Below are 461373 nucleotides of genomic sequence, written 5' to 3'. Positions count from 1 at the left end.
ATGGGCCTGGTTGATATTGGAAGCCCTATGCAAACGGATCATAAAACGAGTGGAAGTGCTCACTGTACAACTGACGGCTGCCTGATGGAACCTTCGGTCCGCACTACTGATTTCTTTTCAAACTTTAGCGGTAGTATTCCCCCTCTTGATGATTTATGTATCGACGACCTACAGGCCAATGGAGGAAAATAGATAGAGGAGTTTAATTCAGGAATTGGACTTGTATTCCCAGTTCCTGAATTTCTTTTCCATATCCATTTTTTCCTAGCTTTAACTATGTTATGAGAAGATAAAAATAACCGCCTCTTTGACAATCCTATGTCAAGCTATTAAAAGAATGTTATTTTTCCGTAACTTTGGTTTACGTATTTTGCTTGAACTTGAACAGGTTTTCAGGTCCTACCTTCTGCTCGGCCTGGGAAAGGGCATAGCCGCTGTCAAAAAGAACAATCGGATGGTTTTCCATATCCTTTGTAACATGGGTAGAATAGCTTCCCTCCAATGTATCTATCACTTCTGGATCGCCACTTAACCAACGCGCCGCATGATAGGACACCGCACTCATATGTAGCTCAGTATTATATTCGGTTTCCATTCGATGCTCAACTACCTCAAACTGCAAGGCCCCTACAGTTCCAAGCAACAATTCATTTCCAACACCATTGGGTACCTCAAATACGTGTACCACACCTTCTTCAGCCAATTGCTTAAGTCCTTCGCGTAACTGTTTACGCTTAAAGGGATCCTTGGTTGAAACCTTCATAAAGTGTTCAGGCGTAAAGAGAGGAATAACATCAAACTCTACTGGATCATCACTGTATATAGTCGTTCCGATACGAAATGAACCGGGATTAAACAACGACACGACATCTCCGGGATAGGCTTCTTCAAGAATATGTCGTTCGTCGCCCATCAGGGTGTGGGGTGTCGACATTTTTACGTTTTTCCCCGTGTTACTTTCTGTAACCTGGATGCCTCGCTCAAACTTCCCGGATGTAATACGAATAAAGGCCGCACAGTCGCGATGGTCGGGATTCATATTGGCCTGCATCTTAAATACGAAACCAGAAAACCCCCTCCCAAGATCACGGTCTTCATCATTTTTATCGTGGTATTTCTGCGGCGGGTTGGCAAGATCTGCGAAATAGTTAAGAAAAACATCCACCCCAAAGTTATTGAGAGCCGAACCAAAAAATACCGGGGTGGCTTTCCCGTTTAGGAATGCCTCATCATCCATCATTTCCATCATATCTTCTGTCAACATCACTTCTTCCCGGAACTTCTCCATGTCGTGATCAGAAAGACGTGCCTGCTCAAGGCCTTCTTCTAAATCATAGACCTCTGTTTCTGCCTTTTTAGCTCCGTGATCTTCTTTTTTCTGCAGATGAAGCTTTTTACCAATAAGATCATATATCCCTTGAAAATCTTTCCCATATCCCAGCGGCCAAGAAGCGGGTACTGGATCTATACCAAGCTGGTTTTCAATATTACTAATAACTTCCAATGGCTCTAAACCGGGTCGATCACACTTGTTCACAAAGGTAATAATGGGAATCTCCCGCATCTTACAAACTTCAAATAGTTTTTCAGTCTGTTCCTCAACCCCTTTGGCGACATCAATAACCATGAGTGCGGTATCTGCAGCTACCAGGGTGCGCAGGGTATCCTCGGAAAAATCTTTGTGGCCTGGGGTATCCAGCAGATTAAACTTGATATTATCTTTTTCAAAGCGCAGCACCGATGAGGTTACAGAGATACCACGCTCTTTCTCAATTGCCATCCAATCGGAGGCTGCATAACGGTTGGCCTTACGCTGACGAATAGACCCCGCCTCGTGAATGGCTCCTCCATAAAGAAGTAACTTTTCGGTAAGGGTTGTCTTACCGGCATCGGGGTGCGAGATAATCGCGAAGGTACGGCGACGCTTTGCCTCTTCTATAATTTCTTGCTGTTTTTCTGTTAGCGTATCGGACTCGGGCATTTGTTATCAATTTCTGGATTCTTAAAAGCCCGTAAATATACGAATAATTAGTGCCTTTATCACCTTCTCAATATTAGAAGAGAACATAACCTAAAACAGATCCAGCTGTTTATCTTGCCGATCTATCGGCCAGGCGGGCATCGGATCAATATCAATAAGGTCTGAAAGTAGCTGATGAAATAGCTTGGCGATAGATGGCTGACTTACTTTATCCGGAGAATGTGTAAACACATATGGATGTAATCCCTCTTTAATCCAGTCGGCCACCACAATTGCCCATTCTTTGAGATACGATTTATTGGCAATGGGGTCATTACTTCCCACAAAACGTACAACAGGCCGCGAGGCTGTATTAACAAACCGTACCGGCACCTCAGGCTTTTTCTTTTGGCATTCTAATATCGATGTCTCATTCGAATGCATTTCATGCAGTTTACGCGTATCAAAAATCACACGATCGATGCTGTAGGTTTTTAGCAATCGGTTAAGACGGTGTTCCTCACGCCCGTGGTCGAAAAATTCTGGGTGACGAACTTCAACTGCGTAGCTGTAGACACTGGGTAGTATTTTCAGCAACTGTTCGAGATGGGAAAATTGCTGCGGTGAAAACTGTGGAGGGAGCTGAATAAAAAAAGGCCCCAAGCGATCAGCAATAGGATCAAATGTTTCTAAAAAACGTTTAACATCCCCCTCTACATCTTGCAGCTGTTTGTTATGGGTAATAGAACGATGAAATTTAAAACAGAACTTAAAAGCATCCGGAGTTTCACGCTTCCATTTCTTAATCATTTCTTTCGATGGGATATTATAGAAACTGGTATTACCCTCAACAGCATTAAAGACGGAAGCATACTGTTTAAGATAATCTCCCTGCCGGGCATCATCGGTAAAGAAATTGCCCACCCAATCGCGCAGGCTCCAAACGGTACACCCGAGATGGTATTTCTTTATATTCATATCACCAATCGTTCATTGTGGACAGGTCTTGTCCACCTATTTTATGGATGTTTATTTGTTTCGAATTTAGTTTGCCGAAAACTAGGTTCCAAATAGATTTACAATTGTTCACCCTTAGGTAAAATCCCGCCTATTTTACTTTACTCCCCAGCCACGACTCACGAAACGCTTTCTGTTCGTTTGATAATTCTTTTCCTACCTGCTCATAGGGAAATAACTCCAACTCAGGGTTTTCGGCCAATACAATATCTGCATCATATTCCTGACCTACCGAACGATAAGCAATTGAGAGTTTTTCGCCAGGCTCATGGGATTGTAACATACGGTTCATATCCCTGGCATTCTTAATTTCGCTACCATTCACAGAAAGTATCTGATCGTTAACATCCAAACCCGCATTATACAGAGGACTACCAACACGAGTATTTCCGGAAATAGTAGCCACACCATCAGCGTAATCGATAGTTGCACCAAAGCTAATTGCCACCTCACCGGGATGCGCTTTTTGTAGTACAAAACCTGCCTTATCAAAAAGTGGAGCTAACGCTACTTGTCTTCCATCACGGATATGCTGACCAAAGAAATCCTTTGCAAATGCACTACTGTCGGTAACTTCAGCCAAGGTCTGTTGCAAATTATCAATGGTATATGGTTTTTCTGTTTTACCAAATCGTTTCCAAACTGCACGCATATAGTCATCCAGGTTAACATCTTCAAATTCCGAGCGCAGTGTTAAATCAAGCCCTAACCCAATAACAGCTCCCCAGGAGTAATACGAGATAAAGGTGTTAACTTTGTTCTGAGCATCTACAGATGTTGCGGCATCTACAAAGGGAGCCTGCATACTCATCTCAATAGGGTTATAATAGCTATTACCAGGCGAGTTAAGTACGTAATTCAGCGTACCGGCCCAATCGGAGGCGTATTTTTCATTTGAAATAAGCCCGGTCCTCCGGATAGTCAAATCGTCATAATAGCTCGTAAAACCTTCGGCAAACCAAAGAGCCCCCGACATATTAGCTTCCATAAAATTGAAGGGCTCCAGAGTATTTGGACGCAACCGTTCCACATTCCAGCTGTGAAAAAATTCATGCGACAGGGTATACAGGTTTCTCAATGCGTTGTCACCTTCCAAAGAACGCCGACTTGTTAATACGGTAGAATTACGGTGCTCCATTCCATCCCCAAATACATACGGCAAATAATCAGCTATAAAAGTGTAACGGTCATAATCAAAATCTGCGGGCTCCTCATATATGGCAACCTGTTCAGCTACAACCTTCTTAGCCATATCAGTATATCGATTAACTTGTTCCCTAGTACCATTGTGATGAATGGCCAGCTGTATCTTTTGACCGCTCGTGTCCTGTGGGGCCTCCCACTCCGTCATCATAAAGTTGCTGAGCTCTGTAGGGCTATCTAAAAAGTAGTCATAGTTTGGCGCAATAAACCTATACTCACCTTCAGCAGCCTTAAGTTGGGTCGCAACTTTCCACTCTGATTTTTGAGGTGGATGAAAATTGACCGTAATGGGAGCATTTGGCAATGATCGTACGAAGGCAAAGGTAGCGGGCATATTCAGATGAGCATGCTGTTCATTAATCCCGGTATATGTTCCATCTGCGTGGCGTCCATAAAGCGTATAGTTAAAAGTAAGGGTGCCATCATGGCCGCTTACTTTCCAGTTGTGTAAATCCGGACGAGATACCTCAAGAGTATCTCCCTGACCATCTACCGCTGTTACAGAATATACATTTTTAGCAAATTCGTGAAGAGCATATCTCCCCGGAGAAGTACGACTCATTGAAACTGTCACTGGCCCGGGCAACAAATTTTCCAACGTTAGTGATATCTTGGCCTCATGATGTTCAGCATTATCAAAATGCACATCATACGTTATATTAGGATTTTGTTCCTCCTTTGGTATACATCCAACTGATAACATCAGAGTACAAACAGCTACAATAGTTTTCTTCATGGAAATCTGGAATCTATCATTTTAATTGACTCTATGTCCCTAGATAAGACTTTTTAGAGTTTTTTCCACACAGATACCTACCAACACGTTTCTACTCTTGATAAATACTGTCTACGGGATTGATAAGAGCAGCCCGTATCGATTGGTAGCTTACTGTAAGTATACAGATAAGTAAACTGACAATACCCACCGCGAGAAAGACGGGAAGAATATCCCACCCCAAAGAGATATGAGAAGGAAAATTTTGTAGCCATTGGCTGGCAAAGTAATAGCTAACAGGCCAGGCTATAACATTCGATACAATAATAAGCTTCACATAGTCTTTAGTGAGAAGAGTCACAATATTAGGTACCGTCGCCCCCAGTGCTTTCCTGATGCCGATCTCCCTAGTTCGCAACGAGGTCGTAAATGAAGCCAATCCAAACAACCCCAAACAAGCTACAAAAATACAGAGTATAGAAAATATACCGGCCACCGTGCCCATTTTTTTCTCTGAGGAATAGACTTTCTCAAGTTCTTCATTATGGAACGTATAAGTAAAAGGGTCAATATGATTCACCTCTTTCCATACCTTTCGGATGTGCTCTAATCCCTCTTGCACCCTGTTAGCAGCCAAACGAACCGATGCAAACTCAATTCTCACAACGCGAGCTCTCTCCTTTTGTACAACATTTATAACAAGTGGAGAAATCTCCTTTTTAATAGAGGTATAATGAAAATCTTCTACCACGCCTATCACTTTATAAGATTCTCTTTTGTCCCCTGATTTTTTATAATAAAACATTTTACCAATAGCTTCCTCTGCGTTATCAACCTGCAACTGTTTTAGCATAGCCTCATTGATAATAATTGCCTGATCAGGATCGGTGGGATGATCCTTGGAAAAAGCCCGTCCTGCAACCACATCAATATCGTAAGAGTCAATAAAGTCATGGGTTACATGAAGTACCATATTAGTTGGAGGAGCGTCAGGTACATTAGCAGGGGTGAACTTTGTGAATGTTTGTCGGTCAGATCCCAGAACCTTGCTCATGCCTGTAACATTTTTTACTGCCGCACTTTTTAGTGCTTTCTCCTTAAATTCCGGAAATTCCCAGGCAATAAGAGTTTGTGTAATAGGCATTACCATTACCTGCTCTTCATCAAAACCCAACTTTTTATCCTGCATATGCTGGAGTTGTAGATAAACAATTGCCGTCCCAATAATCAGCATTACAGAAAGGGTAAACTGGAATACGACCAGCCCTTTTCGAAACAGTTTACCGCCCCCCTTCTTGCTATTTCCTCCTTTCAAGATAGCTGTAGGCGTAAACCCTGATAAGTAAAGCGCTGGATACATCCCAGAAAACAACATTACCAAAACGAACAGCCCTACTAATGACAAAACAAATGAACCGCCTCCCATTAAACCAACATTAAACTGTTTGCCCACAAAATCACTAAACCACGGTAGACTCCCATACGTTACCCCAATAGCTGCTAAGAAACCCAAGAATGTCATTATAGATGACTCTCCCATAAACTGATAGAATAATTGTCTCCTACTCGCCCCTAAAACTTTTCGCATCCCTACTTCACGGGCCCGCTCAGTAGAACGTGCAGTACTAAGGTTGGTAAAATTGATACATGCGATCAACAATATTAGCAATGCAACAGCCGAAAAAAGGTAGATATGAAATATAGACCCATTGGGTTCCATCTCCATATCAAGGTCAGAATACAAATGAATATCGGTTAATGATTGTAGATCCAGCGATATTTTCTCCCCCTCTTCACGATTGGCATAATTCTTTTCCACAAAGTCGGGAAATTGTTGCTTTAACGATTTTGCGGAAGCTCCTTCGTCCAATAATATATAGGTCCAACAGGGGTTCCAGTACCACCTTTTTGTAAACGAGTTTGTTCCGAATAGTTGTTTAAAGCTGTTAAATGAAAGCAGCATATCAACATTAAAATGGGAGTTTTCCGGCATGTTTTTAAGTACTCCCGTCACTGTAATAGTTTCGGACCCTTTAAAACTAAGCTGTTTACCGATAGGATTTGTATCTCCGAAAATCCGATTAGCTTGTTTCTCGGTAATAACGACCGACATCGGTTCGTCAAGAACTTCTTCGGGATCTCCAAGTGCTAACTCAGCAGTAAAAACATCAAAAAATGTGGAATCCACCACATAAAAATCATCTACCCTGAATGACTCCTTATTCTCTAAATTAATGATAGTACGCACCTCTTCCTGCATATCAAAGAAGCGCACTGTCTTTTCTATCTGTTCCGGATAATCATTTTTTAGAGTTGGTCCCACCGGAAAGGGAGTACTGGCCCCTACCTCTTCTTTAGATGAGGTTACTGTTTTTTGGGTAACTCGATATATACGATCAGCTTTTTCATGAAACTGATCATAACTAAGCTCGTTCAGCACAAAAGTGGCAATCAGCAAACAACAAGTAATGCCGATAGCCAAACCCAAAATATTTATAACAGCAAAACTAGATTTTTTTTTGAGGTTACGAAATGCAACCTTCAGATAATTCTTAATCATTATTTAATTATTAATAACCCTAAAAAGCTTGATGATTTATATATGATAAGAGTATCAAGGATGCCTAATGTTACAGCATTACCTAAATATTAATTTATTTTAATATTTAGGTAATTAAACCCCACCCGTTTCGCAAGTTATCACTGGATGAAACTACAATGACAATACTGGGCGAATCTAATGCTATTTAAATTAACGACATTTAAATAGGGTAAAACAGATCAGCTGACTGTTCTAATAAGAATATGAGTACCAACACTACAGCCGCCATGATAGTGTACTGGTATATGGTATAGGTAAAGAAATGTTATGGCCATTATTCAATTCCTGTTCAAAAAAACTTATACATGGAAGCTTTCTTGCATACCCTCGGTGACAATATGACCATCAAAAAGATTAATTACCCTTTCTGCATAATCGGCATCGTGCGGTGAGTGGGTCACCATCACGATAGTAGTACCCTGATCATGCAGCTCAGCCAATACTTTCATCACTTCATCTCCATGATCTGAATCCAGATTTCCAGTAGGCTCATCAGCTAATATGAGATCTGCATCAGCAACTACAGCTCGAGCAATGGCAACTCGCTGTTGCTGCCCGCCTGATAGTTGTTGAGGAAAATGATCTCGACGATGCATCATACTCATACGTTCTAACGCTTCCTCCGCCTTTTCTTTACGCTTATCACTTGAAACCCCTAAATACAACAGTGGGAGCTCTACATTTTCAAAAACACTAAGCTCATCAATGAGGTTAAAGCTCTGGAATACGAACCCGATATTGCCCTTTCGTAATCGAGCTCGTTCCCGCTCCGATTTACCTGCGACATTCTGTCCCATAAAATGGTACTCTCCTGAAGTAGGATTGTCGAGCAATCCAAGGATATTTAGCAATGTAGATTTTCCACATCCCGAAGGCCCCATAACTGCACAAAACTCTCCCTCATCTATTTCCAGAGTTACATTATTTAGTGCAGTCGTTTCTACCTTTTCGGTCGTATAAATCTTTTTAAGGTTTTTTGTCTTAATCATCTCAATGTGTTTTAGTATGATGAATTTTAAAAGTATATCAAGATATTTGAATTTCCTTGATACCCTGAAATATTCAGATATTCTCTTCTTTTGTAGAAGATTTAAATTAACAACTATATTCTATTTTAGTCTAAATGCAATACTTCATTATCACCGAAGGTACTGTAACCAGAAACTATTATCTGATCGCCTGGTTCTAATCCCGATAATATCTCAAAATACTTGGGGTTTTGTCGGCCTATCTGGATATCTTGCTTTTCGGCTCGTTCCCCCTTGTCTTTAATTCGATAAACCCAGTCTCCCCCTGTATGCTGATAAAACTCTCCTCGCTCTACCAACAGGGCCTTTGAAGGATCACTGATCTCTAATCGAATTCGCAATGTCTGTCCACGAGTCAACCCTTCCGGGGCCTCCCCAACAAATTCCATATCCACTTTAAACTGCCCGTTTTCCACAACAGGATAGACCTTTGTAATCTTCAGTTCATAAGTACCCCCACTAAAATCGAAGGTTCCCTGTAAACCTTTCGTAATACGCGATAAATAAAACTCATCAACATCCACGCGAACCTTGTAATTATCCAAAATATCAATCTGCCCAATACGCTCCCCAGTCGTTATCGATTGGCCGGGATTTAACTCTATAGTCGAAAGCTGACCTGATATAGGAGCTGTTACTATCAACCGATCCAAAATTTTTTGCACAGCTGTTAAACTGCGCCACATTCTATCCAACGATTGATCTATTTGTTGAAGCTGTTGAGTCGACTGCAAAGAATCTTGTCTGAATGATTCATAAATAAGTTTATACCGTTTTTTCTGATATTCGTAATTCTCCTTCGTTTCCAAAAAATCTTGTTCGGCCAATAATTCTTTAGCTATTAAACTCTTCTGACGTTCATACTTTGATTTTGCTATCTCCAGCCTGTTCTCTGCATTTGCCAATCGTTCTTTAAGACTCAGAGTATTCTGTTCAATATTAAGCCTTGAATTTCTAGTCTGATTAATTTGATCATAGATAGCTGAACTCTGTTGAAGTACGCGCAACCTAAGATCTGAGTTAGAAAGCGTAATAATAGTATCTCCCTTTTCCACCAATGCTCCTGACTCCTGATATATATTTTTTATTACTCCCCCTTCAATAGCATCCAGGTAAATAGTTTGTATCGGCTGTACGGTACCTGTCACACGAATAAAATCCTGAAATGAACCTTTATGTACCGAACGTACGGTTATTTTTTCTCGATCAACATTGAGTGTGGAACGGCTATCCATGAAAGCAAAACTATATACAAACAGTGCTAACATAGTTATACCACTCACAATGACAGCAATACGTTTAGGAGACCATTTTTTCTTTTCAATTTCTCTATCCATCCCCGAACTGGAAATGCGATCGGTTGACTCTTTAGACATTAATAGATACTCATTTTCGTTAAACTGATCGGTTCTTCTATTATTGTACAAATAGATTATTATGCCAATTTAAAAAAATATATATCACTACCAATCACGACTTCTACTTAATACTTAAAAATGTAGAGAACCCTGTAATACAGGTTTGTAATAGCAACTGCACTTCATCTATAATTTCTGTGACACTATTTATATTCATGAAAAAATACAGCCTGCCACTTCATTTCTATAAATAACTCACAAATTAGATTAGTATAACAAATTGGCCATTCAGCTCACTTACTACTTCATACATGAACACCAATTATAACCCTATAATTTTTCATTAACCATCAATAACAGGGTAAGGCTACATTCCTAAAATCGTATCAATTCTTTTTTTCAAAAGGCTTTTATAGTTTACTTTTTCGTGATTCGGAATAGTAAAGTGATAATCAGGATTATCTATTATTACCTTTGTCTTGTTCTCTTGCAGACTTTCTATAGTAACACTTGCTTTATCCTTTGGTACATTCCGATCTCTTAATGTTGCCGCTTTACTAAATACTATAATAACCTTTTTATCACTGACATTATTCACCGAATCAATACTTAAAGAATAACTCTTAATAGCTTGTTCAACAACATTGCCCATCTTGTTATAGCTTTTGTTATAAACAACTCCTGAACTTCCCAGGTTACCCATTGAACTACATGCGCTTAAAAAGATGATCGTCAGTACCGCCACCCAACCCAACTTGTTAATAGAACTCATAAATTTCTTTATTAGCTTATATTTTCGTTATCGCATTTATTGTTAGATCAGACATACTCATATAATATTCCATTAATACTACTTTCTTTTTTTGAGCAGAATGAATAAATGCATTTAAAAAAGAAAGTCAACAATTAAAAAACACAATGCAATATTGTTAATTGGATCTAATACTCATATAAATCTTCAATAACAATAGCTTACTTTGAAAATGTTGCTTACAAAGCAACTAGTAAATAAATAACTCTCTGCAAATTTGAAAATAGAACAATTCCAGTATGGATTTTATAAATTTAATATAAGCATATAAACGAATCTAATTATTTTCGCCTTTTAAACTACACCTCGTATATTTCGGTGAACTAATTAATTATTCGTGGACGTAAACCTATGCCTAACAAACCGCTTCTTTCGGTAGCTATTGTTGTTCATAACCAACGGGATGTTGTTGAAGCAACCCTAACATCGCTATATGAGCTCAATACGATCCCCTTTGAGCTTTTTTTGATTGATGATGGTTCTACTGATGGAAGTAAGAATGCAATTGAATCGTTGTTAGACTTTCATCAACATGAACAAACATTTTACTATCCTCACCCAAAACCGACAGGTCGCGGCAACTCATTAAACGAAGCGATATTACAATGTAATGCTCCGCTTTTCTGGGCGCCCGAAACTATTGATAGTATTGACGAGGAACAGCTTAACCAACGTCTACGTCAACTCCTTAACTCTGACAGTACTGCCCTTACCCAGGGTTATAATTTACCATCAACCCACCAGCAGTGGGCTAATCTTGTTCTGGAAAATAACTGGCCCCTTGATGGCGATTTTATCTGGAATCTGGCGTCAATCCCTCCGGCTAACCACTTTTTTAATCCCTACCTGCAGCATTACCACAGTTTAGAGCTAGCTGCCCGACTTGGGGATATTTCCACATTAACATCAGCCGTTGACTGGCATACACCCAGCAGTTTCATTGATCGGCCAAATAATGAAACATACAGCAAGCAGGAACTGCTGATAACAATAATGCGACAAGCCGATATTTCAGGTGAAGAGCGAAATAAGCTTTTGAATAAGCTAGGCACCCTGGGTGGCGACCCAGGCATGCCTCCTACCAAAAAATTTGATAATGAACTATTGGCTGAAGCGCTCCAAATGAAAAAGGATGGACGCTTTAATTCAGCCTTAGAACTCATTGAAAGGGTTCTTGAAAATGAACCCAGCAAGAAAGAAGCCCAACAGCTTAAAATCGAGATCCTCGAAAAAAAACGACGTTTTGTCGAAGCTTCTGAACTTAAACATGAAGTTAATAAATCTCATCAAGTTGAAGAACCACAACCTTCAGCCAAAGAGGGATCTACAAAAAAAGAAAATGTCGAAAAAGATAAAGATATTGAGCTAAGCTTAATAATCCCCACTACCACCCATGGCAAACCGGCCCTGGAACATTGCCTATTATCGGTCTCTGAACAGTGCAACACTTCAGGACTCGAACTTATAGTTGTTGATAATGCCAGCCTTGATGATACCCATGATTATCTTGATGAACTAAAGGAAAAAGAGTTTCTGAACTGTAAAGTTATCACCAATAATAAAAATGCAGGATTTGCCGCATCTGTAAATCAGGGCTTCGAAAAAGCAACTGGCAAATATGCCTGTATCATTCATAACGATGTTGAATTTACTAGTGATGCCCTTTCCCAGCTAAAAAAGCTTATGGATGCTCATCCTGAGTTTGCAATACTTGGTCCTAGCACTAACAAAACACTGAATCCCGACCAGGCTGAACGGAATGTTGAAGACTCAGACCCAAAGCTAATTCGCGCCGAATACCTCGATAGCTTCTGTATGATGGTCCGAATGGACGCAAAACTAGAAATGGATGAGCAGTTCCAACTGGCCTTTTTTGAAGACATCGACCTCTGCTTTCAAGCCCGCAAAAATGGAAACAAAATAGGCATTGCACCCCACGTTAATGTGCAACACCACTTTGGTACTACTACGTTTTCACTTGACTTAGACACCGAAAGCGAACAGTATTGGCGAAATGTCTCTTATTTTAATGAAAAATGGGACGTAGAAGTCTTTTCAAAAGAAGAATTGAAATCACTCAGTACTTTTGATCAGTTATTGGCACTCGACAATCTCGTCAACCCGCTTTTCCCTGAAAAAGAAATTAAAAAACAGTTCAAAGAACTTTTCACTGATGAATTGAAGACAGAGATCCTCAAAGCTAGCCACGACGCAGAAACGCTCTGCAAGCTAGTCCATCTTTTTATGGTAATGGATGAACGTGAAATTATGAGGCGACTAGAAGATCGGCTTGATGACATTGAATTACCGGCATCATTAATTTACCAGCTGGTCCGTTTTTATTACAACCGCAACATCTACTCTCGTTGCATGCACTATTTGGACCAACTAAAACCGCAAAATGAATCGTTACGAGCTGACCTTTACCGCCTGGCCATAAAAGTAGAAAATAAGGATCTCGATCAGGCCATCCCGCTCCTTAAAGAGCTTATGGAACATACGCCTGCTAATCCGATGCTTTATAAACTGGCTGGTGATATTCACAAGTTTAGCGGCAACAAAGATGAAGCCAACTCTTTTTATGACCTGGCCGAACAGATTAATCCCTTTGAGTATACGAATGAAGAAAAAGATGCCTTTGGGTTTACACTATAAACGTACCACCTTTTGCTATATATCTATCATCTCTTGTAAATATTGTCGCCCATACATATCCTCTTTAAAGGCATTACTATAAAAAAAGAAAGGCCCTGCCGATCAAAGCAGAGCCTCCTTATTCATCAAGAGAGACGTCATTTAAGACGCGCTATAAAATGGTTATAAAGTTCTTAACTTCAAAATATCTGAATATCAGTGCTATTGACGGACCAATGTTTCAACGGTATTAAGTAATTTTTTAAGGCTTTCAACTATATCCAACTTGTCCAGCTTTTCATAACTGTTTATTAAATTACGAATGCATCGAGCCAGAATTTCCGTTTCATCAGCGGTTTCAAAGTGTGTGCTTTGCGGCTCAACTCCATTCTGCTTCAAAAAGTAGTAGCATTGATTATAGTTCACCAACTTCCCATGATCAAAAGGATCGATCATGACCTCCTCAACCTCACCTTTATATTTCAGCATAAAATGGATAGGCATATTCACCCCATGAAACGGGAGGTTTAGACGTCGCCCCAAAAATAACACAATCAATGCCAGTGAGATAGGTAGCCCTTCGCGACGATCAATTACGCGATGAAGAAATGAGTTTTCCGGGTTATAATAATCAGTAGTACTCCCCGTAAATCCAAGATCAGTAAAAACAAAATCGAGTACGGCATGCATCTTTTGACTGTCATCAAGCGAGTACCGAACCTCATCACCGATCATCTGCGAAAAACGATCCAGCTTATGTTTATACTCACTCTCTCGCAATGTAGGATTTTCGAATCGGGATAAAATAAAAACCGCATCTTCAAGCTGTTTCAGATTATTAACACCCCCTTCTAATACATCTAAAAAGTCTTCTTCAACACTGCTATAGGTAATCCACTGAATAATTTCCCGTATAAGCTCACGATCTTCTTCATTTTCCACCTCACTTTTGTGTTGGTCTAAAAGCGGTACTGCTTGCTCACCGAGCTCATAAAGTCGATTTTTTACCTCTGTATGGATATAAGGATCCGGATCATCTAACAGATAAACCAGAGATTCTATTTCTGATTTTGAAGACATTTTAACACCAGTTCATAAAGTTCATCAGTTCTATGCTTGCACTTCTTAACAGCTTTGAAACAAAAAACGTGCGGAAAAAATATAGACAATTTTTTACAGATTATTCCACTAAATGAGGATTTAAAAATTGCTTATTCAAAGCGTATATTAGAGGACTGCATTCGCTGATATTTTATTCCAGCTAACACCCAATGCTGACCTCCATTATTATTGTTATCGGCTCATTTTAAAATCTATTAAGTTTTATGCCTCTTTCTATTACCTCCGAAACAAATCGGTTACAAAGTGTAGTTGTTCATACCCCGGGAACTGAAGTATCTCTGGTAAATCCCGAACTTAAAGACGAATTGCTGTTCGATGATATTATATTTGAAGAAGATGCCCGAAAAGAGCACCTCGATATGCTAAAAGTCTTTAAAGCAGCAATGCCAGATGATGGAAAAATTTATGAAATTACTGACCTTTTCCTGGAATGTTTCCAAAAAGAGAATGCCCGCCGCTTTTGCATTGAAAGCATGATTAAAGAATTAAAACAGGAAAATCTTCATACCATTGAAGAAGATCTGCTACAGCTTGACCCCGAAGAGCTGTTACAATTTTTTGTTGAGGGTACCACCTCATCAATTCCAGGATTTACAATGCATCCCACCCCAAATATGCTATTTACACGCGACCTTGCCGTAGTTGTTAATGACAGCATCCTTTTATCGCGGCCGGCAAAACAAGCACGCTTCAGAGAATCTATTCTGACCGAAACGATGGTGCGTTTTCACCCACTATTTGAGCAATTCCAAGACCAAATCATCAAAATTTCGGATCAAGAGTCTATTGAGGGCGGTGATGTACTGGTCGCATCTGATAAGGTTGTGCTTATCGGGATGAGTGAGCGTACTTCATTCAGTGGATTAATGACAGCAACAGAGCGACTTTTAAATCATGGGGTAGAACACGTGCTGGCTGTTGACATCCCCAAAAAACGCTCTTCGATGCATCTTGATACCATCTTTACATTTGCCAGTGAAAATGAATGTGTGGCTTTTCCCCCTGCGATTAATGAACGGAAGAACAACATTGTAGCGTTACACTCCCAAAATGGATCTGTTATCGCCCAATCAATGCCTTCATTAAAGATTGCATTAGAAGAACTTATAGGACATGACTTTACGTTTATAAAATGCGGAGGGGAACAAAGAACAAATCAGTTTCGTGAACAATGGACCGACGGCGCTAACGTTTTTGCACTAGCCCCGGGCACTATTGTAGGTTACGAACGAAACACCAATACATTTCGCGAGTTACAAAAGCACGGCTATGAACTAATGAATCAATATGAATTTATTGAAGAGTTTGAAAATACCTCATTCGATCCTTCAGAACATAAAATTGCAATCAGCTTTTTAGGTCATGAACTCTGCCGGGGACGCGGCGGTGCCCGGTGTATGACAATGCCTATTGCAAGAGCAACATAAATCATCTTTACCTTTGGACAACAAGACTACAAACGAGACACAAAACTTCACAATTGATCACCTTAACACTCAGCATTCCATCAGCAGGCAGGCCAAAAGGGATCTGGATCCTATAACAATTGCCAAACATCTGGGGCTCTTTCTGCTGACTGTTATTACTGTTTCTTTGGCTGGGGCAGGATTTGTGGGATTTGAACCGAGTCTTTTCCCCTTGGGGCTTCCCAATCTTTCTGATTTCTATCGAGGCGCCCTGTTTGCCGGACTTCTACTGGGTTTCTTGGGGGTCCATGAGTTTGGGCACTATTTTGCAGCTCTCTATCACAATATTAAAGTCACCCTACCTTATTTTATACCAATCCCCTTAGGTATTGGCACGGTAGGAGCAGTCATCCGTATTAAACAAAAGATTAATGATACCTATAAGATGTTTGACGTAGGAGCTGCAGGGCCGTTGGCCGGCTTTTTAGTGTCACTACTCATTTTGCTCTACGGCTTTTCTACACTGCCGGACGCCAGCTATATACAAAATTTTCAGGGCCACGAAGAAGTAAAACAATATGTAGCCCAACAAGGTGTATACCCCGAAAACCCACCGCAAGAAACAGATGGACAACTACTAATGGTAGGCAATACCCTGCTTTATGGATTTTTAGCCTCCTTCTTTGAAAATGTACCTCCCATGTGGGAAATGTACCACTATCCTTTTTTATTTGCTGGATGGCTGGGACTCTTTTTTACGGCTTTAAACCTTACCCCCATAGGGCAGCTCGACGGGGGGCATATTCTCTACTCCCTAATAGGGTATGAAAATCATAAAAAAGTAGCTCGTATCTTTTTCGGTATTCTTATCACCCTGGCCGGTGTTGAGGCTATCCCTTTCATTCATTTATCGCTGGCAGACTTCGATAACAGCTATGGTGTTTTAAGCTGGATTATTTGGGCCGGCATTCTTTATACCCTGTTACGAAAAGCTTTCCACAATGAGCTTGAATGGATTTTACCAGTATTAGGCAGCAGTATGGCCCTCTCAGCCGGTTACCTCTATCTTTATGTAGGTAATATCTCTACTTCAGGATCTTTAATTTGGGTAGTCTGGTCATTCTTTATTGCCTATCTAGTGGGCGTTGAACATCCTCCGGCCCTGCGTGAACGCGAACTCGATTCGACTCGAAAATTTCTGGGGTGGCTAAGTATGGCTATTTTCATTCTCTGCATAAGCCCCAATCCCCTGTATTTAATCTAGCAATCTTTTGTTTATCTTTAACTGACAGAATCTAACCAGCATAACTTTTAACCAGTACCACCACATGCGTTATTTTTCCCTACTATTATTATTAATCCTGTTTATTTCATGCTCTAGTGATTCCCCCGAAAACTTGAATGAACATATTGATCAACTTATTTCCGAAGATAATTATTCACAGGCAATACAAGTGCTCAATGATTCAGATCCAACCAAAACTGATAACCTGGATCGACTTAAAGAAAAAACGTACCTGAATTATGGTTTATATCTTGAGTACAGGGGGCCAAAGGATAGCTCAATGCGTGATCGCATGACGTCAGCACTGGAACAGTACATTAAAGTGCTTAACTTAAATCCTAAAAACCAAAAGGCCCGAAAAGAGATTAAACAAATTATGGGAATTTACAGCACTATGCCTGACAAATCCCCTGGCGAAGAGATCGTCAGTGATCTGCGTAAGCTGGGCTTTGATTACTGATGATAGCCTGACGTTAGATAAATATAACAGCACTGATATTTAAGGCTTCCGAACTACCAATACTTTTAACCGCTTCAACAAATGTCCAACTCACCACCAACAATCAAAAACAGGAAAGCACGTCACGAATTTCGTATTGAGGAGACCTACGAGGCGGGCATAGCGCTAAAGGGAACAGAAGTGAAATCTCTCCGGGAAGGAAACGCAAGCCTCAGCGAGGCTTTTGCTTACCTAAAAGATGGGGAAGTATGGCTACATGACATGTATATTAAACCATATAAACATGCTTCTTTTGAAAACCATGATGAGCGACGTGACCGTAAACTTTTGCTCCATAAACGAGAAATTCGGGATATGGATAAAGCGGTCTCTAAAAAAGGGTATACCTTGGTGCCCCTTAAGCTGTATTTTAAAAAGGGATACGCCAAACTGCTTATCGGTATTGGCAAGGGTAAAAAACAACATGACAAACGTGAAGATATTAAAGAACGTGACATGAAGCGTGAACTGGATCGTAAATACAAGGGCACGTACAAAGTAAATATGTAATACCTTTTTTCATGTTTAGCTTTAAGAAGTGGCAGCGAAAACGCTTGATGCAAAAAAACTTTCCTGAGCAATGGCGCCCTATTCTTCGCCAGCAAGTGCCTTATGTAAAACATCTTCCGCCAGAGCTTAAACAAAAGCTAAAGGGACTCATCAATATCTTCATCAAGGAAAAAAGCTTTGAGGGTTGTGCCGGCCTCAAAATTACAGATGAGATACGTATTACCGTAGCGGCCCAAGCTTGCATTCTCCTTTTAGGAATTGAAGACTTATCCTCTTTTTATGAAGGACTTAGATCCGTGCTTATCTACCCCGAAACCTATGTTGCAAGAGTCAAAAGCAATCGTAACAGCTTTTTTGTAGAAGAAGGATACCAACGACGGCACGGCGAGGCTTGGTCACGCGGTCATGTAGTACTGGCCTGGGATGAGGTCAAAAAAGGCGCCTCCGACATTAATGATGGCCAAAACCTGGTATTCCATGAATTTGCCCATCAACTTGATTACGACTATGGCGCAACGTCTGAGATAGAAGCCAACAGTAATGACTCTACCTTCTTGTCTTGGGGATGGGTTGTAGGAAAAGAGTACAATAAACTACTCAAAGCTATCAAAAAGAATCAACACACCCTGATTGATGAGTATGGAGCTACTAATCTGGCCGAATTTTTTGCTGTCGTTACTGAAAACTTCTTTGAACGTCCCCAAGCTTTACAACAAAAACACCCGGAACTGTACCAACAGCTTAAAAGATTCTATCAGCAAGATCCGGCAAAATACCTGGAATCATAAACGGCAATAAGCAGTTACTGGCCAAAATACAAAAGGCCACCCTGCTCGGGTAGCCTTCTGATATTAATGAAAGGATAGTCTGTAAGCCGAATTCTGTAACTGCCCGCAGGCAGATGGTAATCATTTATCTGGTCCCCGAATTGCTTCGGGGCTCAAGCACTCCACCCGACCGCATTGTGACGAGTTGCACAACGGTCTGCGTGAGCTTGCACCCTGTGAGGTTTACCAAGCCTCCGAATGTTACCACCGGAGCGGTGAGCCCTTACCTCACCTTTTCACCTTTTCCCAGCACAAGGCAGGGTAGTCTGTTTTCTGTGGCACTAGCTAACCGGTTAGCCGGATCTTCCCGTTAGGAAGCACAGTACTCGTTGGTGTTCGGACTTTCCTCTCACTTACGCCTAAAGTAAGGCGCAGATGAGCGATTACCCAACCATCCTACTTAAATATAACACTTTTATAAGTGGCAATATTATATCCTCAAAACAAAAAAGATGTACCACATCAATCTAGATGCGTACATCTTTTTAATAAAGCCTTATTTGGCTAGTTCTCTACAGCGACAGTTGCTCTTGAGCATTTTCAAAGAAAGAGGGATGAACTACAATACGGCCACTATTCTCGTCAATAATAATCTTATTCTTATGACGAACCTCCACCTGTGTTTGAGGCGGTAAAGCCATTCCCAGGGCAGCTCCTTTCTCCATTGGCACTACAGCTAAGCCATTGGACAAACCATCACGAAGTCGATTATAGCTTCTCAGATAGCGGTCGTCGATATTTTCTTCGACCTCTGCCCGCTTGTCTTCTAGCATATCCTCTTCTTTCTGGGTGTCCTTTTTCACCTCTTCAAGGTTAGCCTGCTTTTGTTCATACAGCTCCTTGGTTTGATCGAGCTGTTCCTGATATTTTTCAATTTCAGGTCCAATCTGCTCTAAACGCTGTTCGATCTCTTCCTTGCGAGAATTTGCATTCTCAATAACCTGCTTTTGAGACTCAATCTCTTTTGTCAGCGCATCGTATTCACGATTATTTCGCACCGACATTTGCTGCTCCTCATATTTGTCCATCTTATTCTGAGCGTCTTTAATTTCAAGCTCAAGGTTATCTTGCTCAACCTTTAGCTCCTTTTGTTCATTTTCAAGCCGCTCAATTTTGGCTTCGAATCGATTGATGTCTGTCTCAATATCAAGGATTTCTTCCGGCAGATCTCCTCGCAGCTGTTTTAGCTCGTCTATTCTGCTGTCGATATATTGAAGATTTGCTAATTGTTGAAGTACTTCTTCCATAAATTACAGTATCGTCGTTTATTCCTGCGGATTTTATTTATTACCAGGTATGAAAACCTGCATTGGGTTGGTAACTACTTCTGTTTCAAGAACGTCTAGCTGCTCAAATGCCTCAGACAGTTCTTGCTGAAGCGCCGCTACCATTGGCACTTCGCTTTCATAATGGCCTACATCGACCAATAAAAAATCATCGGTGTCGGTAAAATAATCGTGGTATTTAATATCTGCGGTAACAAATGCCTGTGCCCCTTGTGCTATTGCTTTTCGGACCAAAGAAACGCCGGCCCCTCCACATACAGCAACCTTCTTAATACGCTCAACAGATCCTGAAAAACGAATAGCATCTACATCTAAGGCCTCTGAAACGGTATCGAGGAACTGTTGTTGAGTTAAACCCTTTTCACGATAAAAGCCTACTACTCCCATTCCTACATTATTAGAGGCACTTGCCACATCCATTACCTGAAAACTACCAGTGTGTAACAGTCCATTTTTGTCGAGTTCTTTTTTGAGGTCCGAAACATTATGTTCATCCATAATAGCTTCGTATGTAAACTGGCCCTCCTTTTTTCCCTCTACCTTATGATAGTGTGCTTCTTCAGCCGAGTAATAATTCAACAACTTCAACACCGATTCACTATCGTTGTGGTTGGTAGTAAGCACAATTTTCCTGCTGATATTATAGCTGTTATCCAAAAACTTCATGTTCTCAAGCCCCAACTGCTTTCCTAATACAAAAGAAACACCATCAAGGGCAGCATCGAGATTAGTATGCGCTACAATAAGCGCTATATCATTTTTTATCAGCTTAAAAATGATCTTTCCCTGCTCATTCGTTGGATTTATGCGATCAATACTATTAAAAATAAGGGGATGGTGAGCAACGATGAGGTCACAGTTTTTTTGCATGGCCTCATCAACAATATCTAGCGTAACATCGAGGCAAGTAAGTGCTCGTGATATTTCTTGATTGGGATCTCCGACAAGTAACCCAACGTTATCATAATCGAGCTTGGTGCTGGGCGGAGCCCACTGGTGCAAAAAAGTGGATATATGCCGGACCTGAATATTCATTCTGGTTATCGCCCTCCGTGCTTTGGAGTTTCGGTTAAATCGCACCTTCGGCGATAAGCAATTATATCAGAGTCGAAATAAAAAATACTCAGTGTGAGAGTGATCAATGTATGTTCGAGTCTTTTGTTTCAGACTTACAAAATACCATTTTAATACCTTTCTTAAAAGCTTATTTTTAACAATATGCAAAGCACTTTTTTATCCAATAACCTTACATCCAAACCTCAAAATAGCGGATGTCGAATGACCCTTTTAAACCCAAAAGTATTATAACTGCATGTCCGAGAATATTTGCCAAAATTTATCTGATTTAAATGACCGTATTACCAAAGCCTGTAACCAAGCTGGGCGTTCTCCTGATGAAATCACCCTTGTTGCAGTCAGCAAAATGAAACCGCTGGAAAACATCAAAGAAGCATTTGGGTGTGGACAGATCCACTTTGGAGAAAACCGTGCGAAGGAACTTCAGGACAAAATGGAAGCCTACGAAGAAGACAAGATTCAATGGCATATGGTAGGTAACCTACAGACTAATAAAATAAAGTATATGGTTGAGCGGGTTAACTGGATCCATTCCATTGAAAAACCCAAGTATTTAAGGGAAATTGAGAAACGGGCTTCTCGCATTGACCGTACCATCAATACGCTAGTACAGATAAATATCAGCGGTGAAGATCAAAAAAGTGGATGCAAAGAAGAAGATCTGGAAGAGATACTTACATATGCCCGTGAATTGGATCATGTGCGGATTCGTGGACTAATGGGAATGGCTACTTTTGTAGATCCCGATGAAGTGGAAAAAGTTCGCCCCCAATTTAAAAAGCTGCGAACTATTAGAGATAATCACCGCAAGTTTGAAGCTGACAACGTACAGCTGGATGAATTGTCGATGGGCATGACCAACGATATGGAAATCGCTATTGAAGAAGGATCAACAATGGTGCGTGTAGGACGTGCTATTTTTGGAGAACGTAACTACTGAGCCAAATTATCGTTATAAGTACTTTCAATCTCTTTAAGATTTAGTACATTACATAAAGATAACTTAAAATCTGTTTATTATGGCAGCTTGGATCTGGGTTCTTATACCACTGGTAGCAATTATTGGCGGCTTTATTATTGAGTATCAAAAAAATAAAATATCGATGATGAATCGCAGTCGCCAAAATGAAGAGGAAGTTGAGGACCTGCGCAAGCTTGTCAACGCTCTCAAAGGGCGCATTGAAAACTTGGAAGCTATTGCTGCCGGCGAACCGGAAGAGTTTTCAACCGGATCAGGGCGTGGAATGGAAGAGATTGAAATTGAAGAGGAACCATCCATCAAAGAGCAGAACCAACAAGAAGTCTCAAATATGGCTGATAAACGGAGGACCAAATAATGGAAGGCGAAGTTTTTGTAATAATCCTTGTAGCAATAGGATGTACAACGGGCATTATTAAATCATGGCTAAATCGGGGAAACAATAATAATGAGAAGTTAGAGCATCAATTTGACCGACTGGCGAAAGCCTTTGTACAACACAAAAAAGATATGCAGGAACGAGTGCAAAACCTGGAAGCAATCATTGCTTATGAAGACAACAACGACAAGGAACATTACTCTCAAATAGAGGCTCCTGGCAAAGGGAACAGCACATTAACTAATGACTTACAGGAACGCAAAAAAACAAGGTCATAACTCTTTACTAACAACATCAGCCACAAAGAAAAAGGATATTAACTTCACTACAAGAATGGTATGGAAACCTTAATAGGACTCATTTTTATAGGATTTGGTACTTTCCTCGGTGGTCTGATTATGTGGAAGCTGTTTGACATGGTGCGATCATCCGTAAACAAAAATAAAAAGACGACCATTGACGTTGAAGATTTTGATAAACTTGCAAGAGCTTTTATTCAACATACAAAAGAGATGGAGCAACGTGTCCAAAATATTGAAGAAGCAATTGCTGGACAGCAAGATGACAACGAATCTTTTATAGAACTAGAAGCACCACAAGTTAAGGAAGAAGGATTAACTAACGATCTTAATACAAAAGACGGAGTCCAATTATGAGCTTTGAAGAAATGGTAGTTGCCTTGGTAGGTTCCCTGGGGGCCTTTGCCCTTGTTGGCTACCTGGCATCAAAAACATTTGGATTAATTAAAGCCTGGATTAACAGAAATAACAGTTCTATAGAAGAAGAACAGTTTAACAGGCTGGCGAAAGCATTCATGGAACACAAGAAAAAAACTGAAAACCGCTTGAAAAACTTAGAAACAATAGCAACTGATGAATCCTCAGAACAGTATTCATCTTCTGAGGGCAACAAACAGATCGAAGCTCCCAAAGAAAATATCGAAATCGAAGATCGAGAAATAACCAAGGAACAATCTGGGTCAAAGGACGATAACAACTTACAGAATATGCTGCGAGAGTAGTACATTAGATTACACAAATTTATCTGATTACTTAGGGCACAAGCTATGAAACTTACCGCACTTGAAATCAAACAGCAGGAGTTTGAAAAATCTTTACGAGGATATGACAAAGCCGAAGTTCAGGCTTTTTTAAACCTTATGTCCAACGAATGGGAACATATGGTTACCAAAAACCGAGAGTTGGAAAAACGCATTGATGAGCTTGAAGAAAAGCTCAAACACTATGAACGAGTGGAAGAAGCATTACACGAAACGCTGCAAACGGCCAAGGAGTCGGCCGAACAAAAACTAACCGGCGCCCGAAAAGATGCCCGCAACAAGATTGAAAAGGCAGAAATGGAAGCCGAATCCATTATACGAGAAGCAACACAGCAGCGCCAACAGGTTCGCCAAAGTATTATCCGATTACTTGACCGACGAAAAGAAATTATCGGAGGCATCCGCTCATACCTGGAAATGGCCCAAGAATCATTGGAACAGTTTTCAAAAGATGAAGCGGCCCTCTTTGATCTCCCTGCTGACGAAGATAAGTTTTCTGATAAACTGAACGAAAAAGCCGAACGCCGGACAAAGAGTATAGTCGAAGAAGACAACTCCGAATTTGAAGAAGAGGCTCACCCCCTACCCCCTGGTGCCGAAAATATGGATGACATTATTGATGAGCTGGATTAACGGAATCATTGCACTATTATATAGTTAAAAAAGGACAAGCACAGTGTGTCATCTATATTAACAACTAATTTTGATATTCTTTTCGCTACATCTTTTTTATATTTTTGAATCATTTTTATAGCCAACCTTAAATAAAAAGCACCATTCATGCACCTGGAATCTGTAGAAGAGTTTCGAAAAAAACGTGCTGAAGCAATAACATATCTTAAGCAAGAAACAGACGCGCAACCTGACTACTTAATAATTCTTGGAACAGGACTTGGCGACCTTGCAGATGAAATTGATATACGAGACAGCATCTCCTATTCCGACATTCCCCATTTCCCCGTCTCAACAGTTGAAAGTCATGCCGGGCGTCTGCTTTTTGGTACACTGAGCGGAAAAGATGTTGTTGCCATGCAGGGACGATTTCATTATTACGAAGGCTACTCTATGCAGGAAATTGCTTTCCCAATACGGGTGATAAAGGAACTCAGTGCTGATACACTCATAGTCAGTAATGCAAGCGGTGGCATGAATACGAACTTTCGCCGTGGTGAAATTATGCTGATAAATGATCATATCAATATGCTGGGCGATAATCCGCTTATTGGCCCCAATGACGAAGAGCTCGGTCCCCGTTTCCCGGATATGAGTGATCCATATACCGAACAACTTCGCGATGTCGCTGAACAAGTGGCATTAGATAAAGGTATAAAAATGCACGAAGGTGTTTACCTGGCCCTTAGTGGTCCTACATTAGAAACCAAAGCTGAATATCGCTTTTTACGAAATATTGGTGCTGATGTGGTAGGTATGAGCACCGTGCCTGAAGTTATTGCTGCTGTCCATATGAGTATGGATATACTCGGTATCTCAGTAATAACCGATGAATGCTTCCCTGATGCATTGGAACCAGTGAATATTGAAGAAGTGTTAGAAGCAGCAGGTATTGCAGAGCCCCAAATGACCCAAGTTATTACAGGCGTATTGGAACGGCTTTAAGAGATCAATATAAAACCAATCATTTTGATTAATATTCCTGGTTTCCAAAACCCTATGTAAAAGAAAAAGGACATAAATGCCATCGCATTATGCCCTCCTATTACAAAATTACCACTACTGTTATTTCCAGATAGCCACTTCTCTATTTCCTTCAGAATCAGAAGCACCACGGAACATTCCCTGCGTATTCATACCCATAAATATATTACCTTTTTTATCAACGCCAATCATTCCTGCATCTCCTTTATCCAACACATCTTCGAGCAAATAATTACCGGCCTCTTCAATTGAAGCAGGCTTATGCTTCATATAAGCACTCACCGTATGGCCTGAAACAGCCCGCATTATTTTCTCACCCCACCCTGTCATAGAAACTGCTACTACATCACTGGCATAGGTACCGCTTCCGATGATAGGGACATCACCAACACGGCCAAACTTTTTGTTTGTCATACCACCGGTTGAAGTACCGGCGACAATCTGTCCTTCTTTATCAACTGCCACCGCACCGACCGTCCCGTATTTCTGTTTAAGCTCCTCAGGGCTAAGATCTATTACGCTAGACTGTGCATCTTCCTGCTTTTCACGTTTCAAAGCCCGCTTCCATGCTTTATGGCGGTGTTCGGTGAAAAAGTAGTCTTGGTTAACACGCTCAAGCTCAAACTTATCAGCATACTTCTCAGCCCCATCTCCAGCAAACATAACATGCTTAGAATTTTCCATTACCAATCGTGCCAATGAAATAGGATTTTTTACTGTTTTAACCCCTGTAATAGTACCGGCTTCGCGCGTATTACCAACCATCATTGCAGCATCCAGCTCATGTCCCCCATCGTGGGTAAATACAGCCCCTTTCCCCGCATTAAACTTGGGGTTATTTTCCAGGTAGTTAATTACATTTTCAACAGCATCCAAAGCTGAACCACCATTCTTTAAAATCTCCTCTCCTACAGCAAGAGCTTCACTGAGATCATTTTTATAGGCTTTTACTACAGAATCAGGCTTATCCTTCGATATTGTACCAGCTCCTCCATGAATTACAAGTGCCCAATCTTTCTTTTTCGTCTCTGTTTTCTTTTCCTGTTCATTCCCAATATATAGAGCTCCTGTAATGATGGCCAAGACAAGAACAAATACTAGCGCTTTACCAAATTTCATATCCCTTATAGTTTATTTTCAATTATATGTTATGCTTACTAAACATTGTAGAAATACAACTCTTCTAACTATTAAAATTATAAGCACCGCCAATGCCATTTCAAAGCATAACTTCAATCCTGAAACATCATTTAGCAATTATTAAGTAAGGAACTTCCCTACAATTGGTCATACTTATGTGGATAGCCGACAAACATATCACTTCCCTTTTGCCTCATACCCGGCAATACGATTACTACTATTGCTGGCTTGCGGTATCATAATAGACTACCATACCCATCTCTCAACGCTCATTTGGGCTCTAGCTTTTGGGATAATAGCCACCATTTATATCGTAAGTGAGTGGCACCATCAATCCTCTTTGCGTACCTCTTCGTTCCGCATTGCCATCTGCTGTTATTTGGGATTGGTTGTGGCCTTTGGCGGCTTCTGGCACTCTCTTTTTGACTATAGGGACTCGCCCACCCATGCAAAAATCATAAATAGCTATACCTGGCAAGATTTAACATTTTATGGAACCATAGAGCAACTTAAACAAACAAGCACCGGTAAGTTCCAGATTGATGTAGAGATTGATACCACTTCCTTCCCCAATAACTTAGTATGGAATAAATCTTATAAACTCCGTGCAATACTCAATCCGGATGATCTTCCATTACCCGAGGATGTAAAGCTAGGCAACAACATTGCCTTCAATGCTACTATTTATCCTCTCGAAGCTCCCAGCAATCCCTCGCAATTTAATTACAAAGATTATTTAGCTTCGATAGGTATTTATTCACAGGCCGGAATTAACGAAATTGACCATATTGGCCCACAAACCGGCGTATTTCCTAGGTGGACCAATATACGACAACAGGCATTAGACGCAATAAATACCAACTTTAGCAACCAAACCACTTCGCTGGCAAAAGCACTGCTTATTGGATACAAAAATGAATTGCAACGCGAAAACAAAGTTGCTTTTTCACGTGCCGGACTCTCTCACATTATGGCAGTTTCGGGCTTACATGTTGGTTTTATCCTGGCACCGTTCTGGGTTATTATTCCTTTTTTCTGGACCTTTCGCTACGGCAAACAACTGGGACTGGTATTCTTAATCGGCTTCCTCTTTTTTTATGCCGGCCTGACCGGCTTCCCTGCCTCAGTTACAAGGGCTTCTTTGGTAGGAGGTTTTTTAGCTTATGGTAAGCTCTTTTACAAAGTTCGAAATTCTAAAAATCTAACTGCCGTTGCAGCACTTATTATCCTAATAATAAACCCGAGTGATCTATTCTCCATTGGATTTCAACTTTCTTTCAGTGCAGTGTATATCATACTTCTGCTCGCACCTGTATTCACAAAACCACTTCCCATTTGGATACAGTATCGGTGGTATGGGCAACCTCTGATGATTGTTATGATTTCATTTATTGTCCAGCTGGGTTTGTTTCCACTGCTTGCATATTACTTTGGCGAGTTTTCGATTGTTGGACCTTTCACAAATGCTCTTGTCATTCCTTTTTTAGGAATTGCTATACCTCTTGCCTTGCTAATACTACCCATTGGGATGGCATCTCCTGGTATTGCCAATTTTTTAAACTTCCCCATTGAATATTTTCTGCGAGCCTTGGAACAGTTTGTAACTATGGCAGCTCATTGGCCGGGAAGCTGGATACAAGTCCATATAGACAGCCTGCTGCTTTTTGGCATCTGGACGATTTCCATATTTTTTCTTGCTACGCTTACCATCCCAAAAATACGCTGGAAAATACTCATCTTGTTTCTACTATTACTCTGTATAGGCCAGGGTAAATCTGTTATTCAAAAACTGTCTCCAGAGGAATTACAAATAACCATATTTGATGTAGGCCAGGGGGATGCAACACTTGTAAGCACCCCTAACGACAAACACTTTCTTATAGATACAGGGCGCTGGCAACTTACATATAATAGTGCAAAATATATTCTACTGCCTCACCTTAAAGCAGAAAACATTACCAAACTCAATGGGGTTTTCCTTTCTCATCCTCACGCCGACCATATTGGAGGCATCCCTGAGCTGATCAACCAGATTCCTATAGACACCATCTATAATTCGGGCACGCCATATAACTCTGGGCTATACCAGAAGTATCATCAAAAAGCATCTGAACAGAATATACCCATAGTACCTCTTTCTGCCGGAGATATCGTAATGATAGATCCCTCAATGCGAATATTCATATATGGGCCCGATACGCAAACGGCTAACTCTAATGTCAATAACCGTTCATTGCTTATGGAACTAATCTATGGGAATACTGAATTCCTTTTTCTCGGAGATGCTGAACAAAAACAAGAGGCACAGCTTGTTAAAGACTATCCCATGCTAGCTGATACAGATGTTCTTAAAGTTGCCCATCACGGAAGCAAAACAAGTTCCACGCCTTTACTTTTACAGCATATTACGGCCCAAACCGGCGTGGTATCACTCGCCTTAAAAAATAGATTCAGACACCCACACAAAACAGTTATATCGCGATTACATAAGTATATAAACGACCTCCATTTTACCAGCCTTGACGGGGGTATTATATTTAGCTCTGACGGAAAAACGATAACTAAACGTACTCTTAAATAGCCATTACGAAGAGGTTGGACAATTACAATGCATCAATTAAATTGTCTTTCATTAAAGAACCGATATTTTTATGGCAAAACATCCTCATTCGTGGCTTAACGAACGTGGGCAGCTAATTTTATTAGGCGGTGGTGTAGCCGGCCTGCTCTTTTTAATGTACCTGCTTGAACACTTAATCAACCCATTGGGGTACGGACTGTTAATCGGTATTATTCTGTACCCCATTCGGAAGCAGCCGGTAGCACGTGCACTCTTATATGCCACCTTCTTTTCGGCAGGCCTCTGGCTTATTTATGACTCGGGGCACCTCCTTATTCCGTTTGTATTAGCCTATATTATTGCATTTATCATAAATCCACTTGTTGAGATGCTCGAACGTCGGCGCATTCCGCGGGGAGCTATCGCAGGTATCTTTACCGTAGCCAGTCTTGGCGTACTGGCTCTCATTCTCTTTTTAGCGATCCCCCCACTTATTGAACAGGTTTCAAAGCTTGGCTCATTCGTTTATGAAATTTCCAACAATACCGAAACTGTTGTTGAAGACTCAGGCATTTTAATCGTTTTTGAAAACCTTGGTTTTGATACCGCATCGATAAAAACCAAACTTGTTACACAACTTAATCTATTTACCCAAGAATTTTATGAGGGCCTTACTTCCCTTTCATCATCCTATGTTTCAGGACTCGGAAGTATTGTTACGGTAGCATTTCTTATCATACTTATGCCTTTTCTATGCTTTTTTATGATTCGGGATTATGAAAAAATCGGCGTATTTGTACGCTCCCTGATAACTCCCTCCAATGTTTCAACAGATTACACCACAGAAATTAGCCGTATTGTAGGATCATATCTGCGCGGGCAGTTTATAGTAGTACTGATTAGTGCGATAAATCTTAGTATCGGTTTTTACCTTGTAGGCATTCCATACGCCCTGGTGCTAGGAATTGTAGCCGGGCTTACAAATTTCATCCCGACATTTGGCCTATGGTTTAGCGTTACGTTATGTACACTGGTTGGTATTTCCACTGGGCAACCTTGGTACGAGTACCTGCCCGGCATATATATCGTTTTTGGCATCGAACAGATTTTAGAGTCCGGTTTTATTGTACCACGAGTAGTGGGACGGCATGTAGGCCTCCACCCCTTATTGGTAATGGTATCATTGCTATTATTCGGCTTTATGTTTGGACTCTTGGGATTACTTATTGCTGTTCCATCAGTTGCATTAATTTCTGTATTTTACCAGCAATATCGGAAAACACAGAAAATTTCTTTTTTGAGTGGCAGTGAACTGGACTCATTTATCCAACAATTTGACCGAGAAACACAAAAACAGAAAAAGAAAAAAGAACAGGAAATGGAAAAAGAATTGGATTCCGACGGTTAAACCTTTTTATTTTTATGGTTTTCTATATTGCGAACTACACGCCTAAAAATTCTTTTTATGAGTAAGAAGGAACGACCAAGCTTCGAAGAGGCTTTATCTAGACTGGAATCAGTGGTAAAAGAGCTTGAAAGTGAATCTATCTCACTGGAAAAATCTATCAAACTGTATGAAGAGGGTATTAAATTGTCTAACCTCTGTACAGAAACACTTGAAGAGGCAGAGTTGCGTATCAAAAATGTAGCTGAGCAACATGCCAATGATGATGATAATAATAATGAATAACAGAATATGGAATTTGAAGAAATAACGCCAGGACCGCTACTTGCCAATATTGACTCTCCAGAAGATCTTAAAAAACTAGACCCCAATCAGCTCGTTGAAGTTTGTGACGAACTTCGGGATTTCATCGTTGATATTGTATCTATCCATGGAGGGCATTTTGGTGCCAGTCTTGGCGTGGTTGAAATGACGGTAGCACTACATTATGTCTATGATACGCCCAAAGATCTTTTATTATGGGATGTTGGACACCAGGCTTATGGGCACAAAATTCTCACTGGTCGCCGCGACAACTTTCATACCAATAGAAAATATGGCGGCCTCTCAGGATTTCCCAAACGTAGCGAAAGCGAATATGATACCTTCGGAGTAGGGCACTCCAGCACCTCTATTTCAGCAGGTCTTGGTATGGCAGTAGCCAGAGACCTTGATGATAGCGACAAAAAAGTAGTTTCGGTTATCGGTGATGGAGCGATGACAGCGGGACTGGCATTTGAAGCAATGAATAACGCAGGGGTTATGAACTCTGACATCTTAGTTATCCTTAATGATAACTGTATGTCTATAGATCCCAATGTTGGAGCACTCAAAGAATATTTAACGGATATCACCACCAGTAAAACATTTAATAAACTGCGTGATGAAATCTATGACATGCTCGGACATTTTAAATCGGCCGGTGACAAGATGCGCAGAGTGGCATCAAAGCTTGAAAAAGCAGTAACGGCTGCCATAACACCGGGAGGGCTTTTCCAAGCCTTAGGCTTTAAATATTATGGACCTGTCGACGGACATAATGTAGATACCATGCGCCGCCACCTCGAAGACCTTAAAGATATACCCGGACCAAAGCTTTTACATGCGGTTACCGTAAAAGGCAAAGGGTTTGCTCCTGCCGAACGTGAACAAACGAAATGGCATGCACAGAGTAGCCCCTTTGACAAAATTACCGGCAAAACTCTGGATCCCGACACAGCCCCAAAACCCCCCAAATATCAGCACGTTTTTGGAGAAGCTGTAGTAGAACTAGCTGATAAAAACGAAGATATTGTCGGTATTACACCGGCTATGCCCAGTGGTTCCAGCTTGTGGCCCTTAATGGATAAATATCCTGACAGAGCATTTGATGTAGGAATTGCCGAACAACACTCTATCACCTTTGCTGCTGGTTTAGCTGCTGAAGGTAAAAAAGCCTTTGCTGCTATCTACTCTACCTTCCTGCAACGAGCTTATGATCAAGTAATACATGATGTGGCTATCCAAAAGTTGCCCGTTGTGTTCTGTATTGACCGTGCCGGCTTGGTTGGTGCCGACGGACCTACCCATCACGGAGCCTATGATATTTCATACCTCCGCGGAGTCCCGAACATGATCGTCTCCTCCCCAATGAATGAAGAAGAGTTACGAGATATGATGTATACCGCCTCAAAATATGATGAGGCCGCATGGGCTATACGTTATCCGAGGGGTAGAGCAACCGGCATGAAGATCCCTGAAGGTTTTAAAGCAATGGAAATTGGGAAAGGCGAAAAACTGCGTGACGGTGATGAGATCGCAATACTCAGCTTTGGTCCCTTTGGCAACTATGTAATGAAAGCAGCCAATGACTTAGCTAAAGAGGGCATCAGTGTGGGACATTTTAACATGCGATTTGCTAAACCTCTGGATACAGAGCTCATCAAAGAAGTCTGCCAAAGCTATGATCATATTATTACCATTGAAGATGGTACTAAGTTAGGCGGTTTTGGAAGTGCAGTCGTAGAATTTATGGCAGACAAACCATATCATACTCCGACTACCATTATGGGTATTCCTGACCGTATTGTAGAACACGGAACACAGGAAGAGCTTCACCACGAAGTGGGCCTTGATTCGGAAGGGATCAAGAAGAAAGTTCGAGAAGTGCATGAAGCTGCTTCTCTGAAAGCATAAATCTCACTTTTTTTAACTAGTTTCCAAGCCCTCAGGATATTCAAAATCCTGAGGGCTTTTTATTTCTATCATTTTAAAACTTTTTTGTTTGTCAGCTCGTCATAACATCACGAGAAAGTCCAAATTTTAGAATTTACATATCGTGAAACTATCACATCACTTGTTATTGGTTGTATTTATTATTCTTTGTATCGGCATAACGAATACTATTACCGCACAAGAGGGGCCGCCAGAGCATGTTCGGAAAGCCATTCAATCCGTCGAGCATATGCTAAAAAGTGAATCCGATTCAGCAATAGAGCAATTTATTGACGAATCAATGGTTCTGCCAGAAATGAACGATCGCTCTTCTGTTTTTGATCACTTGAAAAATATTCGTCAGCAAGTTCCCACACGATGGAACGACATCAACGTAACTCCTCAACCGGAAGGTATCCAGCTATCTATAGTAGGATATAATGACAGCATTTATATCGACATAGCACTTGAAGAAGATGGAATTCACGGTCTGAGACTTGCTGATCCCCCGGAGCCAATCACCTTAAGCCGAAACAACCTCGATGAAACATTTGCCAAGCTAGAATCCGAAGGAATGGCTGGCATAGCATACGTTCAACTAAATGGCAAAGTCTTTTTAAAGAAAGGATTTGGGATGGCCAATAAGCAACTTGAAATCCCCAACACAATATCAACAATTTTTGGTGTTGGCTCGCGGCCCATCGACTTTACCAAGGCTGCTATCTATTTGTTGGAACAACGAGGAAACCTTGACCAGGATAATACCATCGACCATTATCTCAATAATGTTCCTGCTGATAAAGCCTCAATGACCCTTCGACATTTGATGACGGGACAATCAGGGCTTCCTGACTTTTTCCATACTGCGGAAGATTGGGACCCCGACCTGCAATGGATTGACAGAGAAAAGGCTGTTAATCGACTCCTAAATCAACAACTACTGTTTGAACCGGGCAAAGATCGTCAACATTCTCACGGGGCTTTTGTACTGCTGGCGGCTCTTGTGGAAAAGATATCGGGACAATCCTATTTCGATTTTCTATATCAGAACTTTTTTGAGCCTGCGGAAATGAATCATACTAATGAATATGGCAAAATATCAGGGCATAAACTCACAGACTTTGCCGTAGGTGCAGGTCCCCAAAAAGTGGGAATACCAAACATTCCACCCAACTGGGGGCCAACATCCTGGCTCATAAAAGGGAGTGGCGGCATGTATTCTAACCTCGATAACCTGTTGAAGTTTTACGATTATGTTCGTTCTGATGCATTATTTGAAGCTAAATACCGCAAGCAATTTAAAAGCCCTACCGTAAATTTGGACGGCTCAGTTCGAGGCTTTGAACTCTTTAATATTTACCATCCCTCCGGGAATCAAGCATATATTTTTTTAAATGATCCCAATAATACCAACCAGGTGCGGGAATTATTTAAAGCAATGGAACGACTTATCTTGAAATCCGAAAAGTAAATATCTATTAATTTAAAACTTTTTCCCCTCCTGCATCGTCATTACAATGTACGATTCGTAACATGCTGCTGAAAGGCAGTGTTAAGTTGGTAACTCCCGGGAGTCTTTTTGATGACTGATGCACAACTGATACATAATTTTCGAAATGGAGATATCGAGGCCTTCAACACTCTCGTTAATCGATGGCAAAAGCGCATTCACCGTTTTGCATTTCGCTATTTTTCGAGTCACGATGAGGCCACTGAAATCACCCAGAAAACATTTATAAGAGCGTATAAAAAACTTAATACGCTTGACGATGCTGACAAATTTCCTCCGTGGATTTATCGCATTGCCAATAATCTCTGTCTCGATGAAGTTAAACGAGCCGGCAGAAGGCGATCAGCTCCGTTGGAGTCATTGCCCAATCATCTTACTGCAAAAGATTTTGCAGCTAACCCAGAACGGCAGGTTCAGAAAGAAGAACTTGAATCGATTTTACAATTGGCACTTGATCAACTGCCGCCCAAGCAACGCATCGTCGTGATCATGAAAGAATATGAGGGACTTAAATTTTGCGAAATTGCAGAAATCCTTGACGAACCGGAAAACACCGTTAAATCACGCATGTACTACAGATTGACCAAAATAAGAACACTTTTTGACCAATGGAATATTGAACTGGAGGCATTACGCTATGAATGATCAACTTGCCCGATCGCTCTTTATGGATTATCTCTATGATGAGATTTCTAAGAGCGATAAAACAAAACTGGAAACATATCTGGACAAAAATCCTGATATCCGCGAAGAACTGGAACAGCTGAAACAGACTCGTACCGTGCTACAGCAAATGCCGGAACCAGATCCCGCCCAACAACTACTGGTGATGGAACTAAACGAACGCCCGTTAAGCCATTGGTGGACACAAGCCAAAAATTTGTGGCCGCATTCCCTGCTCGGCAAAACGGTTTTTGCAGCCGCCGCAGGGCTCATTTTTTTCTTTTTCTTGGGATCTCTTGCCCAACTCCACATTGATACTTCCAACGACGGACTTGCTATTAGCCTGGGATATTCACCTACGGTTAATCAAGGATTATCACAGGAGGAAGCCAATGCTCTTATTGCTCAAATCAAAAAAGAAAATGCGACAATGTTGGCAGATTATGCCGATGCTATTGACCAGCAAAATGGAGAGCAGCTGCAGCAGGTAATCGCATACTTTGAAGAGCAGCGCATGCAGGATTTACAGCTGGTCAATAAAACGCTAAGCCAGCTTCAAGAAAATACCAACTACCGTATCAACCGTACCAACGAATACCTTGGGCAAGTATTACAAACCGTCAGTTATCAAAACGAAAATTAAATTGAGGATGAGTTATGAAATACGTTTTACAAATATTATCAACAGCGACGGTCATTGTGTTGATGAGTACCATTCAACAGGCTGCCGCACAATCTGATATTGACACTAACAGGATGAACCGTGATATCAACATCATGGAAAATGTGTTGGAAGAATTGTTCAAAACACAATTCGAAGGCAACGGAGATAATCTTAACATCCATGCTATCGGATCGAATAGATTCGGCCAACACAATATCAACGGTACTTATTTACCGAATTACGGCATTATTTTTAAGATTAATACCAGCCAGCGGCCATTCATCATTTTTCAAAGTGATGACAATCAATTCTCTTACCAATTCCAATATGGGGAAGGAGAAAATGGTAAGTCGGTGACCCAAGAATCAATAACTGATAGAATAGTAGAATTTCTCAGAGATTATGCCTCAACGATCGGACAACTCTCCGATGATCAAAAAGTGATGGTCATGTATGAAGCAAATCAAACCAATAGAGAAATCAGAGTTTTCCGTAGCGATGATTCTCAACAAAAAACCGAGCAACAATCTTTACCCACTATCTCGGTTGTCGCCAATGTAAGCGATCTTAAGGTCTATCGTTCTGGCGATATGAGTAACGATGACTTTCGAAATCGACTTGATAGCAATGTTGTTGAGGCATCCGCCCAACAGGAAAAAGATTTGCGCGTTATGGCCAATATATTTAAAACGGCCTTTGAAGATGCTGATGCTGAGGAATCAAGTTTCCAGATCAGGGGGACTGTAGATTACCTAAAACTGGATAATTTTGGCGCCCTATTCTCTTTTGATGTTCGATATGCGAATCATTCAGGATTTAAATTTGACCTATCAAACCTTCACAATTCCCTAAAAGTAGTCAGGGAGGACCTGGAAAGAGCTCGCGCCGAATTAGAAGAAAATATTGATATCGATATTGAGGTCAGAGATAGCGTTCGAGCACATAAACGGGAAGAAGTTGAAGCCAATCGCGCTGAAGAAAAAGAAAAGATCCAAAGAGCGTATGAGCAGTTTTTATCAAATCTTAAATCTACTATTGCTGATTACGGACGGACATTGCGTTCTGTTGAATCAAATCAACAAATTATGGTTTCTGTCAACTTGAACAGTCGTTACCAAGAAATCCCCGATCGCATTGATCTGCAAATCCGTAAATCAGTGCTGGAAAGCAGCTCCCGTGATGAAGCTATACGTCAAATTTCAGTCCGGGAATACTGATTCAGCTCAACAGTTATCAGTTGACAGAGAACGTGTTTTTTCTGTTAACTGTTTAACTGTTCACTGCACCTGCACTGCTTCAAATACTGCTTCTTTCTTAAGTGCCGAATCCAGTCGCTTTTCGTATTCATTAGCCGGTATCTCAACACAACCAAATTGTGAGAGATGCTCAGTCCAGAACTGGGTGTCCCATAATTCAAAACCTCCCTCTTTTAACGCTTTGTGTGTCCAGTAAAGAGCAACCTTAGACGCTTCTTTAGCCCACCCAAACACCGATTCACCAAAAAAGGCAGCCCCCAGTGACACTCCGTACTGCCCCCCTACAAGCTCCCATTTTTTATTATATACACTCACTGAATGGGCATATCCGAGGCGATGAAGCTGACAATAGGATTTAACGATATCGTGCGAAATCCATGTTGAATCTCGATCGGCACACCCCTCCATTACATCTCTAAAGGCATAATCAAACTTAACATGATAATGGTGGTTTCGAACTATTCGTTTAACATTCGAAGACACCCTAAACTGTTCCAGAGGAATTATTCCACGCCTACTCGATGTGTACCACTTGGCTTCGGAATCATCCCGGGAATCCGCCATAGGGAAAGCACCATTTGCGTACGCACTAAGAAGTTCTTGGGGGGAAATCATAATAAATTGATACTATAAATTACCAACAACCTATCTCCAATAGGTATGGCTTGCTCCACTCTACACAAGTGAAACAAGCCAAAATATACTAGTTAATACTACAACCTAAATTCGGTAATATACCATTTCCGATCGGCGATCCCGGTGGAGGTGATAACGGAGAAGTTGGAAAAAACGAGTCCCCCTTTTCCTTAAAGTTCTGCAATATTCGATATCCATACAACAAGGAAGCCTTGCGTTGAGCGTTGCCCTTGCCTTTCTCTGCCTTCACCTTCATCCACTCTCTCAGACCTTCTAGCTTAAGATTTGTAATAGCTTTAACCTGAGTAGGAGCATCTTCATTTGATGCCAATTTAATCATCTCATATAAAACAGCATGGTTGATTGTATTCTGGATCGCCCCCTTATACCCTTTTTGGACTTCTTGTTGCCACGTATACTTTATAATTTTATCCAGCATATCACCCAAGCCAAGATTATCTGTATTTCGAGCCTCAAAATCTACCAGGCGAGCGGCCCGATTCACATTTAGCAGTAGCTCGGCCGACATACTAGCAGCCGTTTCTGCTGCACCAATAGGATCGAATGCCGGATCAGTATAGCTATTAAAAAGCTCCCTGGAATCATAATGTCCGAGAGGTCGAGGTGGGATAAGCTCAATAATACGATCGGGCATATCCAGAGCATCCGGCGTCAATGTTTTCAGCATCGCGTCAAGTGCAGCACGCTGCGTTGAATCTGCTACGGGCGTCGGTCCTCTCTGATTATCACCTCGCAATTTATAACTGTAATCAAGCCCCCCCACAAGCTTTACCGTACCCTCAATCTGGAAACGATGAAACAGGTACATAGGCACCAATACATCTTCGAGCTCTGCCATTGGCGTGCTCGAAGGAATATTTGATTCTGAAAAATTCTGTAGTGCTATTTCTCTTACCTTCATAATATGATGCAGTTGCTCTACTGCATTCTTCCCATTATCCCAGAGATGAGCTTTAGGGTGTGCCCCGCCTGCCGGACGCGCATCCATATCTGAAATAAACAACAACCCATTATCAATAGCCTCCTCTATAACATTTTCTAGGGCTGCGTCTTCACTTGGCAATGCTCGCAGATCCTTATAGCCATAGGTAACAGAAACTTTGTCCCACTCTCCTATTCCTGTGTCATAGGCATTGGAAAGATCCAGCGTGCTATCTTTACTGATTTCAACTTTAGGTGCCGGATAATCCATCACCGAAGCACGATCATTTGTACTGGCCGCAAAGTTATGAGCCAACCCCAGTGTATGGCCTATCTCATGTGCCGAAAGTTGCCTGATTCGGGCCAAAGCCATCTCCAACATTGGATTATTATCATCAAACCTTGCCCCCTCTTTGTAAGGCGAAAGCAACCCTTCAGCCAGCAAATAATCTTGACGAACCCGAAGCGATCCCAACAATACATGTCCCTTTATAATCTCACCGGTTCTCGGATCTACTACCGAGCTACCGTAAGACCACCCCCGCGTTGAACGATGCACCCAGTTAATCATATTATACCTCACATCCATGGGATGAGCACTGTCAGGTAGCATCTTAACCTGGAAAGCATCCTTATAACCCGCGGCCTCAAAAGCCTGGTTCCACCAACGAGCCCCATCCAACAAAGCGCCCCGTACCGGTTCGGGCGTTCCCGGATCCAAATAATAGACAATAGGCTCTACCGGTTCACTCATTTCAGCTTCCGGATTTTTCTTCTTTAATCGATGCTTTGTAATAAACCGCTTATCAATAGATTCTGAAATTGGCGTACTATAATCCTGATAACTGATGCCAAAATACCCGGCTCGGGGATCAAACCGGCGCGGCTCAAAATTATCATCTGGTAACTTAACAAAAGAATGATGCTGGCGAACCGTAATGGCATCGGCTGTAGGTGTTACAGAACGTACCTGGCGTCCCGGCTTGTTTCCGGTAAAAGTCAATGTAGCTTCAAACTCTGTATTCTGCGGGAAGTTCATCGTCGCTTTCCGGTAAACAGCAGAACGACTCTCATCGACGCTGAAAGTACCCTCTTTGTTGCGTCGTAGCACCTTGCTCACACCATGGGCATCTCTCATCAAAAAGCTTGTCATATCGACCAATACCTTTCCATCCTGCTCAGCAGCTACCTCAAAGCCCCACAACACTGAATTAGCAAAAGCATCACGCACCGACTGCTTTTCTTTCCTATTATCTGTTATGGCGCGATATGAATAATTTGGTTGTACCATCAGCACCTTGGGTCCTCTACGCTCAAAATAAACAATTCGACTATCTCCAAGCTGGTTACGGTCCAAACCGATGTCATTAGATCCAACCCCCGCTGTTAACGAATTTACATATAAAAACTCCGTATCATATTTGTCGATCTCCAGCCAAAGCGTAGCCTTCGCTTTATCCCAGTAAAAAGTGAAGTAGCCCTGCTGTTTTTCAAGTCCTTCTGTTTTTTCACTTATCGTAGGTGTATCCTGGGCAATAGTAATCGTTACCGAGAATAGTAATAGATATAAAAAAGATGCCAGTCGTTTCATTATGATGGTATTTTTAATGGTAGTTGAATGCAGCTAGTAAGTAACTATTTTTAGCCAAAATTTTAAAATGGGAGGACATATTTTAACATCCGTTAATTAAAAAAGCCTGACCGGCTATTAACCAATCAGGCATATATCTTAATTATTTTAAAAGATTACTTTTATTCATCCTCATCGGCGTACATATCTGCTAAATCATTAATCATCTCTTCATCAATACCGGCCGTAACAAAGCCCCCATCATGATAGAGGTTCTGCATTGTGACTTTCCGTGTGAGGTCAGAGAATAAGGTCACACAATAATCGGCACATTCATCAGCAGATGGATTTCCTAATGGTGCAATCTTTTCGGCGAAGGTATACATACCATCAAAACCTTTAATTCCGCTACCGGCCGATGTTTTAGTAGGAGCCTGTGAGATAGTATTGACACGAATGCCCCGATCAGCTAATCGACTCCCATAATTACGGGCGATACTTTCAAGCAATGCCTTGGCATCATTCATATCACTATATTTTGAGAAAATACGCTGAGCCCCTATATAGGAAAGTGCTAGAATACTGGCGCCATCATTCAAGAGGTCAGTTTCATCAGCATAACGAATCACCTTATGGAGAGAAATAGCTGAAATATCGAGCGTTTTTTGCATCCACTGATAGTTCAACTCGTTATATCCCTTATTCTTTCGGACATTCGGAGACATACCAATTGCATGGAGCATAAAATCGATCTTCCCATGCTCACCCTTTACCTTCTCCATCAACTCCTTAACATCTTCCTCTTTTGATACATCACAAGGAAATACTTCTGCGCCCGTTTCTTCTGCCAGCTCATCTAATTCACCAAAGCGCAGTGCCACCGGGGCATTAGATAATGAAAATTCTGCACCCTCTCTTTGACATGCCAGTGCGATGCGCCATGCGATACTTCGATCATCCAACGCACCAAAAATCAATCCTTTCTTGCCTTTCAGCAACCCATATCCTTGTTGATTAGCCATAAAATATGTTTTTCAATTTCTTAAAATTCAATTTCTTCTGCCTGAAGATAATAAAACATAATAAAAAACTGTCATCCCAATGAGATTCTGCAAACTCACCGGAATGACAGTTGTAGAATAATTTTTTAAGAGGTAAAAATCAGTTTGCTAATGATCGCTCATCGATAGTACCGTTCTTATCAGAAATGATGACTTCAACCCGACGATTTTGCTGACGTCCTGCTTCTGTTTCATTCGATGCTACAGGATATTTTTCACCATATCCCCGTATTTGAATGCGTGTAGCACTAATACCCTGACCAATGAGCTCCCGTTTGACAGCATTAGCTCTTCTCCTTGATAATTTCTTATTATAATCTGCTGAACCAACGATATCGGTAAATCCCTCGATCATCACATTTCTTTCAGGATATTCTTTTAGAAACTGGGCAAGATTATTAGCAGCCCGTTCCCCACCAGGTTTCAATGTCGCTTTATCGAAATCAAAAAGGACATCTCCCAATGTTAATACCAAGCCACGTTCTGTACGCTGTGCCTCTAGCTCACTGACCCTGTTGGCAAGCTGTTCGGCCCGTTTCTGCGCCTTTTGTGCACGTGATAACGCTTCTTCTGCGCGATGCTCTGCTGCCCTGGCTTCAGCCTTACGTGCTTTGATCAATACTCGCTGCCGCTCAGCCTCGGCTCGCTTCACTTCATCCTGAGCAGCATTCAGTTCAGCAGTTTCTCGGGCTATAAATACTTTTTGTTTTGAAATATAGGCGTGATGTTCTATCAATTCTTTATCAGCGCCTTCTTTCCAAAACTCTCGACTCTGCTCTAAGGCCTCCTCGGCCTCTTTTAATGCTACCGGTGCCTTAGTTACAATAAGGGAGTCATTTTCAGCCTTTTGATACTCACTACTGGCCTCTTGCAGCAATGGATTTTTCTCCGGTGGGCCGCCACAACCTATTAATAAGAAAACAACCAGTATTTTATATAATGCCAGCCTTGTATAAGACATGATGCTATTGCTTTTTTTGATTTCTCTTAATCTCTTTTTCCAATAGCCTAATACTTTCCCTCAACTGCTCAACAGCATTTTGAGATTTCTCAGAAAGCGCTTTTGCTTCTGCCAACTCTGCATCGATTTCTGCACGCGAAGCAAGCCGTTTTGCTTTTTCATGCTCTTTTTTCTCAACCAGCTCTTTTGCTTTCTGAAGCTTCTTTCGAGCTTCCCGAATTTCGAGAGGTGCATACTCTTTTGCACCAACCTGATCTGCCTGATTGATCGCAGCTTCTGTTGTTGCCAACTCTTGGGTCGGGGGTTTACTGCTCGCACAAGCTGCCAGTATCAAGATAAAAGAACTAACCAAAAATCGAGCACATAACTCTTTAAAACTGCCTTTCATTATTTCCATATTATTATCTTCCCCTTTTTGATATAAAAGATACCAGTTATCAACATTCCTTATATGGTCTTTAAGCACTCTTGTTCCCATAGGTGTTGACATATCCAATACCCAAAATAAGCATCCCTCCTGTACCCTAAACCCCGATATATTTTGTTTCTCTTTTGAACCCGGGGCTTTATTCTATCATTGCAAATAAATGATCTCCCAAAACAGTATCGCTAAATGCATATATTGGCAATAATTATCCACATCATGGTTTGACCTTGTCAGGGTTTAGCATTCAATTCAATAATTCTGTTGATAACCCAATAAAATGTCCTTATTTTGCGAGACTTTGTTCCGGTACTGTACCGGCCATGCAATTATTAGCATTAACTCTATAGAATATACATTCACTCATGTTTCAGGATCTCTCATCAAAACTGGATGATGCCTTTCAGAAGCTGAAAGGGGAATCTAAGATTACCGACGTCAACATTGCGGAGACGGTGAGAGAAATACGTCGTGCCCTGCTTGATGCGGATGTTAACTACGAAGTTGCTAAGCAGTTCACGAACGATATTAAAGAACGAGCTATGGGCGAAGACGTGCTTTCAGCCGTCAACCCGGGTCAGCAGTTTACCAAAGTAGTACATGATGAGCTGACTCAAATTCTTGGACAGGAACGCGTAGATTTATCAGTTGCTCATACGCCTCCTACTGTTATTTTGATTGCCGGCCTACAAGGCTCTGGTAAAACAACCTTTAGTGCCAAACTTGCAAAGTACCTGAAAGAAGAAAATAACCGGAATCCTATTTTAGCAGCAGCTGACGTTTATCGTCCGGCTGCTATAGATCAGCTTAAAACGCTGGCCAACACTATAGATACCCCGGTATATTCTATCGACCAGAAAGATGCCGTACGTGTTGCAAAAGAAGCGGTATCGATGGCGAAGAGCCTAGCGCTCGATACTGTTATTATTGATACAGCAGGGCGTATGCATGTTGATGAAAAGATGATGAACGAAGTAGCTGAGATTAAAGAAGCTGTCCAGCCCGATGAAACATTGTTTATTGTTGATTCCATGACCGGACAGGATGCTGTTAACACAGCCAAAGAATTTAATGACACCATCAATTATGATGGTGTCGTTTTAACAAAGCTTGATGGTGATACCCGCGGCGGGGCGGCCCTTTCAATTAAGAATGTGGTCCAAAAACCGATCAAGTTTGTAAGTACCGGCGAAAAGCTTGATGCTCTTTCTCCATTTTACCCAGAACGGATGTCTCAACGAATCTTGGGGATGGGGGATGTGGTTTCTCTTGTTGAGAAAGCCCAGAAAGAGTTTGATGAAAAAGAAGCACAGAAGCTACAAAAGAAGATTAAGTCTGACAGTTTTGATCTGGATGACTTTTATCAACAGTTACAACAAGTAAAAGGCATGGGTAATATCTCAGACCTGGTTGGAATGATTCCGGGTGCCGGTAAAGCTTTACAAGATGCCGATGCTGAACTTGATGAAGACTCTTTTAAACCCATCGAGGCCATTATCTGCTCGATGACTCCGGAGGAGAAACACAATCCGGAAATTTTAAATGCTACCCGGAAACGGCGTATCGCCAAAGGTTCGGGAACACGCGTCTCAGATATTAATGATCTGCTAAAGCAGTTTCAGCAGATGAAGAAAATGATGAAGTCCTTCTCTGGCATGGGTAAAATCGGCCAGATGATGCAGGGCATGAAAGGAATGAAAGGAAATTTACCATTTGGATAACCAAGCTGATGTTGACCGCTGTTTAGCCCAGCCCAGCATCACTGATATATTGCGCAAGATTCCGACATTATCCTCTATAGAAAAATCAACGCAAATTAAAGTTAAATTAAGGAGATAATCCATTGTTAAGAATAAGATTACAACGTAGAGGTCGAAAAAAGCGACCTATCCATCACATTGTTGTTGCGGATAACCGTAAACCCAGAGATGGTCGAATTATTGAAGATTTAGGTCGCTTTGATAATGTAACACCCAAAAATCAGCTTACACTGAACAGAGAACGAGCAATCCACTGGCTAAAAAAGGGTGCTCAACCAAGTGATACCGTACGGTCCATTTTTAAGAACCAAGGGATTATGTACGAAATGCACTTACTCCGTTGGGGGAAGTCTGAAGAAGAGATTGAAGAAGCACTCACTGAATGGCGTGAAAAGCGTGAAGAAAAGGAAGAAGATGTTCCTACACGCAAAGAGCGCCAACAAGCACTGCTCGATGCCGAAGAAAAAGAATTCCAAAAGCAGCTTAAGAAGAAAGCTGAAGAAGCTGCCCGAGAGAAAGCAAAGCAAGAAGCTCTTGCTGCTGAAGAAGAGGAAGATGAGGCTGATGAGGAAGTTGAAGCAGAAGAAGATAAGGCTGAAGAAGCTGAAACAGAAGAAACTCAAGAAGCTGCTGAACAGGAAGAGTCTGAAGAGGTTGAAACTCAAGAAGATACAGCCGATGAAGACAAAGAAGATGATACTGAAGAAGCTGCTGCTGAAACTGAAGAGGAAGACAAAACTGATGATGACGCTGAGGAAGAAGTTGAGGCTTCTGATGATGAGGAAGAAGACGAGGACAATGATTCGGATGAAGATTCTGAAGCTAAAACCTCTAGCGATATGTTAGCTAAAGAAGCTATCGAACATATCGAAAACACTCCTCTTGATGAGCTCGAAGGCTTTGTTACCGACGATGAAGATCGCGTAACCGTTCAGCGTGCTTTAGATGATAAGAAAGAAAATAGTTAAAAAGCCATACCGGTGTTTAACAACTGGTAGCTTATGCTGGAACCAATAGAAAACCAGTACAAACAGATCGGGTATATTTCTCGATCTCATGGCGTAAAGGGCGATGTATTAATCATCCCTGACATGTACGCGCCAACCCTTTTTGATGCTCTTGACTTGGTACATATAGCAAATACCAAGGGGGCCTTGGTCCCTGCCCGAGTTGAGTCGGTACGGGTGCAAGAAAAAAATAACCGGCTTTCGTTCTTTGTTAAATTTGAACACGTAACTGATCGCACGCAGGCAGAACAACTGAAAAATTTCACGGTCTATGCAGACCGCGAAATCGTTGAAAGCCTGCTGGATTCGGATGATTTACCGTTAAGCCTCACATCTTTTGATATATTAGAAGATGGAGAAGTCATCGGTACCGTAAAAGCGTTGTTGGAAAACCCGGCACATCCGATTCTCGAAATAGAAACCGCAGAACAGGAACAACTGCTGGTCCCTTTTGTGGACGAATATGTTGTTGATATTGATGTGGAATCAGAGAACATCCAATGCAAAAATCTGGACCAACTGAGAGGTTTATAAATGATGCGCATTGATATAATATCAGCTGTACCACAGCTCCTGGAAAGTCCGCTACAACATAGTATTGTAGCTAATGCACAGGAAAATGATTTGGTTGAAATCCATACTCATGACTTGCGGGACTATTCCGAGGACAAACACAATAAGGTTGATGACTACCCCTATGGCGGAGGCGCAGGCATGGTGTTAACACCACAGCCGATATTCTCTTGTGTCAAGCATTTACAGAGCCAGCGGGAGTACGATGAAATCATCTTTACGGCTCCGAATGGGGATCCTTTTGTACAGGAAAGTGCAAATAAACTTTCCATATGCAAAAATCTAATGTTCTTGTGCGGCCATTATAAAGGTGTAGATCAGCGTGTTATTGACACACTAATCACCAAAACGTATACCATTGGCGATTTTGTACTTTCCGGCGGAGAACTGCCGGCTTTAGCAATGGTTGATGCCATCGTGCGGTTGTTACCCGGAGCATTGGGTGATTCCGAAAGTGCATTGACAGACTCTTTTCAAAATGATTTGCTGGAAGGGCCTGTTTATACTCGTCCCGCTGACTTTGAAGGGATGGAAGTGCCAAAAGTTTTGCGTTCTGGTGATCATCAAAAAGTGAAAGAATGGCGATTTGAACAGTCGCTTGAGCGTACAAAGAAAGTACGTCCTGATATTTACAAAAAATTTCGAAACGAACAGTAGTAAGGATTAATCATGGATAAGTTAAAACTAGCAGAACAGACACTAATTAAGGATGAGTATCCCGAGTTTAAAACCGGCGATACCGTGAATGTTCATTATAAAGTTCGCGAAGGCGATAAAGAACGAATCCAGAAGTTTGAAGGACTCGTTATCTCACGTCGCGGATCAGGTGCAAACCAGACATTTATGGTACGTAAGATCTCTGCCGGCAATATTGGTGTGGAACGTATTTTTCCACTGTACTCTCCTTTTGTATCAAAAATAGAACTTAAGAAACAGGGTGATATTAAGCGTTCTAAGCTTTATTACCTGCGTGACCGAAGAGGTAAGTCGGCTCGTATTAAAGAGAAAGATCAAAACCAGGAAACCGTTAGGAAACTCAACCGAGAAGCAGAGCAAAAAGCTGCTGAAAACAATGAAAACTCTTCAGAAGAAGAGTAATAATCCTGCGTTGATTTCTCTTTTTTGAATTATTCTACTTTATAGGGCCATTCTATCTGTATGGGTGGAATGGCTTTTTTATGTTTATCGGATATCTGGTAAACTTGAAACGAGCTGTACGCCTTACAATGCTCCGTACCGTAAGGAGTATAGCACAAACGTAACAGACAGAAATAACACAGAACGTTACGAACAGAAAATGCTACTTTTTTATCTCTTTTCTGCTCTATAGACCGTCATGGGCGGGATATTGCGCCACTCCCACCTGGTGGATACATTACCAAAGGTCTCTTCCAGGGGATCTTTAAGATGGCCTGATGTTTGGTAGGCCAAGAACTCTCCACCGACGCGCAACAACTGGTAACTCTGGTTCAGCACTGATGATTTCGTATCCGGATCCAAAAAAGAAAAGGGGATACCGGAAATAATAAAATCGACTGTCCCAACGATATCTTTGGGCAACAGTTGGTTTGCAAATTCTACGCTTTGGTCGTAACTGGTAACACGCGAATCGTTAATCTGCTGCAGTTTTTCGAACAGGATTTCATTGGTTTCAAAGAGGTAAAGATGGGAATCGTTTGTCATATGCTGCAGCAGGTAACGCGAAAACACCCCAGCGCCGGCACCGTATTCAACTATGGTAATGTCTTTAGAAAAATCGATGGGCCGACACACCTTTCGTACGCAAAATCGAGATGTAGGCGTTACCGAGGCTACATCTTTATCTTTAAAAAAGCTTTTTAGATACGCTAGTGTACTCATTTTTAGCTATTGGTTATTCGCTATTGGTTATTCGGATTCTTCCTATTAACCAATAATTGTTAACTATGTTACAGTTCCTCTTTTAGTTGTTCGATTTGATCCCGGATGCGCGCCGCTTCTTCGAACTCCATGTTCTGAGCTGCATTATACATGGTCTCTTGCAGATATTCCATGAACTCTTCTTTGTTATCGAACGTTACTTCTTTCATGGCTGGGTTGGCTTTGTATTTGATGCCCTCCTCGGCCACCTTTACCACCTCAAGAGCATCCTCGTCTTCTCCATCACCGGTATCTTTCAGGTCAAAACTCTTGTTGGAAATCAATGCCGGATCAACAAGTGGTTTAAGCTCTTTTTCGATGGTTTTTGGCGTGATACCGTGCTCTTCGTTGTATTCTTTCTGTATCTTACGACGCCGTTCGGTTTCGTCGATCACCGTTTGCATGCTGTCGGTAATTTTATCAGCATACATGATGGCTTTACCTTCGACGTTACGAGCTGCACGACCGATGATCTGGAATAGTGAGGTTTCGGAACGCAGAAAACCTTCCTTATCTGCATCGAGAATCGCCACTAAGCTGAGCTCCGGAATATCGATTCCCTCTCGTAGCAAATTAATACCTACAAGCACGTCAAAGTCGCCACGACGGAATTTGAAAAGTACTTCTACCCGCTCCATGGCATTGAGTTCGCTGTGCATATAGGCTGCGGAAATCCCTACACTTTTAAGATACTCACTGAGCTCTTCGCTCAGTCGTTTGGTAAGCGTAATACAGAGCACGCGGTCTCCATCGGCAATTCGCTTTTGAATCTCTTCCAGCAAATCATCGATCTGGTTATCTACCGGACGTACTTCAATTTCTGGTTCCATCAGGCCGGTTGGTCGTACAATCTGTTCTACAAAGACTCCCCCGCTTTTTTCCAATTCGTAATCGCTGGGGGTAGCACTTACAAATATCGCTTGGTTTATTACACTTTCCCATTCCTCAAAAGTAAGCGGCCGGTTGTCCATAGCTGAAGGCAAACGAAAACCATTTTCAACCAACTCTACTTTTCTTGAGCGGTCACCGCCATACATGGCAGATATTTGGGGCACGGTTTGGTGACTTTCGTCCACTACGAGCATAAAGTCATCAGGGAAGTAGTCGAACAGGCAGTAGGGGCGTTCGCCCGGCTTACGGTTACTGAGATAGCGTGAGTAGTTTTCAATACCGGAACAGTAGCCGATCTCTTGCATCATCTCAATATCAAAGAGGGTTCGCTGTTCAAGGCGCTTGGCTTCCAGGTACTTACCTTCATCATTAAGAGTCCCTATGCGCCAGTTTAACTCATCGCGAATCTGATCTATGGCTTCATTAAGCCGATCTTCGGTGGTTACGTAGTGGGAAGCAGGATAAATCTTGAACTCCTGCACCGTATCCAGAACATCCCCGCTTTCAGGATCTACAATCTCCATCTTTTCAATCTCATCGCCCCAAAATGAGATCCGCAAACCATCTTCTGCATAGGCCGGATAAAGATCTACGACATCTCCCCGCACCCTGAAGGTCCCTCGGCTAAACTCGCGATCGTTCCGCGTATAGTGCAGGTCTACAAGATCATAAAGCAGTTTGTTTCTGGGGATCTCTGTACCTGTCTCAAGGGTAATAATCAATTTCTGGTATTCTGATGGAGAACCAATTCCATAAATACAGCTTACTGAAGAAACGATAATAACATCTCTTCGTCCCGAGAGCAGTGAGCTGGTGGCACGCAGTCGTAGTCGCTGTATCTCATCATTAATGGACAGATCCTTTTCAATATATTTATCCTGCGAGGATAAATAAGCCTCAGGCTGATAGTAATCGTAGTAGGAAATAAAGAACTCTACCCTATTGTTGGGAAAAAAGTCACTTAGCTCACGATACAGCTGTGCTGCCAATGTTTTATTATGACTCATTACCAATGTCGGCCGCTCTACCTGATCGATCACATCGGCAACAGTACGTGTTTTACCGGATCCGGTAATTCCCAGTAGGGTTTGGTATTTATCACCGTCTTCTATGCCTTCTACCAGTTCTTCAATAGCTTGAGGCTGATCACCGGCCGGTGGCCAGGGTGATTGCAAATCGAAATTGGACATCTAAATAAGTATGGATTTTTAGCGTTCGTCGTTATGTTGGTAAATGAATAAAGGTAGAAAGGGGGAGATTGCACTACCCTCTCATAAATATACTTCTGAATTTTGCCTTCCTACATTTAGCCTGCCTTATGATAACGTATATTAGTATTAATCATTCACTAAAAATCCCATAATTTTAGGGGAATTGACAGTCCTGACTCAAATTAATTTTCCGAAAACTGCTATTCCTTTAAAATAAATGGAATTGAAATTCCTTTCGGGATAGAAACGACAAATTCATTATTTTTAGTAGCTTTTATGGCTGGAATAGCTTTAAGCGTATGATCTATGCCGAAATTATTGAATCCAATTTTATGATCACCGTAATTGTATGACCCCTAAAGAGAAGAAACTCAATCCACAGCGGAAACGTATTGACGAAATTGATTCCAAATTGCTGGAACTACTTTCTGAGCGACGTGAGATTGTGCACGAAGTGATTGACAAAAAAATCCAAAATCGCCTGCCTATTTTTGCTCCAAAGCGAGAAGATGAAAAGACAAAGAAGTTCCGCGAAATGGCTCGTAATCAGAATTTAGACCCTGACTGGGCAGAAGATTTTTTACGGATGATTATGGCTTCATCTCGTGCCAGCCAGTCCTCCAGTGAGTTCCCTCGTGCGACCGAAGAACCCAAGAATATTCTTATTGTTGGTGCCAAAGGAGGCATGGGTAGTCTGTATGGACGTATCATTAAACAAACGGGGCATAATCTCTATACCATTGATAAACACAACTGGCATGAGCTAGAAGAAGTTGCTCCCAAACTGGACCTTGCTATCGTGTCGGTGCCCATTAACACCACAGAAGACGTGATTGAACGACTAGCACCCAAGCTCTCTTCTGATACCATTCTGGCCGATTTCACTAGTAATAAAAGTGGACCTATTGAAACTATGAAACAATGCCATGATGGACCAGTGCTTGGGCTTCACCCAATGCATGGTCCTGGCGTAGACAACCTCTCTAAACAGCTAATGGTCGTTTGTCCGGTTGAAGATGCCAAGGCCTCTCAGTGGGTGGTGCAGCAGTCAAAGTTATGGGGTATGCGGGTTATCGAAGCGGATGCAGAAAAGCATGATCACGTAATGCATATGGTGCAAGGCCTGCGTCACTTCGTAGCACTGCTACACGGCTCTTTTATGAAGACCTACGATCTAAAGCCACAGGATATCCTCGACTACTCATCCCCCATCTACCGTGCTGAACTGATGATGACGGGGCGTATTTTTGCCCAAAGTGCTGAACTTTATGCCGATATTGTCTTTTCAAATGAGGAACGTCGTGAACTCTTACTCAAATTTATTGAGCATAATGATAAGCTTGCCCAAATGGTTAAGGATGATGACAAAGAGGGTTTTGTCAAAGAGTTTGAATCGGTAACCGATTTCTTTGGTAAGTTTGCCAGCCAGGCACTTCAAGAAAGTGAATATTTAATTAACCGACTGGCTGATCGTTTTGCTTAATCAGTGTTATAAACAGGTGAGTCAAACGGGATACTAAGCATAAAGGTGGTCCCCTCACCCAGCTGGCTTTCAAAATCAAGTATTCCGTCATGTGACTCAACCAGCTCCTTGCAGAGGCGGAGTCCTACACCGGTACCTTGTTCTCCGGCAGTTCCTGTTTTGCTTGAGTATTTTTCATCCCCAAATAACTGTGTCTGGACTTCCTTGGACATCCCCTCACCTTCATCCTTAACGTTTACCTGCCAGTATTCTTCTTCAGACTTAAGCATAATTATAACATTATCACCACGATGACTGAACTTTAGTGCATTACTAAGCAGGTTTCTAATCACCGTTGTAATAACCTGTCGATCCCCTAGCACTGTGATATCTTTATCTGCCTCGAAAGTAATAGTAACATCCTTGCGATTTGCAGAAACTCGCAGCAGGTTTATAACCTGATTTATGGCCGTTGCAATAGAAAACTCTTTAAGACTTAAACTCAAATCGCCCCCCTGGAAGCGAGCCCAGTCAAGAAGATCTTCCAACAAAGAAGCGGTATTTACCGAAGACTGATGAATAATCTCTAGGCTTTCTTTCAGCTCATCACTTTCGTCATATTTATCAGCATCACTAATAAGAAGATCAGCAAAACCTACTATCGATGAAAGGGGAGTTTTAAGATCATGGCCAATTACCGAATAAATTTTACTATTCGTTTCATGAAGTTCCTGTAGCTCTTGGTTACGTTCTCTAAGCTCATCCTCCATACGCTTACGGTTCGTTAAGTCCTGGAACACACCATATAACTGGTATACCTCACCTTTCTCATTGGTTTGGACTTTTCCAATAGCACGTACCCACCGCCTATTACCTTTAGCAGTAACAATAGGAAGCTCCACGTCATACTCTCTTCCCTTATCAATCGCTTCTCGGAGTCCCTGCCTAATTTTAGGTTGCGCAGAATCATGAAAGTAGCTTATTGCCTGATCAATGGTTATTTCTTCACCAATGGGAAGCTCATGAATCTGGTAGGTCTCTTCTGTCCAAAATAGTTTTTCCGTTTCTAGGTCATACTGCCACCCACCGGTCGAGGATAAATGCTGAGACTCTTTAAACAACAGTTCTAATTTCTTCCGTTTAGTAACTTCACGAGAACTAGTTTGTAGCTGAATAATCTTTCCCCGATCATCAGTAATAGGGTTCGTAGAAGTCTCAAACCAAATATAATCCCCATTTTTTTTACAAATACGATACTCAAAGTTCTTCACCTTTTTCCCTTGTTGGGAAGCTTGGTATGACTGTGTTCGAATATCTTGCAAATCATGCGGATGAAATAGTTCATACGCGTTTCTGCCAACAAGTTCAGATGGCTTATATCCTAATATTTTTTCTACTGAAGGAGATACAAAACGATAAGTGCCATCAGGATCATGTAAGCATACCATATCTGTTTCATTGACCGTTACCACTTCATAGAGTTCTTCCCTCTCTTTTAGCTTTTCTTGCATCTCTTTTTTTTCCAGGGTGTCAGAGATCCAATTTCCCAGCATTAACAGAAACCCTTTATCAAGTTCGGAAAAACTTTCACTTTGTGCTTCCGAACTTGAAAAATTAAGAGTCCCATAAAGCTGTTCATCTTTTGTGAGAGGAATGCCAATATAAGATTCCATACTAAAAACCTGGTGGCAAGGATGCCGCTTATGCAGAGAACGATTTATGTTATCTATAGCTACCACATCATTAATCGCCATTGTTATGCTGCAATATGTTTCTCCCAGCGGAAAAACTTGCCCTTCTTCTAACACATTTTCTTCTGACCAACTATAGTCTATGATGTATTGCTGATCTTCGATATGACTTATAATACCAATATCAAGATCTAAAATTTTACAGGTGAGCTTCAATGCCCTCTCAAACTGCTGAGAAGTGCTCATATTGGCCTGAGACGTAATATCATTCATCAGGCGAAACCTGTTTTCTTGTGATTTTTTATCCGAATTAGCCGAAACCGTTGTAAGCACTGATCTATTGTTTAAGATTCAGAAAAATATTTAGTCCTCCTGCTTTAATAGGTGCAAATATCAAGCCAACCTTTTCTTAAACTTTCTTATAACAATATTTAAGTGCGAAACTTCCGATTCTGAATGGGATAAATGAACTAAGATAAGCTCAGAACAGAAGTCGTATTGATTACACTTTAACCATTCATGGTATGTAATACTTACTTAATAAAATTTAATTCAACTGTTGTTCCTTGCCCATCATTTGAATCAAAGTTTATTTCACCATCCAGCTGTTGGGCCAAGGTTTGAACGAGAGTCATCCCGAGAGATTGTTGGTTTTCAAGAGCAAAATCTTCCGGCAGCCCTTCCCCATTATCCTTTATTTCTATCGACAACTCAGAACCTTTAACCTCTGAATTGACCAAAATTTTACCCTTCTCCCTACCGTCAAAAGCGTGTTTATAGCAATTCACAATCAACTCATTAACAATAAGTGAACAAGGAATGGCATTATCTAGATCTAAAGAAGTTGATTCTAAGTTATAACTTACATCAATATTCCTGTTCCCTGTATTGTAGGTTTTACTGATCGATTCTATTAGTTCTTTCAAATAGGTATCAAATCCAATATTCGTCAACGCTTCTGTCTGGTACAACTTTTCATGAATCATAGCCATTGATTGAATACGCTGCTGACTATCTCTTAATGTATTTAAAATGGATTCTTTTTCCGTATTCATAGACTGAAGCTCAAGAAGCCCGGAAACCACGGATAAATTATTTTTAACACGATGATGAATTTCTTTGAGTAAGGTTTCTTTCTCTTTTAATGAGCTTCGAATCTTTTGTTGTTCTCGTTCCCGCTCTGTAAGATCATAAAGAACAGTTTGTATTGCCGGCTCATCCTGGTAGATCGTTGATATAGAATGGACTAACACATGTTTTTCGTTTCCATTCAAATCAATGATTTTTTGTTCCTGTTCATGCTCTACCGGTAAATCTTCTTCTAATTTTCTCTTACGTTCTTTAAGAAGATCTATGTTATTGGGATGACTAAAGTCAAATATCGATCTTCCTATTAACTCCTCAGGAGAGTCGCCTCCAAAAAGCTTTGCTCCGGCCTCATTAATAAATACTAGTTCACCATCTTGAATAATTTGTACAGGCTGAGGGTTTTTTTCTACCAGCTGCCTCCATTTTCTCTCTCCCTGCCTTAACTCTTCCTGTTTCTTTTTAAGGTTTGTAATATCATTGAGAACCGCTAGTATTGCATCTTGCCCTTTATACGTGATTGTAACCGGATAGGCTCTAATAATTTTTTTACCCTTCCCCTCAACAGAAATCTCAAAGTCGGCCGGAGGAAGCTTTTCAACTTTTTTTAATTTCTTCTGCCGATTTTCGATTCTTTTTTTATATTTATCATCTGCAAAATTGATAATCTGCTCACCAAGCAACGTTTCACACTCTTCTACATTTACCAGACTCGAAGCCGCCTGATTTAAATACTGTAATTCCCCATCGACGCTTATAATAACTCCCTGTGGAATATTTTCGACTAATCGATGCCAGCGCTCTTCACTTTCTTTTAATTTCTGCTCTGTAACAATGCGATCTGTAATGTTAGTCAGAAAAGCCACTACAAAGGTGGTTTCCCACTTCCTTACAAACGCCAAACTCACCTCCAGATAGATAGTCTTTCCATTTTTATGTTCGTGGCGCGTTTTAAATCGGCCTCCCCCTTGCTCTATTATTTTTTTTGCTCTCTGCTTAAACTTCTTTTGATCAAAATCCAAATCAAGCTCACTAATACTTTTACCTAATAGCTCCTCTTCTTCATAACCGATCATTTCGCAATAGGCAGGATTTACATCCAGAATTGTATTATCCTTTCTCAACATTAATAGATAGCCATCTATCATTGAATCTGATAGTGACTTATTCAGTTTTACTTCTTCTACGGGGCTAACTAACTCATGCATTGTGCCTACCAAGCGTTTTTGCTGATCCTTCTCATCCTCAATCAGATCAGCTTGGAATTTTATATGGCGTAATGCAGAATCCTCCCCTCTGATACATATTTCTGTATCCAAAGCGCCTTTTCTTTCAGCTTTATCAAAAGCGGATATTATTTTCTCATGTTCTTCAGCAGGGATATACTCCAGCAGATCTTCCTTCTTTTCAATTCCATCAGAAGGTATACCTAAAACCTTATATCCTTTGGAAGAACACTGAAACTTACCCGTTGTAATATTGAGCTCCCAACTACCCCATGAAGTTTTACTCTCTAGCTCATTCATAATATGATATTAAATAACTTGTTTCACCTTGGCTTATTTTTATATGCTGCTAGTAAAACAAAACTCATTGAGTATCGCACCCAATACAAATTTCTACCAATTTGAATAGCAAACACAAAAGTTATCGTGTTTACTAATAAATAACAATGTTTACACTCTGAAAAATAAAGCTATTTAAAATTAGCTTTTTGACAAACTATAATAACACTAAATAAAACTGGCAATTTTATCTAAGGGCTTTTTGGTAATATCAGGTACCTTAACTTCGTCTTTGGGATAACCCACCACGAGTAAGAGAAATGGACGTTCATTTTCAGGACGACCTAAAATTTCATTCAGAAAGCCCATGGGACTTGGCGTATGGGTAAGAGAAGCTAATCCAGCATTATGAACTGCAGTAATTAACATCCCCGTTGCAATACCGACAGACTCTTTTACATAGTAATGTTTTTCTCTGTTCCCTTCCTCATCCACTCCATAACTTTGGGAAAATATTGCAATCAAATACGGTGCTTCTTCCAGGAATGGTTTATTAGCATCGGTACCAAGCGGTGCTAAAGCTTCCAACCATTCATCAGTAGCTCTATTTTCGTAAAACTCACGTTCCTCTTCTTCTGCAGCCTCTCTAATTTCTTTTTTTACCTCCGGATCCCTCACAACTGCAAAGTGCCACGGCTGCATGTTTGCTCCATTTGGAGCAGTACCAGCAGTTCTTAAACAATTTTCAATAACTTCTTGGGGCACCGATCGTTCTGAAAATTCCCGTACAGTTCGCCGTCGGCTCATATGTTCATAAAAAGAACGGGCCCTCTCACGCATCTCTTCTACAGGGTATTCTTCGTAATCCTCATGTACAACAAAGTTACTACTCTTCATAATTTCTCTTTCTGTTTTATTTTTCTTTTACACGTTTGATAAGCTAATTAGAGATGGGTAACTATTCCAGTGGTTAAGCGTTTATAATATTTACCGTTTAAATTTTTCTAATCAGATTCTATTATACGGCAACCAACAAGTTCAGGATGATCCTGTACTTTTTTACCTTTTTCAACCTTTCGCAATAACCATAAGATCAAAATATCTCCACCAGCGGCAAGGGTAAAAAAGAGGCTAAAACCTAATAGCCACTCATAATGAAATACAAGAGCACAAAGGTAGGGTACCACGCCCAGCACAATACCAGGTATCGCAACCCCCCAGCGGTAGTGGGTTACTTCTATCGGTTGCGAGCAATGTACATAGGGAGCCAAGGCATTCCAGTTAAATCCGAAATGTATATTTGACCACGAAATAGCATCTAACCAAACCCAACTTATCGCGTGAAGAAGTTCATGCGCGAAAGTACCGACTACTACTGCAAGGATGAAGAGTGGGAAATCTTTAATAAAAAGTACTAAATCTTTTCCAAGCGTTGACCAACTATACAAACTAGCATATGGTACTAATAATAACACACCAATAGGTATCAAGAGAATTAAGGCATACCAGTTAGCTTGGCCAAAAGATAAGGTATACTCTTTAGGCATCTTCGTCCGCCGATCTTCCTGCCAACTCTTGGTCTAACATATAGAGGCTTGCATTATCATCCCCCATTAATTTAAGACGTTCCAAAATGCGCTCGGCATTTTCTTCCTCTTCAACCTGTTCATCTATAAACCAATGCAACAGCGTTTGCAAAGGATAATCTCCTTCATCTTTAGCAAGATCATAAAGACTGTGAATTCGCTTAGTTATATAACGCTCGTGTTCAAGAACTTTTTCAAACACCTCTTCTGAATTTTCAGCATCTGCTATTGGCTTATCAAGCTCCTGCAGTTCAACCTTCCCTCCCCGACTTAACATATGGTTATAAAATTTCATCCCATGGGCTTGTTCTTCTTGCCACTGCAGCCGCATCCAATGAGCAAAACCTTCTAGGTTTTTATCTTCGAACCATGCTGCGTAGGCTAAGTATAACCATGCTGACTGGAACTCAGCTTGTATCTGATCGTTAATCTCGTCTTGCACCTTCTGCTTAATCATAGCTATATATACTTATACATTTAAATATTGACCCTTTTGGCAACTCTCCACGGACTAACTTTTACTAGTTAAACGATCGCTATTTCATTATAAATAACAATACACCGAATATCACCATCTCTGCCCATAAGGTCAGTAAAAAAATCACTTCATTTTGTTAATATAATTTAATGAAAATTATAAATCCCATATAAAGGGGTTTGTTAAAAGGATCTAACCGAGATAAACAAACACAAAATATATCTTATAAAAGCTAACGAATTGAAAGCAAATTTAGATATAGTAAATTTTATTTTCTATTTACTGTGATTTAGAAGTAAGTGTAATGATGTTTGAATATCTCATAATTTTATAAAGAATCTCAACGACATTATTCATGCAATTGAACATTTCTAAGGCCTATTAACACTTATTGATTTAACCAACTTTTTTAAGACTTGTAACCTACCAATACCCTCGTGAGGGAGAACTTGATCGTTCTCCCTCTCTTTTTTTAGGATGCTAAAATAGCTCTTAAAAAAATGCTTCCCACATACTTTAATCGTGAAATGCTTATATCTCCAGATACCAGATCTAGTATCCAAATAAGTGTACAGCTAGAAATCTGTCTCAAAAGTTAGGATGATTCTAAAAACGTTATCCAATTTTTTTCTGTAGATAGACGCTCTTTATATCGCTCCCGTAATTCCAATGCTTTGATTTTTTTTATCAGAGATTTAGCGAGCCTTCCTTCTCCTAAAAAAGCAAGCCGATGGATCAGTAATTGATAGGCATCAAAATATCGGCGTTGCACCGGGTGCCTCAGCAACTCATGTGCATAGACAATAAGTAGTGGCCAACGTTCATGTACTATTGCTTTTTGAAGACTCCGGATTTTACTGCGGTAGTACATTTGAGAGATAATTGCTGAATCAGGCAATTGGTTTTTATATCGCATCCGTCTGTATAATTCCCATTGCCGCTGGTCCATCCGGACTGCAAGTGCCGCCCCAAGTAGTGAGTCCGGTTCTTGCACGAATAACGCTTTTCCTTTTTTAAGATGTTTTCTGGCCCTTATGGTATCTCCTATTGCCATATTGGCATCAGCATACAATAATTGCAGCTCGACTGTTGTATCTTGTAATGAGGACACCTGCTGGACCAGCTTAAAATCTCCATTTTCGAGATGTCGAAAACTCCACTCCGTTTTTACGGGCGGTACACTATCACCCACCGCAACAGCTTCATCTATATACTTCAACGCTCTTGCGGTATCTTTTACTGCCAGAGCGTGACGGTACTGGTCCCAATCCTCCATAAAAGAAGACACCACATGCGGACATTTTTTTTCAAAAAGCGACGGATAACTAAAAATTCGAGCCGCTGCCTGCTCATCAAGTGAGTCAACCTGTACCGAATCTAGCTGATGGTGCCATTCTTGCGTAAGAGCCATCCAATCTTTCTTATATGCTTTTTCAACACTACCCGTACTGTATGCACGTTTTAGATTTTTTACCGGGTAGTTATCCATTAAGAATCTCACAAATGACCCACTAGTGATATAGTTCACTCCCGAACGACCGCTATAAAATCCTTCGAAAGAAAATGATTGTTCCAGCTGTTTGGCTGAGGGATATGGCTTTTCAGACACCACTATCTGGTCAATCGTTGAGGTAGATGATGATCCGCCATCAACAGCTACCGCAATACCTTCAATCAAACCAATACTCCAACTGCCATTGAATAAATCATTGCCAAACTGTTTTGCCAATACATGCACCAGTTCATGTTTTAGACTTGTTTCAAGCTGTTGTTTCGCGATATGCAGCTGATCTTGTTGCAACCAAATAGGTACATAGCTGGTAAACTTTGCTCCCACTAACTGCTTTTTTTGCCACGGGTGGCCATATAAATAGCTTTCAATTTTATGGCCATCGGGATACGATAGTTGAAGCTCATCCGTAATCTGACTAAAGTAAAACTCATGTTCTTTAGTTATACGGTTTATTTCATCGGTACTATAACGATTTTGATCATAATACAACTCAAAATGCTTTGTGGATTTATGCCCTCCCAGTTCAGCTTGAATATGGGCAGGGGGTGCAACAACTCCCATTTCTGGCATTTGGGGATAAAAAAGTGCCATGGAAAAACAAGATAATACCACAATCCATGCCGAATACTTGTCTTTACTCATGGTGGGCAAATGCCAAATAAATATGGCCCAAAGTACGGTAAGCATACGAAAAAAAACGGCTGCATCTGTTACAACTACAGCTTCATCATATATGGGGCCCGGCCATCCCCCCCAAACATGATTAAAGAAGTAAACCTGTGGATAGGTTAACAGTTCATATATAAAAAACCCAATGGCTATTATTGCCAAAACCATAACCGTTATGCTTCTGGCAAATGGAAGCTTCCACTCCCGAAATAACCGGCCTAGTGCAAATCCAAAGAAAACACTGGGTAAAGGGAAGATAAGCCAAAATCCCAGTCCATGAATACTAAAACAACCTGTAATCAGCGCCTTAATTAATAAGGGAGTTGCTGCTAGAAAAAGGTAGAATCCAATCCATAGAGCCTCGTAAAAATCAGATCTCAAATTTTCATTTTGAGCCCCTTTGTACCCAGCCCAAAAGCACCCTGACAAAGATGCCAATAATGCTGATTCAAAGTGAAAGTCCCCCACTAAGGGTATAAATAATAATGCAATACCAGCCAGGACAGGAATTAGTATTTTTGGCAATATGCTCTTATGGGAATCAAACATGGACGAAATGTAACGGAATAAATACTATGAAGCGAAAACAAGAAACTCTTAGCGCAAACAAGCCCAATAGACCCAATACATAAGCACGAATTGTAACGGCAGTCGAAGTATTGTAGCAACACTATACCATGATGTATAGCCCGACTCTTGTACCGACATTACTGTCATATTTATATTAGCAGGAAAAACGGCAACCAATAACAGTATCAAACCCCATGCCGCCCAGGTTCTAGTTTGGGTAACCAATATTCCTATTCCACCCAACACCTCTGCAGCCCCACTGATATAAACCATTGCCAAATGGTAAGGAATAAAATCAGGAACAATGCGTAAAAAAAATTGAGGCCTTACAAAATGCAAAATACCAATTGTAAAAAATGCTGCTGCTATTACATATCGATGGATTCCTGGTGAAATACCCATAATTTACTTCTTGAACATTGTTGAAAGAACAAACCAGATATTCTCTTTCCTTTCCATCAATCGTCGCTTAAAATAAGGGAACCACATGGTACCAAAGGGAACATAAATTCGGGCATTATAGCCGTCCTCTACAAATTCTTCCATGGTCTCTTGACGTAAGCCATAAAGCATCTGAAATTCAAAGCGATCTTTTCCAATGTCATGCTGTTTGGTATATCTCTTGACCCAGTTAATAATCTCATCATCATGGGTAGCAATTCTGGGGTAATCGGTTTTCTCGAGCAAAACCTTGGTATACTCTTTATAGGCTTCCCGAATTTTGTCCATATCCTGGATTGCCAGGTCTGCCGGCTCACTATATGCTCCTTTACAGATCCGAACATCAGCCCCCAATTCAGCCAGATCCTCAATATCCTCTTTTGTGCGATACAGATAAGCCTGAATTACAATTCCTACATGCTTTCCAAACTCTTCAAAAGCTTCTTTAAAAAGATCAATCGTCACCTGAGTATAATCAGTACCCTCCATATCAATACGGACAAACTGGTCGTTTTCTCGGGCTACTTCCAGTAACTGAAACAGGTTATCTTTACAATAGGCATAATCGATATCGAGCCCCATCATTGTAAGCTTAATAGAAATTGTACTATCCAGACCTGCTTCATTAATACTTTTGAGCAGATCAATATAACTTTCCACCGTTTCATCAGCGGTATCACGATCCTCTACATTTTCTCCGAGAAGATCGAGCGTAATTTTAATTTCCTTATTATTTAACTTTTCAACTTTCGGAGCGGCGTCTTCAAATGATTCGCCGGCTACAAATCGCTTTGCAAGAGCAAATGGTAACTTCATTGTGTGCTATCTATATATTAATCTGATTTTGGAGCTGTCAGAAAATAATGAATTGAAAGCATCTCTCCTACCCAAAACAAGCTTAAAAACAATTTTATGAAACACATTTGCAATTAAACCCGTAGTCTAGTGTTGAATACCAGATACCAATTTACACCAGGTGATATTATGACTAGTCGGAAAAATTATATTATAAAAGTCGCTCTTGCATTCTTTTTTGCCCTCATCCTGACCTTAACTCTGATGAGTGCCGCTTTTGCAACTCCTCTATCAATACAAACTCAAAATGAACCATACCGTGTTGATACCTTTAATGTGAGTACCCCCGGAGAGCTTAATGTTAAGACATCGGGGGGGCACATTACGGTAAAGGGTACTTCTACAACTAAAGCTCGCATAGAGATGTACGTGACAAAAAATGGAAATAACCTTTTACCAGAAGATATTGACCTTGAAAACTGGGATATTGACGTCTCCCAGTCTGGAAACTCTCTTCAAGCTATAGCCAAACGTAAAAGATCCTCCGGGTGGAAGCTATTTAGTAGTAACAACAACCCCTCAATTTCATTTGTTGTTTACAGCCCGCATGAAATGAGTACTGATCTTAAAACCAGTGGTGGACATATCAGTATTAGAGGTTTAAAAGGAGATCAACAAATATCAACCAGTGGCGGACATCTTGAACTGGCAGATCTGGATGGGAGTATAAATGCCAGAACCTCAGGAGGACATATAGAGATCTCCGATACAAAAGGAGGCCTCAAAGCGCGAACCAGTGGTGGACATATTGATGCAATTAACTCAATTGGTAAATTAAATGTCAAAACCAGTGGCGGACATATTAAACTTACCAATATTCAAGGGCCAGTTAAGGCAAGTACCAGTGGTGGAAGTATTACAGCAGACTTAGCTTCCATCGATCAACTTGTTGACCTTCATACCAGCGGTGGCAACATCGATCTATCCGTTCCAAATAATATTGGGTTAGATCTGGATCTTAGAGGTAGTTATGTACATACTGATCTTAATAACTTCTCCGGCGAAGTTGAAAGAGACGAAATCAAGGGTAAGCTTAACGGTGGTGGACCCAAAGTTTCTGCATACACTTCCGGAGGTACTGTTTCACTATACTTTAATTGATTTATTAATCTCATTTACTGCAAAGGGACCAGAGTTAAACTCTTGGTCTCTTTTTTCTTACTACCCTCAGACTCCCTTAAATTAACATAATTTTTAAGGGAACAATATTTCGTATCCTCATTACATATTGTGTAACTTGAATGCTTTGTAAAAATCAGTTGTTATAATTCTATAACATAATTTCAAATCAATCAACGCACACATATTATGAAGTTATTAAACACACTTTTAGCATTTACCCTTATACTCTTTATTGGATGCGGAGGAGAATCAAGTGATCAAAAGGAAACCAACACTTCTACTGAATCTGAAACAACCGAAATGGCGGCCGACGATGTCCGTACTATTGAAATTACTGGCATTGATCAGATGAAATTTGTAGTTGATGATAACCAAGAAGGAATTACGGTTGGTGATGCTGTTGGTGGTGATGGAATGTTACTACTTGAAAGCATCTCAGCTGAACCGGGTGAAGAAATTCGCATTCGACTGATTACTAAAAGTAGTTTGCCTGCTAACGCAATGGCCCACAACTGGATATTGCTTACAATGGGAGCTGATGGACAAGCATTTGCAACAGCAGCAGCACAAGCCAAAGACAATGATTACATCCCTGCTGATAAAGAAAATCAAATTATTGCTCAGACCGGACTTGCCGCAGGAGGTGAGACCGTAGAAGTTACTTTCACCGCACCTGAAGAGCCTGGCGACTATGAATATATCTGCTCTTTTGCGGGACACTATGCAGCAGGCATGAAAGGAATGCTAAATGTAGAAGGATCTGGAGCGTCTTCTGAAGAATCTACTAGTCAAGAAGGCTAAACACTTCTCTATTTAGTTCTCAAAAATAAAAAGCGACCGGGTTACCGGTCGCTTTTTTAATGATTATTGCTATAACCTTTCTGTATCAAACGGAAACTATCTATCTGGGAGAATACCAACTGTGATAGCAGAATTTAGGATGAGTATGAATTTACCATCTCTTATAAATCGCTTAATTCATTCAGTCCATATCATTACCAATCTTCCGTCCTGTAGTAACCATGATATGTGCCCACGGCGTGCCTGGTTCCATAAGCCAGGGAGCTCCCTTAATTGCAGGTTTTTGCGATAAACCCGTTGACTCTTCCGTAGCGTAGGGAACATATACTACATACAAAGGAGAAGCTTTTTTTAATGTCCCCGAATTATAATCAAAAGCATCTGCAGAACCAGATATTGAATACAATGCCATCGGCTTACGAGGCAAAGAAAGACTACCCTTATCAATTTCAACTTTACGAAGGCTATCTACTTTTTTCCGAGAATAACCTTTGGCGCGTAACTCGCGTCCCCGCTTCATAAATTGCTCAAGATCTTTATGGTAACATGCTACATGAAAGTTGGACTGCTTAGGATCGTCAGCTATACACACTAATGAGTTATCTCCTTCTCTAAGCTTGATGAGCTCACCAGCTTTATTATAACCGAAAATTGTTGCACTTCCCCTTTTAGCATCAGGAGCAACAATTGTAGCAGCATCAATCTGCTTTTCTTTCGAATATATTGTTGGTTGGGTATTTCCAATTTCAAAACCTGAAAAAAACAGTAATCCTATAATTAATACCCGCTTAAATTCCATCAGCATATCCTTTATTAATAAGAAGTAAATTAATTTGTCCTCGTTAAGAATAGAAAAGAGTCCTGTAATAATTATAGCTCTACCTCTTTTCAACAACGTTCATAATGAACTCAAAAATACAACCTTATTCAGGTAACTAAACAATATGCCAGAATATTGATAATATCAACTGTGGAATCATGTTTTCTTCTGCATAGCCCATACCATTTTACCTAAAATATTACTTTTATTTTCTCCAGCTTCTAAAATAACAGGATCGGCCTCTAATCTTGGGTTCTGTATGATATAATTATTCGATGAACTCTTTTGGACACGACCACATACCAACTTATTACTAATAGAAACTAGATAAATTCCTTCTTCAATTCTTCTGTCAGTCTTATTAAATATTGCAATATCATTTTTAGTAAGAATAGGAGGAATTGGATAATCTGAGATAACGTACCCTAATAGGCTTTCAGTAGAATTATCAATATTTAACTTTTCTAACAATTCCCCCCCTGCAGAAAGCCAACCAATTTTGTATTCATTTTTTAAAGAGCCATTCCCATCTAAAGGTAACATTGCTTCTGAGAATACGGGTATCTGTATGCTTCCCTTTCCATTTTCTGACAATCGCATAGGACCTTCACCATGAAGAAGCCAATTCAGATTAATATCCCGGCATTTATCGATGATTAGCCTCAAATTTACTCGCCCCCTGTTTTTCTGCATACTAAGGGTACTCGGATTCATTCCTAAAAAATCCGCTAAATCTGCATCTGTCTCCAAACGATAGACTTTCTTAATACGTTCTAATATAGTATTCACTTTCGTTTAATAATTGTATTATATATGTTCACAATGTGTGAACTGATGAATTTACATGTTAATTTATTAATAAACTTTGTTTAAATTTAAAGAAATGCAAAAAAGAAATAGAAATAAAGCCGAAAAAAAGGTATTGAAAATGATGATCGATGCGGATGTATCTCAAAAAATGATTGCGGAACATCTTGACATCACCCCTCAAGCAGTTAATAATCGTTTAAAAAGAGGAAGTGTAGAACCCTTGATTAAAGCTATTGAAGAATTAGAAGAACAAAACGCTTAATATACAAAGTCAACGGGGGCATTTATAATGGTCAACGCTCTAAAGTTATTACACTAGTTCTCAAAAATTACAATATAAAACAGTAAAAGTATATCTCGCTTTCTCAACTATCGAATTAAGAGAAAAAAAATCGCTAGTTGATAGCAAAAAATAAGGATTAGAGGTTGTTTAATAGGATAAGGTATAGGTAGGGTTTTTAAAAATTAGCTTTCAACCTTCTTACGATAAACTTTTGCATCATTGTCAAAAAAAGAAGCATTATACAGTGTATGGATTAGATACTCATTGTAATAGGTAGGTTATGTCAACACTTCAGTTTACTCAAGCTACAAGTGCGGCAGAATACAACTTTTATCTGCCTTAGGGTCCAAATTTCTTGTTGTTAGCAAAGGTGCATAACAACACCTTTTTCCTGCATCAACTATGCTATACGGAAAAAGCTATATCTAGTAACTACTATTTTTCAGCAGCAACATATTTTTATCACTTCAAATTAGAACAACAAATAATAAGATAAGCTGGAACTTATATTATTCTAAAACAAAGCGGAAAGTAATGGTTCCCCACTGAGATTGCTGCGGTACCCCGGATGGTAGTTTTGAAAAGCGCCAGCTACGCAAGGTTTTCATCACTTCACGTTCCAATTCCGGATTCATCTTCTTGAGTGGAATGATACGCCCAACAGTACCATCAGGCTTGACCTCAAACCGTATGGTTATGGTAGCCTCTGCATCCGTTGTATTAGTAGGGAGCGGCTGTACCATCGGGTTTCGTTCGATATCTCCCTCCCACTTCAATTCATAGGGAGCCGACTTCTCCTGTTCATTACCGGTCCCTTGGTCTGTGTTCCGTTCACCGGTATTCCCTTCTTTATCTCCGCTCCTCTTCACTCCTTCTTGTTGTACTTCATCTTTTTCAGTTTTAGGCGGAACGGTCACTTCTTCTTTTTCTTCTGTAGAAGTTTCTTTTTGTGGATCTACCTTATCCGTTTCCGGGGTTTTAACCTCTTCTTCTTGCACCTCCTCCTTTTGGTCAGGAACATCCACCGGTTTAGTTGTTTCTTCAGTAGTTGACTTTTGCTCTTCAACGGGATCGGGGGTTTCGGGCTCAGGTTCTTCAGGTTCTGTCTCTGAAGGATTAGGACGAGTCTCTACCTGTTCCGCTTTTTGTTCGGCGTTTTGGGTTGGCGTACCCGACTGGAACTCCCCAAATTCAACCTCAATGAAGGAAGGACGCACATTAGCTTCTATGGAAAAAGTATAAAAGAGAAAAAATAATACCAGAATAATATGCACCCCACCTGTTACAGTTAGGGCAAATTGATCTTCTTCTTTAAATTTTGGAAGCTTCATAGTCTAGCTCGTTCCTTTTTACCTCGAAGCCTGTTCGGTAGCCATCACAATTTTGAGCTCTAATGCTTTTGCTATATTCATTACCCGTACAGCATTATCGATTATTGCTTCTTTATCGGCTCGTAATACAAGGGTACTTTGTCCTTTATCTGACTTTTCTTTGCGCAAAGCCGAAGCAAGCATACCACTGCTTGTAAGTTCTCCATTAACAAAAAACTCACCTTCTTTTGTTACTGCCACCGTAATCATCTGAGATTCAGTTTGTGCTCCAGTTTCAGCTTTAGGAATATCAACTTTGATGCCAAAGTTGGTAACAAAGGAGGATGTCAATAGAAAGAAAATAAGTAGCAATAGTACAATATCCGTTAATGACGACTGTGAAAACAACGTCAACGGCTCCATGCGATCATTATCTTCTCTAAAATCCATTATCCTACCTTCTGTCGCTCTTTGTTATTTTCATTTTTTGAAGGGGCCTGCAGCATATCAATAAAATCGGCCGAAGCATTTTCTAACTCATGAACCGTCCTATTTATTTTACCGAGCAAGAAGTTATAAAATCCATATGCAATAATTCCAACAATTAACCCAGTTGCGGTAGTAATAAGTGCTTCCCAGATACCACCGGCCAACACGCTGGGATTTACGTTACCCTGTAGCGACTGGATATCCATAAAGGCCTCAATCATCCCTGTAACCGTTCCGGTAAAACCAATGAGAGGGGCAACACCGGCAATAGTAGCCAACCAGTTCATTCGTTTTTCTAAGTGATAGATCTCTTTTTTCCCGGCATTATGAATAGCATCTTCGATATCACGGATAGAACGACCCAACCTCCGGATACCGGCTTTCAGAATACGGGCCAAGGGTTTATCAATACCATCACAATAGGTAAGGGCACGCTGGCGATCGCCATCCTTAAGCATACTGCCAACCGTGCGTAAAAAACCATCCACTTCTATACGGGAATTATTCAGTGAACGCCAGCGCTCAGCAATTACAAAAATTGCTACCAATGATAAAATAAAAAGTGGTATCATCAGTACTCCACCTTCCGCGAGTAGCTCAAACATCGACATGCTTTCTTCTTGAGCAGCTAAACCTAAAGTGTCAGCAGCTGTTGTGGTGTCTGACTGAGATTGTATCAGAATAAAAAATAACGCTTGCATAATTTGTTGACTAGTTGCTGAAATTATTGAATTCGTTTGATAAAGTTATTGCTTCGATATGGCTCGGGAATTCTCTCAATTGCCTTCCGGGCATTTTCGATCGATTCAAACTGCCCTATGCCTACCCGATAATAGAGGGTTCCCTTAACATTTGCCTCATTAATGGATGTTCGATAGCCTTTCTCTACCAACTGTTGTTTGTTGGCCTCTGCTTGCTGCTTATTTTGTAGGGAGTGTACCACAATCATATATCCATTATCTACAGAGGGATTGAAGTTGCCTTTCAATCCATACCCTTGCTGAGTATCCTGTGGCGCTTCCCCAGCAGCCTCATCATTAGATACAAGATCTTTGTTCTCAGGTTCCGAACTAATCACAGGTTGTTCTACTTTTGTTTTTTCAGCAGGCAATGTATTGTCACTTATTTCAGAATGGGAACGGGTATTATTACGTCCCAACTCTTGGAATATTCCCATATCGTACATTAAAACGCTACCTATGCCCACTACGAGTATAACTACAGCAGCTACTAAGAGACGACCAATGGGGTCTTTTTCTTTCTTTTCTTCCACAATCTTCTCTTCCGTTTTTTTCTCCGAACCTTGAGAAGATTTTTGAGACTCTTTTTCCCCGGCATTAACCAACTCTTCAAACTCTTCCTGGGCTTCTTCCATTGCGGGTTTCTGCTCCGGGACCTCCTCAATCTCTGTTTCCTCCGGCTCGCGAACCGTTTCTTTCTGTTGTTTCTCTTCTTCTGCGTTGTCTTTGTCAAAAGACCACGCTTTCTCACTTTGTTCGGGAGCCATCTCGGAAATATCAGGTATCTCCCCCTCTTCCGGTTCTTTAAAAGCACCTATCAATTCTATAGGCTTCATACCGGCATACTTATTGTTGATCTCCGTTTCTAACCTATCGGCTGGCGTAAACTGTAGCACCCCATCCTCCATACCGAAAGTACCAAAATTTTCGATCTCAAAAGCCTTTCCTTCTTCGGCCGCTTCTTGGATACGCTCGATTAATTGTGAAAGCTGCCCTTCAACCTGATCTTGAGCAAGACCAGTTTTTTCAACGAGCAATTCTATCAATTGTGCTTTATCGATGATCATGTTTCCTAATTATTTTCCGGCTCAAAGTTGATGGTATCTTTGGGCGGCATCATTACTACTCTTCCGTTTTCGTGTTGTTTTTGAAATTGTTTTCTGTGCTCGAATTGGAAAGAACCGATACCGTCAACCTGTACCTCATTCTTGCGAATCACTTCTTCGCGTACTACTTCAGAAAATGCTTTTATAAATTCGTTATCCATCACCATTTATAGTTTTACTGTTATACCGCCATACGCCTGAAAAGCACGCTCGGCATACCCCTGCCAAACTTCATATTCTTGGTTAAGTAAATTTACTAATTTAACATAAGCACCAAAACGATCAGTAATCTGATAATCAACACGACTTCCCAGCATAAAGTAGCCACTTAATTTCTCATCCGTTTGGAATGTTTGCCGTGATCCTACATAATCGCCCCAAACTTCTATTGACAACTGGTCAACTGGACGAAAATGTATCCCTGATTTAAAACCTAGTTTCTCTTCATAAGGGATACGGTCTCCTCCCTCAAGTTGTGGAGACTGCATATAAAATCTTGCATCAACCCAGAGTTGTTCCGGCACAATTTGATGACTCGCCCCAATAAAGGCTCGAATTTTATACGCATCAAGATAGGTTATTCTATAAAAATCATATAACGATGTCCCCCCGGCTAACGTCCTTCCACCGTCTTGGCGTATAAAGATAGGGTGATCGCTCATATTCTTGTATTGGAAACCAAAGTTCACCGATCCTATTTCATTGTACTCGAATTCTGCCTCAAATGAACCATTTATTTCGTAGGAATGACGAAGGTTATTATTTACTGCTAAGAATCTATTGGCAGAATGTAATTCCTGTATGGTATTCAGATATGGTTCAGCTCCAGCCTTTATTGTTACCGTCAACATCTCCATAAATGGGTGCTTAATTGTCACTGAGGGACCGATATATATCCCATCGGTAAATCCATCCTGCACATAATATACACTGGCATCAGCATGGACCTTTGTACTGTAATTAAAGAGTCGATCATATACCACACCTGCCTGCGCTGTTACCCAATTTTGAGGGTTCGTAGAGTTATTATCATATTTCCCAGTCTTCGCATTAACTTTTACCGTAAAGGTTTCATTAACATGGGCTCCCGTCCAGCGCTTGGCAATTGTACCATTATAGACCTCCTCCTGGCTAGATCCTGAATATTGGCTTCCGGCATCGGTAAGCTCAATCTTATAATACTGCATATTGGCCTGCAACTGCCACCCTGCAATGGAGTTATTAAGGTGCTCAAAATCAGCATCCAGCTGAAAACCACCATATTTTTTTCGGCCATTATCTGCCCCTGCCAACCACTGCACATTAGGCATGTGGTTAAAACTATTTTCAACGCCAAGCTGTAATGCCAACCGATCTTTACTGCTAAATTTCGTAACATATTCCCCCGTGGCATTCATAAATCTGAAGCTACTTTCTTGAATATCGAGATGACCTGACGATGAACTATAGTCTAGATCACCACCGATATAACTTTTTGAGGTAAGCCTGCTGACCCCCCAAAAATCAACTTCGGGACTCATATAACTGCCAATCCCAGCCCTAGTAAATAAATTGATATCAGAAGAATAATGAAGGGGTACGTAGCCCGGAGCTTCTGGTCGCGAAAGACTGCTTACCGGCATATCTGCTACTACCTGCTCGGCTGACTCCATAAAAGGAGTACGGTTAGGATCTACCTGGTAAACCCGAGGAGTAGGATCAAAACCGAGAATTGGCTGCCGACGTAACCCCGGAAATCTTGCCTTAAACTGACTTCGTATTTCAATATCTTGCGGGTCAATTTCGGGTAGGAGCGATCCCTCTTCGGCTTGCTGATCTTGAGCTTCAACAGCTGTTGCAGCTATTAACGTAAGTAATAATACAAATACCGATACAAAAGAGCGTTTCATGAAATTTTGATGCATGATTTTATACAAAGAAAATCCGGTGTTAAGGTACAAATTTTTTGCAACGATTAATGCCTCAATTGTCTGTTTTATACCAAAGCCGCTGCTATCTGTTTCAATAAACGTAAAAAAGGATAGAACATTGTTAAAATACCGGTTCACCGGCTTTAGTCGACCGCCACTTGTCAATAAACAGGAAAATCGGAGTAATACTAGCCACAAAAATCACCATTCCTGCATGTGTTATAGTAGCATAAGCAACTCCTGTTACTGCGGGCACTGCAAAAAGTACCAATAACGATTGTTTCACAAAGTAATGGTACGTCCCAATACCTCCCGGTGAGGGTATGGCAATACCAATAGCAGAAATTACTGTTATTACCAGAGCGTCGATCATATCGAGATCATATATTTCCTGCATGTCAAACATCCAGAAAGGAATATAGGTCATTAAGGTATAACAAAACCAGATAAGAACTGTAAAAGTTATAAAAAGCCACCACCGTTGCACTTGCCGAGCCGACAACACCCCATCCTTAAACATAATAAGTACATTTTTAGCCCGGTCGATCCATTCCTGAAGAACTTCGAACTTTGTACCTAAATAGAGTATCAACTTTAGACCAATATAAGCAAGGCCAATCATGACCAACACAAAAAGAGCAACCCACCCATAAGTGATTAGGCTAGATTCATTGGTTAAAAAGTTGACCGTTTGGTCTCCAAAAATCTGCTTAAGCAGGTTTAGATCTGAAATCAAATAGACCGATACAACCACCATCAAAATGCCCATAACAACTACATCAATTATCCGCTCCAGCACAATAGTCCCCATCAGCTTCGAAGTACTCAGGCCTTCTTTCTTACCGACATAAACCGGTCGGGAAACCTCACCAAGGCGTGGTCCGACAATATTCATCAGATACCCCACCAACACCCCGGATATTAATGTAACCCGATCGAGTTCTTTTTTGTCGTGCTCAATAAGCAGGCGCCACCGCTCAGCTCTAAAGACATGACTGCATAATGCAGAAATACCGAAAGGGATAATCCATCCAAACTGGATATCTTTTGAATATTCCCAAACTTCCTGAAGTCGAACATTTCGAAATGCCAGCCACATGAATAGAGCTCCCAACATTAGTGCGAGCCCTATTTTTAGTAGTCGTTTATACATTATAATCGTTTTAGAACGCTAGTTACGCATATCAACAACTTCTGCTCCCTGGGGATAATCCAACACGAAAAGCCCCTCTTGAGCTTCAATAAATTTCCCATTTCGAAAACAAGTTGTAATAATATTATCAACAGGATCAACTGCACGAATCTTTTGAGGGACAAGTGCTAACGAAAGATAAATTTCTACTTTTTTGTATATCGCAAAAGGATCGTCGGAAGCCAAACGGATATATATCTGGTTGTCTTGTTTTTCTTGAGTTTTAATAGCAAAGGTAGAATCAATGCCGTTTAGTATACGAGAGGGAGCGAAATCGTCTTCTTTGGGTTCATATTTACTTATAATCACCCTGTTTCTCCTGTCATCATACACCATCGATACTTGACCGTCAACCACTACCAACTGGTTATTACCACTAATTTTATACCGTTGCTGACCAACCCATATTTTACCGCGACTTGATACCGTATCCTGCGTATATGAATCTATGGATTCGTGACTAAAAGCCGCTTTAAAAACATCACCTTGCTCAAATTTTTGTTTAAGCTTATCCAAATGAGTGGTTTGCGCTTTAAGTGTTAATGAACATCCTGTTAAAAAACATACTACAAATAAGAATCGAAATATATTACCGTTCAAATTCGTCCAGATCATCTAATAACTGTTCTAATTCTTCTTCATCTTCAACCAATACATCGCGCGCCGTACTCCCTTGGTAAGGACCTACCACACCTGCGTTGAATAACTGGTCCACAATACGCCCGGCCCGATTATATCCAATCTTAAGCTTACGCTGCAACAGAGATACGGACCCCTGTTGATGCAAAACAATAACTTTAGCTGCGGCCTCAAAAAGTTCATCGATATCTTCAAGCGGATCGGGAATATCGCCACTTGAAGAAGACTCGTCTTGTAAAACAGGCAATTCGTACTTTTTATTATATCCTTTTTGTTTTCCAATAAAGTCGGTAATCTCTTCGACCTCTTCCGTAGAAACAAAAGCATTTTGTATACGAGTCATACCGCCTCCATTGGTAAATAGCATATCCCCCCGTCCAATCAGCTGGTCGGCCCCTCCGGTATCCAGAATTGTTCTGGAGTCTACCTTAGAGGCTACTTGATAGGCAATACGTCCCGGGAAGTTCGCTTTTATAGTACCGGTAATGACATTTACCGACGGACGTTGCGTCGCCACTACCAAATGTATACCAACAGCCCGGGCCAGCTGTGCCAGACGAGCAATAGGTTCTTCAATCTGTTTCCCGGCCGTCATCATCAAATCAGCCAGCTCATCTATAAGTACTACGATATATGGTAAGTGCCGGTGCCCTTCCTCTTCATTAAGCTCTCCGTTATCAAACTTTTTATTATAAGCTCGTATATCACGAACCATCCCATCTTTAAGAAGATCATAGCGCTCATCCATCTCTTTAGTAAGGCTTTCAAGCGTTTCTTGGGCGGCAGAAGTTTCTGTAATAATAGGCTCTTCTGCCCCGGGAAGTGTGGCCAGAAAATGATCTTCTATCTTCTGGAATAGGGAAAGCTCAATTTTCTTAGGATCAATCATCACAAATTTCAGATCATCCGGATGACACTTGTAGAGCAAACAGGTAATGATTGTATTCATACCCACCGTTTTACCAGAGCCTGTAGCCCCTGCAATCAACAAGTGAGGCATCTTAGTAAGGTCTACCATGAATACTTCATTTTCAATGGTCTTACCAAAAGCCAGGGGCAGTTCATGATCGCTTTCAACAAATTTCTTTGTGTTGATAACAGACTTTATAAATACAGTCTCTCGGGCGCCATTCGGCACTTCAATACCGACCGCAGAACGTCCCGGTATGGGTGCCATAATGCGCAAACCTTTGGCCGCGGTCGCCATCTTAAGGTCATTGGCATAGCTTTCAATCTTACTAATCTTTACATCCGGAGCCGGGTCCAACTCATAAAGTGTAACCGTGGGGCCCACAATAGCATTAATACTTCGAATTTCAATATTGTGGCGTTTCAGCTTATCAAGAATAATACGCTTATTCTCTTTTATCTCCTCTAGGTCAACCTCGTTACCTTCATTGGGCGGAGAGTCAAGCAAGTCTATCGTTGGAAACTTATACTTGACACGAGGTACCTCCTTTGCTTTGTCCTTATTCTGTTTATCTAGTTCTTTCTCATCGGCCTGCTCGTCACCTTCTCCGACGTATACCGAAATATCTACATCATCCTCTTCGTCTTCTGCAATTTTCTTTTTCTCGATATCAGCCCGCGGACGTTGGTCAAGAGACTGAACCTCTTCCTCCTCACGCCGCATACGTTCAAGATCTTGTTGCTGCGACTGTTCTACAATTTCATCAATAGATTTAGGCTTAGACTCCTCCTCTTCTTGTTTAGCAGGAGTGGAATTAGTTTCTGACTTTGAAGAAGTGGAATTTGTTTTGCTCCTTTTTTCAGCTCTGCGTTGTCGCTTAATCTCTTTTTCTTTTGCTTTCTGCTTCTTCTTTTCCTGTTTAGCTTCTTTCTTGGCTTGTCTATGTTCCTTCCAGTCTGCAAAAGATTCTTTAATACCAGCAATCCATTCTTTGAATCGCTCAACAGTATGTTGCAGGTCACGATCCAACAGTGCCAATAGCGTAGTAAGCAACAATACGGAAAGGATAATAATGGAGCCAATACCGGTTATATTCTGAAGAATCCGCGATATAGCAATACCGGCAGAACCATTCCATACCGAAGAATACCAATCATATTCGATATTAAACCATCCGAGTATGCTTGATAGCAAAACCATACTCCATATGCCATATACGGTGGGCCACAGCATCTGGGTAATATCGCGATCACGAAAGATAAACCACCCATATCCCAAAATAATAAGGGGCACAATAATACTCATATATCCAAAAAGGAGATATACAAAAAAGTGGGCCAGATATGCGCCGATAACGCCTAACCAGTTTTGAATACGCAGGGCAGGTCCCTGATCAAGCATAAATAGGCTATCACTCGAAAGAGATTGTATAAGTGTGAAGTCTGCCGGATCATAACTAATGATACTAAGCCCTATCAGACCACCTACAGCCATGGTCAAAATCCCCAATATTTCCATCTTCCGGGATTCTGAAAGACCTCCCAAAAAATTTCCCGAACTATTTTTCTTTGTCATTGAAATCTGAAATAATTCCTTCGTTTAATATCGGAAGCACCTGCAGTTTACTACGTTGACAGCAATAAGAGATATCTTCTTCACTGACAACACCTTTCAACCGCACCGCGTAATTTGATGACTTAATACTTCCTTCTATATCATCAGCAAATTTTTCATAAAGACCAAAAGCCACTTTTACGGCATCGCGTGCATTAACAGGCAGCTTACCCGAACAAAGTTCGTAAATAATATTTCCAGCACAAAGTAAATCCTCAAAGGAGAGTCGACCACGCCAGCCTGCACAAACCAACACTACTTCTTCGTCGATCTGCTGCAGGTAATCAACAATTGTATTTAAATTCAGGAAGGCGCCTACTATAATTTGAGTAGCATGCCCCGAACGTCTTATTGCCTTTGTACCGTTAGTTGTATTTAATATTACAGTCTTATTAACGATTTCTTCACCCGTATGTTCCAGCGGGGAGTTGGTAAAATCGTACCCATCAATTTTTATCCCATTCTTTTCACCACTCATCAAAAAGCTCTCAGAGTCAAGGTTGTGCGATATTTTACTTGCATCACCCATATCACCAACCGGGATAACTCCTTTTGCACCGTGATGCAGTGCTGTAACCATCGTTGAGCTGGCTCGCAATACATCAATCATTACCACCGCTTTATCCCGAAGGTCTTCTTCCTGGAACGAATGGGCAGATGAAAAAACGTCAAGTGAATCAATCATAAATAGCTCGTACCAATTACCTTTTAAAAAAATTACAGGCCATAAGACCTATATGCCTTCTATTTAACAAACGGGGGTTTTACTACCGTTGCTTCGGCTTTTTTGTTTCTGATTTCAACAAAAACCGTATTCTCTTCCTCGGCGTGATCAATAGCCACATATCCCATACCAATATTTTTGCCAAGGGTAATAGATCGTGACCCACTTGTCACAAAACCAATTTCATTACCATCCCTATCTAAAATGGCATAGCCCTTACGTGGAATAGAACGCTTATCATCGATAACAATCCCTACCAGTTTACGTTCCAACCCATTCTCTTTTACCTTTTTCAATGCATCACGACCGATAAAGTCACCTTTATCTATCTTGGTTAACCATCCCATTCGTGCTTCCAGCGGATGAGTGTCTTTGGTGATATCATTACCATAAAGGGCATACCCTTTTTCCAGACGCAGGGTATCGCGCGCCCCGAGCCCGCAAGGTTCAATATCAAACTCCTGTCCTGACTCTAAAATAGCATTCCATATTTTAACAGGATCAACATCATTTCTATTAAAATACAGTTCGAATCCTTTTTCACCGGTATAGCCCGTTCCGGATAAGATCACATCATCATAGCCTGCAAGACTACCAATCTCAAAACGATAAAATCCAATTCCTTCCAGATCATTATCTGTGATTTTCTGTAATGTCTTCACTGAGTTGGGCCCTTGAACAGCTAGTAAACAATAGTCATCTGACTTATTTTCAAGCTCCGCATCAAATGTATTATGCTCTTTTATCCAGTTGAAATCTTTTTCAATATTAGATGCATTTACGACAAGCATATAATTGTTTTCTTCCAACATATATACAATTAGATCATCAACAATACCACCATCTTCGTAACACATAGCAGTATATTGCGCTTTGCCCGGCTCCAGTTTTGATACATCGTTTACAGTTACATATTGAATAAGTTGTTCTGCTTCTTCACCGGAAACAAAAAACTCTCCCATATGTGATACATCAAAGATCCCCACATGATCGCGTACCGCATTGTGTTCTTTGCGAATACTGTCATATTGTACGGGCATTTCAAATCCGCCAAAGTTAATAAGTTTTGCTCCGGCTTGTTCATGAAGATCGTAAAAAGGAGTTCGTGTTAACATCGCTTATCTTTGTTTTTCGTTTAATTTCTTTTACCAGCTGTATTTTATTACAGCACATTTGATAATATTCGAAAGACTGATTTCTACAAATCCTTTACTAGAAAAGAATGCTATGTCTTAGAAATAAGTGGGCCAAAATACAGATTAAACAATAGAATTGAGAATGTCTTTTCATTGTTGGCATTACTAATATCGAATAGAAATGACTTAGCTTCTCCTATGACAGCTGTTATTGCAAATATATCTTCAAAAAAAGTGCAATCAAAGCTTTACTCTAGCTTTTCTAGGCAAATTCTTTATCCCTAATCTACATTTAGCATCTGGTATTAAATCCTTATCTTTGAAGACTTCATTCAATAAAGCAACAACCAAGATTTTTAAGCTGATGGCAATTAATAAGCAACAAGTGCGTACAGCACTTACTCATGTGATGCACCCGCAGATGGATAAAGACCTCGTTTCTTTAGATATGATCGAGGATCTGATCGTCCAAGACACCTTTATCACATTTACTATTGACCTCCCCGAAAAAGACGCAAAATTGGAAGCTGACCTTAAAGAAAAGTGTAAGGAAGCTATCCATAAATTTGTTGATAAAGACGCAGTATTGGATATCAATACTGCTGTAAATATTTCTAAATTTCGAAATAACGAAGATAACGGTGAGTTTCCCGGACAAGGACATCGTCAAAAGAAGGAGGATGAAAGTGATGAGGCAGATGCTCTTTCAGGAGTCAAAAATGTTATCGCTGTTGCTTCCGGTAAAGGCGGGGTTGGGAAATCTACGGTTGCGGTAAACCTTGCTTGCGGTTTGGCGCGAACAGGAGCAAAAGTGGGGCTGCTGGATACCGATATTTACGGACCAAGTATCCCAACCATGATGGACACGCACGAGCGTCCCAATATTACAACGAGCAAGAAGCTTATCCCTATGGAAAAGTATGGAGTTCGTTTTCTTTCTATGGGACTTCTTGTTGATCCCGACCAGGCCATGATCTGGCGGGGCCCCATGGTGACCAGTGCTGTTAAACAGTTTATGAACGAGGTAGAATGGGGTGAACTTGACTACTTGGTTCTCGATCTACCTCCCGGCACCGGCGATATTCAGTTAACATTGGTACAAACGGTACCACTTACGGGATCAGTTATTGTTTCTACACCACAGGATGTAGCACTCGACGATGCACGAAAAGGAGTTGCGATGTTTAAAAAAGTGAATGTGCCGGTACTGGGCATCGTTGAAAACATGGCTTACTTTATACCCGAAGATATGCCTGAAAAGAAATACCATATCTTTGGTAAACACGGGGCTCGCAATCTAGCTGACCGTATTGGTACAAACTTCCTTGGAGAAATTCCATTAGAGCAAAAAGTACGTGAGAGTGGTGACGAAGGAAAGCCTATCGTTCTCGATGAAGAGCTGGATTCGGTCTCAGCCAAGAAATTTGTTGAGCTTTCAAACAATGTGATTCAGCAGTTGGCAATCCGTAACAAAGAGCAAGATCCTACGGAGAAGATCGACATTAAGATTAAACCCTAAGTATTAGGCTGCTGAACAGTTTACAGTGGACTTATTAACCCCTCCTCCTTCCGGGTCAGAGCACTGGAAGGAGCTTAAAAGTCATATATATCTACCCCTCTTAGCTATTAGAAGAGGGAGATCTTAGAGATACTGAGCTAAGATCAGCACACACTATACCCTATCGCTGGCTTAAACCCAACATAAAATGCCATACGGTAAGAGCTGCAAGCTTGGCTGTTTGCGCATCTCGATCAAAATTGGGGTTCAACTCTGATATATCAAAAGACGTAACCTTTTCATTTCGCCCTGCCAGGTATGCCGAGGTCAACCATAAATCAGCAGGCAATCCATTAGTACAGGGAGCACTAACACCCGGAGCCTGCGACTGGTCCACCGCATCCAAATCAAACGTAACCATTAACTGCTCACTTTCATGGCGATGAAATAACCCAGAGATAGCTGTGATATTGGTTTCATCACGAAATTTATAGTGCCCATCGTGATCATTGATAAAAGTTAAGTGCGACTGTGCAACTGAATGTGGCTGTAAGCCTGCAACCAGGTATGTTTCACCGCAATTACTCTCGTGCTCAAGGGCTTGTCTGAAAGGTGATCCGGAATGGGCTTTCCCCTCTTTTAATGGACGAACATCAGAATGCGCATCCAGGTTAAAAATTGAAGTTCGCTTTTCAGACTTTGCATATCCCAGAAAATGACCGAATGCTGTTTCATGTCCTCCTCCCAGGATGATTGGCAGTACCCCTTGCTCTAAAAAACCTGCAACCACATTACCTAATCGTTCGTGGTCCTTTTCCAGATCTCCGGTTACTTCCACATTTCCTACATCTTTACAGTTTTCCAAAAAACTCACAAATGTTTTATAGTACTCAGCACTGGGTGTCATTCGATATAACTGCTTTCGAATAGCATCAGGAGCTTCCGAAGCTCCCGGACGTCCTCCATTGCGACGAACACCTTTATCAGATGGAAATCCCACAATAACATATTCAGGATCATTATTTTGCTCACTCAACCAATGACCTATTCGGGGATCACCTTCTGCTGTTGTAGAAATAGAAATTCCTGAAGGATTAAGTTCAGACACAATTCTTTGCTTTAATTACAAATTATAAAATAGCCCTAAGCATAACATTATTCGGAAGGGTGAGCAAGTGGTAGAACCCCACCTTTTACATAAGCCTCAGCTACACATAAACGACCAATCTTATTTTAAAACTTTTAAAATAATTTGATCTTATTTATTTACTGGAGTGAAGAGCGATACGATTGCCTTCTGTATCTTGCAATATTGCCATAAAACCATATTCATCACTGATAGGCGTTTTCTCCTGCAATACCTTACCACCGAAATTTATAACTCTATCTAATACGCTCTGCAAATTCGGTTCTGCATTCAAATATACTAATGTCCCTTCTTTACTGGGTTTATAGTATTCTTTATGCTTACAGATAGCTCCACTTACTCCCCCCGGTACCACCGGAAACATGCTCATCTTAAATTCATCTCCGAGATCCATATCAATAAGCTCAATATCTAAAATCCCTTCATAAAACCTTTTTGCACGGTCTAAGTTATTAACTGGAATTTCAAACCAAGCTACCGCATTTTTCATCTTCTCCATCATTTTTGATTCCATAACTCCCCTTATTTATAGTTTAATCATATGAGCACCACAGATTCCTTTACTACTTATCACTAGCATAATATTAATCTATGAGAAAACAGACTTATTAACCATTAGAATACGACTGTCCTTTTTACCGTACATTGAGTATTGTATATTAATAGCAGTAGCCCAAACCAAAATCTCACCTTTACTTCTTATGCTAAACCTTAAAAGCTTCAAGCTCTCCTTGCTATTCTGCGTACTATTTATGTTGGGATCTATGACTGCTTTTGCCCAAAACAAATATAGTGGTACCAATCTCAAGTTAGGCTCTATTGATTTTCCCACTTCAGCCACTGGCAAAGCTCAAAAAGAGTTTTTAACAGGTGTGTTGGCACTCCACAGCTTTTGGTATCCAGAGGCAAGAGACCACTTCCAAAGAGCTCAAGATTTAGATCCCTCTTTCGCTATGGCCTACTGGGGAGAGCTAATGACTTATGATCATCCTATTTGGGAACAACATAATCAAACTGCCGGCTCAAAAGTATTAAAGCAGCTAAATGAGCAAATAAATAAAAATGAAGTTAGCTGGACAGAAAGAGAAAAAAGATATATTGAGGCTGTACGTATTCTTTATAATGATAACAAAGAGATGGAAAAACGCCGCACCCAATATGCCCAGGCCATGCAGCAACTGTATGAAAAATACCCCAGTGATGAGACCTTAGCTTTTTCTGCGCTGGCTTCAATGACAACACCTGACTATAGTTATAGCAATCCCAATCCTGACCAGCTTGTTCCTATTGCCGCCAAACTTGAACAGTTATACAAGCATAATCCTAAGCATCCCGGCGGCATGCACTACCTTATTCATATCTATGACAATAGCACATTTGCTAAAATGGGGATTCGACCTGCCAATGATTACTCAGAAGTAGCATACTCATCTTCGCATGCTATTCATATGCCTAGCCACATTTTTAAACAGCTGGAGATGTGGGATAAAGTGATACAGTCTAACATCAGGGCTTATAAAGCATCTGTAGATTGGCAAACAAGAACAAACCGACTCCTCAAAGAACGTGATTATCATTCGTACCGTTGGCTCTTTGAAGCCTATCTGACGGTTGAAAAGTTCGGAAAAGCCTGTGACATCATCAAAAACATGAAACAGGTAGAACAACAAGCTAAAGGAAACAACGAAGAATTAGGAAGAATCCCGAGTACACTAAAGAATTTCCAAAACCAATATAATGACAAGAAAAAAGCCCCTTCTTGTCCATCCAGTTAATAATTAAGAGCTGGGTCGTTCCACAATTTCATTATCCTCGTTAATAAAACCTTCGTAACGGGCCAACTGTATAAGCGTAGTAGAAATAAGCTGATCTAAATTCATAGAAGACGAACGCAACCATTTGTGCGTTGCTTTGTCTTCGGGGTATTTTTCGATGCATTGCTCAGAGTACTCAGTAAAGTTGCGAACCTTTTCCAGTATCTCCATGAGCCGTGCAGGACACTCACATTCTATCATATCAGTGTGCTTCTTCAATTCCTCTATGGCTTTCTCACTAATTTGACTGCCATCCTCTACGGTAATTTGCATAACAACTACTTGAGGTTAAAAAGTATAATTAGTCTTCTAAATCATTCATTGGAAGTAACCAATGCGTTTCAATTTCGTTTCTCTTTCCCTGAATTTGTTTTGGCGACATTTCTTTAAACTGAAACTCTTTTTCCACCCGTTTATAACTCTCATTGGAAAGCAAAATATCTACCGAAAAAAACTTAGTCAATTGCTCTATACGAGCAGTGGTATTAACAACATCTCCCAATACCGTAGTTTGTTTAATCTGTTTCGTCGATATTTCGCCAAGTGCAACGGTACCCGTATGTATTCCGATACCTGCCGATACAACACGTTTCACATCTAAGTAACGGGCAGTATTAATATTTTGTAACTTTCTACGCATTCGTAATGCAGCTTTACACGCATCTTTTACATGATTGGAAGTCCCATTTATAATGCCAAAATGTGCCATGAATCCATCGCCAGTAAACCGATCTACTTTTCCACCCTGCCTTTCTACCTCTTCCCCCAACTCAGTCAATACAGAATTAGCAAATTTTACCGCTTCCAAGGGATCTTCTTCATCAAACAGCTTAGTGAAGTTTCGTATGTCACAAAATAAGATAGTTGCTTCCCACTTTTCAGCCTGAAAATCGTTACTCATAGAATATAATTTTGAGAACTCCCATTTTTATCAAAAACAGATTTTATCTCTCTACCATTTTATAGAGATTTTCTTACGTAATTTTTTGTCCCCTTACATAAGATGCCACGCAATTTGCACCCCTATAATGATACATCCAGAAGTTAGGATCAGGCGCATCGATAATAGCAAAGTCAGCTGATTTTCCTTCTTCAATTGACCCTACCTTGTAATCTCGTTTAATTGCTTTAGCGGCATAAATAGTAGCTCCTTTCAGAACCTCGGCCGGGGTTAATCGGCCTTGATTGCAGCTCAACATCATTGCCAAAGGCAGATCGTAAGTCGGTGCCGACCCCGGATTAAAATCGGTAGCTACTGCAACTTCAACGCCTCCCTCAACCAATCTACGACAATTCAATGGCTCTTCTTGCGTATAAAGTGTTGCAAGCGGTAACGTTACTCCAACTACCCCAGATTTTGCCATAGCCGTGATACCCTGCTCCGAAATTTTCTCAAGATGGTCAGCACTGGCTGCTTCCACTTCGGCTGCCAATTCAGCCCCCCCACAAGAAGTAAGCTGATCAGCATGAAGCTTAGGAGTAAGGCCGGCCGCTTTTGCAGCTAAAAGTATTTTTCGGGATTCTTCTATATTAAATGCCGATTCTTCCGTAAAGACATCGCAGAAATCTGCCAATCTTTTTTCAGCGACAGCGGGAATCATCTCTTCAATAATCAGATCGATATAACTTTCCCTTTCTCCTTTGTATTCAGGCGGAATGGTGTGGGCGCCCAAGAAAGTCGAAATAATATGCAATGAACGCTCTTCATTCAAACGCTGATAAACCTGTAATATCTTCAGTTCATCTGATAGTGATAACCCATAACCGCTTTTACATTCAACGGTAGTCACTCCTTGTTTAACAATCTCTTCTAAAAAGCCAGATGCTTTATTATAAAGGTCCTCTTCTGTAGCCTCACGTGTAGCGTTTACTGTTGATAATATTCCGCCTCCGGCTTTCGCAATATCAAGATAGCTTTCGCCACGAACTCTCATCTCAAACTCATTCGGCCGCCAACCGCCAAAAGCTAAATGTGTGTGACAGTCCACCAATCCGGGAATAACCATACGGCCTTGGGCATCATGTACTTTCTCGCCACTATATTTGACCGGCAAAACAGACTGTTTACCGACCCACTTAATACTTTCTCCTTCCCAAATAATTGCAGCATCTTTGATGTAGTGGATATCTCCCTGCTCCCCTTCATCTTTACAAGTGGCAAGGTAACCTATGTTCTTCAATATTTGCATTGATGCAATATTTTAGTTCAATCAATTATAACCTGTGGAAATTAATATTAAATAATAAGCTTACAATAAAACTGAAAAATTAGAAGAATTAAATGTGACTTAATATTTGAATATTAGTAGATTATAATATAGTGCAAAAAAGAGAGAGCACTTTACATAGTTTATGTACATATAAAAAACGGGAGGGACTTAATTATGTTTATTCTATCTATAAGAAAGATTGTATCCATCGTATGCTTAACGCTGTTCACCTCATCAGTACTTTATTCACAAAGCTACGAATTTAATGATTATCGCAGGCTAAGTTTAACATTTAGCGGGGGAGCCAGTCTGGGGGACAGAAATAATAGCTCCACAATTTTATCAAGCAATTTTACTACCAACACGGATGTTACTCCTGCTTTTGATGCGGGAGTTCAATACGCCTTGACCCCAGCTTGGTCACTCGAACTTGGTTATCGACGTACTCAAATAGTGGGTTCGATAAAACAGTTTGAGACAAATATGAACATGGTCACGCTGAAAAACATTATCAACCTCAACCAGGTTTTATTGCTGAACAGAGCATCTACCCGCATTAACCCTTATTTAACAGCTGGTGTCGGTTATGATATGTTTAAATACAAAGGCCCTGATGGGCAGTTCTACGATCATGACACTAGTTATAATGCGGGATTCGGAATTGCTTATAAAGTGAATAATTTGATTGATGTGTTTACCCATTATGAGTATCGGCTTGGTGCCAATTCTATGGATAACGAAATGGAGGGATGGGGTTCTGATCTCTTAAATTCGCTGACTGGTGGAGTCCGGCTACATTTGGGTAAGAAAAAGTCAAGCCGGCACCTTTCCTGGCGCCCTTCACCAGTGGATTTGAGCCCTGCTGATTATAATCAATTTATAACTCAAAACAATCGAATTGAAAGTTTAAATCGACGCTTAACCCAAGCAGAAGATGCGAATAAAGAAACTGAACGGTATTATAAAAAACTTATCGAAAATAATACCGTTGAAATAGACTCTTTAAAAAGTCAAATCGCTCTTCTAAAAGATAGTATTGAAGAATTAAGAAAAGCCTTGGGAAGCATGCAGTCTGAAATCAGGAAAGTAGAGGTCAACCGGGAGACGGGAGTTGCATATGCCTTGCCTCAAGGACACTATACACAAATATTTGCAACATATTTTTTAGAAACAGCTCAAAAAGTTAGAAATAATGCCCTTAAAAAATTGGGAGAAGATACTCAGGCGGAAAAAAGCAAAATACTTATTATAAAAAGAAAACAATTTTACGAAGTACTAATTGGGGTATTCAATGATTATGAAAATTCTAAAAGGGTCCAAGAAATTATGAATAAAGTACATGATGATGCCTATGTCATATCATTTCCCCGACCGGTAAATTTAAAGCAAGACTTTGAGGGCTTACGTGTAGTAAACGAAAATTAGGCAGTTAAAATATATTTTGTCTAATGTAATTTAGTAGTTTTTTCTTCAACTTGATTGACCATGCTGGAACTCTGCAATAGCTCTACCGCTTTATTGATATCATCTTTAAAGTAATGGTCTTTTTGAGCATGAGGAATAGTATCACGAACATGGTCATGAGCAATTTCTACGCCTCGACCTGGGCGTAAGGGCTTGCGAAAGTCCAGTGCCTGCGCAGCAGTAAAGAGCTCTATGGCCAACACCTGTTCTACATTCTGGTAAACTTCTAATAACTTGAGCGCACTGATACTACCCATACTCACATGGTCTTCTTGGCCCAAACTTGTAGGGATAGAGTCTACTGAGGACGGATGACAAAGCACTTTGTTTTCAGATACCAATGAAGCAGAAGTATATTGCGGAATCATAAAACCAGAATTAATTCCTGTTTCTTCCATCAACAACTCAGGCAACCCATCATGTCCTTCCAACAACAAATAGGTGCGCCGCTCAGAGATACTGGCAAATTCAGCCAAAGCAACTTTGGCATGATCCAGTGCTAGTGCTAAGGGTTGTCCGTGAAAATTCCCTCCGCTAATAATATCCCCATTCTCAAACACCAGTGGATTATCTGTTACTGAGTTTAACTCCGTCTCAATTTGCTCTCGAGAATACCTTAACCCATCACGACTGGCGCCGTGTACCTGAGGTACACATCGCAGGCAATACGGGTCTTGCACCTTCCCACAATTTCGATGTGATTCTAAAATTTCACTTTCTCTCAACAGTTCCCGAACATTTTTAGCTACTTCTTGCTGTCCTTTATGGGATCTAATTTCATGGATACGCTTATCAAAAGGCTTAATACTCCCCTGTAATGCTTCCAGGCTCATAGCTGAAACCAGGTCAGCAGCTTTCATAAGGCTAAGCGATTTTTCAAGCACATATGCTCCATACCCACTCATAAGCTGAGTACCATTGATTAAGGACAGTCCGTCCTTTGCCTGTAAATCAATTGATTCCAAATTGTGATCATTTAACACTTTTTCGGCCGGTATGGTATCCGTTGCATCCGCATTCCAAAACATACCATAACCCAGTAGCGGTAGTGCCATATGGGCTAGGGGCGCCAAGTCACCAGAAGCGCCGACACTTCCTTTTTCGGGCATAGCAGGAATTAGATCATTTTCTATAAAGTAGATCAATCTTTGAAAAGTCTCTTCTGATATTCCGGAGTTGCCCAATCCCAGAGAATGAATCTTAATCTGCAACATCAGTTTTGAAATATCTTTGGGAATAAGATCTCCGACCCCTACCGAATGGGAAAGAATTAAATTACGCTGGAGCTGCTTTAGCTCCTTATCACCAACGCGTTTATTAGCCAGCGCTCCAAATCCCGTATTAATACCATACATAGGCTCATCCCGATCAAGGGCATCTTCTACAATATTCCGAGAGGCCTGTACCGCTTCGGGATTCTTCTTTAATCTTTCAATACTTTCTGATAGATCGGTATAAAGGTTTTGCAGTGTAATCATTTTATTATAGGCTTACTTTTATTTTACCGAAGATAGGATAATCAAAGGATTTGCCCAACCTGCACCTCTTCACAACTTTTTCATATAATAGGTTCTGAAATATATTTTTAAATAAAAAAGGGATTAATGACGGTTTTCATTAATCCCTTTCTACAACTATAATATCAACTACTTGATAAAATCAGTATGCCTTTTTCACAATTTCCTCAACTTTATCAGGATCTATATTTTCATGTTCTCCAAGTCCGAGCCATCCTCGCTCTTTGAAACGACTTGCTATAATTTCAGCGGTTTCTTCGTAGTTATCCGTATAGTCTGACAGTTTTGTATCAATATTGAGAGAGTGGAAAAAAGACTCGGTCTTTTGAATTGCTTTGGTAGCCTTTGAATCCATATCCCCTTCTGTAATATTCCACACTCGCTCCCCATATTGAGCTAGCTTCTCCTTCTTACTCCCGAAGTTTTCTTCGTAATGGCGGGGGGCTATTATCGCTAATGTCCGAGCGTGGTCTATTCCATACAACGCCGTGAGTTCATGCCCCATGGCATGTACAGCCCAATCCGTGGGCACTCCTTTTTGAATTAGACCATTCAGTGCCATTGTACAGCTCCACATAAAGTTTGAGGCGATCTCATAATCCGACTGATCTTCCATTACTTTAGGTGCCACTTCAATAAGAGTCTGCATAATACTCTCAGCAAAACGATCTTGCAGATGCCCACCTGCGGGATATGTCATATATTGCTCTAATACGTGGGTAAATGCATCTGTAATACCATTTGCCAGTTGGCGCTCCGGTACAGTTCTAATAACTGTAGGATCCAAAGCCGAAAACTTCGGGAAAAGTCCAGGCCCACCCATAGCTAATTTTTCCTTTGTCTCTTTGCGTGAGACTACCGCTCCGGAATTCATCTCCGAGCCGGTCGCGGGTAGCGTTAATACTGTCCCAAATGGCAATCCTTCTTCCACACGATTATGTTCTGTTAAGAGTTCCCAGGGATTATCCCCTTCATATAGGGCCGCAGCAGATAAAAACTTAGTTCCATCAATAACCGATCCTCCTCCAACGGCCAACATGAAATCAATATCTTCTTCCTTAATAACATCAAGTGCATCAAGAAGTACTTCATATTCGGGATTCGGGGGAATACCGCCAAATTCCACTACTTTAAAATCTTCCAGCGCATCCTTTACCTGTTCATAAATACCATTTTGTTTAATACTTCCACCGCCATAGGTCATTAGCACCTTGGCACCTTCCGGAATTTCATCTGTTATATTTTCTATTTTCCCCTTTCCAAAAAGGATTTTTGTTGGATTATAAAAATCGAAATTATTCATACTTATTTAGCTAATTTTAAATTTTCACTATCATTTTTCCTTTGTTATCTCCTTCGAAAAGACCTAAAAAAGCATTGGGGATGTTATCAAACCCCTCTACAATAGTTTCTGCATATTCCAGCTCCCCTTTTTTAAGCCATTTCGCCAACTGTTTCACTGCTTCGGGGAACTTTTCCTGGTAATCGCTTACAATAAATCCCTGCATCGAAAGTCGTTTTTGTACCATCATTGGCTCTAAGCGCGGTCCGGTCGGCACTGAAGTCGCATTATAAAGTGCGATAGCTCCACAGTTTATAATACGCCCAAAATTATTCATGTTTTGGTATACCCCATCCGATATATCGCCTGCTACATTATCAAAATAAACATCAACTCCGCTTTCTGCGGCCTGTGATATAGCATTACTCATATTTTCTGTAGTCTTATAATTAATAGCGGCATCAAATCCGAATTTTGACTTTAATAACTCTACTTTCTCATCTGATCCAGCAATACCAACTACGTGGCACCCTTTTATTTTTCCAATTTGACCGACAACACTCCCTACAGCTCCTGCGGCTCCAGAAACAACCAACGTCTCTTCCTCCTTGGGCACACCAATTTCTGTCAGACCAATAAAGGCTGCAATACCTGTCAGCCCCAAGACCCCAAGATGTGCAGAAAGGGGAGCTAAATCGGGATTTATCTTACGTAATCCATTACCATTTGAAAGCTGATATTTTTTCCATTCCAATTCAGCTGTTACATAATCTCCTTTTTCAAATGATGTATTTTCGCTGGATATAACTTCCGCTACTATTGGTGAACTAATCGCCTTATTCAGCTTAAACGGGTCAACATAAGATTCTACATCCCTCATTCTTCCCCGCAAATATGGATCTACAGAAACAAATTTGGGCTTTAAAAGCATTTCCCCATCAGATGGAGACGGTTTTTTGATTTCTTCAATTTTAAAATCTGAACTTACAGGCTTTCCCGTCGGTCTATTTGCTAGTTTTATTACTTTATTCATGTCAACACTTCTTAAATATATTATATATTACTTTAATGAGATTGCACTCCAAGCCATTTCAAATGACTGTTCACGCATCTCTTTTGTTAATTTAAATTCATTTCGTTCTTCTATAGCGACAAAAAATGACAACGGATAAACGGCATACGCATATAGCAAATAGGGGGAAACCATTCGAATAGTTCCCTCTTTTTGACCTCGTTCCCACAATTCTATCAGTGGTTGCAGATGTTGTAGAGCCCGTTTCCGTACAGCCTCCGATACAATTTGGGAATTTTCACACTGTGATAGAAAATTTGCCTGCTTTTGGTTAGACATTTTATATCCAATCATATTAAACCAAACGCATCTTACCCCCTCTTTCACTGGCATATCTTCATCATACTCCTGAAATGCAGCTGTAGTAAATGCATTTTTAATCTCAAGGTATAAGCTATCAACCAGATCCTGCTTATTACTAAAATAATTATATATAGTTCCGGCTGAGACATCGGCCAGCTCAGCAATCTTTGCCATGGGAGTGTTATGAAAACCGCGATTACTTACCAAGTTTAGGGTAGCTGATAATACAGCAGTACGTTTATCATTATTTTTACCTTCCATCATAATATTTTTCCCAGTCTGTTAAGAAGAACAGCAATGAATGAACGTTCATTCAATATATGGAAAATAAATCCCATTCTTAAATGTACCCAACCTATCCATCTATTTTTAAAACCGTGTATTAGAAGCGAACAGCAATTTGTATCTTACACAAAATTAATGGATATAAACCTATACACAATATGCCTGTATCAACGTGCATCTTATGCAACAGTGACGATGTGCAACTTTTTTATACTGACCAATCTGAGCATTATGCCAGTGACTACTATCAGTGCCAGAACTGTCAACTAATTTTTGCAGCGCCTAAAGATCGTCCCTCAACTGATGAAGAGCTTGCACGATATGAAACGCACGAAAATGATCCCAATGATAAGGGGTATCGCAACTTCTTGGGGCAACTTTTTAAACCACTCAATGACTTGCTGGAACCGAAAAGCAAGGGACTCGATTTTGGCTGCGGACCGGGACCAACACTCAATCTTATGTTTGAAGAACATGGACATGCGGTTAATATCTACGATCCCTTTTATGCAGATGATGAATCGGTGTTTAATAAAAGGTATGATTTTATAACTGCGACTGAAGTAGTTGAGCACCTTTTTTATCCGCGAAAAGAGTTCAAAAGACTTTGGGACTGCCTAAAACCCGGTGGCTATTTAGGAATCATGACAAAGCTTGCTGAAAATGATAAATCTTTCTTTGCAAATTGGCACTACCGGTTAGATGAAACCCATGTCACCTTTTATACCCAAAAAACATTCCAGTGGCTAGCTAATAACTGGGAAACTTCAGTAACATTTCCCGGTGATCGGGTGATCATTTTTCAAAAGCCGGAATAACTATTACTACCATGAGAAGCTCTTATAAATTCATAAAAAAGTAATATCCCATCATTCCACTGGCTATAAGCTTTAATACAGTACTTGCCATGAACCCCAAAAAAGAACCAGCAGCAGAACGTATAGCCTGATCTGAGGTTTTACCACCAACCAGCTCACCTATAAATGCACCCGCCAAGGGACCAACTATTAATCCTATAGGAGAAAAGAATATCCCGACTAGCATGCCCATAATACAGCCCCAAACACCATAGGCAGAACCGCCAAGCTTTTTTGTACCGTAGGCAGGAATCACATTATCTAGAACCATTAGCATAGCTATAATAAGGGCCCAAATAATGAAAAACTTCAAGCTAAAGGGATGAGCAGAAGTTAACTGAAGAACAACTAGCCCCAAATAACTAATGGGCGGACCGGGTACAACCGGTAATAAGGCTCCAATAAACCCTGCGACAATAAGAAGGCCTCCTAGAATGACAAGAATTGTTTCCATATGAATGTTAATTTTGGTTTATCCATTCATTACTGTACACGATTATTCCGAAACAGTAGTTTCATTATTCTTTGGATACAACTGATATTTCATAATAGCAATTGCTCCCACTAATGGTCCTGCTGCCATCACTAAAAACACAGCTGGACTCTGCCAGTGAGCCCACATCATATTCACCAACTGAATACTAAAAATAGTAATAGCAAAACCTACGCTATTTACTATTGTTAATCCCGTAGCTACATATTCACGATCGGCTGACTGCGCTACAAGGGTAGAAAACTGGGGCGAATCCGATACTACAAAAATGCCCCATATCAGCAGAAGACTTATGAATAGATAAAAAGAAATTCCGAAGGCGAAAGGAACAAGCAGACAACATATACCCGAACCCACCAATGAAACAAGAGCTACTTTCTTGCTGCTTGTTCTAAGGGCCCAGTATCCCCCAACCGCACAGCTTACTCCTCCTATGCCAATAATAGCGAACGACCATAGTGGAACCGCCCCATAAATTGCGCCATTGGTTTCGGCATAAAAGCCAATCATCAGTGGCACAAAAGCCCAAAAAGTGTAAAGCTCCCACATATGTCCGAAGTAACCAAAGGCTGCAGAACGGAAGTTATGATTCTTAAACAAACGAAACATTACTGAGGGCTCAAAGTCCCCTTTCTTACCTTGGTACGGACCATCGGGTACTGCCAAATAGAGCACCATTCCACCGAGAGCAGAGAATGCAGAGGTAGCAAACAGAATAGTTCGCCATGGGAGATCGGCCGCTAGGTACTTGATCAGGTGTGGAAATGCGGTACCTACCACAAGGGCACCTACCAAGTATCCAAGCGCTTTTCCCAATCCCTCTCTGTGCCAATCGGAGGCAATTTTCATACCCACCGGGTAGATTCCGGCCAAGAAAAAACCAGTGCAAAATCTACTGATCATTAACAATAGAAAAGTATCGGAATATACCGTCAACGTATTAAAGGCAGCTCCAAAAAGAGCGCATCCCACAAAAACCTTACTGGGAGAAATACGGTCTGCTACACTTAACAATGCAAACAATAGAGTACCACTGATAAACCCAAACTGTACAGCAGAGGTAATATATCCTACTGCCATCTCTGTGAGCTGCAGTTCTTGAACCAAATCAGGTATAACGGCATTACCTGCAAACCAAAGAGAAGTGCCTGCAAATTGGGCCACCACAATAACCGGAAGAATACGCTTGGGAATAGAATTGGACATAGATCACCGGAATTACTTTGTTTGCCTGATTAAAGTAATAAGTACGACCAATAACCCAAATAATTAGACGAGTTGCTAATGAGTCAGCTTTCTTTTGCAGTTACTCATCTCTCTTATTAAGGTAGACAGATTGTTAATCCGTCTTTTAATCTTTAAAAGATGGTAAAATATTTAATAAAACCCACCCATATGTTTAAGCTAATTAATGGACGGGTATGCACCCCATCCATCGTAAATTTTATTATCAAATAAAGGTGACATAATACCAGTCTGCAAAATCTAATCCACCATCGGCAGATCTAATCCGCGCTCTTTAGCTGTTTGCACTGCCTCATCGTATCCTGCATCAGCGTGACGCATTACCCCACTACCCGGGTCATTTGTTAACACCCGTTGCAATCGCTCATCGGCCATTTCAGTACCATCAGCCACACACACCATTCCGGCATGAATAGAATAGCCAATACCTACGCCACCACCGTGATGCAGTGATACCCAACTGGCACCGCTGGCTGTATTCAGCATCGCGTTCAACAAAGGCCAATCCGCAATCGCATCTGATCCGTCTTTCATTGATTCAGTTTCACGATTAGGTGAGGCCACAGAACCCGTATCCAGGTGATCACGACCAATAACCAATGGGGCATCAACCTTTCCTTTTTTGACCAACCAATTGAATTTAGCTCCCATTTCAGCACGCTCACCATACTCCAGCCAGCAAATTCGAGACGGCAGCCCTTGAAACTGCACTTGGTCTTGCGCCTTTTCAATCCAACGGGCAAGCGCTGCTTTTTCAGGAAAGGTCTCCAGCACCGCTTTATCCGTAGTATAAATATCATCAGGATTACCGGAAAGAGCAGCCCAACGGAACGGACCGGAACCACGGCAAAATAACGGACGAATAAAAGCAGGCACAAAACCCGGGAAGTTAAATGCCTCTTGCATCCCCCGATGGTCGGCCACCTGTCCCCGAAGATTATTGCCGTAATCAAACGTAATGGCCCCTTTTTTCTGCATTTTTAGCATAGTATCCACATGAGTAACCATAGAATCCAGCACTGCCTCTTGGTACATCTCAGGATTCAACTCTCGCTCTTCGGCCGCCTCCTCAAGTGACATACCGGCTGGAATATATCCTACATGCAAATCATGCGCAGAAGTCTGATCAGTAAGTACATCGGGAATAACTCCTTTTTCTAACATTGCAGGTAAAACTTCAGCAACATTACCCAATAGACCAATAGACAACGCTTCCCCTTTTTCTTTAGCATCCAGTGCTTTTTCAAGAGCTTCATCGAGGTTGGTACACTTGATATCACAATAGCCTGTTTCAACGCGCCGATCGATACGGTGCTCATCTACTTCAATTCCAATACAAGCCGCACCATTCATCGTTGCTGCCAGTGGCTGCGCTCCCCCCATGCCACCAAGACCAGCTGTTACCAGTAGTTGTCCCTGCAACGTACCGTCAAATTTCTGTCTCGCACATTCAGCAAAAGTCTCATACGTCCCCTGCAGAATGCCCTGTGTCCCAATATAGATCCAAGAGCCCGCCGTCATTTGGCCATACATGGTCAAGCCTTTCTTTTCAAGCTCCCGGAACTTATCCCAATTAGCCCAGTTTGGTACTAAATGAGAATTGGCAATAAGCACACGAGGAGCTTCTTCATGAGTGCGAAATACCCCAACCGGCTTACCACTTTGCACCAGCATCGTTTCATCATTTTCAAGACGTTTCAACGTTTCCAGAATTTTATGATAGCATTCCCAGTTACGGGCGGCTTTCCCGCTTCCTCCATACACAATAAGGTCATCGGGTTTCTCTGCCACATCAGGATCCAGATTATTCATCAACATCCGCATGGCCGCTTCCTGATGCCACCCCTTACATTCTATTTCGGTTCCTGTTGGTGCTTTTATGTTCTTAACTACTCCGGTATCAGTACTCATTGTATTCTCCTAGTTTATTTTTTTTCCAAAGGTAACAGAGCCGCTGTAATAAGTCTAATCCTTTTCCTTATAACATGAATTTGCGATAACATTCACACTAAAACTTTTATAAAGTAACTTCCTTATTGTATCATTTTTGAAGTTGCTTCACTAAAACGGTTTAATTATCATGCACGGCGTGGATATGAATTTTCAAATTGTATGTTGAACTAAAGCAAGGAATATCAATGGCAAATGGACAACAGGTAACAGATGGGGCAGCAGCCTCTCAGCACAGAGACTTCTTTGGACACCCCAGGGCGCTCTCTACTTTATTTTTTACCGAGCTATGGGAACGCTTCAGTTATTATGGAATGCGTGCCCTGCTTGTTCTTTTTATGACGGCAGAAGCAGTTGGGAGTAACCCTGGCTTAGGTTTTAGTGTTGGCAAAGCTACTGCCATTTATGGCCTTTATACCTTTTTTGTATATGTGCTTTCATTACCGGGAGGATGGGTCGCAGATAATATTTGGGGACAACGGAAAGCGGTATTTGTAGGTGGTTGTATAATTGCTGCCGGACATTTCAGCATGGCCATTCCCACTACTACATTCTTTTTCATTGGATTAGCACTAATTGTAATTGGCACAGGTCTACTTAAGCCCAATGTGAGCTCGATGGTCGGTGATATATACCCGGAAGGTGGCGCCACTCGTGATGCCGGATTTTCAATATTCTACATGGGAATCAACTTTGGTGCTATTTTAGGCCCCCTTCTTTGTGGAATGCTCGGTGAAGGGTATAACTGGCACTATGGGTTTTCATTAGCCGGATTTGGAATGCTTCTTGGATTGATCTCATATAAAATTGGAGATAAATTTCTTGGAGAAGCAGGAAAACTAAAAACCGGAGAACCGGAAGAAGTAATTAAAACACGCAGCCGGCGCTTTTACGGAATTGTCTCGTTCATTGCCGCAGCTCTTGTATTATTCGGATTTCTTATCACTTCAGGTGTAGTTAGTGTTACACTCGAAGAAATTGCTGGTTATTTGGGATATGGTGCTGTTGCAATTACCATACTGTTCTTTATCTATATCATCTTCTTTGGCGGACACAATAAAGAAGAACAAAAACGACTGGGCGTTATTTTCTGGCTCTTTATCTTAGCTGCTCTCTTCTGGAGCGGATTTGAACAGGCCGGATCTTCGCTTAACCTCTTTGCTAAAGATCTAACCGAGAGATCATTTGGACCAAGTTCCTTTTTATTTAACGGGGGCGCAGCAATCATTACGGCTATTTTAGCTATTCCTACCGCTTACCTTGTGTACCGTATCTTTAAAAGGAATGATCTCTGGAGTCTTGCCAAATGGGTTATTGCTGTTTCAGCTGTGGGTATTTTAGCCTTCTTATACTGGGTTTTCCAGCAAATTGGTATTGGATGGGAAACTCCTGCAAGTACTCTACAGCTAATTAACCCAACCTTTATTGTGATTTTTGCACCTATCTTTGGTTGGTTATGGACTTGGTTAGCCGCTCGAAACTCAAACCCCTCCATACCTGTTAAATTTGGGCTTGGACTTTTAGGACTTGCTGCCGGATTCTTTGTTCTCTCTTGGGGAGCTGCAAATGCCAGTCCTGATGCTCCGGTATCTGTATCCTGGCTTATTGTTACCTATTTCCTACACACAGCCGGTGAGCTCTGCTTATCACCTGTTGGCCTTTCATCGATGACAAAGCTGGCCCCTAAAAGCCGGGTAAGTCAGATGATGGGCGTATGGTTTGTAGCCGCAGCACTTGGGAACCTTTTCGCAGGATTAGTGGCTGGGCAACTTGAAACCTTGGCTCCTACCAACCTATTCTGGAGCGTAGCTATGATTGTTGGTGGTGGTGGAATTATTGCACTCCTTGCCAGTCCCGGCGTTAAAAAGTTAATGGGTGACGTGGAGTAACAGCTGTTAATAGTATGTATTCTAAACATTTAAGCCTGCCAGGCTGTAAACCCTGGCAGGTTTTTTTATTTCATTCGAGCTGTCAACTTTTCTGATATTAGTTGTAAACGCAATTAGTGTTCCTTAGTGATGTTAGAATAATCTGCACAACCCACTCACGACCATTTTCCAGCTTAATAGTCTGAAGCTGGGTACCTACTACTGTTGCAAGCTCATGACAATTAATAAATATTGCAACGACTATTAACAGCCCAATAAATCTTATTTGTATTAAGTAAGAGTCATTGATTACAAAGAATTATGCATTAAACGAATTATCACTTTGTTAGTAAAAACAAGATTTAGTTATTTAATAACTATTGACTCTCCCTGAATAAAGGCTGTATACTCATTATATTTGGAGCTATGAACAACAAAGAAACAGCTAGTGGCGAAGAGAAATCCCAAGAAATTAATGAACGCGAACCCATTGCTGCCATTGCTACACCTGTTGGCGAAGGGGGTATAGCTGTCATTCGTGTTTCCGGAGAAAATGCCGTTGCAATTGTTAATGACGCATTTACTGGCAAAGATCTTCGTCAACAAGAATCACACACTGTCCACTTTGGTAATATTGTTGACAAAGATGAAAAGATGGTTGATGAAGTGCTGGTTACGGTATTTCGCTCTCCAAGATCTTATACCGGAGAAGAAACCGTAGAGATTTCGTGCCACGGAGGAGTATTAGTCACACAAGCTGTATTAGAGACTATGCTCACCCTTGGCGTAAGATCTGCAGAGCCCGGAGAGTTTACCCAACGAGCCTTCTTAAACGGCAAACTGGAACTAAGCCAAGCTGAAGCGGTAGCCGACCTTATACATGCAAAAAGTAAGAAAGCCCTCGATGCCGCCCACCAACAACTCGAAGGGCGACTCGGTGAACATATTAAACAGTTTCGTCAGCAGATCATTGATGCTACTGCAATGGTTGAACTTGAGTTGGATTTTGTAGAAGAAGATGTAGAGTTCGCCGATAAAAAACAGCTACAAGAACTACTAGAAGAGTTAGATGAAGAAATCGATGAGCTTTTAGCCACCTACGAAACGGGACGCCTCGTCAAACATGGTGTTCGCACAGTTTTTATTGGACTGCCCAATGCCGGTAAGTCCACCCTGTTAAATACCTTGGTTGGCAAAGATCGTGCTATAGTTACTGAAATTGCCGGCACAACGCGTGATACCATCGATGTGGACTGGAGTTATGATGGCTTACGGTTTAAGCTTACTGATACCGCAGGATTGCGAGATACTACGGATGTAGTGGAAGCTGAAGGTGTAAAACGGTCGCAACAAGCTTTTGAGAAAGCAGATCTCGTTGTGTATTTAAAAGATCTTTCGAGCGAGATCACCATTGAAGAACGTGAGGAGATTGCCAAGCTTCAAAAAAATGCTGGTGAGACTCCTTTTATTCTAATCGGAACCAAAAAAGATATTGCACTGGATATTGATGATGAGCGCATCGATTATGATCTTAAAATTTCAGCTTTAGAGGGAGAAGCCATTGATAAGCTTAAAAAACTGATGAAACGCCGAGCCCTCGAGAATAAACATTATGATTCTTCCAGCTTATTAGTCACTTCAAGCCGACACCGCGATGCGTTGGAAAAGGCCCAGCAAGATGTACAAAGTGCTCTACAAGCTCTTGACCGAGGAATGACAGGTGACTTCCTTTCTATTGATTTACGTTCGGCCCTAAAACATCTTGGCACTATTACCGGTGAGATCACCACCGAAGATATTCTGGACAGTATCTTCTCACGCTTCTGTATCGGGAAGTAATTGCCCAGCCATATAGTGCTTTTCAGATTCATATAGAAAAAGCCCGACCCTAATAAGATCAGGCTTTTCAAAAAAATGCTATTCTAACTAACTTCCACCGTCAGAATCGCCATCGCTACCATTGCCACCACTGTTATTACCTTGATTCGCTGGTAGCTCTGGTATAGCGGAGGGGGTTTCAGATGGGTTGTTAATATTATTTTGTTGAGTAGACTGCTCTGTTCCACTTTGTTGAACAGCACTCTGAGTAGTACCGCCCCGCTCAATTGCGAAGTTTGCCAAGACGCAAAGAACCAAAAGGGCAGTCCCCAAAACGGTAGTAGATTTTGATAGTAAATCAGCTGTACGCCGGGCCCCCAAACCTTGTCCACCGGCATTACCGGCTGCCAATCCGCCGGAAATTCCTTGTCCCTGTCCCGGTTGCAACAAGATGACAATTGTTAACAAAATACAAATGATCGTAATTACAGATATTATAATATAATAAAGCATGGTAAGTTCTATGTAACTATGTTTTTCAGACCAGTAAAGTTATTCAAAATTCCTTTTCTTTACAATGATATAATCTTTGTTTAATTACAACCAGTTTGATAGCTATTTATTTCATAAAAGACACCAACTGTGCAAAATATTTCAAACCGTATCCAACAATTTATTGAAAACTCTCCCGGCTTCACATACCAGGTAATTTTATCGGTTGTTGTAGTAATAGCTATTTGGTTAATTCGCTTCATTGCTATCCGGGTGATCAACAAAAAATTACCGGAAACCAAGGTACAATATAAATGGCGTAAAAACCTCACCTATATTTCCGTATTCCTGGGATTACTAATTGTTGGGCGTATCTGGTTTGAGGGGTTACAATCCGTAGCCACCTTTTTGGGTCTGCTGTCTGCAGGTCTTGCCATTGCCTTGAAAGATCCTGTGAGTGACTTTGCGGCCTGGCTTTTTATTCTTTGGCGCAAACCTTTTGATGTAGGAGACCGCATTCAAATAGGGGATGTTAAAGGAGATGTCATAGACCAACGCCTTTTCAAGTTTACAGTACTCGAAATAGGAAATTGGGTTTATGCTGACCAGAGTACCGGTCGTGTTGTGCATGTACCCAATCATTATCTGTTTTCAAAATCATTGGCTAACTATACCAGTAACTTTGAGTTTCTTTGGAACGAAATAGAAGTTCTGGTCACCTTCGAGAGTAACTGGGAAAAGGCAAAAAAATTATTGCAGAATATATCTGACAAACATCTTGAAGATTCAGTTGAGCGTGCGGAAAGACAAGTCCAGAAAGCAAAAAAATCATATCTTATCCATTATCGTTACCTCACTCCCATTGTATATACGGACGTGCGCGATAGTGGCGTATGTTTAACCATTCGCCATCTCTCCGATCCGCGCCAGCGTCGTGGCCTTTCCCAAGCTATTTGGGAAGATATTCTCCGTACTTTAGACGAACATGATGATATTGAGTTGGCATATCCTACCATGCGAATTTATAAAGAGCCCGGAGATTAGGCTACCCTATTTAGGAATAGGCTGAATTAATTCCGGACTATTATTATCTGGATTATTAACCTCTTCAGAAACCCGATTAACCGCTAAATCAGTAATAGAATAACTTTTTCGGAATTGCTGTAGGTTACTGGGTACAATCTCATTATCAGCCAACCACTTTTCATGGTCATCCGGATGTAATAATATTGGCATCCGCTCATCTACCGGTTGTACCAGTGCATTGGCTATTGTTGTGAGCATCGCGCAAGAATAGACATCACGACCCGTAGAAGATTTCCATATCGAGTAAATACCAGCAATAGCTGTCAATTCATTTGAAAGCAACCGGATAAAAAACGGAGTACTCTTTTTTTTAGTGGTCTTCCATTTATAAAACCCTTTGGCCGGAATTAGGCATCGCCGTTGAGCCAAACATTCAGTTAAGTGTTCATTTTCTTTCAGGTTTTCAATAGCAACTTCAAAATTTTCTCGCCCCTCTTTCTCTTCTTCAGCACCTTTAGGTATCAATCCCCAAACAAATTGATGAATCTGTCGCTCCCCATTTTCTTGATAGATAGCAGGAATTAGCGTACCTGGGGTTATATTAAAATTCGAATCAAAAACATCATCGCGCGCTGATGTTACTTGGAATAAGTTTTTCACGTCTTCTTTTGAGGCCTGAAACACAAATCGATCACTCATACGAACCTGATTTATTTGGTCTTTTAATGTAGTTTATAACGTTTTTAAGAATACTCATACTGGATGAAAACTAAGAATGTTTCTTGACTTATGAATGTATTTACTAATAATAAAGAGCAACGATTGCGTGCAGGATGGCGCCTGCTACTTCAATTCTTTACGCTCATCGTTGTTGTTGCCCCACTTTACTTTCCATTTTTTCTTCTTTTACCGGAATCCTCACTACTCACAAGTATTGGTCCACAGTTTTTAGGTGTTATTGCAAGCATCTGGATTGCAGCCCAATATATTGATAATCGTAGCTTTACCGACTACGGCATCCATATTAATAAACAATGGATAAAAGAATTTATTGTTGGCACTATTCTGGCTTTTATAGCAATAGGTGCTATTTTTTCCCTGGAATGGCAATTAGGCTGGGTTACTGTCACCGATTTTGGTTGGAACCTTTCAACCGAACAACCATTTCTGCTAAAGCTAACAGTCTTCATGTTGGCTATGGCAATGGTAGGATTTTATGAGGAGCTGTTCTCCCGCGGATATCAAATACTTAATATTGTAGAAGGATTACGATACCCACAGATAAGCAAACGACTTGTAGTAGGTATTGCAATAGTTTTAACCTCTTCTGTATTTGGATTACTCCATTTTTACAACCCAAATGCATCTCTGCTTTCGACATTTAATATCATTGTCGCAGGCGCTGTATTGGCAATGCCCTACATTTTCACAGGACGCCTTTCTCTATCAGTTGGCCTACACTTTGGGTGGAATTTTTTCATGGCCGGGCTTTTTGGGTTCCCTGTTAGTGGAAAACAGTTTGAGGTAGGCATATTGCAAATTCAACAATCCGGCCCATACTTGTGGACTGGCGGTGAGTTTGGGCCTGAAGCCGGCTTAGTTGTTTTACTAGGAATGGCAATAATGTTAGGGGGAGTATGCGTTTATCTTAAGTCAAAGGGAAATGAACTAAAGATACATCGCTTGTTTACAACTGAATATAAGATGGTTGGGAAATCAGATGAGCAAGCGCTATAAGTTTTGTATATTCAAGTACCTGATGAGCATTGCTTGATTTTGAAGCAGTGCATGAAGAACAAACATTAACTAAATGAAAGGTTAGAACGTTGAAGTTTGAAGAAATAGACCTGAGCCCCGATATCATGAGCGGGCTCGCAGATGTAAACTACACTGAACTCACTGAACTCCAAGAAGAAGTCCTTCCTGCTATACTGGAAGGGAAAGATGCATTGATCAAAGCAGAACCTGGAAGTGATAAAATTGCTTCATTTGTTATCCCTGCATTGGAAATGATTGACGACAGGGAAGAACAAGAAGGTGCTTCTGTATTAGTATTGACTCCAAACCCAGATGAATCTCAGCAGATTGATGAGCTTGTTTGGGCCATGGGCTACCATGCACAGATCGAAAGCGCCTCTGTTGATATGGACTCCGATGCTGAAGAACAGGAAGAAGCACTTAAAAGTAATGTGCAAGTAATTTCAGGTAACCCTGGACCTCTTGCTGATATTACAAAAAAACTCAGATATGTTTTTCGTGATGTCAAACTGGTTGTAATTGATGCAGCAGATGAGATGGTAAAACTTGGCTTGCAGCCCAAATTAAAGGCTATACTGCGAAGAGTACTTAATGACCACCAAACGGTTATTTATACTGAAGAAATGAATGAGGAGGTCAAGGAGCTCACAAAGCTCTACTTTGAAGACGCCGAAATAATTGGCCTTGAAGATTCTTCGCATATGTTGACAGAACCACCTAAGGTCGACGGGATGCTCTCTCACGGTTACATCTATGTACCTAACCGGATGAAGATTACAACCCTTATGGCACATATCGAGGAAACACCTACTGATAACTGTGTTATCTTTACTGCTTCTAAACGAGGTACAGATCGTTTATATCGAACATTACGTAAACAAAACCTGAAGGCTACAAGCCTGCATGGAAAGCTTTCTGATGAGAAGCGGGCTCAACGATTTGCAAACTTTACCAATGGAGATGTACAATACCTGCTAGTAGCTGATATCCCTGCTGCTGAAATAGACCTGCAGCGTGTTACGCAGGTTATCAATTATGATGTCCCCAGTAATCCCGATGAATATCGTTATCGGGCTGATCTTGTTGGCTCAGGTAAAGCTTCACGGGTCGTTTCTTTAGTTTCAAAACAAGACCGAAGTGATATTAATGAGCTCGAAAGCTCATTAAAACAAGCGCCCAAGGAGCTTGAGTTACCTGAGAAGGTCAAACAGAAGCTTAAAGAACGTAAGAAGAAAAAGAAGAATAAAAAGAAATCTAAGAACAAAAAACGTCATAACAATGGACGTAATAAGCGTAAGAAGAAAAAGAAAAAAGATGAACTTGAACTTCCGCGTCCCAGCTTTGATAAACTGAGCGGAGGGCGAAAAGGTCAGGCAAAAAAAGATCAAAAGTCTGGTGTAATTGGACTCATAAAAGAACTTTTTTCTTAATAGAACGCAAATAACTTAAAAAAAGAAAAGGCCCCAATGATAAATTGGGGCCTTTTTCATTTAAATAATCAGAAGGTTTTTCAGGCTGATATTTTCTGTTGCTTTTTTGCTTCAGCAAAAACCACCTCTTTAATAGCCTCAAATCCATCTAGTGTTTTTTGAATCTGTTCTTTTGTATGTGCTGCTGTAGGAATTAATCTAATTAATACCGTTCCTTTTGGAACAACTGGATATGCTACACCACTTACAAACACACCATGTTCTTCGCGCAATTTACGCATGATAGTCTGGCAAAGATCGGTACTTCCCTTTGTGAGCACAGGGGTAACAGGGCATTCAGCCGGCAATACATTGTATCCCATATCGCGAAGACCGCCACGTAGCATATTCGTATTCTCCCAAAGCTTTTCGCGCCACTCAGGATTATCTTTGATCATCTGAAGTCGCTTGCGCGCCGATTTTACTATCGGCATAGGCACAGACTTTGCAAATACCTGGCTGCGTACATTAGCTTTTAGGAATTCAACCACTCGTTCATCGGTAGCAACAAAAGCACCAATAAGTGCAAACGCTTTTGCGAACGTTCCAAAATAAATATCGATCCCGTCTTGGCAACCCAGATGAGTACCGGTTCCGGAACCATCTTCACCCATTGTTCCAACGCCATGTGCATCGTCAACAAGTAAGCGGAACGGATACTTTTCTTTAAGGGCAATCATCTCATTGAGAATACCCAAGTCACCGGTCATTCCAAAAGCTCCTTCGGTAACTACCAGAACAGCGCCGTCATCTTTTTTCTTACGATGAGCCCGCTCTAACTGCTTTTCGAAACTTTCAATATCGTTATGTTTAAAAACATATTTTTCAGCCATTGCCAATTGCTTACCGTCTACAATGCAAGCATGGCTTAATTCGTCATATATTAATACATCTTTACGATCAACCAAGGCATGGATAACACTCATAATACCCTGATAGCCATAGTTCAGCAAAAATGCGTCATCCTTATGAACAAATTCTGCGAGCTCTTCCTCTAGTTTTTCATGCTCGGTAGAGTTACCGGTCATTAGCCGTGCACCCATGGGACTACTGAGGCTATAATCTTGTGCTATCTTAGCATCGTATTCTTTAACCTCTTCATTACTGCCAACCCCTAGATAGTCGTTAATACTCCAAACGATCATATCTTCGTCATTAAATTTCATGACGGGACCTAGCGGCCCTTCAAGTTTAGGGTAAGTGTAGTATCCATATCCTTCTGAAGTAAATTCACCCAATGGGCTCGGTCTGCCCTCAAGCTTATCAAATAAATCCATAAACTGCTGAACTGTATCTTTGGTTAAGAGTAGATTATTTTTGCCAACCTATTAATTAATATACGGGCTGTAAAAACATTTAAAAAAGGTAATGAAAAATACCTTATTCTCAAAAATGGAAAAAGCTTTAAAAAAGCTGTTAAATACCTATTTTTATTATAGATAAGCTAATTTAGCCTGTCATTCTATAATTTTTTGCTATCTTCATTAAGGTTCAAAATGTTTTAACCTAATAAAGAATAAAATGATAAAACAGGCAAACCTGCGGCCTATCGGTTCATTGCAGGATTTTATCAATAAAAATAACCGACCATCATCAACTATTATTGTTCCATTTTCAGGAACCCCATCTGCTAAAGATCTAGTAGAATCTCAAGGTATACCCCATACTGCTATATCCCACGTTAAAATAAATGGAATGGATAAGCCATTGACGTTTAACCTGTCAGATGGAGATAAGGTTACGGTTTACCCTTTTGAAGAAGTAGCAAATTCAAAGGTTCCAACAAAATTTAAATCTCCGGAAAGGTTCATCGCGGATATCCACTTGGGAAAACTAACTAAAACACTTCGCTTATTAGGATTTGATACTTGCCTAAATGCCAAATGGAAAGAACGGGATATTATTCGTATTTCCAATGAGGAAGAACGAATGATATTAACACGGGATATTGGCCTTCTACGCCATGGGGATACTGAAACAGGGTATTGGATTAGAAACACAGATCCCGACAAACAGATAAAAGAACTCTTTCAGAGATTTAAACTATCAGAACACATACTCCCTTTTAGTCGATGCATGGAATGCAATGGAAAATTGTCGGAAGTAGCTCTTTCCGATATACAAAATAGAGTTCCGCCAAAAGTACAAGAATGGCATTCTCTTTTCTACCAATGCCAAGGGTGCAAAAAAATTTACTGGAAAGGTTCACACTTCAAAGATCTGCATCTAAAAGTGGAGGATTTGAAATTATTGTAAGAACTATACTATTAAAACCAGATATCATTTTCATCTAATGAATATCTTATTAAAAGCAGACTCTAACTCATCTAAACAATTAAAAGATAAAACTATTAGTTGCACACATCAACTAATAGTTTTATCTTTAATATCCGAAATTCATAACAATAGCTTATGAAGTTAAAGCAAGAATTATGTTGCCGTACACTAGGCTGTAAAATGGGCTTTGCTGTAAAAGGCATTATTCGTTTGCTTAAAAAGCGTTTTGCAGAAGAAAATATTAAGCTAACAATTGACCAATACTTCACCCTCAATATCATAGAAAGCGATGAAGGTCTTATTCTAAAAGAGCTGGCTCAGATAGTTGACCGGGATAAATCAGCGGTGCTGCGACAGATTGATAAACTTGAAAGTAACCACTTTGTAGCCCGGGCAAAAGACCCTGATGATAAAAGAAGAAAAATACTATTGATGACCAGAAGGGGTGCAGAAATGTTGGAAAGAGCTCGAAAAATTGATAAAGAAGTAAACGAAGAATTACTAAACCATATTCCTAAAGAAGAAATGGAATATCTCGATCATTTCTTTTCTAAGTTATATGAAAATGCTCTATCCAAAGCTAGTTGTTGATACCAACAACTAATATACAATACTGATATGTTTTAGCCGTTTATTATTATTAAATAAAATATTCTCACATCTTTTATTTAATAATATTGCGCTTTTTACTATACCCACTGTAGTTACCCTACTACAGTTATACACCTACCCTAAGAGCTGTGCTGTGAAAGGCGCGGCTCTTATTTTTACTACACCTTTCAACCAATATTAAAAAACCTTTATCCAAATTCTTTAATAATTTTGTTTAATTATAAATATAAAATTTTATTGTCATTGTAGAAGGGGATTCCAATACAACTTAGTGAAACTGCCCTTTATTTTTCATAGAACGATTGTTTATGGCATGAAAAATATATTCCCTTCTAAAATTATGATACAGGACATAAGAAAAGCCGATGAGGTTGCCCCTTCAAACAAAAAATCCCTATTAAAATGCCTCATAAAAGTAATTACCCATTCCCAGCGTAAACAACAGGCCCCCATAGATAGCATGTTCAATAGTTACCCAGTACAATGATTTTGTTTTCTTATAGGTGAACCCAAATAGTAGTCCGCCAGCGAAACTAAGCCCTATGGCCCACCAGTTATCATAAATAATATGCAAAAAAGCGAATGCCAGGGCACTTAGTATAACCGTTGCATTTTTTAAAGGCAGATAATGTTCAAATCGATGAAAAAAGTAACTTCGGAAAATAATTTCCTGAGGCAGGACCGATAATAACGGATAAAGGACCATGATGACTACCCATAACAAAGGACATTCAATAGGAAAAGCAAAAAGTTGTTCGGGATGCATAATCCAAACCAACCCACCTAGCATAAAAGCAATTAATACTGTTCGTATCACTATATTTTTTGAAATAGCATATTCAACATCCCGGCTAAATAATCCTAACCGAAAGGACGGATCTCGCCACAACCGAAAACTGCAATATCCGGCAACCGCAATCAGCACAACTATTTTGGGCAGAGGAACCAACTCCCCAAAAAACAACAGAGGCAAAGCAATATATAGCAAAACGCCTTCGATTATAGCTTGCCATAAATCATCACTAGGAGTCTCCATAAATTAAATACCATCCTTATAAACTAATTGAACGCTTCAATTCACGGTACTGTTTGTATTCCCTCTTTATATCGGATTAAACCTCATTTTTTGTCATAAAATTCATACCTTTACCCGTTTATACAAACACAAAGATTTAGTGAATGTCTCAGACTGATACCTCCCCACAAAAAGAAGAAACGAAACCAACGCAAGATCGCCCTATTATTGTTAAGGGAGCACGTGTACACAACCTCAAAGATATTGATGTTGAAATACCGCGCAACCAGATGACAGTAATAACCGGAGTCTCTGGTTCTGGTAAATCAAGCCTGGCCTTTGATACTATTTATGCAGAGGGACAACGACGCTATGTTGAAAGCCTGTCCAGCTATGCCCGGCAGTTTCTGGAGCGTATGGACAAGCCGGATGTTGATTATATGCAAGGTATCTCTCCAGCCATGGCAATACAACAAAAGACAACCTCTTCTAACCCACGATCTACGGTTGGTACCACTACTGAGATCTATGACTATATGCGCCTGCTATTTGCACGTATTGGGCACACTATTTCTCCCAAGTCGGGGCGTAAAGTCAAAAAGGACAGTACTAAAACCGCCATTGAAGAACTACATCAACAGTTTGAAGATGGCACAAAATTTTATGTACTCTTCTCTATTCCCAAACACGAACAAAAAGGACTTGAGGATGAACTTCGGGTTTTAAAGGAAAAAGGCTATCCCCGGCTGTTACATATTGAAGATGAATCAATCCTGGACTTGACTGTGGATGAAGTTGATGCCAGTGATATTGACGCTGAAAACTATCGTGTTCTTGTTGACCGCCTGATTTTAAAGAGTGACGAAGATACTCGAAGCCGTATTGCCGGATCACTGGAAACCGCCTTTCATGAAGGCCGTGGACGATGCTCTATTAAAATTCGCGACGGCGAAGAGCTGAATTTTAGTGAACGTTTTGAAATGGACGGCATGGAATTCCAGGAGCCGACTCCTCAAATGTTCTCCTTTAATAATCCTTATGGAGCCTGTGATACCTGCGAGGGATTTGGAAAAGTCTCTGGTATTGATGAAGATCTTGTTATTCCAGACCCTACCAAAACAATTCGTGATGGAGCTATTGCACCTTTTAGTGGGGAAAAATTTAGCAGACATCTGCGTGATTTTATAAAAGTTGCTGCTCGAAACAGCCTTCCGATCGATACGCCATACCAAGATCTTACAGACGAGGTAAAAGAAATTCTGTGGGAAGGAAAAGGAGACTATATCGGTATTCGTCCATTTTTTGAGGATGTAAAAAGCCAGTCTTACAAAGTACATATGCGTGTATTCTATTCTCGCTATCGAGGGTACAGCCGTTGCCCTGACTGTAAGGGATATCGTGTGCGAAAGGACGGTCTTTATGTAAAAATTAACGATAAGCATATTGGCCAGGTTGCTGAGATGACCATTGGCCATGCACGCGAATTTTTTGAGGAGTTAGAACTTAGCGACTTTGAAAAAGAAGTTGCCGAACAGATCCTTTATGAAATCCGTAAACGTCTGAAATACCTCGACGAAGTGGGACTTGAATATCTCACCCTTAATCGAAAGGCCAAAACCCTGAGTGGTGGAGAATCACAACGTATTAGCCTCGCTAACTCATTAGGAAGTTCATTGATCGGAAGTCTCTATGTGCTTGATGAGCCTACCATTGGACTACATCCCAGAGATAATGATCGACTAATCAATATCTTGAAATCTCTTCGTGATATTGGTAATACAGTCTTAGTAGTGGAGCACGACCCCGAAATGATAAAAGCTGCAGATAATATCATTGACATTGGCCCCTTTGCTGGTGTCCACGGTGGAGAAGTAGTCTTCAGCGGTCCTTATGATAAGCTACTGGAATCAAAAACACTTACCGGTAAATACCTGAGTGGAGAGAAAAAAATCCCCGTACCTGAAAAACGGCGTGATGGCAGTGGTAAGTCTCTAGTTCTTAAGGGAGCGATGGAAAACAATCTCAAAGATCTTGAGGTAGAATTTCCCTTGGGTAAATTAATCTGTGTTACGGGGGTCAGTGGATCTGGAAAATCAACGATGGTCCATGACACCCTTTATGCAGCTGTTGAAAATGAGTTCGGCACTTATAATGATAATATCGGTAAGCACCGGAAAGTAGAAGGGTTACATAATATTGATTCTGTGGAGATGGTCGACCAGTCTCCTATTGGTCGTTCTTCACGTTCTAATCCTGCTACTTATACCAAAGCTTTTGATGGTATTCGGGACTTGTTTGCCAATACCCGCCAATCTAAAATTATGGGATATGAACCTGGCCACTTTTCTTTCAATGTGCCCGGTGGGCGTTGCGAAACTTGTCAGGGCGAAGGCATACAAAAGATTGAGATGCAATTTATGGCCGATATTGAACTCACTTGTGAAGAGTGTAGCGGAAAACGCTATCGAAAAGATGTGTTACAGGTTAAATACCGGGGCAAAAACATCCATGATGTGTTAGAAATGTCGGTCTCTGAGGCAATCGACTTTTTTGTAGATGAAGAGCGTATCACAAAAAAATTACAAACACTGGCTGATGTAGGTCTCGGCTACCTAAAGCTTGGTCAAAGCGCACCTACCCTATCGGGTGGTGAGGCACAACGCGTAAAACTGGCCAAGTTTTTAAGCAAATCTGTAGGCAACCATACCCTTTATTTCTTTGATGAGCCCACTACCGGCCTTCACTTTGAAGATATTGCGAAGCTGCTCGATTCCTTTACTGAACTTGTAGATAACGGACATACCGTTATCATTATCGAACATAATCTCGATGTCATAAAATGTGCAGACCATATTATTGACATTGGACCGGAAGGGGGCTTCGCAGGCGGGCAAATTGTAGCTACCGGTACTCCAGAAGAGATCACTGAGGTTGAGCAGAGCCATACCGGGCAATATCTCAAAGATGAGCTTTAAAAAGAAGGAACCAAGAGAGGACTTCAGGATAGCTGAAGTCCTCTTTTATCGTATCAGTTAATCAGCCTTTGCTATCCCAAAATAATCTACAATCGCTTCATAATCGGAATAATCCAATGGTGGTGTTCCATTTGACTCGTATGAAGTAGCTGGAATGACTATTGCCTTGAATTCCAAGCCCGGCAGGTATGTGTTAATCATATAACTGGTATCCCAAGTACCGCTTTGCAAACCAATATTTGGTACAATCCACATGGCATAGTTAGGGTCACCTCCGTGGGTAAACCGGAACTCGACACCACCGGATTCTCCGCCCCCGGAGACACTTGCGTGTGTTGGCAGCTGCATCACATCAGTATCGCGCCCGCCGGATTGGTCGCCAAGCCCCCTGACATATACAAACACTGCACCATTCAACTCATCCACAGAACTCAACCCGAACCAACCGCCACTGGCTGTTGAAATTGAAGATCCGGAAATATCTATAGGAGATTGATAACCTCCACTTTGCATCCAATCCCCTGCAAGAATTTGATTCCACCCGCTGGAAATTACATTTGCGTTACCATCTTCGCCTGCATCTCCTTTGGCCCCTTTTAGAAAGACAAATGAGCTCCAGCCACTTTCTGTCTTAGGTCCATATAGCGTTGCCGAACTGCGATCCAAGTAATAATCTCCAACCTTACCAAGCGTATCTGCCGGAGAGCCACTACCTGCATGTATTTCACTACCGTCTTTCCCATCTTCACCCCGCAGCATTAATGGTGTTTCCCACCCGATATCAGTTTTAGGACCGTATATTTCGCCCGTATTCTTATCCAAATAATAATCGCCATTACTTCCTAAATCTGATGCTGGCGCTCCCTGCCCGGCATACATTTCACTGCCATCCTCACCGGCAGGCCCTACCGGCCCTTGTTTTCCCTGAGGACCTTCTGTACCCACCGGACCTTCACATCCTGCCACAAAACTAAATCCTATTAATACACAGAAAAGCCCCATCAAAGCGATAGGAAATTTGCCCCCTTTTAACCGACTGCTTTTGAAGTAATTCATATTTCTTACAATTCCTCTTTAGTTAATATGAGCTCACAATATATCTTGTCTACACATATTAATACGTAAACCATTGTGCAATTAGCTCACATGTTATGTTTTAAAAAGCATCCTATTCCTAGAAAGGAACAATAGAACTCCATTCTTCATAAAAAGAGAACCAATAATCTTTTCTAAAAATGGAGAATAACCTTATGAAAAATGTATTATCACCACTTATACAATTCGCAACTATCATAACTTTTTCTTTCCAGAAAGCTAAAGTATATGCAGATGTCGGCGTTGGTGTCAATTACGGTACTATTAATGAACGGCCTAATAATTTGGATCCCAGTAACCGAACAGGATCAATGTTGGGCGAATATCTAAATGTAAAAGGCCCAATGATTCCTGTATCTATACAGCCAGAAGTTCTGTATAGCCAAATGGTATAGATAGCGCTGGGGGGGCATTTAAATACACATGTTAACAAAGTTCAGTTTTGCTCCAGCACCAGTTCAACCTCATCTCTATTTTGGTCCTTATGCCGGCTTTATATTAGATAGTGACGTTTCCGGTGGAGCCTAAGTATTAACGTAGACAACGCAAAAACTGACTTTGGAGGCGTTATAGGAGCAGGTACCGACCTAAATTATGGGGACTGCCAATTTTAATTTAGGAATGCGTTATAATTTTGGACTCACAACAAACCTTGTTATTAATCACTCCGGTAAAAAATTGTGTACTCTCTATCGTTGGAGAGATTAGCTTTAAAACCACAATACTACCCAATTACTCCTCTGCCGGGACTACCTGCCCAGTAGGGGTTATTTTTTCACCCGGTGCCGGTTCCTCTCTCGGAAACTTATTAATAGCCACATCGGGATTGCGATCGTGAGGCACATAGTGGGAATGGGACCCGTGTGAAACCTTAGTATATGACTTCTGATTAAAGTAGCCCAATGCATCGGCAAGTGCGAAACCCGCCAATACTATTACCGCAGCAATAAATATATACTTAAGTATGTTTTTCGAAGTCATCCGCTTTTTATTTCAGTTAAATAAAAACTCAATATAATCTGTGTATGCTCTTTACAGCCTTGTTAAAAGTACCCAGAAAATCTGAATAGATCATCCCTATCATCACTTTTTCTTTCACTCTTTGAACTCTTTTAAAAATCGGTTTGTTCCTCATACGTTAAATCCCTGCAGGATACAATCAAGCTAGAGACCTTTTTATGTTTCGAAAGCTCATATATCTCAATTGGTCGGCTTTCTTGGCACGACTCACTAACTTCCAAACCTTTTTGGTTATAGGATATATTATTTTCCTGCTAATACTGTTCTCTAACCTATTGGGGTCTGCATTAGTTATTATACTTTTTGACCAAAATCCCTTGGTATTAACCCAGCTACCTTGGCTTACTTCAGAAGTACATCAATTAATTACACTGATATTTGCTAATGTACTCTGGATACTTCACTTCTCTTTTACCAGTACCCGCCTGCTTAACATGCAAGAAAATCGAAAACTACTTGCCTTTGGATATCCGGTGAAAAAACTGAGCTGGCACCTCAACCTGATGGGGTTTCTTCATCCGTTGAATCTCATTTATAATTTCACTTGGCTTGCATTTCTGCTCATGCAGATTAAGCATCTTATGTACGTGCCCGTTGTTTTAGCAGTGGTACTCCTAAACTATGCTATCATTTACTCAATTAAACATCGTTTTCTCAAGGTTATTGAAAAGCGTTTTAAAATTATAGCTTTTAGCATCCTATTTATCATATTCGGATCTATTCAGGCTATTGCTATTATTTCACGTGAGTTTCAATACTTGGTCGCACATTATCTCCCAGGCATAGCAACCCTTAACAGCTACCTGTTTTACACTCCCGGCGGCTTGTTACAATATACAGCTACTGGCAGTTATAATATTGGCGTGGCATCTGCCATATATAGTTTCTCTGCCCTACTCATTTTCCTCATTTTTCGTGACCATTTTTTAAAAACACGTGAAGGATTATTACAACCTGTTATAGAGCGCAAAGTATATAAACGAAATCGGCTTTGGCACTTTCTAAAACGATGGCTAGGGTTACATGCCGGAAAGTTTTACTATTATATACTTTCCCATTCCTACAATCGGCTTCAACTATTAACCATTGCATTAATCCCAGCTGTCTATATTCCACTTTTGCTACAGCTTGGGGATAACTACTACAGCACTCTTCTCATCCCAACGATGTTGGCTGCGATTCCTGTTGCGCTACTGGCTATGGGAATGGCCAACATGTATGGCTATGAGAACAAAGAGTTCTTGCTCCATCGGCAACTACCTACCTCTTTTGAAATCCAGCTTAAAGAACGCTTTTTGGGGATTATCGTTGTTCCACTACTCATTTTTTACCTGATTACCACCGCTGAAATCTTATACCTGCCACAACTGGGATCAGTCGTTGGTATCTACATCTCAAATACCTTTTTCTTTGTCTGCTTCATGCTCGTATTTATCTGGTCCTCATTTTACTATTACCAAAAAGCAAACTATACCTCCTTTAGCTTTAAACATCCTATCATATCTCAAAAAGTCACATTTATGATGGTATTCTTAATATTCGGTTTAGGATATGCCGTTTTTGCACCTATCGGAGAACTTCAAATTTATCGCCTGTATGTTATGGGCGGACTTATTTTGGCCATAAGTGTCTACCTGTGGCGCAATATGAATGTACTAGTCAGAGCCTTCGACAAGCATATTTTACACCAAGTTTGGAGAAATGCCGAACAATAAAACTAAGAACATCTCAATTACTTTTAACACTATGTTGTACCCATCGAAATTAATTACTGATATTCTTGTTAAATATACTGGAAGAGCATCACAAAAATAACCAGACTCGTTATTCTATCTATGAATCAAGCCATTAAAATAAACGGGCTGAAAAAATCGTATGGAGATACCTATGTTCTCGAAGATTTTGAACTAAGCGTGCCGGCAGGTACAATCTTCGGTCTCATAGGTCCCAATGGGGCAGGTAAAAGCACCCTCATTGGAATATTAACAGGCTTGCTCGATTATGATGAAGGGGAAATTATTATCGATGGACTAACCTTAAATGAAAGTAATGAATTAAAAATCAAGCAGCGTGTAGCCTCAGTACTACAGCCCCCTCTTCTTTTTGAACACTTCACCAGTAACGATTTTCTGCACTACGTATGTGATATCTATGAAGTAGCCAGTGAAGGCCGTCAATCAAAAATTAACTCACTACTCTATTATTTGGGACTCAAAGAGTTTGAGCATGCAAAAATTGATAAACTTTCAGCTGGAAGTCGAAAAAAATTATCCTTTAGCGCCGCTATCCTTAGCCAGCCTGAAATTCTATTCCTCGATGAACCTTTTGAAAGCATTGATGTAATCTCTATCGGCCGGATGAAGACCATTCTCAATCAACTTAAAAAAAACGGGGTTACCATCATCATTACCAGCCATATTCTGGAAATAGTAGAAAACCTCTGCGATGATATTGCCATTTTGCATAACCATGAAATTATCGCCTATCTGGATTCCGAAAGCCGTAAGGAACTACAAAAAAACTCCAGTCTCAGCGAAATATTTGAGAGTTATATCGAAATTGAAAAACCCAAGGATGATGTATTGAACTGGTTGTAAGCTGCCTTAAAACCCGTTATCCATCTGTAACACAGCCCTCCGAAGCCGAAGAAACCAATTGCGCATATTTGTAAAGCGAACCCTTCAGTTCCAGAGATGGAGGCTCCCAGTTCTGTCGTCGCTCTTCCAGCTCTTCATCCGAAAGATCGACATCAATTTCCCGGTTATCGGCATCAATGGTAATGGTATCACCATCTTCGATAAGAGCAATAGTTCCCCCCACCTGGGCTTCCGGCGTAACATGCCCAATTACAAAACCATGGCTCCCCCCAGAAAAACGCCCGTCGGTAATGAGGGCTACTTCTTTGCCAAGACCGGCACCCATAATAGCCGCCGTTATGGAAAGCATCTCACGCATTCCGGGCCCTCCCTTGGGACCTTCATAGCGAATCACAACCACATCACCCGCTTTTACTTCTCCACTCTCAATACCTTCAAGACTTTCCTCCTCCGAATTATAGACGCGCGCCGTACCGGTAAAACGTGTGCCCTCCTTTCCGGTAATCTTGGCTACTGCCCCTTCCAAGGCCAGGTTCCCGTATAAAATCTGCAAGTGTCCTGTTTTTTTGATGGGATTATCGACGGGTGAGATAATCTTTTGCTCCTCAAACAGACCGGGGACGTCGGCCACATTCTCTTCGAGGCTTTTCCCCGTTACCGTAAGCGTATCACCATGTAATAACCCTTCTTTTAACAGCAATTTCTGCACGGCCGGCACCCCGCCCACATTGTAGAGATCTTCCATCACATACTGGCCGCTGGGCTTGAGATCTGCCAAATACGGAGTGCGCGTACTAATATCCTGGAAATCATCTATGGTAAAAGGCACTTCTGCAGAACGGGCTATGGCTAATAAGTGCATTACCGCGTTGGTAGATCCGCCAAGTGCAATCGTAATTGTGACTGCATTTTCAAGGGCTTTTCTTGAGATGATATCCCGAGGGGTTATATCCTGTTCCATCAGATTAAGAATGGCTTCGCCCGCCCGGTGGCACTCTTCCACTTTTTTCTTATGCGTCGCCGGTATAGACGAACTAAAGGGCAGGCTCATCCCCATCGTCTCAATAGCCGAAGCCATGGTATTGGCAGTATACATGCCTCCGCAGGCTCCTGCACCGGGACAAGCGTGGCGGAGCACCTCGTCCATCTCTTCTTTAGTAATTTCATCAGAAAGGTATTCTCCATACGATTCAAATGCTGAAACCACATCCAAATCCTCTCCCTGGTACTTCCCGGGGCGAATAGTCCCACCATATACCATAATAGAAGGACGATTAAATCGTGCCATTGCTATAATCGAACCCGGCATATTTTTATCACATCCTACAACCGAAATATTAGCATCGTACCACTGGGCACGCATCACCGTTTCAATAGAATCGGCAATAATCTCACGCGACTGCAGCGAATACTTCATCCCCTGCGTACCCATGGAAATCCCATCACTCACTCCAATGCTGTGAAACATGAATCCCACCATGCCGGAATCCCAAACGCTCTCACGAATATGCTTACCCAACCCATTCAAATGCATGTTGCACGGGTTACCATCCCAGCCGGTACTGGCAATACCAACCTGGGCTTTGTTCATATCTTCATCGGTTAGACCTGCGCCGTAGAGCATCGCACGCGATCCAACCTGAGATTCTTTTTGTGTTAGTTCTGAGCTGTATTTATTGAGTTTCTGAGCCATAAAGCACTATTCATTAATCATTAAAAAATAAGATATACAAAGAAAAACCACCCTTAAAGAAAGGTTTTAAAACCATTAACCATATCTTCAGGAAACTAATAAAAGAACGTAATAAAAAAACTTTCATCTTTTTACTTTTTTATTTGACATCGAAATCTCCATTATCTATTATGGAAATTCAAATTGAAAGAAATAGTTGCATTTGTACTCACAAGTAATAAATACCAACAAAGCTGACCGATTGCCGGATCTCCTTTCCGCGCTCTCCGATGCATTTGGTATGGCTATGTTATTTGTGGTATCTCTTTTCTCTCTTATAGTACCTGTATCTATTTCTATCTCTTCTGTGGTAGACGTAATTAGTGTACACACTATTCTAAGTGTGCTAAACCTACTAATTATTCTACCTATTCTAATTTCTGGCATTATTAACCTAATTCTAATTATTAGCTAACCATAACAGCCAGAGGTTAGAAACCAAGTTCCGAATCACATTCCAACTTTCTCTGACCTCTGGCGGGAAAACTATATCCGTTATACGTCATGGACAACGCAAAAGCCCACAAACTCAAAAAAAATAAAAAGAAAGAACCTCCAGAAGATTCCGGCCCCTCCGTACTGAACGGTGCAGGAATTCTTATTAACACACTACAGGATCTTGAAGTAGACACCATCTTTGGTTACCCGGGAGGGGCCGTACTCCCCCTTTACGACAAACTATTTGATAATCACGACATCAATCATGTGCTCGTACGACATGAACAAGCCGGCACCCATGCCGCTGATGGTTATGCGCGTGTAACCGGGAAACCGGGCGTTGTCCTTGCCACATCCGGGCCCGGCGGCACCAACACGGTTACCGGTATTGCCACGGCTGCCATGGATTCCATTCCTCTTGTCGTCTTTACGGGACAAGTTCCTACCGACCTCATTGGGAATGATGCTTTCCAGGAAGCGGATATCGTCGGCATCACCCGCCCGATCACTAAACACAATTACCTGGTGGATGATGTTAATGATCTGGAACAGGTGATTCGCAAAGCTTTCCATGTAGCTACCAGCGGACGACCCGGCCCGGTATTGGTCGATCTCCCAAAGGATATGCTGAAAACCGAAGGCCACTACAGCGGACTTCGCAAGGTATCCATACCCAGCTACAGTCCTACCGAAAAGGGACACTTTAGCCAGATTAAAAAAGCTGCGGAATTATTAAGTGATGCGGAAAAACCCTTGATCTATGCAGGAGGAGGCGTAGTGTTGGGTAAAGCTTGGAACGAACTTACCGCGATGGCCGAACGCCACAACATCCCGGTTACAACCACCCTGATGGGACTGGGCGGCTTTCCGGAAGGCAAACCACAAGCGCTAGGCATGCTAGGGATGCATGGCACCTATACCGCCAATATGGCGACTACCGAATGTGATGTACTTCTTGCAGTTGGAGCCCGCTTTGATGATCGGGTAACCGGAAACCTGGAGGGCTTTTCACCGCATTCGAAAAAGATTCATATCGATATCGACCCAACGAATATCGGCAAAAACGTTGCGGTAGAAGTTCCCATTGTCGGCGACGTGAAACAAGTGCTGCCCGAGATTGACGAAAAAATGGAAACACCAAATACCGATAAATGGTGGCAGGTACTTAACCAATGGCAAGAAGATCATCCCCTGAAAGTACCCGAGACCGAAGATACTATTAAGCCGCAACAGATGATTGAAGCTATTTCTGATGCCACCAACGGGGATGCGATTGTAGCTACTGATGTAGGGCAACATCAGATGTGGACTGCCCAGCACTACACTTTTAATCACCCACGCTCATTTCTCTCTTCCGGGGGGCTCGGCACCATGGGATATGGATTTCCGGCAGCCATGGGAGCAGCTTTTGCCCACCCGGACCGCACGGTAGTCTGTATTACCGGGGATGGTGGGTTCCAGATGACGCCCTATGAACTTTCTACTGCAGTTGAGCATGAAATCCCGCTTAAAATTGCCATCATGAATAACCAATGCCTTGGCATGGTACGGCAGTGGCAAGAGCTGTTTTATGATGAGCGTTACAGCCATTCCATCCTCAAGAAAGGAAATCCCGACTTCGTCAAGCTGGCGGAAAGTTATGGAGCTGTTGGGCTTCGGGCAACTACGCCTAAAGAGATGGATGACATTCTTCAACAAGCGATGGAAATCAATGACAAACCTGTAGTTATGGACTTCCACGTGGAAGAGCATGAAAACTGCTACCCGATGGTTCCTGCAGGAGCAGCGTTAAACGAAATGGTTTTGGAGGATAAGTAGATGAATACCACACAAAAACCAGTTCAAACGAAAGAACAAAAGCATACGCTCTCAGTAGTGGTAAGCTACAACCTGAATGCCCTTTCACGCATCATCGGCATTTTCAGCAGCAAGGGGTTTGAGATCGACAGTATCAGTTTTGGCTCGGGTAAAGAGTCGGGCCTCGCTCGCATTACGATCACCACGCATGGCGATGAACAGATTATCGAGCAGATCACCAAGCAGCTGCACAAAATTATTGATGTGGTAACGGTTGCCGATCTCACTTACGAGAGTTTTGTGGAGCGCGAACTGGCCCTGGTGAAGGTAAAAGCCAGCAATTCGGCACGATCAGAAATTATGCAGATCACACAAGTTTTCCGAGCCAAGGTTATCGATATCAGTCCCGGAAAGCTCTCTATCGAGATTACGGGGAACCGCGACAAAATCGATGCTTTTATCGGTATGGTTCGCCCCTTTGGCATTATCGAGCTTGCGCGAACCGGCAGCGTAGCACTTAAAAGAGAATTCAACGGATCAGTTTAAATCAAACAACGAACACTTACACCTATAATGAAAGCAAAAACTTATTATAACGACGACGCAAACCTGGATCACTTAAACGAAAAAACCGTAGCTATTCTTGGTTATGGCAGCCAAGGTCATGCCCACGCTCTCAACCTGAAAGACAGCGGTGTTGAGGTAGTCGTGGGGCTTCGGGAAGGAAGTTCATCCCGGGCCGAAGCTGAAAAAGAAGGCCTGGAAGTAGTAAAACCTGCCGAGGCCGCCAAGCGCGGGGATATTGTGATGGTACTTATTCCGGACCAATACCAGGGTGATGTTTATAAAAATGCTATTGAACCCAACCTGGAGGAGGGCAACGCCCTGGCTTTTGCCCACGGCTTTAACGTCCACTTTGGACAGATTGAACCCAAAGAAGAGGTCGATGTATTTATGATTGCGCCCAAAAGTCCGGGCCACCTGGTACGACGCGTTTACAAAAAGGGATCGGGTGTCCCCTGCTTGGTTGCCGTTGAACAAGATTATTCCGGTACGGCAAAAGACACGGCCTTGGCCTATGCCAAAGCGATTGGTGGCACCCGCGCCGGCGTCATTGAAACCACCTTCAAAGAGGAGACCGAAACGGACCTCTTCGGGGAACAGGCCATCCTTTGCGGAGGCGTATCGGAGATGGTAAAACAGGGTTTTGAAGTGCTGACCGAAGCTGGATATCAGCCCGAGATCGCCTACTTCGAATGCCTCCACGAGCTCAAGCTCATTGTGGATCTGATGTACGAAGGCGGCATTGAACGCATGTATTATTCGGTAAGCGATACGGCAGAATACGGCGGACTTACCCGCGGGGCTGATGTGGTTGATGAAGTCAACAAGGAACGTATGAAAGACGTACTTAAGCAAGTACAGGAAGGCACTTTCGCCGATGAATGGATGGAAGAAAATAAGGCCGGCATCCCCAAGCTAAAGCAGCTGCGGGCTAAGCTGGGCGACCACCAGATCGAGAAGGTAGGAAAGCAGCTGCGCTCTATGATGAACTGGATAGATGAAACGGAAGATGAAGTTGTAGAGGCTGCTGAATAATGGACCGGACGATCCACCTATTTGATACTACCCTGCGTGACGGCACGCAGGGCGAAAAAGTTGCTTTCTCGGCTAAGGACAAGCTGCGTATTGCACAACGGCTCGACGCCTTTGGTATTGATTATATCGAAGGCGGCTGGCCAGGGTCTAACCCTAAGGATATGCAGTTTTTTGAGCTGGCGCGTAACCACTCATTCAACCATGCCAAGATTGTGGCATTCGGGAGTACTTGTCGCGCTAATAACAGCCCGGAAGAAGATCACAATATCCAGATGCTCATTGATGCGGGCACGCCTGCTGTTTCTATTTTCGGAAAAAGCTGGCTGCTCCATGTTGAAGAGGCATTGAAGATTGATACCCTTGAAAACATCCGCATGATCCATGATTCGGTGCGATATCTCAAAGAGCATGGCAAAGAAGTAATCTATGATGCTGAACACTTTTTCGATGGATACAAAACAAACCCCGAATACGCATTATCCACCATTAAGTCTGCAGAGTCGGCCGGTGCTGATACGCTGGTGCTTTGCGATACCAACGGCGGCACGCTGCCCAACGAAGTCAGGAAGATTGTCGAAGAGGTAAAAGAACATGTGGATACCCCGCTCGGTATCCATGCCCATAACGATTGCGAGCTGGCAGTGGCCAATACACTTGCAGCAGTAAATTCGGGATGTGTGCACCTGCAGGGAACCGTCAACGGCTATGGGGAACGATGTGGAAATGCGAATCTCTGTTCAGTCATCCCCAACCTGCAACTCAAACAAGAGTACCGGTGCGTGCCAGAAGAAAAAATATCCGAACTTTCTTCGCTCTCCCGCTTTGTCAGTGAGGTAGCAAACCTCAATCCCAATCATCGTCAGCCGTATGTGGGACAAAGCGCCTTTGCCCATAAAGGCGGCATCCATGTTAGTGCGGTGATGAAAAATGCGGATACGTATGAGCATGTAGCTCCTGAAAGCGTGGGGAATCGCCGCCGTGTGCTGGTGTCCGACCTTTCAGGTAAAAGTAATATCCGCTACAAATCCGATCAGCTGGGCATCGACCTCGACAAAGAAAGTGAGGAAATTCCCGCTATCGTAGACAAACTTAAGCACTTGGAAAATGATGGGTACCAGTTTGAGGCGGCCGAAGCCTCCCTGGAACTGTTAGTGCAGAAAATGAAAAAACAGTGGGAAGATTACTTCACACTCGAAGGCTTCCGCATCATCGTAGAAAAGAATATTTCAGGTGATTCCAGAACCGAGGCGACAATCCGCCTTACTGTGAACGGGCAGATGGAACATTGTGCCGCCGAAGGAAGCGGACCTGTTCACGCCCTCGACAAAGCATTGCGAAAAGCAGTTCACCGGTTCTATCCCGGCATTGCTGATATGCACCTGCAGGATTACAAAGTGCGGGTGCTCGACCACAAAGACGGTACCGACGCCAAAGTGCGCGTACTCATCGACTCGGTAAAAAATGACAAATCATGGACTACCGTGGGCGTCTCTCGTAATATCATTGATGCCAGCTGGGAAGCCCTCTCAGACAGTTTTAACTACTATTTAGCGAATCAACACGAACAAACTCACAACAAAAAAGCCATATAACAATGACAAAAATACACCTACTACTATCCGGACTACTAGGCAGATTTCTGCCAATACTAAACCAATTATTACCCTTAAACCGACCATCCATCGTACAAACACCGACACCAAATTCACCAGGTAATTATTATGAACAACCACATTGAAATTTTTGACACTACGCTTCGTGACGGCGAACAATCTCCGGGGTTCAGCATGAACCAGGAAGAAAAGCTGCGCCTTGCTCATCAGCTTGAACGTATGCAGGTTGATGTCATTGAAGCCGGCTTTCCTATCGCTTCGGATGGAGATTATGAGACCGTTCGCGAAATTAGCAAGCATATCAACAAAAGCACTGTGGCGGCCTTGTGCCGTACCAGACATAAAGATATCGACCGAGCTGCAGCTGCCCTCGAACCGGCAGCGAAGCCACGCATCCACACTTTTATTGCTACTTCTGATATCCACATGAAGTATAAACTCAAGAAGGAGCGAGACGAAGTGTTGGAGTCGGCTGTTAGTGCTGTAGAACATGCCACCCAATATTGTGACGAGGTAGAATTTTCTGCCGAGGACGCCTCCCGAAGTGATACCGAGTTTCTATACCAAATTTTTGAAGAAGTTATTAACGCCGGGGCAACAGTAATTAACGTGCCCGATACCGTGGGATACGCTATGCCCTGGGAGTACGGAAATCTTATTAAAAGTATTAAAGAAAATGTCCCCAATATTGAACAGGCGACCCTTAGCGTGCACTGCCATAATGATTTGGGAGTAGCAGTTGCCAACTCACTGATGGCCATCCGAAATGGCGCAGACCAAGTTGAATGTACCATTAATGGTATTGGTGAACGTGCCGGCAATGCATCATTAGAAGAAATTGTGATGGCTATTGCCACGCGTGATGACGACCGACATACGGGGATTGTTAGCGAAGAACTGGTGCCATCCAGCAAACTATTATCTGGAATTACCGGGCATAACGTTCAGCCCAATAAAGCCATTGTGGGCGATAATGCTTTTGCACATGAGGCAGGCATTCACCAGCATGGAGTACTGAATAACCCTATGACGTACGAAATTATGACTCCAGAATCAGTGGGCCTTGAAAGCAATAAAATTGTGCTGGGCAAACATTCCGGTCGCTTTGCACTTAATAAAAAGCTTCAAAAAATGGGATATGAACTCGAAAAGGATGAGTTAAATCGGGTTTATTTCAAATTCACACAAGTGGCCGATGAGAAGAAAAAAGTTAAAGAAAGTGACATCCTTGACCTTATTGTAGATACGCTTTCTCAACAACCAATTGATGGCGACCCGAAAATGGCAAGATAATTGAACACAGCATTACTAGAAAATTACCAAACAACGAATTCAATAAACACTTAGAATTATGGGAATGACTCTTACAGAGAAAATCTTAGCAAAACACAGCGGCGCCTCATCCGTGGAACCAGGCGAAAGCGTCTGGGTAGATGTTGATGTGCTTATGACACATGACGTTTGCGGACCGCCCTCAATCTCCATTTTTAGGGATCAATTTGGGGAAGATGCCCGTGTATGGGACAAGGATAAGCTCGTTATTATACCCGATCACTATATCTTCACCAACGATAAATATGCCAATCGCAATGTGGATATTCTCCGTGCTTTTGCCGCCGACCAAGACCTGCCGCACTTTTATGATGTCGGATCGGAAAGCTATAAAGGCGTCTGCCATATCGCCCTGCCCGAGGAAGGATTTACACGACCGGGTGAAGTGCTCTTTGGCACAGATTCTCACACCTGCACAGCGGGAGCTTTTGGTCAGTTTGCCACCGGCATCGGCAATACGGATGCCGCTTTCATTATGGGAACCGGCCAACTTTGGGTAAAAGTGCCCGAAACTATGCGCTTCGAATTCAACGGCACCTCCATGCCGCCCTACCTGATGGCCAAAGATATCATCCTCAAAATTATTGGGGATATCGGTGTTGACGGTGCTACCTATCGTACAATGGAATTTGGCGGGCCGGGTATCAGCTGCATGAGCATGGAAGACCGGATGACGCTGACCAATATGGTTATTGAAGCCGGCGGAAAGAATGGCGTGGTAGAACCCGATACCAAGACAGAAGCCTATGTACGGGAACGCACCAATAAAGATTTTGAGGCGGTCTACAGTGACCCGGATGCCGAATACCACAGTACTTATCAATATAATCTCGAAGAGATGGTCCCGATGGTAGCTAAACCACACAGTCCCGACAATAAAGCAACGGCTATTGAGCTGGAAGGCACTAAACTGGACCGTGCCTATATCGGCTCGTGCACCGGCGGCAAGCTTTCTGATTTTAAAGCGGCCGCAGAAATCATTACGGGACACGATCTCAAGATCGATACCTATGTCGTTCCTGCTACTACCGAAATTGCCCGGGGTTTGAAAACAGAAACCCTCAATGGGCGTCCACTTATTGAAATATTTAAGGAAGCTGGCTGTAAAATCGGGAATGCATCCTGTGCGGCCTGTCTGGGCGGTCCTTCAGATACTTTTGGCCGCCTGAATAACCAAGAGGTCTGTATTTCTACGACCAACCGTAATTACCCGGGACGTATGGGTTCTAAAGATTCGGCCGTATACCTGGCTTCTCCCTATACCGTAGCTGCTTCGGCCGTCACGGGCAAAATCACAGACCCTCGCGTCTTCATCCAAGAAACAGTCATTTAGAATAATGCATATGACATTCACTTTTTGAGAAGAGAACTGATCATTAGACTTCGAAAATGAAATTTTGATCCAAAAAATAATCTCTAGTTAAACTATCATGAGTAAACAAAAAATTACAGGAAAAGCTTTTGTGCTCGGCAGAAATATTGATACCGACCAGATTATACCGGCTGAGCACCTTGTCTACAGTCTCGACGATCCCGAAGAACGAAAATTTTACGGTCGCTATGCCCTCTCGGGGGTGCCGGATGAGCAGTCCGGATTACCAAAAGGCAATATCCCACTTGTGGAAGAAGATGCCTTTGAAAGTGACTTCAATATTATTGTAGGCGGACCTAATTTCGGCTGCGGATCTTCACGAGAACACGCTCCGGCCTCACTCGATATTGCCGGTGTGGAAGCGATCATTGCCCCTACTTTTGCACGTATCTTTTATCGCAATTCGGTAGATGGCGGCTTTGTAATCCCCTACGAAAGCCTGGAAAACCTCAGCCAAGAGGTTGAAACCGGGGATAAGCTGGAGATCGATCCGGAGAGACAGACAGTAACAAATACTACACAAAATAAAAGCTATAACATACGTCCACTGGGCAGTGTCGCGGATATCGTAAACGCCGGTGGCATCTTTGAATTTGCACGTAAAGAGGGAATGATCGATGTCAAAAACTAAAGAAATTGTTGTTTTACCGGGCGATGGTATCGGACCGGAAGTCACAAAAGAAGCTGTTAATATCTTGCAAACCGTGTGCAAACGACACGGCTATAAACTGAAAACCCGAACGTTTCCAATCGGCGGTGCCAGTATAGACCGCTTTGGCCGGCCACTTACCGATGAAACGCTGGACGCTTGTAAGAACAGCCCGGCTATATTGCTGGGCGCTGTTGGGGGAGCTAAATGGAATGATCAGCCCAAGGATAAACGTCCCGAGGCTGCCCTCCTTGGACTGCGCAAAGAACTCGACCTGTTTGCAAACTTGCGCCCTATTCGCACATACGCTTCACTCCTGCATTCTTCCCCTTTAAAAAAGGAGATTATTCGCGATGTCGACATTATGATCGTACGCGAGCTAACAGGCGGCATCTATTTTGGGCGTCCCCGCTATATTGAACAAACCGAGTCGGACGAACGCGCCGTAGACACCAAGGTCTATACTACCGAAGAGATTAAGCGTATTGCTCATGTGGCCTTCGAAACGGCAACCATCCGTCACCGTAAGGTCACCTCAGTGGATAAGGCTAATGTATTGGATAGCTCACGACTGTGGCGACAAACCGTTATGGAATCGGCCAAGCAGTGGCCTGAAGTAGGGCTGGACCATATGCTGGTAGATAACGCGGCTATGCAATTGGTCCGCAACCCGGGGCAGTTTGACGTAATTGTAACAGGGAATATGTTTGGGGATATCCTGAGCGATGAAGCTTCTATGATTACGGGCTCTCTGGGAATGCTGCCCTCGGCCAGCCTGGGTGAGGAGTATGCGATGTATGAACCTATCCACGGGTCTGCCCCTGATATTGCCGGACGACATATCGCAAACCCGCTGGCCACGATCGCTTCTGTGGCGATGATGTGCCGCCACTCTTTGGATATGCCGGATGCAGCCCGTGAAATTGAACTAGCTATTGAAACGACTCTTGAAGATGGGTTCCGTACGGCGGATATCTATTCCGATCCGGCGAATGAGTATGAAGTGAGTACTTCAGAGATGGGCAGTGCCGTAGTAAAACATCTTAACCCTAACTTACAACCGGGTACGTTTTTGTAAGGTATTTTTATAACTAAAGTCAAAAACAGGTAGTTACACCTCAAACCTTAAGGTGTTAACTACCATTTACTCAGCCCCTTCCTTAGCCGGGAGGGGCTTTTTGTTTGATAGCATTTTAAAATCATCCACAATGGTAGGGACACAATGCATTGTGTCCCTACCATTATACTTATATTATTACGTAAAAACCCATACCTCTTGGCCTCCGTTACCTTTGTGAGTTCCATGTCATATATTTAAACTTAAGCTAAAAAGGGGTTGTACTCCCGTATCAGACGACTCCTCCCTACCTTAAATTAAAAAACATCCCTCCCGCTACGCGGTACTCCCCTCAAGGGGAGATAGTTCACTGCTCATCAGTCGCCCTATCAATTGATTATTAAAAATAAACAGCATCATTTTTGCAACCATCCCTTGCCCTTTAGATTCTATACAAACCTCAATGGGAGATCCTAAAACAAGTACTACGCCAGGGTAAAATCTGCCGAAGCACAGCCTACGTAAATTACAATCTGGTATTGATTTGATATTTGGAGATCTGGCCCTGCTGGGAACATGGCCGACATAGTATTGGCCCCAAAATAAGATTGACGCTAAAAATCCGTCGTCGGACAACGGTTGTCAGCTTTCAAATGACTTTAACCAGGCTGATAGTTATAATGTTATTATAATCATGAATAAGGGGTTGAGACTATGGAAACCATCCGCCAGCAAGAATCTACAAAAGAGAAGAAACACCAGGTAGGCTATTTTGAACGCCTTTCCACCCATGTCCAAGACTTGCGTGATACTCCTCCTGACCTCTTTGAAGATGTCAGTTATATCGACTGGAGCGCCCTTTCATGGGATCAGGTAAACCGCCCCTATAAAGTGGATAAATGGGCCGAGGGCAAAAAACTCTGGGAGCAAGAACATGGCGAACGGATGCCGGTCAAAAAAGGCTGGGCACACTTCAATCGCTCTTTCCACCAGCTATTTCAGAAAGATGTGCCCAAAGAAAAACAGGCAACCCGCTCTAAAATTTGGCAATCTCTCCTTTCTATGGATGTCCACGGTGCCGGCGAGGCCATTGAAGAGCTCGTTCAGCTGTTGGTTTGGAACAAGGTACACCGCGTAGAAGATGCCATCTGGGATCCCCGCGGAAAAAGAGCCCTCTTTGAGGATCTGGATGTAGAAAAGCCAGAGGTGCTGTTCCTCGGGGCTGCCGACGGCTACGAGGCCATGCAGCTACTGGCTCAGTATCCCGGCGGACATGCCGTACTTGTTGATTATGACGAATTCTGTAAAACCGATCGCTTCGGCAAATTTCCGGCCCGCTATCCTTTCCTGGGCAATAATCCCGCTACGGGAAATCATAAAGTCTATTACCGCGAGGATATGAATATCGATTTTGTGGTTGAAGATATTCGGAACCTTAAATACGGCAAAGAGTTCGACATCGTCGTCAGTATTGGGCTTATCGAACATTTCCCCGACGAGTATAAGCATGAGGCTTTTGAGATGCACCGCCGATTCCTGAAACCGGGAGGCTATGCCATCCTCACAACCCCGCGAAGCCAGCTGCGAAGTAAAGCTTTTTATACCGTAATGAGTGACTACATGAATTACGGCTACCGCGAGCTGATGGATATCCGTCAGATGGGACTATATGCCTGGGGAAACGGCTTCAACATTCTTCGCGCCGGTTATATCAAAGCCCATAACGGACTTATTTGTAAGGTGAGGTGAAGTTTACTTACTCCCATTATCCCAGTGCTGCAAGGCCCGGCCCGATTCTATAACATTTACCACTTTATTCCTGGCATCATCTAACGCAATGGGTTCAAATCCTGAAATCAATTGGCTAACCTGGTGAGTAAGAATCGCGCGCGCTGCATTATGCTCACCTTTTAAAGCAGCTGTTCCGGTTTCCAACACATATTCAGCCAGCGATGGCTGCTGATCCCACTCATCTTGCGAATACTCGATAGGAAATGCCCTCACTTCTTGATCCATGTGATTTCCCAGTTGTACTAACACCGGTTTCGAATCTTTTCGAAAATCAATCTGGGTAGATCCTTCCATCCCCTTCACTACAAGTACCTTATCCAACGATTTTTGAAGCTCTAATAAATTAGCCAATTCCTGCCGATAATGACTATGTACATATCCTGCTACCATATAGTTTGTCCCTTCAGAGGCACGCAGCGGATGCAACAGCTTTTCCAATGTAGCCAGAAACGTTCTTTTTATGATCTTATCTCGTAAACCCAATTGTTTGTGCATATTGGGAAAATAGACTGACTGATCTACATAGCCCCATCCTATCGACCTATTTTCAATGTCTTTTGCTACCGACGTACTGTCTTTATAGGGATCTTTCCCGGCTAATTTCAAAACTTTATGAATGGTATCTCCATACTTGGGAGCCACCTCTGAAAGACCGTGGCAATAGGTTGGAAAACCAATGGAAGCCAAGGTTGCTGCAATAAAAGGGGTATAGATAGGATATCGTCGGAATCCATCGTAGGGATCGGCCAAATCCACAAGCAAAGGTACGTCCACCTCTTGAATATCAATAGCCTTCCGGAATGACTGAAGAAAAGTTTTATTTTCCATAAATGTCTCACGCTTCAGTCGCTGTCCTATCAACAGCACCCCCTTTTGATAGTTAGGGATATCATCATCCAACAAATAGGAAATAGCTGATGATGCTTCTTTGACGCTAAGATCTTTGCGTTGCAACACCTTGTGTAAAATGGTCGAAAACCTGGTATCGGGATCAGTAAAAAAGAAGTTTGACAGGGTATCAGGCACGGTATATCTCCAATGACGCCATGCTTCTAGCAGATCCTTTTCCAACTGATTCTTTTGCTGAATAATAACCGACGCAATGAATACAGCCTTGGTAGTCATTGACACTTCATCTGATTGTAAAGCAGGGATAATGATATCCAGATCTTTCCTTTCAAGGTTTCGGCTCCCGTTTGGCCCTACAGCCTTTCTACGAATGATTTGGGAGAGTGCGTCGTGATAGTTTCCAATTGCTGTTTCCATATTTATGTTTTCTGCTGTTATTTTCATGAGACTTTAAATAACTCTTTCAATAATCATACTGATGGGGCGACTTCACAGCCGCCCACCAGTATGGAGGCTAAAGCCTGTAACGGCTATTAACCCCACTCCTCCTGCAAAAGCTCTTCTTTATCTTCTTTGTCTGCCCATTTATCCGCCTCGGCCATTGGTTCTGAGGTTTCAGTAATATGATGATCGATCCACTGTTCCGAGAGTTGGTCGTTAAGGTCGATATAATGCTCCCATTCCAGTGGCACTTCATCATCAGGATAGATCGCCTCTACCGGACATTCGGGTACACAGGCATCACAATCGATACATTCAAAAGGATCAATCACTAAAAAGTTAGGACCTTCACGAAATGCATCTACCGGACAAACCGAAGCGCAGTGCGTATATTTACAATTAATGCACGGTTCTGTTACTACATATGCCATTTCAAAAATGATTATTCAGATGTTATGATTATTACGTTCAATTAACGAGCGACCTTTTTGATGTTGAGAACTTCTTCTACAAGTTTTTCGCCAATAATTTCAGCAGTTCGATCATAAGCTTTTTCCAGTTTTCCATTCCGAAAATAGGTCAACACTTCAGAATCAATAAGCTCATACCATAGCCTTCGCCTAGTTTCGAAACTATCATGGTGACGTGCCATTGGTTTACGGAGCTTCTGCATAAACTCCAGAAATGCTCCATATTCCGGGCCGAATTCTTTTTCAAACCGCTGGCGAAGCCGCACCGACAAAGCCGGCGCCGCGCCGCTGGTTGAAATAGAAATTGTTAATGGCCCCTGCTTTACGATAGAACCAAAAGCAAAATTAGCGTGAGGAATATCATCCATAACGTTTACCAGTATATTACGTTCTCGCCCCTCTTGGTATACCTTTTTGTTCGTATCCCCCTCATAGTCAGCTACTATAGCCATAAAAGCGTCTTCCAGGTCGCCCTGCTCATACGTTCTGCGGATCCATTTAAATCGATTTTGTATGGCCCACCAAAGCATCTTCTTTGTTAAACGCGGACTAATCACCGTAAGTTTTGCATTACGATCCAGCAGTTGCTCGGCCTTATGTTCAGCCTCGTCATTACCTCCTATTAACACTGTTTTTCGTTCGTTTAAACGTCGCAAATAAATCGGAAACGTTTCCATTGTAATTTCTAACCTTCACTATATATTTCGTAATTCTATTATTTCTGTGTAGAAAGATGAATCCCACATTCAGTTTTTTCACTGCCATTCCAGCGACCGGCCCTTTCATCACTGGCCGTTTGTTCTACTGCCTCGGTACAAGGTATACAGCCTATACTGGGGTAGCCTTCATCATGCAGAGGGTTATAGGGCAATTTCTTACTACGGATATAGTTCCATACCTCTTCGGTAGTATAACTTGCTAGTGGATTTAATTTTACTACCTCATTATCGGGATCCCACTCTACGTACTGTGTATTTTTACGGGTTTCGGACTGACTGCGACGAACACCGGTAATCCACGCTTTTTTATCCGACAAGTAATTTTGCAGTGGCAACACTTTCCTGAGGTAACAACACTTATTGGGATCTTTATTCCAGAGTTTTTCGTCATACTCTTCTGCCTGCTCATCCAGCGATAACCGCGTTGACACCCTGGTTATCCGGATATCGAAACGCTCCTCCACCTTATCTTTTAGGCCATAAGTCTCATCAAAAAGAAGGTGGGTATCCAGAAAGAAAATGGGTATTTCAATACCGAGCTCCCAAAGTCGGTAAATGAGAAACATCCCGGAAGGCCCAAACCCCGTACCCAAAACCATATCCGTGCCAAATGTATCATATCCCCAAAGCAAAACATCATCGGGGCCCGCCAATCCAAACTGGGTATTAAGGCCACGAAGTAATTCATTTGATAACTCTTCATTGGAAGTGAGTTCGTTTTTTGAGAAATCCATTCTTTATCCCACTACTTGCGTCCTTCTATTAGTATTTGACACTGAAATACCAACTTTTTTTTCAGGGGTAAACCAGGCAAGCTGTTTACTTTTGGCCGCCAATTCCCCGATTACAATCGTACCGGGAGGGGATAACTTCTTCGCCTCTTCAGCAATATTACTGAGTGTTGCTGTTATTACCTTCTGTGACTGATAGGTAGCCTTTTCTATTACTGCAACCGGCGTATCAGCACTACGACCGTGCCCAATTAGCTGATTGGCTATTTGGGGCAAGCGTCCCATCCCCATAAGAATCACCAGCGTATCAGCATGCACGTAGTAATTCCATCCCGCAAATGTATCGGTATTGTGAATAGTATGGCCAGTTACCACCGTAAATGAACGTGCTATTTTACGTTGCGTTAATGGAATACCCGCAAAAGCAGGAGCTGCAAGAGCACTACTTATACCGGGTACTACTTCGAAAGAGATATGCTCTGCACGAAGCGCTTCACATTCTTCTCCTCCCCGGCCAAAAACGAACGAGTCTCCTCCTTTAAGCCGGGCAACAACTTTTCCTTCTTTGGCTTTTGTAACTATAATTTGATTTATCTGTTCTTGAGACACAGAGGGTTTCCCAGGACGTTTTCCCACATATATCTGTTCTGCCTTCTCCGATGTTTGGGATAGTAGCGCAGGATTTGCTAATCGATCATAGACAACAGCATCGGCCTTTTGTAACACCTCAGATCCTTTTACTGTTATTAAATCGGGATCACCCGGCCCCGCACCTACGAGATATACTTTCCCGTATAAGGTTAATGATTGAATACTCATAGTGTATTGTAATGAGAGTTAAACTGTAACTTGTTCAGCTTTGGATAAACCTACACGGTCCCAAAAGTCACTGAATGATTCATCCGTCGATCGATTTTCAGAATAGTACTCCAAAAGCGGACGTACTTCATCGACCAAGTCTTTACGCTCCACCAAGTCTTTATATTTTGTATTTAGCCTTGTTCCGGATGGATCTCCGCCTATAAAAATGGAATATTTATCCAGTGAACGACCTACGAACCCGATATCTGCTACATAGGGTCGAGAACAACCATTGGGGCAACCCGTCATACGAACGGAAAGCTTCTCATCTTCCAGCCCAAGATCATGCACAACCTTGTCCAGATCCCGAATCACATCAGGCAGTGCCCGTTCCGACTCTGTAATTGCCAACCCGCAGGTTGGAAGTGCCGGACAAGCCATTGAGTACTTAATGAGGTTTGAAATCTCATTATCCAGCAACACGCCATGATCATGAAGCAGATCGGTAATCGCCTCTTTCTCCTTTTCGGCAATATCCGTCAGCAGTACATTGTGATTGGGCGTCAAGCGTATCCCGACTTGGTATTCATCGGCAATCTTACGCAGAGCTGTTTTCAATTGTAACTCGCCCTCATCCTTGATGCGCCCGTTTTCTATAGACACACCTAAGAACCAATTACCATCCGATTGTTTGTTCCACCCCAAGTATAGATCTAAATCAAAGTCAGGCAACTCTCGGAAGGGTTCTAGCTCGAACCCAATTCGACTGATAAGTTCTTTTTCGAACTTTTCAAGCCCCCACTTATGGATCAGGTATTTCATGCGAGCCTGTTTCCGATTCTTCCGGTCCCCATGATCTCGCTGAATACTGATAATACCTTTTACGACCTCTATAATTTTATCTTTGGGAACGTACCCGAGGTCTTCACCTAATCGTGGGAAGGTATTTTCTTTACGGTGATTCATTCCCATACCGCCACCTACGATTATGTTAAACCCTTCGATCTCATTTTGTTCATCAAAGAGTGCTACCAATCCGATATCCTGGGTATGAGCATCGATGCTGTTATCTTTTGGCAGAGCAATACCAATTTTAAATTTTCGGGGCAGATAGCTGTGGCCATATAGTGGTTCACTGTCGATCACCTCTTCTTTGCCCGAATATACCTTATCCCCGTTGAGCCATACTTCGTGGTAGGCTTTTGTTGCTGGTAATAAGATATCCGAAAGGTCATCTGCAAATACTTGCACCTTAGCCTGCCGACCGTCTATATCGGGTGCCGGTGTTGCCATAACATTTCGCACGACATCACCACAGGCTCCAAGTGTAGTTATTAATGAGTCATTAATAGCCCGCAGCGTATCTTTAAGCTCTTTTTTAATAATTCCATGTAACTGAAAGGCCTGTCGTGTGGTAACACGCAGTGTTCCATCTGCATACTCATCTGCAATTTTATCAATTGACAAATACTGATCAGCTGTCATCTTTCCTGCCGGGATTCGCCCACGAATCATAAAGATGTAGTGTCTATCGCGCCCTTCTCTGAGATCACGATCATCTTGCTGGTAAGTGCCATGAAATTTAAGCACCTGTATAGCCTCCTTGCCGAAGTGGGAGGAGTCACTCCCCACTTCATCGGCAAGAGGCGCGCGCAAGTAATCGCTGCTCTCTTTTATGTTCTCTATTTTACTTTTTGTCCTTTTCTTTCTTTTTCTACCCATATCGAGTAAAACTAAATATTAAGTAATTACCGTTATCGCTCGATAGGAGCATTAATTAGGTTACCCCATTCAGTCCATGAACCATCGTAGTTCTTGACATTGGGATATTCCAGCAGCTCGTTCAATACAAACCAAGTGTGGGCAGAACGCTCCCCTATTCGGCAGTAAGCAACAATATTTTTGTCCGGCGTAATGCCTTCTTCTTCATAGATAGCCTTAAGCTCTTCTTCGGATTTAAACGTACCATCTTCATTTACAGCTGTTGACCAAGGAATATTAGAAGCTCCGGGAATATGGCCGGCACGTAGCGAAAGCTCCTTAACTCCTTTGGGAGCAACAATTTTGCCTTTAAACTCTTCGGGAGAACGCACATCAACCAAACCGAAATCATCAGCCTCTAGGTTTTCTTTAACATCATCGCGGAAAGCACGATACTCATTTTTTACTTCATTGATAGTGTAATCGGTCGTTTCATAATCCGGTGTATCGGTTGTGAGTTCACGATCTTCGGCAATCCACTTCTTACGACCACCATCGAGAACTTTTGCATTTTCGTGTCCATAATACTTTAACAGCCAATACGCCCAGGCAGCAAACCAGTTATTATTATCCCCATACACTACTACGGTGGTATCTTCATCAATACCGGATTCCTGTAGCAGCTTTTCAAAATCTTCCTTTGACGCAATAGTACGCCGTAACTGGTCTTGAAGCTGTGTTTTCCAATTCCATCCTATAGCTCCGGGAATGTGACCGGAATCATACGATTGGGTATCTACGTCTATTTCTACAAAACGGACATCCTTATCATTGAGATGTTCGGAGGCCCAGTCTAAAGTTACTAGTGTTTGTTCATTTGTTAGTACATCAGGCATAATTAGTGACCTATTTTTGTTTTCTGTTGGGTTTATGATTGAGTTTGTTTCACAAGCCCAGACCTGATGCAGGAGGAGAGGTGTTATTTTCTATATCAAAATAGAAAAGCCCACCACCTGCAGCAGGTAGTGGGCTTTTTTAAGTAATTTAATACAGAACTATGCAGGAAAATTACATCCACTACCTTTTGCGGTACACATACAACACATACACATAGGCATGTTCGCAAAAGGTTTATAGATGTAATTCAAAAATCTCATAATATTTCGAAAATGTTGCTCTTTCGTTTCAACGCGTTTAGGATAGCCACAGTTTTTATTTATGTCAAGAGTTATTTAAAAAAATTAATATTTGCCTGTTTCTAGCTCGGAATGATTATTTTTTAAAAGCGGTTATTGCAATAACAGAAAGATTTCGTAACTTTACGTAAGACAATTCATATTCAGAATATTTCTATTTTGAAAAACACGCAAAACATATTTCTCCTCTCTGCTAAGCACTATGGCTGTGCTATGTTTTGTTGTTGCTGTTGTTGTAGCTAATTACCGACCACGCTAAACGCCTTCTTTTCTTATCGGTAATCACCTCTAAACACCAAGGATAATCTTGGGTCTACAATTACTTCTTCCCCAATAAATTTAATATTACTGAAAATGAACTCCCTAGAAACTATTTCAGATTCGCTCTTACAAAATGCCATTCAATTACGGTCATTTATTGGCCATACGCCCTTATATCCAATAAACAACATAGGCAGCTACAATAACGTCAACATTTATGCCAAACTGGAATGGCAGCAGTTCGGAGGAAGTGTGAAAGCACGTGCGGCCTATCGTATTATCCGAGATGCTATTCAATCCGGTGAGCTCAACTCAGATGAATCATTGCTGGATGCCAGCAGTGGGAATACCGGTATCGCTTATGCCCACATTGGTGCTCGTCTGGGCATTCCCGTTACGCTGTGCCTACCTGAAAATGCTTCGGAAGAACGCAAGCAAATCCTAAAAGCTCTGGGAGTAAAGCTTCAGTTAACTCCTAGGGGAGGGGGTACGGATGAGGCTCAAAAGGTAGCCAAAAAAATGTATGAAAAATATCCCGATAAATATTTCTATGCCGACCAATATAGCAATCCCAATAATTGGAAAGCGCATTATGATACAACCGGAATTGAAATTCTTGAACAAACCGATTACGAAGTCACGCATTTTATAGCAGGTCTTGGTACCACCGGAACATTCACCGGTACCGGCAAACGCCTTAAAGAGTATAACGATGATATTTCACTTATTGCCCTACAACCCGATATAGCCATGCATGGACTCGAAGGCTGGAAGCATCTGCCCACGGCCAAAACACCCTCAATTTATAATGAAAATATACCGGAAAGCAGCTGGTCGGTGAGTACTGAAAAAGCCTATGCATTAATAAAAGAAACAGCCCGTAAAGAAGGGTTACTCATAAGTCCATCTTCCGCAGCTAATTTATTGGGAGCTTTAGAGTTAGCTGAACAAATACAAAAGGGAACTATTGTAACTGTTTTCCCTGACAACGGGGATAAATACGGAGAAGTTTTTAACCAATTATTCTAGCTTATAATTTATGAAATTGATACTCAATGAATCGTCACATAAGACGATGCGTAACCATGCCCAAGCCGACTATCCTAACGAATGTTGTGGTTTCTTTTATGGGGATGCCGGAGATCGGCGCATAGTACAGGAAGTTCAGCCTGTTCACAATGCTAAAGAAGGTGACCAGCGGCGACGCTTTCAAATTGATCCCAAAGACTATCAAAAGGCTGAAAAGTACGCCTTGGAGCATGGAATCGACTTGTTGGGAGTGTATCATTCACACCCCGACCACCCGGCTGAACCATCTGAGCATGACCGGAAAGTAGCGATGCCTTGGTTCTCCTATATCATCATTTCAGTTCAAGACGGTAAAGCCGAGGTAACACGATCCTGGCGACTTAATGAACAGCGCCAATTTGAAGAAGAATCTATCGAACAAACAGAAATACGCAGAACCTAAAATAACGACACATACTATGGCAAAAGTAATTATACCTACTCCTCTAAGAAAATATACAAACCAACATAGAACTTTTGATACACAGGCAGATAATCTTTCGGATGCACTCCAAGCTTTTGTGGATGAATACCCCGATGTAGAAGAGAACCTACTGGATGATAATGGAAATATTCGCTCCTACATTAAGTTATATATCGGAGATGAAAAGGTCTCCCCTAATGAAAACGGCACCATTGCTATTGACAACGATACAGAAGTGAGTATTGTGCCCGCCATTGCAGGAGGATAATAGAACACAACGTATTATTTAATATCATAAAGAACGATTGTTATGAATAACTGGGAAAACATAGAATTTTCGAGTAATGAGCTGGGCCACTATAGTCGACACTTGTCTATTCCCGAGTTTGGGATGGAGGGTCAAAAGAAACTTAAAGCTTCCAAAGTGTTAGCTGTAGGTACCGGTGGCCTTGGCGCCCCAATGTTGCAATACCTGGCAGCTGCAGGAGTAGGCACCATTGGTATCGTAGATTTCGATACGGTAGAGGCAAGTAATTTACATCGACAAGTACTGTTTGGGGCCTCTGATGTGGGACGCCCTAAAGTAGAAGTCGCCAAAGAACGACTACTGGCAAATAACCCTCACATTGACATACAGATCCATAATGTACGGCTAACCAGTGACAACGCTTTGGATATCATAAAAGGATATGACGTGGTAGCCGACGGCACCGACAACTTCCCCACACGCTATCTTATTAATGATGCTTGCGTAATGTTGGACAAGCCCAATGTTCATGGATCCATATTCCAATTTGAAGGACAGCTTTCTGTGTTTAATTATGAGGATGAGGAAGGCGTGCGCGGCCCGAATTATCGCGACCTGTTTCCCGAACCCCCACCGCCGGGAATGGTTCCCAGTTGTACAGAAGCGGGCGTATTAGGTGTACTTCCCGGCATTATTGGCAGTCTGCAAGCCAGTGAGATCATAAAGATCATTACCGGTATTGGCGACCCACTTTCGGGACAACTATTCCTTTTTGACGCCCAAGACTTCAGTACTAGAAAAGTAAATGTGACAAAAAATGAGGACAACCCATTACGGGGCGAAAATCCTGAGATCACTGAACTAATTGACTACCAGGCGTTCTGCGGAATTCCATCAGAAGATAAAGAAGAGGAAAGTGATGTTCCGGAAGTAAGCGTTCAAAAATACAAGTCTTGGCTCGATAATGATGAAGAGGTACAACTTGTTGACGTGCGTGAACCCCATGAGGTAGAAATTGCAGAAATTGGAGGTGACCTCATCCCACTGGATCAAATACTTGATCACGCCGATAAAATAAGTCGGGATAAGAAAGTGGTAGTACACTGCCGCAGTGGAAAACGCAGCTCTGATGCGATCAAAAAACTACAGGAAAAGTATGGTTTTGATAATTTATATAACCTAAAAGGAGGCATATTAGCGTGGTCAGAAGAAATTGATGCCAATATACCCCAATATTAATACTAAAATATTGCGGTAAAAAAAGCCCCGACAACAGACTTTTATCTGAAAATCGGGGCTTACATTTTGCTATCAAAAAACTACTTGTTATCAATAATTTTTACGGATGTAGCAATAACACTATACTCTTTTTGTGGCCCTTCAACTTCTTTGCTGTCAGAACCTGCATCTTTTGCATAGTGTTTAGCTTGTGCCTCGGATAGTTCCTTAACTTCAAATTTACCCACTAGCTTTGCTTTTTTTCCCATACTGTTTGTGGGAACAAAAAAGCTATAATCTTTAAATGTAATTCTGACATTACCATTTGGGGCTGCCAGCATAAAAAAGCACCCTTTCTTCTGGCATACCTGCTTTATTTTTCCACCAGTCATAATTTGCTTCCCCTTATATTCCGAGCTTTTTGCAATAAGCTGGTTCAGACTAGTAATATCCGTTTCCTGGGGAAATTCATTGCCAAAAACCTCATAACCATCCCCCTTTTCGACAGGAGCTGACAACCGGATAACCTTTTCTTGTGCCTGTGCTATGTTTACAACAAAAAAGAGCCCTAATACACCTAGAAATAGCTTCTTCATTACCTACCTATTTTATTAAAATAACGGAGAAATAATACTGCATACCTCTTCCAGCATTTTTCGATGCTCCTCAGTTAACGAATCTTTTGTGTGGGAATCAATATCTAATTCTGCTACAAACTCTCCATCTTTTTTGACCGGAACTACAATCTCAGCTTTTACCTCTAAACTGCAAGCTAAATAGTTGTCCTCCTTACTCACATCCTGTATTACAAAGGTCTCATTGGTCTCAGCTGCCTGTCCACAAATACCCTTTCCGAATGGTATACGAGTATGGTTGGTTTCTTCACCTACATAAGGCCCCAACACCAATTCCTCATCTGCCTCAGGGTCAACCAAATAAAAACCAACCCAGTCAAAAACTTCAATCTCGTTCGCCAGGTATTTACAAATGTCGCCTAACTTTTCATCAGGTGATTTGTTGGGGTTATCAACCGTTTTCTTTATCTGGCTTAACAAAACTCTGTACTCCTGAAATATCGAAGTGTCCATTCTTTCTTATCTATAATCAAGCTTTTTATTTGATCCCCAAAACTAAGGTTTAATTATCCCTAAAAAAAATCATAGTTAAATATTTAAAGCCGGTTACTTCTTCGAAAGCTCTTTCCTATATTTAGGGTCTATGTTTGAAGAATTATTAAACCAAAGCGATTTCTTTACCACTTACTTATCAGGAACTGTAACACTCTTTTTTGCAGCCTTTACTTCTATTATTTCTGTAGCTAACCCACTGGCAGCCATGCCCGTATTCCTGTCGCTCACAGAAGGGAATAAAGATACAGATCGGCTTTCCACAGCCAAAAAATCTTCCTTCTATATGTTCGCCATTCTTCTCATCTTTTTACTGGCAGGAACCTATATCATGAGTTTTTTCGGCATCAGCCTGCCGGGAATTCGAATAGCCGGCGGACTTATTATTCTGCGCGCCGCTTATGCCATGCTTAATCCAGATCATTCTGAGCGTAAAATTTCTGAAGAAGCCCAAGAAGCCGCCAAAGAGAAACAGGATATATCATTTAGTCCGATGGCTATGCCGATGCTATCTGGACCGGGAAGTATTGCTGTAGTTATCGGATTAGCTTCACAGGCAGAAGGGGTTATGGATCTGTTAATCATCAGTGTTGCTATATTATTGGTAGCACTTTTAGCTTATATCGTCTTGCGGTTGGCTCCGTTTTCTGCGCGGTATATTGGTCCCACCGGGATGAATGCAATTACCCGAATGATGGGGTTCATCGCTATGGCTATTGGTGTGCAATTTATACTAAATGGAATTTCAAAATTCTTTGGAGTGTAGGAGTTCATGGATTTCCATAGATAGACTACTGCCTATCCATAATTAATCGCAAACCGTCCAAGGTCAACATGGGATCAATAACATCAAAATAATCAGTATAGGGGCCAACCTTCTCTGATAGCCCTCCTGTTGCAACCACCTTGGGATTCTCCGATTCAAATTGCTGGTTCATGCGATCGATGAGTCCCTCAATCATACAGAGATGCCCCAATACCATTCCCGATTGCATCGCCTTTATAGTGTTATTCCCAATTACATTTTGCGGAGGTTCCAGTGGAATTTGAGATAACTGTGCAGCCTTACCGACCAAAGCATCAATTGTAACTTTTAATCCCGCACAAATAGAACCACCGATCAGTTCACCCGGATCTCGAACGGCCATCACCGTAGTAGCAGTCCCAAAGTCTACAACGATACAATCACCTTTAAAAAGCTCATAAGCTCCTACTGCATCAGCAAGCAAATCTGCCCCCACACTATGTGGGCTTTCCGTACTCACTGTAATTCCGGTATTCACATCATTAGCCAAAATTAGGGGATCAATATGCACACGTTTTTTAAATACTTCTTCTATGGTTTGAGTAAGCTGAGGCACCACGCTTGATATGATAATACGTTGTAATTGCTTATAGCCAATTCCCACCTCATTAAATAAACTGTGAAATAACACCCCATATTCATCAGCAGTTTTACTGTCATCGGTTTGAATACGCCATTGGTATTTCCATTCCCCATTTTCTGAGGCCCCAATTACAATGTTGCTGTTACCAATATCCAGAGCTAAAAGCATAACTTTATCTGCTATTTTATTATTAAGGACTAAAATAGCTTGCCTTTAGTCTACTTCAAAATTTGTATAATTCCATTAACTATGTATTATTTCAATGTTCATTTAATGACATAACTGTTTCGATATGAATTCAGGCGATCAATTATTCAGGTTATTCTCGTATGATATGTGGGCAAATGAGCAAGTTTTGTTCACTATTCAAGAAAATATTCCTTTTAAAGGCGATGAAAAGTGTATCCATTCATTTGCACATATTGTGGGAGCACAAGAGCTATGGTATGCGCGTATTACCGGCGCCTCTCAAAAAAATCTTGTGGTATGGCCCGATTATTCCTTGCCTGTAGCTCTTCAAAAATTAAAAACACTCTCTGCAAACTGGAACAAACTGATTGATTCTAATAAATCAGATATAGATCGGCCTATTTCCTATAAAAACTCCAGTGGCACATCTTATGAAACAATGCTTTCCGACATTTTGCATCATGTCATAATTCACGGCCAGCATCACCGAGCGCAGGTCGCAAAATTGTTACGAAATGCAAAAATTGACCCTCCGGCCACTGATTTCATCTTTTTTAGCCGCGTAAATTAATATATTCGCTTCATTATCATTCTAATAAAATATACATGAGGTCCTGTTCTGAAACTTCTTGAACAATTTCTTTCTGATTTCTCTAGCTTTATGTGGGGAATGCCGTTGGTATACCTACTGGTAGGTGGCGGGCTCTTTTTCCTACTCTATTCCCGCTTTGCCCCTTTCAAATATTTTAAACATGCCCTAAACATACTCCGTGGGAAATATGATAATCCGGAAGACCCTGGGGATATTTCCCACTTTGAAGCCCTGTCAAGTGCCCTTGCTGCTACCGTAGGAATGGGAAATATCAGTGGAGTTGCTGTTGCCATCTTTATGGGTGGTCCCGGCGCCCTTTTCTGGATGTGGGTTAGTGCCTTTGTTGGGATGGCCACTAAATTCTTTACCTGTACCCTTTCCATTATGTATCGTGGCGAAGATTCAGCCGGAAAAATTCAAGGTGGGCCAATGTACGTTATTCGGGAAGGCCTTACCAAAAAGTGGGGCGACGGATGGAAAGTATTATTTAAACCACTTGCGGGCTTATTTGCCATTGCAGGACTGTTTGGGCCTCTTCCCATTTTCCAGGCCAATCAGCTCACACAGATTTTACGTGACACTATATATATCCCCCAAGGATGGGTTACTGCTAACGCTCATATGGGAGGCGATTTAATTACGGGTTTAGTATTGGTAGTAATCGTTTCCATTGTCGTATTCGGCGGTATTACCCGAATTGGGAAAGTAACCTCACGCCTTGTCCCTGCAATGGTCGTTATCTACGTGGGATGTGTACTTACCATTCTTGCCATTCATATTGAAGAAATCCCTTACTATCTAAGCCTTATTGTTACCGATGCCTTTACCGGAAAATCTGTGATGGGCGGTGCCGTAGGTTCTCTTATTGTAATCGGAATTCAACGAGGAGTCTTTTCTAACGAAGCAGGTCTTGGTACCGAAGCACTGGCACACGGAGCCGCCAAAACAAAGGAGCCTGTCCGCGAAGGATTAGTAGCTATGCTGGGACCAGCTATCGATACTATCATCACTTGTACTATGACTGCACTGGCTATTTTAGTAACCGGAGTTTGGAAATCTACCGAAGCAAATGGTGTTACCCTAACCCTTAATGCCTTTAACGAAGCACTCCCTACCGTAGGCACATACCTGCTAGTTATATGTGTGGTATTCTTTGCCATAAGTTCAATGCTCACATATTCATATTACGGTACTAAATGTCTCGGGTATTTAGTCGGTGCCGAATACCAGCACCTGTACAACTATTTCTACGTAGGGTCAATCATCTTTGGAGCTATCGCCTCCATTGGGGCTGTTATTGATCTTATTGACGGAATGTTTGCTCTTATGGCCATCCCGACAATGGTTTCTGCTGTGTTGCTTGCGCCCAAAGTCAAAGAGGCGGCACAAAGTTACTTCTCTCGAATAGAGACTTTTAAAACATATGACTAACTGATTTATGTAGAAGCAATCGATTAGGCTCCGGGAATAATTTACCCGGAGTCATACCAATACCTTTGATGGGGTTCCGGTTATCGTTTTTTATATAATTTGATTGCACATTATATCTTCGCGCACAGTACAAGCCCTTCTTTACAATATCTTCATATTAAACATACAACCCCGTATTTACGCATTTCAAGACAGTTCTTATTCTTGAATTAAGAATTAACCCCGCCCCCTCCGCTGCCTTAATTAATTAGGAGTTACTGACTTTCCTGCTAAACCTTTCTATTTCTCATTTCAGCATCGAATATGCAAAACTTTTCTTCAGGACCTCCGTATTTTTAAGTGCATTGAAAAAGGAGAAAGCAACTCCGAATTAAAACTCAAAATTTTCAAAAAACTATGAAATCAATCAAAGGATTAATTCTGATTCTTATTATGTCTGCAATGGCATTTTCTAGTATCGAAGCTAATCCCACTCCAAAAGTAATCAAGGACAATATCTTTACTGCAATACGCAGTATTGATTATATAAGCATCAATGTACTGTTATCAGACGGTACGGATATCGATACAGTAGATAAACATGGGAATACCCCTTTAATGGTTGCAGCCCAAATAGGGAACCCCCGAATTTTAAATATTATTTTATCACACAATCCAGACGTAAATAAATATAATAAAGAGGGATTTACTGCGTTAATGGTAGCAAGTAAGTCAGGTCAGCTGCATGTAGTACAAAAACTTGTTGCCAGAGGTGCTGATACAACCCATAAAAGCAATGATGGTAATACAGCATTAACATTAGCTTCAAAGTTTGGTCATAACGAAATTGTAACTTATTTGAGCAAACAACGTACACTGAGACCTTTTACAAAGTAACTTTCTAAGCATAGGTAACCCTACCTATTAGTAACCCCAGCGATTGGTAACTCGCTGGGGTTTTTTATTTTGGGGATGTAATGATGGTATGAATGCGTTATATTAAAAAAAATTAGCATTCGACCTTTTTTTATGTCAGATCTCATCCTAGGTATAGACCCGGGCTCCAGAAATACCGGCTACGCTATCCTAACAGAACAAAATGGCAAACTACTTTCTCTACGCTGCGATGTGTTAAAAATGGCACATATGGATGACCATGCCGATCGTTTACAATTTATTTTTGAAGAAGTTTCAAAGATAATCTCCTCATTTGAACCAACTTCATGTGCTGTTGAAACTCCCATATATGGAGTAGATCCCCTGGCAATGCTTAAGTTGGGGCGGGCCCAGGCGGCAGCGATGCTGGCTATTACCAACAGTGACATCTCCGTAACAGAATATTATCCGAAACAAGTTAAAAAATCGATTACCGGCAATGGTAATGCCAGCAAGAAACAGGTCGCTTTTATGCTTCGCAAAATGGTTAGCCTGCCCGATGAAAAGCTTTCGAAAGATGCCACTGATGCCCTTGCCGTTGCCTGGTGTCATCTGATGAAACAAAATAGCATTCCGGGACAAACTCAAAATTCCGACAAAAAACGACATCAGAATAACAGTAAATCCAGCTGGGAAAGCTTTGTTGCTAATAATCCCGATCGAATAAGTTCTTAGAAGATACACTTTAACATTATTTATGATTGCATACCTCAAAGGTTCTATCCACGCTAAAGCAGAAGAACAATTAATCGTTGATGTCCGTGATGTAGGATATGCCCTCGAAATTTCATCTCAAACCTTGGAAAAACTACCCTCGGAAGGAGAAGAGGTCGAACTACTGGTCTATCATCATATTACCGATAATGATCAACGGCTTTTTGGATTTTTAGATCAGAATGAAAAAGATCTTTTTGAACTCTTAATTACGGTAAAAGGCGTGGGGCCCAAACTGGGGCTCACGATCCTTTCCGGTCTCCCGGCCCAAGAAATCACGGGGGCCATTGTCCAAAAAGACAAATCGGCGTTATCCAAAATTAAAGGAATCGGCAAAAAAACGGCCGAACGCATGATATTGGAACTCAAAGATAAAATGTCAGAAATGGTGGATGCCACCTATCAGCCAGGCAGCGGAACCAATATATCAGGAAACGTCAAAGAAGAAGCAATCTCGGCGCTTCAATCATTAGGGTTTAAAAAACGGGATGCCGAAGAGTCTATAGAACTGGCAGCAAAAGGCGAATCTATTGATGGAGACGTTCAGAAATTAGTCAAAAAAGCCCTCTCCCAACTGGATAGATAACAATTATTTAACAGGGTTGAGGTTTAATTTGAGGACGGGGCTTCGTACTATTAGGAATATATAAGTAACGTAATACTTGCGTTACTTCAACTAAATACTTTAATAAACTCTTTGCCCGTGCCTGACAAACAAACCATCCTTGTTGTTGACGATGAACAAGACCTGCTGGACCTAATAGAATATAATTTACAAAAAGAGGGCTTCAATGTACTAAAAGCAGAAAATGGGCTCGAAGGAATAGAAATGGCCCGGGAGCATAACCCCGACCTTATGCTACTCGATATCATGATGCCTAAAATGGATGGACTCGAAGTAGTAGAAAAAATTCGAGAAGATAAGGAAGTAAGCCATATCCCCATTATCTTTCTTACTGCTCGGGGCGACGAAAAAACCGAAGTTGAAGGCTTGGATAAAGGCGGGGATGACTATATTACCAAACCGATAAGCACAACAAAACTGATCTCTCGTATTAAGGCAGTATTACGGCGTTTCGAAAAAACCGAAACGATGACGGATAAAATTGAGGTCCATGATATTGTTATCGACAAAGACCGATATATTGTTAGCCAGGGAGATGACGAATACCAGCTCCCCCGTAAAGAGTTTGAATTGCTCTATTATCTGGCCAGTCGAAAAGGCAAAGTTATGGACCGGCAGACCTTGCTTAATCATGTTTGGGGTAACAATGTATATGTTGTGGATCGCACAGTAGATGTGCATATTCGTAAAATACGAGAGAAGATCGGCAAAAAATATATTGAAACCGTAAAAGGTGTAGGATATCGTTTTAAAGAATGAAAAGGAATCCATTTAAAAAATCCTCTCGCCTCGCCTTTCGGAGCGCACTATTTTCGGCTCTGATTCTGGGTACTCTCACTGCCATTGGATGCTTAACTTTTTTAAACCTTGATTGGAAAAACGCATTGGCTTCAGGCACTTTACTGGCTATCATAGCCTGTATCACCACTTATTTAATCATTTACAACCTTCAGTCTTCACGTTTAGAAACGCTAAACGAAATTAACAGAAATATCGCCCGCAAGCGGTTTCGGGATTATGAAGATCTCAGAACGGGCGGACACGATGAACTTGACTATCTTATAAAACAGTCCATTAGGGCTAGTAAAACAGTAGAACGTGAAATACAACGACTCAATAGAATAGAAAACTATCGGAAAGAATTTATTGGGGATATCTCACATGAATTAAAAACACCCATTTTTGCAATACAAGGCTTTATTGAAACACTGTTGAACGGGGCTATTGAAGATGACAACGTAAACAGAAAGTTTCTTAAAAAAGCCATGCGAAATGTGAATCGACTTACTTTTCTCACTAAAGATCTCATGGAAATATCAAAGTTAGAGACCGGAGAATTAAAGTCGGAGATTCAGGATATCTGCATTGGCGATGTTATTCGTGATGTTGTTGAAAGCTTACAATACAAAGCAGACAAGGAAGAAATCTCGCTTACCGCAGAAGATATTCCCCAAAACGTATTAGTTTCTGCCGATCATAATCAAATTAAGCAGGTACTGATAAACCTGGTGGAAAATGCTATTAAATATAATAAACCTAAGGGTAGTGTAACTGTTGGAGTTAAACCTTATTCACAAGACAACAGTCGTGTATTGATATATGTAGAAGACACGGGTATTGGTATAAATCAACAATATATTGACAGGGTCACCGAACGATTCTTTAGGGTTGACAAATCTCGCTCTCGTGAAAAAGGAGGAACCGGTTTGGGACTGGCTATTGTTAAACATATTATGGAGGCACATGGAGAAGAATTTTTCATCGAAAGCACGCCAAATGTAGGTTCTACTTTTAGTTTTACGCTCACAAAAGTAGATACGCCCCCTGCTGAAGCTACTCCCCCAGAATAGTATTATAATGAAAGATGTGAATAGTGAAACCATATTTTTAGTTACCGGTCTAGTTACTGCAGCTGCGGCAAACAGAGACGATGCCACCCTTAAGCTGGCACATTCTCTTGCCGAAGAAGAACAGTATATTGCGGCTATTTATATGGCAGAAAAGATTATAGAATACTATCCCAATACCAGCTATGCTAATTCTGCACAAAAACTTGTTGATGTAATCTGTCATGACTATCTCGATCGTACTTCGCCTATAACTTGAGGCTAATTATCGAGTGTTCGCTTTTCTTTCTTGTCCAAATTATCCCTACTTTTGGATGTCAAAAATCACTTTAAAAAATCGAAGAGACATGCTCCATGCTGTTGTAATGGCCGGAGGTTCCGGCACCCGCTTTTGGCCTCGAAGTACTGAAGACCATCCTAAACAGTTTTTAAATATTTTCGGCGACCGTACGATGTTGCAATCTACGGTAGATCGTATTGAATCATTGGTACCGGCAGAACGGGTCTGGATTATAACAAATGATAAGTATGTAGACCTGGTACAAGAGCAGTTACCCAACGTCCCCACCCAAAATATTGTGGGGGAACCAGTAGGCAGAAATACTGCTCCATGTGTTGCTGCAGCAGCAACTTTGATTCATGATCGTGACCCAGACGCTACAATGGTTGTACTGCCTGCCGATCACCTTATCAGTGATACTGAGACCTTTTTATCTATCCTGGAATCTGCCGAATCCAAAGCTTCCAGCGATAATTCATTAGTTACTATCGGTATTAAACCAGACAGACCTGAAACCGGTTATGGGTATATTGAGTTTGATGAGCAACACTCTGATACTTTCAAAAACCATAACGTAAAGCGGGTAAAGCAGTTTCGAGAGAAGCCAGACCGAGAAACTGCTGAAACGTTTATCAATGCAGGAAACTTCTTATGGAATAGCGGTATGTTTGTTTGGCAGGCTAATACTATTCTTAATGAATTTGCACAACACCTCCCTGATATCGCCGAAGAGATTAACAAGCTTCAATCTTCTTTAAATGAAAAAAAGCAAAAAGATTCCATTGATGCGTTTTACCACGCATGTCCCTCTATCTCTATTGATTACGGGATTATGGAACAATCTGATTCCGTATTTGTAGTACCCGGCTCATTTGGCTGGAATGATGTGGGAAGCTGGCGAGCGGTCTATGACCTTCGTCCTAAAGACAAAGACGGAAATGTTATCGAAAGTGAGCATGCGACATTAGCACACGCTAAAAACAATTTCATCCAAAGTTCCAGCGGCAAAATGATTGCCCTTATTGGAGTTGAGAATCTTGCGGTAGTAGAAACTGATACTGCAATTATGGTGTGCAATCTTGACGACTCCCAAGGAATTAAAGATGTTGTTAATTACATGCGTGAAAAGGACCATCTCAAGAAGTTTGTTTAACGGCAGAATATAGGATCCCAGCCATACAGAAGCAGTAGAAACGGTCTTACGGGGCTTTTCTATCTATCTGTAGCTTTATTAAATCCTATATCTCTATTGTGAGCTGATCATAGGCCAGCTTTACATGATCCGGCAATCGTTTATTTGTCTCCTGGTGATTCACATAAGAATTCATATGAATAAGATAGGTTTGTGGAATCTCCAGTTTATTTGCCATCGCCACCGCTTCGGGAATAGTCATATGGGTAGGGTGCTCTGGCTTCCAGCGTAATCCGCTAAGTACCATTACCTCTGAGCCCCGGACCAGGCTTTTCGTTTCTTCGGGAATCTCTTTCACATCGGTCAGGTAAGAAATATCATTAAGCCGGTAGCCCAGTACATTAACGTTTCCATGAATGGCCGGCAAGGGCGTAATATTGACGTCACGAAATGAAATGGGCGCTTTAATTTCCTTCAGTTCAATATCAGTTGCCCCCGGGTACCTGTCAGGACCAAACATATAGTCAAATCGGCTGCGAATAGCTTTTAAACAGGAAGCACTACTGTAAACCGGGATTTTTTGTTCTTGCTTATAGCAAAAGGGACGCAGGTCATCCAAACCGGCAATATGGTCCATATGCTCATGGGTGATCAGAACCAAATCTACTTGTGACAAACCCGACCTTATAGTTTGCAACCGAAACTCCGGACCGGTATCAATAACGATAGAGGCTTTGGGGGTTTCTACCCATGCCGAACAACGCCACCTTATATTTCGGGGATCCCCATCAAGCTGCTCCTTGCCAAATCCACCGGCAATAGGTACCCCCATTGATGTTCCCGTACCCAAAAAAGTAAATTCCATTATTACAGCTCGATATCCAGTTCCTCGATTTCACTGTCTTTAAACTCCTCAAACCGTTCCCACAGCTCTTCCAGTTGTTTACGCACTACTGGTTTGATATAAATGTCCTGCAGATTTTTATCTTTAAGAACACGTGCCAACAGACCTACCTGTTGCTGAGGAGGTTTCTTCTTATTTAATACCACTAACATCTCTCCTTCCATTACACAGGAGTCACCCCTAAAGGTACCTTTTTCTTTACGAATGGTATAGCCGGCCTGTTTTACCAGTTCTTCAAGTTCTAAAAGTAAATTTTCTGTTTTCATAAGACCTTTTCTAAAAAGTGATACCTAGCTCAAAAATATGACCTTTTATTTTATAATCATATACATCTTCATCAATATCATAGTTTCTCAAGTCATACTGATACCCCACACTCAAACCAACATCTCCAAACAAGCGATCAAAATAAAGGCGGCCTTGTAGATCAACAGATCCAAAAGAGCCCCCTTGCGACCCCCTTGAAGCAAAGGCGAAACCATAGGTTGGAATACCTCTCACATCAATACGGATCTTCTCTGCCGGGCGGATCAATACTTTAGGCCCCAGCCCCCCGGATAAATTCCCAAATCGGAAATTATTAAAGCGAGGATAAAAGTTCTTGCTGTTAGTCATATTTACCAAGCGTGATGAAATATGGATGGGTAAAAATAAAGAAATAGTTTCTGACTGATATAGATCTATGAGCACATTTAACGCCCCCCCTACCTCGAAATAACCGACATATTCAATTCCCGATACCGGGCCCCCCGTGCTCAAGTGTAGATTCACAAATTGATTTCTATACCCCACTTTAATAATCGGCCCTGCAAACTCAAACTGACCAGCACTATTATCAATAGAACGCAGCCCCTGATAACTCACATCCATTGCTTCTACCCCTAAAAAGAAATTTGTGTTGGGGGAATTGAATTGGGGCTCCTTTTCACCTACTGAAAACATTTGTCCCATACTTTCTGCGGGCACCATTACCGACAATAATATTACAGCAATAATTGTTGGTAAAAAGCGTAAAAATAACTTTAATTTACTGGAATGCTTAAGCGTATTATCACATTTCATATATGTAAACTTTTAAGACAGTTCTCTATAAATGAAAACATTCTTCTACTTATTAATAATTTCAGCGATGTCTTTAACAACACATGTTACAGTAGACAATATTTATGACTTCAAACCTACAAACATTAATGGAAAAGAAACATCTTTAAACGAATTTAAGGGAGAGGTTCTCCTTGTCGTTAATACCGCATCGGAATGTGGTTATACCCCTCAATATGAAGGGCTCCAAAAATTACATGAAAAATATAGTAAGAAAGGCTTTAATGTATTAGGATTTCCTGCAAATAATTTTGGCGGACAGGAACCCGGAACGGATAAGCAGATTAAAAAGTTTTGTAAGGTGAACTATGGGGTAAGTTTCCCGATGTTTTCTAAAGTATCGGTAAAAGGTAACGATCAGCACCCATTATTTGATCACCTAACCTCCGCAGAGAACCCAGACTTTACCGGTGAAATCAAATGGAACTTTGAAAAGTTTTTAATCAGTAAAGAAGGAACCTTATTACACCGATTCAGAAGCGATGTTGAACCTCAAAGCAAGAAACTTACAAATGCGATAGAAAAGGCTTTGAATCAATAATGTGATGTATCCCTAAATACATCCCATCACCATCCCGACAGAGGGCCGCAACTGATACTTGCGGCTCTCTTTTTTTTAGTTCAACAAATGAGAAACTAATAAAAACTTTGGAATACGCACTTCAATCGTTTCACCATCTTCTCGCTTCATGGTGTAATGTCCCTGCATACTTCCTTCAAAAGATTTTAGCACACAGAAACTATTATAACTGTGAGAATCATTAGGCTGAATGATCGGTTGTACCCCAATAACCCCGTCACCAGTAATCTCATGGTCTTTACCTTGTGAATCTTCAATTTCCCAGTATCTACTCACAAGCTGTACCGGTTCATCACCCATATTTTTTATCTTGATAAAGTACGCAAAGACGTGCTTATGCGCTATAGGATTAGATTCTTCTTCTAAATATACCGGTTTTACCTCAACACTTATATCATGGGAAACTTCTACAAATTTGGGCTGATACATAATACCATTTCTTTAAATTGAGCTTTCATTGTAACCATATTACTGTAGTCGACCAAAATTTCAAAAAAGGTCAAATATTACTTGACATATGGTGCTTAAGGTTCTTATATTTGGGCTCTCGTTTGGTCCGGTAGTTCAGCTGGTTAGAACGCCTGCCTGTCACGCAGGAGGTCGCGAGTTCGAATCTCGTCCGGATCGCTCTTTTAAAGCCTCTAGCTCTTTTGAGTTAGGGGCTTTTTCTTTTTCTACCGGCTAGTTAAGGAACCGCGTTCCCCGAAGCCGTTACTGCCGCTCACATGAACCTCCAATCTTTTTGTGAGCACAAGTATTTTACTTTAACTGCCTATACTTATTATCGACTCTGGTCAATGCCTTCTTAAATTAAATCTTAGATCACTAACCAGAGATATTATAGCATGAAATTATTGTGCCAACCTTCTTAAAGCATGCTTATAAAACGCATTCATTCTATTCTCAGCGGCTCTTAGCCCCTTTGCTGGAATTTTTTTCCATTCCTGTAAGAAAAATGCCTCCCCCGCCATTGAAATTAACGGAATAGAACTGTGGTGGGAGTAGAATATCTACTTAATCAAATAGCTAAATCTGTGGGGGTTCTATTTTATGCTGTTACAGCTACTAATTTCCGCTAATTCAACGATTTCCCATAATGGTAAATTTCACGACAAAAAACGTCCATTTTAAATAAGTTGCATCATGGTCAGGCCGTCATGTTATGTCAACATGTTATAGCACATAGCTGCACCATTACATTCCCCTATAATATTCGATTTTGCCCTTAGCAGCCTTTTATACAACTTACGATCGTTGAATAATAACATTATTATACAATCGCCTAGTTGCGATAATCATAGGTTATAGAGCTACCCATTTATTTGGGTAAAATAAACAGCAAAGAAATCATAAAATTTTAGCACAAGATTTAGTCAATTCATAAAATGGAAATAGCTACGAAATCAGTAATCACTTGTCCTGAGTGTGGACATCAAAAAGAAGAAGAAATGCCCACCGGAGCTTGCCAATACTTCTATGAATGTGAAAACTGTAATACCACTTTGAAACCGAAAGAAGATGATTGCTGTGTATTTTGTAGTTTTGGCTCAAAAGCTTGCCCACCTGTTCAACAAGATCAGAATTGCTGTTAACCAATTGTAGCCCTATAACCCCTTCAAAAAGGAAAATATCAAGTAGATAGTCCTCACCCAGCATGCTTTTATCGGATATTTCATAAATCCTAATTTTTCCAACCTGTAACTGGCAACCGGTTTCGGTGATCATGCTCGGATTACCTGCCGGCATCCAATACCAATTGCTCGTGCATTCGACAACGGCTTTCACAGGGCCCTCCATTGAACCAAAAAAATCCTCCAGTGATCGCCGAGACGTCGGCAGTTTGGCCTCTCGAATTACTTCGCCATTGCTGTAATTGCGACATTTACCATATTATTAGTATGTAAATCGATTCCTACGTGAATCATGGGGTCCTCCTTGGATTAGTTAGGGTTGAACATCTCTAATCTAAATGAGGACTTCCTTTTTGGAAAGATCCTGTGCATTAACTCGGACAGGCCTCGCCCTTCCTTGCCTCCCTTCGGTTTATTAGTTAATCTTTCGTTTTAAAACAACTTCACCACTCCGGCGCCTGCCGGTTATGCGCCATGTCGTTAGCCATAAAGTGAACATTAGGTTCTTGAAATATTACAAATGCTTCAATTGTCAAATCATTATAACTTTAAGAAATAATTAATGAGTTACGAGTTTACAAGATATCTTAAAGAAAGCGCGGGAATAACGGAAAAACAGTTGGAACAGCTTCAGCAAAGAATAAACACGAAATTTGTTGAAGAAAATGAAATACTGTTACAGAAAGGACAGGTATGTAAACAGTTCTTTTATGTAGAAAAAGGACTCTTGCGCTTTTACTCTGTCGATAGAAAGGGCAAAGAAAATATCCTGGAATTTGCCCCTGAAAAGTGGCTGGTTGTTGACAGGGCAAGTTTTTACTTTGATGAGCCTTCCGAATTTTATATTGATGCGATTGAGCCAACCAAGGTAGCTGTATTGGATGAAGAATTCATTAACATAGCTTCTGAGATAAGTCCTCAATTTAGAAAGCATAATGAACGGATTCTTCAAAATCATATACGCCACTTACAAAATAGGATAGACCGTTTAATTGGGAAAAACGCGAAGGATAGATATTTAAATTTTCTCAATAAATATTCGGATTTAACGCTCCGAGTTCCCCAATGGATGATCGCTTCTTTTTTAGGGATTACACCAGAGAGTTTAAGTAGGGTAAGAAAAGAACTATCAAATAAGTAACTGTCACAGGAGCAGACTAAAGTGCTTTTGTGATCACTGTAATTCTTACCATACATCAATGCAAGTCAGCTAATAAATTAATACCATTATTATAGTTGTCATCTGACTGAGATACAGCAAGATTAAAATTAAACAGTGAGGGTTGAGATTATGGAAATGGAACCTTTTCCGGCGTTACCGCTTGATGAATGGAAAGAGACCAAGCAAACGCTTCATCTTTATGTACAGATCGTGGGTAAAATCCGGATGGAACTCACACCACATCAAAACCACTGGTGGCATGTTCCCCTTTACGTAAATACACGAGGTCTGGGAACCAGTACCATACCTTATAAAGATCATCATTTTGAAATTAATTTTGACTTTATTGATCACCAGCTGACGGTTACGACAAGCCAAGGTGAGCAGGAACAGTTTGAACTTTACGATGGACTATCAGTTTCAGAATTTTATCAAAAGCTGTTTGGTATTTTCGACCAGTTAGATATTGATGTAGATATTCTTGCAAAACCTTATGATCAGCCTTTTGATACTCCTTTTCCAGAAGACAAGGAGCATAATCGATACGACAAAAAGTATGTGGAGCGGTACTGGAAAATCCTGTCGCATCTGGTTCGTCTTTTCCAGCTTTTTAACCGTGATTTTAAGGGCAAGGTTTGTCCAGTACAATTATACTGGCATAGCTTTGACTTGGCGGTAACCCGATTCTCTGGTGATGAGGCGCCGCCGATGCCAGAAGCTGGCCATGTGGACCAAGAGGCGTACAGTCATGAAGTAATAAGTTTTGGGTTCTGGGCCGGTGATGAAAATATTCCGAATGCCGCACTGTATTCCTACACCTTTCCGGCTCCCGAAGATCTCGACAGTGCACCACTAGAGCCTGACGAATCTTTCTGGACCGAACAACGTGGAAGCCCGATGGCATTATTGATGTACGAGGATGTCAGAAACGCTGATGACCCGGAGCAGGCTGTGTTGAACTTTCTGAGAAGTTCATGGGAAGCAGGTGTTGAAAAAGCAGGATGGGATACAAGCAATTTAATTAAATCAAAATAGATCAAACCAATGGAACAGCATCACAAAGGTATTCATCACATTACAGCCATGGCGGGCAATGCGCAACGGAATGTTTATTTCTACGTAAAATCGCTCGGCATGCGGATGGTAAAAAAGTCAGTAAATCAGGATGATCCGGGCACCTATCACCTTTTTTATGGAAATAAACAAGGTTCACCGGGATCCGGTCTCACCTTTTTCCCTTGGCCGATGGCACGACAGGGTAAACCGGGTTTGGGGGAGGCCGTAAAAGTCGCATTCGCTGTGCCTGGAGACTCGATACATTACTGGGCCGAACATTTTGGAGAGGAAGGCATTGACTTTGACGGCCCCTATGACCGGTTTGGACAACAAACAATTGGGTTCAAAGATCCGGATCGTCTGCAACTTGAGCTTGTCTTTGAGGAGCAGGCCAAAAAACTGCCCGGCTGGGATCAAAGTACTGTGCCCGCAAAATATGGTATCCGTGGTTTTAAGGGTACCACGCTACGCCTAAAACAGACCGAACCAACAGCAAATGTCTTGAAAAATATATTTGGTTTCGAGGAAACGGACAGGAGTGAGAACGCCCGTCTATACACAACTGATGCCCCTATCGGCGGTTCAGTTATCATTGAGGAGGGCGAAGATAAACCATCTGCAAATGGTCGGGGGATTATCCATCATGTTGCCTTCCGTGCTCAGGACAAGGATGAGCAAAAAAAGATGAGGAAAAAGGTCATCAACATGGGCTTACAACCTTCGGAGATTATCGACCGCCACTGGTTTCATTCGGTCTACTTTCGGTCTCCTGGCGGGGTATTATTCGAGATTGCAACAGACGGACCCGGCTATGCTGTGGATGAAGATGCCGACAAACTCGGCCAGAAACTCATTCTTCCGCCATGGCTGGAATCCCGACGCGAGATGATTGAAAAACGTCTGCCTGAGATTACGGTATAATCATAAATCGATACTCTTTCACAACAATGGCGTTATTCCGAGTTGATCCTGACAATCCGTTTAACGGTCCGCATCAAGAAGCTAATACCTTTGAACATGGGGCTTCATTATCACGAGCTGAAGCAGTTATGATTATGGTGCATGGCCGTGGTGCAACAGCTAAAAGTATGTTTCCGCTGGCCGATGAGTTCGCCCAGCCCGATTTTCATTATGTTGCCCCGCAGGCACAGCATCACAGGTGGTATCCGTATTCCTTCTTGAAACCCAGGGAAAAGAATCAGCCGGGCATATCGAGCGGGTTACAACTTTTGCATGACCTTTTGGAAGATGTTAATCAGGGAGGGATCTCCAAAGAGAAGATCATCTTGCTTGGTTTTTCGCAGGGTGCTTGTCTGGCAACTGAATTTACTGCTCGTCACCCACAAAAGCTGGGTGGCGTTGTTGCGTTAAGCGGCGGCCTGATTGGTCCAACGATTAACCAAGAACATTACTCAGGCTCATTGGATAAGACACCTGTTTTCATCGGTTGTAGTGATAATGATCCTCATGTACCCAACGAACGAATAGATGAAACCGAAGCGGTGTTTGAACAACTTAATGCTGATGTTAACAAACAAATTTATAAAGACATGGGACATACTATTAGCAAAGAAGAAATACAGGTAATTCGTGGCATGATGGCGAATATCCTCTATGATAAATGAGAGTATTTGACAGCAGCCTGAGCTTATTTTAGCATTAGAAAAAATAAATGTAATCTTCAAATATTGACAGATGGTAAATCCAGATATCAATAATGACGTAAAAATACTGGCGTTCGCAGGTAGTCTGCGCAAGGGATCTTTTAATAAAGCGGTTTTGAGAGCAGCTAAGGAGCTTGCTCCCGAATCGATGGATATTGAGATTTTTGATCTCCAGGGTATTCCACTTTACAATGCGGATGTGGAAGCCAAAGGCGATCCCAAACGTGTTGCAGCATTTAAAGAAGCTATTCGCCAGGCAGATGGTCTCCTAATTGCAACACCCGAATATAATCATGGCGTACCGGCGGTGACTAAAAATGCAGTCGACTGGGCTTCTCGAACTCCCAAAGATGCTCCGTTAAATAAAAAGCCTGTTGGGATTCTGGGTGCTTCACCAGGAATGACGGGCTCAGCACGCGGTCAGAGTCAACTACGACAAGCGCTTGAAGCTTCCAACTCTTATTGCATGCCAAAACCGGAAATTCTTGTTTTTCGCGCCCATGAAAAATTTGATGGCAACGGAAATCTGACGGACGAAGCCACACGCAAATATCTGGGCAAATACCTGGAGGCACTACATGATTGGGTCAATAAGTTTATCTGAAAATAGTCCTTCAAACTCTTGGCAGTAAACTATGACAATCCGACTCTTAAAAATTGAGGAGATTGCGAATCAACTTGATCTTGATGTTAATCAATTTAAGAGTGATTTGACGCAGCGTACGTTCCGTGATCTCGTTGCTACTCAACTCAAAGAAGGAATAACTCACGATGTTGAAGGGACCCCAACGTTTTTTATCAATGAAGAGATGTATTACAGAGAATTGAATTACAAAGAACTACAACAAGCAATTGACAATCTTTTATAAACAGTATAGTACCCCAAAATAAATCTGACAGCACTGCTTGGTTTCAATTAATGAAGCCAAGAGATCCTAATGAAGAACATCGACAAGCCTCATTTTTAGAGTTATTTTTTGATCTTTGTTTTGTCGTAGCCATAGCACAGGCTGCTGCTCAATTACATCATGCCATAGCGGAAGATCACGTTGTGTCCGGAATTATTAGTTTTTCGATGGTTTTCTTTGCTATCTGGTGGGCCTGGATGAACTTTACGTGGTTTGCTTCGGCTTACGACAATGATGATATCCCCTTTCGCATTGCTACATTCATACAAATTGCCGGTGCTTTAATTTTGGCCGCCGGTGTCCAACAGGGATTTGTCAATCAGAATTTCAACATCATCTTTATCGGTTATCTCGTAATGCGGGTTGCTTTAGCAAGCCTTTGGATCAGAGCCGCCTTCCATGATCCTTCGCTAAAGACAACAAATTTACGCTATGCCATTGGGATATGTGTAGCGATGATTGGTTGGGGCATTATGTTTGCAGTTAACTACTGGCCATTTGGGGGTTTTTTATTGATGGCAGTAGTTGAGCTGGCAGTACCAGCGTGGGCTGAATATTCCGATCCGACCCCCTGGCATCCTGAACATATTGCAGAGCGTTACGGTCTGTTAACCATCATTGTATTAGGTGAATCTGTACTCGCTGCTACTAACGCCGTACAAATTGCTCTTGGTGAACAAGGGGCAGAGTTTTATACCCTACTTGCCATAATTGCCGGCGGATTGTTAATACTGTTCTCATTCTGGTGGCTCTATTTCTCCAAATCAGCTCACCAATTCCTTACCTCAAGGAAGATAGCATTTCTATGGGGATATGGTCACTACTTTATTTTTGGATCCGTTGCGGCAGTTGGAGCAGGGATCGCTGTTAACATAGATCACACCACTGCCCACACCGCCATAAGCGATCCAATTGCTTCAGCAGCTATAACAGTACCGGTGGCTTTTTTCCTGGTCATGCTCTGGATATTTCACATTAAACCCCATAAAACAGGTTGGCGACATGCTATTCCTTTTCTGTTGGGTGCGGCAGCAGTTTTGGCCGTGAATTTTATATCCTCAACCATTCTGATAACGGGGTTAATTACAACGGGCGTGGTAATTTATAATGAGATCATTTTCCGTCGAAATCGGCAAACGGTTTAAATAATTATCCAATATCTAATCTAACATTACCGTACCAAAAATTAATTTACAGCTAACCCCTTTATTTCTATGTTAGAATCAAGTTATTCTAATATTTCACATAGGGCGTTCCTCGTTTTATGACCGCGTATATTCGGTGGATTAACTTATTATGTAGTTTCTTCTTTAACGCTTTATTCGCCCGATGGGATATTTTCCGTCGAGAAGATACCTGGCGCCCGGAACTGTATTCAAACGGAACTACTCCGGCATAACAAACTAGTTTTCGAGGATTTTTTAACCGAGTATCCCCCACGGTAACCACCATAAGCGTTAAGGCCAAGATCGGACCGATGCCTTCAATACTTTGTAGCAACTGGAACTGATCGTTTAGCTCCAGATTCTGGGCGACCAGATGATCAATATTCGCTTCAATATTCCTAATTTGCTACTCTATCTGAGTAATAATAAGGGAATGACTTTTTCGAAGCACAACAGCTACTTGCGGATCCCAGTTGAGCGAAAGCTCTCACAATCGTTGCCGGTATTTGCTACGATCATCTACAAGCAATTGGCGTAGTCCTAACAAGTGACGTAAGCTCTCGATATTGGTACTTTCGGAGACGACCAACCGCACTTAATCTCGGTAACGCAGCACATATACGGCAATTTGGCGGGCATCTTACGGATCAGACTTTCCTCGAATCAGTCCTTTACTCAAATGAATACTTAACGGAGAGGCCTCCCACAGGTGCGCTTCCCTTGACAACAATGTTTGTTTTATTTGATGGGAATAAGGCCCGGTCGGTTCCAGGCAAAACAAACAATGTGCAAGAGCTATCTTATGCACTCGAATCCACTCCCTGACAAGACTATGGCTTCAGAAGCCTCATTTGGGGGTTCTCGTTCGTCCATAACCTCGGCTTGTAGTCTTACCAGGTCCCATTGCAGGGAATCTTTACTTACATCGATACCAATAAAATACATGAAGTCCATATCTTCCTCGGTTATGCTTATGGGTTAAGCGTTGAGGTTCATTCGAACCGTATCTCATTAACTCTATTGGCCCCGGGGCTAAATTTCTATTTGAGTCTGGATTCAGAAAGGACGAAGCCACCAAATAAAGGGTTGAGCCTATCGCTCAAAAAAGGAATGGTTCTGACCTCGTCCCTGAACCGTCAATGCACTGGAAAGATACGCTTTTAACCATCAACTAATACATCGTTTATAAGCGACCTCTTTCAAAGAGAAACTAGAGTAAAAAGGAAAATGTTAAGCAGACAGTCCTCACCCAGGTTGTTTTATCACTTATCTTTTAAATTCTACAACCATAACCTGTAGCTGGCGACCGGGTTCGTTGATCACGCTCGGATTACCTGCCGGCATCCACATTCCGACGGCTGTCGGAACTTATCTTCCGCCAATGGGCAGAAGCTGCTCCCGACACTTATCGGGAACCATCCCAGATCTTTAACCGGCCAGCCAACCGATGTCCCAATCCGGCACCGAATAAACTGCAACTTCATTTATAACTCTTCGTAACAGCCACAGAACCATTACTAAATCCATACTATTTGTGCGATACCTTATCTTTGCGAAAGGCGAATCATATTCCGGGCCTTGCTGCTGCCGTGGTTAAAGATCAGGATATTGCATGGTCAACAGGCTTTGGCAGCTCTCATTTTGATACCGGTGATGGCGCAACATTTAAAGCTGTTACGGCTGACACTCCATTCTGGATTGCATCAGTCACGAAAACATTTCTGGGACTACTATTTCTTCAGCTTGAAGAAGAAAGCGTAATTAACCTACACAATAGGATTAACGATATGCCTGGCTGGGACAGTTTTTGCGGGCGGCTTTCAAATTCCAACATTATTTTTGGCGAGAATCTCCACTGTGATACGGCGATCACTATCTGGAACGTCCTCAACCACACCGTCAATGGAGAACCGGGAACCCAGTTTTTATACAATCCCATTATGTATTCCCGGCTTTCCCGCTACATTGAATATGTGTACGGAAATCCGATCGCAGCTGCTGAAGGGCGCCAAAACACCATGGCACGATTTATTCAGGAGAATATTCTGGGACCTGCAGACATGGATCGAACGATGTCCAGCATGTGGCAGCGCGAAAAGGCACTCGTATTTTTTGATATGGCACAAGGATTTGAATATAGCGATGGTGGATTCTCCAGGAAAAAGCACCTGGAACGCCATCTGGCCGGTGGAGCGGGTATCATCTCAACGGTCCATGATCTTGCCAAATATGATATTGCCCTCGACACCGGCACGCTTGGCTCTGATCAGCTAATGGAAAAACTCTTCACGCCCGCAGAGGCTCCCGATGGTACCAAGCTTCCCTATGCATTTGGCTGGTACGTGCAGGATTACAAGGGCGAGAAACTTATCTGGCATTACGGATGGGATGAAAAAGCCGGATTTTCCGCCCTCTATCTGAAAGTGCCTGAACGAAACCTAACCTTCATTTTACTGGCAAACAGCGAAGGATTATGGTGGGGCAATCCACTCGATGAAGCAAAAGTTGAAAAGTCACTTTTCGCACAGTTATTTTTGAGTCATTTTGTCTTCAGCACTAAATAAAGACCTCGATCCACATCCCCCCGCATTAAGTCAAACACAACTCATCGCGGGACTGCGTCCTTTGCTTTTGGGGGAGCAACATTCAAAATATGTATTTTATCAGGATCCTGTTACGCCTATTATGCGCCAATTCGTTAGCTATCCTCGAGTGGTTTAATGCACTTTTCTAAATTTTTTCTGGTTTGTTTAATCTCTTTTTGCGTTAAATGACTTGTCATTTCATCTTCGATATTTTGCACTATCGTGTATGCCTTTTTGAGTAACTTCTTTCCTTCTGAAGTTATAAGAGTATTGATTTTCCTTCCATGAGAAGGATCTGATTTTCTTTCAACCAATCCTTTTTGATTCCAGCCCAACTATAATTTTGTGCATCGTTTGGGGCGTTAAAAAACAGCGACGTGCTAATTCAGCATTTGACAGCCCTTGATCTTCTTCCAAAATACTTAATGCGGCATATTGAGGTGTTGTTACTCCAACAACATCCAATTTTTCATCCATCCGTGTGCGCAACAATTGTTGCACACGTTTAATCACATATCCTAACTGTTGATCAACCATAATTAATTATTGAAATATCAGCACACTGATACTATAATACCAGTGTGCTGATAACATAGCTTGAAATTTATTTAATATCTATGATCACCATTGATCAAAATGAAGATGTCTTCACCTTAATTAATGGTTTTTATGTCGATCCGGCCAACCAAAAAGAACTTGTTGATCTACTCATTGAAGCTACCGACGAGACCATGAGCAATCTGCCCGGTTTTATCTCAGCAAGCATTCATCAAAGTGGGGATGGGGAACGGGTAGTCAATTATGCCCAGTGAGAAAGCCAAGAGCATTTTGAAAAAATGTTGTACAATTCTGCTGCTATTTCTCATATGAAAGAAGCAGAAGAACTTGTGAAAAGCTTCGACCCGATTCAGACAAAAGTAGTTGATTCTATTTCAATTTAATTTTCCATCATGAAATATTGGATCATTGTCGCTTCTAAAGAGCATGTTCAAGCTGCAAAAGAAGGAGAGTTTTGTCAGGCTTGCCATGGTAAGAAATGGCCCTTAGCAAAAATGAATACTGGTGATGGAATTATCTTTTATTCTTCCAAACAGAAGCTTAGATCCAATATCTTTTATCAAAAGTTTACAGCAATTGGTTTCGTTAAATAGAGAGAAATATATCAAAAGCAGTTGCACACTAATTTTAAACCTTATCGAAGGGACGTAGATTTTTGGGATTGTGGGGAATTAAAAATACACCCCCTTCTTGAAAAATTACTCTTTGTGGATGACGTCAATAATTGGGGATATAAATTAATAAACGGATTTTTAGAAATAGCTAAGCATGATTTTGAACTCATAAAGAGTAAAATGCTAAATAATCATTAAGTCCGACAGCTAATCTCAGCATTAACGCGTCCGCCCATCGTTTGTGCTTGGCTTTAAAAATCAGTTTTAGATAATTGATAATTCAACATTTCTGCGCCTGCAGCTTATACGTGATGTTCCAAGCCCCCCCTAATTTGCTTTTCTGCCTCCCTTTAACAACATTTTATTAATTATATTTATTTGTAAAGACAGGAGTCATCAAGACAAGAGTAAATAGAGGGGTGATTATGGGTAATCAAACTTCCCAAAAAGTGGATAGTATTGTTGATAACGATTCAAAACCAATCATAGATAGTTATTTTTATATTGGGTTAGCCCTGTTTATGATTGTGATCGCGATTATTGGTTTTTGGAACAATTATTTTGGCCCTTTCTTTTTTGGTACACTGGATGCCCATTGGTTAATTCATGTTCATGTTGTTGTCTTTGGTGCATGGTTGGTACTTTTTCTTGGTCAATCGGTTCTAGCCTCCAAAGGTAACATCAATTTTCATCAACAAATCGGAAGCTATTTCGGAATTCCTTGGGGGATCCTTCTTCTGATTCTTGGGTTTATCGTAACCTTTGCTGTTATTGCTCCCGGTGTTGGAGAAGACCATCAGACCCAAAATTATGCTGTCCCACTAATAGCCTCCCTCGGCGATCTGTTGGCATTTGCTATTCTACTTGCTGCTGCAATTTTATATCGCAAAAATCCTGCAATACATAAACGCTTTATGGTATTGGCTACGGCATCACTTATGGAAGCTCCTGTTGCTCGAATTGCAAGAGAAATTGGGATGCCTGAAGGTTTCTTAGTTTTAGTTTTAATGAGTCTTTCACCCGTATTTATTGCTATGGGCTATGATCGGTGGAAACGAGGAAGCATCCATAAAGTCTATTGGATAGGACTCGGATTTTTACTTGTAAAACTTAGTCGGTTTATATGGGCTGCTGAATCAGACTGGTGGCTTACTTCATCAGATTGGTTGATTGATAATATTTACCCACTTATAAACTCACTAATTTAATATCATTATATAAAGTAAGGCACCCTGCCCCTAAATAGGAAAATATCAATCTGCCATCTGGCTGAATTCCCTCGCCAGTTCTTCTCCATTCTCTGGCTATTTAGCGCTCCGTTCATTATTTATTAACTCAACATTCATTCACGAGCTGCTTATATGCATTGGTAAAGCACTAAATTTATCTCACCATATAAAAACCAATTAATCACCTAGCCCCCTTTTAAAACATTTTCAGCATACAGATTTTTGGGAGCTAATCTTCCATCAGTGGCCAGGGGTTGTAGCTACAGAGAACTACTTTTTCACCCTTCCACAGAATTCGATGAGAGTTCGTCACTGACCCCTTCTTCCCCTTCGGTGTCTGAAAAATAACTAAAAATGCCTAGCGCTCCCCCAATAATCGCGACCACATAAAATATAAGTGCCAAAATCTGTTGCCACTGACCCAGTATCGACATATCAACATACAAGTCAATGGCTATAAGGCCTCCCACCATCACTACTAAAAAAGTAATTAGGAGGAACCAACCCAAACCCCCCATCCTGGCAAACTCTTTCAGGTGCTCTCCCTTATCTGCTTCCTTGATCACCCAATAATGTGTGCGCACTTCTTCCAGCAATAATAAGTATCCACCTATCAAAACTATAAAAACGCTCATATTAGTCCAGTCCCCAAAATCCCACCGGTCCATCCAAAAAATCCAGCCCAGAAAGACTCCGAAGACCACTATGGTGGACAGTATATAGCGCACCCAAAATCCCTCCTGGTATTTTGGAAGTGGCCCCTCTCCTTTTGGTTGTCTCAGAAGGGTATCACAGTGCCTACATCGAAAATAGCCAGCTGCTTTTTCTTTCAAATTAACACCATTAAATCGAAAAGAAGGAAGTACCCCTACCGGTCTCTTGTCACAATTTGGACAGTTCATAGCCTATTTTTTTATTTTTCTCTTGTTAAAAGATCAACCTATAAAAAATAAAGCATACTTAAAATTGCTCATTATAATTTCTGTGAGAATAAGTTTGAAAATGTAGAACCATGAAATACTTAAACAAGCAATTAATGGTGCTACAGAAATCAACAAAGTTAGTGCCCGTGCCTTACAAGCCTTAAAAGAACTAATCGATGAGTATTAAAATCGTGGTGATATCGTTTTCATATTTACAGTAGTTGAAGGTCTCGTTTGAGATATCTTTAAACAATCCGGACTTGATGATGTGCTAGAACCAAACAATTTTATCCAATATAAATCATACACTCTTAGCCTTGAATAAGAACAAGAAACGGAATCTTATTGGCATAGAGTTGTGAGAAAACAAATATCAGCAGCTTGCTAAACATTTAACAATAAAACCCTTATTTTAAGAGACTCCCTGCCAAAGGGTATCAAGGATTGAGGAGAATATAAAAATCCTATCTGAGTACAGAATACAACAGAATATTAATAACACTTAATAAGTGTAATAAAAACATACACTTACATAAAATGAATTCTTTATATCCTCATTACGATGTCATCGTTGTCGGTGCCGGTCACGCCGGAAGTGAAGCCGCCGGTGCAGCTGCAGAAATAGGCGCAAAAACACTTCTTATTACAATGAATCTTGATGCCATCGCAAAGATGTCTTGTAATCCTGCCATTGGTGGTGTTGCAAAAGGTCAGCTTGTAAAAGAGATTGATGCCCTTGGCGGACTGATGGGTAAGGTTGCTGATAGATCAGGCGTTCAGTTTCGGATTTTGAATACCAGTAAAGGACCCGCCATGTGGAGTCCCCGTTGCCAAAGTGACCGCGCTTTATATAGCAAGACCATGCGTGAGGAATTAGAAAAGAAAGAAAACCTTCATTTTCGCCAAGATAATGTTGTTGATGTACTGACCACCGATAACGGAAAAAAAGCTACCGGAGTACGCACTGCAACCGGGCAAACCTTTGAGGCCCAATCAGTTATACTCACCACCGGAACTTTTGGAAATGGCCTTATGCATATAGGTGATACCAACTTTGGTGGTGGACGTTCCGGTGAACGAGCCTCTATTGGAATATCTGCTGCTCTTGAAGATTTGGGCTTCGAGGTAGGACGTCTTAAAACAGGGACACCCCCGCGTATTGATGGGAGATCAATTGATTTGGACCAGCTGCAGATTCAGTATGGTGATGAAGAACCTACGGCTTTCTCCTTCATGACAGACTCCCTGCCGACACGGGAAGAACAACTCACCTGCTGGATTGGCGACACCAATGAAGAAGTCCATGATGTATTGCGATCCGGCTTTGATCGAAGCCCCATGTTTAATGGGACAATCGAATCTACGGGTCCGCGATATTGCCCAAGTATTGAAGACAAAATAAATCGTTTTTCTGATAAAGATAGCCATCAACTTTTCTTAGAACCGGAAGGATGGAATACCTATGAGATGTATCTCAATGGTTTCTCCACCTCTCTTCCAGAGGATGTTCAGTACAAAGCACTCCGTACTATTCCCGGGTTTGAAGATGCCGTAATGCTTAGACCCGGCTATGCTATTGAATATGATTATTTCCCGCCTTATCAAATCCGTAGAAGTATGGAGACGAAAATTACGGATGGCTTGTTTTTTGCGGGACAAATAAACGGTACTACCGGCTATGAAGAAGCCGCTTGCCAGGGATTAATGGCCGGTATCAATGCTGCTCGTAAAGTAGAGGGAAAAGATGAATTTATCCTAAAACGCTCCGAAGCATATATTGGAGTACTCATTGATGACCTTATTACAAAAGGTACTGAAGAACCGTATCGTATGTTTACCTCACGGGCAGAACATCGCATACTGCTTCGACAGGATAACGCTGACCTTCGTCTTACCGAACTTGGGCATAAAATCGGTCTTACTTCCGAAAAACGATTCGAACAGTACAAAGAGAAAAAAGAATCTATTGACAAGCTACATGATCTACTAGCTGACTATACGGTATATCCCGAGAAAATGGACCCAATGCTTGAAGTGAACGGGACCTCTACCCTTACCCAGCCTGTTAAAGCCAAAACCTTGATCCCCCGACCCGAACTTTCGATCCGTAATATCATGGAGGCGGACCCTGAACTTAAAGCGAAGGCCTTAGAAATCACAACCGATGAGCTTGTTTTTGAACAGGTAGAAATACAGATTAAGTACGCGGGATATATTGAAAAGGAATTTGAAATGGTAGAAGAGATGAAAAAACAGGAAGATACCCTTATTCCCGAATCTCTGGATTACGACAAAATTGAGAGTCTTTCTGCCGAAGGAAAACAAAAGATGGATCGTATCCGTCCAGAAACCCTGGGTCAGGCGAGCAGAATTAGCGGCGTAAGCCCCAGCGATGTCTCTGTCCTTATGGTATATCTCAAAAACTAACAATTAACGTCCCTCCTAACACTAAACGCCCCTGTTTCACGTGGAACATCACAATATTTCGACAAAACCCGTTTCACGTGAAACATTTGATCGTACTGATCAGATCATCAGTAAATATAATGAGCAGATTGAACTCTATCTTGAACGCCTACTTTGGTGGAACAAGCGCGTCAACCTCGTAAGCCGCAATGTTTCACGTGGAACAATATTAAACCATATACAGCATTCCCTGCTACTATCCCAACTTGATGTCTTTAAAGAAGCCAAGTTAATTGTTGATGCGGGAACCGGTGGCGGACTCCCGGGCATACCGCTTGCCATCACTCACTCCGATAAACACATGGTACTTAATGATTTAGTAACCAAGAAATGCATGGCCATGAAGCAGATGGCACAGAAAATATCCCTGACAAACATCGGAATTATTGATGGATCAATAGAAAACATTCAACAAGAGGAACCTTTTTTATTGATTTCAAAGCACGCCTTTAAGATCAATAATCTATTCCAGATGACGGCCCACCTGCCCTGGAGAAAAATGGTGCTATACAAAGGGACCTCGTTTGAGGAAGAACTTCAAGAAATATCCCCTTCCCTTGATATTCAATGCTATGACCTCTCAAGCTATTCCGAGTTTTATACGGGTAAAGCCCTGGTGGTAGTCAACCGGTAATATCACTTTTGCCTTGCAACTCATTCTACTGATAAAGTAATAAGTAAAAGTTATATTGGGCTTTCAATAAAAAAGCTAAAGCCTCAACCACCCTATCAATGAATAGCTCTGAACGACGGATGAAACTCATCCTTATGCTTCAACAATCCAACAGTCGAATAACAGTAGACACCATTGCAGAAAAGTTTGATATAAGCAGGCGGACGGTCTTTCGTGATTTCAATGCCCTCTCTGAGATGAACGTTCCCGTAACGCACGACAAATATAAAGGCTATGGGATTTTACCTAATTATAAAATCCCCCCTCTTATGTTTACCTCAAAAGAACTTGCTACCATTATGGTCGGGCTTAATTTTGTAAAATCCCAGGTGGACAAAAGGTTGATTGATGATGCAAAAGGAGTTGAATTAAAAATAAAAGAGGTCATTCCTGATGACCTTAGAGATTTTATGGAATCGATCGAAGAGCGTACGGTTGTTGATCCATACATGAATTTTGGGGCAGACAAAATGGAGGGCGGTGATTGGTATATTATCAGTAATGCAATTTCTCAAAATCAAGCAATTAAATTTAACTACCGGTCAAGATCCGGAGAAGAAACTACGAGTAGAAAAATTGATCCCTATCTTATTGTTTTCTATCGCGATCACTGGAATGTGATTGGCCACTCCCACAAAAGAGAAGCTGTTCGAAATTTCGTGCTGGATCGCATGTCTGATATCCAACTTTTAGACGAAGATTTTGTCCCATATGGCAAAATCGACGTAAAAGCCCTTATTTTTCGTTCTGACGGGAAATCCCACAAAATAGAGGTAAATGTACACAAGTCGATAGAAAAGCGCTTTAAAGCCAATTTGCCGGCTAATATTTTAAAGAAAAAAGAGATAAATCCTAATTTTATTCGGTGCGGGTTTACTTTCGACAATTTGGACTTCATCAATGAGTGGCTACTCCAATTTGCAAATGATATTAAAATAGTTAAGCCAGATCTTTTAATAGAAAAAAGAAATAGATTATTACAATCTATGATTGATAATTAAACACCCCTTAATGATGACCTTATGATTCAAAAACAATCAGTTGCTATAATAGGTACCGGAAATGTAGGAGTTGCCGCAGCATATGCCCTTTTCAATCAGCGCATTGTCAGCGAAATTATTTTAGTAGATCTGGATGATGAAAAAGCAGAAGGAGAAGCTATGGATCTTATGCATGGCCAGCTGTTGGTGGGAAATGTGAAGGTTCGCTCTGGAACTTATGAAGATCTTACCGATTCTCAAGTTATTGTAGTTACCGCAGGCGTGGGGCAAAACTCACCGGATGAATCTCGCCTCGAGCTATTAAACAGAAACGCCTCAGTTTTTAGAGATATCATTTCAAATCTTGATAAATATGCTCCTAATGCAATTCTTATTATCGCAACCAATCCTGTTGATATCTTAACATATGTCTCACAACAATTGAGCTCCCGAAATCCACATAAAATTCTGGGAACAGGCACCCTGTTGGATACGGCACGATTTCGTGCACTACTAGGTCAATACTATAATATCGATCCTAGATCAGTCCATGCTTATATTTTGGGTGAACATGGTGATTCAGAGGTTCCAATTTGGAGTCAGGCAAATATTGGAGGAAAACCCATAATAAACAATACCATCATGTCTAAATCGTATGACAAAGAAACGCTAGATCAATTGTTTATTAAAGCGAAGAATGCAGCTTACCAGATCATTGAAAAAAAAGGTTATACTAATTTGGCTATTGGCGTTGTAATTGCGCGAATTGTAGATGGGATATTGGCAAACGAAAAAAGTGTAATTCCAATTAGTGTCTCCTGGGATGGGGAATACGGGATTACAGATGTGTGCATGAGTATTCAGAGTGTTATTGGCGTTGATGGGGTTAAGGGAGTTGTAACACCAAAAATATCGGACCAAGAAATAGCCGGACTTAAAAAATCAGCAACCATCTTAAAAGAAAGCCTTTCAGCAATATCAATAAATTGAAGTTAAAACAGTTACATTAAAAAAGCCCTGCCGGGCAATGAAACCCAGCAGGGTAAACTGTAAAGTTTGAAGCAGTTTGTACTTTAAACTGTTTCGTCCTCCTCTTCATTAACGACGGGAGTGACGGCTGCAATCTTTCCATCTGAATCGAGGCGCATAATTCGAACTCCCTGGGTATTGCGTCCCATGGTACGAATACCACCACAATTCATTCTAATTACTTTTCCGCCTTCGGTTATCACCATCAGGTCATCTTTATCAGAAACCTGCTTAAGAGCAATCAGTTCACCGGTTTTCTGTGTAACCTTGAGCGTAATAACACCTTTTCCACCACGGCTCTGTTCTCTGTAATCTTCTACAAGAGAACGTTTCCCGTATCCATTTTCGGAAATAGCCAATACCGTTGCCTCATGAGTATTTCTGAGTACAACCATATCAACCAGCTCGTTATCATCACCAAGATCCATACCTTTCACTCCGGTAGTATTACGTCCCATATCTCGAACTTCATCTTCATGGAATCGGATAGCACGACCTTTGCGATTAGATAAGAGCACATTACTCTCACCGTCAGTTAATGAAGCCTCAAGTAAGGCATCACCTTCTCTAATGTTAATACCGATAATACCATCACTACGTGGACGACTATAAGCTTCAAGCGAAGTTTTCTTAACCTGCCCTTCTTTAGTGGCCATTATAATGTAGTGATTGTTGATATACTCCTCGTCATCAAGAGTCTTAACAGGAACAAAGGTTTTGATAGAATCATCCTTTTCAATATTGATCAGGTTGACAATTGCTCGTCCCCTTGCTGTTCGTGAGGCTTCCGGAATTTCATAAACTTTCAACCAGTAACATTGTCCCTTCTCAGTAAAGAATAGAATATAATTATGATTGGTAGCCACAAACAGATGCTCTACGTATTCGTCATCTTTTGTAGTAGTTCCTTTCATTCCTTTACCGCCACGTTTCTGTCGACGATACCCACTCACAGGCATTCGTTTAATGAAGCCCTTGTTTGAAATAGTCACAACTACATCTTCATCAGCGATCATATCTTCAACGCTGAAGTCTTCAGCAGAGTGTACAACCTGTGTACGACGAGCATCACCATAACGATCTTTAAGTTCAAGAAGCTCTTCTTTGATAATATCAGTCTGACGACTTCTATTCCAAAGAATTTCCCTAAAGTCAGCAATCTTATCAGCAATTTCCTTGTATTCAAGCTCAACCTTATCACGCTCAAGGCCAGTAAGCTTTTGCAGTCGCATATCCAGTATTGCCTTGGCTTGGATATCGGTAAGTGCAAACTGGCTACGAAGTGCTTCATTTGCCTCTTTAGGACTGTCTGAGGCACGAATTGTTTTAATTACTTCATCAAGATCATCAAGAGCAATCTTTAGACCTTCAAGAATATGAGCACGAGCTTCTGCCTGGTTCAAGTCATACAGCGTTCGCCTTATTACAATTTCAATACGATGCTCAACGTAGTGGTAGATAAGCTCTTTTAGAGGCATAACCTTGGGGCGCCCTTTGACAAGCGCCAAGCTAATAACTCCAAAGGTAGTCTGCATCTGGGTATATTTATACAGCTGATTTAAGACAATGCCAGTATTGGCATTTCTTTTAAGCACAACCACAATACGCATTCCATCTCTGTCAGATTCATCCCGAATCTCAGAGATCTCATCAATCTTATCGTTCTGTGTTAACTTGGCTATCTTCTTAACCAGAGTAGTTTTATTAACCTGGTATGGAATTTCAGTAATGACAATCTGCTCGCGTCCATGGCGTAACTCCTCGGTAGTACAGCGAGCACGAAGGGTAATCTTACCACGCCCGGTTTCATATGCCTCTTTAACACCACCGTATCCATAAATGATACCTCCAGTTGGGAAGTCGGGAGCCGTAATATGCTCCATCAACCCTTTGCAGTCGATATCCGGGTTATCAAGATAGGCGACAATTCCGTCAATGGTTTCTTCTATATTATGAGGTGCCATATTAGTGGCCATCCCCACAGCAATACCCGAGGCCCCGTTAAGCAACAGGTTGGGTAGCATGCTTGGCAGTACTGTCGGTTCTTGAAGAGTATCATCAAAGTTCGTTTGGTAGTCAACCGTATTCTTATTGATGTCGGTCAACATCTCTTCTGCAATACGCTGCATGCGAACCTCAGTATAACGCATAGCCGCTGCAGAGTCACCATCAATAGAACCAAAGTTCCCTTGTCCGTCAACTAACGGATACCGCAGAGAAAAGTCCTGCACCATTCGAACGATAGAGTCATATACTGCAGAGTCGCCGTGTGGGTGATACTTACCCAATACCTCTCCTACAATACGAGCACTCTTTTTATAATTTCTATTGTGAAGCATGCCCAGCTCGCTCATTCCGTACAAAATACGGCGGTGGACCGGCTTCAGCCCATCCCGAACATCAGGTAAGGCACGAGATACAATAACAGACATCGAGTAATCGATGTAAGCCGACTGCATCTCATCTTCTATCGCAATAGGTACAATTTTTTCTTTCGCCATAGATAAGTCTAATCTAAGTCAGTGGTTAATCTAAATTTAGTTGTCTTGTAAGGTTGCTGTTAAATATCCAGCGTAGCATACTTCGCATTTTGTTCAATAAACTCACGACGTGGTTTCACATCAGAGCCCATTAGACGAGAAAAGAGTTTATCAGCAGCTGCTGCATTTTCAACCGTTACTCGTTGAAGCGTTCGGGTTTCCGGATCCATCGTGGTTTCCCAAAGCTGTTCTGGGTTCATTTCACCAAGTCCCTTATACCGTGATACATCAAACTTTTTCCTGGAGCTTTTCAGATCCTTAATAATTTTATCACGGGTATCATCATCCCATGCATACTCAATATTATCTCTTGTATAAGAAATTCTATAGAGAGGAGGAGTCGCAATATAAACATGTCCGCCTTCTACCAGAGGTTTCATATATCGATAGAAGAAAGTGAGTAACAGTGTTCTAATGTGAGATCCATCAACATCGGCATCAGTCATAATAATAATCTTGTGATACCGCAGGTTGTCAAGATCAAAATCTTCTTCTGAGTGCCCTACTCCGGCACCAAGAGCTGTAATCATCGCCTGAATTTCATTGTTCTTCAGGATACGATTTATCTTAGCTTTCTCGGTATTTAATATCTTACCGCGGAGTGGAAGAATAGCTTGGAAGCTACGATTACGACCCATCTTAGCAGAACCGCCAGCAGAGTCACCCTCCACCAGGTAGATTTCACTGTGTTCAGGATCTTTAATAGAGCAATCTGCCAACTTACCGGGAAGACCGCCGCCACTCATTGCACTTTTTCGTTGTATAAGTTTCCGTGCTTTTTTAGCAGCCTGTCGAGCTTCAGCAGCAAGAATCACTTTTTCAAGAATAGTCTTGGCCGTCTTGGGATTACGCTCGAGGTACTCATTCATCTGTTCGTAAACGATAACTTCAACAGCACTTTGTACCTCAGAGTTACCAAGCTTAGTTTTTGTCTGGCCCTCAAACTGTGGTTCAGGAACTTTAACACTCAATACAGCAGTCATTCCCTCACGGAAATCACTTCCTGATACTTTAATATCACTTTTGATCAGGTTATTATCTTTTGCATACTTTTTAAGAGAACGCGTTAACGCACGCCTGAATCCAGATATATGAGTTCCACCCTCGCGCGTGTTAATATTATTAACGTATGAATGCACATTCTGGGAGTAGCTTCCATTATATTGTATGGCAAGCTCAACCGGTACCATATCAACCTCACCCTCAATAAGGATAGGCTCCTCCATCATTGGCTCACGGTCTTCATCAAGATATTGAACAAAGTCTTTAACTCCGCCATCATAATGAAACTCATCTTCCAATTCTCCATCATCATCGCGATCATCACGTAATAAAATGGTAATCTGCGGATTAAGGAATGCAAGCTCCCTCATCCGGGTGGCAATAATTTCGTATTTAAATTCTGTAGTCTGCTTAAATATCTCAGGGTCGGGAGTAAACGTAATGGTTGTACCCGTTTTATCCGTTTTACCCTTCACCTTAAGTGGCTGTACGGTTTTACCGTGCTCAAATTCCATTACATAAATTTCCCCATCGCGATGTACTTCAGCATAGAAATGAGAGGAAAGCCCATTCACACAACTTACACCTACACCGTGCAATCCACCCGATACCTTATAAGTATTGCTGTCAAACTTACCACCTGCATGGAGCTTAGTTAGCACTACTTCTACCGCCGGTAATTTTATTTTCGGATGTTCATCAACCGGAATTCCACGCCCATTATCTGTAATTGTAATGGAGCCGTCTTCATTAATTATAATCTCGATTAGATCACAGTGACCTTCCATTGCTTCATCAATGGAATTATCAATAACCTCATTGATCAAGTGGTGAAGCCCGCGCTGACCAGTGTCTCCGATATACATCGCCGGACGCTTACGAACAGCTTCGAGGCCTTCTAAAACCTGTATATTTTCCGCCTTATAATCTGATTTTTTTTCTTTCGCCATAAATAAAGGTGTGACTAGGGGTTAAAACAATGATGAAGACGCCTGAAAATAGCGCATAAATAGGCAAAATCAAAGAAAGCAATACCCCTCATCGCCAAAAGTTGAGATAAGCTTGTAAATGCTATTTAAAGAGTCTTTTAAATTGCCTGAATACAGCTAAAACCCAGCGTCTGAATCGGTCCAAATATGTAAAAAAAATCAGTGTAAAAGAAACATTGATCTTTTTTTGTAATAAGCCTATTTTTCCAGTCTATCTGAGAAACACAATTAATGAGTTTTTATTGACATGGCACGTAAAGATGATATAACAGGAAAAGGAGCGCAGAACGGCTATCGCTCTTCAAAGTCCAACAACAAGACGAAGCACAAGTTTCAGCAGAATCTGCAAAAGAAGAAGTTTTATGTACCCGAGGAAGACAAGTGGGTTACATTAAAAGTTTCTGCAAAGACGCTTCGCACAATTAACAAGAAAGGCATTCATGCCGTTTTGAAAGAAGCCCGTAAAAAAGGAACTATCATAAAAGACGTATAACTTAGTTATCGGTTCATTGTTATTTATTGTTTGGCGCAGAAGCACTACAAATAACAATAGCTAATAACCAGAAAGACACAAGATTATGGCAAAAGGAAATAGAATACAAGTAATTTTAGAGTGTACCGAAAAACCGGGCTCATCCAGATATGTTACGACTAAGAATCGTCGTAATTCACCTGACCGTCTTGAGCTCAAGAAGTATAATCCGGTTCTTCAAAAGCACACCGTTCACAAAGAAATTAAATAGTATAATAGAGTAGAGTTATGGCTAAGAAGAAAACATTTGGAACAGAAGGGGAAGGAAGCAGTTCCTCAGACCGACGCATGGCAAAGGTAATTGTTGCTACTAAAACCGACAACAACAAGTACGGTTATAAAGAAGCAATTATTGACCAAGACGATGTAAAAGACTTTATTAAGGAAAATAAAGAGAACTAAGACCTAGTCTTTACTTGCCAAAAAGGTTGCATTCGTTTTTACGAGTGGAGCCTTTTTTTATGAGATGGGTTCCCCCATTCACATTACCGTTAACTTTAAAATTACGGCATCATGGCTATAAAAGAACAGATCATGGCTGACCTCAAACAGGCCATGAAAAACAAAGACAAAAAACGTCTTCTCGTTCTTCGTTCACTAAAATCTAAGCTTTTAGAACGTGAGATAAGTGAACGAGAAGGTGGTGAAGGTTCTATTTCTGACGAGCAGGCTATTGAGGTATTAATGAAGGCGGCCAAGCAGCGTAAAGAATCTATCGATCAATTTGAGAAGGGAGATCGTGCTGACCTGGCTGAAAATGAAAAGGAAGAGCTCGAAATCATTGAATCGTATCTCCCAAAGATGCTTTCGGAAGAAGAAATTCGGGACGTGGCTCAAAATATAATTGATGAACTTGGTGCCAGTGATATGTCTGATATGGGGCAGGTTATGGGTGTTATGATGCAAGAACTTAAAGGCAAAGCAGAAGGCTCGCTTGTCAGCAAAGTGGTAAAAGAAGAACTCTCATAGTTTAACAAGTCATGAATCTGCTGGATATACTGATACTTCTGCCCATCGCATATTTTTGTTACCGCGGATTCATGAATGGAATCATCAAAGAAGTTCTAAGTATCGTTGGCATAATACTAGCCGTGTTCTTCACTTTTCAATATATGGAACCGGTTGGTCGTATTATTGAGCCGCTTTTCGAAGAAAAAGCTTCTTTTGTACCCTTTATTTCGGGCTTGGTAATTTTCATCGGTACCATTGCAGGGGTAAACCTGGTTGCTTACCTCAGTAAAAAGTTTTTAGAAACAATTAAACTTAATTTTATCAATAGAATTGCCGGAGCCCTTTTCAGTTCTTTAAAAAGTGGTATTGTTATTAGTGCCATTCTGCTTATCATGGCTGGTTTTAGTCTTCCTTCACAGCAATCCCGCGATGCTTCTGCAACCTATTCTTATGTTATTTATTTAGCCCCCTGGGCGTATGATATCGTTGCTACTGTCTATCCCGGTGCCGAAGACTTTAAAGCAACCATCGAAAAGACACTCGAGCAAAACAATCCTATTAATAATTTCCCAACCTTAGATAAGAACAGTAATCCCTAATTATACTATGGCCTTCTTACCTGTTGACGAACAACTTGAAGTAATTAAAAGAGGTACTGTTGAAATTGTACCTGAAGATGAGCTTGTTGAAAAGCTCAAAAGATCAAAGAAAGATGATAAACCTCTTAAAATTAAATTAGGTTGTGACCCCACGCGACCTGACCTGCATCTTGGTCACTCGGTAATTCTACGCAAATTGCGGCAGTTCCAAGACCTGGGCCACGAAGCAATCTTGATTATTGGAGATTTTACTGCCTTGATTGGTGACCCCACGGGCCAAAATAAAACACGGCCGGCGCTCAGCCCTGAAGAAATTAAAGAGAATGCCAAAACGTATCTTGACCAAGCCACAAAAATATTAGATGAATCTCAAACTACGATCGTTTACAACTCTGAATGGTTAGGAACTATGAACTTTCAAGATGTTATTAAACTGACATCTAAGCTTACGGTTGCTCGTATGATCGAACGCGACGACTTCTCTAAGCGATATAACAACAATGAACCTATATCACTTCATGAGTTCCTGTACCCGTTGGCACAAGGACAAGATTCTGTTCATCTACAATCAGATGTAGAGTTAGGCGGTACTGATCAAAAATTTAACCTGTTGGTAGGCCGAGAACTACAAAAAGATGATGGACAAGAGCCACAGATTGCACTCATGATGCCTCTGCTGGTTGGTACTGACGGATCCAAGAAAATGTCCAAATCTTACGACAATTACATTGGTATTACTGAAGATGCTAATGATATGTATGGAAAGGTTCTTTCTATCCCCGATGAGCTGATGTACTCTTGGTTTGAGCTGGTCTCCGATATTGATGTAGACGAGTTGTCTAAGTATAAAACGAAGATTGAAGAAGATCCTCGAAATACCAAACATGAACTTGCCCTCTCTGTTACTCGAATCTATCACGGAGAAGAAAAAGCGAAAGCTGCTCGCGAACACTTTGAAAAAACAGTGATCGGTAATGCAGTTCCCGATGATGCTCCTACCCTTGAGTATGAACAAGGAACCGAAGTCCGACTGCTGGATATTGTTTCTGACGCAGAGTTTACTTCAAGTAATGGCGAAACAAAGCGGTTAATCAAACAGGGCGGTATTTCTATTGATGATGAGAAAATATCTGACAAAGGCTACAGTATCACCTTTGAAGATGATACCGAATTTACTTTAAAAGTCGGTAAGCGTAAATATGCTATTGTAAAGACAAAATAACAGCTGATAGTTACTACGCGACCTGTAAGCACTTTACTCATTAAAACTCATCTAACTGATAGATCCAGAAGCTTTGCTAAAAATATCATCTTTAAACGTTAACGGTATCCGTGCAGCGCATCGACACGGCTTTACTGATTGGGTAAACCAAGAAGACCCTGATATCATATGCCTGCAGGAGCTTCGCGCACTTGAACATCAAGTACCCGGCCCAATAAAAAAGCTGGATTATCACGGACAGTATCATACGGCAGAAAAAAAGGGCTATTCGGGGGTTGGTATCTTATCAAAAGAAAAGCCTTTAGAGATTGAAAAAGGAATTGGGGTTGACTGGATTGACAGTGAAGGCAGAGTTATTAAAGCTGAATTTGAAGATCTTATTGTCTTTTCTATTTATGCTCCCAGTGGCACTACCGGTGACGAACGTCAGGATCTAAAAATGGATTTCTTAGATCATTTCCTGCCTTTTGCTCAAAAGTACCTTTCCGGAGATAAACCAGTTGTATTTTGTGGCGATTATAACATCTGCCATAAACCAATTGATATTCATAATCCGAAAAGAAATAAAAACACCTCCGGTTTTTTACCCGAAGAGCGAAAGTGGGTAACAAAATTATTAGAAATCGGATTTGAAGATGTATATCGACGTCTGCATGAGGGAGAACCCGACCTATATAGCTGGTGGAGCTATCGTGCCGCCTCAAAAGAACGCAATAAAGGCTGGCGTATTGACTATCATATGACTTGCCCAACAATGCTGGAATCAGCTGAAAAAGCTGTCATAGAGATGGATTGGGACCTTTCAGACCATGCCCCCGTTACAATCAGTTATTCCCTTTAATGGTATTGATGCTCTAAAATATTATATTATCACAGGCTAACTACTTAATACTCAACCATTTACCCTTACCTCAATGGGTACGCATTACAACGGTAGCGACAAAGAACAAAAAACACTTGATGCTTTTATTAAATTGATGCGCGCAACAGAATCGATTAATAATCGATTAAACCGCCATTTGACCGAAGCTGATTTAACAGTCAGCCAATTTGGGGTATTAGAAGCACTTCTTCACTTAGGCCCCCTAAACCAAAAAGCATTGGCCGAAAAACTGCTGAAAAGTGGTGGAAATATAACCATGGTAGTAGATAACCTAGAAAAGAATAACTGGGTTGAACGACAAAAGGATCCTGAAGATCGACGATCGGTGCTTGTTCATTTAACCACAGAAGGTGAAGAGTTTATTTCCTCCTACTTTCCAAAACACCTTGAATTAATTTTGGATGAGTTTGAAGTTCTATCTGATGAAGAGCTTGAAAGTATCAGTAAAATATGCAAAAAGCTGGGCCTTCAGGAAGAATAGCTTTCCTTTAATCGTAACGTATTGCTTCGGCAGGTTCTACAGTTGAAGCCCTTCTTGCAGGATACCAACTAGCCAATAAACAAAGCACTAAACTTCCCGCCAGTACTATAAATACATCAAAGAAGTTTATCGTTACCGGGTAGGCATCAATAATAAAGGCAGAAGAGAGTTTGATAAGTCCATACTCTTTCTGTAACCAACTCAAAAGTAATCCCAGGCCTCCTCCAATACCACATCCGATTAAGCCAATATACAAGCCCTGCCGCATAAAAATATTTTTAATATCATCCGGGGTAAATCCCATCGTTAGCAATACTCCTATATCCCTGTTTTTTTGGATCACAATCATAGTAAGTGAGCCAATAATATTTAAAACTGCGACAATGACAATAATCATCAGTATAAAATAGGAGCTCCATTTTTCAAGATACATCACATCATAAAGGGGACGCTGTAGGTCGTACCAGGTAGATATCTTGAAATCATCCCCTAACAATTGAGCAAATGAGGCCTTAAGCTCTTCGGCTTGCTCCGTCTGTTGCAGACGCACCTCAATGCCCGAGACCTTAGAACGAGTTTCAAAAAGACGTTGCGCCGCTTCTAAATCAACAAATAACCCCGGTCCATCTGTAATTCCCTGCCTGCTATATGTTCCTCTTATTTCAAACCGATATGTGCGAGGCATTGAAAATTGTGTTAAAGATTTCCGCATTCCATCTGCACTCAATAATACGACTTGGTCCCCTACCCCTAAACCGAGCTCAGCCATCAAGGCACTCGTCATAAGAATGCCCGGCTTTTTATTACGCACTTTTAGATCCGCTGATCCCTCAACTATACTTTCATCCAGTTTATTAATCTTAAAATAGTTTTCTGGATCGATCCCTCGCACATTTACTACCTTATCAGTATCTCTATTAAAAGCAAGTAATGCTTTGCCTTCAATAAATGGTGCAAGATCTCGAACCTCCTTAATACCGGATAGTTTTTTTTTCATATCTCCGGTATACAAAAAGGAATCAGAAGCTTTTGACTCTATCCGAATATCAGGATCATTTTGTAGCAGAAAACCCTTGATAACTTCAAAAAAACCACTAAACACAGACAACACCACAATTAGCAATGCCGTACCGATGGTAACCCCGGTTATACTGATTCCCGTAAGTGTAGAGATTAAAGAAATATGCTTTTTAGAAAAAAGGTAGCGCTTGGCTATAAAACCTGTGGTTTTCATGGGGTAGAAGATAGAAATTTATAACCGATTTCCATTAATAAAAAAGCTACCGCAATATGAGAAGTATAAAAAGTTATTATACTTCTCTAACTTAGCTTTTACTGCAGAAAAATTGTTATTGGTTAAGATATCAAAAATAATGCCTTCTTTTTTTAGTCACTTAATCTTTACTAGTATTGGGAATAACTTCTTGCTAACACTCTTCACATTTTTTTACCTAAAATGGTAAAACTATTTTTATACATTGCTATTTAATAGCGATGCTCAACTATAAATAAATTAGGGGCTATGTCTGTAACGTATATTTTATCGTTTATAAAACGTTTTATAACAGTAACCACAGTACTTTTATTAGGAATTTCTTTTTCATCCCATGCACAACGTTTTGGGGGAAATGAAACCGCTGAAGGTGTTGATGAGGTAACACATGATCAACAGCATCTGCAAGAATTAGAATACAGAAATATCGGCCCTTACCGCGGCGGGCGCTCTGTAGCAGTAAGTGGTCATCCTGATAAACCCAACACCTATTATGCAGGATTTACCGGTGGCGGTGTTTTTAAAACTACTGACGGTGGTCGCAACTGGGTTAATATTTCAGATGGAGATTTTAAAACCGGCTCTGTTGGTGCCATTACAGTAGCCCCTTCTGATGCAAATGTTATCTATGCAGGTATGGGAGAAACCTGCATTCGGGGTAATATGTCAGCCGGAGATGGAATCTATAAATCCGTTGACGGTGGTAAAAATTGGAGCCATATCGGGTTACCGGAATCTCATTTTATAGGTGAAATCGCAGTCCATCCCGATAATGCCGATATCGCATGGGTTGCAGTAATGGGCCATTCTTTTGGAACAACAGGAAATAAAGAACGTGGTGTGTACAAGACTACTGATGGTGGAAAAAGCTGGGAGAAAGTTCTTTTTCATAATAAACATACTGGTGCAGTTGATATTGAGGTAGATCCTACCAATCCTCGTATTCTCTATGCATCCTTATGGGAAGCATTTCGGAATCCCTGGAAGATGTCGAGCGGGGGTGAAGGGAGCGGATTATATAAAAGTACCGATGGCGGAGAAACATGGACCAATATTTCACAACGCCCAGGTATGCCCAAAGGATTAAAAGGCAAAATTGGTGTTGCTATATCTCCTGTCAACCCGGATCGTATTTGGACAATTATTGAAAGTGAGAACGGCGGGGTATTTCGATCTGATGATAGCGGAGAAACGTGGAGCCGCATTAATAGCGATCGAAGCCTGCGTCAACGGGCCTGGTACTATACACACATTGTGGCCGGCACAGAAAATGAGAACACCGTATATGTACTAAATGTAAGCTTCCATAAATCAACCGACGGAGGTAGTTCGTTTGAACGCATCGGCACGCCCCATGGCGACCATCACGACCTTTGGATCGATCCAAATGATAGCGAACGTATGGTAGTGGCCGATGATGGTGGAGGCCAAGTCACCTATAATGGTGGACGCAGTTGGTCATCATATCATAAATATGCTACAGCTCAATTTTACCAAGTAATCCTTGATAACCAGTTTCCCTATACGATCTATGGAGCTCAACAAGATAACAGTACTGTTGGTATAAAGAGCCGAACTTCAGGATATGGTATTAGTACCCGCGACTGGAATGCGGTAGCGGGCGGGGAAAGTGGATATATAGCTCCCGATCCCGAAAATCCCAATATAACCTATGGCGGCAGTTATGGCGGATACTTTAATAAATTTAACGAATATACCAACCAAAGTGATCGTATTGATGTATGGCCTGACAACCCAATGGGTGCCGGAGCCAAAGATTTAAAATATCGTTTCCAGTGGACTTTCCCGATCTATATTTCTCCACATAACCCTGATATGCTCTACACAACTTCTCAGTATGTGCACCGTTCTGATGATGAAGGTATGAGCTGGGAAACTATCAGTGGTGATCTCACCCGAAATGAAAAATCAAAGCAACAAGAATCGGGCGGACCTATTACAAAAGATGATACCAGCGTTGAATACTATAATACAATCTTTACTTTCGCAGAATCTCCTGTTGAGAAAGGCGTTTTATGGACCGGTGCCGATGATGGGCTCATTCATATAAGTCGCGATAACGGTGAAAGCTGGACTGACGTAACCCCTGACGGTATGCCAGAAGCTATGGCAAGTATTATTGATCCTTCGCCTCATGACCCTGGGACTGCTTATCTCGCTGCTACGCGGTATAAATTTGACGATTTTAGTCCCATGCTATACAAGACTAATGATTATGGTCAAAGCTGGACTAAAATTACAGATGGTATTCCATCTAAAGACTTTACCCGTGTCATTCGCGAAGACCCCAATAAAAAAGGTCTGCTATATGCAGGTACCGAAACCGGAGTCTACGTTTCGTTTAATGACGGTGATCTATGGCAACCATTACAACTTAATTTACCCGCTGTCCCTATTACCGATATGGCAGTGCATAAACGTGATAAAGATCTTGTAATCGCTACCCAGGGCAGATCTTTCTGGATTCTGGATAACCTGAATGTGCTACACCAACTAAATGATAAGGTTACAACATCAAACTATTATCTCTATAAGCCAGAAACCACCTACCTCTTTGGCAATCATACTGATATTGATCCCGGTCAAACATTGGGAGAAAACCCTGAAGATGGTGTAGTAGTTCATTATAACCTAAATAAAGATATAGGTGATAAAGAAGTTGAGCTGCAGTTTGCAGAGGCCGATGGAGATATTATACGCACATTTTCCAACAAAGAAGACCTTGACGGAAATGAGGTTAAAGAATCTGAGAAATTTCATGAGAAAGAGGAGGACGTTTCTTCGGATGTCCTCACTACTAAAAATGGTCTTAACTCTTTTGCCTGGAATATGCGTTATCCCGGGGCTGCCGATATCAATGGTCGTCAAATTCTATGGGCCGGTTCTACCCGCGGTCCCACAGCCGTACCCGGAATGTATAAAGTGCGACTGATTATTGATGGAGAACCTATTATGGCGAAAGAATTTGAGATCACTAAAGATCCACGTATTGAAACTACTCAGGATGATTTCGAAGCTCAGTTTGACCTACATCAAACAATCATTTCTAAGCTGGATACCACACACAAAGTGATTAACAGCATTCGTGAGATTCGCAGTGAATTAAATGAGATTAAAACTGATTACAAAAATAACGATAAGGTCCAAGAGCGAGTGGCCGACATAATGAGTACTCTTTCTGAAGTGGAAAGTAATCTCATGCAGACCAAAGCAGAATCTTATCAGGATGTATTAAACTATCCTATAAAGCTCAACAATAAGCTGGCATCGCTTGCCAGTACCGTTGCCACAGGTGATGGGCGGCCTACAGAACAACAGTATGCCGTTTATGAAGAACTGGCTTCTAAGGTCAATGCTGAGTTCAAAAAGGTTGAACCCATATTAGAAGGGGAAGTGTCTAGCCTTATTGAAGAAATCGAACAAGAAGCTATTCCAATCGAAAATTAAGCCATACATAGTCTTTCTTTTAAAAAGTAGCATCACGAATGCTCGTGGTGCTACTTTTTTCTCTACTACTGATCAGTTGGTAGTTTCACTGGGCTCTGCATATGTACATCCCGTTGAGGAAATGGAATAACAATATCATATTTATCAAAGGTTCGTACAATCGCTTGATTGAGCTCATTACGAATTTTAGGATAATCTTTCACATTCGGAATCCATAAACGTAACTGCATATTCCACGCCGAATCTCCAAACTCCATTAGGTATACTTCCGGTTCCGGTTTTTTCATGACACTACTATTCTTTTCAGCTACTTCGTTAAGTGCTTTTAAAACTGTATCCAAGTCTGAGTTATATGAAACCCCAACATTTACGTCCAGCCGATACGTTGGGTCACCGTGGGAATAGTTAATTACATTTTTGGAAACAAATTCAGAGTTTGGAACTACGATTGAAATGTTATTTACGGTCCGTACCATCGTAGAGCGTATATTAATTTCAATAATATCCCCCTCAATATCATTGACTACTACACGGTCCCCTACGCTAATGGGACGTTCAAATAGAATAATAAGTCCTGAAATAAAGTTTGATGTAACATTCTGTAGCCCAAAACCGATACCTACCGAAAGCAGACCAAATATTACCGTAAGGCTACTAAGGTTGATCCCAACAAAATTAAACGAGATCAACACCCCAATAGTAATTATAATGTATTGTGTTATTCGAGAAAGCGTGTAGCTGGTACCTTCATCAACATTAAATCGCTTAAATATTTTTCGATTTATCGTTCGGCGAGCAAAGATTCCTGCCACAATAAAAAAAGTAAGGAACAGAAAAAATGTTAGGATAGAAGCCGTTGTAACCGGGACATCACTAATTGTAAATAGCTGAAAGTTTAAAATATCCTGGATATATCTAAAAAAATCTTCCCAACTCATATCCCCAATAATTAATTACTAGATAACTAAATAAGAAAACAGTCCATAGTAAACTATCTCCTTCCTTATTCCAATATATAGCGAAAATGGATCAAAAGTTATTTATTCACCTATTATTTATTGGACAGGTCCTTTTCAGTAATGCTATACTCCCACCGTTTATCTCCATTTGACCCGTAGGTTTCAAACACTAAACGACGATTATCCTTCTTCCCTTCTACACGTATCATCCCAAAGTTCTGATCCTGATAAACCAGCGTACCGTCTACTCGCTGCGGATTTTCATATTCTTTAGACTCATCCAATGTACTATAAGCACCACTCGATAACGGTGATGAGGTAAACTCATAGACCGGGTAACTATTTTTACGTTCTGTTTTCAGTAGCTCGGTAAAATGTCGATCTCCTGTAATAAATAGTACCCCTTCTATATCATGCTCCTCTAAGAACCTCATAATTTCATCATATTCACTGCCATAAGCATACAGTGATTCATGATTATTCATCTTATTAGTAACCTGATTACCTACTACTATAATTTTGAAAGTTGCATTACTACCTACCAAGCTATCCTTTAACCACTGTAACTGGGCGTTGCCAAAGAAATCCTTGTTTTCACTTTCAATATTATTAGGTGCCCGATGGTAACGGTCATCCATAAAGAACAGTTCAACATCACTGTATTTATATTTGGTGAATACACCCTTTGCTTCGGACGTACCATAACTGGGATTGGCCCAATAACGTTTAAAGATTTCCAATGCTTCCTCACGCATACGATACGACCGATCAGAATTATTAGGCCCATAGTCGTGATCATCCCAAGTGGCCAGGTTAATAGCATTTGCTAACAGAGGTTGCATATCCGGGGTATTGCGGGCATCCTTATAACGATAGTCCATACGTGCTTGGGAATAAAAATCCGGTTCACGATAATAGACATTATCTCCCAACCAGAGCATAATATCCGGATCTTGTTTATTTATTTTATTAAGGATTTCAGTGCCTTTTCCATACGGTGTTCCGGGACGATCATATTTACCATCATTGATATAGAGACAAGATCCCATCGCTATAGTAAAGTCAGGAGCATCAGTTCGCCACTGCCACAACTGTTGGGTAGTAAACTCCGTTTCATATGGTAATGCAACCTTTTTTCCTTCTATATACAACTCATAAGTATAGGTAGTACCCATCTTAAGGTTAGTTAATTTGATATGGGCAGTATAGGATGACGATCCATTAGTAATACCCATGAAAGAATGAAATTCGTTATTCTTACTTCCTTCTTCCCGGTACTTTACTTTGAACTTTACTGATTTTTTAGTCTGCAACCATAGGTTAGCCTCCTGCATCTCTACATGCCCCAACATAGGACCCGCTTCCAATAGAGAGTGCTTTTGCTGTCCCTGTAGAGTAATCGTTAATACAAAAAGGAGTGTACTAAGTGATATTAGATACTTTCGCATAGTATTTATCTTATTATGTAATTTTAACCTAAAGTAGGGGTTGCAGAACACTTTTTCATTAAGAAGAAGTTAACTGCCTTTTAAAATTGAATATACCTGCCAATTGCCCTATTTTCAGCTTACTTTCAAAGTAACCAAAACTATCAGTTAACCCGATTTTATGCGCATCATCATCTTTGGACCTCCCGGCGCCGGCAAAGGAACCCAAGCGGAACTCATTAGTGAAGAATATGGGATTCCTCACCTTTCTACCGGAGAGATATTCCGTTCTGCTATTAAAAATGAAACCCCTCTGGGTAAAGAGGTTAAATCTATTCTTGATGCAGGCGATCTGGTCCCTGATGAAAAGGTTGTAGGCCTTGTTGAAGAAGAATTAAGAGATGAAAAATATGAGGACGGTTATGTTTTAGATGGTTTTCCACGTACAGTTCCGCAAGCCAAAGCTTTTGATGAAATCCTAGATAAAAAAGGGAAGAAGCTGGATGCCTTCTTACAACTGGAAGTTCCGGAAGAAGAACTTGTTGACCGTATTCTAAGTCGTGGAGAAGGTCGTTCTGATGACACCCCGGAAAAAGTTAGAAATCGTCTTGATGTATACCGTAATGAAACACAACCAGTATTGGATTACTACCAGGAACAGAGCGTAGTTATAGGAATTAATGGGGTGGGTTCCATTGAAGAGATTTCTAACAGAATTAAAGAGTCTCTGGAAAAATAACCTCCCTTCTACCCTTTTCTCCAATTAAAGATCCCTGTATTTTGCAGGGATCTTTTTTTATTTATCCTAAATTTATGGGAAATTCTTATACCATTAACTATATGGTTAGTTTATAAAATATTCCCCTCCAAAACTCTTTAGATCAATATTTCTACTATCCCCGGAGTCACATCCATAATACTCTTTGCTTCTTCAAAAGAATTAGCTCCCGGCCCGTATACAAAAAGGGGAACCTCATTTCGGGTATGTGTTTTAATAGAAAGGTCTTCTACATTTCCGTGATCGCTCGACAGAACAATCGTTAGCTCCCTCGGTTTATGATTAATTAGATGCCATAAAAAACGATCATAAACCGATAGAAATTTATGAGCTTTTTTCATCTCTTGACTGTGACCTGCTTTGTCTGTCAGATAGTATTCATGTAATAACAGATCATATTTTTTAGATTGTTCCAACAATCGATCTGCTGCAGATTCCGGAGAAACATGAGGCACATCTATTCCTAGTTTATCACGCCATGCTTGCTGTGTAATTTCAGCGGTTAATGCCTTCCCCTCTTTAACTTCTTCAACGCTATTTAACGCTAAATTAGCACTTTTTGTCATCAGGGTGGTACAGCTCCATCTATCTCTTTCTCGTGCTTTCTTAAAAAAAATATCCGGATAAGCATTCATAAACTGGCATTGTTTTCCCCTTTCCTGGGCCCTGTGAAAAATACTTTCTTCTTTTAAGAATGTCTTGATCCCTGAATGTGGAAAAGGCCCAAAATGTTTGCCTATTTTTTGAGATGCATTTTCCCCGGTAAACAGAGCCGTTTGTCCTGTTCCACTTTGCGGTAAACCTTCAACACCAAGATTTGCATCAATACCTTTAAAAAGATGATCATTAGTTTTAACCGGTGGAGAATCGATCGTAAAATTGTGACCACCCGCCATAGCCGTAAAACCTTTGTAATTTGCATCAACAAACGGATTAGATGAACCTTCAGGTCCCAGCCCAACGCCATCTATAAATAGAAAAAGTACAGCCATTAGAACAGATAATAGCAGTTAAAATATTCATTTAAAACCGTAAAACTCACCTGGTAGTTTGAGTTTTATCTTTTCATAACCAAAGTAACCGGACCATCGTTGTTAAGCTCAACATCCATATAAGCACCAAATTCACCTCTTTCTATATTAAGAGATGAGTTCTCCTTAAAATAGGTAAGTATTCCTTTATATAGCTGTTTAGCCTTTTTAGGACCAGCAGCCTCAAAGTAACTTGGTCTGTTTCCCTGTTTATAATCACCGTATAAAGTAAACTGTGGGACTACCAGAATCTCTCCATTAATATCTTGTACCGACAGATTCATTTTACCATCCTTGTCATCAAACACACGGAGTTTTAAAATCTTTTCTGCCAGCCACTCCATTTCTTCTTTAGTGTCATCTTCATGGACACCAACAAGCAGCATCAAACCATCTGAAATTGATCCGATTCGCACATCGTCGACTGTAACACTCGCTTTTGATACCCGCTGTAGAACAATTTTCATATTTAAGTCTGTTAATAACTATGTGGATAAGTATGTGTATAACTTCTTCTCAAAATAGAACATTCAAAACCAACAAAATTTCTCCACAGCTTTCAACAACTTAATTTTGTTTTCCACAGGTTATCCAATCAAATTTTTGTGTCGATAACATTTTTTTCTTGACACTCACTTTATTGTGGATTGTGGATAACCAAAAATAATTAACGCTAAAGTATTGTTTTTTATATGATAGTTATCCACAAAATAATCCACAAAACTGTTAACAATATTATATTACTGTGTATGGAAAAGTTTTCCACTTATCCACAGTAACTACTATGTACTACAAATATTATAATCTTATTGTATTTAGTGTTTTCCGGTGGATAATGTGGAGAAATAATTCTTAAAAACGAGAACCAAGTTGGCTATATTCATATCAGTTTAAAAAGCGAACCTCTGAAACGTTCAGAATAAATTATGCTAAATCTCAAATATCCGATTGGTCGGTACCAGATCCAAGATCCTGTCTCTCCCCGGGATATTGCCAGCTCGATTGACGAGATTGAGGCATTACCAATGCAATTACAAAAACAAGTTTCAAGGTTAACAAATGAGCAACTTAAGACACCTTATCGAGAAAATGGATGGACTTTGCGTCAGGTAATCCATCATCTTGCTGACAGTCACCTAAATGGATACTGCCGAGTTAAATTAACTCTTACTGAAGATTGTCCAACTGTAAAACCTTACGATCAGGATTTATGGGCTGATCTCGTTGATTCTTCTGCGTCTATTGAACCTTCACTGAAGGTGATTAGCGGTATACATCAGCGTTGGACTAATTTGCTTAAGTCACTGGATAAAAACCAGCTTAACCGAGAACTTGTTCATCCTGATCAAGGTATACTTGTATTGAAAAGTTTAATAGGCCTTTATGCTTGGCATGGGAAACATCACCTGGCACACATAACAACTTTGAAAAAGCGAAAAAACTGGAACTAATGAGTAAAAAAGAATTTACGTATAAAGATGCCGGTGTTGATATTGAAGCCGGTGAAGAAATGGTAGAATCAATTAAAGATGTAGTAAAAGAAACCCACAGTAATGCCGTACTAAGTAATATCGGTGGATTTGGGGGGTTCTTTCGTCCTGATTTAGGAAGCTATGATGATCCTGTTTTTGTTAGTAGCGTGGATGGTGTAGGTACTAAGCTAATTGTAGCTTTTAAAGCTCAAAAATATGATACTGTCGGCCAAGATTTGGTTAATCATTGCATAAACGATATTGCTGTTTGTGGTGCCGATCCTCTCTTTTTTCTGGATTATTTTTCTACCGGAAAACTGGAACAGGAAGTAGGTTACGAAGTAGTTAAAGGCTTTGCTAAAGCCTGTAAAGAAAATGGAGTAGCACTTATCGGTGGAGAAACTGCAGAGATGCCCGATATCTACAATGAGGGTGAGTTTGACTTGGCAGGGACCATTGTGGGTATGGTTGACCGTGAAAAAGTGATTAATGGTAAGGATATTGAGCAAGGAGATGTTCTTCTCGGCTTTCCCAGTACTGGTTTGCATACCAATGGTTATTCTCTGGCCCGTAAAGTATTGTTTTCGAAATATGAAGTAAGTGATAAAGTAGATGAACTTGACGGTACGGTTGGTGAAGCCTTGTTGGCCATACACAAATCGTATTTACCATTAATCAAAGAATTACGAGATATTAATGGTGTACACGGCTTTTCTCATGTAACCGGCGGTGGAATTATTGGTAACACAAAACGGGTAGTACCTGAGCAGCTGGGCATCAACATAGATTGGGATGCCTGGGATCGTCCAGCACTTTTTGAGTTGATTCAGGATATTGGAAATGTCCCTGAAGACGATATGCGCTCTACTTTTAACCTGGGAATTGGACTTATTGCTGTCGTAGATCCGGATACTGCAGAAGAGGTTCAGGAAATTGTTTCTGAAATGGATGAGACAGTTGTTGAAATGGGTATCATTGATTAGATATAACTATTACCTAAACTGTAGGTCTATAGCTGTCAAAAAAGGTCGTGGTAGTTGGATTCCTGTTACAATGGGTAAACAGTGATAGCAATACTATCTGGAGAGTGAGGCTTAAGGATTTAGAAAGAAATATGGTTAATTTCCTCTTTGTAAAGTGGAGACCATACATAAAAATGTATCTCCTCAAGAACTGGATATAATTTCTTTGAAGATACTATTAAAATTTATGTAAGAGGATTAATTTAATTAATCGTTTAGTTAATAATATATTATGTTACCTCTCATATTATTACATGGGGCTTTGGGTAGTAAAGAGCAATTTGATGGTATCAAATCAGCTCTTGCGAATAATTTTGAAATTCATCAGCTGGATTTTGAAGGACATGGTGAATCAGGAGCAACAGACAGTCCATTCCGAATCTCCTATTTTGCCGAAAATGTGTTGGGATACTTGGAAGAACACAATATTAATGAAGCAAACATTTTTGGATACAGCATGGGCGGTTATGTGGCTCTGTCTTTAGCACTTACCCATCCAGGGCGAATAAACAAAATTGCTACTCTTGGCACTGTGCTACAGTGGAATAAGGAAATTGTAAGGCGAGAATGTCGCTATCTATATCCGCAAAAGATAGAAGAAAAAGTTCCTCATTTTGCAGAGATTTTGAAGAAAAGGCATCCCGATGGTTGGCAGCGGGTAGTTCGGCAGACTAAACAGATGCTGGAGGGGTTAGGGAGTCAACCAACAATAAAGCCTGAAGATTGGAATAAGATTGAACACACAGTAAGGTTGCATGTGGGTGACAAGGACACTACAGCCGATATTGATAAAACTGTACAGGTCTATCAAGAGATGCCCAATGCTCAGCTAATGGTTTTGCCCAAAACCAAACACCCTTTCGATGCAGTTAATGAAAAAGTTTTAGTTAGTTCACTTGTCGATTTTTTTCATAAATAAAAAAAGCCCGGTCATAAAGACCGGACTTTCAAAAATCAGAAAAGCAAAAAAGTCAGACTTTTTTGAACACAACAATGCCATTGTGACCTCCAAAACCAAAGGTGTTACTCATAGCAACATTGACTTCTTTTTCCATTGCTTCATTAAGAACAATTTGAATTCCGTCTGGAATTTTGTCATCAACATTTTCCGTATTAATGGTAGGCGGAATAATACCTTCATTTATTGATTTAATACTCGCAATTGCTTCGATAGCTCCAGCTGCACCAAGCAGGTGTCCGGTCATCGATTTTGTAGCATTGATATGTAAGTTATCCAGGTTATTTTCAAAAACATTTGCAATAGCTTTGGTTTCACTGATATCACCAACCGGTGTTGATGTTGCATGGGTATTAAGGTAGTCAACATCTTCGGTATTTAGCTCACTGTCATCAAGGGCTCTTTTCATGGCCATTTTAGCGCCTCTACCCTCTGGATGTGTGGCAGTCATATGGTAAGCATCGGCGGTCATCGCTGCCCCGGTAACTTCTCCATAAATCTTCGCACCACGCGCTTTTGCATGCTCATATTCTTCAAGGATAAGCGTTGCTGCCCCTTCTCCCATCACAAAGCCGTCGCGGTCTTTATCAAAAGGCCGGGATGCATGCTTGGGATCATCATTACGTTGTGACATAGCACGCATAGCAGAGAATCCTCCAAAAGAAGATTCGGTAATACCAGCTTCAGATCCACCAGTAATCATAACCTTGGCTTTTCCCCACCGAATATAGTTAAGAGCATCCATTATTGCTGTATTAGAAGTAGCGCATGCCGATACGGTAGCATAATTAATGCCCATCAGCCCATACTTCATCGAAATCATGCCCGGAGCCATGTTGATGATAAGTTTTGGCACAAAAAATGGATTAAATCGAGGTGAATAATCGTTTTCAGCATAATTTTTAACTTCGTTTTCGAAGGTATGCATACCTCCCTGCCCACTACCCCAGATAACACCGGTATCAAAAGGGTCCATTTCATCAAAATCGAGCCCAGAATCTTCAACAGCCTGGTCAGTTGCTACTAAAGCATATTGGCTATAAGGATCGGAGCGTCGAATGGTATTATGCTCCAGATGTTCAGAAACATCAAAGTTGTTTAGTTCACATGCAAAATGGGTGCGAAATTCAGAGGGATCAAAATTGGTGATACGGTCGGCACCACTGACACCATTACAAAGGTTTTCCCAAAAATCTTCAACATTATTTCCAAGCGGTGATAAAGCTCCTAGTCCCGTAATGACGACTCGTTTCGGCTTACTCATTAGTAATATTTTTATAGATGTAACTTCAGTTTTAACGTTGGATAGCAGACGTTTTTAAACATCATTTTCTTACAATTATTATGCTTATGCCAACGGTAAACAATAAACCAAACCTAAGCGAGAAAAAGAAAGCCAATTGTTGCTCTCTCCCAATCATTTACCAACATTCTCTTATTCAGAGGTCCTCATTTTGTGCACGTTTTAAACTCAATCAATTTTGGAGATTTTATAAAAGACCAATTGAATTCATTAGGTTAGATCAAGAAGTATTCATTTTAAAAATATTTTTGTTTGCGGGGACTCTCACATCAATCTATCTTTTAGTACAATAGAAAAAAAATTAGACCAACAGTTATGGCCAAGGTAAAGCTCATTGATATTGCACATGGACGAAGCGGTGATAAAGGGGATGGAAGTAACGTGGGGATAATAGCACGTCATCCGGATCTCTATTCTTTTCTTAAAAGGGAGCTCACTGCTGATGTGGTGAAAGAACATATGAAGCATATATGTAAGGGGGAAGTAAAACGATATGAGCTTCCTAATATTGGTGCTCTTAACTTTGTACTGCACGAAAGTTTGGGCGGAGGGGGAACAGTCTCTCTAAAACTGGATGCCCAGGGCAAAACTCATGCTTCAATGTTACTACGAATGGATATTGATGTGCCCGATGAACTCTTACAAAAAGTAGCGTGATTTTTTGAAAAAATAGGTTTTCAAAATCCTAAATAATCATTCTGAAGAGGTAGGGTCAGAATTAATAAATGTAACTGGTATTTTTACAATAGTGTAATCCCATTCCATAACGATATTGGTAGAATCATTTTCAATGTCAGTAAATTGGAGTGTGAATATTTCTGTAGATTTATCTTTCGTTCGGGCTTTACCATCTACACGTAGTACATCATAGGTTTTATTGTAGTCAAATGCTCCCCATTGGCCCAGCTGGCTATTTATAACAATGGTCCACGGTTTATTTTTACGGGGAATACTAAAAAATGAATACGTACCCGCCCGTAATTTTTCTCCTCCAATTCTGATATCATTGGTGGTAGTGATTTCTGTAGCTTCATTAGCACCGCTACGCCAAACCTCGTTGTAGGGTACAATATCCCCAAAGATATTACGACCTCTTTTTGAAGGTTGGCCATATGTAATTTTGATATAAGTATTGGTTTCGGGATGAAAGGTTTTTGCAATAGCAATAGGGCTTTTTCTGCGTACTGGATCTGGTTCCTCGGGTTTTTCAGGTTGTTCTTGTTGACAGCCCAGGGTAATGAAAAGAGTTGCAAGAACCAGGAAATAAGTTGTTATATAATTATAGTAAGACATAAAAAAGGGTTACAAAATATAAGTATATGAACAGCTATAAAGATAGTAACACCTAGTATTTTTAAAAATCGCCAATAAAAAAGTGGGTACTATTTCTGCTAGCTTCATATCCAACTCCGACTCCCAGTTCAAAGGTCATATTAGATATTCTAAAACGTGTACGTAATCCTAAGCCAAAAACCGTACGCGTTTCTTGTTGCCAGTTATCTGCCAAAGGATCTACAATAGTATCAGTAAAACCAACTAAATAAATATTGTTAAGGTATAAGGGGAGTAAAAACCCACCATCATCGGCATTAAGAAGCGGAACGGTATACCGGCTGCTAAAACTGAGTAAATTATTACTCGTCGGAGACACCGGTTCCGAGAATGCATCAGAAACTATATCTTGGTTATTATAGATTAATCCTGATTGTGTAATTCCTTTAATTCCCAATCGTAGTGATTGATTCCACCTCTTTAGAGGTGAAAGATAGGTAAAAAGTCCACCCTGTAGTGCAGTAGGTTCCCTGGACGGTATACCAAATTTATCAATAGCCCCTGAATCAAAATAGTGTTCTATTTCAGCGTAAATAAGGGCACCGCTATTGGGCTGTACATCCCTGATGTTTTGCTGCAATCGGAAATTAAATTGGCCATATATATTTCCAATAGCTGTATTGCTAAAATTAGTTGTGAAACTATTAGTGGTAAGGTCAGTAAATTTTAATTGGGAATACCGGAATTCCGGTTCTATAAATAGACTGGTAAAAAAGGTATTTTGGGTTATAGTAACCGGTAAGGGTACGCTTATGGAGCCTCCACGTTCTTCCCGAAGCAGTGTTATGGATTGATTACTATTTTGAAGTTGGGCAAAGTTATAGCTTGGTTCTCTATAAATGCGAGTTCTAAAACCGGGATAAAAACCTTTGTTACGATAGCTTAAATCGTACCAGAACCGATTTTCTGAAAATGTTACTTCCGCAGAATATGATTGGTTAGATAAGGTATTGGTACTATGGAGGCTAAGTCCCCATTTGTAGACATCTTGATTCGAAACTTCTTCAAAAACCGGTAAAACAGTTCTGGGTTTTATCCAGTTTAGTCCCGATGAGTAGTTACCAGTTTCCCATTGTAGAGATGCAGTAATTATAGAATCTGATACTATTTCCTGAATTCTTCCGTCTTTATTTGAGTATGAAGGTTTTCGTTCTTGGATATCAACAGTTTTGTTTACAAAATCTGAACGATCTAATATAATAGGGAGCTGTTCATTTTTTATCTGTCTGATAAAAGCTATTCTATTGCCATTAGGGCTGTAGCTGCCTTCAAATGCATTGAATCCGTTTTTTGTTATCTGAACAACATTATTAGTACTTAAATCATATTCATAGAGTTGAAAGCTGCCGGAAGCATCACTGCTAAATAATATTTTTTTTCCTTCCGGATGCCACTGAGGGTCAAAAATAGCGCCTCCATATAATGCTATATCAGGTTTTTTGGCTAGCTGTTTTTGAAGGGAGTCTCGAGAAGAAATCCATAGTGCTTGCAAGCCATTTTTATTGGCAGTAACGGCTACAGAATTGGTTTGTGGATTTTTAGCAATTGCTTTGATCTGATAATTCTCTCCTGTTATAAGAACTTCAGGTTGAGAGTTCGTTTCTGGAGGTGGTTGAAGAGCAACTAAGCGAGAGGTAGCTGGTGCCGATTGTAAAGCTAATAGTTTATCCCCATCAAAAATAGGTGCATAATAACGACCTTTTTTGGTTAGCTGTTTCTTTTGATTACTTCCAAAATGGTATTGAACAAGCTCTGCTTTGTAGGTTCTGTCGTAGAGGGGATCGGCTTCAAAATAGCTGTAGATCATTTTTGAGCGGTCGGCTGATAATGTATAATGAAAATCACTTACGGTGTTGGTAGTAATAAACCGCTCTAATTCTTGGTTTTTCAGGTTATAAGAGTAAAAGCCGGGACGCTGGTTATAGAAAGAGCCATAAAAAATGAGTGTAGAATTTGATAACCATTTAGGCCGGCGTATTTTTCTGCCTTTAAATGGAATTTTAAGATATTGAAGTTGCTGATTGGAAGAATGGAAGTTTTTAAGTTCCCTTTCGTGATCATTTTTAAACTGATTATATAGTTGTCCGGGCCAATCTCCGGTTGCATGTCGAAGGGCTACTCCATAGCCCAAGAAGGGCCAATCCAGATAAAAATCAAGTGCTTCTTTGGTGGTTGTATCTCCATATTTGTTTTGCAACCAAGAGGTAAACTCATAGCCTCCAACGTAATGTCTGTCAAAAGGACGCGTGTTGCTTGAAAAGTGAACATGTTGCCCCATCGACCATCGCTGATCGCTTTTAAACATGGCATTAAAACGATTAGTGAAAAATGGATAATTACCTCGTCCCCCTTTTTCTATAATTCCTTCAGATTCGTGATGCACGGCAATGCCCTCCACTATACCTGATGGGATAGCTCCATGAAAAGAACGAGCCAGATCGGGTGAAAAAATATTTACAAATTGTGGAATATTGCAATCACCCAAGTTACTAAACTGCAGGGCATGTACAAGCTCGTGAGGAGCTACGTTTTGGAGCCAGCCCCCGGTACGGGGATTCATAGCTTTAGATTTAATAGGAGGAAGCTCAATTTCAGATCTAAAATTAAAAGGGGTAACAAAACCGTTAGATCGATCATTATAGTTGTTAAGAATAATGGGAAAATTGGTAAGCTTTCCTCCCACAAGTTCCTGCACAGAAGCATATTGATCTTCTAGGAGCTGAGCAGTTGCTAAAGCTGTAGAATCATTAGCTTGGTCATAGATGATATTGAAGTGTTCGGTATTGAGATATTGCCAGTTTTGTTGAGAAGGGCGGTACTGTGTAGGATAAAATTGGGCAATACAGTTTTGGTAGAAGGATCCAAGAAAGAGTAGAAAGAAGAAGATTATAATTCTTTTCATGGAATGAAGGATAAATTTCAAACTTTTATTCCATAGGTAACTAAAGTTTTGATAGTCTGCAATATTGTAACGACTAAAAACTCTTACTTAAAATACTTTTTAAGTAAGGTACCAGTAAATGGCCCAGAAATGTGAAAAAGTACCAAGCATTACAAAGAGGTGCCAAATTTCATGAAACCCAAAAATATTTGGGATAGGATCGGGTTTTTTAATTCCATAAATAACAGCACCCAAGGTATATGCAAGGCCACCAAGCCCAATCCAGATGAGAAATGCCAATGGCAGTTTATCGAGGAGAGTAGGAAAAATGATTACAGCTAACCATCCCATAGCCAAATAAAAAACAGTGGAAAGCCAGCGGGGAGCATTCATCCATAAGAACTTTTTTATTATACCAATAGCTGCCAAACACCAAATAGTGCTAAAGAGTCCCCACTTCCAACTGCCATCTAAAACGAGCAGGCAAATAGGAGTATAAGTGCCGGCAATGAGTACATAAATCATGCTGTGGTCAAGTTTTCGAAACAGTTCGAGGGTTTTTTCTTTTACCCGTAAGGCATGATACAACGAACTGGATGAATAGAGCAGAACCATACTCAATCCAAACATAGAAAAAGCAATAATATGGCTAACAGATCCCTTCTTGATAGCTTCATACAGTAAAAATGCAAGCCCCACTATAGCTAATATAGCACCGGCGCCATGGGTAATACTATTGACGGGCTCGCGTATGTATTTGGTAATCTTTTTCATAGAGAATAATTAAGCGTAAAATACAAAAAATGACAACGCGATGGAATCGGAAATAGTTTATATGTTCTACCAATTTACCGGAGATTTGGTAAAATACTTTAGATGATTTGTAGAGGATTAGGAATAATAAAAATTTCCATATTTGAGATAACTTTTTATTACTATTTACGTAGTAAACTATTTATGGAGAGTTCACTTTTTATTAACGATCCTTTTCTCCTATTAATCTAATTTCAATTAACTCTTTTAAAATGAAAAAATATAGCGCACTTCTGGTAGTCGGGTTGTTGCTGATACAAAGTATCGGTTTTGCCCAGACGAAACTTATCGAAAAGGTGGAACAGAAGGGAGATGAAATTGTCATTCCCTACGAGAAGTATGAATTGGATAATGGTCTTACTCTCATTATTCATGAAGACCACTCCGACCCTCTTGTTCATGTAGATGTAACCTATCATGTAGGATCTGCTCGAGAAGAACTGGGAAAGTCGGGCTTTGCTCACTTCTTTGAGCATATGATGTTCCAGGGTTCTGAAAACGTAGAAGACGAAGAACATTTTAAGATTATTACTGAAGCGGGTGGTACCCTTAATGGTACTACTAATCGTGACCGGACCAACTATTTTGAAACTGTACCCTCTAACCAGCTGGATGCAATGCTTTGGTTGGAATCTGACCGTATGGGTTTCTTTTTGAATGCAGTAACACAGAAAAAGTTCGAAGTGCAGCGGGCCACAGTTAAAAATGAGAAGCAGCAGAACTACGACAACCGCGCTTATGGACAATGGCGAGAAATCAATGCTGAATCTTTGTATCCATATGGGCACCCCTATTCTTGGTTAACCATCGGAAAGCTAAAAGATTTGGATCGGGTAGATGTAACAGACCTCAAGAAGTTTTTTCTGCGTTATTACGGACCTAACAATGCTACACTGACCATTGGTGGCGATGTTAATCCCGATGAGGTTGTTGAGAAAGTAGAGAAATACTTTGGTGTTATTCCGCGCGGACCGGAAGTTAAAGATATGAAGCTCGATCCGGTAAGTATTGAAAAAGATCGATATGTGTCATATGTGGATGATAATATTCGATTTCCGGCATTATTATACACCTTTCCTACAGTCCCCCGATATCACAAAGATGAGCCTGCGCTAGACTTTTTAGCTCAAATTCTGGGAACTGGGAAAAGCTCCTATTTTTATAAAAAGTTTGTGAAACCTCGAAAAGCGATACAGGCTTCAACGTTCAGTTCTATGAGTGAGCTGGCCGGCGAGTTTACGATGTTTGTTCTTCCGTTTCCCGGACAAACACTCTCCGATTTTGAATCAGAGATGCGCCAAATCCTCATAGACTTTGAAAAAGATGGTGTTTCTGATGAAGATTTACAGAAAATTAAGGCTTCATATGAGTCAGACTTCATTAATGGTTTAGCCAGTGTAAGTGGAAAAGTATCTCAATTAGCTAGTTATGAGACTTTTGCAGATAATCCGGATTATATCAAAAAAGATCTGGAACGCTATCGCTCGGTTACCAAAGCCGATATTATGCGCGTCTACAAAAAGTATATCAAAGGGAAACCTGCGGTAATTCAAAGCGTGTTACCTAATGAAAAAACCAAGCCGGCAAAGGCTGATAACTATACGCCAAAGAAAGAGGGCGAAAATCCCTATCCTACCACAGATTATTCCGGACTGGAATATTTACGACCTACAGGAGATAGTTTTGATCGTAGTAAAAAACCAAAGGCCGGTCCTGCCCCACTGGTAAGTGTACCCGACTTCTGGGAAAAAGAGATGGACAATGGAATTAAGGTTATCGGAACGTCATATAATGAAATTCCGGTGGTGAATCTCCAGCTCACTATCAACGGTGGACACCGGCTAGATATGAATCATTCTACCAAAGCAGGGTTGGCTTCGTTAACGGCCTCTATGCTGAATGAATCTACCGAGAATTATAGTGCAGAAGAGATACAGGAAGAGCTTCGCAAATTGGGAAGTTCGGTAAATGTATATGCTTCGAAGAGTAGTACCAACCTCAATGTACGTACATTGAAAAAGAACCTTAAGCCTACCTTGGAGTTGGTAGAAGAGATTCTTTATCGTCCGGCCTTTGACTCTACTGATTTCGCACGTGTAAAAAAACAACAGATTGAAAGTATTCAATCTTCATATAAAGATCCTGCTTCTATTGCCAGCCAGGTATATAGTCGCCTGCTATATGGTGATAAGCATATCTATTCGGTACCCTCTAGTGGTATTGAGGAAACAGTACAGCGCATTACCTTGGATGATGTAGAGTCGTTCTATCAGAAGTATTATGCGCCGGATCTCTCAGAGCTGGTTGTTGTTGGGGATGTTAAAAAGGGTGAAATATTGGCTGAGCTGGAGTTCTTGAAAAACTGGGAGAACAAAGGGGTTAAAATGCCTGAACTGCCGGAACCCAGTTCTGGTGAAAATACCAAGGTTTATCTTGTTGATAAAGCGAATGCCCCACAGTCGCAGATTCGTATCGGACATATGACAGATATGCCATACGATGCAACAGGTGAATACTTCAAATCAACGCTGATGAATTATAACCTGGGTGGTGCGTTTAACAGTCGAATAAATTTAAATCTGCGTGAAGATAAAGGCTGGACTTACGGTGCACGAACCGGATTCAGTTCTGGTGATATTCCCGGTCCTTTTACAGCCCAAGCCGGTGTTAAAGCTGCTGCGACTGATAGTGCAGTGCATGAGTTTATGAAGGAGATGGATGATTTCCGTGAGAACGGAATTACGGATGAAGAGCTTAACTTCATGCGTAACTCTATTGGTCAGCGCGATGCTCGCAGTTATGAAACTCCTTGGCAAAAGGCAGGATTTCTGCAGGAGATTGTCCACTATGACCTTGATAAATCATTTGTCGATAAACAGCGCGAAATTATAGATTCTATTACCAAAAAAGAGATCAATAAGCTGGCAAAAAAGCATATTGACACCGGCAAGATGTATATCTTGGTGGTTGGGGATGCAAAAACCCATCGCCCAAAGCTGAAGAAATTGGGCTATGATGTAGTAGATGTGTCTGTAAAAGGTGATATCCTAAAAAAGGTTAAGGAGAATACCTCCACAACTGGTAAAGAAAAGTAAATTTTCACATTTTCTGATTGCCAAGCCTCTTTCTGGAAACAGAAAGAGGCTTTTTAATTATTATTACGCCTGAGCAAACTACTGCGTATGAGATTCTGATCCGCCGGGCGGTGGACAGAATGACGAGATGGAGATAGTTTTACAAAAGGCTCCATATTTTCTTGGTAAAATGCCATTAACGACAATGATCAGTTTCGTTTTTCTAAGCTATCATTTGTAATGATCGTGTTTTTCTTTGAAATGCTTTTAAACACGCTTGTTCTTAAATTACTGTAAGATTTTGCCCAAAGTGGTTTTCTGCAAACTAACTATCAAAGAACGTAATTATAGATCATAAACTGGTCGGCAAAGCCAAGCTGTTCATATAGTCCTTTTCCCATGGTGGAGGCCTGCAGGGTCGCATAATCGGCTCCATCCTCGATAGCCCCGTTTAACACAATACGCACCAACTCATTGGAAAGACCTTGTCTGCGTACGTCCGGTATAATACCCACCCCGTGAATACCGGCCACTTTTCCTGTATGGTGTACCATAGCCATAGCGGTACCTATCGGTTTATCTTGATAGTAGGCCAAGTAGTAGTCAATATCATCTATAGTTTTTTCTAGTATTTCTTTGGAAATACGATAACCAAACGCCTTGGGATAAACCTTTGTCCACTGGTGGTTTTTTTTATTATCAAAAACACGAAAAACCTGAAGGCGGTTTTGGTGTCCCAAAGGCTAAATAGGTTTGTTTGGCCGTCCAGTGTTTAAGCTCCTGCTCTGATTTTTCATTAATTTTGGCTTCCATAAAGTCCCCATAACCTTCCAGTTCGGATAATGGAATATCTTGGGTATTTGATTTTAAAGTTAGAAAATCATCAATGTGCTTGCGATGTACGTCGGTATAGCTACAGAATACGATTATAAGAGAGGCATCTGTAATTTGTTGTGGACCCCAGGAAGCCGACTTTAGTTTTGCCCTGATATCGGGATTTGCAATAATAAAGGCCTTATAAAGTTGGAGACCATAGGATGAGGCTGAAAGCTGTATTGTTTCTTTTATTAGATTGAGATGAGTTTCAGAAACCTTTTTGTTGGGATAGAAAAGTTTTATAGCATAACGCCACTCCAGATTTTTAATAAAGTGCATAGGAAAAATATTTTACAACTGGTTATTTCAGTTTTTCCTAATGTATAGAAAGATTGATCTCGCTTCATTTACATATGTTGATAAGCAAAAAATTATATTTCCAGTTGTTGAAACAACTCAAAGCGAATGAGGCTCTAATCATAGTAGAAAAGTGAACTAGGATTGAAAATAGATAACTTTATGGTAAAAGTTAGTCAATATATAGTTGCTTTAACCTGCTTTTTAATGTTGTGTTCATGCAGTAGCTTAACAGAATCCGGAGATGGAGAACAGGTCTATTTTGAGTTCAAAACTACCGGTGATGAACATTTTTTTGCCAGGACCTCGGACCAAGAAGTAATAAAAAAAGCTCGTGAACAGCTGGCCCGCCCTAAAGAAGAACGTGGACTAATGATAAATGGTGAAATTGCACGTGGCACAGAGCAGAATAATGGATGGAGTTGGCATTTTGTTCCGGATAAATGGAATTTGGTAGAAGTTTCAATGGAGGTGTGCGATGGTAGGCCCAGTTATGTTGAAAAGGAAATTGACTATTGGGTTGATAACGTAGGACGGTTTTGCCCATGGAATTCCAAAGTTATTAAGGAAGTAGGAACTAAATAGCAGAAGAGCTTCTAAGATATCTTATAGATTGAAGCTACCTTACTGCTGCTACGAATATGTTACCATATCTTTATAAAATGTTAAGAAATAACAGCTAGGGGTTGCAGTTGGATCAGAAAACTGTATCTTCAGCTATTTAAACTGAATCTATATAATTAAAAGGGCGAAGGATAACATGAATAATGCGACTGATTATTTTAAAAGTGGGTTAATAGTATTGCTACTGGGAACTATTGTTGCATGTGGTGGAAATACAGAGAAGAAAAAGGAAAAAGAGAGTGAGGAAATTGCTAAGGAACAGGTTGCAGATACTACCTCTACTGAGGCAAAGTTGAATATCAATACTGCATCTGAAGAAGCATTTCGAAAAATTCCTGACGTGGGTGACAAAATGGTACACGAGTTTGAAGAATATCGCCCCTATGTAAGTATTCGTCAGTTCCGTAAAGAGATTGGAAAATATGTTGATGAAGAACAAGTGGCTGCTTATGAAGAATATATCTTTGTGCCTTATCATCGCAATGACAGCGATGCCGCAACATTGCAGCAGATTCCCGGCGTAGATGAAAAGGTAGCTAATGAGCTTATTGAAGGACGTTCGTTTGAAACAAATGAAGCATTTTTTGAGGCTCTCTCTTCACATCTCAATGAAGAGCAAATGAAGACAGCGAAAAAGTATGTAAAAGCTGAAGAATAGATGTCAGCAGAATATACATTACAGCGACTACGGCAGTTTTTACTGCTTATAGTCGCTGCTATTTTTATAGGGACAGCTTTTGAGCTTATCTTGCTTGGTCATACTGAAGAAAGCAAGCAATGGACTCCCTTTCTGGCATCTTTTGTTGGTTTAGTGATAGTCGGATGGGTATGGAAGAGTGCATCTGAAAATTCACTTAAGACCCTGCGATGGGTCATGGGAGGTATATGCCTGGTGTCTTTCTTGGGTATGTACTATCATTTTTCAGGAAACTTTATGTTTACCTTGGAAATTAATCCATCAATGACTTGGACGGAGGCTATCTGGCCGGCGATGACTGGATCTTATCCTTTTTTAGCACCGGGGATTCTGTTTATAGCAGGAATACTGGGCATTGCTGCTACCTACCAACATCCAAAATTAACCACTTAGACTTTTTGTCAAAAGTACTACAAATGGCTCAGAGTGGTTTTTTATCATAGGCTTGTTACATAAATAGGAATGGATAGTCAAGTGAGGCAAAACCATCAATGAGCAATGGTTATGGAAGCAGATAAGTCCAGTAATTTCCAGTGCTTTAATAAACGATCATCGAACCGGTTCTTACGAACTGCATTTACAGGAAATTGTGAAATTAAAAACATATTATCATGAAATTTGGTACCGTTGACGACCCGGGACAAATTGATTTTGCACTCCCAAAAGATCATCCTGAAACAAAGATCGTTCTCAATGAAAACGGCAATTCAGCAGATCCTGATATTTATGTGGGATGTGCCAAGTGGAATCGGAAAGATTTAAAGGGCTTTTATCCCAAAGGAACCAGTGATGAGCTGACCTATTACAGCAGGCAGTTTAATTGTGTAGAGCTTAACGCCACTTTTTATAACATCTTTGATGAAGATCAGGTTAAGAAATGGCATGACAGGGTACCGGGCAATTTCAAATTCTTTCCTAAGGTAAATCGTTATATCAGTCATCTTAAGTGGCTCAATGGCATTGAAAAGCGCACGGATGATTTTATTGATAGCATTGTGCATTTTAAGAAGAAGCTGGGAACTGTTTTCTTGCAGTTACGCGGTAATTTTAAGCCAAAATTCTTTGATCGCGTACAAAACTTTGTGGAGTACTGGCCGGAGGGAATACCGTTGGCCGTAGAGTTTCGGCACCCCGATTGGTTTGATGATAAAAGTATAGCTGATGAATTATATGCCCTTTTTGAGGAAAACAATGTAGCTAATGTAATCACCGATACCGCTGGGCGTCGCGACTTGCTGCACATGCGACTTACCAGTAACGAAGCTTTTATCCGGTATGTAGGTGCAAACCATCCTACCGATGTGCCTCGTTTGGATGAGTGGGTAGAGCGTCTCAAAATCTGGTATGAACAGGGTCTGGAAAATATTTACTTCTTTGTGCATCAGAATAAAGAGAAGAAATCGCCAGAGTTAGCAGCCCATTTTATTAATGAACTCAATAAGGAACTGAATACAGAGCTGGATCTGCCAGATGTTAATGGTAATGGAGATCAGGGCAAACTGTTTTGATGATTAGGTGATCACCGTGTACTAAGCAACTATTGAATTTTATTCATGTGGAATAGGTTATTTTTGATCTATTTTTCCCTTTTGATGCAGTTTTGAAGCTATTTTATCAGTTTTTCTATTGGTAATACGGGAACAAGTTTTTTTATTAAAATTAAAATGTAATAAAAAAGGATTTCCGTAAAGTAATTCAGCTTGGGAGTTTGCATCGCAGAGTATACTAACAATAGCATTGCAGAAGAATGAATATATGGTACTCTTGGGGTTGAGTGGCTGTTTCTGTTTGCTTAGTGCAAAAAGTGATTTTTTAACATTGTACATTCCATGCTGAAATATTTTGCGGCATATATGCAAAATATTGTATATAAGAAACCAAGAGAGAAATTTAATGTAATTCTAAGTAGTCTTTGCTTAGAATAATCCATATCTTTGCTCGCCTCTTATCCCACCTCTTTTTTAACCCCTTAGCGATAAAAAATTCGTTAAAACTAGTCCTTTCTATAAGAGCGGAGGATCTACATCAGAATAGGTAATTTTTAATTTTTATTTCTTTTAGTACAGCACATGGTATTTATTGATCAACTTAAAAACAAAGAGTTTAACCTTAAGAATGAAGTACTTTCAGGCTTAACTGTTTCTCTGGCGCTGGTACCCGAAGCAGTTGCGTTCTCATTGATGGCTGAAGTAAGTCCGCTTGTGGGGTTATACTCAGCATTTATAATTGGATTGATTACAGCTGTTTTAGGTGGACGGCCCGGTATGATATCAGGAGCTACCGGTGCTATTGCCGTAGTAGTGGTAAGTTTAGTAGCGCGTCATGGTATTGAGTACTTGTTTGCAGCAGTAGTACTCATGGGAGCTATTCAAATTTTAATTGGGGTATTACGACTGGGGAAATTTATTCGACTGGTACCGCATGCAGTAATGTATGGTTTTGTAAATGGATTGGCTGCCGTCATATTTATGGCGCAGTTTAAGCAGTTCCAGTATGAGGCTGCTGGTGGTGTGATGCATTGGATTACCGGTATGCCGTTGATAATCATGTTAGGATTTGTGTTACTGACAATGGCTATTATTCACTTTCTGCCCAAATTAACAAAGGCAGTACCGGCATCTTTAGCTGCAATCCTCGTTGTTTCCGGTATTATTATTTCATTAGATATACCTACTAAAACGGTAGGTGATATTGCTTCAATTTCAGGTGGTCTCCCTTCTTTCCATATCCCAGATATTCCCTTTAACCTGGAAACGTTGATGATCGTTTTTCCCTATTCGTTAATTATGGCACTGGTGGGACTTATTGAGAGTTTGTTAACCCTAGCTGTGGTTGATGAGATGACGGAAACCCGGGGACGTGGTAATAAAGAAAGTGTAGCTCAAGGCATTGCTAACACTGTTTGTGGCTTCTTTGGAGGTATGGGCGGTTGTGCAATGATTGGTCAGAGTATTATTAATGTGAGCTCCGGTGGGCGTAACCGTATTTCAGGTGTAGTAGCAGCAGTGGCATTATTATTATTTGTGTTAATGGGATCTTCTTTGATCGAGCAGGTACCCATGGCAGCGCTGGTAGGCCTTATGTTTATGGTAGCCATCGGAACATTTGAGTGGGCCAGCCTACGAATGTTTAAGAATGTGCCTCATACTGATTTTATAGTGATGATTACTGTGGCCCTGGTTACGATTTTCTTTCATAACCTAGCTGTTGCTGTATTAATTGGAGTCGTGATTTCGGCTCTTAAGTTTGCTTGGGAAAATGCTCTTCGTATTCGGGCACGTAAACGAATTGATGATGACGGGATAAAGCACTATGAAATTTACGGTCCATTATTTTTCGGATCGGTAGGACTCTTTCAGGAGAAGTTTAAAATTGAGGATGATCCCGATGAAGTGATTATCGATTTCGAAGAGTCTCGGGTTGTGGATCACTCAGCTATTGAAGCACTTAATAAAGTAACAGAACGCTATGCCAAGGTGGGTAAGAAAGTGCACTTAAAGCACCTTAGCTCAGACTGCCGAGACATGCTCGACAATGCTTCGGCCATTATTGATGTTAACTACTGGGAAGATCCTAAGTATAAGTTGGTTTCCGATGAGCTGGCATAATGTCTGGTTAGATATATATGTACGGTCTCCTGGCATAGGACTATGAGCGTTGGCTTGCTGCCAACTCCCAGCCGATAATGGCCTGCTTGCGGGTACTCCCCCATCGGTATTGCCCTATCTTGCCAACTTTGCGAATGACCCGGTGACAGGGTATTAGGTAGGCCACGGGGTTGTTAGCAAGGGCCGTACCAACGGCGCGTGAGGCTTTTGGTTTATTGATGGCACGGGCAACATCAGAGTAAGAGGCCAATTGTCCCACCGGGATTTTTAGGAGGGCCTCCCAGACCTTCAGTTGAAAATCAGTGCCCCGGATATGAGCTTTTACTTTGTTGAGGTTTCCTTGGTGACTCGTTAATCCGTGCTGCAAATTTTCAATGTGTTCATCCTTTGCCTCCCCGATGCGTGCATTGGCCCAACGCATTGCAAGTTGTTTTAAGGCACGGTCCTCATCATCAACAAAACTGAGATGGCAAATGCCTTTACCGGTGGAGGCTATTAAAGTGGGACCAAATAAGCTTTCTCCGAACTGATAATGAATATTAAGTGCCTTTCCCTCCTCTTTATACTCACCGGGTGTCATCCCTTCAATTTTTACGAATAGGTCGTGTAGGCGGCTGCTGCTTGAAAGTCCGGTCTGAAAAGTAGCTTCTGCAATCGTCTTATCATTTTGCAGTATTTCTTTGGCATGATTTATACTGATATACTGTAGGAATTTTTTTGGCGTTATCCCAGCCCATTTTTTAAACATTCTGTGAAAGTGATAGGGACTTAGGTTTATGGCTTCGGCTATATCATCCAGGTTCGGCTGCTCGTTGGCATGTTCGTTAATATATTTGATGGCCTTACCCACACGTTCATAATTGATCATTGTTGTAAACCTTGTTGCCATTTCACATCAAATTAAGCAGATTATGCAAAGTTAAAATCCGATTCTTGCGCTTTTACTCAGATTAATCATTTTGTGACCTTTTCATAGCTTTTGCCACTCCCCGACTCTGGTGGTCCCCCCTTTCCATTAATTTTTTAATGATGTTATTATGATCTTCTTCACTTTTATTTTGACTCAACTTGTATGAAGCCTCAATCATATCGATCGATATTTCAAACCCAAAGATTCCTTTTAGCTGCGGTTCCACTACCTTGTCCGGCAATGATTCCATAGAAACTGGACATTCTGAGTTTTGTTCATATTTATCTATTAATCGTCGTAGCGATTCTCGTAAGGTATCCTCAGTGAGTTCCGTTAATTCGCCATAAATATGTACAGCCCGGTAATTCCAGGTAGGCACTTCCGGTTCTTGATACCACGAGGAGGAGATATAGCTGTCATGATCTTTAAATATTGCTAATACATCATGATGCTTTTCAAATGTTTTCCATTGTCGGTTGCCCCGCGCCAAATGTCCCCAAAGTACGGTATCACCATCTAAATTAGTTTCCAGTTCAATAGGGATATGAGAAGCAACGGGATACACATCGCCTATACTTACTAAGGTTGCAAAGCTATACGTTTTAATAAATTGCTGGAGTTCATCCCAGTCGTCTTGGTTGTAGTGTTTGGGCGTGTACATAAGGAAATCAACTTATCAGTTCAGGCGTTCAATTTGAAATAGACAACAACCATCGATGCCATGTTCAAGCCCTGAAACAAGATCAGGATAACAAGGTTGTTAGTTTAAATAATCTATGACGCAGGTGTATTTAGGAAACTTCAGGTTTAGAAAAAATGGCCCTCCAAAGCTTTTGATAGTTTTATAGTATGAAGAATTGCGGTACTAAAGTAAAGTTTAAGCAATCTCATAGAGATAAAAAACAAAGTTAGTTTGCATGGCGGGGTGTCTCTGCTGACCAAGCATGCCCGTTTAATTTCCGTGATGATAGGTGACGGGAATTACTATTTTCTGATACTGAAGTATTAAGAGTACCGTTTTGAGGATGGTTGATAGAAAACTGGTCCAAACCACAGACTTGAACCAGTTGTGAGAACGAAAAGTGAAGAGTCTTGCAAGAAAGAATATTAAAATTCTTGATTATTCGCTGTGGGACCATAACTGTTTGGAACTGGAATATCCAGCAATCGGAAATAAACACCCAGTTGGGCCCTGTGGTGAATTATCTGGTTAAAAGAGTGTCGGATAACGCCATGCTTGGGCAGTTCTATGAGTACTTGGTCACCGTTGCACATGGTCCATGTTGGTAAGAGGTCTTCTTCAATTGCGTTTTCCAGTGCCTTATTTGCTTTTGCTACAGATTCTTCGAGAAGGGACAGCAATCCATTAGTATCCTTAACAGGAGTAGGTTCATATTCATCTTCTGCAAAGTCCAGCACTCGGGTAGTTAATGCAGTTTCTATCCAACCTGGTATTTCTGCTATATGGATTGCCAGTCGTTGCATAGACATGCTTTTATCATGTGGTTTCCAGTCAAATTTGTCAACAGGTACAGCTTCCAGAAACTGGCGGGTAACTTTTACTTCTTGCTCAAGTTCTTGGATAAATAAGGGTATCAATTCCATTGGTATAGGATTGTATTTTAATTTAAATAATTAGTTGTTGCCTTGAACATAATAGCCAGTTATGACAACCCTATGTCAATGCCGATATATTTTTTAAAGGGGGAAACGTCATTATTGGAATGGTTAATTTTTGGGAATTTAAAACTACAAAAGTACTCTGAGTTTCACCGTTTCCAATAGGTTTTTATCGGGTTCCTTTTACTGTTTGAAGTTGATTACCCATGGTTTCGTGATAGTTTTATATTAGCAGTTTTATTTTCTACTACTAAGACTAGACAGCAAGTCGGCATGTGACAAATGCTAGTCAGCAGTTATTGGACTGAACAAGAAGAGATAAATTGTAACAGGAAGGAGTAGTAACTTATTTATTTAGCATTATGGTGTTGATACAGCCCTTTACTCAATTTTTTGATCTTTTCTTTGAGACTATTGGGCTCTTGAATGGTAGCACCTTTGCCCCATACCAACAGCCAGCGGGCAAAGTACTCCATTGATGAAATCAGGAAAGTCATAAGGACGCCCTCCTCTACCGTTACTTCTGATGTCCACCCGTGATAATACTTTTGATCGCCCATATAGCGTATCATCTTATTATTAAATAATACTTTAACTTCATCTAAGTCTTCTTGTTTTCGAAGACTTTGTTCCGAAAACTCTTTTAGTGTATGGGGTGAAGGGTCGGGGATTTCTTTTGAGGTTTTTTTAAACTCCTTAATCCGGTCAATACGAAACATACGGTAGTCCTTACGCAGCCGACACCAGGCAGCAAAGTACCAATGGTTACTTCGCAGTAATAAACCCAGCGGTTCTACATTGCGACGCGTGTTTTGATCTTTATAGGGAGAGTAGTAATTAATGCTTACAACCTGTTTTTTAACAAGGGCATCTTGTAAAAAGCTAAAGACACGGTGGTGTGTATTGGTTGGTTTTTTATCATGATATGGCAGTGTTTTGATACGCTGGTCCAGGGTATCGAGGTATTCTTTCTCTTGGTTTCGTAATACCGAACGTATTTTATCCAGGGCAGAGGTGTAGGATTCACCCAGCTGGGTGTCACGCCACTTTTGCATTAGTCGTTCTCCAGATAGTAAAGCGGCAGCTTCTTGTTTATTAAACATTACTGGGGGCAGGTGATACCCTTTAACAATAAAATAACCTCTTCCCTGTTCCGAACCAATAGGCACTCCGGCTTCTTGCAGAGCACGCAGATCGCGGTAAACCGTACGATTACTGATATCATATCGTTCGGCCAGTTCTTCTACTGTTACACGTTTTCGTCCCTGCAGATATATGATAATTGCAGTAAGCCGGTCAATTCTATTCATAGCAAACTACCGTTATTCAGATGAGACTAAGTTCAAAACTTTACTAATGGTGCGCAGGTTTCTGTTGGTTCCTGCAACGCTCAGTTGTTTCTCCATAAATCGATTTGAAAACTGCGGCTTTCGGTCCGCTTTTTTATTTATAATGCTATAGACCTCAGAACCAACCACTTTAAAGGTTTCAACGTCATTGGACTGACTCTCCAATTGATCTTTAGACTCATCATCAGGTTTTTGGGCAAGAAATGTGATATATCCTTTCCAGTCTTCTTTAATATCAAAAGGAAAATCGGCTCGAATTTTTTTCAGTGTAGAAAAGGATCTAATAATAACCGGTACCTCATAGCCAAATGATTCTTTAATTTGCTCTTGTATGAGATGGCCAAGTTGATCGGTTTGATGAGAATCTGAAACATCGAAGAGCACATTACCACTTTGTATATAGGTCTCAACCTTTTTAAATCCCAACAGCAAAAACATCTGTCGCAGGTCTTCCATTTTCAGTGGTCGATGCCCGCCAACGTTGATACCGCGAAGAAATGCTATGTATGTTTTTTTATCCAAAGCGTATAATCCAATAAATATAAAGCAGAGCAAAGCCGGTGAGGAAAATAATGCCACTCCAACTTAACCACTTGAGCCATGGTTTGGGTTTGCAGTCAGCTGGCATATGTTCAGCTGTTACTAAACGGTAGTTAAGGTATGCCAGTACGGGGGCGGTTAAGAACGAAAGCGTGGTTGCCAAATCTACCATCAAAGTAAAGGAGTCGCCCAGAAAATACAGCACACCCAGAGAAAGAGCTGATATGATAATTAGTAAGAGTCGATATAGCCTAAGGTTATCTTTTTCATCAAAAGTTTGGGGCATAAGTACTTCCAGCATGCGCCGACTTACGCGGGGATAGGCATCGGTAACAGTTAGTGTAGTGCTAAACATGGTAGTGAAGGCAGCAATAATAATGACGGTATATGCCCAATTTCCGAGGCTTTCGGTATAGAGTCCAATGAGTTGGCCAGCAAAGACGGCTCCACTGCTGGCGTATTCTTCGCCGCTGCCATACATCACGAGAGCGCCCAGTAGTAGGAAGCCCAATGCCAGTACAGCTGCTCCTATATATCCTATATTAAAATCAAGCAGGGATTCTTTTAGTTTGGGCCGGTACTGGGTTTGCTTTTCGCGTTCCAGGGTCCATAGTGAATGCCAGGCCGAGGCGTCAATAGGAATAGGCATCCACCCCATAAGGGCAATAAGGAAAGAGACTCCGGCTATATCCCATATACTTGGGTAGTAATCGGCTACTTGTTGCTGTCCCCCCTGAAACAAGGCAGCACCTACCGCAACAACAGTAGAAAGGGCAAGTACAATCATAATTAATTTTATTGCACCATCAAGTGCCGAATATTGCCCTGACATAAGAAGTAGAATACAGATTGCCAGTAAGATAGCGCTCCAGAGTACGGGAGTTAGCGCTATGCCGGTAAGTTCAGCTGCAAGGCTGGCACTTACGATCGTAACAGCTGCTTGAACAGCAAACATTGTCCCGATAGTAAAGGCTACAAAAATGCCAATTGCCCAGTTTCCCAGTCGTTTATAGCCTTCAATCATACTTTCGCCGGTGGCAATGGCATAGCGGGGACCGTACTCAAGAAAAGGATACTTAAAAATATTCGCTAATACTACGGCCCAAATGAGGGCAAAACCGTATGAAGCCCCTGCCCGCGTAGATTGCACTAGATGAGACACACCAATTGCAGCTGCAGCCATAAGCAAGCCCGGTCCCAGGCTTTGCTTTATTCCATCCCACGGCTTAATCTCTAGTTTCTTTTCTTGAACAGGATTGTTTTGAGAGTCCTCCATATTGAATATTTTTTAAATTGGCCGACGTTGAAAACAACGATAATAAAATTGGAGGCAAAATTAAATTTGGATCTATTTATATGCTGAAAAATTTTCCTTTTTTCTCATTAAATACATTGTAATATGTACTGGCTTATTCGTTATAATACTATCGCAGCTGATAAAAAAATGTTCAAAATTTAGTTAAGATAAATGTGAATCTTTACTTCTGAAGAACTGTTTTTATCAAATCAGCAAGGTGTTAATATTTAATTATTGTTGGAGGTATCTATGATTACTCGTGAAGACATCCTCAATCTTGCCGAAAAAGAACAAGATATATGCATTTCTATCTATTTGCCTACGCACAAAATGGGCGAAGAAGTGCAACAGGATCCTATTCGATTAAAAAATTTATTAACTGAGGCAAAAGAACAGCTCAAGGAGCATAAAGTAAAAGAGCAACGTATAAAAAACGTACTCAAAGAACCAACAGACCTGCTAGATAAACCAATGTTCTGGCAACATAATGATAAAGGATTGGCCCTATTTATAACCGAGGATGATTTCGAATATCACCGGGTACCTCACAGCTTTAAAGAACGGGTGATGGTGGATGACCATTTCCTTATTACTCCATTGGTACCTATGATATCATTAGAAGGCTCCTTTTGCATATTGGCTCTGAGTCAAAAGAAGGTGCGATTGCTGCGGTGTTCTCGGGCTGAGGTGACGGAAATTGAGTTGGAAGACTCTCCCAAAAATATGGAAGAGTTCAAAAAGTATGATGTATATGAGAAAAATATTACATCAGCAGGCAGTGGAGGGTCCGAAAGCATGTTCCACGGCTGGGGAGACGGATCGGTAGAAACAGACTATGTCGAAAACTATTTAAAAACCATTGAAAATGAAGTTACCTCTATATTGCGAAAGCGAAACGATCCGTTGGTATTAACAGGTATCAATGAGGCTGTGGCACTATATCGAAAGGCAAACCATTATAGCCGAATAATGGATGAGACTATTTCTGGTAATCCAGATCCTAAAAGTAATGAGGAAATAAAGGACGAGGGGTGGGAGATAATTCAATCATATTTCTTGAAAGATATGTATGATGATATCAAACGCTTTGGGGATTTATCTGGATCCGACAAACAGTCAGATAATCTTACAAAAATTGTTGAGGCTGCTTATTATGGTAAAGTGGAGTCTCTCTTCGTTCCAATCGGTGAGCATAGCTGGGGCTGGTTTGATACTGAACGCGATGTTGTACATCACAGTCCTAAGCCCAAGAACGGTGAACACGACCTGATTAATATGGCAGCTATTAAGACTCTTACCCAAAGTGGTAATGTTTATGCCTTAGATAAAGAAGATATGCCAAATGATTCTTCAATCGCAGCTATCTTCAGGTATGCTTAGTAATAAAAAATAGTTTTTAGAATAAAAGGGCATTGTCTTAACGGGCGGTGTCCTTTTATTTTTTAAAACATTTTTCATTTATAACCTTTACACTAAAGGGAAAACTAACTTTTGTTCAAAATTTTAAAATAGCAGACTTATGAGATTTTATACGCTTTTGCTTGGCTTTTTCACTCTACTGCTTTCTACAAGTGTGTATGCACAGAATCCTGCTGAGGCTGAAGCCTCCATGGACTATTATTTACCACAGGATGTAACATATAATGCTGAAATACCTACTCCGGAAGAGGTGCTAGGAACAGTACCTGGGAAATGGCATGTACGCCACGACCAGCTTGTAAAGTATATGCGATCTGTAGCTGAGGCTTCTGACCGTGTTACACTGCACAAATTTGCAAAAACGTACGAAGACCGTCCTCTGATCTATTTGACAATTACTTCAGCTTCAAATCACCAGAATATTGAACAAATTAGAAAGAACCATGTAGCACTCACAGATCCTGGGCGTTCGGAGCAATTGGATACTGAAAATATGCCGATTGTAATGTATTGGGGATATAGTATTCACGGAGATGAATCAAGCGGTTCAAATGCTTCTTTGTTAGTGGCTTATTATTTGGCAGCAGCCCAGGGCAAAGAGATTGAACAAAAGCTTAAAAACAGTGTAATATTATTAGACCCAAGTCTAAACCCCGATGGACTTAATCGGTTTGCCAGCTGGGCGAATACGCACAAAAGTAAAAATCTGGTAAGTGATCCTAATAGCTTGGAGCTAAACCAACGGTGGCCAAGCGGGCGTACAAATCACTACTGGTTTGACCTAAACCGCGACTGGATGTTGGTACAGCATCCCGAGAGTCAAGGACGTATTGATAACTTCCATAAGTGGAAACCCAATATTTTGACTGATCACCACGAGATGGGGACCAACTCTACCTTCTTTTTTCAGCCGGGAATACAGTCACGGACTCATCCTATTACCCCGGAGCAAAATCAGAGTTTAACCAAAGCAATTGCTGATTATCACGCCGAACAGCTGGATAATGAGAAGCGACTGTATTACTCACAAGAAAGTTTTGATGACTTTTACTATGGAAAAGGCTCCACTTACCCAGATGTCAATGGTGGGATCGGTATCTTATTTGAGCAGGCCAGTTCTCGGGGACATGCCCAAGAGAGTGTGCATGGAGAATTGAAGTTCCCTTTTACTATTAAAAATCAATTCCTGACTTCACTTTCAACCTTGGAAGCAGCTCAGAATTTACGCCAGGAAATTTTGAACTATCAGCGGAGTTTCTTCCAGGAGTCCAAGCGAAAGGGAGAAAATGCTGACATTGAAGGATACGTTTTTGGAACGCCCCATGATAATGCCCGGACCCATCATTTCGTAGAGATGCTAAAGCGACACAAGGTGGAGCTTTATAGGTTAGCAAAGAATATTAAAACAGATGGAGAGTCATTTGAGGCAAACTCTTCTTTTGTTATTCCTTCGGATCAGAAACAGTATAGATTTGTGAAGGCACTATTTGAACGCCGTACTTCATTTTCTGATAGTCTATTTTATGATGTTTCTACATGGACGATGCCCTATGCTTTTAATTTGCCATTTGCCGAACTTGAGGGCCGTGATTACAGTGATAATTTTCTTGGTAAGAAAGTAGAGGGACTTCCGGAGTTTCCGGAAGGGCAAATAGTAGGTGATAGAAGTGAGTATTCTTATGTGTTTGAATGGGATGAGTATTATGCGCCCAGGGCTTTAAATCGCCTGCAGGAAGCAGGAGTGCGTACGAAGGTAGCATCCAAGCCGTTTACTGCTATTACTGCTAATGGTACCCAAAAGTTTGACTATGGAACCGTGCTGGTGCCGGTAGGCCCGCAATATTTGGATAGTTCAGAAATCCATGCTCTGATGAAAAAAGCTGCGAATAAAGATGGATTGACCGTATATGCCGTTGACAGTGGGCTCACCCCCCGCGGTATTGATCTCGGCAGTGGTTCTTTTGAAGATCTGGAACAACCCGAAGTGGCAGTACTAGCCGGAGAAGGGGCAAGTTCATATGAAGTGGGTGAAGTCTGGCATCTGCTGGATCAGCGTTATGATATGACTCCCACCCTTTTCCCCCCGGACCGTCTTAACTTCGCAGATCTCAGCCGGTATAATGTTATTGTTATGGTTAATGGTGGATATGGGAACATATCTAAGCAAGCTGTTAGCCAAATAAAACAATGGATACAAAATGGTGGAACACTCATTACCACTAAGTATGCTAATAATTGGGCCAAGAGAAATGAGTTGGCAAATATTGAATTTGCTAAAGAAGATGAGTCGGAAGATGAAGGAAAGAATGTGACTCCCAAACCGTATGCAGAGATGGATAAAGCACGCGGTGCTCAGTATATCGGAGGTAGCATTTTTAATACAAAGTTAGATTTAACACATCCCTTGGGATATGGCTATAACGATGATGATTTGACGGTATTTAGAAATAGCACCTTGTTCTTAGAAAAGGCAGAAAACCCATATGCAACGCCTCTCTATTACACCGAAAATCCGTTGGCCAGTGGATATATTTCGGAAGAGAACTTAGAAAATCTATCCGGAACAGCTGCTATTATTGTCAGTGATGTAGGAAGCGGTCGCGTTATTTCAATGACCGATAACCCTAACTTTCGTGCCTTTTGGTATGGCACTAATAAACTATTTATGAATGCGGTCTTTTTCGGCCAAACGATTGATGGAAGTTCTGGAAACTAACTGATAGTTTTTTACAGCAGTAAGGGCATAGAATTAAATCTTAATTCTATGCCCTTTTTATTTTTCAATACTTTGGTCTAACCCTCTTATATTTGGGGAGCAGAGAAATGAAACAATATTACCTTAATTTTCAATAATCCGTTTTTATGAAACCAGTTTTTCAAGTTCTTTTTGGCTTAATAATTACTGCAACTATTGGGGCCGTTATTCTTTCTCTCAGTGTTGACAGTATGGTTAAGTCCAATATTGAAAGTACTACCTCAGAAATGTTAGATACATCTGTAGAGGTAGAGGATGTGACCATTTCAATATTAAATGGGAAGGGTTCAATCAAGGGTATTACCATTCATAATCCAGAGGGATTTAGTGAAAACCCTGCTGTTAAGTTGCAGCAAATAACGTTGGAAATTGACCCTTATTCGCTTTTTTCAGAAACGGTGAGGGTTAAAGAAATTCGTATTGAAAACCCAGAACTTTATTTTGAACAAAAGGTAATCGGTAGTAATCTCAATGCGTTAAGTGATGAGTTGGGAGGGGACTCCTCTTCAGATACAAACGTAATTGTTGATCACCTTTTGATAGAAGATGGCCGGTTAACATTAACAACAGATATAGGTGAAGAAAAATCAGTTCAGGGTGCTTTTTCTAAAATTGAAATTGAAGGCATCGGAAAAGAAGGAAATGATACAATGGAGCAGGTCGTGGAACAGATTCTTAAACCGATTCTTGAAGAAGCTACTAAAGAAGCAATTAAACAAGGGCTGATGGATGAAGCGAAAGATACTGTCAAAGAGTTATTGGACGGCTAACAAGATTTTAGTCTTAAAAAAGAAAAGGAGTCATCCCGTTTGGAGATGACTCCTTTTTTATTGTCTGAAAAGGATTAAAGAGCATTTTGGATCTTGTCGGTATAATCCAGCTTTTCCCACGGAAACTCTTCGCGTCCAAAGTGCCCGTATGCTGCTGTTTTTGAATAAATGGGACGCAGCAAATCAAATCTACTTATGATGCCACTTGGGGTTAGGTCAAATGTTTTCTTAATGGCATCAGCCAATTTAATATCTTCAACTTTGCCCGTACCATAGGTATCAACATTCACAGAAACCGGTTCTGCAATGCCAATAGCGTAGGCCAGCTGTACCAAGCATTCATCAGCAAGACCGGCACCTACAATATTTTTTGCGATATGCCGTGATGCATATGCTGCACTGCGGTCTACCTTAGAAGGATCTTTTCCGGAAAAAGCACCTCCACCGTGACCTCCTCGTCCACCGTAGGTATCAACAATGATCTTACGACCTGTAAGGCCGGTGTCGCCATGTGGGCCGCCAATTACAAATTTACCTGTAGGGTTAACATGCAGAATTGTTTCTGGATCCATTAGTTCTTCAGAAATTACTTCTGGAATAAGATGTTTCTTTAAGTCCTGTTTGATTTGGGGTTGAGAAACATCTTCATCATGTTGCGTAGAAATAACGATGGTATCAATACGCTTGGGGTCACCATTTTCATCATATTCAACCGTAACCTGGCTTTTACTGTCGGGTGCCAGATATGGTAGAAGGGTCGTGTTTTTACGAATGTGAGCGAGTTTGCGCAGCAGATCGTGGGAATACTGCAGGCTCATTGGCATATAGGTATCGGTTTCTGTTGTAGCATAGCCGAACATCATTCCCTGATCACCGGCACCCATTTTCTTGTCATCTCCTTCATCCACTCCTTGAGCAATATCAGGACTTTGTTGGTGGATTGTGGTTAAAACACCACAAGACTCCGAATCAAACCGGTATGAGTTTTTCGTATATCCAATGTCGCGTATGACTTGTCGGGCTATCTCTTGTACATCTACATAAGCGTCAGTAGTAACTTCGCCGGAGATTACTGCAAGTCCGGTTGTTACTAATGTTTCTACTGCTACTCTAGATTCGGGATCCTGCGAAAGCATGGCATCAAGAATAGAGTCAGAAATTTGATCAGCAACTTTATCAGGATGTCCCTCAGAGACAGATTCAGAGGTAAAGAGGTTCTTCATTATTAATACAAAATTCGTGAAAAGGTTGTCAGTTATAAAGCCCTTGAAGCTACAAAAAACTCTTTAATGTTGCAGATAAATTGCCATTAGAATTAATAGAGCACTTTTAATAACTCATAAGAACCGGATGATGGCGTTGTTTGGATTTATAAAAACACAACGCCGCTGCTAAATACGCTATTCATTTTCTTCTTCAGGAGGAGTTACACCCAAATATTCAAACGCTTTACGGGTAGTAATACGCCCTTTGGGAGTACGTTGCAAGAATCCTTCTTTAATAAGGTAGGGTTCATAGACCTCTTCAATAGTCCCCTTGTCTTCGCCAACAGCAACACCAAGAGTACCCAGCCCTACCGGCCCCCCATCATAATTTTCGATAATAGCTTTGAGTATGCGGATATCCATTTCGTCAAAACCATTTTGATCTACATCAAGAGCATTCAGAGCTTTATCGGCAATAGCATCGTTGATGGTGTCCATATTTTCAACTTGGGCAAAGTCGCGAGTACGCCGAAGAAGTTTGTTTACAATACGTGGTGTGCCTCGGCTACGGCGCGCTATTTCGTGGGCCCCGGTGTCAGTAATACCCATATTCAGAATTGCTGCTGTACGTAGAGCAATACGTTGTAACAGCTCCACGTCATAATAATCCAGTCTCATGTCAATACCAAAACGAGCTCGTAGCGGTGCGGTTAGCAGTCCCTTGCGAGTGGTGGCCCCTACTAGTGTAAACCGGTTTAGTTCAATCTGTATACTTCGGGCATTCGGCCCCGAGTCAATAACAATATCTAGCTTGTAGTCTTCCATCGCGGAATAAAGGTACTCTTCTACAACCGGGTTAAGTCGGTGGATCTCATCGATAAAAAGCACATCTCCTTCTTCGAGATTAGTAAGCATGCCTGCCAAATCGCCCGGCTTTTCAAGTACAGGACCGGTAGTAGGCTTTATTTGAACCCCCATCTCGTTTGCGATGATATGGGCCAGAGTAGTTTTTCCAAGTCCCGGAGGTCCCGAGAGAATTACATGGTCTAGTGCCTCGTCTCGTTTTTGGGCAGCTTGTATAAATACAGAAAGATTTCGAACAACCTTTTTTTGTCCTATAAACTCGCTTATACGAGTAGGGCGGAGGTTTTGCTCAAAATCTCTGTCGCTATCGGAAGCATCTAATAGAGGGTTTTGCAAAATAGTAAACCTAATGAGTTAAGGACGTATTCCAACAGGCAAAATTAACTCATTATTTGCAAAGTATCGAAGCCAGTTTATCCTTCTTTCATTTGCTGGTCAAAATCATCGAAATCGACATTGCCAAGCTCATGGTCCAGTTTTCGCAAGATACGGTAGGCCGGTTTTCGATAGATCCCATCCATAGAATAAGCGGTATGAATAGCTTCTCGCGCTTTTGAAAGTTTCTCCAAATTGATATAGGCATTGCCCATATACCAATATGCTTTCTCTTCGGTAACCGGATTTTCCTCTACATTTTCGACAACTTCCACAAAGGAACTGATTGAAGACTTAAATTCTCCGGAATTGTATTGAATAATACCCTTGTTGAGATAAGCTTTTACAGCAGCTGTTTCATCAGGATACTGGGTGATAATTTTCTCATAGAATTGCATTGCTTCTTTTACATTACCGGAAATTGTTGCTTGAAATCCTCGATTTAATAGTGAATCGGCTGGAGCGATAGTGGCTTTTTGTGATCGCAGAACAGGAGCAGAAGAAATATTTGTAGAAACATCTATATTCTTTAAAGCCATCTCTTGGATTGATTGACTCGTATCCTGTTGCAAAAAATTAATAGCTACCACTAAAATTGCAACTGAGGCTGCAGCAGCAATCCACTTCCATGATTGCTTGAAGGAATAAATGGTATCTTTGTCATTTACTTCCGTTGAGCTCTCATCATCAGAAGAGGTTTCTTCTAGAATCGATTGTACACCTAATTCAGTTTCTAACAGTTTAATATAGTCTGGACGCAACAGAAGTTTTTCCCATAAGGCTTCTACCTGCTCTTCAGTGAGCTTTCCTTTTACATAGGCATCTATTTGCTTTTCCAGTTCTATGTCTCTTGAAATATTGTTCATGAAAAAAGGTTTATTTCGCGCTTGAATTGCTTTATAAGCAATTTAGTGTCAAGGGTCTGTTAGGTAAGACCCTCGGGAAGTCAAATCCTTACATTATAATTTGCTTTTTTTGGTATAGCACTCATTTAACTTTTTAATGATACGATGTTTACGAGTCCAGGTATTACTCACACTGATATCAAAGTGGTTTGCTACTTTTTTTGCCTGGGCATCGGGGTGGTCAAACCAATACTGCATGAATGTCTGGTATTTTTCCTTTAGTTGTTCCATACACAACTTAAGTAACCTCTTCTGTTCTTTATCCAGCAATGACTGGAGTTGACGCGGGTCTTGTTGGTTTCTTGTGGAAATATCTTCAACAGCTTCCGGACGTTTCTTCTTTTGCATCTTCAGGTATGTATTTCTACAGGTAGAAAGAATATAAGAAACAACCTGTTCGGGTTTTTCAATTCGGTCTTCGTTGATGATTTCAATAGAATTTAAGAGCGCATCTTGAGCACAATCTTCAGCATCTGCTTGTGTAGCATTCATATGAATGCGTAAAAAAGCAATAAGGCGAGGGCGAAGAGCTGTAATGAGCTCATTCGCTTTTTTCGTGTCGTTCTCTTGCAGTGCATTTACTAAGTCAGAATAGTCCATGTATAAAATCTTTACCAGTTTGTTAGCAGAGTATAAAGATTTAGTTGCTAATAATCATAAGTATTAAACTTTTATAGTAAATGCGGGAAATATTTACTTTTTTGGGGCATAACAGCTTATATTTGCGACAACTCATTATAGTTAGATAATTATTATATGTATCGCGTTCAACTCAAAAATTTTGAAGGTCCACTGGATCTATTGCTTTTCTTTATCAAAAGAGATGAGCTCGATATCTACGATATACCTATCTCCTATATTACCAACCAGTTTTTAGAATATATTACCCTGATGGAGGAGCTGGATCTGGATGTAGCCAGCGAATTTATACTGATGGCAAGCATGCTTATGTCGATCAAGGCGAAGATGATGCTGCCTCAGGAAGAAAGTGGGGATGAGCTGGATGAGCACGATCCACGTTACGAGCTTGTACAACAGCTATTGGAGTATAAGCGCTATAAAGAGATGGCTTCCAAAATGGAAAATATTGAAGAGGAAGCACAGAAAAAGCGCTTTCGTGGTTATCATGAAGTCGATCAGGTTGAGAAGCAAGCAAGCGGTGAGGCCCTCCAGGATGTAACAATGTTTGATTTGATGGCTGCTTTTAAAAAGGTGCTAACAGATATTAAAAGGCAGGAGGCGGTCCATCATGTTGAAAAAATCGAGCACTCTATTGAGGATCAAACTGAATACGTATTAGAGCGATTGCAACAAAAGGGACGCACATCATTTTATGATTTTTGCATGGAGTTGCAAACAAGAGCGAAAATTGTAGTAACCTTCCTTGCAGTGTTAGAGATGTTAAAAGAACGGCAGATCAACCTCTATGTTGATGATGATCCTACTTCTTTTTATCTCGACCTAAAGCCCGTAGACGAAATTATTGGAACCAGTTAATCTCATTTTCAAATAATTAACTATGAATGCAAGAACCATCGTACTATCCCTGGTATTGGCTATCCTATTTTCTGGCTGCACGGCCTCCCAATCCTCTATAGAAGAAAACCCATCTACAGAGGCGCCCAATACCAGTAGTGAGGCACTTATAGAATACCAAGATGAAATATCTGTATCCTATTTAAAAAAGCATTTAACAATATTTGCTGCTGATTCAATGAAAGGTCGCGAAGCGGGGACCCCTGCAGAGAAAAAGGCAGCTGATTATCTTGCTGAAGAGTACCAACAGATTGGGCTGGAACCGGCGGGCGATAACAATACTTATTTCCAGAACTTTAAACTGGCAGAAGCAAAGAGCGATAGCGTAGTTTTTAATCTCTATAATACCCAAAATAATCAAAAGGAGCTTGTTGACAGGTCTACTGCCGGTAAAGATTCTAAAGCACATTTTATTCGTCGTTTTGGAGGAACAGATACCCTGAAGGCAGATATTGTGTTTGCAGGATTTGGAGTTAACGATGATTCTTTTGGTGTTCAACATCTCAAGGATATTACGTTGAAAGACAAATGGGTTATGGTATTTGAAGAGATTCCGAATGTAGTGGATGGCGACACGCTGATAGATGCAGCCATTGATAGTCGTTCCCGTTTTCAAACGATTATGGGGCAAGACGCAAAGGGTATGCTCATTATTCCGGCAGCAAACTCTGAAGAATTCGAGGAGAGAGCCCAGAAAATGCAAGCTAATTATGGAAAAGTTGGCCGGCTGAGCCTTGCTTATCGGGATGAAGAGTCTTCTGGCGGTTTTAGTAAAGGGTATAATATTATAAAGCCTTCAGTCGCTGTGAAGGTGCTTGGCCTGGAATCTGAAACAGAGCTTGCAGCATATAGGCAAGAGACTATTGAAAACATTACAGATTTTCAGCCCCGCGAATTGAATTATCAGCTTGACCATATTCCTTATTCATCAGAAAAAGAAGTTATTTCGAGAAATGTATTAGCTTTTTACGAAGGTGTTGATCCTGAACTGAAAGAAGAGATAGTCGTACTTACGTCACATTACGACCATGTTGGGGTTGGGGCCGCTGATTCTACCGGAGATCGTATTTATAATGGGGCTGATGATGATGGAAGTGGAACCATAGGGTTACTTAATGTGGCACGGGCTTTTGCAAAGGCCGGAGAAGACAGGGTGAAGCCCAAGCGGAGTATACTTTTTCTAAATGTATCGGCAGAAGAGAAAGGACTGTTGGGATCCCGATATTATTCCGATCACCCGGTAATTCCTATGGATCAGACAGTGGCCAATATTAATATCGATATGATTGGCCGTATTGATAAAAAGCATAAAAAAGAGGGGGTTGAAAACTATAGCTATATTATCGGGGGCGATATTATCTCTTCGCAACTTGACAGCTTAATTCATGCTGGGAATAGGCGAACTGCCAATATTGCGCTAAGTGACCGGTATAATGATCTGCAAGATCCGAACCAGTTTTATCGACGCAGTGACCATTGGCATTTTGGACGCAAAGGAGTACCCTTTGCTTTCTTCTTTACCGGAGTTCATGAAGATTATCATCGACCATCTGATGAGGTGCATAAAATACGCTTTGAAAAACTTGCTAATATTGTTCGTACCATTTATGGCTCTACGGTAACAATTGCGAACACTGACGAAGCCCCAAAAGTAGATAACCAGGAATTTATAGAGATTACAGGGGATGATAATTAAGCGTGTTGTTCTGCTGGTAGGAAGAGGAAAGGGGTGGGTCCGGAGTTACTCCCTTTCCATGTTGGCACAAGTTACAGAGGTGTTCCAGTAGGGGAATATTTCTGACAATCTTTGTATTGGGATGTCAATTTTTTTGTTACAGAAAACGAACCAAAAAAGTACTTGGGAAAGTTAGATTTTGTTCTGTATATATTCGGGAATCAGGGATTGCTCTTTCTCATTAGTCGTTGTGCTAAAACGTATTTCCCAAGCTTTCGCCCCAGACCCTTATTTTAATCACCTTGGGTTTCGCAGCCTAACGACCTACTACTACAAAAGGTGCCCAATACACCGGATGGTTAAACAAGGGGTGTTTAATCATCTTTAGCTTTGCTTTCCGCATAGCTTTCGCTTTATGGCCAAATGGGATAGATTCATTCCAACCAATCCAGCGGAGCATGCTATCGGTCCAGCCTTCATCCGAGGGTGTGTTTTTAAGGGCTTTATAAAATTCAGTCATAAAAGAAGCTGTTGAGCGGTCGTAGACATTCCAGAGACTTACCACTACCGTTGAGGCACCCGCATAGAAGAACGAACGCTGCATGCCCAGCATGCCCTCTCCTTTCACTACTTTTCCAAGGCCGGTATTGCAGGCGCTTAAAACCACCATGTCAGATTGAATATCAAGGCCAAATATTTCTGAACTGCGTAACATTCCATCTTCTTTTGAGGAAGCGGTTAGTTCCCCTTCTGAGGATAAAGCCAGGCCGCTTCTGCTCGGTCGATCTTCGTCAATAATACCGTGCGTCGCCATATGGATATAGCGATACTGGTCCTGCTGAAGCATCTTTTTGAAGCGTTCTTCGGAAACTTCATTTTCTTTAAGAATAGCCGTTTCTGAAAATTGTGTTGCAATAGAATCAATTTCCATCAGGGTTGAAGGCAGCGCAGAAAGGTTGCTTTGTCTGAAGCTTGTGTTATTTGCATTTTCATTGGAAATATTTGACCCTGCAACGGCCAACAGGTCTTGTCGCTTAAGGTTATCAGAATCTTCAAGCAGACTTAGGCTGGTTAGCGAAGGTTCATACTTAATGCTAAAATCTTCAATAAGATACTGATTTCCACGTGAAAGAGCCTCAAAGGAAAGGTAGGCCAGAGCGCCATCAGGTACAATAACAAGGTTTGAAAACTGCTCAAGCTCATCCTCAAAAGGTTTTATTAAGGTGTTGTACAGTTTTGTTGATTGGTTTCGCAATTGGGCCCGGGGAGCATTTGATAAAATACTGCCTTTAAAATCTGCTACTAAGTCAGTGAGCTGCTCGTCTAATGGTCGGCTTCCGGATAAGGACACCTGTTCTACATGAACATTATCTGAACTGATTAAAAAGGCAATAAGCTGATTGCCGGCAAGTGCATATTCAAGTACCGCCGTTTGTTCATCAGTCAGTGTCTGGGCACGACGCAACGAAATGGGTTCCGGAGATCGCAGGGCTTTCAATTCAGGATACTCCTCATGTAATTTATTTTCGTAAGCCGCATAGTTAAGTTCTGCTGAATGAATTTTTTGTTCAATATTAGCTTGTTCTTCTTTGTCTACCGTTTGTTCTAACGTTGAATAGAGCTCTTCAATGTGACGACGTTTTTTTCTGCGTTTAATACGTACCTCTTTTGGTAACTGGCTGTCAATGTTTTCTGAAGCGTGCACCAGTTGATCACTCAATGATCGAGCCTTGGCTTGCTCTACCAGTTGGTACGCTTCTTCCGGATCTTGTGAATAGGTTAGAATCCAGGAGGCTACTTCGGTATAGAAACCGGAGTGTTGCCCAAAGTATCCCGACTTAAGTTCTGAGACAGCACCGGCATTTGAACGATGTTTTTCAATGAGTGTAATAGCTTTTTTACCATAGGTTATAGCACTGTCAGAGTTCAGCTTGTGATAAAGACGACCTAGGTTTTTGGCAGCACTCAGTTGCTTACTTGAAGGCAGAAACTCGCTGTAGGCATATGCTTTTTTAAAATGGGTAAGGGCTGACTGTACGTTCCCTTTTTTTTGTTCTATTCGCCCCAATAACTCAGAAGATTTGAGTAGCATTTTGTAGCTGTCGGTCGAATCCCCTATTGTTTTAAGCTGGTTGGCAAAGTGTTTTGCTGTCTCAAAATCATTTATTTGGAAGCTGTTCTTCCACATCGTAATGAGGGAACTGTAAATAGCATGAGGGTTTCCTCCCTTCTTACGAAGCTTGTAAGCTCTAGTAAAATAGTCGCTTGCCTGCTGATGTTTACCCTGCTGCCAAAGCAGTTGTCCAAGATTATTAACTCTGCTTGCAATTTGTAAAGGACCAGCCGTTTTTTGGGCAATAGCAAGACTTTGTTGATAATAGCTGAGTGCTTTTTCAAACTCTCCCAACTGTTTATAAAGTAAGCCTATGTTGTTTAGGGCGCTGGAGATCTGTCCCGGAGTTCCTGCTTTTTGGCTGAATTCTAGGCTTTTTTTAAAAGAAACCAGTGCCTGGTCATAGTTGCCACGTTTCCGTTGTATACTTCCTATAAGGCTATATGAATTTGCCAACTGCCGGACGTCCCCTATTTGTTGGATTATCTTCAGGCTCCGGTTAAAGAACTCCAGGGCCTGCTCATAAAGGGCTAAGTCTTTGTAAATATTTCCAATATTGCCAAGGGTAATAGCCACATTTTTTGAGCGATCTATGCGCTTAAAATAAGGCAGTGACTTCTTGTAAAAGTCCATGGCCTTGGTATAATTTCCTTTTGTTTTATAAACCAACCCCAGATTACTGTATACAACCCCAATGAGAAAGGCATCTTCTGACTGTTTCGCTAATTCAAGTGATTTATTATAGTAATCGAGGGCTTGATTTAATTTTCCAATCCTTTTATTAGATAAGCCCATACTATTATAGATATCGCCCCGGTTATAGGCATCGTTGGCAGGATGATTGATATCGAGCAGTTTCCGATAAAGTGCCAAGGCCTCCTCATGTTTTGATAGCCACATCATGGCGCTGGCATATTCTTTTCCTGCCTTTAAAAAAGAAGCAGTATCTTGGAAATTGCTGTAGATATGGTAGGCTTCTCGGTAGTAGAATTCAGACTTTTTTTCTTGTCCCCTTTTGTCGTACTGTTTGCCTTCTTGATAGAGAGAGTCTGCCAGCTGGAGGCTTTGCCCACTAGCTGCACAGGGAATTATTGTCAGTACAATACCCCCGATAATAAGTAGCCGTCTTATATGCATCCCGTTGTAATAAGCAGTATCAGATTTTTGTAAAAAGCTTGTTGTTATAAGTTAAAAAGTTTGTCATTGGGGACAAATTATATCATATTTTTATGCGTCTTCATAAAGAGAGCGCAATGCATTTAATTTTCAAAAAAGATCAGGAGATCATTATGTTTGATTTCAACGAAGAGCAATTAGCTTTAGCAATGCCGGATCAGGACGATGGCTCAACAGCTGACGATGATGATAGTACGACGGCTACGTAGTATTTTAACTAAAATTTCGAAGGCCGCATGATACAGTATGGGGCCTTTTTTTATTGGCCAATAAAAATAAAGGGAGCCCAATATTTAGGATGAGCATATCGTCTCTTTGTTATGATCTCTTTTTTGCCTCGTTGTAATGCCAGAGAAATAGATTCTTCATTTTGATATTGTTCATAGAACTTGATCATAAGACGAGAAGTTGCTCGGTCATTCACATTCCATAATGAGACAAGGAGATTTCTAGCACCCGCATATTGAAATGCTCTGCTCAGACTTATTATTCCTTCTCCTTTTGCCATTTCTCCCACCCCCGTCTTGCAGGCACTCAAAGTAACAAGTTCAGCATTTAGTGAAAGGTTATAGATCTCAGAAGCATGTAATATGCCACCTTTCGGTTCTTCCGGGCTAACACTAAATAGAATACCTGACTGGTGAGGGTTTTCTTCAGAAACATAAGCATGGGTAGCTAAATGTATATAACGATAATCTTTAAGGGGAAGGTTTTTAAAATTTTCTTCTGTGGCTTCCTCTTTAACAAAGATGGTACTTTCTTTTTTATCCCGAAAAGGCCAAAAGCCGCTGGAATAACTCATTAATTCTTCCACTTTGTGCACTTCTTGTTTGCTGAGCGGTAAAGAAGGTAATGGCCGGTTATATCCCGGATATAAATCTCTTTTTTCAGCTGTTGATATTTCAGAGAAAACAGGAGCAAAGGCGAGAAACTCCTTAGATGGTGCGGATTTGCCGGTTTGCTCTTGATGATACAGCTCAAAATAATTGGCCGAGGTCATATAGCTGACCGTATAATCATGAATAAGATAGGGAAGTTCATAAAAGCGTATAGGGTTCTGGTTCTTTTGTGGGTCGGTTACCAGGCTTTCAAAGGGCAGATAATGCAACGTTCCATCCGGAATGATGAGAAGCTTATTTCCATCAATCCCCTCTTTAATAGGTTCTATAAGCTGCTGATAAAGGGAATAACTTCCAGACCTAAAATCTGATACTGAAGAATCCTCCGTGAGTACCTTGCGGTATGCGTTTACTTTATTTGTCAGCAGAGAATCTGTACTAACTTCCCAGAGTTGAAAAGTAGAGTTGGTTATTGTAAATGCATACAAATTTTGGCTACTAAAATAATATTGAATAACTGTTTCTTGCGGTGTCAGAAATTTATTCTGGATTTCGGAAACCTTGGTAACAAGCGGCTGGTATTTAAGGCGATAATACTTGGGATAGGTTTCCTCCAGTGTTTGGTTATGACTGCTCAAGGTTTTTTGGAGGTGGAAAAGGGAGTCTTTCAGGGCCAGCTGTTTGGTAGAATCTGTCTGTTTAGGGGTCTGAGCTAAACTTGAAAGCTGCTGTTGTAAAGTTGTTAACTTGTTACGAAGGTTAGTTTCTCGCGCAATAAGTGAGTCTGGAATATTTGCAAACTTTTGTGCCGCATCTTTTTGCATCTGTTCCAGCAGAATTTGACTTTGGCTCTGTGTTGCGAAATAGAATGCATATTTTTTGTAGTCGGGATTTCCAGTTTCTTGATAAAGCTGAAAGGCGGTTTGAAATCCTTCGTTGTAAATTACTGAGGTTCGTTCTCGGAGTAAAAACTTAGATTCTTCTCGGTTGTAAGACTTTTGTAGCTTATTGATAAGCTGAACGGTCTGTAAATAGGTTTGTAACGATTGGTCTAGCAGTGATCGATAATCAGCTGATTTAGCAGCTTGTTGTTTAATAGTCTGGCCTTTGAGCTGCAATACCTCTAAGAGTTTAGCGGGGTATAACACATCTTTCAATACCACTTCTCCGATATCAATTTCTTTGTTGTAATTGGATACAAAAATAGAAATAGCACGTTCAAAGTATTGTAAGGCTTGTTCAAAGTTATTAATGTGAGCGTACGTCTTTCCAATCTTGGAATAGGTATCTCCAATAAAAGGATGGTTTTTACTTAAGAGATCAAGGTTTATATCAAGATCTTTATGGTAGAAATTAAGTGCTTTCTTATAATTGCCTTTTTTATCATAAGCCTGGCCCAGGTTGGCGTACACATTAGCCAGCTCAGGATGTCCTTCCGGGAAGTGCTTAAGATGTATGTCTTGTGCTTTTTTATAATTCTCAATGGCCTGTTCATATTTGTTCCGATCATAAAATATGGCCCCCAGGTTCTGATACCCAATGGCAATTTCGGGATGATCTTTTCCTAAAATGTTTTTTCTGACGCTTAGCGTTTTTTTAAGATATTCCGTTGCTTTTGCAAGTTCCCCCATTTCGGAATAAACAATACCGATATTGTTATACCCGCGAGCAACAAGCCAATGATTGCGACCATGAAAACCGGTTAACACCCTAACAGCACTTTTCATATGGTCTAAAGCACGCTTATAATCACTTTGATAGTAATAGATTATGGCAATATTATTATATGATTTTGCCAATTCCGGATGTTGGTCCGGTAGCGTTTTACGATCTATTTGTAAAGATGTAAGATAGTGTTCAAGAGATCTGTTATAGTTCCCTTGCTTTTTATATACCGTGCCATGACTGTTATAAATACGACTTAATACTCTTGGATTATTCAGCTGGAATTGATGATATAATGCCTCGGCCCGATCAAGCTTCTGTATTGCTAAGTCATATTTACCTTTTACGGTATACGTTTCTCCTATACCAGCAAGTATTTTAATTTGGCATACCAAGCGCTTGTCAGAGTTTACGGAGCTTACAACATCAGTGGCTTGCTGATAATATGTTAATGCCGTGTCGTAATTAGCTTTATTTACTGCAATCTGCGCTTTTAGGTATAAGTATTGAACATTCAAGATATGGTCTTGGGTGAAGTATTGTTCGGTAACAGCTCGGGCTTTGTTTAGGTATTCTTCTGCTTTATCCAGATTGCCTTGAATGCTTTTATTATTGCTAATTGCATAGAGGGCAGAAGCCTTTTTATTCCACTGTTGTTCTTTCTCAAAAAGGGGAACAGCTTTTTTATAATAGTAGTTTGCCGAATCGTAATGCGCAGCATGAGACAGTGAATCTGCTTTATGAAGGGCCTGTAATCCGTTCGGTTGTGCCCAACCACAGGTCGGAAACCATAAAAAAAGTAATACAATCGAAGTTATAGATTGTAGTAGCTTGCAAAGAGCCCTGTAACCCAAACCGATAGATGTTATTTAGAGATGATGTCCTTAAGCTATTACTACAATAGTCACTAAAAATGTTGAAAATTAAAAATATGATTTTCTTAACGGCCATAGGAGCTCTTGGGGTTAATCCTTAAACATCGAATTTACAAATAGTTCACGATCAAAGACTTGCAGGTCTTCAATTTCTTCTCCCACTCCTATATATTTTACCGGCACATTCAGCTCGTTAGAGATCCCAATAACAATACCACCCTTTGCCGTGCCATCAAGCTTGGTAAGTACCAAGCCGGTGATATCAACAAAGTCGGTGAATGCTTTGGCTTGTTGCATGGCATTTTGTCCGGTAGAGGCATCAAGAACAAGAAGTACTTCATGGGGAGCGCCATCAACAACTTTGCCCATAACACGTTTTATTTTGGCAAGTTCTTCCATTAAGGACTTTTTGTTATGTAGGCGTCCGGCCGTATCAACTAAAGCAATATCAGCACCTTTGGCTTTAGTTGATTCAACCGTATCGTAGGCGACAGCGGCGGGATCCGCGTTTTGTCCCTGTTGGATGATAGGGACTCCTGCACGCTCACTCCAAACTTTGAGTTGGTCTACAGCTGCAGCTCTAAAGGTATCTGCGGCACCAAGCATAACAGTTTTGCCCGCTTTTTTATAGAGATAGGCAAGTTTACCGATAGAGGTTGTTTTGCCAACGCCATTAACGCCAACAACCATTACGATATGGGGTTTTTGTGGAAATTCTGCATCAAACTCAGCTGGTTTATCGGCAGAATGATCTTTGAGTAAGCCAATAATTTCTTCACGCAAAATACGCTGTAGTTCATCACTATTGAGGTATTTATCTTCAGCTACACGTTTTTCGATGCGGTCGATAATTTCGAGTGTTGTTTTAACACCTACATCTGAGGTGATAAGAATCTCTTCTAGCTCATCGAGTACAGCGGCATCTACGGTATCTTTACCGGCAATAGCCTTACCAATTTTTTTCATGATACCGGAGCGACTTTTTTCAACGCCCTTTTCTACTTTCTCTTTTTTCTTGAGACCAATCTTTTCTAAAAAACCCATATATCGTGCTTCCTATTTAAAATATAAAATGTCATCCCAATCTATTTCTGAGTATTTCTCAGGAAATCTTAGGTATTCTCTCCAAAATAGGAGAACTATTGTGCTAAAATGTAAATCGTACTTGAAAAGGCGGTTTAATTAAATGCAATGCCCTTTCGTATTTGATTGAATCGATGAAGATAATCAAACAAAGAGAAAAACATAAGTGCCAGTGATGCTCCCATAAGCATCTGGTGAACTGGAGTTGCTTCGGGATAGAAAAAAGCTGAAAGCCAATATAATCCCAATACATTGACACTTATTTTACCAGACATTACCGCCATAGCTACTTTGCCGCGCAGTTTTCGTATATATAACGACCCCGCCATAATAATAGCGTCGCGGGCAACTTCTATAAGAAGAAACCAAAGTGGGATAAGACCAATATAGGTTGCATACATAAACAAGAAAAAGGCGCAGAATTTGTCTGCTACCGGATCCAGTATTTTGCCCCATTCAGTAACATTATTTGTTAAACGTGCGATATAGCCATCCAGGTAATCCGAAAAGATACCATATAAGACCAGTGCTGTTATGAGCCACGTAATTTTCTGGCCATTAGTATAGTGTAGATATACTATCGGTAAGGCGATAAGAATTCTTGAAAATGAGATCGCATTTGACCATGTAAACAGGTCTTGCTTTACCTCGAAATCTTGTTGATCGATGTTAAATGTTTCGGACAACGAAAACTTATATCTTTGTTATTATTTAGATGTATAATCGGAGATCATCCAATTACGGCTAAAGATACATAAAAATCTTGCTATGAACGACTCCCATGAACTTGTTGAGCAAACTCTTACCTCCACTAAAATTTTTAGCGGCCGCCTGCTGCATCTCTATTTTGATGAAGTAGTACTTCCTGATGATACCATAGCAACCCGTGAGTGGATTAAACACCCCGGCGCCTCGGCGGTAGTTCCGGTATTTGGGAATGGAGATATTATGCTTGTCCGCCAATTCCGATACCCAATGGCGCAAATATTTTACGAGGTCCCGGCCGGAAAAATTGATCCTGATGAAACGGCTGATTCAACAGCCCGGCGCGAACTTAAAGAGGAGGCTGGACTCCAGTGTAAAAAGTATGATTATGTCGGCCATTTCTATCCCGGTATTGGCTATTCGGATGAAATAATTCATTGCTATGTAGCCTGGGATATTACTTCTTTTGAGCAAGCGGTAGATGAAGATGAATTTTTAATAACAGAACGCATACCATTTCAGGATGCTGTGAATATGGTACACAGCGGTGAAATTACTGATGGTAAAACGGTAATAGCTTTACTGCGAACCTGGCACTGGTGGCAACAGCACCAACCATTTAATATTTAGGTATCACGTTCTGAACTTCTAGTTAAGATATAATCTCCTCTTCTACTGCTAACTCATAGATCGATTTATGGAGATCTGAGTCAGATATATCTCCCCGATTAATAAGTTCTTCTACTTCGTCACCTCGTAAAAGCAGTATACAGCCCATTTCGTTGAGCACTTCATCAAACTTTCGGGGATCGGCATTTGAAAGTTTTTCAAGGTCGATACCATCTGGACTTTTGACGGTGTTAACCAGACAATAAAAAGTGTCTTCTTTAGCTTCTTCATCGCCAAAACCAAAAATTTCAAGTTTTGTATCTTCTTTTTCGAGCATAGGGTAATTAAGTGTGTATTAGTAAATATTTCGTATTAATTAATGAAGGAGGATGGGCAATTAGCTTAGGTTCCGGCTGTATTATAACCCATACTTTTTATTGATGGCGTTCTAGGAAATCCCGGGCCTTAATTAGTTCTACTACCTCATCGGTATCCTGGTTCATAATTGCTACCTGAAATAAGCTTACAATAGCTTGCTCTTCAATACAGTTAATTGTTTCCTGTATAGTTGCACACTCCTCCTGTTCACTCACCAAGTCATTAATTCCTTTGACAACATAGCGATAATTTTTCGGTTTTTTGGGGGCTTTTGTTGAGTTGGATCTGGATGACTCTCCAAAGTACTCTCGCAATGCATCTTCCGTGACGTACCATTTTACTCCTAGTTTCCGTGCACGAATTTTACCATCTCTCAGGTATGCTCGGATCGTCATTTTACTAAGCCCCAGCTGTTCATGCAGATCATCAACTGAATATAGTACTAAATCGCCAACTTGTTTGGGCATCGTGAACAATTACTGCTTTTTGAAGATTAATTACTTTTCCAAATGTTAATCTAGAAGGTAATAATAACTACATATTACAAAAAGCTTAATAATTTTTAATTATAGATTAGTTATATAATAGGCAGTACATGGGAGAAATAGTTGTTCCGTATGGGGTATTTTGCATATATTGTAAATAGTGATTCGAAAAAAGCTCTGCTACTGCAGGGCTTTTGCTATTTTTTTACCCATCCATAAGTTCGATTCCCCTCCTTTTGTTATTGCTTAATCGCAATACTCTTTTTCCCCTTATTTAATGAAGGGTGTAGCTATCGCTTATCCTTTAGTAAATTTACCCTTACCAAAAATGATTTGATACTATTTAAGCACAAAAATAGACGTTTAGTTTACTAGTATACTTCTATATTTGGTACTAATTCTTCACCTTGCTTATAGGTTAATCTGCTATAAATTCCTATTAGTTACACATTGCTTATATATTGGGTAGCAAATAGAGAATATAGTTGCTCTGTATGGGACAATAACCGTATATTGTGTACAGTGATTTCAAAAAAAGCTCTGCATCGGCAGAGCTTTTTTTATTTCTATTCTGTTCAAGAGTTTGGTCCCTGCCTTTTACTATTGCTAAACCGCAGTACATTCTGTGTCCGTTTTTCTCTTGCTCAACGAAAAGGATATAGCCTTCTTCTTTTACTAAGTTTTAGTTAGCTGCTTCTCGATGAGATTTGTTAATCCTTATTACGCACAAACAGATATTAAAAGTTTATTATTTCACTACCATAATTTTTCTTAGATATTATTATTAATAATAGGTTAGTCTTATAAATATATGCATATAGTTATATATTACTTATATATTAAATGATGTATTTAAGAAATAGTTGTTCTGTATAGGATAATCATCGTATATTGTAAATAGTTACTTGAAAAAAAGCTCTGCACTTGCAGGGCTTTTCTTTTTTGCCCTCTCGTTTTTAGATCAAATTGATATTTTTTCCCTTCTTTTTCTGTTTGATATCGATTAATATCTCCTATTACCTTGTTAGATAATATTGGTAGTACACTCTTCATTAATTTTATATCAGCTATGGTTAAGAAATCTGTTAATGCGCTTCTTCTTGAACAGCTTAATGGCGGTAATGCCCATGTGGACTTCAACCAAGCGGTGCAGGGAATAACGTATAAACAGGCTGGTATTAGTGTAGAGGGTGTTCCTCATACTATATGGGAACTCATCGAACATATTCGAATAGCCCAAGATGATATACTGGAGTTTTGTAAGAATCCAGAATATGAAGAAATGGAATGGCCGGATGAGTATTGGCCAGAAAGCTCATCGCCGAATAGCGAAGTGGAGTTGCAAGCATCAGTGGAAAAAGTACGAGAGGGCATAGATGAAATGAAATCTCTGATTCGAAATTCAGAGGGTGAACTGCAAAAGGTTTTTACTCATGGAGAAGGGCAAACATTATTTCGGGAAGCGATGCTAATTGTCGATCATAATGCTTATCATATTGGTCAAATCGTATTAGTACGAAGGTTATTAGGTAGTTGGTAGTAATACAGACCAGGAAATTAAACTGAAAGTTAGCAATTCGAAGATGAAAGAAATCCTTCGCTTTTTACGAGAAGCACGAGTGGGATACCTCATGTTTACTTCGTTGATTATTATAGGTATCGGTTTTGGAGTTTTCGAGATTATTCATCAGACTCTGTTGAGTGAAACCTCGTCGCAGATGATGCAGTGGCTTTATTTTAGCAGAGGTGTTACTGTCGCTCTCGTACTTATGCTATGGGCCGCATGGACGGTATACAATTACCGGGAATATTATGAGGACCGACTTAGGGCTACAAAGTTGCGTTACAGAGATATTATTGAGCATTCTGCTGATGCTATTATTGCTATTGATGAAGAAAAGGTAATTACCTCTTGGAACCAGGGAGCCGAAGAGATGTTGGGCTGGGAGCGCGATGAGATTATTGGCAAGCCCATCTCCTATATTGTACCTGATGAATTAATAGCTATGCAAGAACTAGAATGCATTGAGTTTGGGCTCAAGTACAAGGGGCATGTTCGTAACTATGAGACCGAGCGGCTAACTAATAAAGGTGAAAAGAAATTGGTTAACTTAACAGAGTCATTTATCAGGAATGAGAATGATGAAATTGTAGGCCGTTCACAGATATTACGAGACCTTACTGATATTAAAATGCGTGAAGAGCAGATCCAACAGTCTGAGCGGTTGGCTACTGTAGGACATATGGCTGCCGGGGTTGCACATGAGGTTGGAAATCCGCTAACTGCGATCTCTTCACTTGTGCAGGTGTGTCAGCGTAAAACTGATGATGACTTTTTACAAGATCAGCTTAAAAAAGTCCGTGACCACATACAGCGAATTAATAAGATTGTTCGTGACTTGGTAGACTTTTCTCGTCCATCTAGCATGCAAACAGAGAACGTACAGATAAATGAGGAGATCAATTCTGCTGTTGGGCTATTACAACATGATGCTCGATGTCGAAATGTGGAGTTTGAAATGAATCTGGAAAGTAACCTTCCTGCTATTAGTTGTGTGCCCGACCAAATACACCAAGTATTGGTAAATTTATTTCTTAATGCAGTAGATGCAATGGAAGAGGTTTCTGATCCTAAGGTTATCATAACTACATGCCGAGAAGAAAATAATATTAGAATAGAAGTAGCAGATGTTGGAAAAGGAATAAAAGAAGAAGAACAATCCCGTATATTTGAGCCGTTCTTTACTACTAAAGAAGTAGGCAGTGGAACAGGACTCGGACTTTCCGTAAGTCATGGCATCATCAACAAGATGGATGGCACTATCTGGGTAGAGTCACAGCCGGGTGAAGGGGCAACATTTATTATTGAATTACCGATAAAAAAATAAAGATATGACAGGATCAATTTTAGTAGCAGATGATGAAACAAGTATCAGAGAATCACTTACTATTGTCCTCGAAGATGAGGGCTACAACTGTATAGCTGTTAAGGATGGAAAAGAAGCTATACAAGCCATTGATGAGAACAGCTTTGATATCATTATTTCAGATTTAAAAATGCCCAATGAAAGTGGTCTTGATGTATTAGAGTATGCCCTTCAGAATTCTTCGGATACCTTGACTATAATTATTACTGCTCATGCTACCATCGAAACGGCTATTAGTGCACTCCGCAAAGGGGCCGCAGACTATATATTAAAACCGCTGGACTTTGATGAGGTGCTCATACGTATAGAAAACCTGCTTGAGCATAAGAATGTAATACAAGAGAATAAGTATCTACGGGAGCAGATCGATCAAGAGTATAACTTCAATCATATAATTGGCGAAAGTGATGCCATGAAAAAAGTTTATAAAATGGTTGAAAGGGTTAGTAGTGCTAATAGTAATGTATTGGTAACAGGCCAAAGTGGAACTGGCAAAGAGTTGGTTGCAAGAGCCATTCATTCCAGCAGTGACCGTTCAGATAAACCGTTTTTGGCAATAAATTGTGGGGCTATTCCAGAAGATCTTGTTGAATCTGAGCTTTTTGGCCACAAAAAAGGGGCTTTTACTGGGGCATCAGCAGATAAAGATGGTGTTTTTGTTGCAGCCAATGGAGGTACTGTATTTTTAGATGAAATCGCAGAGATTCCACTCAACTTACAAGTGAATTTGTTACGGGTACTTCAAGAGCGGGAAGTAAAACCGGTAGGCTCAAATAAAACGCTGAACTTTGATACTCGCATCATATCTGCTACAAATCAGAATCTGGAAGAGGAGGTTGAAAAAGGAAACTTTCGGGATGATCTGTATTATCGTCTCAATGTAGTTGAGCTTCCCTTGCCTCCCCTACAGCAGCGACGTGATGATATCCCTCTTTTAGCTCATCACTTTTTAAAGAAATATAATAAAGAGCTGAAAAGGAATCTCAAGGGTATTTCAAGTGAAGCAATGAGCGCGATGATGGCTTACCAATGGAAGGGACAAGTTCGAGAGCTGGAAAATGTGATAGAGCGGTCGGTTCTTTTAAGTGATAGTAATTATTTGCAGCTAGAGGATTTGCCTGCATCCATTAGAGACGCTTCGGGTTCTGAAGACATAAATTTGGACAGCGAGAAACTGGATCAGGCCGTACGTGTATTCGAAAAGCATCACATTAAAAGTATGCTTAAACGAACTGAAGGGAATAAATCTGAGGCCGCACGCCTGTTGGGAATTGATCCTTCCACACTGTACCGTAAAATGGAACGTCTGGGACTATCTGATTAATCCACTACTTACTTTTAGACCTAAGCGCTACGGTAACATTAAAGTGTAAATCCAGCTTTTTATCGGCACGAATAAGCCCAAACATTTTACTGGGAGGGTCAATATTATAGGTATCCATATTCAGCATCTTGTTCCCTTTAACCTGGAAATGATCGTTATCAAGTACTTTTCCACTTACTACGATCTCTGTAGTGTCGGCAACGCCGGCAATATTCATAATCCCACGTGTTACAATGGGCATCCAGCTTCCAGTATCCGCTTTAGCCTCTTTGTCAAGGGTGGCTTCTAGTAACTGATAGGTGATGGAAGGGTGCCTCTCAGCTTTAAGAGCACTGTACATATCACTATTCATGGCTTTCTTGCCACAGTCAAGCGAATGCACAGGCAAAGAAACGGAAATATTTACTTTGCCGTTTTCTCTTATGGTTGACTGGGGATCAGAAGTGTTGGTGATTTGCCCCTGTCCTGAGAGTTCTTGAGCTTGGCAGTTAAAATCAACGGGACCTGCCGTCCCCTCGATCCATATTTTCCCGCCTCTAGCAATAGTAAGCTCACCAGGTAGAGATTGCGCCCCACTCCAAGAGGGTATTAATAACAAAAGGATGATTATGAGCGAACCAGCTGATTTGAACATCATATATAGCTGTATTTTATATGGAGTGAGACGCAACTTGAGTAGTGATTATTTACATTGGATTATTAGCAGCGAAGTATAGTTCAAAGGAAATAGTAACCTTTTCTCCACTCTTTATCGTTCCAAAAACGGCAGATGGGGGATCAACATTATAATCTTTCATGTTGAGCTCATAGCTCCCTGTAAATTTATAGGTTTCTTCATCCTCTATACTGCCATCTACTGGCAAAGAAATTGTTTGGGTAGTGCCAGCGATATTTAATTCACCGGTAACATTCAGATCCATTTCTGAAGAGGAGGAGTTATAGTTTAACACCTCAGTAGAAGTGAGCTTAAACGTGATATTAGGATGGTCTTTTTCGTTTAATGCTTTATAGGTTTTTTTGTTCATGCCTCCTTTCCCACTTTCTATTGACTCAACCGGAATGCTCATAGAAAAAGACTGTACAGGAGTAGTAACGGAGTCTTCTTTAAGTGCTTCTTTATCTATGTTAATAGTAGTGTTGATCTCTTCGACTTCAGATGTCCAATCATGAATGGTAGAAGTACCATCAATTTTCATGGTGCTTTTGTCCAGTAATACATAATCTGTTGATTGGGCTGTGAGTGATCCTGTGATTACAAATAACATCAAAACTAAGTTGGTAAGTAAAGATTTCATAATGGCTTCTTTTTTTATTCTATGTGTTGGCTTGTTGTTACTATTATTACTGCAAACTCTATACCAAACATGCTTGCAAAAACAAGATATTAATTTATAGAAAGTGCACGCTTGTGAGGCCTGAAGGTGGATTTTGTCAGTTTGCTGACTAAAGAGGATGAGGTGGGTTTGAAAGGTTGCATGAGTGCAAACGGGTATCTGCTATTCATGCACAACTGCAAGGCTGTGCTTCTGTAATGAGGATGTCTTTAATATTTAAAAAACTTCTAATGTGCATAGAGAGTTATTAAGCAGGGATTTCAAAAAAGTTAGTATTATCGTTTAAAGCTGGTCTTATAATTGCATTAGTAAATAGTATAAACCGGTAATTGCTAATGCTAACAATAGATCCATGTGTCCCCACTCAATTCTTATTATCAATGAAGAAGAGGCCGTTCGAGAGTCTCTGCATCTGGTATTAGAGGAAGAGGGATTTGAGTGTAGGGTAGCAGAGGGTGATATAGAAGCAAAAGAGATATTACTTTCTAAATCTATTGGGGTGGTTGTTATTGACAGCCATCTTCTGGGTTCAAAAGGTTTTTTACATTTTCTTAAAGAGAATGACCCTCAAGTTCGTATCATAATTATGAGCACCTACGCCGAAGTGGATGTAACACAACAGGCACTTCTCTCTGGAGCTCACGACTTCGTGGTTAAGCCACTTAACTTTCAAGAACTTATTGATAAAATTAAGTTGCAAATTTCCATCCTGTCTGATCAATAGCAGTTATTTTTAATTGTATTAAAAAGTCCCCAAGGTATTTATCTCAGGAATTACTTTTTCAGCTCAAGCTTTGAATAGTAGATAGGTATTTGCCTTCTTGCTTAACGCCTCAGAGACATTTTAGAAGCTCTGATCGAAATGGAATAGGTAATGCCAACTAACGGCTTATCTCAACGCAAGGTTTTCACCCAAAGAAAACAATGAATACATGCGAAGTAATACCGTTTGGTTGAGGTTTTCCAGATCCACTGCGTATCCTTATTCAAAGTTTAAATAAACAGAATGTGATTGTATGACAATGTTGCCATGTTAACCAGTGATAATTTATATTTCAGACTAATACTCCAAAATACCTTTGACATAATTCAGATAGAGAACAGTTTTTTTGGTTGTCCATAAATAGAAAAACCTTTCACCTGTCTTGCCTGAGATATCAATAGCTTTTCGAAAAAAATACTCGTCTCATGCTAAGTATAGTTTTCTCAGCTTAGGCGCGATGGAGTTCGATCTGTGCAGAAGAGCTTACAAAATTATATAATCAGCTTCTGTAGGAAGTAGCTATGGTGTGAACTTTGTCCTGTACACCCCACCGATAAACCAATGATTGAGGTAAACCCCAATCGGAGGCATACATCATGGATGTTTTTCGTTAGTAGCTTTGCTGAATCACATACAACTTAAACTTTTTTGTGTTTGTTTTACCTATTACTCAATTATTATTTGAATACCGAGACGTACCTTAATTCTGTGATTTTCAAGGTGTAGAAAGGGTAGGTAGATATACCTAATGAAGAGCTAAAGCAGAGAAGCTAATTATTAGCTAACAATCAGTGCTTTTCTTTAAAATAACTAAAGTGATTGTTGTTAAAGAGGGGCAATAAAAAAGCGGTATCGCCAGGTCAATGACGATACCGCATTAGGGATAAAATAAACCAACCTAGAGGTTATGGCAGTTTATTGTCTATGCTTAGAAACTAATTATGGCTTCCATCATGACACCGTTAAAGCTACCTCCGTCATACTTGGTGCCAGTATATCCATCTCCGTCGTACGTTTGAGATACATACTCAAGCTTAGCCATTACGTTTTTGGTGAGGAACCATCCGCCGCCGATATTGATTCGGTCGATGTCGATGTCTCCACTGGTCATTTCACCGCTTACTAAGTTATAACGGCCGCCTAGGTAGAAGTCTTCTTCTGCTCCAAAGCGATAAAGAAGCTCGGCACCGTATTGGGTAAAGTTACGGCTGTCGTTGCCTTTGATGTTACCACTGGTGCTTTCAAATACACCGTAGAACTCAAGTCCATTATACTTAAGGAATGGGTTAATCATGATAGCAGTCATTTCACCGGGAGCAGGAGGCTGTCCATATCCGGGAGTGAAGCTAGGTGCAAATCGGCCGGCACGGAAACCGTCATCCATAACAGAGTAGTATCTGGATCCTGCACGGTCACCTGAATACAGGTAGATGGACGCAGATTGACTTACATTCAGGATAGAACCGGTCAGACGGAATCGCATATCTTCATTGATCTGGCTGTCAAATCCAAGCTTACCATAAATGGTAGCATGTGTTTTAAAGCCATTTGATGCTTTATCAGTAACATGTTGGTTCAGTTTACCATTACTAACACCGATCATCCCAAATAGATCTCCAGAGTAATAATAGATCTCACCCGCTACTTCTGTAGTAAAGGAGTCCATTATATAGTTGCCTACAAAAGGATTATGGATCGCAGAACCATTGTCACTTCTTCTAAAGTGATTGTCACCGTAGTTAAGCTCCATGTGACCTACTTTTATACGCACGTTATCCATTAAGCCTCCCAAGAGCCCTTCCTGGATGAAGTCAAGGCGATCCACCTGCATATATCCGCTCTTTACATATGCCTCTGTATGGTGTTGAGATGTCAAATATGTACGCAAGTGCATGCGAAGTCCATTTGCCAATCCCACATCAAGATCTAGGTTTGAAGTAGCAAGGTTGAAGTTGGACTCAAGTGTTGTAAGCCCATTGGCATCATTATCTTGAGTTAAGCCCTGGAATTGAAGAGCATTTGATCCGCCCATTCGAACTTGTACACCGTCAAATTCAATGTCAGTAGTGAACGGTGCTTCAAATTGATTGAGCCCCCGTTGATCTGGACTGGTAAAGTATTGTAAGTCTCGGTCAGTAGTTTCTTGGGCAAAAGCCGATCCCGCCATCAAAAAGAAGGACAGGAGGAATAAAGTGATATGTTTATTAGTGAGTTTCATAATAGTAGCCTATGTGTGTTGGAATTTTACTTTTTTTAAGAATTAAACAATTGGTGGTTTTTGTTATTAGATGTTTTGTATGTCTTCATGATTATACTATTACAACATCTGTTCCAAGATGAGGTTACTATCTAATTTTTTTTAAATTATTCGTATAAAGGCCCTTTAAAGTGTATTGAGGGGTACTTTTGATAAAAGTAATTGGGAGAGGTAATTTGGAGTGAGGAGTCTAAAACCCGTTCGTTGCAAGACTGCAAAGAAACCTATTGCAACGCTGCAATGTTAATAGTACGTCATAATTGAAAATAAAATAAGCTGCTACAGAAGAAGCTATGATTCAATATATAGTAGTTCAATATTGAACTAAATATTACATATATTGTTTTAAGTAACCATTAACTAAACACACTTAGATATGTTTTCTAAAATAGGTCGTTATTTATATGCGTTACCATTTGGCATTTTTGGTTTGTTCCATTTTATGAAAGCAGGACAAATGGCAGGAATGGTTCCCATACCAGGAGGTAGCTTTTGGGTATACCTGACAGGGATAGCAATGTTAGCTGCCTGTGTGAGTATTATCATTGAGAAAAAGGCACGCCTTGCCTGTATTCTTTTAGGTGTATTACTGCTTATATATGTATTAAGTATTCATTTACCGGCTGTCATTGGAGGGCAAATGCAGCCAAGTATGACTAACTTGCTTAAAGATCTGGCGCTTGCAGGAGGAGCATGGTTTATTGCGGGCAGCTATGAAAGTGAAACAGAGTTAGAAGGATAACCCAGAAGTATGTTACAAAGGCCCACCACTTTATTTGGTGGGCCTTTAATAATATGAGCAAAATTGAATTCAGCTTTTTTTATTCTAAGGCCCTGTTATAGCCAAGCTTAAGCGAGAATATTGAATACCATGAATGGTGTAGTATTATCCCAGTTTCGATGGTTGTAGTGCTGCACTATTCCGGATTATTATCATTTCCCTATTCGTAAAAATCATTGTTCTGCAATTTATGAGTCAGCTTAAAGCCTTTACCCAAAGCATCCCCACTTGCAGGATTTACTCCGTGGTCCTGAATAAGAATAGTGGCCCGCCAGGTCCCGGGAATGTTGCCATTCTATCGGAACGGTGGGGTACTAAAAATCCATCATTCACTTTATCTCCATATGTTGAAATTATTTTATAGGTAAAGCCGTTAGGCAGATCAAATAGTCCATTTGGATCGGTATGGAATGAACCAAAGAGTTCCGTAATTAAACTTGTTCCCGTTTCATCCATCGCGTTACAGCTGCTGAATGTTTGGAGACCTTGAAGCCCCAAGTGTTATGGCACTGGCTCGTTTAAAATGTTTGCGTGATATAGGACTGAGTAAATAATTATTGAAGTTTCAATTGCTTCTACTACAATAACACATCAATTAATAATGGAATTTTACCATATCATTATCTGATAAAACTTGCAGACAGCTGTTTATCAGCATTTTACAAATTTAATGAGGTTTTACCAGGATTTGATCCCAAAATTGAAATCAGTAAATGTTAATACCTTATTTTTAATGCGCTGAATAATAGTGCAAAACAATAAAAAGTGCCGTTGAATACAATATTGAGATTTTATTTAAGCTCCCTGTTAATTGTTTTTCTTCTGATTACTAATATTCCGTTATTAGCCCAATCACAAGAACCACCATCTTCAAATACCATAGCAAATAACAGAAATGTAAAAGCCCATAATATAGAAGAGCAAAATATTACCTTGGATGGGCAACTGGAGGAAGAGATATGGAAGAAAGCTTCATATACTTCGGGATTTACCCAACGAGAACCCAATGAGGGGGCAGAGGCTACATCTGCAACAAAGGTGGCTTTTGTTTACAGCGATGATGCTTTATACATAGGAGCCCGCATGTATAGTGATAATCCAGATAAGATAAAAGCCCAACTGAGTCGTCGGGATAATATGGGCAACTCAGAACGGTTAATCATTTCATTGGATACCTATCTGGATCGGCGGACTTCCCGGAGTTTTGCCGTATCGGCGTCTAGTGTGAGAGCTGATTATTTTCAGCCTGAAGATGAGATGAGTTACCGTAATAGAGATTATTCATATAATCCCGTTTGGGAGACAAAAAGCCATATTGATAGTAAAGGATGGACAACAGAAATTCGCATTCCATTTTCCCAGCTTAGATATAGTGATAGTAAAAAACAGCGTTGGGGATTAAATATTAATAGATACATCCCGCAGAAAAATGAAGATTCTTTTTGGGTGATGGTTCCTCAAGATGAAAATGGGTGGGCTTCACGCTTTGGCTTACTTACTGGAATTGAGAATATATCACAAAAACGCCAAATAGAGTTTGTGCCTTACGTAGCAGGAAGCACCTTATTGAAGGGCGATCCTGATTCTGACAATCCCTTCAGCAAAGATGTAAACTGGCAAGGCCGGTTTGGTGGTGACTTTAAAATTGGACTGGGCCCGAATTTAAAGATTGACGGAACTATAAATCCTGATTTCGGGCAAGTAGAAGCCGACCCTGCACAGGTGAATTTATCCGCATTTGAGACCTTTTTTGAGGAAAAAAGGCCATTTTTTACTCAAAATCAGCAACTATTTCGGGCTTTATCCGGTGGTGGACGTTCGGACCGCTATTTCTACTCAAGGCGTGTTGGTGCTGCCCCCTCTTTACGTCCTTCAGGGGATAGTAATATTGACTTTGCAGAGGAGATATCAAATACTTCTATCATTGGAGCATCAAAAATAACAGGGCGATTTCCTTCCGGCCTTTCTGTTGGCGGTTTGGGCACTGTAACAGCACGGGAAAAAGCAGAAGTATATAATGCAGATACTGATAGCTATGATGAAGTAACTGTTGAGCCAACAACAGCATATGGGGTGCTTAGGTCTCAACAAGAATTTGGAGAGTATACTTCAACAGTAGGCTTTATAATGACTGGGGTATATCGAGATTTAGAAAAAAATACTAAGTTGAATAGTCTGCTTAATGAAACCGCTTTTACAGGTGGATCTGATTGGAACCTCAGATTTGAGGATGGAAAATACGAAGTGTCCGGTGATGCCGGATTCAGTTATATATCTGGCTCGACAGATGCTATCTTAAATGCCCAACAATCGAGTGCTCGCTATTATCAACGGCCTGATGCCTCACACCTTAGTCTCGATTCCACCCAAACAAATCTTTCAGGCTATCGGGGGACACTGGAAATTTCTAAAAATGCCGGGAAGCATTGGCTCTGGGAAGCGGGGGTAAAAGTTAAATCACCGGGCTTTGATCTTAATGATACCGGTATTTTGTTTCGAGCTGATAACATTTCTACCACGGGCGAGCTAACCTATCGTGAAAATGATCCCAGTTCATGGTATCAGTCGTATAGGTTTGAAATTAGCTGGGATGGAGCCTGGAACTACGGTGGTACCCAACGAGAAAATAGGTTCGGATTTGACAGCAATATCCAATGGGCCAATTTCTGGAGAACATTTTTTAATGTAAGATACAGCCCGAGGACTATGAGCGATAGGTTAACAAGAGGTGGCCCGCTAATGGGATCTCCGGAGAAGTATAGTATTTTTGGCGGAATATTTACTAATCGCAGTGATAATATCTTTGGAGAGGTTTTTGGACGCTATGAAGAAGATGAGTTTGGTGGATGGGAAGTTGCAATAAGTCCTTCTATACGGGTGAGTTCGGGCGACCGTTGGGAATTTGAAATAGAGCCACGTTATTCACGGCAAAAAAATACCCGTCAATATATTACAACTCTATCAGGTGGGAGTGCCCAAACTTATGGCAAACGGTATGTTTTTTCGAATATCAACCGCTCTACTTTATCATTACAGACGCGCGTAAACTATGCCTTTTCACCAGATTTAACGCTTGAGCTATATGCCGAGCCATTTGTGTCGACCGGCGACTATTATAAACCGGGCGAATTACCTTCAGCTAAATCGTATAAATTAGATCGCTATAATATTGATAGCAGAAATGCAAAAGGAGATTATGTAATCAAGAGAAATGGTTCGAGATTTGAGGTGCCGGACAGAGATTTCTTAGTGAAATCCTTTCGAAGTAGTTTGGTTTTACGATATCAATGGCGCCCAGGCAGTACCTTTTTTCTTGTTTGGCAACAAAATCGATTTACAGAGGAAGAAAGAAATCGTTTTGTGGAACCCGGAGACCTGGTAAATGCGTTGGGTGAGACAGGTGATAATATCTTTAGTGTTAAATTCACCTACTGGTTTTCTGCAAATTAAAAACTGATCTGTTAAAGGCTTTAAATAATTTAGATGGATACTGTTACCCAAATTACGCTTGGCGCGGCAGTTGGTGAAGCTGTATTAGGGAAAAAAGTTGGTAATAAAGCAGCAGCTTGGGGCGCACTTTTTGGACTCTTGCCCGACCTGGATGTGCTTGCGTCACCTTTTGTTTCCGAGGTGCAAGCGCTGGCCATTCATCGGGGGCTTACCCATTCGTTATTTTTTTGTGTTGTTGCTGCTCCAATATTTGGATGGTTATTGGGTCGTTACTATAAACAGTCGGAGGTAAGCAGGAGAGAGTGGTCGGTGTTGGCATTTATGGTTATTATAACGCATATCTTTATCGATGTTTGCACGAGCTACGGCACGCAGGTGCTTCAACCATTTAGCAACTATTCGCTGAGTTTTAATTCTATTTTTATCATTGATCCTTTTTATACGCTGCCCCTTATGGCAGGAATTGGTATTACCCTGTTTTTGAGAAGGAATAGTAATAAGAGAAGATGGGTCAATACCACGGGCTTAGCAATAAGTTCGTTATATCTGGTAGTGAGTTTTGGGATAAAAGCACACGTAGATCAAGTTTATACCCAAAATTTTGCCAAACAGAATATCTCTCCCGAAAGGTATATGACTACTCCTGCTCCCTTTAGCATTTTCTTATGGACAGGCTATGCTGAGGAGGGGGATACGTTGTATACGGCTCTGTATTCAATATTTGATGATGATCAGAATCTTAACTTTAAGTCCATTCCTCAAAATGAACAGCTTTTGAGACCCTACAAAGGACAGCTTCCTGTCGAACGACTGAAATGGTTCTCACAAGGCTATTACGCTGTTGAGAAAAACTCCCCTACTCTTTTGGTGCATGATCTTCGTTTTGGCCGTTCCGATTTGTGGCTTACTGATGAGCCTGCACCTTTTGTGTGGAATTACAGGCTTATTTTTAACGAAGATTCGACCAAGGTAATTGGTTTTGAACAGTTTGAGCCCTCTTTTGATATGCGTACTAAGGTGTGGAATCATTTGCTTAACAGGACATTGGGTAGAGACTAAGTAATAAAGGGGTTTTGATGTTGTTTATGAACTAACTAAAAGGACACGGCTTACCCCAATGCCCTTTTAGTGATTAACCGTTATTCATCAGGCGAGGGGTTGGTAGTATTCGCCATACTTTTGAAGGCTTCCATTATTTCAAGAGGTAACGGAAGCAGGGCAAACGTTGCATTTTCTTCACTGACTTCACTCATTGTTTGCAAGTAACGCAGCTGCAGAGCCATTGGGGTCTCTTGCATCATAGTAGCAGCCTCCACGAGTCTTTCGGCAGCCTGGTATTCGCCTTCGGCATTAATAACTTTCGCTCGACGGTCTCGCTCTGTTTCGGCCTGGCGGGCCATGGCACGTTTCATATTTTCTGGTAGAACCACATCCTTAACTTCAACAGCCGTTACTTTTATACCCCATGGGTCGGTTTGCCGATCAATAATGCCTTGGATCTTTTTATTAATTTTGTCACGATTTGCCAATAGTTCATCTAATTCTACCTGTCCTACAATGCTTCTGAGTGTAGTCTGGGCTAGCCAAGAGGTAGCTTCGATGTAACGTTCTACCTGGATAATTGCTTCTTCGGCATCCACTACGCGAAAGAAGGTTATGGCATCAACATGAACAGTAACATTATCTTTTGTTATGACCTCTTGTCGGTCTACATTAATCGTTAGGACGCGAAGGTCTACTCTCTCAATTTTATCAATAAAAGGGATCAAGAAAATAAGTCCTGGTCCTTTAGTTTTAAGGTATTTACCGAGCCGAAAGATTACAGCGCGTTCGTATTCACGAAGAATTTTGAACATTTGCGGTAATAGAATTGCTGCTAGAACAGCAATGGTAATAATCCAAGTCACAGTATCGAAAAAGGAGCTGGTATCATCCATAATAGTCTCATTTAATTGAAGTCGTTAGTTTGAGAAAGCTTATTCTGATTCAGAAATCGGTTCAACTGTTATTGTTAACCCCTCAATATTTTTTATTTCACATATTTCTCCCTTAGTAATGGAGTGTTTGCTTTTAGCATTCCAGTATTCACCTTGTATAAAAATCCTTCCAGTACTATCATCAATATCATCCACTACCTCAGCACGTTTGCCTATCATTGATTCTTTACCGGTATGGTTATTGGAGAATTGCACCCGGATTCCTTCTGTAACGATCCATAAAAAGAACAGCGTTGTTAAGATGGTGGCCGGAATGAGCCAAGCCCACGATAACTCCATTGATTTGGGCAGGTCTTGAAATAACATGAGCGCCCCCAGGAAAAAAGAAACGGCACCTCCTGCAATTAGTATTCCAAATGTGGGGGTAAATGCTTCTGCAATGAATAATATAATAGCCAAACCGATTAGGGCGAATCCTGCAATATTTATTGGCATTGCTGCCGATGCATAGAGTACTAAGATGAGGGCAATAATTCCGGCAACACCGGGTACAATGGCCCCGGGATTTGTAACCTCCCCTATGATACCATAAATAGCAATCATAGTTAGAATAAGCATTACCTCGGGACGTATGATGAAGCCCAAAAACTTCTCAGCAAGATTGGGAGGAACGTTATTGATTGTAGCTTTTTGGGTTTGTAGGGTATCTCCGTTTATTATTTCTTCATCAATAAGGGTGAGCAGTTCATCTTTGTTGTCGGTTATATAATCTATCACATTGATTTCAAGAGCCTTTTCAGCAGTAATAGATTTACCATCTCGTACAGCCGAACGAGCCCATTCAGCATTACGGTTGCGCCTGTTGGCAATGCTCTCAATAAAGCTTTCAGAGTAGTTAAATATTTTTTTCTGCATTACCGTATCACTTTGTCCTCCCCCCATTTGAACTGGAGAGGCAGCACCGATAGTTGTAGTAGGAGCCATAACCGCAATATGGGATGCCATTGTAATAAAAGTGCCGGCACTGGCGGCTCTCGCTCCTTCTGGGGCTACATACACTACTATGGGCATGTCGTCCGAGTCTAAAAAACTTTGGACAATATTTTTTGTGGATTCCAAAAGTCCGCCCGGCGTGTCCAGCTGAATAATGAGACACTCCGCTCCTTGTTCTTTAGCAATGCGGATACCTCTATTGATATAGTTTGTGGTAGTAGGAGATATCGTACCGTTAATAGATATCATTGTTACCACAGGGTCAGAGTTTACTGAGCTAACCGTAGGAGTATCTTGAGCAGTTAAACTACTTAAAACTAATATGGGTAACGACGCTATGATGATTAGATACTTCATACAACAATGTTATGAAAAAGCCCGATTGAAACAACAGTAAGAAGCAGTATTTCTAAACTAATTTATTGCACTCTTAATTTATGAGGGTTGCTGCTGTTAAACAGTTCTACTATATTGGGTTGAGTAATTTTAACTAACCAATTAGTTTTAATATGCCTGAACAATCAGTAGACACCCGTACTGAAATTATTGAAGCCGCACGCAATGAGTTTTTTGCTCATGGTTACGAGGGGGCAAGATTACAAAAAATTGCTGATCAGATTGGTGTTACGAAGGCCATGATACATTACTATTTTCATACCAAGAAAGAGCTATTTGAGCACGTATATACGCAGTCTATCCGTGATATTTTTGGCGGATTGGGAGAGGTGCTTGATCAAAGCTTACCGTTGTTTAAAAAGATTGAGGACCTCGTTGAGGCTTGTTTAAATCAAGCAAAAGCTAACCCGGAAGTGCTTACTTTTGTGATAACAGAGAGCAGTCGTAAGCCTTCATGGCTGAAACCTATTTTTGATGAACAGGTGAAATTAGAGTTAGAAAACTTTGAGCAAGAACTCGAAGAGGCAGCTTCAGATTATCAGATTGCCTCGGTAGATGCTCATAACCTGCTGTTAAATATTTTTTCACTCTGCTACTACCCTGTTCTTTCAGATACGATTAACCAGTCGCTATTTGAGGGAAGTATGTATTCTGGCAATGGTAGTGTTAATACCGGTCGAAAAGGCATCATATTGGATACTATTCTTAATTGGCTTACTGCTTAAAAGAAGAATAGGCGTATTAATTTTTCTTAATATGGACTGATCAACATTTCTATCCAGCATTAGTTATCTTTTTATTCTTCATAAATGAAAAGATAAATACAGTAGTACACTAGTCTTAAGTTTAAATAGTTGCTATGAGGTCAAATAAGGTTCGCCAACTTGCAGCAGTTATATTTACTGATATAGTTGGTTATACTGCCTTAATGCAAGAAGATGAGAATAAAGCCAGCGAGCAACTGAATAGACATCGAGAGGTACTTGAGCAGCGTGCAAATGAGTTTGATGGCAAGGTATTACATTACTTCGGAGATGGTGCCTTAACGATTTTTAGCAGCGTGTGCAATGCAGTACAATGTAGTATTGCTATTCAGAATGACCTGAAATCTCCTCGTCTTCCTCTTCGTATCGGAATTCATGTGGGAGACATTGCATATAACGATAATGAGGTTTTTGGAGATGCTGTAAATATTGCATCCCGTTTAGAATCACTGTCATCGTCGGGAGGCATCATAATATCTGAGAAGGTAAAAGAAGAGATTAAAAATCATCCCGAAATTAAAACAAAAGCGTTAGGTTCTTATCAGCTAAAAAATGTACGGCAGCCATTATCATTATATGCTGTAAGTAATAATGGTATTGAGGTGCCAACACTTCGAGATATTGAGAAAAAAACGGGTAGCTTATCTAATAAAATTGCGGTACTTCCTTTTGTAAATATGAGTAGCGAAGTGGAGTTTGATCATTTTAGTGATGGGCTTACCGAGGAAATTATCAATGGGTTAGCACAGATTGAAAGTTACGATGTTATATCTCGAACCTCAGCTTTTGCCTATAAGGGTCGCAACGAAGATATCCGCCAAATTGGGGATCAGCTATCGGTATCTCATGTACTCGAAGGAAGCGTACGTAAATTTAACGGTAGGATTCGGGTTACGGCACAGCTTATAGAGACGGATCAGGGGTTTCACCTCTGGTCGGAAACTTTTGATGGTCACTTGGATAATATTTTTGAAATCCAAGATATGATTTCGAATGAGATTTTAGAGAAGTTTAAACCGAAGTCAAAGGAGAAGGAAAATATAGGCGTTGAGGCTTCCTCTTCTGTTGTTGATCAGGACGCTTTTAAAACCTACCTGGAAGGCACCTTTTATGAGAAGAAGTTTACCCTTCCTGGAATTCAAAAAGCTATTGAATTATTTAAAGCTGCTATTGAACAGGATCCAAATCTAGAGAAGGCATATATTGATCTGGCATTATGTAATTGTTATTTGGGGATTATGGGAGAGACCCCTGCTCAGCGAGCGTTTGAAAAGGCAGAGCAATATATCTCGAAAGTACGGGCATTTAGTGATAATATACCGTACCATGCTGTAACCGGTTTTATTGAACTCTTTTTAAACTATAACTTTGCGGAAGCTAATCGTAGTTTTGCCAAAAGTTTTGAAAACATTGAGAATAATAATCGTGCTTATTATCTATATGCGATTTTTCTCAATGTGATTGGCAAATCTGAATTGGCGATAAAGTGGATGGAGTTGGCGCTACAATGTAAGCCGGCAAGCTTAATGTATAATGTAGGGTTGGGCAGGACCTTTTATTTTGCTCAAAAGTATGAACAGGCCATTCAACAATTCGACTATACCTTAGAGCTCGACGCTTCTTTTCTTCCGGCAATTGACGGTAAGGGTTGGGCATATATGGCAATGGGGAATGAGGAAAAAGCACATTACACATTTGATATTTATCAGAACCTGGTATCTCAAGAACAGGAAAATATACCTCAACTTGTGTATGTGGCTGCAAAGAAAGGAATGGATGAAATAGCTACCCACTTTTTAGATGTACTACAACTTGGAAGCACGGGAGGACGTTACAACATAACCTCAGTAGATGTAGCACAAATATACGTAGGGTTACAAAAGTTTGATGAGGCTTTTTTTCATCTTCAGCGAGCAATAGATGATAAGATTGGAAAAGCACTTTTTATAAATGTTGATCCTGTTTGGGAACCGCTAAGGTCTGATCAAAGGTACAAACAGTTGATAAATAGAATTGGGCTTAATACTTCTATTCGTGCTTTAGAGTGGCCGGATTATGGTATAATGAAAACTTCTGACTAAGCTATTGTATCAGTTCTATTTTCTCTTTTAATACATTTATCATCAGCTCGATCTCATCCAGATGTGTGCGGAAGTTAAGAACCGCTAGTCGCAGGTAAACTGTCCCATCTATATGTGTGGAAGACAAAAACACTCTGCCATCGTCATGGATTTCATTCGTAAGTTTCTTATTAAAGGTGTTGGCATCTCCGTTATCAGGTAGATATCGAAAGAACAGTACGGATAATTCAGGTTCGGGCCCGACTTCTATACTATCAATTTTTTGTATTTCCCTGTAGAAATAACGGCTAAGCATTAATTTTTCATTTAGGGCTGCACGGAAAGGTTGAACCCCAAATAGTTGTAGGGGAAGCCACATACGCAAGCCTCTAAAGTGCTTAGAAAGTTCGGGAGAAAGGTCAGCTGGTGAGGTCTCTTCGGTTGCTTTCAGGGTATCTTGAAGATAGTTGGCCGTCATATGTTGGGAGTCATGTAACTGTTGTCCGTCTTTAACAAGCAATGCTCCCGAACCATAAGGTAAAAACAGACCTTTATGGGGATCTATGGTAACAGAGTCAGATTTTGTAATTCCGTCCATTACTTTTTGTCCATGATCAGTTAGTAGAAAGAAGCCCCCATAGGCGGCATCGACATGAAACCAAAGGTCATGTTTGTCTGCAATATCGCCTATTTTGTCAAGCGGATCTACTGCTCCAAGGTCGGTTGTGCCAGCTGAGGCAAATATCGTCAGGGGGATCAATCCCTCATTTTTATCTGATTCTATCTGTTTATTAAGCTCTTTGGCATTCATCCGGTAGCGGTTGTCCATGGGAATAGTACGTACCTTTGCTTCACGAAGCCCCGCAAAATTGATAGCTTTGATAACACAGTGATGTACTTGGCGGGTGGTATAGATAACGGCTCGACTAAAGTTTGATGCCTTAATATCAGCTTCATCCCTTGCTACAACAAGCCCAATGAGGTTAGCAAGTGAGCCACCTGAAGTTAAATTTCCTGATGCTCCATCGGGATAGCCAATGAGGTCGCACATCCACCGGATACACATATTTTCAATACGTACAGCCCCGGGAGATGAAAAGAATACTCCGGCATACCTGTTTGTTACTGCTGCCAGGTAATCGGCAACGGCTGAGGGATATACACCTCCGCCCGGAATATAGCCGGCATGTTTTCCGGAAGCAGGGTTAAGTCCCGAGCGATCTACCTCAGATTTTAATAGCGTCAAGATTGTATCTAACTCTTTTGGGCTATCTTCGAAAGGAAGGTCATAAACCCCTTTTCCCATATTTTCATCAACTTCGTAGGCCGGGAGATCGCCAATGTTATCCAGAAAGTTTTGTCCATATTTTTGAGCTTTTTCGAAAAGGTTTTTTCGTTGCTCTGTGGAGGGTTCCAGCTTTCGTGCCAGGCATTCTAACTGATTTATCTGTTTCTTCATTGATAGGGTTATAGGCTAATTAGATAGCGGACTCTTTTTCTGTATCCCAAAATAAAAAAAGCCGCGAGGATGTAAACACACCGCGGCTTCAATGATAAAATTATAACATTAATTTACTTTGTCGCCTTTTAACTCATAGCCTGTATTATGCCAGCTGGCTAATCCTTATTCAAAATCTCAAATATTTTGGTAGCTTATCTCAAGCAGTTTCTTTGTCAAATTTAGTGAGGAATTGCTGCCGGCATTTGTGTAATAAGCTACAATGTCTTGACCTTTGTCAGGTAAGGTATTTTTCTGTTGAGTTAATAGAATCCGGAAAGTGTTTTGCTTGAAAAGCTTTACTACGATTAGGGATTTGTTAAACAGGTTGATGTATAGGCCTCGTTCGGCGAGGGAGTTCCGGTGTAGTAATGCATTGGATAATAAGTGCTAAAGCTATCACCTAATCTTGGCTTGGCTACATATTTTTTTCACAAATAAGTTCATCTTTTATCAATGAGAATATTATTGGAACTCCGATATTTCTGTTGTTATAAGGAGTGTTAATCACCAGTTGTGTGATTCTTATTAGGAGTAAAAACGGTGACTTTATTATCGACACCCTTAACACTTTTTAAATACCTATAGATAGCTTCCAAATCTTCCTGGGCCATACCTGCATACATTTTCCAGGGCATAATAGTATTAAATTGCTCGTTGCTGACTGTAGGAAGAGAGTCTGCAGGTATATCATATTGCTTGAATCTCTCTATAAACTCCTGTTGTGACCAGCCGCCGATTCCGGTTTTTTTATGTTGAGTGATATTTGCAGATCGTACAGTACCTTGGGGCAGATTAAATTCGAAACCACCGGCCAGATACATTCCCTCAATATCTTGGCCTTGTTGCTGAGGCGTGTGGCAGTCGGCACAGGCTGCAATTAAGGTGAGATATTTTCCATATTCTAGAGGGTTTTCAGGCGATGGCCTTTCTATTGGCTCGGCCTCCTTTGGTATAGTACGCAGTATTAAGTTCATTGGAAAGTTAGCCTCGGAAGGAGGTGGGCTATAGTCGATAGGTTCAAGAGTGCGAAGATAAGCGATGATTGCTTTCACATCTTTGGGGGCCATCCTTGAATATGCAGGATAGGGCATTAGCGGAAACATGGGGCGTCCTTCCTTGGTTACACCGGTTGTAATGGTTCGGTATATTTCTCCATCAGTCCAATTGCCTAGGTTATGAGGAGTAATATTGCGAGCATAGAATGTACCTGGGACTCCCATATTTTCCTCAGAGAATTTATCTCCCCCCTTTCCGTATGTTCCGGGTATGATTGGGCCGGAGAATTTACTCCAGTCGCGATTAGAGTGGCAGTCGATGCAGACAGAGACATGTTTAGCTAGGTATTCACCGCGTTTAATTTGTGTAGGTGTGCCTTCAACTGTGATCTCGGGTGGTGGGTCTACCGCCGGTAAGGCGATATAAAGGTAACTTACTCCACTGGTTAAAATTATGATAATGAAAAATAGTATCGTATAAATTACTTTCTTCATCCCTAATCCCTCTAAAACTATTATTAATCTCTCTATTTATTTGACTAATATAGCAGGAATAAGGAATAAATAAAGAACTACCTATTCTTCTTCATCAGTGTACTGGCTGTCATAGGCATTTTTTATACGTTGATTCATATGTCTTTTGTAGTTCTTGTACTCGTATTTATTAATAGTGAATTCCGATCGATAGTTACCGTCATTACAGGTGACCTGTAATTTTTCGGGATGATCGGTTTCAGTTATTTCAACGCTAATAGTGCCTAATTTGTAGGAGTCAATCACGGAACATATCGTTTATCCAGAAGTTACTTTAGCTGAAGATAAGTACAATCGTACTCTTTATGAAAATAGAATGGAAAAGAGTAAGAGGTGATAATAGTTAAAAGGGATGGTTATTGTATATCAGGCAATAGCTATTTATGGAATCAACAAAAATTGCATATTTGTTAATTCCTGATCAAAGTGTTTTTTCATTTCTTGATAGTGGTCAAGGTCTATTGGCAATTTGGTACTGTTTTTTTGTTTTTAGGTGATGGTCACCGGGAATGAGGACGTAACGCACTTGGTATTAAGCTATTTGCCGTTTTCAGTGGCAGTACATAATTATACCGAAGTGATTCATCTGTCCCTGGCGGTCCTTCATATGCTTTTGTTCCTTAGATAAGCAATACTGGTAAAGCTATGAGTATCAAATTCTATAGTATAGTACTGGTTTTTATTTATACTTAACATATTCATAATGAAGATATAACCCTGATTCTATATTTGATAGATAATTTTGAAGGCAAGTATACCTTCAATAATATGATGCAAGATAGAACAAGAAGAAAGAGATCACCTTACTAATAGGCTTTCTAAAGCATTGTACATGAAATATAATTTGTCTGGAAAAGACAAATGGGTTATTTTAATCGTAAAATTACGATATACGATATATTATGGCTATAACCAAAGCAAAACTTTTTGATCACAAACAAAAACGGCTTGCTGAATTGGCAAAAGCCCTGGGGCATCCGGCGCGTATTGCTATTTTACAGCTTCTTGCCGAACGTGCCACCTGCATTTGTGGGGATATTACCGATGAGTTGCCCTTAGCCCAGTCGACGATCTCTCAGCATCTAAAAGCGCTTAAAAAGTCCGGTATTATCAAAGGTGAAGTTGATGGTGTACGTACCTGTTATTGCCTGAATGAAGAAGTCGTGAAAGAATTCAATGATACTATTACTGCATTTGCTCAAGAATTGAGCATGTCAACAACTCAAAACTGCTGCTGATTATGGCATCTGATAAAAAGAAGTCCGATCAACTTAAAGAAACGGTAAAACAGAAATATGCTGCTATTAGTGAACAGTCGAAGTCTGAAAACCAAGCTTCTTGCTGCGGAACATCTTGTGGATGTGATACCGTTGACTATTCTGTTTTTGCAGATGATTATTCAAAGATGGAAGGTTATAGTGAAGAGGCCGACCTAGGGCTGGGTTGTGGACTCCCCACGGAATATGCTCATATCAATGAAGGTGATACAGTTGTTGACTTGGGATCTGGGGCCGGAAACGATTGTTTCGTAGCCCGGCAGCAGGCAGGTGAGACCGGCAAGGTTATCGGGTTGGATATGACAAAGCCAATGATAATAAAGGCTCGTAAAAATGCCCTTAAGTTGGGTTTTGAGAATGTATCATTTGTAATGGGAGATATCGAAAATATGCCCTTGGAGGATGAACTGGCTGATGTAGTAGTTAGCAATTGTGTAATGAACCTGGTACCTGATAAATTAAAGGCATTTGGCGAAACCTATCGTATTATGAAAAAGGGCGGACATTTTAGTATTTCAGATGTAGTTCTTGCTGGCCAGCTTCCTAAAAGTCTCAAAGAAGATGCTGAGATGTATGCCGGTTGTGTTGCGGGAGCTATCAACAAAAAAGAATATTTGGAAATTGTGCGAAATGCCGGATTTACTAACCTCAAAATACAGAAAGAAAAGAGAATTCAACTTCCAGATGAAATTTTGGAAAAATACCTAAGTAAAAAAGAGAAAACGAACTTTGAAGAGTCCGGGACAGGTATTTTTTCGATCACTCTTTATGCAGAAAAGAAAAATTAAGCTACTGCTCTTATTGTTATGAAAATTGCATTATTGAGTGATATCCATGCTAATTTGCCGGCTTTAGAGGCTGTTCTATCCGATATAGAAAAAAGAGCCCCGGATGCGGTTTATTGTTTGGGTGATTTAGTTGGATATGCGCCCTGGCCGAATGAAGTTATTGCTGAGATAAGAGGCTGTCGAATACCTACTATTGCCGGTAATTACGATTATGGCGTGGGCTTAAACAGTAATGATTGTGGGTGTGCATATAAAACAGAGAAAGATAAAGAACGAGGTCAACAGTCTATAAAATTAACCAATGAGTTAATTTCAGAAGATAACCGTTCGTTTTTAAAAACCCTTCCTGCTCATATACGTTTGGAAATAGGTTACCCTCCCAAGCAATGTTCAATGCTGATGGTACATGGAAGTCCCCGGAAAATAAATGAATACTTATTTGAAGATCGTACTGATAAAAGTTTTAAGCGAATTATGGAAGGTTCAAATGCTGGTTTATTAGCCTTTGGACATACCCACAAGCCATTTCATAAAGTAATAGAAGATGGTGATTCCTTTAAGCATGCTATAAACATAGGGTCCGTGGGAAAGCCGAAGGATGGTGATTCCAGGGCGTGTTACACAATGTTGGAATGGGATGGAACAGTTGACTGTGCTAAGCCGGATTGGTTTTCGGTATCTTTTATAAGGGTGGGGTATGAGATAGAAAAGACGATGAAAGCTATTAAAGATTCTGCGTTGCCTAATGCATTTGCTGATATGTTGCAGCATGCTTATTAAAGCCACCTTTCTTACATAACACCAACTTAGATTTACAATAAAAGAATACTGTGGGATCAAATAACAACAGTGCGATGAGTTTTTTTGAACGATTTTTAACGGTATGGGTGCTATTGTGCATAGCAATAGGCATCGGCCTTGGTGCTATTTTGGGTGATCAGATAGAGTTGCTAAGTGATTTAACATTTTACCAGGTTAATATTCCGGTAGCTATCTTAATTTGGTTGATGATATACCCCATGATGCTAAAAATAGATTTTTCGTCGCTTTCAAATATTGGAAAGTCACCCAAAGGGGTAGTCTGGACGGTAATCATTAACTGGTTAGTTAAACCCTTCTCAATGGCATTTTTTGCATGGTTATTCTTTGACCAGATATATTCAGCTTGGCTCAGTCCTGAGTTGGCGGATCAATATATTGCAGGTGCTATTATACTGGGTGCAGCCCCTTGCACGGCCATGGTTTTTGTATGGTCATACCTAACGGATGGTGATCCCAACTATACTTTAGTTCAGGTTTCTGTTAATGATCTGATAATTTTAATTGCATTTATTCCGATCGTAAGTTTGTTGCTGGGGATTACTGATATTCAGATTCCTTATAATACCTTAATTGTTTCGGTGGTTGCTTTCGTGGTAATTCCGCTAGTTGGCGGCTATTTGACCCATAAAGTGTTAGTGAACAGAAAAGGAGAAGAGTGGTATACAGAGACTTTCTTACCCAAGTTTGAGCCGCTATCAATTTCTGCTTTGCTTATTACGTTGGTTTTACTTTTCGCTTACCAGGGAGAACGAATTTTAGCACAACCAATGGATATTGTATTTATAGCGATTCCACTGGCTATTCAAACATACATCATTTTTGGTTTGGCATGGTATGGGGGGCGTTGGATAAATTTATCGTACCGAGTTTGCGCCCCGGCCTCTATGATTGGAGCCAGTAATTTCTTCGAACTTGCTGTTGCAGTAGCTATAGCCTTGTTTGGTTTACAGTCAGGGGCCGCATTGACGACAGTTGTGGGTGTGCTCATAGAAGTGCCAATTATGCTTTCATTGGTAAAGTTCGCCAATAAAAACCGGTACCAAGATAGCGTTAATACGGCAGAAGATTAATAATTCGGGAACCCTGAATTAAAAAGCCCGGGACAAGCAGGCTATTCTCCCGGTCTTTTAACAATGATAGTAAAATAGTTCAGTTATACTTAGCTGCTATCTCCTGCCTTTGTCTTTCTTTTGTTGTTCCCCAAAAAAGTATTGGAAGTTTAGGGAGAAAGAGCGTGAAGACCAGCTAAATTCGCGATGTGAATAGAAGTCGGTATCAGGATTACCATTCGTAGTTACAGTATTATTGTAGTTTTGGGAATCAAATACATCTCGGACATTGAGCGATATTTTTGCTCTATCTTCCATCAGGTCATAACTAATACCGGTATCCATCATCGTCATCCCTTCTCGAGAACCTTGAGGAGTGTCGCTGGGTCCCCGATACCGAATAGAGGCTTGGTAATTCAACCCGTCAGTGATTTCCCAGCGTAAACGCATGCGTCCTCTAACATTTTCTGATTCGCTGTTAAATATCTGGTTTTCATACGTTCCCTCAGTGTTAGATCGAAACAGGTTGGCATTGGCAGTGAGATTTAGGCTGCTGCCAATTTCTTGGTCCGCAGAAAACTCAACGCCCCATGATTTTTCAGTGGCAAAGTTAATTGGAAAACGAAATAGAACCCCATTTCGCTGTTCGGTAATGCGTTCGATGACATCTGTACGGTGCCTGTAATAAAAGCTGGTAAGTAGAGATCCACTTTCCCAATAGTGTAAATAGCCGGCTTCATATGAATTGCTAAACTCAGGTTTTAGGTTTGGATTGCCTGTATACTGGCTCCGTGGATCATCAAAATCAATAAATGGAATTAGGGAGCGCGACCAAGGGCGACTGAGTCGGCGGCTGTAACTTAGCTGAATAGACTGTTGCTCATTAAATGAATAGTTTAAAAATATACTGGGGAAAATATCTATATAATTTTGAGTATTTACATTTCCTGTTCCCTTGATTTCGGTGCGGATGTTGGTGTTTTCGGCGCGAATTCCAACTTGGCCAGAAAGTGAACCAAATTCGCCCCCTAAAATTAAAAAAGCAGCATTAACGTTTTCAGTGTAGAGAAAATTCTGGGTATATGCCGGTTCTTCTTGCCAACTATTATTTACCAGGGTTGCTGCACTATAACTATTATCCATCCACTCGGTATCTGTTCTGACGCCGGCTTCGAGTTTACCATCCTTGCCAAGTGGGCGTTTGTATTCAGCATTAAAACGCAGATCCATTTCTTCTTCCGTATCTTCTGCCCGTTGTTTAAGAGGAATTGCATTTCCTTGCTGAACTGTTTCCTCAATATCTGACTCAGCCTCTTCACGGCTGATATCCAAACCTGCGTCTGCAACCAGTGTATGATCATTGCCGTCAATTTTATTTTCGTAATTTAGTTTGAAGTCAATGTTGCGGCCCTGTTGTTCCTCCACGTTATCTCGGATAATCTGTTGCTGGATTGTACCATCTTGTGCACCAAAACGGTAGTTGTAGTCGGTGTACCGTATGTCTTCGTTATTGGTTTCTTTTTCTAGGTTTAGATAGGTGCTGGCGGTTAACACTTCACTGTCTGAAAGATGTATATCTGCTCCAAACCGAAGGTCACCGTCAATTTCCGATTCAGTAGCTTCGGTTTTTTCCCGATACATATAGGTCGTGTCGGGGTTACCGGCATCAGGTCCTGCATATCGTTGGAAGGAGCTGCCGGATTCCGGTTCAGATCGATAATCGGCCCCGATATCAATAAACCAGTTAATATTTTTCACCCGGTAGTTTAGGTTTGTAGATCCCTCATATTGTTCTGGAAGCCCCACACCGGCATTCAGACTTCCATTAATTCCCGGTCCCTGTTCTTTTTTCAGAATGATGTTAATGATACCTGCTGAGCCTTCAGCGGCATATTTTGAGGAGGGATTCGTAATAATTTCTACTTCTTTAATCATCGTCGACGGGATACTGCGAAGAGCATCAACATCACCGCTGACCATACTTGAGGGTTTACCGTTGATGAGTACGCGAACAGATTCATTACCTCTGAGGCTGATATTTCCATCAATATCGGTAGCTATAGAAGGAACGTTGTTTAAAACTTCAACGGCCGACCCCCCTAGGCTGGTAATATCTTTACCAACATTAAAAACGCGCTTGTCGAAGTTTAACTGCATCTGTGATTTATCGGCGCGCACAAAAATATTACCCAGGCTTTCGGCTGTGGGCATCATTGTAATATCGTCCAACTCCGTAGTTTGGCTGGTGTTAACTACAACTTTTTTAGTAATTGGTTTGTAGGATATATATGAAATTTTAATAGTATAGCTACCCGGCTTTATAGTAATGCTGAACTCCCCATCTGCATCACTTGAAGCTCCCGTAAGTATAGTCGACTGTGTTGAATCATAGACCGCAATAGATGTGCTGGCTAAAGGCTGTCCTTGTTGATCAATGACTTTACCTGCAATTGTTCCTTCAGAAGATTGTGCAAAAAGAGAAGGGATAAATGAACAAAATATAAATATCAGTACCAGATAGAGGTTCTTCATGTTACTTCTTTAGACGTGTTGAAATTACTTCAGTGTTTCAACGTAAAAAGTAAATCTGTGTGAACACTGAAATAAAACTGAAGTAACTTTGAAGATATTAGATTTAGGAAAAATTAATCTTGATGATGTGTTTTTGGTGTTCGTAGGTGTAAGTGATATCAAAATTGTTTTGATCTGCAATTCGTTTAATGATAGAAAGACCAAGCCCAATGGAACTGGAATTGCTATCCGCTTTTTTAAAACGTTCGAAAAGTTCTTGAGTAGGTTTTGTGGGCTCCGGCCCTGTATTGGAGATGACTAGTTTCTTTTTGGTTAGCGTAATCTGAATTTTCCCACCTTCAATGTTGTGTTTAATAGCATTTTGAAAAAGGTTAGTCCAAAGAATATCAGCTAAAACAGTGTGGATTTGCACTACAACATCGTCTTGAAGGTCAGCTTCTACAGTAAGACCGTTGAGAGCTATAAACTCATCAAACATTTGAGTGCTATTTTCAATCAGCTGTGTCATATTAACAGCATCTCGATCAGTAAATTCAAAGTTTTCAATCTTGGTAAGTAAGGCCAGCGATTCGCTAAGTTTGGAAAGTTTTTTAATAGATCGTTGACTTCCTTCAACAAGCTGGTACTGTTGGGGCGAGAGATCTGTTTCTGTAAGTAATTCTAGTTTTCCCTTCACCACCGAAAGAGGAGTTTGCAGTTCATGGGAGGCATTCTCAGCAAACTCCTTCAAATTCTTGTAATCTGCTACGGCTTTATGTGTCATCTCCTCAACAAACCTATTAAGGTCATTAAACTCCTTTACGTTTGTGTTTTCAGCTTTGATAGGCTCTTTTTGGTGTAAAGAAAAGCTTTTTATTTGTCCCAGTGTTTTGCGAAAGGGTTTAAAAAGTCTGTTTGATGCTATAAATCCTACCCCTATTGCCCCAATAATCTGCATTCCCAGAATCCACAGAAGAATTTTGGTCACTGCTTCGGTAATATCATCAGTTTCTACAAGGGCTCCATAGGTGGTAATACGATAAGACTCTCCTTTAACGTTTCTAAAAGCAACTAATTTAAGGTTGGGTTCTTTCTGTTGAAGTCGTCTGTTCCATACCATGGTATCACGTACTTGAACAGCAGGCTCTACATTGGAGGAAAGTTGTGTTATGGATAAATGATTATGATTTCTACTATCTGTATTACTATTTCCCGTAACGAAGTCATGACCGTGTTCCAACAAGTAGGTGACCCGATTTACGCGATCCAGAAAACGCCATTTAAGTTCTTTGTCAATTTCGCCTTTAATGATGAAATAGGATACATATCCCCCAATCCCTAATACTACGAGGGTTACAACTAAATAAATGAGAACAAATTTTGATGTGAGTCTCATAGTAGCTAGGAAACGTTAAATTTATACCCAATTCCATAAACACTTTCTATGTAATCAGTTGCTCCGGCAGCTTTAAGCTTTTTGCGCAAGTTTTTTATGTGTTGATAAACAAAATCAAGGTTATCCAGATGATCTACATAGTCGCCCCACAAATGTTCGGCTATGGTTTGTTTAGAGAGCACATGATTTTTGTTTGCGGTAAAGTATACAAGTAGCTCATATTCTTTGGGGGTTAAATCAGCGGTATTATCGTTAACGGTAACCTCCATCGTTTTGGTGTTGATGGTAAGCTCGTTCATGGTAATAACATGCCGCCCGTTATGCTGTTGACGCCTGTTAATGGCTTTAATGCGAGCATGTAGCTCGGGCAACTGAAAAGGTTTCGTTACATAGTCATCGGCACCCAGCTCTAGGCCCTCCACCTTATCATCTAAGGCATTTTTTGCTGATATAATAATTGTGCCTGTTTCTGGGTTGACAGCCTTTAGTTTACGAAGTACCTGTAGACCCGATCCTCCGGGAATCATAATATCTATAAGCACTACATCATAGGTGTATGACATTACTTTATGAAAGGCCTGCTCATAGTTTTTTGCAGATTCACAGATATACCCTTCTTTTTTTAAATAGGTATGTATATTCTGTAGTAAATCTTGATTATCTTCAACAATCAGTAGCTTCATAGATCAAAATATAGCAAATGATTTTGAAGCAAAGTTGAAGCAAAGTATGGCTACCTTTTTAAAATCGACTCATCTAGCATATCGGTATCCTTGAATGCCATTTGGTTGGTAAATAGTATTCCTAAAAAAACAGATAAAATAGTGCCCGAAAAGATGGCAACCATTATCATTATTTGATATTTAATGGCAATGAGGGGTGAACTTCCACTAAGGATTTGCCCTGTCATCATGCCGGGTAAAGAAACGAGCCCAATCGTTGCCATCGAAGCCAGAGTTGGGTTTGCCGATTTTTGTAAAGCTTTACTGATAAAGGGTTTCAAGGCCTCATTCCGTCGGGCACCGGTTGATAAATAAAACTGGTATCGTTCTTTATGTTCTGCCAGGCTGTAATAAAAGGCGTTAATCCCAATAACATTACTGCGCAGGCAGTTCCCCAGAACCATTCCCGTAATAGGGATAGTGTATTGGGCTGCTAAGAGTTTGGGTAGTTGTATTACGATCTCAAGAAAAAATAAATCAATAACAATAATTCCCAATAGCGTAGCCCCGAATATCGGTATCAAAGTAGAAGTTTTGCGTTTGAGATCACTGCGATCGATGGTGGCAAAGTCGGCCACCAACACCATAATGAATATCCATGCAGAGTTAATCCAGGGGTTATCGTACTCAAATAAATATTCCAGGTAGTACCCTACAAATAAGAGCTGAAGGACCATACGTAAACAGGCAATCAGCAACTTCTTGTTTAAGCCGGTTTTATATTTCCAGAGTATATAGGCCGGTATCAGCATAATCAGAAATCCAATACCAATTTGCAGCCAGCTGAGATCTATAATCTCCATAAGGTTAAATTTCTATGATGTTATCCGCTTTTTCGACCCAAAAAGGATCGTGAGAGGTTGATATTATAGTTTTGTCCCTGTTGGATAGTAATAAGTTAGCTGCTTTTTGTTTTGAGCTGTTATCAAGAGCTGAGGTCGGTTCATCCAATAGAAGGATGGGTTTATCAAGTAAATGGCAGATAGCTAGCCCTACCCTTTGGCGTTGTCCTGTAGAAAGTGTTCTAAAAGCTTGGTCAAGAATATCAGCTGGCAGACCCAACCGGTGTAAGGTTTGAAATCTGTGTTGTTCGGAGTTCGTTTTATTATGATTGCAGCTGAATTCGAATGGTTTCATCATCACGTTAAGTACGCTGTTGCTGCCCAGGTCCAAGTCTTGGGGCAACCAAGCGGTTTGTTTTCTTATTTCTTGGGGATTTAGGGTACCACCATTAAGCGTAATGTTCCCTTTATCAGGGGTATAGAACCCCAATAACAGTTGAAGGATGGTGCTTTTTCCTGAGCCCGATTCCCCTTTCAGCACTGTGTGACTTCCTGCGTTTATTGTAAAGGAAAGGTTATTCAGAACTATTTCTCCTCCAAAAGAGAAGGTTAGATTTCGGAAAAAAATGTCGTTTTGCCAAGTGTCCATCAGTAGTTTGTAATGCTAAATGTGATGAGGATAGCTTACAAAAATAATTATACGAAAGATACTGTACCACTATTCCAGGTCTATTTCTAAATAATATAGATTGGCATAAATACTTTTTATACTTTCCACAAATGAGACAAGATTGTCCGAATACATCTTAGCTGGTTAAATAGATCAGGCTATTCTGTCAAAGGACAAGAAAGAGGCTATCAAAGAATTTTTAAACTTTATAACCGTGAATAAATGGGTACAGGTATGACTTTAAAACAGATAAATAACTCTTTGTTGTTATTAATTTTTGTTGCATTAATATGGCCAACTGATTTGCAGGCACAGTCTTCTTTTGAGGGACTTACTCCTGAAGATGTCGCCAAAGTTGAGCAGGTTTCAGATATCGCAATTGCTCCATCGGGAGTTAAGGCAGCTTATACGGTAGCCGTACAAGCTGATCCACACAAAAAGAATAACCCTGCAAGTTACCATCTGTATTTAGCGGATTTAACTACCGGTAATTCACTACCCTATGTGACGACAATGAGTGTAAGTAATATTGCATTTCGCCCCAATCATGAAACGATTACGTTTTTGGGCAATCGTTCTTCTTCTGAGACAACGTCACTTTATGAAATTCCATTGAACGGTGGAGAGGCCCAAAAGATTTTTTCTTTTAAAACTTCTATTGCCGATTATTCATGGGCTTCGGACGGTAACCATCTGGCTTTTATGGCCGCAGACACGAATGAGTTTGCCGAATCATCACTACCCTACCAACCAGAAGTGTATGAAGAAAACCTAAAACAGCGGCGAGGCTTTGTTACAAACCTGTCTAAAGACGATCACAACCCTCACCGATTACAGATTGAGGGTTCTATTTACCAGATGCAATGGAGTCCCGATGGTAAGAAATTAGCTATAGCAGTGGCTCCTACACCTTTGGTAGATGATTATTATATGCATCAGCAGGTAAAGATTACCGGTCATCATGGGAAAAAGGTATTAACTGAGGTAGACCATGAAGGTAAGCTCGGTGATATAAGCTGGAGCCCCGACGGTTCTAAGCTGGCAATGATAGCAGCAGCAGATATTCATGACCCCACAGCAGGACGACTGTTTGTAGCCTCTGCCGAAAGTGGTGAAACTACCCAGCTGCAACCGCAATTGAAACAGAAGTTTGAGCAGTTTTCTTGGTCCGGAAATGACACTATTTATTATTTGACAAGCAAGGGAGTTTGGTCGGTGTATGGTAGTATCAGCACTGATGGTACTAATATGAATACCATTGTTGACAGTGACGGCCCCAGTATTAGTTCTTTTGATCGAACTTCGGATGGTAACACCATTTTTACTGCCAGTACTGCTACCCATCCCTCGGAGTTATTTCAGCTTAATGATGGAGATCTTAAACGTATAACTAATAGTAATCCCTGGCTTGAAAATAAAAAGTTTGGCAAACAGAAAGTGGTAAGCTGGAAGGCTGAAGACGGAACTGAACTCCAGGGAATTCTTGTGTACCCCTTAGATTTTGAAAAGGGAAAACAATACCCCATGATCACTTCGGTACATGGCGGACCTGAAGCTCATTACGATAATGGATGGGTTACGGGTTATTCTGATCCCGGGCAAGTAGCTGCAGCCCAAGATTATTTTGTCTTTTATCCCAACTATAGAGGAAGTACCGGGCGCGGTGAAACCTTTGCCAAAAGCAGCCAGGCTGATATGGCTGGTGCTGAATTCGATGATATCGTTGCCGGAGTTGATGAGCTTATTAAGGTTGGATTGGTAGATTCTGCTAAAGTAGGTGTTACCGGTGGTTCGTATGGCGGTTATGCTACCGGCTGGATGGCCACCCGTTATACCGAGCGGTTTGCTGCCGGTGTCATGTTCGTAGGTATTAGTAATAATATTTCAAAATGGGGAACCAGCGATATTCCTGAAGAACTATTTTTAGTACATGCCCGAGAGCGTATTTGGAATGATTACCAGTCGTTTTTGGAGCGTAGTCCTATCTATTATGCAGGACAAGCAAAAACGCCTCTTCTTATAATGGCCGGCAAGCAAGATACACGGGTAGATCCAGGACAGTCATACGAGTTGTACCGACATATCAAAACACGTACCGAAACCCCTGTACGACTGGTTCTGTACCCGGGAGAAGGACATGGAAATGCGCATGCTACTGCCCGTTATGATTATAATATCCGGATGATGCGATGGTTTAATGAGTATCTGAAAGGAGAAGAGCAGCAGCGCCCTTCGGTAAAAGTGAATGCTGAGTAGTAAACTGTTAATTCATATTTAGTTTACTTGACGATACTACCCGCTGGCATTGAACACTAATGTTAGCGGGTTTTTTTATTCAGTCTCTTTATTCAAAGGGTTATAGCCATTAGTATATTTTTTAATCTCTTCAGTGGTGCCGGAAAATTCTATTTTATCGAATTCTTTAACCCCGTGTATGTTCTTGATGACATTTTGGATGATATTCTCCTGATCTTCAAAACCATCTGAAATGAAAAGCTTGGTATCTCCCGCTTTCAGATGAAAGTCGGACCAGGTTGACCCAAAGTGGATGGTTTCAACATCAGAGTAATTGATAGTACTAGGCTCTATGAGTCCTTCTCGTTCGATTGTCGTATCCGTTACTTTTATCTTAAAGCCGGTAAGGAGTAAAATCACCAGTACCCAACACAAAAAGAGTGCAATAAGCATAATCCCAATCATTGCTTCGTCAATCTGAAAGTTTAAATACGAAGCGTACAGCATTGGCGACCCAATGAAAGCAAATAGAAATAGAAGGCCTAGTTTAGAACGGAATGTAAGAGAGTGTTCACTGATATTATTTTCCATACCCATGTTGCTTTTATTGCATAATAATCTATTATCTATATACTCATTCATTCACTTAAAGTAAATTAGATTTGCTTTCTCATCGGTTGAAATTCTTATGGAAATAGAGTTAAAATCACTTAGTAAGTTTTTGAGCTACGTGTTACGGCACCATCCCGATTCTATTGGAGTTGATATAGATAAAAATGGATGGGTCGCTATTAGTGAGTTAATTCAAAAGGCAGAAAATGAGGGAAGAATTTTTGGCAAAGAACAGTTGTATCAGGTTCTTGAGTATGGTGAAAAGCAACGGTTTATTCTTAGTAATGATGGTAAATATATTAGAGCAGGTTACGGTCACTCTATTGAAGTAGAGTTACAGCTGCACCCCCAACAACCACCCCGGTTACTCTATCATGGTACAGCCCAAAAGAATTTGGATTCAATTTACGATGAGGGTCTACATTCTGGAAGTCGTAACTTTGTACATCTTTCAGCTAATGAAAGTGATGCAAAAGAGGTTGGTGCGCGCCATGGTACACCAGTAATACTAGAAATTTTATCTCAAATAATGGCAGAAGAGGGTATCAACTTTTATCAGTCAGAAAGCGAGCCTGATATCTGGCTTACTAAAAAGGTGGAGCCTAAGTTTTTCAACTAATCATTTGATGCATATCTACAAACCTTCATTGCAGAAGTTTTAAAAGGATGTCGAAGTATGTATAATAAGATACGGGCCGTAACGAAATAGATGGATTTTTGTTTGGCTACCCGTTAGTAAAAGCCGGCAAGTAGATTTATTTTAAGTTCTCATTTAATGTGGCAAGGCGTTGTTTTAATTCTTTTGCTGCAGTTACATACCCCCCTCCTTTGCCATCAACAAAATGTATATGTTCGTTCTGATACTGGAATACCATGCAGGTAACCATTGCCGCATCAGTAATATGCATTCCGTAAGCCAGCTTCTCTTCCTTAAATTGTTCTTGTAGAAATGCTTGCAGTTGTTTTCGCTGTTTGGGAGTTCCACTAATAACAACCCGTAGCATATCATCAAACTTGCGGTAGTCTGAATTTAAGACCATATCCGTTTTGTACTGGCCCCAGTCTGTGGCAGATGTTTCGTAATTAAGTGTCATTAGAACCTTTCCAATAAGAATCTGTAGCTCTGCTTTTAGTAAGTAAAGAAGACGGTAGACCCAATGTTGTCCAAAGGTACGCAGTTTAACTTCCCCCATAAGATCCGAGACAGACATACTCATATTTAGTTGGGAAGCATCAATAGGGTTTGCTTTATCATCAAACCCAAATATTTCTCGCATTTTATAAAGTAAGCGCTGGTATACTTTCTCAGGTGATGAAATACCGGGCCGATTTTTAACAAGAAGAGTTATCACTTCTTTATTTTCGCGCTTGACTTCTTGCCATCGGCACTCAAGCCCTGTGAAATCCACTTCTTTACCATTTGAAGAAGCTTCCACACGATACTTATCCAATCCCGGTTTTTTAAGTAACTCCTCTGCTTTACTGAGCCCGCCTCCGGAAAAAACCCCCTGTATATAGTATTCAGAAGCACGGTACCGGGCAACATTTATTGTATATCCCAGCTCTTCCAAATACGAAATGGGGATCACTGCAGCACGAAGATCTAAGCCATATTCCTTTTTGCCAATTTGGCGACTGGCAGCAAGTACCGATTGGGCATCCTCATAAAATTCTGGTGGTATGCAAAAAGAGGATCCGTCTCCCCCAAAAACATAGGGAATACTGTTGCGATCAGTTATATTGAGAATCCCCACAATAGGAGAAGCCCCAAGTATATTTACTGTTTCAAAACGACCATTCTCTATAGCTGAAGTAGAATTAACGATATCTGTAATTGCTATATACCAGTCAGAAGGCAAACTGTGGTAATTGTCATTATTAGAAGCATTAAAAAAATCCTCAATGACCGGCAGATTAGAATAAAAGTTTGAGCTTTGTGTTTTTGCCATTAATTGACCATTAAAGCAATAATAATTAAAGAGTACTTCCGCTAAAGGTGGTTTCTGCCTAAAAAACTGATGTCATTTATAATTCATTCAGTTGGGTATTAGGATAGATGTTGCCAGTTTCTGTCATTATCAAAAAGCTGTTTATGGATGACTTCCATAATTTTACAAGAATTGGTTATTCCCCCACAATAGCCGGGCTCCTGTGCTAATGTCATGCCATCAATTTTAGGTAGAATATGTTGAAAAACAGGTAACGCCGGATCTATAATCTCTTTTATTTCTTCTTCAGAATAACGCTTGAAGTTATCGGAATAATAGCGCTTACCCTTTCCATGGATAAAGTAATCAAGGTCGATATCGAAGAAGATACTCTTGTCATCCCGAGCGATCAAAAAATCTTGAAATCGTTCAGGAGAGCGAAACTCATGTACCTCATGTTTGTTTTCTTCATGATCATAGACAGTTTCGTGCATTTCTTCAGCTGAGTTTTTAAGTAAAACAACATCTCCAATGAGATTAAGCCAGATGGCACAAAAAATATGTCCGTCATTGGTTTGGTCAAACTGTGCCCATACATAGTTGGCAACATCTGATAGGTTTGACTGGTCTAGTTCTAACAACTTCTTTTGCTGTTGCTCCGGTGTTGGGGCCAGATCGCGATGCCAGTCGATGGTTACAAGCGTTGGCGCTGCTTGAACAAGTGTTCCATTATCAGTCAGACTATTGGCCCACTTTAACCAATAAAAGAAGGCAAACCGGTGTTCCATGATGACAGCTTTTTCTATGGTTTGACCATTGCCGGCAGGGTGAGTAAGCTCCTCACAAAAGGTACCGGGTGGGTGGCAGTTCTCTGGATCTACATTCTCATACATATCCATGAAGATGGTTTGGACTATTGATAGTTGAAAATTGAAGGTTCTATAATCTAATACCCCTTAAGTTAGGAGGTTAAAAGCTAAGGTCAAGTGTTAAGATAGTGAGAGTGGTGGTGTAACACCTGCTAATTGTATTCGTAAAGGGAGCGTGGAATAAAAATAAAAAATAGGGTAATTGAGTTATGACTAAATCACGATTGAGAATTTCATTACTGGTAGTGGTGCTGTCCTTTTTATTGCAGCCTTCTATTTATGCACAATCTTCTTCAAGTTTTGATAAACAAAAGTTAGATGCATATTTCAATAAGCTGGTAGAGAAAGACAAGTTTATGGGATCTGTTGCTATCGCTTCTGATGATAGTGATGTGTATCAAAAAACTGTGGGCTACGCTTCTAAAAAGCGAGAGATACAAGCCAATAGTAATACAAAATATCGTATAGGTTCTGTAACAAAAACGTTTACGGCAGCAATGATTTTTCAGCTTATTGAGGAGGGAAACCTTTCTCTGGATACTAGGTTAGCTGATTTCTATCCACAAATTCCACAAGCTGATAGCATTACTATTGAACACCTGCTGCGGCATCAGTCGGGGCTTTATAACTTTACCAGTTCGTCAGCCTACCCAAATTGGATGAGTGAAAAGAAATCTACAGAAGAACTCTTGGCATTGTTTCGTGATAGTGAATCCCAATTTTCTCCGGGAGAGCAAATAAGTTATAGCAATACCAACTATGTGTTGTTAGGCTTCGTCATAGAAGATATTACAGGACGTTCGTATGCCAAAGAGTTGCAGAAGCGCATTGTCGATCCACTTAAACTGGAGAATACCTATTATGGTGGAGCTATCGACATGAATAACAACGAAGCATTCTCTTTTGGCTTTTCTGGAGACTCTTGGAGTAAAGCCCCCGAAACGCATATGAGTATTCCAGGTGGGGCTGGGGCTATTGTATCAACTCCCGATGACTTAAACGATTTTATTCGAGCGTTATTTAAAGGCAAGGTAGTTTCGGAGAAATCTCTGGATAAAATGACGGATACCAAGCAAGGTATGGGAATGGGGTTGATGAAAATCCCTTTTTATAATACCTATTCATATGGCCATAATGGCAGTATTGGTGGTTTTAATTCTAGTATGTCATATTTTCCTACAGAAGGTGTGGCATTAGCTGTAACTAGTAATGCTATAAATTACAGCATGAATGATATGCTACTGGGTATTTTGAGTATCTATTTTGGCAAAGAGTTTGAAATCCCCTCCTTCGATCAAAAGACGATTACATTAAGCAAAAAAGAGATGCAGAAATATGTGGGAGATTATGTATCCAGTCAATTACCGATGGATATTAAAGTGTTTATCGATAAAAGTACTTTGAAAGCCCAAGCTACCGGACAGGGTGCATTTCCGCTGACAGCAAATAGTAAAACAGGTTTTCGATTTGATCCTGCAGGTATTAAGATAAAATTTGATTCATTGGCTAGTAAAAAATACCAACAGTTCCAGCTAAAACAAGGCGGAGGAACGTTTCTTTTTAAGCGAAATAAATAACCATAAAGAGATGTCTTATGATGGATAAGAAAAAGACGAAAGCATTAATGGTTGCAAGTGCCACAGTGCTGGGCGTATTGGGTGTGGGGGCTTCATTTTTACCTCAAGAACTGCTTTCATATTTCGACATAATCGTTAATGGAAATGCTGTGTTAGTTGTTAAGGCATTGGGGGGACTTTATATTGGTTTTGCTTTACTAAACTGGATGGCTCGTAGTAATATTATAGGGGCAATATATAGTCGCCCCGTAGCAATAGGAAACTTTGCTCATTTTTTGATAGTAGCAATTGCAATGATAAAGCATCTGATTAATAGCTTCACCTCTATTCCCCTGGTTGTACTTACAATTTTGAGCACATTTTTTGCCATAAGTTTTGGATACCTGCTTATTGCCGGGGGCAAAAGCTGTAGTTGAAAAATATATATGGAGCATCCAACACGGGGATAAACGGAGCTAGATTGTTTGATACAAGTTTGTATGGAGCTTTTATTCCGTAGCTATTCTGGTTGGTATTAATATCTCTTTCTAACGTAAATCGGTGATAGCAACAGTGATTAAAGCTACTTGTATAGGATAATCCGAGTTTTAATAAAGAATAGCGTAAAAAAGTGTAATAATTCGATTAAAAAAAGAAGCTACTGGATTTATTGGCATAGAACTGTTTTTATTGTATTGATTCATCAATCCAAACAAGACCGTATTCTATGTTAAATCGATTAAATTCTTCTACTCTAAGTGAGTTTGTTGATGCCAAAACTTCTGCAGCAATCCTTCGCATATTTGCCGCTTTTTTTATGTTCTATGGTCACGGCTGGGGCAAACTCATGACTGTTTTTAGTGGCGACTTTCCATCTGGTTTTGACCCTATTGGGATTGGCCCAGAACTCTCAATGATACTTGCGGCATTGGCCGAAGGTGTATGTTCTATATTGGTAATTGTAGGGTTTTGGACTCGTCTGGCAGCAGCCATTTTGGTTATCAATATGTCCGTAGCCGTCTTTGCCTATCATATCCCTGCCGGTGATGGATTTGGGGGCATGGAATCTGCTTTATTCTACTTATGTGTCTTTGGAGTTATTTTCCTATTTGGTCCCGGGAAATATTCTATTGACAGTAGTAAGTAAACTACTTTTTATTGGGAACCTGTAACAGGGTTCCCAATTATATAATAGCAGTAATTCTAAATTGATAGAACGGTTCGTGTATTCCAGGTTATTATTCTCCTTTGTAATAGTAGCGCTGTTTTTCAGCTGTGGCACTCCTAAAAAAAATACACCGGAAACCGCTGCAAAAGATTCGCGGAATGTATCCCTGCCAGATTTTTCATCCATTCAAACACCAGATGTGTTTGCCTACAGTTGTGGAGATTCACTACAGTTTTCTGCTTACGTAACTCCCGACAGCAGCTGGCTGTTTTTGCCTGATACTACGGTGAAAGTTAGTGCCGTTGGCTCCGGTTCCGGGGCACGATACGAAGGCAATAGATATCTTTACTGGAGTAAGGGGAATGAGGCGATTCTTCAAAAACCAACAGGGTCATTTATGACCTGCCAAACAGTTAAGCAAGAAAAAGCAAAGGCCGCCGCCCGAATACGCGGGGTAGACTTCTTGGCGCTCGGACAAGAGCCTGGCTGGAGGCTTGAGATCACCAATGGCCAGCAGATACGATATATTGGTAATTACGGCCAAGATACTGTTTATGCTTCTACTACCAAGCCTGATATTAATAAAGAACAAAGCCGTAAAACCTACACTGTTCAAGCCAAAGACCACACGCTTTCCATTATAATAACAGATACCCCTTGTACCGATGTTATGAGTGGGGTAAAATTTCCATCAACAGTGCAGGTTACCATTGATGGAACGACTTATAGCGGATGTGGGGAATCATTAGAACATTAATTGAGGTATAGGAAACGTTCCCACAGTTCTACTCGAATCCGATCACGGGTTTCATAAATGGTATTAAAAAGTTCAGTAATATCGGCATTTTCATCCATTGTTTGGTTCATGATCTCTGCCGTAAAACCGAACTCTAAATCGCTGACATTTTCGAAGAAGTTTGCTGTGCTATAATTATATCCATATTGTGAGCCGCTGGGGGCAATAAGCGAATAGGTATGCCAACCCTTCATTTTATCTCTGTTGATACGTTCTTGGTGGATTGGTTTAGCAATCTCCTCTTCAAGCATTAGGTAATCCGGACCCTTGCCCGGTGCAACCCTCATGTAATCCATACTTACATATTTACCGGGCGGATTGGATGTGTCTCCATCGGAGACCATATTCTCCACTTTCCATATTTCAGATTTAATAACACTGCAATGGTTGGTGATCTTCTGGTTACTCTTATCTGTCGAAGAAGGAATAAAAGGTGGGTTTTTAATATCATTAAACAAGTTCAGCAAAGAATCAATATTAGAAGCGGTTACTACACTGATAAAATCATAGCTGTTTTGTTTCCCGCCGGGAAACTTAGCATGGTATAGGGTCCATGATTTTATGGCTCCCGATTCTAAAAGGTTGTTATATATCTTTTTAAGCTCCTGTTGAGAGAGAGTCAAGAAACGCTGTAGGTTCTCTTTTTCAACACTGATATAGTCCATTTTCTTATAGTCATTGAGAGCTGTTTGGGAATATGCCGTAGAAGTGCAAACACAGATTAGTATAGCAACAACAAGTACCTTCTTCATAGTGTCTCCTGTTTTTTAGGTTTTATGATGTAAATAAGCAAATTTTTAACAAAAAAGCACCTGTATGGTTAAAATAATAAATTAAGTTGTGGTTATTTTTCCCACAGCTTAGTAATGCAGGCTGATGCTATTATTTGCTGCACTTTATTGACTGCTTGTCTAACTGGCAGGCTATCAGCTTCGCACTCTTCATATACATAGCCCTTTTGAAACGGACCGCACACCCGGATTAAAATTTCAGCACCCGCATGAGTCATCATACCATCCAAGTCTAGTTCTGATATTTGCTCTCCCATTGATTTTTTATAGCTCTTCCAGAACTGTCCCCAAAGTTGTTTGAACCTATTTTCCTGACTTTCAAAAGAAGCCATATGGGCCTGCATCCAACAATGTGCAGCAAAATGTCCTACATCCTGTAGGGGATATCCAAAATGTGAAAATTCCCAATCAATAATATACAAGTTGCCGCGGTCAACTAATATTGAGGGGGGCCAAAGGTCGCCCATAATCAGACAACAACCTGTTTCCATCAATTGGTTGCCTAGCATTTGTGTTTTTGATCGGATGAGGTTGAGATCTATACCCTGTGCTCTACTCGCTAAAGCATAATCAGCGGCCGGTTTATATTGTACTTCCAATCGTGTTTGTTGTATATCATGGTTGTCAAACCTTTGTGAGAGCTCCTTCTTCCCAAATGTTCGTCGGTGAATATTACCGATAAAGGTTCCTAATCTCTCTCCTATGGAGTCTAGATTGTTGTCGCCTAACCACTGATCGAGAGAGGGTATTTGCCCCAAGTCTTCCATAAGAAGCAAATGTTGGTTCTTATCATAAACATATATTTGGGGTGGACGAAGTTGCTCATCAATGAAAGAATAGAGTAGCCCATCTTCTTCGAAGAGTTGTAAGGCCTTGGCTTCAATGGCAATACGTTCAGGGCTGAGCGAGACTTCAGGATTTGAGGCAATATGCGGGGGAGCCCATTTGATGATTAGCTTTTTGTTGCGGTCGCATATTCGCCACAGGTGATTCAGGTTTCCGCCCTCAATAGGTTGAAGTTCTGAGGTAGCCTCAAAGCCGGGAATCGAATGATTAAGAATCGAATATATCTTCTGCTCTGAAATCATGTTAGTACTTATAGATATGGTTACCAAAGGAAACAGTTTCTCCGTGTTGCAAAAAATCTATTAAAATATCTTTTGTAGCGGCGCGAGCCTTAACAAGTGATTCCCGAATATCTTCTTCTGGGGGATTTTCAATACTTGGAATAGAGTACTTATGTCCGACAACGAGTCCTGCAACTGGTATCTCCAGCTCATTTGCCAGTATCACTTCCGGTGCTAGGGTCATAGAGTTTACATCTCCCCCCAGTTGCCCCCACATTTTATTTTCAGCCGGGGTTTTGCTGCGTGGTCCGCCTGCATAAACAAAGACCACCTCATCAGATTGATGAATGGTGTTGGAATGACGCTCGTAAAGTTGTTTGGATAGGGCGTTAGAGAATAAACCTTCGTTAAGAACCAAGTGCCCTTGTTCTTCCGTTGGTTCTTGAAACATACTACAAGTTGAGCCATCCGGCAGTCTGTTTTCAGGCATTAACTGATCGGTTAACAAAAGGGGTTTGTAGAGTGGAAGCTCTTCAGTTAAAACACCAACAGAGCTATTGATCACCAGTGCCCCACAATTAACAGCTTTTAGGGCAGCAGCTTGAGCCCGATAATTTATTTGATGAGGCAGTAAATGATGTGGGGACCCATGACGATTCAGTGCAAATATTTTTCGCCTATTGTCAGTACTACCCCCATAAATGATCTGTTTTCCCCACTTGGTGTCCACTTCAATGGGTTGTAGGCCCAGCTTCTGGGGGATGCTGTTCTTAAAGGCACTGCCAAGTATTATAGCTAAAGATTGCATAAATAAATTAACTAACTAATTAGTTTCTGTTGTTTTTAATGGTACTCCAGAATTCGATCTCTTCCTGTACGCCATTATTTCCACTTTGAATAAATGCTTCTATGGAGGGGTAGATCATAAGTTCACCGTTTGAAATGCTGCCAATACGATCTCCCATCAGGATGGCTTCTTTAACATTGTGTGTTACAAAGATGGAAGTAATATCTACATCATTGGCAATTTGCTTGAAGAGTTTCTGCATGTTGGCTCGTATATCGGCATCAAGATTTCCAAAGGGTTCGTCTAAAAGTAATACACTGGGATTGGTGATGAGCGCACGCCCAAAAGACACACGCTGTTTTTGCCCGCCTGATAGCTGATCAGGCATTTTTACTTCCATACCGGTGAGCTTCAGCTTTTCAATCATGGCATGAGTGCGATCGGAAATCTTATTTTTATCAACTTTTCTCAATTGCAATCCAAAGGCAATATTTTCAAAAACTGTTAAATGAGGAAATAGCAGCGGTTCTTGGTACAAATAAACAACATTGCGTTCCTGTGGGCGAAGTGTTTGGACATTGGTATCATTAACTAAAATAGTTCCCTGATCGGGAGATTCAAGACCGGCAAGAATTTTAAGCAGTGTCGTTTTACCACATCCCGATTTGCCCAATATACTCAGTGTCTCATTGTTGTTTAGGGTAAGAGAAACCCCGTTAAGTACCTGTTCAGCACCATAGGATTTTGATATATCTGTTGCTTTCAGTGGATTTACCATCGTTTTTGGAATAGGTATTTCTTATTAAAATAGAGCAAAATAACAGGCGGCAGTACCAACAGGGAACTGGCTAAGGCAGCATTATAAAAGTTGGCTTCATTAATATACTGAAATACTTTTAAGGTAAGTGTTTGTACTTTCCCTACCCCTATGATGGTCGTGAGTCCATATTCAAACCAAGAGATTAGAAAGGTCTGGAAGAAACAAACGACCAGCAGTCCCTGAGCCATTGGAAAAAAAACATCTTTATACGTTTGCCAACGATTTCCTCCAAGCGTCTGAACAAGTTGCTCTATTTTTTGGGTATGGTTACTCCAAAAACCGCTAAGAAGAATTACACTATAAGGGAATGCAATAAGCAGATGTCCTACTATAACCCCCAGCAAGCTGCCTGCAAGGTTCAATTCAATAAAATAATAATACAACACGGCAGCATAAATAACCGGAGCAAGCACAAAGGGGAAATAGGAGAGTCGCATCCAAAGCTTGCGGCTACGGTGGTATGCTATTTGTTTGCTGGTGTAAAAGCCACTTAGCGTTGCCAGCGTTGCTACGGTTATAGCAACAGTAAGGGAAAGCAACAAGCTGCTAAAAAGGTTATTTCTCTCTGTGAAAAGGGCATGCCACCGATCAATAGTAAGAGAAGTCGGCAATGTATTGGGGAAAAGCCATATTTCTGCAAAAGAGAGCAGAAGCAAGTAGGCTACCGGAAATATAAAGATAGCTGATAGCAGTCGGGCCCAGAATAATTTTAAGTTACCTCTCGAGATCATAACTAAAGGAGCGTGATTTAAATAAAAAGAAGAGTATCACTAGTACTAAAAAGATAAACACAAGTGCTGTTACATAGGCTTCCGGTATTGTGGATAGGCTAAATCGCCGAAGTTTGCGGATAGTAAGAACCGACATCATTTGAGGAGTTTGTCGCCCAAGTATTAAGGGGATTTCATAGGAACCCAACACAAAAATTGTATAGAGCGTAAGGGTGGGAAATGCTCTTTTAAGTAGCATGGGAATAATAACCCGACGAATTTGAATCCACCGGGAAGCACCAAGGGTTTGAGCTACTCGAGAAAACTCAGGTATATTTTCTTGGCTATATAAGTTTAAAAAGTAAATTGTAAAAAAAGGAATTGCCATAAAGGTATGGGCAGCAATAATCCCAATACCAAAGGGATCATTTACCAGTTCCGGGAAAGCGGACGTTTGAGAAATAATTCCAAGCTGAAGAAACAGGCGGGCAAAGAACCCGGACTGTGATGCTAACTGAAAGACTAAAAAAGCTACCACAATAGCGGGAAAGGCCAGCGGGATGTAGATCGAAAAGGCCGGCAATCCTTTTTTAAGGGGTTTATTTAGGTATAGTGAAATTCCAAGAGCTGAGGTGATACTTATAGCAATTGTTGCCAGTGCGATATAAAAAGTGTAAAGCATTGATAGCCAGAACTCTTGGTCAGAGATCGCTTGTATCCAGTAGCTAAGGGTGAATCCAGCACTAGTCAGGCCGATTAGGCCCAGGCTATAGAGAATTGCATAAAGTATACCCAGCACCAACGGGAGTACTGCCAGCAGAAGAAATAGGATAATGCCGATAGCTTCTGCTTTATTTTTGAATAACGTGGGTACGGAAATCTTCATACAGTCTAATCATATATTCTGGGGCTAGCTCTTGTAGCGCTTTTTGCTGCATCTGCTTATTACTGGGCGCGTGACTGCCTTTGGGCAGTGATACAAACTTTTTATTCATAGTTTTAGAAAGCTTTTTAATATCCAGTACGGTTCCATCGCCCCAGGTATCAGGCCGTGCTTTCTGGTACTGAGCCTCTGGTGAGATCAAAAAATTACTGACAACCATGGCCGCCGCTTTTTTGGCGGAGTTAACGGGAATACCCAAATAATGGGAGTTCTGAATAGTTCCGCCTTCGAGCAAATAGGCCCGGGCTGATTTAGGAAAAAAGCCTTCCCTTATTTTATTATCCACCTCGGCATCGTTATTACTCATTGTAAAATGAAGCTCGCCATTAACAAAAAGTTGATGCATTGAAGAGACGGAGGAGGGAAAGGTTTCACCCTCTTTCCAAAAATGAGGTTTAATGCTATTGATGTAATCCCAGAGTTGGGTTGAGTATTTGGTGTATTTTTTTTGATCAAATGCCCCATCAAGGGTATTGGCTCCTGCCATATTGATTAACAGAGATTTTAAGAATGTCATCCCTGAGAAATCGTTGGCAATGGTAAAGGTACCAGGATGTTTGCGAACGTATTGAGCCAGCTCTTCTTTAGTCTTTGGGGGGGTATTAACACGGGCCGAATCATAAATAATAGTGAACTGTACATTGCCCCATGGAACTTCATAACCATTAATAGGTTGTTGGAAGTCATATTTAATAAAGGGGTTATCAAAATCGATATACCGGGTGTTTGGCAGTTTTGAGACAAAGGGACCATAAAGCCCGTTAATCTGACGAAGTTGGTAAAAGGTTTCCCCGTTAATCCAAATAAGATCAAGCTCGCCATTCTGTTTGCCTGCTTCTATTTCGCTCATAAGAATGGAAACAATCGTATTTCCCTGTCCGCCGGCAATTTCTAGATCTACATTGTACTGTTGCTTAACAGTCGGGGCTACATAGTTTTGCATATAGCTATTAATATTGGGATCTCCCTGCCACATCATCATGTTAACGGTTTGGCCATCCGCTCGTTGACGGATCTGATCCCAGTTAAGCTTGCTTAGGTCAGTTTGATGATTGCTCTTGCTACTACATGAAAGAAGCAGCAGGAGGCAAAAAGCAGATATAAAATAGGTGTATGAATTCATGTTGTAATATGTTGATACCAATTCCATCCTAATAAAACTAAAATCTATAGTTTACACTAAATTGAAACTGTCGAGGGGGAGCAGCATTGCGATATTCAAACTCTTCACGGTCAATAAGCCCTACCTGTACTTGGTTACTGGCCGTAGCATTGCTGGTATAACCGCTGTAATTAGTGGTATTGAGGAGGTTAAATATATCGGCACGTAGCGTTAGCTTTTGCCCCTGCACTATAGAAAGCGAATATTTAAGACTCAGGTCAAAAGTGTAAGACCAAGGCAGGCGTTTATCATTACGGCTTGCCCCTGGTGCCCGGTCGGTTTTTCCTGTGTATTGTACTGCACGGCTAGTACCATCTCCGTTAAGGTCAGAGGTGCCGCCATAGTTTACTGCATTGGCAATTCGGTTCACGGGCTGCCCGCTTTGGATGAGAGAGGTAAGCGTAAGAGCAAGTTCTTCCAGAGGATAAATGGTACCGAGGGCACTGATAACATGGCGACGATTATTAATAGAAGGTCCCCATTCATCGGAAAAGTCATTGGCATCTTCAGCTTCGAAGTTGATATCCTCTGTATTATTGCGAAGGCTGGAAAGTGTATAACTAATGCGGTAACTGTAGAGATCATTTCCCCGATCCTTAAGCAGGTTAACGTTCGCTGCCCAATATCGAGACTCGCCGCCGGTTTGGGTCATTGTTATGCGCCGCGCTACGTTTCGCAGGGTATCAGTGCCGCTTAATGCATAGGGATTGCTATTTTCATCATATCGAATAGGAACCCTTCGGGTGGCGTCAGCTTCTTTTTGGGTACGGATATCGGAAGCATCGGCATTGGGGTTATCTACTTCGTATGGTGAGGGAGTATTTAAATCTATGAGTCGAAATTGATTATATCCCCGTTTATGAATAAGGTCAACATAAAACAATAGATCTTTGCGGACCTGTTTTTGATATCCCAACGTAAAATGATGGGCGTATGGATTATCGAGTCCATTGGGGTTTAGAATTGTTTTTTGATTACTGAATGCATAGCCATCAGAATCAGCGAAGTCACTGCTGGTAGATCCTTCAAGGTAATCAACATTGGTTTCGGTGGCCGAGGCATTTCCATCAGAAGTAATACGACCAATATTTGTACTTTCGGGCAGGTATCCTTGGTCGCGAAGGAGTCGAAGCTGTTCTTTGAAATCCGGAGCATTGGAACTGCCGGCAATAGCATCGCTGTAAATGGCATAGGGGATACGATCATAGAAAAGCCCGTAACCGGCTCTCAGTGTACTTAGTTCTGTTAGGCGATAGTTGGCATTAAAGCGGGGAGCAATATTGTTAAAATCACCCTTTGAGGCCCCTGCTTTGGAAAGGTTGTCATAGTCGTATCGGAGTCCAAAGCTGATGTTAAGTCGATTGGTAAGGGAGTAGAGATCTTCAAGGTATAGGCTGTAGATAGACTGGTTACCATCAAAAGTATTAGGGTGCAGTTCCACACTGTTGAACAGGACTTGGGTATTGGATGGGATGTGGCGATACGATAGATTTTTACCAAAATTTTGGTTTTTAAGGGTGGTAAGTTGCTTCTGGTTTAGCTGGACGGTATAAAATCCATTACCGTTGCCGCCGCGAGTATCATGATGGTTAGTACTTATGATTCCGCCACCTGCTTTTATGGTATGATCTCCTTTATAAAAAGTAAATTTTTGCTGCACTTGATGGATGCGCTCAATAATATCAAAATTGCCGAGCGATTCGCCAAGTATGGCGATATTTTCACCCTGGGGATTACGCACATATACTGAGGGGGTATTCTTGGTTTTAGGCTGTATATATATCCAGTCGAAAGATGAGTATTGGTAGTTTGTCTCCGAAGTAAAGCCGCTGCTGTTGAGCACTGTATTAACGGCGGCTGTAAATGAGTTTCGGCGTTGGTTGTTGGCAGCTTCAGGAAAGGTTGTACCTCCATTTAGGCCCCCGCCCTGCCGTTCAATGCCTACATACCCTTTATGTAAACGGAGTGAAGAGCGTAGTCTGTTATTCCAGTTATGATCAATCTTTCCGGAGAGCAGCGTATAGTTATTTTGCCCGCGCACGGTAGTATTGACTCCCAGGTCGGGTACATTTAGCAAGTTATCTTTTATGCTGATCGTCTGTTCAGCGTTCAGGTAAAAAAAGGTATTATCCTTTTTTATAGGTCCGCCCAGGCTGAGTCCAAATTGGTGACGCTGGAAGCCATCTTTTACGGTGTTGCCTGAGAGATCCGTTTGGGCAAAGGGAGATGAGGCATCAATGACAGGGCCGGGGCGTGTTTCATAGTATCCTTTTCCACTAAATGTATTGCTGCCCGATTTTGTGGTGATATTGAATACCCCATTGCTGGTTTGTCCATATTCTGCAGAAAAGTTATTGGCAAGCACAGTCACATTTTGGGTAAATCCAACGGGGATGCGAAAGCGGGTCCCTCCCAGGAAGCGTTCATTATTATCCATTCCGTCTATGAGATAGCTGGTGTACAGGGAGTTCGCTCCATTGATAGTAACATTGGGCGCTTCGGGAAAGAAACCGGTTGATTTGGTTACATTGGGAAGTCGATACAGTGAGTTCGTTATATCTCGGCCTTCGATGGGAATACTTTCCAGTTCCTTTTCCTGAAGTTCTGAAGATACTTCCGCATCGATGGTGTTTATCCGTGCTATAGAGTTGCTGGCCTCCACGGTAATTTCATCAAGCTGTTGTGTCTCTTTGGGAGAAAGAGCCAGTGTAATACTTTTGCTGGCGTTGGATCGGAATACCACGTTCGATGCTGTCAATCCGTAGTAGTTACTGTTCTCTACCGCTACTACACTGTAGGTGCCGGATGTTAAAAGTCCATTAAAATAAACCTTCCCTTGTTCATTGGTTTGCTGTTCAGCCTGATACCCAATGCTGCGGTTTTCCAAAAGTATAGTAAGGCCATCAACAGCCTGCCCATTAGTTTTATTGATGACAGAAACATTCAGACGGGATTGTGCAAAAACGGAGATTGAAAAGAGTAAACCGGTTACAGTAAGTAATAGTTTTTTCATAACGGGATACGATGGTGTTTGGTACTAATGTCATGCAGCGTTAGTTATGTACTTATCCCAAGGGTGGAGCTCTTAACCGGTTGTTGCGATAGGAGATATAAGGTAATTCTGGCGGGCTATCTTCAATCCCAAAAGAGAGAATAGTAGCTAAAATAGATTGAAGTTGGCAGACAAGGGTAGGGAACTTATGAGAAGTTCGTTGTATGAAACTCTGTAAGGTATGAGCATCATCAATATCAGCCAGAAGTTCCAGTGTGGTAACCGAGAACTGTTCACTATAACGTTGGATAAGGGATGAGCATAAGGTTTTTTCTTGCCAGGGATGCTGCCGGAAATTACGTTCATCAAAAGCCTCTTTGGTGTAGGCTGTAAGCCATGTACCCCCATCTTTTGCAGGTCCAAGTATAATATCAGCCTTTCCAGTGAGCAGTAGGTCAGCAGCTTGTTCAATATGACCAGAACAAAGTTCAGGCGTATCATTGCCTACAGCTATTACATGTTGATACCCCATTTCAAACATGGTTGTGAATGCATGGGCAAAGCGTTCACCGAAATCGTGCCCTTGTTGTAGCTGTTCATCAAATTCAATAAAAGGTAAACCTGACTGAACTATTTGCTTACGGCTGTGGCTAATAAGCTGCTGGGCCAGCTGGTCGTTTTTTGGGGAGTGGTTATCTACAGTAAAGATTTTATTCTGCGCTTCAGCCGAGGCAGAGCGGCTAAAGAATAAAACAGCAATATGTGAGGTATCTTTTTTCAACCCTATAAAGTTAATTTAATTTCAATATTGCTGATGAGACTCACGCTTCAAATCTTACCAATAAAGTAACATTTTTACAGATAATTGATTGTCTGCACAATTAGTCATAAATGGTAGGTTGCTGAAGCAGGAGTGTGAAAAGTGCCAAGCGTTTCAATGTTTCTTTCAGGAATATTTTTTCGTGATAGGCATGAGCTCCTTCTCCAACAGCTCCGAGACCATCAATAGTAGGAGAGTAAAGGTTTGTGAAGTTTCCGTCAGAAGCGCCACCGGAGGTCCCCTCTTTTAGTTCCATATCCAACTCTTCTCCTAACTTTTTTGTAGCCTGCCACAATTGCTCGTTGGCAGGTCCTTTTTCCAGTGGAGGGCGGTTTATGCCTCCTGAGACGTTTAGTTCAATCCCTTCCATTTCAGGTTCAATTTCATAAATTTGTTTTTTAATACGTTCTCCATCCATCTTAGTAGGAATACGTACATCAATAACAGCTTTGCTTTGAGCTGCAATAACATTTGATCGTTCTCCGCCCTCGATAGTACCTACATTTACCGATATGCCAGATGAAGGATCATTAAGTTTAAATAGCTGTTGGACCACATGGGAAAGTTCTAGGATAGCACTTACTCCTTCTTCGGGAGCGAGACCGGCATGAGAGGGAGTGCCGTTAATGATAATCTCAAATTCTCCAATTCCCTTTCGGGCCGTTTTTATTTTTCCTTCTGAACCAAGTGAGGGTTCTAAAACAAACGTACGTGCCGACTTTTTGGCTTGTTCGATAATTAATTCTTTTGATTCGTTGCTTCCGATCTCTTCATCGGTGTTAATAAGGAAGATGGGCTGATAGGGCATCTCGCGGTCGAGTTCTTTAATGGCTTTGACCCCAAAAATCATCATCGCAATACCGGCTTTCATATCATACACACCGGGCCCTGAAACCTCATTGCCATCGACGGAAAAAGGCATCTGTTCCAGAGTCCCTTTTTCCCAGACAGTATCACAATGCCCAACTACAAGTTGATTGGGGGGTTGGTCATTAAATTCATCAGGGGTACATAGAAGTTGTCCGGCAGTGTCCTGCCCTTCAATGTGTGAGACCGAAAAGCCAATTTTCTCAAATTCTTTTGTAATAATTGCAAAGAGTTTAGAAAATGAAGCGGGATTATCTGATGGGGTCTCTTGTGTCACCAGTGCTTCTAGCAGATTTAAAAAATCTTGTTGATGATCCCGAAAGTATTGAAGAAGCTCTTTTCCGCGTTCGGTCATTGATATGCTACTATCGTTTGAAATTTTTGGGGATAGGAAAGGTGTTACTTTCTTTAATGGTACTAAACCGGCCTGGGTGCAGGTAGGCCAGTAAGGGATGGTCTTGAAGGAGCGTGTCATCAGAGTTATCATGTCCTTCTCTCCTTAATGCATCTTTATGAACATGGGCTGATACCACCTCGCCCACAATTATTTCCCATTCTCCAAACTTGCCGATCATTTGCGAAAGTTTGCACTCCAGTTGAAAGTAGGAATCTTTTAAGAACTTTCCTTCAACTTGTTGAGCTTCTACAGTTGGAATTTTATCCGTAACCGGTTTACTGTCATCTTCTTCGCGGCGCGAGGCCATAAGGCTAGAAAACACCAACTGTTCAGGGCCGGGATAGCTCACGGTAAAGGCTTTTTCACGGTCAATGTTTTTGTACGTTGTTTTTCGTGGAGTTCCCATAAAGCCGAAATATGGACCAAAGCCCAATGGCATACTCATATGTTTTGGAGCAAAGTTGTAGGCACCATTTTCTTCTTTACTGCCAATGATTACGAGAGAGTGAACAGTATAACATCGGCTCCAAAGTTCTGGATCACCAGTAATATCAACCATATCTGAATGTTCTTGATCAGCCATAAACTACGTACTTTTTGTGTTAGTATAATTGAGATCCCATGTATCATGAAGTTCCAAAATGTGAATGATTTCAAACATAATGTCGGGTGGGTTTTTGAGCTCCAGTTCGTGGCCAGAGTGTTGCCATTGATATAGAAAAATAATGCCTTCGCTATCAATGATATTACAATCTGTAAGATCTACAAATAGTTTTGTTATTTCATCTGATATTCGACTTTCAATAATATTTTTTGTCTGTAAGTTAAAGCTTTTGCAATCACGCACTTGTATGATTTTACCTACTTTCTGGGTATCAACAATATTCATCAGTAATATGGTTTTTAATTCTTTGACCAAAAGAAGAAAAGATCTCTATGAGCTCTAGGTTAAGGGGAATGTTAATTTTTTGAAGTCGCAGGTAATCTGATTCATTGTGAAACATCGGAGCCAGCCCACAGTATATAAAATCGAGCGACTTAACGATCTTGAATTGCTCTGGGGTCGCAGAATTTTCCAATGGCAGGTCAATATAAATAGCATTGGGATTTTCTTGCTCCTGAAGGCTTTTTATCATATCTGAAAGCACTGTTTTAAAGTCAGAGCCATACTTTTTAACAATAATCAGGGAGGTGTTATCTTGATAGTCTATGGTGAGTTCAATATCTGACTGTTCAGCCATTTTAGGATCAGGATTATAATCTTGGGTAACTGCTATGTTAAGTTCATCATAGGTTTCCAAGAGTATGTCGGCATATTGGTGTGGCAGATATACTACTTTCTTTTTTTTAAAGGAAAACAGAGGAAGAAAATCGAGAACTACGGAAACCGGTTGGGGGTACTCTTCGTCAAATCCTTTATAAATAATATTGTTAGATTCTGCCAACATCAGGGCAGTAGTAATAAAGTCATATTTATGATTTACACGCTGACTTACCGGGTGCAGGGTTACTGCCTTGCCGTACAGTCCTTCTATTTTTTGCTCGCGAGCGGTAGTAATAAGATGTTCCATCATGTTGCTCATGATACCCTGACGTCGGTAATCAGGCGAAACTACAGCTTCTCCTACTTCCGCAATATTAGAATCCGCTTTTCTAAGGACCGCAAAATAGCCAATCGCCAATCCATTATTGTCCCTTGTAATAACCCCTAACTTTTCTTTGCTCAGTAGTGTTTTCTCAATTTTCTTGGGATAGTAGAGATCTTCTTTGCTATATGAGTATTCATAAGTCCGGTAAATAAGCTTAGCAATATCTTCAGCATCAGATGGACCGATTTGACTAATAGTATAATCGACTTCTGTCGGTTGTACGTGTCCTTTTTGGTCCGGTTCTTCAGGTTTTTTGGATCTTGAAAGTTCAAGCATTTCATCCAGGTCATGCACATCTAATGCTTTAGATAAACGAAATTCTTTTCCCTCTTTTCCCCTATTTATAAAAAGAAATTCATCACAGAAACGGCGTATTAGGCGAAACCCAGCTCCTTCAAAATTAGCTTGTTCTCTTGCCTGATTCGGATCATACCCGTGTCGGTCGGGGTCAAAGGGTTCACCGGCTTCACTAACCACAACTTCAATATTTGATAGGGTATCTTTAAAGGTTAGGTCGAAGTATGCTTTGCGTTCATGAGGATAGGCAAAAAGAATGATGTCGCTAATCAATTCGCTGACAGCTATGGTAAAGCGGGTAGCATCTTCAGCAGGTAGCCCACAATTGAGGCACCAACTGTACGTAAAATCACAGATCGGAGTTATAACTTCTTCATCTGTGGATATATGGAGTTGGATATCCATGCGTTTATATAGTCAGCACTCTTTGAATTTACTCTACTAGACAAAGGTGGTTTCCAAGAGTACAATAATCCTATACTCTTACATGATCATCACCGTTTGTGCCATCCCATTCTTAACTCTCCGGGAGATACTACAGTTTCTTTTAGATTACTAAATAAAAATAGTTTTTTCTGTAAAAAAGTCTTTGTCACCTGTATTCCAGCTTACTTTTACGCGCCATTTTCCTACAGGAAGTTTTTCTGCAGATAACGTTTGTCTCCCTTTCTCATCAAGTTCAATATTATAAGTTTTATCCAGTGAAGAATCACTGGGGCGATAGAGCTCTATTGTACCATTAAATGAATGATTCTGGAATGATGAAGGAAAAGTGATCACAATATTCTTATTTTTAGAAAGCACAATAGTAACAGGGGTTTCAAGGTTTTGAGCCTGTTCTACCTGGTCAATATGTTTTTGGTAGTTAACGGCTTCTTCGTAGTGATTTTCTGTTACCATTTCGTAATCCAAGGTTACCAAAAAGCCAACAACGCCAAGTACAGCAAAAACAAATAAAACAATAACAACTGTAAGGCCTTTGCCCCAGTTAAAGGTAGTCGATTTTTGCTCTTTGTTACTCATTATTTTGTCTTTCTTTCTTTGAACCGGGACCAATAAATCCGGACTCAATGGTTTCTATTTTTTTGCCATTAGAATAAACCGCAAATACTACGTTGGTACGGGAACCGTTCAGATTATTACTTTTGAGTTTAATTAAGAACCGACCTTTTGTTGATCCCTGCGGTGGTACGGTGCTAAAGTTGCCCAAAGGCGTTAACTCCCCTTCCGGTTGTACCAGTTTAATTTCTTGTTCAATCGTCTTAAATGTTTTATTGATCGACTTAACCTCATAGATATTGCTATACCGGTTGTTGGGCAGCTCTTGGTAGAGTGTGCCAGGCTGACGCAAGATGGTTGTTTCGGTATCGGGCCGCATACTCAAGAAAGTAAAGAAGGTGACAATAAGTACAATCAGTATAGCACTATAGCCCGCAACACGCGGTGTTAAAATTTTCTCTTTGCCTTTTTTGATAGCATTTTCCGAAGAATAGCGGATAAGGCCACGAGGTTTATCGATCTTATCCATTACATCATCACAGGCATCGATACAGGCGGTGCAGTGTACACATTCAAGCTGGGTGCCATTCCGAATATCGATACCCATAGGGCAAACGCGTACACACTGGTGGCAGTCGATGCAATCTCCATAGTCGGCACCGCTTAAATTCAGGTCATCGAGTGTGGCTTTCCGGCCGAGATCATCCCTGTTTTTAACTTTTGTTCGGGGTTCTCCGCGCTGGTAATCGTACATCACGTTGATAGAGTTATTATCTAGCAGTACCGACTGCATACGACCGTAGGGGCAGATAAAGTGACAAACCTGTTCGCGCAGAAAAGCAAAAACGCCGTAGAAAACTCCACTAAAAACGGTGATCGATATAAGTCCCGCTAAATGTTGCGAGGGTGGGTCTGTAATAATTTTAAAAAGTTCATCGGCTCCGATAATATAAGCCAGAAAGAGGTTTGAGATAAGAAATGCCAATCCGAAAAAGATGCCGTGCTTAAGTGTCTTTTTCCATATTTTTGTCCAGTTCCATGGTGCATTGTTAAGTCGGATTTGGCTGCCACGATCTCCTTCAATCCAGTATTCAATCCTTCGGAAGACCATTTCCATAAAGATCGTTTGGGGGCAGGCCCATCCGCACCAAAGCCGGCCGAACACCGCCGTAAACAGTACGATAAAAACAATAACTGCAAGGGCACCAAAAACAAGCAGGTGAAGGTCTTGTGGCCAAAAGGCCGTCCCAAAAATAACAAATTTTCGCTCCAGAATATCCAGTAAAAGTAACGGTTGTCCGTTAACAGTGATAAACGGGCCGGAGAAGAAAAACAGTAATAGTAGCGTGGCTACTACATTACGCCATTTATAATATCTGCCACTGGGTTTTTTGGGAAATATCCAATTACGCTTCCCTTCTTCATCGACAGTGGTAAGGTGATCTCGAAAGGAATCGTTGTCTATTCGTCGATCTTTTTCTTTAGACATGTTCGGTAGTACTAACCTTCTTTTTAAAAAGCCCGGGATTTAGCTTCCCGGGCTTCTATTCTAAATTGCTAATCCGAGGAGGCAAAAGGCCCTTCGGTACAAGGTTCGGCCCTGTTTGGATCTGCAGCTTTGGCATCAGCCGGTTCAGTGCCCTGAAGTGTCGCCATATAGCTAACGATCTGTTGCACTTTTTCATTGCTTATTTTTGATCCACTGCCATAGGCAAGCATTCCTTTTTGGGGGAACCCTTCTATAATACTTTGGGCAATTTCTTTCGGACTACAGCCGTGAATCCACTGGTTATCAGTGAGGTTGGGTCCAACCATGCCCTGCCCTTCTTTTCCGTGACAGGTATAGCAAAGTTGGGAGCCGTTAAACATCTGCTTCCCGGCCTGGATATCAGCTTCCTCTTCACTGATTTGCCAGGTAAAGGAAGCGGCAGGTTCCTGTTCTTCTGAACCGCCAAACTTAGCTTCGGCTTCTGCTATTTCTTGTTCGTATTCTTCAATTTGGGTTTGTCCCCATCCTAATACTTGATAAAATAGCAGGTAGAATACGCTGATGGCTATTGTGATGAAGAACAGCCATAGCCACCAAAATGGCATATGGTTATCCAGTTCACGGATACCATCGTATTCATGATCCAGTAATTTGTCCTTTTCCCCTTCATAAACTTCCATAGTTATCTGTTTTTATAATTTTCAATTTCATCGTCTGATGCGAGAGGTAATTGGGCAACATCTTCGTAATGGGAACGTCCCTTACGGATTAAGTGAATGATGAGGAGGACAAAAAATCCCAGAAACAGTATGAGAGAAATACTGGGGAAAATGCCGACCCCCTCTATTGATCGTAATACCTCTTTATACATGACGTTATATCAGTTTTTAGTTTGTTTTACCATGTCGCCGGTACTCAGTGCTTTACTGGATGGCAGCCCTTCAAAAGGATTATTATTTCCTTTGATATCTATACCCAGTCGCTGGAGATAGGCAATCATGGCGATAATCTGTTTGTCTGACTCAATTTTAATACCGTCGATTTCTTTAAATCCACTTTGATGCAGATTTTGCGTAATCTCTTTGGCCTGAGCCTTGAGGTCAGCAAGGGCTTCATCTTCATAGCCTGGGGCATAAGGAACGCCAACAGCACGCAGGGCTGAGATACGTTCGTCAATGCTTTCGGTATCCATTTCTTGTGTCAGCATCCATGGATAAGCCGGCATAATTGATCCCGGTGATGTTGATGTAGGATCGTACATGTGTCGCAGGTGCCATGAATCAGGATATTTGCCACCGATACGATGGAGGTCCGGGCCGGTTCGTTTTGATCCCCATAAATGCGGATGGTCGTACACAAATTCACCGGCTTTGGAATACTCTCCATAACGCTCGGTTTCTGAGCGGAAGGGACGAATCATCTGTGAGTGGCAGTTATTACAGCCTTCTGCTATATAAATATCACGACCCTCAACTTCGAGCGGGGTATAAGGTTTAACGCTTGAAATAGTAGGCACATTGGAGTCAACCAAAGCTGTAGGTACGTATTCTACAATTCCTCCGATGAGGATTACAACTAACGTAAGGGCTGTAAACTGTACGGGTCGACTTTCAAGGCGTCGGTGCCATTTCTCGTTACCGTTTCCGGTTGGATTGGTAATTGGTTGTGCCTCGTCTTGTTCTTGCTCAACAAAGGAGCCGTTTTTGGCTGTTTTGTACAAGTTGTAAACGGCAAAGCAGGAGCCAAGGATAAACAGTGTTCCGCCGACGGCGCGCAAAGCATACATCGGAATAATCTGTTGCACTGTTTCAAGGAAGTTGGGATACGCCAAAAGACCTTCAGAAGTAAATTCTTTCCACATCAAACTCTGTGTGATTCCACCCCAGTACATTGGGATGACGTAGAAGATGGCTCCCAGTGTAGCAAACCAGAAGTGCACGTTAGCAAGTTTGATTGAGTATAGCTCTGTTTTGTAGATACGCGGGGTAATATAATAGAGCATGGCAAAAGAGAGACCACCGTTCCAAAGCAGCGCTCCAAGGTGAACATGGCCTATAATATAATCACTGTAGTGTGCTACAGCATTTACATTACCAATAGAGAGCATTGGGCCTTCGAAAGTAGCCATACCATACGCAGTAACACCAACCACTAAAAACTTGAGGACGGGATCTTCACGTACTTTATCCCATGCCCCGCGAAGTGTTAACAGTCCGTTAAGCATACCCCCCCATGAAGGTGCAATAAGCATCAGACTAAAAACAGTACCTAAGGCTTGAGCCCAGCCGGGAAGTGCGGTATAAAGCAAGTGGTGAGGTCCGGCCCAGATATATAAGAAAATAAGGGACCAGAAGTGTACAATTGAAAGTCTGTACGAAAATACCGGTCGGTTGGCTGCTTTGGGAATGAAGTAGTACATAATCCCCAAAAAGGGTGTGGTAAGAAAGAAGGCAACTGCATTATGCCCATACCACCATTGGACAAGAGCATCTTGTACTCCAGCATATACCGGATAACTTTTCATTAAGGTAGCTGGAATTTCGACGGAGTTTACCAAGTGTAACACTGCTACAGTAACAAAGGTTGCAATATAGAACCAGATTGCAACATAGAGATGCTTCTCACGGCGTTTCCAGATAGTCATTAGCATGTTAATGCCAAAGATGACCCATATAACAGTGATAGCAATATCAATAGGCCATTCCAATTCGGCATATTCCTTACTGGTATTGAAACCCATTGGTAGTGATATTACTGCAGACACGATAATTGCCTGCCAACCCCAAAAGTTAATTTTGCTGAGCATATTGCTCCACATGGGCGCTTTACATAGGCGCGGTAGCGAATAGTATACACCATAAAAGATGGCATTGCCTGCAAAAGCAAAAATTACCGCATTGGTATGCAACGGGCGCAAACGTCCATACGAAAGCTCAGGTATAAAGCCAAGGAAAGAAGGATAGATCAGCTTTAAGGCTACAGTAAGTCCCACAAGGAAACCAATAATGCCCCAAAAAACAGTCGCAATCCCGAATTTCTTGACTATCTTATTGTCGTAGTAAAAAGTATCTACAGCCATTAATCGGTATTGTTTTTAGTGTTTGTTGTTTTTGATTGTTTCTTCGAATTGTCTTTGTTCTTATCGAATAAGATTCGCATTGCCGGGGTATGTCCGTCATCATATTGCCCGTCACGGACAGCCCAGAAAAAAAGTCCTAGGAAGAGCAGTGCCACCATCAGGCTAAAACCGACAAGCATAAATATTACTTCCATGATGCTAACCCCATTTTTTTAGCTGCTAAATGTGTACTGACAGTAGTGAACACCATAATGCTGATGGAACTCAGCGGCATTAGTATGGCAGCTACTAAGGGTGAAAGTTGTCCGGCAACGGCAAAACTCAATCCTACAATATTGTAAAGAAGCGATAGGCCGAAGCTAAGTTTAATAATGGTGATACTGCGTTGAGAAAAATTGATAAATGTATTCAGGCGGCGTAGTGATTTCCCATCCATGATGGCATCACATGCCGGTGTAAAAGAGCTTACGTTATCGGTAAGGGCAATGCCAAAATCACTTTGTTGCAAAGCTCCGGCATCATTTAGACCATCTCCTATCATAATGATGTTATGCCCATGTTGTTGAAGATCTTTAATGAATTCCAGCTTTTGTTGGGGCGTTTGATCAAACCGTAGCGAATCTTTTCCAAAATAGGGAGCAAACTGCTTTTTTTGAGAGTCATTATCCCCGGATAGTAAGAAGGTGGAAAATCGTTCCTTAAAAGTAAAGAGCATATCTTTAATACCCCCGCGATAGCTATTGCCAATCGCAAACCAACCCTTCCATTCCCCGTCGATCGCAATATGTACAACCGATACTGCTTTGTCATGATTCGGGGTTGGGATATGTTGGGGTAATTGTTCCTCCAAAAATAACTTTGAACCAATAACGAGACTCTGACCTTCTACAGCAGCTGTGATACCTTTATTTATTTGTTCATTAATCCTTGTTACATCTAATTGTGGAGCCTTAATGTTTGAAGCAATTTTTTGACTGAGCGGATGCATTGACTGTCGGCAAGCGTTGGCAATAAGGGCTTGTTCATGCTCGGTAATCTTGCCATTAAAACTAACCTCTGCCTGATCAGCTTTTGTAAGTGTGCCCGTTTTATCAAAGACAACAGAGGTGGTGTTGGCAAGCTGCTCAATAACTTCAATTCCTTTTATATATAGCCCATTTCGAGACAGGATGTTAAGAGCAGATCCCAATGTAAAAGGAGTTGATAGTGCCAGGGCGCACGGACATGCAATAATAAGTACAGCCGTAGAAACAGTAAGTGCCATTTCTGTGCTTGTAGGTAACCATAGAATACCTGCCGTGATAGCAATACCAATGACAGCTAATGTAAAATGGGGACTTATACGATCGGCAAGAGAGCTAACTTTTCTATTTTGTTGATGGTCTTCAAAAGCTGCATTATTCCATAATTTTGTCAGATAGCTGTTAGATACTTCTTTGATCGCCTTTAACGTTACGGAGGGGCCAATGATTTTTCCACCCGCGTAAACTGTTTCTCCTTGTTGTACTTCTACGGGATCTGACTCCCCTGTAATAAAGCTATAGTCGACATAACAGCTATCAGAAAGTAGTTCAGCATCGGCAGGAACTAACTCGCGATTGCGAATAAGCATTTGCATGCCCTCTGTAAGTTTGTCTATAGAAGTTGACCGCTCATTGCCCTCCTCGTCTAAAAACGTAACGGAAATAGGGAGGTATGATTTATAGTCGCGATCAAAAGAGAGACGTTCATACGTTTTTTTCTGGATCATCCGACCAATCAACAAGAAAAATACCAAGCCGGTAAATGAATCCATATAACCGGCTCCTACTCCGGTGATAATTTCATAAACGCTTCGACTAAAAAGAGCAAGAATACCGATGGAGATCGGCACATCAAGGTTGATACCTCCTTGTTTGACAGCTGCCCATGCAGATTTTAGGTAATCATTACTACTGTAGAGTAATACCGGCAGTGCAAGTAATATGTTAAGGATGCCGAAAAAAATATGAAATGACCCTTGCGTATTTAAGGTAGAACCCGACAAGTATTCCGGAAAGCTAAACAGCATGATGTTTCCGAAGGCAAAACCGGCAACTCCCAGCTTTAACCAAAGGCGCCGGTTGGGAGAGGCGGCTTCATTGTTATCGAGTTTTTCCAGGCGTAGTTCCGGTTCGTAACCGATTGAGGCCAAGAGTTCAATAACTTCGCGCAAGGAGATCTTTTCTTCATCAAAAGAGATGCTAAGCTCGCGCTTGAGAAAATTAACACTGCTTTTGGTAATGCCGTCATTGAGCTTAAAAAGATTTTCAAGCAGCCAGACACAAGAGGTACAGTGAATATTTGGGATATAGAAACTGGCAGAGATAAATCCATTGTTCCTAAAATCCACAAGGCGATCTATGACAGAGGCATCTTCGAGGTAGTCAAAACGCTTGCTGCTTTGATACTTTTTAAAGGAAATGCCGGGTTGATCTTCCAGGCAGTAATAGGTGCCAAGTTCATTATCATTGAGAATTTCGTATACCATCTTGCAGCCGGAACAACAGAATGGTTTTTCATCCAGATATACCGTAGTCTCATCGCAGGTTTCTCCACAATGATAGCAGTCAGTTGATATGAGGACGTCGTCGGTATTCACTGAATATTGTTAATCTTTGGGGAAATGAAGTCGTAGGTTAAACCAGCTGTCAGACATGTTATCTTCAATTTTGTCGAAGGTAGTATCCATTAACCACTTTTAAATATTGGCACGTTCCTTGGCCCAAAAGCTATGGAAGGGGCAAGGATCGATATCCCCGCATCCTTCAATGCCCATAAAGCAGCGGGTAAAAAAATCGGTGCCATCTATTGCTTCTACTATTTCCATTAATGTAATTTCACTGGGTGAGCGCGCAAGAAGCACACCTCCGTTAAGGCCTCGGCGCGATTCTAAAATGCCGGAGGGCTTAAGCTTTGATAAAATCTGTGAGAGGTACGGTGCCGGGCAGTTCAATGGTTTTGCCAAATCCGCAGCAGATATTGTGGTGCCTTCCGGTTGTCGGGAAAGCACAATAACGGCCGACAGGGCGTACTGAGTCCCTTGGGACAACAGTTTCATCTACGAAACAAGTGGTTTTGTTAATCCTATATCTTTATTCTAATATGAAGGTTAGATTTTACGAAGGTTTTAGTTTAAAACCAAAATAGATTAAGGAGTATTTTGTCTTTTTATGTAATAAAAATAGTTTGCAAATACCCGAAGTGTTCTTTTATTAAGAGTAGTACATCTTAAAGACTTAAATATTATTTGTTGATTCATGTTATTATCAAGTGCTTGTGTTTACGGATTGAGGGCGTCTGTGTATTTGGCCTCTGTTGAGGATGATTCCTACATATCTATTACTACAATTAGTGAGGAGCTGGATATTTCGCGTCACTTCTTAACAAAAGTATTGCAGCGGCTGACAGATAATGATATTATGGAATCTATGAAGGGGCCCAAGGGCGGTGTGCGTCTTACTCGTTCTGGTGATAATATCGTATTATTAGAGATTGTTGCAGCTATCGATGGCATGGATATTCTAACAGAATGTGCCTTGGGACTGCCTGGTTGCGGTACTGCCAAACCATGTCCTATCCATGATCAATGGGCAGATACCCGTGATGAGATTCGCCAAATGCTGACCGAAACTACCCTCCGTAATTTAGTAGACCGAGGTAAGGCCGGGAATTTACGACTTACCGAAGAAGGTGAATTCCAGTGGGCATAACCTATGTTGACCTAAGTCTATGGTTGGTATACTAATTTCTTTTATTGTTTGATTAGGGGCTTCAACAATTTCTTTTGTTGAGTAGGTAGTGTGTGATATTTGTTTCGCGGATCGGTTATTTTTGAACCATACAGGGCGGCAAGTTCCAGTATCCAACATCCAATTCATTCTCTTTTACAAATTCATTATCTCTTCTAACCAAGAGCTTATGCTGGTTGGCTGGTACAGCATATTCCTATTCATCCATAGTAGGGAGTTGCTCACCCTACCATTTTGCATAGCCCTGGCAGCTAACTACGAAACATTGGTTATCGGGCTTTTTATAACTGTTTAAAATAATACACCCTTCAATGAATTGCATTGTCGAGTGTGCTTCATGCTTCGTTCAAAGAAGGATCCTACTATATCGCTTGTTAATAGTGGCAATCTTATATTTGAATGCTATGGATAAAGATTATGAGGAGATAAAAATGTTAAGTACGGTAGCTGTTGTAGAATAAATTACAATTTATTTGCTGATAGAAGATATAATACATTATGGAATCTGTATTTGAAGAGTTGAAAATAATTGAGCTGGCAAGTGTTTTGGCCGGTCCGGCAGTAGGAAATTTCTTTTCTGAACTTGGAGCGAATGTAATCAAGGTCGAAAATAAGAGGTCAGGAGGAGATATAACTAGGGAGTGGCGTCAGCCTGGGGAAACGCATGCGGGCCCTTCTGCTTATTATGCATCCGTTAATTGGGATAAGGAGGTGCGGTTTCTTGATCTGGGAAAATCCAAAGATAAAAAACAGGTGAAAGAACTAGTCAGTGAGGCAGATATTGTGATTTCTAATTTTAAAAAGGGTGATCCTGAAAAATTTGGTTTCACATATGAAGATGTGAAGAAACTAAATTCATCAATTATTTATGGCCATATTTCAGGTTTTGGCAGTGAGAGCGACCGACTGGCATATGACCTTATACTACAGGCCGAAACAGGTTTTATGTCTATGAATGGTCAGCCCGAAAGTCCCCCTACAAAAATGCCGCTGGCGTTAATTGATGTGTTGGCCGCACACCAACTTAAAGAGGGCATTCTGTGTGCAATGCTTAAGCAAAGGGACGATGCTAACCAATCGTTTAAGGTTGAGGTAAGTCTTTATGATAGTGCAGTTGCATCATTAATAAACCAATCAACTAACTGGTTAATGAATGGCAATGTTCCCCAGCAAATTGGTTCTTTACATCCCAACATAGCGCCTTATGGGGAGGTGTTCACAACCAAGGAAAACTGCTTGGTAACTTTTGCAATTGGAAGTAATCGGCAATTTCGGGATCTGTGTAGGGTCTTGAAAGCGAAATCCTTATTACAGGAAAAGGAGTTTCAAGGGAATGCCAGTAGGGTGAATAACAGGGAAGCCTTAGCCCAGAAGATACAAGAAAAGGTTGCCGGTTTAGAATGTGAACTATTATTGAATCGGTGTAGAAAACAGCACGTACCGGCTGCCAAAATTAAAAATATGAAGCAGGTTTTTGAATCTGACCAAGCCCAATCACTATTGTTAAAAGAAGATATAGAGGGAAGAGAAACAATTCGTCCCAAGACTACGGTTTTTAATATTATAAAGTAGGTTCAGTGTTATCAGAAACTTATCAACCCTATAGAATGTTCTTATCTACAATTGAGGACAATTTACTCTTTTATTTGTTATATTGGTCAACAGGATTCGCTTTTAGTGAAGGTAATTTTATTTATAAAGTAAGTGTGTAGTGATGAAAGAAAGGTTATTTAGTAACTGGTACCCTTTGCGGTGGATTGCTTTGGCTGCCGGTCTTTTTATGATGGTTCAGGCTATTCGATTTATGGATGGTCTTTCGGCCCTTTTAGGAGGCTTTATGTTGTACCAGGCCATTACAAATAAGGGATGTCTGGTTGGGCAAAATTGCTCGGTATCCCGTGTAAAAGAGGCAGGGACACAAGAAGTAAATTCAGTAGAATACACAGAAATAAAGAATGAATGATATGTCTGATACAACAAGAAAGAGTTCTTCGTTTACAAAAATGATTAATGGGGAAGTACCAGTCCTCGTTGATTTTTATGCAGACTGGTGTCAGCCCTGTAAGATGATGAATCCTATATTAAAAGAGCTTAAAAAGAAGATGGGAGATCAAATTAACATCATTAAAGTTGATGCCGAAAAGAATGCGGATGCTGCCATTAAATATAATGTCCGTGGTGTTCCTACTCTTATTTTATTTAAAGAAGGGCAAATATTATGGCAAAAATCTGGAGTGGTACAGGCCAATCAACTACAGAATATAATTAATCAAAAATTAGAAGTATCATGAGTGAACCAAAGCATCAATATAAGGTAGACCTTTCATGGGAAGAAGAACGAAAAGGCCGATTACATTCTTCTGAGTTAAATGAGACAGTAGAAGTGGCTACGCCCCCGCCCTTTGATGGAGGTATAGAAGGGGTCTGGTCACCAGAACATCTGTTTATCTCTTCGGTAAGCAGTTGTTTTATGACGACTTTCCTGGCAATAGCTGAATATTCGAAATTTGCATTTGAAGACCTCAATGTCTCAGCTACTGGTCTGCTTGGAAAAGTGGATGGCAAATTTAAAGTCAAGGAAATTACACTCCGTCCAACACTCGTAATTCAAGACGAAAATCAATCAGGAAAAGCAAAGCGGCTGATGGAAAAAGCGGAATCTGCCTGTTTAATTTCACGGTCTGTTAATACAGAAATAGTGTTTGAACCCGAAATTCAGGTTGTTGCTTTAAAATAATACTTAAAATTATATAGTTATGAGCAAATTAAATCATATTGGATTAGATAAAGATAAATCGAAGGAATTAGCAGAGAAACTCAATGAATTGCTGGCAAACTACTCGATTTTTTATCAAAATACACGCGGTTACCACTGGAATATAAAAGGTGATACCTTTTTTGAGTTACATGAAAAGTTTGAAGAGCTTTATGACGATCTCTTTATAAAAATTGATGATGTTGCCGAACGAATTTTAACCCTGGGCGGGATCCCTAACCATAACTATTCAGCTTATAATGAGCAGTCGGTAATTAAAGAAAGTAAGCAGGTAACAGATGGAAAAGAGGCTGTTCGGGATATCCTGAACGCTTATAAAGCCATTATTAAATTACAGAGGGAAATTTTGGAACTTTCTGATGAGTTGGGTGATGAAGGTACAAATGCCTTAATGAGTGATTATATCAGTGAACAAGAGAAAAAGGTTTGGATGTATTCATCCTACATAAGTAATTAATAAGCTTAAATGTGGATATCATTGTCTCATTTGGAAGTTTTATCCACTAAATTAACCAGAGAAGTAACAGCTAAACCATTATTGTTATGTCTTATTATTACAGTACTACCGTAGACGTTCCGTTTGAAGAGGCTATTGAAAAAACAACAGAGGCTCTTAAAGAAGAGGGTTTTGGGGTGCTTACCGAAATTGATATTAAGGCAACCCTTAAAAAGAAGTTGGATGTAGATTTCAAAAAGTATCAGATTCTTGGAGCATGTAATCCACCCTTGGCACATAAAGCGCTAACTGCAGAAGATCATATAGGGTTAATGTTGCCGTGCAACGTAATTGTGCAGGAGAATAAAAATGGCGAGGTGGAAGTATCAGCTGTTGATCCGGTTGCTTCTATGCAGGCTATAGAAAATGAGGAATTGGCAGATATTGCTAATGAGGTACAGGCACTACTTAAGAAAGTAATTACGAACCTTTCGTAGAGGCAGGGTGCTTTAGAATAATCAGCAGTCGTCAGAGTTTAGGTTGGTTCGGGCGCCTACAGAAGCGATGATAGTTGTTTTGCCGTTTTGCAGGTAATGTATGTTTTGGATGGTTTTCTGAAGCCAACCGCCCCTTCCCCGCAAGGGAAACTATAAGCCACCCAGCTTGGTTTTTAATTAGGTTTCCTTTAATCCTAAAGCCAATTTTGGGATAAGGTCAGCTTTAATATTACCGGCACTTCCCCCCTTCCAATTATGTACTGCTATAAGACAGTCTAACTCCTCAAAATTAAATTGGTGTAGATTTTAAGAACTTTTTCCGTTGTTAAGGCACAAATTCAAACCCATCTTATCATCAGCTGCCCCCTATTACTGTTGGTGCAACAGAAAGTGTACATTTTTGATTCTTTAGTGAATCTTATAGCAAAAGTAAGTTGAAATAGATATGCTTATTTCAAAAATAAATATCAGGTTAATGCAATTATCCATCTTTTGAGTATGTCTTGTAATTTTGCATAAGTGCCCTTTACAACCATTGCAAAATTGCAATGGTCCCGCCTATATGATCTATAGAGGCAGAGTTAAATTGCTTCCTCTTTCCGAATAATCACTAAAAGCTAACTTTTTTTAAAGATTCTGATTTCTGGTATAACTCTTGCATCTATCACAGTAGACAAATTGATCTATAGACAATTAACTCTATAATAAAAATCAAAAAATCTGAGTGAGATGGAAACGAAAAACGATAAAACGGTTGAAAACAAAGACCTTAATATAGACGGTAAGCAATCCCGAAAGAAATTTCTGAGAAACACTGGTGCGGCATTACTCTCCGGTGGGTTTTTGGCAAGTATGGGATTTCCGTTCAAATCGAAAGCGAATGATGTAGTAACTCCAAGTAGTACTGATCCGGCGTCCACATCTATTTTCTCTCTGCCTAAAGTAAATAGAGTAGCGGCAGATCCAACGGATATTCCTGCTCCTATCAAGCGACGTACTCCAAAAACGCACGAAATAACATTGGAGAGTAAAGAAGTCGTTGCAGAGATAGAAGATGGTGTTAAGTTCAAGTATTTGACGTATGGTGGGCAGGTTCCAGGGCCAATGCTTCGTGTACGCCGGGGTGATACCATCATTTTAAACCACAAGAATCTTACTGATAATACGATGATTCACAACGTGGATTTCCACGCTTGTTATGGCCCGGGTGGTGCAGCAGATGCTACTATTTGCCCTCCCGGTCAATCGAAAAAGGTGAAGTTTAAGGCGATGTACCCCGGTGCATATATCTATCACTGTGCTGTACCCCGTATGGATTATCATATCAGCAGTGGTATGTACGGAATGATTTTGGTAGAGCCTGAAGAGGGGTTACCAGAAGTTGACCACGAGTTTTATTTCGGACAGAACGAAATATATACCGACAAGGCAGCTGGGACTAAAGGATTGCATGGTTTTGATACCGAAAGAATGAAGGCTGAAGATCCAACCTATGTAGTGCTGAATGGTGAAAAGTATGCGATTACAGGAAATCGTCATGGTGCACTTACAGTGAAGAAAGGTGATACCGCTCGTGTATACCTTGTAACAGGTGGACCAAACGTAACCAGTAATTTCCACCCCATTGGTAATGTATTTACAAAGGCTTGGAGAGAAGGAGCTATTGCAAGTGAACCAGAGCGTTACGTTCAGACTTGTCAAGTGCCTCCAGGAAGCTGCGGAATTTTTGAGATGGACTTCCCGGTACCCGGACCAGTTAAGATGGTAGATCACGCGCTTACACGTGTAGCGAAGAAAGGTATGCTCGGCATCATTAATGTAGAGGGTGCTAAAGAAGCTGATATCTTCGATCCGGACATTACCTAATTAATAACGAATTCCAATTAAGAAATACTAGGACTATGAAAACGATAAAGCGAATATTACCCGTACTGCTGGTCATGTTTATGGCGCAAGTCGTAATGGCTAATGATACAGCACCGAAGGTTATCGAAATGGATGGTACGAACCAGATGAAGTTTACGGTAACAAATATTGAAGCTCAGCCAGGGCAAAAAATTACGGTTAAGCTCACTACTATTAGTGACTTCCCGAAAACAGCAATGGCTCATAACTTCGTACTCTTGGCAGCAGATGCTGATGTTACAGCTGTTGCTCGTGCTTCGGCCAAAGCATCAGGCAATGAATATATCCCTACAGATGCGGATATGAAGGATCAGATCATTGCTTACACAGGTTTGGCCGGTGGCGGCGAAACAGTAGAAGTCACCTTTACGGCTCCTGAAGAGTCTGGCGACTATGAGTACATCTGCAGTTTCCCCGGGCACTACATGGGTGGAATGAAAGGAGTACTGACGGTTAAGTAAAAAAGGCAACCTAGTTTATCGTAACTCTGGGTTTCCATCTTAAAGACTGGAGAGGATTGCACAAAGCAATTCTCTTCGGTTTTAATAAAAAATGGTTGAACTTTTAATCATATAAGATTTTAAAAATTATTAGCAATGATATTTCATAAAGCTATTCGCCGACTAACAATTATTTCGTGTGTATTATTTGCAATTCCGGCGTTGGTACAGGCACAGATGACATTGGATGGTGAGTTGCGGCCGAGAACGGAATACAGGAATGGTTATAGGACTGTACAAACTTCGGATGTTGATCCTGCATTCTTTACGTCACAGCGGGCACGTTTAACTCTTAACTACAAAACAGATCTATATAAAATTAAAGTATCGGGGCAGGATGTTCGCGTTTGGGGAGAAGTTGCTCAGCTACAAGATAATGCCAATGTAAATATCCATGAAGTTTGGGCTCAATTAAAGATTACAGATGCAATGGATCTGAAGCTGGGAAGGCAGGAGCTTATTTATGATGATCACCGTCTATTAGGCAGTGTAAATTGGACACAACAGGCCCGTAGCCACGATGCGTTAGTGGTAAAAATTGATAACAATAACTTTAAGTTGGATCTAGGTGCTGCTTATAACCAGGAAGCCCAAAATATTATTGGGAATACCTATTCGATTAATAACTATAAGGTATTATCGTATTTGTGGCTGCATAAAAAGATGGATGCATTTAAGGTTTCTGTAATTGGAGTTTCTGATGGCTTTCAAGTTACGGATGCTACCAACTTTAGGTATACATATGGAACTCACCTGGCTTATAAAAAAGATGCAGTTAATGTTACAGGGAGTCTGTATTTGCAGAGTGGGGATGATAATATTAGAAATGATATTTCTTCTTGGATGTATGCATTAAAGGCGGGTTACAACTTCGGTAGCTTTGGCTTAACAGCCGGATATGATTATCTGTCCGGGGGAGGTATTGATGATAGTAATCCGCAACGCAATGCATTTAATACGTTGTATGCTACCAACCACAAGTTTTATGGGAATATGGATTATTTCCTGAATGTACCCGGAGATACCCAGTTTGGAGGGCTTCAAGATATTTATGTGAAAGCAACTTATACAGCCTATGAAAAGACAAGCTTGTCATTAACGTACCACAATTTTGCACTTGCAGAGAAGGTTGCAGCAATAGCTACTTTGGATAAAGGATTGGGCTCTGAATTCGACTTTAATCTGACACACACTTTTAGTGAAGATATAGCACTAAAAATGGGCTATTCGCTCTTAAGTTCGAAAGATTCAATGAAGCTTTTAAAAGGAGTGCCCGCAGCCGAGTCAACCCAGCATTGGGGTTGGATAATGTTATCAGTAACACCCGGCTTTATAAAGTAAGGTGTAAATTCCTGCAGCCCGCTGTTAAAGGCGTTAGTTGGGCAAGCAGTAAGGATGCTTGCCCGGCTGTTTAGATGTAGAAAGCAGCTTAATCTCCAGAGGGGGTATTCATGGGATCAAGAAGTGTCTCGGCTTCCCCTGGTCTGTCAATAACATCCTGGAGGGTTGTGTTTTCAGCCCACCACTGAAATGAGTCTTTAAGTTGACTCCAGGTGTTATGGAGTGGGCATGGGTCTTCGCTATCGCATTCATCCCAGCCAAATACACAGCTGTTGGGTTCAATTTTATAATCTACTGTTGCCAAGATGCTTTTAAATTTAATTTCACTTGGTTCTTTGGCAAGTCGGAAGCCACCACCGTGTCCTTTTTGTGAGGTTACCAGGTCTGCTTCCACCATCTTGCGTAATATTTTTGATAAATAGTGGCCGGGTATTCCTGTAGCTCGTGCTAGTACATTTGATGATACAGGACGCCCGTCTTTTTTGAGGGCAATACAGGCCATTGCGCGTAACGCATATTCAGCTGTTTGAGGTAAATGCATAAGTGATCAGGTTTTAAAGTATCAGTTGTTCAGTCCGATTCCTGATGTCGGTTATCTTAAAATAGAAATTTAATTCCCAAAATAAGGGATATGTGTAATAAACCAATCAGCTTTATGTAAAGCTATGTGTAATGCTTGGTGATTATGTTTTAACAATATAATAAAAAAATACTTTCAATAGACTTGTTTATCTATTAAAAAATGTCGATTATAGATATAGACATCTATTGAAAATCGGAGTTTAAATATGTTGGTTGCTCTTAAAAAAATATTGGTTTTGCCGGTAGAATCGTTGCTTAACCGGGTGGAGGTGAACTCACAGGCACAGTCACGTCTATGGATACTAATGAGTATAGGTACGTTGTTGCTCTCCGGTTTTTTCTCAATTATTATCGTTTTAGGACGGGCTCCTATTATTAGTGAATTGATATCTGACCCTCTTTTTGCAAAAAGAGGGTTGGTGGTACATGTCGATTTGGCTTTGTTGATATGGATTTACGCTTTTTTGTGTGGCCTTTTTGTGTTGGTGCCTTCTCAAAAAAATGGAAATCGCTTATTGCCAATGGGATATGTGCTGGCAGTTGCAGGGGTTGGTATGTTGGTGGCTTCAATCTTTGTCCCCTCGGCTGAGCCCGTCCTTTCAAATTATATTCCTGTATTAGACCATCCGTTATTTATAGGAGGGCTATTACTGTTTGCTGCAGGGGTAGCGTGTACGGTTTTTAACACACGTATTCTCCCTTCTTCAAATCAAACAACAGCAAAAGATAATTTAATATTTCCAACCTCTTCGATTCCCGGCCTAAGGTCTGCTGCAGTAATACTATTAATCAGCTTGATAACTTTTTTTAGTTCCTGGTTGGTAACTCCAACAGGTTTAGAAAGACAAACCTATTTTGAGCTGACAATTTGGGGGGGAGGGCATTTGCTCCAGTTTGTGAATGTGGCTGCGATGCTTTCGGTATGGATAATCTTACTAGGTAAGCTGCTTGACAAAAATCCAATCTCTTACCGGATAACCGCCATACTGTTTGGCATTTATACCTTGCCTCTGCTTGCTGCTCCCCTTTTGACAATGAATGGGACAGCTGACCTGTTATATCACTGGGGATTCACCCGGTTTATGCAATGGGGGATCTTTCCCGTAGTCACAATCTTTGTAGGCATCATTGTTACTAAACTGGTTCGTGGTCGACTCAATAACGACCTGCCAAAAGGGTTATTGAAAAATCCGTATTTCGGAGGGTTGGTCACAAGTATGTTGCTAACCATCATCGGATTCATTTTAGGGGCCATGATACGCGGTTCAAATACGATGGTTCCTGCCCATTACCATGCAGCTGTTGGGGGTATTACCGTAGCATTTATGGCTGTGACCTATTTCTTGCTAGAGGTCCATGGGGTACCGGTTCCAAAAGGGAGACTTAGAAAGCTTGCAGCGATACAGCCTCTGCTGTTTGGGCTGGGACAAGCCATTTTTGCAGCCGGTTTTGGATATGCAGGAGCTCATGGCTTGGCAAGAAAAGCATTTGGATCTGAACAGCAAATTAATTCCATCGAAGTATTTGCAGGACTAGGCTTTATGACTATTGGCGGTTTGCTGGCTGCTTGCGGCGGATTGCTATTCCTATGGATCGTAGTAAAAGCCTGGATGAATAGAAAAAATTCACCATTACAATCAAACCCTTAATCACCATGGAAGAAGACAAAACAACACCATTGGGACAGCGCATTCTTGACAACATGTGGCTTTTACTGGCACTTGGGCTGGCTGTTCCAACAATATCATACACCCTATGGGGAATCATAGAATTAATCTCAATGGGTGATGCCACTTTACCCTGATCATAATATTCATAAATCTCTAATAATTTAACATCATGAGCATTTTTAGTCCTGTTGGAAACTGGTTTAAAGCACCGACTGGTACCGAGCGGTTATGGGTAGGTTTGGCGCTGACGTGGTGCTTAGTCATGTCTGTAACAATGCCGTACTGGCACTTTAAAGGAAAGCAGAACAGTACTGGTGAATCCTATAAAGTGGAAGCATCGGCTTTTCTGGATCGTACCGATCAATTTATCGAATCGAACAAAGTAGGAGAAGAAAAGGGCGTTCCTATCGTGGAACCCTCTCCCGGTGGAGATGCATATCTCGTTGGAGAGATGTGGCGATGGTATCCAATTCTTAAACTTAAGAAGGGGCAAACGTACCGGATACACATTTCATCTCCGGATTTGCAGCACGGTTTCTCACTGCTGCCTATGAATATGAACTTTCATATTCTGCCCGGTTACGATCACGTGCTTACTATAACACCTACCTCAACCGGTGATTTCGAAATTATCTGCAATGAGTTTTGCGGAATCGGACACCATATGATGACCGGTAAAATCATAGTCGAATAACTAAAAATAATACAAGAATATGAATGCTACACAAGCTATAGCGAAATTTCGAACCTGTAAGACAACCGGTCTTCGCGTTTTTCGTAACGCAGAGTTTTTTACGAAGGTTAATGCGGTGTTGGCCGTTGTCTTTCTTCTCGTTGGTGCCATTGCCGCTATTGGTCTGGCCCTAACACGATGGACTGCTGTTCACTTATTGGACAGCGTATATTACTACCGTATGCTTACCCTGCATGGGGTGAACATGTTGGTTTTTTGGATCATTTTCATGGAGATGGGGATCCTTTATTTTGCCTCCACAACGCTCTTGAACAGCCGTTTGTTTTCAAAAACATTAGGCTGGATATCACTCGGCTTAATGGGGATAGGTGCGTTAATGACAAACTATATCATCTTAGCCGGCCAGGCAGATGTTCTTTTGACCTCTTATGTACCGTTAAAAGCACACCCGTTATTCTATCTGGGTATCATACTCTTTGCAGTAGGGTCACTCATTGTTTGCTTTAACTTTTTTGCAACCCTTTATATAGCCAAACGAGACAAAACTTACGAGGGATCAATGCCCTTGGTTACATTTGGTGCATTAGCTGCTGCAATTATTGCTGTACTTGCCTTGGCACATGGTGCAGCTGCACTAATTCCTACCTTTTTATGGTCCATGGGCTGGACTGGTCCAGTAGATCCTGGCTTGTACCGGTTACTTTGGTGGGGACTCGGTCATATGTCACAGCAGATTAATGTTTGTGCTATGGTTGCCGTTTGGTACTTCATGGGTACTATGACCACTGGTGCAAAGCCATTAAATGAAACCGTATGTCGAGGAGCATTCCTGTTATACATATTGTTTATTAACCTGGCTTCTGCTCACCACTTACTGGTAGACCCCGGTGTTGGTCCCGGATGGAAAATCTGGAACACTTCTTATGCGATGTACCTTGCTGTTCTTGCTTCCATGATTCACGGATATACTGTTCCTGCTTCACTGGAGGTTGCGCAACGACGTAAAGGTTTTACCAAAGGAATTTTCGGATGGTTTACAAAATTGCCATGGAAAGATCCTGGATTCTCTGCCGTAATGTTGTCTATCATCATCTTTGGATTTATTGGCGGTATAACCGGCGTAACTCTGGGTACTGAGCAAATTAACATTATTGCACACAATACCTTGCGTATTCCCGGTCACTTCCACGCGACGGTAGTAGGTGGTACATCACTGGCATTTATGGGACTGGCTTATTACCTGGTTCCCTTGATCTTTCAAAAGGAGTTTTACCTGAAAGGCCTTGCACGCATTCAGCCGTATCTTTTTGCAGGCGGCATTGTAGTGATGTCAATGGGAATGTCATTTGCAGGATCGTACGGAGTGCCACGACGTCACTGGGACGTTGATTTCTCAGGATCTATCCTGAGTGCCGGTTTTGATCCTATCGCTCACGTTATGCTGGGGCTGGTAGGAGTTGGCGGTATTATCGCCTTTTTAGGCCTGTTATTATTTATAGGCTTAACGGTAGCAGCTGTGTTCTTTGGCCGTTCTAACGAAGGGCGACCTATGAAGAGCTGGCAAGATGAGCACTCTACCCGTATGAAAGATAAGCTTATTGAAAAAGGATACGAAGAAGAAGGAAAAGATTACGAACACATTAAAACACCCGGTACCCTAACCGTGGTCATCATATTCTTGTTGACGTTTGCGGTCTATTATTTTGCTAACTGGAAAGCCCTTGCGGATCTCTGGTTCGTACGATAATACCGGTAATAATATGCTATGCACTCGATGCTGGCCCGTGGTTTTTTCTCCGGGCCGGCTCCCATAGCTGACAGAAGCACTGCTATGAATAAAGAAAGTACAAAATATAGATTTCGAAACTTTTTAACTGGCCTTGAGTCATTCTTTTCCTCATGGCGTTTTCCGGTTTTTATGCTTTCTGTACTATTTTTTTTAGCCCTTCTGGTAGTAACAGTTACCTTAATACCCGTTTCGGATTCTACCCTTGGAACATTTGCGGGCGAATTTAAGAAATGGTGCCTTGGATATAACCCAGCCACAGGAGAAATAGAGTCCATCTATTTAGTCATGTTCCTGGTGCAGCCTACGATATTAAGTATTTTTATTTTTGGGTTTTGGTATAAGCCCATATCAGAAATGGTTAAGAACTACCCCAAAAAAGCTGGTCCCTATATTATACCGGGTTTTGTTATCATTGTGCTCGTAGGAGCCACTTTACCCTCATTGTATTCAGATGGTGAAAGCGGAGAGTTGCCTTTCCCGGCCAAAGAAATTAGAACAGCTATCAGTCCTCCAGAATTTACACTGATAAATCAGAATAAAGATAGTATATCATTAACAGATTATCGTAACCAAGTGGTGATGGTTACAGCCGTGTATGCGTCTTGTTCAGAAACATGTCCGGTGATATTGGAGCAGGCGTACGATGTAATGAATAGGTTGAAGATAGGAGGAAAAGAGCAATTACAGCTTATGGCTATAACAATGGATCCTGATAAGGATACGCCTAAAATGTTGAAGATGACGGCCGAACATTATGAACTGAATGGTCCCAACCAACACCTTCTGACCGGTGATAAAAAGTATGTTAATGAGGTATTGGATAAATTGAATATCCCGCGTCGCAAGCGTGAGGATGGAGCAATTGCCCATGCTAACGTTTTTATCCTAATAGATAAACGAGGAAAGGTCGCCTATCGATTTACGCTGGGAGATCGACAAAAGGAGTGGTTAATAAAAGCGGCAAAAACGCTGATAGAAGAAAGACCGGCTGCATAACACAGTCGTTTTGTAGTATATAATGAAAGGATTAAAAATGGATATTGATAAAGAGGAAATAAATCTGGTAGATCTCGCCTCCGGTAAAAATGGAATAGACTCGGATAGTATTGAGTTCTCCTCACAAGTTAAGGACCAGCGCCCCGATCCACCGGTACGCGGGGAATCTCTTTTTCGTGTGGTCGATCGATGGTTTCATCAGCTTGATAGGTTTGTAGAACGATACCTTCCGCAAAATCTTAATCCCTTTACACAGTCGGGTGCCATTGCCAATACCACTTTTATTATTGCATTGGTTTCAGGTTTTGTTCTGTTGTTTTGGTACAAGCCAAGTGTGCATCAAGCCTATGATTCTTTGAACCAGATTAACATGCTGGGTGATTTCTTTCGGTCCTTGCACCGGTATAGCTCTGATGCCTGCATGTTGTTTATCATGTTCCATGCATTTAAGATGTTTTTTGCCCGTCGATTTGGCGGGGCTCGGTGGCTGGCATGGGTAACGGGTGTGGTTGCGCTGGCACTTCTGTGGTTTGATGGCTGGCTCGGATATTGGCTGGTATGGGATGAAGCAGCCAATCAAGTGGCTGTAGGTACGGCTAAGATGCTTGACCAGCTTCCAATTTTTGCCGAACCATTGAGTCGTTCTTTTTTGACGGATGACAGTTTCAATTCACTGCTGTTTTTCTTGGTCTTTTTCTTTCATATGCTCATTCCTTTAGCTATGGGAATTGCACTGTGGCTTCACGTTTCACGGCTTAATAAAGCTCATTTTATCACAAAAAAGCCGATGACAATTGCGGTGTTAGGCTCATTATCAATTATATCAGTTATGCTGCCAGCCGGTTTAGCTGAGCCTGCTAAAATGCTTGAGGTTCAGCAAACGGTGGCGCTCGATTATTTCTACATGCTACCCGTCTACTTTACTGATCGTCTGGAGGGAGGTATGCTTTGGGCAATTACGCTTATAGGTTTTATCGGTTTTGTCAGTGTCCCATGGCTACTCGTTAAGAAAAGGCGTCCAAAACCACAGGTAGATTCGGATCGCTGTAACGGTTGTGAACAGTGTTATAAAGATTGTCCCTTTAATGCCATTACCATGTTACCGCGTGCCAAGGATGACAAGAAAAAAGGTGATTTTTACGCTAATATTGATCCCTCTAAATGTATTGCTTGTGGAATTTGTGTAGGCGCTTGTGATCCGGTGGGTATTGAGTTTCCCCGTTTGCCGGCTATGGATGTTCGCAGAGAGATAGATAGCTGGCTTCACGAACGGCTGGAAAAAGAGGCTTCAGCGCATGTCGCCTATATCTGTTCAAACTCTGCAGGGGCAGATCTGCATATCGATGAAGCCACCGGTCGCTGCAAAGAGTTGCCCGGTTATATTGTTCGCTCTATCCCTTGTGTGGGATGGGTGCATCCGCTTATGATAGAGCGAGCTCTGCGAAAAGGGGCTGAAGGTGTTTTGATTGTGGGATGCCAAAGCGAGCCGGATTATCGACTGGGTGCTATGTGGACAGAAGAGCGTATTAGCGGGGGGCGACATCCCGAGCTTCGCGAGGATAAGGTAGATTCTTCCCGAATCCACTATGTGCAGTACGACCGCACAAATTATGACGGTTTTATTGAAGAGGCTCGAAGGTTGCAGCGTGATACCGGAAAGTTGACCTTCAAAGAGGAGAAGAGTTCCGTAAGTAAAATCAAAAAGTATATCATGGGTGCATTTTTAGTACTGATGCTAGGTAGCCTTACCTACTTCTTTAGTAATGCTCCTTATAGCGTACCTATACAAAGTGATTCTGAGTTTGTGGTTTCTTTTACATTGCCCGGCCGTCCGGTGGATGGCAGTGCCAAGAAAGAATCGGAACAACAAAATCTGCAATCGCACATGCAGTCGAGTAATGCTCCTGCTAAACGCGAGCGTTCTGATGTTCGGTTACGAATAGATATAGATGGGAAAACGGTACACGAACAGAAGTATGAGCCCAGCGGCCTATTTAATGATGGAATGAGCGGTGCAGTAGAGTATATTCCCTTAAAAGCAGGTGAGCACACGATCAAAGTATACTTGGGAGATACCAAGAGTGAAGAATGGTTATACACCGATCAAAAGAAAGTGGTATTTGAGAACAACCATCGTTCTGTCGTTAAATTTAACCGTGCTGATGGATTCCAGTGGTATCCTAAGTCTGAAGAGTAGAGTTGCTCTCAAGGGTTTTAATTTCCCAGAAGCAGCTTGCCTGGTATCTGAGGGATAACTTTCATACATCAGTCAGCCGTTGCAGGCAGATTCTTCGAGTCCATTTACTACGTTCATTCCGAGGGGAGTCGAGGAATCTCCTAGTAAGAGTTCGCGTAGAAAGAACTAATCCCCTATACATTAACTAATCGTTTCGGGTAGATTACTTCACTTCGTTCGCAATGAGGAACGCTTTTTAAAAGCAGTGTCATTACGAGGAGTTGCTTGTAACGACGAAGTAATCTCCCGGTGATTGCTCGCCTAGTAGCTAAAAGGCAACAGTCATACATCAACCAGCTTTTTTCAGGTAGAGGCTATCTCTTCAGGCGTTGCCTCGGCCAAAAATCCACGAACATCCACCGCATAGGCCCCCTGTCCCTCGGAGAGTACATAAAGTGGGTTGATCTCTAGCTCTTTAACTTGTTGCAGATCTTTTGCCAGTTGTGAAAGCCGCATTACATAATCAATTACAGCTTCACGGTCAGCGGGCGGTTGATTGCGCCATCCTGCTAGCTTTGTGCCGGCGCGAGTAGCGTCAATAAGCTGCTCTGCCTGTTGCTGATTTAGAGGGGCAAGTGCTGATTCAACATCTTTTAAGAGTTCAACATCGGTACCGCCTGTACCAAATAGAACCTGCGGTCCAAATTGGTCATCGCGTTTTATACCAATTATTACCTCCTGCCCTTTGGTAAACATTTTTTGTACCAGGCCATACTCCATGTTTGTCCCGGCTTCTGTAGCAGAAGCCTCAATGGTATGCCACGCATTTTCAACTTCCCGGGCATTGTTCAGATTCAGTTTTACGCCATTAACCTCAGTCTTATGTGAAATATCATCAGAAACTACTTTAAGAACTACCGGATAGCCTATTTTATCAGCATAGGCAATAGCGTCATCCACTGATTTTACCTGCTGTTGAGGCGGTAGGGCAATGCCATATTGTGTAAGCAATTGCTGCCATTCTTGTTGGTTAGCTAATGTTTGGGCAGATGTTGTGCTGATATTTTCAAAAGGTTCAGGGGTGCCGTTGGGCATTTCCAGCCATTCTTTGCGCTGCACCATTGCTGCCAGTACAGAAGCAACCCGTTCTGGGAACGACACATTGGGCACCTTGCGCTTGTGTAAAATGTTGAGCGCTTCTTCTACCGAGGCTTTTCCCATAATAGAAGCGATGACAGGTTTGTCATGGGTGCTGGCTACTTCGCCTACTACCTCAGCTAAACTGGCAGGTAAAAACCAGTCTTGCGGAGCCTGGATGACAACTACCGAGTCTACATTTTCATCAGTAAGAATAGCATCCAGGGCAACGGCATAGGTACCGGGTCCCGATCCCGCCAAAACATCTACAGGATTTTCGACGCTTGCCGCATTGGGCAGGCGGGACTGTAGATATTGCTTGGTTTCTTTGGTGAGTTCGGCGAGTTTCATACCAGCCTTTTCAAGGGCATCAACAGCCAGGATAGCTGGTCCGCCCGCATTCGTAAGCACAGCTACTCGTTTGCCCTTTGGTAAAGGCTGCCATGCCAGAGCTCGTGCCCAGTCAAACATTTCTTCCATGGTATCGGCCTGTTGTACGCCGCTACGTTTAAATGCAGACTTATAAGCTTCGGCACTGCCTGCCAAGGCACCGGTATGTGAGGCTACCGCTTTTGCACCACTTTCTCCCCGGCCTCCTTTTAACGCAACAAAAGGTTTTTCTAATGCGGCTTTTTTTGCCGATTCTAAAAACTTTTCTCCATTGGATACTCCTTCAATATATGCAGTAATTACTTTTGTTTGGCGGTCCTCGCGAAGGGCTTCAATCATCTGCGTCTCATTGACATCTACTTGGTTGCCCAGGCTAACAATGCGTGAAAAACCTACACCCGCTCCCCGTGCCCAATCAATTACAGAGGCCACCATTGCTCCCGATTGCGAACAGAATCCAATTTCTCCGGATTCCGGCATGCCCGTCACAAAGGTCGTATTTACCGGGGTATGGGTATCGATGGTACCAATGCAGTTGGGACCAATGACATGAATTCCCATTTCATCAGCAACAGCTTTAAGTTCTTTTTCCAGTTGTTCTCCTTCTTTTCCGGTTTCGCTAAATCCACCGCTAACTACTATCGCATGTGTAATGCCTCGTTCACCACAGTCTCTGAGTGTATCGGGGACCACTGGAGCAGGAACAATAACGACAGCTAAATCGACTGGGTCGGGAATTTCGTTTACATTGGCAAAACAGCTTTCGCCCAGTATTTCAGTAGCTGATCTGTTAACAGGATATATTTTTCCCTGGTAGTGATACTCTTTAAGGTTGCGAACAACCCCATACCCTAATTTATGGGGATTTCGGGAGGCTCCGATAATAGCAACACCTTTGGGTTTGAAGAATGGGTCAAGCATGTTATAACTTATTAAGTATTTAAGAGTATTTTATCTTATTTTAATCTTAATTTTGTTATTTATCAATGTTAATTGCATAAATGGTATCCTTTTTTGGGGATGCCGAAAATTCAAAAATTTTAATTAGAAAATACCTGGTATGGAGCTTAAAGAATTTCAATCCGATACTATTATAGAACCTTTTCGCATTCGGTCTGTTGAGCCTATTCGTTTTACTAAAATGAGTGAACGCAAAGAGCTGCTTGCCCAGGCGGGATATAATCCTTTTTTACTGAAGGCAGATGATGTGCTGATTGATCTTTTAACAGATAGCGGCACCGGGGCCATGTCGGCTAGGCAGTGGTCAGGGATGATCTCCAGTGATGAATCGTATGCCGGTTCTTCTTCATTTTATCGGTTAGAGTCGGCCGTGCATGACATTACCGGTTTCGAACATCTCATTCCTACTCACCAGGGACGTGCAGCCGAGAACGTTCTCTTTACAACTATTGCCTCCGAAGGTGATGTGGTTCCCAGCAATACTCATTTCGATACAACCCGAGCTCATGTGGAACATGCGGGTGCAGAAGCACGTGATCTGGTAATTGAGGAAGGTAAGCAGCCCCGTAGCCAACATCCTTTTAAAGGTAATATAGATCTCAAAAAGTTAGAGCGAACTATACAGGAAGTTGGGACTGAAAATATCCCTATTATAATGATGACAGTGACCAATAATTCAGGGGGCGGACAGCCGGTAAGTATGGCTAATATACGTGCCGTGTCAGAGCTTGCCCGCGATCACGGTATTCCCTTCTTTATTGATGCTTGTCGATTCGCAGAAAATGCTTGGTTTATTAAAAACCGGGAGAAAGGTTTTGCGGATAAATCTCCCATAGAGATTGCGCGGCAGATGTTCAATTACGCCGATGGCTGTACGATGAGTGCAAAGAAAGATGGAATGGCTAATATTGGAGGTTTTCTTGCTCTCAACAATGATGAGTTAGCCTCCGAGTGTCGAAACCTGGAGATTTTAACAGAAGGGTTCCCCACTTATGGTGGGATGGCCGGTTACGATATGGAGGCTGTTGCAAGTGGGTTATATGAGGCTCTGGATGAAGATTACCTTCGTTACCGGGTTCGGTCTATAGCCTATTTGGGAGATAAACTGTTAGAGGCCGGAGTTCCTATTGTTGAGCCTACCGGGGGGCATGCGGTGTATATTGATGCGAAAGAGATGCTGCCCCATATTGATTCCCTGGAATATCCGGCCTGGTCTTTTAACAATGCCTTGTATCTGCTGGGCGGGGTACGTGGTGTAGAAATAGGATCTGTAATGTTTGGTAAGCAGCCGGACGGTTCAGAAAAACCAGCGGCTATGGAGCTGGTCCGCCTTGCATTTCCTCGGCGCGTATATACCCAAAGCCATGTTGATTATCTAGCTGAGGTTATAATTGCTGCCTATGAACAGCGTGATCAACTAACTGGATATAAAATTGTAGATGGGCCGGAGGTACTGCGACACTTTTCCGCACACCTGGAACCGTTGGAATAATCTTTATAATAAAAAAAGCCCCAATGCTTGTAATAGCACTGGGGCTTTTGTGTTACGCAGGTAATTCTGCTAGAAAATCCATAGGCTGCCAATTGGACTCCAAGTGGCTGATACATCAGCCGCTTGGTTAGCTGTCATATTGGTGGGAAGGCCCGATCCATCGGCATTGACCTTATATATCTCTGCTTGACCATCGCGATCTGTAGTGAAAATTATTTCTGAACCATCTGCAGACCATGCAGGATTAATATCCAAACCAGTGTTATTGGTTATTTGAGTAATGCCCGACCCATCTTTATTTATTGTATATATATCTTGTTGACCATTACGATATCCTGAGAATGCAATTTTTTCTCCATCCGGAGACCATGAGGGATTTTCAGCTGCTTCCGTATAACTTGTGTTTGTGAGTTGCTTTAGTCCGGTTCCATCAGTATTCATTGTATGCAGCTGTTTTTCACCACTAATATAACTCTCGAATAATATTCTATTGCCATCAGGCGACCATTCCGGGGATTCATCTATGATACCCTGGCTATTAGTTAGGTTTGTTAAGTTACTTCCATCTATATTGATACGATAGATTTCCATGTCCCCTTCATGGTTACTTTTAAAAACCAGTTTAGAGTCATCGGGTGAAAAGCTAATAGTACCATATGAAGATGATTCAATATTAGTTACTTGCCGAAGGTTAGATTGGTCAGCATCCATCAGGTAAACATTATAGTACCCGCTATTTCTGTTACTGAAAAAGGCAATTTGGGTACCATCATTTGAAATAGTGGGGAATTCATCAGTGTAAGTATTGGTCGTTATCCGGTTTGGACTGGATCCATCAGCATCCATAATAAAGATGTCCCGGTCGTAATTATTAGACATTCTATCGGAGGAGAAGACAATCTTATTACGAATCATCCTTTTGCAGTTAATATCAAAACTTATTTCGGTGGTATCCCCCAAAGTTATGATTACATTATCCGGGTTGGCACTGTTGATTTCACAGTTTGCTGCGATGCCCGAGAGTTCGGCACTGTAGTTCCCTTTTGGAAGGTTAATGCTGGTTGTATCATTCGTGGATAGTGTAAGAGATTCACCATTTACACTAATAGTATATTCCATATCTAAATCTTCACCGCTGGTGCTTGTTATTATTTTTAAAGTACCAGAGGTAGGTTCTGGAGAAGAGCTAGTGCTGTTACTGCAAGAGGTTATTACTGAGATTATTACAATAAATAGGATAAATCGCACCGGTAAACTCATAGAATAATTATAAGTAATGTTTAATGATATTATTGTTTATCTAAACCATCAGATATATGAGTGCTTTAGCAGTTAAGAAATAGGGTTATCGGTGATTTGATAATTTTTCTTAAATATTTGGTGATAAAGTAAAAAGGCAGGTCTATAAGAAAGGGGGGATCAGTTGTACAGCCGAGCACCAGTGCCCGGCTGCCTCTTAAGAACCAACTGATGTAAATGGAAGTGGTTACACTTCTTTAAAACGGGATTGGAAGAATCGTAAATATTCGGGCTCATAATCAAAAGCGAGACCAGATACCTCTTCTCTGTTTTTATAAACCGCTTCAACAGATTCGGCAACAACGTCCATATGTGCCTGGGTATATGCTCTGCGTGGGATAGTTAGGCGTACAAGTTCAAGTTCAGGATAGTTATGTTCACCTGTTTCCGGATTTCGTCCGGCAGAAACAACGCCACGTTCCATACTTCGTACCCCAGAGTCAACGTATAAAGCGGCAGCCAATGCTTGTGCAGGTAACTCATCTTGGCTGAGGTGGGGTAAAATCTTCTTAGCATTTAAGAAAACTCCATGGCTACCTATCGGACGAACCACAGGAACACCCATATCAATAAGTTTTTCGCCCAGGTATTGTACCTGGCCCACTCGAGCTCGAATATGATCTTCATCTACAGATTCAGTAATACCAATGGCCAGAGCTTCCATGTCTCGGCCAGACATTCCACCATAGGTATGCAGGCCTTCATAGACTACAACTATATTTTGGGCTTCTCTGTAAAGGTCCTCGTCATTTAGGGCCAGAAATCCACCAATGTTTACTAAGGCGTCTTTTTTTGCACTCATTGTCGCTCCATCAGTCAGAGAGCATATTTGATGCACAATTTCTTTGATAGGGGTATCTTCGTATCCATCTTCACGCTGTTTAATGAAGTAAGCATTTTCAGCTACACGGGTCATGTCATGGATGATGGGGATATTATATTTATTCGTCAGTGCCCGCAATTCTTTGAGGTTTGCCATCGAGATTGGTTGTCCACCGGCCATATTCACAGAGGTAGCAATAGATACATAAGGAATACGATCTGCCCCTTTTTCATTGATCAGTTCTTCAAGCTTTTCAAGATTCACATTAGCTTTGAAGGGATGCTCAACTTCAGGCTCATGGGCCTCATCAATAATTACGTCAACAAAAGTTCCGCCGGCTAACTCTTGGTGAAGTTTTGTTGTAGTAAAATACATGTTGCCGGGTACGTAATCACCTTTATCAATTAAGAGCTGAGAGATTATATGTTCAGCTGCTCGGCCTTGATGGGTAGGTACGACATAGCTATAACCGTAATATTCCTGGATTGCTTCTTCTAAATTATAAAAATTCCTGCTTCCGGCATACGCCTCATCGCCCATCATCATGCCGGCCCATTGTCGGTCACTCATAGCAGAAGTTCCACTGTCGGTTAATAAATCGATATACACTTCGTTGGATCGTAATAAGAATGTGTTATATCCAGCTTCTTTAATGGCTTTTTCCCGTTCTTCACGTGTAATCATTTTTACCGGCTCAACCATTTTTATACGATATGGTTCCGCCCACGAACGGTTCTTTTTTTCAGTAGTCATTTTCTGTCAGTGTTTTTGGTTAAGGTTATTGTTGAATTGCAATGTCTAACTCTATAAGGAGGGTCAGATAAAGAGGTTAAAGTGTAAGAACAATATTAAGGTATTTAAGACACTTATATCTTAAATAAAGTTTCAGCAGAATACAACTGTTTATTTTTTTTGTTATCTGATGAGGTATAATAGGCCCATATGCTATTTTAGAGATGATATATGCACATTTATTTATTCGGGATCTCAATAATCATAAAGAGAGAAAAAACAGAAAAATATTTGGGAGTTAATAAAAACAGTTTTAAATTAAGACAAAATACTCTTAAACCCTTTTTAAATAAAATGTTGTTATCAAAAGCGTGTGTTTATGGATTGAGGTCCTCGCTTTTTCTTGCTTCCGGTAAGGACGATGGGTATACGTCCATTCGAGAAATGAGCGATCAGTTGGATATCTCCTTCCATTTTTTGACAAAGATATTACAGGAGCTCAGTGGTGCAGGGCTGATGGAATCGCACAAAGGTCCCAAAGGTGGCGTAAGACTTTCAAAAGAAGGATCAGAAGTAAGTTTGTATGAAATTGTTGCTGCCATTGATGGAACAGAGCTCTTTACGGAATGCGCATTGGGGTTGCCCGGATGTGGTGTTAAAAAGCCCTGTCCTCTGCATGATAAGTGGGCAGGAACACGCGATGGCATTCGAAAGATGTTGGAAGATACTAACTTGCTTGAACTGGCAGAAAAGGGAAAGGAACAAAATTTAAGGATTACAGAAGACGGCGGTTTTGAATGGATTTAGTAAGAGATGTTGCAAAGGTACATCCCTTTAACTTAAAAAGTATTGCATTGCTGCAATAGTCATCTACAGAAAGCTACTATTTCGTTAACCTGACGATAATGCAAAAGGTTGGCACAGTAGTTGTTTGAATTTATAATAACAGATAAAATACTCTTAAATCTATAAATAGGAGCAGTGAGTTATGAAATATAGCATTAAACAAATAATAGGATTGGCCATAATGGCAAGTGTACTGTTCGTAGGCTGCGGCGGTTCCGGAAATAGCGACCAGGCATCTGATCAGTCATCACAAAATAATGAAAGTGGGCTTACGGCCTTTGAGCAAGAAAACGGTATTGGTCCCGTAACAGAAGAGCTCGACTTGGCCGAAATAGATGAAGAGTTGGCCAAGAAGGGACAAAATATGTTTGAAACCAAGTGTTCGGCCTGTCATAAAATGGATGAGCGATATGTAGGTCCCCAACTACGAGAAATTACTGAGGAACGTACGCCCGAATACGTTATGAATATGATTTTGAATCCGGCTGAGATGGTTAAGAAACACCCGGAAGCAAAAAAGAAGCTGGCAGAATTTATGACCCCGATGCCCAATCAAAATTTAAGTCGTGAAGAAGCTCGCTCAATCGTAGAATTCTTGCGTTACATGAATGAAAACAAAGACACAAATGAGATTTAATAGGTCTTTTCACTAAGAGTTATCTCAATTAATAAACCACAAATAATAAGTACTATGAATACCATACATAAAATAATACGGACCTGGGCGCTGCCTTTATTGGTAGTATCAGGAGTGTTGCTGGCAGGATGCCAGAACGGTCAACAGATTGGCTCATCCGACGATGCGGCATCGAAAGTATATGTTGCTCCGGGTGAACATGATGAATTTTACGGATTCTTTTCCGGGGGATATAACGGACAGCTGGGAATCTACGGATTGCCTTCCGGGCGTCACCTATTTACAGTGCCTGTGTTTTCACAAGCTCCGGTGAATGGATACGGATATAGTGAAGAAACCAAGGCGATGTTGAATACATCACACGGTTTCGTGCCTTGGGGCGATGCTCACCACCCTGAATTGTCTCAAACCGATGGGGAAACCGACGGACGTTGGATCTTTATCAACGAGAACAATACACCTCGTGTTGCTAGAATTGGTCTTGATGACTTTAAGACGCAAGAAATAATTGAGATACCAAATTCTGCGGGTAACCACGCATCTCCTTTTGTAACTCCTAATACAGAGTATATCTCTGCTGCCACTCGTTTTAGTATTCCTGTAAGCGAAGATGATATGCAGAATATGGATGTAGCTATTGACTCTTATAAAGAGAACTTCAAAGGGACGCTTTCATTTATCAAGGTTTCTGATGAAGGAAAAATGAATATTGATTTCCAGATTTTAATGCCAGGGTTCGATTATGACCTGTCCCATGCTGGGAAAGGTCCTTCTGATGGATGGTCTTTCTTTACCAGTTATAACAGTGAAGAGGCAAATACGCTGTTAGAAATCAATGCTTCGAAAAATGATAAAGACTTTATTGCGGCGGTGAACTGGAAGAAAGCTGCTGAGTATGTGAAACAGGGCAAAGGTACTATGATGCCCGGAGAGCACGTACGAAACTATATTGATCATGAAGAAGGTGGTATTGCCAAGAGCGAGACCATTGAAGAAGTACGTGTTCTTGATCCACGGAAGCTTGATGGCTTGGTGTATTTCTTACCTACTCCCAAATCTCCACATGGTGTTGATGTCGATCCTACAGGAAAGTACATCGTAGCCGGTGGTAAGCTTTCAACGGTAATTCCAGTGCACTCTTTTGCAAAGATGGAAGAAGCCATTGAGAACGAAGATTATGCTGGTGAGGTAATGGGAGTTCCTGTGCTTAAGTACGATTCTATCCTCCATGGAGAGGTTGAAAACCCAGGTTTAGGACCTCTGCACACGGAGTTTGACGGAAAAGGAAATGCCTATACTACTGCATTTATCTCTTCTGAAGTAGTGAAGTGGGATGTGGAAAAAACAGAAGTTATCGATCGTATTAACACCTATTATTCTCCTGGTCACTTGATGATTCCCGGTGGAGACAGCCAAAATCCTGACGGTAAATATTTGGTAGCTCTTAATAAAATTACCAAAGATCGGTATTTGCCTACTGGACCTGAAATGTTCCACTCGGCACAGCTGATTGACATATCCGGTGAGAAAATGAAGCTGTTGCTTGACTTCCCTACCGAAGGTGAGCCGCACTATGCACAGGGTATTGCTGCTGAAAAAGTGATTAAGAATCAAAAGCGATTCTATAAGCTTGAAGAAAATGGTCACCCCGATGCTATCTCCAGCGAGAAAGAAGCTAGAGTAGAACGCGATGGCAACGAGGTTCACATATACATGACTGCTATCCGAAGCCACTTTACTCCTGACAATATTGAAGGTGTGAAAGTGGGAGATGAAGTGTATTTCCACGTTACAAACCTTGAGCAGGATTGGGATGTGCCGCACGGATTTGCAATTAAGGGTGCCAATAATGCAGAACTGCTTATTATGCCCGGCGAAACCCTAACCTTTAAATGGGAGCCTAATAAAGAAGGCGTGTTCCCATTCTACTGTACAGACTTCTGTTCAGCACTGCACCAAGAGATGCAGGGATATATTCGCGTATCGCCAAAAGGATCTGATGTAGAAATCGCCTACGGAACAGGTCAGTAAAACGACCTCAATCCTTCGTGGAGGGGAGGGTGAAAGCTCCCTTCCTCTTTTTATAAAAGCAGAAATACTTTAGACCGAGGTTGTTATGAGTAAAAAGAACAGATTATGGATGGGATTAGCCTCATTATTACTGATCCTAGTATATTTCTTTCCTCTATGGGGGATAAGCATGGAAGCCCCCCAGTATCCCGAGGGAATTGGTATGAATATTACGGTAAATGATATCACCGGTAAGGAGCCCCACGACCTGGATAATATCAATGGACTGAATCACTATATAGGGATGAAGGCTATTACCCCTGACTCTATCCCAGAATTAAAAATAATGCCCTATATCTTTGCCTTTTTAATGGTAACAGGCTTGATGATTGCATTATGGGGTAGCCGAAAATGGATTATAGTGTGGCTGGGAGTGTTTGTATTGCTTGCCATTGCAGGACTGGTGGACTTTTATATCTGGGGGTATGATTACGGGCATAACTTAAACCCTAACGCCCCGATCAAAGTACCGGGAATGACCTATCAGCCGCCACTGATTGGCAGTAAACAACTATTAAATATAAATGCTACCTCTTTGCCTCATATCGGATTTTACGTAGCTCTTTTATCGATGAGTATTGCATCCATGGTGTGGTGGAAGGAAGGTAAAACAGATGGTGGAAATAATACCGAAAAAGTAGAAACTAGTAATTCGCGGAAGGCCGCTTAATAATTATAACGTAGATTGCAATGACTGCATTAAGAACAACCGTATTGTTTGTTTTGTTTATCCTGTTAGTGGCATGCAGCCAGGAACCGGCAGAAGTCCACTATGGAAGTGATGAGTGTGCACATTGCAAAATGATGATTACTGATGGGCGATTTGCATCACAAATTGTAACTGATAAAGGAAAGTCAATTAAGTTCGATGCTATCGAATGCATGACCGTTTATCACAGAAACAATAAGGAAGAATTAAAAAATGCAAAGTTATGGGTAAGTAATTTTGCCAATCCGGGAGAATGGATTGAGGCTCCCGATGCTCAGTTTGTAAAAAGCGAGGTTGTTAAAAGCCCTATGGGAGAGTCATTGTTGGCTTTTCCAACAGCTACAAAAGCAGAAAACCACGTGGAGGAACAACCGGGTAAACTTATTAACTGGAAAGAAGTTACTGAGACAAAGATAAATATGTAAGGATTGCAAAGTAACTGTAATTAAGGATTGAGGATTGAAAATGTGGGCGAATAATAAAATAACCGGACTCTTAACAGTCCTGCTGTTATTACTATCAGTACAGCTTGTTCAAAGTCAGCCGATAGTAGTACCCAAGGGCAGTTCCATTAATGATGGAATAGATCGTGCTGAGCCAGGTGATACTCTTATTATTGAGGAAGGCCTTTATAAGGAGTACGATATTAAAGTAGACAAGCCTTTGACAATTTTAGGTGACGGTGATGTTACCATTGATGGCGACCGAAAGGGATTTATACTTGTTATTACAGCAGATGATGTAACGGTAAAAAATATTGAGATCAAGCATGCGAGCACTAGTTTTATGGAGGATTATGCTGGTATTTTGATTGAAGAAACCGATAATACACTTATCGAAAATGTAACGCTGACAGATAATTATTTTGCTATTTATCTTGCTAAAACAACAAATTCTGTCATCAGAAACAATCATATTACCGCTTCAGCCAAGCGCGAAACCCAGTCGGGTAATGCCATTCACCTCTGGTACAGTAAAGATGTAACAATTGAAGACAACTATGTAGCCGGTCATCGTGATGGCCTCTATTTTGAATTTGTGGAAGGGGCTACCATATCAGGGAATGTGAGTGAAAATAACATTCGATACGGTATCCATTTTATGTATTCAGATCACTGCCGGTACGAAGATAACACCTTTAGAAATAATGGTGGTGGAGTAGCCGTAATGTACACTTCCCATGTAGAGATTATTAATAACCGATTCGAAGATAACTGGGGGTCTGCGGCCTATGGTATGCTCCTTAAAGAGATTAACAGGAGTAAGATCGTAGGAAATGAGTTTTATAATAATTCGGTAGGTCTGTATATCGAGGCGACAAGCAGAAATGAGTTTAAATACAATACGTTTCGCCAAAATGGTTGGGCCGTAAAGCTAATGGCTAACTCAACAGACAACATTTTTACTAAAAACAATTTTGTGGCAAATAGTTTTGAAGTGGCCACAAACAGCATGAAAAACTACAACGAATTTAACAATAACTACTGGAGTCACTACGAGGGTTATGATCTGGATCGGGACGGAATAGGCGACGTCCCTCACCGACCGGTACGCTTATTTTCCATATTGGTTGAAAAGCAGCCGCAGTCTTTATTACTGCTTCGCAGCTTGCTAATCGATATTCTGGATGCAGCAGAACGCATTATGCCGGTATTAACCCCCGAAACACTTGTTGACTCTCAACCGAAAATGACCAAAGTATCATGATTTCAATAAAAGGATTGAGGAAAAAGTTTGGTCCCCTTACGGTGCTCGATGACATTGATTTAGATATTCCATCGGGGCAAGCCACCGGTATAGTAGGTCCCAACGGATCGGGCAAGACCACAACCATAAAAGCGTTGCTGGGATTAGTAAAGCCCAATGCCGGCGATATACATATCGACGGTGAATCCATAAAGGGACAATGGGACTATCGAAAGAAGATTGGATATATGCCCCAAATAGCGCGATATCCTGAGAATATGACTGTTCGCGAATTATTCAACTTTATAAAAGAGGTTCGTGGAGCTACGCAAACTAATGAAAAAGAACTGATTGAGTATTTCGGTTTACAACCGGAGCTGGAAAAGCGAATGCGTACTCTTTCGGGTGGCAACCGGCAAAAGGTTGGCGCAGTCTTAGCTACTATGTTTGACCCTGAAGTACTGATATTTGATGAGCCAACAGCTGGTTTGGATCCCCATGCCAGTGTACAGTTTAAAAACTTTGTGCATCGTGAGAAAGAGAAAGGAAAAACAGTGCTCTTGACAACGCATATCATGAGTGAAATTGAGGAGTTGGCAGATTTCTTGATCTTTATTGTAGAAGGTAAAATCAGGTATCACGGCCCAATGAAAGAGCTGATAAAAAAACAAAAAGAACAGCGCCTCGAAGGAGCTGTAGCAAAAATGATGGCGGAGGTAGCAGCATGAAAGCATTAACGATTTTAAAATACCAATGGAAAGATCTGTTTAGAGGGAAGTGGATTATCGGTTATGGGCTCATTTACCTGCTTATGTCCGATGCAATGATCCGTTTTGCAGGTACCGGTCCAAAAGCGATGATCAGTATCGCCAATATCATGTTATTGCTAATACCACTAGTGGGCATTATTTATGGAGCCCTTTACCTGTACCAATCGCGCGAATTTACAGAACTATTGCTGGCCCAACCAATTGATCGCAGCACGCTTTTTTGGGGATTATTCGGCGGTTTGGCACTGCCATTGGCCTTTGTTTTTACCGCAGGTATCAGCATACCAATGATCTATTCCGGTATGATGACTGCTGCTCATTTGCAATCAATTACCCTTTTGGTTGGTTTAGGGATTGTGCTAACGCTGCTGTTTACCGGTCTGGGTTTCTGGATGGGGCTCAAGTTTTTTAATAACCGTATTAAAGGCTTGGGATATGCACTGGTGAGCTGGTTATTTTTGGCGGTTATTTATGATGGTTTAGTGCTGTTGGCCGTATTCATGTTGGGAGATTATCCCATCGAGGAGCCAATGTTGGCGATGACGATGCTAAACCCCATTGACCTGGCTCGGATTACTGTTTTACTAGAGTTTGATATATCAGCACTGATGGGATATACGGGAGCAGTGTTTAATCGATTCTTTGGTAGTGCTATGGGAATTGGAGTAGCAGCAGCCTGTCTGGGGCTTTGGATGGGCATTCCCCTTTGGAGTGGTAAACGACTGTTTAACAGAAAGGACTTTTAGGTATGGATACCCAAGAGCAACAACCGCAAGGTCTTGCTGCCGAAGTAGGGTTAGACCTGATCAAAAAATACAATGTAAAAGGTCCTCGTTACACCTCTTATCCAACAGCGGTACAGTTTCAGGAAGTAACAGGGCAAAAGAAAGACAGGCTTAAACATTATCTGCTTGAAAGAAATAGTGAGGCGCGCCCTGTTTCACTCTATTTCCATATCCCCTTTTGTTTCTCTCTGTGTTGGTATTGTGGATGTACGAAAGTAATCACCAAGGACCAAGATCGGGGTGATCTCTATCTCGACTATTTGGAAAAAGAGATGGATCTAATAGCCCAAATATTACATGTTGATTCGGAAGTGATTCAAATTCACTTCGGCGGTGGAACCCCCACCTTTTTAAAGCCGGAGCAGCTGCGGCGATTGGGAGCGGGTATCCACAGTCGTTTTAATGTGACTGAGGAAACAGAATTTGGGGTGGAAATTGATCCACGGCGTTGCAGTCGTGAGCATATTAAAGCACTGGCAGAGATCGGGTGTAACCGAGCCTCGCTGGGCGTGCAAGATACCAATGAAGAGGTGCAAGAAGCCATTCACCGGATACAGCCCTTTGAGCAAACCAAAGAGGTGACCGGGTGGTTGCGTTCCGAGGGAATTGATTCTATTAATTTTGATCTAATCTATGGGTTACCTCTTCAGACCTTGGAAACATATCGCAAGACTATGGATGATGTGCTAAGTCTACAGCCAGATAGATTGGCCGTTTATAGTTACGCACATATCCCAAGCCTGATGCCGGCCCAAAAGCTGTTAAATGTTGATGATATGCCGTCAACGGATCAGAAGCTTTCTATGCTACAGCTGGGAATTTCGCACCTTACCGAAAATGGATATCGTTTTATTGGGATGGATCACTTTTCGCGGGAAGATGAAGAGCTTACCCAGGCTATGGATAACGGGACTCTGCAGCGAAACTTCCAGGGATATAGTACATTAGCAGGCGCAGATCTCTATGCTTTTGGTATGTCCGGCATATCAAATGTAGGTGAATACTATTGGCAGAATACCAAAGATCTTGGTTCTTATTACTCTCAATTAGATGATGAAGGGTTACCCGTTGCAAAAGTATTGCATCTTTGCAATGATGATGAGATCCGAAAAGATGTAATTATGCAGTTGATGTGTCAGATGGGGCTCAGTTTTGCTGAAATTGAGGAAAAATGGGGCATGGTTTTTGAAGATTACTTTAGTGATAGCTTAAGCCGTTTGGCTGCAATAGAAGCCGATGGTTTTGTAGAAGTTAACAGCGAAGAAATACGTATTACTGAACAAGGCCGGCTTTTCCTTCGAAACATAGCGATGTGTTTTGATTATTATCTGAATACATCAAAAGCTGACCGCTCATTTTCAAAAACTGTCTAAAGGGGAATTATTATGAGCACCGAAAAATATGTTTATACATTTGGCGGCGGAGTAGCAGAAGGTAATAAATCTATGAAAGATGTTTTGGGAGGTAAGGGAGCAAATCTGGCTGAGATGAGTTCTATAGGCTTGCCCATCCCTCCCGGTTTTACCATATCAGCAGAGGTATGCAAATACTACAACGAACATAATGAGGAATGGCAAGAGGGGGTTGAAAAGCAGGTTCAACAAAGTATTCACCACCTTGAAGGATTAATGGATTTAACCTTTGGTGATGCTGCTGATCCCCTGTTGGTCTCTGTTCGGTCAGGAGCGGCTAAATCGATGCCGGGAATGATGGATACTGTTTTAAATCTGGGCCTTAATGATCAGTCGGTAAAGGGTTTGGCTCGTAAAACAGATAATGAGCGTTTCGCTTATGATTGTTACCGACGGTTTATAGATATGTTTGGTTGCGTAGTGATGGGCATTGAGCATGACCGGTTTGAAGAAGTGATCCAAAAGCTGAAAGGTGAAGAAGGTGTTAAGTTAGATACCGAACTTGGTGTTGAAGAGTTGAAGGAGCTGGTAGACCGCTACAAGGCAGTATATCGAAAGAGTACGGGATATATGTTTCCACAAAATCCCAACGAACAGCTTCACTATGCTATTAATGCAGTATTTGGCTCGTGGAGTAGCAAGCGAGCCAAGACGTATCGTAAAATAAATCGTATTACCGGGCTCTTGGGAACGGCCGTAAATGTACAGGCAATGGTATACGGCAATATGGGAGATAACTGTGCTACTGGCGTCTGTTTTACGAGGAATCCCGCCGATGGTACCAAAGGACTGTATGGTGAGTTCTTAATAAATGCCCAGGGTGAAGATGTTGTAGCCGGTATTCGAACACCACAGAATATAATAAAACTAAAACAGGTAATGCCGACAAGCTATGATGAGCTTTTAGAGGTGACCGAAAAGCTCGAAAAGCATTACCAGGATATGCAGGATATTGAGTTTACGATTCAGCAGGGCGAACTCTTTATTCTACAAACAAGAAATGGAAAAAGAACCGGAACAGCGGCAGTTAAAATTGCCGTTGATATGGTAGAAGAAGGCTTAATTGAGAAGGAAGGAGCAGTACTGAACCTGGTCAATCCCGCTCACCTTGACCAGCTTTTACACCCGCAACTTAGCCAGGCTGAGGTGGATGAACAGGAGGTTATCGGTGAGGGACTACCGGCCTCACCCGGGGCCGCTGTTGGAAAGGTTGTGTTTAGTTCTGAAGAGGCTGAAAAAGAGCATGCACAGGATCATCCTGTAATTTTGGTTCGCATTGAAACCAGTCCCGAAGATGTAGGCGGCATGTCGGCAGCCGAAGGAATTTTAACTTCGCGCGGTGGTATGACCAGTCATGCAGCTGTGGTTGCCCGAGGATGGGGTAAACCGTGTGTGGCCGGTTGTGATGATATTGTAATAAATTATGAAGCCCAATCATTTACGAATGGGGAAATTACAGTGAAGGCTGGAGATTGGATATCAATTGACGGGGCTCGAGGTCTAGTTATAAAAGGGAAAAAGCCGGTTGAAGAGCCTGATTTTGGAGAAGATTTCCACACTTTTATGGAATGGGTAGATGGCATGCGGGATATGAATGTACGAACCAATGCTGATACACCGGAAGATGCCCTTCGTGCACGTAAGTTTGGAGCACAAGGTATTGGGTTAGCACGCACCGAACACATGTTCTTCGGTGAGGAGCGCATTAAGGCCATGCGAAGAATGATCATGGCTGAAAGTAAAGGGGAACGAGAAAAAGCTCTGAAGCTTTTACTGCCTTACCAGAAGCAGGATTTTATCCAAATGTTTGAAGCGATGGAAGGTCTGCCGGTAACGGTGCGCTTGCTTGATCCGCCATTGCACGAGTTTCTGCCTGATGATAAAGAGGAGATCAAAGCCTTGGCTGGAGAGCTCCAAATAAGCGTTCGAGATCTCAAACGAAAAATTCGATTACTTAAAGAGTTTAACCCGATGCTGGGTCATCGCGGATGTCGACTGGGAATTACCTATCCTGAGATCACAGAGATGCAGACACGTGCTATTTTGGAGGCAGCAGTCAATCTCAAAAAAAACGGAAAAAAGGTGATGCCCGAAATTATGATCCCCTTGGTCGGTACTGCCGAGGAATTTATTCACCAGCATGAGGTTGTTGATCATATTGCCGCGGATGTATTTGCATTGGAGAATGAAACGGTCGACTACAAGGTGGGAACAATGATCGAAATACCGCGTGCTGCAATTGTTGCAGATAAGATTGCCGAAGAAGCAGAATTCTTTTCTTTTGGTACTAACGACCTCACCCAGATGACCTATGGATACAGTCGTGATGATGCCGGTAAATTTCTGGAAGCGTATATGAAAGAAGGAATCCTGAAAGATGATCCCTTTCAGACGCTTGATGAGGAAGGCGTAGGTCGGTTAGTTGAGTTAGCTACAAACAAGGGACGTGAGGTCCAGCCAAAGCTTAAGGTGGGAATTTGTGGTGAACATGGTGGTGATCCGTCGAGCGTCCGTTTTTGCTATAACCTGGGACTTGATTATGTATCTTGTTCGCCCTATCGCGTGCCGGTGGCCCGGCTTGCGGCAGCCCAAGCTCGGCTTCAGCTGGACGAAGAACTGCTAATTCAGAATGATAATGGAAGAACGGAGTTGATTAGCAGTTAAGGATGGAAGAAACAGCGAACGGGAGATCTGAAAAATATATACAATGGTGGTTTTGGTCCGGAGCCGGTCTTATTACGCTGATGCTGGTAGTTGGTGGTATTACGCGTCTAACCGGTTCCGGCCTATCCATGACAGACTGGAATGTGATAATGGGCGTATTCCCGCCCATGTCAGAAACGGGATGGCAAGAAGCCTTTAACCAGTACAAACAGTTCCCGGAGTATCAACAATTGAATGTTGGGATGACGCTGGATGGATTTAAGTCGATTTTCTTTTGGGAATATACGCATCGGCTGCTCGGTAGAATCGTGGGATTGGTTTTCATGGTTCCCTTTATTTGGTTTTTGATTCGTGGTTACTTCACGCAAAGGCTAATAAAGCGCTCCCTCTTTTTATTTGTGTTGGGAGCTGCACAGGGCATTATGGGTTGGATAATGGTAAAAAGTGGACTGATTGATGTGCCACGGGTTAGCCATTATCGATTAATGCTGCATTTAATTCTGGCTTTTGCCCTGGTGGGGTTTTGTACGTGGTTTGCCCTGGATCTGAGAAAAAGACGAACTACTGATATTGAGAAGTTTGATTCATCTGTAACTAAGTTGACTGTAGCAGTAGGTATTTTGTTAGCCTTACAGATAGTCTGGGGAGCGTTAGTAGCAGGATTGGATGCGGGATTAATCTATAACACTTTCCCACTTATGAATGGTAGCTGGCTTCCACAGAACTTTATGACGATGCAGCCGGCGTTGCTTAATTTGGTTGAGAATCCCGGTACTGTACAATGGATGCACCGGATTTTGGGAACAGTATTTGTGATAGCAGTGGCAATAACTTGGTTTAAGGCAAAGAAATTGAAGGATGTCTTATTGTATCAACGAGCACAAATTTTGTTTGCCTTGGTTATTATCCAGTATGTGTTGGGGATTGTTACCCTGTTGATGAACGTACCTGTAGAAGCCGGAGTGCTGCACCAGTTTGCTGCTATGGTGGTTTGGATAAGTTGGCTGACTGTTTTACATCGGGTATACCGGATAAAACGTTAAACGCAGGAAAGGTTATTATAATTTAAGATAAAAGAGTATTTTATATTCATATACAGTTAAATCAAATAACAAGAACATTATGGAAAAGTTAAATGGACAAACAATAGGAGAAATTGTAGCCGACGACTATAGAACGGCCGGAATTTTCAAAAAGTTTGGACTGGATTTCTGTTGCGGTGGAAAACGAACTGTTTCAGAAGCATGTGAGAAGAAAGGGGTAGATTTTGATAAACTCTCAAAAGAACTGCTGTCTTTAGGCAGTGTCAATTCCGCGAATCACAATTATAATGATTGGTCCCCTGCCCTGCTTGTGGATTACATCATTGAGCGACATCACGAATTTGTGCGGGCTAAAACATCTGAAATTGAAATTTACGCTCATAAGGTAGCCCGTGTACATGGTGAGCGTCACGAAGAGGTAATACAGATACGAGATACTTTCTTGACGCTGAAAGAAGAAATGCTCAGCCATTTGATGAAGGAGGAGGAAATTCTGTTCCCTTATATCAAACAGTTGGTTAATGCTGAAAAAAAGGGAAAACCTGTTGAAAAACCTGACTTTAAAACAGCAGCTAATCCAGTAGCTATGATGGAAGCCGAGCATGAAGATGCCGGTAATTTGATGGCACAGATAGAAGAGCTGAGTAATGGTTTTACACCTCCGCAGGATGCATGTGCTACCTACAGGGTACTCTTTCAGAACCTGGAAGGCTTCCAGGATGATTTGCACAAACATGTGCATTTAGAAAATAATGTACTTTTTCCTAAAGCATTGGAACTGGAAAATCGACTAAACTAACACGAATACATCGTAGCCTGTCGGTAGGGCAGGCTATCTTCTTATGTCAATTTATTAAAACATAGGCGATTTAATAATAAAACATTTGTTATGTCAAACTCTTCACATACATTTTCAATCCCGGTTATGGGAACAGGGCACTCTATTGATTCTCCCATACGGGTAGGTCCGTACGGTATCGATTCAGTAATCTCAATTGTAGATGATCTGCTTGTTGAGCGAATTCGAAAGCATTACTGTAAAAAGTTTGAGCTGCCATATAATAACATTCCGCGCAGTGCAGAAGATGGTCGTGCACAACGAATAACAGCGTATTTAAACCTGGCTCAAAAGTTGGTACAGAATCAATTCGAAGCTATTAAGTCTCAACCTTTTTTTGAGGATAATGAAAAGGCCAAGTATTTTGACCTGTTGCCCGATACCAGTGAGTTAAAGGGCATGTACAATAAACTCATGGAAACCGAGGAAGGTACACTTCGCGACAAGATTTCCTGTAAGCTCTCTCAACTCATGAAGCCTGGTTCTATTGATGTGAATATTATGGCCAAGGTTGATGGGCTTAACTACGAGAAGGATGGAACCCCAATGAGTGGCGAATTTAGTGATGCAAATGCTGCTTTGCGTGGTTACGCAGAAAGTGAGCTCGCATCCAGTCTTATTCTGTCAGCCGGATTTAATCCTCGCTTATATAATTATATGAGTGAATTTAAAGACTTTTACCGGGATGCAAAGGGAGATATCAAAAAGAAAATCATCCTAAAGGTAAGTGATTTCAGATCAGCTCTTATCCAGGGAAAATATTTGGCAAAGAAAGGATTAGAAGTTTTTGAATATCGAATTGAGTCTGGTTTGAACTGTGGCGGACACGCATTTGCCTCCGATGGTTATTTGTTGCCTTCGTTGCTTAAAGAGTTTAGAGAAAAGCGGGAAATGCTAAGTTCTGCAGTAAAGCCATTAATTGAGAAGTATTATGAGAAGAATGGAGATGGATTTTCTGATGATTGGGAGTTTGAAGAACCACGCCTGACAGTTCAGGGTGGGATTGGAGTAAGTGGAGAAGCCCACCGATTACTCGAAGATTTCGGTATGGATGCAACTGGATGGGGAAGTCCGTTCTTGTTAGTACCGGAAGCAACTACGGTAGATAAACCCACACGTGAACTGCTCGAAAATGCTACCGAAGAAGATCTGTATCTGAGTGGAGTGTCACCGCTGGGTGTGCCTTTTAATAACGTGCGAAATACCGGATCGCACCAGTATCACGAAGAGCGTATTGAAAAAGGAAAGCCCGGTTCACCCTGTCCAAAAGGATTTCTCGAATCTAATACAGAATTCACCGAAAACCCGATCTGTACAGCTTCTAATCAGTATCAGTTGTTAAAGCTGGATGATATCAACCAGAGCGATATGACGGAAAAAGAAAAAGAGAAACAACGGGAAAAGGTACTGGAAAAAGCTTGTTTATGTGACCACTTGGGCAACGGCGCGCTAATTGATTTGGGTATTTTAGCCGAGCATCGTGCTCCGCAGGCGATCTGCCCGGGCCCTAATATTGCGTGGTTCGACGGGGAGTATAGTCTCCGTGAGATGGTAGATCATATTTATGGCAGAAGTGAATCTTTGGTTCCTTCCGAACGCCCCCATATGTTTGCCAAAGAGATTGTTCTTTATGTGGATTACTTTGAGGAGCTTGTGGAACAACACGACGGTTCGTCGGGAAACATCAAGAAACTCAAAAAGTTTAAGAATAATCTCGAAAATGGAATGGATTACTGCTTGCAGATTGCAAAGTCAGAATCTTATAAAGATGAAAACCTGGAATCAATTCCGGCTACTGTTGAAAAACAGCAAAAACGTTTAAACACCTTATTTGAGCAGTTAGCTATACCGGCATAATAATCATCTAGAAAAGATACAGGGGCCATGGAAAATAAAATCAGATCCCGGATCGATTCCCTTTGGAAGGTATCGGTGGCCTGTTTTATTATAGCAGGCCTCACGGGATTTCTGTATCGCCTGGGGATGATAGGTTGGCTTACATCATCGCTCGACCTATCGTTGGAAAATATACGGCATGCCCATTCGCATCTGATGTTTTTCGGATGGGCGGTGCCTATACCATTGTATCTTTTGCTCAAGTATATTTGTGATAATTTCAAGCCGGGCATTTCTTCTTTAGGCTGGATGAAATACGGGATATGGGGCGGACTAATATTTGGTGTATTATCCTTTCCCTTTTTCCTGCTTTATGGATACCGACCGGTTCCCATTGGGGCGGGTACATTGCCACTTTCCGTAATCTTATCGGGAATGGTGATGCTCTGCTGGTATATGTTCATGTGGGGATACTACCAAATCCGTGATCAATTAAAAGATGATACGGCACAGCCATGGTTTGACGGTTCGTTGGTGATGCTTTTCATATGTTCGCTGGGGGCCTGGAGTGTAGCCGTAGTGCAAGCACTTGCCCCCGAGAATTTTATGTTAATGAAAGGAATGACCCATTTTTTTCTAGCCACTTTTACTGAGGGATGGGTGGTTCTGGCCCTGCTGGCAATTGTGGTCATACAGTTGGATATACAACCTTCTGACTGGGTAATACCAGAAACGTGGTCGTTGGGTTGCATAGTCATCGGAGCACCCTTGACCTTTCCCTATGGTATTTCCGAATCCCTATTATCTCCGCTGTTACTGGCCGTGGCACGGATTGGAGGCGGTATTGCTGCACTGGGATTGGTACTGTTTCTCTATGTACTGGTAAAATCGGGAAAGTGGAAATATAAAATACAGATCTGGATCTGGCCCATTTCGTTAATCGCGCTAAAAGCCGTCATGCAGATAACAGCTTCTATAGGACCGTCATCATTTTGGTTGGCCGACCACGGACTGCGCATATTCTACCTGCACGTGTTATTACTCGGGGCCTTTACGCTGATGATGTTAGGTAGTTTGCATGTTCAGTCAGAGGCAACGAAAAGCTATTTTTATGCTGTTGTGGGATCAATATATGCTGTTTTGATTAGTCTGGTAATGCCTACACAGTTATGGCCAACATCATGGAGCGGAGTGTGGGTTTTTTATGTCCTTGCCGTAGCTGCCTTATTACCAGTATTGGCTGTATCACTACAATGGATAACACTCAGAAACGTAAACACAAATAGAACCGATGCACGATATTAGAGGAGATGAAGATATAAAGACGCTGGTACATGCATTTTATGACAAGGTGCAGGAAGATGAGCGCCTGGGATATGTTTTTAACGATTACGCGGCGGTCGACTGGGAAAAACATTTGCCCAAAATGGTAGATTTTTGGTCGAATATGTTGTTTCAAACCCGGCGATACAATGGCCGACCTTTTCGACAACATATGAACTTGCCTATTGAAAAGATGGATTTTGATCGCTGGCATAATCTTTTTGAGGAGACAGTAGACGAGCATTTTGAAGGTGTAAAAGCCGATTATGCCAAAGAGATGGCGGCGAAAATTGCGTCATCATTTTCAGTAAGAATGGAAATGGACGGAAAATTTGACAATTGATATGATTGCACGAGAATCCATAGCAGTATTACTTGTAATTATTGTTTCATCAGTTTCAATGATCGGTTGGTCCTATTTTCAGGATGACTCGCATCAGCCCGAAACGATGAAACTGGTGCCGATGATGCAGCGATTGCTTCACGATATGCAGATTGTTGACCAAGGGATCTATACAGAAAATTATGATTTGATTGCTAAGGGGGGCGAGGGTATTGCCGATCATCCCGTAATGACCCCTGAGGATAAGGCTATGGTAAAAAAAGTGCTCGGTAAAGAGATCAAGCAGTTTATTTCTTTTGATAAGACAGTACATCACCATGCTGATTCGATGCGTCAGGCTGCCGTTGAACAACAGATGGATGAGGTATTAAATCATTACCGTATTGTGCAGCAAGGGTGTGTAGATTGCCACTCTAACTATCGTAAGCGGATTTCAGAAGTGAACCAGTAAAGGTAATTGGATTAAGTGATGGAGCACCCCATAATCGGATATCATAAAGATGAAGAAGACGATTGGGTTGCCGAACTCAGCTGTGGACATAACCAGCATGTACGCCACAATCCACCCTGGCAACTTCGTCCCTGGGTGACCAGTAGAAAAGGACGAGAAAGCCGGCTGGGCCATCAACTGGACTGTAAGAAGTGTGACAGAAACGAACCTAAAGATTTTAAAGTGTAATGCCTTTTATAAGTAGAATATTTATTAAGTCTGGGATGGTCTATTTCGTTTTATCCCTGTTTGCCGGGTTATTCCTGGAGATTGAGCAGTTTTCATTCCCGGCCTTAATGCCACTTTTTTGGCATATGCTTATGTTGGGATGGATAACTCAGATTATTATTGGGGTTTCTATATGGATGTATCCCGGCCGTAACAAAGAAGAAGGTTTTTGGAACCAGAAATGGAACTGGTTTACCTTTATCTTTCTAAATATTGGGATGGCGTTACGAGTAGCAGCAGAACCTATGATGACCGAGCAGCATGCCGAGTTCTGGAATATACTTATCGTTATTTCTGCTGTCCTGCATGTATTGGGAGGGATTACCTATCTCATTGAGATATGGCCTCGAATAATGTCAAAAAAAACGCAGCGCAAAAAAAGGAAACGTCAGCGAAGAAGGAGTTCATAATGCCTGGTGTAAGTCGTTGGATGATCCGAATTTCTCTGCTCTACCTCATTATGGGAATGTTGATGGGCGCTGTAATGCTTATCAATAAAGCATACATCATCCATCCTGCTGTTTGGATATTGTTACCTATTCATATTGAGGCCGTTATTATTGGATGGGTTATACAGCTAACACTGGGTACAGCCTACTGGATGCTGCCACGATTTTTAGAACAGCCACAACGGGGAGATCCCAAACTAGCTATTATAATGGTTGTAACTCTGAATCTGGGGATCTTTATTGTTATAGCCGATTCCTTCCTCCCTGTATCATGGGGACTTGGATTGGTAGGACGAATATTAGAATTAAGTGCAGTTGTATTGTTTGTTATCCTTCATTGGAATCGTATCGTCAGTTACAGGGCCGATACTACTTAAAGAAAATTACATTTATTAACTGAAATCAATCTACAGATGTCTTTTAAAGAATATAAAACCAAGTATACTACCGCTAAAGATGCCGTAAAACTTATTAATTCAGGTGATCGGGTATTTGTCCACAGTGTGGCAGCTGCTCCACAACCGCTCATTAATGCAATGACTGCACGGGCTCCCGAGCTCGAAGATGTAGAGATCGTTCATTTGCATACCGAAGGTGAGGCTCCCTATGCAAAACCGGAATACAGCGATACCTTCCATACCAATGCGCTTTTTGTGGGATCTAACGTACGTAAAGCAGTAAATGAGGGAAGTGCCGATTATCTGCCTATATTTTTGAGTGAGGTGCCCGGTCTGTTCCGAAAGAATATCATGCATATAGATATGGCTTTGGTACAAGTATCGCCTCCCGATCAGCATGGATATTGTTCGTTAGGGGTGTCGGTAGATGCTACACGTGCGGCTCTTCAAGAGGCGGATAAAGCGATTGCACTGGTCAACCCCAATATGCCGCGAACTCACGGTGATGGTATTTTTCATGCCAGCCGTTTTAACGCCCTGGTAGAAACAAATGAACCATTACATGAGCTTAATATTCCCGAACCCAATGAGGTAGAGAAAAAGATCGGAAAACACTGTGCAGAGTTGGTAGAAGATGGAGCTACCCTTCAGATGGGGATCGGTGCCATACCCAATGCCGTATTGCAGTCGTTGGGGAACCATAAAGACCTGGGCATCCATACGGAGATGTTCTCAGATGGGGTTATTGATTTGGTAGAGAAGGGAGTGATTACAAACAAGAAAAAAGCTAAACATCCCGAAAAAATTGTAGCCGGCTTTGTGATGGGAAGTCGTCGATTGTACGATTTTGTAGATGACAATCCCATGATAGCAATGCTCGATATTGCCTATGTAAATGACACCGCTGTGATCCGCAGAAACCCCAAAGTTACGGCTATTAATAGTGCTGTAGAAGTAGACCTTACCGGACAGGTATGTGCAGACTCTATTGGAACATATCACTATTCCGGGGTAGGTGGACAGATGGACTTTATTCGTGGTGCTTCACTCAGTGAAGGTGGCAAGCCTATTATTGCATTACCATCAACAACGGGTAAAGGAGAAAGCAAGATTGTACCTCATCTCAAACAAGGAGCCGGAGTAGTTACGACACGTGCACACGTGCATTATGTGGTAACCGAATACGGTGTTGCCAATCTCTACGGTAAGAACCTGAGAGAACGGGCTAAAGCGATGATAGAGATAGCAAATCCCGATCACCGTGAAGAGCTAGAACGAATAGCGTCTGAGCGGTTTAATCATCTAAGCTAACCGTAGCTATATAGCTATTGTAATGCTAACATTTAGGGATGTGGGTGTCACCCGCATCCCTTTTTTATTTAGTTATGTTTTGTCTTAGGGTGTCCCAAATAATGCGGGAATTAGTACGGGTAAAACAGCATATCCTACATAAGTAGATTCTCGACTTTGCTCGGAATGGCAGTGCTTTTTTATATATAAAAACAACATCTGCGTCATTCTGAAGAAAATGAACGCAGTGAATGGACTCGAAGAATCTTCCTGAAAATACTGACTGATGTATGAGGAGTACACTTTAGATGCTAAGCAACTCTATAATGCCATGGATTTTAAATTCTCCTGTCCACTTATATGTTCAGTATTTATATCCTTGCACCTCTTGTTCATCGGCTTCAACCCCCAGTCCCATTACAATTCGGTTTACAAAATTAAAGTAACTGATGACAAGTGTGGCATCCAAGATCGCCCGGTCCGAAAGTCCCAGCTCTTTAAGGGGAGCGATATTTCCATCCTCTGTAATAGCGCCCGGCTTTTGTGTGAGCTTTTTGGCCAATCGGCATAGTTGTTTATTGGTCTCACTAAGATCCATTTTGTCAAAATCTGACCTTAGCTGATCAACACGTTCTTGGTCTTTCCAATAATGGTTTAGTGCTTCCCCATGATGAAGCTGGCAATAATCACAGTTATTGGCTGCAGAAACAACTACAGCTATCATTTCGCGTTGTGCCCGTTTCAAGGGAGACCGTCCGAACATGATCGACATGTATAAATCCATGTGTTTCATGATGCTTTCGGGATTCAGGCTCTGTATTTTATGAATTTGAGCTAGTTTCCCACGTTGTTCTTCTAGCTCTTCATAGATCTTTTTTAATTCGCCTGTAGCTTCTTGGGGTTCAATGATGTCAATAAAAGCCATGAGTTGAAGTTTAGAATTTTACAGTAGTATGAGGTTTTAGATGCCTGCAATAGGCTATCTCTTACATAATAGAAAGTATGCTAAAATATGTAGTAATAAGAGAACTAGAGGAAAGAGATTCTGCTTGCAACCTTCTTGATGGTGGGATATGCAATTAATGAGTTACGGGGTAGATTAGTTTATACGTTTGGATAATCACTCTTTACAAGGGTAAGAAATAAGATAGGGAAAACTTAGATTCGGACAGTAGCTGGTTCTATTTGAGTAGAAGGGCAAATAGGGTACTTAGCAGCTTTTATTGCAGCGGCCTTGTAGGTAGTATTGACTAACTTTGCTATCAATATAGTTGCCGCCTCTATCGAATATCTTAGGTGATAGTTTATCTTTGTATTGTTCGAAGGGCTTCAAGTAGTGCTTCATATTCTTCACGGCATTCTTTACATCTTTTGAGATGGTCTTCTACCAAAGGCATAGCTTCTGCTGCCAACTTTCCTTCAAGTTCCAATTCCGCAAATTTATTTAGCTTCTCAAAGCATTCGTCGCATCCAATTTCATCTGGATGTGAATTAAAGGCAGCATTAATCAGCTTTTTTATAACGTCTTTTGTGATCTTCATAATCTTTTGTTCTTGCATTTACAAACTTTGACAACAAGAGATAACACAATCTTACTATTCGTTGAATAATTCTTCTGGATCGATACCATCGACTTCAAGCTGATTTTTGATTTTCATTCGTGCATCATGGACCAACTTGTAAAGCGCATTACGATTTGTTCCCATCTGTTCGGCAACTACTGTTCCTGATAGCCCCTTCATTACCAATGCTTTCATAGCTTTTCGCTGTTTATCGGTTAGCTCTTCATTAATAATGCGTAATACCTTTTTTAAAACAAGCTGTTCATGTGTGGCCTCTTCAGGATCGGGCAGGTCGGTGGCAAATGTTAATGAGGTTAATTCATCTCGGCCCTCATCATCGGGATATTTAAAATCCTCAATAGAAGAATCATCATATTTTTTTCGACGCAGTTCGGTAAGCCCTTCACGTACTGCGATTTTCATAGCCCAGGTAGTAAGTTTGCTCTCGCCCCGAAATGAATCGATGTTATCCAACACCTTGAGTAGGGCATCCTGTGCGACATCCTCAACAAATTGATCTAACTCGCGATCTACATATTTGTGGAGTGCAGGTTTGAGCCCCTGGATGAGCCTTTCGCGTAGCTGTTCCACAGCATTTTCATCGACTGGTGCCGATAACCCTCGGATCCATTCTTCATTTGTCTCGTAAGAATCATTTTTCTCACGACGTCTTTTAAACCAGTTGAGCATATATCTGTTGGTTTCTAGATTAAATCCTAAATAACAATAGCTATGCTGTGATACAACCTACACCGCATAACATATATAATAATACTGTTGATTGGAATCCACTCTCTGGCTTATGGCAGTCGGTATTGCGTGGATGGGAGATGAACACCAATAAGACTCTAATTGATCTGACTGGCTGGTATTTTGTCCGGATTCTCCAATCTATGGAAATAGAAAATAGGATTTGATAAAGTAGGGATTTACTCATAAGGTTTATTTTTAACTCAATACTATTTAATGAAGAGCCATAAGATAGAATTTCCCGGTAGTCAGAATATGAACCTTTCAGCGCGTATTGATGAGCCCGATGATGGTCTTTCTAAAGGGGCCGTACTTTTTGCCCACTGTTTTACTTGCAGTAAAAACTTGAAGGCTGTTGGACGCATTAGCCGTGTTCTTACCAACCATGGTATGGGTGTTTTTCGCTTTGATTTTACTGGTCTGGGTGAGAGTGAGGGGGATTTTGCGGATACAAATTTTTCATCAAATATTGATGACCTTAAAGCGGCCGCTGATTTTATGAATGCGGAATGGGCAAGTCCTCGCATGTTGATTGGACACTCGCTGGGCGGAGCTGCGGTTTTGCAGGCAGCTCATCAGATCTCTTCAGTAGAGGCCGTGGTAACCATAGGTGCACCCTGTAATCCTGAACATGTTAGCCGTCATCTGATGGACAAAATGGAGCAGATAAAAGAGCAGGGAAAGGCCCGGGTAAAGTTAGGAGGTCGCATTTTTACGATCAAAAAACAGTTTTTAGATGACCTTAAAGAACAGAAGATGAACAAGGTGATTAAAAATTTGGGTAATCCACTGCTTATTTTTCATTCCCCTGTAGATAAAACGGTGGGAATCGATAACGCAGCTCATATCTATCAACTGGCGAAACATCCAAAGAGTTTTATCTCTTTGGATGATGCCGATCACCTAATGACCAACGAAGAGGATGCCCGCTATGTAGGATCTGTTACTGCTGCATGGGTGAATCGATATCTTTAAGAGAAATAATGCAATCCTTAAGTGGTGATTGATCGGCCATTAAACTATTTAGGATAACAACTGGCTCGCTACCTTACGAGAAGTAATGAGATCCGTAAATCTATGACAACCTGTTTGCGTGAAGCTTTAGAATACTCATTGCCCCCGGGTTTGGTTGAGGAAACCAATCATATCAGTACAGCTTTTAAATATATTACACAGCCAACGTGGTCTCATGTAGCGCTTAATGTTGATTATGATAAATATCTCTGGCTTATTGAAAGTGGATTTGATAACAAACAGCTAACTTGGTCAGAAAACCTACCATTGAGAGCTAGGCAGATTAATTGATGGTGTAAATCGGTATTACCTTTCAGCTGTTAAAACCCAAAACCTCATCCCGAAACGTTGCTCCGGGGATTTGGCTATAGGCAAGCAAAAGAGGTTATAGTTCCCAGCTAAGGGTACCCATGATCCAGCGTTCGGGCATACGTGCCCCGAGAATATCTTGGTAGTTTTTGTCAAAAAGATTATCAGCTTCTATACCAACAGTGAAGTTTTGATAGAAGTTATAATCAACTTTCAGATTCCAAACACTATACCTTGATGCCTTGAAGGCATTAATTTGAGTTGCTTGATCAGCGTCGCGATCCTTCCAAAGTCCCGTTAATGCTACCTTTGCATGGCCTTTCCGAAGAGATACCGTTGTATTGATTAAGTGGCGCGCATAGTTTGCGATATATTTCGAGTCTATATTTTGATCATTAACTAAGTTGGCAAAAGTATATCCAATACGGCTGCTGAGTAACCAATTGGCTCCTAAATCTTTGCGGATGGTCAATTCAGTTTCAACCCCCACTGTTTCTACATTGCTTAGATTTTGGGCATAGAGGTAATTTGTGTTGCCGGCCAGGTTATCATTATTGGGAATATTGGAAGAGTTGGTTTCCACATAGTCAATTAGGTTTTGTGATGACCGAAGAAATCCGGTAGCAGAAAATCGAATGTTCGACAGACCTATAAAATCAAAACCAACTTCTCCTGACCATGAACGTTCCGCTTTTAAATCAGGATTCCCGAGATTACGGCCAGCTGACAGTGGTCCGGTCAAGTTTGTAGAAATATAACGTTCAGTATAGCTGGCCGATCGGATACTACGCCCCCCTGAAGCACGAACAATCCAATTGTCCAGATCATAAGAAGCGCTCAGCTGCGGCATTAATTCACTGCCGTAGTTTTCATCATGATCAAGGCGCAGGCTTCCGGTCAGCGTAAAGGCGCTGTTTGGTTTCCACTCTGCCATTGAGAAGCCGGCGTAATGCCAATCACTGTGGTTGCCGCGGTCGTTACTGCGGATGTTACGAGCAGTTGTTTGGGCACCATAGGTAAGCGACCACTGTTCGGAAAGTTTGCGATACTGGAAAAGCTGAAGATTCAACAGCTTGGTAGTGTGATGGTTTGCGGGGAAAGCAGGATTAAAGACAAAATCGTCAGTGTTGTGCTTGTAGGCCCCCTTGAGTGTTGTTAAGGCACCATCACTTTGCTTAGTAAGTTTAAGCTGGGTCCACCAGGCTTTAGTGTGGTCTGTGGCTTCATCATAGGGACTAGCTGTATAAAAATACTTAGCGTTATAATCTCGATAGTCGTATGCAGCGCGTGTTGCAAGGTCCCAACCATTACCCAAATCAAAACCGGCCGATAGAGAGGCTTTTCCGATATTAAAATAGTTGGTATAGTTTGGGGTTAACTCTTGGCCGGGAGTGTTAAACCACATACCACCGCCTGCAATTCTATAATTGGAATTGGAATAGAAAAAGCCGCCCTGCCCGATTTTTAAATCATTTTGGCCATAACCAACTTTTAGTTTTGCATCAGTTTTTTGTGAGCTATTTTTTTGACTAAAACTTCGGGTAACAATATTGATAACTCCCCCAACAGCGTCAGCACCATATTGTGCGGCAGCCGGCCCATGAAGCACCTCAATGCGTGCAATTTCTGAAGGTGCGACGGGAATATTTGAACTATAGTGAGCAGTAAGTGGATCGTTGAGTCTCATACCATCAACCATCACCAATACCTGGGAGAAAGAGCTGCCTCGAATACTAAAATCAGACTGTGTGCCAAAAGCACCTCGGGATTGCACCTCAATTCCTGATGCATAACGAAGTACTTCATCAGTAGTATGAACGGGTAAATTTCTTATCGTTTTAGCGGGAATGATAGTAATATTGCGCCCTGATCCAGCGGCTGTTTGTGGAATACGGCTTGAGGAAACCAACATCTCTTTTGATACAACGAGGGTATCCAATGTTTGGGCCTGTTGTGCTTGGCCGGTTCCAGATACTATTAGTAGTAGAACCATAGTTAAAAGATAGCCTTTCAATCCTTGTATGATCTTACCAGGAGACGGTATAAAAGATCGGTCTGAAAGCATGATAGTGAGTAACTAAAATCGTTAAAATTTGTACTGATCAAAATGTCTTTGAAAATAGCGGGGAAAATATCATGAATTTAGCCATAAAGAAAGGAATTCCTGCAGAAAAAAATCCAAAGCCATAAATGGTTAGATCTTCATAATAGCAGCTGAAAGAGGATGGTTGTTTCAACAAAACTGTCAGGCAATAACTGTTAAGCATAAGCACCGAGGGAGTTGTAATGCAATGTTGGGGTTCATAGGTTACTCGATTGTATTGAAATATATAAGCAGAAAATGCTCAAACTGACTATTGAGCCATCGTTTTTTGGGACTTCGGTGCTTGTTCGGGGATACCGGTTTCAACAGGATTATTGGGATTATTACACCATTGGTACCATCCGCCATCATAAACCGATACATTAGGCCATCCCATTAGCCAGGCGTTCCAGAATGCTTCACTGCCGCGCCATCCTGTTCCGCAGTAAAAAGCAATATGTTTATCGGCTATTATTCCCCCCTCTTTCCATGCTTGTTCAACTTCCTGAAACTCTCTCATAGTATGATCAAAGTTGCGATAGTTTTCCATATGGTAGGCATCACTACCACAGTTACCGAAAATAGCTCCGGGGATGCGTCCTTTCTTTTTAATATAGTGATAACCGCTCCGTTCACCGATAAATTCCTCCCAGCTGCGGATGCTGACTAGGTCACCATCATCGGCAGCCAGTAGTTCCTTTGCCTCCGGGGGATCTATCATTATTTCAGGGCAACCGGGTATATCAGCCCCAAAATCATTAATGGGAGTGGGGCTAATAGCTTCTGTTGATAGTGGCAGCTGTTTTGTTTCCCAGCTGGTAATTCCTCCATTAAGAATGCGCACATCGTTGACACCGGCATACAGCATTATAGCAGCACAACGAAGAGCACCCAGATGACCGGCACTTTTGCCCGGGAACTTTTCTTCATTAAAAGTAGGAGCTGAAAACCGACCATACAGTACAACTGTTGTGTCATGATGAATACCCAACTTTTCAAGAGTTTCTTTTAACTCGTCAGGAGAGCGGCGGTTCCACGTTTCTGTAGATTCCAGACTATTGGTGTCTATGGGGATGGCTCCGGGGATATGCCCGCGATGGTAATCTTCGATATTGTCATAATGGCTATGACAGATAACGAAATCATCATTATCATATTTGGGAGGTGTATTTCCTTTAATAAGTTGATTAACCCAGTCAGGATAAACCAATTGCTGGTATCGTGCTAGCTGTTCCAGAGAGAGGGCTTCATCAGCTGACCACTCAGTGACAAAACTGTTATAGATAAATAATTCGCCATATCCCAACTCTCTCATTTTATGAGCCATTGTACTGGCGGTGTTACCCGAATAACCATAAATAATAATAGGAAGATTCTTAGTGATATTCTTTTCTTCCAGTACTTCTACCCAATCCATGTAACCTGTCCATTGCAGGGGAATGCTTTTGGCGCCGGGAATATGCCCCCCTCTTTGTTCACCTTCTAGCGCCCAGCCATTATATGCGGCAATGGGACGGATATCTATAAGTTGTACGTTTTCTTTTTCAATTTTTGAAACAACTTCTTTTGTCGATAACTCCTTAGCCATTTGTGACATATAATTGTTATTTGCGTTACAAGATGATCGTTGGCTGTTGCAGTAATAATGTATTGCGGGGTTTTAGCATTCCTCCTATAAATTTGAAGTACTCTTGATTACATCCAGATACACAAAAAGAATACTGTTCACTTCACAAATAGTTGTTACCAAATCTGAATATATCAAGGAGTTTACAACTGAATAATAATGAATTAACTATTGTTTTTCTTCGAGTTGCTTTCCTATTCCTGGTCACTCAATCAAGGATTTATGTTTTGTTTGATATACCTTTTGCCCTTGTTATCACCCGCCATTTTTGACCAGACAAGACCTTTGGAGAGTATAACTTCAATGTTGAAGGAGAAATGTGTTACCTGGAAGCGCTTAAGATTTTCAGGGAGGTTCATTTGATCACCAAACCAGGAAATGGATAGATTCAACGTAGTATTATTCGATCGAAATAATAAAATCATCTTTATTTAAGATAAAGGAATCATAAATCTTAAATAGGTGTTATGTTTAAAAAGGATGGTACCCTGAAATATTAAATAGGAGGTTCCCATGATGCCTATTAAAAATAAATCGAACCTCGAAAAGTATTATACGCTTTTCTTTGAAAGCGGATTAATCATGAGTTTGCTCATTTTTGTAGCTCTTACCAAGTTGCCTATTGGTGGCGGTGGGGAAACAGAAATTACGTTCCATGAGCAAAGTGAAGCCATTGTCATGGAAGATATTGAGCAAACGAGACAAGAGCATACGCCGCCCCCTCCTCCTCGTCCTATAGCGCCTGTAGAGGTGCCCAATGATGAAATTATAGAGGAACAAATTTTAAATCTTGATTCTGAACTTGATATAGATCAAGAAGTAGACCGATTGCCCCCCCCACCTAAGGAAACGGCCGAAGAACCCATCGAAGATGAAGAGAACTTCTTTGTCGCTGTAGAGCAGATGCCGAAGTTAAAAGGAGGCTTGGAATCGATACAAAAACATATTGAATATCCTAAGAATGCCCGTATGGCAGGCATTGAAGGCCGAGTAATTGTACAGTTTGTAGTTAATAAAAAGGGAGAGGTAGAAGATCCCAAGGTGATACGCGGAATTGGGGGTGGCTGTGATCAGGAGGCTCTTCGGGTTGTAAATCTTGCTCAATTTGAACCGGGAAGGCAGCGTGGCAATGCAGTATGTGTACAGTATAGTTTGCCTATTACATTTGTCTTAAAATAAAAGTAGAGGCATTCAATAGTTAAATATGGTATGAAACTACTGTTGGGTGGGACTTATTGTGGAGTCTGCTTTACCATTTTTATAGATGATTATTTTTTCTATACTGCCGGTACTATCTCGGTAGACCCATTTGCCATGTTTGCGACCGTCTTTAAATATACCTTTGGTTGAAATTGTGTTGTTGGGATTCCAGGCCGTAAATTCACCATGATAAAAAGAGATTTCCCCATCTTTTTCCAGTGGCCAGATAGCTTTAGGGTTTCCATTTTCCCAGAAATCAAAGGCTCTGTTTTTATTCCATTTTGATTTTAATGTACCACTTTCAAAATATCGTTTGCCAGAATGCCTGTTATACTTGGATTTTAGCGTTCCGGAATGATGCCAGGTTGTAGTTATATATTTCGCATCGGTACTGTCTGGGGTTACAATCATTTCTGAGTTCATGTTTCCATTTGGGTACCAGGAGACAAATCGTTGAATTCTTCCCTCCTCAAAAAACCCTTTCGCTTTAAGAGTGTCATTCCAGGTTTTATTTACCATGCTGCCTGTAAATGGAGCATTTTTCCCTTTGTGGTAATAAATATGATCAATGAAATGGGTAGAATCATTCTGCTCTATATTTGAGCCGCTAGTACTATCCCTTAATTCGAGCTCTGGGAAAACTGCCAATATTTGATCCGTTTCTTGATCTAGTGATGGTTCGCCTACAGATCGATCTGTTGATTGGCAGGAAACTAAAAGTAAGGGCAAGAAAAGTAAAAGATAGGAATAGGTTCGAAACATAGGTAAAGCAATTGTTGAAGCGGAGATGTATTATAATCCCAGAAAGGTAGCGCTGTATTGTAAAGCTGTTGATTAGTGATGTTAACTAGCCATTTTAGGATAATAAAAATAGGATACGCAGATTAAATGATGGTTGCAATCCAATATCACAAATATCATCATTAGGGGCGGAATACTATTCCACGTTTTCGGGCATCTTCTCTATAGTTTGTGCTATCTCTTTCTGTAAACTTGATTCGTGAGCACGATCTCCGGGCGTCAGTTTTAACTCCTAATCTGGTGCTTTTTCATCATTACTAAACTTTTTGTAGTCTCGATGATGTTTCAATATACGGGTATACGCAACACGAAAAATATATGATCTCAACGATTGGTCAGGGTCGATCTTTGATCGATGTTCCTTGATATAGATTAATGCTTTTGAATAATATCTTTGGCGACCCCATAAAGTTCTCGGGGGATAATGGCTTGTCGGGAGTGCCCTCTAATAAGTGCCGGTACAAATAGCACAGAGGGCGTTACAAGTGTTGATGGCGGAGAGATATGATTCTCCCCGCCAATTATTAAAAGTTTAGATAAAGAGTATTGCAGAATTAATCTGCAGAGGCACTCGATCTGTTAGTCTTTATGTAAAATCTTTGCGATTCTTCACCGACGTATAAATTAAAATATCCTTCTTCAAGTATTTGTTCTCCATTAGCGTTAGGATATGATAATTGCTTTTGGGGGTCTAGTGTAAGCGTAACTTCTTTGCTTTCACCCGCTTTTAGATGTACACGCTGGAACTTGACCAGTTCTTTAACTGGTCGTGTGATCGTACCGACGTTATCTGAAAAATACCATAAGACAGTCTCAGTACCGGCAATATCACCAGTGTTTGTGACAGTGATATTTGCAGTAACTGTTTCTGATTCGTTATAGGTGCTATCTTCCATAGTCAGGGATTCGTAGCTGTAGTCGGTATAGCTGAGACCATGACCAAAACTCCAAAGTGCAGTAGTTTTGTTTGCTTGTTCAATATTATTGGCAACATCAGCATCAAAAAAGTAGACGGCACTAGATTTGTGATTGTAAGGTGTTGTATGTCCTACAAATTGCGGATAAGAAAATGGGAGTTTACCACTGGGATTATAGTCTCCACTTATAACATCTGTTATTGCTTTTGCCCCTTCAAAGCCGGGAAGTCCTGCCCAGAGAATAGCATCTGTTTCGTCAACGATTTCTGTTATTACTCGTGGTCTGCCTTCTACTAACACTAATACTGAAGGTTTGTTATAGCTGTTAACAGTCTTGATAATTTCAAGTTGTTTTTCGGCCAGTTTGAGATTGGTGATATTCCCTACAAACTCTGTATAAGGATTTTCTCCGGCAGCAATGATAACGGCATCGGAAGCTTTGATCGCCTTATTAAATTTGTTGCGGAGCTCAGATCCCGGGGTTCCTATAGAATCCATACTTACAACTTCAGCATTAGAAAATCTATCTGTGATGGCCTCTGTAATAGTAGGCATAGAATCAGGATAGCGAACTTCAGAAGCCCCTTGCCAGGCGATTGTCCAACCACCGGCCAGGTTACTTTTGTCATTTGCTGATGGACCCACTACTAAAATTTGATTGATCTCTTTAGTTAGGGGAAGCGTATTATTGTCATTTTTCAATAGTACCATTGATTCTTGGGCTGCCTGTAAAGCAATATTTTTATGGCTGTCACTTCCAATATCGTTTAGCCCCTTTTCTGATGGATAGGGATGCTCAAATAATCCGAGTTCAAACTTTAGTCGCAAGATACGCTTCACCGATTTATTAAGACGCTGTTCACTTATTTTGCCTTTGTCGACTAAGCTGAGCAGGCTTTCATTAAATTTTAAAGAAGTCGGTGTCATGCTCATGTCAATTCCGGCATTTACGGCCTGATATGTTGCCTCTTCATAATTACGAGCTGTTTTGTGATAATCGACAAGTTTTCCAATATCATCCCAATCAGTTACCGCTACCCCTTCAAAACCCATCTCATCACGAAGTAGGTTGGTGAGTAGTTTTTTAGATGCATGTACTGGGATCCCGTTCACTTCACCACTGTTTACCATTATGGTCTTAACTCCAGCATCAATTGCAGCCTGAAAAGATGGACGATGAAATTCGTGAAGTGCTTGCATCGAAAGATTTACCGGGGTGCGGTCCCAACCTGAGCGGGGTACAGAATAACCAATAAAATGTTTGGCTGTTGCCGCCAGACCGTAAGGGACTGTTTTTGTGTGTTTCTTTTGGTAACCGGTAACGTATGCCTTCCCCAACTGAGAGGCGAGGTATGGATCTTCTCCGAAGGTTTCATACTGGCGCGCCCAGTACGGGTTACGTCCCAGGTCGAGAACAGGGGCAAAGTTCCAGGTATGGCCCAAAGGTGCTGACTCTAAGGCGGTTATCTTACCATTGTTATAGGAATTACTAGGATTAAAAGTAGCACCAATATTAATATTGTGTGGGAATATGGTGCTGCCCTGAACATAGCTAGCTCCATGAATATGGTCGATGCCATATATGATGGGGATACCAAGTCGGGTTTCTTCAACAGCAATTTGCTGGAGATCTTTCACATATTTAACCCATTGACCAGGAGGAACCGCTTCACCGTTAAGAAAAGATCCGATATGATGTTTGGTGAGAAGTTCTCTTGCCTTTTGGGCATTAAGCTCAACATTACGTTGCTCCCCGGTATTGTTTATTAGGGTAATATTCAGCTGTGTCATTTGCCCAACTTTCTCCTCAACAGTCATTCGGTTGAGAAGATCTTCAACCCGATCATCAATTGATAGAGATGCGTCTAAATAGGATTGAGCGAAAATGGGTGTACTTATTCCTAAACAAAAAAGTATAACGCTCAGAGTAATCCCAATTATAAAAGGGGTTCGCCTTCTAAGGCTACTATATCGGTTCGGAAGCTGTAACATAAATAAAGTCCTGAAATTTAAAATATTGCTGGTTAAAAGCTGCTGACCTTATTTAATGCCTTTTCAGTAAAAGGGAACTGGGAAGCACGGTCAGTAATAAATTTCAGAACGACGAAACTGACAGAATCTAATGCTAGTATTGGCAACAATCAAGATGGTTTATTAAATATTTTGTATAAATATTTTGCTATAATAGTTTATAAATGCTTTTAGGAAAAAATGATGGTTACTTATTAACCAATTGGTAGGGTTAAAATCATTCCTTCCTTTTTCTAAATAGTATTGGATAGGGTAAATGAAATAATAATTTGATGGGTCCGGGAAATTAATGGGATCTGAACAGCATGAAAGTAAGAGCATTGCCAACGATTTGCTTTGGGAAGAAATTCGCCAAGGCAATAAGAAGGCACTTGCTGCAATTTTTAACAAATACTTTGATTCACTTTATGGGTACGGCTACAGGATTGTAGCTAATGATCAGAAAGTGCGTGATGCTATTCAGGAAGTTTTTTATCAGCTTTGGAAATACAGAGAGAGATTGACAGAGGTACAGTCGGTGCGAGCTTATTTATTTGTTTCACTTCGGCGCGAGATATTAAATGAGAAATCGGCCAGTGTACGGCGAGAAAAGAGACATGAGGAATATTCATTGGAAGAATTTCAAATTCATTTTAAGTACGACAAATGGGTTGAGGTTCTTGATATTAAGAAGGAAAAAAAAGGAAAGGTTAAGGAAGCAATAAAAGGTCTGACTCCTCGTCAACGGGAAGCTATTTTTTTGAAATATTTTGAGGGGCTGTCTACGCAAGAAATGACAGGGGTAATGCAAGTTCGCGCACAAAGTATCTACAATATTTTGTCAGATGCTATAAAAAAACTCCGAAATATCTTGAATAAATAAATTTTTTGAGACTAGGATAGGGCTGTAACGTCATGTCGCTCAGTTACTTATGTGTTTGCAAAAAAATATTTCATTTTTCTTGAAAAAAATTGAGTAGAAATGAGATTTGACTTCCTCTTTAAGGGTGCAATCGAGGTTAACTTAACGAAAAGAGGAATGCAGATGTCGAAAAAACTCTCCGAATTACTACTTGATGATTCATTCATCAGGTTTCTAAAAGGGACTGCTTCGGAGAATGAAGAGGCCCAGTGGTCTGAATGGATGCAAGAAAAGGCAGAGTATGCCGAACTTGTAAAGCAAGGTCGCGAGTTGTTAAAAGATGGAGTTGAAACAGTATCCGCTCCTAACGCTGAACCGGAGCTGCAAAAATTAATGGCGCGTATTGAAAGCGAAAAATATTTCAAGCCATTAAATGCAATTCGAAAACAGCATAAGAAAGTGGTTTGGGCAACAATGGCTGCGGCAGCAGGTATTTTACTCCTCGTTGGTTTTATTGGCCGGCAAGCATTTTTTCAGAACGACGGAACTGAAAATAGCCAGGCCTCCTCGATCGCATATAGAACATTAACTACAGAGTACGGCGAACGAACGGCAGTACACTATTCTGATGGTTCCGAGATAGTGATGAATGCCCATTCAACAATGCGTATGCCAGAAAATGTAAAAGGTAGCAATGCAGTAGAAGTATGGCTAGAGGGAGAGGCATTCTTTAACATAACCCGTAAATCGGACTCTAACTCCAGGACCTTTATTGTTCACACCCCCGATGGGGATGTATCGGTTTTAGGAACAGAGTTCGCCGTAAATACAAGCGGTGAGCAAACCAGGGTAGTTCTTGCTGAAGGTCGTGTACGCTTAGAAAACAAGGGGGCTCCCGATAAAGATGCAATACAGTACGAAATGGAGCCGGGAGAGCTTGCCCTTCTTGCTAAAGGGATGGATAAAATCGAGGTAAGCAATGTTAATCCCAAGGTATATACTTCCTGGTCTACTGATAGCTTGGTTTTGGATAATACCCCTTTCTCCGAGCTGATAAAGCGAATTGAATTCACCTATGATGTTAAGGTAAAGGTTAAGCAGAAGCATCTTCTTACGGAAAAACTGACGGGCAAATTCCGGAATTTAGACTTAAACCACCTCATAGAGGGGATATCAAAAACGATGAATGTCAAAATTATCAAAAGAAATAAAACACTGTTTGTGGAAAAAAAGTAAGTCTTTGAGTGAGCTAGTTTTGCATAATTAATAAAGAACTCTAGAAAATTGTAATGATATGAAAACGAATAGATACCTTTTGTCAGTTCTGTTTATTGTACTGTGTGGTATTAATACAATGTGGGCTAAACAGGACACCCAATATGTTTCGAGTGAAAATATTGGCTTAAATTACGTTGCAGAGGAAAGAGTAGCATTAGAAACACGGCTTAACCAGCTTGAAGAGGAATATAATATTTCTTTTTTCTACAGTTCTAGTCTTATCTCGGGGAAGTTTAGTTCGGTAAAATCTAAAGCAGAACAAACATTACGACAAGAGATCAAGTCACTTCTTGCCCCTCATGGGTTAGTTTCATCATATCTGGACAAGCGGACCTTTGTTATTTCTGCTCAGCCTCTGGAAATGATATCTGCGACTAAAGCAGACACTGTAACGGGGACAGTGAGAAGTAGTGATGCCGGTGAACGGTTGCCCGGTGTTAACATAATGCTCAAGGGAACAACAAGGGGTACTTCCACAAATAATAATGGAGAGTATGCTCTCACTTCTGTTAGTGAAAATGATACATTGGTGGTTTCATTTCTCGGATTTCAGACACAGGAAATTCCAGTTCAGGGACGAAGAGTGATAGATGTAATGCTTGAAGAGTCGGTCCTGTCAACGGGCGATGAAATAGTTGTAGTAGGGTATGGTACTAAGAAAAGAAGCGAAATAACGGGATCGGTTTCTTCGGTAAGCAGCGAGGATATTGAAGAAGCACCGGTATTGCGCGTTGAACAGGCGCTCCAGGGTCGTAGTGCAGGTGTTTATGTTGCGAATCAGTCTGGCCAGCCGGGTGAAATGCCCACAGTGCGAATTCGAGGTGCGGGCACCACAGGAGATGCCAGCCCATTATATGTTGTAGATGGACAGCCTGTAAACGGTATTGATTATTTAAATCCTGGATCTATAGAATCTATGGAGGTATTAAAAGATGCAGCATCTGCTGCTATTTATGGGGCACGGGCTGCAAATGGGGTAGTACTAATTACTACAAAATCAGGACAAGCTGGAGAAACGAAAGTATCTTATGAGGGATATGCCGGTATCCAGAATGCGTGGAAGGAGATGAATGTGTTGAATGCCCAGCAATATATGATGATGATGAATGAAGGAGCAGCAAACGCAGGCTTAAGTATGCCATTTCCTGTTGGGCAAAATGTTTCGGGAGGTACCGACTGGCAGTCTGCTGTATTTAATGAGAATGCGCCGATGATGAATCATCAGGTAACGATTTCAGGGGGTAATGACAAAACAACTTATTCTTCTGGGTTATCCTATTTTTCTCAGGAAGGAATTGTGGGTGCAGAAAAGTCACAATTTGACCGCTATACACTTAATTTGAAGTTGGATAACGAAGTTAGTGAGGTATTTAAGTTTGGGAACAGCCTTAATTACAGCCGAATAGATCGTAAGGCAGTTCTGAGTAATAGTGAATGGGGATCTCCATTGAGTAATGCATTAAATATGGACCCGCTTACGCCCATCTATGAAACGGATGAGCAAGACTTGCAAAGTTACCCAGAACATGCTGTTCAAAATGACGGCCGTTACTACGGTATTTCAAACTATGTAACGCAGGAGATTGTCAATCCCTTAGCTCGCCTTGAAACTACGCATGGTAGTACACAAGTAGACAAACTGGTAAATAATTTATATGCCGAGTATGAAGTGCTTCCCAATTTAGTAGTAAAGAGTACTTTGGGTATTGACGCCGCTTTTGTGAAGAATGATAACTATAGTCCTGTGTATTATTTAAATGCAGCACAGAATAGTAGCAGCTCGCTTGTAAGTAAAACGGAGAGCCGATATTTCACATGGAACTTTGAAAATACGATTTCATACGAGCAGGATTTTGATAAACATAACATAAAGATGTTAGGTGGGGTTACTGCGCAGAAGGTTCATGGAGAAGATCTCTTTGGTTCTAAGGCGGGACTCTTAATGTCGGATCCGGAAAATGCATGGATTAATGTTGCTTCTGATGAAGAATCTATGCGTACAACAGGAGGAGCTTACAACGAAAAGTTACTCTCATATTTTGGTCGGGCTTCATACAACTTTGATGAAAAATATCTTTTAACGGGGATTGTAAGGGTTGATGGATCCTCCAAGTTTGGACCGGATAATCGATATGCTGTTTTCCCCTCGGTTTCTGCTGGATGGGTAGCTAGTAATGAGCGTTTTATGGAGGAGATGGAGATCATAAATCTATTGAAGCTACGTGCTTCATGGGGGCAGAATGGAAATCAGAACATAGGTAATTTTGCCTATACCTCCACTATTGCAGCTGGTAACGGATATACCTTTGGTGCAGACGAAAAGTTTGTTACAGGTTCAGTGCCGGCAAGGATATCAAATCCAGGGTTGAAGTGGGAAACTTCGGAGCAGTTTAATATTGGAATTGATCTTGGCCTCTTTGATGATAAGGTGATGATTACTTCTGACTACTATCTCAAAGAAACAAAAGGTCTATTAGTCGAAGCTCCAATACTTGGACATGTAGGTGCTAATCCTCCAATTGTTAATGGTGGAAGTGTCCAAAATGAGGGGGTCGAACTTAGTGTTACCTATCGAAACTATGGCGAGGAGTTTAGCTATAGTATAGGTGCTAATGTTGCTTTCAACCAGAATGAAGTGACTCATATCGGGAATGCCGAAGGAGTGATAACCGGTGCTGGCTTTTCAACCTTTGGTATTGTCAGTCGGGCTGAAGAAGGGTACCCAATCGGTTATTTCTGGGGGTATGAGACCGATGGAATCTTCCAAAACCAACAGGAGATTAATAATTATTCAAAAAATGGTACTCCTATCCAAGGGAATGCCGTACCCGGAGATGTGCGTTTCCGAGATCTGAATGGTGATGGAGTTATCAATGATGCCGATCGGACCATGATTGGGAATCCAACGCCTGATGCTACTTATGGAATCAACCTGGGGGCAGACTATAAAGAGTTCGATATTTCAATATTCATGCAGGGGACTATTGGTAATGATATTTTCAATGCTACTCGCAGACATGATCTGAAAATGACAAACATGCCGGTAAAGTATCTTAATCGTTGGAATGGTGAAGGTACTTCTAATGAGATGCCGCGTTTCTCCTGGAATGATAGCAATCAAAACTGGACCAGGATTTCGGATCTATATGTTGAAGATGGTTCTTACTTGCGAATAAAAAATGTGCAGGTAGGATACAATCTGCCTAGCCAATTACTACAGAAGGTCGGGCTTTCTAAAACCCGTGTGTATGTATCTGCTGATAACCTGTACACCCTTACCAGTTATAGTGGCTTCGATCCGGAAATAGGTGCTTCTTCTCCATTGAATGTTGGTATAGACCGGGGAGTTTATCCTCAGGCCAGAAGCTATCGTATCGGTTTCAATATTAATTTCTAAAGGTATTTTCACCCTATTAAAACAACTATGATTATGAATAATCTAAATATAATACGAGCTACCCTAGTTGTGACAATACTCTTGATGATGGCTGGGTGTGACAACTTTTTGTCAGAACAACCTCTTGATCAACGTGTTGAATCAAACTTTTATGAAACGGAGAGTGATGCTCAGGAAGCACTGGTTGCAATATATGATGTACTGCAATGGAATACAGTTAACGGATTCCATGTGCCAGAGATGTTATCCGATATAGCATCAGATGATGCCTTTGCGGGAGGGGCAAGCAGTAGTGATGCCCCCAATATTATTGAAGTAGATAAACATAATATTCGGACTACTAACGGGGAGGTACACGGATTATGGCAAAAATATTATACGGGAATCTACAGGGCTAATAAATTTTTGCAGCAGATCCCTAATATTACTGCTGATACAACTTTTATAGAGCGAACAACAGCAGAAGCCAAGTTTTTACGAGCCTATTATTATTTCGACCTAGTTCGATTTTATGAGAATGTGCCTCTTATAACAGAACCTTTAGAAGATCCGAGTAAATTTAATCAGCCTCAGGCTGCACCTGCTGATGTATATAGCCAAATTGGGAAAGATCTTTTGGAGGCAATTCCGAATCTTCCAGAAAGTGTTAGCACAAAGGGGCGTGTAACAAAGTGGGCAGGACAGTCATTATTAACTCGGGTATATTTATTTTATAAAGGGGTATATGGAAGCGATTTGCCTGCTGGTGATCAGTCGGTGGACCGAACAAAAGCTATCCAGGCAATTGAAGATGTGATTACGAATAGTGGTCATGATCTGATGAATAATTACGAAGACCTGTTTAAGCCAGAATCTGAATTTAGTATTGAGTCGGTTTTCGAGATCTCCTATTCGGATTCACGTCCTTGGTGGGACTGGGGGTATATACAGGGTGGAGAAGGAAATATGGCTCCCCAGATGCAGGGGCCTCGTGTTAAGCAACCTGGTCAAGAAGATTACTTGCTTGGTTGGAGCTTTTCTCCGGTCACCCAAGAACTGATTGATGCATTTGATTCTTCGGATCCGCGTTTAGAAGCAACGGTACTTTTTGAAGATGAGCTGAATGAAGGGTTAACAGTTGGTTATCAACACACCGGTAATTTCACTCAGAAGTATACTACTCACAAATCGTATGCTCGTGAGGAAGGAAACGGTCAGCTAGAGTTAAACTGGGGGAACAATTATCGGGTGATTCGATATGCCGATGTGCTTTTGATGGCTGCAGAGCTTCATGTGAAGGCTGGCAATAATGGAAAGGCCCAGGGATATCTCGACGAGGTTCGAAACAGAGTAGGTATGGGATCAGTTACTGCAACTCTCGAAAATATCTACAAAGAACGACGCCTGGAACTGGCGCTGGAGGGTCAGCGATATTGGGATCTGCAGCGGCGAGGAGAAGATGTTGCTGCACAACACATCAGTGTCTCTGGGAAAAAAGATGGATATGTTGGCGATGAAAAGCACTTTGTTGTCAAATATGACAAGTCTCGAAAGGGCTTTTTCCCTATCCCCCAAAGTGAGATTGATATTTCCAATGGAAAGCTAGACCAGAATGACGGTTACTAGTAACAGTCTACCGATAACGAAATTAAATAAAAGAACTAAATGAGGAATACTATGATCAAACAAGATAAACTTTACTGGATCATTCCGGTGCTGTTACTATTGGTGTCAGCATGTGAGCCACAGGTGACCTCAGCCCCGGATTTGGGAAACGCTCCGAAGTCAGAGGATGTTACTTTTGAATCTACACCTAATTCTGAAAATCCTAATGTTGTAACCTTCACCAGTACTACAGAAGGCTTTAAATTTCTCTGGGATTTTGGAAATGGATCAACAGCAGAGGGAAAAGAAGTGCAGGGAGAATTTCCGTTAAAAGGGGAATATACCGTAACACTTACGGCCTTTACTGAGGCGGGTCAGGCTTTGAATACTAAAAAGGTTGAAATTGCGCAGACCAATTATGCAATGCTTGATGACCCCAACTTGAATATGCTTACCGGGGGAATAGATGCCACAAATGGTAAGACTTGGGTTGTTGACAGTACTCAGTTTGGCCATATGGGGCTTGGTTCAATAGATCATTTTGCACCACAATGGTGGCAGGCAGCCCCAGAAGCTAAAGCTAATTCAGGTCTTTATAATGACCGTTACACATTCAAGTTGGAGGGATTCTCCTATGAGATGGAAACTAATGGAGATGTGTTTTTAAATTCGGCGTATGGTGATGAGTTTGAGAATACTACAGTACCCCCCTCCGGTGCTGATCTGATGGCACCCTGGACTGCTCCGGCTGATCAAACATTTAACCTCATAGAGGCAGCGAATGGTGATCTAACACTAAAAGTATCTAGTCCTACATTTATAGGTTTCTATGCTGGAACACAAACATACCAAATACTGGAGTTAACAGAGAATACGATGAAGATCAGGTATGAAGATACTAAGAATGGTTTTTCTTGGTACCATAGTTTGATTACAGAAGGGTATGAACACCCGATAGAACCATTGCCTTATAAATCTGAAGAATTGACGGATAATTTTGATGAGGAAGGAAACGTAAATTGGACGAAAGATCAGATAGCAAATTTTGTTGAAGGATATGATAACCCTGCGCCCGTAGGCGTGAATACCTCTGCTAAAGTTGCTAAATATAAAAAGGGCGAAGCACAATGGGATAACGTTTATATAGATCTGGGTTATGAATTGAATCTCAATGAGCGAAGCACTGTCAAATTAAAAGCATATTTCCCATCATATAATGATTATGTAACGGAGGATCCGAATGCTCCTGACTGGGCGCCCAATAAATCGTTGGATATGCAGGTAGAGGTAAAATTACATAATGTTTCCGGTGCTACGGGGCTGGGCGGTAATGCATGGCAAACACAAGAAACGGTGATAAAACAGGTAGCAGACACGGATACGTGGGTAGAGTTAGAATTCGATTTCAGTAGTGTTAGTGATCGAGAAGACTTTGACCGTATCGTTATTCAACTTGGGGGAGAGGGGCACTCTATGCCAGGACTCTTTTTCATAGATGATTTTCAGTTAATCGAGTAACTATTTGTGGTGGGAAGGTGGTTCGTGCTTTCCCGCCACCTTTTTTTATAATGTGTTATTAGAACCTGTGACAGGTCCCAATTGTTAAATGACTATAATTTTGAAACACTTTTTAACTGTTCTATTACTGCTGGCTACTGTTACCTTTTGTGCATCTGATAATCCCGGAAATAGTTTTGATTACGATGAAGAGGTACCCCCAGGCGACTCTACCCAAAGTGGGGAATTAATCTGGTCGGATGAGTTTAATACCGGAACAACGCCCAATAGTAATTATTGGACATATGATATTGGGCATGGTAGTAGCGGATGGGGAAATAACGAAGTACAATATTATACTGATCAGTCTAAAAATGTACGTCTTGAAGACGGGAAGCTTATTATTGAAGCGTTGAAAGAAAACGGTGACTGGACGTCAGCTCGTATTAAAACGCAGGAGTTAAAAACATTTGAACATGTTACTGTTAAGGCACGGGCAAAATTGCCTAAAGGTTCGGGAACCTGGCCTGCCATCTGGATGTTGGGTGCTGATATTACAGAAGTGGGATGGCCGGCCTGCGGAGAGATAGATATTATGGAACACGTTGGGAAAGATCCGGGGGTAGTGCACAGTGCTCTCCATACGCCCTCAAGTCATGGCAATACCCAAAATACGGGAGAAAAAGCGGTGAATGATTTTAATAGTGCCTTCCATATTTACGAAGTTGAGTGGACTTCAAAGAAAATGACATTTAAAATTGACGGTGAAGAGTTCTACAGTTATTCCCCTTCCATAAAGGATGATCAAACCTGGCCATATAATGATGAATTCTTCATTATCATGAATATAGCTATGGGTGGAAATTGGGGAAGTGATCCGCAGTATGAAACTGATGGCTTAAAAAACGGTATTGATCCTAATATCAGCAAAGCCCGGATGGAAGTAGACTATATCCGTGTTTATAAAAATTAAGAACTGATTCCTTACATCTTCAATATTAACTACAGACAGTGATTGTTCAATGGGGAAAGACTATAACTTAAGCCGGGTTTTCCTAATGTCATTAGCCGCTGCCTTAGGTGGCTTTCTTTTTGGATTCGACAGTGGTGTTATTAACGGAACGGTAGACGCCCTTCAGTTAGCATTTGGGTCAGATTCTGTAGGAACCGGTTTTAATGTGGCTTCAGTCTTGTTAGGTAGTATGGTAGGGGCTTTCTTTGCCGGAAATTTGGCTGATAAATTTGGTCGGAAGCCCATTATGATATCAACGGCTGTAGCATTTATCATAAGTGCCTGGGGATCGGGTATGTCGGGCGGGTCTTTGGAATTTGTTATCTATCGTATTGTAGGGGGTATGGCCATGGGTGCAGCCAGCATTTTGGCGCCCGCCTATATTAGTGAGATTGCCCCATCAAAAATTCGGGGTCGCCTGGCTACCATGCAGCAGCTGATGATTGTAGTAGGACTATTTATGGCATTTATGAGTAATTACTGGCTGGCCGGAATGTCAGGTGGGGCTTCAGAACTATTGTGGGGAGGATTTGAAACTTGGCAATGGATGTTCTGGGCTGAAATTGTTCCCGCCTCTGTATTTCTTATTTCGCTGCTTGCCATCCCTGAGTCGCCCCGTTACCTGGTGGCGGCTGGAAAAGATGAGAAAGCCAGTCGGATATTGGAAAAGATCTCTCCTCTGGCTGATATCAAAGCCAAAGTTGCTGAGATAAAATCTACCCTAGAAGACGGGATGAAACCCAAATTGGGCAATATTATTAGTCGCTATACGGGCAAGGTGCATCTGTTGGTTTGGGTGGGACTTGGGCTGGCTGTATTACAGCAGTTTACCGGTATTAATGTCATTTTCTATTATGGGGCCACACTCTGGAAATCAGCCGGTTTTACAGAAGCTGATGCCCTGCTGCAAAACGTGATTAGCGGGAGTGTTAATATATTTTTCACTTTTGTAGCTATTATGCTGATTGATAAAGTAGGCCGTAAACCGTTATTGTTGGTAGGTGCACTGGGGCAGGCTGTGATGTTAGGAGTCTTGGCTTACATTTTCAGTGCTGCCCCCAGCAGTAGTGCTGATGCACTCGTACTGAATTCTACACAAGGGGTATTAGCACTGTTAGCAGCAAATGCATATATCGCTTTTTTCGCCTTCTCATGGGGGCCAGTGATGTGGGTGATGCTCGGAGAGATGTTTCCCAATCATTATCGGGGAGCGGCTCTTGCCTTATGTGGGATGGCTCAATGGGGAGCTAATTTCATTATTACAATGAGTTTCCCTGTTATGCTCTCAACCCTGGGGCTTGGGATATCATACGGTATCTATGCCCTTTTTGGGGTAATAGCCTATTTCTTTGTTAAAGTTTTTGTAAATGAAACCAAAGGAATGTCTTTAGAAGATATCTCCAAAGAAGAGGCTCGGCGCGAGGAAGATGCAAGAGCAAATTTGGCTACGTAAAAAGGCCTTCCCAAATAGCACTTGAAGTAATTAATATCCTCCTTTTTACGAGTACATATCCAGTTTTTTATTGTGAAACTGCTCTATTAGGCATATTCTCAGAGAGAAAAAATTAAATTGTAAGGATTCGCTTTTTCAAGGGTCTTACATGTTGTTCTGAAAAAAATAATCATATTTAGAATTTTCGTGCGTTGGATAACCTGTCTTTATTGAAATAATAACGGTATATTCTACTGCTTTTTTTTAAAAATGAGACTGACTACCATGAGTGAAAGCGCTATGCCTACCAAGCGGGACCTAATGAAATTACGATTTGAAGTTATTAGTGACGATGAAAATATAAATCGACCTCTGTGTCAGGGTGACTATCGAGATGTAGTGACCTATCTAAAGAAAAGAGATGTGGACGGTTTGAATGTTATTGCTGTGGATATCGACAGTTGGAGCAGCATGGACCCCATTTCTGCGAAAGAGTTTTTAAAGTGGTACGAGTTGATAGTAATACCTCAGTTTAAAGAAGCTACATATACGAAAGAGGTAGAGATCTATTTTCCTAGCCAACAACTGGAGCTTGCCAAGGAAGTATAAGATAATAGCCTATTGCAGGAGAGTTTTGATCATCTTACATCTGAGTACGTCTTAAATAGTTCGGCCTGGTAAAAGGAGTACGGGATAAGTATTTCCTTTCTATAATTCTTCTCATTTATCGCTCTGTAACTGTATCAGCCAACGAGATACTCTTTCGTTTACAGGTTTCACCCTACCTAGCAGTTTATAAGATGGTAACATTTTTCGCTGGTTGAAAAGTACAAGATGTTGTTATTTTGATGCCTCGATGTTAATTCGCAATTCTATACATTCACTTCATATTTAAGAATCAAATGCTGTATAAGTAATAGTTGTATCCGATTTTAATGGTAAGATTATAAATTGATTGTTGTTTTAGATGAATGGTAGGATATTTTTTGTAACTTGATAAGAAAGAGAAAATTTATGGATAAAATATTTGGGATAGATAAAATAAAAAGTATCAGTCTGGTCTTGGGATTCGCTGTTTTCTTTCTGTCATGTGGTGAAACCGACAAGCCGGACATGTCAAGGGCTCAGACAGACTCAGTTTTCATCGATTCACTTAAACAATTTATTTCATACAGTTCTGATGCCCTTTTGGGTGGTACGGTTTATGTGCCGGTATACTCTCACATATATCAGCGAAACCGGAGTAGAACATTTAATCTAACAGCCACCCTAAGCATTCGAAATACGGATTTGAATTCCTCTCTTACTATCAGCAAGGTGTATTATTATGATTCGGATGGGAATTTGATTCATAAATACCTTGAGGAGCCTCGAATAATAAATCCCTTGTCCTCAACATCTTTTGTGGTTGAAGAAAAAGACTTACGAGGTGGTGTTGGAGCTAACTTTTTGATTATTTGGGAGGCAAAAAAAGATGTAAATAAACCAATTTTTGAAGCGGTTATGATCAGCACTGCCCAAAACCAAGGTATTTCGTTTGTCAGTGTGGGACGTGCGATTCATTCTCTAAACCGTTCTGAGTGATACCATTGTCAAAACTATATGAGTGTCTGAAAATTATCTTATCTATTTAGATAAAAAGAGTACAACAAGAGCGTGTTCCATTTGTCAGTAAAGAAAAAACAAGATGCAGTATGTTTCTAGTTAGAAACATAAAGGTTCAATGTTTTAAGGTATCTTTTAAAAATTTAAGTTTTCAAAATGGTTTTATCGGTAGCACTTCCCTTTTTAAATGAACTCGTCGCGTTATTCTTAGTAAGTGTTGTTATCGCTTATCTTTGTTATCGCCTAAAATTGGTTCCTATTGTCGGCTTTCTGATTGCAGGCGTAATTATTGGACCTAATGCATTGGGACTGGTGTATGAACAAGGGCTGGTTGATATGCTGGCCGAGATCGGGGTTATCCTTCTGCTGTTTACAATCGGTATCGAATTTAGTCTGGAAAAGCTAAATCGCATCAGAAAAGCGATTTTGGTTGGCGGCGGTCTACAAGTGACAGTAACTACTTTTGCCGTAGTAGGTTTTCTTGCTGCCTTTGGAGTGTCTTTGGATACGGCTATTTATACAGGTTTTTTAGTAGCACTCAGTAGTACAGCCATTGTGTTAGGCTTATTTACACAACGTGGTGAAACCGACACTCCGGTTGGTCAGCTTTCGCTGGCTGTACTTATTTTCCAGGATCTGGCTATTATTGTGATGGTACTATTGGTTCCCATCTTGGCTGGTCAGTCAAAATCTGCTATTGATGTAGTTTGGATACTGGGTAAGGCGGTCTTGCTGATTACCGGTGTCATTATTCTGGCCCGACGCATTGTACCGTGGATCTTGGAGAAAGTGGCTCAAACACGAAGGCAGGAACTGTTCCTTCTTACGGTAGTAGCGATCTGCTTTGGGACGGCTGCACTTACCAGTATGGCTAATGTGAGTCTTGCACTAGGGGCTTTTATGGCCGGATTAGTTGTTAGTGAAAGTCATTTCAGCGAGCAAGCATTGAGCGAAATTTTACCACTCCGTACGATATTTAATGCCGTATTCTTTGTTTCAGTCGGAATGTTATTGGATTTACAATATGTTATTGAGCACCCTTTACTATTATTGGGTACAGCCGCGGTGGTAATTCTACTTAAGCTGCTTGTCACCTCCACTAGTTTGATTATACTCGGTTATCCGGTTCGTATTGCCGCTGCCGCAGGACTCGCCCTGGCACAAATAGGTGAATTTTCTTTTGTATTGGAACGTGCTGGACGAATGGCGGGCATTACTCCTGCAGGAGTGGGAGAAATTGGGTCCCAAACGTTTATCGCCGTTTCGGTTTTGCTGATGATCTTAACTCCATTTTTATTGGAGTCGGGCCCCGGGCTTGGTAGTCTGTTGGCTAAGACCCCGCTAAAAAAACTGGGACAAGATACGGGTAAGTTAGGGGCTGACGAGCATCTTGACTTTGAGGATCATGTCATCATTGTGGGGTATGGTCCCGCCGGGCGGCATCTGGAGCAAGTACTGCACAATACTGGTATTCCGTATATGATTATCGAGATGAATCCCGAATCGGTTAAAGAAATGCACCAGAATGATATACCTGCCATTTATGGAGATGCGAGTCGTGGTCATATTCTTGATAGGGCGGGGATCTCAAAAGCAAAGTTATGCGTTATTGCTACGAACGATCCTTCTGCCAGCCGGCGTATTGTTAAGGTTGCTCGGCATAAAAATCCTACGCTGCAGCTTATTGTGCGCACCCGTTATCTCTCTGAGGTTGGGCAACTTGAGGAGATGGGCGCCGATATTGTCATCCCCGAAGAAATGGAAACCACCGTTCGTATTTTTTCTCAAGTGTTAGGTGCGTATATGATACCGCAGGATGAAATTGAAGACCACATACGAACATTGCGTGCCGACGATTATGAAATACTGCGGGGCAGCGTGCAAGAGGCACATTTGATGGTATTACAGGGATTAGATGAAGAGGGGTTACATACTCGCGCAGTGGCTGTTCGCGAAGGGGCTTCGGTAGTCGGCAAAACACTTCAGGAACTACAACTGCGAAATAAATATAACTTAACGGTATTGACCATACGCAGGGATGGTCGAATGATAGGGAATCCGGCGGGAGATTTTAAAGTACAACCCGGAGATCGTTTGGTAATGGTAGGATCGGCAGATCAGTTTACGCACTGTGCAGATCTGTTTCGTGCCTCACGGGGAGATTAAGTTTCTTTTTCTAATTATAGCAAATATATAGGTATTGCTCTTTTTATAAGAAATTGAAATTATGAGTTAAGGACTTCATAATTTATTCAATGTTGAATAACTAAATTAATTGTCGATTTCAGAGTCTTCAATTGATTGTTCAATTTTAATGGTGTCATGTGCCTCGGGATGACGAATTTTTCCTCCTTGATAGGCAGTATATATAAGTGCGCCTAGAGAAGCCGTAGTCGCAACCAACAGAATGCCTATCAGAACATTTTTATAGCGGATATTATAATTCACAACAACTAAATTTATCAACGCAAGCCCGCCGGTTACCATTGAAAGCCACATGGCCACCTCGGCCGCTTCTTCGTGATTGTGAATGGCATCATGGGATATGGTAGCTACATAATCTTCGACAATTTCTTCGGCTCCTTCGCCGGTTTCGATTGCTATATAGCTCGTAATGGCACCGAGAACAAGCAGTACCATTGCAATTTTCTGGATTGACTCCTGTTTTTTCAATATTCCCCATCCCAGAATAACCAGCCCAAAGAGCATACTGAAAATAGGGAAATGGTTGATGACCAAATGTAAATATGCATCGTTCATAACAGATACCTCACCTTATATTTGATTAAAATGCATCATTTTTGATAACTAGCTCTTTCCCTTTCTCCATCCAGTGATAGATTGTTGGAAGAACCAGCAGAGTAAGCAATGTTGCTGTTACCAATCCACCTATAACCACCGAGGCGAGCGGGCGCTGGACTTCTGAGCCAGGCCCGACATTAAATGCCATTGGAATGAATCCAAGGCTGGCTACCAGGGCCGTCATCAATACCGGTCGCAATCGGTCACTGGCTCCCTTAATAACTGCTGTACGCAAACCAGCACCCTCTTTGCGCATGTCATTGAGATGGGCAACCAGTACAATACCGTTGAGTACTGCTACCCCAAACAGCGCAACAAAGCCAATGCTGGCCGAGACGGACAGATACAGCCCGCGTAGCCACAGGATGAAAATCCCCCCGGAGAGCGCCAGCGGGAGATTCAAAAATATCAGCATCGTAAAGCGTAGTTTGCCAAACATCATATAGAGTAGCCCAATAATAATCAGTAACGAAATGGGTACTACAATCAGCAGGTGATTCATTGCGCGCTGTTGATCTTCAAAGGATCCGCCATACTGAATAAAATATCCGGCCGGAATATCCACTTTTTCATTAATCGCCTCGCGAAGGTTGGAGACATAGCTGCCCACATCTATTCCCGATATATTGATTCCCAATATGGCACGCCGCCAGCCATTTTCGCGGGAAATCTGACGCGGTCCCTCCTCGGCATAAATTTCGGCCACTTCTTTGAGTGGGATATATCCTCCGTTAGGCAGCTGTAGCGGCACATCCATGATGTCCTGGAAGTCACTCCGCAAATTTTCGGGTAGCCTTACGTTGATATTAAACCTTCGCTGACCTTCAAAAATTTGACCGGCCTCACTTCCGCCAATGCCGGTTTCAATTACATTCTGTACATCATTTACATTGAGCCCGTACGAGGCTACTGCTTCGCGATCAATCTGGATATTATAATACGGCTGACCGCTGCTTTGCTCCAGCAGGAAGTTGTCGGTCCCTTCCAGATCATTGAGAATGCCGGAAATTCTACGTCCCACAGCGTTCAGGGTATCCAGCTCTTCGCCAAACACCTTGACTGCAATATCCGATTTCACGCCGCTGGTTAGTTCATCCACACGCATGGCAATAGGCTGGGTAAAGTTGTAGGAGAGGCCGGGCTCCGTTTCCAGGTAGGGCCTGATGTCATCGATAATGTCTTCTTTGCTCATCCCCTCACGCCACTGTTCCCGGGGATGCAAAATCACCCAGACATCCGTCTGGTGAACCCCCATCCAGTCGTTGGCAAGATCGGAGCGACCCGTTTTGGGAACCACGGTCTTAATTTCCGGGATGTTATCTGTGAGCTTGCCGCCTAGCCAGTTGGCGTTCTGTACTGATTCATCGAGTGTGACCGATGGCATACGCACCTGCTCAATCAGGATTGACCCCTCGTCAAGTTCGGGTAAAAACTGCGTACCCAGAAACGGCATAAGTGCCATTGAGATTCCAAAGACCACCACCGCCGTGCCAATGGTGACCACTTTTTTATCCAGGCTCTTTTCAAGAAAGTTTTCATAGCGGGGTTTCAGCCAGTTGGTGACATAGTTTTTGCGCGTTTTAACGCCGTTGCGAAACACCAGGGCCGAGATAGCAGGCACGTATACCAGTGCTAAAATAAGGGATCCGAAGACAGCCGCACCGACCGTTATGGCCATGGGGCGATATAAAATCCCCTCCATACCGGAGAAGGTCATCACCGGCACGTACACCATCAGAATAATTAATACGCCAAAGAAAATGGGACGGGCCACTTCGTGGGCGGCCTCCCGGATGATCACCAGCTTTGATTTCTTCGATTTATCGCTGTTCAGTTTCTCTACAATATTCTCCACCATCACAACCGAGCCGTCCACGACCATCCCAAAGTCGATAGCTCCCAGGCTCATCAGGTTGGCTGCCAACCCCAGCTGGTCCATACCGATGAAGGCAAACAGCATCGACAACGGAATTACGGCTGCCACAATAATTGCTCCCGTAATTTCACCGAGTAACAACAGCAGCACGGCAATGACAAAAAACCCTCCTTCCACTAGGTTGGTGACAATGGTATCGGTGGTACGATCAATCAGGTCGGACTGATCGTAAAATTTTTCAATCGTTACTCCTTCAGGCAGGCTTTGGTTCACCTCCGCTATTTTCTCATCCATCCGCTGAATGACTTCGCGGCCATTGGCACCCCTGAGCATCATCACAATGCCGGTAACAATCTCACCGTCACCGTCTTTTGTTACAGCACCTTGACGCAGCTGCCGACCGATGCTCACATCCGCCACATCTTTGACGTAGACCGGGCGATCCTCAATCCGTTTTACTATAATATTCTCGATATTCTTGGTGTCTGAAATCTGACCAAAACCCCGAACAATGTACTGCTCTCGGTTATGCTCAAGGTAATTCCCTCCGGAAACGCTATTATTATTTTTGATGGCATCAGTTAAATCCTTCAGCCCAATCCCAAAATTTCGAAGCTTATCGGGATTGACGGCTACCTCAAACTGTTTGACGAAGCCACCGAAGGAGTTAATTTCTGTCACTCCCTCTACCGTTTTAAGCTGGGGAGCAATAAGCCAGTCCTGTATAGTACGAAGCTCAGTCAGTGAGTGGTTCTTTCCGCGAACCACATACTGTACAATTTCACCCATCGCTGTAGAAATGGGGCCCAGGTTGGGAGTAGAGACGCCTTCCGGCAGCTCCTCGGCTATACTCTGTACGCGCTGACTCACCTGCTGGCGTGCAAAGTAGATATCTGTACCCTCTTCAAAGAGCACCGTTACCGCCGAGAGTCCAAACTGAGAAATCGATCGCACCTCCTTCACATTCGGCAATCCGTTCATCGAGGTTTCGATGGGATAACTCACCAAACGCTCTACGTCATAGGGAGAATACTGGCCTGCTTTGGTAATAACCAGAACCTGCACCGGGGTTACATCAGGCTGAGAATTTATTGGAATATCAGTTAGCGAAAAAATACCACCGGCCGCCATTAATACCACCAGCGACAGTGCTACAAATTTCTGCTTCAGACTAAAATCAATAATGCTCTTTAACATGGCAGATATAGCTATTAGTTAGTCGGCAAATTGTTCAAAACGCTCCAGTGCTTTCAGGCTGAATACCTGGGTAATGGCAATCTTTTCACCCGGTTCCAGACCTGCACTAATCACCGCACGATCCTCGGTCATTCGTTCAACCTGTACTACTCGTTTCACATATTCCCTAGGACCTTGCTGTACAAAAACCGCTGCATCCTGCGCTTCGAACTGAATAGCTGATAATGGAATGGTGAAGGTTGAATCCAGCGGTTGGGCAGCGTATTTCATCCGCACGCTCTGCCCCACAATGGGCCAGCCATTTTCGGTGGGAACAATGCTGTTGAGCACGATGGACCGATTTTCTTCATCGAGGGCGGGATTTACGGAAGTTACTTCTCCTTCAATACGCTTGCCCTGTGGAGCCCCATCTTCGGTCTTTTCGGTGATCACAACCGATGTTCCCCCTTGTACAAAAGGAGCATCGGCCGGTGACACAAAGCCACGCACAAGTACTTCGGTATTGTCGATGATATCCAGCAGTTTGTCATAAGAATTAACCGATTCGCCCAGGTCAATCAGGTGCTGGTTCAATACACCCGAAATAGGGGCATAAATGGTCAATTCTGCTTTGGGTTCAGACATAAAAGGATCCCACTCCTGTACTTCTTTGGGTGTAATACCCACTGCGCGCAGTCGCGCTAGCGAAGCATTCTGTTTAGTTTTTGCGCGTCGCAGATCGGCTTGTGCCCGTTCAAGTGCACGCTGGGGACTGATTTTTTCTTCGGTGAGTACTTTTAGCCGCTCTACCTGCTGTTGCTGATAGGTAATCTCAGCCGTAGCTTCAAGGTAGTAACCCACCAAGTTTGCATACTCCAGACTTTCCAGATCTAGCAGGGGATCACCTTTCTGGACCCGCTCTCCTTCGTGCGCATAAATTTTTGACACCCGTCCATTGATAGGGGAACTAACCACCGAAATGCCTTCCGGGGCTGCATAAACTTGCCCAGGAGCATTGATATCAAAACTGACCTGTTCGGTCTTGACAGTATAAAGCTGAATATTCAGATCCTTTGCTTGTTGCTCAGTTAATCGAACCACCTGTTCGGTTTGTTTTCCTGACAATGAGGGGGGTGTTCCCGGATCGGTTTGGATTGCCTCTTCCGCAGTCTCGGAACCACAACTGCTCATAAAAAGCATCAATCCGACAACCAGTATAGGAGAAGAAAATGATGAGTATTTAAATCGGTTTGACAGAACATTCATAATAAATCGACTGTGTTATTATTCGAATATGATATCAGATTGTAGGTACTGTTCGAGCTCAATAATCCGCAGGTAATAATCCCTTAGCGTTTCATAATAAATCTGCTGGGTTCGCAGATAGGTCCGCTGAGCTTCAAGCAGCGTCAGTAGATCCAGCTCTCCAAGCCGATAGCCCTTTTGTGTCATGGTTACAAGCTCTTTAGACTGTTCTTGTATGGATTCTCGGAAGCGTTTTATGTTGGCCTGCGTGGTCTCGTATCCATGCCAGGCCTGCTCAGCTTGTTTCTTGATTGACAACTGTTCCTCCTGAAAGCGCCACTCCTGTACGCGGTACTGTGCTTTGGACTGTTGAACCTTGTTCGATTGGTTAATTCCAAACCATAATGGGATGCTTACTCCCACTTCAAAAGCATTGAAATCAAATCCATCACCAAAATCCTGCCGGTAATATTTCAGGTTGATATCTGGCAGATATCCGCTCTTAGCCACCTTCGTCTGATAAGATGCTGCCAGCTGATCTTTGCTGATCTTCTGGAGTTGGGGATGCTGCTGCAACTGTTGTAATACCTCATCCTGGTTGATGTTCACTGCTACATATTGTAGTGTATCCGGAAAACTGATTTCGTAGGTCTGTTCTTCCTCATCAAGCCCAATGGTCTCAAAAAGGTTATAGCGCGCGTCCATGATATCTTGGTAGGATTTCTGCATGCTGTTTTGAGCTTCAGTCAGCTGAAGGTCGGCCTGCATCGCGTCAATTTCGGATGATTCCCCGAGATCGGCCCGAGACCGTGCTGCATTTCTCATGCTCTTGAATAAATCTACACGTTCACGTGCCAGGTGACTCGATTCGATTGCATAAGCCAGTTGGGTATAGGCCGACTTTACATCAGCTTTAAGCTGAAGCCTCATTGCCTGCAGCTCTAATTCCATGGCACTGGTATTGGCATCTTCACTTTTGAAGTTGTAATAACCGGTAAGCGGAAAGTCCAGTGACTGCGAGACAACCCACCGTTGCTCGGCAAATGATCTCTGTCCAATACCTTCTTTAGCGTAGGTTACTTCCGGATTACTGATACCCAAACTCAACGGCTGTTGTTGTCGCTGAGCGACAATCCGATTTTTGAGCTGATTGATTTTGGGATTGTGCTGGTAGGCGATCTCAAGGGCTTTATCGACGCTTAAGCTATTAAGATCAGTTGTATCCGACGGGGCTATTTGAAATGAGATCAGGAGTGCTAAAACTACAGAAAAAATCATTTCGCTTATTTTGACCGTTACCGCGCAATAGCGCATAGTTTTGTTACAGTCAAAATCTATAAAGGAAATCTGTAGAGAATATGGATTCAGAAATGGAGGCTAATTTTAGCACCGGAACCATTCTTTTTTTCGGCCAGATAGCCAAAACCGTGGAGCTTGCAAATGCTCTTTACAAGCGACAAGCCCAGTCCGGTCCCATTGTTGTTACCTAATTTATTGGAAATATTCTGTCCCTTTTTAAATCGGTCAAACAACGATTCTTTGAGCTCTTCTGGTATTCCGGGCCCCTCATCAATGATTGATAATGATTCATGCTCTTGCCCACCTTTTGTACGAATGGTAATGGTCGATTGCTCAGGAGAAAACTTCACCGCATTCTGTATAATATTATAAATGGCCGACTGAATTAGCTCTTTATTCCCCTTTACAGCAATCTGAGTATTAAAGTCTTTCTGAACCGTGATCTTCTTCAATCCGATAAAGTCACCCAGCTCTTCGAGTACCTCTTCAGTTACTGCATTAATATTCACCTGTTCATCAAGTTCGTATTGTTTGTTTTCTATCCTGCTGATCATCAACAGCGCATTACTGAGACGACTCAATCGAACGGCAGTTTGCTGGATTTCACTGGCTGCTTTTAGTGTCTGCGGATCACATTTATCCGAGTTAGATAAAATTTTCTCGGCCTTTTGTCGGATTATTGACAAGGGGGTTAGTAACTCGTGTGAGGCATTCTGGATAAACTTTTTCTGTTCCTCAAATGAAGACCGTATCTGGTCCATCATTGTATTTAGGGCATCATTCAATACCTGCACTTCATAAGTGGTGGAACTCGGAAATCGCTCATCAAAATCAGTAGGATCAGAAATGGTTTCCAGAATATCCACAGTATCATAAAAAGGCGTTAAGATACGGTCAAATACCATCTGGTTGACCAGGTATAGCAGTAGAATCCATATCAACAAGCCTGCAAGTACACTTATCAGTATCGTCATACTGATGTTTTGCCAGGCCGCTACCTCCTCATAAATTTTCACTGTGTAAAAACGATCGTTAACCGATATAGTCGTGGCCAGCCTGCGATAAGACTCTGGCCCCACCTCATTCGGATTCCGTACCGTATCTATGGTGGCAAACTCATTGGTGTTAAGTTTTACATCCCCTCCATAGGGATAAATATCGATCCACTCGTACGAACCCAGTCCTCCCAGATTCTTTATTTGATCAAGGCTTGCCGGATCCCCCTCTGCCTGATTCATAAGGTCAATTTTGTGCTGTAGCAGATGGTTATCCAGCTCATCGTACACCGTATCGTTTACCAGGTAATACATACCAACGCTGGTAAGAAGGAAAATAATTACGGAGAGGACCAAGTTGCTAAGCAGTATCTTATTGTTGAGATTCATGAACCCCCAACTTATATCCCACGCCATACACTGTTTCGATCAAGTCCGGTGCTTCAGCTTGTGAGAGCTTTTTTCTCAAGTTTTTCATATGCGAATTGATAAAATCCAGCGAAAATCGATCATCAATTTTACTGCCCCAGATATGCTCGGCCAAGGCAATGCGGGTAATCGTTTTATTCTTATTCAAAGCGAGGTAACGCAAGATTTTATATTCCGTCTCTGTCAGCTCAAGCTTATGATCGTCATACCGCACTTCCATATGATTGAGATTAAGAAGCAGCTTTTCCACCTCAATTTCATTTTCATTGATTTTAAACCGCCGGCGCAAAACCGCATGAATACGGGCGCGCAGCTCAGCCATAGCAAAAGGCTTGGCCAGGTAATCATCGCTGCCCAATTCCAGTCCTTTCACTTTGTCTTCAACTTCACCACGGGCAGTAAGAATAACCACAGCCGTTTCATCATAATACTTCTTGATCATCTTCAGCAGCTCCAGTCCGTTGCCGTCGGGGAGCCCCAGATCAAGTAGTACCAAATCATACTCGTCACCCGCTACCAGGTCACGGGCTTCCTGCAGTGTTTCGGAACAGTCAACGCTGAACTGCTCCTCCAGCAGATGCTCTTCCAGCTCTTCATTCAGTAATGGTTCATCTTCGACGATCAATGCACGCATTGTCCTATGACTTATTAAGTATCAGCCCATAAGTTACTAAACAAATATGTAGAAAGTGTGGATTAGCTATAGTACTTCATAAGCCCAGACCCACTGGTTTAAAGGTTATGGAGTAGTCTAGGCTTAGAAATATTTGGATTGAGTGAGACTAAGGCTGGACAATATTATGGGAAGACTGACTGCTGAGAATGATTTGAAACGATTAGATTACAGAAAGCCAGGTATAATAGTTTTCTGTTGTAAATTTATTATTTGATGTCGTACTACTTGTGTGACCGGCTCAGACATTGTTGAGCCAAGAAGGTTCTAAAAGAAGATGGCCTTCCTAGTTAGGATAAAATGAAACTAAAATAGAAAGTGCTCGCCAAGAAGTTGCGGACACTTTACTTGAGTACGCCTGGGAAGACTCCAACACCCACCCTTTTGGTCGAAGCCAAACGATCTATCCAATTGAGCTAAAGGCGCTTACAGAAATTCATTTCCCGAAATTATAATGCCAATCTATGTAAAAATCTTTCAACAATAGTAACAGTGGATATATCAGCATTTCCTTTCAAATGAGCCACAATTTTATCTTATTGTGATCCGAAGCCAGTACGAAATATTCTTCTGCGTGAAATGGGTCACAATTTTGGAATTTCATGTAGTACTATTTGTGGTACCGAAGAGGAAGGATGGGAAAACCTTTCCCGAAAAAGTCATGCATCATCTCCAATGCATTTAGTAATTAAATTATTTTGGATTTTTTTCAACCTTATACGAAAATTCTTTTGCTTAAATCGGAACAGATGGGAGTTTCGTTTTGAGTAATCTGGCTAACTAGAGAATAATACTATTTTATGATTTGTTGAGGTCACTTAATTTACCGATTAAATCCATCTTAGCCTCATGCCATTAAGGATTACCGCCATTACAGATAGTTCATGAACGAGCATTCCGCTTGCCATATGAACGGAATCGGTAAATACCCCAGTTAATAGGGCCGTGACTGTCACCAGTGCAATCACTACATTCTGGCGAATATTACTTAGTGTTTTTGATGACAGCCGGAGTGCCTCTGGAATATTCATCAGGTCGTCGGACATTAGAGCAATATCGGCTGTTTCTATCGCTACATCGGTGCCAGCTGCCCCCATGGCAATGCCGATGTCGGCTGAGGCAAGGGCGGGAGCATCGTTGATGCCGTCGCCGATCATCGCTACTTGGTGACCTTGCTCTTGCATTTCAAGGATGATATCGTTTTTGTCTTCCGGCAGGATGCCTGCATGCACCTCCGTGATCCCTGCCGCTTCGGCAATGGCTTCAGCCGCGGCCAGGGCATCACCGGTAAGCATCGCGATGCGTTCAATGCTATTTTCACGGAATTTTGATATCATTTTTGGGGCATCCGGGCGCATTTGATCGGCTATCCCAATTGCTCCAAGAAGTTCGTTGTTACGTGCTACCAACACAACCGAACGTCCTTGGTTGGTCAGATTCTGAATTTTCTTATTAATGCCTTCTCTAATGGATATTCCCTGTTGCTGCAGAAACTCGGCTTTTCCTACATAAATATGATTATTACCCAATATAGCCTCAATTCCAAGCCCGGTATGTGATTCAAATTGGTCGGGCTCCGGGATACGGTTTGATTGTTCTTCGGCCAGAATAGCCTCCGCCAACGGATGTTCAGAGACCGATTCGGCTACAGAAGCCCAATAAAGAAGTTTTTCCCCTTCCGATGGGAGTGATTCCCTATTTTGATCAGACAAAGAAACCGTATGTACTTCCTCAAATTCTTCCTCCTGATCAACCCCGGCAAAAGTGGTTGCCTTTGAAAAGTGAATGATCTCGGTGATACTCGGTTTACCCGCTGTCAATGTACCGGTTTTATCCAAGGTAATGGCCGTAACTTTCCCAGCATTTTCTAGGTATTGACCACCTTTGATAAGAATTCCTTTTTTTGCTGCATTACCGATACCCGTTATGACAGAAATTGGGGTTGATATCACAAGTGCTCCCGGGCATCCGATCACCAATAATGTTAAGGCCATCTCCAAGTTCCACGTAAACAGGTAGGAGGCGATGCTTAATCCCACTATACCGGGCGTGTACCAGCTTGCAAATCGTTCGATGAAACGCTGCGTAGGAGCCTTTTCTTCTTGGGCTTCCTCGACGCGTTGTATGATTTTGGCCAGCGTGGTGTCGGCACCTGACTTGGACGCACGCACGTAAATACGGCCGTTTTTATTGATTGTTCCCGTATACACTTCTGATCCGCTTTGCTTCTCAGCCGGTATGGGCTCTCCGGTAATCGCGCTTTCGTCTATCGAAGTAGTGCCGGACTCCACTATACCGTCCACCGGAATTTTTGATCCGGGCTTAACCAGCACCTGCATTCCTTGTTTCACTTGTCGGGCCGGAATTTCTCTTCGCTCACCATCTTTTACGACGATCGCTGTTTCCGGTGCCATATTGATGAGCTCTTTTAGGGTATCTCGGGTTTTGCTCATGGTCCTTGCTTCCAGCCACCCTCCGAGCAAAAATAGAAATGTTACGGCCGACGCTTCCCAGTACACACCAATGGCAAGGCCACCTGTTGCAGCAATGGTTACCAGTAGCTCAATATTAGTATGAAGGTTCCGCAATCCCTGCCAGGCCCGGCGGACGATTTCAAATCCGGCCGTCAGTGTTGCTAGAAGCATCAAGGTGTTAAATGACCAAGCCGAGATCCAAAAGAAATTAACGACCCACCCGGTAGTGATGAGCAGGCCGCTGACGATCAGTAGTGCTTTCTTCCGTGTTGTTGCATTACGCAATAGCATTTGCAGTGACTTCATAATCTTGTGGATTTAAAACTGAGAGACTCTCGCTTCGTATCCTGACTTGGCGATGATTTTAACCAGGTTCTCATCGGATACAGTTTCAGGATCATGTTCTACCTCTATGCGTCCGGTATTGAAATGAACCTTGGCTGCGGATACACCCTCCGTGTTATTCAAATTGGATTCAATATTATCTACGCATGTAGGGCAACTTAGTTCATCACTTCGCAATATTGTTTTTGTTGTAGTCATATAAACTTTGTCTTTAATTTTTGATTTGTTTGCCTGTTGGTGAGTACCTGCCAGGGGATCTAAACCTGACAGGTCTCTGGCAATATGGTTTACTCTCCGACGCCGTGGGGTGGACCGGCCTGTATGTTTTGATACAGTTTGTGGACATATACAATATACCGTACATAAGCGTCAACCCACTCGCGGCCGGCTTCAACGTTGTTATCCTTATTGTTTTTGGCTTCCATAGCTTTGGAATAAAGTTCCGAGGCTTTCTTCTGGATTTCGTTCGCCAGCATGTCGGTAACAGGGGCCAGTTCGCCTGAGGCAAGTGCTTGTTCGGCTATCCGAATATCTTTCGAGCTTTGTTGAGCGGGTTTTAGACCGGTAAAGGGCATCCCTTCTGCCTCGCGGTGCAGTCGTACCGTCTCACTCATAAAATAGCGTTCGGCAAGTTTTTGTGATTCATTACCCTTGGTATAAATGTTCAGGCTCTGCTCAAATGTGGATTTGAGCTCCTCGGCTTGCTGATCTGTTACCCAAATGAGCGCATGAGAGATATCGCCGGTTTCAAGGGCCTTTCGGGCATCGGTCGCCACGGGACCGTTCACCCGATCGCAGTGTGCCTGACTGGTTGATACAAAGCCAAGCATAAATACTAACGCGAATATTGAAGCTAATGTGGTTTTTATATGTGATTGCAAGTATGTCATAATGAGTACCTTTTGTGTGGTTTGTCTTTTTGATTCAATCAAAAGGTAACAGGCGGCTAATAGCACTAAAATGAGCTGGATCAAGTTAGTGCAAATAAATTTTATAGAAAGGAAAGGGGTTAAATGAAAGGCAGCTTATGGAAGCAATAAATGCATAGGGAGAGATCAATCTTTAACCGAAATATGCAGCAGTTTCGGTTTGTCATTGATCGCAACCCACTGGCGACCGGAAGTAATGAGACCATCCTCTTGGAATTGACTCATAATCCTGCTGGTGGTTTCCGCAGATGTACCGGCCATGTTAGCCAGATCTTTGCGTGAAAGCGGGAGTTGTATAAGCAATCCTCGACTGTGCTTTTCACCAAATTTATTGCCCAGTGTTACAAGGATATGAGCCAACCTTTTTTTTACCGGCAAAGTGGTCAGATGCTGTATCCTTTGCCTTGATTCATTAAGGCGGTCAGCCATGATATCTAAAACCGACATAGCAACCGAGGGATACCGGCTCATGACTTCTTTAAAATCACTAATCCTGATCGAAAGGATACAAGTGGATGTTTGATTTTCTGCTGTTTCATCATAGATATCCTTGCTGCCGGCCATGGGATTTCCGAAAAAATCGCCCGGTTGCAGCATATCCAACAGTACACTTTCTCCTTCCAGGGTGTGAGCTGCTAATTTTACATTTCCCGCAACGACAACCCGAAGCATGGTTGCAGAATCACCCTGCCTGTAAATCGTTTCTCCTTTGGAATAGTGATTAGCCGTAAATTTTTTATTTACTTTGCGGAGCTGTTCTTCAGATAAATCTTGAAAAAACGGAACCATCCCTAGCTTTGCCAAGCGCAGGTCAACGGTGCAGTGATGTCCCTCTAAGGACAGGCTAGTGAGCGGAGTTTCTCTTTTGTCAGACATAGTTTGACGCTGTTATAAATTTAACCTTCTAACTTTGTTTCCTGTTTTTGAGGAGGCAATAAATCTTCAAGAAAGAAAGCAGAGAGTTCTGAACGTCCCGAAAGTCCTGACTTGGAATAGATGGCATTCGTCTGGCTTCTGACAGTTTGGGCGCTGGTCCCTCTGACCTCGGCAATTTCTTTGTTGCTTAATCCTTTCAACAACAGAAAAGTGATCTCCTTTTCAGCCTTCGTCAAGCCCCAGCAATCCAGCTGATTTTCTATTTCGACGCTCAGTCCCTTCACATATTTTTTGGACACCTGTTTCCATTTTTCAGCCTCGGCTTGCAGAACCTTCGAAAATTGTTGCTCTCTGACTAATGAGTGCTGCAACCTGAATCGCCCTCGAACTAAATAAAAAACTCCTGCCAGCGCAACAAATCCTGCGATAGCTTCAATCGAAATATGCCACAGTGCCACTCCTTCAAAATAGTCATTATAAATATCTATGGATGCCAGTACTGCTATTACAAAAAGGATAGTAGCAATAACCCATCGTTCATTGTTCTTCATGTTATTATCGCTTAATCGTCATCATTCTTTTCTTCATGGTTTTCTCCTTCGTATGGAGACTCATGTCCCTTTTCACCGAGCACCAACTCTTGTCCTAATAAATCTATAGTTTGATTCGTACTGTCGTACTTGGAATACAAATAGCCCGTCCACGTTAATGTTAGGATTAAAAATAGCATTCCGGCAACCCGTTTGCTATTCTTAATGCCGGTTTCTTCTGGCAACACTTTCTTTTTGCCATCAAGCATGCTCGACCACAGTGAATCCCGGTGCTTAATATGATGGAATATAATACCGCCGATATGGGCGATAACAGTAATCAAAAATATGTTTGCCAGCAGATCATGTGTTTCTTCATAAAAATCACTTTCACTGCCGCCCGTCATTATTACCCCGGTGATAGCTAATCCCGCAGCGCAAATAAACATGATAATTGTCGCATAGCTGGAGGCCGGATTGTGTCCTAGGTATCTTTTCGTTTTAGCGACAACGGCATCTTTTAAATATCCGAAGAATTCAGCCGGATTCATCTTAAATGATGAAAAAAGGGCATAGGTTGTTCCTACAAATCCCCAACTAATTCTCAGAATCAACATAAATCCAATTATCAGTCCCGCCGTCATGTGAAGGGTAAAGAGTGGACTTTCGTCGTCTATTATTTCGACAATGATATAAGCTCCCAAAAAGAGGAAGGCAAAAAGCCAGTGGAAAATTCGTGTCGGCCAATCATAAACCGTTGTCTTGTTATTATCTTTCATAGCTGCATTCCATTAGTTGATGGTTAACGACTTCAATATTTCAATTTGTTTCTTTCCACGCATCAAACAAATGATGTATAGGAGTATATTTTATAAGCTATGTTGTCTTAAAACGGATTTTGGTGTGAGCAGAATGAATGTTCATCAGTCATTCTACTTGACGACATATTGTATTAATATACTAGGTGTTTTCAGTAAACTGATACTCATTCTGTCGTTGCACATAACGGAAGGTTATGCAACACCTTTTTATTCAATTGGATGACCTGCAAATTTGAGAGTTAGTCAGAATTATATGACAAATGAGCAAAATAATAATGCCTGTTCTTTCTTATCGGTCCCGACATTAAATGTCTGACTCACTATTCTTTGTGCGATTAGCCTGGTAATTGGATTCTTTGGATCTTTTTTGGCATTTCTCGATGAATATGTGGTCCGTTATTTCTACATAATTGCTTACCTGACAGGCGGATATGCAGGTACGGTTCAGAGCATTAAGGCATTGATTAAATTCAAAATAAATATCGATGTCTTGATGGTTCTGGCAGCCGTTGGAGCCGTAGTAACTGGCAACTGGCTGGAGCGAGCCCCCCTGCTGTTTCTTTTTTCATTGCGTAATACATTGCAGGACTATGCGATAGGTAGAAGTCGCAGGGTGATCCGGTCGTTGATGAAACTACGTCCTGACAAGGGGCTTGTCCGTAATGAAGATGGAAGCAAAACGTACCGTGCTGTTGAAGATCTGGGCATCGGTGAGCTTATACATCCTCAAACTGAGCGAACGCATTCCCATCGACGGCCAGGTGCGGTGGGAACAGATGTCGCGCTAGAAACAGCCGATGTTGTTCTAATGACAGATGACCTTGAAAAGCTTCCCTTTGTGATTAACCTAGAAAGGACGTTGGCCATGAGGGAAGTACGCTAATAGTGGGTATTAAATGGGTTGCGTTTACTAAGGTCTTAGGATGGGACTGGTGGATATATAGTCTTAGCATTTCAAATCCTTTGAAGCATATTGACCCCAAGAGTTTATAAATTAGCTAAAAAATCGTTAAATCTATGATATCAAATACATAAAGTTTCATTTGGTTAATATCAGTCTGAAGCATCTGGGATGTAGGGTTTATGTGGTACTATATGTAGCACCAGCTTGAGAAATATTTGGGGTAGGAAAGAATAAAAATTATAATCTGTCCGCCAAAAATGACGGGCACATTGTTTGAAAGTACGCCCGAAGGGATTCGAACCCTTAACCTTCTGATCCGAAGTTAGTCCAAGCCAGTATCCCATAATATTCCATACTGGCTTTATATCTCTATAAAGTATTGCTATTCATTGATTTATCGGAAAAAACCATTGAAGAGTTGTGTTGTCCCCATGTTTTTCCGGGGACAACAATCTTGGATTGTCTGACGATGATCAGAGTAATTGCTAATATTAGGTTAATAAATGATAAGTCTGTTCGCCAATCATTGGCTGAGATACTGATTTTCTTAGTATTTCTCACGTTAGGCCTCGTCAATTTTATCGTGATTCTGATCTTGTTATTTTTTGCTCACTCATTCTAAACTGGCTTTGGTACAATGCGATGCTTTTTAAGCACAAAGCATTTATTTATTTGGCTACACACTAATGTATATAGATGGGATTCCAGAAAACTATACGTATTACAGAAAGGCATATAGATTTTACTGTGCCTGTATATTATTAGAAAACTCTTTGCCAGGTTTCACATCTATGAAGCTGAACCAATAAGCTGTGCTACAAAAGCAGGTTCTATCTCGTCATCCAACTTTTGGAATGTTGTATAAGAGACCGCTAAAACTACCAACAATACAATTGGAGTAAGTACAGCAGATATAGGATCGCCCGTTGCTGCATGAGCAATGCTGCCGGAAATCATGTTGATGGTAAAGCCAGCGTAAACCCATTCTTTAAGACGTCCTGTAAATGGTGCGAGCAATAGTATTACACCGATTATTTTGGCTATACCCAGTTCTATTCGGAAGTAATCCGGGAACCCTAGATGCTCAAAAGTTTGGGCCATATCAGGACTGGTGAAGTACATCGTGGCACTAAATAACATCATAGCACTAAATATTCCGGTGGTGATCCAATAGGTGATTTTTAATTTATTCATTGTGTTAAAAGGTATTTCTGTTATGGTTAGCTGTTGTTAAATGAGATTCAAAGTGTATTTTAATTCAATTCTTTTAGCAGATCCTGAACGTCAAGGGGGTGGGTAACCATCTTGACTGAGCTGTCCTCGGCATACTCCCATTCCTCGCGGGGTCGGTCGCGATACAGCTCCACACCATTGCCGTCAGGATCTTTGAGGTAGATCGCCTCCGATACGCCGTGATCGCTTGCCCCATCGATGGGATAGGCCTCGTCAATGAGGCGCTGTAGTATTTCAGCCAAGTCTTTGCGCGTAGGGTATAAAAAAGCAGTGTGGTAGAGTCCGGCGCTGTTGCGTGGCGCAGGTGGACCTCCTTTGCTGTGCCAAGTATTGAGTCCAATATGATGGTGATAACCACCGGCTGACAAAAATGCCGCATTCTCACCATACATGGTGGTTAGCTCAAAACCAAGCAGGTCGCGGTAAAATTCAAGGGCACGATCCAAGTCAGATACTTTCAAATGCACGTGTCCAATGCGGGTCTGGGGCGGTGTGGTATAATTGGTTTCCATAGTTCACTTTTCGTGTTACGATTTCTTTGGTGGAGATCGACAAGACCCCGAATGGTAGTCGGAGCCTTATACATCACCATGAAAGAGGTGTTAGTTTTGTAGCATAAACTCCCCGTCGGCTTTGATACGTACCTCATTGCTAATCATTGGCGGTGGAAAGCCATTGCCGAGATCAAACTCCGAGCGATCAATCGTACCGGTAATTTGGATACCGGCTTTGAGATTGCCCTGGGTCATTTTGTTTTGGATATTCCCGCGATACAACATGGTGACGGTTACCGGTTTTGTAATACCGTGCAACGTTAGATCACCAGTCAGCTTGTATCTGTTATTGCCCACTTCTTTAATACCCGTACTTTTAAACGTCATCGTAGGATACTTTTCTATATTGAAGAAGTCGGGGCTTTTGAGGTGATTATTTCGCTTTTCAACGCGCGTATCAATAGAGGCCGTTTGCACGGTTAGCTCTACCTGGGCATCACTAAAGTCCTCCTCAGATGTGTTTATGGTAACATCATAATCACCAAAATATCCCGGTACATCAGCAATTCCCAAATGGGTGACGGTGAATCCGAGCTTTGAATGCGCAGGATCTTCCACCCAGCTGTCTTGAGCAAAAACGCTCACGGGGAGAATGAAGAGTGTTAGAATAAAGGTTAGTTTTTTCATCGTATTATTTGATTTAAGGTTGGTTAGATTAAGTCGAATTGATTAATTATTGGGTTATAAACTGATTGATGAAGGTATCAAGTCCGGTAGGTTTTCGACCAAGTAGCTTCTCCATGTCATCATAGGTGAAGTCGAGCGCTCCATTGACAAAGGTTTGAGCCGTCATCACGCTCATAGCAACCTGCTCATCAGGGAGTCCGGCTTCCGTCAATGCCTGCTCAAACTCGGAAACAGAGATATCGCTGTAGCTGATCTCCTTACCGGAGGCTTCACTTAGCATGTCCGCTATTTCCGCAAGCGTATAGGATTGTTTTGAGGTAATTTCGTAGATACTGTTCTTGTGTTCTTTGGCATTGGCCAGTCCATTTGCCAGGGCCTCGGCCATCTCCGAGCGCAGTGCCAGATTGATGGCGTTGCCATCGGATGGAAATGCCCAATGGCCCGTTTCTAATGCATCGCCCAAAAAGAGCGGTAGAAACTCCATATAAAATGCGTTTCGGTAAATGGTATAGGAGATACCGGAATTTTTGATAAGCTTCTCCGTTGCTGCGTGATCAGGCGAAAGTGGACTTAACTCCTTATCTGCTTCAACAATGCTGGTATAAAAAATATGCTCGACACCAGCTTCCTTAGCGACTTGAATGACATTATTGTGTTGATCCGTTCGTCCCTTTAGCGTGCTTGAAGAAATCAATAGCAGGGTATCAATACCCTCAATAGCTTTTTCTATGGAGGGATAGTCGGTATAATCGCCGATTCTGACATCCACACCCTTCTTTTTAAGCTCACTGCCCTTTTCTTCGCTGCGGACAAGCCCGGCGATATCTGCATCGGGATTGTTCTCCAGCAAAAAGTCAATGGTTTGCGATCCTAAATGCCCGTTTGCTCCTGTGATAAGTATCATAATAGTTGTTGTACGTTTTGAATGTTAAATGTTGAATTAATTGTGAAGAATTTTCCAACCGGCCAGCCCGTTGTAATCGTTTTTGATGGTAAGCTGCATAAGTAGCAACTGCATGCGCTCCAGCGTACTACTCATCGATAGGTTTCCGGCAACGATCGGGTTAAAACCCACTGTTTTTGCCAGCTCGGTGACGGTCTGTATGGCATTCTCATCATCTCCGGCAATAAAAGCGTCTACCTGCTTGCCGCCGATAACCGGCTGTTCAAAATCGGCTTCCAAGGTAGTGTTAAATGCTTTGACTACCTTGGAGTTTGGCAGCCACTCCTGTAGCTCCTCGGCTGCACTGGTGTCGGAATCGGTGGTCAGCTCGCTAAAATCTACATCAACGGGATTAGCAATACTGATCACAATTTTTTGGGTGGCTACTTCACGTATTTTGTTGGCCAGTCCTTTTTCGGCCCCGTGGGGAACAGCCAAAATAATAATATCGGCCTCCCAGCTGGATTCATGAGGGCAGTTCATAGATTCTACATCTGCCTCTGGATGGTCCTTAAGGATTTCCTCATGTAATGAACCCAACTGTTCGGAATTTCTGTCAAAAAGAAGAAGTCGGTAGTTACCACCGGCAATACTTTTGGCAATGGCGGAGCCCATGTTTCCACCGGCTCCGATAATCGCGATGGTTTGCTTGGTAATAGGCATAATCAGTGTGTTTCTGTTTGCAGGTTCATTTTGTTACCGTAAACGTAAACCGCCACCGAACATTTTTCATTGATATGTGTTAAGAAAAGCTCTTGATATATATCAAGAGCTTGAAATTTCAACGAGGATTATCATTTGATCCAGAGGTTGTATAATATGTATCGATTAACAAGTTAAGTCGAAAACAACACCTGGCTCCAATGGACATTCAACACAAGGAAGGGCAAAGCAAAGGATCATTTTATATAGAGGATGACGGAAAAGTAGTGGCCGAAATCACTTATTCAAAAGCTGGAGATACTAAAATCATTATAGATCATACCGAGGTATCTAAAAAGCTGAGGGGAGAAGATATTGGCCAAACATTGGTTGAGCATGCTGTGGGTTATGCCCGAGAAAACGATTTAACTGTGATTCCGCTCTGCCCGTTTGCTAAATCAGTCATAGAGCGTAATGAATCGCTACAGGATGTGTTAAATTAACCTCTAAAATTACTTCGGACTCGGCTTAGGGTTTCGGGGCTCATTCCCAGGTAGGAAGCCACCAAATTCAGTGGCACACGATTCATGAACTCGGGATTTTGTTCTATTAGCCTTGCATATTTTTCTTCGGCGGTAAGACCCAACGCGTTTTCCACCCGTTGCTGGAGGGCTATATAGGCATTTTGTACAATGATACGATGGTAGCGTTCATAGTTCGGAATCTCTTCCATTAGCTTTTCGTGATTTTGTCGGTCAAGCATTAACAGCTCACTGTCTTCCAGCAATTCGATATTAAATGTAGACGGATTATGGGTGAAGAAACTTTGTAGATCCGCAATCCACCAGCCGTCAAAGGCAAAACGTATCACATGTTGGTTGCCTTTTGAATCAACGGAGTATGAACAAAGAGCACCTTTCTCAACAAATGTTAACTCACGGCATATATCACCTTCTTGCAGTAGAAACTGGCGTTTAAGCATGCGTTTGGGACGGAAATTGTTTTTGCACTGGTCCCATTCTTCATCGGTTAATGATACATGTTCTTCAATACTTTCTTTCAGTACCTGGTACATTCGTGTTTGGTGATATTTTCAGATAGTTATTACAAATCTTAAACCAACGATTGCTAAAAATGTACAGGGAATATTCAGGAAATAAAAAAGCGGATATCCTCAAGGAGAGAATACCCGCTATGGTTGTATGGGATGTCAGCCGTCGAAATTAATCTTGGATAAACTGAACATTCATCTGGAGCTTAATTTTATCGCCTACAATCACGTTACCAGCTTCAGTAACGGCATCCCAGGTAAGGCCAAATTCTTTTCGATTGATATTTCCTTCTACTTCAAACCCAGCTTTAGTTTGACCATACTGATCGGTAACCGTACCTCCGTGGACGACATCCAGTTCAATTTCTTTGGTGACGTCGCGGATGGTTAAATCACCGGTAACTTTGTATTCGCCTTCACTAACTTTCTCAAAGTTGTTGGACTCAAATTTCAGTTGCGGATACTCTTCCGCATTAAAGAAGTCATCAGATTTCAAGTGCTGGTCACGGTCTTCATTATTCGTATCAATGCTGTAAATATCAGCAGTAAAGCGTGCCTTGGCATTTTCAAAATTATCGCCGTCTGCCTCGATTTTTCCATCATAGGAGCCAAAGCTTCCGCTAACGGTCGAAATGACCAAGTGCTTCACTTTAAATTGTACTTCTGAATGCGTTGGATCTATATTCCATAAGGTTTTAGTTGCAGTAGCCATTGTGTTATTGCTTTGATGTTAAACAGTTTGTTCATGCCCAACATACTGCTTGGAACCTTACCCTCCATTGATATATGACAGGAAATACTCTTGATATATGTCAAGAATAAGCAAACTATCGTTTTGCAACTTGCTTTACATAAGGCAGCTTTGTTACATAAATTTTTAATTCAAGCATTACTTATAGAATGCAACGAAATTAATCATAATTGGTGGATCTTCTTTTCAAATGTTGAACACTGAAACTAAATTGATGTAGTACCAGTGCGAGATATTTTGAGATAGGGAAGGGTTAAAAAATAATGAGCCCATCAAAAATTGATGGGCTCATTATTTGAGAGTACGCCCGAGAGGATTCGAACCCCTAACCTTCTGATCCGAAGTCAGTATAAATGGGTTTCCCTTCGGCTCCCATATTATTTTTGATGCCCTTTAAATTCATGAATAACAGGGATTTATAGAGTAAAAATATTTGATATTATTTCATAGCACTGAGTAGATGTGTTGTCCCGATGTTGTCCCCGATACTCTGACCTAAGCATTTCTGACAGCTGGTCAGACGTGTTAGGGTATAATCTCTGTAAGATCAAAATAGACTCTTAAGAGTTTAGCGTTTTTTGTGTTACGACCGGAGAAGGAGAATTTTAATTCCACCTTTTCGATCCACCGGCCATTTACCGATACCAACTCCTGGGTTATACCTGTAGCCGGTTGAAGTCCATACCGCTTAAGTGATAATCTGATTATTGCGTGTTCCAGTTCTGGTACTTCTGATTTGTCCATTCCAGAAAGTATCAGCGGGTCAGTTTTAGAAAGCCCGTTACCGGCTTTGATGGGTAAGCTCTTTCCGATCTCTGATTCTATCCATTCGAGAGGTAAATATTTGATTGTTGTATCCATGCTTGTTTAAACCAACTGATTATTAATGAGACAGTTAATAGAGTGTGCCTACTCCAAAAGGGCATTTGTTAGTTTTAAATAACTATATTACATTTATACCCATTAGATATCAAGATATTTTATTTTTTAAATGTTGTCCCGAGAATTGGGGACAACAAAAAACGACGAAAATATGCCTAAAAGGAAGCTGACATTTCCGTTTATCGATAACTATAAATCCCCTGAAAAACGAAAGGAAATCTATGATAAGGTAGTCGATGGGATGGCTTTGAGGGTTACGCCTACCGGTCATAAATCCTTTGTGTATCGATATCGCTTTGGTGATAAGGTCAGGCGTTATACCATCGGTTCATTTCCCGAGTTTAGCTTAGCTGCGGCCAGAGATAAAGCCCGAGAACTACATCGGAAGATTAAGGACGGTATCGATCCAATCGAGGAGAGGAAGGCTAAAAAGTATGAGACGGACCATGAAACTGTTTCCGATTTAGCCGACGAATATAAGGAAAGGCATCTGCCATCACTTAGGGAAAGTACAAGTGATGAGTATAGGAGATTGTTAAAAAAGGAGATCTTGCCGGTCCTTGGGGATATTCCAGTTGATAAGCTTTCGCGCCGGCATATCATTAAGCTGTTAGATAAAATAGCAGTTGAAAGGGGAAAGGGAGTGCTCTCTAATAGGGTAAGAGCTGTACTGTCAAGCATGTACTCCTATGGAGTGGATCGGGCTATCGTTGAAGCCAATCCGGTATTAGCCGTACCCAAACGGAAGAAATCAGAGAATAAAAGGGAGCGCGTTTATAGCAAAGATGAAATTCGCGCGCTATGGAAAGCATTTGAGCAGCAGGCAGAGCCGGTACAGAGTATTTTCAAGATGCTGTTGCTTTGTGGCCAGCGGTCCGGAGAGACGCGCCGTATGAGGTGGGAGCATTTGGATAATGATAATGTCTGGGTGATTCCGGCCAGTGAAACAAAAGCAAAGCGAACGCATCATGTTCCCTTATCAGATTCGGCTGTAAAGCTTATCGAGAATCTGAAAATACTGACTGGCACGACGGATTATGTCTTTGCATCACAATCTAATCGCGTAGAGAATCAGCCAGTTAAATGGTTGCAGAAAGCGGTTAAAAGAATCCAGAACGCATCAAAGGTTAAAGACTTTCGGGTTCACGATCTGAGACGGACAGCAGCCAGTTACATGGCTAAACTCGGAGTAGATCGGACGGTATTAGGAAAGGTGTTGAATCATAAAGGGTTAGCCGGAGACGATCAGGTAACAGCAATTTACGACCGGCATAATTACATGGACGAAAAGCGGCAGGCTCTTAATCGATGGGCAAGGCATTTACAGAAGATATTATCTGAGGAAGAAGATCAAGGGGCAAAGATTACACAAATAGGATCAGCGAAAAACTAATCTTAAAACAGTACGATGGCTTATAACATTGATAACTACTTAGACGAAAACGGAAATATGATCTTAGACGGTAGCGGAGAATCGTATTTAAAGCGCTTAGTTCAGAATGAGCTATCAGATATGCTTGAAGACGTTCAGGAATCAGATCCAATCTTTTATCAGAGCATAATCAAAGAAATTGATTCTATTATGAGAGAGTTCAGAAAAGAAGCTTCCGTTTATCCGGATGATACTCTCGAGGAGCTGATGCAAAGCTTAAAAGATCATTTGAATTAATATGAATCTATCTGATCTTTCTCCTGAACTTGAATCAGAATTGGATAAGCTGATTGATAAAGGTTTTAGGAATAGCCAAGCAAATAATGAGCATAAGGCGATTAGTGATTATTTAAATACTCCTCCTGTTTTTTCTGATGATACTAGCCGTGATATAGTATCTGAATCGCTTCTTATTTCCATTCTCTCAAGCCTTCATAGTCTTAATGATAAACAGGTTGTTCTCTGGGAGCCATACTATCCGATCTATCTACAAGAACACTGGGAGGGTTATTCAACTTCTTATAGTTTAGAAACTCTCGTAAACCCTTCTGAACGTATTTTGGAAGAGGAAAGGTTAAAAGATATGCTTACCTATTTTGGTAAAAAGAATTATTCAGATTTAAAGGAGATTGAGAAAGATCTTAAGTCCGATCTTACCGAAACGAAAGATTCAATTTATCATAAACTGGATCTGATTATTTGGCAAATCTCAGAACAAAGCTCAGCCGCTGATGTCCGAAAGGTTGCGCTTAAGCTTTTAGAATGGATATCAGGATCATTCGGGGGGCTGTTTCAGAAAGGAATGTATAAGCTTTCTACTGATATCCTTCCCAAGTATTCAGATGATTCTTTTCATCAAGAGGATATTAGAGAGCTGAATAATCTAAGAGCTGAGGCCGCAGAAACTTATCAGTATATCTCTATGGTGTCATATCTCTTAGAAGTTAAGAGGTATAATCAAGAGGTATCCTATAATGGATTCCTTCGGGTCTTGGAAGAGAAGCAAGAAAAGAGACCAGGAGCTCGAAGAAAAATCACAAAAAATGATGTGAGACCTTACGTAGTAGAATCTTTAAAGGATCCATCCAATAAGAAGTTTTATAAATCAGATGGAACCCCTTCGGTAAGACAAATTGCGCTCCACATAGCAGAGGTAACGAATCTGGAAGAGATCGCCAGTCTTAGAACTATCAAGAGGAGAATTAAGGAAGTAATACCAGAGATTCAGAATTGATATAAGACAGAATGATTCTGTCTATGACATTAATTTTGTGTCTTTAACATAGCCACCCATACGGATTAATATAGCACCAGAATTTAACTCGAACTATAAAACTGATGCTATGGACCGAATAATAAGACCTTCCGAATTACAGGACATTTTAGGCGTTACCAGTTCCACCCTTTGGAGAATGGAGAAAGAGGGACGCTTACCAGCACGAATTAAGATATCAGAACGCGCCGTCGGTTGGCGAAAGTCTGACATTGAAGAGTGGATCGCGAACCGGCCAGATGCTGATATTACTCGTTCTAAGACAGCTCTAAAATGAAACGACCAACCGTTGGAGGGTTGGTCGAATCGGAAAAGCTCAGTATCCCGGGAAAGGATGAAACAGCTACTACCAAGATATCCAACCCCTCCTACAAAGGCAATTCATTAGCTGATACGGCGCGCCGGTTAGCTGTACTTTATCAATCTACAGAGTACGGCCTTCCGACCTTTCGAATCGTTCTCGAATCCGTATTGGCCAAATATGAAAGGTCAGAACAACAGCAGATCTATAAACAAATTAAGGAGGATATTCTATGGACAAAGAGAAAAAAGAATCACAGATCGAGAAGATAAAAAGGGTTTTAGAAGTGAGACCCCGAACAACCAAAATGATTCAGAAAGCAACGGGGATTCCCAGAGAAAACATTACCAGGCATATCGCTAAGCTTGAGAAAAGGAATCAGGTTGTAACGGTTGATCGGAGACCTTGCCAGATAACAGGCTATGTGGCGAAATACTATTCCACTGATCCGGAATTATTTCCACCAGAAAAGCAAAGCGAGTTATTTCCAGGGGAATCCCAAAGCAAAGTTTACGATCAATGAAAACAGAAATGTACTTAGCAGATAAAGCAGTCGGGACCGGTAACAGGTTATCAAAACTTTGCGATTCTGTAACACATAGGCCAGATATCTTTTTGGAGGTACTCGGAATTCTAAGATGTGCTGCATTTACTCAATCAACGAATTTTAAAATAATGAGGGAATGAGCAGCACGAAATACATAATACCTTATAGGCAGTTTAATGGCTGTGTAGTACCTAATTTTTTGATGAGAAGAAGGGAGATTTCCCAAGGTGCTAAACTTTGTTATGGAAGGTTATCTCAATATGCTGGGGAGAATGGAAAGGCATTTCCTAAGCAGGAGACACTTTCTAAAGAATTAGGAGTCTCGAGCCGAATGATTCGAAAATATCTCAATGAGCTAATAGATGCTAACCTGATTGAGGTTCAGCAGAAAGGTAAGAGGCGGCCAAACAGCTACAGGTTCTTACGGCATAGTTGGATGGATCAAGATGATAAATATGCTCAAAGTGTCCGGAATAATAGTTCCACACACCCCGGAACTAAGGTTCCACCCACACAGGACTATAGTTCCACCACCGACCGGAACAATAGTTCCGTTCCTTATAAAGAGAATCATAAAGAAGAGAATCATAGAAGTAACGAGAGAGAGAAATATACGCGCGAAGATTTTCCTTCGAACTTTAAGGACTTATCAGACGAAGAAATTTTCGGATTGGCTGCACAGAATGATCAGCAACCTTTCGATAATCTCATTCTCGAAGCATGGTATCAAAAGTGGAAAACACATCTTTGGGAAATTGATAAGCGTCTAACGGTATCAGCAGAAGAAATGCAGCGTATGGAGCTGAGACGATTTGCAAAGAAACGTACCCTAACCTATGTCCTTGAACTTCTAAAACAAAGCATCAGCGCCAATGCCAGGAACCTGATCGACGAACCTAAACTTCAGGATGAAGAATCCAAAATAGATCAGCGAAATCAAGAAGGCTCAGGAGAGGATGGTCTTTCAGGAAGGGATCAAGCCGATGATCTGGAAGGATTCAAGAACTAATTCTTCATTCCAACTAAATTTTCAAATCAAACAGATAATATTTTTATGAGTAATTACAAATATCAGATCCGAGATAACATTGTCGGAAAAACTCTGAAAGAAGAAACCAATAAAGCAGCTGTAGTTCTCTTTCTTTCGGCGCGTACCCCATCACTCTATACGATCTTTCGAGTTGATGCCTTAACTAACGAGGTGAGACAGATCGTAGATGGTAGCCAGTGGCTCAGCGACCAACGAGAAACGCGCGCTACTTCTTAGAGACGCGCCGTTATAATAGTTGTGAAAAGATAGCCGCTTAGAATCGAAATTTGGATCAGTCTTTTCTGTTCAACTCTTTTGTAGACTGGTTACTTGCTTGGGATCTATTCTTCCGTCCTTTTTCCAGAGATATAGGCAAGCCCTCCAAAGAAAATTATTATAACAAAGCTCTGAGCCCAGAATCGTTCAGTATCAACCTCAACACCATAATAGGGATGATTCCTTTCTGGTTCGGGTGGATCCATGGCTAAGTGATAACCTGCTGGTTTTGTTACTTCGCTATTACCCTTAGTGTTGAAAGTATAATTCCAGGGAAGGAACAGACCGCTTGCCAGAATAAGGATAATTCCCAGTGTGATGATTCCCTTTTGTAAAGTATCCATGATGCTGATAGTTGAATTTATGTTCTTATCTCTTGAGAGAGCTTAGTAGTAAAGGTTTCCAATACGCGTTGTACAGATCGATCTCCCCGAAAGCTTGCTGACATAACGAGCTCTTTAGTATTTAAATCAATGATTCGAGCCGAGAAATTTAAATATCGATACCCAGATAAAGCATCATAAGACCATCTATAGTTTAGCTCCAAGGCATAAACAGAATTGAGTTGACTAACGGAGTACGATTCAGAATCGACTTTAACCGTTGATCCTGAGCCGCTAATTTCATGTTTCTTTTTTATCGCTTTTTTGGCCGTAGAGTAGGACATGATATTGAATCCCTTTTCTAATAGTAGGTGATTGAGCTGTCCGACTGTGCCGGTCTGATCTTCATTGGCAGCAATGGTAAGTGTTGCGTCCCGGGATATCTCGACTCCTGGCTTAGTTGTTAGACTGACAGATCCACAAGAGGATAGAAATAGAATGAGGGATAAATAGATTATTGATTGTCGCATCTGATATAATTGTCTTGATTACTGATTTTATGTTTTAGCCTATTTTTGAGGGTAGAAAAACCCCGAAAAACGTTTCTTGTAAGTCTAATAATAACAATGTCTTGGAGTAGAAAGACGTGAGCATCCTATCATGCCGGTTTTATGAGCGTGTTATTTAGGTATCCGAAAGCTTAATCTGTATCGGATAATCCGGAACCATAATTCCGAATCAGCAGATCGAGGTCTTTCTTCTTCTCAGGTGGTAAGTCCTTTCTGATGCTATTTGCTGCATCCAGTAGTGCACGTGATCGGTCAAAGGTTGCGGTCTCCTGGTTACTGCCATTCATGGGGTGCTCTTCTCGACTCATTTTCGTTTCTCCTTGAGTTGTGCGTTAGATGATACTCTTCGTATGATGATTTCCCATTTAGCCAAATAACATCTTAGGGGATTTTAGAGAAAGGGTAAAGTACATTCTGTTGTCCCGATGTTGTCCCTGAGAAAATATTGTCCCGAAAAAGAGAAAAGTATAACCAAATAAAAAAGCCCCTAACTCTAATAGAATCAGGGGCTTATGAAGCAGTACGCCCGAGAAGATTCGAACTCCTAACCTTCTGATCCGAAGTCAGACGCTCTATCCAGTTGAGCTACGGGCGCATTAAATCAGTTTCTAAAAGGAGTATAGATGGTGCAGAAGCTGTGTAACTGTTACGAACTATACACTGGAATTTCCATTTTTAAATGGAGTCTAAATATCTAGCTTCAAAGGCTAAATAACAACCTGTTTTTTGGTCATCTTTTTCCCAGTAAACTACCCCTATGGTTAGTATTAAGGAGTGGTAGCAGGTTCTACATCCTGTTCTTCCAGGTTATCTACTTCGTTTACTCCTTTCAGCTTGAGGTAGTCGGTAAGCTCTTCGCGCATATCTTCTCGAATACGGTCGGGATGGGTTATTTTGGTATAAAAAACAGTGAAGTAGGTCACTTTGACAGCTGTAACAGTACGTTCGAAGATATTATTGAACAATTTTCCCAGCCACAGGGCAAGAATAATGGGTAACCAACTAAACATAACTGGTTGTCCATTTACATCAATGGAAGAAGTCGGCAGAAAGTCTGTGCCGAAATAACCCAAGGCAGCAGATATTAGGAAAAGGCCAATATAGGTAGGGATAGTGACCTGCCGCACTATTTTGCCCAGAAAGTCGATTCCGAAGACTCCTACCAGCGATTCGGGAATACGGTCTTTAAGTTTCTTCATCTCTTTGAAAGCCAGGCTGAGATCCATCTTATCAACAGCAACAGATGGAATCATATAGTGGTTGGCAAGATCCCAAACTTCTTCCATTCCCGATACAAAGAGGCGCATTAACATTTTTACGATACCGCCGCCAGCAAACTTACCCTTGTTTACAAAGGCCATTGCAATATCAATCCATGCGATTTTGCGTCGCTGAGACTTTAACTTTTTATCTACAGCCACCGATTCTTTGAAAGAAGGATCGTTACCGATAAGGGTTTCGTAGACGATCCAACTCATTCGCATCTCCTGTTTGTTGTTATAAAAGTGTTTATACAGGAAGAGAATGAATCCCAGAAAAAAAGATAGTATCCCGTAACCGTATTGCGAAAACTGCCAGAAAAGTAAACCTCCAAAGAAAAAGCTGACCATGAAAGTATGGTAAATTGCCATACGCACCCAGGGTTTTATGATGTCGGCATCTTTTCCGACGATAGAAAGTGTGCTTTTAACAAGTTCTAATACTGATTTAAGACGCTCTTGATATGGTAACGAGTCAAACGATTGTGATGCTTTTTTAAAATCCAAGTCCATACTGATCCCCAATTTTAATTGTAAATTTTACTATACTATACGTAATGCAAAGGCCAGAAATCCCAAATTGATTTTTCGGAAGAGCTGGGACTTTGACGTTGAAGCTTTTCTCTGATGCGAAATATATGCTTTATAAGTTATTGTCTCACAGATAAATATCAAATAAGACTCTTGAAAACCATGAAGAATAATGCTCAAAGACGATGGGTGGCAGTAGTAATTATGATTATAACCGTTGCTGTTGCCAACTGTAGTGTAGCCCAGGACAAGAATGCTCTTAGTACCGAGACTATTATATCAGAGATATCAGTGCCGTGGGGTATGGCTTGGCTGCCCGATGGTACGATGTTAATTACGGAACGCAGTGGGGATTTATGGCTTTATAATGATGAGAAACTGCGCGACGAGCCTATTGCCGGGGTACCCAAGGTCTGGGCCCGCAGCCAGGGCGGACTGCTCGATATTGCGCTTCACCCCAATTATGAGCAAAACGGCTGGATCTATATTACCTACTCCAGTCCCGAAGGGGGTGGTGGTGCCAATACGGCATTGATGCGGGCACGTCTTAATGAGGGGCGTACAGAGCTCATAGATAAAGAAATGCTCTACAAAGCTGAGCCCAATACTACACGGGGTCAGCATTTCGGCAGCCGCATCGTTTTTGATAATGAAGGCTATGTCTATTTTGGGATTGGTGATCGTGGTAATAGAGATGTAAATCCCCAGGATATTACACGTGATGCTGGTAAAATATATCGCCTGCACGATGATGGCCGTATTCCCGAAGATAACCCTTTTGTGGATTCAGCTGATGCAAAGAATGCTATTTTTGCCTACGGCATTCGTAACCCGCAGGGGATGGCACTAAATCCAGAAACGGGAGAGCTGTGGGAGCATGAGCACGGTCCTCGTGGTGGTGATGAAGTTAATATTATAAAAGCGGGTAATAATTATGGATGGCCTATTATAAGTTATGGCATTAACTATAGCGGTACCGAGTTTGCTGAGGATACGGCGAGGGCCGGAATGGAACAACCTGAGTGGTATTGGGATCCGTCTATTGCTCCTTCAGGGATGACATTTGTAACCAGTGATAAATATCCGGAATGGAAGGGCGATCTGTTGGTGGGGTCGTTAAAGTTTGGTTATATCGTGCATTGTAAGGTGAAAAATAATACGGTGACAGATACAGAGATCGTTTTGCGTGATATAGGCAGAACTCGAAATATAAAACAGGGTCCCGATGGTTATATTTATATAGCTACTGAGGGCGATAATGGTATTGTGCGTGTTATACCTGAAAATGAATGATAAAAATTTAGATAGCGACGCAGACCACAGAGATTAAGAAGCGGTTTTGGGGTAATCTTAATACCAGTTGGTTTGTGTAATGTCGCCAGAACTTTTTCACAAGCGGGCTTCTACCCATCTAGCCTGAAAGGTGTATGGTACAGGTAAATTTAGGATTGTTGGCACTATTTTTTAATAAAGAATATCAATGATTTCTTTATTTACTTCTTTTGAAGAGGGGATTTATTGTAGGTATAGGTGGCACCTAAAAAAGTAGAGCAAAAGGTAAGCCCAGGATATATCCCGGGCTTACCTTTTATCATTATCTGATCTACTTCAACCTGCATTGAGGGTAAGGATATCACTAAGAGGTTTACGCTCGTTGGGTGCTTGTTCCTTTTCTTGGAGACCGTCATCAAGCTGTGAGGCTGCTTCCTTATAACCGATAGCAAACATCGTCATCGGTTCAACATTTTCTGCAATATCATAGATCTCCCGGGCTTTGTCGGGAAGTATGCCGGCCATTTGGTGCACATAGAGATCGTGACGACTTGCCTCAAAAGTAAGGTGTGAAATGGCCTGTCCCAGGTCATGCCCGGCATGGGGATTGGAGTTTTCATTCATTTCGAAGGTAGTTTTTGTGAGCCCTAATACCAGCACAGGAGCGGCTAAAGCCCAGCCCCGGTTAAAATCATTCATGACGGCTGAAAGCTTTTTGAATGCTTCTTCATCTTCTTTGCGAGCAGCAATAAAATGCCAGGGCTGCTCATTGTATGAAGATGGGGCCCAGCGGGCGGCTTCAAAAAGCTGTTTTAGTAGTTCAGGTTCTATGGATTTGTCCGAAAATGCACGTGGACTCCACCGCTTTTGTAATAGATCATGAATGGGGTATTTGATGTCAGTTTTATTTGTAGTCTTTTTAAGAGTGGTTGCCATGCTGTGAGTATATTAACTTTATTTTATATAGTTCAACATTAAACTATTTATTATTAATCTAATTGTCAACTAAGCTGTCCGGTCGAATGGAGGAAACAATAGTTTGGTATCAGACATTTAAACACTGTTTTAATTGATTAATGGCGATATAAACGATATCCTTCGGTTCGTTGTTCAAAACGTGAAGCAATACTAAAACAAATAAAGATTTGATATGAAATTAGTTGATCCTAATGGCAATGAAGTGACAAGTAAAGAAAACACTGATGCCAAGGAGTTAGAGAAGCAAATGTCGAAGAAGGTTGAAAAGCTGCTTGAGCCGGTGATGAATAAAGTGAAGCTGTCTGGCGCACAGATTCCACAAGAGCAGTTGATGCAGTTAAGCTCTGCGGCTCAGCAAATGTTGTTCAACCGTATGGTTTACAACTTATTGAACAAGGTAGGCATCGAAAGCATTGATGAAGTGCTGGACGAAGATGATGTCGAAGAGCTGTCAACATCGCTCAAAAACCAGATCAAAATGGTTGATAGTAGCCAAATGCAAGATCAGATGAAGCAACAACAGCAACAGGACAACCCTGACAGCTAAGTTTCTTGTAATCTGTTCATTGGGTTATGCTCAAAAATGAGGGCTAAACCAATCAGTTGATCCATATTATTAAAGTATCAGCATGGCATCGCCAAAGGAATAGAATCGATATTCCTCATCGATGGCATGCTGGTATATTTTTCTCATTTCTTCGTAGCCAGTAAAAGCGGCAACCAGCATTAGTAGCGTACTTTTAGGTAAGTGAAAGTTGGTGATAAGAGCATCGGTAGCTTGGAATTCAAATCCGGGCCGGATAAATATATCTGTATCCATATCGGTGGCACGAAATCGGTCGTATTTTTTTAGGCAAGATTCCAACACGCGTACACTAGTGGTGCCAACGGCAGTTCTATGGGTGGCACTATTTAGTTGTTGGGCGGTATTTTTTGTGATTTCAAACCATTCCGAATGCATGGTATGTTCTTCGATGGTCTCCGTTTTAACGGGGGCAAAAGTACCGAGTCCCACATGCAAGGTTACTTCTGCTTCTTCTATGCCCTGCTCTTCTATTTTTTCAAGAAGTTCATCAGTGAAGTGAAGACCTGCTGTAGGAGCAGCCTTGCTGCCCAGATCCTGTGCATAAACTGTCTGGTATTCTTCTGAAAGCGATTCATCTTGTTCGATGTAGGGTGGGAAGGGGGTATGTTTGTGTTCGTTATAGGCTGGTTTGCCTAGGCTGGGATTTAGCTCTAATGTTCGAATGCCTTCCTCATCAATATCCAGTACTTTTGCAGAAATAGTATCGGTAAGTTCTACCGTGCGACCCTTTTTAAACTTTTTACCCGGCCTAACCAAAGCACGTATGGTTGTATTATTTACGGCATCCAGTACAAAAATTTCTTTTTTTCCTTCATCGAAAAGAAGCCGGCATTTTTCAACTTTACTGTTGTTGAGTACCAACGTGGTGTTGGTTGGCAGGTATTCCAGTAGGTTATAGAAGCGATCATCAGCAATGTTACCGGTTTCACGATCGTAGACTAGCAGTCGTGCGTGGTCCCGGGGTTGTGCCGGTTTCTGGGCTATCATTTCATCAGGTAGATCAAAGTCGAAGTCGGAAAGTTGGTAGCTCATGTGAAAAAGGGTCAATTCTAAAAAACGGTGGAAGTTAAGAACACAGACCTACAGAGGAAACTATTTATTTTATAAAAGGGAAGCTCCAAATAGTTCACTATTTTGAAGATTCTTCAAATGGAATTTCAAGTTGTTTAAAATATCCTTTTTCACTGAGATTAAGATTTGAGAGGGTAATCCCCAGCAATCGTACTTTACGTTCCCCTACTTCCGTTTCATCGAGCAGGGAAATGGCAGTGTCGGCAATATCCTTAGGTTTATGGATATAGTGATTGAATGAGGTGCTGCGGCTAATAGTTTCAAAATCATCATATCGAACCTTGAGAGTAACGGTTTTGCCGGCCGTTTTCTTCTCGGTCATTCGCTGTGATATTTTAGAGGCCAGCTCGCGCAGGAAATTCTGTATCCAGCCCATATCCTCAATATCTTCGGTAAAAGTGCGTTCTTTGCCGATGGATTTTCGTATACGATCCTTTTTTACTTCCCGGCGGTCTATCCCACGAACAATACGGTAGTAATGGCGGCCCGTTTTCCCAAAGGTGTTCACCAGTTCAATCTCGGACCACTTTTTAAGATCATGACCGTTATTAATACCCACCGATTTCATTTTTGCCTCTGTGGCATCACCTATGCCGTGAAACTCGCCAATCTCAAGCTTTTCAAGAAAGTCTTCAGCATCTTCGGGTAAGATTACAGCAAGTCCGTCGGGTTTATTCAAATCTGAAGCTATTTTTGCCAAAAATTTATTGGGTGCAACTCCTGCAGAAGCTGTAAGTCTTGTTTTTTCTTTGATTCGCTTGCGTATCTTTTTGGCAATAAGAGTGGCAGAAGGTAGGTTGATATGGTTTTCAGTAACATCAAGGTAGGCTTCATCAAGGGAAAGTGGTTCAACAAGGTCGGTATATTCAAAGAATATTTCACGAACTTGTTTCGAAACTTCTCGATATACTTCGAAGCGGGGTTTCACAAAAATGGCATGAGGACACAGCCGAACTGCTTTAGCAGCAGGCATTGCAGAGTGTACACCAAATTTACGAACTTCGTAGCTAGCGGCCGCTACGACTCCCCTGCCCTCGGGAGACCCCCCGACAATTACCGGCTTCCCGCGATATTCGGGGAAATCTCTTTGCTCAACAGATGCATAAAAAGCATCCATATCGATATGTATAATTTTCCGGATATCGGTTTGTTCCATCACGCTAATATATAAATCAGAATCTGCTTTAAAATACAGAAGATTTCCGATTTTATAGGGATCCAGATTTCAGTTCCAAAATCAGATAAAAAAAGTTATTTTTGAGTCAATAAATTCTATAATTCAAACAATATTTGACGAATGGAAGTTTTAGACGGGACAACAATTTTTTGGCTTATTGCATTGGGTATGGTCATAGGGGCAATAGCAAAACTTGCCATGTGGAATACAACGATTGATATGGTGCCAAATCTTGCAGCTGGTGTTGCAGGTTCGTTAGTAATGGGTGGTGTTACCATTGCTTTGCAACTTCCCGGAGGTTTTTTATTTGCTATGTTGGGGAGCCTTTCAATCTTGTTTATACTCAATGTGTTTCACCAGCAAAGCGAAGAGATTCATTAACCCAGAAGAAGAACAAACACTGCATTCTATCTCACTAAGCCTTAATATACTGTCTGGCAAGGGTTTTAAGTTCATTAAGAATATTTATTGAGGATCAATATGACAAGTTGATTCCTTTTATTTACATTCCAATAGGGATTGTGATGAGATGTACGGGGTTCCGGTTTTTACCGGGACCCTTTTTTATTTTGTAACTATGCTGTCATATAAAACGTGAAAAAGCTAAGCAATTTTCAGAAGTCACCATATATTATGTCAGCAGTAGATTCAAACAAGAAGCTATCTACCAGTGAGCTTGCTGAGCTAAATAACCAGTTCGACCGGCAGTTAGCAGATCTCGAAGAAAAGAAAGGAGAGCCTTTTCCCTCTGAATCCAGCTCTTACTCTTCGAACATCGCAACGAAGTTTATATTATATATAGCGGTTGTGGTTTGTAGCTTTGTTGCTCCATTCTTTTTATTAATTCGAACATCTGTGTATTTGTATAGTAGGTATCATTTTGATGGATGGTTGGCGCTCGGGGGTGGGTTACTGGCAACCATACTGCTCTTGTTATGTTATGCACTATTTCTAAAGATTCGATTCAGCAGTGGGTGGCGCTTGAATAGGTATGTACAGGGTGCTATTGCATTGCTTGTGGCTGCATATACCCTCTACGGATTGCTGTATTTTTCAGAACTCAATGCCAAAACCGAGCAGGTAAGCAGTTACTATCGATCGCTACATCCTATCATGCGCGTAGCACTTTCTACAGCAACGCTTGCCGACAGTGATATTTTAGTAACAGACATACAGCGTAGGCCAGAAGATTATATAAAGATGGGGTTGCCCCAAAGAAAACACTCTTTGCATTTTGTGCAGCAAGACGGATACGTACACGCCGTAGATTTGCGAACCAAAGGAAGATCGGAATGGAAGAATTGGCTGCTGGCTACAACCCTTGAAGGGCTAGGCCTGGAAAGTATTCGACATGTTGGAACGGCTGACCATCTACATTTGTATCTGCCATTGAATGATTAATAAAACTCTCTTAGCTTGCAGGGAAGAGGTTTATATTCTTATTAATAAAGAGGAGGGTATGATGACAGATTCGGCTGAGTATTCACTATGGTTTGAGCCCACTGGCGATATTGCATATGAACTTCAAGAGCGCATCAAAAAGCTAAGTCAAAAACATGATACTCCTGTCTTTTCGCCTCATGTTACTTTGCTTGGAAGTATTAACCTATCAGAGACGGAATCGATAACGCTGACAAATACACTAGCTTCTTCTGTACATCCATTTGAGTTAGAGCTTACCAGGGCCGGTTATCAAAATACGTTTTATCAGTCGCTTTTTGTTCATGTAAAGAAGTCTGAAACGCTGAACGAGGTTCATAAAAAAGCACAACGCCTTTTTAATGATAATGGGGAAGGTTATATGCCGCATCTAAGTTTGTTATACGGTGATCTTACTCAAAAGGAAAAGGAACGGTTACTGAATTTAATGGGAAGAACGTTTTACATCCGATTCACTGTTAAGAATGTTGTGTTGATGAAAACCAATGGTATGCCCAAAGACTGGAAACGTATCCATTCTGCCGTGTTCAACTAAGTAGTTTTGCTAAATCTATTTGATACTCTCTTAGAATATTGCGATTGTCTGTCATTCCATAATCACTAATAAGTAGCAATGGACGTTAAATTCATTGTTAAATGAGGAACTTTATATATGTCTGATTATAAGTTTTTTGCCCAGGTTAATCGTGCTTTTGATATTGCAGCTGAATTTTCAGATTACAATCAAGGTTTACTTGATCAAATAAAAATATGTAATAATGTCTATCATATAACATTCCCCTTGGAACGAGATGATGGCTCTATCGAAGTGATTCATGGGTGGCGTGTTGAGCACAGTCATCACAAACTGCCGACAAAGGGGGGTATTCGTTTTAGTATGACTGTTAATGAAGATGAAACGATGGCTTTGGCAGCATTGATGACGTATAAATGTGCTGTTGTGGATGTGCCTTTTGGAGGAGCTAAGGGAGGCATAAAGATTGATAAATCACGCTTTTCGGATGCTGAAATTGAACGGATCACACGCAGATATACCTATGAACTCATCAAAAAAGAATTTCTTGGGCCTGGTTCTGATGTGCCGGCACCTGATTATGGAACCGGCGCGCGGGAGATGGGCTGGATATTGGATACCTATCGTCAGCTCAAGTCAGATATCAATGCGGAAGCTTGCGTAACCGGTAAGCCGATTCCTCAGGGCGGAGTTCGAGGGCGTACAGAAGCAACCGGACGTGGAGTGTATTTTGGTGTTCGTGAGGCCTGTAGTAATAAAAATGATATGGAAGAGCTTGGCCTTAAGCAAGGTCTGGAAGGCAAGACATTTATTATTCAGGGCCTTGGTAATGTAGGCTATTATGCTGCTAAATATATGATTGAGGGCGGCGCAAAAATGGTTGGGGTTGCTGAGATTGAGGGTTCTATCTATGATAAAAATGGTATTAACCTGGAAGAACTGGTAGCATACCGCGAAGAGACTGGTTCAATTATTGGTTTTGAGAATACAAAAGAACTGGAAAATAATACATCAGTACTTGAGGCTGAATGCGATATCTTGATTCCCGCTGCTCTAGAAAACCAACTTAATGAAGATAATGCCTCGGAAATACAGGCGAAAATAATTGCAGAGGCTGCTAACGGTCCTACCACAGCTAAGGCTCACCAAACTCTGAAAGAGAAAGGTGCTCTGATTATTCCGGATAATTATTTGAATGCAGGTGGCGTTACGGTCTCTTATTTTGAATGGCTTAAAAACTTATCCCACGTTCGATTTGGTCGTATGGAAAAGCGTTTTGAGGAGAGCAGTTATCGCAAGATTCTGAATGAGATTGAAAATATTTCAAACCGGACGTTTACAGAAGCTGAAATGGGAAGGCTTGCTCGTGGAGCAGATGAATACGATTTGGTTGATTCCGGTCTTGAGGAAACAATGATCAATGCTTATAAAGAATTAAACGAACTGAGAAAAGAACATGATATCGATCTACGTACAGCTGCCTTTTTGAGTGCTATCAATAAGGTGGGTATCATGTACGAGCAGATGGGTATTTTCCCATAGTTTATAAAAAAGCCCCGATGGGTGTCGGGGCCTCACTTTAGGGATATTCAGCTACAGGAATATAATGCAGCCTTAAGCCAGGTATCACAGGAATAATCGTCTTTGCGAGCCTCTTGATACCTGACCAACTTAGAGTACGTTTGTCAAAAATAAATGTTACATGTTTGGATTTTATTTGATGATGTTTGGTGTTCCTGTAACAATCGTCGCATTGGCGATTGTGCTTTCGTATCGAATAAAATTTAGGGATAATGGATGAATCCCAAGTTATCTCTATTGCTGTAAATGAGTATGCTGTAGCAGCTTTTGTTGGCTACTTATTAATACTCCTGGGAATCGGTATCTACTCTTCACGCTTTTCTTCTGAGGGGATTAGTGAGTTTTTTATTGGCGGTCGAAAAATGAACCGTTTTGTTATCGCCCTATCGGCCGTAGTATCGGGTCGTAGTGCCTGGCTGTTGGTAGGCGTAACAGGAATGGCCTATTCACAAGGGGCTTCGGCTGTCTGGGCAGTAGTGGGCTATGTAACGGTCGAGCTGTTTCTTTTTCTCTACTACGCACGTAGACTACGTAACTTTTCAGAAACATATAACTGTATAACGGTCCCAGACTTTTTTGCCGAACGGTTTAATGACAAAAATGGATCACTACGCATCGCTTTAGTGGTGGTTTTTCTAATTTTTATGGTCAGCTATGTTTCGGCTCAGTTTGTGGCCGGGGGTAAGGCCTTTGCTTCCAGCTTTGGTATCACTCAGGCTTCCGGTATTTATATATCGGCTGCTATTATTATGGTGTATACGGTTTTAGGCGGTTTTTTAGCCGTTAGTTTAACGGATATGTTTCAGGCAATATTTATGATATTCGCCTTGGTGGTATTACCTTTTATCGCAATATGGGAGGCCGGAGGTTTACAATTGGTATTATCAGAGCTGATAACTATGGAGGTGGGGCTGGTTGACCCTTTTGCTGTTACCATGGGAGGCTTGTTCGGGTTTCTGGGGATAGGGTTGGGCTCTCCCGGCAACCCTCATATTCTTTCGCGCTATATGGCCATTGATGATGCAAAACAGTTGCGCTGGTCTGCTATTGTCGGAACAATTTGGAATGTGGTAATGGGATGGGGTGCCCTTTTTATCGGTTTGGCTGGTCGGATCTATTTTCCGGAAGTTGAAATGTTACCTGTGGCAGATACCGAAAATCTCTACCCCGCCTTGGCGCAGGAACATCTTTCCCCTGTTTTGTTTGGGATTGTAATTGCTTCAATCTTTGCGGCTATTATGTCTACGGCAGATTCTCAGCTATTGGTTGCTGCTTCTGCGGTAGTCCGGGATATATATGATCGTATTATTAAAAAGGGCAAGGATATCCCACAAAAAAAGTTAGTGCTGTATAGTCGTATTATTGTAGTGTTGCTGGTAGGGATTGCCCTCATTTTTAGCCTGTTAGCAAAAGAATTGGTGTTTTGGCTGGTACTGTTTGCGTGGGCAGGTTTGGGAGCCGCTATAGGGCCTACTTCTATTTTGGCTCTTTACTGGAAGGGTACAACCAAGGCAGGGGTGTTTGCAGGTCTGTTTACCGGCACATCGGTTACAGTGGTGTGGTATTATATACCTGTCTTGAAAAATAATCTCTATGAACTTATCCCTGCATTTGCCCTGAGTTTATTGGCTACCTGGGCGGTAAGCCGGTTTACCCCAAAGCCCCAAAATATTGAAGAGGCGTTTATCGAATTTGAAAAGTAGGTCTCATTAGAAGTCAAAGGTTTCGGCTGGTGGAGTACTGCGATATTTGGACATGATCATACCTGCATTAGCATTGATATACGTTGGGTCGGTAACATAGTATGCCTTACCGTTATAGCTAATTGGAGAGTCTACTTTGGGACCTTGAGGTGGTGTGTCCGGAAAATGTACGGCCGGAGTTAAATGTCCCGGATAGCGAATAATAATATAATCCAGATTGGTAAGGTGTTCTATTAAATAGGAAAATAGAATTGTGCGGTCATCACAATCACTGGCAGGATAATAAAGTGTTTCTGTAGGAAACATCTTTTTTTCAACATTGAACTGTTCCTGATCGGTCTGGTATTTAAAAGCTTTTTGAACGAAACTAAGTAATAAATTTGCTTTCTCTACTTCATTTTTGTCGTCTAAAAGGGGCCTAAGAGCATTGAGTAGGCCTTTATGGGTGGGCCCATCAATCCGGCTGTTGAAATATAGCTCCAGTTTGGCCTTTGGATAGTTCTTCATGTAATTGACAATCTGTTTATCAATAGGAAGTTTAAAAGTGTAGCTGGTATCGCGATAGCTAAAGCTGTAAGATCGCTGTTCTTGTTCTCCTGGCAAGGCCGGTCGCTTGGTAAAGAACAGGCTTAATTCTTTTTCTTTTGATTTAGGATGACTGCCTTCATAGGTAAATAGGTTGGAAGGCAGATCAGATTGGGAGCCACTTAGATTTAATCCGTAAAATTTGGATCCGTCAATAGGAAAATAGGTTGTTTTAAAAACGTCTGGTGCTACCTTAATAAGTAGGTATACTTGCTGTTTATTATAGGCGATACGGGTACCAAAGCCCGATTGTGTTAACATAAACCAGGTAAAGAGCGTGGATTCTGGTGTTTGACTCCCATAAATTTGATTTCCAATATTATACAGTAATTGAGCATACCCATAGTCGTTAAGGGATAGTTGTGAACGTATTTGCTGCACTTGCTTTAAAAAGGAAGGATAGTCTTTGGTACTTAAATGTTTCCAAAATTTTGAGATCGCATTTTGTCCAACCTCGTTCTGCATCTGTTTTTTGTAGGCAGTATAGTACTTGTATTGTATAGGGATATCGAAAAAGGTGAGGCTGTTTTCTTGTACTTTTGCTTTTTTAACATTGGGTTCAAAAGTGGGTGTAATACCAGTCTTTGAGACACCGGTATCTGTTACTTTTTGCTTTTTTTGATCGGAGGATGGTTTCTGCGTTTTCTTCTTTTTTTCAGTTTTAGATAGGGTAGTAGTCTTAGGTTTGTTGGGGCTAGGTTGCTCCAGTTCAACGGTTGTTTTTGGAGTATCCGATTTTTCTCTTTTTACTGTTGGGATAATATCCGGTTTGGGGGTGTTATAGAACTCCGGACTGCGTTCTGCTGCAAATTCTTTCCATTCTTTCTGCAGCGTTTTATGGAACTGTTTGTCATATTTATTTTGAAACTTCTGGAACTCTTCGAGGTAATTTTGTTTCCATTCTTCGAACGTTTCTTGTGCCTTGCTTTTGTTAACAAGAACTATTGAGAATAGAATTAAAAAGAGTGGAAAAAGTAAAAGTTTATTGCTGGATGGTAATCTTCTCATGAAAGTAATCCCGTTGTTGTTACTTAGTTATTTTTTAGCTCCCTGGATGCTGATTACATTAAAAGATGGTATAATAAAACGACTCATACAACATTCAAAAAGTTGTGTAAAGAGAGTCTAGTATTCAAATGAAAGTTTTAATCCACTCATTTGTCAGGATGGAATGGCACCTGATTTGTTTTCGTATTTGATTTGAAAAAAAGTAAAATCATGTGTTTTTTCTTAACCGGGGTAAAATAAAATATAAATTTCAAGAGTGATTCTATGAAAAGTATACAAGTTGCAGTAATTCTATTTTTTACACTATTTGCCATCAGCTGTAGTACCAGCAGTAAGGTGACAAGGGTTGACTCTGATACACAGACAGATCTATCAGGAAAATGGAATGATACCGATGCACGTCGGGTAGCTGATAAGATGACTACCAATATTCTTTCTGCAGGTTGGATGCAAAATGCAGGTGACCAACCGGTACTTATTGTCGGGAATATCAACAATAATACCATGGAGCATATTCAAACCGATATTTTCATTAAAGAGATAGAAAAAATTATTGTTAATAGCCCGAAGGTTAGCATGGTCGCCGATGCAGATCAGCGAAAGCAAATCCGTGAAGAACGAATGGATCAGCAACAGCATGCTACTTTTGAGTCGGCTGCTTCTTTAGCAAAAGAGTTAGGTGCCGATTACATGCTGGTAGGTAATATTGATGCGAACGTTGATCAGAGCATGGATGGTACAAAAGCAGCTAAGTTTTATAAAGTTACATTAGAGCTTATTGATGTAGAGAAAAACCAAAAGGTTTGGATCGAAGATAAAGAAATTAAAAAGTTGGTTCAGCGAGATAAGGTTAAGTGGTAACAGAAGAATAGTTTTAGTTGGTTCTTAAGGGTATAAAAGCTAAGTGCATCCTAGCTGTGTCTTTAGATTAATATTTATCAATTTGTAAAAGATCTGAGATGCACTAGCAGTAATACTTTAGGCAGTGTGTGGGGCCTACTTATTATAGGGGTGTGATTTTATCACATATTTAAAAATTATAAGTTTTATAAAATTTATAAGGCTATGAGGGAATACTATTCTCTATCAAGAGTGTTGTTTGCAATTTGCATTTCTGTTTTGGTAACAAACTGTACGTCACAAAAACTTGTAAGTGGGCAAAAGCAGATGCGCACTCATTTTAATGCGGGTAATTACGAGCGCGCTGAGTTTATTGCAGATTCATTGAAAGATAATGAAATATACCAAGACAAGGACAGGGTAATATACGCCCTTGAAATGGGTACAATAGATTTTTTCCAGGGAGATCATGAAGAGAGTGTAGAGGCTTTTTCAAATGCAGAAGAGTATATGGATCAGTTCTTCACTAAAAGCATGAAGATGGGGCTCAAAGCCTTTTTATTGAATGATAACGAACTAGCCTACAATGGTGAAGTTTATGAAGATGTGTATCTAAATAGTTTTAAAAGTTTGAGCTATTTAGAGATGGGTGAGTATGAGAGTGCTCTTATTGAAGCTCGTCGCATTGTTCATAAGCTAGAGCAAGCAGAAAGTAAATATGGTGACCTCGCAACTTCAATGAGTAAGGCTGATACGACCAGTAAGGAGATTGAGTGGAAGGCCGGTACCTCACAGATTCATGATAGCCCTTTTGGACGTTACCTTTCAGGGATACTCTATGCTAAATCAGACAAACCAGATGATGCACGTATTGAATTAGAAAAGTTAAAAGGAGCTATTAAAAACCATCAGATGTTACCGGATTCTCGTGTGCAATTCGACTCCACTTTTAACAAAATCGATGATCCTAGCCAATATAATATGGTTTTTACTGCTTTTTGTGGTAATGGGCCGAAAAAAGTGGATAATAGCCTGGTTATTCCATCAGTTGGTGACCAAACAGGACTAAAGATTGCTATTCCTAAATTGGATATGCAGCCTTCGCAAGTGACAAATGTAGAGGTGGTGATTAATGATACTACCAGTTTGTCGCTTCCGATGATTGAAGAGATGGATAAGGTGGCTCGGGAGACTTTTAAAATTAAAAAACCTATTATTGTGGCACGGGCAACGGTTCGTGGTATTTTGAAGTCGGTAGGAGAAGATGCTGTATCTGATGCTGCGGAAGAAGAAGGTGGTGAACTGTTGGCTGATGCTGTCGGGCTTTTGGCAGGCCAGGTGAGAGAAGCTTCTGAGCAGGCAGACTTGCGGGGATGGCAAACTATGCCCGGCAAAGTCCATACTACACTCTTCAAATTACCTCCGGGAAAGCATCAGGTAGCTTTTAATTATTATGCGACTAGCGGTGAACTACTTTTTTCAGAGAAAAAAACAGTTACCCTGAGTGATGGTGAACGTCTAGAACCGGTAACATCAATTTATTCTAATTAATATTATAGGTTTATGGTTATGACCATTAAAAAACTTGGTTCGTTGTTGCTGCTTCCATTTTCGTTCTTGTTGTTGATGGCAATGATCAGTAGTTCTTGTGCAACGATGGCTCAGAGCGAAAGTAGTAGTAAAGAGTTGCCAACATGGGTGAATAACCCAGATGAGCAGTTTAGTAATCAGCAATATTTGATGGCAGTAGGGTCGGCTATTTCTCGCCAGGAAGCTAAAAATCAGGCGCATGCTAACCTTGCAAAAATATTTGTCTCAGAGGTAGAGGTGAATGAAAATACGGTTCAGGAATTTGAGGAAACCAGTAGCTCTACGGGGGAAACAAAAGTAAAGGAGCGTACATATTTGATTACAGATTCAAATATTGAATCTGATCAGCAAATGAAAAATGTACAGGTCAAAGAAGTTTATGAGGCCGATAATGGAACTTATTATGCCTTGGCCGTCATGGACAGAATGAAAACTTCTCAATTATATACTGAAGAGATTAACAGGAGGCAGAGTGCTATTAAGTCTTTTCAAAAAAAGGCTACCCAAACAGAAAGTAAGCTGGAACAGCTGATTTATATGAAGCAAGCATTAATGAATGCCCGAATGAACAAAATGCTGGCTAATCAACGAGCGGTGCTAACCTCACATACTACCCAGGGGATTGGTGAGGATATGTCTGTGCCGGCTATCTCCCAGGCCTATCGAGATGCGAAAAAAGAATGTACTGTTTATATAGTAGGTGAAGAAATCCCCCAAGAAGTCAGCTCAACGCTAAATCGTCAGTTACAAAATGAAGGGTTCACAATTTCACAGACTCCCGAGAATTCGGTAGTTGAGATTGCTCTTAACCTAACGATGGAGCCTATAGATATGGGACGTAAAAATGCCAAATTCTTGCAGTGGTCTTTTCAGGTAGAAGCTCAAAATAGGGAAACCGGTAGTTATTTTAGTACATATTCTGCGCGGGGGCGCGAAGGAGGGATGAATAAAGCCAATGCTAAAGAACGTACTACTCAGGCAATCCAACAAAAGATATCTTCAGAGTTCCCCGTTTTTATTAACGAAGAATTGCTTTCGATAAAATAGTATTAGAATTTTATCAATTTAATAATGTGCAGTTTTAATATTAGATTTGTAAAAATAATTATTCGGAGTAGCTTTTTTTAAGATCATTTTGAAAAAATAACCTCAATCATCAAATAAACAAGGGACCATTATGAAGTTAAAAATAATACTAGCAGTTTTTATGTCAGGGATGCTACTTTTAGGTTGTAGCAGCTCTAAGGAGGTATCAGAAAACACTGAAATGGAAAGTAATTTACCTAACTGGTATATGAATCCACCAAGCAGTGATAGTGAGTATATGTATGCTATTGGAGAAGCTACATCTTCGAGGCGACGAATTGCACGTACCTCGGCTATGAATAACGGTGATGCTGCAATAGCACAAAAAATTCAGGCAGAAGTGAGTACCATGCAAAAGAACTTCTCTGAAGAGACTACGGCCGGTGAAGACAGTAATTATCGCCAGGTTTTTACTGATGTATCAAAATCAGTGGCACAGCAGAAACTCAGTGGAGTAGAGGTACATAAGAGCCACTTTACAAAGACGGATAGCGGAAATAAATATGAGGTTATTCTTTTAATGCGAATGCCAATTGGAGAGGCTGCTAATGCACTTGATGAGGCGCTTCAAAATACTCTTTCCAGAGATGAAGAGCTCTATACCAAATTCAAGGCTTCGAAGGCATTTGAAGATATGAAGAAATCTATCGAAGATATGGAGAATGGAAATATGCCTTCGGAAAATTGATCTCTTAACGGATATAATAGTAATTAATAAGGCGCTCGGTCCGGAAATGCTATGACCGGGCTGAGTGCTTTTTTGTTTTCAAATTATTTCAGGAGAGTTTTCGCAAATAAAAGTGTGCATTTCAGCTAAAGTAAAAAGTTATGGAACATCTAGATTATATTTTCCGGTTTGAAAAATATGCTTTGTTAGTTTGTCTTATTACGTTATTTGGGGCCATCCCCACTGCGGTTCAAGCCCAGGAAAGCTATCAAGATTGGAGCCAAAAGTATCAGGAAGGGTATGCAGAATATCGCCAGAATTTTGAAAACGGGGTTGCTAACTCCGAAGAAGCATATGAGGAGTATCGGGAAGCCTACCAAGAGGAGTTTCGGAAGTTCAAGGAGGAGATGAAACAAAAATGGGGTGATTTTAAAGAACGTTCCAATAAACAATGGGTAGAGTATAAGGAGAATGGAAACCTTCGGATTTCTGCAGATTTTGAGAAAGGTTCGGCCAAAGTAGAAGTGTTGGCAGAAAGTAAAGAAGAAGCTGAACGGATAAAGGAAGATATGCCTGAAAAAACGGCTCAGGCTGTGAAGTCTAAAGGTACGCGTGAAGGCTTCGAAACGGATAAACTGCCTAATAAAGATGTGACTGAAGAGCCGGTATTAGATGATCAGTTACCTAAATCGGAGGATGAAACAGTTGATGAATACACCAAAAAGGTTGCTGAAAAGGAAACAAAAACAAAAGAGGTAAAGGGAGATGACGGAGCTACTCGATATGTGGTATATGTAGATTTGAAACTGGCCAATAATCATGTACAAAAGCGGGCTAGAAAAGTGGAAGAGGATGTGTATAAATTTGCTAAAGAGCACAATATTGACCCAGCCTTGGTTTTTGCTATCATACATGTAGAGTCATACTTCAACCCTACGGCTGCATCACATGCTAATGCTTATGGCCTGATGCAGTTAGTTCCCAGTACCGGAGGCCGTGATGCTTACCGAAAGATATTTAATAAAGATGGTATTCCTACCAAAGAATTTCTTTTCCAACCCAGTAATAATATTCAGATGGGTTGCACCTTCATCGATATCCTTACATCAAACTATTTTTCACGAGCTGAGGATGATAAGACGCGGCAATATTTGATGATCAGTGCTTATAATACAGGGGCCGGAAATGTTGCGGTTGCTTATACCGGGGATACGAGTTTGTCACGGGCGTTTCCGAAAATAAACAAGATGAGTCCAGAAGAAAACTATAACTTTTTGAGAGAGAATTTAGAATATGCAGAGGCTCGCAATTACCTGAAGAAAGTTACAAGCCGTCAACAACAGTACAATCAATGGAAGGTGAAGGCTAAAACTAAAGAGTAATAGGGTGATGATACTGTGTTCTTGTTATAATAGCTACATTGTTTTATCGGGATTTACAGTTACTTTTTAATGAATCAGGATTGAAATATCTATTGAATATGTAGAAAGGAAAAAATAGTAAAAAGTTGTTGTAATACTTATTCATGTCCCCTTTAAGAATGTTTTTCAGCAGTCATCTTAACATAAAGTTTTTGTACTAGGCGGCGAAAAGTCTCCTGGTCGGCTTTTCTAAGGGGGCTATAGGAGTCAGGATAGAGCCTGCCAGGTTTCGTATAGTATATCGTCTTAGTACTCATAGGTGCTCGGCATATCTGTTTGCCCATTGAAAAATAAGTATTAAGATCGTAAATGGTGCACTATGAGTGCTTGGTGTCAAGGTTTTTGGTAATTAAAAGAGGAGTGTTGGGCAATGCCAGTCCTGATTGTTTCATCCGAGGGGTTGTTGGAGGTCCTGTTTTTGGGAGTGTCTTTCTCTATATGCTGGTTTTATTGCTTATATTAAAAGAGAGCACAAGGGGTAAGCTGAAAAATACAGTCAGGTAATAAAATGTTTTAGGTAATTTTATTTTTTCTGATAGGTTATGAACACCTACTAAACCTTATGCAAACGCCTTTTATAGCACTTTGTTTTAGGTACAGAAGGCAAATTATGTGTGATTACAAAAAGAACTATATAAAAGCAGTGATTGGTTTTTTAAGTTTGGTTTCAACTGTTAATATTTTGCTAAAGTTTTGGTTCACTTAAGATTAGATTATGGAAAAGATGCTTGCTGAAATGGATAAAGAGTGTTGGCAAGCTGGCCAATTGGATACCGCATATCGATATTTAGGTGCACACCTAACCGATGATGGAGTGTATTTCGCTGTTTGGGCTCCTGCTGCTTATAGCGCAAGTGTTGTTGGCCCATTTAATAATTGGGACGGTCGTCAGAATCGTATGCAAAAGGATGAATTTACGGGAATATGGACAACTTTTGTTCCGGATTTGGACCAATGGACATTGTATAAGTATGAGCTGAAAGCAGAAAAAGATGCTGCGCCATTTCTAAAAACAGATCCTTATGCACATTGTATGGAGCTGCGACCCAAAACAGCATCACTAGTATATAACCCGAATGAATATACATGGAGCGATGAGCAATGGTTGGCAGAACGAGAAGACCGGCAGTCGTTCAGAACACCTATTTCAATTTATGAGGTTCATCTGCCTTCGTGGAAAAGAAAAGGGGATAATGAATATCTTACGTATCGTGAGTTAGCACATGAGCTGATTCCCTATGTCAAAGAAACAGGTTTTACCCATGTTGAGCTGATGCCTATTGCAGAGTACCCTCACGACCCTTCTTGGGGGTACCAGGTGATGGGATATTTTGCGCCTACCAGCCGGTTGGGAGAGCCAAAAGATTTGATGTATTTCGTAGATGAGTGCCATAAGAATGGTATTGGGGTAATTATGGATTGGGTGCCGGCGCATTTTCCCAAAGATGAGCATGGTCTGCAAATGTTTGATGGAACGCCTCTCTACGAATATGCCGACCCCAAAAAAAGGGAACAGAAAGATTGGGGAACTTATATTTTTGACTATAGTAAGGAGGGCGTTCGCAACTTTTTGTTATCTAATGCCCGGTACTGGTGTGAGAAATTTCATATCGACGGTTTTCGAGTAGATGCTGTGGCTTCGATGCTTTATTTAGATTATTCAAAAGGCCCCGGCGAGTGGTCACCCAATAAGCATGGCGACAATGAACACCTGGAGGCCATACAGTTTTTGAAGGATTTTAATACAGTAATTCATCGTGAATTTTCGGGCATACTAACGTTTGCCGAAGAATCGACGTCATGGCCGGGAATGACCACACCGGTACATCATGGAGGGTTGGGCTTTGACTATAAATGGAATATGGGCTGGATGAACGATACGCTCGAATATTTTGAAAAATCTCCATGGGAACGTGCAGGGAATTCTAATAAAATAACCTTCCCGATGATGTACAACTATTCAGAGAACTTTGTGCTGCCGCTCTCCCACGATGAGGTGGTACATATGAAAAGGCCCCTGCTTTTAAAGGGAAGCGGTAGCAAAAAAGAGCAATTTTCTAACCTGCGATTATTATATACTTATATGTATGGTCATCCCGGCAAAAAACTATTATTCATGGGCGGAGAATTTGCTGAGACCAGCGAATGGTCTGAAGGTAGAGGATTGCACTGGCATTTGCTGGATCATAAGCAGCATCGGGGAGTGAAGCAGTTAGTGACTAAGTTGAACCTGTTGTATCAAAATGAGCCGGCTATGCATCAGTATGATCGTGAAGCCGATGGATTTGAATGGATTGAACTAGGAGAGGAGACCCCTTCTGTGTTTGCCTTTTTACGAAAAGCCGAAGCCCCTTCAAATCATCTGTTATTTGTTTTTAACTTCTCTGATCATGAGATAACGGATTATTCATTGGGTCCCTTCCTGGGAGTGCAATATCGCACAATTTTTAATAGCAATTCTCATTTTTACGGCGGAGATAACGGAGGAGGACATTATGGAAGTATGGAAGGGCAGTATATTTGGCTATCTTCCTTTTCTGCGCTTATATTAAAACCAGAGCGCGAAATGTCGGGTAATGAGAGTCACTTATAACTCCTTTTCCTATTATAACTATTTCTTTTTGAAGAAAGATATGTCTGCACTTTATTAACAACCTTCATTTTAGTATCTTTGTTCGTTTAATTTGTCAAAATTATAATGCTCAATGGCTTTTAAGCTAAACCATCTCCCAAAGCGTACAGAAAAACCTCGTGAAAAAGGAATGACGCTTGTCCTCGATAAGGGGCTAAGCGTTCGAGAAGTTGAGGACTTTTGCAAATCTTGTTCCAATTATATCGATATTGTTAAACTCGGATGGGGAACCAGCTATGTTACTCAGAATTTAGAGGAGAAGCTGGCTGTCTATTCTAGTGCTAATATCCCGGTATATTTTGGAGGAACACTATTTGAGGCATATGTATTACGCGATCAGCTTGATGCATATATGGAACTGCTCGACAGGTTTAATATAGAGCATGCCGAAGTCTCAAATGGAACAATTTGGTTGTCTGATCAGCGCAAGGTTGAGATTATCCAACGAATGAGCAAGCATTTTACAATATTGTCAGAAATCGGAAGTAAAAACCCGAATGATATTATTCCTCCCTATAAGTGGGTGAAAATGATTGAGCGCGAGCTCGATGCCGGAGCTTGGAAGATTATCTGTGAAGCTCGTGAGAGCGGCACAGTTGGTGTGTTTCGACCTAACGGTGAAGTCCGTTCTGGGCTTATCGATGAAATAGCTGACCAGGTACCGGTAGAAAACCTGATTTTTGAAGCTCCTCAAAAAGCCCAACAAGTTTGGTTTATTCGAAAATTTGGAAGTAATGTTAATTTAGGAAATGTCCAACCTTCGGAAGTTATTCCTGTTGAAACATTGCGTCTTGGTCTTCGAAGCGATACACTATTCGACTTTTATTCGCTTGATGATGAAGAGATGAACCAACTTTATGCCGACTCGGAAGACAGCGAGTCAAAAGAGTAAACAATAAAATACCAACGAATTCATTAGTACTTATCTATGAAAGTTTTATACGCTGCTGCTGAGATATCTCCTTTTGCCCGCATGACACATACAGCCGATCTGTTGCGTTTCTTGCCGGCATCCCTACAAGATAAAGGATACGAAATTCGTATCTTGTTGCCTAAGTATGGTACCATTAATGATCGCAGAAATCGTCTCCACGAAGTAATTCGTCTTTCTGGTATTGAGGTCGAAGTAGGAGAAAAGATTGAGAGTATGCGTATTAAGGTAGCTAGCATTCCAAATGCAAAGCTGCAAGTATATTTCTTAGATAATGATACTTACTTTGAACGTAAGGCGATGTTCATGGACCCTGACAGTAATGAACATTACGATGATAACGATGAGCGTATTGTCTTTTATAGCAAAGGGGTACTTGAAACGGTCGCTAAATTAGGATGGGAGCCTGATATTATTCATTGTCATGATTGGGCAGCCGGGCTTATTCCGTTGTTAGCTAAAGCAAAGTACAACGATCTGGACCTTTTCAAGGATACAAAGGTTATTTATAACATTCACCACCCAGAAAATAATGGAGTGTTTGATAAGAAGTTGTTAGATCTGGTCGGATTGCCCGATTCCGTGGATCGTGACAGTCTTATTGAAGGTGATAGCGTTGACTTGCGAACACTCGGCTTAAAATATGCTGACTATGTGGTTACCGGAAACCATATTACAGATGAATTGGATGAGCTGTTTGGAGAATTAGAGATTGATGCCAAGAAAATTCAGGGCTCCCCTGAAGACGTTTCTGATAAGTTTGCCGCTTATTATGACGAGATTGCTGGTGTTGAAGAGGAAACAGAAGAATCATAAATAAATATATAGTCGTATTTCGTTGCAGAACATAATGAATAGTGCCTTTCAAAGTGCAAGCACATTTTCTTTAATAGTTTTACTAGTTGCCCTTATAGGGTTAGCGGGTTGTGAAAATCCAGGATCACTAGGTAAGGATATTGGCAATGAAAAAGCCGATCTTGTCATTGATACTTTAGGTGTTAGCAATCTAGAATCTAGAAATTTTAATTTCTATTCGGGTGGTTATCCGTTTTTTTCTGCCGGTGAATTTGATGATCCTTTATTGGGAAATATAAAGGCTACCGGCTTGATTAAGCCCTCATTGCCTAGTAAGGTAAGGGATGATTCTCTAACCAGTAACTCTAAAATGTTGATGCGAGTTATTTTGGATGGAGGAAAGGCGTATGGCGACTCACTTGCAGAACAGCATTTTGATATCTATAAGGTTGATGAAGCATGGCGTAGTCAGTCAACTCGATTAGGAGATGATATTAAACTAGATACTAATAACGGGCCCATTGCCTCATTTTCAATTGGGGGCGTTGATTCAATAGATGTACCTTTGCCAGATGATTGGGTTGAGATGTATAGGTCTTATGCTGATACTGCAAATGCTGATTCTTTATATAAGAGAAATGTTTTTGGACTAGCACTTGTGCCAACTAATGGTAAAAAAATTATCGCTCCTAACGTTTCCAGAACAAAGTTTGTAGTTCAAAATCCTGTTGAGGAGGATACCTTTTCTGTTAGGACTCACGAACGGGCTTATATGTTAGAAAGAAATGAAAAAGCACTACCATCAGGTGTTACGAAATGGTATAGTACTAAAGAACAAATATTAACTTTTGACCTTGATTTGTCATCAGTTGATGTTCAGGCGCCAGATGTTTCAAGAGCTGAATTGGTTTTCTATCAAGATTCAGACTTAATGGAGCAGTCTTTACAGGCTGGGTTATCTCGCCCCCAATCAGAAAGAGCACAGCTTCATTTAGTTGATTCAGATCAACTGCCAGTAAATATTGCACCAGGTAATCCTGTCACTAACGGATTTTATTCAACTGAGGATGACGCGTTCCATTTTCAGGTTACGCCCCAAGTTCAGAGAATATTAGCTGAAGGTTTAGAGGATAATAAGAAGTTCGTAATTACCTTAAATAATGATGGAATCATAAGAACCAGTATTATCCATACTAATGAAGCTTCAGTAGAAAAACGTCCGAAACTTATTATAACTTCGTTAAAAAATAGTTCCAATTAATATTGAAAAAATTAGCATTTATAGCGTTAGTTTTTTGTTTCATTAACTCTTTAGCATGGGCTCAATCTTCAATTGAGAGCAAGGCCAGTACCGGTTCTGTATATTCCAAGTTGGGAGTTGGCTATCCAGTAAGTATAGCTAATACCTCTTCTAGGTCATCGGGCCTTTTGGGAGTCTCTTTTAACCAGAATAATGTCGGGAACCTTGCTAATCCTGCGCATTGGGGTAACACGGTTTACGGTTTAGGAGCAGGAGGAATTGGAATTACTTCATATCATGCTTCTTCTAACAACAGTAGTGTTACTAATTTAGATTTTGGAGTCCAGCAGTTTCAATTACAACTGCCAATTATTCGAGGTGTATTAGGGATTTCAGGATCATTTGCACCTGTTTCAGAGACTAATTATCGAAATTTCGACTTTAAGCAACAGATAGTTAGTAGAGGGACAACCCAGGATACTTTGCAATATGCTATTGAAAATGAAGGTAGCGGTGGTACGAATAGTGCTGAATTAGGTATTGGTTGGAAAATAAACAAAAACTTATCTATCGGTTACGCTGCCTCTGCTGTGTTTCTGTCACATAATGATAAGTACGTGAGCAATATTTTAACGTCCGGCTACAATACGGTAAGCTATACTTATAAAACTTCGGGCGTTGGGCTTGGAAATCGTTTTGGGGCACATGTCCGTTTCCCTGATCTCTTTAGTGAAGGGGATCAATTAGGGCTGGGGGTTGCTGTAAGCCTTCCTGTATCCATTTCCGCGAGTCAAGAAAAAGAGTCAGAAGAAATTATACAAACTTTAGACCCTATTGAGTTAGGCGAGGGTACAATTAAATTGCCAATGAAAGTAAGTGGTGGGCTAAGTTACCGGCCGAATAATTTAATTATACTAGCAGCCGAGGGTTTATATCAAGGTTGGTCTGACTATAGAAATGATCTGGAAGATCTTTCTCAAACAGGCACTTCTTTTGTAGATCGTTATAAGATGGGGCTGGGAATGCAATATTTGCCATACCGTTCTGGGTCAGACAAGTTTTTGTCTAAATTTAAATATCGCATAGGTACTTCTTTTGATACAGGACATTTACAAATAGACAATAAAAATATTAGTACCTTAAAGTTTTCGCTTGGGCTGGGGATTCGTTCACCAAACTCAGCTTCATCGATTGATTTAAGTTTTGAGTATGGAATTCGGGGAACAAATTCATTGAATTTGATCAAAGAACAAATATGGGGCATGAAATTATCAGTAAATCTTGCTGAAATTATGTTCTTTCGTCCCAAATTGAAATAAAATTGTATATATACAGTTTATAACTTGAAACACATGTACCAAAATATCTGAATTATGAAGAAGTTATCACTTATAGTTGCCTTGCTGCTGTTTGGGAGTGGCATAACAATGGCCCAAAAATCAACGTCTGTAAAGCCTCCAAATGGTCTTCAGGAAATTGCGGCCTACTCTCTATTTTATGAAAGTTACAGGAATGAAGCACATGAAAGAGCTGCAAAATTTGGCCGATGGATTTGGCAAGGGATGCCAGAAAAGATTAAAGGGCATCCCCGATTTGAGCTCAAAAAAAATCTAAAACGGCTGGTTAAAGTTTACAGTGGAATTGCTGAAAAGAAGCAAGATCCTTCGTTAAAAGAAGCATATCTTGATACTGCGCTGACTATTTCTGATAAAATGTTTGAAAAGTATCCAGATGCGAAAGACGATCACTACAGTTGGTATATAAGCAGAGGGCGACTTTATCAAAAGTTTGCCAGCGTCCTTGATAATGCATCTGTTAAGGCGGCTGAGAATTATAAAAAGGCATTTGATCTAAAGTATGAAGAGTTTACTAATTATGGTAATGGCTATTACATACAAGTTATGCTGCAAGAAATGATCGGTCAAAATAAAAAGGATGAAGCACTGGCCGTTATGAAAAAGGCAGAACCCTATGCCTCTGAAAAAGTAAAAGATGCATTTAATAAGATGCGGAATCAGTTATTCGATTCCCCTAAAGAACGTCTCACGTTTTTAGAAGGGCGTTTAAAAGAAAATCCTGAAAATACAGAGGTACTAAAGTCTTTGCGTGATCTGTATGAAGAGCAGGAAATGATAGAGGAGGCTCGTAAGACAAGTGAAAAGCTTTATGAACTGAACCCTAATTATGAGAATACAATAGCTCTTGCTGATTTTGCAATTAGCAATGCCAGAAATAAAATGGCTATTAAATATTTGAAAGAAGCAATGGAGAAAGCCAAAACAGATAAGCAGAGGGCAGAAATAGCTCTCAAAATCTCTGATGCGTATTTAAATATGGAGGAGCTTAGAGATGCTCGTGAGTATGCTCGTTCAGCTACTAACTTTGATGGTGATTGGGGCGAACCATATATTCAGATTGCGGATGTTTACGCACAATCGGTAAGCAAATGTAGCAGTGACCGTAAAATGGATCGTAAAGATAAAACGGTATATTGGTTAGTGCTTGACTATTTGGATAAAGCAAAGCAAATTGATCCTAACACGGCTAACGAAGTACAAAGAAAGTACAAGTCTTATAGCTCTGTTATTTTAACTAATGAAGAGAAATTTTTCTGGAAGCCACCACTTGAAGAAGGTGAGGACTTTAAGATTGATTCATCTCTGCGCAAGTGCTATGGGTGGATTAATGAAACTACAAAAGTCCGATAAATTTTAAATATCGGCAAAGATTCTTATCTTACTTTTTACAATTTAACAGTGCAGCAGTTATAGCTGCACTGTTCCTTCTTCTCTTCTCAATAAAGAAACTTAACTACAACTCCTACCTTCTGCGTGCAAAAGTCGATTTAAATTTGCATACAGAATGTTGGGTATCAAGCAAAATTTACGGATGTCATGGGACGTTCACGAAATAATAATCGGGGTCGGAAAAATAAGAAAAATGCTTTCGTCCCTAGGTTTAATGAAAATCACAATGTTGAAGTCGCCGGACGATATAAGGGCGTAGTAGAAATTAATGCTAAAGGCTATGGTTTCGCTCGAGAAAAAGATTATGAGTTCAGTTATGAGCCGAGTGATCCATTTCTGAAACCCCATGAGGTGAAGAAGCATAACTTGCGCCCGGGGCTTGAAATCGAAGGTGAATACGAAGAAGACGGTCATGGTCACCGCCATATCTATTCTATAGAAAAGATAAATGGGCGTGATCCTATGGAATGGCAACGTTCAACCCGATTTGAGCTACAAACACCCATCATGCCGATAGAGCATATCAAACTCGGTGTTGATTCTGAAAATATTGAAATGCGGGTAATGGATCTCGTATCTCCTATCGGTAAAGGGCAGCGTGCACTCATTGTAGCACCTCCTCGTACCGGTAAGACAGTATTACTCAAGAAAATTGCCGAAAGTCTGACCAAAAACCATCCCGATATTAGTACCGGGGTATTGTTGGTAGATGAGCGTCCTGAAGAAGTTACCGACTTCCTGCGTACGACCGATGCTGAAGTTTTTGCCTCTTCAAATGATAAGCCAACAGAAAGCCATATACGTGTTACAGAGCTCGCTTTGGGCTATGTGAAGCGTAAGGCTGAAATGGGCGATGATGCAGTGCTACTTATCGATTCTATTACTCGCTTGGGACGTGCTTACAACAATGTTCAGGAAAGTAGTGGACGAACTTTGTCTGGCGGTCTTGATATTCGTGCCTTGGAGATCCCCAAAAAGATATTTGGATCTGCACGAAAAATAGAAGGTGGCGGTTCTTTGACGATTATTTCGACTTGCCTGATTGAGACAAACTCTCGAATGGATGATCTTATCTTTGAAGAGTTTAAAGGGACAGGTAATATGGAGTTAGTATTAGACCGGGAACTGGCGAATGATCGTATCTATCCGGCTATTAATATTAGCGCATCGGGCACCAGAAATGAAGACAAGTTTATTGGTGATTCTATGGAAGAGCGGAATATGGTGCGTCGTTACTTGTTAAAGAAATCGCCTAAAGAATCAATGCAGAGCCTGCTTAAGGTGCTAAAAAATACGGACAGCAATGAAGAGCTGTTGAATCAGATCGCGGCCATGGTGTAATAGGTGGGGCTAGATTGACTAGCGAAGTTGTCGTTTATAATATTGAATCGGCATTAAATGCCCAGACTGGCGGAGCTGACCGGGTAGAGCTATGTGGTAATCGGGGAGGCGGTGGTACTACTCCTTCTTTGGGGATAGCAGAAGTAGTACAAAACAGGCTTGATATCCCAATCTTTGTGATGATACGCCCCCGCGAAGGTGATTTTTGCTATACGGATAATGAGTTTGATGCGATGAAGCGTGATATCAAGCGTTTTAAAGATCTTGGTCTGGATGGCGTTGTGTTCGGTATTCTCTCTGCTGACGGTAGCCTGGACCTTGCACGTTGTAAAGAGCTGATTGAGTTGGCCCGCCCTTTGCAAGTAACCTGTCATCGAGCTTTTGATATGGCTCGTGATCCCTTTCAGGCACTGGAAAGTTGTATTAAAGCTGGTTTTGATCGTATTCTCACTTCAGGTCAACAAGCGCAAGCATATGAGGGCCTTTCCACAATAACAGAACTGGTAGCAAGGGCCAGAGATCGTATCTCAATTATGGCCGGTTGTGGTATTAATGAAGCTACTGTTCGGGAGATCATACGAGAATCGGGAGTTCGTGAAGTGCACTTCTCTGCATCGAGTAAACGCTCAAGTAAAATGGAATACCGCAATGAGAGTATAGATGGAATGGGGAATAAACCTGGCACAGCATATACCATCCATATAGCCAGCCAAGACCGGGTTAACAGAATTTGTCAAAAAGCGCTAGCGAAAGATTCATCAGTTTCTTCTTAGTATACCGGCAGGCTGGTATCGATTTTTTTGGCCCACTCGTTAATACCGCCTTTGAGATTTTTGACGTTTTCAAATCCTTCTTTTTCAAGTAATTTGCAAGCATCAGCACTGCGTCCTCCACTTCTGCACATGCAGACAACTTCACCATTTTTGTGATCTTCGATCTCATCAAGGCGATCTCCCAGCTCTCCTACTGGAATGAGTGTGGAGTTGTCATAGGAAATATTGGACTGGTATTGTTCAAAAGGTTCGCGGACATCCAACAAAAGAACAGTATTGTTGTTCTCTATTTTTTCTTTGAAATCTTCTACGTTAATTTCTTCCATTATAATCAAAAAAATTATTCTTCTTGTGATTTATAACGATCTAATCGGAACTGGTCGCCCAGATATAAGCGCCGGGCTTCTTCATCGTCAGCTAGTTCATTAGCCGAGCCCTCTTTTAGGATATTGCCTTCAAACATAAGGTATGCTCGATCCGTAATAGCAAGTGTTTCGTGCACATTATGATCGGTAATAAAAATGCCAATGTTGCGATACTGTAGTTCAGATACGATTTCCTGAATATCTTCTACTGCAATAGGATCTACACCCGCAAAGGGTTCATCTAATAATATAAAATCCGGATCGGTAACAAGTGCGCGTGCAATTTCAGTTCTGCGGCGCTCCCCGCCTGAAAGGCTATGCCCTTTATTACTGGAAACGCGTTCAAGGCCGAACTCCTCAATAAGCTGGTCTACACGTTGTTTTATCTCTTTATCAGGCATGTTGAAGAATTCTAGAATAGATTCCAGATTCTCTCTTACCGTGAGGTTGCGAAACACACTGGCTTCTTGTGAGAGGTAACCCACTCCAAGCCGTGCACGTTTATACATCGGCATGCCAGTTAGCTTTTTATCGTCGAGGAAAATCTGCCCACTATTGGGGGTGACCAATCCAACAAACATATAAAAAGTTGTCGTTTTTCCCGCTCCGTTAGGGCCCAGCAGTCCTACAATTTCTCCCTGTGACACATTGATAGAAACATCCGAAACGACCGTACGCTTTTTGTAGCTCTTGGTAAGTCCTCTACTATAAAGCGTTTTATTATGTTTCTGTTCCGGCATTTATTAAAGGTTTATTAGAGCTTACGCCACAGACAGTTCATTTAGAATGGATTCAAAGATTTTTTTCCCGTCATCAGAGCCTATAAGCTTTTCAACTGCACGTTCTGGGTGAGGCATCATACCTAGTACATTTCTTTGTTTGTTACAGATGCCCGCAATATTATCAATTGAGCCATTAAAATTAGCTTCTTTTGTAGCATTGCCTGCAGCATCACAGTATCGGAAAACAATCTGGTCATTATCTTGCAGAGATTTTAACTGATCATCGTCAGTGAAATAGTTCCCTTCGCCATGTGCTACCGGTATTTGCAAGACTTCTCCTTCAGCAATATTTCGAGTAAAGAGGGTATCAGAGGTTTCGCAACGCAGGTGAGTTTGTTTGCATACGAAACGCAATTCTTCATTGTGTAACATAGCCCCCGGTAACAGGCCGGCTTCCAGTAGGATCTGGAATCCATTGCAAATACCCAATACAGGGCGCCCCTGGTCAACAAAATCGATTACAGATTGCATGATGGGTGAAAAGCGGGCAATAGCCCCGGATCGCAGGTAGTCTCCATATGAGAACCCTCCCGGGACTAACAGAAAATCGATATCAGAGAGATCGGTATCTTTATGCCATAGAAATTTAGCATTGGCATTCATGACATGGGCCAATGCATGGTAGGCATCATGATCACAGTTTGAGCCCGGAAATACAATTACTCCAAAGTTAGCAGACACGGTTTATCCTTTTATTTCGGTGATAAGTTGAATTTCTTTAAGCACGCCGTTAACCTGAAAGCAATCTTCAAATGAGCCTTCGTATACATTGGCTTTGCCTTCGTTATGTACTTTATAGGTTAAATTCTTAGCGTGTGATTTGTTGCATTTTAGTGCTTTGATGAGTTGTGTAATCACCTCATCGAAAGTGTGGATGTCATCGTCATATAAGATGACTCTCCAGGGGGTGTTTTCTTTTTCATCTTCTTGCTCTTCTTCCAGAACATCGACCTCAACACCCGGCTTACTTTCTTCTTCAAGGTCGGGATCAGATCCCCAAATGCTAAAAAGCAGATCGTCCATAGCATTATGCTAATTAGTTTTCGCTGATAGTGATCTCAAAGTCTTCCATCACTTCATTGGCTAATAGCTTGGTACAAGCTGTTTCGGCAACTTCATACGCCCGGTCTTTGTCATCGGCATCAATATTGAGCTCGATAAGTTTACCAATACGAACACTGTTGATATCGGTAAGTCCGAGATCTTCAAGTGCATGATGGGCGGCTTTACCTTTAGGATCCAAAATAGATTTTCGAAGCGTGACGTTTACTGTTGCTTTATACATTCTGTACAAAAATTATGCAGTTTTAAATGAGGGTAAAGTTAATCTTTATTTGACTTAGCTGCTAACTGTTGGCAGATAATTTTCTGTGCCTCTTCTTTAGTGTTATTGTCAAGATCAATCCAATTAATAAAATCCCATCGACGGAACCAGGAAAGCTGCCTTTTGGCATATTGACGAGTCTTGGCTTTCATGTCTTTGACCATCTGTTCACGACTCATTTGATCATCCAAGTAGGCAATGGCCTGTTTATATCCAACAGTATTTAACCCGGGATCGTCCAGAGAATAGCCATTCTGGCGTATAGAGATAACTTCGTCAATAAATCCTTCTTCAAACATATTATCAACTCGATGGTTAATACGATCATATAAAAGCTGACGATCTCGCTTTAATCCGAAAACCACAAGGTCATCAGGCACCGTTATCGTATTATTGTCAGAATGGAATGAGCTAAAAGGTCGATCGGTTTGCATCCATACATCAAGGGCCCGAACGATACGCTGGGTATTCATCCCATCCATTTTTTGTGCGTAATCTGGATCAACAGTTTGCAGCTTTTTGTAAAGAGTTTCAATGCCTTTTTCTTCAATCTGTGCCTCAAGCTGAGTAATATTTTTTTCATTAGCTTCAGGTACATCATCCAATGGTTGTATCACGCATTGTACGTGCAGGGTGCTGCCTCCCACATAGAGCACATTGTTCCTCCGTGATTGAATCTCTTTTTGCCATTGGTCGGCACGTTCAGAAAAGTTGACGACGCTGTCTTTTGTAGCGGGATCAATGATCGACAAATTATAGTGCGGTATCCCGCCCCGTTCTTCTTCAGTGGGCGTAGCAGTGCCAATATTCATATATTTGTAGCACTGACGGGAATCAGTAGAAATGATTTCAGCATTGAGTTCTTTGGCCAGACCGACAGAGAGCGCAGTTTTACCCACGGCAGTGGGGCCAAGTAAAAGTATCCTCACGTAAATTCTGTTCAATTATCCTGATATAATTATATAGGCTAAACATAAGGAAATATGAACTTTTTTTGGGAATTCAATTATGATATATAAGAGCTTTTAGTGATGCCTTGTTGAGTGCAAAATTTGTTATAGAAAGCAGGGGTTATTTGGTTGCTAAGAGAGCAAGTATTTATTAGTATATGGTACTTATTATTCGGACTGAATATCGATGTCTGACGAACGTATAGTTTAAAAAGGTTTATCTATGAAATTTAATGTCTCAAGTAACGAACTTGTAAATGCATTATCAGCAGTTTCGGGGGCTGTTCCTAATAAGGCCACGCTGCCCATTTTGGAAACAATTTTATTTGAAAGTGATGGTGATCAACTTCGCTTGACCGCTACTGATCTTGAAATATCCATTATTGAATCCATGGACGCTGATATCGATGATGGTGGGGCTGTAGCAATACCGGCACGACGATTAATCGAAACATTGCGTCAGCTGCCCGATATTCCTGTAGCTTTTGAGGTGGATGAAAAATTCAATATTAAGTTTCGTACTGACAAGGGTACCTATAAGCTGGTGGGTGAAGATCCCGATGAATTCCCTGAAGTTCCAAACTTAAATGACGGGCAAAAGCTTGAGACGAGCAAAGATCTTATTCTCAACGCTATTGATAAAACACTTTTTGCTGTATCAAATGATGATCTGCGTCCGGCAATGATGGGGGTTTATTTTGATATTGGTGCTGAAGAAAGCAAGTTTGTTGCTACTGATGGTCATCGGTTGGTAAAATATATTAAGCATGATCTGACCAGCGATACAGAAGTTGACTTTATTGTGCCCGAAAAGGCATTGAATCTCGTTAAGAAAGCCCTTCACGCCGAGGAGTGTGTATTAACAATTACGGAAGATCATGTGCGTTTTGAGAGCGGAAATACCATCGTTATAACCCGACTGATTAATGAGCAGTACCCTAATTATGAGTCGGTTATACCCAAAGACAATGAAAAAGAGCTGTTTATCAATAAAGAGCAGATGCTGGCTACGGTAAAGCGTGTTGCTATCTTTTCTAGTTCTACTACCCGTCAAATTCGTCTGCAGCTAAACCCTGATAACTTGACGATTCGGGCTGAAGATATTGACATGAGCAGTGAAGCGAAAGAGACGATTGCTTGTGAATATAGCAATGATGAGATGGAGATAGGCTTTAATGCCAAATATCTGGCTGATGTTTTAGGTAATGTTGACGGTGACGAAGTATACTTTGAATTTTCTACCCCTAACAGGGCTGGTATCGTAAAACCTTCTGAAGAGGAAGAGGATGAGCAAATTCTCATGCTTGTGATGCCGGTTATGCTTAATACATATGCGTAATGTAATTACTTTAACGACTGATTTTGGTCTGAAGGATTACTATGTGAGTGCCATGAAAGGGGTTATTCTGGGCATCGCTCCTGATGTACGGATGATCGATATCTCACATGATATTCCTTCGCAGGATATAATGGCAGGGTCTTGGATCCTGCAAAACTCTGCTATGCTTTTTCCAGCCGGAACGGTTCATAATGTAGTGGTGGATCCCGGTGTTGGTACCGATCGAAATGCAGTAGCCTTAAAGATAGGGGACCAATATTTTGTTGGACCCGATAACGGGATATTTTCGCTGCTCACCCAGAATCGTGACTACAAGGCAGTGAAGTTGACCAACGATAAGTATTGGCGTGAGGATCCTTCGGAGACTTTTCACGGCCGTGATATCTTTGCTCCTGCAGCTGCTCATCTTAGTGAGGGAGTACCTTTGGAAGATTTGGGTGAGCCACTTAGTGAGCTTGTTACCTATCGTTGGACGGTGCCTATTGCCGATAAAGATGGACTGGAAGGTATGGTCATTCATATTGACAAGTTTGGTAATTTAATTACTAATATAACGTCTGATCAAATCGAAGAGGTCATTGGGGACAAGAGCGTAAAAATATATGTGGGTAATACGATTCTGGATGATATAGTTGGCACTTTCGGGGCCGTTCCTGAGGGAGAGCCCATGGCATTTATAGGGAGTTCAGGGATGTTGGAGATTGGCATCAATAAAGGAAATGCCGAAGAGATGTTAAGTGTTCAGAAGGGGGCACAGATTTCACTGATTCTACAGAAAGAGAGTCAGATTTAGATTGTAACACCGGCGGCTTCTATTCCGTACTGCTGTGCACTGGTATTGATGGGTATTTATTTTTTAATTCATGCCCCAGAATCTTTAAAAAGAAAATTATGTCTCTTGAACTGCGTTCCCCAAAGAATGATCGCGCCTCCATTACGGTGCCCGAAGAAGTAGCAAATCTGCAAAAGAGTTTCAATGGAACTATCTGCTCCAACAAAGGGGATGAATATACCATCTCCAACAATATTATTGATTTGTTAGCGGATGACACAGTGCGTATGTCATGGGCGCAGAGTTCTAATCACTGGAAGGTAACAGCGGCATTATATGAGGATATATGGCGGAAACGGTCTCTTTCCATTTTGACGGGAGAAGCTTTTCCTATTGAAAAAGAGCGTGAGCTGCTCATTGAATGGTTGAATCCTCAGCCCGATAAAATGTATTTGGATATCGGTTGCTCTACCGGTCTTTATGGTCGTTTAGTGCAGGGTAAGGAGGCCAATACCAAAGTTGTTTCGCTAGATTTTTCTAAGCAGATGCTGGAAGAAGCACGTCTAAAATCAGAAGCGGAACAAGCTAACCTATTCCTTTTACGGGCCGATGGGCGTAAACTACCATTCTTTGCTGCTACATTTGATGGAGTTATGATGGGGGGTACACTAAACGAGCTTTCTGACCCTCTTAAAGTACTCTATGAAGCCCGACGCGTAATCAAGAAAGATGGTACCTTCTTTATGATGCACCTGGTAAAAGCCGATGCCTGGTATATGCGACTGTTACAGGATTCTGCTGAGTTTGGTGGTATTAAGTTTTGGACCATCGGTGAAAGTAACACCATGTTTGAACGAGCGGGATTTCACATTTCCGAACAGTTTTCAAAGGGAATTGTCTGTTTTACCAAGCTGATACCAGCCTAGCAGTTACAGGGTATATGATTGTTGAAGGTATGCATCCTGACTTTTGGTCTGCATAAATCACATCTTTTCTGGAGCAGATATCCCAAGAATTCCTAACCCGTTAGCCAGAACTTGTGCAGTGGCTTTGGCCAGCGCTGAGCGTGCCTGCACCAACTCCTCTTCTTCACCGAGAATACGACAGTCGTGGTAAAAGGTAGTAAATGCAGAGGCCAGATCATCGAGATAATTGATTAGCCGGTGGGGTTCATGGCTTCGGGCTGCACTTTTTATCATTTCGGGAAAGCGAATCAGACTTTTCATTAGCTTTGTCTCTGAATCGTGATTGAGCAGGTTGAGTTTTGGTTCGGTATCGAAGGAGTATTCTTGTGCTACTTTACGCAAAATGCTGTGGATACGGGCGTGAGCATACTGCAGATAAAATACTGGGTTTTTATCTCCGGCTTCTTTGGCTTCGGCAATATCGAATTCCAAGTGTGTGTTGGGGTCCCGCATCTCAAAAAAGAAGCGTGTAACATCAGATCCTACCTCATTCATCAGGTCATCGAGGGTTACAAAGTTGGCCTTACGGGTACTCATTTTAAAAGGTTGGCCCTCTTTGACGATAGTTACAAACTGATAGACCACCACATCTACTTTTGATTTGTCATAACCTAAAGCGTCTAGCCCGGAAAGCACATCGGGATAGGTATCTATATGGTCGGCACCGAAGACATCTATACATTTGTCGTATCCGCGTTCAAGTTTATTTACGTGATAGGCAATGTCGGGCAACCGATAGGTGGGCTCTCCGGTACTTTTAATCAGTACGGTATCTTTATCTTTGCCGAATTCTGTGGTTTTGAACCAGGTTGCCCCGTCTTCGTCGTATGCCAAGTCTTTTTCGCGTAGTGTGTTTACGACGTTATCGATGGAACCATCGTCATATACTTCTTGCTCGTTAAAAAAGGAGTCCATCTTAATATCCATACGTTGCAGCGTTTCTTGGATATCCTCAAAAATAACCTGCTCGGCTTTCTCTTTGAAAGGTGTAATATCTTCACTATTAGTGAGATCTTCGCCGTGTTCATCAATTAAAGCTTGGGCAATATCACGAATATATTCCCCTTCGTATCCACCTTCGGGTAGGTCAACGTCTTGTCCTAACTCTTGCAGGTATCGGGCTTTTACACTTTGCCCCAACACCCGCATTTGACGTCCGGCGTTATTAAAATAGTATTCTCTGTCGACATCAGCGCCGATCCATTCCAGTAGGTTGGCAATAGTATCGCCCAACACAGCATTACGACCATGGCCTACTGTAAGCGGTCCGGTGGGGTTTGCACTGACATATTCTACCAAGATACGTTGACCATGGAGAGTAGAAGATTTTCCAAAAGTTTTTCCCTCTTCTAAAATGTTGTTAAGTTCATTGAAAAGATAGTTCTCGGCATACCTGAAATTGATGAAACCGGGTCCTGCAATTTCTGCGCTTTCAATTTTATCAGTCTCATATTCTAGGCCGTCCACAATTTGTTCTGCAATATTTCGTGGACTGTCCTTTAAAATGCTTGCCAGGTTAAGGGCAATGTTGGAGGCAGCGTCTCCGTGCTCTGGCTGGTTGGGTTTTTCAATCTGTATCTCGGGGATCTCTTCTTCACTGATATCAAACTGCTGCAGTGAGGTGGTAATAATTTTTCGTAAATAATCCTTCATTGTCTAATATCATTGCATTTGCAGAAAATTAATAACCGCTAAATATAAGCAGTTGATTTAGGAATTAAGAATTAGGAATAAGGATTTTTCAGAGTTTTTATGATCGAACCGAGATTTTTTAATAATTCATCACAATTATCAATCAATGAATTGACAAATTTAGGTTTTCTGCGATTAGAATCCCTTATCAATCTGAACCAGGAATGTGTTTGTCGGGCTTCTTTGTATAAAATGAAAGTTTAGCCTTAAAGTCCTTTCTCGATTGTGCACCAATGGCCTCTTCTAAATTAGCCCCAATCAGATGTTCCACTTTTTAAAATTTGTTTAGATATGACATATTCTTGTTCGTTTTGCAATCAATTTTCGACTAAGTTGAATAATAAGAAGTGAGAACTGATACTTTTATCTCTGGCAATATTTACCTTTTTCATTGTTTCTAATTCCTAAATCTTATTTTTTTACTTCTAATTTATAAGCCCTTGGGCGCGGAAGCTAGTGTAGCCATCGCCGGCAATGATGATATGGTCATCAACTGGGATACCCAGCAGTTTGCCTGATTTTGAGATTCGTTTTGTTAGCTGGATATCGGCTTTTGACGCTTTATTGTTACCACTCGGGTGGTTATGTAGCAGTAAAATGCTATTTGCTTCATTCATAACTGCTTGTCGCATCACTTCGGCTGGATCTACGATGGTGGCTGTAGAACCACCTGAACTTACCTTTTTGTACCCTACTACGATTTTGGCATTGTTAAGGAAAGCCACCATAAATACCTCTTTGGTAAGGTCGCGTAGTTTTGGTCCAAAATATGCCACAGCATCTTCAGGGGAGGTGATCTGAATCTGTTTACCAAGGCTGGCCACTTGTATCCGTTTCGAAAGCTCAAACACAGCTTCCAGCGTTAGTGATTTAACTTTTCCCATTCCAGGAATAACTTTAAGGTCTTGCCAGTCTTTACGAGCCAAGTAGCGTAGGCCTTCGAAATGATCTAGCAGAGCTTGTGCCATTTGTATTACATTCATTTTTCTACTGCCGGTTCGAAGCAGGATAGCCAGAAGTTCGGCATCCGAAAGGCTTTCACCTCCATAATTCATCAGTTTTTCGCGGGGTTGTTCATCCGGGCCCATCTCTTTGACAGTTCTATTTAAAAAGCTACTGGCTTCAAATTGTTCTTGATTGGACATTACAATCTCTCTTTTGATGTTGATTTTATAAGTAGGACTAGCAAAGTGTGCAATCCTTACAAAATTCCCCAAAGTAAACTATGATTACAGAGTTAGTAGGATTTAAGGTTAAAGCAAATTTATCGATAAATAAGCATCAACCGTAGGTAGGTTTTAGGCTAAATGAAAAAAGTTATCTCTTTATCTTTACTAGCAGGTATATCACTACTCCCTGCAACATTAGTAATAGGTTTTTCTTATCTGGGGAAAGGGCACCCTCTGGAAAACAAGACGGTGGCTGAACCATTTTTTCTTTCCCAATCATCAAAATCGATTGAAGTGGTTTTTTGGGGGTATGCCGGTTGTGATTCCATATGCCCTGTTTCTTTAAAAAGGTTAGGAGAAGTTTTGAAGGTTCTAAAACAGAAATTCCCTCAGAGTAAGGTAGGTGCTGTTTTTGTGAATGTGGCAAAGAAAGCAAATCCTGAAGTAACAAGAAGATATGGGCGCCAGTTTTCAAAGCATATAACGGGGGGCACTTTGACATCTAATGAAATGAGAGAAGTTCACCGTGATTTTAATGTGCGTTTCAAATCAGTTGAGAGCGGATAAATCAAAGATTTTCCATACTGATGACTTTTTTGTTTTACGACAGATGCAGAATGGATGGAAAATAAAGCGGGTATTGTCAAATAGCACTAAGAAGGAAACGATACAGACTGTACTCAAATAAGCATTAATTCAATAAAACAAGATTTCAAATCCCGGCAGGACAAAAAAACTTAAGCGATGACGGATCAAGCCAGCTTCGAAGATATATTTTTCCCGGTTTATAGTGATGATTTATCGGAAGATGTCAGGCAGAATGTAAAACGAACGTTTGTAAAAACGGATGCTTTTATGTTTAGGCTCGTAATTTTGCACTGGATCGTAGCCTCTACATTAACGGCATTTACATATAGTACATATCTATTGGGGTTTATAGGAGGAGGTATAATAACGGGTATTGCCTATGTAGTTTATAATATGAATCCAGGCACGTTGTTAAGTCGGATTACCTTTGGCGCTTCATTTATGGCCTTTTCGATGATTTTTATTCAGCAGCATATGGGTAGAATAGAGATGCATTTCCATATTTTTATCGCTATCGCCGTACTAATACGCTACATAGATATAGCACCGGTTTTAGCTGCTGCGGCAACTACAGCAATACATCATGCCCTTTTTAATATTGCCCGAACCTATGAGATGGCCATTGCTGGAACTACTATTTAAAGTGTTTGATTATGGATGTGGTTGGGATCTGGTTGCTTTGCACGCCGTTTTTGTCATTGTTGAGGCTGTGGTAATTAGTAATATTGTATTGAATCTGACGCAAGAATATCTAAATAATTCGAAGGTTTTTAATATTATGGACGAGCTGAGTGCTTCAGCTCATCAAGTAGGAGAAGTGACGGAATTTATTTCTGATTCCGGACAAGATTTGGCTGCCAATGCTTCTGAAAATGCCCAGGTAGTAGCAGAGTCTAATGAATCGATCGATAGTATGAATGAAAAAATATTGGAGCTTAATGATAAAACGAACTCGGCTACCCAGAAGGTGGAGTCAATTGCGAATGAGACCGATCGGATGAATCATTCCATGAATAATCTTAAAGAGTCTAGTAGTAATATATCTACTATTACAGAGACCATTAACAGCATTGCCTCACAGACAAATATATTAGCTCTGAACGCAGCAGTTGAGGCTGCTCGTGCAGGAAAGCCGGAGCGGGTTTTGCTGTAGTTACCGACGAAATTCGAGTGTTAGCTCAAAAGACGGCTCGGGCAGCGGCCGATATAAGTAAGATGATTGAAACGAATGTGGAGAAAGCAGAAGCGGGGGTTTCTATTTCAAAACAAATTTCATCACAGATTGATGAACTGCAAACTTGGATTGAACAGGTGAATACAGTGGGGGATGAGCAAATTTTTCAGCTTAAAGAGATTAAGAAAAGTATAGCTAGAATATCTGACACAACAGATAATACAGCAGGTATGGCAGAGAAAAATGCTTCAACAGCTAAGCAGCTACAGGGGCAAACTCACGTACTGACTAATGCGATAGAAAGTATTAATAGAAAAGTAGACATGAATAATAGTGCTGCTTCTGTGTAAAGTACGTTTTGATCTAAAAAAGTTATCAGAAACCAGATTTTTCCCCTATTAACAGGAGGGTATTTCTATTAAGGGGGCATCGTACACATTGAAATGTCGGACGCTACTTGTAGTTTCTTATGAAGTTTCTAGCATGATTGAAAGTTTTTATAGTTCATCAAGAATCGCTGTTATTGGTCATTAGGCTATTAATTGTACTTCATCTAAGTTTACCTCTCTCAATTATCCTATTTGATAAACACTGTTTCAAATAGGTTTTCCTCATGTCTCATATTTTCTTAGTTGATGCTGTTTCGAGTGATTACTTCAAGTATATTTGAAACATTTTTTGATATATCCGTAAGGTTATATGTAAACATATTAAGAACTTTTAATTGATGGGTAGATGAAGTATTCAGGTAGTGTTTTAGTCGTTTTGTTTATAGTAGTGACGCAACAGGTAGTGGGGCAGTCAACTACAGACAGAACAGCAGCTGTAAAACCTCAGTCGATTTCGGAAAATTTTGAAATTACCGCTGATCTAGATCAGCCAGCTTGGGATAAAGCACCGGTAATATATATAAAGAACCAAGTGATGCCCGATGATAATGCTTCAGCAACTGTTCAGACCAAAGTGAAAATGCTATACAGCAAAGAGTATTTATATATCGGCTTTTGGGCAAAAGATCCCAACCCTCAGAACATTCGGGCTAATATTTCAGATCGGGATAAAAGTTTTCGAGATGATTTTGTAGGGGTCTTTGTTGATCCTTTTAATAATAACCAAAATGCCTATGAGCTATTTTCAAATCCACTGGGCATTCAGATGGATGGCATGCGATCTGGAAATAACGAAGACATGAATTTTGATCTGCTATGGTATTCAGAAGGCAAAATAACAGATGAAGGTTACCAGGTAGTAATGAAAGTTCCTTTTGCAAGCCTAAACTTTCCAGATAAAAAGGTGCAGGATTGGTCAATACAATTTATCCGAAACTATCCGCGTAGTACCCGTTATCAGTTTACCTGGAGTGATGTAAGTGTAGATAATTCATGTCTAATTTGTCAAAATGGAGAGATGAAAGGGGTGAAAAATATTGAAAGCAGTAATGCTGTTGAGTTTTTGCCTTATGGTATGGGTTATCAGAATAGTACATTGAAAAACCCAGAGAATTCATCGAATTTGAATCATGGGCGGATAAATGGACGGATTGGTGGAAGTGTTTCTTATTCTCCTAATTCTACGAGTTCTATAAATGCAGTGGTTAATCCGGATTTTAGTCAGGTTGAAACTGATGCGGCACAGATAGGGGCAAATGAAACATTTGCATTATACTATCCCGAAAAACGTCCCTTTTTTATGCGAAGAAGTGATTTGTTCGCTACCAGAGAGAATCTTTTTTATTCTCGTATGATTAACCGCCCGATAGCAGCTGGTAAATATACGCATCAGGCAGATAATTTTAGTCTTGCTTTTTTGACGGCCTATGATCGAGACAGTCCTTTCCTGGTTCCGGGTAAATATAGTAGTTCTTTAGTCCGATCAGATATAGATGCTTACAATAATATATTTCGAGGAAAATACAATTTTGGCTCTGAATCGTATATCGGCGGACTGTTTACAGCACGAAACCAAGGGGAAGGATCCAACTATGTGGGGAGTATTGATTGGAATATTTTGTTAGCAGATCAGTACTACTTTAGTGGGCAGTTGGGCTATTCCAGTACTAAAGAACTCGATGATTCAACATTAATGTCAGAAGGCAGAGTATTTGGAGAAAAACGATATGATGCTGCGTTTAACGGGGAGCAGTATGGTGGTACCCTGGTGAGTGCTGAGTTTTCGCGGGAAGCGAAGTATTACAACTTTGATTTTGAGTACAAATCATTTTCACCAACTTTCCAAACCCAGTCAGGATTTATCAATAGAACAGATAGGCGTCAACTGGAAGCATCACAGAGTATTGCTTACTATCCCAATAAAGATTGGTTATCACGAGGTAGAGTAAGTGTAAGCGGGGTCTGGAGATATGATTTTGGAGGGCAGTTTCAAGAACGTTTTATCTATACAAGATGGAGTAATAATTTGGCTGGCCAAACGTACCTTTCTTTTAGTTACTTGCCTCTAAATGATGAACATTTTCGAGGAGAGTTTTTCACCAGACTTCATCGTACAATGGTTAATCTGCAATCAAATCCTATGGATATGCTCTCTTTTGGGGGTAATGTTAATTTCGGTCGATATATTTATAAGAGCAATAATCCCCAATTGGGTAGAGGGTACAATGCAAGTGTTTATACAACATTAAAGCCCAGTAGTCGTCTGGAATTGTCGCTGCGTTATAATTATTCCACATTATCTTCTGTCGAGGATGATCAGGAGTTTTATAGTGGCAGTATTTTCAGAATGACGGGAAATTATAACTTTTCAAGAAGGTTGTTTGCCCGTGTAATAACTCAGTACAATTCATTTAAAGAACAAATCCAGTTATATCCACTGGTGTATTATAAGGTCAACCCTTTCACAAAGTTTTATATTGGTATGACGGATTATATGAACCATTTTGACTCGGGAAAACCCGATGGTTTAGGGGGATTCACAGAAACGGATCGCCAGTTTTTTGTAAAATTTCAGTATCTGATACAGAGCTAGTGGGGATTGTTACATATCTTCGTTTTTTCATATTTCAATATGTCGCCCGGCTTAAAAACAGGACTTTGCAAATTGCACTGAGTGTAGAAAAGGGCACGGCTTTAGCCTTGCTGGTTTTTGAGGATCGGCAGGCTTGAAAAGTCAATAGTAAGCTATTGTAACTAGTCTTCGTCGGGACCACCCATCAGAGGTTCATTCATTGCGCGGATGCTGGCGTTAGGTAAGCCTTCCGGATAGTTTTGTTTGCACATGTTAAGTACATCAATAGCCATCTCAATATGCATCTGCTTAGAGTCTTCATAGAACTCTTGGGCTGCATCACTAAGCTTGGGTTCTCCATGCAACGGTTTGTCACTAACACATAGCATGGTGGCATTGGGGATACGATAGCGATATCCATTTGTGGCAACTGTTGCCGACTCCATATCTACGGCTATACTGCGACTCATATGAATTTGTTCAACCGTTCGTCCTTTTATAAACTCCCAGTTTCGGTTGGCGGTGGTGAAGATGGTACCCAGGCGGTGATTGCGATTGTATTTGTCCAGTATTTCTTTGAGATAGACATTGAGTAAGTAGTTGGGGGTAATCGGGATATTTAGTGGTAAGATGTTATCCAGTACGCCATCATCCCGCATAAAGCCTGTTGCTAATACAAAATCACCAATTTCCTGGTGGTTACGCAGGCCGCCGCAATGTCCGACCATAATCATCGCATCGGGACGGAGTACAGCGACATGGTCGGTAATGGTTTTGGCGTTTGATGGACCTACGCCGATATTAATGAGCGTCACACCTTTATGATCATCCAATTTGTGATGGTAAGCAGGCATTTGTACGCCTTCTCGGTCTGGACCCACACAGTTGGGGAATTTCTCTTTGAATACCTCTACATGCATATCATAATTAGTGAACAGAATATATCGTTGAAAGTCCTCGGGTTGTGTACCTGTGTAATGCTGCAGGCGATTTAATGAGATCTCAATTCGTTCGGGACTAAACAGGAAGAGTTTTTTCTGAGTGATATCCCAGTCATCTTCGTCAGTATTGTCAAGCAGGTCAGGATCGTTTAGTGCCAGTCGCTCACGGGAAGGTATGATTTTTATGACAGCTCCTTTTTCTCCCAGTTTTTTTAGCTCTCGCAACAGGTACCAACGGTAAGATTTTGGTTTAGCCATCTCTCCCGTAATAATGGGATTATGTTTGGACCACGATCGTTTGACTAGTAGTTTTGGATATTCACCATTTTCATAAATGGATTCCATTGTATCACAGGCCTGCTCCACACGTTCATGGAGTTCTTCTTGTGAGCTAACCTCATCAGTAGTAAATTCAAATCGTTCTGACATAAACTGTTGTTATTTTATGAGTGAAAAATCATTCCGCTTTTCAATAGAACCGTGGTCGGTTATCCACCAAAATAAAGAATATCAGACACCAATTTTTAATCTTTTACACAGAAAAATGAAATTGGAAGCTGATGATGAAGAAAATGAGGGAGACTTTTATGTGCTTAAAGCTCCTGAGTGGGTAAATGTTCTGCCTATTACTTCTGATAGCGAAGTAGTGCTGGTAGAGCAATATCGATATGGTATTGAAGAGCCTACACTAGAAGTGCCTGGCGGTATGGTTGATCCAGGTGAAGAGCCGTTGGAAGCCATACAGCGAGAGCTGCTTGAAGAAACGGGATACCGGTCTGAGGAATGGAGCAGTTTGGGAAAGGTGAGCGCGAATCCCGCAATAATGACTAATTTCACGCACCTGTTTTTGGCAGAAGGTTGTGCCTTCGAGGGGATACAAGAGTCGGGGGGAGATATACACGAACGAATTAAAGTTCATAAAATACCCCTTGAAGAATTTTTGTCATATTCTTCAGATGGCACTATCCATCATACGATCGTTTTAGCTACGGTAGCACGATATTTGTTACATCGCAAAAATAGGAACAAATAGGGTATTGGTGAGTTTGAAATAAATTTGATCTCAGGGCGTTTGCTATTCCTGTTCTTGTAAGATGTTTCTTCATCTAAGCTTCAAATAAAGGCTGTACCTTCGGCAATCAAAAGTTTTATTGCAGTATCAGGCTGATAGCGTTATCATAAAAGCTTTGGATGGCAGCGCTACAGAGAACGATTTCCCCTGCAACTCCCGTTACCAATACAAGATTGGATTGATAATAAAAAGTAATTCCTAGAAAATGATTGAGACAGGATCTAAAATTGATACCGATTTTATGCTTGATATCGTTAAAGATGGCGAAGAGCAGACTGTTGCCTTTGATGATCTTTTGGAACGTCCTACCATAGTTTCGGTATATATGCGTAATAACACATCGGGTTGTGATAAGCAGAATAAGAGTTTAGCCCAGCATTCCGATTGGTTTGATGAGCAGGGATATAACATTGTAGCTATAAGCAAAGACACCTGTGGCTCGCACAAAAACTATGCAAAAAAACTGGATATCAATTATATACTGGCATCCGATCCTGATTATAAATTTGCAGAAGCTACCGATTCTATTGTTGAAAAGAACATGTTCGGTAACCAATACGAAGCTCCGTCACGGTCAGCATATATTATTGATACGGATGGTACTGTTAAAGCTATTATTGAAAAAATAAATACTAAAGATCATGCCTCAGAGTTAAAGGATGTGATCGAGAATTTGTAGAAAACGGTTTATATGAAGTCGCTTGTAATTGTAGAGTCACCCACAAAAATTAAAACGCTTAAGAAGTACCTGCCCGAAGAGTATGTGATCGATTCGTCGATGGGGCATATTCGGGATCTCCCTGCCAATGCCAAAGAGGTGCCTAAAAAGTTTAAGGGAGAGGAGTGGGCAAATTTAGGTGTCAATACAGATGACGACTTTGATCCTCTTTATGTAATACCTTCTAGTAAAAAGAAGGTTGTTAAACGACTTAAGAAAGAGCTTAAGGATTCTGATGAGCTTATTCTTGCTACAGATGAAGACCGGGAAGGAGAAGCAATTTCGTGGCACTTGACCGAGATTTTAAAGCCCGATATTCCGGTGAAGCGCATGGTTTTTAGAGAAATCACCGAAGAAGCTATTAAAGAAGCGCTTAACCATTTTCGTGATATCGACATGAATTTGGTAAATGCCCAGGAAGCCCGCCGTATTATTGATCGGTTGGCCGGTTATACAATTTCTCCTCTTCTTTGGAAAAAAATTGCGCCGGGTCTTTCGGCAGGACGTGTACAATCGGTTGCTGTTCGGTTTATGGTTGAACGGGAACGAGAACGCATGAAATTTCGCTCTGCTCGTTACTGGGATTTGAAAGCTCAACTGCGTAAGCAGGATGCCGGCAATACTTTTGAAGCTGATCTTACTCATCTGGATGGTAAACGATTAGCTTCCGGTAAAGATTTTGATGAACATACGGGCAAGCTGAAGAAGCCTGAAAAGGTTGTCTTGCTTGATGATAAAACCGCTGGTGAACTGCGTGATGATCTTGAGTCTGCCGATTGGGAGGTCTCGGAAGTTAAAAAGAATCGTAAGAAGCGAAATCCCTCCCCGGCCTTCATAACATCTACTTTGCAGCAGGAAGCGAACCGGAAATTGAACTTTTCGGCTAAGCGGACAATGGGTGTGGCTCAAAAGTTGTACGAAAATGGATACATTACCTACATGCGTACTGATTCAGCTCGGTTGTCGAGTCAGGCCATTGGGGCGGCGCGTAATGCCGTTAAGGATGAGTATGGTGAAGACTACCTTTATAAAAAAGTCAGAAATTATTCTGGTGGTTCCGGCTCTCAAGAGGCTCACGAAGCAATTCGTCCGGCAGGTAGTTATTTCAGAAAACCGGAAGAGGCAGGTCTTAGTGGCGATCAGTTTAAGCTCTATGATTTGATATGGAAGCGTACCATAGCTACCCAAATGGCACGGGCTGAGCTTGAGTTTACCAATGTTACTATCGAGGCTAAAGCCAATAATAAAGTTGCTGAATTTAAGACGAGTGGCAAGAAGATTATATTCCCCGGCTTTTTCCGAGCTTATGTAGAAGGGAGTGATGATCCCGATGCGGCCCTGGAAAACCAGGAAAAGTTCTTGCCTAAGCTAGAAGAAGGAGAAACGGTTGAAGAGGATGGCATTGAGCCTATTTCGCACGAGACCAAACCCCCGGCGCGTTATACTGAGGCGACCCTTGTTAAAGAGCTTGAAAAACGAGGAGTTGGTCGACCCAGTACCTATGCATCTATTATCAGTACGGTGCAAAATCGAGGTTATGTTGAAGCGGACGGTAAAACGCTGGTCCCTACTTTCACCGCTTTTGCGGTTACCGAACTGCTCGAGAAGAATCTTCATGATGTAGTAGACAGCGACTTTACCTCGGGAATGGAAGCCAAGTTGGATGAAATTGCCCAAGGTGAACTGGATACTAAACAGTATCTCCGCGAGTATTACAAAGGAGATGACGGGTTGAAAGCAAAAGTAGAAGAACAGGAAGATCAAATTGATCCACAGGATGCTCGCCACTTGGAACTTCCCCTGCCCGGTCTTAACGGGATACAAGTGTTTGTAGGGCGGTACGGTCCGTATATTAAAAAAGAGCAGGATGGGGAAGAATTAACGACTTCTATACCGGAAAGCTGGAAGCCCAGTGATATTACGGTTGAAAAGCTTGAAGAGTTGATAAAAGCGGAAGAGGAAGGTCCGAAATCTATTGGTAACCATCCTGATACCGGAGAGCCCATCTTTGTACTTAACGGAAGGTACGGTCCGTATGTGCAGGTTGGTGAAGTGACTGATGATAATAAAAAACCTGAGCGTGCTTCTTTGCTTAAGGATATGAAGCCCGAAGATGTGGATGTTAATTTGGCCCTTCGATTGTTGGAGCTGCCTCGTCCTTTGGGAGATCATCCTGATACTGGAAAAATTATAAGAGCGGGTGTAGGCCGCTATGGACCCTTTGTTGTACACGACGGTACTTTTGCCTCACTGCGAAAGAAAGATTATGTGTTAGATATTACACTGGAACGGGCTTTGGAACTGCTTGAGCAGAAGAAGAATAAGAAGTCGCGGAAAAGCAATGTCATTCATGACCTTGGTGAACATCCCGAAGATGGAAAAAAAGTACGGGTGATGACTGGTCGATATGGTCCATATATTAAGCATGGTAAAAATAATATAAGCTTACCAGATGATTTTGATCCTGAAGATGTAGATATGGATATTGCGGTACAACTTATTACCGAAAAGGGATAGCGTAACCGGGAATTAAGCTTTATTTTTTCAATAGGATAGTGATCCGGTTTGAGGAATAATGTGTGTAAGTGCCCGGTCTAATAGTCGGGACATACATCGTTAAAAATTCTTGCAATTTTAACATGACAATAAGGTTCCAGTTTTCTAATTTGGAGCGTCATGGAAAAGTCATCAAATACATTCTTTAGTTACCCTCCCAACCTTCATGAGTTGGATTTAGCAACATTGGTATCAATGTACCGAGACCGGGGTATCCCTAAAAAAGCGAAGCCCGGTGAATATTTTGCTTGTAAAGTAACGGATAAACTTATCAAAGAAGGCAAGTGGTGGTTTGGAGCTTACTTTAGTCAACAAGCGTGGGACGAAACCCTGACGGCCGGTTGCGAAGGATATCCCCTTACCGAAGTAGAATTAAACATTTTGGGTCTTGTTTACTCTGCTGCCGATGAGGCACCTAGTCGTGATTATGTTGAGCAGAATTCAGGAGCGATCAATAAGCTGGCTTATATGATTGTGAATGACCTGAAAGAGTTTGGCTTCCTTTCTATAGATGACCAAGACCGATTGCTAATAACCCCTCGCGGAGAAAAGGCATTGCAGGGCGTTGCCAAGCAGATTTATGGTAAGAAGTTTAAACCGGATATGCTGCGCGTCAATCAAGGTAAGGTTGCCAATCCCCAGATGGAGCGGGCACCCAAAGAGGATAGCGAACAGGCCAATCTTTTTTAGTTTTATCTGTAACTAACCATCAACCACTACTGCCGGCAGCTGACAGATTGCGATCACGGGTGTAATTGTTGGAAGTAATATCAACGACCTTAGTCGGGTGACTGGGGTTATCGTTCGGCCACAGCAAAGGCAAATCTAAATGTGCTTACTGCCCCATTTTTAGTTATCCATCAAAACAAAGACCTCTCGCTGTGATTTTAGGAAGTAGGGATGAGGTAGCTTGCCACAATAAACAAACAACGAGTTATTTCGAACGAAGCGAGAGATCTGTGTAGCACAAAATCTTATAAAACAGGGATTTAACTGGAGGTAGGCTAACAAATCCCCAAAAATAAAAAATGGCACAAGCATCACGCCTGTGCCATTTTTGAATATATTTAGTGAGTAAGCTTTTCCTTGTCGTGATTATTTAGTAGCAGGTTCAAACTGTTTCAGATACTCACTCATATCAATCACATTGTTTTCACGATTGACATCTGCCATCCGCATTGAGGGATCAATTTCAATACGTTTTATTTCTGAAGATGGAGCATCAATTTCGAGGGTATATGTTGGATTTACCCATGGCCAGTCAGGTTTAACAATGCGTTGCATATCTGAGCTGCTATGCGGCTTGGTATTGCGCATAATGCGCAGAGGCATATAATATAGTTCCTGGCTGCCATCCTTGTAGGAAACTACTAAGTCTATAGGCATCGGCATCAGATCATGACGTTCGAGCGTTACATAAGTAGATCCGTTATCTTCCAGCACAGAAGTGATACCGTAATCTATATGTTTAGTAGACTCTATGAAATATTGGTAATACCAATCCAGCACCATGTTTGATTCTTGTTCCATAACTCGTAGAAAATCACGTCCGTCGGGATGCTTGAACTTCCATTCTTCAAAATAACGCTTCATGCCGCGGTCAAAGTGTTCACCGCCAACGATATAACGCAATTGATTCAGAAATACGGCGCCTGTGGAGTATGATGCAGCGCCATAAGCTCTATTGGTATGGAAGTGGTCGGCATGGGTGTCGAGTGCTTCTTGTTGCCCATCCTCAGCAATACTAAAGTACGATTGGTACGACCGTTTATGAGGGCGTTCTTCATTTCCATTCTTAAAAAGGTGATCCATGACAAGTGCCGAGGAGTAGGTCGTAAACCCTTCATCCATCCAGGGATATCGACTTTCATTTGTCGCTAAAACGCCATAATACCAACTATGAACAAGCTCATGTACCGTAACGCCTACCAAGCTTCCAAAAGAACGGTTTCCGGTGATCAAAGTAGCCATCGGATACTCCATGCCCCCGTCCCCTCCCTGGATAACGGTAAATTTGTCATAAGGATATTTACCAAAATGTTTGCTCATAAACTGGAATGCTGTAACAGTAGCTTGGGGTAGTCTTTCCCAGCTTTGGCGAAGCTGTTCTTGGGAGTATTGCTTTGCATTAACGGCAACAGTATCTGCTTGGTAGAGAAAATGCAGTTTGGGGCCGTTAGGTACTTGTGCTGTAGTATGGGTAAAGTCCGGATCGGCACCCCACATAAAGTCGTGCACGTTATCAGCTTTCCAATGCCAAGTCAGTTTTTCAGAATTAGGGCGATTGTAATTATCCGCATAGCCGTGGCCGATTTCATCCGCATTTTGAAGGTGTCCTGTAGCACCCATAACATAGGAGCTGTCAATAGTGATTTTAACGTCGAAGCTCCCCCAAACACCATGAAATTCCCGGCCAATATAGGGATTGGGATGCCATCCATCCTCATCATATTCAGAAAGCTTAGGGTACCATTGACTCATAGAAAACTCAACACCTTCCTTGTTCATCCAACCGGATCGGCGAATCTGTCGTGGCACTTGGCTTTCAAATTCCATATTGAATACAGTTGATTCACCCGGAAGTATCGGTTCGTCAAGAGTGACCTCTAGAATAGTACCGTCTACGGTATAATCAACCTTTTTGCCATCTTGTTTAAGGCTGTTGATATGGTGATATCCGATCTCATCCTCTGGTAATTTTTGGATGCGGTCACGAACCCGTCCGTCGGGATCAGCAATGGTACGCGAACGTACATCCATCATGCTGTTCGGTTGGAAAGCATTAAAGTATAGGTGGTAGAATGCACGATGGAGCGTATCGGGTGAGTTATTGTGGTAGGTCAACTCCTGGACACCTGTAAAATGATGGTTTTCGGCATCTATATTGATCTCCATTTTGTACTCTGCTTCTTGCTGCCAGTAATAGTTATCCTGGCTAAGTCCAGCCAAAGAAAGCAGCATGAAAAGCGTACAAAGACTAATAGTTTTAAACTTCATAGTTCGCTTATTTAATTATGGATTTTTTAGATATAAGAGATTTAGGTTAACGCCTCAATTCGTTATTAACCGGTTCATTTCTACAACGTTAGAAAGTGTTTCGGCTTGCGAAAGCACGTCCAAGGGTAGCTTCATCAATAAACTCAAGTTCCGTTCCCATAGGGATACCATAGGCAATACGGGTGACTTCAACCTCTTCAAAGGGTTTGAGTAATTTATTGATATAGTAAGAGGTAGCTTCACCTTCAGAATCAGGGTTGAGGGCTAAAATCACTTCTTCTGTTTGTTCTTCCTCATCATTGATGCGCTCCATGAGTTCTTTGACGCGTACATCATCGGGACCAATATTATCGAGTGGAGATATAACACCGCCAAGTACATGATAGCGCCCCCGAAACTCATTGGTTTTTTCAATCAGAAATACATCCTGCGACTCTTCGACCACACAAATCTGTCCCGTTTGGCGCTTAACGTTACTGCATATAGAGCAAGGATCATTGTCACTGATAACCCCACAGGTATCACAACGTGTGATAGATTTCTTAAGATTGACAAGTGCTTCTGCCAGCTTTAAAACAGATTCTTCATTCTGTTTAAGCAGGTAAAGCGCAATACGCCGGGCTGATTTTCGCCCTGTGCCGGGGAGCTTAGCAAGCTGTTCAATTGCCTGCTCCAGTATTTCCGAAGTTCCTTCCATGTATAGTGTTAAGAGTTAATTGTTATATGCGATTTGACTAACGTACACAAACAACAATTAATTAAAAGCCTAGTTTACTCATATCCATACCTGGAATGCCACCGCCCGGCATCATATCTTTATAGGTTTCTTGCATGCGTTCTTGAGCTGCTTCTTCAGCTTTATCAAGCGCTTTATTAACGCCGGCCACAACGAGGTCTTCCATCATCTCAGCGTCATCAGGATCAATAACATCGTCGTCAAGGCTGATGCTCAATATTTTGCGTTGGCCGTTGGCTTTAACTTTTACCATACCACCGCCTGCTTCTGCTTCTACTTCAAGCTTAGAGAGTTCACTCTTTGCTTGCTTCATTTTTTCTTGCAGTTCGGAAAACTTCCCGAACATATCTGCCATATTCTGATTCATAATCTTGTGATTTAAGTATTAAAGAGTACTAAAATATTTATTTGGTGATTCCTGTAATCAGTTTGGAATCGCATCTGTTCATAAGTTTAAAAGCTATTACCAAAACGGGATAAACGCTCCTTCATTGTAATTCTATTGGTTTAAGTTGTAATCCAATTCAGCACCGAAAAGTTCAACCAAATGCTTTATGGTTGGATCTCGTTTTTGCAGCTCCTTAAAACGTTCGTATGGGCTTTTTGAAGCTTCCACATCACTTTCATCTTTTTGGACTATGGACTCAAAACCAAGGTACGCACCAATTTTATCTTCTAAAAATTTCCCCAGTCGCCGATTATTTTCATCGACAATCTTTTTTGCAAAATCATCATTACACCGCAACAGCAAGAGCCCATTTTTAAGCTTCATCGGTTTAACACGTTGCATCTGGAAATATAACATTTCAGGCACGTGGTGGCGAAGGTCTTCCAGGTACGATTCCCATACCTCTTTAACTTCTTCTAAGCTTACATCTTTTGGCGCTCTTTTTGCTTTTGTTTGGGTAGCGGTATCAGCTGCAGTTTCTTCTTTTTCAACAGTGGATTCTGTATTTTTTTTGGGGTTGCCCAAAGAAGATTTGCCAAATAGCTTGCTAAGCTCATCATCCGAATCCTCTTCAGTTTTTTTAGGGGTTTTCTTATTGACTTGGTTCGCCGGTTGATGCGAATTGTTTGTTGGTTCAGAGGTAGATGGTTTTGAATTCGGTTCTTTATTTACGGCTGCAGGTTCTGGAGTAGGTGGCTCCGGTTGCCTTGTTATTGATTCTTCTTTGGGATTAGCAGATTGCCCATTTTTAGATTGGGACGTTCTTTTGGGTTGTTGCTCAGGCGAAGGTTGATTGTTGTCAGAAGTTGAGGAAGCGCTTTTTGTATCCTCAGTATTAGTTTTGCTTATTTCGGTTTTGTTATTGAGCTTTTTTTTTAAGTCTTCGAGCCCTGATAACAGCTTATTAAGATTCTGAGTGCGCTCCATGTGAATAAGCTTCAACAGCGTAATTTCAAACTGTATTTTAGGCTGATGCGCTTCTTTAATCTTGTATTGCGCTTCACTGACAATATGAAGCATCCGCATTAAATCATCTTCAGAAAAAGTTTTTGAAGCTTTTTGATAGCGCTTCTTTGTATCCGGGGAAGCTTCAACCAAGTGCATTTTTGCTGAGCTTTTAGCGACGTAAAGATTGCGTAGATGTTCGGTAAGGCCTACTAGGTATTCCTGAATGTCGTAGCCCTCTTGCAAAAGATCGTTAATAAGCTCCAAGCCTTGGCTGGCATTTTTAGACGCTACGGCATTCATGAAGTCAAACATGCGTTCGGTACTTACCACATTGAGTGCCCGAAGCAGTTCTTCATGTTGAATATTATTTCCACAGAACGCAATGGCTTGGTCCATAAGACCCAGCGCGTCGCGTAGTGCACCGTCTGCTTTCTTGGCAATTACGTGGAGCGATTCTTCATCAATGTTGATGTTTTGGTCAGCTGCGACATTGGCAAGGCGTTCTACTATTTGGTCAACACTGATACGCTTAAAGTCAAAGCGCTGAACCCGTGATAATATGGTGGGTAGTACTTTGTGTGGTTCTGTGGTAGCAAAAATAAATATGACATGATCCGGTGGTTCTTCCAGTGTTTTCAGCAGCGCATTGAACGCCGACTTACTAAGCATATGAACCTCGTCAATAATGTAAATCTTATACCGACCATTTTGAGGGGGGATTCGAACACGTTCCCGCAGGTCTCGGATATCATCTACACTATTGTTTGATGCTGCATCAATCTCGACAACATTCAATGTCTGATTGAGTGACTCCCCATCAACCTGTTGATCAATCTCATTCACGGTACGGGCTAATACCCGTGCCATGGTGGTCTTTCCCACACCGCGCGGACCACAAAACATATAGGCGTGGGCAAGTCTGTTCTTTTTGATGGCATTTTTAAGCGTACTGCTTACGTGCTTCTGGGATACAATATCGTCAAACGACGTTGGTCGGTAAGTACGGGTTAATGCGCGATAATTGTCAGACATCGAAGGCTCTGGTTGAGCTGGAAGTTATTGATATAAACAACGGATAAATCTACAAAAAATGAAGGCCAATTTCGTGCTAAATTTGTCCTCTCTCCTTAATAAATAATGTGGTAGCCAGTTTTTAGTTTATGGCTGGTGTCTAGAAAATAATATGGAAGAATTGACCGTAAGATTGAAGAACCCTAAGCCACATTAGCAGAATCAATAGGGGTTAAGAATTCAGATTCTCCCTCATTAAGAACCCTAAATTGTTGTTTGTTGATTTGGAACTCCTCTAAGGCATGCTTCAGTTCTTCAATGGGTTCATACATCCCGTCATCGGCCATGGGAAAAGTACCAAAGTGCATGGCAAAGCTCTGTTGAGACTGAATGTATTTGTGTGCTTTAACGGCTTCTCGCGGTGACATATGAATTTTTTGCATAAACCAGCGTGGTTTATAGGCACCGATTGGGAGAAAGGAGGTATGTATAGGACCAAACTTATTACCTATTGCTCTAATAAAATCACCATAACCCGTATCGCCAGCAAAATAGATGTTTCCTATCGATGCATGTAACACATAGCCGCACCACAGTGTTTTGTTCCGGTCGAAAAGGCCCCGTCCGGAAAAGTGTTGGGCAGGTACCGCTGTTAAAGAAAGTGAGTTCGAAATGGGGTGGTGGTCCCACCAGTCAAGATGAGAGGTATTAATAATGCCGTGATCGTGTAAAAGTTTTTCAACCCCAAGTGGTACTATGAACTTTGGCTTATATCTTTTTTGTAACTTCTTAACCGTTGATAAATCCAGATGGTCATAGTGATTATGGGTAAGCAGTACGACATCAATATCAGGCAGGTCTTCGAATGCAATACCGGGGGGGCGCATGCGCTTGGGACCGATCCATTGGTAGGGGCTGGCACGAAAGCTCCACACCGGGTCAGTCAGGATGTTGAGATCATCCACCTGTAGTAGATAGGTTGCATGGTTCACAAATGTAGCCTTAAAGTTGCCAGTAGATACTTTGGATGGGGGCAGGGGATGTTGCGTTAGATCCTCTTCATTCAGTTGATACCATTCCCCCCTGTCGTATCCACTAAGCCACCATTTAAGTACTTCCCAGTAGTGGTGTGTATCTCCGTCATTGGGATTTACGAACTTTTTACCATCAAAGTGGTTGGATGTTTCTTCCATGTATGGAGGTGCGGCAATCTGTAGCTCTACTACAAAAAGGGCAACTATTAATGTGGTTATGGCAACAACAATCCAAGCCATAAAATGTCACGAATTATGATTATTGGAGTCTTTTCTCAAAAAGATAAGAACCTAAGAAAAAAAAGAATATTTCGATAAATATTACTGACTTAATCTTTTTCAGGTATATAAACCAACTGTTGTGATTTTTTATAGAATAAAAATTCACTTCTTGGAATAACACCCGATAAATCTTCAATAGGTATTATTCAAGAGTTTAGTGGTTTAGTTTTCTATTCATCTAGTTCTTCTTCGAAAAAATCGTAGATTCGACTGTATTCATCGTACCAGGCATCAGGGTCTTTAAAGCTATGCCGCTCCGAGGGATACATCATCATATCAAACTCTTTGTCCCCTGCCTGAACCAGCTCTTCGATATATTGGGCAGCATCCTGGAACCCCACATTATTGTCTATGAGACCGTGCAGGATAAGTACAGGTTGTTCTAGCTCATCAACATAGGTAATGGGAGAACTTCGGGCATAGTTGGCAGAGTCGGCTTTGGGTTTGCCGAGTCGTGGCAGGGTGTACCAGGGGTTCGTGTGATAATAATTATCCCAGTTTGTAACGGCTCGCAAAGCTGCTGCCGCATCAAAATAATCAGGAGCTACACTGGTAGCATACAGGGCCATAAAACCACCGTAGCTACCACCATAGATGCCTACGTTGCTGGTGTCAGCTTGAGCATAGTTTTCTGCCAGGTAATTAATACCGTCTATGATATCTTGAGTTTCGTATTTACCCATCCAGTTTGTTACATCTTCACGGAATTCACGTCCATATCCTGTGCTATGCCGATAGTCTACCTCAATCACATAATATCCCTGGGTCGTTAGGTACTGGTGGAACATATATTCTCGATAGTAACTGGATGACCATCCTTTGTAAACATTTTGTAGTGAACCGGCTCCATGAACAAAGACTACCACGGGATGTTTCTTTTTAGTTTGCTTGTTGAGTGGTTCAAGTACTGACATCGAGAGGTTCGTTTCTCCATCACGCCCAGTAAAACGTATATAATCTTCTTTTTGCCAATCAATTTTATGGAAACGATTTGGAACGGTTTCAGTTAATTGAACTTCTTTTTGGGGATTTTCCAGGTTGAGACTGTAAAGCTCAAATGGCTGATTGAAGTAACTGTAACTATATACCAGCTGTTGTTTGTTAGGGCTTAGTCGAAAGTTTTTACGGTACCCTCTTTTATTTGTAAGCTTTTTGGTTTTGTTACTGGTGATATCGAGGGTATAAATATGTCGTTCACCGGGGTCTACTTTGGTTGAGGTGAAAACTATTGTTTCTTTACCGGTCCATTCTGCCCAAGGGATTTCAAAAGTACCCGTGGTATGTTGGTTCAGGTTACTTCCATCAGGGTTTACCGTGTAGATATGATTCCATCCATCTTGCTCTGACTGGAACATTAGTTTTTTCCCTTCTGGGGAAAACTCCATATCGGTACCGTATAACCATCCTTTCGTAGAATCTTCAAAAACAGTTTCCGAAGATGCTTCAGTAAGGTCGTATACTTTTATTTTGCGATTTTTCATAGCAGCATCCATGATATCAAGAGCAAGATATTGACCACCAGAGCTAACACTGGAACTTACATAGCCCTTCTGTTCAAAGAGAAGATCAATTTTGCTGGAGTCAAGATAAGCTACGGAATAGGTTCTTTTAGCAATGCCTCTTCGAGTAGCACCGGTTTCAACATAGTGACCTACGTAGTCGGGGAAATAGTATTCTTCATAATCAGAGGTATCGTATTGCGATAAGATAAGTTTATCCTCACCGGCCCAGCTAGTAATATTATATCTTAGCTCTTCTTTTGAGGTATTCGTCACCTGTTTTAGTTGACTGCTATTAATATCCAGAATCCACACATCCCCTTCCATCACAAAAGCGATACGGTTACCATTAGGAGACCAACTGGGGCTGTATTCAGGGATCTCAGAATCAGTAAGTTGTTTTTTGTTTTCGAAATCAATGTTGGCGATCCACAGATCTCCCTTTTTATTATATAAAAGCTTTTTGCCGCTGGGCGAAACAGTAAATCGTCTTTGGATATTTTTAGGTGCAGGTTTTCGCTTTGTACCATTGAGGTCTACTTGGAATAGCTCTTCTTTAGCCATGGCCGAGTCGTTAGCCTGATAGTAGATATATTCTCCATCGGGAGAAAAGGTGTTAAAGTCAGGGCGATTACCGGCCAACAGCGGTTCATAAAAGATAGATTTAAGACTGAGTGTATCCAGAGACGTCTGGGCCTGTGCAAATCCGGGCAGCAAGAGTAGTAAGCTGAAAAGGGTAAGTAGTTGTTTCATTATAGCTAAATACGTTTTTATTTTCTGATGGCAATAAATGAAGGATTCCTGAGAGGGGCAAGAGCAGTACATCTTTTTACGTCTTTGGTGGTCATCAAGAATCTATCTTTTCTAAGTAAGAAGCATTGCCTAGGAAGTCCATATACCGCATTACCCAAGCGCTGCGAGAAAGCATATAGTCTGAGGGATAATCCAAGTTGTAGCGTTTGGGGGCGGGCAGGGCTGTTACCATATAAGCACTTTCCCATTTAGAAAGTTGTGCTGCAGGTTTATTAAAATAGCGTTTGGCAGCAGCTTCGGCTCCGTATATACCATCTCCAAACTCTACAATGTTTAAATAGACTTCGAGAATCCGTTTTTTGGGCCAAAGCAATTCAATAACAATGGCCAGATAGGCTTCAATACTTTTTCTCAGGTATGATCGATCTGACCATAGAAAAAGGTTTTTGGCAACTTGTTGTGTGATAGTGCTGGCTCCCCGAAGATCTTCTCCATTTTTTTGTTCTTTTATCGCTTTTTGAATAGAGTTGATATCAAGACCCCAATGGTCAGAAAAACGTTGGTCTTCTGATGAGATGGCGGCCATCTTAAGATGAGGAGAGATGTTTTCCATTGAAACCCATTGATGTTGTAGTTCCAGGGGGTGACCGTTTTGCCAGGCTTTATACTGTCGTTGTACTATAAAGGATGTTGAAGGCGGGGTAATCCAGCGAAGAAGCAGGACGATAAATATGGATAAGAAGAATATAGTTATAACTGTTCGAAGCAGATAGTGAGCCGATTGTGCAGCATAAGATCGGTATTTGAACAGCTTTTTTTCTTCAATCTGGTTTGGAAGCTGCCGAAAATTATAATAGTCCACCATAGGGAAATTTGAAGACGACGGCTACTTGCGGCATGGCAGTTTTATTATACCAATATAATAACCTAGCGATAAAATACTTCGTTTCCTTTATTACTGGCAACCATCGCCGCGCCAATAATGCTTGCCTCATTTTGGTATTCGGCTGGTTTAAAGGTTGTGTTTATTTTGATATATGGAAAGGTCTTTTGGGTCTTTTTACTTAGTTGTCCACCGAGGATAAACAAGTCGGGATGGAACACCTTTTCAAAATGCTCAAGTACCAATTCCAATCGTTTAGCCCAGATTTTTTTTCGAAGATTTTCCTCTTTCCTGATTTTATTGGAGGCATGATTCTCAACAATAGTACCGTCAATTTCGAGTAGCCCGAGTTCAGTATTGGGTATTAGGTTGCCATCCATAAAAAGGGATGAGCCGATACCGGTGCCTACAGTTAGTACTATTGTAAGCCCGTTTTGGTTAATTCCTGCTCCGAAACGCATTTCGGCCAGTCCGGTGGCGTCGGTATCGTTGATAACAGTGACGATATTATCAGTAATATCAGAGAGAAGTTGTTCGGCATTAGCATCTACCCAAGAATCGTCGATACGTTTGGCAGATAAAACAATGCCGTTATTAACGGGGGCAGGAAAGGCACATCCTACGGGGCCATCCCACTCGAATTCTTTGTGTACCAAATGGTACACCTTTGCTAATACTTTGTGTGGTGTACTATCCTCGAGCGGGGGAGTACTTTTGTACTCCGAAATTATTTCGCCTTTTTCAGTATCAACAATACAGCCTTTGATACCATAGCTTCCGATATCAAGTCCTAATACTTCCATACTGTTACAGGTTAATGGTTAAAGTTATTGGTTGTATGGTATCCATTAACCAATAACGATAAGCTATTTTTCAATAAGAACCCAGCCGTCTTGTTCAACCATTCGCTTGGCTTTTTTCCATTTAATGTCAATAACCTCGCCACTGCTCATATTTTGGATTTTGACATAGTCATTACGCCCGGGCTCTTCTTCAACGGTCACCGGTTCTGGCTTTTGATCACTACGCTGTTGTTGTCCACCATCCTGCTGTGCTTGGCCGGACTTAAAGCCCATGTTTGTAGCATCTGAGTGCTTGGTTTTGGCTCGGTTCATATCCACTTTAGCACGCTCTTTTGGGGCCTGCTGTAATTTTTGTTGGTCGGCCTGCATTTCGGGAATAGCTTTCCAAATTAGTGAAATAGCCTCTTGGTTTATTTCATCAAGAAGTTGCTTAAACATTTCAAATGCTTCGCGTTTGTATTCCAAGAGAGGATCTTTTTTACCATAGGCTCGAAGCCCAATACCCTCTTTTACAGCATCAAGTTCGCGAAGGTGATCCATCCATTTATTATCAATGGTTGATAGAACTGCAGTACGCTCAAGAGCACGGGCAATTTCATGTCCCTCGTTTTCAAGAGCTTGCTCTACATCAACTACCACTCTCATGCGCCGAATTCCATCAGTAAAGATAACCTGCACTTTGCTGGGCTTTTCTTCTGCATCAGAGGCTTCAATATTTTTGATTACTTCATAGATTGGTTCAGAGATCATCTGTTCCTTTTGGTCGTAAACCTCATAGGCACGTTCAATGATATGATCAATGAGTACATCAGGTCCCATTTGTCCCATCTCTTCACGGTCAAGATCGATATCTACAGCTAAGAACCGCAGGATAGTATCCTGAATTTCGTCGAGCTCCCCTTCGGGGTAATGTTCTTCAACTACATTTTCGACAAGCTCCTCAAGCATGTCATAGAGATCGCTGCGAAGCTCATCGCCTTCAAGTGCGTGCTTACGGCGTTTGTAAATAACTTCACGCTGGTTGTTGAGTACATCATCATATTCCAGCTGTTTCTTACGTATGCTGAAGTTGTTTTGCTCAACCTTTGATTGGGCACGGGCCAGCGATTTGGTAATCCAGGAATGGGTAATGACTTCGCCTTCTTCAAAGTTGAGGCGGTCCATAACGCTGGCAACACGATCAGAGCCAAATAGCTGCATCAGATCATCTTCCAGGGATACAAAAAATTGAGATTCGCCGGGATCTCCCTGACGACCGGCACGCCCACGAAGCTGTAGGTCAATACGTCGTGATTCATGGCGGGCGGTACCAAGGATGGCAAGTCCGCCTTTTTCTTTTACGCCAGGGGCTAATTTAATATCGGTACCACGTCCTGCCATGTTGGTAGCCACGGTAACGGCTCCGGGCTGACCGGCATTTTCTACAATCTCACTTTCACGTGCGTGGTGTTTGGCGTTCAATACGTTATGAGGTATGCTGGCTCGTTTGAGCATTCGGCTGATGGTTTCAGACACATCAACGCTGGTAGTACCTACGAGTACGGGTTGCCCTTTTTCATGGTACTCCCGGATTCTTTCAATTGCCGCATTATATTTTTCACGCTTCGTACGGAATACGAGATCCTCTTTATCATCCCGGATAACCGGTTCATTGGTGGGGATAATTACGACATCAAGGTCATATATTTCATTGAATTCTCCCTCCTCCGTTGCAGCAGTACCGGTCATTCCGGATAGTTTATTGTACATCCGGAAGTAGTTCTGCAGCGTAATAGTAGCATAAGTCTGGGTAGAAGCTTCAACACTCACATTTTCTTTAGCTTCAATAGCCTGGTGGAGACCGTCAGAATATCGTCGTCCTGATAGTACACGGCCCGTATGTTCGTCTACAATTTGGACTTTGCCTTCTTGAACAATGTATTCTTCTTCTCGTTCAAAAAGAGTATAGGCTTTAAGCAGCTGGTTAATAGTGTGGATACGGTCGCTACGTTCAGCAAACAGGCGATGTAGCTCGTTGAAACGTCGTTCGCGTTCCTGTGCTACTTCCTTTTTGGCTTCTTCAATCTTTTCCTCTTTATACTCTTCGCTAAAGTCATCGTTTTGTTTGATCTCTTCGATCTTTTCTTCGCGAAGCTCATCAATTTCTTCATCTATAATAGTAGTTTCGGTACCCAGATCAGGGATAACGAAAAACTCCTCATCTTCATCATCTTTCAGAATAAACTGTCGCCCTTTTTCGGTCATCTCAAGATTATTCATCTTCATATCTACTGAGTAGTAGAGCTCTTCATCAACTTCGGGAAGTCGGCTGGCATTATCCTGTAGGTAAAAAGCTTCGGTCTCTTGGACGAGCTTTTGGTTTTCCGGAATCTGCATCATTTTCCGGAACTTCTTGTTCTTAGGGAATCCGCGTTGTGCACGATACAGGGCCAGCCCCGCGCTCTCTCTATTGCCTTTTTCCAATTCTTGTTGAGCTTCTTTAACAAGAGAGGCAACAAGCTTTTTCTGGGCTTTTACCAGTGACTCTACCCGGGGTTTAAGTTCTTCATACTTTTCGGAACGGGTATCTTCGGGTACCGGACCAGAAATAATAAGTGGTGTTCGGGCCTCATCAATAAGAATAGAGTCAATCTCATCAATGATGGCAAAGTTGTGATCACGTTGTACAAGTTGGTCGGAGTTGATGACCATATTATCGCGTAGGTAATCAAAGCCGAATTCATTATTTGTTCCGTAGGTGATATCAGCTTGATAGGCCTGTTTTCGGGGTTCAGAGTTGGGATCATAGAGATCAACACAATCAACTTCGAGTCCGTGGAAGTTAAACAACGGTTCATTCCACTCGGCATCACGTTTCGCTAAGTAATTATTAACGGTTACTACATGAACACCTCGCCCACTTAACGCATTTAGGTAGGCCGGCATAATAGCTGCCAGTGTTTTACCTTCACCCGTTTTCATTTCAGCAATTTTCCCTTGGTGCATAGCAACAGCCCCGGCCAGCTGTACGTCATAGGGTACCATACCCCATTCGTTCATGCTGCCGCCAACCATCCACTTCTCGCCTAGGAAGCGCCGACAAGTGTCCTTCATTACGGCAAAGGCTTCTGGAAGTAATTCATCCAGTACATCTTCAATGATATCTGTCTGTTCCTGTTCAAGCTCTTCAAGTTCTTCGGCTAGTTCGCGACGACGGTATACCGAAAGTTCATCACTGCTATTTAGGGTATCCTTAATAGCAGTAATCTCTTCCTCTACTTCCGCCGTAGCATTACTAATTTTTTGCCTAAAGGATTCGGTCTTTTGTTTGAGCTCCTCATCCGTAAGGTCTTCCATCTCCTCATAGTGTTCATTGATTTCTTCCACTATGGGCCAGATCTTTTTGAGGTCGCGCTCGCTCTTAGATCCAAAAATACTCGTTAAAAGATCACCAACTTTATCACCTAATGTGTCGAACATAGAAAAGTTTTGTCTCGTGCAATTAATATGATTTGTGAAAGTTACAGTTTACACAGAGCCTGTTCAAATTATTTAACAGTATAATTTCGCATTTTTATTAGGGTGCCTCTGTGTATGCATTAAATGTAACCGATAAATTATGGTTCTTATTGTCTAAATTTATTTTTATTTTAGGGGTCTCTCTTAGAAGCGAATTTTCATAAATCGATTTATAGTCATGAAACGTACGTATCAACCAAGCAGTCGTAAACGAAAAAATAAGCATGGTTTCCGTAAGCGTAACAGTAGCAAAAACGGAAAAAAAGTGCTGAAGAAGCGTCGTCAAAAAGGACGCCACAGTATCACTATTAGTGATGAGCAAGGGCCGAAGTAACCACTCTTCGAGCTCTGATAAAGATTTAAGCTTATCCAAAGCTAAGATCCTGAGGGGCCGAAAGAATTTTAAGCGTCTTTTTGAACAGGATGCTTATATTTACCGTAAGAAGTATGTAAATATACGGTTTCAAATTGTTGACAATACATCTTTCGGCTGCCTTATGGGATTTATTGTAAGGAAAAATTTGGGTAAAGCAAATAAACGAAATAGAATGAAACGGCTTCTCAAAGAAGCTTATCGGCTTCATCAACATACATTGTCGGCCTTCCTTCGAGAAAAGGAACTTGCTTTTCATGGAGCGCTTATGGCCAATGCTGTTGATGTGCCTTTTAAAGATGTTGAGCACGATGTAGTAGCATTGCTCGAACAAGTGCGCGATCAACTCCCTGCCATTTCGTCTGCCAATCCATGAAATACCTGTTTATTGGACTTGTCCGTTTTTATCAGCTTGTTATTTCTCCGTGGATACCAAGCAGTTGCAGGTATCATCCCACATGTAGCCAATATAGTTTAGAAGCTTTTCGAAGACATGGGGCTATTAAAGGGTTTTGGCTTACAGTGAAGCGTATCGCTCGCTGTCATCCCTGGAGTGAAGGGGGGCATGATCCCGTACCCGAGCACAAAACGAATTCAAAAACTTAATTTAACTGAGGATTTCTCTTGGATCGTAATACCGTAACCGGCTTAATCTTAATATTCATTGTGATGGTTGCATGGGCCTATTTTAGCATGCCATCAGAACAGGAACTTCGCGAACGTAAGGCCCAGGCGCGGCAAGACAGTATCGCTGCTGCCCAAGCTGATAGCCAGCGTGCTAGGGCAATGGCACAAAATAAGGATACCCAAAACCAACAGAACGAAGAAGAGGTACAATCCCCCTCAGAAACACAACCTCAATCATTGCGTTCTGAACAGGAAGCTCCCCAAGATATGGGGATGTTTTCGGCTGCCAGTATCTCTGACACTTCTGAAACAGTTGTAAAAACTCCACTTTATCGTGCCACTTTTACGAATGTTGGTGCAGGTCCTTCACAAATAACACTCAAAGATTATGAGACATGGGACCATAAGCCCGTGGACATGATTAAAGATACTACGCATTCGGCGTATGCGATGGGTTTCCTAACCAGTGAAAATTATAATGTGGAAACTGATGAGCTGGTTTTTGAATCTCTTACCAATGCCGATTCACTTACCGTAGCAGAGGGCGATTCGGTACAGCTTCGGTATGCATTAAATATCAGTGAAAATAAACGTATTGTTTATACCTATACACTGAGAGGAAATTCTCATCAATTTGGGCTTGATGTCTCATTTGAAGGGTTAGAACGAGATATTATTGGCGGGACCGTAGACTTCGGATGGACGTCGCCGCTAAAATTTACAGAGAAAGATCCCACGCTGGAGGCAACGTATTCATCTGCTTATGTCTATACCGGCGGAGAGATGGAACGGCTGAAACTGGATGAGGCAGGACGAAATACCCAAGACTATAATGGGGCTATTGATTGGGTGGCAACACGAACAAAGTTCTTTACCCAGATTATTAAAACTCCAAACACCACACAGGGTGCCCACCTTATAGGTGAACAGACAGGTGAAACAGGAAAGCTGAATACCGAACATAATTATAAGTCGTACGTCACTACAAATATCTCTCAACAAGGAAACACCTCGTTCAATCTTTTTGTAGGTCCTATGGCCTACCATGCTCTGGCTTCATATGATGCACAGGCATATGGTATGGTTGATACTGGTTATTCTTGGTTGAGCTGGATGTCTGATCCTCTTGTAGAGTACATTATTATCCCATATTTCGATGCTGCCGAAAATTACATGAGTATCGGATTCGCGATTATCCTCTTTGCTATACTGATTAAGATGGTCCTGTACCCGCTTACAAAGAAGAGTTACCGAAGCATGGCGGCAATGAAGGAGTTACAGCCTAAGATGCAGGAGATTAAGGAAAAGTATGAGGATGATCCTGAGAAGCAGCAGAAAGAAACAATGAAGTTGTATAAAGATGAGGGGGTTAATCCGCTGGGCGGATGTCTGCCGAATCTTTTACAGTTACCTATTTTAATTACACTTTGGCGCTTCTTCCAGAACTCGATCTTAATTCGACAGCAGGAATTCATGTGGGCCGGAGACCTTTCAGCTCCTGATTATATATTAAGTCTGCCTTTTGAAGTGCCCTTCCTGGGTGACCAGCTGGCTGGTTTTGTATTGCTCATGACTGCCGCTATGATGGCGCAAAGCAAACTAACCGGTGGTATGGGACCCGGTGGCGGCGGTGGAGGTGCTGCCGGCGGACCAAATATGAAGGCTCTGCAATATATATTCCCCTTCATGCTACTGTTTATCTTTAATAACTTTGCTGCGGGATTAAGTCTCTACTATCTCATTTATAATGTAGTATCTATCGGGCAGCAGTTAATTATCTACAGACAGATGGACAAAGAGAAGGAGATGGCAAACGCATAGATAGGCAGAAATTTATAAAGCAAAAAGGCTCCGAAGTTCGGGGCCTTTTTTTGTTTGGTGGAGGTTATTGCAAACCATAAGCCCGAAGGGGGGCTCCCTTTAAAAAAAGCAGTGACGGTAGAACCAGATCCCTTAACAAGGTTTAAGGATTTGCAAGGTATCTTAGCAATACAAATACGACAACTGTTAAGAATATTATTATAGGACGCATAAGTTATTTTCGAAAAATTATATATTTGTAGCTATGCCTAGTATAGTTGAACATGTTTATCCTCGGGTTGTGTGGCGGAATCGTGAAAAGAAGTTATGGAAT

General features: G+C 41.3%; 429 protein-coding genes, 2 tRNA genes, 1 other RNA gene and 1 pseudogene (2 of these 433 only partly in view). 229 read left to right on the top strand and 204 right to left on the bottom strand.

From position 1 onward, the window contains the following. Positions 1 to 192, top strand: partial view of a peptidase gene (locus FCN14_RS10650; protein WP_138431261.1) — the end only. It extends 585 nt beyond the left edge of the window; only the last 192 of its 777 coding nucleotides appear in the window; the start codon falls outside the window, past its left edge; its stop codon occupies positions 190 to 192. Positions 193 to 361: 169 nt separating this feature from the next. Here the strand turns inward: FCN14_RS10650 and FCN14_RS10645 are convergent, their stop codons facing one another. The 7 genes from FCN14_RS10645 to FCN14_RS10615 form a co-directional block, all read right to left on the bottom strand. Beyond that, the gene (locus FCN14_RS10645; protein ID WP_138431260.1) at positions 362 to 1981 is read right to left on the bottom strand and encodes a peptide chain release factor 3; all 1620 of its coding nucleotides are present in this window, start codon (positions 1979 to 1981) and stop codon (positions 362 to 364) included. A 90-nt stretch (positions 1982 to 2071) separates the two neighbouring features. Beyond that, the gene (locus FCN14_RS10640) at positions 2072 to 2938 is read right to left on the bottom strand and encodes a DUF72 domain-containing protein (RefSeq protein ID WP_138431259.1); all 867 of its coding nucleotides are present in this window, start codon (positions 2936 to 2938) and stop codon (positions 2072 to 2074) included. A 130-nt stretch (positions 2939 to 3068) separates the two neighbouring features. Further along, complete coding sequence (locus FCN14_RS10635) at positions 3069 to 4916, bottom strand: M61 family metallopeptidase (RefSeq protein ID WP_212747621.1); 1848 nt, start codon at positions 4914 to 4916, stop codon at positions 3069 to 3071. A 91-nt stretch (positions 4917 to 5007) separates the two neighbouring features. Beyond that, positions 5008 to 7455: an ABC transporter permease gene (locus tag FCN14_RS10630; RefSeq protein ID WP_138431258.1), complete on the bottom strand. Its 2448-nt coding sequence runs from the start codon at positions 7453 to 7455 to the stop codon at positions 5008 to 5010. A 341-nt stretch (positions 7456 to 7796) separates the two neighbouring features. Beyond that, positions 7797 to 8486 (bottom strand): ABC transporter ATP-binding protein, encoded by a 690-nt coding sequence (locus FCN14_RS10625; RefSeq protein ID WP_138431257.1) that lies wholly within the window; start codon positions 8484 to 8486, stop codon positions 7797 to 7799. Positions 8487 to 8611: 125 nt separating this feature from the next. Then, the gene (locus FCN14_RS10620) at positions 8612 to 9901 is read right to left on the bottom strand and encodes an efflux RND transporter periplasmic adaptor subunit (protein ID WP_212747620.1); all 1290 of its coding nucleotides are present in this window, start codon (positions 9899 to 9901) and stop codon (positions 8612 to 8614) included. Between the two features lie 349 nt (positions 9902 to 10250). Next, positions 10251 to 10655: a hypothetical protein gene (locus tag FCN14_RS10615; RefSeq protein WP_138431256.1), complete on the bottom strand. Its 405-nt coding sequence runs from the start codon at positions 10653 to 10655 to the stop codon at positions 10251 to 10253. A gap of 390 nt (positions 10656 to 11045) precedes the next feature. On the opposite strand from FCN14_RS10615, the gene FCN14_RS10610 reads away from it, so the two are divergent. Beyond that, positions 11046 to 13349 carry a glycosyltransferase gene (locus tag FCN14_RS10610; protein WP_138431255.1) on the top strand — a complete coding sequence of 768 codons (2304 nt, stop codon included), beginning with the start codon at positions 11046 to 11048 and terminating at the stop codon, positions 13347 to 13349. Positions 13350 to 13550: 201 nt separating this feature from the next. On the opposite strand, the gene FCN14_RS10605 is transcribed toward FCN14_RS10610, so the two are convergent. Next, complete coding sequence (locus tag FCN14_RS10605) at positions 13551 to 14408, bottom strand: transglutaminase family protein (protein WP_138431254.1); 858 nt, start codon at positions 14406 to 14408, stop codon at positions 13551 to 13553. 245 nt (positions 14409 to 14653) lie between these two features. On the opposite strand from FCN14_RS10605, the gene FCN14_RS10600 reads away from it, so the two are divergent. From FCN14_RS10600 to FCN14_RS10580, 5 genes are all read left to right on the top strand, one after another. Next, positions 14654 to 15877, top strand: coding sequence for an arginine deiminase (locus FCN14_RS10600; protein WP_138431253.1), 1224 nt, complete (start codon positions 14654 to 14656; stop codon positions 15875 to 15877). A gap of 13 nt (positions 15878 to 15890) precedes the next feature. Continuing rightward, entirely contained in the window at positions 15891 to 17120 is a 1230-nt protein-coding gene (locus tag FCN14_RS10595; RefSeq protein ID WP_246043147.1) for a site-2 protease family protein, read from the top strand. Between the two features lie 133 nt (positions 17121 to 17253). Then, positions 17254 to 17601, top strand: a complete 348-nt coding sequence (locus FCN14_RS10590; RefSeq protein WP_171032889.1) for a hypothetical protein — start codon at positions 17254 to 17256, stop codon at positions 17599 to 17601. An 81-nt stretch (positions 17602 to 17682) separates the two neighbouring features. Then, entirely contained in the window at positions 17683 to 18150 is a 468-nt protein-coding gene (gene smpB / locus FCN14_RS10585) for an SsrA-binding protein SmpB (RefSeq protein ID WP_138431251.1), read from the top strand. An 11-nt stretch (positions 18151 to 18161) separates the two neighbouring features. After that, positions 18162 to 18938, top strand: coding sequence for a M90 family metallopeptidase (locus FCN14_RS10580; protein WP_138431250.1), 777 nt, complete (start codon positions 18162 to 18164; stop codon positions 18936 to 18938). 66 nt (positions 18939 to 19004) lie between these two features. Here the strand turns inward: FCN14_RS10580 and rnpB are convergent. The 3 genes from rnpB to FCN14_RS10565 form a co-directional block, all read right to left on the bottom strand. Next, an RNA gene (gene rnpB, locus FCN14_RS10575) (RNase P RNA component class A) lies at positions 19005 to 19376 on the bottom strand. A 113-nt stretch (positions 19377 to 19489) separates the two neighbouring features. Further along, entirely contained in the window at positions 19490 to 20224 is a 735-nt protein-coding gene (locus tag FCN14_RS10570; RefSeq protein ID WP_138431249.1) for a zinc ribbon domain-containing protein, read from the bottom strand. 33 nt (positions 20225 to 20257) lie between these two features. Further along, on the bottom strand, positions 20258 to 21298 hold the full coding sequence (locus FCN14_RS10565; protein WP_138431248.1) for a Nif3-like dinuclear metal center hexameric protein: 1041 nt from the start codon (positions 21296 to 21298) through the stop codon (positions 20258 to 20260). A gap of 277 nt (positions 21299 to 21575) precedes the next feature. Between FCN14_RS10565 and FCN14_RS10560 the strand changes: the two genes are divergently transcribed. The 7 genes from FCN14_RS10560 (at position 21576) to FCN14_RS10530 (ending at position 25375) form a co-directional block, all read left to right on the top strand. Continuing rightward, positions 21576 to 22280: a YggS family pyridoxal phosphate-dependent enzyme gene (locus FCN14_RS10560; RefSeq protein WP_138431247.1), complete on the top strand. Its 705-nt coding sequence runs from the start codon at positions 21576 to 21578 to the stop codon at positions 22278 to 22280. A gap of 79 nt (positions 22281 to 22359) precedes the next feature. Then, a complete protein-coding gene (locus FCN14_RS10555) occupies positions 22360 to 22677 on the top strand; it encodes a hypothetical protein (RefSeq protein WP_138431246.1) in 318 nt (105 codons plus the stop codon). Next, positions 22677 to 22976 (top strand): hypothetical protein, encoded by a 300-nt coding sequence (locus FCN14_RS10550; protein WP_138431245.1) that lies wholly within the window; start codon positions 22677 to 22679, stop codon positions 22974 to 22976. The genes FCN14_RS10555 and FCN14_RS10550 overlap by 1 nt, the downstream gene beginning before the upstream one ends. Positions 22977 to 23036: 60 nt before the next feature. Then, the gene (locus tag FCN14_RS10545) at positions 23037 to 23354 is read left to right on the top strand and encodes a hypothetical protein (protein ID WP_138431244.1); all 318 of its coding nucleotides are present in this window, start codon (positions 23037 to 23039) and stop codon (positions 23352 to 23354) included. After that, entirely contained in the window at positions 23351 to 23719 is a 369-nt protein-coding gene (locus FCN14_RS10540; protein WP_138431243.1) for a hypothetical protein, read from the top strand. Before FCN14_RS10545 ends, FCN14_RS10540 begins: the two co-directional genes overlap by 4 nt. Before the next feature lie 45 nt (positions 23720 to 23764). Then, entirely contained in the window at positions 23765 to 24391 is a 627-nt protein-coding gene (locus FCN14_RS10535; RefSeq protein WP_138431242.1) for a DivIVA domain-containing protein, read from the top strand. A 147-nt stretch (positions 24392 to 24538) separates the two neighbouring features. Next, the gene (locus FCN14_RS10530) at positions 24539 to 25375 is read left to right on the top strand and encodes a purine-nucleoside phosphorylase (protein WP_138431241.1); all 837 of its coding nucleotides are present in this window, start codon (positions 24539 to 24541) and stop codon (positions 25373 to 25375) included. Between the two features lie 120 nt (positions 25376 to 25495). Here FCN14_RS10530 and FCN14_RS10525 read toward each other — a convergent pair whose 3' ends face one another. After that, positions 25496 to 26533 (bottom strand): isoaspartyl peptidase/L-asparaginase family protein, encoded by a 1038-nt coding sequence (locus FCN14_RS10525; RefSeq protein ID WP_138431240.1) that lies wholly within the window; start codon positions 26531 to 26533, stop codon positions 25496 to 25498. Between the two features lie 178 nt (positions 26534 to 26711). On the opposite strand from FCN14_RS10525, the gene FCN14_RS10520 reads away from it, so the two are divergent. The 8 genes from FCN14_RS10520 (at position 26712) to FCN14_RS10485 (ending at position 36805) form a co-directional block, all read left to right on the top strand. After that, the gene (locus FCN14_RS10520; protein ID WP_171032888.1) at positions 26712 to 29135 is read left to right on the top strand and encodes a DNA internalization-related competence protein ComEC/Rec2; all 2424 of its coding nucleotides are present in this window, start codon (positions 26712 to 26714) and stop codon (positions 29133 to 29135) included. A 70-nt stretch (positions 29136 to 29205) separates the two neighbouring features. Beyond that, positions 29206 to 30522: an AI-2E family transporter gene (locus FCN14_RS10515; protein ID WP_138431238.1), complete on the top strand. Its 1317-nt coding sequence runs from the start codon at positions 29206 to 29208 to the stop codon at positions 30520 to 30522. A 57-nt stretch (positions 30523 to 30579) separates the two neighbouring features. Further along, a complete protein-coding gene (locus FCN14_RS10510) occupies positions 30580 to 30804 on the top strand; it encodes an exodeoxyribonuclease VII small subunit (RefSeq protein ID WP_138431237.1) in 225 nt (74 codons plus the stop codon). Between the two features lie 6 nt (positions 30805 to 30810). Next, entirely contained in the window at positions 30811 to 32733 is a 1923-nt protein-coding gene (dxs, locus tag FCN14_RS10505) for a 1-deoxy-D-xylulose-5-phosphate synthase (protein ID WP_138431236.1), read from the top strand. 142 nt (positions 32734 to 32875) lie between these two features. After that, positions 32876 to 34222 carry a serine hydrolase domain-containing protein gene (locus tag FCN14_RS10500; RefSeq protein WP_138431235.1) on the top strand — a complete coding sequence of 449 codons (1347 nt, stop codon included), beginning with the start codon at positions 32876 to 32878 and terminating at the stop codon, positions 34220 to 34222. A gap of 111 nt (positions 34223 to 34333) precedes the next feature. Then, a complete protein-coding gene (locus FCN14_RS10495; RefSeq protein ID WP_138431234.1) occupies positions 34334 to 34906 on the top strand; it encodes an RNA polymerase sigma factor in 573 nt (190 codons plus the stop codon). Beyond that, positions 34899 to 35567 carry an anti-sigma factor family protein gene (locus FCN14_RS10490; protein WP_138431233.1) on the top strand — a complete coding sequence of 223 codons (669 nt, stop codon included), beginning with the start codon at positions 34899 to 34901 and terminating at the stop codon, positions 35565 to 35567. Before FCN14_RS10495 ends, FCN14_RS10490 begins: the two co-directional genes overlap by 8 nt. Before the next feature lie 14 nt (positions 35568 to 35581). After that, entirely contained in the window at positions 35582 to 36805 is a 1224-nt protein-coding gene (locus FCN14_RS10485) for a hypothetical protein (RefSeq protein WP_138431232.1), read from the top strand. 60 nt (positions 36806 to 36865) lie between these two features. On the opposite strand, the gene aat is transcribed toward FCN14_RS10485, so the two are convergent. The 5 genes from aat to FCN14_RS10460 form a co-directional block, all read right to left on the bottom strand. Further along, positions 36866 to 37459, bottom strand: coding sequence for a leucyl/phenylalanyl-tRNA--protein transferase (aat, locus tag FCN14_RS10480; RefSeq protein ID WP_138431231.1), 594 nt, complete (start codon positions 37457 to 37459; stop codon positions 36866 to 36868). Positions 37460 to 37547: 88 nt separating this feature from the next. Continuing rightward, positions 37548 to 40013: a zinc-dependent metalloprotease gene (locus tag FCN14_RS10475; protein WP_138431230.1), complete on the bottom strand. Its 2466-nt coding sequence runs from the start codon at positions 40011 to 40013 to the stop codon at positions 37548 to 37550. A gap of 161 nt (positions 40014 to 40174) precedes the next feature. Next, the gene (locus tag FCN14_RS10470; RefSeq protein ID WP_138431229.1) at positions 40175 to 41014 is read right to left on the bottom strand and encodes an enoyl-ACP reductase FabI; all 840 of its coding nucleotides are present in this window, start codon (positions 41012 to 41014) and stop codon (positions 40175 to 40177) included. A 139-nt stretch (positions 41015 to 41153) separates the two neighbouring features. Further along, the gene (locus FCN14_RS10465; RefSeq protein ID WP_138431228.1) at positions 41154 to 42014 is read right to left on the bottom strand and encodes an OmpA family protein; all 861 of its coding nucleotides are present in this window, start codon (positions 42012 to 42014) and stop codon (positions 41154 to 41156) included. Positions 42015 to 42018: 4 nt separating this feature from the next. Further along, positions 42019 to 42504, bottom strand: a complete 486-nt coding sequence (locus FCN14_RS10460) for a DUF4398 domain-containing protein (RefSeq protein WP_138431227.1) — start codon at positions 42502 to 42504, stop codon at positions 42019 to 42021. A 299-nt stretch (positions 42505 to 42803) separates the two neighbouring features. Between FCN14_RS10460 and ffh the strand changes: the two genes are divergently transcribed. The 5 genes from ffh to rplS all read left to right on the top strand — a co-directional run bounded on the left by ffh (position 42804) and on the right by rplS (position 46876). Further along, a complete protein-coding gene (gene ffh / locus FCN14_RS10455) occupies positions 42804 to 44159 on the top strand; it encodes a signal recognition particle protein (RefSeq protein ID WP_138431226.1) in 1356 nt (451 codons plus the stop codon). Positions 44160 to 44281: 122 nt separating this feature from the next. Next, positions 44282 to 45166 (top strand): 30S ribosomal protein S16, encoded by an 885-nt coding sequence (gene rpsP, locus FCN14_RS16020; RefSeq protein ID WP_138431225.1) that lies wholly within the window; start codon positions 44282 to 44284, stop codon positions 45164 to 45166. A 33-nt stretch (positions 45167 to 45199) separates the two neighbouring features. Beyond that, positions 45200 to 45739, top strand: coding sequence for a ribosome maturation factor RimM (rimM, locus tag FCN14_RS10445; protein WP_138431224.1), 540 nt, complete (start codon positions 45200 to 45202; stop codon positions 45737 to 45739). A gap of 3 nt (positions 45740 to 45742) precedes the next feature. After that, a complete protein-coding gene (gene trmD, locus FCN14_RS10440) occupies positions 45743 to 46435 on the top strand; it encodes a tRNA (guanosine(37)-N1)-methyltransferase TrmD (protein ID WP_138431283.1) in 693 nt (230 codons plus the stop codon). A gap of 12 nt (positions 46436 to 46447) precedes the next feature. Next, entirely contained in the window at positions 46448 to 46876 is a 429-nt protein-coding gene (rplS, locus tag FCN14_RS10435; RefSeq protein WP_171032887.1) for a 50S ribosomal protein L19, read from the top strand. Positions 46877 to 47086: 210 nt separating this feature from the next. On the opposite strand, the gene FCN14_RS10430 is transcribed toward rplS, so the two are convergent. Next, positions 47087 to 47638: a class I SAM-dependent methyltransferase gene (locus tag FCN14_RS10430; protein WP_138431222.1), complete on the bottom strand. Its 552-nt coding sequence runs from the start codon at positions 47636 to 47638 to the stop codon at positions 47087 to 47089. A 68-nt stretch (positions 47639 to 47706) separates the two neighbouring features. Beyond that, complete coding sequence (gene uvrB, locus FCN14_RS10425) at positions 47707 to 49758, bottom strand: excinuclease ABC subunit UvrB (RefSeq protein WP_138431221.1); 2052 nt, start codon at positions 49756 to 49758, stop codon at positions 47707 to 47709. Positions 49759 to 50128: 370 nt separating this feature from the next. Here uvrB and tyrA point away from each other — a divergent pair, with 370 nt between their 5' ends. Continuing rightward, positions 50129 to 51262: a bifunctional chorismate mutase/prephenate dehydrogenase gene (tyrA, locus tag FCN14_RS10420; protein WP_138431220.1), complete on the top strand. Its 1134-nt coding sequence runs from the start codon at positions 50129 to 50131 to the stop codon at positions 51260 to 51262. On the opposite strand, the gene FCN14_RS10415 is transcribed toward tyrA, so the two are convergent. The 8 genes from FCN14_RS10415 to FCN14_RS10380 form a co-directional block, all read right to left on the bottom strand. Next, positions 51259 to 53265: a sensor histidine kinase gene (locus FCN14_RS10415; protein ID WP_171032886.1), complete on the bottom strand. Its 2007-nt coding sequence runs from the start codon at positions 53263 to 53265 to the stop codon at positions 51259 to 51261. The two genes, tyrA and FCN14_RS10415, sit on opposite strands and share 4 nt — an antisense overlap. A gap of 200 nt (positions 53266 to 53465) precedes the next feature. After that, a complete protein-coding gene (locus tag FCN14_RS10410; protein ID WP_138431218.1) occupies positions 53466 to 55544 on the bottom strand; it encodes a PAS domain-containing sensor histidine kinase in 2079 nt (692 codons plus the stop codon). 207 nt (positions 55545 to 55751) lie between these two features. Next, on the bottom strand, positions 55752 to 56420 hold the full coding sequence (locus tag FCN14_RS10405; protein WP_138431217.1) for a nitroreductase family protein: 669 nt from the start codon (positions 56418 to 56420) through the stop codon (positions 55752 to 55754). A 107-nt stretch (positions 56421 to 56527) separates the two neighbouring features. Then, the gene (locus FCN14_RS10400) at positions 56528 to 57070 is read right to left on the bottom strand and encodes a DUF3267 domain-containing protein (RefSeq protein ID WP_138431216.1); all 543 of its coding nucleotides are present in this window, start codon (positions 57068 to 57070) and stop codon (positions 56528 to 56530) included. Next, complete coding sequence (locus FCN14_RS10395) at positions 57063 to 57566, bottom strand: ferritin (protein ID WP_138431215.1); 504 nt, start codon at positions 57564 to 57566, stop codon at positions 57063 to 57065. The genes FCN14_RS10400 and FCN14_RS10395 overlap by 8 nt, the downstream gene beginning before the upstream one ends. A 616-nt stretch (positions 57567 to 58182) precedes the next feature. Beyond that, positions 58183 to 60150, bottom strand: a complete 1968-nt coding sequence (locus FCN14_RS10390; protein WP_138431214.1) for a hypothetical protein — start codon at positions 60148 to 60150, stop codon at positions 58183 to 58185. A gap of 216 nt (positions 60151 to 60366) precedes the next feature. Continuing rightward, positions 60367 to 60741, bottom strand: a complete 375-nt coding sequence (locus FCN14_RS10385) for a DoxX family protein (RefSeq protein ID WP_138431213.1) — start codon at positions 60739 to 60741, stop codon at positions 60367 to 60369. 3 nt (positions 60742 to 60744) lie between these two features. Continuing rightward, the gene (locus tag FCN14_RS10380; RefSeq protein WP_138431212.1) at positions 60745 to 61596 is read right to left on the bottom strand and encodes a proline dehydrogenase family protein; all 852 of its coding nucleotides are present in this window, start codon (positions 61594 to 61596) and stop codon (positions 60745 to 60747) included. A gap of 168 nt (positions 61597 to 61764) precedes the next feature. On the opposite strand from FCN14_RS10380, the gene FCN14_RS10375 reads away from it, so the two are divergent. Both FCN14_RS10375 and FCN14_RS10370 read left to right on the top strand, forming a co-directional pair. Then, positions 61765 to 62736 (top strand): DUF4097 family beta strand repeat-containing protein, encoded by a 972-nt coding sequence (locus FCN14_RS10375; protein ID WP_138431211.1) that lies wholly within the window; start codon positions 61765 to 61767, stop codon positions 62734 to 62736. A gap of 207 nt (positions 62737 to 62943) precedes the next feature. Next, positions 62944 to 63558 (top strand): plastocyanin/azurin family copper-binding protein, encoded by a 615-nt coding sequence (locus FCN14_RS10370; protein ID WP_138431210.1) that lies wholly within the window; start codon positions 62944 to 62946, stop codon positions 63556 to 63558. Positions 63559 to 63739: 181 nt separating this feature from the next. Here the strand turns inward: FCN14_RS10370 and FCN14_RS10365 are convergent, their stop codons facing one another. Together FCN14_RS10365 and FCN14_RS10360 are read right to left on the bottom strand one after the other, a co-directional pair. Next, a complete protein-coding gene (locus tag FCN14_RS10365) occupies positions 63740 to 64357 on the bottom strand; it encodes a hypothetical protein (RefSeq protein WP_138431209.1) in 618 nt (205 codons plus the stop codon). Positions 64358 to 64534: 177 nt separating this feature from the next. Beyond that, positions 64535 to 65167 (bottom strand): helix-turn-helix domain-containing protein, encoded by a 633-nt coding sequence (locus FCN14_RS10360; RefSeq protein ID WP_138431208.1) that lies wholly within the window; start codon positions 65165 to 65167, stop codon positions 64535 to 64537. A gap of 76 nt (positions 65168 to 65243) precedes the next feature. Here FCN14_RS10360 and FCN14_RS10355 point away from each other — a divergent pair, with 76 nt between their 5' ends. Beyond that, complete coding sequence (locus FCN14_RS10355) at positions 65244 to 65450, top strand: winged helix-turn-helix transcriptional regulator (RefSeq protein ID WP_138431207.1); 207 nt, start codon at positions 65244 to 65246, stop codon at positions 65448 to 65450. 530 nt (positions 65451 to 65980) lie between these two features. Here the strand turns inward: FCN14_RS10355 and FCN14_RS10350 are convergent. From FCN14_RS10350 to gcvT, 11 genes are all read right to left on the bottom strand, one after another. Continuing rightward, positions 65981 to 66802 (bottom strand): energy transducer TonB family protein, encoded by an 822-nt coding sequence (locus FCN14_RS10350; RefSeq protein ID WP_138431206.1) that lies wholly within the window; start codon positions 66800 to 66802, stop codon positions 65981 to 65983. Positions 66803 to 66820: 18 nt separating this feature from the next. Then, complete coding sequence (locus tag FCN14_RS10345; RefSeq protein WP_138431205.1) at positions 66821 to 67231, bottom strand: ExbD/TolR family protein; 411 nt, start codon at positions 67229 to 67231, stop codon at positions 66821 to 66823. Continuing rightward, positions 67231 to 67971, bottom strand: coding sequence for a MotA/TolQ/ExbB proton channel family protein (locus FCN14_RS10340; RefSeq protein ID WP_138431204.1), 741 nt, complete (start codon positions 67969 to 67971; stop codon positions 67231 to 67233). The genes FCN14_RS10345 and FCN14_RS10340 overlap by 1 nt, the downstream gene beginning before the upstream one ends. 23 nt (positions 67972 to 67994) lie before the next feature. Further along, on the bottom strand, positions 67995 to 69077 hold the full coding sequence (locus tag FCN14_RS10335) for an SPOR domain-containing protein (RefSeq protein ID WP_138431203.1): 1083 nt from the start codon (positions 69075 to 69077) through the stop codon (positions 67995 to 67997). Positions 69078 to 69082: 5 nt separating this feature from the next. Continuing rightward, complete coding sequence (locus FCN14_RS10330; protein WP_171032885.1) at positions 69083 to 69277, bottom strand: HU family DNA-binding protein; 195 nt, start codon at positions 69275 to 69277, stop codon at positions 69083 to 69085. Between the two features lie 6 nt (positions 69278 to 69283). Beyond that, a complete protein-coding gene (locus tag FCN14_RS10325) occupies positions 69284 to 71005 on the bottom strand; it encodes a TonB-dependent receptor (protein ID WP_138431201.1) in 1722 nt (573 codons plus the stop codon). A 142-nt stretch (positions 71006 to 71147) separates the two neighbouring features. Continuing rightward, positions 71148 to 72179, bottom strand: a complete 1032-nt coding sequence (locus tag FCN14_RS10320) for a lysylphosphatidylglycerol synthase transmembrane domain-containing protein (protein ID WP_138431200.1) — start codon at positions 72177 to 72179, stop codon at positions 71148 to 71150. An 18-nt stretch (positions 72180 to 72197) separates the two neighbouring features. Further along, positions 72198 to 72833: a LolA family protein gene (locus tag FCN14_RS10315; protein WP_138431199.1), complete on the bottom strand. Its 636-nt coding sequence runs from the start codon at positions 72831 to 72833 to the stop codon at positions 72198 to 72200. After that, entirely contained in the window at positions 72808 to 75342 is a 2535-nt protein-coding gene (locus FCN14_RS10310; protein ID WP_138431198.1) for a DNA translocase FtsK, read from the bottom strand. The genes FCN14_RS10315 and FCN14_RS10310 overlap by 26 nt, the downstream gene beginning before the upstream one ends. Next, entirely contained in the window at positions 75326 to 76066 is a 741-nt protein-coding gene (locus tag FCN14_RS10305; RefSeq protein WP_138431197.1) for a 2-phosphosulfolactate phosphatase, read from the bottom strand. Before FCN14_RS10305 ends, FCN14_RS10310 begins: the two co-directional genes overlap by 17 nt. Before the next feature lie 59 nt (positions 76067 to 76125). Continuing rightward, positions 76126 to 77220 carry a glycine cleavage system aminomethyltransferase GcvT gene (gene gcvT, locus FCN14_RS10300; protein WP_138431196.1) on the bottom strand — a complete coding sequence of 365 codons (1095 nt, stop codon included), beginning with the start codon at positions 77218 to 77220 and terminating at the stop codon, positions 76126 to 76128. Positions 77221 to 77605: 385 nt separating this feature from the next. On the opposite strand from gcvT, the gene FCN14_RS10295 reads away from it, so the two are divergent. After that, positions 77606 to 78760 carry an Mrp/NBP35 family ATP-binding protein gene (locus tag FCN14_RS10295; RefSeq protein WP_138431195.1) on the top strand — a complete coding sequence of 385 codons (1155 nt, stop codon included), beginning with the start codon at positions 77606 to 77608 and terminating at the stop codon, positions 78758 to 78760. A 160-nt stretch (positions 78761 to 78920) separates the two neighbouring features. Here FCN14_RS10295 and FCN14_RS10290 read toward each other — a convergent pair whose 3' ends face one another. Continuing rightward, entirely contained in the window at positions 78921 to 79847 is a 927-nt protein-coding gene (locus FCN14_RS10290; RefSeq protein WP_171032884.1) for a formimidoylglutamase, read from the bottom strand. A 154-nt stretch (positions 79848 to 80001) separates the two neighbouring features. Continuing rightward, a complete protein-coding gene (locus FCN14_RS10285; protein WP_246043145.1) occupies positions 80002 to 80400 on the bottom strand; it encodes a VOC family protein in 399 nt (132 codons plus the stop codon). Positions 80401 to 80587: 187 nt separating this feature from the next. Here FCN14_RS10285 and FCN14_RS10280 point away from each other — a divergent pair, with 187 nt between their 5' ends. Next, positions 80588 to 81661 carry a hypothetical protein gene (locus FCN14_RS10280; protein ID WP_138431193.1) on the top strand — a complete coding sequence of 358 codons (1074 nt, stop codon included), beginning with the start codon at positions 80588 to 80590 and terminating at the stop codon, positions 81659 to 81661. A gap of 3 nt (positions 81662 to 81664) precedes the next feature. On the opposite strand, the gene FCN14_RS10275 is transcribed toward FCN14_RS10280, so the two are convergent. From FCN14_RS10275 to hutI, 3 genes are all read right to left on the bottom strand, one after another. After that, positions 81665 to 81973, bottom strand: a complete 309-nt coding sequence (locus FCN14_RS10275; RefSeq protein ID WP_138431192.1) for a hypothetical protein — start codon at positions 81971 to 81973, stop codon at positions 81665 to 81667. Positions 81974 to 82001: 28 nt separating this feature from the next. Next, the gene (locus FCN14_RS10270; RefSeq protein ID WP_138431191.1) at positions 82002 to 82601 is read right to left on the bottom strand and encodes an adenylate/guanylate cyclase domain-containing protein; all 600 of its coding nucleotides are present in this window, start codon (positions 82599 to 82601) and stop codon (positions 82002 to 82004) included. Positions 82602 to 82674: 73 nt separating this feature from the next. Continuing rightward, positions 82675 to 83889 (bottom strand): imidazolonepropionase, encoded by a 1215-nt coding sequence (hutI, locus tag FCN14_RS10265; protein ID WP_138431190.1) that lies wholly within the window; start codon positions 83887 to 83889, stop codon positions 82675 to 82677. A 195-nt stretch (positions 83890 to 84084) separates the two neighbouring features. On the opposite strand from hutI, the gene FCN14_RS10260 reads away from it, so the two are divergent. After that, positions 84085 to 85335: a hypothetical protein gene (locus tag FCN14_RS10260; protein WP_138431189.1), complete on the top strand. Its 1251-nt coding sequence runs from the start codon at positions 84085 to 84087 to the stop codon at positions 85333 to 85335. Between the two features lie 20 nt (positions 85336 to 85355). Here the strand turns inward: FCN14_RS10260 and hutH are convergent, their stop codons facing one another. The 4 genes from hutH to FCN14_RS10240 form a co-directional block, all read right to left on the bottom strand. Then, positions 85356 to 86852, bottom strand: a complete 1497-nt coding sequence (hutH, locus tag FCN14_RS10255) for a histidine ammonia-lyase (RefSeq protein WP_138431188.1) — start codon at positions 86850 to 86852, stop codon at positions 85356 to 85358. A gap of 181 nt (positions 86853 to 87033) precedes the next feature. After that, positions 87034 to 88194 carry an iron-containing alcohol dehydrogenase gene (locus FCN14_RS10250; protein WP_138431187.1) on the bottom strand — a complete coding sequence of 387 codons (1161 nt, stop codon included), beginning with the start codon at positions 88192 to 88194 and terminating at the stop codon, positions 87034 to 87036. 16 nt (positions 88195 to 88210) lie between these two features. Beyond that, positions 88211 to 89206, bottom strand: a complete 996-nt coding sequence (locus FCN14_RS10245) for an NADP-dependent oxidoreductase (protein ID WP_138431186.1) — start codon at positions 89204 to 89206, stop codon at positions 88211 to 88213. Positions 89207 to 89233: 27 nt separating this feature from the next. Beyond that, on the bottom strand, positions 89234 to 89812 hold the full coding sequence (locus FCN14_RS10240) for a TetR/AcrR family transcriptional regulator (protein ID WP_138431185.1): 579 nt from the start codon (positions 89810 to 89812) through the stop codon (positions 89234 to 89236). A gap of 179 nt (positions 89813 to 89991) precedes the next feature. Between FCN14_RS10240 and FCN14_RS10235 the strand changes: the two genes are divergently transcribed. Next, positions 89992 to 90651, top strand: coding sequence for a class I SAM-dependent methyltransferase (locus FCN14_RS10235; protein ID WP_138431184.1), 660 nt, complete (start codon positions 89992 to 89994; stop codon positions 90649 to 90651). Positions 90652 to 90673: 22 nt separating this feature from the next. Here the strand turns inward: FCN14_RS10235 and FCN14_RS10230 are convergent, their stop codons facing one another. The 3 genes from FCN14_RS10230 to hutU all read right to left on the bottom strand — a co-directional run bounded on the left by FCN14_RS10230 (position 90674) and on the right by hutU (position 94339). After that, positions 90674 to 91144, bottom strand: a complete 471-nt coding sequence (locus FCN14_RS10230; protein WP_138431183.1) for a DUF456 domain-containing protein — start codon at positions 91142 to 91144, stop codon at positions 90674 to 90676. 42 nt (positions 91145 to 91186) lie between these two features. Further along, positions 91187 to 92389, bottom strand: coding sequence for an MFS transporter (locus FCN14_RS10225; RefSeq protein WP_138431182.1), 1203 nt, complete (start codon positions 92387 to 92389; stop codon positions 91187 to 91189). A 279-nt stretch (positions 92390 to 92668) separates the two neighbouring features. After that, positions 92669 to 94339 carry a urocanate hydratase gene (gene hutU, locus FCN14_RS10220; protein ID WP_138431181.1) on the bottom strand — a complete coding sequence of 557 codons (1671 nt, stop codon included), beginning with the start codon at positions 94337 to 94339 and terminating at the stop codon, positions 92669 to 92671. A gap of 227 nt (positions 94340 to 94566) precedes the next feature. Between hutU and FCN14_RS10215 the strand changes: the two genes are divergently transcribed. Beyond that, positions 94567 to 96267, top strand: a complete 1701-nt coding sequence (locus tag FCN14_RS10215; RefSeq protein ID WP_138431180.1) for a peptide MFS transporter — start codon at positions 94567 to 94569, stop codon at positions 96265 to 96267. Positions 96268 to 96672: 405 nt separating this feature from the next. Continuing rightward, entirely contained in the window at positions 96673 to 98085 is a 1413-nt protein-coding gene (mnmE, locus tag FCN14_RS10210) for a tRNA uridine-5-carboxymethylaminomethyl(34) synthesis GTPase MnmE (protein ID WP_138431179.1), read from the top strand. 87 nt (positions 98086 to 98172) lie between these two features. Here mnmE and secG read toward each other — a convergent pair whose 3' ends face one another. After that, positions 98173 to 98577: a preprotein translocase subunit SecG gene (secG, locus tag FCN14_RS10205; RefSeq protein WP_138431178.1), complete on the bottom strand. Its 405-nt coding sequence runs from the start codon at positions 98575 to 98577 to the stop codon at positions 98173 to 98175. Between the two features lie 129 nt (positions 98578 to 98706). Here secG and FCN14_RS10200 point away from each other — a divergent pair, with 129 nt between their 5' ends. Further along, positions 98707 to 99600 carry a mechanosensitive ion channel family protein gene (locus FCN14_RS10200; protein ID WP_138431177.1) on the top strand — a complete coding sequence of 298 codons (894 nt, stop codon included), beginning with the start codon at positions 98707 to 98709 and terminating at the stop codon, positions 99598 to 99600. A 6-nt stretch (positions 99601 to 99606) separates the two neighbouring features. Here the strand turns inward: FCN14_RS10200 and FCN14_RS10195 are convergent, their stop codons facing one another. Then, positions 99607 to 100281 (bottom strand): SOS response-associated peptidase, encoded by a 675-nt coding sequence (locus FCN14_RS10195; protein ID WP_138431176.1) that lies wholly within the window; start codon positions 100279 to 100281, stop codon positions 99607 to 99609. A 90-nt stretch (positions 100282 to 100371) separates the two neighbouring features. Here FCN14_RS10195 and FCN14_RS10190 point away from each other — a divergent pair, with 90 nt between their 5' ends. Beyond that, positions 100372 to 101319 (top strand): CPBP family intramembrane glutamic endopeptidase, encoded by a 948-nt coding sequence (locus FCN14_RS10190; protein ID WP_138431175.1) that lies wholly within the window; start codon positions 100372 to 100374, stop codon positions 101317 to 101319. 89 nt (positions 101320 to 101408) lie between these two features. Next, positions 101409 to 102770 carry a DEAD/DEAH box helicase gene (locus FCN14_RS10185; protein ID WP_138431174.1) on the top strand — a complete coding sequence of 454 codons (1362 nt, stop codon included), beginning with the start codon at positions 101409 to 101411 and terminating at the stop codon, positions 102768 to 102770. An 80-nt stretch (positions 102771 to 102850) separates the two neighbouring features. Here the strand turns inward: FCN14_RS10185 and FCN14_RS10180 are convergent, their stop codons facing one another. Further along, the gene (locus FCN14_RS10180; protein ID WP_138431173.1) at positions 102851 to 104086 is read right to left on the bottom strand and encodes an aminotransferase class I/II-fold pyridoxal phosphate-dependent enzyme; all 1236 of its coding nucleotides are present in this window, start codon (positions 104084 to 104086) and stop codon (positions 102851 to 102853) included. Between the two features lie 244 nt (positions 104087 to 104330). On the opposite strand from FCN14_RS10180, the gene FCN14_RS10175 reads away from it, so the two are divergent. Beyond that, the gene (locus FCN14_RS10175) at positions 104331 to 105065 is read left to right on the top strand and encodes a Mut7-C RNAse domain-containing protein (protein ID WP_138431172.1); all 735 of its coding nucleotides are present in this window, start codon (positions 104331 to 104333) and stop codon (positions 105063 to 105065) included. Between the two features lie 156 nt (positions 105066 to 105221). Then, positions 105222 to 105677, top strand: a complete 456-nt coding sequence (locus FCN14_RS10170; RefSeq protein ID WP_138431171.1) for a MarR family winged helix-turn-helix transcriptional regulator — start codon at positions 105222 to 105224, stop codon at positions 105675 to 105677. A gap of 418 nt (positions 105678 to 106095) precedes the next feature. Here the strand turns inward: FCN14_RS10170 and FCN14_RS10165 are convergent, their stop codons facing one another. Further along, on the bottom strand, positions 106096 to 106734 hold the full coding sequence (locus FCN14_RS10165; RefSeq protein WP_138431170.1) for a CPBP family intramembrane glutamic endopeptidase: 639 nt from the start codon (positions 106732 to 106734) through the stop codon (positions 106096 to 106098). A 143-nt stretch (positions 106735 to 106877) separates the two neighbouring features. Here FCN14_RS10165 and uvrA point away from each other — a divergent pair, with 143 nt between their 5' ends. Next, positions 106878 to 109688 (top strand): excinuclease ABC subunit UvrA, encoded by a 2811-nt coding sequence (gene uvrA, locus FCN14_RS10160; RefSeq protein WP_138431169.1) that lies wholly within the window; start codon positions 106878 to 106880, stop codon positions 109686 to 109688. 57 nt (positions 109689 to 109745) lie between these two features. Here uvrA and FCN14_RS10155 read toward each other — a convergent pair whose 3' ends face one another. Next, positions 109746 to 110744: a collagen-like domain-containing protein gene (locus FCN14_RS10155; protein WP_138431168.1), complete on the bottom strand. Its 999-nt coding sequence runs from the start codon at positions 110742 to 110744 to the stop codon at positions 109746 to 109748. 194 nt (positions 110745 to 110938) lie between these two features. Between FCN14_RS10155 and FCN14_RS10150 the strand changes: the two genes are divergently transcribed. Continuing rightward, positions 110939 to 111178: a hypothetical protein gene (locus tag FCN14_RS10150; protein ID WP_138431167.1), complete on the top strand. Its 240-nt coding sequence runs from the start codon at positions 110939 to 110941 to the stop codon at positions 111176 to 111178. Positions 111179 to 111515: 337 nt separating this feature from the next. Here FCN14_RS10150 and FCN14_RS10145 read toward each other — a convergent pair whose 3' ends face one another. Next, positions 111516 to 111764: a hypothetical protein gene (locus FCN14_RS10145; protein WP_212747618.1), complete on the bottom strand. Its 249-nt coding sequence runs from the start codon at positions 111762 to 111764 to the stop codon at positions 111516 to 111518. A gap of 197 nt (positions 111765 to 111961) precedes the next feature. Between FCN14_RS10145 and FCN14_RS10140 the strand changes: the two genes are divergently transcribed. Continuing rightward, on the top strand, positions 111962 to 113518 hold the full coding sequence (locus FCN14_RS10140; RefSeq protein WP_138431166.1) for a hypothetical protein: 1557 nt from the start codon (positions 111962 to 111964) through the stop codon (positions 113516 to 113518). 120 nt (positions 113519 to 113638) lie between these two features. Further along, the gene (locus FCN14_RS10135) at positions 113639 to 114400 is read left to right on the top strand and encodes an ABC transporter ATP-binding protein (RefSeq protein WP_138431165.1); all 762 of its coding nucleotides are present in this window, start codon (positions 113639 to 113641) and stop codon (positions 114398 to 114400) included. A gap of 16 nt (positions 114401 to 114416) precedes the next feature. Here FCN14_RS10135 and ilvD read toward each other — a convergent pair whose 3' ends face one another. Beyond that, positions 114417 to 116093 (bottom strand): dihydroxy-acid dehydratase, encoded by a 1677-nt coding sequence (gene ilvD / locus FCN14_RS10130; RefSeq protein ID WP_138431164.1) that lies wholly within the window; start codon positions 116091 to 116093, stop codon positions 114417 to 114419. 543 nt (positions 116094 to 116636) lie between these two features. Between ilvD and ilvB the strand changes: the two genes are divergently transcribed. From ilvB to FCN14_RS10085, 9 genes are all read left to right on the top strand, one after another. Next, complete coding sequence (gene ilvB / locus FCN14_RS10125) at positions 116637 to 118388, top strand: biosynthetic-type acetolactate synthase large subunit (protein WP_138431163.1); 1752 nt, start codon at positions 116637 to 116639, stop codon at positions 118386 to 118388. Further along, the gene (gene ilvN, locus FCN14_RS10120; RefSeq protein ID WP_138431162.1) at positions 118389 to 118913 is read left to right on the top strand and encodes an acetolactate synthase small subunit; all 525 of its coding nucleotides are present in this window, start codon (positions 118389 to 118391) and stop codon (positions 118911 to 118913) included. It abuts the gene before it with no gap. Positions 118914 to 118940: 27 nt separating this feature from the next. After that, positions 118941 to 119966, top strand: coding sequence for a ketol-acid reductoisomerase (gene ilvC, locus FCN14_RS10115; RefSeq protein WP_138431161.1), 1026 nt, complete (start codon positions 118941 to 118943; stop codon positions 119964 to 119966). Beyond that, positions 119966 to 121558: a citramalate synthase gene (gene cimA / locus FCN14_RS10110; protein WP_138431160.1), complete on the top strand. Its 1593-nt coding sequence runs from the start codon at positions 119966 to 119968 to the stop codon at positions 121556 to 121558. The genes ilvC and cimA overlap by 1 nt, the downstream gene beginning before the upstream one ends. Before the next feature lie 129 nt (positions 121559 to 121687). Further along, entirely contained in the window at positions 121688 to 122872 is a 1185-nt protein-coding gene (locus tag FCN14_RS10105) for a 2-isopropylmalate synthase (RefSeq protein ID WP_138431159.1), read from the top strand. Between the two features lie 58 nt (positions 122873 to 122930). Beyond that, positions 122931 to 124244: a 3-isopropylmalate dehydratase large subunit gene (locus FCN14_RS10100; RefSeq protein ID WP_138431158.1), complete on the top strand. Its 1314-nt coding sequence runs from the start codon at positions 122931 to 122933 to the stop codon at positions 124242 to 124244. 97 nt (positions 124245 to 124341) lie between these two features. Continuing rightward, positions 124342 to 124914 (top strand): 3-isopropylmalate dehydratase, encoded by a 573-nt coding sequence (locus FCN14_RS10095; RefSeq protein ID WP_138431157.1) that lies wholly within the window; start codon positions 124342 to 124344, stop codon positions 124912 to 124914. Continuing rightward, positions 124901 to 126010: a 3-isopropylmalate dehydrogenase gene (gene leuB, locus FCN14_RS10090; protein ID WP_138431156.1), complete on the top strand. Its 1110-nt coding sequence runs from the start codon at positions 124901 to 124903 to the stop codon at positions 126008 to 126010. The genes FCN14_RS10095 and leuB overlap by 14 nt, the downstream gene beginning before the upstream one ends. 693 nt (positions 126011 to 126703) lie before the next feature. Next, a complete protein-coding gene (locus FCN14_RS10085) occupies positions 126704 to 127738 on the top strand; it encodes a class I SAM-dependent methyltransferase (protein ID WP_138431155.1) in 1035 nt (344 codons plus the stop codon). Between the two features lie 3 nt (positions 127739 to 127741). Here FCN14_RS10085 and FCN14_RS10080 read toward each other — a convergent pair whose 3' ends face one another. The 7 genes from FCN14_RS10080 to FCN14_RS10050 form a co-directional block, all read right to left on the bottom strand. Further along, a complete protein-coding gene (locus FCN14_RS10080; protein ID WP_138431154.1) occupies positions 127742 to 129073 on the bottom strand; it encodes a hypothetical protein in 1332 nt (443 codons plus the stop codon). 89 nt (positions 129074 to 129162) lie between these two features. After that, a complete protein-coding gene (gene fdxA, locus FCN14_RS10075) occupies positions 129163 to 129501 on the bottom strand; it encodes a ferredoxin FdxA (RefSeq protein ID WP_138431153.1) in 339 nt (112 codons plus the stop codon). A gap of 41 nt (positions 129502 to 129542) precedes the next feature. Beyond that, complete coding sequence (locus FCN14_RS10070) at positions 129543 to 130217, bottom strand: precorrin-2 dehydrogenase/sirohydrochlorin ferrochelatase family protein (RefSeq protein WP_138431152.1); 675 nt, start codon at positions 130215 to 130217, stop codon at positions 129543 to 129545. Between the two features lie 38 nt (positions 130218 to 130255). Further along, positions 130256 to 130993 carry a phosphoadenylyl-sulfate reductase gene (locus FCN14_RS10065; RefSeq protein WP_138431151.1) on the bottom strand — a complete coding sequence of 246 codons (738 nt, stop codon included), beginning with the start codon at positions 130991 to 130993 and terminating at the stop codon, positions 130256 to 130258. Positions 130994 to 130996: 3 nt separating this feature from the next. Then, positions 130997 to 131809: a uroporphyrinogen-III C-methyltransferase gene (gene cobA, locus FCN14_RS10060; RefSeq protein ID WP_138431150.1), complete on the bottom strand. Its 813-nt coding sequence runs from the start codon at positions 131807 to 131809 to the stop codon at positions 130997 to 130999. A gap of 18 nt (positions 131810 to 131827) precedes the next feature. Continuing rightward, a complete protein-coding gene (locus FCN14_RS10055) occupies positions 131828 to 133513 on the bottom strand; it encodes an NADPH-dependent assimilatory sulfite reductase hemoprotein subunit (protein ID WP_138431149.1) in 1686 nt (561 codons plus the stop codon). Positions 133514 to 133545: 32 nt separating this feature from the next. Then, a complete protein-coding gene (locus FCN14_RS10050) occupies positions 133546 to 134388 on the bottom strand; it encodes a sulfurtransferase (RefSeq protein ID WP_138431148.1) in 843 nt (280 codons plus the stop codon). 654 nt (positions 134389 to 135042) lie between these two features. On the opposite strand from FCN14_RS10050, the gene FCN14_RS10045 reads away from it, so the two are divergent. Genes FCN14_RS10045 through moeB form a run of 4 tightly spaced genes read left to right on the top strand, consistent with a single transcriptional unit; the run spans position 135043 to position 137927 of the window. Continuing rightward, positions 135043 to 135978, top strand: a complete 936-nt coding sequence (locus FCN14_RS10045; protein WP_138431147.1) for a PLP-dependent cysteine synthase family protein — start codon at positions 135043 to 135045, stop codon at positions 135976 to 135978. 10 nt (positions 135979 to 135988) lie between these two features. Further along, a complete protein-coding gene (locus tag FCN14_RS10040; protein WP_138431146.1) occupies positions 135989 to 136420 on the top strand; it encodes a M67 family metallopeptidase in 432 nt (143 codons plus the stop codon). 16 nt (positions 136421 to 136436) lie between these two features. After that, positions 136437 to 136709, top strand: a complete 273-nt coding sequence (locus FCN14_RS15895; protein WP_212747617.1) for a MoaD/ThiS family protein — start codon at positions 136437 to 136439, stop codon at positions 136707 to 136709. A gap of 42 nt (positions 136710 to 136751) precedes the next feature. Next, positions 136752 to 137927, top strand: coding sequence for a molybdopterin-synthase adenylyltransferase MoeB (gene moeB, locus FCN14_RS10035; RefSeq protein ID WP_212747616.1), 1176 nt, complete (start codon positions 136752 to 136754; stop codon positions 137925 to 137927). A gap of 80 nt (positions 137928 to 138007) precedes the next feature. Here the strand turns inward: moeB and FCN14_RS10030 are convergent, their stop codons facing one another. After that, on the bottom strand, positions 138008 to 138502 hold the full coding sequence (locus FCN14_RS10030; RefSeq protein WP_138431145.1) for a DUF4920 domain-containing protein: 495 nt from the start codon (positions 138500 to 138502) through the stop codon (positions 138008 to 138010). 15 nt (positions 138503 to 138517) lie between these two features. Next, positions 138518 to 138961 carry a GAF domain-containing protein gene (locus FCN14_RS10025; RefSeq protein ID WP_246043143.1) on the bottom strand — a complete coding sequence of 148 codons (444 nt, stop codon included), beginning with the start codon at positions 138959 to 138961 and terminating at the stop codon, positions 138518 to 138520. A 163-nt stretch (positions 138962 to 139124) separates the two neighbouring features. Here FCN14_RS10025 and FCN14_RS10020 point away from each other — a divergent pair, with 163 nt between their 5' ends. Then, positions 139125 to 139799 carry a MarC family NAAT transporter gene (locus tag FCN14_RS10020; protein WP_138431143.1) on the top strand — a complete coding sequence of 225 codons (675 nt, stop codon included), beginning with the start codon at positions 139125 to 139127 and terminating at the stop codon, positions 139797 to 139799. Positions 139800 to 139824: 25 nt separating this feature from the next. Here the strand turns inward: FCN14_RS10020 and FCN14_RS10015 are convergent, their stop codons facing one another. Further along, positions 139825 to 140589 (bottom strand): type III pantothenate kinase, encoded by a 765-nt coding sequence (locus tag FCN14_RS10015; protein ID WP_138431142.1) that lies wholly within the window; start codon positions 140587 to 140589, stop codon positions 139825 to 139827. A 124-nt stretch (positions 140590 to 140713) separates the two neighbouring features. Between FCN14_RS10015 and FCN14_RS10010 the strand changes: the two genes are divergently transcribed. The 9 genes from FCN14_RS10010 (at position 140714) to FCN14_RS09970 (ending at position 148167) form a co-directional block, all read left to right on the top strand. Then, on the top strand, positions 140714 to 141181 hold the full coding sequence (locus tag FCN14_RS10010) for a DinB family protein (protein WP_138431141.1): 468 nt from the start codon (positions 140714 to 140716) through the stop codon (positions 141179 to 141181). Between the two features lie 48 nt (positions 141182 to 141229). Then, positions 141230 to 142633 carry an alanine/glycine:cation symporter family protein gene (locus tag FCN14_RS10005; protein WP_491523253.1) on the top strand — a complete coding sequence of 468 codons (1404 nt, stop codon included), beginning with the start codon at positions 141230 to 141232 and terminating at the stop codon, positions 142631 to 142633. A 396-nt stretch (positions 142634 to 143029) separates the two neighbouring features. Further along, positions 143030 to 143509, top strand: a complete 480-nt coding sequence (locus FCN14_RS10000; protein WP_138431139.1) for an ankyrin repeat domain-containing protein — start codon at positions 143030 to 143032, stop codon at positions 143507 to 143509. A gap of 132 nt (positions 143510 to 143641) precedes the next feature. Continuing rightward, positions 143642 to 144223 carry a crossover junction endodeoxyribonuclease RuvC gene (gene ruvC, locus FCN14_RS09995; RefSeq protein WP_138431138.1) on the top strand — a complete coding sequence of 194 codons (582 nt, stop codon included), beginning with the start codon at positions 143642 to 143644 and terminating at the stop codon, positions 144221 to 144223. A gap of 22 nt (positions 144224 to 144245) precedes the next feature. Next, complete coding sequence (gene ruvA, locus FCN14_RS09990; RefSeq protein WP_138431137.1) at positions 144246 to 144848, top strand: Holliday junction branch migration protein RuvA; 603 nt, start codon at positions 144246 to 144248, stop codon at positions 144846 to 144848. A gap of 117 nt (positions 144849 to 144965) precedes the next feature. Beyond that, positions 144966 to 145646: a response regulator transcription factor gene (locus FCN14_RS09985; RefSeq protein ID WP_138431136.1), complete on the top strand. Its 681-nt coding sequence runs from the start codon at positions 144966 to 144968 to the stop codon at positions 145644 to 145646. After that, positions 145643 to 146737: a sensor histidine kinase gene (locus FCN14_RS09980; protein WP_138431135.1), complete on the top strand. Its 1095-nt coding sequence runs from the start codon at positions 145643 to 145645 to the stop codon at positions 146735 to 146737. The genes FCN14_RS09985 and FCN14_RS09980 overlap by 4 nt, the downstream gene beginning before the upstream one ends. Positions 146738 to 146744: 7 nt before the next feature. Beyond that, complete coding sequence (locus FCN14_RS09975; protein ID WP_138431134.1) at positions 146745 to 146993, top strand: tetratricopeptide repeat protein; 249 nt, start codon at positions 146745 to 146747, stop codon at positions 146991 to 146993. A gap of 55 nt (positions 146994 to 147048) precedes the next feature. Further along, a complete protein-coding gene (locus FCN14_RS09970) occupies positions 147049 to 148167 on the top strand; it encodes a mannose-1-phosphate guanylyltransferase (RefSeq protein ID WP_246043142.1) in 1119 nt (372 codons plus the stop codon). Positions 148168 to 148252: 85 nt separating this feature from the next. On the opposite strand, the gene FCN14_RS09965 is transcribed toward FCN14_RS09970, so the two are convergent. Genes FCN14_RS09965 through FCN14_RS09955 form a run of 3 tightly spaced genes read right to left on the bottom strand, consistent with a single transcriptional unit; the run spans position 148253 to position 150112 of the window. Then, a complete protein-coding gene (locus FCN14_RS09965) occupies positions 148253 to 149011 on the bottom strand; it encodes an MBL fold metallo-hydrolase (protein ID WP_138431133.1) in 759 nt (252 codons plus the stop codon). Positions 149012 to 149013: 2 nt separating this feature from the next. Continuing rightward, entirely contained in the window at positions 149014 to 149316 is a 303-nt protein-coding gene (locus tag FCN14_RS09960) for a hypothetical protein (protein ID WP_138431132.1), read from the bottom strand. A 10-nt stretch (positions 149317 to 149326) separates the two neighbouring features. Next, positions 149327 to 150112, bottom strand: a complete 786-nt coding sequence (locus FCN14_RS09955; protein ID WP_138431131.1) for a hypothetical protein — start codon at positions 150110 to 150112, stop codon at positions 149327 to 149329. 67 nt (positions 150113 to 150179) lie between these two features. Between FCN14_RS09955 and FCN14_RS09950 the strand changes: the two genes are divergently transcribed. Then, positions 150180 to 150692: a glutathione peroxidase gene (locus FCN14_RS09950; RefSeq protein WP_212747615.1), complete on the top strand. Its 513-nt coding sequence runs from the start codon at positions 150180 to 150182 to the stop codon at positions 150690 to 150692. 75 nt (positions 150693 to 150767) lie between these two features. Here FCN14_RS09950 and apaG read toward each other — a convergent pair whose 3' ends face one another. Continuing rightward, positions 150768 to 151160, bottom strand: coding sequence for a Co2+/Mg2+ efflux protein ApaG (gene apaG / locus FCN14_RS09945; protein WP_138431129.1), 393 nt, complete (start codon positions 151158 to 151160; stop codon positions 150768 to 150770). A gap of 124 nt (positions 151161 to 151284) precedes the next feature. Here apaG and FCN14_RS09940 point away from each other — a divergent pair. The 9 genes from FCN14_RS09940 (at position 151285) to FCN14_RS09900 (ending at position 158297) form a co-directional block, all read left to right on the top strand. After that, positions 151285 to 151358: transfer RNA gene (locus FCN14_RS09940), tRNA-Asp, on the top strand. Positions 151359 to 152116: 758 nt separating this feature from the next. Further along, positions 152117 to 152323 (top strand): GDCCVxC domain-containing (seleno)protein, encoded by a 207-nt coding sequence (locus FCN14_RS16015; protein WP_138431128.1) that lies wholly within the window; start codon positions 152117 to 152119, stop codon positions 152321 to 152323. Between the two features lie 601 nt (positions 152324 to 152924). Then, entirely contained in the window at positions 152925 to 153503 is a 579-nt protein-coding gene (locus FCN14_RS09930) for a Crp/Fnr family transcriptional regulator (protein WP_138431127.1), read from the top strand. A gap of 150 nt (positions 153504 to 153653) precedes the next feature. Next, positions 153654 to 154559, top strand: coding sequence for a DUF5996 family protein (locus FCN14_RS09925; RefSeq protein ID WP_138431126.1), 906 nt, complete (start codon positions 153654 to 153656; stop codon positions 154557 to 154559). Positions 154560 to 154568: 9 nt separating this feature from the next. Further along, a complete protein-coding gene (locus FCN14_RS09920; protein ID WP_138431125.1) occupies positions 154569 to 155501 on the top strand; it encodes a ring-cleaving dioxygenase in 933 nt (310 codons plus the stop codon). Positions 155502 to 155527: 26 nt separating this feature from the next. Next, positions 155528 to 156205 (top strand): alpha/beta hydrolase, encoded by a 678-nt coding sequence (locus FCN14_RS09915; protein ID WP_138431124.1) that lies wholly within the window; start codon positions 155528 to 155530, stop codon positions 156203 to 156205. Between the two features lie 70 nt (positions 156206 to 156275). Continuing rightward, the gene (locus FCN14_RS09910) at positions 156276 to 156848 is read left to right on the top strand and encodes an NADPH-dependent FMN reductase (protein ID WP_138431123.1); all 573 of its coding nucleotides are present in this window, start codon (positions 156276 to 156278) and stop codon (positions 156846 to 156848) included. A gap of 31 nt (positions 156849 to 156879) precedes the next feature. After that, positions 156880 to 157113: a DsbA family protein gene (locus tag FCN14_RS09905; protein ID WP_138431122.1), complete on the top strand. Its 234-nt coding sequence runs from the start codon at positions 156880 to 156882 to the stop codon at positions 157111 to 157113. A 50-nt stretch (positions 157114 to 157163) separates the two neighbouring features. Next, positions 157164 to 158297: a low temperature requirement protein A gene (locus tag FCN14_RS09900; RefSeq protein WP_138431121.1), complete on the top strand. Its 1134-nt coding sequence runs from the start codon at positions 157164 to 157166 to the stop codon at positions 158295 to 158297. Between the two features lie 88 nt (positions 158298 to 158385). On the opposite strand, the gene FCN14_RS09895 is transcribed toward FCN14_RS09900, so the two are convergent. After that, positions 158386 to 158652, bottom strand: a complete 267-nt coding sequence (locus FCN14_RS09895; protein ID WP_171032882.1) for a transposase — start codon at positions 158650 to 158652, stop codon at positions 158386 to 158388. A gap of 461 nt (positions 158653 to 159113) precedes the next feature. Next, the gene (locus FCN14_RS15745) at positions 159114 to 159272 is read right to left on the bottom strand and encodes a hypothetical protein (protein WP_171032881.1); all 159 of its coding nucleotides are present in this window, start codon (positions 159270 to 159272) and stop codon (positions 159114 to 159116) included. Positions 159273 to 159850: 578 nt separating this feature from the next. On the opposite strand from FCN14_RS15745, the gene FCN14_RS09890 reads away from it, so the two are divergent. Continuing rightward, on the top strand, positions 159851 to 160882 hold the full coding sequence (locus tag FCN14_RS09890; RefSeq protein ID WP_138431119.1) for a serine hydrolase domain-containing protein: 1032 nt from the start codon (positions 159851 to 159853) through the stop codon (positions 160880 to 160882). Positions 160883 to 161209: 327 nt separating this feature from the next. Here the strand turns inward: FCN14_RS09890 and FCN14_RS09885 are convergent, their stop codons facing one another. After that, a complete protein-coding gene (locus FCN14_RS09885) occupies positions 161210 to 161440 on the bottom strand; it encodes a MarR family winged helix-turn-helix transcriptional regulator (protein WP_138431118.1) in 231 nt (76 codons plus the stop codon). A gap of 80 nt (positions 161441 to 161520) precedes the next feature. Here FCN14_RS09885 and FCN14_RS09880 point away from each other — a divergent pair, with 80 nt between their 5' ends. From FCN14_RS09880 to FCN14_RS09870, 3 genes are all read left to right on the top strand, one after another. Then, positions 161521 to 161715, top strand: a complete 195-nt coding sequence (locus FCN14_RS09880) for an antibiotic biosynthesis monooxygenase (protein WP_138431117.1) — start codon at positions 161521 to 161523, stop codon at positions 161713 to 161715. Positions 161716 to 161853: 138 nt separating this feature from the next. Further along, on the top strand, positions 161854 to 162054 hold the full coding sequence (locus FCN14_RS15890) for an EVE domain-containing protein (protein ID WP_212747614.1): 201 nt from the start codon (positions 161854 to 161856) through the stop codon (positions 162052 to 162054). Between the two features lie 470 nt (positions 162055 to 162524). Continuing rightward, positions 162525 to 163283, top strand: coding sequence for a hypothetical protein (locus FCN14_RS09870; protein ID WP_212747613.1), 759 nt, complete (start codon positions 162525 to 162527; stop codon positions 163281 to 163283). A 299-nt stretch (positions 163284 to 163582) separates the two neighbouring features. On the opposite strand, the gene FCN14_RS09865 is transcribed toward FCN14_RS09870, so the two are convergent. Beyond that, a complete protein-coding gene (locus FCN14_RS09865) occupies positions 163583 to 164206 on the bottom strand; it encodes a hypothetical protein (protein ID WP_138431115.1) in 624 nt (207 codons plus the stop codon). A gap of 558 nt (positions 164207 to 164764) precedes the next feature. Here FCN14_RS09865 and mnmG point away from each other — a divergent pair. From mnmG to FCN14_RS09845, 4 genes are all read left to right on the top strand, one after another. After that, on the top strand, positions 164765 to 166654 hold the full coding sequence (gene mnmG, locus FCN14_RS09860) for a tRNA uridine-5-carboxymethylaminomethyl(34) synthesis enzyme MnmG (protein ID WP_138431114.1): 1890 nt from the start codon (positions 164765 to 164767) through the stop codon (positions 166652 to 166654). 40 nt (positions 166655 to 166694) lie between these two features. Next, positions 166695 to 167327: a 16S rRNA (guanine(527)-N(7))-methyltransferase RsmG gene (locus FCN14_RS09855; protein ID WP_171032880.1), complete on the top strand. Its 633-nt coding sequence runs from the start codon at positions 166695 to 166697 to the stop codon at positions 167325 to 167327. Positions 167328 to 167425: 98 nt separating this feature from the next. Further along, the gene (locus FCN14_RS09850) at positions 167426 to 168367 is read left to right on the top strand and encodes a helix-turn-helix transcriptional regulator (protein ID WP_138431112.1); all 942 of its coding nucleotides are present in this window, start codon (positions 167426 to 167428) and stop codon (positions 168365 to 168367) included. A 21-nt stretch (positions 168368 to 168388) separates the two neighbouring features. Further along, positions 168389 to 169336 carry an L-lactate dehydrogenase gene (locus tag FCN14_RS09845; RefSeq protein WP_138431111.1) on the top strand — a complete coding sequence of 316 codons (948 nt, stop codon included), beginning with the start codon at positions 168389 to 168391 and terminating at the stop codon, positions 169334 to 169336. An 83-nt stretch (positions 169337 to 169419) separates the two neighbouring features. Here FCN14_RS09845 and gyrA read toward each other — a convergent pair whose 3' ends face one another. Both gyrA and gyrB read right to left on the bottom strand, forming a co-directional pair. Next, positions 169420 to 171876 carry a DNA gyrase subunit A gene (gene gyrA, locus FCN14_RS09840; RefSeq protein ID WP_138431110.1) on the bottom strand — a complete coding sequence of 819 codons (2457 nt, stop codon included), beginning with the start codon at positions 171874 to 171876 and terminating at the stop codon, positions 169420 to 169422. Positions 171877 to 171935: 59 nt separating this feature from the next. Continuing rightward, the gene (gene gyrB, locus FCN14_RS09835; protein WP_138431109.1) at positions 171936 to 173867 is read right to left on the bottom strand and encodes a DNA topoisomerase (ATP-hydrolyzing) subunit B; all 1932 of its coding nucleotides are present in this window, start codon (positions 173865 to 173867) and stop codon (positions 171936 to 171938) included. Between the two features lie 286 nt (positions 173868 to 174153). On the opposite strand from gyrB, the gene rpmB reads away from it, so the two are divergent. The 8 genes from rpmB (at position 174154) to FCN14_RS09795 (ending at position 178574) form a co-directional block, all read left to right on the top strand. After that, positions 174154 to 174399 (top strand): 50S ribosomal protein L28, encoded by a 246-nt coding sequence (rpmB, locus tag FCN14_RS09830; protein WP_138431108.1) that lies wholly within the window; start codon positions 174154 to 174156, stop codon positions 174397 to 174399. Positions 174400 to 174484: 85 nt separating this feature from the next. Then, a complete protein-coding gene (gene rpmG / locus FCN14_RS09825; protein WP_138431107.1) occupies positions 174485 to 174649 on the top strand; it encodes a 50S ribosomal protein L33 in 165 nt (54 codons plus the stop codon). A gap of 17 nt (positions 174650 to 174666) precedes the next feature. Next, on the top strand, positions 174667 to 174840 hold the full coding sequence (locus tag FCN14_RS09820) for a DUF4295 family protein (protein ID WP_138431106.1): 174 nt from the start codon (positions 174667 to 174669) through the stop codon (positions 174838 to 174840). Positions 174841 to 174951: 111 nt separating this feature from the next. Then, a complete protein-coding gene (locus tag FCN14_RS09815; protein WP_138431105.1) occupies positions 174952 to 175407 on the top strand; it encodes a GatB/YqeY domain-containing protein in 456 nt (151 codons plus the stop codon). An 11-nt stretch (positions 175408 to 175418) separates the two neighbouring features. Beyond that, on the top strand, positions 175419 to 175988 hold the full coding sequence (locus tag FCN14_RS09810) for a CvpA family protein (RefSeq protein ID WP_138431104.1): 570 nt from the start codon (positions 175419 to 175421) through the stop codon (positions 175986 to 175988). 7 nt (positions 175989 to 175995) lie between these two features. Then, positions 175996 to 177210 (top strand): tyrosine--tRNA ligase, encoded by a 1215-nt coding sequence (gene tyrS, locus FCN14_RS09805; protein ID WP_138431103.1) that lies wholly within the window; start codon positions 175996 to 175998, stop codon positions 177208 to 177210. 73 nt (positions 177211 to 177283) lie between these two features. After that, positions 177284 to 178051: an exodeoxyribonuclease III gene (locus FCN14_RS09800; protein ID WP_138431102.1), complete on the top strand. Its 768-nt coding sequence runs from the start codon at positions 177284 to 177286 to the stop codon at positions 178049 to 178051. Positions 178052 to 178124: 73 nt separating this feature from the next. After that, positions 178125 to 178574 (top strand): MarR family winged helix-turn-helix transcriptional regulator, encoded by a 450-nt coding sequence (locus FCN14_RS09795; RefSeq protein WP_138431101.1) that lies wholly within the window; start codon positions 178125 to 178127, stop codon positions 178572 to 178574. Between the two features lie 7 nt (positions 178575 to 178581). On the opposite strand, the gene FCN14_RS09790 is transcribed toward FCN14_RS09795, so the two are convergent. Beyond that, positions 178582 to 179808, bottom strand: a complete 1227-nt coding sequence (locus FCN14_RS09790; RefSeq protein WP_138431100.1) for an ABC transporter permease — start codon at positions 179806 to 179808, stop codon at positions 178582 to 178584. Positions 179809 to 180096: 288 nt separating this feature from the next. Here FCN14_RS09790 and FCN14_RS09785 point away from each other — a divergent pair, with 288 nt between their 5' ends. Next, positions 180097 to 183315 (top strand): VPS10 domain-containing protein, encoded by a 3219-nt coding sequence (locus FCN14_RS09785; RefSeq protein WP_171032879.1) that lies wholly within the window; start codon positions 180097 to 180099, stop codon positions 183313 to 183315. A gap of 65 nt (positions 183316 to 183380) precedes the next feature. On the opposite strand, the gene FCN14_RS09780 is transcribed toward FCN14_RS09785, so the two are convergent. Then, a complete protein-coding gene (locus FCN14_RS09780) occupies positions 183381 to 184253 on the bottom strand; it encodes a mechanosensitive ion channel family protein (protein WP_138431099.1) in 873 nt (290 codons plus the stop codon). 113 nt (positions 184254 to 184366) lie between these two features. Beyond that, complete coding sequence (locus tag FCN14_RS09775) at positions 184367 to 185722, bottom strand: alkaline phosphatase D family protein (RefSeq protein ID WP_138431098.1); 1356 nt, start codon at positions 185720 to 185722, stop codon at positions 184367 to 184369. Positions 185723 to 185882: 160 nt separating this feature from the next. On the opposite strand from FCN14_RS09775, the gene FCN14_RS09770 reads away from it, so the two are divergent. Next, on the top strand, positions 185883 to 186440 hold the full coding sequence (locus tag FCN14_RS09770; RefSeq protein ID WP_138431097.1) for an adenylate kinase: 558 nt from the start codon (positions 185883 to 185885) through the stop codon (positions 186438 to 186440). Positions 186441 to 186577: 137 nt separating this feature from the next. On the opposite strand, the gene FCN14_RS09765 is transcribed toward FCN14_RS09770, so the two are convergent. Further along, positions 186578 to 187471, bottom strand: a complete 894-nt coding sequence (locus tag FCN14_RS09765) for an alkaline phosphatase family protein (RefSeq protein ID WP_138431096.1) — start codon at positions 187469 to 187471, stop codon at positions 186578 to 186580. A 65-nt stretch (positions 187472 to 187536) separates the two neighbouring features. After that, positions 187537 to 187977 (bottom strand): D-aminoacyl-tRNA deacylase, encoded by a 441-nt coding sequence (gene dtd, locus FCN14_RS09760; protein ID WP_138431095.1) that lies wholly within the window; start codon positions 187975 to 187977, stop codon positions 187537 to 187539. 459 nt (positions 187978 to 188436) lie between these two features. Here dtd and FCN14_RS09755 point away from each other — a divergent pair, with 459 nt between their 5' ends. The 3 genes from FCN14_RS09755 to FCN14_RS09745 all read left to right on the top strand — a co-directional run bounded on the left by FCN14_RS09755 (position 188437) and on the right by FCN14_RS09745 (position 190923). Continuing rightward, positions 188437 to 188961, top strand: a complete 525-nt coding sequence (locus FCN14_RS09755; RefSeq protein WP_138431094.1) for a YfiT family bacillithiol transferase — start codon at positions 188437 to 188439, stop codon at positions 188959 to 188961. Further along, the gene (purM, locus tag FCN14_RS09750) at positions 188961 to 189965 is read left to right on the top strand and encodes a phosphoribosylformylglycinamidine cyclo-ligase (protein ID WP_138431093.1); all 1005 of its coding nucleotides are present in this window, start codon (positions 188961 to 188963) and stop codon (positions 189963 to 189965) included. The genes FCN14_RS09755 and purM overlap by 1 nt, the downstream gene beginning before the upstream one ends. Before the next feature lie 271 nt (positions 189966 to 190236). Further along, positions 190237 to 190923 carry an alpha/beta fold hydrolase gene (locus FCN14_RS09745; protein ID WP_138431092.1) on the top strand — a complete coding sequence of 229 codons (687 nt, stop codon included), beginning with the start codon at positions 190237 to 190239 and terminating at the stop codon, positions 190921 to 190923. A 52-nt stretch (positions 190924 to 190975) separates the two neighbouring features. On the opposite strand, the gene fabF is transcribed toward FCN14_RS09745, so the two are convergent. Continuing rightward, on the bottom strand, positions 190976 to 192226 hold the full coding sequence (fabF, locus tag FCN14_RS09740; RefSeq protein WP_138431091.1) for a beta-ketoacyl-ACP synthase II: 1251 nt from the start codon (positions 192224 to 192226) through the stop codon (positions 190976 to 190978). Between the two features lie 354 nt (positions 192227 to 192580). On the opposite strand from fabF, the gene FCN14_RS09735 reads away from it, so the two are divergent. After that, entirely contained in the window at positions 192581 to 192922 is a 342-nt protein-coding gene (locus FCN14_RS09735; protein ID WP_138431090.1) for an AtuA-related protein, read from the top strand. Between the two features lie 36 nt (positions 192923 to 192958). On the opposite strand, the gene FCN14_RS09730 is transcribed toward FCN14_RS09735, so the two are convergent. The 3 genes from FCN14_RS09730 to trhA form a co-directional block, all read right to left on the bottom strand. Then, positions 192959 to 193558: a DUF2911 domain-containing protein gene (locus tag FCN14_RS09730; protein WP_138431089.1), complete on the bottom strand. Its 600-nt coding sequence runs from the start codon at positions 193556 to 193558 to the stop codon at positions 192959 to 192961. Positions 193559 to 193619: 61 nt separating this feature from the next. Then, entirely contained in the window at positions 193620 to 196499 is a 2880-nt protein-coding gene (locus FCN14_RS09725) for a TolB-like translocation protein (protein ID WP_138431088.1), read from the bottom strand. A gap of 99 nt (positions 196500 to 196598) precedes the next feature. After that, positions 196599 to 197252 (bottom strand): PAQR family membrane homeostasis protein TrhA, encoded by a 654-nt coding sequence (trhA, locus tag FCN14_RS09720; protein WP_138431087.1) that lies wholly within the window; start codon positions 197250 to 197252, stop codon positions 196599 to 196601. A 251-nt stretch (positions 197253 to 197503) separates the two neighbouring features. Between trhA and FCN14_RS09715 the strand changes: the two genes are divergently transcribed. Then, positions 197504 to 200386, top strand: coding sequence for a M16 family metallopeptidase (locus FCN14_RS09715; RefSeq protein ID WP_138431086.1), 2883 nt, complete (start codon positions 197504 to 197506; stop codon positions 200384 to 200386). Between the two features lie 311 nt (positions 200387 to 200697). Here the strand turns inward: FCN14_RS09715 and FCN14_RS09710 are convergent, their stop codons facing one another. Both FCN14_RS09710 and FCN14_RS09705 read right to left on the bottom strand, forming a co-directional pair. Continuing rightward, positions 200698 to 201105, bottom strand: a complete 408-nt coding sequence (locus tag FCN14_RS09710; RefSeq protein ID WP_138431085.1) for a GNAT family N-acetyltransferase — start codon at positions 201103 to 201105, stop codon at positions 200698 to 200700. Beyond that, complete coding sequence (locus FCN14_RS09705) at positions 201065 to 201520, bottom strand: nitroreductase family protein (RefSeq protein WP_138431084.1); 456 nt, start codon at positions 201518 to 201520, stop codon at positions 201065 to 201067. Before FCN14_RS09705 ends, FCN14_RS09710 begins: the two co-directional genes overlap by 41 nt. A gap of 180 nt (positions 201521 to 201700) precedes the next feature. Here FCN14_RS09705 and FCN14_RS09700 point away from each other — a divergent pair, with 180 nt between their 5' ends. From FCN14_RS09700 to FCN14_RS09680, 5 genes are all read left to right on the top strand, one after another. Continuing rightward, a complete protein-coding gene (locus FCN14_RS09700; protein WP_138431083.1) occupies positions 201701 to 202123 on the top strand; it encodes a BP74-related protein in 423 nt (140 codons plus the stop codon). A 175-nt stretch (positions 202124 to 202298) separates the two neighbouring features. Continuing rightward, positions 202299 to 202820 (top strand): ComEA family DNA-binding protein, encoded by a 522-nt coding sequence (locus FCN14_RS09695; RefSeq protein ID WP_138431082.1) that lies wholly within the window; start codon positions 202299 to 202301, stop codon positions 202818 to 202820. Next, the gene (locus FCN14_RS09690; protein ID WP_138431081.1) at positions 202821 to 203252 is read left to right on the top strand and encodes a hypothetical protein; all 432 of its coding nucleotides are present in this window, start codon (positions 202821 to 202823) and stop codon (positions 203250 to 203252) included. A 218-nt stretch (positions 203253 to 203470) separates the two neighbouring features. After that, positions 203471 to 204367: a DUF72 domain-containing protein gene (locus tag FCN14_RS09685; RefSeq protein ID WP_138431080.1), complete on the top strand. Its 897-nt coding sequence runs from the start codon at positions 203471 to 203473 to the stop codon at positions 204365 to 204367. Positions 204368 to 204928: 561 nt separating this feature from the next. Next, on the top strand, positions 204929 to 206467 hold the full coding sequence (locus FCN14_RS09680) for a SulP family inorganic anion transporter (protein WP_138431079.1): 1539 nt from the start codon (positions 204929 to 204931) through the stop codon (positions 206465 to 206467). 40 nt (positions 206468 to 206507) lie between these two features. Here the strand turns inward: FCN14_RS09680 and FCN14_RS09675 are convergent, their stop codons facing one another. The 6 genes from FCN14_RS09675 to FCN14_RS09650 all read right to left on the bottom strand — a co-directional run bounded on the left by FCN14_RS09675 (position 206508) and on the right by FCN14_RS09650 (position 212162). Next, positions 206508 to 207356 carry a bifunctional transcriptional activator/DNA repair enzyme AdaA gene (locus tag FCN14_RS09675; RefSeq protein ID WP_212747612.1) on the bottom strand — a complete coding sequence of 283 codons (849 nt, stop codon included), beginning with the start codon at positions 207354 to 207356 and terminating at the stop codon, positions 206508 to 206510. 61 nt (positions 207357 to 207417) lie between these two features. Continuing rightward, a complete protein-coding gene (locus FCN14_RS09670; RefSeq protein WP_138431078.1) occupies positions 207418 to 208038 on the bottom strand; it encodes an FMN-binding negative transcriptional regulator in 621 nt (206 codons plus the stop codon). Positions 208039 to 208484: 446 nt separating this feature from the next. Further along, entirely contained in the window at positions 208485 to 208982 is a 498-nt protein-coding gene (locus FCN14_RS09665; protein WP_138431077.1) for a DinB family protein, read from the bottom strand. A gap of 365 nt (positions 208983 to 209347) precedes the next feature. After that, complete coding sequence (locus FCN14_RS09660) at positions 209348 to 210307, bottom strand: helix-turn-helix transcriptional regulator (RefSeq protein ID WP_138431076.1); 960 nt, start codon at positions 210305 to 210307, stop codon at positions 209348 to 209350. A 12-nt stretch (positions 210308 to 210319) separates the two neighbouring features. Then, the gene (locus FCN14_RS09655; protein WP_171032878.1) at positions 210320 to 210868 is read right to left on the bottom strand and encodes a DUF1697 domain-containing protein; all 549 of its coding nucleotides are present in this window, start codon (positions 210866 to 210868) and stop codon (positions 210320 to 210322) included. Further along, positions 210861 to 212162 (bottom strand): Nramp family divalent metal transporter, encoded by a 1302-nt coding sequence (locus FCN14_RS09650; protein WP_138431074.1) that lies wholly within the window; start codon positions 212160 to 212162, stop codon positions 210861 to 210863. Before FCN14_RS09650 ends, FCN14_RS09655 begins: the two co-directional genes overlap by 8 nt. Positions 212163 to 212432: 270 nt before the next feature. On the opposite strand from FCN14_RS09650, the gene FCN14_RS09645 reads away from it, so the two are divergent. The 3 genes from FCN14_RS09645 to FCN14_RS09635 all read left to right on the top strand — a co-directional run bounded on the left by FCN14_RS09645 (position 212433) and on the right by FCN14_RS09635 (position 217127). Continuing rightward, positions 212433 to 213563, top strand: coding sequence for a baeRF7 domain-containing protein (locus FCN14_RS09645; RefSeq protein WP_138431073.1), 1131 nt, complete (start codon positions 212433 to 212435; stop codon positions 213561 to 213563). A 139-nt stretch (positions 213564 to 213702) separates the two neighbouring features. Next, positions 213703 to 216318, top strand: coding sequence for a M14 family zinc carboxypeptidase (locus FCN14_RS09640; RefSeq protein ID WP_138431072.1), 2616 nt, complete (start codon positions 213703 to 213705; stop codon positions 216316 to 216318). Positions 216319 to 216464: 146 nt separating this feature from the next. Continuing rightward, entirely contained in the window at positions 216465 to 217127 is a 663-nt protein-coding gene (locus FCN14_RS09635; protein WP_138431071.1) for an AsmA family protein, read from the top strand. A gap of 74 nt (positions 217128 to 217201) precedes the next feature. On the opposite strand, the gene metK is transcribed toward FCN14_RS09635, so the two are convergent. From metK to FCN14_RS09615, 4 genes are all read right to left on the bottom strand, one after another. Next, positions 217202 to 218350, bottom strand: a complete 1149-nt coding sequence (gene metK, locus FCN14_RS09630; protein WP_138431070.1) for a methionine adenosyltransferase — start codon at positions 218348 to 218350, stop codon at positions 217202 to 217204. A 177-nt stretch (positions 218351 to 218527) separates the two neighbouring features. Continuing rightward, the gene (gene ruvB / locus FCN14_RS09625; RefSeq protein ID WP_138431069.1) at positions 218528 to 219532 is read right to left on the bottom strand and encodes a Holliday junction branch migration DNA helicase RuvB; all 1005 of its coding nucleotides are present in this window, start codon (positions 219530 to 219532) and stop codon (positions 218528 to 218530) included. A gap of 77 nt (positions 219533 to 219609) precedes the next feature. Beyond that, a complete protein-coding gene (locus FCN14_RS09620) occupies positions 219610 to 220437 on the bottom strand; it encodes a tetratricopeptide repeat protein (RefSeq protein WP_138431068.1) in 828 nt (275 codons plus the stop codon). A 93-nt stretch (positions 220438 to 220530) separates the two neighbouring features. Then, positions 220531 to 221076 (bottom strand): RNA polymerase sigma factor, encoded by a 546-nt coding sequence (locus tag FCN14_RS09615; RefSeq protein WP_138431067.1) that lies wholly within the window; start codon positions 221074 to 221076, stop codon positions 220531 to 220533. A 156-nt stretch (positions 221077 to 221232) separates the two neighbouring features. Between FCN14_RS09615 and FCN14_RS09610 the strand changes: the two genes are divergently transcribed. Both FCN14_RS09610 and FCN14_RS09605 read left to right on the top strand, forming a co-directional pair. Beyond that, positions 221233 to 221973 (top strand): segregation and condensation protein A, encoded by a 741-nt coding sequence (locus tag FCN14_RS09610; protein ID WP_138431066.1) that lies wholly within the window; start codon positions 221233 to 221235, stop codon positions 221971 to 221973. Between the two features lie 22 nt (positions 221974 to 221995). Then, positions 221996 to 223708, top strand: coding sequence for a M28 family peptidase (locus FCN14_RS09605; RefSeq protein ID WP_138431065.1), 1713 nt, complete (start codon positions 221996 to 221998; stop codon positions 223706 to 223708). 295 nt (positions 223709 to 224003) lie between these two features. On the opposite strand, the gene FCN14_RS09600 is transcribed toward FCN14_RS09605, so the two are convergent. After that, a complete protein-coding gene (locus FCN14_RS09600; protein ID WP_138431064.1) occupies positions 224004 to 226937 on the bottom strand; it encodes a CHAT domain-containing protein in 2934 nt (977 codons plus the stop codon). A gap of 92 nt (positions 226938 to 227029) precedes the next feature. Here FCN14_RS09600 and FCN14_RS15740 point away from each other — a divergent pair, with 92 nt between their 5' ends. Then, positions 227030 to 227185 (top strand): hypothetical protein, encoded by a 156-nt coding sequence (locus FCN14_RS15740; RefSeq protein WP_171032877.1) that lies wholly within the window; start codon positions 227030 to 227032, stop codon positions 227183 to 227185. Positions 227186 to 227235: 50 nt separating this feature from the next. On the opposite strand, the gene FCN14_RS09595 is transcribed toward FCN14_RS15740, so the two are convergent. The 3 genes from FCN14_RS09595 to FCN14_RS09585 all read right to left on the bottom strand — a co-directional run bounded on the left by FCN14_RS09595 (position 227236) and on the right by FCN14_RS09585 (position 232124). Continuing rightward, positions 227236 to 230334 (bottom strand): CHAT domain-containing protein, encoded by a 3099-nt coding sequence (locus FCN14_RS09595; RefSeq protein ID WP_138431063.1) that lies wholly within the window; start codon positions 230332 to 230334, stop codon positions 227236 to 227238. Between the two features lie 111 nt (positions 230335 to 230445). Beyond that, the gene (gene ftsY / locus FCN14_RS09590) at positions 230446 to 231399 is read right to left on the bottom strand and encodes a signal recognition particle-docking protein FtsY (RefSeq protein WP_138431062.1); all 954 of its coding nucleotides are present in this window, start codon (positions 231397 to 231399) and stop codon (positions 230446 to 230448) included. Between the two features lie 134 nt (positions 231400 to 231533). Continuing rightward, entirely contained in the window at positions 231534 to 232124 is a 591-nt protein-coding gene (locus tag FCN14_RS09585) for a CDP-alcohol phosphatidyltransferase family protein (protein ID WP_138431061.1), read from the bottom strand. An 82-nt stretch (positions 232125 to 232206) separates the two neighbouring features. Here FCN14_RS09585 and FCN14_RS09580 point away from each other — a divergent pair, with 82 nt between their 5' ends. After that, entirely contained in the window at positions 232207 to 232773 is a 567-nt protein-coding gene (locus tag FCN14_RS09580) for an NUDIX domain-containing protein (protein WP_138431060.1), read from the top strand. Between the two features lie 22 nt (positions 232774 to 232795). On the opposite strand, the gene FCN14_RS09575 is transcribed toward FCN14_RS09580, so the two are convergent. Both FCN14_RS09575 and FCN14_RS09570 read right to left on the bottom strand, forming a co-directional pair. After that, complete coding sequence (locus tag FCN14_RS09575; RefSeq protein WP_138431059.1) at positions 232796 to 233089, bottom strand: hypothetical protein; 294 nt, start codon at positions 233087 to 233089, stop codon at positions 232796 to 232798. Positions 233090 to 233186: 97 nt separating this feature from the next. Beyond that, positions 233187 to 233597 (bottom strand): helix-turn-helix domain-containing protein, encoded by a 411-nt coding sequence (locus FCN14_RS09570; RefSeq protein WP_138431058.1) that lies wholly within the window; start codon positions 233595 to 233597, stop codon positions 233187 to 233189. 1087 nt (positions 233598 to 234684) lie between these two features. Here FCN14_RS09570 and FCN14_RS09565 point away from each other — a divergent pair. The 3 genes from FCN14_RS09565 to FCN14_RS09555 are packed head-to-tail and all read left to right on the top strand — an operon-like array spanning position 234685 to position 237866. Then, on the top strand, positions 234685 to 235155 hold the full coding sequence (locus tag FCN14_RS09565) for a DinB family protein (RefSeq protein ID WP_138431057.1): 471 nt from the start codon (positions 234685 to 234687) through the stop codon (positions 235153 to 235155). Between the two features lie 43 nt (positions 235156 to 235198). Next, positions 235199 to 236503 carry a two-component system sensor histidine kinase NtrB gene (locus FCN14_RS09560; protein WP_138431056.1) on the top strand — a complete coding sequence of 435 codons (1305 nt, stop codon included), beginning with the start codon at positions 235199 to 235201 and terminating at the stop codon, positions 236501 to 236503. A gap of 4 nt (positions 236504 to 236507) precedes the next feature. Beyond that, positions 236508 to 237866 carry a sigma-54-dependent transcriptional regulator gene (locus FCN14_RS09555; protein WP_138431055.1) on the top strand — a complete coding sequence of 453 codons (1359 nt, stop codon included), beginning with the start codon at positions 236508 to 236510 and terminating at the stop codon, positions 237864 to 237866. Positions 237867 to 237870: 4 nt separating this feature from the next. On the opposite strand, the gene FCN14_RS09550 is transcribed toward FCN14_RS09555, so the two are convergent. Together FCN14_RS09550 and FCN14_RS09545 are read right to left on the bottom strand one after the other, a co-directional pair. Then, the gene (locus FCN14_RS09550) at positions 237871 to 238503 is read right to left on the bottom strand and encodes a YceI family protein (protein ID WP_138431054.1); all 633 of its coding nucleotides are present in this window, start codon (positions 238501 to 238503) and stop codon (positions 237871 to 237873) included. Positions 238504 to 238552: 49 nt separating this feature from the next. Beyond that, positions 238553 to 239161: a YceI family protein gene (locus tag FCN14_RS09545; RefSeq protein WP_138431053.1), complete on the bottom strand. Its 609-nt coding sequence runs from the start codon at positions 239159 to 239161 to the stop codon at positions 238553 to 238555. Between the two features lie 391 nt (positions 239162 to 239552). On the opposite strand from FCN14_RS09545, the gene FCN14_RS09540 reads away from it, so the two are divergent. Continuing rightward, positions 239553 to 239924: a response regulator gene (locus FCN14_RS09540; RefSeq protein WP_138431052.1), complete on the top strand. Its 372-nt coding sequence runs from the start codon at positions 239553 to 239555 to the stop codon at positions 239922 to 239924. Between the two features lie 967 nt (positions 239925 to 240891). Here FCN14_RS09540 and FCN14_RS09535 read toward each other — a convergent pair. Further along, positions 240892 to 242181 (bottom strand): hypothetical protein, encoded by a 1290-nt coding sequence (locus tag FCN14_RS09535; RefSeq protein ID WP_138431051.1) that lies wholly within the window; start codon positions 242179 to 242181, stop codon positions 240892 to 240894. Between the two features lie 415 nt (positions 242182 to 242596). Here FCN14_RS09535 and FCN14_RS09530 point away from each other — a divergent pair, with 415 nt between their 5' ends. Beyond that, positions 242597 to 242962, top strand: a complete 366-nt coding sequence (locus FCN14_RS09530) for a DoxX family protein (RefSeq protein WP_138431050.1) — start codon at positions 242597 to 242599, stop codon at positions 242960 to 242962. A 276-nt stretch (positions 242963 to 243238) separates the two neighbouring features. Here FCN14_RS09530 and FCN14_RS09525 read toward each other — a convergent pair whose 3' ends face one another. Next, a complete protein-coding gene (locus FCN14_RS09525; protein WP_138431049.1) occupies positions 243239 to 243499 on the bottom strand; it encodes an alkaline phosphatase PhoX in 261 nt (86 codons plus the stop codon). 285 nt (positions 243500 to 243784) lie between these two features. On the opposite strand from FCN14_RS09525, the gene FCN14_RS09520 reads away from it, so the two are divergent. Continuing rightward, on the top strand, positions 243785 to 246451 hold the full coding sequence (locus FCN14_RS09520; RefSeq protein ID WP_138431048.1) for a DUF5916 domain-containing protein: 2667 nt from the start codon (positions 243785 to 243787) through the stop codon (positions 246449 to 246451). Between the two features lie 33 nt (positions 246452 to 246484). Next, positions 246485 to 247510, top strand: coding sequence for a metal-dependent hydrolase (locus tag FCN14_RS09515; protein ID WP_138431047.1), 1026 nt, complete (start codon positions 246485 to 246487; stop codon positions 247508 to 247510). A gap of 80 nt (positions 247511 to 247590) precedes the next feature. Here FCN14_RS09515 and FCN14_RS09510 read toward each other — a convergent pair whose 3' ends face one another. Beyond that, a complete protein-coding gene (locus tag FCN14_RS09510; RefSeq protein WP_138431046.1) occupies positions 247591 to 248388 on the bottom strand; it encodes a slipin family protein in 798 nt (265 codons plus the stop codon). 39 nt (positions 248389 to 248427) lie between these two features. After that, a complete protein-coding gene (locus FCN14_RS09505) occupies positions 248428 to 249738 on the bottom strand; it encodes an NfeD family protein (protein ID WP_138431045.1) in 1311 nt (436 codons plus the stop codon). Between the two features lie 152 nt (positions 249739 to 249890). On the opposite strand from FCN14_RS09505, the gene FCN14_RS09500 reads away from it, so the two are divergent. Both FCN14_RS09500 and FCN14_RS09495 read left to right on the top strand, forming a co-directional pair. Beyond that, complete coding sequence (locus tag FCN14_RS09500; RefSeq protein WP_138431044.1) at positions 249891 to 250502, top strand: TetR/AcrR family transcriptional regulator; 612 nt, start codon at positions 249891 to 249893, stop codon at positions 250500 to 250502. 134 nt (positions 250503 to 250636) lie between these two features. After that, positions 250637 to 252622: an adenylate/guanylate cyclase domain-containing protein gene (locus tag FCN14_RS09495; protein WP_138431043.1), complete on the top strand. Its 1986-nt coding sequence runs from the start codon at positions 250637 to 250639 to the stop codon at positions 252620 to 252622. A gap of 1 nt (position 252623) precedes the next feature. Here the strand turns inward: FCN14_RS09495 and FCN14_RS09490 are convergent, their stop codons facing one another. The 3 genes from FCN14_RS09490 to FCN14_RS09480 form a co-directional block, all read right to left on the bottom strand. Continuing rightward, complete coding sequence (locus FCN14_RS09490) at positions 252624 to 254060, bottom strand: pyridoxal phosphate-dependent decarboxylase family protein (RefSeq protein WP_138431042.1); 1437 nt, start codon at positions 254058 to 254060, stop codon at positions 252624 to 252626. A gap of 542 nt (positions 254061 to 254602) precedes the next feature. Then, complete coding sequence (locus tag FCN14_RS09485; RefSeq protein ID WP_138431041.1) at positions 254603 to 255592, bottom strand: c-type cytochrome; 990 nt, start codon at positions 255590 to 255592, stop codon at positions 254603 to 254605. 81 nt (positions 255593 to 255673) lie between these two features. Then, complete coding sequence (locus FCN14_RS09480; RefSeq protein WP_138431040.1) at positions 255674 to 255877, bottom strand: hypothetical protein; 204 nt, start codon at positions 255875 to 255877, stop codon at positions 255674 to 255676. Positions 255878 to 256533: 656 nt separating this feature from the next. Here FCN14_RS09480 and FCN14_RS09475 point away from each other — a divergent pair. The 4 genes from FCN14_RS09475 to arsB all read left to right on the top strand — a co-directional run bounded on the left by FCN14_RS09475 (position 256534) and on the right by arsB (position 259588). Next, on the top strand, positions 256534 to 256869 hold the full coding sequence (locus FCN14_RS09475) for an ArsR/SmtB family transcription factor (RefSeq protein ID WP_138431039.1): 336 nt from the start codon (positions 256534 to 256536) through the stop codon (positions 256867 to 256869). A gap of 2 nt (positions 256870 to 256871) precedes the next feature. Then, on the top strand, positions 256872 to 257696 hold the full coding sequence (gene arsM, locus FCN14_RS09470) for an arsenite methyltransferase (protein ID WP_138431038.1): 825 nt from the start codon (positions 256872 to 256874) through the stop codon (positions 257694 to 257696). A gap of 18 nt (positions 257697 to 257714) precedes the next feature. After that, positions 257715 to 258476: a metallophosphoesterase family protein gene (locus tag FCN14_RS09465; RefSeq protein WP_138431037.1), complete on the top strand. Its 762-nt coding sequence runs from the start codon at positions 257715 to 257717 to the stop codon at positions 258474 to 258476. A 74-nt stretch (positions 258477 to 258550) separates the two neighbouring features. Next, a complete protein-coding gene (gene arsB / locus FCN14_RS09460) occupies positions 258551 to 259588 on the top strand; it encodes an ACR3 family arsenite efflux transporter (RefSeq protein ID WP_138431036.1) in 1038 nt (345 codons plus the stop codon). A 96-nt stretch (positions 259589 to 259684) separates the two neighbouring features. Here arsB and FCN14_RS09455 read toward each other — a convergent pair whose 3' ends face one another. From FCN14_RS09455 to FCN14_RS09435, 5 genes are all read right to left on the bottom strand, one after another. Beyond that, positions 259685 to 262099, bottom strand: a complete 2415-nt coding sequence (locus FCN14_RS09455) for a TonB-dependent receptor (protein ID WP_138431035.1) — start codon at positions 262097 to 262099, stop codon at positions 259685 to 259687. 103 nt (positions 262100 to 262202) lie between these two features. Next, on the bottom strand, positions 262203 to 263474 hold the full coding sequence (gene porY / locus FCN14_RS09450; RefSeq protein ID WP_138431034.1) for a sensor histidine kinase: 1272 nt from the start codon (positions 263472 to 263474) through the stop codon (positions 262203 to 262205). Between the two features lie 5 nt (positions 263475 to 263479). Then, positions 263480 to 264157 (bottom strand): response regulator transcription factor, encoded by a 678-nt coding sequence (locus FCN14_RS09445; RefSeq protein ID WP_138431033.1) that lies wholly within the window; start codon positions 264155 to 264157, stop codon positions 263480 to 263482. A 50-nt stretch (positions 264158 to 264207) separates the two neighbouring features. Then, a complete protein-coding gene (locus tag FCN14_RS09440) occupies positions 264208 to 264999 on the bottom strand; it encodes an ABC transporter permease (RefSeq protein WP_138431032.1) in 792 nt (263 codons plus the stop codon). Between the two features lie 4 nt (positions 265000 to 265003). Beyond that, the gene (locus tag FCN14_RS09435) at positions 265004 to 265627 is read right to left on the bottom strand and encodes an ABC transporter ATP-binding protein (protein ID WP_138431031.1); all 624 of its coding nucleotides are present in this window, start codon (positions 265625 to 265627) and stop codon (positions 265004 to 265006) included. Positions 265628 to 265882: 255 nt separating this feature from the next. On the opposite strand from FCN14_RS09435, the gene FCN14_RS09430 reads away from it, so the two are divergent. Then, complete coding sequence (locus FCN14_RS09430) at positions 265883 to 267904, top strand: S9 family peptidase (protein WP_171032876.1); 2022 nt, start codon at positions 265883 to 265885, stop codon at positions 267902 to 267904. Positions 267905 to 267979: 75 nt separating this feature from the next. Here the strand turns inward: FCN14_RS09430 and FCN14_RS09425 are convergent, their stop codons facing one another. Further along, positions 267980 to 268474: a hypothetical protein gene (locus FCN14_RS09425; protein ID WP_138431029.1), complete on the bottom strand. Its 495-nt coding sequence runs from the start codon at positions 268472 to 268474 to the stop codon at positions 267980 to 267982. A gap of 97 nt (positions 268475 to 268571) precedes the next feature. On the opposite strand from FCN14_RS09425, the gene FCN14_RS09420 reads away from it, so the two are divergent. Continuing rightward, entirely contained in the window at positions 268572 to 269114 is a 543-nt protein-coding gene (locus FCN14_RS09420) for an RNA 2'-phosphotransferase (protein WP_138431028.1), read from the top strand. Between the two features lie 136 nt (positions 269115 to 269250). Here FCN14_RS09420 and FCN14_RS09415 read toward each other — a convergent pair whose 3' ends face one another. Beyond that, entirely contained in the window at positions 269251 to 270444 is a 1194-nt protein-coding gene (locus FCN14_RS09415) for a DUF3095 domain-containing protein (protein WP_138431027.1), read from the bottom strand. A 98-nt stretch (positions 270445 to 270542) separates the two neighbouring features. Then, the gene (locus tag FCN14_RS09410; protein WP_138431026.1) at positions 270543 to 271316 is read right to left on the bottom strand and encodes a hypothetical protein; all 774 of its coding nucleotides are present in this window, start codon (positions 271314 to 271316) and stop codon (positions 270543 to 270545) included. A 185-nt stretch (positions 271317 to 271501) separates the two neighbouring features. Here FCN14_RS09410 and FCN14_RS09405 point away from each other — a divergent pair, with 185 nt between their 5' ends. The 4 genes from FCN14_RS09405 (at position 271502) to FCN14_RS09390 (ending at position 274773) form a co-directional block, all read left to right on the top strand. After that, positions 271502 to 272869: a serine hydrolase domain-containing protein gene (locus FCN14_RS09405; protein ID WP_138431025.1), complete on the top strand. Its 1368-nt coding sequence runs from the start codon at positions 271502 to 271504 to the stop codon at positions 272867 to 272869. Positions 272870 to 272886: 17 nt separating this feature from the next. Next, complete coding sequence (locus tag FCN14_RS09400; RefSeq protein WP_138431024.1) at positions 272887 to 273285, top strand: hypothetical protein; 399 nt, start codon at positions 272887 to 272889, stop codon at positions 273283 to 273285. A 290-nt stretch (positions 273286 to 273575) separates the two neighbouring features. Next, positions 273576 to 273995 carry a DoxX family protein gene (locus FCN14_RS09395; RefSeq protein WP_138431023.1) on the top strand — a complete coding sequence of 140 codons (420 nt, stop codon included), beginning with the start codon at positions 273576 to 273578 and terminating at the stop codon, positions 273993 to 273995. A gap of 61 nt (positions 273996 to 274056) precedes the next feature. Then, the gene (locus FCN14_RS09390) at positions 274057 to 274773 is read left to right on the top strand and encodes a COG3650 family protein (protein WP_138431022.1); all 717 of its coding nucleotides are present in this window, start codon (positions 274057 to 274059) and stop codon (positions 274771 to 274773) included. Here the strand turns inward: FCN14_RS09390 and FCN14_RS09385 are convergent. The 21 genes from FCN14_RS09385 to FCN14_RS09285 form a co-directional block, all read right to left on the bottom strand. Then, positions 274770 to 275564 (bottom strand): hypothetical protein, encoded by a 795-nt coding sequence (locus FCN14_RS09385; RefSeq protein WP_138431021.1) that lies wholly within the window; start codon positions 275562 to 275564, stop codon positions 274770 to 274772. The genes FCN14_RS09390 and FCN14_RS09385 overlap by 4 nt on opposite strands. A gap of 92 nt (positions 275565 to 275656) precedes the next feature. Then, positions 275657 to 276691, bottom strand: a complete 1035-nt coding sequence (locus FCN14_RS09380) for a phosphotransferase (protein WP_138431020.1) — start codon at positions 276689 to 276691, stop codon at positions 275657 to 275659. 1 nt (position 276692) lies between these two features. Then, positions 276693 to 277478, bottom strand: a complete 786-nt coding sequence (locus FCN14_RS09375; RefSeq protein WP_138431019.1) for a phosphorylase family protein — start codon at positions 277476 to 277478, stop codon at positions 276693 to 276695. Positions 277479 to 277497: 19 nt separating this feature from the next. Further along, entirely contained in the window at positions 277498 to 278235 is a 738-nt protein-coding gene (locus FCN14_RS09370) for an ABC transporter ATP-binding protein (RefSeq protein WP_138431018.1), read from the bottom strand. Further along, on the bottom strand, positions 278229 to 279008 hold the full coding sequence (locus tag FCN14_RS09365; protein WP_138431017.1) for an ABC transporter permease: 780 nt from the start codon (positions 279006 to 279008) through the stop codon (positions 278229 to 278231). The genes FCN14_RS09370 and FCN14_RS09365 overlap by 7 nt, the downstream gene beginning before the upstream one ends. Then, positions 278992 to 279873 (bottom strand): ABC transporter permease subunit, encoded by an 882-nt coding sequence (locus FCN14_RS09360; protein WP_138431016.1) that lies wholly within the window; start codon positions 279871 to 279873, stop codon positions 278992 to 278994. The genes FCN14_RS09365 and FCN14_RS09360 overlap by 17 nt, the downstream gene beginning before the upstream one ends. Next, positions 279839 to 281053, bottom strand: coding sequence for an ABC transporter substrate-binding protein (locus FCN14_RS09355; protein ID WP_138431015.1), 1215 nt, complete (start codon positions 281051 to 281053; stop codon positions 279839 to 279841). Before FCN14_RS09355 ends, FCN14_RS09360 begins: the two co-directional genes overlap by 35 nt. A 37-nt stretch (positions 281054 to 281090) precedes the next feature. After that, positions 281091 to 284105, bottom strand: a complete 3015-nt coding sequence (locus tag FCN14_RS09350) for a TonB-dependent receptor plug domain-containing protein (protein ID WP_138431014.1) — start codon at positions 284103 to 284105, stop codon at positions 281091 to 281093. A gap of 52 nt (positions 284106 to 284157) precedes the next feature. After that, positions 284158 to 284865 (bottom strand): TIGR04282 family arsenosugar biosynthesis glycosyltransferase, encoded by a 708-nt coding sequence (locus FCN14_RS09345; protein ID WP_171032874.1) that lies wholly within the window; start codon positions 284863 to 284865, stop codon positions 284158 to 284160. Positions 284866 to 284965: 100 nt separating this feature from the next. Beyond that, a complete protein-coding gene (locus FCN14_RS09340) occupies positions 284966 to 286126 on the bottom strand; it encodes a M20 family metallopeptidase (protein ID WP_138431012.1) in 1161 nt (386 codons plus the stop codon). Between the two features lie 10 nt (positions 286127 to 286136). Continuing rightward, positions 286137 to 286751 (bottom strand): flavin reductase, encoded by a 615-nt coding sequence (locus tag FCN14_RS09335; RefSeq protein ID WP_138431011.1) that lies wholly within the window; start codon positions 286749 to 286751, stop codon positions 286137 to 286139. A 3-nt stretch (positions 286752 to 286754) separates the two neighbouring features. Beyond that, entirely contained in the window at positions 286755 to 287057 is a 303-nt protein-coding gene (locus tag FCN14_RS09330) for an STAS domain-containing protein (protein ID WP_138431010.1), read from the bottom strand. After that, positions 287044 to 288519: a GNAT family N-acetyltransferase gene (locus tag FCN14_RS09325; protein WP_138431009.1), complete on the bottom strand. Its 1476-nt coding sequence runs from the start codon at positions 288517 to 288519 to the stop codon at positions 287044 to 287046. Before FCN14_RS09325 ends, FCN14_RS09330 begins: the two co-directional genes overlap by 14 nt. Positions 288520 to 288669: 150 nt before the next feature. Further along, the gene (locus tag FCN14_RS09320) at positions 288670 to 289137 is read right to left on the bottom strand and encodes a FixH family protein (protein ID WP_138431008.1); all 468 of its coding nucleotides are present in this window, start codon (positions 289135 to 289137) and stop codon (positions 288670 to 288672) included. Continuing rightward, a complete protein-coding gene (gene ccoG, locus FCN14_RS09315; RefSeq protein ID WP_138431007.1) occupies positions 289130 to 290602 on the bottom strand; it encodes a cytochrome c oxidase accessory protein CcoG in 1473 nt (490 codons plus the stop codon). The genes FCN14_RS09320 and ccoG overlap by 8 nt, the downstream gene beginning before the upstream one ends. Before the next feature lie 68 nt (positions 290603 to 290670). Then, positions 290671 to 291282 (bottom strand): cbb3-type cytochrome c oxidase N-terminal domain-containing protein, encoded by a 612-nt coding sequence (locus FCN14_RS09310; protein ID WP_138431006.1) that lies wholly within the window; start codon positions 291280 to 291282, stop codon positions 290671 to 290673. Positions 291283 to 291284: 2 nt separating this feature from the next. Next, on the bottom strand, positions 291285 to 291473 hold the full coding sequence (locus tag FCN14_RS09305) for a cbb3-type cytochrome oxidase subunit 3 (protein ID WP_138431005.1): 189 nt from the start codon (positions 291471 to 291473) through the stop codon (positions 291285 to 291287). Positions 291474 to 291482: 9 nt separating this feature from the next. After that, positions 291483 to 293681, bottom strand: a complete 2199-nt coding sequence (gene ccoN / locus FCN14_RS09300) for a cytochrome-c oxidase, cbb3-type subunit I (RefSeq protein WP_138431004.1) — start codon at positions 293679 to 293681, stop codon at positions 291483 to 291485. Continuing rightward, positions 293681 to 293875: a cbb3-type cytochrome oxidase assembly protein CcoS gene (gene ccoS / locus FCN14_RS09295; RefSeq protein WP_138431003.1), complete on the bottom strand. Its 195-nt coding sequence runs from the start codon at positions 293873 to 293875 to the stop codon at positions 293681 to 293683. The genes ccoN and ccoS overlap by 1 nt, the downstream gene beginning before the upstream one ends. Further along, positions 293866 to 296301, bottom strand: coding sequence for a heavy metal translocating P-type ATPase (locus tag FCN14_RS09290; RefSeq protein WP_212747611.1), 2436 nt, complete (start codon positions 296299 to 296301; stop codon positions 293866 to 293868). The genes ccoS and FCN14_RS09290 overlap by 10 nt, the downstream gene beginning before the upstream one ends. 99 nt (positions 296302 to 296400) lie before the next feature. Continuing rightward, positions 296401 to 296760, bottom strand: coding sequence for an RrF2 family transcriptional regulator (locus FCN14_RS09285; protein ID WP_138431002.1), 360 nt, complete (start codon positions 296758 to 296760; stop codon positions 296401 to 296403). A gap of 199 nt (positions 296761 to 296959) precedes the next feature. On the opposite strand from FCN14_RS09285, the gene FCN14_RS09280 reads away from it, so the two are divergent. The 10 genes from FCN14_RS09280 (at position 296960) to FCN14_RS09235 (ending at position 304906) form a co-directional block, all read left to right on the top strand. Further along, on the top strand, positions 296960 to 297412 hold the full coding sequence (locus FCN14_RS09280) for an RrF2 family transcriptional regulator (protein ID WP_138431001.1): 453 nt from the start codon (positions 296960 to 296962) through the stop codon (positions 297410 to 297412). 537 nt (positions 297413 to 297949) lie between these two features. Next, the gene (locus tag FCN14_RS09275) at positions 297950 to 299023 is read left to right on the top strand and encodes a CaiB/BaiF CoA transferase family protein (RefSeq protein WP_138431000.1); all 1074 of its coding nucleotides are present in this window, start codon (positions 297950 to 297952) and stop codon (positions 299021 to 299023) included. Between the two features lie 142 nt (positions 299024 to 299165). Further along, on the top strand, positions 299166 to 299414 hold the full coding sequence (locus FCN14_RS09270; protein ID WP_138430999.1) for a hypothetical protein: 249 nt from the start codon (positions 299166 to 299168) through the stop codon (positions 299412 to 299414). A gap of 1 nt (position 299415) precedes the next feature. Then, positions 299416 to 299742 carry a thioredoxin gene (gene trxA / locus FCN14_RS09265; protein WP_138430998.1) on the top strand — a complete coding sequence of 109 codons (327 nt, stop codon included), beginning with the start codon at positions 299416 to 299418 and terminating at the stop codon, positions 299740 to 299742. Then, positions 299739 to 300188 (top strand): OsmC family protein, encoded by a 450-nt coding sequence (locus FCN14_RS09260; protein WP_138430997.1) that lies wholly within the window; start codon positions 299739 to 299741, stop codon positions 300186 to 300188. The genes trxA and FCN14_RS09260 overlap by 4 nt, the downstream gene beginning before the upstream one ends. A gap of 19 nt (positions 300189 to 300207) precedes the next feature. Beyond that, positions 300208 to 300684 carry a Dps family protein gene (locus FCN14_RS09255; RefSeq protein ID WP_138430996.1) on the top strand — a complete coding sequence of 159 codons (477 nt, stop codon included), beginning with the start codon at positions 300208 to 300210 and terminating at the stop codon, positions 300682 to 300684. An 86-nt stretch (positions 300685 to 300770) separates the two neighbouring features. Next, positions 300771 to 301160, top strand: coding sequence for a DUF302 domain-containing protein (locus FCN14_RS09250; RefSeq protein ID WP_138430995.1), 390 nt, complete (start codon positions 300771 to 300773; stop codon positions 301158 to 301160). A gap of 729 nt (positions 301161 to 301889) precedes the next feature. Next, complete coding sequence (gene nirK / locus FCN14_RS09245; RefSeq protein ID WP_138430994.1) at positions 301890 to 303026, top strand: copper-containing nitrite reductase; 1137 nt, start codon at positions 301890 to 301892, stop codon at positions 303024 to 303026. A 35-nt stretch (positions 303027 to 303061) separates the two neighbouring features. Then, positions 303062 to 303526 (top strand): plastocyanin/azurin family copper-binding protein, encoded by a 465-nt coding sequence (locus FCN14_RS09240; RefSeq protein WP_138430993.1) that lies wholly within the window; start codon positions 303062 to 303064, stop codon positions 303524 to 303526. A gap of 135 nt (positions 303527 to 303661) precedes the next feature. Beyond that, positions 303662 to 304906 (top strand): porin, encoded by a 1245-nt coding sequence (locus FCN14_RS09235; protein WP_138430992.1) that lies wholly within the window; start codon positions 303662 to 303664, stop codon positions 304904 to 304906. 88 nt (positions 304907 to 304994) lie between these two features. Here FCN14_RS09235 and FCN14_RS09230 read toward each other — a convergent pair whose 3' ends face one another. Next, entirely contained in the window at positions 304995 to 305447 is a 453-nt protein-coding gene (locus FCN14_RS09230; protein ID WP_138430991.1) for an RrF2 family transcriptional regulator, read from the bottom strand. Positions 305448 to 305694: 247 nt separating this feature from the next. On the opposite strand from FCN14_RS09230, the gene FCN14_RS09225 reads away from it, so the two are divergent. The 6 genes from FCN14_RS09225 to FCN14_RS09205 are packed head-to-tail and all read left to right on the top strand — an operon-like array spanning position 305695 to position 312834. Next, positions 305695 to 307137 (top strand): heme-copper oxidase family protein, encoded by a 1443-nt coding sequence (locus tag FCN14_RS09225; RefSeq protein ID WP_138430990.1) that lies wholly within the window; start codon positions 305695 to 305697, stop codon positions 307135 to 307137. Between the two features lie 5 nt (positions 307138 to 307142). Beyond that, positions 307143 to 307292, top strand: a complete 150-nt coding sequence (locus tag FCN14_RS15735; protein WP_171032873.1) for a hypothetical protein — start codon at positions 307143 to 307145, stop codon at positions 307290 to 307292. A 35-nt stretch (positions 307293 to 307327) separates the two neighbouring features. After that, complete coding sequence (locus FCN14_RS09220) at positions 307328 to 307852, top strand: cupredoxin domain-containing protein (protein ID WP_138430989.1); 525 nt, start codon at positions 307328 to 307330, stop codon at positions 307850 to 307852. Between the two features lie 19 nt (positions 307853 to 307871). Beyond that, positions 307872 to 309599 (top strand): cbb3-type cytochrome c oxidase subunit I, encoded by a 1728-nt coding sequence (locus tag FCN14_RS09215; RefSeq protein WP_138430988.1) that lies wholly within the window; start codon positions 307872 to 307874, stop codon positions 309597 to 309599. An 18-nt stretch (positions 309600 to 309617) separates the two neighbouring features. Further along, entirely contained in the window at positions 309618 to 310637 is a 1020-nt protein-coding gene (locus tag FCN14_RS09210; protein ID WP_138430987.1) for an SCO family protein, read from the top strand. 22 nt (positions 310638 to 310659) lie between these two features. Next, positions 310660 to 312834, top strand: coding sequence for a cytochrome b N-terminal domain-containing protein (locus tag FCN14_RS09205; protein WP_138430986.1), 2175 nt, complete (start codon positions 310660 to 310662; stop codon positions 312832 to 312834). 342 nt (positions 312835 to 313176) lie between these two features. Here the strand turns inward: FCN14_RS09205 and FCN14_RS09200 are convergent, their stop codons facing one another. Next, positions 313177 to 315261, bottom strand: coding sequence for an acetate--CoA ligase family protein (locus FCN14_RS09200; RefSeq protein WP_138430985.1), 2085 nt, complete (start codon positions 315259 to 315261; stop codon positions 313177 to 313179). Positions 315262 to 315400: 139 nt separating this feature from the next. On the opposite strand from FCN14_RS09200, the gene FCN14_RS09195 reads away from it, so the two are divergent. Then, complete coding sequence (locus FCN14_RS09195) at positions 315401 to 316792, top strand: tryptophanase (protein ID WP_138430984.1); 1392 nt, start codon at positions 315401 to 315403, stop codon at positions 316790 to 316792. Between the two features lie 69 nt (positions 316793 to 316861). On the opposite strand, the gene FCN14_RS09190 is transcribed toward FCN14_RS09195, so the two are convergent. Beyond that, the gene (locus FCN14_RS09190) at positions 316862 to 318052 is read right to left on the bottom strand and encodes a TolB family protein (RefSeq protein WP_138430983.1); all 1191 of its coding nucleotides are present in this window, start codon (positions 318050 to 318052) and stop codon (positions 316862 to 316864) included. A 226-nt stretch (positions 318053 to 318278) separates the two neighbouring features. Next, positions 318279 to 319667 carry a tyrosine phenol-lyase gene (locus tag FCN14_RS09185; protein ID WP_138430982.1) on the bottom strand — a complete coding sequence of 463 codons (1389 nt, stop codon included), beginning with the start codon at positions 319665 to 319667 and terminating at the stop codon, positions 318279 to 318281. A 333-nt stretch (positions 319668 to 320000) separates the two neighbouring features. Between FCN14_RS09185 and FCN14_RS09180 the strand changes: the two genes are divergently transcribed. The 20 genes from FCN14_RS09180 (at position 320001) to FCN14_RS09085 (ending at position 339484) form a co-directional block, all read left to right on the top strand. After that, positions 320001 to 320453 (top strand): RrF2 family transcriptional regulator, encoded by a 453-nt coding sequence (locus tag FCN14_RS09180; protein WP_171032872.1) that lies wholly within the window; start codon positions 320001 to 320003, stop codon positions 320451 to 320453. 181 nt (positions 320454 to 320634) lie between these two features. Next, entirely contained in the window at positions 320635 to 321129 is a 495-nt protein-coding gene (locus FCN14_RS09175) for a c-type cytochrome (protein WP_138430981.1), read from the top strand. Between the two features lie 54 nt (positions 321130 to 321183). Then, positions 321184 to 323160, top strand: coding sequence for a Sec-dependent nitrous-oxide reductase (gene nosZ, locus FCN14_RS09170; RefSeq protein ID WP_138430980.1), 1977 nt, complete (start codon positions 321184 to 321186; stop codon positions 323158 to 323160). An 85-nt stretch (positions 323161 to 323245) separates the two neighbouring features. Then, positions 323246 to 323869: a hypothetical protein gene (locus FCN14_RS09165; RefSeq protein WP_138430979.1), complete on the top strand. Its 624-nt coding sequence runs from the start codon at positions 323246 to 323248 to the stop codon at positions 323867 to 323869. Positions 323870 to 323889: 20 nt separating this feature from the next. After that, the gene (locus tag FCN14_RS09160; protein WP_138430978.1) at positions 323890 to 324333 is read left to right on the top strand and encodes a nitrous oxide reductase accessory protein NosL; all 444 of its coding nucleotides are present in this window, start codon (positions 323890 to 323892) and stop codon (positions 324331 to 324333) included. Positions 324334 to 324373: 40 nt separating this feature from the next. Continuing rightward, positions 324374 to 325615 (top strand): nitrous oxide reductase family maturation protein NosD, encoded by a 1242-nt coding sequence (locus FCN14_RS09155; RefSeq protein WP_138430977.1) that lies wholly within the window; start codon positions 324374 to 324376, stop codon positions 325613 to 325615. Beyond that, positions 325612 to 326322, top strand: a complete 711-nt coding sequence (locus FCN14_RS09150; protein WP_138430976.1) for an ABC transporter ATP-binding protein — start codon at positions 325612 to 325614, stop codon at positions 326320 to 326322. The genes FCN14_RS09155 and FCN14_RS09150 overlap by 4 nt, the downstream gene beginning before the upstream one ends. Then, positions 326319 to 327110, top strand: a complete 792-nt coding sequence (locus FCN14_RS09145) for an ABC-2 transporter permease (protein ID WP_138430975.1) — start codon at positions 326319 to 326321, stop codon at positions 327108 to 327110. The genes FCN14_RS09150 and FCN14_RS09145 overlap by 4 nt, the downstream gene beginning before the upstream one ends. Positions 327111 to 327112: 2 nt before the next feature. Then, positions 327113 to 328522 (top strand): oxygen-independent coproporphyrinogen III oxidase, encoded by a 1410-nt coding sequence (gene hemN / locus FCN14_RS09140; RefSeq protein ID WP_138430974.1) that lies wholly within the window; start codon positions 327113 to 327115, stop codon positions 328520 to 328522. A 12-nt stretch (positions 328523 to 328534) separates the two neighbouring features. Continuing rightward, positions 328535 to 331225, top strand: a complete 2691-nt coding sequence (gene ppdK / locus FCN14_RS09135) for a pyruvate, phosphate dikinase (RefSeq protein WP_138430973.1) — start codon at positions 328535 to 328537, stop codon at positions 331223 to 331225. 2 nt (positions 331226 to 331227) lie between these two features. Further along, complete coding sequence (locus tag FCN14_RS09130) at positions 331228 to 332268, top strand: COX15/CtaA family protein (protein ID WP_138430972.1); 1041 nt, start codon at positions 331228 to 331230, stop codon at positions 332266 to 332268. A 79-nt stretch (positions 332269 to 332347) separates the two neighbouring features. Then, a complete protein-coding gene (gene ric / locus FCN14_RS09125) occupies positions 332348 to 333067 on the top strand; it encodes an iron-sulfur cluster repair di-iron protein (RefSeq protein ID WP_138430971.1) in 720 nt (239 codons plus the stop codon). 90 nt (positions 333068 to 333157) lie between these two features. Next, complete coding sequence (locus FCN14_RS09120; protein WP_138430970.1) at positions 333158 to 334963, top strand: hypothetical protein; 1806 nt, start codon at positions 333158 to 333160, stop codon at positions 334961 to 334963. Between the two features lie 27 nt (positions 334964 to 334990). Next, on the top strand, positions 334991 to 336247 hold the full coding sequence (locus FCN14_RS09115; RefSeq protein WP_138430969.1) for a hypothetical protein: 1257 nt from the start codon (positions 334991 to 334993) through the stop codon (positions 336245 to 336247). Then, positions 336234 to 336608, top strand: a complete 375-nt coding sequence (locus tag FCN14_RS09110; protein WP_138430968.1) for a group III truncated hemoglobin — start codon at positions 336234 to 336236, stop codon at positions 336606 to 336608. Before FCN14_RS09115 ends, FCN14_RS09110 begins: the two co-directional genes overlap by 14 nt. Position 336609: 1 nt before the next feature. After that, a complete protein-coding gene (locus FCN14_RS09105; RefSeq protein ID WP_138430967.1) occupies positions 336610 to 337059 on the top strand; it encodes a hypothetical protein in 450 nt (149 codons plus the stop codon). Between the two features lie 18 nt (positions 337060 to 337077). Next, on the top strand, positions 337078 to 337287 hold the full coding sequence (locus tag FCN14_RS09100; RefSeq protein ID WP_138430966.1) for a DUF3565 domain-containing protein: 210 nt from the start codon (positions 337078 to 337080) through the stop codon (positions 337285 to 337287). Beyond that, positions 337287 to 337736 (top strand): NnrS family protein, encoded by a 450-nt coding sequence (locus FCN14_RS09095; RefSeq protein ID WP_138430965.1) that lies wholly within the window; start codon positions 337287 to 337289, stop codon positions 337734 to 337736. Before FCN14_RS09100 ends, FCN14_RS09095 begins: the two co-directional genes overlap by 1 nt. Continuing rightward, a complete protein-coding gene (locus FCN14_RS09090) occupies positions 337736 to 338152 on the top strand; it encodes a cbb3-type cytochrome c oxidase subunit I (protein ID WP_138430964.1) in 417 nt (138 codons plus the stop codon). Before FCN14_RS09095 ends, FCN14_RS09090 begins: the two co-directional genes overlap by 1 nt. 36 nt (positions 338153 to 338188) lie before the next feature. Continuing rightward, positions 338189 to 339484 carry an acetyl-CoA hydrolase/transferase family protein gene (locus FCN14_RS09085; protein ID WP_138430963.1) on the top strand — a complete coding sequence of 432 codons (1296 nt, stop codon included), beginning with the start codon at positions 338189 to 338191 and terminating at the stop codon, positions 339482 to 339484. Positions 339485 to 339827: 343 nt separating this feature from the next. On the opposite strand, the gene FCN14_RS09080 is transcribed toward FCN14_RS09085, so the two are convergent. From FCN14_RS09080 to FCN14_RS09070, 3 genes are all read right to left on the bottom strand, one after another. Further along, a complete protein-coding gene (locus tag FCN14_RS09080) occupies positions 339828 to 340388 on the bottom strand; it encodes a peroxidase-related enzyme (protein ID WP_138430962.1) in 561 nt (186 codons plus the stop codon). A 379-nt stretch (positions 340389 to 340767) separates the two neighbouring features. Further along, on the bottom strand, positions 340768 to 341004 hold the full coding sequence (locus tag FCN14_RS09075; protein ID WP_138430961.1) for an anti-sigma factor family protein: 237 nt from the start codon (positions 341002 to 341004) through the stop codon (positions 340768 to 340770). 54 nt (positions 341005 to 341058) lie between these two features. Then, on the bottom strand, positions 341059 to 341715 hold the full coding sequence (locus FCN14_RS09070; RefSeq protein ID WP_138430960.1) for an RNA polymerase sigma factor: 657 nt from the start codon (positions 341713 to 341715) through the stop codon (positions 341059 to 341061). 276 nt (positions 341716 to 341991) lie between these two features. Between FCN14_RS09070 and FCN14_RS09065 the strand changes: the two genes are divergently transcribed. Continuing rightward, positions 341992 to 342750 carry an alpha/beta hydrolase family protein gene (locus FCN14_RS09065; RefSeq protein WP_138430959.1) on the top strand — a complete coding sequence of 253 codons (759 nt, stop codon included), beginning with the start codon at positions 341992 to 341994 and terminating at the stop codon, positions 342748 to 342750. 102 nt (positions 342751 to 342852) lie between these two features. Further along, complete coding sequence (locus tag FCN14_RS09060; RefSeq protein WP_171032871.1) at positions 342853 to 343080, top strand: hypothetical protein; 228 nt, start codon at positions 342853 to 342855, stop codon at positions 343078 to 343080. 94 nt (positions 343081 to 343174) lie between these two features. Here FCN14_RS09060 and FCN14_RS09055 read toward each other — a convergent pair whose 3' ends face one another. After that, positions 343175 to 345091: a TonB-dependent receptor plug domain-containing protein gene (locus FCN14_RS09055; protein ID WP_171032870.1), complete on the bottom strand. Its 1917-nt coding sequence runs from the start codon at positions 345089 to 345091 to the stop codon at positions 343175 to 343177. A 361-nt stretch (positions 345092 to 345452) separates the two neighbouring features. Further along, on the bottom strand, positions 345453 to 346778 hold the full coding sequence (locus tag FCN14_RS09050; protein WP_212747610.1) for a rhodanese-like domain-containing protein: 1326 nt from the start codon (positions 346776 to 346778) through the stop codon (positions 345453 to 345455). A 543-nt stretch (positions 346779 to 347321) separates the two neighbouring features. Between FCN14_RS09050 and FCN14_RS09045 the strand changes: the two genes are divergently transcribed. Next, positions 347322 to 347987 carry an energy transducer TonB gene (locus FCN14_RS09045; RefSeq protein WP_138430956.1) on the top strand — a complete coding sequence of 222 codons (666 nt, stop codon included), beginning with the start codon at positions 347322 to 347324 and terminating at the stop codon, positions 347985 to 347987. Between the two features lie 36 nt (positions 347988 to 348023). Here FCN14_RS09045 and FCN14_RS09040 read toward each other — a convergent pair whose 3' ends face one another. Then, a complete protein-coding gene (locus FCN14_RS09040) occupies positions 348024 to 348770 on the bottom strand; it encodes a toxin-antitoxin system YwqK family antitoxin (protein WP_138430955.1) in 747 nt (248 codons plus the stop codon). Positions 348771 to 349363: 593 nt separating this feature from the next. Then, entirely contained in the window at positions 349364 to 351718 is a 2355-nt protein-coding gene (locus FCN14_RS09035) for a glycoside hydrolase family 3 N-terminal domain-containing protein (protein WP_138430954.1), read from the bottom strand. Between the two features lie 328 nt (positions 351719 to 352046). On the opposite strand from FCN14_RS09035, the gene FCN14_RS09030 reads away from it, so the two are divergent. The 10 genes from FCN14_RS09030 (at position 352047) to FCN14_RS08985 (ending at position 366569) form a co-directional block, all read left to right on the top strand. Beyond that, the gene (locus tag FCN14_RS09030) at positions 352047 to 352619 is read left to right on the top strand and encodes an RNA polymerase sigma factor (RefSeq protein WP_138430953.1); all 573 of its coding nucleotides are present in this window, start codon (positions 352047 to 352049) and stop codon (positions 352617 to 352619) included. Positions 352620 to 352781: 162 nt separating this feature from the next. Continuing rightward, positions 352782 to 353834, top strand: a complete 1053-nt coding sequence (locus FCN14_RS09025; protein ID WP_171032869.1) for a FecR family protein — start codon at positions 352782 to 352784, stop codon at positions 353832 to 353834. 58 nt (positions 353835 to 353892) lie between these two features. Continuing rightward, positions 353893 to 357273: a SusC/RagA family TonB-linked outer membrane protein gene (locus tag FCN14_RS09020; RefSeq protein WP_138430951.1), complete on the top strand. Its 3381-nt coding sequence runs from the start codon at positions 353893 to 353895 to the stop codon at positions 357271 to 357273. A gap of 33 nt (positions 357274 to 357306) precedes the next feature. Next, complete coding sequence (locus FCN14_RS09015) at positions 357307 to 358878, top strand: RagB/SusD family nutrient uptake outer membrane protein (RefSeq protein WP_171032868.1); 1572 nt, start codon at positions 357307 to 357309, stop codon at positions 358876 to 358878. A 51-nt stretch (positions 358879 to 358929) separates the two neighbouring features. Continuing rightward, complete coding sequence (locus FCN14_RS09010; RefSeq protein ID WP_171032867.1) at positions 358930 to 360375, top strand: PKD domain-containing protein; 1446 nt, start codon at positions 358930 to 358932, stop codon at positions 360373 to 360375. 100 nt (positions 360376 to 360475) lie between these two features. Then, a complete protein-coding gene (locus FCN14_RS09005) occupies positions 360476 to 361327 on the top strand; it encodes a glycoside hydrolase family 16 protein (protein WP_171032866.1) in 852 nt (283 codons plus the stop codon). A gap of 49 nt (positions 361328 to 361376) precedes the next feature. Continuing rightward, positions 361377 to 362819: a sugar porter family MFS transporter gene (locus tag FCN14_RS09000; RefSeq protein WP_138430947.1), complete on the top strand. Its 1443-nt coding sequence runs from the start codon at positions 361377 to 361379 to the stop codon at positions 362817 to 362819. Positions 362820 to 363083: 264 nt separating this feature from the next. Further along, entirely contained in the window at positions 363084 to 363407 is a 324-nt protein-coding gene (locus FCN14_RS08995) for a hypothetical protein (RefSeq protein ID WP_138430946.1), read from the top strand. A 405-nt stretch (positions 363408 to 363812) separates the two neighbouring features. Continuing rightward, the gene (locus FCN14_RS08990) at positions 363813 to 364382 is read left to right on the top strand and encodes a DUF3124 domain-containing protein (protein WP_138430945.1); all 570 of its coding nucleotides are present in this window, start codon (positions 363813 to 363815) and stop codon (positions 364380 to 364382) included. Positions 364383 to 364559: 177 nt separating this feature from the next. Further along, a complete protein-coding gene (locus tag FCN14_RS08985; RefSeq protein ID WP_138430944.1) occupies positions 364560 to 366569 on the top strand; it encodes a monovalent cation:proton antiporter family protein in 2010 nt (669 codons plus the stop codon). A 105-nt stretch (positions 366570 to 366674) separates the two neighbouring features. On the opposite strand, the gene FCN14_RS08980 is transcribed toward FCN14_RS08985, so the two are convergent. From FCN14_RS08980 to FCN14_RS08920, 12 genes are all read right to left on the bottom strand, one after another. Next, the gene (locus FCN14_RS08980; protein ID WP_138430943.1) at positions 366675 to 367163 is read right to left on the bottom strand and encodes a hypothetical protein; all 489 of its coding nucleotides are present in this window, start codon (positions 367161 to 367163) and stop codon (positions 366675 to 366677) included. A gap of 25 nt (positions 367164 to 367188) precedes the next feature. After that, positions 367189 to 370278, bottom strand: a complete 3090-nt coding sequence (locus tag FCN14_RS08975) for an efflux RND transporter permease subunit (RefSeq protein WP_138430942.1) — start codon at positions 370276 to 370278, stop codon at positions 367189 to 367191. Between the two features lie 18 nt (positions 370279 to 370296). Beyond that, positions 370297 to 371523: an efflux RND transporter periplasmic adaptor subunit gene (locus FCN14_RS08970; RefSeq protein ID WP_138430941.1), complete on the bottom strand. Its 1227-nt coding sequence runs from the start codon at positions 371521 to 371523 to the stop codon at positions 370297 to 370299. A gap of 18 nt (positions 371524 to 371541) precedes the next feature. Beyond that, entirely contained in the window at positions 371542 to 372816 is a 1275-nt protein-coding gene (locus FCN14_RS08965) for a TolC family protein (protein WP_138430940.1), read from the bottom strand. 50 nt (positions 372817 to 372866) lie between these two features. Then, on the bottom strand, positions 372867 to 374213 hold the full coding sequence (locus FCN14_RS08960; RefSeq protein ID WP_138430939.1) for a HAMP domain-containing sensor histidine kinase: 1347 nt from the start codon (positions 374211 to 374213) through the stop codon (positions 372867 to 372869). Continuing rightward, positions 374170 to 374859, bottom strand: a complete 690-nt coding sequence (locus FCN14_RS08955; protein ID WP_138430938.1) for a response regulator transcription factor — start codon at positions 374857 to 374859, stop codon at positions 374170 to 374172. The genes FCN14_RS08960 and FCN14_RS08955 overlap by 44 nt, the downstream gene beginning before the upstream one ends. A gap of 869 nt (positions 374860 to 375728) precedes the next feature. Further along, positions 375729 to 377678 carry a heavy metal translocating P-type ATPase gene (locus FCN14_RS08945; RefSeq protein ID WP_138430937.1) on the bottom strand — a complete coding sequence of 650 codons (1950 nt, stop codon included), beginning with the start codon at positions 377676 to 377678 and terminating at the stop codon, positions 375729 to 375731. 12 nt (positions 377679 to 377690) lie between these two features. After that, a complete protein-coding gene (locus FCN14_RS08940) occupies positions 377691 to 377915 on the bottom strand; it encodes a heavy-metal-associated domain-containing protein (RefSeq protein WP_138430936.1) in 225 nt (74 codons plus the stop codon). Between the two features lie 89 nt (positions 377916 to 378004). Beyond that, the gene (locus tag FCN14_RS08935; RefSeq protein WP_138430935.1) at positions 378005 to 378607 is read right to left on the bottom strand and encodes a DUF6448 family protein; all 603 of its coding nucleotides are present in this window, start codon (positions 378605 to 378607) and stop codon (positions 378005 to 378007) included. A 165-nt stretch (positions 378608 to 378772) separates the two neighbouring features. Next, positions 378773 to 379522, bottom strand: a complete 750-nt coding sequence (locus FCN14_RS08930) for a Crp/Fnr family transcriptional regulator (RefSeq protein WP_138430934.1) — start codon at positions 379520 to 379522, stop codon at positions 378773 to 378775. A 20-nt stretch (positions 379523 to 379542) separates the two neighbouring features. After that, on the bottom strand, positions 379543 to 380073 hold the full coding sequence (locus FCN14_RS08925) for a helix-turn-helix transcriptional regulator (RefSeq protein ID WP_138430933.1): 531 nt from the start codon (positions 380071 to 380073) through the stop codon (positions 379543 to 379545). Positions 380074 to 380084: 11 nt separating this feature from the next. Then, positions 380085 to 380831: a cytochrome b/b6 domain-containing protein gene (locus tag FCN14_RS08920; protein WP_138430932.1), complete on the bottom strand. Its 747-nt coding sequence runs from the start codon at positions 380829 to 380831 to the stop codon at positions 380085 to 380087. Positions 380832 to 381240: 409 nt separating this feature from the next. On the opposite strand from FCN14_RS08920, the gene FCN14_RS08915 reads away from it, so the two are divergent. Beyond that, entirely contained in the window at positions 381241 to 381756 is a 516-nt protein-coding gene (locus FCN14_RS08915) for a hypothetical protein (RefSeq protein ID WP_138430931.1), read from the top strand. An 810-nt stretch (positions 381757 to 382566) separates the two neighbouring features. Here the strand turns inward: FCN14_RS08915 and FCN14_RS08910 are convergent. The 5 genes from FCN14_RS08910 to FCN14_RS08890 form a co-directional block, all read right to left on the bottom strand. Continuing rightward, positions 382567 to 382971 (bottom strand): DoxX family protein, encoded by a 405-nt coding sequence (locus tag FCN14_RS08910; RefSeq protein WP_138430930.1) that lies wholly within the window; start codon positions 382969 to 382971, stop codon positions 382567 to 382569. Between the two features lie 59 nt (positions 382972 to 383030). Continuing rightward, positions 383031 to 383522 (bottom strand): VOC family protein, encoded by a 492-nt coding sequence (locus tag FCN14_RS08905; protein WP_138430929.1) that lies wholly within the window; start codon positions 383520 to 383522, stop codon positions 383031 to 383033. 90 nt (positions 383523 to 383612) lie between these two features. Beyond that, entirely contained in the window at positions 383613 to 384191 is a 579-nt protein-coding gene (locus FCN14_RS08900) for a YceI family protein (protein ID WP_138430928.1), read from the bottom strand. A 46-nt stretch (positions 384192 to 384237) separates the two neighbouring features. After that, positions 384238 to 385095: an SDR family oxidoreductase gene (locus tag FCN14_RS08895; protein WP_138430927.1), complete on the bottom strand. Its 858-nt coding sequence runs from the start codon at positions 385093 to 385095 to the stop codon at positions 384238 to 384240. Positions 385096 to 385131: 36 nt separating this feature from the next. Beyond that, positions 385132 to 385797 carry an NADPH-dependent F420 reductase gene (locus FCN14_RS08890; protein ID WP_138430926.1) on the bottom strand — a complete coding sequence of 222 codons (666 nt, stop codon included), beginning with the start codon at positions 385795 to 385797 and terminating at the stop codon, positions 385132 to 385134. 200 nt (positions 385798 to 385997) lie between these two features. On the opposite strand from FCN14_RS08890, the gene FCN14_RS08885 reads away from it, so the two are divergent. After that, positions 385998 to 386279 (top strand): GNAT family N-acetyltransferase, encoded by a 282-nt coding sequence (locus tag FCN14_RS08885; protein WP_138430925.1) that lies wholly within the window; start codon positions 385998 to 386000, stop codon positions 386277 to 386279. Here the strand turns inward: FCN14_RS08885 and FCN14_RS08880 are convergent. The 3 genes from FCN14_RS08880 to FCN14_RS08870 form a co-directional block, all read right to left on the bottom strand. Further along, positions 386276 to 386851 carry a Crp/Fnr family transcriptional regulator gene (locus FCN14_RS08880; RefSeq protein ID WP_138430924.1) on the bottom strand — a complete coding sequence of 192 codons (576 nt, stop codon included), beginning with the start codon at positions 386849 to 386851 and terminating at the stop codon, positions 386276 to 386278. The genes FCN14_RS08885 and FCN14_RS08880 overlap by 4 nt on opposite strands. Positions 386852 to 386999: 148 nt before the next feature. Further along, positions 387000 to 387539 carry a YceI family protein gene (locus FCN14_RS08875; protein WP_138430923.1) on the bottom strand — a complete coding sequence of 180 codons (540 nt, stop codon included), beginning with the start codon at positions 387537 to 387539 and terminating at the stop codon, positions 387000 to 387002. 564 nt (positions 387540 to 388103) lie between these two features. After that, positions 388104 to 388439, bottom strand: a complete 336-nt coding sequence (locus FCN14_RS08870; RefSeq protein WP_138430922.1) for a hypothetical protein — start codon at positions 388437 to 388439, stop codon at positions 388104 to 388106. Positions 388440 to 388611: 172 nt separating this feature from the next. Between FCN14_RS08870 and FCN14_RS08865 the strand changes: the two genes are divergently transcribed. The 8 genes from FCN14_RS08865 (at position 388612) to FCN14_RS08830 (ending at position 393280) form a co-directional block, all read left to right on the top strand. Next, positions 388612 to 389853, top strand: coding sequence for a tyrosine-type recombinase/integrase (locus FCN14_RS08865; protein ID WP_171032865.1), 1242 nt, complete (start codon positions 388612 to 388614; stop codon positions 389851 to 389853). 15 nt (positions 389854 to 389868) lie between these two features. Next, entirely contained in the window at positions 389869 to 390129 is a 261-nt protein-coding gene (locus tag FCN14_RS08860; protein WP_138430920.1) for a hypothetical protein, read from the top strand. Position 390130: 1 nt separating this feature from the next. Beyond that, the gene (locus FCN14_RS08855; protein WP_138430919.1) at positions 390131 to 391126 is read left to right on the top strand and encodes a hypothetical protein; all 996 of its coding nucleotides are present in this window, start codon (positions 390131 to 390133) and stop codon (positions 391124 to 391126) included. A gap of 109 nt (positions 391127 to 391235) precedes the next feature. After that, positions 391236 to 391442, top strand: coding sequence for a helix-turn-helix transcriptional regulator (locus tag FCN14_RS08850; RefSeq protein WP_138430918.1), 207 nt, complete (start codon positions 391236 to 391238; stop codon positions 391440 to 391442). Then, positions 391439 to 391738, top strand: coding sequence for a hypothetical protein (locus tag FCN14_RS08845; protein WP_138430917.1), 300 nt, complete (start codon positions 391439 to 391441; stop codon positions 391736 to 391738). Before FCN14_RS08850 ends, FCN14_RS08845 begins: the two co-directional genes overlap by 4 nt. Next, entirely contained in the window at positions 391699 to 391989 is a 291-nt protein-coding gene (locus FCN14_RS08840) for a helix-turn-helix domain-containing protein (RefSeq protein ID WP_138430916.1), read from the top strand. The genes FCN14_RS08845 and FCN14_RS08840 overlap by 40 nt, the downstream gene beginning before the upstream one ends. Before the next feature lie 160 nt (positions 391990 to 392149). Further along, complete coding sequence (locus tag FCN14_RS08835; RefSeq protein WP_138430915.1) at positions 392150 to 393022, top strand: helix-turn-helix domain-containing protein; 873 nt, start codon at positions 392150 to 392152, stop codon at positions 393020 to 393022. Positions 393023 to 393067: 45 nt separating this feature from the next. Further along, positions 393068 to 393280: a hypothetical protein gene (locus tag FCN14_RS08830; RefSeq protein WP_138430914.1), complete on the top strand. Its 213-nt coding sequence runs from the start codon at positions 393068 to 393070 to the stop codon at positions 393278 to 393280. 104 nt (positions 393281 to 393384) lie between these two features. Here the strand turns inward: FCN14_RS08830 and FCN14_RS08825 are convergent, their stop codons facing one another. The 5 genes from FCN14_RS08825 to FCN14_RS08810 all read right to left on the bottom strand — a co-directional run bounded on the left by FCN14_RS08825 (position 393385) and on the right by FCN14_RS08810 (position 395983). Further along, on the bottom strand, positions 393385 to 393663 hold the full coding sequence (locus tag FCN14_RS08825) for a hypothetical protein (protein ID WP_138430913.1): 279 nt from the start codon (positions 393661 to 393663) through the stop codon (positions 393385 to 393387). 17 nt (positions 393664 to 393680) lie between these two features. Next, entirely contained in the window at positions 393681 to 394172 is a 492-nt protein-coding gene (locus FCN14_RS08820; protein WP_138430912.1) for a hypothetical protein, read from the bottom strand. 170 nt (positions 394173 to 394342) lie between these two features. Continuing rightward, on the bottom strand, positions 394343 to 394519 hold the full coding sequence (locus FCN14_RS15730) for a hypothetical protein (RefSeq protein ID WP_171032863.1): 177 nt from the start codon (positions 394517 to 394519) through the stop codon (positions 394343 to 394345). A gap of 213 nt (positions 394520 to 394732) precedes the next feature. Further along, a tRNA-Arg gene (locus tag FCN14_RS08815) sits at positions 394733 to 394806 on the bottom strand. Positions 394807 to 394978: 172 nt separating this feature from the next. Then, on the bottom strand, positions 394979 to 395983 hold the full coding sequence (locus FCN14_RS08810) for a hypothetical protein (protein WP_138430911.1): 1005 nt from the start codon (positions 395981 to 395983) through the stop codon (positions 394979 to 394981). Positions 395984 to 396163: 180 nt separating this feature from the next. Here FCN14_RS08810 and FCN14_RS08805 point away from each other — a divergent pair, with 180 nt between their 5' ends. Next, positions 396164 to 397294, top strand: coding sequence for a PQQ-dependent sugar dehydrogenase (locus tag FCN14_RS08805; RefSeq protein ID WP_138430910.1), 1131 nt, complete (start codon positions 396164 to 396166; stop codon positions 397292 to 397294). A 315-nt stretch (positions 397295 to 397609) separates the two neighbouring features. On the opposite strand, the gene FCN14_RS08800 is transcribed toward FCN14_RS08805, so the two are convergent. Then, positions 397610 to 398209 (bottom strand): nitroreductase family protein, encoded by a 600-nt coding sequence (locus FCN14_RS08800; protein ID WP_138430909.1) that lies wholly within the window; start codon positions 398207 to 398209, stop codon positions 397610 to 397612. Positions 398210 to 398423: 214 nt separating this feature from the next. Between FCN14_RS08800 and FCN14_RS08795 the strand changes: the two genes are divergently transcribed. Next, a complete protein-coding gene (locus FCN14_RS08795) occupies positions 398424 to 398798 on the top strand; it encodes a hypothetical protein (protein WP_138430908.1) in 375 nt (124 codons plus the stop codon). 69 nt (positions 398799 to 398867) lie between these two features. On the opposite strand, the gene queA is transcribed toward FCN14_RS08795, so the two are convergent. Beyond that, the gene (gene queA / locus FCN14_RS08790; protein WP_138430907.1) at positions 398868 to 399869 is read right to left on the bottom strand and encodes a tRNA preQ1(34) S-adenosylmethionine ribosyltransferase-isomerase QueA; all 1002 of its coding nucleotides are present in this window, start codon (positions 399867 to 399869) and stop codon (positions 398868 to 398870) included. A 97-nt stretch (positions 399870 to 399966) separates the two neighbouring features. Next, complete coding sequence (dinB, locus tag FCN14_RS08785; protein WP_138431275.1) at positions 399967 to 401064, bottom strand: DNA polymerase IV; 1098 nt, start codon at positions 401062 to 401064, stop codon at positions 399967 to 399969. A gap of 141 nt (positions 401065 to 401205) precedes the next feature. Between dinB and FCN14_RS08780 the strand changes: the two genes are divergently transcribed. The 5 genes from FCN14_RS08780 (at position 401206) to FCN14_RS08760 (ending at position 406323) form a co-directional block, all read left to right on the top strand. Beyond that, positions 401206 to 401466, top strand: coding sequence for a hypothetical protein (locus FCN14_RS08780; RefSeq protein ID WP_138430906.1), 261 nt, complete (start codon positions 401206 to 401208; stop codon positions 401464 to 401466). A 252-nt stretch (positions 401467 to 401718) separates the two neighbouring features. Then, positions 401719 to 402486 carry a hypothetical protein gene (locus FCN14_RS08775; RefSeq protein WP_138430905.1) on the top strand — a complete coding sequence of 256 codons (768 nt, stop codon included), beginning with the start codon at positions 401719 to 401721 and terminating at the stop codon, positions 402484 to 402486. After that, the gene (locus FCN14_RS08770; protein ID WP_138430904.1) at positions 402479 to 403060 is read left to right on the top strand and encodes a 2'-5' RNA ligase family protein; all 582 of its coding nucleotides are present in this window, start codon (positions 402479 to 402481) and stop codon (positions 403058 to 403060) included. The genes FCN14_RS08775 and FCN14_RS08770 overlap by 8 nt, the downstream gene beginning before the upstream one ends. A 117-nt stretch (positions 403061 to 403177) precedes the next feature. After that, the gene (locus FCN14_RS08765) at positions 403178 to 404581 is read left to right on the top strand and encodes a Glu/Leu/Phe/Val family dehydrogenase (protein WP_138430903.1); all 1404 of its coding nucleotides are present in this window, start codon (positions 403178 to 403180) and stop codon (positions 404579 to 404581) included. 251 nt (positions 404582 to 404832) lie between these two features. Further along, complete coding sequence (locus FCN14_RS08760; RefSeq protein WP_138430902.1) at positions 404833 to 406323, top strand: sodium/proline symporter; 1491 nt, start codon at positions 404833 to 404835, stop codon at positions 406321 to 406323. Positions 406324 to 406329: 6 nt separating this feature from the next. Here FCN14_RS08760 and FCN14_RS08755 read toward each other — a convergent pair whose 3' ends face one another. Then, complete coding sequence (locus FCN14_RS08755) at positions 406330 to 407916, bottom strand: hypothetical protein (protein ID WP_138430901.1); 1587 nt, start codon at positions 407914 to 407916, stop codon at positions 406330 to 406332. Positions 407917 to 408180: 264 nt separating this feature from the next. Between FCN14_RS08755 and FCN14_RS08750 the strand changes: the two genes are divergently transcribed. The 5 genes from FCN14_RS08750 to FCN14_RS08730 all read left to right on the top strand — a co-directional run bounded on the left by FCN14_RS08750 (position 408181) and on the right by FCN14_RS08730 (position 413481). Next, positions 408181 to 408777, top strand: coding sequence for a penicillin-binding protein activator LpoB (locus tag FCN14_RS08750; RefSeq protein ID WP_138430900.1), 597 nt, complete (start codon positions 408181 to 408183; stop codon positions 408775 to 408777). Between the two features lie 306 nt (positions 408778 to 409083). Further along, a complete protein-coding gene (locus FCN14_RS08745; RefSeq protein ID WP_138430899.1) occupies positions 409084 to 410307 on the top strand; it encodes a COG3014 family protein in 1224 nt (407 codons plus the stop codon). An 18-nt stretch (positions 410308 to 410325) separates the two neighbouring features. Continuing rightward, positions 410326 to 411393, top strand: a complete 1068-nt coding sequence (locus tag FCN14_RS08740) for an LPP20 family lipoprotein (RefSeq protein WP_171032862.1) — start codon at positions 410326 to 410328, stop codon at positions 411391 to 411393. A 130-nt stretch (positions 411394 to 411523) separates the two neighbouring features. After that, a complete protein-coding gene (locus tag FCN14_RS08735) occupies positions 411524 to 412120 on the top strand; it encodes an LPP20 family lipoprotein (protein ID WP_138430897.1) in 597 nt (198 codons plus the stop codon). Between the two features lie 140 nt (positions 412121 to 412260). Continuing rightward, positions 412261 to 413481, top strand: a complete 1221-nt coding sequence (locus tag FCN14_RS08730; protein ID WP_138430896.1) for a transglycosylase SLT domain-containing protein — start codon at positions 412261 to 412263, stop codon at positions 413479 to 413481. Positions 413482 to 413633: 152 nt separating this feature from the next. On the opposite strand, the gene FCN14_RS15885 is transcribed toward FCN14_RS08730, so the two are convergent. Then, complete coding sequence (locus tag FCN14_RS15885; RefSeq protein ID WP_212747608.1) at positions 413634 to 413777, bottom strand: hypothetical protein; 144 nt, start codon at positions 413775 to 413777, stop codon at positions 413634 to 413636. Positions 413778 to 414235: 458 nt separating this feature from the next. Here FCN14_RS15885 and glgB point away from each other — a divergent pair, with 458 nt between their 5' ends. The 8 genes from glgB to FCN14_RS08690 all read left to right on the top strand — a co-directional run bounded on the left by glgB (position 414236) and on the right by FCN14_RS08690 (position 423979). Continuing rightward, complete coding sequence (gene glgB / locus FCN14_RS08725; RefSeq protein ID WP_138430895.1) at positions 414236 to 416113, top strand: 1,4-alpha-glucan branching protein GlgB; 1878 nt, start codon at positions 414236 to 414238, stop codon at positions 416111 to 416113. A gap of 112 nt (positions 416114 to 416225) precedes the next feature. Continuing rightward, complete coding sequence (locus tag FCN14_RS08720) at positions 416226 to 417044, top strand: phosphosulfolactate synthase (RefSeq protein WP_138430894.1); 819 nt, start codon at positions 416226 to 416228, stop codon at positions 417042 to 417044. A 36-nt stretch (positions 417045 to 417080) separates the two neighbouring features. Next, a complete protein-coding gene (locus tag FCN14_RS08715) occupies positions 417081 to 417899 on the top strand; it encodes a glycogen/starch synthase (protein ID WP_138430893.1) in 819 nt (272 codons plus the stop codon). A gap of 34 nt (positions 417900 to 417933) precedes the next feature. Next, on the top strand, positions 417934 to 419139 hold the full coding sequence (locus FCN14_RS08710) for a hypothetical protein (protein WP_138430892.1): 1206 nt from the start codon (positions 417934 to 417936) through the stop codon (positions 419137 to 419139). A 2-nt stretch (positions 419140 to 419141) separates the two neighbouring features. Further along, complete coding sequence (locus FCN14_RS08705; protein WP_138430891.1) at positions 419142 to 420437, top strand: hypothetical protein; 1296 nt, start codon at positions 419142 to 419144, stop codon at positions 420435 to 420437. Between the two features lie 54 nt (positions 420438 to 420491). After that, positions 420492 to 421826 (top strand): tetratricopeptide repeat protein, encoded by a 1335-nt coding sequence (locus FCN14_RS08700; protein ID WP_138430890.1) that lies wholly within the window; start codon positions 420492 to 420494, stop codon positions 421824 to 421826. A 186-nt stretch (positions 421827 to 422012) separates the two neighbouring features. Beyond that, positions 422013 to 423206 (top strand): transcription termination factor Rho, encoded by a 1194-nt coding sequence (gene rho / locus FCN14_RS08695; RefSeq protein WP_138430889.1) that lies wholly within the window; start codon positions 422013 to 422015, stop codon positions 423204 to 423206. Positions 423207 to 423220: 14 nt separating this feature from the next. Next, a complete protein-coding gene (locus FCN14_RS08690) occupies positions 423221 to 423979 on the top strand; it encodes a copper homeostasis protein CutC (RefSeq protein WP_171032861.1) in 759 nt (252 codons plus the stop codon). On the opposite strand, the gene FCN14_RS08685 is transcribed toward FCN14_RS08690, so the two are convergent. From FCN14_RS08685 to miaA, 6 genes are read right to left on the bottom strand one after another with little or no spacing between them, the layout of a single operon-like run. After that, the gene (locus tag FCN14_RS08685) at positions 423976 to 424305 is read right to left on the bottom strand and encodes a rhodanese-like domain-containing protein (RefSeq protein ID WP_138430887.1); all 330 of its coding nucleotides are present in this window, start codon (positions 424303 to 424305) and stop codon (positions 423976 to 423978) included. The two genes, FCN14_RS08690 and FCN14_RS08685, sit on opposite strands and share 4 nt — an antisense overlap. Before the next feature lie 14 nt (positions 424306 to 424319). Beyond that, positions 424320 to 425084, bottom strand: a complete 765-nt coding sequence (gene lptB / locus FCN14_RS08680; RefSeq protein WP_138430886.1) for an LPS export ABC transporter ATP-binding protein — start codon at positions 425082 to 425084, stop codon at positions 424320 to 424322. Between the two features lie 21 nt (positions 425085 to 425105). Next, entirely contained in the window at positions 425106 to 425807 is a 702-nt protein-coding gene (gene purQ / locus FCN14_RS08675) for a phosphoribosylformylglycinamidine synthase subunit PurQ (protein ID WP_138430885.1), read from the bottom strand. Positions 425808 to 425810: 3 nt separating this feature from the next. Next, positions 425811 to 426149 (bottom strand): ATP-dependent Clp protease adaptor ClpS, encoded by a 339-nt coding sequence (locus FCN14_RS08670; RefSeq protein ID WP_138430884.1) that lies wholly within the window; start codon positions 426147 to 426149, stop codon positions 425811 to 425813. Positions 426150 to 426162: 13 nt separating this feature from the next. After that, a complete protein-coding gene (gene purS, locus FCN14_RS08665; RefSeq protein ID WP_138430883.1) occupies positions 426163 to 426411 on the bottom strand; it encodes a phosphoribosylformylglycinamidine synthase subunit PurS in 249 nt (82 codons plus the stop codon). Between the two features lie 38 nt (positions 426412 to 426449). Further along, complete coding sequence (miaA, locus tag FCN14_RS08660) at positions 426450 to 427379, bottom strand: tRNA (adenosine(37)-N6)-dimethylallyltransferase MiaA (RefSeq protein ID WP_138430882.1); 930 nt, start codon at positions 427377 to 427379, stop codon at positions 426450 to 426452. Between the two features lie 244 nt (positions 427380 to 427623). Here miaA and dnaN point away from each other — a divergent pair, with 244 nt between their 5' ends. From dnaN to FCN14_RS08645, 3 genes are all read left to right on the top strand, one after another. Beyond that, complete coding sequence (gene dnaN, locus FCN14_RS08655) at positions 427624 to 428739, top strand: DNA polymerase III subunit beta (protein ID WP_138430881.1); 1116 nt, start codon at positions 427624 to 427626, stop codon at positions 428737 to 428739. Next, positions 428732 to 429532 (top strand): SAM hydrolase/SAM-dependent halogenase family protein, encoded by an 801-nt coding sequence (locus tag FCN14_RS08650; protein ID WP_138430880.1) that lies wholly within the window; start codon positions 428732 to 428734, stop codon positions 429530 to 429532. Before dnaN ends, FCN14_RS08650 begins: the two co-directional genes overlap by 8 nt. Before the next feature lie 98 nt (positions 429533 to 429630). Continuing rightward, positions 429631 to 430437 (top strand): class I SAM-dependent methyltransferase, encoded by an 807-nt coding sequence (locus FCN14_RS08645; protein WP_138430879.1) that lies wholly within the window; start codon positions 429631 to 429633, stop codon positions 430435 to 430437. Between the two features lie 57 nt (positions 430438 to 430494). Here FCN14_RS08645 and argS read toward each other — a convergent pair whose 3' ends face one another. The 3 genes from argS to radC all read right to left on the bottom strand — a co-directional run bounded on the left by argS (position 430495) and on the right by radC (position 433313). Next, entirely contained in the window at positions 430495 to 432129 is a 1635-nt protein-coding gene (gene argS, locus FCN14_RS08640) for an arginine--tRNA ligase (protein ID WP_138430878.1), read from the bottom strand. A 187-nt stretch (positions 432130 to 432316) separates the two neighbouring features. Further along, positions 432317 to 432439, bottom strand: a complete 123-nt coding sequence (locus FCN14_RS15950; RefSeq protein WP_212747607.1) for a four helix bundle protein — start codon at positions 432437 to 432439, stop codon at positions 432317 to 432319. 154 nt (positions 432440 to 432593) lie between these two features. Beyond that, positions 432594 to 433313: a RadC family protein gene (radC, locus tag FCN14_RS08630; protein ID WP_138430877.1), complete on the bottom strand. Its 720-nt coding sequence runs from the start codon at positions 433311 to 433313 to the stop codon at positions 432594 to 432596. 162 nt (positions 433314 to 433475) lie between these two features. On the opposite strand from radC, the gene FCN14_RS08625 reads away from it, so the two are divergent. From FCN14_RS08625 to FCN14_RS08605, 4 genes and pseudogenes are all read left to right on the top strand, one after another. Continuing rightward, positions 433476 to 433904, top strand: a complete 429-nt coding sequence (locus FCN14_RS08625; RefSeq protein ID WP_138430876.1) for an SCO family protein — start codon at positions 433476 to 433478, stop codon at positions 433902 to 433904. A gap of 177 nt (positions 433905 to 434081) precedes the next feature. After that, entirely contained in the window at positions 434082 to 434567 is a 486-nt protein-coding gene (locus FCN14_RS08620) for a hypothetical protein (RefSeq protein ID WP_138430875.1), read from the top strand. Next, a pseudogene (locus FCN14_RS16090) lies at positions 434509 to 435449 on the top strand (methyl-accepting chemotaxis protein). The gene FCN14_RS08620 and the pseudogene FCN14_RS16090 overlap by 59 nt, the downstream one beginning before the upstream one ends. A gap of 385 nt (positions 435450 to 435834) precedes the next feature. After that, positions 435835 to 438081: a carbohydrate binding family 9 domain-containing protein gene (locus FCN14_RS08605; protein ID WP_138430872.1), complete on the top strand. Its 2247-nt coding sequence runs from the start codon at positions 435835 to 435837 to the stop codon at positions 438079 to 438081. 161 nt (positions 438082 to 438242) lie between these two features. Here FCN14_RS08605 and FCN14_RS08595 read toward each other — a convergent pair whose 3' ends face one another. After that, the gene (locus tag FCN14_RS08595) at positions 438243 to 439430 is read right to left on the bottom strand and encodes a phosphorylase family protein (RefSeq protein WP_138430871.1); all 1188 of its coding nucleotides are present in this window, start codon (positions 439428 to 439430) and stop codon (positions 438243 to 438245) included. 16 nt (positions 439431 to 439446) lie between these two features. Here FCN14_RS08595 and FCN14_RS08590 point away from each other — a divergent pair, with 16 nt between their 5' ends. From FCN14_RS08590 to FCN14_RS08575, 4 genes are all read left to right on the top strand, one after another. Then, a complete protein-coding gene (locus FCN14_RS08590) occupies positions 439447 to 440034 on the top strand; it encodes an NUDIX hydrolase (protein WP_138430870.1) in 588 nt (195 codons plus the stop codon). 244 nt (positions 440035 to 440278) lie between these two features. Then, complete coding sequence (locus tag FCN14_RS08585; protein WP_138430869.1) at positions 440279 to 440752, top strand: peroxiredoxin; 474 nt, start codon at positions 440279 to 440281, stop codon at positions 440750 to 440752. A 12-nt stretch (positions 440753 to 440764) separates the two neighbouring features. After that, entirely contained in the window at positions 440765 to 443308 is a 2544-nt protein-coding gene (topA, locus tag FCN14_RS08580) for a type I DNA topoisomerase (protein WP_138430868.1), read from the top strand. A gap of 159 nt (positions 443309 to 443467) precedes the next feature. Further along, positions 443468 to 444037 carry a hypothetical protein gene (locus tag FCN14_RS08575; protein ID WP_138430867.1) on the top strand — a complete coding sequence of 190 codons (570 nt, stop codon included), beginning with the start codon at positions 443468 to 443470 and terminating at the stop codon, positions 444035 to 444037. A gap of 405 nt (positions 444038 to 444442) precedes the next feature. Here FCN14_RS08575 and FCN14_RS08570 read toward each other — a convergent pair whose 3' ends face one another. From FCN14_RS08570 to secA, 9 genes are all read right to left on the bottom strand, one after another. After that, entirely contained in the window at positions 444443 to 446344 is a 1902-nt protein-coding gene (locus tag FCN14_RS08570; protein ID WP_138430866.1) for a M1 family metallopeptidase, read from the bottom strand. 88 nt (positions 446345 to 446432) lie between these two features. Then, the gene (gene recR, locus FCN14_RS08565; RefSeq protein ID WP_138430865.1) at positions 446433 to 447041 is read right to left on the bottom strand and encodes a recombination mediator RecR; all 609 of its coding nucleotides are present in this window, start codon (positions 447039 to 447041) and stop codon (positions 446433 to 446435) included. Between the two features lie 61 nt (positions 447042 to 447102). After that, positions 447103 to 447447 carry a YbaB/EbfC family nucleoid-associated protein gene (locus tag FCN14_RS08560; protein ID WP_246043139.1) on the bottom strand — a complete coding sequence of 115 codons (345 nt, stop codon included), beginning with the start codon at positions 447445 to 447447 and terminating at the stop codon, positions 447103 to 447105. Between the two features lie 132 nt (positions 447448 to 447579). Beyond that, positions 447580 to 449508: a DNA polymerase III subunit gamma/tau gene (dnaX, locus tag FCN14_RS08555; RefSeq protein ID WP_138430863.1), complete on the bottom strand. Its 1929-nt coding sequence runs from the start codon at positions 449506 to 449508 to the stop codon at positions 447580 to 447582. Between the two features lie 182 nt (positions 449509 to 449690). Then, positions 449691 to 450761: an MBL fold metallo-hydrolase gene (locus FCN14_RS08550; RefSeq protein WP_138430862.1), complete on the bottom strand. Its 1071-nt coding sequence runs from the start codon at positions 450759 to 450761 to the stop codon at positions 449691 to 449693. 212 nt (positions 450762 to 450973) lie between these two features. After that, positions 450974 to 453055 carry a S9 family peptidase gene (locus FCN14_RS08545; RefSeq protein ID WP_138430861.1) on the bottom strand — a complete coding sequence of 694 codons (2082 nt, stop codon included), beginning with the start codon at positions 453053 to 453055 and terminating at the stop codon, positions 450974 to 450976. Positions 453056 to 453149: 94 nt separating this feature from the next. Next, the gene (gene mtgA, locus FCN14_RS08540; protein WP_138430860.1) at positions 453150 to 453920 is read right to left on the bottom strand and encodes a monofunctional biosynthetic peptidoglycan transglycosylase; all 771 of its coding nucleotides are present in this window, start codon (positions 453918 to 453920) and stop codon (positions 453150 to 453152) included. Between the two features lie 62 nt (positions 453921 to 453982). Next, positions 453983 to 454741 carry a polyphosphate--glucose phosphotransferase gene (ppgK, locus tag FCN14_RS08535; protein ID WP_138430859.1) on the bottom strand — a complete coding sequence of 253 codons (759 nt, stop codon included), beginning with the start codon at positions 454739 to 454741 and terminating at the stop codon, positions 453983 to 453985. Between the two features lie 63 nt (positions 454742 to 454804). Beyond that, on the bottom strand, positions 454805 to 458200 hold the full coding sequence (secA, locus tag FCN14_RS08530; RefSeq protein ID WP_138430858.1) for a preprotein translocase subunit SecA: 3396 nt from the start codon (positions 458198 to 458200) through the stop codon (positions 454805 to 454807). A gap of 217 nt (positions 458201 to 458417) precedes the next feature. Here secA and rpmH point away from each other — a divergent pair, with 217 nt between their 5' ends. The 5 genes from rpmH to FCN14_RS08505 all read left to right on the top strand — a co-directional run. Then, on the top strand, positions 458418 to 458573 hold the full coding sequence (gene rpmH / locus FCN14_RS08525; protein WP_138430857.1) for a 50S ribosomal protein L34: 156 nt from the start codon (positions 458418 to 458420) through the stop codon (positions 458571 to 458573). After that, entirely contained in the window at positions 458554 to 458988 is a 435-nt protein-coding gene (locus tag FCN14_RS08520) for a ribonuclease P protein component (RefSeq protein WP_138430856.1), read from the top strand. The genes rpmH and FCN14_RS08520 overlap by 20 nt, the downstream gene beginning before the upstream one ends. Beyond that, positions 458985 to 459218: a membrane protein insertion efficiency factor YidD gene (gene yidD, locus FCN14_RS08515; RefSeq protein ID WP_138430855.1), complete on the top strand. Its 234-nt coding sequence runs from the start codon at positions 458985 to 458987 to the stop codon at positions 459216 to 459218. The genes FCN14_RS08520 and yidD overlap by 4 nt, the downstream gene beginning before the upstream one ends. Before the next feature lie 18 nt (positions 459219 to 459236). Continuing rightward, positions 459237 to 461060 carry a membrane protein insertase YidC gene (gene yidC / locus FCN14_RS08510; RefSeq protein ID WP_138430854.1) on the top strand — a complete coding sequence of 608 codons (1824 nt, stop codon included), beginning with the start codon at positions 459237 to 459239 and terminating at the stop codon, positions 461058 to 461060. Positions 461061 to 461304: 244 nt separating this feature from the next. Then, positions 461305 to 461373: the beginning of a type I restriction enzyme HsdR N-terminal domain-containing protein gene (locus FCN14_RS08505; protein WP_138430853.1), read on the top strand. The gene runs 852 nt beyond the window's last position; the window shows 69 of its 921 coding nt (coding positions 1-69); it begins with the start codon at positions 461305 to 461307; its stop codon lies beyond the right edge, outside the window.

It is taken from the genome of Fodinibius saliphilus (genome assembly GCF_005869845.1).
GTDB lineage: Bacteria > Bacteroidota > Rhodothermia > Balneolales > Balneolaceae > Fodinibius > Fodinibius saliphilus.
Note: the sequence above shows the minus strand (reverse complement) of the source record. Positions and strands in the feature narration are given on the sequence as shown.

Coding starts and splice junctions, on each gene's coding strand:
- FCN14_RS10325 (WP_138431201.1), bottom strand. CDS start 71,005: ATGAAACGCTCTTTTGTATCGGTATTTGTATTATTACTTACGTTAATA.
- FCN14_RS09105 (WP_138430967.1), top strand. CDS start 336,610: ATGATTGCACGAGAATCCATAGCAGTATTACTTGTAATTATTGTTTCA.
- FCN14_RS10400 (WP_138431216.1), bottom strand. CDS start 57,070: ATGCCTAAAGAGTATACCTTATCTTTTGGCCAAGCTAACTGGTATGCC.
- FCN14_RS09715 (WP_138431086.1), top strand. CDS start 197,504: ATGAAAAAATATAGCGCACTTCTGGTAGTCGGGTTGTTGCTGATACAA.
- FCN14_RS09850 (WP_138431112.1), top strand. CDS start 167,426: ATGAATAGCTCTGAACGACGGATGAAACTCATCCTTATGCTTCAACAA.
- FCN14_RS09770 (WP_138431097.1), top strand. CDS start 185,883: ATGCGCATCATCATCTTTGGACCTCCCGGCGCCGGCAAAGGAACCCAA.
- FCN14_RS09510 (WP_138431046.1), bottom strand. CDS start 248,388: ATGGATGATACCAGCTCCTTTTTCGATACTGTGACTTGGATTATTACC.
- FCN14_RS10370 (WP_138431210.1), top strand. CDS start 62,944: ATGAAGTTATTAAACACACTTTTAGCATTTACCCTTATACTCTTTATT.
- FCN14_RS09365 (WP_138431017.1), bottom strand. CDS start 279,008: ATGATCTCGAGAGGTAACTTAAAATTATTCTGGGCCCGACTGCTATCA.
- FCN14_RS09560 (WP_138431056.1), top strand. CDS start 235,199: ATGAAAGAAATCCTTCGCTTTTTACGAGAAGCACGAGTGGGATACCTC.
- FCN14_RS10065 (WP_138431151.1), bottom strand. CDS start 130,993: ATGGATTTCTCAAAAAACGAACTCACTTCCAATGAAGAGTTATCAAAT.
- FCN14_RS16015 (WP_138431128.1), top strand. CDS start 152,117: ATGGAAATAGCTACGAAATCAGTAATCACTTGTCCTGAGTGTGGACAT.
- FCN14_RS09435 (WP_138431031.1), bottom strand. CDS start 265,627: ATGGACACTTGGCAAAACGACATTTTTTTCCGAAATCTAACCTTCTCT.
- FCN14_RS15735 (WP_171032873.1), top strand. CDS start 307,143: ATGGAAGAAGACAAAACAACACCATTGGGACAGCGCATTCTTGACAAC.
- porY (WP_138431034.1), bottom strand. CDS start 263,474: ATGAGACTCACATCAAAATTTGTTCTCATTTATTTAGTTGTAACCCTC.
- FCN14_RS10335 (WP_138431203.1), bottom strand. CDS start 69,077: ATGATCATCGATAAAGCACAATTGATAGAATTGCTCGTTGAAAAAACT.
- FCN14_RS09095 (WP_138430965.1), top strand. CDS start 337,287: ATGCCTTTTATAAGTAGAATATTTATTAAGTCTGGGATGGTCTATTTC.
- FCN14_RS09755 (WP_138431094.1), top strand. CDS start 188,437: ATGCTAAATCTCAAATATCCGATTGGTCGGTACCAGATCCAAGATCCT.
- FCN14_RS09210 (WP_138430987.1), top strand. CDS start 309,618: ATGCACTCGATGCTGGCCCGTGGTTTTTTCTCCGGGCCGGCTCCCATA.
- FCN14_RS09970 (WP_246043142.1), top strand. CDS start 147,049: ATGTCAAAAATCACTTTAAAAAATCGAAGAGACATGCTCCATGCTGTT.
- FCN14_RS08560 (WP_246043139.1), bottom strand. CDS start 447,447: ATGAATCAGAATATGGCAGATATGTTCGGGAAGTTTTCCGAACTGCAA.
- metK (WP_138431070.1), bottom strand. CDS start 218,350: ATGAAGAACCTCTTTACCTCTGAATCTGTCTCTGAGGGACATCCTGAT.
- FCN14_RS10550 (WP_138431245.1), top strand. CDS start 22,677: ATGGAAGGCGAAGTTTTTGTAATAATCCTTGTAGCAATAGGATGTACA.
- hemN (WP_138430974.1), top strand. CDS start 327,113: ATGGATACCCAAGAGCAACAACCGCAAGGTCTTGCTGCCGAAGTAGGG.
- FCN14_RS09335 (WP_138431011.1), bottom strand. CDS start 286,751: ATGGCTGATCAAGAACATTCAGATATGGTTGATATTACTGGTGATCCA.
- FCN14_RS09285 (WP_138431002.1), bottom strand. CDS start 296,760: ATGAAACTGTTGTCCCAAGGGACTCAGTACGCCCTGTCGGCCGTTATT.
- ilvN (WP_138431162.1), top strand. CDS start 118,389: ATGAATACCACACAAAAACCAGTTCAAACGAAAGAACAAAAGCATACG.
- FCN14_RS09275 (WP_138431000.1), top strand. CDS start 297,950: ATGGAATCTGTATTTGAAGAGTTGAAAATAATTGAGCTGGCAAGTGTT.
- FCN14_RS09130 (WP_138430972.1), top strand. CDS start 331,228: ATGGAAGAAACAGCGAACGGGAGATCTGAAAAATATATACAATGGTGG.
- FCN14_RS09495 (WP_138431043.1), top strand. CDS start 250,637: ATGAGGTCAAATAAGGTTCGCCAACTTGCAGCAGTTATATTTACTGAT.
- FCN14_RS10020 (WP_138431143.1), top strand. CDS start 139,125: ATGTTTGAAGAATTATTAAACCAAAGCGATTTCTTTACCACTTACTTA.
- FCN14_RS09550 (WP_138431054.1), bottom strand. CDS start 238,503: ATGATGTTCAAATCAGCTGGTTCGCTCATAATCATCCTTTTGTTATTA.
- topA (WP_138430868.1), top strand. CDS start 440,765: ATGAAGTCGCTTGTAATTGTAGAGTCACCCACAAAAATTAAAACGCTT.
- FCN14_RS09410 (WP_138431026.1), bottom strand. CDS start 271,316: ATGTATGAGAATGTAGATCCAGAGAACTGCCACCCACCCGGTACCTTT.
- FCN14_RS10610 (WP_138431255.1), top strand. CDS start 11,046: ATGCCTAACAAACCGCTTCTTTCGGTAGCTATTGTTGTTCATAACCAA.
- mnmG (WP_138431114.1), top strand. CDS start 164,765: ATGAATTCTTTATATCCTCATTACGATGTCATCGTTGTCGGTGCCGGT.
- dnaN (WP_138430881.1), top strand. CDS start 427,624: ATGAAATTTAATGTCTCAAGTAACGAACTTGTAAATGCATTATCAGCA.
- FCN14_RS08575 (WP_138430867.1), top strand. CDS start 443,468: ATGGAAAAGTCATCAAATACATTCTTTAGTTACCCTCCCAACCTTCAT.
- secG (WP_138431178.1), bottom strand. CDS start 98,577: ATGCTTTATTATATTATAATATCTGTAATTACGATCATTTGTATTTTG.
- FCN14_RS10055 (WP_138431149.1), bottom strand. CDS start 133,513: ATGGGTAGAAAAAGAAAGAAAAGGACAAAAAGTAAAATAGAGAACATA.
- FCN14_RS09180 (WP_171032872.1), top strand. CDS start 320,001: ATGTTGTTATCAAAAGCGTGTGTTTATGGATTGAGGTCCTCGCTTTTT.
- FCN14_RS10470 (WP_138431229.1), bottom strand. CDS start 41,014: ATGGCTAATCAACAAGGATATGGGTTGCTGAAAGGCAAGAAAGGATTG.
- FCN14_RS10170 (WP_138431171.1), top strand. CDS start 105,222: ATGAAGTTAAAGCAAGAATTATGTTGCCGTACACTAGGCTGTAAAATG.
- FCN14_RS08850 (WP_138430918.1), top strand. CDS start 391,236: ATGGACCGAATAATAAGACCTTCCGAATTACAGGACATTTTAGGCGTT.
- hutU (WP_138431181.1), bottom strand. CDS start 94,339: ATGAGTACTGATACCGGAGTAGTTAAGAACATAAAAGCACCAACAGGA.
- FCN14_RS08890 (WP_138430926.1), bottom strand. CDS start 385,797: ATGCCTATTACCAAGCAAACCATCGCGATTATCGGAGCCGGTGGAAAC.
- FCN14_RS09040 (WP_138430955.1), bottom strand. CDS start 348,770: ATGTTTCGAACCTATTCCTATCTTTTACTTTTCTTGCCCTTACTTTTA.
- FCN14_RS08980 (WP_138430943.1), bottom strand. CDS start 367,163: ATGAACGATGCATATTTACATTTGGTCATCAACCATTTCCCTATTTTC.
- FCN14_RS09910 (WP_138431123.1), top strand. CDS start 156,276: ATGGTAAATCCAGATATCAATAATGACGTAAAAATACTGGCGTTCGCA.
- FCN14_RS08795 (WP_138430908.1), top strand. CDS start 398,424: ATGAAATTAGTTGATCCTAATGGCAATGAAGTGACAAGTAAAGAAAAC.
- FCN14_RS09075 (WP_138430961.1), bottom strand. CDS start 341,004: ATGAAGATCACAAAAGACGTTATAAAAAAGCTGATTAATGCTGCCTTT.
- rho (WP_138430889.1), top strand. CDS start 422,013: ATGGGACGTTCACGAAATAATAATCGGGGTCGGAAAAATAAGAAAAAT.
- FCN14_RS15740 (WP_171032877.1), top strand. CDS start 227,030: ATGCGTCTTCATAAAGAGAGCGCAATGCATTTAATTTTCAAAAAAGAT.
- purM (WP_138431093.1), top strand. CDS start 188,961: ATGAGTAAAAAAGAATTTACGTATAAAGATGCCGGTGTTGATATTGAA.
- FCN14_RS08800 (WP_138430909.1), bottom strand. CDS start 398,209: ATGGCAACCACTCTTAAAAAGACTACAAATAAAACTGACATCAAATAC.
- FCN14_RS09665 (WP_138431077.1), bottom strand. CDS start 208,982: ATGGAATTGATACCCTTATTTATCCAAGAACTTGAGCAAGAAGTAAAA.
- rplS (WP_171032887.1), top strand. CDS start 46,448: ATGGATAAGTTAAAACTAGCAGAACAGACACTAATTAAGGATGAGTAT.
- FCN14_RS10375 (WP_138431211.1), top strand. CDS start 61,765: ATGACTAGTCGGAAAAATTATATTATAAAAGTCGCTCTTGCATTCTTT.
- FCN14_RS08830 (WP_138430914.1), top strand. CDS start 393,068: ATGAGTAATTACAAATATCAGATCCGAGATAACATTGTCGGAAAAACT.
- nosZ (WP_138430980.1), top strand. CDS start 321,184: ATGAATACCATACATAAAATAATACGGACCTGGGCGCTGCCTTTATTG.
- ftsY (WP_138431062.1), bottom strand. CDS start 231,399: ATGGGTTTTTTAGAAAAGATTGGTCTCAAGAAAAAAGAGAAAGTAGAA.
- FCN14_RS09415 (WP_138431027.1), bottom strand. CDS start 270,444: ATGGCAAAAACACAAAGCTCAAACTTTTATTCTAATCTGCCGGTCATT.
- FCN14_RS09420 (WP_138431028.1), top strand. CDS start 268,572: ATGGAAATAGAGTTAAAATCACTTAGTAAGTTTTTGAGCTACGTGTTA.
- FCN14_RS10350 (WP_138431206.1), bottom strand. CDS start 66,802: ATGAAGCTTCCAAAATTTAAAGAAGAAGATCAATTTGCCCTAACTGTA.
- FCN14_RS09445 (WP_138431033.1), bottom strand. CDS start 264,157: ATGAAGCTACTGATTGTTGAAGATAATCAAGATTTACTACAGAATATA.
- FCN14_RS09020 (WP_138430951.1), top strand. CDS start 353,893: ATGAAAACGAATAGATACCTTTTGTCAGTTCTGTTTATTGTACTGTGT.
- tyrS (WP_138431103.1), top strand. CDS start 175,996: ATGGCCTTCTTACCTGTTGACGAACAACTTGAAGTAATTAAAAGAGGT.
- FCN14_RS09790 (WP_138431100.1), bottom strand. CDS start 179,808: ATGAAAACCACAGGTTTTATAGCCAAGCGCTACCTTTTTTCTAAAAAG.
- ilvB (WP_138431163.1), top strand. CDS start 116,637: ATGGACAACGCAAAAGCCCACAAACTCAAAAAAAATAAAAAGAAAGAA.
- FCN14_RS09155 (WP_138430977.1), top strand. CDS start 324,374: ATGTGGGCGAATAATAAAATAACCGGACTCTTAACAGTCCTGCTGTTA.
- FCN14_RS10165 (WP_138431170.1), bottom strand. CDS start 106,734: ATGGAGACTCCTAGTGATGATTTATGGCAAGCTATAATCGAAGGCGTT.
- FCN14_RS08710 (WP_138430892.1), top strand. CDS start 417,934: ATGAATAGTGCCTTTCAAAGTGCAAGCACATTTTCTTTAATAGTTTTA.
- FCN14_RS09885 (WP_138431118.1), bottom strand. CDS start 161,440: ATGGTTGATCAACAGTTAGGATATGTGATTAAACGTGTGCAACAATTG.
- FCN14_RS10635 (WP_212747621.1), bottom strand. CDS start 4,916: ATGAAGAAAACTATTGTAGCTGTTTGTACTCTGATGTTATCAGTTGGA.
- FCN14_RS09440 (WP_138431032.1), bottom strand. CDS start 264,999: ATGGAGATTATAGATCTCAGCTGGCTGCAAATTGGTATTGGATTTCTG.
- FCN14_RS08755 (WP_138430901.1), bottom strand. CDS start 407,916: ATGAGAAGATTACCATCCAGCAATAAACTTTTACTTTTTCCACTCTTT.
- FCN14_RS09635 (WP_138431071.1), top strand. CDS start 216,465: ATGAAACCAGTTTTTCAAGTTCTTTTTGGCTTAATAATTACTGCAACT.
- ric (WP_138430971.1), top strand. CDS start 332,348: ATGGAAAAGTTAAATGGACAAACAATAGGAGAAATTGTAGCCGACGAC.
- FCN14_RS15745 (WP_171032881.1), bottom strand. CDS start 159,272: ATGGACTTCATGTATTTTATTGGTATCGATGTAAGTAAAGATTCCCTG.
- FCN14_RS08585 (WP_138430869.1), top strand. CDS start 440,279: ATGATTGAGACAGGATCTAAAATTGATACCGATTTTATGCTTGATATC.
- FCN14_RS10030 (WP_138431145.1), bottom strand. CDS start 138,502: ATGAAGAAGCTATTTCTAGGTGTATTAGGGCTCTTTTTTGTTGTAAAC.
- rpmH (WP_138430857.1), top strand. CDS start 458,418: ATGAAACGTACGTATCAACCAAGCAGTCGTAAACGAAAAAATAAGCAT.
- uvrA (WP_138431169.1), top strand. CDS start 106,878: ATGTCTCAGACTGATACCTCCCCACAAAAAGAAGAAACGAAACCAACG.
- FCN14_RS09000 (WP_138430947.1), top strand. CDS start 361,377: ATGGGGAAAGACTATAACTTAAGCCGGGTTTTCCTAATGTCATTAGCC.
- FCN14_RS09570 (WP_138431058.1), bottom strand. CDS start 233,597: ATGCCCAAACAAGTTGGCGATTTAGTACTATATTCAGTTGATGATCTG.
- FCN14_RS10430 (WP_138431222.1), bottom strand. CDS start 47,638: ATGAGTACACTAGCGTATCTAAAAAGCTTTTTTAAAGATAAAGATGTA.
- FCN14_RS08745 (WP_138430899.1), top strand. CDS start 409,084: ATGCGCACTCATTTTAATGCGGGTAATTACGAGCGCGCTGAGTTTATT.
- FCN14_RS09615 (WP_138431067.1), bottom strand. CDS start 221,076: ATGGACTATTCTGACTTAGTAAATGCACTGCAAGAGAACGACACGAAA.
- FCN14_RS10245 (WP_138431186.1), bottom strand. CDS start 89,206: ATGAATAAAGTAATAAAACTAGCAAATAGACCGACGGGAAAGCCTGTA.
- FCN14_RS10105 (WP_138431159.1), top strand. CDS start 121,688: ATGAACAACCACATTGAAATTTTTGACACTACGCTTCGTGACGGCGAA.
- FCN14_RS10045 (WP_138431147.1), top strand. CDS start 135,043: ATGAACTCCCTAGAAACTATTTCAGATTCGCTCTTACAAAATGCCATT.
- ccoS (WP_138431003.1), bottom strand. CDS start 293,875: ATGGAAGTAATATTTATGCTTGTCGGTTTTAGCCTGATGGTGGCACTG.
- FCN14_RS08970 (WP_138430941.1), bottom strand. CDS start 371,523: ATGAATGTTCTGTCAAACCGATTTAAATACTCATCATTTTCTTCTCCT.
- FCN14_RS10515 (WP_138431238.1), top strand. CDS start 29,206: ATGGCAAAACATCCTCATTCGTGGCTTAACGAACGTGGGCAGCTAATT.
- FCN14_RS10175 (WP_138431172.1), top strand. CDS start 104,331: ATGATAAAACAGGCAAACCTGCGGCCTATCGGTTCATTGCAGGATTTT.
- FCN14_RS09645 (WP_138431073.1), top strand. CDS start 212,433: ATGATTACTCGTGAAGACATCCTCAATCTTGCCGAAAAAGAACAAGAT.
- FCN14_RS10315 (WP_138431199.1), bottom strand. CDS start 72,833: ATGATCTGGACGAATTTGAACGGTAATATATTTCGATTCTTATTTGTA.
- fabF (WP_138431091.1), bottom strand. CDS start 192,226: ATGAGTAAGCCGAAACGAGTCGTCATTACGGGACTAGGAGCTTTATCA.
- FCN14_RS08730 (WP_138430896.1), top strand. CDS start 412,261: ATGGAACATCTAGATTATATTTTCCGGTTTGAAAAATATGCTTTGTTA.
- FCN14_RS09160 (WP_138430978.1), top strand. CDS start 323,890: ATGACTGCATTAAGAACAACCGTATTGTTTGTTTTGTTTATCCTGTTA.
- FCN14_RS08775 (WP_138430905.1), top strand. CDS start 401,719: ATGTCAGCAGTAGATTCAAACAAGAAGCTATCTACCAGTGAGCTTGCT.
- trmD (WP_138431283.1), top strand. CDS start 45,743: ATGCGCATTGATATAATATCAGCTGTACCACAGCTCCTGGAAAGTCCG.
- FCN14_RS08860 (WP_138430920.1), top strand. CDS start 389,869: ATGGCTTATAACATTGATAACTACTTAGACGAAAACGGAAATATGATC.
- FCN14_RS10320 (WP_138431200.1), bottom strand. CDS start 72,179: ATGTATAAACGACTACTAAAAATAGGGCTCGCACTAATGTTGGGAGCT.
- hutH (WP_138431188.1), bottom strand. CDS start 86,852: ATGATTACACTGCAAAACCTTTATACCGATCTATCAGAAAGTATTGAA.
- FCN14_RS09975 (WP_138431134.1), top strand. CDS start 146,745: ATGAAAGATGTGAATAGTGAAACCATATTTTTAGTTACCGGTCTAGTT.
- FCN14_RS08605 (WP_138430872.1), top strand. CDS start 435,835: ATGAAGTATTCAGGTAGTGTTTTAGTCGTTTTGTTTATAGTAGTGACG.
- ruvC (WP_138431138.1), top strand. CDS start 143,642: ATGTCAGATCTCATCCTAGGTATAGACCCGGGCTCCAGAAATACCGGC.
- FCN14_RS09670 (WP_138431078.1), bottom strand. CDS start 208,038: ATGTACACGCCCAAACACTACAACCAAGACGACTGGGATGAACTCCAG.
- FCN14_RS08545 (WP_138430861.1), bottom strand. CDS start 453,055: ATGAAACAACTACTTACCCTTTTCAGCTTACTACTCTTGCTGCCCGGA.
- FCN14_RS09965 (WP_138431133.1), bottom strand. CDS start 149,011: ATGGAATTTACTTTTTTGGGTACGGGAACATCAATGGGGGTACCTATT.
- radC (WP_138430877.1), bottom strand. CDS start 433,313: ATGTCCAATCAAGAACAATTTGAAGCCAGTAGCTTTTTAAATAGAACT.
- FCN14_RS09905 (WP_138431122.1), top strand. CDS start 156,880: ATGACAATCCGACTCTTAAAAATTGAGGAGATTGCGAATCAACTTGAT.
- FCN14_RS10260 (WP_138431189.1), top strand. CDS start 84,085: ATGTTTATTCTATCTATAAGAAAGATTGTATCCATCGTATGCTTAACG.
- FCN14_RS08875 (WP_138430923.1), bottom strand. CDS start 387,539: ATGGCTACTGCAACTAAAACCTTATGGAATATAGATCCAACGCATTCA.
- FCN14_RS09065 (WP_138430959.1), top strand. CDS start 341,992: ATGAAGAGCCATAAGATAGAATTTCCCGGTAGTCAGAATATGAACCTT.
- FCN14_RS10095 (WP_138431157.1), top strand. CDS start 124,342: ATGAGTAAACAAAAAATTACAGGAAAAGCTTTTGTGCTCGGCAGAAAT.
- FCN14_RS10395 (WP_138431215.1), bottom strand. CDS start 57,566: ATGATTAAGCAGAAGGTGCAAGACGAGATTAACGATCAGATACAAGCT.
- FCN14_RS09255 (WP_138430996.1), top strand. CDS start 300,208: ATGAGCAAATTAAATCATATTGGATTAGATAAAGATAAATCGAAGGAA.
- FCN14_RS10540 (WP_138431243.1), top strand. CDS start 23,351: ATGAGCTTTGAAGAAATGGTAGTTGCCTTGGTAGGTTCCCTGGGGGCC.
- FCN14_RS10365 (WP_138431209.1), bottom strand. CDS start 64,357: ATGGAATTTAAGCGGGTATTAATTATAGGATTACTGTTTTTTTCAGGT.
- FCN14_RS08595 (WP_138430871.1), bottom strand. CDS start 439,430: ATGTCAGAACGATTTGAATTTACTACTGATGAGGTTAGCTCACAAGAA.
- FCN14_RS09915 (WP_138431124.1), top strand. CDS start 155,528: ATGGCGTTATTCCGAGTTGATCCTGACAATCCGTTTAACGGTCCGCAT.
- gcvT (WP_138431196.1), bottom strand. CDS start 77,220: ATGTTAACACGAACTCCTTTTTACGATCTTCATGAACAAGCCGGAGCA.
- ccoG (WP_138431007.1), bottom strand. CDS start 290,602: ATGTCTAAAGAAAAAGATCGACGAATAGACAACGATTCCTTTCGAGAT.
- FCN14_RS10180 (WP_138431173.1), bottom strand. CDS start 104,086: ATGGATTTATTTGATAAGCTTGAGGGCAGACCGAGCCCATTGGGTGAA.
- FCN14_RS10100 (WP_138431158.1), top strand. CDS start 122,931: ATGGGAATGACTCTTACAGAGAAAATCTTAGCAAAACACAGCGGCGCC.
- FCN14_RS09080 (WP_138430962.1), bottom strand. CDS start 340,388: ATGGCTTTTATTGACATCATTGAACCCCAAGAAGCTACAGGCGAATTA.
- FCN14_RS10465 (WP_138431228.1), bottom strand. CDS start 42,014: ATGTCTTATACAAGGCTGGCATTATATAAAATACTGGTTGTTTTCTTA.
- FCN14_RS10340 (WP_138431204.1), bottom strand. CDS start 67,971: ATGCAAGCGTTATTTTTTATTCTGATACAATCTCAGTCAGACACCACA.
- FCN14_RS09565 (WP_138431057.1), top strand. CDS start 234,685: ATGGTTAAGAAATCTGTTAATGCGCTTCTTCTTGAACAGCTTAATGGC.
- FCN14_RS09820 (WP_138431106.1), top strand. CDS start 174,667: ATGGCTAAGAAGAAAACATTTGGAACAGAAGGGGAAGGAAGCAGTTCC.
- FCN14_RS10135 (WP_138431165.1), top strand. CDS start 113,639: ATGAATCAAGCCATTAAAATAAACGGGCTGAAAAAATCGTATGGAGAT.
- FCN14_RS08685 (WP_138430887.1), bottom strand. CDS start 424,305: ATGGAAGAAATTAACGTAGAAGATTTCAAAGAAAAAATAGAGAACAAC.
- FCN14_RS08740 (WP_171032862.1), top strand. CDS start 410,326: ATGACCATTAAAAAACTTGGTTCGTTGTTGCTGCTTCCATTTTCGTTC.
- fdxA (WP_138431153.1), bottom strand. CDS start 129,501: ATGGCATATGTAGTAACAGAACCGTGCATTAATTGTAAATATACGCAC.
- FCN14_RS10570 (WP_138431249.1), bottom strand. CDS start 20,224: ATGGAAGAAGTACTTCAACAATTAGCAAATCTTCAATATATCGACAGC.
- ppgK (WP_138430859.1), bottom strand. CDS start 454,741: ATGGAAGTATTAGGACTTGATATCGGAAGCTATGGTATCAAAGGCTGT.
- FCN14_RS09370 (WP_138431018.1), bottom strand. CDS start 278,235: ATGGTAAATCCACTGAAAGCAACAGATATATCAAAATCCTATGGTGCT.
- FCN14_RS08645 (WP_138430879.1), top strand. CDS start 429,631: ATGTCTCTTGAACTGCGTTCCCCAAAGAATGATCGCGCCTCCATTACG.
- FCN14_RS08885 (WP_138430925.1), top strand. CDS start 385,998: ATGGACATTCAACACAAGGAAGGGCAAAGCAAAGGATCATTTTATATA.
- FCN14_RS09685 (WP_138431080.1), top strand. CDS start 203,471: ATGAAATTTGGTACCGTTGACGACCCGGGACAAATTGATTTTGCACTC.
- FCN14_RS09485 (WP_138431041.1), bottom strand. CDS start 255,592: ATGAAGAAAGTAATTTATACGATACTATTTTTCATTATCATAATTTTA.
- FCN14_RS09765 (WP_138431096.1), bottom strand. CDS start 187,471: ATGGCTGTACTTTTTCTATTTATAGATGGCGTTGGGCTGGGACCTGAA.
- FCN14_RS10285 (WP_246043145.1), bottom strand. CDS start 80,400: ATGGAATCAAAAATGATGGAGAAGATGAAAAATGCGGTAGCTTGGTTT.
- rpmB (WP_138431108.1), top strand. CDS start 174,154: ATGGCACGTAAAGATGATATAACAGGAAAAGGAGCGCAGAACGGCTAT.
- FCN14_RS08955 (WP_138430938.1), bottom strand. CDS start 374,859: ATGCGTGCATTGATCGTCGAAGATGAACCATTACTGAATGAAGAGCTG.
- FCN14_RS09695 (WP_138431082.1), top strand. CDS start 202,299: ATGAATAATGCGACTGATTATTTTAAAAGTGGGTTAATAGTATTGCTA.
- FCN14_RS08720 (WP_138430894.1), top strand. CDS start 416,226: ATGGCTTTTAAGCTAAACCATCTCCCAAAGCGTACAGAAAAACCTCGT.
- FCN14_RS08810 (WP_138430911.1), bottom strand. CDS start 395,983: ATGGACTTGGATTTTAAAAAAGCATCACAATCGTTTGACTCGTTACCA.
- secA (WP_138430858.1), bottom strand. CDS start 458,200: ATGTTCGACACATTAGGTGATAAAGTTGGTGATCTTTTAACGAGTATT.
- FCN14_RS09540 (WP_138431052.1), top strand. CDS start 239,553: ATGTGTCCCCACTCAATTCTTATTATCAATGAAGAAGAGGCCGTTCGA.
- FCN14_RS09955 (WP_138431131.1), bottom strand. CDS start 150,112: ATGAAATGTGATAATACGCTTAAGCATTCCAGTAAATTAAAGTTATTT.
- FCN14_RS09465 (WP_138431037.1), top strand. CDS start 257,715: ATGAAAATTGCATTATTGAGTGATATCCATGCTAATTTGCCGGCTTTA.
- FCN14_RS10645 (WP_138431260.1), bottom strand. CDS start 1,981: ATGCCCGAGTCCGATACGCTAACAGAAAAACAGCAAGAAATTATAGAA.
- arsB (WP_138431036.1), top strand. CDS start 258,551: ATGAGTTTTTTTGAACGATTTTTAACGGTATGGGTGCTATTGTGCATA.
- FCN14_RS09880 (WP_138431117.1), top strand. CDS start 161,521: ATGATCACCATTGATCAAAATGAAGATGTCTTCACCTTAATTAATGGT.
- ruvA (WP_138431137.1), top strand. CDS start 144,246: ATGATTGCATACCTCAAAGGTTCTATCCACGCTAAAGCAGAAGAACAA.
- FCN14_RS08855 (WP_138430919.1), top strand. CDS start 390,131: ATGAATCTATCTGATCTTTCTCCTGAACTTGAATCAGAATTGGATAAG.
- nirK (WP_138430994.1), top strand. CDS start 301,890: ATGGAAACGAAAAACGATAAAACGGTTGAAAACAAAGACCTTAATATA.
- FCN14_RS09120 (WP_138430970.1), top strand. CDS start 333,158: ATGTCAAACTCTTCACATACATTTTCAATCCCGGTTATGGGAACAGGG.
- FCN14_RS09960 (WP_138431132.1), bottom strand. CDS start 149,316: ATGAAAACAGAAAATTTACTTTTAGAACTTGAAGAACTGGTAAAACAG.
- dnaX (WP_138430863.1), bottom strand. CDS start 449,508: ATGTCTGACAATTATCGCGCATTAACCCGTACTTACCGACCAACGTCG.
- FCN14_RS09385 (WP_138431021.1), bottom strand. CDS start 275,564: ATGAAGAAGGTACTTGTTGTTGCTATACTAATCTGTGTTTGCACTTCT.
- FCN14_RS09700 (WP_138431083.1), top strand. CDS start 201,701: ATGGTAAAAGTTAGTCAATATATAGTTGCTTTAACCTGCTTTTTAATG.
- glgB (WP_138430895.1), top strand. CDS start 414,236: ATGGAAAAGATGCTTGCTGAAATGGATAAAGAGTGTTGGCAAGCTGGC.
- FCN14_RS09190 (WP_138430983.1), bottom strand. CDS start 318,052: ATGAGTTTACCGGTGCGATTTATCCTATTTATTGTAATAATCTCAGTA.
- FCN14_RS09165 (WP_138430979.1), top strand. CDS start 323,246: ATGAGTAAAAAGAACAGATTATGGATGGGATTAGCCTCATTATTACTG.
- FCN14_RS09030 (WP_138430953.1), top strand. CDS start 352,047: ATGGGATCTGAACAGCATGAAAGTAAGAGCATTGCCAACGATTTGCTT.
- FCN14_RS08520 (WP_138430856.1), top strand. CDS start 458,554: ATGAGCAAGGGCCGAAGTAACCACTCTTCGAGCTCTGATAAAGATTTA.
- FCN14_RS10305 (WP_138431197.1), bottom strand. CDS start 76,066: ATGATTGATTCACTTGACGTTTTTTCATCTGCCCATTCGTTCCAGGAA.
- yidD (WP_138430855.1), top strand. CDS start 458,985: ATGAAATACCTGTTTATTGGACTTGTCCGTTTTTATCAGCTTGTTATT.
- FCN14_RS09575 (WP_138431059.1), bottom strand. CDS start 233,089: ATGCTCGAAAAAGAAGATACAAAACTTGAAATTTTTGGTTTTGGCGAT.
- FCN14_RS10000 (WP_138431139.1), top strand. CDS start 143,030: ATGAAATCAATCAAAGGATTAATTCTGATTCTTATTATGTCTGCAATG.
- FCN14_RS09305 (WP_138431005.1), bottom strand. CDS start 291,473: ATGTATAAAGAGGTATTACGATCAATAGAGGGGGTCGGCATTTTCCCC.
- FCN14_RS09730 (WP_138431089.1), bottom strand. CDS start 193,558: ATGTCTTACTATAATTATATAACAACTTATTTCCTGGTTCTTGCAACT.
- FCN14_RS09205 (WP_138430986.1), top strand. CDS start 310,660: ATGAAAGGATTAAAAATGGATATTGATAAAGAGGAAATAAATCTGGTA.
- FCN14_RS09640 (WP_138431072.1), top strand. CDS start 213,703: ATGAGATTTTATACGCTTTTGCTTGGCTTTTTCACTCTACTGCTTTCT.
- FCN14_RS09745 (WP_138431092.1), top strand. CDS start 190,237: ATGTTACCTCTCATATTATTACATGGGGCTTTGGGTAGTAAAGAGCAA.
- FCN14_RS10140 (WP_138431166.1), top strand. CDS start 111,962: ATGTTTCGAAAGCTCATATATCTCAATTGGTCGGCTTTCTTGGCACGA.
- FCN14_RS10230 (WP_138431183.1), bottom strand. CDS start 91,144: ATGGAAACAATTCTTGTCATTCTAGGAGGCCTTCTTATTGTCGCAGGG.
- FCN14_RS15890 (WP_212747614.1), top strand. CDS start 161,854: ATGAAATATTGGATCATTGTCGCTTCTAAAGAGCATGTTCAAGCTGCA.
- FCN14_RS10405 (WP_138431217.1), bottom strand. CDS start 56,420: ATGAAGAGTAGTAACTTTGTTGTACATGAGGATTACGAAGAATACCCT.
- FCN14_RS09360 (WP_138431016.1), bottom strand. CDS start 279,873: ATGAAGATTTCCGTACCCACGTTATTCAAAAATAAAGCAGAAGCTATC.
- FCN14_RS10525 (WP_138431240.1), bottom strand. CDS start 26,533: ATGAAATTTGGTAAAGCGCTAGTATTTGTTCTTGTCTTGGCCATCATT.
- FCN14_RS09500 (WP_138431044.1), top strand. CDS start 249,891: ATGCCTGAACAATCAGTAGACACCCGTACTGAAATTATTGAAGCCGCA.
- FCN14_RS09650 (WP_138431074.1), bottom strand. CDS start 212,162: ATGGAGGACTCTCAAAACAATCCTGTTCAAGAAAAGAAACTAGAGATT.
- FCN14_RS09795 (WP_138431101.1), top strand. CDS start 178,125: ATGGGTACGCATTACAACGGTAGCGACAAAGAACAAAAAACACTTGAT.
- FCN14_RS09380 (WP_138431020.1), bottom strand. CDS start 276,691: ATGATTTCAGAGCAGAAGATATATTCGATTCTTAATCATTCGATTCCC.
- FCN14_RS09225 (WP_138430990.1), top strand. CDS start 305,695: ATGTTGGTTGCTCTTAAAAAAATATTGGTTTTGCCGGTAGAATCGTTG.
- uvrB (WP_138431221.1), bottom strand. CDS start 49,758: ATGTCCAATTTCGATTTGCAATCACCCTGGCCACCGGCCGGTGATCAG.
- trhA (WP_138431087.1), bottom strand. CDS start 197,252: ATGAAAAAGATTACCAAATACATACGCGAGCCCGTCAATAGTATTACC.
- FCN14_RS08880 (WP_138430924.1), bottom strand. CDS start 386,851: ATGTACCAGGTACTGAAAGAAAGTATTGAAGAACATGTATCATTAACC.
- mnmE (WP_138431179.1), top strand. CDS start 96,673: ATGAACAACAAAGAAACAGCTAGTGGCGAAGAGAAATCCCAAGAAATT.
- FCN14_RS10625 (WP_138431257.1), bottom strand. CDS start 8,486: ATGATTAAGACAAAAAACCTTAAAAAGATTTATACGACCGAAAAGGTA.
- FCN14_RS10295 (WP_138431195.1), top strand. CDS start 77,606: ATGGCAATTAATAAGCAACAAGTGCGTACAGCACTTACTCATGTGATG.
- FCN14_RS09400 (WP_138431024.1), top strand. CDS start 272,887: ATGATGGATAAGAAAAAGACGAAAGCATTAATGGTTGCAAGTGCCACA.
- FCN14_RS09115 (WP_138430969.1), top strand. CDS start 334,991: ATGGAAAATAAAATCAGATCCCGGATCGATTCCCTTTGGAAGGTATCG.
- FCN14_RS09185 (WP_138430982.1), bottom strand. CDS start 319,667: ATGACTACTGAAAAAAAGAACCGTTCGTGGGCGGAACCATATCGTATA.
- FCN14_RS09430 (WP_171032876.1), top strand. CDS start 265,883: ATGACTTTAAAACAGATAAATAACTCTTTGTTGTTATTAATTTTTGTT.
- FCN14_RS10015 (WP_138431142.1), bottom strand. CDS start 140,589: ATGCTTTTAGCTCTGGATATTGGTAACAGCAACATTGTAATTGGGGCC.
- FCN14_RS08935 (WP_138430935.1), bottom strand. CDS start 378,607: ATGACATACTTGCAATCACATATAAAAACCACATTAGCTTCAATATTC.
- FCN14_RS08960 (WP_138430939.1), bottom strand. CDS start 374,213: ATGGCGTGGGATATAAGTTGGGGGTTCATGAATCTCAACAATAAGATA.
- apaG (WP_138431129.1), bottom strand. CDS start 151,160: ATGTATCAGCCCAAATTTGTAGAAGTTTCCCATGATATAAGTGTTGAG.
- FCN14_RS08985 (WP_138430944.1), top strand. CDS start 364,560: ATGGTTTTATCGGTAGCACTTCCCTTTTTAAATGAACTCGTCGCGTTA.
- FCN14_RS09340 (WP_138431012.1), bottom strand. CDS start 286,126: ATGACCGAACGCGGAAAAGAGCTTCTTCAATACTTTCGGGATCATCAA.
- FCN14_RS08940 (WP_138430936.1), bottom strand. CDS start 377,915: ATGACTACAACAAAAACAATATTGCGAAGTGATGAACTAAGTTGCCCT.
- FCN14_RS10565 (WP_138431248.1), bottom strand. CDS start 21,298: ATGAATATTCAGGTCCGGCATATATCCACTTTTTTGCACCAGTGGGCT.
- FCN14_RS10085 (WP_138431155.1), top strand. CDS start 126,704: ATGGAAACCATCCGCCAGCAAGAATCTACAAAAGAGAAGAAACACCAG.
- FCN14_RS08840 (WP_138430916.1), top strand. CDS start 391,699: ATGGACAAAGAGAAAAAAGAATCACAGATCGAGAAGATAAAAAGGGTT.
- FCN14_RS09175 (WP_138430981.1), top strand. CDS start 320,635: ATGAAATATAGCATTAAACAAATAATAGGATTGGCCATAATGGCAAGT.
- FCN14_RS09680 (WP_138431079.1), top strand. CDS start 204,929: ATGGTATTTATTGATCAACTTAAAAACAAAGAGTTTAACCTTAAGAAT.
- FCN14_RS08920 (WP_138430932.1), bottom strand. CDS start 380,831: ATGAAAGATAATAACAAGACAACGGTTTATGATTGGCCGACACGAATT.
- FCN14_RS10330 (WP_171032885.1), bottom strand. CDS start 69,277: ATGGATAACGAATTTATAAAAGCATTTTCTGAAGTAGTACGCGAAGAA.
- FCN14_RS08865 (WP_171032865.1), top strand. CDS start 388,612: ATGCCTAAAAGGAAGCTGACATTTCCGTTTATCGATAACTATAAATCC.
- FCN14_RS09055 (WP_171032870.1), bottom strand. CDS start 345,091: ATGGTTCTACTACTAATAGTATCTGGAACCGGCCAAGCACAACAGGCC.
- FCN14_RS08965 (WP_138430940.1), bottom strand. CDS start 372,816: ATGCGCTATTGCGCGGTAACGGTCAAAATAAGCGAAATGATTTTTTCT.
- FCN14_RS08570 (WP_138430866.1), bottom strand. CDS start 446,344: ATGAAGTTTAAAACTATTAGTCTTTGTACGCTTTTCATGCTGCTTTCT.
- aat (WP_138431231.1), bottom strand. CDS start 37,459: ATGATTTCCCCCCAAGAACTTCTTAGTGCGTACGCAAATGGTGCTTTC.
- ilvC (WP_138431161.1), top strand. CDS start 118,941: ATGAAAGCAAAAACTTATTATAACGACGACGCAAACCTGGATCACTTA.
- FCN14_RS09320 (WP_138431008.1), bottom strand. CDS start 289,137: ATGAGTAACAAAGAGCAAAAATCGACTACCTTTAACTGGGGCAAAGGC.
- FCN14_RS08620 (WP_138430875.1), top strand. CDS start 434,082: ATGACGGATCAAGCCAGCTTCGAAGATATATTTTTCCCGGTTTATAGT.
- FCN14_RS09815 (WP_138431105.1), top strand. CDS start 174,952: ATGGCTATAAAAGAACAGATCATGGCTGACCTCAAACAGGCCATGAAA.
- FCN14_RS10460 (WP_138431227.1), bottom strand. CDS start 42,504: ATGTCAACACCTATGGGAACAAGAGTGCTTAAAGACCATATAAGGAAT.
- rpmG (WP_138431107.1), top strand. CDS start 174,485: ATGGCAAAAGGAAATAGAATACAAGTAATTTTAGAGTGTACCGAAAAA.
- FCN14_RS09350 (WP_138431014.1), bottom strand. CDS start 284,105: ATGAAAAAACTATTACTTACTGTAACCGGTTTACTCTTTTCAATCTCC.
- FCN14_RS08905 (WP_138430929.1), bottom strand. CDS start 383,522: ATGGAAACCAATTATACCACACCGCCCCAGACCCGCATTGGACACGTG.
- FCN14_RS09930 (WP_138431127.1), top strand. CDS start 152,925: ATGAGTTACGAGTTTACAAGATATCTTAAAGAAAGCGCGGGAATAACG.
- ilvD (WP_138431164.1), bottom strand. CDS start 116,093: ATGGCTCAGAAACTCAATAAATACAGCTCAGAACTAACACAAAAAGAA.
- queA (WP_138430907.1), bottom strand. CDS start 399,869: ATGAGCTACCAACTTTCCGACTTCGACTTTGATCTACCTGATGAAATG.
- FCN14_RS10560 (WP_138431247.1), top strand. CDS start 21,576: ATGTCCGAGAATATTTGCCAAAATTTATCTGATTTAAATGACCGTATT.
- FCN14_RS10620 (WP_212747620.1), bottom strand. CDS start 9,901: ATGTCTAAAGAGTCAACCGATCGCATTTCCAGTTCGGGGATGGATAGA.
- FCN14_RS09220 (WP_138430989.1), top strand. CDS start 307,328: ATGAGCATTTTTAGTCCTGTTGGAAACTGGTTTAAAGCACCGACTGGT.
- FCN14_RS15730 (WP_171032863.1), bottom strand. CDS start 394,519: ATGAGTCGAGAAGAGCACCCCATGAATGGCAGTAACCAGGAGACCGCA.
- FCN14_RS10485 (WP_138431232.1), top strand. CDS start 35,582: ATGAAATACGTTTTACAAATATTATCAACAGCGACGGTCATTGTGTTG.
- FCN14_RS09230 (WP_138430991.1), bottom strand. CDS start 305,447: ATGCATTTACCTCAAACAGCTGAATATGCGTTACGCGCAATGGCCTGT.
- FCN14_RS09725 (WP_138431088.1), bottom strand. CDS start 196,499: ATGAAAAGAATTATAATCTTCTTCTTTCTACTCTTTCTTGGATCCTTC.
- FCN14_RS09405 (WP_138431025.1), top strand. CDS start 271,502: ATGACTAAATCACGATTGAGAATTTCATTACTGGTAGTGGTGCTGTCC.
- FCN14_RS10195 (WP_138431176.1), bottom strand. CDS start 100,281: ATGAGTGATCGATTTGTGTTTCAGGCCTCAAAAGAAGACGTGAAAAAC.
- FCN14_RS09090 (WP_138430964.1), top strand. CDS start 337,736: ATGCCTGGTGTAAGTCGTTGGATGATCCGAATTTCTCTGCTCTACCTC.
- FCN14_RS10235 (WP_138431184.1), top strand. CDS start 89,992: ATGCCTGTATCAACGTGCATCTTATGCAACAGTGACGATGTGCAACTT.
- FCN14_RS08820 (WP_138430912.1), bottom strand. CDS start 394,172: ATGCGACAATCAATAATCTATTTATCCCTCATTCTATTTCTATCCTCT.
- moeB (WP_212747616.1), top strand. CDS start 136,752: ATGAATAACTGGGAAAACATAGAATTTTCGAGTAATGAGCTGGGCCAC.
- FCN14_RS09660 (WP_138431076.1), bottom strand. CDS start 210,307: ATGAATAGAATTGACCGGCTTACTGCAATTATCATATATCTGCAGGGA.
- FCN14_RS09780 (WP_138431099.1), bottom strand. CDS start 184,253: ATGAGTTGGGAAGATTTTTTTAGATATATCCAGGATATTTTAAACTTT.
- trxA (WP_138430998.1), top strand. CDS start 299,416: ATGTCTGATACAACAAGAAAGAGTTCTTCGTTTACAAAAATGATTAAT.
- FCN14_RS08870 (WP_138430922.1), bottom strand. CDS start 388,439: ATGGATACAACAATCAAATATTTACCTCTCGAATGGATAGAATCAGAG.
- FCN14_RS10640 (WP_138431259.1), bottom strand. CDS start 2,938: ATGAATATAAAGAAATACCATCTCGGGTGTACCGTTTGGAGCCTGCGC.
- FCN14_RS10050 (WP_138431148.1), bottom strand. CDS start 134,388: ATGCCTGATGTACTAACAAATGAACAAACACTAGTAACTTTAGACTGG.
- FCN14_RS09980 (WP_138431135.1), top strand. CDS start 145,643: ATGAAAAGGAATCCATTTAAAAAATCCTCTCGCCTCGCCTTTCGGAGC.
- FCN14_RS09195 (WP_138430984.1), top strand. CDS start 315,401: ATGGAGCTTAAAGAATTTCAATCCGATACTATTATAGAACCTTTTCGC.
- tyrA (WP_138431220.1), top strand. CDS start 50,129: ATGACCCCTAAAGAGAAGAAACTCAATCCACAGCGGAAACGTATTGAC.
- FCN14_RS09490 (WP_138431042.1), bottom strand. CDS start 254,060: ATGAAGAAACAGATAAATCAGTTAGAATGCCTGGCACGAAAGCTGGAA.
- FCN14_RS09425 (WP_138431029.1), bottom strand. CDS start 268,474: ATGGAAAATAATATCAGTGAACACTCTCTTACATTCCGTTCTAAACTA.
- FCN14_RS08590 (WP_138430870.1), top strand. CDS start 439,447: ATGAGTGAAAAATCATTCCGCTTTTCAATAGAACCGTGGTCGGTTATC.
- FCN14_RS09150 (WP_138430976.1), top strand. CDS start 325,612: ATGATTTCAATAAAAGGATTGAGGAAAAAGTTTGGTCCCCTTACGGTG.
- FCN14_RS10225 (WP_138431182.1), bottom strand. CDS start 92,389: ATGTCCAATTCTATTCCCAAGCGTATTCTTCCGGTTATTGTGGTGGCC.
- FCN14_RS09505 (WP_138431045.1), bottom strand. CDS start 249,738: ATGAAGTATCTAATCATCATAGCGTCGTTACCCATATTAGTTTTAAGT.
- FCN14_RS09045 (WP_138430956.1), top strand. CDS start 347,322: ATGATGCCTATTAAAAATAAATCGAACCTCGAAAAGTATTATACGCTT.
- FCN14_RS10080 (WP_138431154.1), bottom strand. CDS start 129,073: ATGAAAATAACAGCAGAAAACATAAATATGGAAACAGCAATTGGAAAC.
- smpB (WP_138431251.1), top strand. CDS start 17,683: ATGTCCAACTCACCACCAACAATCAAAAACAGGAAAGCACGTCACGAA.
- FCN14_RS09620 (WP_138431068.1), bottom strand. CDS start 220,437: ATGAACAATATTTCAAGAGACATAGAACTGGAAAAGCAAATAGATGCC.
- FCN14_RS08835 (WP_138430915.1), top strand. CDS start 392,150: ATGAGCAGCACGAAATACATAATACCTTATAGGCAGTTTAATGGCTGT.
- FCN14_RS08845 (WP_138430917.1), top strand. CDS start 391,439: ATGAAACGACCAACCGTTGGAGGGTTGGTCGAATCGGAAAAGCTCAGT.
- FCN14_RS09950 (WP_212747615.1), top strand. CDS start 150,180: ATGTCTTTAACAACACATGTTACAGTAGACAATATTTATGACTTCAAA.
- FCN14_RS10145 (WP_212747618.1), bottom strand. CDS start 111,764: ATGACTTCGAAAAACATACTTAAGTATATATTTATTGCTGCGGTAATA.
- recR (WP_138430865.1), bottom strand. CDS start 447,041: ATGGAAGGAACTTCGGAAATACTGGAGCAGGCAATTGAACAGCTTGCT.
- dxs (WP_138431236.1), top strand. CDS start 30,811: ATGGAATTTGAAGAAATAACGCCAGGACCGCTACTTGCCAATATTGAC.
- FCN14_RS10380 (WP_138431212.1), bottom strand. CDS start 61,596: ATGAAGTTACCATTTGCTCTTGCAAAGCGATTTGTAGCCGGCGAATCA.
- ffh (WP_138431226.1), top strand. CDS start 42,804: ATGTTTCAGGATCTCTCATCAAAACTGGATGATGCCTTTCAGAAGCTG.
- FCN14_RS10545 (WP_138431244.1), top strand. CDS start 23,037: ATGGAAACCTTAATAGGACTCATTTTTATAGGATTTGGTACTTTCCTC.
- FCN14_RS09810 (WP_138431104.1), top strand. CDS start 175,419: ATGAATCTGCTGGATATACTGATACTTCTGCCCATCGCATATTTTTGT.
- FCN14_RS10280 (WP_138431193.1), top strand. CDS start 80,588: ATGCTAAACCTTAAAAGCTTCAAGCTCTCCTTGCTATTCTGCGTACTA.
- FCN14_RS10190 (WP_138431175.1), top strand. CDS start 100,372: ATGAATGTATTTACTAATAATAAAGAGCAACGATTGCGTGCAGGATGG.
- cimA (WP_138431160.1), top strand. CDS start 119,966: ATGGACCGGACGATCCACCTATTTGATACTACCCTGCGTGACGGCACG.
- FCN14_RS09455 (WP_138431035.1), bottom strand. CDS start 262,099: ATGAAGAACCTCTATCTGGTACTGATATTTATATTTTGTTCATTTATC.
- FCN14_RS10155 (WP_138431168.1), bottom strand. CDS start 110,744: ATGAATTACTTCAAAAGCAGTCGGTTAAAAGGGGGCAAATTTCCTATC.
- FCN14_RS10270 (WP_138431191.1), bottom strand. CDS start 82,601: ATGAGTAACGATTTTCAGGCTGAAAAGTGGGAAGCAACTATCTTATTT.
- FCN14_RS09735 (WP_138431090.1), top strand. CDS start 192,581: ATGGCCAAGGTAAAGCTCATTGATATTGCACATGGACGAAGCGGTGAT.
- FCN14_RS09475 (WP_138431039.1), top strand. CDS start 256,534: ATGGCTATAACCAAAGCAAAACTTTTTGATCACAAACAAAAACGGCTT.
- FCN14_RS09280 (WP_138431001.1), top strand. CDS start 296,960: ATGTTATTATCAAGTGCTTGTGTTTACGGATTGAGGGCGTCTGTGTAT.
- FCN14_RS10555 (WP_138431246.1), top strand. CDS start 22,360: ATGGCAGCTTGGATCTGGGTTCTTATACCACTGGTAGCAATTATTGGC.
- FCN14_RS10495 (WP_138431234.1), top strand. CDS start 34,334: ATGACTGATGCACAACTGATACATAATTTTCGAAATGGAGATATCGAG.
- FCN14_RS10535 (WP_138431242.1), top strand. CDS start 23,765: ATGAAACTTACCGCACTTGAAATCAAACAGCAGGAGTTTGAAAAATCT.
- FCN14_RS09920 (WP_138431125.1), top strand. CDS start 154,569: ATGGAACAGCATCACAAAGGTATTCATCACATTACAGCCATGGCGGGC.
- FCN14_RS10580 (WP_138431250.1), top strand. CDS start 18,162: ATGTTTAGCTTTAAGAAGTGGCAGCGAAAACGCTTGATGCAAAAAAAC.
- FCN14_RS09375 (WP_138431019.1), bottom strand. CDS start 277,478: ATGCAATCTTTAGCTATAATACTTGGCAGTGCCTTTAAGAACAGCATC.
- FCN14_RS08825 (WP_138430913.1), bottom strand. CDS start 393,663: ATGGATACTTTACAAAAGGGAATCATCACACTGGGAATTATCCTTATT.
- FCN14_RS08930 (WP_138430934.1), bottom strand. CDS start 379,522: ATGTCTGACAAAAGAGAAACTCCGCTCACTAGCCTGTCCTTAGAGGGA.
- FCN14_RS10615 (WP_138431256.1), bottom strand. CDS start 10,655: ATGAGTTCTATTAACAAGTTGGGTTGGGTGGCGGTACTGACGATCATC.
- FCN14_RS09675 (WP_212747612.1), bottom strand. CDS start 207,356: ATGGCAACAAGGTTTACAACAATGATCAATTATGAACGTGTGGGTAAG.
- FCN14_RS08900 (WP_138430928.1), bottom strand. CDS start 384,191: ATGAAAAAACTAACCTTTATTCTAACACTCTTCATTCTCCCCGTGAGC.
- leuB (WP_138431156.1), top strand. CDS start 124,901: ATGTCAAAAACTAAAGAAATTGTTGTTTTACCGGGCGATGGTATCGGA.
- FCN14_RS08625 (WP_138430876.1), top strand. CDS start 433,476: ATGAAAAAAGTTATCTCTTTATCTTTACTAGCAGGTATATCACTACTC.
- FCN14_RS08650 (WP_138430880.1), top strand. CDS start 428,732: ATGCGTAATGTAATTACTTTAACGACTGATTTTGGTCTGAAGGATTAC.
- FCN14_RS10605 (WP_138431254.1), bottom strand. CDS start 14,408: ATGTCTTCAAAATCAGAAATAGAATCTCTGGTTTATCTGTTAGATGAT.
- FCN14_RS09900 (WP_138431121.1), top strand. CDS start 157,164: ATGAAGCCAAGAGATCCTAATGAAGAACATCGACAAGCCTCATTTTTA.
- FCN14_RS10410 (WP_138431218.1), bottom strand. CDS start 55,544: ATGAATGAGCTAGAGAGTAAAACTTCATGGGGTAGTTGGGAGCTCAAT.
- dtd (WP_138431095.1), bottom strand. CDS start 187,977: ATGAAAATTGTTCTACAGCGGGTATCAAAAGCGAGTGTTACAGTCGAC.
- FCN14_RS08995 (WP_138430946.1), top strand. CDS start 363,084: ATGAGTGAAAGCGCTATGCCTACCAAGCGGGACCTAATGAAATTACGA.
- FCN14_RS08750 (WP_138430900.1), top strand. CDS start 408,181: ATGAAAAGTATACAAGTTGCAGTAATTCTATTTTTTACACTATTTGCC.
- FCN14_RS09330 (WP_138431010.1), bottom strand. CDS start 287,057: ATGAATATTGTTGATACCCAGAAAGTAGGTAAAATCATACAAGTGCGT.
- FCN14_RS09535 (WP_138431051.1), bottom strand. CDS start 242,181: ATGAAACTCACTAATAAACATATCACTTTATTCCTCCTGTCCTTCTTT.
- arsM (WP_138431038.1), top strand. CDS start 256,872: ATGGCATCTGATAAAAAGAAGTCCGATCAACTTAAAGAAACGGTAAAA.
- FCN14_RS09600 (WP_138431064.1), bottom strand. CDS start 226,937: ATGCATATAAGACGGCTACTTATTATCGGGGGTATTGTACTGACAATA.
- FCN14_RS09100 (WP_138430966.1), top strand. CDS start 337,078: ATGGAGCACCCCATAATCGGATATCATAAAGATGAAGAAGACGATTGG.
- FCN14_RS10630 (WP_138431258.1), bottom strand. CDS start 7,455: ATGATTAAGAATTATCTGAAGGTTGCATTTCGTAACCTCAAAAAAAAA.
- FCN14_RS08550 (WP_138430862.1), bottom strand. CDS start 450,761: ATGGCTTGGATTGTTGTTGCCATAACCACATTAATAGTTGCCCTTTTT.
- FCN14_RS08715 (WP_138430893.1), top strand. CDS start 417,081: ATGAAAGTTTTATACGCTGCTGCTGAGATATCTCCTTTTGCCCGCATG.
- FCN14_RS09215 (WP_138430988.1), top strand. CDS start 307,872: ATGAATGCTACACAAGCTATAGCGAAATTTCGAACCTGTAAGACAACC.
- FCN14_RS09785 (WP_171032879.1), top strand. CDS start 180,097: ATGTCTGTAACGTATATTTTATCGTTTATAAAACGTTTTATAACAGTA.
- FCN14_RS08770 (WP_138430904.1), top strand. CDS start 402,479: ATGATTAATAAAACTCTCTTAGCTTGCAGGGAAGAGGTTTATATTCTT.
- FCN14_RS08945 (WP_138430937.1), bottom strand. CDS start 377,678: ATGAAGTCACTGCAAATGCTATTGCGTAATGCAACAACACGGAAGAAA.
- FCN14_RS09865 (WP_138431115.1), bottom strand. CDS start 164,206: ATGAACTGTCCAAATTGTGACAAGAGACCGGTAGGGGTACTTCCTTCT.
- FCN14_RS09050 (WP_212747610.1), bottom strand. CDS start 346,778: ATGTCACAAATGGCTAAGGAGTTATCGACAAAAGAAGTTGTTTCAAAA.
- FCN14_RS09845 (WP_138431111.1), top strand. CDS start 168,389: ATGATTCAAAAACAATCAGTTGCTATAATAGGTACCGGAAATGTAGGA.
- FCN14_RS10240 (WP_138431185.1), bottom strand. CDS start 89,812: ATGATGGAAGGTAAAAATAATGATAAACGTACTGCTGTATTATCAGCT.
- FCN14_RS08780 (WP_138430906.1), top strand. CDS start 401,206: ATGGAAGTTTTAGACGGGACAACAATTTTTTGGCTTATTGCATTGGGT.
- FCN14_RS09515 (WP_138431047.1), top strand. CDS start 246,485: ATGGATACTGTTACCCAAATTACGCTTGGCGCGGCAGTTGGTGAAGCT.
- FCN14_RS09690 (WP_138431081.1), top strand. CDS start 202,821: ATGTCAGCAGAATATACATTACAGCGACTACGGCAGTTTTTACTGCTT.
- FCN14_RS08975 (WP_138430942.1), bottom strand. CDS start 370,278: ATGTTAAAGAGCATTATTGATTTTAGTCTGAAGCAGAAATTTGTAGCA.
- FCN14_RS09545 (WP_138431053.1), bottom strand. CDS start 239,161: ATGAAATCTTTACTTACCAACTTAGTTTTGATGTTATTTGTAATCACA.
- gyrA (WP_138431110.1), bottom strand. CDS start 171,876: ATGGCGAAAGAAAAAATTGTACCTATTGCGATAGAAGATGAGATGCAG.
- argS (WP_138430878.1), bottom strand. CDS start 432,129: ATGAAGGATTATTTACGAAAAATTATTACCACCTCACTGCAGCAGTTT.
- FCN14_RS09705 (WP_138431084.1), bottom strand. CDS start 201,520: ATGCACTTTATTAAAAATCTGGAGTGGCGTTATGCTATAAAACTTTTC.
- FCN14_RS10215 (WP_138431180.1), top strand. CDS start 94,567: ATGGCAAATGGACAACAGGTAACAGATGGGGCAGCAGCCTCTCAGCAC.
- purS (WP_138430883.1), bottom strand. CDS start 426,411: ATGTATAAAGCAACAGTAAACGTCACGCTTCGAAAATCTATTTTGGAT.
- FCN14_RS09110 (WP_138430968.1), top strand. CDS start 336,234: ATGCACGATATTAGAGGAGATGAAGATATAAAGACGCTGGTACATGCA.
- cobA (WP_138431150.1), bottom strand. CDS start 131,809: ATGAGTATTCAATCATTAACCTTATACGGGAAAGTATATCTCGTAGGT.
- FCN14_RS10040 (WP_138431146.1), top strand. CDS start 135,989: ATGAAATTGATACTCAATGAATCGTCACATAAGACGATGCGTAACCAT.
- FCN14_RS08805 (WP_138430910.1), top strand. CDS start 396,164: ATGAAGAATAATGCTCAAAGACGATGGGTGGCAGTAGTAATTATGATT.
- FCN14_RS08925 (WP_138430933.1), bottom strand. CDS start 380,073: ATGAAGAACAATGAACGATGGGTTATTGCTACTATCCTTTTTGTAATA.
- FCN14_RS09610 (WP_138431066.1), top strand. CDS start 221,233: ATGTATCGCGTTCAACTCAAAAATTTTGAAGGTCCACTGGATCTATTG.
- FCN14_RS10385 (WP_138431213.1), bottom strand. CDS start 60,741: ATGGGTATTTCACCAGGAATCCATCGATATGTAATAGCAGCAGCATTT.
- lptB (WP_138430886.1), bottom strand. CDS start 425,084: ATGCCGGAACAGAAACATAATAAAACGCTTTATAGTAGAGGACTTACC.
- mtgA (WP_138430860.1), bottom strand. CDS start 453,920: ATGGTGGACTATTATAATTTTCGGCAGCTTCCAAACCAGATTGAAGAA.
- FCN14_RS08670 (WP_138430884.1), bottom strand. CDS start 426,149: ATGGACGATCTGCTTTTTAGCATTTGGGGATCTGATCCCGACCTTGAA.
- FCN14_RS08700 (WP_138430890.1), top strand. CDS start 420,492: ATGAAGAAGTTATCACTTATAGTTGCCTTGCTGCTGTTTGGGAGTGGC.
- hutI (WP_138431190.1), bottom strand. CDS start 83,889: ATGCAAATATTGAAGAACATAGGTTACCTTGCCACTTGTAAAGATGAA.
- FCN14_RS08760 (WP_138430902.1), top strand. CDS start 404,833: ATGGATGAATCCCAAGTTATCTCTATTGCTGTAAATGAGTATGCTGTA.
- FCN14_RS09580 (WP_138431060.1), top strand. CDS start 232,207: ATGAACGACTCCCATGAACTTGTTGAGCAAACTCTTACCTCCACTAAA.
- FCN14_RS09775 (WP_138431098.1), bottom strand. CDS start 185,722: ATGCGAAAGTATCTAATATCACTTAGTACACTCCTTTTTGTATTAACG.
- FCN14_RS10275 (WP_138431192.1), bottom strand. CDS start 81,973: ATGCAAATTACCGTAGAGGATGGCAGTCAAATTAGTGAGAAAGCCATA.
- FCN14_RS09085 (WP_138430963.1), top strand. CDS start 338,189: ATGTCTTTTAAAGAATATAAAACCAAGTATACTACCGCTAAAGATGCC.
- dinB (WP_138431275.1), bottom strand. CDS start 401,064: ATGGAACAAACCGATATCCGGAAAATTATACATATCGATATGGATGCT.
- FCN14_RS09605 (WP_138431065.1), top strand. CDS start 221,996: ATGAATGCAAGAACCATCGTACTATCCCTGGTATTGGCTATCCTATTT.
- FCN14_RS09035 (WP_138430954.1), bottom strand. CDS start 351,718: ATGTTACAGCTTCCGAACCGATATAGTAGCCTTAGAAGGCGAACCCCT.
- FCN14_RS09145 (WP_138430975.1), top strand. CDS start 326,319: ATGAAAGCATTAACGATTTTAAAATACCAATGGAAAGATCTGTTTAGA.
- FCN14_RS09555 (WP_138431055.1), top strand. CDS start 236,508: ATGACAGGATCAATTTTAGTAGCAGATGATGAAACAAGTATCAGAGAA.
- FCN14_RS09270 (WP_138430999.1), top strand. CDS start 299,166: ATGAAAGAAAGGTTATTTAGTAACTGGTACCCTTTGCGGTGGATTGCT.
- FCN14_RS08895 (WP_138430927.1), bottom strand. CDS start 385,095: ATGATACTTATCACAGGAGCAAACGGGCATTTAGGATCGCAAACCATT.
- FCN14_RS09240 (WP_138430993.1), top strand. CDS start 303,062: ATGAAAACGATAAAGCGAATATTACCCGTACTGCTGGTCATGTTTATG.
- FCN14_RS09200 (WP_138430985.1), bottom strand. CDS start 315,261: ATGCTTGACCCATTCTTCAAACCCAAAGGTGTTGCTATTATCGGAGCC.
- FCN14_RS09060 (WP_171032871.1), top strand. CDS start 342,853: ATGACAACCTGTTTGCGTGAAGCTTTAGAATACTCATTGCCCCCGGGT.
- gyrB (WP_138431109.1), bottom strand. CDS start 173,867: ATGGCGAAAGAAAAAAAATCAGATTATAAGGCGGAAAATATACAGGTT.
- FCN14_RS09010 (WP_171032867.1), top strand. CDS start 358,930: ATGATCAAACAAGATAAACTTTACTGGATCATTCCGGTGCTGTTACTA.
- FCN14_RS10310 (WP_138431198.1), bottom strand. CDS start 75,342: ATGACAAAGAAAAATAGTTCGGGAAATTTTTTGGGAGGTCTTTCAGAA.
- rimM (WP_138431224.1), top strand. CDS start 45,200: ATGCTGGAACCAATAGAAAACCAGTACAAACAGATCGGGTATATTTCT.
- FCN14_RS10475 (WP_138431230.1), bottom strand. CDS start 40,013: ATGAAACGACTGGCATCTTTTTTATATCTATTACTATTCTCGGTAACG.
- FCN14_RS09250 (WP_138430995.1), top strand. CDS start 300,771: ATGTCTTATTATTACAGTACTACCGTAGACGTTCCGTTTGAAGAGGCT.
- FCN14_RS09530 (WP_138431050.1), top strand. CDS start 242,597: ATGTTTTCTAAAATAGGTCGTTATTTATATGCGTTACCATTTGGCATT.
- FCN14_RS08735 (WP_138430897.1), top strand. CDS start 411,524: ATGAAGTTAAAAATAATACTAGCAGTTTTTATGTCAGGGATGCTACTT.
- FCN14_RS08910 (WP_138430930.1), bottom strand. CDS start 382,971: ATGAATAAATTAAAAATCACCTATTGGATCACCACCGGAATATTTAGT.
- FCN14_RS09355 (WP_138431015.1), bottom strand. CDS start 281,053: ATGAATTCATACACCTATTTTATATCTGCTTTTTGCCTCCTGCTGCTT.
- FCN14_RS10490 (WP_138431233.1), top strand. CDS start 34,899: ATGAATGATCAACTTGCCCGATCGCTCTTTATGGATTATCTCTATGAT.
- FCN14_RS10600 (WP_138431253.1), top strand. CDS start 14,654: ATGCCTCTTTCTATTACCTCCGAAACAAATCGGTTACAAAGTGTAGTT.
- FCN14_RS09025 (WP_171032869.1), top strand. CDS start 352,782: ATGTCGAAAAAACTCTCCGAATTACTACTTGATGATTCATTCATCAGG.
- FCN14_RS09260 (WP_138430997.1), top strand. CDS start 299,739: ATGAGTGAACCAAAGCATCAATATAAGGTAGACCTTTCATGGGAAGAA.
- FCN14_RS10010 (WP_138431141.1), top strand. CDS start 140,714: ATGAATTCAGGCGATCAATTATTCAGGTTATTCTCGTATGATATGTGG.
- FCN14_RS15895 (WP_212747617.1), top strand. CDS start 136,437: ATGGCAAAAGTAATTATACCTACTCCTCTAAGAAAATATACAAACCAA.
- FCN14_RS09015 (WP_171032868.1), top strand. CDS start 357,307: ATGAATAATCTAAATATAATACGAGCTACCCTAGTTGTGACAATACTC.
- FCN14_RS09395 (WP_138431023.1), top strand. CDS start 273,576: ATGTTAAATCGATTAAATTCTTCTACTCTAAGTGAGTTTGTTGATGCC.
- FCN14_RS10345 (WP_138431205.1), bottom strand. CDS start 67,231: ATGGATTTTAGAGAAGATAATGATCGCATGGAGCCGTTGACGTTGTTT.
- FCN14_RS10150 (WP_138431167.1), top strand. CDS start 110,939: ATGAAAAATGTATTATCACCACTTATACAATTCGCAACTATCATAACT.
- FCN14_RS08765 (WP_138430903.1), top strand. CDS start 403,178: ATGTCTGATTATAAGTTTTTTGCCCAGGTTAATCGTGCTTTTGATATT.
- FCN14_RS09070 (WP_138430960.1), bottom strand. CDS start 341,715: ATGCTCAACTGGTTTAAAAGACGTCGTGAGAAAAATGATTCTTACGAG.
- FCN14_RS10250 (WP_138431187.1), bottom strand. CDS start 88,194: ATGAATAATTTCGATTTTTATAATCCAACAAAAATCCTTTTTGGAAAG.
- FCN14_RS09925 (WP_138431126.1), top strand. CDS start 153,654: ATGGAAATGGAACCTTTTCCGGCGTTACCGCTTGATGAATGGAAAGAG.
- FCN14_RS15885 (WP_212747608.1), bottom strand. CDS start 413,777: ATGAGTACTAAGACGATATACTATACGAAACCTGGCAGGCTCTATCCT.
- ccoN (WP_138431004.1), bottom strand. CDS start 293,681: ATGGCTGTAGATACTTTTTACTACGACAATAAGATAGTCAAGAAATTC.
- FCN14_RS10510 (WP_138431237.1), top strand. CDS start 30,580: ATGAGTAAGAAGGAACGACCAAGCTTCGAAGAGGCTTTATCTAGACTG.
- FCN14_RS10070 (WP_138431152.1), bottom strand. CDS start 130,217: ATGGAAACGTTTCCGATTTATTTGCGACGTTTAAACGAACGAAAAACA.
- FCN14_RS08990 (WP_138430945.1), top strand. CDS start 363,813: ATGGATAAAATATTTGGGATAGATAAAATAAAAAGTATCAGTCTGGTC.
- ppdK (WP_138430973.1), top strand. CDS start 328,535: ATGAGCACCGAAAAATATGTTTATACATTTGGCGGCGGAGTAGCAGAA.
- FCN14_RS09235 (WP_138430992.1), top strand. CDS start 303,662: ATGATATTTCATAAAGCTATTCGCCGACTAACAATTATTTCGTGTGTA.
- FCN14_RS09325 (WP_138431009.1), bottom strand. CDS start 288,519: ATGGATATCCAACTCCATATATCCACAGATGAAGAAGTTATAACTCCG.
- FCN14_RS10530 (WP_138431241.1), top strand. CDS start 24,539: ATGCACCTGGAATCTGTAGAAGAGTTTCGAAAAAAACGTGCTGAAGCA.
- FCN14_RS09310 (WP_138431006.1), bottom strand. CDS start 291,282: ATGGAAGTTTATGAAGGGGAAAAGGACAAATTACTGGATCATGAATAC.